Origin of the sequence: Ruegeria arenilitoris (genome assembly GCF_013031355.1) — a bacterium.
Classification (GTDB): domain Bacteria; phylum Pseudomonadota; class Alphaproteobacteria; order Rhodobacterales; family Rhodobacteraceae; genus Ruegeria; species Ruegeria arenilitoris_C.
Window position 1 is genome coordinate 620,112 of record NZ_WPZO01000001.1, and the last position, 453,235, is coordinate 1,073,346.

The 453,235-nt window shown below is 59.3% G+C and carries 445 protein-coding genes, 6 tRNA genes, 3 pseudogenes and 1 riboswitch (2 of these 455 only partly in view); of the genes and pseudogenes, 222 read left to right on the forward strand and 232 right to left on the reverse strand.

The features are described 5' to 3' along the window. On the reverse strand, nt 1-1,268 hold the 5' portion of the coding sequence (gene cysS, locus GOX63_RS03070) for a cysteine--tRNA ligase (protein ID WP_170325031.1). It extends 178 nt beyond the left edge of the window; 1,268 of the gene's 1,446 nt are visible here — the first part of the coding sequence; it begins with the start codon at nt 1,266-1,268; the stop codon falls past the left edge of the window. A 264-nt stretch (nt 1,269-1,532) separates the two neighbouring features. Between cysS and GOX63_RS03075 the strand changes: the two genes are divergently transcribed. After that, the gene (locus GOX63_RS03075) at nt 1,533-2,723 is read left to right on the forward strand and encodes a pyridoxal phosphate-dependent aminotransferase (protein WP_170325032.1); all 1,191 of its coding nucleotides are present in this window, start codon (nt 1,533-1,535) and stop codon (nt 2,721-2,723) included. Between the two features lie 6 nt (nt 2,724-2,729). On the opposite strand, the gene GOX63_RS03080 is transcribed toward GOX63_RS03075, so the two are convergent. After that, nucleotides 2,730-3,248, reverse strand: coding sequence for an outer membrane protein (locus GOX63_RS03080; RefSeq protein ID WP_170325033.1), 519 nt, complete (start codon nt 3,246-3,248; stop codon nt 2,730-2,732). Nucleotides 3,249-3,664: 416 nt separating this feature from the next. Between GOX63_RS03080 and GOX63_RS03085 the strand changes: the two genes are divergently transcribed. Further along, a complete protein-coding gene (locus GOX63_RS03085; RefSeq protein WP_170325034.1) occupies nt 3,665-5,206 on the forward strand; it encodes a trimethylamine methyltransferase family protein in 1,542 nt (513 codons plus the stop codon). 52 nt (nt 5,207-5,258) lie between these two features. Here GOX63_RS03085 and GOX63_RS03090 read toward each other — a convergent pair whose 3' ends face one another. Continuing rightward, nucleotides 5,259-5,504, reverse strand: coding sequence for a hypothetical protein (locus tag GOX63_RS03090; RefSeq protein ID WP_170325035.1), 246 nt, complete (start codon nt 5,502-5,504; stop codon nt 5,259-5,261). 540 nt (nt 5,505-6,044) lie between these two features. Beyond that, entirely contained in the window at nt 6,045-9,665 is a 3,621-nt protein-coding gene (locus GOX63_RS03095; RefSeq protein WP_170325036.1) for a vitamin B12-dependent ribonucleotide reductase, read from the reverse strand. A 534-nt stretch (nt 9,666-10,199) separates the two neighbouring features. Between GOX63_RS03095 and GOX63_RS03100 the strand changes: the two genes are divergently transcribed. Beyond that, nucleotides 10,200-10,634 (forward strand): hypothetical protein, encoded by a 435-nt coding sequence (locus tag GOX63_RS03100; RefSeq protein WP_170325528.1) that lies wholly within the window; start codon nt 10,200-10,202, stop codon nt 10,632-10,634. A 10-nt stretch (nt 10,635-10,644) separates the two neighbouring features. On the opposite strand, the gene GOX63_RS03105 is transcribed toward GOX63_RS03100, so the two are convergent. The 4 genes from GOX63_RS03105 to pdxH all read right to left on the reverse strand — a co-directional run bounded on the left by GOX63_RS03105 (nt 10,645) and on the right by pdxH (nt 12,493). After that, nucleotides 10,645-10,721: transfer RNA gene (locus tag GOX63_RS03105), tRNA-Pro, on the reverse strand. Nucleotides 10,722-10,764: 43 nt separating this feature from the next. Continuing rightward, nucleotides 10,765-11,232 (reverse strand): DUF192 domain-containing protein, encoded by a 468-nt coding sequence (locus GOX63_RS03110; protein WP_170325037.1) that lies wholly within the window; start codon nt 11,230-11,232, stop codon nt 10,765-10,767. A gap of 6 nt (nt 11,233-11,238) precedes the next feature. Next, complete coding sequence (locus GOX63_RS03115; protein WP_174826701.1) at nt 11,239-11,745, reverse strand: cold-shock protein; 507 nt, start codon at nt 11,743-11,745, stop codon at nt 11,239-11,241. 142 nt (nt 11,746-11,887) lie between these two features. After that, the gene (pdxH, locus tag GOX63_RS03120) at nt 11,888-12,493 is read right to left on the reverse strand and encodes a pyridoxamine 5'-phosphate oxidase (protein ID WP_170325039.1); all 606 of its coding nucleotides are present in this window, start codon (nt 12,491-12,493) and stop codon (nt 11,888-11,890) included. 135 nt (nt 12,494-12,628) lie between these two features. Here pdxH and fabI point away from each other — a divergent pair, with 135 nt between their 5' ends. The 5 genes from fabI (at nt 12,629) to trpE (ending at nt 18,599) form a co-directional block, all read left to right on the forward strand. Further along, entirely contained in the window at nt 12,629-13,435 is an 807-nt protein-coding gene (fabI, locus tag GOX63_RS03125) for an enoyl-ACP reductase FabI (RefSeq protein WP_170325040.1), read from the forward strand. A 5-nt stretch (nt 13,436-13,440) separates the two neighbouring features. After that, the gene (gene gpt / locus GOX63_RS03130) at nt 13,441-13,950 is read left to right on the forward strand and encodes a xanthine phosphoribosyltransferase (protein WP_170325041.1); all 510 of its coding nucleotides are present in this window, start codon (nt 13,441-13,443) and stop codon (nt 13,948-13,950) included. A 27-nt stretch (nt 13,951-13,977) separates the two neighbouring features. Continuing rightward, entirely contained in the window at nt 13,978-15,153 is a 1,176-nt protein-coding gene (locus GOX63_RS03135) for an aminotransferase (protein ID WP_170325042.1), read from the forward strand. Between the two features lie 80 nt (nt 15,154-15,233). Next, a complete protein-coding gene (locus tag GOX63_RS03140) occupies nt 15,234-17,075 on the forward strand; it encodes a peptidyl-prolyl cis-trans isomerase (protein WP_170544737.1) in 1,842 nt (613 codons plus the stop codon). Between the two features lie 12 nt (nt 17,076-17,087). Further along, nucleotides 17,088-18,599 (forward strand): anthranilate synthase component I, encoded by a 1,512-nt coding sequence (gene trpE / locus GOX63_RS03145; protein WP_170544740.1) that lies wholly within the window; start codon nt 17,088-17,090, stop codon nt 18,597-18,599. A gap of 45 nt (nt 18,600-18,644) precedes the next feature. Here trpE and GOX63_RS03150 read toward each other — a convergent pair whose 3' ends face one another. The 3 genes from GOX63_RS03150 to GOX63_RS03160 form a co-directional block, all read right to left on the reverse strand. Continuing rightward, on the reverse strand, nt 18,645-19,286 hold the full coding sequence (locus GOX63_RS03150) for a hypothetical protein (RefSeq protein WP_170544744.1): 642 nt from the start codon (nt 19,284-19,286) through the stop codon (nt 18,645-18,647). A 3-nt stretch (nt 19,287-19,289) separates the two neighbouring features. After that, on the reverse strand, nt 19,290-19,805 hold the full coding sequence (locus GOX63_RS03155) for a hypothetical protein (protein WP_170544747.1): 516 nt from the start codon (nt 19,803-19,805) through the stop codon (nt 19,290-19,292). Nucleotides 19,806-20,417: 612 nt separating this feature from the next. Continuing rightward, a complete protein-coding gene (locus tag GOX63_RS03160; protein WP_170325047.1) occupies nt 20,418-21,962 on the reverse strand; it encodes a divergent polysaccharide deacetylase family protein in 1,545 nt (514 codons plus the stop codon). A gap of 195 nt (nt 21,963-22,157) precedes the next feature. Between GOX63_RS03160 and GOX63_RS03165 the strand changes: the two genes are divergently transcribed. The 6 genes from GOX63_RS03165 (at nt 22,158) to lexA (ending at nt 26,983) form a co-directional block, all read left to right on the forward strand. After that, on the forward strand, nt 22,158-22,739 hold the full coding sequence (locus GOX63_RS03165; protein ID WP_170325048.1) for an anthranilate synthase component II: 582 nt from the start codon (nt 22,158-22,160) through the stop codon (nt 22,737-22,739). Beyond that, complete coding sequence (gene trpD, locus GOX63_RS03170; protein WP_170325049.1) at nt 22,736-23,755, forward strand: anthranilate phosphoribosyltransferase; 1,020 nt, start codon at nt 22,736-22,738, stop codon at nt 23,753-23,755. Before GOX63_RS03165 ends, trpD begins: the two co-directional genes overlap by 4 nt. Further along, entirely contained in the window at nt 23,752-24,564 is an 813-nt protein-coding gene (trpC, locus tag GOX63_RS03175) for an indole-3-glycerol phosphate synthase TrpC (protein WP_170325050.1), read from the forward strand. Before trpD ends, trpC begins: the two co-directional genes overlap by 4 nt. After that, on the forward strand, nt 24,564-25,037 hold the full coding sequence (moaC, locus tag GOX63_RS03180; RefSeq protein ID WP_170335736.1) for a cyclic pyranopterin monophosphate synthase MoaC: 474 nt from the start codon (nt 24,564-24,566) through the stop codon (nt 25,035-25,037). Before trpC ends, moaC begins: the two co-directional genes overlap by 1 nt. Further along, nucleotides 25,034-26,206, forward strand: a complete 1,173-nt coding sequence (locus GOX63_RS03185; protein WP_170544750.1) for a molybdopterin molybdotransferase MoeA — start codon at nt 25,034-25,036, stop codon at nt 26,204-26,206. The genes moaC and GOX63_RS03185 overlap by 4 nt, the downstream gene beginning before the upstream one ends. 78 nt (nt 26,207-26,284) lie before the next feature. Beyond that, nucleotides 26,285-26,983 carry a transcriptional repressor LexA gene (gene lexA, locus GOX63_RS03190; protein WP_170325053.1) on the forward strand — a complete coding sequence of 233 codons (699 nt, stop codon included), beginning with the start codon at nt 26,285-26,287 and terminating at the stop codon, nt 26,981-26,983. Here lexA and GOX63_RS03195 read toward each other — a convergent pair. After that, a complete protein-coding gene (locus GOX63_RS03195) occupies nt 26,977-29,028 on the reverse strand; it encodes a ComEC/Rec2 family competence protein (RefSeq protein WP_170325054.1) in 2,052 nt (683 codons plus the stop codon). The two genes, lexA and GOX63_RS03195, sit on opposite strands and share 7 nt — an antisense overlap. 78 nt (nt 29,029-29,106) lie before the next feature. Here GOX63_RS03195 and gltX point away from each other — a divergent pair, with 78 nt between their 5' ends. After that, the gene (gene gltX, locus GOX63_RS03200; RefSeq protein ID WP_170544753.1) at nt 29,107-30,507 is read left to right on the forward strand and encodes a glutamate--tRNA ligase; all 1,401 of its coding nucleotides are present in this window, start codon (nt 29,107-29,109) and stop codon (nt 30,505-30,507) included. Nucleotides 30,508-30,628: 121 nt separating this feature from the next. Then, the gene (gene gltA / locus GOX63_RS03205) at nt 30,629-31,921 is read left to right on the forward strand and encodes a citrate synthase (protein ID WP_170325055.1); all 1,293 of its coding nucleotides are present in this window, start codon (nt 30,629-30,631) and stop codon (nt 31,919-31,921) included. A 48-nt stretch (nt 31,922-31,969) separates the two neighbouring features. Here the strand turns inward: gltA and GOX63_RS03210 are convergent, their stop codons facing one another. Next, nucleotides 31,970-33,034, reverse strand: coding sequence for a PA0069 family radical SAM protein (locus GOX63_RS03210; protein ID WP_170325056.1), 1,065 nt, complete (start codon nt 33,032-33,034; stop codon nt 31,970-31,972). A 301-nt stretch (nt 33,035-33,335) separates the two neighbouring features. Here GOX63_RS03210 and GOX63_RS03215 point away from each other — a divergent pair, with 301 nt between their 5' ends. After that, the gene (locus tag GOX63_RS03215) at nt 33,336-34,034 is read left to right on the forward strand and encodes a corrinoid protein (RefSeq protein WP_170325057.1); all 699 of its coding nucleotides are present in this window, start codon (nt 33,336-33,338) and stop codon (nt 34,032-34,034) included. A 100-nt stretch (nt 34,035-34,134) separates the two neighbouring features. Next, nucleotides 34,135-34,800, forward strand: a complete 666-nt coding sequence (locus tag GOX63_RS03220) for a DUF1638 domain-containing protein (protein WP_170325058.1) — start codon at nt 34,135-34,137, stop codon at nt 34,798-34,800. 6 nt (nt 34,801-34,806) lie between these two features. Here GOX63_RS03220 and GOX63_RS03225 read toward each other — a convergent pair whose 3' ends face one another. Further along, nucleotides 34,807-35,217 carry a SufE family protein gene (locus GOX63_RS03225; RefSeq protein WP_170325059.1) on the reverse strand — a complete coding sequence of 137 codons (411 nt, stop codon included), beginning with the start codon at nt 35,215-35,217 and terminating at the stop codon, nt 34,807-34,809. Nucleotides 35,218-35,356: 139 nt separating this feature from the next. On the opposite strand from GOX63_RS03225, the gene GOX63_RS03230 reads away from it, so the two are divergent. Continuing rightward, nucleotides 35,357-35,884: a hypothetical protein gene (locus GOX63_RS03230; protein WP_170325060.1), complete on the forward strand. Its 528-nt coding sequence runs from the start codon at nt 35,357-35,359 to the stop codon at nt 35,882-35,884. 6 nt (nt 35,885-35,890) lie between these two features. Here GOX63_RS03230 and rnd read toward each other — a convergent pair whose 3' ends face one another. The 3 genes from rnd to purM all read right to left on the reverse strand — a co-directional run bounded on the left by rnd (nt 35,891) and on the right by purM (nt 38,799). Next, nucleotides 35,891-37,048 carry a ribonuclease D gene (gene rnd, locus GOX63_RS03235; protein WP_170325061.1) on the reverse strand — a complete coding sequence of 386 codons (1,158 nt, stop codon included), beginning with the start codon at nt 37,046-37,048 and terminating at the stop codon, nt 35,891-35,893. Nucleotides 37,049-37,159: 111 nt separating this feature from the next. Beyond that, nucleotides 37,160-37,756 (reverse strand): phosphoribosylglycinamide formyltransferase, encoded by a 597-nt coding sequence (gene purN, locus GOX63_RS03240; protein WP_170325062.1) that lies wholly within the window; start codon nt 37,754-37,756, stop codon nt 37,160-37,162. Continuing rightward, nucleotides 37,753-38,799, reverse strand: a complete 1,047-nt coding sequence (purM, locus tag GOX63_RS03245) for a phosphoribosylformylglycinamidine cyclo-ligase (protein ID WP_170325063.1) — start codon at nt 38,797-38,799, stop codon at nt 37,753-37,755. Before purM ends, purN begins: the two co-directional genes overlap by 4 nt. 107 nt (nt 38,800-38,906) lie before the next feature. Between purM and GOX63_RS03250 the strand changes: the two genes are divergently transcribed. After that, nucleotides 38,907-38,983 (forward strand) — tRNA-Ile (locus GOX63_RS03250). Between the two features lie 798 nt (nt 38,984-39,781). Here GOX63_RS03250 and GOX63_RS03255 read toward each other — a convergent pair. Next, complete coding sequence (locus GOX63_RS03255) at nt 39,782-40,732, reverse strand: AEC family transporter (protein WP_170544756.1); 951 nt, start codon at nt 40,730-40,732, stop codon at nt 39,782-39,784. Between the two features lie 536 nt (nt 40,733-41,268). Between GOX63_RS03255 and GOX63_RS03260 the strand changes: the two genes are divergently transcribed. Then, nucleotides 41,269-41,646, forward strand: a complete 378-nt coding sequence (locus tag GOX63_RS03260; protein ID WP_170325065.1) for a DUF6331 family protein — start codon at nt 41,269-41,271, stop codon at nt 41,644-41,646. 331 nt (nt 41,647-41,977) lie between these two features. On the opposite strand, the gene GOX63_RS03265 is transcribed toward GOX63_RS03260, so the two are convergent. Beyond that, nucleotides 41,978-42,874: a LysR family transcriptional regulator gene (locus tag GOX63_RS03265; protein ID WP_174826669.1), complete on the reverse strand. Its 897-nt coding sequence runs from the start codon at nt 42,872-42,874 to the stop codon at nt 41,978-41,980. A gap of 120 nt (nt 42,875-42,994) precedes the next feature. On the opposite strand from GOX63_RS03265, the gene GOX63_RS03270 reads away from it, so the two are divergent. Further along, nucleotides 42,995-43,705, forward strand: coding sequence for an SDR family oxidoreductase (locus tag GOX63_RS03270; RefSeq protein WP_367646690.1), 711 nt, complete (start codon nt 42,995-42,997; stop codon nt 43,703-43,705). 5 nt (nt 43,706-43,710) lie between these two features. Here the strand turns inward: GOX63_RS03270 and GOX63_RS03275 are convergent, their stop codons facing one another. Beyond that, a complete protein-coding gene (locus GOX63_RS03275) occupies nt 43,711-44,625 on the reverse strand; it encodes an AraC family transcriptional regulator (RefSeq protein WP_170325067.1) in 915 nt (304 codons plus the stop codon). A gap of 95 nt (nt 44,626-44,720) precedes the next feature. Here GOX63_RS03275 and GOX63_RS03280 point away from each other — a divergent pair, with 95 nt between their 5' ends. Next, on the forward strand, nt 44,721-45,470 hold the full coding sequence (locus tag GOX63_RS03280; RefSeq protein ID WP_170325068.1) for an SDR family oxidoreductase: 750 nt from the start codon (nt 44,721-44,723) through the stop codon (nt 45,468-45,470). A 72-nt stretch (nt 45,471-45,542) separates the two neighbouring features. Here the strand turns inward: GOX63_RS03280 and GOX63_RS03285 are convergent, their stop codons facing one another. Together GOX63_RS03285 and GOX63_RS03290 are read right to left on the reverse strand one after the other, a co-directional pair. After that, entirely contained in the window at nt 45,543-46,379 is an 837-nt protein-coding gene (locus GOX63_RS03285) for a hypothetical protein (protein WP_170325069.1), read from the reverse strand. A 48-nt stretch (nt 46,380-46,427) separates the two neighbouring features. Then, nucleotides 46,428-46,817, reverse strand: a complete 390-nt coding sequence (locus tag GOX63_RS03290) for a DUF983 domain-containing protein (protein ID WP_170325070.1) — start codon at nt 46,815-46,817, stop codon at nt 46,428-46,430. Nucleotides 46,818-46,976: 159 nt separating this feature from the next. On the opposite strand from GOX63_RS03290, the gene GOX63_RS03295 reads away from it, so the two are divergent. Further along, nucleotides 46,977-48,347, forward strand: coding sequence for a PLP-dependent aminotransferase family protein (locus GOX63_RS03295; protein WP_170325071.1), 1,371 nt, complete (start codon nt 46,977-46,979; stop codon nt 48,345-48,347). A gap of 76 nt (nt 48,348-48,423) precedes the next feature. On the opposite strand, the gene GOX63_RS03300 is transcribed toward GOX63_RS03295, so the two are convergent. Continuing rightward, nucleotides 48,424-49,035, reverse strand: a complete 612-nt coding sequence (locus GOX63_RS03300) for a TetR/AcrR family transcriptional regulator (RefSeq protein WP_170325072.1) — start codon at nt 49,033-49,035, stop codon at nt 48,424-48,426. 106 nt (nt 49,036-49,141) lie between these two features. Here GOX63_RS03300 and GOX63_RS03305 point away from each other — a divergent pair, with 106 nt between their 5' ends. The 3 genes from GOX63_RS03305 (at nt 49,142) to GOX63_RS03315 (ending at nt 50,991) form a co-directional block, all read left to right on the forward strand. Beyond that, nucleotides 49,142-49,603, forward strand: a complete 462-nt coding sequence (locus GOX63_RS03305) for a DMT family transporter (protein ID WP_170325073.1) — start codon at nt 49,142-49,144, stop codon at nt 49,601-49,603. 61 nt (nt 49,604-49,664) lie between these two features. After that, the gene (locus tag GOX63_RS03310; RefSeq protein ID WP_170325074.1) at nt 49,665-50,120 is read left to right on the forward strand and encodes a nuclear transport factor 2 family protein; all 456 of its coding nucleotides are present in this window, start codon (nt 49,665-49,667) and stop codon (nt 50,118-50,120) included. Further along, entirely contained in the window at nt 50,113-50,991 is an 879-nt protein-coding gene (locus GOX63_RS03315) for an ergot alkaloid biosynthesis protein (protein WP_170544759.1), read from the forward strand. Before GOX63_RS03310 ends, GOX63_RS03315 begins: the two co-directional genes overlap by 8 nt. Nucleotides 50,992-51,282: 291 nt before the next feature. Here GOX63_RS03315 and GOX63_RS03320 read toward each other — a convergent pair whose 3' ends face one another. After that, nucleotides 51,283-51,906: a LysE family translocator gene (locus GOX63_RS03320; protein WP_170325076.1), complete on the reverse strand. Its 624-nt coding sequence runs from the start codon at nt 51,904-51,906 to the stop codon at nt 51,283-51,285. A gap of 223 nt (nt 51,907-52,129) precedes the next feature. On the opposite strand from GOX63_RS03320, the gene GOX63_RS03325 reads away from it, so the two are divergent. After that, a complete protein-coding gene (locus tag GOX63_RS03325) occupies nt 52,130-53,365 on the forward strand; it encodes an adenylate/guanylate cyclase domain-containing protein (protein WP_170325077.1) in 1,236 nt (411 codons plus the stop codon). A gap of 89 nt (nt 53,366-53,454) precedes the next feature. On the opposite strand, the gene GOX63_RS03330 is transcribed toward GOX63_RS03325, so the two are convergent. Both GOX63_RS03330 and GOX63_RS03335 read right to left on the reverse strand, forming a co-directional pair. After that, a complete protein-coding gene (locus tag GOX63_RS03330; RefSeq protein WP_170544762.1) occupies nt 53,455-54,294 on the reverse strand; it encodes an SDR family NAD(P)-dependent oxidoreductase in 840 nt (279 codons plus the stop codon). Nucleotides 54,295-54,362: 68 nt separating this feature from the next. Next, nucleotides 54,363-55,247, reverse strand: a complete 885-nt coding sequence (locus GOX63_RS03335; RefSeq protein ID WP_170544765.1) for an SDR family oxidoreductase — start codon at nt 55,245-55,247, stop codon at nt 54,363-54,365. 95 nt (nt 55,248-55,342) lie between these two features. Here GOX63_RS03335 and GOX63_RS03340 point away from each other — a divergent pair, with 95 nt between their 5' ends. Then, nucleotides 55,343-56,263 carry a LysR family transcriptional regulator gene (locus tag GOX63_RS03340; protein ID WP_170325080.1) on the forward strand — a complete coding sequence of 307 codons (921 nt, stop codon included), beginning with the start codon at nt 55,343-55,345 and terminating at the stop codon, nt 56,261-56,263. Between the two features lie 1,169 nt (nt 56,264-57,432). Here the strand turns inward: GOX63_RS03340 and GOX63_RS03345 are convergent. Together GOX63_RS03345 and GOX63_RS03350 are read right to left on the reverse strand one after the other, a co-directional pair. Continuing rightward, a complete protein-coding gene (locus GOX63_RS03345) occupies nt 57,433-57,735 on the reverse strand; it encodes a hypothetical protein (RefSeq protein ID WP_170325081.1) in 303 nt (100 codons plus the stop codon). 86 nt (nt 57,736-57,821) lie between these two features. Further along, complete coding sequence (locus GOX63_RS03350) at nt 57,822-57,995, reverse strand: hypothetical protein (RefSeq protein ID WP_170325082.1); 174 nt, start codon at nt 57,993-57,995, stop codon at nt 57,822-57,824. Between the two features lie 111 nt (nt 57,996-58,106). On the opposite strand from GOX63_RS03350, the gene GOX63_RS03355 reads away from it, so the two are divergent. From GOX63_RS03355 to GOX63_RS03395, 9 genes are all read left to right on the forward strand, one after another. Beyond that, nucleotides 58,107-59,111, forward strand: a complete 1,005-nt coding sequence (locus tag GOX63_RS03355) for a hypothetical protein (RefSeq protein WP_170325083.1) — start codon at nt 58,107-58,109, stop codon at nt 59,109-59,111. 304 nt (nt 59,112-59,415) lie between these two features. After that, entirely contained in the window at nt 59,416-60,006 is a 591-nt protein-coding gene (locus GOX63_RS23735) for an HNH endonuclease (RefSeq protein ID WP_254435845.1), read from the forward strand. Between the two features lie 999 nt (nt 60,007-61,005). Then, nucleotides 61,006-62,022: a GlxA family transcriptional regulator gene (locus GOX63_RS03365; RefSeq protein ID WP_170544768.1), complete on the forward strand. Its 1,017-nt coding sequence runs from the start codon at nt 61,006-61,008 to the stop codon at nt 62,020-62,022. 131 nt (nt 62,023-62,153) lie between these two features. Then, nucleotides 62,154-63,293 (forward strand): aromatic ring-hydroxylating oxygenase subunit alpha, encoded by a 1,140-nt coding sequence (locus GOX63_RS03370; RefSeq protein ID WP_170325085.1) that lies wholly within the window; start codon nt 62,154-62,156, stop codon nt 63,291-63,293. After that, on the forward strand, nt 63,290-64,825 hold the full coding sequence (betC, locus tag GOX63_RS03375) for a choline-sulfatase (protein ID WP_170544773.1): 1,536 nt from the start codon (nt 63,290-63,292) through the stop codon (nt 64,823-64,825). Before GOX63_RS03370 ends, betC begins: the two co-directional genes overlap by 4 nt. Continuing rightward, the gene (locus GOX63_RS03380) at nt 64,822-65,613 is read left to right on the forward strand and encodes an SDR family NAD(P)-dependent oxidoreductase (RefSeq protein WP_170544776.1); all 792 of its coding nucleotides are present in this window, start codon (nt 64,822-64,824) and stop codon (nt 65,611-65,613) included. The genes betC and GOX63_RS03380 overlap by 4 nt, the downstream gene beginning before the upstream one ends. Before the next feature lie 25 nt (nt 65,614-65,638). Further along, nucleotides 65,639-67,057, forward strand: a complete 1,419-nt coding sequence (locus GOX63_RS03385; RefSeq protein ID WP_170325088.1) for an aminobutyraldehyde dehydrogenase — start codon at nt 65,639-65,641, stop codon at nt 67,055-67,057. Next, a complete protein-coding gene (locus GOX63_RS03390) occupies nt 67,057-67,797 on the forward strand; it encodes an SDR family NAD(P)-dependent oxidoreductase (protein ID WP_170325089.1) in 741 nt (246 codons plus the stop codon). Before GOX63_RS03385 ends, GOX63_RS03390 begins: the two co-directional genes overlap by 1 nt. After that, nucleotides 67,797-68,723 carry a 3-hydroxyacyl-CoA dehydrogenase NAD-binding domain-containing protein gene (locus GOX63_RS03395; RefSeq protein ID WP_170325090.1) on the forward strand — a complete coding sequence of 309 codons (927 nt, stop codon included), beginning with the start codon at nt 67,797-67,799 and terminating at the stop codon, nt 68,721-68,723. Before GOX63_RS03390 ends, GOX63_RS03395 begins: the two co-directional genes overlap by 1 nt. An 11-nt stretch (nt 68,724-68,734) precedes the next feature. Here GOX63_RS03395 and GOX63_RS03400 read toward each other — a convergent pair whose 3' ends face one another. Continuing rightward, nucleotides 68,735-70,054: an ATP-binding protein gene (locus tag GOX63_RS03400; RefSeq protein ID WP_170325091.1), complete on the reverse strand. Its 1,320-nt coding sequence runs from the start codon at nt 70,052-70,054 to the stop codon at nt 68,735-68,737. Between the two features lie 44 nt (nt 70,055-70,098). Here GOX63_RS03400 and GOX63_RS03405 point away from each other — a divergent pair, with 44 nt between their 5' ends. Further along, nucleotides 70,099-71,013 carry an MBL fold metallo-hydrolase gene (locus GOX63_RS03405; protein ID WP_170544779.1) on the forward strand — a complete coding sequence of 305 codons (915 nt, stop codon included), beginning with the start codon at nt 70,099-70,101 and terminating at the stop codon, nt 71,011-71,013. A 77-nt stretch (nt 71,014-71,090) separates the two neighbouring features. Then, nucleotides 71,091-71,165 (forward strand) — tRNA-Asn (locus tag GOX63_RS03410). A 215-nt stretch (nt 71,166-71,380) separates the two neighbouring features. On the opposite strand, the gene GOX63_RS03415 is transcribed toward GOX63_RS03410, so the two are convergent. After that, on the reverse strand, nt 71,381-71,980 hold the full coding sequence (locus GOX63_RS03415; RefSeq protein ID WP_254435846.1) for a hypothetical protein: 600 nt from the start codon (nt 71,978-71,980) through the stop codon (nt 71,381-71,383). 349 nt (nt 71,981-72,329) lie between these two features. On the opposite strand from GOX63_RS03415, the gene GOX63_RS03420 reads away from it, so the two are divergent. Further along, nucleotides 72,330-72,404, forward strand: a tRNA-Asn gene (locus GOX63_RS03420). Between the two features lie 19 nt (nt 72,405-72,423). On the opposite strand, the gene GOX63_RS03425 is transcribed toward GOX63_RS03420, so the two are convergent. The 4 genes from GOX63_RS03425 to zwf form a co-directional block, all read right to left on the reverse strand. After that, nucleotides 72,424-74,043: a long-chain-fatty-acid--CoA ligase gene (locus GOX63_RS03425; protein WP_170544782.1), complete on the reverse strand. Its 1,620-nt coding sequence runs from the start codon at nt 74,041-74,043 to the stop codon at nt 72,424-72,426. Nucleotides 74,044-74,224: 181 nt separating this feature from the next. Next, the gene (gene pgi, locus GOX63_RS03430; protein WP_170325094.1) at nt 74,225-75,835 is read right to left on the reverse strand and encodes a glucose-6-phosphate isomerase; all 1,611 of its coding nucleotides are present in this window, start codon (nt 75,833-75,835) and stop codon (nt 74,225-74,227) included. 5 nt (nt 75,836-75,840) lie between these two features. Continuing rightward, nucleotides 75,841-76,512 carry a 6-phosphogluconolactonase gene (pgl, locus tag GOX63_RS03435; protein ID WP_170325095.1) on the reverse strand — a complete coding sequence of 224 codons (672 nt, stop codon included), beginning with the start codon at nt 76,510-76,512 and terminating at the stop codon, nt 75,841-75,843. Further along, nucleotides 76,509-77,957, reverse strand: a complete 1,449-nt coding sequence (gene zwf, locus GOX63_RS03440; RefSeq protein WP_170325096.1) for a glucose-6-phosphate dehydrogenase — start codon at nt 77,955-77,957, stop codon at nt 76,509-76,511. The genes pgl and zwf overlap by 4 nt, the downstream gene beginning before the upstream one ends. A gap of 163 nt (nt 77,958-78,120) precedes the next feature. Between zwf and GOX63_RS03445 the strand changes: the two genes are divergently transcribed. After that, on the forward strand, nt 78,121-79,074 hold the full coding sequence (locus GOX63_RS03445; protein WP_170325097.1) for a radical SAM protein: 954 nt from the start codon (nt 78,121-78,123) through the stop codon (nt 79,072-79,074). Here GOX63_RS03445 and GOX63_RS03450 read toward each other — a convergent pair whose 3' ends face one another. Continuing rightward, nucleotides 79,075-79,770: a hypothetical protein gene (locus GOX63_RS03450; RefSeq protein WP_170325098.1), complete on the reverse strand. Its 696-nt coding sequence runs from the start codon at nt 79,768-79,770 to the stop codon at nt 79,075-79,077. 104 nt (nt 79,771-79,874) lie between these two features. Further along, nucleotides 79,875-80,144: an usg protein gene (locus tag GOX63_RS03455; RefSeq protein ID WP_170325099.1), complete on the reverse strand. Its 270-nt coding sequence runs from the start codon at nt 80,142-80,144 to the stop codon at nt 79,875-79,877. A 194-nt stretch (nt 80,145-80,338) separates the two neighbouring features. Here GOX63_RS03455 and gyrA point away from each other — a divergent pair, with 194 nt between their 5' ends. Together gyrA and GOX63_RS03465 are read left to right on the forward strand one after the other, a co-directional pair. Beyond that, nucleotides 80,339-83,062, forward strand: a complete 2,724-nt coding sequence (gene gyrA / locus GOX63_RS03460; RefSeq protein WP_170325100.1) for a DNA gyrase subunit A — start codon at nt 80,339-80,341, stop codon at nt 83,060-83,062. A 54-nt stretch (nt 83,063-83,116) separates the two neighbouring features. Continuing rightward, nucleotides 83,117-83,473: a hypothetical protein gene (locus GOX63_RS03465; protein WP_170544785.1), complete on the forward strand. Its 357-nt coding sequence runs from the start codon at nt 83,117-83,119 to the stop codon at nt 83,471-83,473. A 67-nt stretch (nt 83,474-83,540) separates the two neighbouring features. On the opposite strand, the gene GOX63_RS03470 is transcribed toward GOX63_RS03465, so the two are convergent. Genes GOX63_RS03470 through GOX63_RS03480 form a run of 3 tightly spaced genes read right to left on the reverse strand, consistent with a single transcriptional unit; the run spans nt 83,541 to nt 86,968 of the window. Continuing rightward, nucleotides 83,541-85,013 (reverse strand): carboxypeptidase M32, encoded by a 1,473-nt coding sequence (locus tag GOX63_RS03470; RefSeq protein WP_170325102.1) that lies wholly within the window; start codon nt 85,011-85,013, stop codon nt 83,541-83,543. 5 nt (nt 85,014-85,018) lie between these two features. Then, the gene (ctaA, locus tag GOX63_RS03475; RefSeq protein ID WP_170325103.1) at nt 85,019-86,164 is read right to left on the reverse strand and encodes a heme A synthase; all 1,146 of its coding nucleotides are present in this window, start codon (nt 86,162-86,164) and stop codon (nt 85,019-85,021) included. 60 nt (nt 86,165-86,224) lie between these two features. Further along, on the reverse strand, nt 86,225-86,968 hold the full coding sequence (locus GOX63_RS03480; RefSeq protein WP_170325104.1) for an RNA methyltransferase: 744 nt from the start codon (nt 86,966-86,968) through the stop codon (nt 86,225-86,227). A 154-nt stretch (nt 86,969-87,122) separates the two neighbouring features. On the opposite strand from GOX63_RS03480, the gene GOX63_RS03485 reads away from it, so the two are divergent. The 4 genes from GOX63_RS03485 to GOX63_RS03500 all read left to right on the forward strand — a co-directional run bounded on the left by GOX63_RS03485 (nt 87,123) and on the right by GOX63_RS03500 (nt 90,332). Next, nucleotides 87,123-87,740 (forward strand): thiamine phosphate synthase, encoded by a 618-nt coding sequence (locus GOX63_RS03485; RefSeq protein WP_170325105.1) that lies wholly within the window; start codon nt 87,123-87,125, stop codon nt 87,738-87,740. 45 nt (nt 87,741-87,785) lie between these two features. Next, nucleotides 87,786-88,679, forward strand: coding sequence for a PfkB family carbohydrate kinase (locus GOX63_RS03490; protein WP_170325106.1), 894 nt, complete (start codon nt 87,786-87,788; stop codon nt 88,677-88,679). After that, nucleotides 88,676-89,578: a pseudouridine-5'-phosphate glycosidase gene (locus GOX63_RS03495; protein WP_170325107.1), complete on the forward strand. Its 903-nt coding sequence runs from the start codon at nt 88,676-88,678 to the stop codon at nt 89,576-89,578. The genes GOX63_RS03490 and GOX63_RS03495 overlap by 4 nt, the downstream gene beginning before the upstream one ends. Nucleotides 89,579-89,654: 76 nt before the next feature. Beyond that, nucleotides 89,655-90,332 (forward strand): DUF502 domain-containing protein, encoded by a 678-nt coding sequence (locus GOX63_RS03500; RefSeq protein ID WP_170325108.1) that lies wholly within the window; start codon nt 89,655-89,657, stop codon nt 90,330-90,332. On the opposite strand, the gene GOX63_RS03505 is transcribed toward GOX63_RS03500, so the two are convergent. Continuing rightward, on the reverse strand, nt 90,333-91,358 hold the full coding sequence (locus GOX63_RS03505; RefSeq protein ID WP_170325109.1) for a patatin-like phospholipase family protein: 1,026 nt from the start codon (nt 91,356-91,358) through the stop codon (nt 90,333-90,335). It lies immediately after the preceding gene. 15 nt (nt 91,359-91,373) lie between these two features. Continuing rightward, entirely contained in the window at nt 91,374-92,147 is a 774-nt protein-coding gene (locus GOX63_RS03510) for a 3-hydroxybutyrate dehydrogenase (protein ID WP_170325110.1), read from the reverse strand. Nucleotides 92,148-92,441: 294 nt separating this feature from the next. On the opposite strand from GOX63_RS03510, the gene GOX63_RS03515 reads away from it, so the two are divergent. Both GOX63_RS03515 and GOX63_RS03520 read left to right on the forward strand, forming a co-directional pair. Continuing rightward, complete coding sequence (locus GOX63_RS03515) at nt 92,442-94,256, forward strand: extracellular solute-binding protein (protein WP_170325111.1); 1,815 nt, start codon at nt 92,442-92,444, stop codon at nt 94,254-94,256. A 542-nt stretch (nt 94,257-94,798) separates the two neighbouring features. Next, nucleotides 94,799-95,035: a hypothetical protein gene (locus tag GOX63_RS03520; RefSeq protein WP_170325112.1), complete on the forward strand. Its 237-nt coding sequence runs from the start codon at nt 94,799-94,801 to the stop codon at nt 95,033-95,035. Here GOX63_RS03520 and GOX63_RS03525 read toward each other — a convergent pair. Continuing rightward, nucleotides 95,024-95,647, reverse strand: a complete 624-nt coding sequence (locus GOX63_RS03525) for a helix-turn-helix domain-containing protein (RefSeq protein WP_170325113.1) — start codon at nt 95,645-95,647, stop codon at nt 95,024-95,026. The two genes, GOX63_RS03520 and GOX63_RS03525, sit on opposite strands and share 12 nt — an antisense overlap. 65 nt (nt 95,648-95,712) lie before the next feature. Between GOX63_RS03525 and GOX63_RS03530 the strand changes: the two genes are divergently transcribed. The 5 genes from GOX63_RS03530 (at nt 95,713) to GOX63_RS03550 (ending at nt 101,563) form a co-directional block, all read left to right on the forward strand. After that, the gene (locus tag GOX63_RS03530; RefSeq protein ID WP_170325114.1) at nt 95,713-97,230 is read left to right on the forward strand and encodes a class I adenylate-forming enzyme family protein; all 1,518 of its coding nucleotides are present in this window, start codon (nt 95,713-95,715) and stop codon (nt 97,228-97,230) included. After that, a complete protein-coding gene (locus tag GOX63_RS03535; RefSeq protein ID WP_170325115.1) occupies nt 97,227-97,886 on the forward strand; it encodes a DsbA family oxidoreductase in 660 nt (219 codons plus the stop codon). Before GOX63_RS03530 ends, GOX63_RS03535 begins: the two co-directional genes overlap by 4 nt. Before the next feature lie 75 nt (nt 97,887-97,961). Further along, the gene (locus tag GOX63_RS03540; protein WP_170325116.1) at nt 97,962-99,170 is read left to right on the forward strand and encodes a multidrug effflux MFS transporter; all 1,209 of its coding nucleotides are present in this window, start codon (nt 97,962-97,964) and stop codon (nt 99,168-99,170) included. Nucleotides 99,171-99,227: 57 nt separating this feature from the next. Then, complete coding sequence (locus tag GOX63_RS03545) at nt 99,228-100,892, forward strand: tetratricopeptide repeat protein (RefSeq protein ID WP_170325117.1); 1,665 nt, start codon at nt 99,228-99,230, stop codon at nt 100,890-100,892. Continuing rightward, nucleotides 100,889-101,563, forward strand: coding sequence for an SH3 domain-containing protein (locus GOX63_RS03550; protein ID WP_170325118.1), 675 nt, complete (start codon nt 100,889-100,891; stop codon nt 101,561-101,563). The genes GOX63_RS03545 and GOX63_RS03550 overlap by 4 nt, the downstream gene beginning before the upstream one ends. Here GOX63_RS03550 and mfd read toward each other — a convergent pair. Beyond that, nucleotides 101,560-105,015, reverse strand: a complete 3,456-nt coding sequence (gene mfd / locus GOX63_RS03555) for a transcription-repair coupling factor (protein ID WP_170544788.1) — start codon at nt 105,013-105,015, stop codon at nt 101,560-101,562. The genes GOX63_RS03550 and mfd overlap by 4 nt on opposite strands. Before the next feature lie 21 nt (nt 105,016-105,036). Beyond that, entirely contained in the window at nt 105,037-105,561 is a 525-nt protein-coding gene (locus GOX63_RS03560; protein WP_170325120.1) for a component of SufBCD complex, read from the reverse strand. 119 nt (nt 105,562-105,680) lie between these two features. Here GOX63_RS03560 and hemB point away from each other — a divergent pair, with 119 nt between their 5' ends. The 4 genes from hemB to GOX63_RS03580 all read left to right on the forward strand — a co-directional run bounded on the left by hemB (nt 105,681) and on the right by GOX63_RS03580 (nt 110,536). Then, nucleotides 105,681-106,679, forward strand: coding sequence for a porphobilinogen synthase (gene hemB, locus GOX63_RS03565; RefSeq protein ID WP_170325121.1), 999 nt, complete (start codon nt 105,681-105,683; stop codon nt 106,677-106,679). 141 nt (nt 106,680-106,820) lie between these two features. Further along, nucleotides 106,821-107,396 (forward strand): YSC84-related protein, encoded by a 576-nt coding sequence (locus GOX63_RS03570; RefSeq protein WP_170325122.1) that lies wholly within the window; start codon nt 106,821-106,823, stop codon nt 107,394-107,396. Between the two features lie 173 nt (nt 107,397-107,569). Continuing rightward, entirely contained in the window at nt 107,570-110,032 is a 2,463-nt protein-coding gene (locus GOX63_RS03575) for a penicillin acylase family protein (RefSeq protein WP_170325123.1), read from the forward strand. Between the two features lie 108 nt (nt 110,033-110,140). Next, complete coding sequence (locus GOX63_RS03580) at nt 110,141-110,536, forward strand: nuclear transport factor 2 family protein (RefSeq protein ID WP_170325124.1); 396 nt, start codon at nt 110,141-110,143, stop codon at nt 110,534-110,536. A gap of 3 nt (nt 110,537-110,539) precedes the next feature. Here GOX63_RS03580 and hflX read toward each other — a convergent pair whose 3' ends face one another. The 4 genes from hflX to trkA all read right to left on the reverse strand — a co-directional run bounded on the left by hflX (nt 110,540) and on the right by trkA (nt 115,089). Continuing rightward, nucleotides 110,540-111,811 carry a GTPase HflX gene (gene hflX, locus GOX63_RS03585; protein ID WP_170325125.1) on the reverse strand — a complete coding sequence of 424 codons (1,272 nt, stop codon included), beginning with the start codon at nt 111,809-111,811 and terminating at the stop codon, nt 110,540-110,542. Next, complete coding sequence (gene hfq / locus GOX63_RS03590) at nt 111,811-112,050, reverse strand: RNA chaperone Hfq (protein ID WP_010440340.1); 240 nt, start codon at nt 112,048-112,050, stop codon at nt 111,811-111,813. Before hfq ends, hflX begins: the two co-directional genes overlap by 1 nt. 124 nt (nt 112,051-112,174) lie before the next feature. After that, nucleotides 112,175-113,713 (reverse strand): TrkH family potassium uptake protein, encoded by a 1,539-nt coding sequence (locus tag GOX63_RS03595; RefSeq protein ID WP_170325126.1) that lies wholly within the window; start codon nt 113,711-113,713, stop codon nt 112,175-112,177. After that, nucleotides 113,713-115,089, reverse strand: a complete 1,377-nt coding sequence (trkA, locus tag GOX63_RS03600; RefSeq protein WP_170325127.1) for a Trk system potassium transporter TrkA — start codon at nt 115,087-115,089, stop codon at nt 113,713-113,715. The genes GOX63_RS03595 and trkA overlap by 1 nt, the downstream gene beginning before the upstream one ends. A gap of 96 nt (nt 115,090-115,185) precedes the next feature. On the opposite strand from trkA, the gene GOX63_RS03605 reads away from it, so the two are divergent. After that, entirely contained in the window at nt 115,186-115,668 is a 483-nt protein-coding gene (locus tag GOX63_RS03605; RefSeq protein ID WP_170325128.1) for a hypothetical protein, read from the forward strand. A 12-nt stretch (nt 115,669-115,680) separates the two neighbouring features. On the opposite strand, the gene ntrX is transcribed toward GOX63_RS03605, so the two are convergent. The 5 genes from ntrX to dusB all read right to left on the reverse strand — a co-directional run bounded on the left by ntrX (nt 115,681) and on the right by dusB (nt 122,927). Continuing rightward, nucleotides 115,681-117,090: a nitrogen assimilation response regulator NtrX gene (ntrX, locus tag GOX63_RS03610; RefSeq protein ID WP_170325129.1), complete on the reverse strand. Its 1,410-nt coding sequence runs from the start codon at nt 117,088-117,090 to the stop codon at nt 115,681-115,683. Beyond that, nucleotides 117,087-119,375: a sensor histidine kinase NtrY-like gene (locus GOX63_RS03615; protein WP_170544791.1), complete on the reverse strand. Its 2,289-nt coding sequence runs from the start codon at nt 119,373-119,375 to the stop codon at nt 117,087-117,089. Before GOX63_RS03615 ends, ntrX begins: the two co-directional genes overlap by 4 nt. A gap of 99 nt (nt 119,376-119,474) precedes the next feature. Further along, on the reverse strand, nt 119,475-120,842 hold the full coding sequence (locus tag GOX63_RS03620) for a response regulator (RefSeq protein WP_170325131.1): 1,368 nt from the start codon (nt 120,840-120,842) through the stop codon (nt 119,475-119,477). A 37-nt stretch (nt 120,843-120,879) separates the two neighbouring features. Continuing rightward, nucleotides 120,880-121,947 (reverse strand): two-component system sensor histidine kinase NtrB, encoded by a 1,068-nt coding sequence (locus GOX63_RS03625; RefSeq protein WP_170325132.1) that lies wholly within the window; start codon nt 121,945-121,947, stop codon nt 120,880-120,882. After that, the gene (dusB, locus tag GOX63_RS03630; RefSeq protein ID WP_302477114.1) at nt 121,944-122,927 is read right to left on the reverse strand and encodes a tRNA dihydrouridine synthase DusB; all 984 of its coding nucleotides are present in this window, start codon (nt 122,925-122,927) and stop codon (nt 121,944-121,946) included. Before dusB ends, GOX63_RS03625 begins: the two co-directional genes overlap by 4 nt. Nucleotides 122,928-123,112: 185 nt before the next feature. Here dusB and GOX63_RS03635 point away from each other — a divergent pair, with 185 nt between their 5' ends. The 6 genes from GOX63_RS03635 (at nt 123,113) to GOX63_RS03660 (ending at nt 129,055) form a co-directional block, all read left to right on the forward strand. Next, nucleotides 123,113-124,243, forward strand: a complete 1,131-nt coding sequence (locus GOX63_RS03635; RefSeq protein WP_170325134.1) for a bifunctional 2-C-methyl-D-erythritol 4-phosphate cytidylyltransferase/2-C-methyl-D-erythritol 2,4-cyclodiphosphate synthase — start codon at nt 123,113-123,115, stop codon at nt 124,241-124,243. Then, nucleotides 124,240-124,737 (forward strand): phosphatidylglycerophosphatase A family protein, encoded by a 498-nt coding sequence (locus tag GOX63_RS03640; protein WP_170325135.1) that lies wholly within the window; start codon nt 124,240-124,242, stop codon nt 124,735-124,737. The genes GOX63_RS03635 and GOX63_RS03640 overlap by 4 nt, the downstream gene beginning before the upstream one ends. Continuing rightward, nucleotides 124,734-125,216 (forward strand): CinA family protein, encoded by a 483-nt coding sequence (locus tag GOX63_RS03645; RefSeq protein ID WP_170544794.1) that lies wholly within the window; start codon nt 124,734-124,736, stop codon nt 125,214-125,216. Before GOX63_RS03640 ends, GOX63_RS03645 begins: the two co-directional genes overlap by 4 nt. Nucleotides 125,217-125,361: 145 nt before the next feature. Further along, on the forward strand, nt 125,362-126,543 hold the full coding sequence (locus GOX63_RS03650) for an ammonium transporter (RefSeq protein ID WP_170544797.1): 1,182 nt from the start codon (nt 125,362-125,364) through the stop codon (nt 126,541-126,543). A 143-nt stretch (nt 126,544-126,686) separates the two neighbouring features. Then, on the forward strand, nt 126,687-127,364 hold the full coding sequence (locus tag GOX63_RS03655; protein ID WP_170325138.1) for an orotate phosphoribosyltransferase: 678 nt from the start codon (nt 126,687-126,689) through the stop codon (nt 127,362-127,364). A gap of 200 nt (nt 127,365-127,564) precedes the next feature. After that, complete coding sequence (locus GOX63_RS03660; protein ID WP_170325139.1) at nt 127,565-129,055, forward strand: replicative DNA helicase; 1,491 nt, start codon at nt 127,565-127,567, stop codon at nt 129,053-129,055. A gap of 1 nt (nt 129,056) precedes the next feature. Here the strand turns inward: GOX63_RS03660 and GOX63_RS03665 are convergent, their stop codons facing one another. Continuing rightward, nucleotides 129,057-129,608, reverse strand: a complete 552-nt coding sequence (locus GOX63_RS03665) for a GNAT family N-acetyltransferase (RefSeq protein ID WP_217356180.1) — start codon at nt 129,606-129,608, stop codon at nt 129,057-129,059. Between the two features lie 208 nt (nt 129,609-129,816). Between GOX63_RS03665 and alr the strand changes: the two genes are divergently transcribed. From alr to GOX63_RS03720, 11 genes are all read left to right on the forward strand, one after another. Further along, nucleotides 129,817-130,851: an alanine racemase gene (gene alr / locus GOX63_RS03670; protein ID WP_170544800.1), complete on the forward strand. Its 1,035-nt coding sequence runs from the start codon at nt 129,817-129,819 to the stop codon at nt 130,849-130,851. Continuing rightward, complete coding sequence (locus GOX63_RS03675; RefSeq protein ID WP_170544802.1) at nt 130,848-131,630, forward strand: MlaE family ABC transporter permease; 783 nt, start codon at nt 130,848-130,850, stop codon at nt 131,628-131,630. The genes alr and GOX63_RS03675 overlap by 4 nt, the downstream gene beginning before the upstream one ends. Next, nucleotides 131,627-132,373, forward strand: coding sequence for an ABC transporter ATP-binding protein (locus GOX63_RS03680; RefSeq protein ID WP_170544805.1), 747 nt, complete (start codon nt 131,627-131,629; stop codon nt 132,371-132,373). The genes GOX63_RS03675 and GOX63_RS03680 overlap by 4 nt, the downstream gene beginning before the upstream one ends. After that, the gene (locus GOX63_RS03685; RefSeq protein ID WP_170544808.1) at nt 132,370-132,822 is read left to right on the forward strand and encodes a hypothetical protein; all 453 of its coding nucleotides are present in this window, start codon (nt 132,370-132,372) and stop codon (nt 132,820-132,822) included. Before GOX63_RS03680 ends, GOX63_RS03685 begins: the two co-directional genes overlap by 4 nt. A gap of 4 nt (nt 132,823-132,826) precedes the next feature. Continuing rightward, nucleotides 132,827-133,279 carry a paraquat-inducible protein A gene (locus tag GOX63_RS03690; protein ID WP_170325143.1) on the forward strand — a complete coding sequence of 151 codons (453 nt, stop codon included), beginning with the start codon at nt 132,827-132,829 and terminating at the stop codon, nt 133,277-133,279. 229 nt (nt 133,280-133,508) lie between these two features. Then, entirely contained in the window at nt 133,509-134,210 is a 702-nt protein-coding gene (locus tag GOX63_RS03695) for a DNA repair protein (protein WP_254435847.1), read from the forward strand. 121 nt (nt 134,211-134,331) lie between these two features. Continuing rightward, the gene (gene radA, locus GOX63_RS03700) at nt 134,332-135,693 is read left to right on the forward strand and encodes a DNA repair protein RadA (RefSeq protein WP_170325145.1); all 1,362 of its coding nucleotides are present in this window, start codon (nt 134,332-134,334) and stop codon (nt 135,691-135,693) included. 41 nt (nt 135,694-135,734) lie between these two features. Continuing rightward, complete coding sequence (locus GOX63_RS03705) at nt 135,735-136,349, forward strand: CvpA family protein (RefSeq protein WP_254435848.1); 615 nt, start codon at nt 135,735-135,737, stop codon at nt 136,347-136,349. Between the two features lie 632 nt (nt 136,350-136,981). Beyond that, nucleotides 136,982-138,505: an amidophosphoribosyltransferase gene (purF, locus tag GOX63_RS03710; protein ID WP_170325146.1), complete on the forward strand. Its 1,524-nt coding sequence runs from the start codon at nt 136,982-136,984 to the stop codon at nt 138,503-138,505. A gap of 267 nt (nt 138,506-138,772) precedes the next feature. Continuing rightward, nucleotides 138,773-139,021 (forward strand): hypothetical protein, encoded by a 249-nt coding sequence (locus tag GOX63_RS03715; protein ID WP_170325147.1) that lies wholly within the window; start codon nt 138,773-138,775, stop codon nt 139,019-139,021. A 41-nt stretch (nt 139,022-139,062) separates the two neighbouring features. Further along, entirely contained in the window at nt 139,063-139,707 is a 645-nt protein-coding gene (locus tag GOX63_RS03720; protein ID WP_170325148.1) for an SDR family NAD(P)-dependent oxidoreductase, read from the forward strand. Nucleotides 139,708-139,768: 61 nt separating this feature from the next. Here GOX63_RS03720 and GOX63_RS03725 read toward each other — a convergent pair whose 3' ends face one another. The 4 genes from GOX63_RS03725 to GOX63_RS03740 all read right to left on the reverse strand — a co-directional run bounded on the left by GOX63_RS03725 (nt 139,769) and on the right by GOX63_RS03740 (nt 142,284). Continuing rightward, nucleotides 139,769-140,611 carry an ATP-binding protein gene (locus GOX63_RS03725; RefSeq protein WP_170325149.1) on the reverse strand — a complete coding sequence of 281 codons (843 nt, stop codon included), beginning with the start codon at nt 140,609-140,611 and terminating at the stop codon, nt 139,769-139,771. 117 nt (nt 140,612-140,728) lie between these two features. Then, complete coding sequence (tatC, locus tag GOX63_RS03730) at nt 140,729-141,607, reverse strand: twin-arginine translocase subunit TatC (RefSeq protein WP_170325150.1); 879 nt, start codon at nt 141,605-141,607, stop codon at nt 140,729-140,731. After that, entirely contained in the window at nt 141,604-142,062 is a 459-nt protein-coding gene (tatB, locus tag GOX63_RS03735; RefSeq protein ID WP_170325151.1) for a Sec-independent protein translocase protein TatB, read from the reverse strand. Before tatB ends, tatC begins: the two co-directional genes overlap by 4 nt. Before the next feature lie 6 nt (nt 142,063-142,068). Next, nucleotides 142,069-142,284: a twin-arginine translocase TatA/TatE family subunit gene (locus GOX63_RS03740; RefSeq protein WP_170325152.1), complete on the reverse strand. Its 216-nt coding sequence runs from the start codon at nt 142,282-142,284 to the stop codon at nt 142,069-142,071. A gap of 219 nt (nt 142,285-142,503) precedes the next feature. Here GOX63_RS03740 and GOX63_RS03745 point away from each other — a divergent pair, with 219 nt between their 5' ends. Together GOX63_RS03745 and GOX63_RS03750 are read left to right on the forward strand one after the other, a co-directional pair. Then, nucleotides 142,504-142,809 (forward strand): hypothetical protein, encoded by a 306-nt coding sequence (locus GOX63_RS03745; RefSeq protein WP_170325153.1) that lies wholly within the window; start codon nt 142,504-142,506, stop codon nt 142,807-142,809. Nucleotides 142,810-142,830: 21 nt separating this feature from the next. Next, nucleotides 142,831-143,502, forward strand: coding sequence for a helix-turn-helix transcriptional regulator (locus GOX63_RS03750; protein WP_170325154.1), 672 nt, complete (start codon nt 142,831-142,833; stop codon nt 143,500-143,502). Between the two features lie 63 nt (nt 143,503-143,565). Here GOX63_RS03750 and GOX63_RS03755 read toward each other — a convergent pair whose 3' ends face one another. The 8 genes from GOX63_RS03755 to GOX63_RS03790 all read right to left on the reverse strand — a co-directional run bounded on the left by GOX63_RS03755 (nt 143,566) and on the right by GOX63_RS03790 (nt 150,994). Beyond that, nucleotides 143,566-144,732 carry a LysM peptidoglycan-binding domain-containing M23 family metallopeptidase gene (locus GOX63_RS03755; RefSeq protein ID WP_170325155.1) on the reverse strand — a complete coding sequence of 389 codons (1,167 nt, stop codon included), beginning with the start codon at nt 144,730-144,732 and terminating at the stop codon, nt 143,566-143,568. Between the two features lie 63 nt (nt 144,733-144,795). Further along, nucleotides 144,796-145,446, reverse strand: a complete 651-nt coding sequence (locus GOX63_RS03760; RefSeq protein ID WP_170325156.1) for a protein-L-isoaspartate(D-aspartate) O-methyltransferase — start codon at nt 145,444-145,446, stop codon at nt 144,796-144,798. After that, entirely contained in the window at nt 145,443-146,225 is a 783-nt protein-coding gene (gene surE, locus GOX63_RS03765) for a 5'/3'-nucleotidase SurE (protein ID WP_170325157.1), read from the reverse strand. The genes GOX63_RS03760 and surE overlap by 4 nt, the downstream gene beginning before the upstream one ends. Before the next feature lie 121 nt (nt 146,226-146,346). Beyond that, on the reverse strand, nt 146,347-147,468 hold the full coding sequence (locus GOX63_RS03770) for an ABC transporter ATP-binding protein (protein ID WP_170325158.1): 1,122 nt from the start codon (nt 147,466-147,468) through the stop codon (nt 146,347-146,349). Nucleotides 147,469-147,514: 46 nt separating this feature from the next. Next, nucleotides 147,515-148,561, reverse strand: a complete 1,047-nt coding sequence (locus GOX63_RS03775; RefSeq protein WP_170325159.1) for a methyltransferase domain-containing protein — start codon at nt 148,559-148,561, stop codon at nt 147,515-147,517. Nucleotides 148,562-148,663: 102 nt separating this feature from the next. Then, nucleotides 148,664-149,776 (reverse strand): hypothetical protein, encoded by a 1,113-nt coding sequence (locus GOX63_RS03780; protein WP_170325160.1) that lies wholly within the window; start codon nt 149,774-149,776, stop codon nt 148,664-148,666. 2 nt (nt 149,777-149,778) lie between these two features. Then, on the reverse strand, nt 149,779-150,558 hold the full coding sequence (locus GOX63_RS03785; RefSeq protein WP_170325161.1) for an SDR family oxidoreductase: 780 nt from the start codon (nt 150,556-150,558) through the stop codon (nt 149,779-149,781). Between the two features lie 73 nt (nt 150,559-150,631). Beyond that, complete coding sequence (locus GOX63_RS03790; RefSeq protein ID WP_170325162.1) at nt 150,632-150,994, reverse strand: nuclear transport factor 2 family protein; 363 nt, start codon at nt 150,992-150,994, stop codon at nt 150,632-150,634. A gap of 111 nt (nt 150,995-151,105) precedes the next feature. Here GOX63_RS03790 and GOX63_RS03795 point away from each other — a divergent pair, with 111 nt between their 5' ends. The 3 genes from GOX63_RS03795 (at nt 151,106) to GOX63_RS03805 (ending at nt 155,212) form a co-directional block, all read left to right on the forward strand. Continuing rightward, nucleotides 151,106-152,710: a peptide chain release factor 3 gene (locus tag GOX63_RS03795; RefSeq protein ID WP_170325163.1), complete on the forward strand. Its 1,605-nt coding sequence runs from the start codon at nt 151,106-151,108 to the stop codon at nt 152,708-152,710. 21 nt (nt 152,711-152,731) lie between these two features. Beyond that, on the forward strand, nt 152,732-153,667 hold the full coding sequence (locus GOX63_RS03800) for a glycosyltransferase family 2 protein (protein ID WP_170325164.1): 936 nt from the start codon (nt 152,732-152,734) through the stop codon (nt 153,665-153,667). A 186-nt stretch (nt 153,668-153,853) separates the two neighbouring features. Beyond that, the gene (locus GOX63_RS03805) at nt 153,854-155,212 is read left to right on the forward strand and encodes a DEAD/DEAH box helicase (protein WP_170325165.1); all 1,359 of its coding nucleotides are present in this window, start codon (nt 153,854-153,856) and stop codon (nt 155,210-155,212) included. A 97-nt stretch (nt 155,213-155,309) separates the two neighbouring features. On the opposite strand, the gene GOX63_RS03810 is transcribed toward GOX63_RS03805, so the two are convergent. From GOX63_RS03810 to GOX63_RS03820, 3 genes are read right to left on the reverse strand one after another with little or no spacing between them, the layout of a single operon-like run. Further along, a complete protein-coding gene (locus tag GOX63_RS03810) occupies nt 155,310-156,212 on the reverse strand; it encodes a DMT family transporter (protein ID WP_170544811.1) in 903 nt (300 codons plus the stop codon). A 21-nt stretch (nt 156,213-156,233) separates the two neighbouring features. After that, on the reverse strand, nt 156,234-157,106 hold the full coding sequence (locus GOX63_RS03815; RefSeq protein ID WP_170544814.1) for a fatty acid desaturase: 873 nt from the start codon (nt 157,104-157,106) through the stop codon (nt 156,234-156,236). Then, nucleotides 157,099-157,302 carry a DUF2061 domain-containing protein gene (locus GOX63_RS03820; RefSeq protein ID WP_170325168.1) on the reverse strand — a complete coding sequence of 68 codons (204 nt, stop codon included), beginning with the start codon at nt 157,300-157,302 and terminating at the stop codon, nt 157,099-157,101. The genes GOX63_RS03815 and GOX63_RS03820 overlap by 8 nt, the downstream gene beginning before the upstream one ends. A gap of 107 nt (nt 157,303-157,409) precedes the next feature. Between GOX63_RS03820 and GOX63_RS03825 the strand changes: the two genes are divergently transcribed. Together GOX63_RS03825 and GOX63_RS03830 are read left to right on the forward strand one after the other, a co-directional pair. Beyond that, nucleotides 157,410-158,276, forward strand: coding sequence for a helix-turn-helix domain-containing protein (locus GOX63_RS03825; RefSeq protein ID WP_170544817.1), 867 nt, complete (start codon nt 157,410-157,412; stop codon nt 158,274-158,276). 83 nt (nt 158,277-158,359) lie between these two features. Next, nucleotides 158,360-158,542 (forward strand): hypothetical protein, encoded by a 183-nt coding sequence (locus GOX63_RS03830; RefSeq protein ID WP_170325170.1) that lies wholly within the window; start codon nt 158,360-158,362, stop codon nt 158,540-158,542. A gap of 6 nt (nt 158,543-158,548) precedes the next feature. Here GOX63_RS03830 and GOX63_RS03835 read toward each other — a convergent pair whose 3' ends face one another. From GOX63_RS03835 to GOX63_RS03845, 3 genes are all read right to left on the reverse strand, one after another. Beyond that, a complete protein-coding gene (locus GOX63_RS03835) occupies nt 158,549-159,310 on the reverse strand; it encodes an SDR family oxidoreductase (RefSeq protein WP_170325171.1) in 762 nt (253 codons plus the stop codon). Continuing rightward, on the reverse strand, nt 159,307-160,773 hold the full coding sequence (locus GOX63_RS03840; RefSeq protein WP_170325172.1) for a carnitine 3-dehydrogenase: 1,467 nt from the start codon (nt 160,771-160,773) through the stop codon (nt 159,307-159,309). Before GOX63_RS03840 ends, GOX63_RS03835 begins: the two co-directional genes overlap by 4 nt. A 112-nt stretch (nt 160,774-160,885) precedes the next feature. Beyond that, nucleotides 160,886-161,803 (reverse strand): 3-keto-5-aminohexanoate cleavage protein, encoded by a 918-nt coding sequence (locus GOX63_RS03845; RefSeq protein WP_170325173.1) that lies wholly within the window; start codon nt 161,801-161,803, stop codon nt 160,886-160,888. Between the two features lie 131 nt (nt 161,804-161,934). Here GOX63_RS03845 and GOX63_RS03850 point away from each other — a divergent pair, with 131 nt between their 5' ends. After that, the gene (locus GOX63_RS03850) at nt 161,935-162,921 is read left to right on the forward strand and encodes a GlxA family transcriptional regulator (RefSeq protein WP_170325174.1); all 987 of its coding nucleotides are present in this window, start codon (nt 161,935-161,937) and stop codon (nt 162,919-162,921) included. Between the two features lie 70 nt (nt 162,922-162,991). On the opposite strand, the gene GOX63_RS03855 is transcribed toward GOX63_RS03850, so the two are convergent. The 3 genes from GOX63_RS03855 to GOX63_RS03865 are packed head-to-tail and all read right to left on the reverse strand — an operon-like array spanning nt 162,992 to nt 166,005. Continuing rightward, nucleotides 162,992-164,038 (reverse strand): aldo/keto reductase, encoded by a 1,047-nt coding sequence (locus GOX63_RS03855; RefSeq protein WP_170325175.1) that lies wholly within the window; start codon nt 164,036-164,038, stop codon nt 162,992-162,994. Between the two features lie 37 nt (nt 164,039-164,075). Beyond that, nucleotides 164,076-164,534, reverse strand: a complete 459-nt coding sequence (locus GOX63_RS03860) for a DNA polymerase III subunit chi (RefSeq protein WP_170325176.1) — start codon at nt 164,532-164,534, stop codon at nt 164,076-164,078. 4 nt (nt 164,535-164,538) lie between these two features. Continuing rightward, nucleotides 164,539-166,005, reverse strand: a complete 1,467-nt coding sequence (locus tag GOX63_RS03865; protein WP_170325177.1) for a leucyl aminopeptidase — start codon at nt 166,003-166,005, stop codon at nt 164,539-164,541. Nucleotides 166,006-166,244: 239 nt separating this feature from the next. Between GOX63_RS03865 and lptG the strand changes: the two genes are divergently transcribed. From lptG to rsmA, 5 genes are all read left to right on the forward strand, one after another. Continuing rightward, on the forward strand, nt 166,245-167,345 hold the full coding sequence (lptG, locus tag GOX63_RS03870) for an LPS export ABC transporter permease LptG (protein WP_170325178.1): 1,101 nt from the start codon (nt 166,245-166,247) through the stop codon (nt 167,343-167,345). Then, the gene (locus GOX63_RS03875; RefSeq protein ID WP_170544820.1) at nt 167,345-169,507 is read left to right on the forward strand and encodes an LPS-assembly protein LptD; all 2,163 of its coding nucleotides are present in this window, start codon (nt 167,345-167,347) and stop codon (nt 169,505-169,507) included. Before lptG ends, GOX63_RS03875 begins: the two co-directional genes overlap by 1 nt. Beyond that, complete coding sequence (locus GOX63_RS03880) at nt 169,498-170,751, forward strand: peptidylprolyl isomerase (RefSeq protein WP_170544822.1); 1,254 nt, start codon at nt 169,498-169,500, stop codon at nt 170,749-170,751. Before GOX63_RS03875 ends, GOX63_RS03880 begins: the two co-directional genes overlap by 10 nt. Beyond that, nucleotides 170,748-171,713, forward strand: a complete 966-nt coding sequence (gene pdxA, locus GOX63_RS03885) for a 4-hydroxythreonine-4-phosphate dehydrogenase PdxA (protein ID WP_170325181.1) — start codon at nt 170,748-170,750, stop codon at nt 171,711-171,713. The genes GOX63_RS03880 and pdxA overlap by 4 nt, the downstream gene beginning before the upstream one ends. An 85-nt stretch (nt 171,714-171,798) precedes the next feature. Continuing rightward, nucleotides 171,799-172,641: a 16S rRNA (adenine(1518)-N(6)/adenine(1519)-N(6))-dimethyltransferase RsmA gene (gene rsmA / locus GOX63_RS03890; protein WP_170325182.1), complete on the forward strand. Its 843-nt coding sequence runs from the start codon at nt 171,799-171,801 to the stop codon at nt 172,639-172,641. Nucleotides 172,642-172,693: 52 nt separating this feature from the next. Here the strand turns inward: rsmA and GOX63_RS03895 are convergent, their stop codons facing one another. From GOX63_RS03895 to prfA, 3 genes are all read right to left on the reverse strand, one after another. Beyond that, nucleotides 172,694-173,278 (reverse strand): DUF4167 domain-containing protein, encoded by a 585-nt coding sequence (locus GOX63_RS03895; RefSeq protein ID WP_170325183.1) that lies wholly within the window; start codon nt 173,276-173,278, stop codon nt 172,694-172,696. A gap of 243 nt (nt 173,279-173,521) precedes the next feature. Next, entirely contained in the window at nt 173,522-174,364 is an 843-nt protein-coding gene (gene prmC, locus GOX63_RS03900) for a peptide chain release factor N(5)-glutamine methyltransferase (protein ID WP_170325184.1), read from the reverse strand. After that, complete coding sequence (gene prfA, locus GOX63_RS03905) at nt 174,361-175,416, reverse strand: peptide chain release factor 1 (protein ID WP_170325534.1); 1,056 nt, start codon at nt 175,414-175,416, stop codon at nt 174,361-174,363. Before prfA ends, prmC begins: the two co-directional genes overlap by 4 nt. A gap of 63 nt (nt 175,417-175,479) precedes the next feature. On the opposite strand from prfA, the gene GOX63_RS03910 reads away from it, so the two are divergent. Then, nucleotides 175,480-175,770, forward strand: a complete 291-nt coding sequence (locus GOX63_RS03910; protein WP_170325185.1) for a hypothetical protein — start codon at nt 175,480-175,482, stop codon at nt 175,768-175,770. Nucleotides 175,771-175,774: 4 nt separating this feature from the next. Here the strand turns inward: GOX63_RS03910 and GOX63_RS03915 are convergent, their stop codons facing one another. From GOX63_RS03915 to GOX63_RS03935, 5 genes are all read right to left on the reverse strand, one after another. Continuing rightward, on the reverse strand, nt 175,775-176,125 hold the full coding sequence (locus GOX63_RS03915; protein ID WP_170325186.1) for a DUF6404 family protein: 351 nt from the start codon (nt 176,123-176,125) through the stop codon (nt 175,775-175,777). A gap of 43 nt (nt 176,126-176,168) precedes the next feature. After that, nucleotides 176,169-176,582 (reverse strand): DUF1499 domain-containing protein, encoded by a 414-nt coding sequence (locus GOX63_RS03920; protein ID WP_170325187.1) that lies wholly within the window; start codon nt 176,580-176,582, stop codon nt 176,169-176,171. 63 nt (nt 176,583-176,645) lie between these two features. After that, nucleotides 176,646-177,593 (reverse strand): agmatinase, encoded by a 948-nt coding sequence (speB, locus tag GOX63_RS03925; protein WP_170325188.1) that lies wholly within the window; start codon nt 177,591-177,593, stop codon nt 176,646-176,648. Between the two features lie 63 nt (nt 177,594-177,656). After that, on the reverse strand, nt 177,657-178,622 hold the full coding sequence (gene speB / locus GOX63_RS03930; protein WP_170325189.1) for an agmatinase: 966 nt from the start codon (nt 178,620-178,622) through the stop codon (nt 177,657-177,659). Nucleotides 178,623-178,635: 13 nt separating this feature from the next. Further along, nucleotides 178,636-179,799, reverse strand: coding sequence for a M20 aminoacylase family protein (locus GOX63_RS03935; RefSeq protein WP_170544825.1), 1,164 nt, complete (start codon nt 179,797-179,799; stop codon nt 178,636-178,638). A gap of 66 nt (nt 179,800-179,865) precedes the next feature. Here GOX63_RS03935 and mazG point away from each other — a divergent pair, with 66 nt between their 5' ends. The 3 genes from mazG (at nt 179,866) to GOX63_RS03950 (ending at nt 182,174) form a co-directional block, all read left to right on the forward strand. Continuing rightward, nucleotides 179,866-180,723: a nucleoside triphosphate pyrophosphohydrolase gene (gene mazG, locus GOX63_RS03940; protein ID WP_170545043.1), complete on the forward strand. Its 858-nt coding sequence runs from the start codon at nt 179,866-179,868 to the stop codon at nt 180,721-180,723. Nucleotides 180,724-180,786: 63 nt separating this feature from the next. Next, the gene (locus GOX63_RS03945; protein WP_170544827.1) at nt 180,787-181,728 is read left to right on the forward strand and encodes a nucleoside hydrolase; all 942 of its coding nucleotides are present in this window, start codon (nt 180,787-180,789) and stop codon (nt 181,726-181,728) included. Then, nucleotides 181,725-182,174 carry a GNAT family N-acetyltransferase gene (locus GOX63_RS03950; protein ID WP_170325192.1) on the forward strand — a complete coding sequence of 150 codons (450 nt, stop codon included), beginning with the start codon at nt 181,725-181,727 and terminating at the stop codon, nt 182,172-182,174. The genes GOX63_RS03945 and GOX63_RS03950 overlap by 4 nt, the downstream gene beginning before the upstream one ends. A 49-nt stretch (nt 182,175-182,223) precedes the next feature. Here GOX63_RS03950 and GOX63_RS03955 read toward each other — a convergent pair whose 3' ends face one another. The 8 genes from GOX63_RS03955 to GOX63_RS03990 all read right to left on the reverse strand — a co-directional run bounded on the left by GOX63_RS03955 (nt 182,224) and on the right by GOX63_RS03990 (nt 188,916). Next, on the reverse strand, nt 182,224-182,391 hold the full coding sequence (locus GOX63_RS03955) for a hypothetical protein (RefSeq protein WP_170325193.1): 168 nt from the start codon (nt 182,389-182,391) through the stop codon (nt 182,224-182,226). Nucleotides 182,392-182,569: 178 nt separating this feature from the next. Beyond that, nucleotides 182,570-183,247, reverse strand: coding sequence for a haloacid dehalogenase type II (locus GOX63_RS03960; protein ID WP_170544830.1), 678 nt, complete (start codon nt 183,245-183,247; stop codon nt 182,570-182,572). A gap of 59 nt (nt 183,248-183,306) precedes the next feature. Next, entirely contained in the window at nt 183,307-184,584 is a 1,278-nt protein-coding gene (eno, locus tag GOX63_RS03965) for a phosphopyruvate hydratase (RefSeq protein WP_170544833.1), read from the reverse strand. Between the two features lie 145 nt (nt 184,585-184,729). Further along, a complete protein-coding gene (locus GOX63_RS03970) occupies nt 184,730-185,611 on the reverse strand; it encodes a DMT family transporter (protein WP_170544836.1) in 882 nt (293 codons plus the stop codon). A gap of 137 nt (nt 185,612-185,748) precedes the next feature. After that, entirely contained in the window at nt 185,749-186,162 is a 414-nt protein-coding gene (locus GOX63_RS03975; RefSeq protein WP_170325197.1) for a Fur family transcriptional regulator, read from the reverse strand. Between the two features lie 55 nt (nt 186,163-186,217). Continuing rightward, entirely contained in the window at nt 186,218-186,940 is a 723-nt protein-coding gene (locus GOX63_RS03980) for an endonuclease/exonuclease/phosphatase family protein (protein ID WP_170325198.1), read from the reverse strand. Nucleotides 186,941-186,988: 48 nt separating this feature from the next. After that, nucleotides 186,989-187,351 carry a cupin domain-containing protein gene (locus tag GOX63_RS03985; protein ID WP_170325199.1) on the reverse strand — a complete coding sequence of 121 codons (363 nt, stop codon included), beginning with the start codon at nt 187,349-187,351 and terminating at the stop codon, nt 186,989-186,991. Nucleotides 187,352-187,497: 146 nt separating this feature from the next. Then, nucleotides 187,498-188,916 carry a protein adenylyltransferase SelO gene (locus GOX63_RS03990; protein ID WP_170325536.1) on the reverse strand — a complete coding sequence of 473 codons (1,419 nt, stop codon included), beginning with the start codon at nt 188,914-188,916 and terminating at the stop codon, nt 187,498-187,500. 87 nt (nt 188,917-189,003) lie between these two features. Between GOX63_RS03990 and GOX63_RS03995 the strand changes: the two genes are divergently transcribed. Together GOX63_RS03995 and GOX63_RS04000 are read left to right on the forward strand one after the other, a co-directional pair. Continuing rightward, nucleotides 189,004-189,423: a cupin domain-containing protein gene (locus GOX63_RS03995; protein WP_170544839.1), complete on the forward strand. Its 420-nt coding sequence runs from the start codon at nt 189,004-189,006 to the stop codon at nt 189,421-189,423. Nucleotides 189,424-189,426: 3 nt separating this feature from the next. Beyond that, nucleotides 189,427-190,317 (forward strand): fatty acid desaturase, encoded by an 891-nt coding sequence (locus GOX63_RS04000; protein WP_170544842.1) that lies wholly within the window; start codon nt 189,427-189,429, stop codon nt 190,315-190,317. Here GOX63_RS04000 and GOX63_RS04005 read toward each other — a convergent pair. Then, entirely contained in the window at nt 190,283-191,407 is a 1,125-nt protein-coding gene (locus GOX63_RS04005; RefSeq protein ID WP_170544844.1) for an anhydro-N-acetylmuramic acid kinase, read from the reverse strand. The two genes, GOX63_RS04000 and GOX63_RS04005, sit on opposite strands and share 35 nt — an antisense overlap. Before the next feature lie 211 nt (nt 191,408-191,618). On the opposite strand from GOX63_RS04005, the gene GOX63_RS04010 reads away from it, so the two are divergent. From GOX63_RS04010 to GOX63_RS04030, 5 genes are all read left to right on the forward strand, one after another. Then, complete coding sequence (locus tag GOX63_RS04010; protein ID WP_170325203.1) at nt 191,619-192,884, forward strand: MFS transporter; 1,266 nt, start codon at nt 191,619-191,621, stop codon at nt 192,882-192,884. A gap of 91 nt (nt 192,885-192,975) precedes the next feature. Next, nucleotides 192,976-194,229, forward strand: coding sequence for a tyrosine--tRNA ligase (tyrS, locus tag GOX63_RS04015; protein WP_170325204.1), 1,254 nt, complete (start codon nt 192,976-192,978; stop codon nt 194,227-194,229). A gap of 46 nt (nt 194,230-194,275) precedes the next feature. Further along, on the forward strand, nt 194,276-195,016 hold the full coding sequence (locus GOX63_RS23655) for a hypothetical protein (protein ID WP_217356181.1): 741 nt from the start codon (nt 194,276-194,278) through the stop codon (nt 195,014-195,016). 541 nt (nt 195,017-195,557) lie between these two features. Next, nucleotides 195,558-196,313, forward strand: a complete 756-nt coding sequence (locus GOX63_RS04025) for an SDR family NAD(P)-dependent oxidoreductase (protein WP_170325205.1) — start codon at nt 195,558-195,560, stop codon at nt 196,311-196,313. A gap of 9 nt (nt 196,314-196,322) precedes the next feature. Next, complete coding sequence (locus GOX63_RS04030) at nt 196,323-196,874, forward strand: sugar O-acetyltransferase (protein WP_170544848.1); 552 nt, start codon at nt 196,323-196,325, stop codon at nt 196,872-196,874. Here the strand turns inward: GOX63_RS04030 and GOX63_RS04035 are convergent. The 3 genes from GOX63_RS04035 to GOX63_RS04045 all read right to left on the reverse strand — a co-directional run bounded on the left by GOX63_RS04035 (nt 196,871) and on the right by GOX63_RS04045 (nt 200,029). Continuing rightward, nucleotides 196,871-198,679 carry an ABC-F family ATP-binding cassette domain-containing protein gene (locus GOX63_RS04035; RefSeq protein WP_254435849.1) on the reverse strand — a complete coding sequence of 603 codons (1,809 nt, stop codon included), beginning with the start codon at nt 198,677-198,679 and terminating at the stop codon, nt 196,871-196,873. The two genes, GOX63_RS04030 and GOX63_RS04035, sit on opposite strands and share 4 nt — an antisense overlap. 41 nt (nt 198,680-198,720) lie before the next feature. Beyond that, complete coding sequence (locus GOX63_RS04040) at nt 198,721-199,455, reverse strand: GNAT family N-acetyltransferase (protein ID WP_170325207.1); 735 nt, start codon at nt 199,453-199,455, stop codon at nt 198,721-198,723. A 94-nt stretch (nt 199,456-199,549) separates the two neighbouring features. Continuing rightward, complete coding sequence (locus GOX63_RS04045; protein ID WP_170325208.1) at nt 199,550-200,029, reverse strand: outer membrane protein assembly factor BamE; 480 nt, start codon at nt 200,027-200,029, stop codon at nt 199,550-199,552. A gap of 85 nt (nt 200,030-200,114) precedes the next feature. Between GOX63_RS04045 and GOX63_RS04050 the strand changes: the two genes are divergently transcribed. The 8 genes from GOX63_RS04050 to GOX63_RS04085 all read left to right on the forward strand — a co-directional run bounded on the left by GOX63_RS04050 (nt 200,115) and on the right by GOX63_RS04085 (nt 205,487). After that, nucleotides 200,115-200,651, forward strand: coding sequence for a YceD family protein (locus tag GOX63_RS04050; protein ID WP_170325209.1), 537 nt, complete (start codon nt 200,115-200,117; stop codon nt 200,649-200,651). A gap of 206 nt (nt 200,652-200,857) precedes the next feature. Further along, nucleotides 200,858-201,064, forward strand: coding sequence for a 50S ribosomal protein L32 (gene rpmF, locus GOX63_RS04055; protein ID WP_008756996.1), 207 nt, complete (start codon nt 200,858-200,860; stop codon nt 201,062-201,064). A gap of 23 nt (nt 201,065-201,087) precedes the next feature. After that, the gene (gene plsX / locus GOX63_RS04060; protein WP_170325210.1) at nt 201,088-202,176 is read left to right on the forward strand and encodes a phosphate acyltransferase PlsX; all 1,089 of its coding nucleotides are present in this window, start codon (nt 201,088-201,090) and stop codon (nt 202,174-202,176) included. A gap of 21 nt (nt 202,177-202,197) precedes the next feature. Next, on the forward strand, nt 202,198-203,169 hold the full coding sequence (locus GOX63_RS04065) for a beta-ketoacyl-ACP synthase III (protein WP_170325211.1): 972 nt from the start codon (nt 202,198-202,200) through the stop codon (nt 203,167-203,169). 96 nt (nt 203,170-203,265) lie between these two features. Next, entirely contained in the window at nt 203,266-203,568 is a 303-nt protein-coding gene (gene ihfA, locus GOX63_RS04070) for an integration host factor subunit alpha (protein WP_008755922.1), read from the forward strand. A gap of 18 nt (nt 203,569-203,586) precedes the next feature. Continuing rightward, a complete protein-coding gene (locus GOX63_RS04075) occupies nt 203,587-204,207 on the forward strand; it encodes a MerR family transcriptional regulator (RefSeq protein ID WP_170325212.1) in 621 nt (206 codons plus the stop codon). 62 nt (nt 204,208-204,269) lie between these two features. Then, a tRNA-Pro gene (locus tag GOX63_RS04080) sits at nt 204,270-204,346 on the forward strand. Nucleotides 204,347-204,407: 61 nt separating this feature from the next. Further along, nucleotides 204,408-205,487 carry a 2'-deoxycytidine 5'-triphosphate deaminase gene (locus tag GOX63_RS04085; protein ID WP_170325213.1) on the forward strand — a complete coding sequence of 360 codons (1,080 nt, stop codon included), beginning with the start codon at nt 204,408-204,410 and terminating at the stop codon, nt 205,485-205,487. Here GOX63_RS04085 and GOX63_RS04090 read toward each other — a convergent pair. The 6 genes from GOX63_RS04090 to argS all read right to left on the reverse strand — a co-directional run bounded on the left by GOX63_RS04090 (nt 205,484) and on the right by argS (nt 211,107). Next, the gene (locus GOX63_RS04090) at nt 205,484-205,708 is read right to left on the reverse strand and encodes a hypothetical protein (protein ID WP_170325214.1); all 225 of its coding nucleotides are present in this window, start codon (nt 205,706-205,708) and stop codon (nt 205,484-205,486) included. The two genes, GOX63_RS04085 and GOX63_RS04090, sit on opposite strands and share 4 nt — an antisense overlap. Before the next feature lie 64 nt (nt 205,709-205,772). Then, nucleotides 205,773-206,429, reverse strand: coding sequence for an SMC-Scp complex subunit ScpB (gene scpB, locus GOX63_RS04095; RefSeq protein WP_170325215.1), 657 nt, complete (start codon nt 206,427-206,429; stop codon nt 205,773-205,775). Beyond that, nucleotides 206,422-207,216, reverse strand: coding sequence for a segregation and condensation protein A (locus tag GOX63_RS04100; protein ID WP_170325216.1), 795 nt, complete (start codon nt 207,214-207,216; stop codon nt 206,422-206,424). Before GOX63_RS04100 ends, scpB begins: the two co-directional genes overlap by 8 nt. Next, entirely contained in the window at nt 207,206-208,213 is a 1,008-nt protein-coding gene (gene nagZ / locus GOX63_RS04105) for a beta-N-acetylhexosaminidase (protein ID WP_170325217.1), read from the reverse strand. The genes GOX63_RS04100 and nagZ overlap by 11 nt, the downstream gene beginning before the upstream one ends. Then, nucleotides 208,210-209,322: an SPOR domain-containing protein gene (locus GOX63_RS04110; protein WP_254435850.1), complete on the reverse strand. Its 1,113-nt coding sequence runs from the start codon at nt 209,320-209,322 to the stop codon at nt 208,210-208,212. The genes nagZ and GOX63_RS04110 overlap by 4 nt, the downstream gene beginning before the upstream one ends. 39 nt (nt 209,323-209,361) lie before the next feature. Further along, nucleotides 209,362-211,107, reverse strand: coding sequence for an arginine--tRNA ligase (argS, locus tag GOX63_RS04115; RefSeq protein WP_170325218.1), 1,746 nt, complete (start codon nt 211,105-211,107; stop codon nt 209,362-209,364). A gap of 133 nt (nt 211,108-211,240) precedes the next feature. Here argS and GOX63_RS04120 point away from each other — a divergent pair, with 133 nt between their 5' ends. Further along, nucleotides 211,241-211,792, forward strand: coding sequence for a hypothetical protein (locus tag GOX63_RS04120; protein WP_170325219.1), 552 nt, complete (start codon nt 211,241-211,243; stop codon nt 211,790-211,792). Here the strand turns inward: GOX63_RS04120 and GOX63_RS04125 are convergent, their stop codons facing one another. Next, complete coding sequence (locus GOX63_RS04125; protein WP_170325220.1) at nt 211,793-212,935, reverse strand: deoxyguanosinetriphosphate triphosphohydrolase; 1,143 nt, start codon at nt 212,933-212,935, stop codon at nt 211,793-211,795. Nucleotides 212,936-213,011: 76 nt separating this feature from the next. On the opposite strand from GOX63_RS04125, the gene GOX63_RS04130 reads away from it, so the two are divergent. Further along, a complete protein-coding gene (locus GOX63_RS04130; RefSeq protein ID WP_170325221.1) occupies nt 213,012-213,335 on the forward strand; it encodes a HesB/IscA family protein in 324 nt (107 codons plus the stop codon). A 60-nt stretch (nt 213,336-213,395) separates the two neighbouring features. After that, the gene (gene xth / locus GOX63_RS04135) at nt 213,396-214,175 is read left to right on the forward strand and encodes an exodeoxyribonuclease III (protein ID WP_170325222.1); all 780 of its coding nucleotides are present in this window, start codon (nt 213,396-213,398) and stop codon (nt 214,173-214,175) included. 4 nt (nt 214,176-214,179) lie between these two features. On the opposite strand, the gene GOX63_RS04140 is transcribed toward xth, so the two are convergent. Then, nucleotides 214,180-215,331: an FAD-dependent monooxygenase gene (locus GOX63_RS04140; RefSeq protein WP_170325223.1), complete on the reverse strand. Its 1,152-nt coding sequence runs from the start codon at nt 215,329-215,331 to the stop codon at nt 214,180-214,182. A gap of 71 nt (nt 215,332-215,402) precedes the next feature. Then, the gene (dksA, locus tag GOX63_RS04145; RefSeq protein ID WP_039531267.1) at nt 215,403-215,825 is read right to left on the reverse strand and encodes an RNA polymerase-binding protein DksA; all 423 of its coding nucleotides are present in this window, start codon (nt 215,823-215,825) and stop codon (nt 215,403-215,405) included. Between the two features lie 370 nt (nt 215,826-216,195). Between dksA and GOX63_RS04150 the strand changes: the two genes are divergently transcribed. The 5 genes from GOX63_RS04150 (at nt 216,196) to GOX63_RS04170 (ending at nt 220,333) form a co-directional block, all read left to right on the forward strand. Then, on the forward strand, nt 216,196-217,041 hold the full coding sequence (locus tag GOX63_RS04150) for an AAA family ATPase (RefSeq protein WP_170325224.1): 846 nt from the start codon (nt 216,196-216,198) through the stop codon (nt 217,039-217,041). 116 nt (nt 217,042-217,157) lie between these two features. Continuing rightward, nucleotides 217,158-217,607 carry a GNAT family N-acetyltransferase gene (locus tag GOX63_RS04155; RefSeq protein ID WP_170325225.1) on the forward strand — a complete coding sequence of 150 codons (450 nt, stop codon included), beginning with the start codon at nt 217,158-217,160 and terminating at the stop codon, nt 217,605-217,607. Then, nucleotides 217,604-218,971, forward strand: coding sequence for a DUF2927 domain-containing protein (locus GOX63_RS04160; protein WP_367646691.1), 1,368 nt, complete (start codon nt 217,604-217,606; stop codon nt 218,969-218,971). The genes GOX63_RS04155 and GOX63_RS04160 overlap by 4 nt, the downstream gene beginning before the upstream one ends. A 3-nt stretch (nt 218,972-218,974) precedes the next feature. Next, the gene (locus GOX63_RS04165; RefSeq protein ID WP_170325226.1) at nt 218,975-219,145 is read left to right on the forward strand and encodes a hypothetical protein; all 171 of its coding nucleotides are present in this window, start codon (nt 218,975-218,977) and stop codon (nt 219,143-219,145) included. 3 nt (nt 219,146-219,148) lie between these two features. Continuing rightward, nucleotides 219,149-220,333, forward strand: a complete 1,185-nt coding sequence (locus tag GOX63_RS04170) for a vWA domain-containing protein (RefSeq protein ID WP_170325227.1) — start codon at nt 219,149-219,151, stop codon at nt 220,331-220,333. A gap of 9 nt (nt 220,334-220,342) precedes the next feature. On the opposite strand, the gene GOX63_RS04175 is transcribed toward GOX63_RS04170, so the two are convergent. Beyond that, nucleotides 220,343-220,864: a hypothetical protein gene (locus GOX63_RS04175; RefSeq protein WP_170325228.1), complete on the reverse strand. Its 522-nt coding sequence runs from the start codon at nt 220,862-220,864 to the stop codon at nt 220,343-220,345. Nucleotides 220,865-221,003: 139 nt separating this feature from the next. Between GOX63_RS04175 and GOX63_RS04180 the strand changes: the two genes are divergently transcribed. After that, nucleotides 221,004-221,693, forward strand: coding sequence for a M48 family metallopeptidase (locus tag GOX63_RS04180; protein ID WP_170325229.1), 690 nt, complete (start codon nt 221,004-221,006; stop codon nt 221,691-221,693). Between the two features lie 102 nt (nt 221,694-221,795). Here GOX63_RS04180 and GOX63_RS04185 read toward each other — a convergent pair whose 3' ends face one another. From GOX63_RS04185 to GOX63_RS04205, 5 genes are read right to left on the reverse strand one after another with little or no spacing between them, the layout of a single operon-like run. Then, nucleotides 221,796-222,338 carry an RSP_2648 family PIN domain-containing protein gene (locus GOX63_RS04185; protein WP_170325230.1) on the reverse strand — a complete coding sequence of 181 codons (543 nt, stop codon included), beginning with the start codon at nt 222,336-222,338 and terminating at the stop codon, nt 221,796-221,798. After that, the gene (locus tag GOX63_RS04190) at nt 222,335-223,537 is read right to left on the reverse strand and encodes an RSP_2647 family RNA methyltransferase (RefSeq protein ID WP_170325231.1); all 1,203 of its coding nucleotides are present in this window, start codon (nt 223,535-223,537) and stop codon (nt 222,335-222,337) included. The genes GOX63_RS04185 and GOX63_RS04190 overlap by 4 nt, the downstream gene beginning before the upstream one ends. Before the next feature lie 38 nt (nt 223,538-223,575). Continuing rightward, nucleotides 223,576-223,848 (reverse strand): hypothetical protein, encoded by a 273-nt coding sequence (locus tag GOX63_RS04195; protein WP_170325232.1) that lies wholly within the window; start codon nt 223,846-223,848, stop codon nt 223,576-223,578. Further along, entirely contained in the window at nt 223,835-226,624 is a 2,790-nt protein-coding gene (locus GOX63_RS04200) for a glutamine-synthetase adenylyltransferase (RefSeq protein ID WP_170325233.1), read from the reverse strand. The genes GOX63_RS04195 and GOX63_RS04200 overlap by 14 nt, the downstream gene beginning before the upstream one ends. Beyond that, nucleotides 226,621-227,010: a nuclear transport factor 2 family protein gene (locus tag GOX63_RS04205; RefSeq protein ID WP_254435851.1), complete on the reverse strand. Its 390-nt coding sequence runs from the start codon at nt 227,008-227,010 to the stop codon at nt 226,621-226,623. The genes GOX63_RS04200 and GOX63_RS04205 overlap by 4 nt, the downstream gene beginning before the upstream one ends. A gap of 154 nt (nt 227,011-227,164) precedes the next feature. On the opposite strand from GOX63_RS04205, the gene GOX63_RS04210 reads away from it, so the two are divergent. The 4 genes from GOX63_RS04210 to GOX63_RS04225 all read left to right on the forward strand — a co-directional run bounded on the left by GOX63_RS04210 (nt 227,165) and on the right by GOX63_RS04225 (nt 229,381). Beyond that, on the forward strand, nt 227,165-227,587 hold the full coding sequence (locus tag GOX63_RS04210; protein ID WP_170325234.1) for a DUF2852 domain-containing protein: 423 nt from the start codon (nt 227,165-227,167) through the stop codon (nt 227,585-227,587). A 66-nt stretch (nt 227,588-227,653) separates the two neighbouring features. Beyond that, nucleotides 227,654-228,085, forward strand: coding sequence for an RDD family protein (locus GOX63_RS04215; protein WP_170325235.1), 432 nt, complete (start codon nt 227,654-227,656; stop codon nt 228,083-228,085). A 75-nt stretch (nt 228,086-228,160) separates the two neighbouring features. After that, entirely contained in the window at nt 228,161-228,985 is an 825-nt protein-coding gene (locus GOX63_RS04220; RefSeq protein WP_170325236.1) for an arginyltransferase, read from the forward strand. Between the two features lie 6 nt (nt 228,986-228,991). Further along, nucleotides 228,992-229,381: a VOC family protein gene (locus tag GOX63_RS04225; RefSeq protein WP_170544850.1), complete on the forward strand. Its 390-nt coding sequence runs from the start codon at nt 228,992-228,994 to the stop codon at nt 229,379-229,381. Between the two features lie 118 nt (nt 229,382-229,499). On the opposite strand, the gene GOX63_RS04230 is transcribed toward GOX63_RS04225, so the two are convergent. The 3 genes from GOX63_RS04230 to GOX63_RS04240 form a co-directional block, all read right to left on the reverse strand. After that, nucleotides 229,500-231,854 (reverse strand): TRAP transporter large permease, encoded by a 2,355-nt coding sequence (locus GOX63_RS04230; RefSeq protein WP_170325239.1) that lies wholly within the window; start codon nt 231,852-231,854, stop codon nt 229,500-229,502. A 17-nt stretch (nt 231,855-231,871) separates the two neighbouring features. Then, complete coding sequence (locus GOX63_RS04235; protein WP_170325240.1) at nt 231,872-232,798, reverse strand: TRAP transporter small permease subunit; 927 nt, start codon at nt 232,796-232,798, stop codon at nt 231,872-231,874. A 121-nt stretch (nt 232,799-232,919) separates the two neighbouring features. Next, complete coding sequence (locus GOX63_RS04240) at nt 232,920-234,002, reverse strand: TRAP transporter substrate-binding protein (protein ID WP_170325241.1); 1,083 nt, start codon at nt 234,000-234,002, stop codon at nt 232,920-232,922. A gap of 248 nt (nt 234,003-234,250) precedes the next feature. Between GOX63_RS04240 and GOX63_RS04245 the strand changes: the two genes are divergently transcribed. Both GOX63_RS04245 and GOX63_RS04250 read left to right on the forward strand, forming a co-directional pair. After that, nucleotides 234,251-235,684 (forward strand): cache domain-containing protein, encoded by a 1,434-nt coding sequence (locus GOX63_RS04245; protein WP_170325242.1) that lies wholly within the window; start codon nt 234,251-234,253, stop codon nt 235,682-235,684. After that, a complete protein-coding gene (locus GOX63_RS04250; protein WP_170325243.1) occupies nt 235,681-236,319 on the forward strand; it encodes a response regulator transcription factor in 639 nt (212 codons plus the stop codon). The genes GOX63_RS04245 and GOX63_RS04250 overlap by 4 nt, the downstream gene beginning before the upstream one ends. An 80-nt stretch (nt 236,320-236,399) precedes the next feature. Here GOX63_RS04250 and GOX63_RS04255 read toward each other — a convergent pair whose 3' ends face one another. Then, complete coding sequence (locus tag GOX63_RS04255; RefSeq protein WP_170325244.1) at nt 236,400-236,783, reverse strand: bleomycin resistance protein; 384 nt, start codon at nt 236,781-236,783, stop codon at nt 236,400-236,402. 45 nt (nt 236,784-236,828) lie between these two features. Then, nucleotides 236,829-237,674 (reverse strand): HalD/BesD family halogenase, encoded by an 846-nt coding sequence (locus GOX63_RS04260; protein WP_170325245.1) that lies wholly within the window; start codon nt 237,672-237,674, stop codon nt 236,829-236,831. Nucleotides 237,675-238,098: 424 nt separating this feature from the next. Here GOX63_RS04260 and GOX63_RS04265 point away from each other — a divergent pair, with 424 nt between their 5' ends. The 3 genes from GOX63_RS04265 (at nt 238,099) to GOX63_RS04275 (ending at nt 241,520) form a co-directional block, all read left to right on the forward strand. Then, nucleotides 238,099-239,850 carry an acetolactate synthase 3 large subunit gene (locus GOX63_RS04265; RefSeq protein ID WP_170325246.1) on the forward strand — a complete coding sequence of 584 codons (1,752 nt, stop codon included), beginning with the start codon at nt 238,099-238,101 and terminating at the stop codon, nt 239,848-239,850. 59 nt (nt 239,851-239,909) lie between these two features. Beyond that, entirely contained in the window at nt 239,910-240,470 is a 561-nt protein-coding gene (gene ilvN, locus GOX63_RS04270) for an acetolactate synthase small subunit (RefSeq protein ID WP_170325247.1), read from the forward strand. A 297-nt stretch (nt 240,471-240,767) separates the two neighbouring features. Next, a complete protein-coding gene (locus GOX63_RS04275) occupies nt 240,768-241,520 on the forward strand; it encodes a helix-turn-helix domain-containing protein (protein ID WP_254435852.1) in 753 nt (250 codons plus the stop codon). A 1-nt stretch (nt 241,521) separates the two neighbouring features. Here GOX63_RS04275 and GOX63_RS04280 read toward each other — a convergent pair whose 3' ends face one another. From GOX63_RS04280 to GOX63_RS04310, 7 genes are all read right to left on the reverse strand, one after another. Beyond that, nucleotides 241,522-242,304 carry a DUF2189 domain-containing protein gene (locus tag GOX63_RS04280; protein WP_170544854.1) on the reverse strand — a complete coding sequence of 261 codons (783 nt, stop codon included), beginning with the start codon at nt 242,302-242,304 and terminating at the stop codon, nt 241,522-241,524. Between the two features lie 30 nt (nt 242,305-242,334). Continuing rightward, nucleotides 242,335-243,729, reverse strand: coding sequence for an amidase (locus tag GOX63_RS04285; RefSeq protein WP_170544857.1), 1,395 nt, complete (start codon nt 243,727-243,729; stop codon nt 242,335-242,337). A gap of 105 nt (nt 243,730-243,834) precedes the next feature. Continuing rightward, entirely contained in the window at nt 243,835-244,509 is a 675-nt protein-coding gene (locus tag GOX63_RS04290) for a M50 family metallopeptidase (protein WP_170325250.1), read from the reverse strand. 24 nt (nt 244,510-244,533) lie between these two features. After that, on the reverse strand, nt 244,534-245,661 hold the full coding sequence (prfB, locus tag GOX63_RS04295) for a peptide chain release factor 2 (RefSeq protein WP_170325251.1): 1,128 nt from the start codon (nt 245,659-245,661) through the stop codon (nt 244,534-244,536). An 89-nt stretch (nt 245,662-245,750) separates the two neighbouring features. Then, the gene (locus GOX63_RS04300; protein ID WP_170325252.1) at nt 245,751-248,237 is read right to left on the reverse strand and encodes a penicillin-binding protein 1A; all 2,487 of its coding nucleotides are present in this window, start codon (nt 248,235-248,237) and stop codon (nt 245,751-245,753) included. Nucleotides 248,238-248,332: 95 nt separating this feature from the next. Next, nucleotides 248,333-249,553, reverse strand: coding sequence for an N-acetylmuramoyl-L-alanine amidase (locus tag GOX63_RS04305; protein ID WP_170325253.1), 1,221 nt, complete (start codon nt 249,551-249,553; stop codon nt 248,333-248,335). A 66-nt stretch (nt 249,554-249,619) separates the two neighbouring features. Next, the gene (locus GOX63_RS04310; protein WP_170544860.1) at nt 249,620-250,783 is read right to left on the reverse strand and encodes a pyridoxal phosphate-dependent aminotransferase; all 1,164 of its coding nucleotides are present in this window, start codon (nt 250,781-250,783) and stop codon (nt 249,620-249,622) included. Between GOX63_RS04310 and GOX63_RS04315 the strand changes: the two genes are divergently transcribed. The 3 genes from GOX63_RS04315 (at nt 250,782) to GOX63_RS04325 (ending at nt 254,108) form a co-directional block, all read left to right on the forward strand. After that, complete coding sequence (locus GOX63_RS04315) at nt 250,782-252,164, forward strand: M48 family metalloprotease (protein ID WP_170544863.1); 1,383 nt, start codon at nt 250,782-250,784, stop codon at nt 252,162-252,164. The two genes, GOX63_RS04310 and GOX63_RS04315, sit on opposite strands and share 2 nt — an antisense overlap. Then, complete coding sequence (locus tag GOX63_RS04320; RefSeq protein WP_170544866.1) at nt 252,161-252,919, forward strand: DsbA family protein; 759 nt, start codon at nt 252,161-252,163, stop codon at nt 252,917-252,919. Before GOX63_RS04315 ends, GOX63_RS04320 begins: the two co-directional genes overlap by 4 nt. A 307-nt stretch (nt 252,920-253,226) precedes the next feature. Beyond that, on the forward strand, nt 253,227-254,108 hold the full coding sequence (locus tag GOX63_RS04325; protein WP_170544868.1) for an FkbM family methyltransferase: 882 nt from the start codon (nt 253,227-253,229) through the stop codon (nt 254,106-254,108). Nucleotides 254,109-254,220: 112 nt separating this feature from the next. On the opposite strand, the gene ispG is transcribed toward GOX63_RS04325, so the two are convergent. From ispG to hemA, 3 genes are all read right to left on the reverse strand, one after another. Then, a complete protein-coding gene (gene ispG / locus GOX63_RS04330) occupies nt 254,221-255,342 on the reverse strand; it encodes a flavodoxin-dependent (E)-4-hydroxy-3-methylbut-2-enyl-diphosphate synthase (protein WP_170325258.1) in 1,122 nt (373 codons plus the stop codon). A gap of 70 nt (nt 255,343-255,412) precedes the next feature. After that, nucleotides 255,413-256,621 carry a helix-turn-helix domain-containing protein gene (locus GOX63_RS04335; protein ID WP_170325259.1) on the reverse strand — a complete coding sequence of 403 codons (1,209 nt, stop codon included), beginning with the start codon at nt 256,619-256,621 and terminating at the stop codon, nt 255,413-255,415. Nucleotides 256,622-256,749: 128 nt separating this feature from the next. Then, nucleotides 256,750-257,973, reverse strand: coding sequence for a 5-aminolevulinate synthase (gene hemA / locus GOX63_RS04340; RefSeq protein ID WP_170325260.1), 1,224 nt, complete (start codon nt 257,971-257,973; stop codon nt 256,750-256,752). Nucleotides 257,974-258,295: 322 nt separating this feature from the next. Here hemA and GOX63_RS04345 point away from each other — a divergent pair, with 322 nt between their 5' ends. After that, nucleotides 258,296-259,684, forward strand: a complete 1,389-nt coding sequence (locus GOX63_RS04345) for a M20/M25/M40 family metallo-hydrolase (protein ID WP_170325261.1) — start codon at nt 258,296-258,298, stop codon at nt 259,682-259,684. A 138-nt stretch (nt 259,685-259,822) separates the two neighbouring features. On the opposite strand, the gene lpdA is transcribed toward GOX63_RS04345, so the two are convergent. Next, complete coding sequence (gene lpdA / locus GOX63_RS04350) at nt 259,823-261,217, reverse strand: dihydrolipoyl dehydrogenase (protein WP_170325262.1); 1,395 nt, start codon at nt 261,215-261,217, stop codon at nt 259,823-259,825. 215 nt (nt 261,218-261,432) lie between these two features. Here lpdA and GOX63_RS04355 point away from each other — a divergent pair, with 215 nt between their 5' ends. After that, on the forward strand, nt 261,433-261,867 hold the full coding sequence (locus GOX63_RS04355) for a hypothetical protein (RefSeq protein WP_170325263.1): 435 nt from the start codon (nt 261,433-261,435) through the stop codon (nt 261,865-261,867). Here the strand turns inward: GOX63_RS04355 and GOX63_RS04360 are convergent. The 4 genes from GOX63_RS04360 to GOX63_RS04375 form a co-directional block, all read right to left on the reverse strand. Next, nucleotides 261,864-262,442: a DUF924 family protein gene (locus GOX63_RS04360; RefSeq protein WP_170325264.1), complete on the reverse strand. Its 579-nt coding sequence runs from the start codon at nt 262,440-262,442 to the stop codon at nt 261,864-261,866. The genes GOX63_RS04355 and GOX63_RS04360 overlap by 4 nt on opposite strands. A gap of 109 nt (nt 262,443-262,551) precedes the next feature. After that, nucleotides 262,552-263,823: an MFS transporter gene (locus GOX63_RS04365; RefSeq protein WP_170325265.1), complete on the reverse strand. Its 1,272-nt coding sequence runs from the start codon at nt 263,821-263,823 to the stop codon at nt 262,552-262,554. A 114-nt stretch (nt 263,824-263,937) separates the two neighbouring features. Further along, a complete protein-coding gene (queA, locus tag GOX63_RS04370; RefSeq protein ID WP_170545052.1) occupies nt 263,938-264,984 on the reverse strand; it encodes a tRNA preQ1(34) S-adenosylmethionine ribosyltransferase-isomerase QueA in 1,047 nt (348 codons plus the stop codon). 31 nt (nt 264,985-265,015) lie between these two features. After that, nucleotides 265,016-268,393: a YhdP family protein gene (locus GOX63_RS04375; protein WP_367646692.1), complete on the reverse strand. Its 3,378-nt coding sequence runs from the start codon at nt 268,391-268,393 to the stop codon at nt 265,016-265,018. A 68-nt stretch (nt 268,394-268,461) separates the two neighbouring features. On the opposite strand from GOX63_RS04375, the gene GOX63_RS04380 reads away from it, so the two are divergent. From GOX63_RS04380 to aqpZ, 6 genes are all read left to right on the forward strand, one after another. Further along, nucleotides 268,462-268,923, forward strand: coding sequence for a peroxiredoxin (locus GOX63_RS04380; RefSeq protein WP_170325267.1), 462 nt, complete (start codon nt 268,462-268,464; stop codon nt 268,921-268,923). Between the two features lie 85 nt (nt 268,924-269,008). After that, on the forward strand, nt 269,009-269,824 hold the full coding sequence (locus GOX63_RS04385) for a ferritin-like domain-containing protein (RefSeq protein WP_170325543.1): 816 nt from the start codon (nt 269,009-269,011) through the stop codon (nt 269,822-269,824). Nucleotides 269,825-270,003: 179 nt separating this feature from the next. Continuing rightward, nucleotides 270,004-271,329 carry a DUF5930 domain-containing protein gene (locus GOX63_RS04390; RefSeq protein ID WP_170325268.1) on the forward strand — a complete coding sequence of 442 codons (1,326 nt, stop codon included), beginning with the start codon at nt 270,004-270,006 and terminating at the stop codon, nt 271,327-271,329. Then, a complete protein-coding gene (locus GOX63_RS04395; protein WP_170325269.1) occupies nt 271,319-271,819 on the forward strand; it encodes a bactofilin family protein in 501 nt (166 codons plus the stop codon). Before GOX63_RS04390 ends, GOX63_RS04395 begins: the two co-directional genes overlap by 11 nt. Nucleotides 271,820-271,916: 97 nt before the next feature. Beyond that, on the forward strand, nt 271,917-272,726 hold the full coding sequence (locus GOX63_RS04400) for a zinc-dependent peptidase (RefSeq protein WP_170325270.1): 810 nt from the start codon (nt 271,917-271,919) through the stop codon (nt 272,724-272,726). A gap of 122 nt (nt 272,727-272,848) precedes the next feature. Next, nucleotides 272,849-273,535 (forward strand): aquaporin Z, encoded by a 687-nt coding sequence (aqpZ, locus tag GOX63_RS04405; RefSeq protein ID WP_170325271.1) that lies wholly within the window; start codon nt 272,849-272,851, stop codon nt 273,533-273,535. A 43-nt stretch (nt 273,536-273,578) separates the two neighbouring features. Here the strand turns inward: aqpZ and GOX63_RS04410 are convergent, their stop codons facing one another. Both GOX63_RS04410 and GOX63_RS04415 read right to left on the reverse strand, forming a co-directional pair. After that, nucleotides 273,579-274,127, reverse strand: a complete 549-nt coding sequence (locus tag GOX63_RS04410; RefSeq protein ID WP_170325272.1) for a peptidylprolyl isomerase — start codon at nt 274,125-274,127, stop codon at nt 273,579-273,581. After that, nucleotides 274,120-274,626: a peptidylprolyl isomerase gene (locus GOX63_RS04415; RefSeq protein ID WP_170325273.1), complete on the reverse strand. Its 507-nt coding sequence runs from the start codon at nt 274,624-274,626 to the stop codon at nt 274,120-274,122. The genes GOX63_RS04410 and GOX63_RS04415 overlap by 8 nt, the downstream gene beginning before the upstream one ends. A gap of 134 nt (nt 274,627-274,760) precedes the next feature. On the opposite strand from GOX63_RS04415, the gene GOX63_RS04420 reads away from it, so the two are divergent. From GOX63_RS04420 to GOX63_RS04450, 7 genes are all read left to right on the forward strand, one after another. Beyond that, the gene (locus GOX63_RS04420; RefSeq protein ID WP_170325544.1) at nt 274,761-275,951 is read left to right on the forward strand and encodes a phosphoglycerate kinase; all 1,191 of its coding nucleotides are present in this window, start codon (nt 274,761-274,763) and stop codon (nt 275,949-275,951) included. 66 nt (nt 275,952-276,017) lie between these two features. Then, a complete protein-coding gene (locus tag GOX63_RS04425) occupies nt 276,018-276,362 on the forward strand; it encodes a lysozyme inhibitor LprI family protein (RefSeq protein ID WP_170544871.1) in 345 nt (114 codons plus the stop codon). A 129-nt stretch (nt 276,363-276,491) separates the two neighbouring features. Then, nucleotides 276,492-276,791, forward strand: a complete 300-nt coding sequence (locus tag GOX63_RS04430) for an FtsB family cell division protein (protein WP_170325275.1) — start codon at nt 276,492-276,494, stop codon at nt 276,789-276,791. A 274-nt stretch (nt 276,792-277,065) separates the two neighbouring features. Beyond that, nucleotides 277,066-277,629, forward strand: a complete 564-nt coding sequence (locus GOX63_RS04435) for a CatB-related O-acetyltransferase (protein WP_170325276.1) — start codon at nt 277,066-277,068, stop codon at nt 277,627-277,629. A 167-nt stretch (nt 277,630-277,796) separates the two neighbouring features. Then, nucleotides 277,797-278,786 (forward strand): pyruvate dehydrogenase (acetyl-transferring) E1 component subunit alpha, encoded by a 990-nt coding sequence (gene pdhA, locus GOX63_RS04440; RefSeq protein WP_170325277.1) that lies wholly within the window; start codon nt 277,797-277,799, stop codon nt 278,784-278,786. A 15-nt stretch (nt 278,787-278,801) separates the two neighbouring features. Then, nucleotides 278,802-280,172 (forward strand): pyruvate dehydrogenase complex E1 component subunit beta, encoded by a 1,371-nt coding sequence (locus GOX63_RS04445; protein WP_170325278.1) that lies wholly within the window; start codon nt 278,802-278,804, stop codon nt 280,170-280,172. Nucleotides 280,173-280,186: 14 nt separating this feature from the next. After that, the gene (locus GOX63_RS04450) at nt 280,187-281,488 is read left to right on the forward strand and encodes a pyruvate dehydrogenase complex dihydrolipoamide acetyltransferase (RefSeq protein WP_170544874.1); all 1,302 of its coding nucleotides are present in this window, start codon (nt 280,187-280,189) and stop codon (nt 281,486-281,488) included. Nucleotides 281,489-281,554: 66 nt separating this feature from the next. Here GOX63_RS04450 and cysE read toward each other — a convergent pair whose 3' ends face one another. Then, nucleotides 281,555-282,364 (reverse strand): serine O-acetyltransferase, encoded by an 810-nt coding sequence (cysE, locus tag GOX63_RS04455; RefSeq protein ID WP_170325280.1) that lies wholly within the window; start codon nt 282,362-282,364, stop codon nt 281,555-281,557. Nucleotides 282,365-282,448: 84 nt separating this feature from the next. Between cysE and GOX63_RS04460 the strand changes: the two genes are divergently transcribed. Beyond that, a complete protein-coding gene (locus tag GOX63_RS04460) occupies nt 282,449-282,787 on the forward strand; it encodes a TraR/DksA family transcriptional regulator (RefSeq protein ID WP_170544877.1) in 339 nt (112 codons plus the stop codon). Here the strand turns inward: GOX63_RS04460 and GOX63_RS04465 are convergent. The 3 genes and pseudogenes from GOX63_RS04465 to GOX63_RS23635 all read right to left on the reverse strand — a co-directional run bounded on the left by GOX63_RS04465 (nt 282,768) and on the right by GOX63_RS23635 (nt 287,433). Continuing rightward, nucleotides 282,768-283,064 carry a DUF7742 family protein gene (locus GOX63_RS04465; protein WP_170544880.1) on the reverse strand — a complete coding sequence of 99 codons (297 nt, stop codon included), beginning with the start codon at nt 283,062-283,064 and terminating at the stop codon, nt 282,768-282,770. The genes GOX63_RS04460 and GOX63_RS04465 overlap by 20 nt on opposite strands. Nucleotides 283,065-283,072: 8 nt before the next feature. Continuing rightward, nucleotides 283,073-287,037: pseudogene (locus GOX63_RS04470) on the reverse strand (baseplate multidomain protein megatron). Beyond that, complete coding sequence (locus GOX63_RS23635) at nt 287,038-287,433, reverse strand: NlpC/P60 family protein (RefSeq protein WP_174826719.1); 396 nt, start codon at nt 287,431-287,433, stop codon at nt 287,038-287,040. It abuts the pseudogene before it with no gap. Between the two features lie 757 nt (nt 287,434-288,190). Here GOX63_RS23635 and GOX63_RS04480 point away from each other — a divergent pair. Beyond that, nucleotides 288,191-289,039, forward strand: coding sequence for a 3-methyl-2-oxobutanoate hydroxymethyltransferase (locus tag GOX63_RS04480; RefSeq protein WP_170325283.1), 849 nt, complete (start codon nt 288,191-288,193; stop codon nt 289,037-289,039). Between the two features lie 269 nt (nt 289,040-289,308). After that, on the forward strand, nt 289,309-290,565 hold the full coding sequence (locus tag GOX63_RS04485; protein WP_170325284.1) for a DEAD/DEAH box helicase: 1,257 nt from the start codon (nt 289,309-289,311) through the stop codon (nt 290,563-290,565). Between the two features lie 37 nt (nt 290,566-290,602). Here GOX63_RS04485 and mltG read toward each other — a convergent pair whose 3' ends face one another. From mltG to fabD, 7 genes are all read right to left on the reverse strand, one after another. Beyond that, nucleotides 290,603-291,763: an endolytic transglycosylase MltG gene (mltG, locus tag GOX63_RS04490; protein ID WP_170325285.1), complete on the reverse strand. Its 1,161-nt coding sequence runs from the start codon at nt 291,761-291,763 to the stop codon at nt 290,603-290,605. Beyond that, on the reverse strand, nt 291,764-293,029 hold the full coding sequence (gene fabF, locus GOX63_RS04495; protein WP_170325286.1) for a beta-ketoacyl-ACP synthase II: 1,266 nt from the start codon (nt 293,027-293,029) through the stop codon (nt 291,764-291,766). 202 nt (nt 293,030-293,231) lie between these two features. Beyond that, complete coding sequence (locus GOX63_RS04500) at nt 293,232-293,975, reverse strand: HisA/HisF-related TIM barrel protein (RefSeq protein ID WP_170325287.1); 744 nt, start codon at nt 293,973-293,975, stop codon at nt 293,232-293,234. Nucleotides 293,976-294,095: 120 nt separating this feature from the next. Further along, on the reverse strand, nt 294,096-294,635 hold the full coding sequence (locus GOX63_RS04505) for a GNAT family N-acetyltransferase (protein WP_170325288.1): 540 nt from the start codon (nt 294,633-294,635) through the stop codon (nt 294,096-294,098). Nucleotides 294,636-294,776: 141 nt separating this feature from the next. Continuing rightward, nucleotides 294,777-295,010, reverse strand: a complete 234-nt coding sequence (locus tag GOX63_RS04510; RefSeq protein ID WP_008756330.1) for an acyl carrier protein — start codon at nt 295,008-295,010, stop codon at nt 294,777-294,779. A gap of 209 nt (nt 295,011-295,219) precedes the next feature. Continuing rightward, nucleotides 295,220-295,957, reverse strand: coding sequence for a 3-oxoacyl-[acyl-carrier-protein] reductase (fabG, locus tag GOX63_RS04515; RefSeq protein WP_170325289.1), 738 nt, complete (start codon nt 295,955-295,957; stop codon nt 295,220-295,222). A gap of 41 nt (nt 295,958-295,998) precedes the next feature. Further along, entirely contained in the window at nt 295,999-296,937 is a 939-nt protein-coding gene (fabD, locus tag GOX63_RS04520; RefSeq protein ID WP_170325290.1) for an ACP S-malonyltransferase, read from the reverse strand. A gap of 170 nt (nt 296,938-297,107) precedes the next feature. Here fabD and GOX63_RS04525 point away from each other — a divergent pair, with 170 nt between their 5' ends. Next, nucleotides 297,108-298,334 carry a cytochrome b/b6 domain-containing protein gene (locus tag GOX63_RS04525; protein ID WP_170544882.1) on the forward strand — a complete coding sequence of 409 codons (1,227 nt, stop codon included), beginning with the start codon at nt 297,108-297,110 and terminating at the stop codon, nt 298,332-298,334. A 54-nt stretch (nt 298,335-298,388) separates the two neighbouring features. Here the strand turns inward: GOX63_RS04525 and GOX63_RS04530 are convergent, their stop codons facing one another. Both GOX63_RS04530 and GOX63_RS04535 read right to left on the reverse strand, forming a co-directional pair. Beyond that, nucleotides 298,389-298,961 carry a YceI family protein gene (locus GOX63_RS04530; RefSeq protein ID WP_170325292.1) on the reverse strand — a complete coding sequence of 191 codons (573 nt, stop codon included), beginning with the start codon at nt 298,959-298,961 and terminating at the stop codon, nt 298,389-298,391. Nucleotides 298,962-299,087: 126 nt separating this feature from the next. After that, entirely contained in the window at nt 299,088-299,606 is a 519-nt protein-coding gene (locus tag GOX63_RS04535; RefSeq protein WP_170325293.1) for a hypothetical protein, read from the reverse strand. Nucleotides 299,607-299,900: 294 nt separating this feature from the next. Between GOX63_RS04535 and rpsF the strand changes: the two genes are divergently transcribed. From rpsF to GOX63_RS04565, 6 genes are all read left to right on the forward strand, one after another. After that, nucleotides 299,901-300,254 (forward strand): 30S ribosomal protein S6, encoded by a 354-nt coding sequence (gene rpsF / locus GOX63_RS04540; protein WP_170325294.1) that lies wholly within the window; start codon nt 299,901-299,903, stop codon nt 300,252-300,254. Between the two features lie 27 nt (nt 300,255-300,281). Continuing rightward, on the forward strand, nt 300,282-300,509 hold the full coding sequence (gene rpsR, locus GOX63_RS04545; protein WP_005608650.1) for a 30S ribosomal protein S18: 228 nt from the start codon (nt 300,282-300,284) through the stop codon (nt 300,507-300,509). A 12-nt stretch (nt 300,510-300,521) separates the two neighbouring features. Next, nucleotides 300,522-301,142 (forward strand): 50S ribosomal protein L9, encoded by a 621-nt coding sequence (rplI, locus tag GOX63_RS04550; protein WP_170325295.1) that lies wholly within the window; start codon nt 300,522-300,524, stop codon nt 301,140-301,142. 189 nt (nt 301,143-301,331) lie between these two features. After that, nucleotides 301,332-301,775 carry a lytic transglycosylase domain-containing protein gene (locus GOX63_RS04555; protein ID WP_170325546.1) on the forward strand — a complete coding sequence of 148 codons (444 nt, stop codon included), beginning with the start codon at nt 301,332-301,334 and terminating at the stop codon, nt 301,773-301,775. Nucleotides 301,776-302,003: 228 nt separating this feature from the next. Then, a complete protein-coding gene (locus tag GOX63_RS04560; protein WP_170544885.1) occupies nt 302,004-302,705 on the forward strand; it encodes an autoinducer binding domain-containing protein in 702 nt (233 codons plus the stop codon). Nucleotides 302,706-302,812: 107 nt separating this feature from the next. Then, a complete protein-coding gene (locus GOX63_RS04565) occupies nt 302,813-303,667 on the forward strand; it encodes an acyl-homoserine-lactone synthase (protein WP_170325297.1) in 855 nt (284 codons plus the stop codon). Between the two features lie 98 nt (nt 303,668-303,765). Here the strand turns inward: GOX63_RS04565 and tig are convergent, their stop codons facing one another. The 3 genes from tig to GOX63_RS04580 form a co-directional block, all read right to left on the reverse strand. Then, nucleotides 303,766-305,097 (reverse strand): trigger factor, encoded by a 1,332-nt coding sequence (gene tig / locus GOX63_RS04570; protein ID WP_170544887.1) that lies wholly within the window; start codon nt 305,095-305,097, stop codon nt 303,766-303,768. Nucleotides 305,098-305,280: 183 nt separating this feature from the next. After that, entirely contained in the window at nt 305,281-306,405 is a 1,125-nt protein-coding gene (locus tag GOX63_RS04575) for a porin (RefSeq protein WP_170544890.1), read from the reverse strand. Nucleotides 306,406-306,709: 304 nt separating this feature from the next. Beyond that, nucleotides 306,710-308,365 (reverse strand): NAD(P)H-hydrate dehydratase, encoded by a 1,656-nt coding sequence (locus tag GOX63_RS04580; protein ID WP_170544893.1) that lies wholly within the window; start codon nt 308,363-308,365, stop codon nt 306,710-306,712. A gap of 169 nt (nt 308,366-308,534) precedes the next feature. Here GOX63_RS04580 and GOX63_RS04585 point away from each other — a divergent pair, with 169 nt between their 5' ends. The 5 genes from GOX63_RS04585 (at nt 308,535) to GOX63_RS04605 (ending at nt 313,026) form a co-directional block, all read left to right on the forward strand. After that, a complete protein-coding gene (locus tag GOX63_RS04585) occupies nt 308,535-308,873 on the forward strand; it encodes a P-II family nitrogen regulator (RefSeq protein ID WP_170325301.1) in 339 nt (112 codons plus the stop codon). Nucleotides 308,874-308,903: 30 nt separating this feature from the next. Further along, entirely contained in the window at nt 308,904-310,310 is a 1,407-nt protein-coding gene (gene glnA, locus GOX63_RS04590) for a type I glutamate--ammonia ligase (RefSeq protein ID WP_170325302.1), read from the forward strand. A 102-nt stretch (nt 310,311-310,412) separates the two neighbouring features. Continuing rightward, on the forward strand, nt 310,413-311,057 hold the full coding sequence (locus GOX63_RS04595) for an MSMEG_1061 family FMN-dependent PPOX-type flavoprotein (protein ID WP_170325303.1): 645 nt from the start codon (nt 310,413-310,415) through the stop codon (nt 311,055-311,057). Nucleotides 311,058-311,123: 66 nt separating this feature from the next. Then, entirely contained in the window at nt 311,124-311,912 is a 789-nt protein-coding gene (locus GOX63_RS04600; RefSeq protein ID WP_170325304.1) for a lytic murein transglycosylase, read from the forward strand. A gap of 199 nt (nt 311,913-312,111) precedes the next feature. After that, nucleotides 312,112-313,026 carry a hypothetical protein gene (locus GOX63_RS04605; RefSeq protein ID WP_367646693.1) on the forward strand — a complete coding sequence of 305 codons (915 nt, stop codon included), beginning with the start codon at nt 312,112-312,114 and terminating at the stop codon, nt 313,024-313,026. Nucleotides 313,027-313,062: 36 nt separating this feature from the next. On the opposite strand, the gene GOX63_RS04610 is transcribed toward GOX63_RS04605, so the two are convergent. Further along, nucleotides 313,063-313,803: a heme-dependent oxidative N-demethylase family protein gene (locus GOX63_RS04610; RefSeq protein WP_170325306.1), complete on the reverse strand. Its 741-nt coding sequence runs from the start codon at nt 313,801-313,803 to the stop codon at nt 313,063-313,065. Nucleotides 313,804-313,925: 122 nt separating this feature from the next. On the opposite strand from GOX63_RS04610, the gene dddP reads away from it, so the two are divergent. Continuing rightward, entirely contained in the window at nt 313,926-315,269 is a 1,344-nt protein-coding gene (gene dddP, locus GOX63_RS04615) for a dimethylsulfonioproprionate lyase DddP (RefSeq protein ID WP_170325307.1), read from the forward strand. Nucleotides 315,270-315,273: 4 nt separating this feature from the next. Here dddP and GOX63_RS04620 read toward each other — a convergent pair whose 3' ends face one another. After that, nucleotides 315,274-315,462 carry a hypothetical protein gene (locus GOX63_RS04620; RefSeq protein ID WP_170325308.1) on the reverse strand — a complete coding sequence of 63 codons (189 nt, stop codon included), beginning with the start codon at nt 315,460-315,462 and terminating at the stop codon, nt 315,274-315,276. Nucleotides 315,463-315,697: 235 nt separating this feature from the next. Between GOX63_RS04620 and GOX63_RS04625 the strand changes: the two genes are divergently transcribed. After that, nucleotides 315,698-316,912, forward strand: coding sequence for a bifunctional alpha/beta hydrolase/OsmC family protein (locus tag GOX63_RS04625; RefSeq protein WP_170325309.1), 1,215 nt, complete (start codon nt 315,698-315,700; stop codon nt 316,910-316,912). Between the two features lie 10 nt (nt 316,913-316,922). Here GOX63_RS04625 and GOX63_RS04630 read toward each other — a convergent pair whose 3' ends face one another. From GOX63_RS04630 to GOX63_RS04650, 5 genes are all read right to left on the reverse strand, one after another. Then, the gene (locus GOX63_RS04630; protein WP_170325310.1) at nt 316,923-317,261 is read right to left on the reverse strand and encodes a hypothetical protein; all 339 of its coding nucleotides are present in this window, start codon (nt 317,259-317,261) and stop codon (nt 316,923-316,925) included. Nucleotides 317,262-317,273: 12 nt separating this feature from the next. Continuing rightward, complete coding sequence (locus tag GOX63_RS04635; protein WP_170544896.1) at nt 317,274-317,834, reverse strand: hypothetical protein; 561 nt, start codon at nt 317,832-317,834, stop codon at nt 317,274-317,276. A gap of 137 nt (nt 317,835-317,971) precedes the next feature. Further along, nucleotides 317,972-318,559: a biotin transporter BioY gene (locus tag GOX63_RS04640; protein WP_170325312.1), complete on the reverse strand. Its 588-nt coding sequence runs from the start codon at nt 318,557-318,559 to the stop codon at nt 317,972-317,974. A 76-nt stretch (nt 318,560-318,635) separates the two neighbouring features. Then, a complete protein-coding gene (locus tag GOX63_RS04645; RefSeq protein WP_170544899.1) occupies nt 318,636-319,058 on the reverse strand; it encodes a DUF6314 family protein in 423 nt (140 codons plus the stop codon). Then, the gene (locus tag GOX63_RS04650) at nt 319,055-319,387 is read right to left on the reverse strand and encodes a hypothetical protein (protein ID WP_170544902.1); all 333 of its coding nucleotides are present in this window, start codon (nt 319,385-319,387) and stop codon (nt 319,055-319,057) included. Before GOX63_RS04650 ends, GOX63_RS04645 begins: the two co-directional genes overlap by 4 nt. A gap of 88 nt (nt 319,388-319,475) precedes the next feature. Between GOX63_RS04650 and purB the strand changes: the two genes are divergently transcribed. From purB to GOX63_RS04670, 4 genes are all read left to right on the forward strand, one after another. Next, the gene (purB, locus tag GOX63_RS04655; protein WP_170544905.1) at nt 319,476-320,780 is read left to right on the forward strand and encodes an adenylosuccinate lyase; all 1,305 of its coding nucleotides are present in this window, start codon (nt 319,476-319,478) and stop codon (nt 320,778-320,780) included. A gap of 380 nt (nt 320,781-321,160) precedes the next feature. Then, on the forward strand, nt 321,161-321,706 hold the full coding sequence (locus GOX63_RS04660) for a tetratricopeptide repeat protein (protein WP_170544908.1): 546 nt from the start codon (nt 321,161-321,163) through the stop codon (nt 321,704-321,706). A gap of 68 nt (nt 321,707-321,774) precedes the next feature. Then, the gene (locus tag GOX63_RS04665) at nt 321,775-322,863 is read left to right on the forward strand and encodes a flagellar motor switch protein FliG (RefSeq protein WP_170544909.1); all 1,089 of its coding nucleotides are present in this window, start codon (nt 321,775-321,777) and stop codon (nt 322,861-322,863) included. A 92-nt stretch (nt 322,864-322,955) separates the two neighbouring features. Further along, nucleotides 322,956-323,879, forward strand: a complete 924-nt coding sequence (locus tag GOX63_RS04670; RefSeq protein ID WP_170325318.1) for a lysophospholipid acyltransferase family protein — start codon at nt 322,956-322,958, stop codon at nt 323,877-323,879. Here GOX63_RS04670 and GOX63_RS04675 read toward each other — a convergent pair whose 3' ends face one another. Continuing rightward, a complete protein-coding gene (locus GOX63_RS04675; RefSeq protein ID WP_170325319.1) occupies nt 323,880-324,575 on the reverse strand; it encodes a DUF1223 domain-containing protein in 696 nt (231 codons plus the stop codon). A gap of 237 nt (nt 324,576-324,812) precedes the next feature. On the opposite strand from GOX63_RS04675, the gene acnA reads away from it, so the two are divergent. After that, nucleotides 324,813-327,503: an aconitate hydratase AcnA gene (gene acnA / locus GOX63_RS04680; protein ID WP_170325320.1), complete on the forward strand. Its 2,691-nt coding sequence runs from the start codon at nt 324,813-324,815 to the stop codon at nt 327,501-327,503. A gap of 73 nt (nt 327,504-327,576) precedes the next feature. On the opposite strand, the gene GOX63_RS04685 is transcribed toward acnA, so the two are convergent. The 11 genes from GOX63_RS04685 to yajC form a co-directional block, all read right to left on the reverse strand. Then, complete coding sequence (locus GOX63_RS04685; protein ID WP_170325321.1) at nt 327,577-327,951, reverse strand: group I truncated hemoglobin; 375 nt, start codon at nt 327,949-327,951, stop codon at nt 327,577-327,579. A gap of 169 nt (nt 327,952-328,120) precedes the next feature. After that, nucleotides 328,121-328,657: a DsbE family thiol:disulfide interchange protein gene (locus tag GOX63_RS04690; RefSeq protein WP_170325322.1), complete on the reverse strand. Its 537-nt coding sequence runs from the start codon at nt 328,655-328,657 to the stop codon at nt 328,121-328,123. Beyond that, a complete protein-coding gene (gene ccmD / locus GOX63_RS04695) occupies nt 328,650-328,808 on the reverse strand; it encodes a heme exporter protein CcmD (RefSeq protein WP_170325323.1) in 159 nt (52 codons plus the stop codon). The genes GOX63_RS04690 and ccmD overlap by 8 nt, the downstream gene beginning before the upstream one ends. Beyond that, complete coding sequence (locus tag GOX63_RS04700) at nt 328,805-329,578, reverse strand: heme ABC transporter permease (protein WP_170325324.1); 774 nt, start codon at nt 329,576-329,578, stop codon at nt 328,805-328,807. The genes ccmD and GOX63_RS04700 overlap by 4 nt, the downstream gene beginning before the upstream one ends. Before the next feature lie 61 nt (nt 329,579-329,639). Then, nucleotides 329,640-330,296: a heme exporter protein CcmB gene (gene ccmB, locus GOX63_RS04705; RefSeq protein ID WP_170325325.1), complete on the reverse strand. Its 657-nt coding sequence runs from the start codon at nt 330,294-330,296 to the stop codon at nt 329,640-329,642. Then, a complete protein-coding gene (ccmA, locus tag GOX63_RS04710; protein WP_170325326.1) occupies nt 330,293-330,907 on the reverse strand; it encodes a heme ABC exporter ATP-binding protein CcmA in 615 nt (204 codons plus the stop codon). Before ccmA ends, ccmB begins: the two co-directional genes overlap by 4 nt. Nucleotides 330,908-330,973: 66 nt before the next feature. Further along, complete coding sequence (locus GOX63_RS04715; RefSeq protein ID WP_170325327.1) at nt 330,974-331,327, reverse strand: Mth938-like domain-containing protein; 354 nt, start codon at nt 331,325-331,327, stop codon at nt 330,974-330,976. Nucleotides 331,328-331,336: 9 nt separating this feature from the next. After that, nucleotides 331,337-332,095, reverse strand: coding sequence for a sulfite exporter TauE/SafE family protein (locus GOX63_RS04720; protein WP_170325328.1), 759 nt, complete (start codon nt 332,093-332,095; stop codon nt 331,337-331,339). Then, nucleotides 332,076-333,044 (reverse strand): protein translocase subunit SecF, encoded by a 969-nt coding sequence (secF, locus tag GOX63_RS04725; RefSeq protein ID WP_170325329.1) that lies wholly within the window; start codon nt 333,042-333,044, stop codon nt 332,076-332,078. Before secF ends, GOX63_RS04720 begins: the two co-directional genes overlap by 20 nt. 1 nt (nt 333,045) lies before the next feature. Further along, nucleotides 333,046-334,707 carry a protein translocase subunit SecD gene (gene secD / locus GOX63_RS04730; protein WP_170325330.1) on the reverse strand — a complete coding sequence of 554 codons (1,662 nt, stop codon included), beginning with the start codon at nt 334,705-334,707 and terminating at the stop codon, nt 333,046-333,048. A gap of 33 nt (nt 334,708-334,740) precedes the next feature. After that, nucleotides 334,741-335,028 (reverse strand): preprotein translocase subunit YajC, encoded by a 288-nt coding sequence (gene yajC / locus GOX63_RS04735; protein ID WP_170325331.1) that lies wholly within the window; start codon nt 335,026-335,028, stop codon nt 334,741-334,743. Nucleotides 335,029-335,229: 201 nt separating this feature from the next. On the opposite strand from yajC, the gene GOX63_RS04740 reads away from it, so the two are divergent. Together GOX63_RS04740 and serS are read left to right on the forward strand one after the other, a co-directional pair. Then, entirely contained in the window at nt 335,230-336,894 is a 1,665-nt protein-coding gene (locus GOX63_RS04740; protein ID WP_170544912.1) for a mechanosensitive ion channel family protein, read from the forward strand. Nucleotides 336,895-336,966: 72 nt separating this feature from the next. Continuing rightward, nucleotides 336,967-338,259 (forward strand): serine--tRNA ligase, encoded by a 1,293-nt coding sequence (gene serS, locus GOX63_RS04745; protein WP_170325333.1) that lies wholly within the window; start codon nt 336,967-336,969, stop codon nt 338,257-338,259. 54 nt (nt 338,260-338,313) lie between these two features. Here the strand turns inward: serS and GOX63_RS04750 are convergent, their stop codons facing one another. The 5 genes from GOX63_RS04750 to GOX63_RS04770 all read right to left on the reverse strand — a co-directional run bounded on the left by GOX63_RS04750 (nt 338,314) and on the right by GOX63_RS04770 (nt 343,723). Continuing rightward, nucleotides 338,314-338,934 carry a helix-hairpin-helix domain-containing protein gene (locus tag GOX63_RS04750; protein WP_170325334.1) on the reverse strand — a complete coding sequence of 207 codons (621 nt, stop codon included), beginning with the start codon at nt 338,932-338,934 and terminating at the stop codon, nt 338,314-338,316. 92 nt (nt 338,935-339,026) lie between these two features. Next, complete coding sequence (locus tag GOX63_RS04755) at nt 339,027-340,013, reverse strand: fatty acid desaturase (protein WP_170325335.1); 987 nt, start codon at nt 340,011-340,013, stop codon at nt 339,027-339,029. 164 nt (nt 340,014-340,177) lie between these two features. After that, nucleotides 340,178-341,641 carry a ribosome biogenesis GTPase Der gene (der, locus tag GOX63_RS04760; RefSeq protein WP_170325336.1) on the reverse strand — a complete coding sequence of 488 codons (1,464 nt, stop codon included), beginning with the start codon at nt 341,639-341,641 and terminating at the stop codon, nt 340,178-340,180. A 48-nt stretch (nt 341,642-341,689) separates the two neighbouring features. Then, complete coding sequence (locus tag GOX63_RS04765) at nt 341,690-343,012, reverse strand: outer membrane protein assembly factor BamB family protein (RefSeq protein ID WP_170544915.1); 1,323 nt, start codon at nt 343,010-343,012, stop codon at nt 341,690-341,692. A 39-nt stretch (nt 343,013-343,051) separates the two neighbouring features. After that, on the reverse strand, nt 343,052-343,723 hold the full coding sequence (locus GOX63_RS04770) for a hypothetical protein (protein ID WP_170325338.1): 672 nt from the start codon (nt 343,721-343,723) through the stop codon (nt 343,052-343,054). 225 nt (nt 343,724-343,948) lie between these two features. On the opposite strand from GOX63_RS04770, the gene GOX63_RS04775 reads away from it, so the two are divergent. Together GOX63_RS04775 and GOX63_RS04780 are read left to right on the forward strand one after the other, a co-directional pair. Beyond that, nucleotides 343,949-345,181, forward strand: coding sequence for an efflux RND transporter periplasmic adaptor subunit (locus GOX63_RS04775; RefSeq protein WP_170325339.1), 1,233 nt, complete (start codon nt 343,949-343,951; stop codon nt 345,179-345,181). After that, nucleotides 345,178-348,951 carry an efflux RND transporter permease subunit gene (locus GOX63_RS04780; RefSeq protein ID WP_170544918.1) on the forward strand — a complete coding sequence of 1,258 codons (3,774 nt, stop codon included), beginning with the start codon at nt 345,178-345,180 and terminating at the stop codon, nt 348,949-348,951. Before GOX63_RS04775 ends, GOX63_RS04780 begins: the two co-directional genes overlap by 4 nt. 44 nt (nt 348,952-348,995) lie before the next feature. Here GOX63_RS04780 and GOX63_RS04785 read toward each other — a convergent pair whose 3' ends face one another. From GOX63_RS04785 to GOX63_RS04800, 4 genes are all read right to left on the reverse strand, one after another. Further along, entirely contained in the window at nt 348,996-349,319 is a 324-nt protein-coding gene (locus GOX63_RS04785) for a hypothetical protein (protein WP_170325341.1), read from the reverse strand. A gap of 144 nt (nt 349,320-349,463) precedes the next feature. Further along, nucleotides 349,464-349,868: a DUF2147 domain-containing protein gene (locus GOX63_RS04790; RefSeq protein ID WP_170325342.1), complete on the reverse strand. Its 405-nt coding sequence runs from the start codon at nt 349,866-349,868 to the stop codon at nt 349,464-349,466. A gap of 57 nt (nt 349,869-349,925) precedes the next feature. After that, nucleotides 349,926-351,731 carry an ABCB family ABC transporter ATP-binding protein/permease gene (locus GOX63_RS04795; RefSeq protein ID WP_437436603.1) on the reverse strand — a complete coding sequence of 602 codons (1,806 nt, stop codon included), beginning with the start codon at nt 351,729-351,731 and terminating at the stop codon, nt 349,926-349,928. A gap of 79 nt (nt 351,732-351,810) precedes the next feature. Continuing rightward, nucleotides 351,811-353,118 carry a LysM peptidoglycan-binding domain-containing protein gene (locus GOX63_RS04800; protein ID WP_170544921.1) on the reverse strand — a complete coding sequence of 436 codons (1,308 nt, stop codon included), beginning with the start codon at nt 353,116-353,118 and terminating at the stop codon, nt 351,811-351,813. 126 nt (nt 353,119-353,244) lie between these two features. Here GOX63_RS04800 and GOX63_RS04805 point away from each other — a divergent pair, with 126 nt between their 5' ends. After that, complete coding sequence (locus GOX63_RS04805; protein WP_170544924.1) at nt 353,245-353,796, forward strand: TIGR00730 family Rossman fold protein; 552 nt, start codon at nt 353,245-353,247, stop codon at nt 353,794-353,796. Between the two features lie 44 nt (nt 353,797-353,840). Here GOX63_RS04805 and GOX63_RS04810 read toward each other — a convergent pair whose 3' ends face one another. Both GOX63_RS04810 and GOX63_RS04815 read right to left on the reverse strand, forming a co-directional pair. After that, nucleotides 353,841-354,290, reverse strand: a complete 450-nt coding sequence (locus tag GOX63_RS04810; protein ID WP_170325346.1) for a host attachment family protein — start codon at nt 354,288-354,290, stop codon at nt 353,841-353,843. A gap of 324 nt (nt 354,291-354,614) precedes the next feature. Continuing rightward, entirely contained in the window at nt 354,615-355,214 is a 600-nt protein-coding gene (locus tag GOX63_RS04815) for a superoxide dismutase (protein WP_170325347.1), read from the reverse strand. 100 nt (nt 355,215-355,314) lie between these two features. Here GOX63_RS04815 and GOX63_RS04820 point away from each other — a divergent pair, with 100 nt between their 5' ends. From GOX63_RS04820 to GOX63_RS04830, 3 genes are all read left to right on the forward strand, one after another. After that, complete coding sequence (locus GOX63_RS04820; protein WP_170325348.1) at nt 355,315-356,076, forward strand: FkbM family methyltransferase; 762 nt, start codon at nt 355,315-355,317, stop codon at nt 356,074-356,076. Nucleotides 356,077-356,177: 101 nt separating this feature from the next. Continuing rightward, nucleotides 356,178-356,591 (forward strand): hypothetical protein, encoded by a 414-nt coding sequence (locus tag GOX63_RS04825; RefSeq protein WP_170325349.1) that lies wholly within the window; start codon nt 356,178-356,180, stop codon nt 356,589-356,591. A gap of 35 nt (nt 356,592-356,626) precedes the next feature. Next, nucleotides 356,627-357,058 carry a hypothetical protein gene (locus GOX63_RS04830; protein ID WP_170325350.1) on the forward strand — a complete coding sequence of 144 codons (432 nt, stop codon included), beginning with the start codon at nt 356,627-356,629 and terminating at the stop codon, nt 357,056-357,058. 68 nt (nt 357,059-357,126) lie between these two features. On the opposite strand, the gene GOX63_RS04835 is transcribed toward GOX63_RS04830, so the two are convergent. The 5 genes from GOX63_RS04835 to GOX63_RS04855 form a co-directional block, all read right to left on the reverse strand. Continuing rightward, nucleotides 357,127-357,543 (reverse strand): hypothetical protein, encoded by a 417-nt coding sequence (locus GOX63_RS04835; protein ID WP_170544927.1) that lies wholly within the window; start codon nt 357,541-357,543, stop codon nt 357,127-357,129. A 214-nt stretch (nt 357,544-357,757) separates the two neighbouring features. Next, entirely contained in the window at nt 357,758-358,324 is a 567-nt protein-coding gene (locus GOX63_RS04840) for a sarcosine oxidase subunit gamma (protein WP_170544929.1), read from the reverse strand. Next, complete coding sequence (locus GOX63_RS04845; protein ID WP_170325353.1) at nt 358,317-361,346, reverse strand: sarcosine oxidase subunit alpha family protein; 3,030 nt, start codon at nt 361,344-361,346, stop codon at nt 358,317-358,319. Before GOX63_RS04845 ends, GOX63_RS04840 begins: the two co-directional genes overlap by 8 nt. A gap of 67 nt (nt 361,347-361,413) precedes the next feature. Further along, the gene (locus GOX63_RS04850; protein ID WP_170544932.1) at nt 361,414-361,743 is read right to left on the reverse strand and encodes a sarcosine oxidase subunit delta; all 330 of its coding nucleotides are present in this window, start codon (nt 361,741-361,743) and stop codon (nt 361,414-361,416) included. A 76-nt stretch (nt 361,744-361,819) separates the two neighbouring features. Then, nucleotides 361,820-363,064 (reverse strand): sarcosine oxidase subunit beta family protein, encoded by a 1,245-nt coding sequence (locus GOX63_RS04855; RefSeq protein WP_170325355.1) that lies wholly within the window; start codon nt 363,062-363,064, stop codon nt 361,820-361,822. Between the two features lie 195 nt (nt 363,065-363,259). Between GOX63_RS04855 and ccmI the strand changes: the two genes are divergently transcribed. The 3 genes from ccmI to GOX63_RS04870 are packed head-to-tail and all read left to right on the forward strand — an operon-like array spanning nt 363,260 to nt 365,197. Beyond that, nucleotides 363,260-364,486: a c-type cytochrome biogenesis protein CcmI gene (ccmI, locus tag GOX63_RS04860; protein ID WP_170544934.1), complete on the forward strand. Its 1,227-nt coding sequence runs from the start codon at nt 363,260-363,262 to the stop codon at nt 364,484-364,486. Then, on the forward strand, nt 364,483-364,947 hold the full coding sequence (gene ruvX / locus GOX63_RS04865; protein ID WP_170325357.1) for a Holliday junction resolvase RuvX: 465 nt from the start codon (nt 364,483-364,485) through the stop codon (nt 364,945-364,947). Before ccmI ends, ruvX begins: the two co-directional genes overlap by 4 nt. Nucleotides 364,948-364,963: 16 nt before the next feature. Next, nucleotides 364,964-365,197, forward strand: a complete 234-nt coding sequence (locus tag GOX63_RS04870) for a DUF1289 domain-containing protein (protein ID WP_170325358.1) — start codon at nt 364,964-364,966, stop codon at nt 365,195-365,197. A 263-nt stretch (nt 365,198-365,460) separates the two neighbouring features. On the opposite strand, the gene GOX63_RS04875 is transcribed toward GOX63_RS04870, so the two are convergent. The 9 genes from GOX63_RS04875 to GOX63_RS04915 all read right to left on the reverse strand — a co-directional run bounded on the left by GOX63_RS04875 (nt 365,461) and on the right by GOX63_RS04915 (nt 371,969). Further along, on the reverse strand, nt 365,461-366,189 hold the full coding sequence (locus tag GOX63_RS04875) for an STAS/SEC14 domain-containing protein (protein ID WP_170325359.1): 729 nt from the start codon (nt 366,187-366,189) through the stop codon (nt 365,461-365,463). 36 nt (nt 366,190-366,225) lie between these two features. Beyond that, nucleotides 366,226-367,008 carry a hypothetical protein gene (locus GOX63_RS04880; RefSeq protein WP_170325360.1) on the reverse strand — a complete coding sequence of 261 codons (783 nt, stop codon included), beginning with the start codon at nt 367,006-367,008 and terminating at the stop codon, nt 366,226-366,228. Continuing rightward, nucleotides 367,005-367,829, reverse strand: a complete 825-nt coding sequence (locus GOX63_RS04885; RefSeq protein WP_170325361.1) for a sulfite exporter TauE/SafE family protein — start codon at nt 367,827-367,829, stop codon at nt 367,005-367,007. The genes GOX63_RS04880 and GOX63_RS04885 overlap by 4 nt, the downstream gene beginning before the upstream one ends. 27 nt (nt 367,830-367,856) lie before the next feature. Beyond that, nucleotides 367,857-368,882: a tRNA dihydrouridine(20/20a) synthase DusA gene (gene dusA / locus GOX63_RS04890; RefSeq protein WP_170544936.1), complete on the reverse strand. Its 1,026-nt coding sequence runs from the start codon at nt 368,880-368,882 to the stop codon at nt 367,857-367,859. Nucleotides 368,883-369,054: 172 nt separating this feature from the next. Further along, the gene (locus GOX63_RS04895; RefSeq protein ID WP_170325363.1) at nt 369,055-369,531 is read right to left on the reverse strand and encodes a DUF411 domain-containing protein; all 477 of its coding nucleotides are present in this window, start codon (nt 369,529-369,531) and stop codon (nt 369,055-369,057) included. A 96-nt stretch (nt 369,532-369,627) separates the two neighbouring features. Then, nucleotides 369,628-370,116, reverse strand: a complete 489-nt coding sequence (locus GOX63_RS04900; RefSeq protein ID WP_170325364.1) for a c-type cytochrome — start codon at nt 370,114-370,116, stop codon at nt 369,628-369,630. A 4-nt stretch (nt 370,117-370,120) separates the two neighbouring features. Next, nucleotides 370,121-371,020, reverse strand: coding sequence for a c-type cytochrome (locus tag GOX63_RS04905; protein ID WP_170544938.1), 900 nt, complete (start codon nt 371,018-371,020; stop codon nt 370,121-370,123). A 9-nt stretch (nt 371,021-371,029) separates the two neighbouring features. Next, on the reverse strand, nt 371,030-371,608 hold the full coding sequence (locus tag GOX63_RS04910; protein WP_170325366.1) for a c-type cytochrome: 579 nt from the start codon (nt 371,606-371,608) through the stop codon (nt 371,030-371,032). Nucleotides 371,609-371,663: 55 nt separating this feature from the next. After that, nucleotides 371,664-371,969 (reverse strand): hypothetical protein, encoded by a 306-nt coding sequence (locus GOX63_RS04915; RefSeq protein WP_170325367.1) that lies wholly within the window; start codon nt 371,967-371,969, stop codon nt 371,664-371,666. A 182-nt stretch (nt 371,970-372,151) separates the two neighbouring features. Here GOX63_RS04915 and GOX63_RS04920 point away from each other — a divergent pair, with 182 nt between their 5' ends. After that, the gene (locus GOX63_RS04920) at nt 372,152-373,882 is read left to right on the forward strand and encodes a tetratricopeptide repeat protein (protein WP_302477116.1); all 1,731 of its coding nucleotides are present in this window, start codon (nt 372,152-372,154) and stop codon (nt 373,880-373,882) included. Between the two features lie 330 nt (nt 373,883-374,212). Here GOX63_RS04920 and GOX63_RS04925 read toward each other — a convergent pair whose 3' ends face one another. From GOX63_RS04925 to GOX63_RS04940, 4 genes and pseudogenes are all read right to left on the reverse strand, one after another. Then, the gene (locus tag GOX63_RS04925) at nt 374,213-374,719 is read right to left on the reverse strand and encodes a nuclear transport factor 2 family protein (protein WP_170325369.1); all 507 of its coding nucleotides are present in this window, start codon (nt 374,717-374,719) and stop codon (nt 374,213-374,215) included. Between the two features lie 75 nt (nt 374,720-374,794). Then, nucleotides 374,795-375,766 (reverse strand): annotated as a pseudogene (locus GOX63_RS04930) (alpha/beta hydrolase); the annotation flags it as partial. A 98-nt stretch (nt 375,767-375,864) separates the two neighbouring features. Next, nucleotides 375,865-376,761, reverse strand: a complete 897-nt coding sequence (locus GOX63_RS04935) for an AraC family transcriptional regulator (RefSeq protein WP_217356183.1) — start codon at nt 376,759-376,761, stop codon at nt 375,865-375,867. A 71-nt stretch (nt 376,762-376,832) separates the two neighbouring features. Then, a complete protein-coding gene (locus tag GOX63_RS04940) occupies nt 376,833-377,447 on the reverse strand; it encodes a TetR/AcrR family transcriptional regulator (RefSeq protein WP_170325371.1) in 615 nt (204 codons plus the stop codon). Between the two features lie 142 nt (nt 377,448-377,589). Between GOX63_RS04940 and GOX63_RS04945 the strand changes: the two genes are divergently transcribed. The 7 genes from GOX63_RS04945 (at nt 377,590) to GOX63_RS04975 (ending at nt 386,440) form a co-directional block, all read left to right on the forward strand. Beyond that, nucleotides 377,590-378,054, forward strand: a complete 465-nt coding sequence (locus GOX63_RS04945) for a (2Fe-2S)-binding protein (protein ID WP_170325372.1) — start codon at nt 377,590-377,592, stop codon at nt 378,052-378,054. Between the two features lie 3 nt (nt 378,055-378,057). Continuing rightward, complete coding sequence (locus GOX63_RS04950; protein WP_170325373.1) at nt 378,058-380,244, forward strand: xanthine dehydrogenase family protein molybdopterin-binding subunit; 2,187 nt, start codon at nt 378,058-378,060, stop codon at nt 380,242-380,244. 137 nt (nt 380,245-380,381) lie between these two features. Then, nucleotides 380,382-381,701 (forward strand): glutamine synthetase family protein, encoded by a 1,320-nt coding sequence (locus GOX63_RS04955; protein WP_170325548.1) that lies wholly within the window; start codon nt 380,382-380,384, stop codon nt 381,699-381,701. Nucleotides 381,702-381,760: 59 nt separating this feature from the next. Next, a complete protein-coding gene (locus tag GOX63_RS04960; RefSeq protein ID WP_170325374.1) occupies nt 381,761-382,441 on the forward strand; it encodes a type 1 glutamine amidotransferase in 681 nt (226 codons plus the stop codon). Next, a complete protein-coding gene (locus tag GOX63_RS04965; protein WP_170325375.1) occupies nt 382,441-383,799 on the forward strand; it encodes a glutamine synthetase family protein in 1,359 nt (452 codons plus the stop codon). The genes GOX63_RS04960 and GOX63_RS04965 overlap by 1 nt, the downstream gene beginning before the upstream one ends. 8 nt (nt 383,800-383,807) lie before the next feature. Continuing rightward, nucleotides 383,808-385,112 carry an NAD(P)/FAD-dependent oxidoreductase gene (locus GOX63_RS04970; protein ID WP_170325376.1) on the forward strand — a complete coding sequence of 435 codons (1,305 nt, stop codon included), beginning with the start codon at nt 383,808-383,810 and terminating at the stop codon, nt 385,110-385,112. A 113-nt stretch (nt 385,113-385,225) separates the two neighbouring features. Further along, nucleotides 385,226-386,440 carry a DegT/DnrJ/EryC1/StrS family aminotransferase gene (locus GOX63_RS04975; RefSeq protein ID WP_170325377.1) on the forward strand — a complete coding sequence of 405 codons (1,215 nt, stop codon included), beginning with the start codon at nt 385,226-385,228 and terminating at the stop codon, nt 386,438-386,440. A gap of 3 nt (nt 386,441-386,443) precedes the next feature. On the opposite strand, the gene GOX63_RS04980 is transcribed toward GOX63_RS04975, so the two are convergent. From GOX63_RS04980 to GOX63_RS04995, 4 genes are all read right to left on the reverse strand, one after another. Then, complete coding sequence (locus GOX63_RS04980) at nt 386,444-387,205, reverse strand: trypsin-like serine peptidase (protein ID WP_170325378.1); 762 nt, start codon at nt 387,203-387,205, stop codon at nt 386,444-386,446. An 11-nt stretch (nt 387,206-387,216) separates the two neighbouring features. Beyond that, on the reverse strand, nt 387,217-387,771 hold the full coding sequence (gene phaR / locus GOX63_RS04985; protein WP_170325379.1) for a polyhydroxyalkanoate synthesis repressor PhaR: 555 nt from the start codon (nt 387,769-387,771) through the stop codon (nt 387,217-387,219). Between the two features lie 134 nt (nt 387,772-387,905). Further along, complete coding sequence (locus GOX63_RS04990) at nt 387,906-388,352, reverse strand: phasin family protein (protein ID WP_170325380.1); 447 nt, start codon at nt 388,350-388,352, stop codon at nt 387,906-387,908. Nucleotides 388,353-388,482: 130 nt separating this feature from the next. Further along, nucleotides 388,483-390,285 (reverse strand): PHA/PHB synthase family protein, encoded by a 1,803-nt coding sequence (locus GOX63_RS04995; RefSeq protein ID WP_170544941.1) that lies wholly within the window; start codon nt 390,283-390,285, stop codon nt 388,483-388,485. A gap of 114 nt (nt 390,286-390,399) precedes the next feature. On the opposite strand from GOX63_RS04995, the gene phaZ reads away from it, so the two are divergent. Continuing rightward, a complete protein-coding gene (gene phaZ / locus GOX63_RS05000; protein WP_170325382.1) occupies nt 390,400-391,671 on the forward strand; it encodes a polyhydroxyalkanoate depolymerase in 1,272 nt (423 codons plus the stop codon). Nucleotides 391,672-391,676: 5 nt separating this feature from the next. Next, nucleotides 391,677-392,261: a DUF6151 family protein gene (locus GOX63_RS05005; RefSeq protein WP_170325383.1), complete on the forward strand. Its 585-nt coding sequence runs from the start codon at nt 391,677-391,679 to the stop codon at nt 392,259-392,261. On the opposite strand, the gene GOX63_RS05010 is transcribed toward GOX63_RS05005, so the two are convergent. From GOX63_RS05010 to GOX63_RS05025, 4 genes are all read right to left on the reverse strand, one after another. Then, nucleotides 392,252-392,968, reverse strand: a complete 717-nt coding sequence (locus GOX63_RS05010) for an alpha/beta fold hydrolase (protein ID WP_170325384.1) — start codon at nt 392,966-392,968, stop codon at nt 392,252-392,254. The genes GOX63_RS05005 and GOX63_RS05010 overlap by 10 nt on opposite strands. An 85-nt stretch (nt 392,969-393,053) precedes the next feature. Further along, nucleotides 393,054-393,668, reverse strand: coding sequence for a hypothetical protein (locus tag GOX63_RS05015; RefSeq protein ID WP_170545059.1), 615 nt, complete (start codon nt 393,666-393,668; stop codon nt 393,054-393,056). A gap of 20 nt (nt 393,669-393,688) precedes the next feature. Further along, complete coding sequence (locus GOX63_RS05020; protein ID WP_170544943.1) at nt 393,689-394,681, reverse strand: alpha/beta hydrolase; 993 nt, start codon at nt 394,679-394,681, stop codon at nt 393,689-393,691. Then, nucleotides 394,681-395,430, reverse strand: coding sequence for an alpha/beta fold hydrolase (locus tag GOX63_RS05025; RefSeq protein ID WP_170544946.1), 750 nt, complete (start codon nt 395,428-395,430; stop codon nt 394,681-394,683). The genes GOX63_RS05020 and GOX63_RS05025 overlap by 1 nt, the downstream gene beginning before the upstream one ends. Nucleotides 395,431-395,624: 194 nt before the next feature. On the opposite strand from GOX63_RS05025, the gene thrS reads away from it, so the two are divergent. The 5 genes from thrS to GOX63_RS05050 all read left to right on the forward strand — a co-directional run bounded on the left by thrS (nt 395,625) and on the right by GOX63_RS05050 (nt 400,304). Beyond that, nucleotides 395,625-397,583, forward strand: a complete 1,959-nt coding sequence (gene thrS, locus GOX63_RS05030) for a threonine--tRNA ligase (protein ID WP_170544949.1) — start codon at nt 395,625-395,627, stop codon at nt 397,581-397,583. Between the two features lie 222 nt (nt 397,584-397,805). Continuing rightward, a complete protein-coding gene (locus GOX63_RS05035; RefSeq protein WP_170325388.1) occupies nt 397,806-398,093 on the forward strand; it encodes a BufA1 family periplasmic bufferin-type metallophore in 288 nt (95 codons plus the stop codon). A gap of 71 nt (nt 398,094-398,164) precedes the next feature. Continuing rightward, nucleotides 398,165-399,022 (forward strand): MNIO family bufferin maturase, encoded by an 858-nt coding sequence (bufB, locus tag GOX63_RS05040; RefSeq protein ID WP_170544951.1) that lies wholly within the window; start codon nt 398,165-398,167, stop codon nt 399,020-399,022. Then, entirely contained in the window at nt 399,019-399,780 is a 762-nt protein-coding gene (locus tag GOX63_RS05045; protein WP_170544954.1) for an HvfC/BufC N-terminal domain-containing protein, read from the forward strand. The genes bufB and GOX63_RS05045 overlap by 4 nt, the downstream gene beginning before the upstream one ends. Further along, nucleotides 399,777-400,304 (forward strand): DoxX family protein, encoded by a 528-nt coding sequence (locus GOX63_RS05050; protein ID WP_170325391.1) that lies wholly within the window; start codon nt 399,777-399,779, stop codon nt 400,302-400,304. Before GOX63_RS05045 ends, GOX63_RS05050 begins: the two co-directional genes overlap by 4 nt. A gap of 1 nt (nt 400,305) precedes the next feature. Here the strand turns inward: GOX63_RS05050 and GOX63_RS05055 are convergent, their stop codons facing one another. Then, nucleotides 400,306-400,674, reverse strand: a complete 369-nt coding sequence (locus GOX63_RS05055) for a hypothetical protein (protein WP_170544956.1) — start codon at nt 400,672-400,674, stop codon at nt 400,306-400,308. 41 nt (nt 400,675-400,715) lie between these two features. Beyond that, entirely contained in the window at nt 400,716-401,033 is a 318-nt protein-coding gene (locus GOX63_RS05060) for an ArsC/Spx/MgsR family protein (RefSeq protein WP_170544958.1), read from the reverse strand. 216 nt (nt 401,034-401,249) lie between these two features. Here GOX63_RS05060 and GOX63_RS05065 point away from each other — a divergent pair, with 216 nt between their 5' ends. Next, complete coding sequence (locus GOX63_RS05065) at nt 401,250-401,456, forward strand: cold-shock protein (protein ID WP_008758035.1); 207 nt, start codon at nt 401,250-401,252, stop codon at nt 401,454-401,456. An 81-nt stretch (nt 401,457-401,537) separates the two neighbouring features. Here the strand turns inward: GOX63_RS05065 and GOX63_RS05070 are convergent, their stop codons facing one another. Both GOX63_RS05070 and thyX read right to left on the reverse strand, forming a co-directional pair. Further along, nucleotides 401,538-401,846 carry a hypothetical protein gene (locus tag GOX63_RS05070; RefSeq protein WP_170325394.1) on the reverse strand — a complete coding sequence of 103 codons (309 nt, stop codon included), beginning with the start codon at nt 401,844-401,846 and terminating at the stop codon, nt 401,538-401,540. Between the two features lie 53 nt (nt 401,847-401,899). After that, nucleotides 401,900-402,811, reverse strand: a complete 912-nt coding sequence (gene thyX / locus GOX63_RS05075) for an FAD-dependent thymidylate synthase (RefSeq protein WP_170325395.1) — start codon at nt 402,809-402,811, stop codon at nt 401,900-401,902. Nucleotides 402,812-402,987: 176 nt separating this feature from the next. Between thyX and GOX63_RS05080 the strand changes: the two genes are divergently transcribed. Together GOX63_RS05080 and GOX63_RS05085 are read left to right on the forward strand one after the other, a co-directional pair. After that, nucleotides 402,988-403,416 (forward strand): VOC family protein, encoded by a 429-nt coding sequence (locus GOX63_RS05080; protein ID WP_170325396.1) that lies wholly within the window; start codon nt 402,988-402,990, stop codon nt 403,414-403,416. Continuing rightward, nucleotides 403,413-404,153 (forward strand): DUF1194 domain-containing protein, encoded by a 741-nt coding sequence (locus GOX63_RS05085; RefSeq protein ID WP_170325550.1) that lies wholly within the window; start codon nt 403,413-403,415, stop codon nt 404,151-404,153. The genes GOX63_RS05080 and GOX63_RS05085 overlap by 4 nt, the downstream gene beginning before the upstream one ends. On the opposite strand, the gene GOX63_RS05090 is transcribed toward GOX63_RS05085, so the two are convergent. The 3 genes from GOX63_RS05090 to GOX63_RS05100 all read right to left on the reverse strand — a co-directional run bounded on the left by GOX63_RS05090 (nt 404,154) and on the right by GOX63_RS05100 (nt 405,375). Beyond that, nucleotides 404,154-404,651: a MarR family winged helix-turn-helix transcriptional regulator gene (locus tag GOX63_RS05090; RefSeq protein WP_437436601.1), complete on the reverse strand. Its 498-nt coding sequence runs from the start codon at nt 404,649-404,651 to the stop codon at nt 404,154-404,156. Nucleotides 404,652-404,728: 77 nt separating this feature from the next. Next, a complete protein-coding gene (locus GOX63_RS05095) occupies nt 404,729-404,986 on the reverse strand; it encodes a succinate dehydrogenase assembly factor 2 (RefSeq protein ID WP_170325397.1) in 258 nt (85 codons plus the stop codon). Further along, on the reverse strand, nt 404,983-405,375 hold the full coding sequence (locus GOX63_RS05100; RefSeq protein WP_170325398.1) for a helix-turn-helix domain-containing protein: 393 nt from the start codon (nt 405,373-405,375) through the stop codon (nt 404,983-404,985). The genes GOX63_RS05095 and GOX63_RS05100 overlap by 4 nt, the downstream gene beginning before the upstream one ends. Before the next feature lie 92 nt (nt 405,376-405,467). Between GOX63_RS05100 and GOX63_RS05105 the strand changes: the two genes are divergently transcribed. After that, nucleotides 405,468-406,670 carry a pyridoxal phosphate-dependent aminotransferase gene (locus tag GOX63_RS05105; RefSeq protein ID WP_170544961.1) on the forward strand — a complete coding sequence of 401 codons (1,203 nt, stop codon included), beginning with the start codon at nt 405,468-405,470 and terminating at the stop codon, nt 406,668-406,670. Between the two features lie 14 nt (nt 406,671-406,684). After that, a complete protein-coding gene (locus GOX63_RS05110) occupies nt 406,685-407,086 on the forward strand; it encodes a hypothetical protein (protein WP_170325400.1) in 402 nt (133 codons plus the stop codon). Between the two features lie 8 nt (nt 407,087-407,094). On the opposite strand, the gene GOX63_RS05115 is transcribed toward GOX63_RS05110, so the two are convergent. Together GOX63_RS05115 and ppk2 are read right to left on the reverse strand one after the other, a co-directional pair. Next, nucleotides 407,095-408,459: an MATE family efflux transporter gene (locus tag GOX63_RS05115; RefSeq protein WP_170325401.1), complete on the reverse strand. Its 1,365-nt coding sequence runs from the start codon at nt 408,457-408,459 to the stop codon at nt 407,095-407,097. 99 nt (nt 408,460-408,558) lie between these two features. Then, a complete protein-coding gene (gene ppk2 / locus GOX63_RS05120; protein WP_170325402.1) occupies nt 408,559-409,479 on the reverse strand; it encodes a polyphosphate kinase 2 in 921 nt (306 codons plus the stop codon). A 123-nt stretch (nt 409,480-409,602) separates the two neighbouring features. Here ppk2 and GOX63_RS05125 point away from each other — a divergent pair, with 123 nt between their 5' ends. Then, nucleotides 409,603-410,478 carry an alpha/beta fold hydrolase gene (locus GOX63_RS05125; RefSeq protein ID WP_170325403.1) on the forward strand — a complete coding sequence of 292 codons (876 nt, stop codon included), beginning with the start codon at nt 409,603-409,605 and terminating at the stop codon, nt 410,476-410,478. Nucleotides 410,479-410,482: 4 nt separating this feature from the next. Here the strand turns inward: GOX63_RS05125 and GOX63_RS05130 are convergent, their stop codons facing one another. Next, nucleotides 410,483-411,091, reverse strand: coding sequence for a carboxymuconolactone decarboxylase family protein (locus GOX63_RS05130; protein ID WP_170325404.1), 609 nt, complete (start codon nt 411,089-411,091; stop codon nt 410,483-410,485). Between the two features lie 121 nt (nt 411,092-411,212). On the opposite strand from GOX63_RS05130, the gene GOX63_RS05135 reads away from it, so the two are divergent. The 5 genes from GOX63_RS05135 to GOX63_RS05155 all read left to right on the forward strand — a co-directional run bounded on the left by GOX63_RS05135 (nt 411,213) and on the right by GOX63_RS05155 (nt 416,436). Next, entirely contained in the window at nt 411,213-412,052 is an 840-nt protein-coding gene (locus GOX63_RS05135; RefSeq protein WP_170544964.1) for a class I SAM-dependent methyltransferase, read from the forward strand. 241 nt (nt 412,053-412,293) lie between these two features. Beyond that, complete coding sequence (locus GOX63_RS05140; RefSeq protein ID WP_170325406.1) at nt 412,294-412,875, forward strand: 2OG-Fe(II) oxygenase; 582 nt, start codon at nt 412,294-412,296, stop codon at nt 412,873-412,875. Between the two features lie 119 nt (nt 412,876-412,994). After that, a complete protein-coding gene (parE, locus tag GOX63_RS05145; protein ID WP_170325407.1) occupies nt 412,995-414,953 on the forward strand; it encodes a DNA topoisomerase IV subunit B in 1,959 nt (652 codons plus the stop codon). A gap of 25 nt (nt 414,954-414,978) precedes the next feature. After that, a complete protein-coding gene (locus tag GOX63_RS05150; protein WP_170544967.1) occupies nt 414,979-415,992 on the forward strand; it encodes an ATP-binding protein in 1,014 nt (337 codons plus the stop codon). A gap of 162 nt (nt 415,993-416,154) precedes the next feature. Then, nucleotides 416,155-416,436: a hypothetical protein gene (locus GOX63_RS05155; RefSeq protein WP_170325409.1), complete on the forward strand. Its 282-nt coding sequence runs from the start codon at nt 416,155-416,157 to the stop codon at nt 416,434-416,436. Between the two features lie 18 nt (nt 416,437-416,454). Here GOX63_RS05155 and GOX63_RS05160 read toward each other — a convergent pair whose 3' ends face one another. The 9 genes from GOX63_RS05160 to GOX63_RS05200 all read right to left on the reverse strand — a co-directional run bounded on the left by GOX63_RS05160 (nt 416,455) and on the right by GOX63_RS05200 (nt 427,016). Continuing rightward, nucleotides 416,455-417,225 (reverse strand): alpha/beta hydrolase, encoded by a 771-nt coding sequence (locus GOX63_RS05160; RefSeq protein ID WP_170325410.1) that lies wholly within the window; start codon nt 417,223-417,225, stop codon nt 416,455-416,457. 58 nt (nt 417,226-417,283) lie between these two features. After that, a complete protein-coding gene (locus tag GOX63_RS05165; RefSeq protein ID WP_170544970.1) occupies nt 417,284-418,429 on the reverse strand; it encodes an iron-containing alcohol dehydrogenase in 1,146 nt (381 codons plus the stop codon). A gap of 67 nt (nt 418,430-418,496) precedes the next feature. After that, nucleotides 418,497-419,879, reverse strand: a complete 1,383-nt coding sequence (locus GOX63_RS05170; RefSeq protein ID WP_170325412.1) for an aldehyde dehydrogenase family protein — start codon at nt 419,877-419,879, stop codon at nt 418,497-418,499. A 90-nt stretch (nt 419,880-419,969) separates the two neighbouring features. Further along, complete coding sequence (locus GOX63_RS05175) at nt 419,970-421,331, reverse strand: glutamine synthetase family protein (RefSeq protein ID WP_170325413.1); 1,362 nt, start codon at nt 421,329-421,331, stop codon at nt 419,970-419,972. A gap of 57 nt (nt 421,332-421,388) precedes the next feature. Next, nucleotides 421,389-423,074 (reverse strand): Na/Pi cotransporter family protein, encoded by a 1,686-nt coding sequence (locus GOX63_RS05180; RefSeq protein ID WP_170325414.1) that lies wholly within the window; start codon nt 423,072-423,074, stop codon nt 421,389-421,391. Nucleotides 423,075-423,220: 146 nt separating this feature from the next. Beyond that, entirely contained in the window at nt 423,221-424,255 is a 1,035-nt protein-coding gene (locus tag GOX63_RS05185) for a TRAP transporter substrate-binding protein (protein WP_170325415.1), read from the reverse strand. Between the two features lie 51 nt (nt 424,256-424,306). Further along, the gene (locus tag GOX63_RS05190; RefSeq protein ID WP_170325416.1) at nt 424,307-425,626 is read right to left on the reverse strand and encodes a TRAP transporter large permease; all 1,320 of its coding nucleotides are present in this window, start codon (nt 425,624-425,626) and stop codon (nt 424,307-424,309) included. Next, the gene (locus GOX63_RS05195) at nt 425,623-426,195 is read right to left on the reverse strand and encodes a TRAP transporter small permease subunit (protein WP_170544973.1); all 573 of its coding nucleotides are present in this window, start codon (nt 426,193-426,195) and stop codon (nt 425,623-425,625) included. The genes GOX63_RS05190 and GOX63_RS05195 overlap by 4 nt, the downstream gene beginning before the upstream one ends. Nucleotides 426,196-426,203: 8 nt before the next feature. Next, nucleotides 426,204-427,016: an N-formylglutamate amidohydrolase gene (locus GOX63_RS05200; RefSeq protein WP_170544976.1), complete on the reverse strand. Its 813-nt coding sequence runs from the start codon at nt 427,014-427,016 to the stop codon at nt 426,204-426,206. Between the two features lie 97 nt (nt 427,017-427,113). Between GOX63_RS05200 and GOX63_RS05205 the strand changes: the two genes are divergently transcribed. Together GOX63_RS05205 and GOX63_RS05210 are read left to right on the forward strand one after the other, a co-directional pair. Continuing rightward, on the forward strand, nt 427,114-427,983 hold the full coding sequence (locus tag GOX63_RS05205; protein WP_170544979.1) for a MurR/RpiR family transcriptional regulator: 870 nt from the start codon (nt 427,114-427,116) through the stop codon (nt 427,981-427,983). Nucleotides 427,984-428,040: 57 nt separating this feature from the next. Next, a pseudogene (locus GOX63_RS05210) lies at nt 428,041-428,787 on the forward strand (hypothetical protein); the annotation flags it as partial. Nucleotides 428,788-428,794: 7 nt separating this feature from the next. On the opposite strand, the gene GOX63_RS05215 reads toward GOX63_RS05210, so the two are convergent. Further along, complete coding sequence (locus tag GOX63_RS05215) at nt 428,795-429,469, reverse strand: TIGR04283 family arsenosugar biosynthesis glycosyltransferase (protein WP_170544982.1); 675 nt, start codon at nt 429,467-429,469, stop codon at nt 428,795-428,797. 73 nt (nt 429,470-429,542) lie between these two features. On the opposite strand from GOX63_RS05215, the gene ygfZ reads away from it, so the two are divergent. Further along, nucleotides 429,543-430,280 carry a CAF17-like 4Fe-4S cluster assembly/insertion protein YgfZ gene (gene ygfZ / locus GOX63_RS05220; protein WP_170325553.1) on the forward strand — a complete coding sequence of 246 codons (738 nt, stop codon included), beginning with the start codon at nt 429,543-429,545 and terminating at the stop codon, nt 430,278-430,280. A 106-nt stretch (nt 430,281-430,386) separates the two neighbouring features. After that, entirely contained in the window at nt 430,387-431,331 is a 945-nt protein-coding gene (locus GOX63_RS05225; RefSeq protein WP_170325420.1) for an ABC transporter transmembrane domain-containing protein, read from the forward strand. Nucleotides 431,332-431,387: 56 nt separating this feature from the next. Here GOX63_RS05225 and efp read toward each other — a convergent pair whose 3' ends face one another. Next, nucleotides 431,388-431,951: an elongation factor P gene (gene efp, locus GOX63_RS05230; protein WP_170325421.1), complete on the reverse strand. Its 564-nt coding sequence runs from the start codon at nt 431,949-431,951 to the stop codon at nt 431,388-431,390. A 218-nt stretch (nt 431,952-432,169) separates the two neighbouring features. On the opposite strand from efp, the gene GOX63_RS05235 reads away from it, so the two are divergent. Next, nucleotides 432,170-432,490, forward strand: a complete 321-nt coding sequence (locus GOX63_RS05235; RefSeq protein WP_037310273.1) for a DUF6280 family protein — start codon at nt 432,170-432,172, stop codon at nt 432,488-432,490. A 64-nt stretch (nt 432,491-432,554) separates the two neighbouring features. Here GOX63_RS05235 and GOX63_RS05240 read toward each other — a convergent pair whose 3' ends face one another. Beyond that, on the reverse strand, nt 432,555-433,124 hold the full coding sequence (locus GOX63_RS05240; protein ID WP_170325422.1) for a cobalamin biosynthesis protein CobQ: 570 nt from the start codon (nt 433,122-433,124) through the stop codon (nt 432,555-432,557). Nucleotides 433,125-433,184: 60 nt separating this feature from the next. Here GOX63_RS05240 and GOX63_RS05245 point away from each other — a divergent pair, with 60 nt between their 5' ends. Continuing rightward, nucleotides 433,185-434,642: a cobyric acid synthase gene (locus tag GOX63_RS05245; protein ID WP_170325423.1), complete on the forward strand. Its 1,458-nt coding sequence runs from the start codon at nt 433,185-433,187 to the stop codon at nt 434,640-434,642. A 3-nt stretch (nt 434,643-434,645) separates the two neighbouring features. Here the strand turns inward: GOX63_RS05245 and GOX63_RS05250 are convergent, their stop codons facing one another. From GOX63_RS05250 to GOX63_RS05260, 3 genes are all read right to left on the reverse strand, one after another. Continuing rightward, nucleotides 434,646-435,404 carry a hypothetical protein gene (locus tag GOX63_RS05250; protein WP_170325424.1) on the reverse strand — a complete coding sequence of 253 codons (759 nt, stop codon included), beginning with the start codon at nt 435,402-435,404 and terminating at the stop codon, nt 434,646-434,648. 74 nt (nt 435,405-435,478) lie between these two features. Continuing rightward, nucleotides 435,479-436,897: a TolC family outer membrane protein gene (locus tag GOX63_RS05255; RefSeq protein WP_170325425.1), complete on the reverse strand. Its 1,419-nt coding sequence runs from the start codon at nt 436,895-436,897 to the stop codon at nt 435,479-435,481. A gap of 96 nt (nt 436,898-436,993) precedes the next feature. Beyond that, on the reverse strand, nt 436,994-437,647 hold the full coding sequence (locus GOX63_RS05260) for a protein-L-isoaspartate O-methyltransferase family protein (protein WP_170325426.1): 654 nt from the start codon (nt 437,645-437,647) through the stop codon (nt 436,994-436,996). A 228-nt stretch (nt 437,648-437,875) separates the two neighbouring features. On the opposite strand from GOX63_RS05260, the gene GOX63_RS05265 reads away from it, so the two are divergent. The 3 genes from GOX63_RS05265 to GOX63_RS05275 all read left to right on the forward strand — a co-directional run bounded on the left by GOX63_RS05265 (nt 437,876) and on the right by GOX63_RS05275 (nt 439,852). Beyond that, nucleotides 437,876-437,949 (forward strand) — tRNA-Cys (locus GOX63_RS05265). A gap of 40 nt (nt 437,950-437,989) precedes the next feature. Continuing rightward, nucleotides 437,990-438,937, forward strand: a complete 948-nt coding sequence (locus tag GOX63_RS05270; RefSeq protein ID WP_367647193.1) for a GIY-YIG nuclease family protein — start codon at nt 437,990-437,992, stop codon at nt 438,935-438,937. A 171-nt stretch (nt 438,938-439,108) separates the two neighbouring features. Next, nucleotides 439,109-439,852, forward strand: coding sequence for a hypothetical protein (locus GOX63_RS05275; RefSeq protein WP_170325427.1), 744 nt, complete (start codon nt 439,109-439,111; stop codon nt 439,850-439,852). 234 nt (nt 439,853-440,086) lie between these two features. Here the strand turns inward: GOX63_RS05275 and GOX63_RS05280 are convergent, their stop codons facing one another. Further along, nucleotides 440,087-441,523 (reverse strand): glycoside hydrolase family 113, encoded by a 1,437-nt coding sequence (locus GOX63_RS05280; RefSeq protein WP_170544984.1) that lies wholly within the window; start codon nt 441,521-441,523, stop codon nt 440,087-440,089. Nucleotides 441,524-441,969: 446 nt separating this feature from the next. On the opposite strand from GOX63_RS05280, the gene GOX63_RS05285 reads away from it, so the two are divergent. Then, nucleotides 441,970-442,533 (forward strand): hypothetical protein, encoded by a 564-nt coding sequence (locus tag GOX63_RS05285; RefSeq protein WP_170325429.1) that lies wholly within the window; start codon nt 441,970-441,972, stop codon nt 442,531-442,533. 193 nt (nt 442,534-442,726) lie between these two features. Here the strand turns inward: GOX63_RS05285 and GOX63_RS05290 are convergent, their stop codons facing one another. Beyond that, complete coding sequence (locus GOX63_RS05290) at nt 442,727-443,683, reverse strand: NAD(P)-dependent oxidoreductase (protein ID WP_170544987.1); 957 nt, start codon at nt 443,681-443,683, stop codon at nt 442,727-442,729. Between the two features lie 103 nt (nt 443,684-443,786). Here GOX63_RS05290 and GOX63_RS05295 point away from each other — a divergent pair, with 103 nt between their 5' ends. The 8 genes from GOX63_RS05295 to cobJ all read left to right on the forward strand — a co-directional run bounded on the left by GOX63_RS05295 (nt 443,787) and on the right by cobJ (nt 452,994). Then, entirely contained in the window at nt 443,787-444,662 is an 876-nt protein-coding gene (locus GOX63_RS05295) for a LysR substrate-binding domain-containing protein (protein WP_170544990.1), read from the forward strand. Nucleotides 444,663-444,734: 72 nt separating this feature from the next. Next, nucleotides 444,735-444,943: riboswitch (cobalamin riboswitch) on the forward strand. Nucleotides 444,944-445,037: 94 nt separating this feature from the next. Further along, nucleotides 445,038-445,418 (forward strand): DUF1636 family protein, encoded by a 381-nt coding sequence (locus GOX63_RS05300; RefSeq protein ID WP_170325555.1) that lies wholly within the window; start codon nt 445,038-445,040, stop codon nt 445,416-445,418. After that, complete coding sequence (gene cobW / locus GOX63_RS05305; RefSeq protein WP_170544992.1) at nt 445,415-446,470, forward strand: cobalamin biosynthesis protein CobW; 1,056 nt, start codon at nt 445,415-445,417, stop codon at nt 446,468-446,470. Before GOX63_RS05300 ends, cobW begins: the two co-directional genes overlap by 4 nt. A 3-nt stretch (nt 446,471-446,473) precedes the next feature. Further along, a complete protein-coding gene (gene cobN / locus GOX63_RS05310) occupies nt 446,474-449,767 on the forward strand; it encodes a cobaltochelatase subunit CobN (protein WP_170544995.1) in 3,294 nt (1,097 codons plus the stop codon). Continuing rightward, nucleotides 449,764-450,891: a cobalamin biosynthesis protein CobG gene (locus tag GOX63_RS05315; protein ID WP_170325434.1), complete on the forward strand. Its 1,128-nt coding sequence runs from the start codon at nt 449,764-449,766 to the stop codon at nt 450,889-450,891. Before cobN ends, GOX63_RS05315 begins: the two co-directional genes overlap by 4 nt. Next, the gene (locus tag GOX63_RS05320) at nt 450,891-451,520 is read left to right on the forward strand and encodes a precorrin-8X methylmutase (RefSeq protein WP_170325435.1); all 630 of its coding nucleotides are present in this window, start codon (nt 450,891-450,893) and stop codon (nt 451,518-451,520) included. The genes GOX63_RS05315 and GOX63_RS05320 overlap by 1 nt, the downstream gene beginning before the upstream one ends. After that, entirely contained in the window at nt 451,517-452,245 is a 729-nt protein-coding gene (locus GOX63_RS05325; protein WP_170325436.1) for a precorrin-2 C(20)-methyltransferase, read from the forward strand. Before GOX63_RS05320 ends, GOX63_RS05325 begins: the two co-directional genes overlap by 4 nt. Continuing rightward, entirely contained in the window at nt 452,242-452,994 is a 753-nt protein-coding gene (gene cobJ / locus GOX63_RS05330) for a precorrin-3B C(17)-methyltransferase (RefSeq protein ID WP_170325437.1), read from the forward strand. Before GOX63_RS05325 ends, cobJ begins: the two co-directional genes overlap by 4 nt. Here cobJ and GOX63_RS05335 read toward each other — a convergent pair. Then, on the reverse strand, nt 452,967-453,235 hold the 3' portion of the coding sequence (locus tag GOX63_RS05335; RefSeq protein ID WP_170325438.1) for a cobalt-precorrin-6A reductase. 481 nt of this gene lie beyond the right edge of the window; only the last 269 of its 750 coding nucleotides appear in the window; the start codon falls outside the window, past its right edge — the gene reads right to left on this strand; its stop codon occupies nt 452,967-452,969. The genes cobJ and GOX63_RS05335 overlap by 28 nt on opposite strands.

Consider the following 453,235-nt stretch of genomic DNA (forward strand, 5'->3'; position numbering starts at 1 on the left):
GCGGACAAGTCTACCGAATCCGTATCCGCCCACGCGCCCATTTCCGGTTCCAACAAACCCAGCAATTGTGCAGACGCCAAAAAGTTTGCCAGCAATCCTTTGTGCAAATCGACCGGATCATTTGATGCGGATTCTTGACGGTTTATTTGCCTCTCCAAGCGGTGCAGTTCCGCCAAAGCGCCCGCCGTGTTCAGGTCGTCACTCAGCGCAGCGGTAACTGCGGGCGCCGCGCTGGCGGCGGGCTCGATGCCCGCAGTCAGCGCCCGCCACTTGCGCAAGGTCGCCTCGGCCTCACGCGCCTTCTTCTCGGTCCAGTCCATCGGCTTGCGATAATGGGTCTGCAAAAAGACAAAGCGGATCACCTCGCCCGGAACACCCTGTTCCAGCAGGTCATGGACGGTGAAGAAATTGCCCAGAGATTTGGACATCTTCTTACCTTCAACCTGCAACATCTCATTGTGCAGCCAGACCTTTGCAAACTCGCCATGCGGATGGGCGCACTTGCTTTGCGCGATCTCATTCTCATGGTGTGGGAACATCAGGTCATTTCCCCCGCCATGGATGTCAAAGCTTTCGCCCAACAGTTCGTAACTCATGGCCGAGCATTCGATGTGCCAGCCCGGACGCCCTCGGCCCCAAGGGGAGTCCCACCCCGGCAACTCATCGGTCGACGGTTTCCACAGCACAAAATCCATCGGATTTTTCTTGTAGGGCGCGACCTCAACCCGTGCCCCTGCAATCATGTCATCGATGGACCGACCTGACAAAGCACCGTATTGCTCTTTCCAGCTGTCCACGGCGAACAGAACATGTCCTTCGGCCGCGTAAGCATGACCCTTAGCAATCAGGTCTTCGATCATCGCGATCATCTGGTCAATGTATTGCGTGGCACGCGGCATCTCGTTGGGTTCCAACGCCCCCAACGCCCCCATGTCATGCAGATACCAGCCGATGGTCTCGTCGGACCGCTCCTGCACCAACTGTTCCAACGTGCCCGCGGCACCGGCCTGCTGCCGCGCTAAGGCGGTTGCGTTGATCTTGTCATCGACGTCGGTGAAGTTTCGCACATAAGTCACGTGATCCGCGCCGTAGGTTTGCCGCAGCAAGCGATAAAGTACATCGAACACCACTACGGGCCGCGCATTGCCCAGATGGGCGCGATCATAGACGGTCGGTCCGCAGACATACATCCGCACATTGTCGGCGCTGATCGGAACGAAATCCTCTTTCGTCCGCGTCCGTGTGTTGTGCAGTTTGATCGTCGTCATCGGTCGGCTCCTAAAGACAGCGTGGCTTCTCGCGTTGGCGCGGGCTTAGCAACTTGTCTCAGGGATGAAAACGAAAGAAACCGGCCCGCTTGATAAATCAGCAGGTAATGCAGCAGATAATGATGCAGGTCATCCGGTTCATACTGTCCCAGTAGCACGCAGACCGCCATGCGCCAAGCCCCGAGTGCCACCCTGTGCGTCGCCGATTGACATTCCCGAACGCCTCTGGCCCTGTCAGCGCAAGACACCAGACGGAGGCGTGCCATGAAATTGTCGCAGCGTATCACTCATCTGACCGAAGGCGGCAGTGACGGCTGGGATGTGTTCTATCGGGCCCGCCGGATGATCAGCGACGGTTACGCGGTGACCGAACTGACGATCGGCGAACATGACATCCGCACCGATGCGTCGATTCTTGAGGCGATGGACCTGTCCGCCCGGCAAGGCCACACCGGCTATGCGATGGTCCCCGGTACCGATCTGCTGCGAGACACCGTGGCCGCCCGGTTGCAGGCACATACCGGAGTGCCCACCACGCGCAACAACGTATTGATTACGCCTGGCGGACAATCGGCCTTGTTTGCGGCCCATGTCGCGGTGTGTGATCCTGGTGATGTGGGACTGTATCTCGACCCGTATTACGCCACCTACCCCGGCACGATCCGCGGCGCCGGAGCCGTGGCGCGTTCGATCCAGACCACCGCCGAAGACGCGTTTCAGCCCCGCGCCGAGCAGATTGAGGCCGCCGCCGACGGCGCGGTATCCTTGCTGGTGAACACGCCGAACAACCCCACCGGTGTTGTGTATTCCCGCCAGACCCTCGAAGCGATCGCCGAGGTGTGCCGCAAGCGTGACCTTTGGCTGATTTCGGACGAGGTTTACGACACGCAGGTGTGGGAGGGAGAACATATCTCGCCGCGCACCCTGCCGGGCATGCCCGAGCGCACGCTTGTTGTCGGCTCGATGTCGAAATCCCACGCGATGACCGGATCGCGCTGCGGTTGGATCGTCGGCCCCGAAGCGGTGATCTCGCATCTGATCAACCTCGCCACACACACCACCTACGGCGTACCCGGATTTATTCAGGACGCCGCCAGTTTCGCTCTGAATGCTGGCAATGATTTGGAAGAGCAGATCGCCGAGCCCTTCCGTCGACGCCGCGCGCTGGCCGTTGGTATTCTCGAGGCGCAGAACACCGTCGGGCTGGTTCCGGCACAGGGGGCGATGTACCTGATGCTGGATATCCGCGCCACCGGCCTCACCGGTGACGGGTTCGCCAATGCACTTCTGGATAAGCACGCAATCGCGGTAATGCCGGGTGAGAGCTTCGGATCTGCAGCCGCAGGCCATATCCGCGTAGCGATGACAATTGACGACGAGAGATTCGCAAGCGCCCTGTCCACGATTTGTGCATTTGCATCTGAATTGGCGGAACGTCACGCCACCGTCGGCTGATAGGCGTCAGAATCGGAAAGACGTACGCAGGTTGAACACGTTCGAATCCAACCCGCCATCCGTTCGGGTGACGTCGTCAAAGTTCTGCCGCAACGCCTCGCCGCTGATCACAAGGCGGTCGTTGATCGGATAAGCCACACCAATTCCGTAAACGGCGGCCGTATCGTTATCGACCGAGGCATCCAACCGGGCCGCACCAACCACCACATAGCCGAGCGCACCGCCAAAATCATAGCCGCCACGCAGCTTCAGGCGGGTCATGCTGTCAAGGCTGCCTTCCCCATCGCTCAGATCCAGCGACAGGCGATTGTATTCCAATTCTCCACCCAGAACGAAATTTCCGAAATCCCGATCATAGCCAATATGAGGGCCAAAGACCGTATCATCGCCGCTCGACCCGTTCGGACCGTCGGCGTCGGCATATCCAAAGCTGAATCCGGCATAAGCCCCGGTCCAATCCTCAGCCATTGCAGGGGCTGCGATGCTCGCCACCATTAGCAGACTGAGGGCCTTAAGGGCTTTCATAAAACTCTCCTAAAGAACCTTTCGCCAGAACTTTGGTCTTTCAGGTCAACGTCACTCAGAAACTTGGCCCGTGATCGTTAATATTCAATTGAGTTCACGAACCACTCTTAAATAAGTGAAGGAACTATAACAGATTTCTGCCATAGCGGAAAAAATTCTTCCGGAACTGAATAATTGCCGTGACACATGTATCACAGCTTCGCTTTTGAACTCTCAGGTCGCAAACAGGACAGAAAGCAGCTGTGCACATCGGAATACTGATCTTCGAAACGCGAGGACAGATGCAAAACGACGTTTGGAAAATTCGGCTGATCAGCCGCACCATCGGTGCGGATCGTGGTCGCGCGGCGCGGGGGCGGCCAACAAACGCGTGAAAACACCCCACTCCTGACGCCTTTTCTATTGGATTCTGACCCATGAACGATCAAACCCGCACCTCTTCCCGCAGCGGCGGTCGCGCCGCGCGTCGCGCTGCCCGTGCCACTGCACTACCCGAACACCTCCGCCCCATCCGCCCCGGTATGGAGGGTGGCGTTCTCAATGTTCTGACCCAGGCTCAGATCGAACGCATTCACGAGGCCGCGCTGACCGCGTTGGAGACCATCGGTCTGGCCGACGCGCCGCAAAGCGGTATCGATTACCTGGTCGGTGCGGGTTGTACCCTGGGCGACGATGGCCGAATCCGCTTCCCCCGTGCCCTGGTTGAAGACACGCTTGCCAAGGCAAACCGCTCGGTCACGTTGTACAGCCGGAATGGCAAAACCGATCTGGACCTGTCCGGCGCCAAGGTTCACTACGGCACCGCAGGCGCGGCCGTCAGCGTGGTTGACGTTCACGGGAATGAATACCGGGATTCAACGGTTCAAGACCTGCATGACGCATCCCGCATCTGCGAACAGCTTGAAAATATTCACTTTGTTCAGCGTCCAATGGTCTGCCGCGACATTCCCGACAACTTGGAGATGGATCTGAACACGATCTACGCCGCGTGTTCGGGCACGTTCAAACATATCGGTACATCCTTCACCGAACCGCATCACGTCGCCCCGGCGATGGAGATGATCTACACGATCGCCGGCGGTGAAGATAAATTCCGTGAGCGTCCGTTCATCTCGAACTCGAACTGTTTTGTCGTGCCGCCGATGAAATTCGCGACCGAAAGCTGCGAAGTTATGGAACTGTGCATCAAGGCCGGGATGCCGGTTCTGTTGCTGTCGGCCGGGATGGCGGGCGCGACCGCGCCTTCGACAATCGCCGGTGCGATCACTCAGGCCACGGCGGAATGTCTGGCCGGATTGGTTTATGTAAATGCCGTAAGTCCCGGTGCTCCGGCGATTTTTGGCACTTGGCCCTTTGGTCTGGACCTACGCACAGGCGCCATGTCGATCGGGTCCGGCGAACAGGCTCTGCTGACCGCAGGCTGCGCTCAGATGCACCGGTTCTACGACCTGCCAGGCGGGGCCGCCGCTGGCGCGTCCGACTCGAAAATGCCCGACATGCAGGCCGGGTGGGAGCAGATGTGCTCGAACGTCATGGCCGGGCTGTCGGGTGTGAACATGGTGTACGAAGCGGCAGGTATGCACGCCTCGTTGCTGGGCTTCTGTCTGGAAAGCCTCATCCTCAGCGACGACCTGATCGGTCAGGCGCAGCGCTGTGTGCGGGGAATCGAAGTGACCGATGAAACGCTGGCACTGGACCAGATCGCCGAGGTCTGCATGGGCGGACCGGGCCACTATCTGGGCACCGACGCAACGCTCAGCCGGATGCAGGCGGACTATGTTTACCCGACCTTCGGTGACCGGACCTCGCCCAAGGAATGGGCAGAACTTGGCAAACCCGATCTGATCGAGAAAGCGACAAAGCGGAAGGAAGAGATTCTGTCGTCCCCGTCACCGGCCCGGTTCGATCCACTGCTGGACGCCGAGATTCGCGGCAAGTTCAACATTCACCTTGCCTGAAACCATTCTGTAAAAGCGGCCAGATTTTATCTGGCCGCTTTCTTATTCGGGGTTAGCCGTCAGTCGCCGGTAGCAACCCGGCTTCCTGCGCCACCGCAATCTCGGCCTCATCCAGCGCGCCGTCACCGTTTGCATCCATTGCCGCGAAACCGTCTGCGTCAACATCGGGCAGAACGGCCTGCACTTCTTCGATCGTCAGCACACCATCGCCGTTGGCGTCAGCTGAAGCTTGTGCGACAGCCAGAGTCGGCAGTCCAAGGGCAAGGACAGAGATAGCGGTCAGAATTTGCGGTTTCATTGTGATGACTCCTGATTGAGTTTTTGTGTCTTTCGTCCGGACAACATCAGAAACACCGCAACGGGATACTGTGTCACCTCCATACAGAATTGTTTCCGATTTCGCGCCAATCTCCGCGTGTTTGGCAGAGTCGCGTCTGCGGTCAACCGCCGGAAAAAACTCAGAAACCTCGATTCGGCGGGTCTTGCCCGACGTGACATGCACAATCCGGCAAAGCTCTGCTCAAATTCCCGGTGAAGCCATTGAAAAAAGAAAGGGGGCCGAAGCCCCCTGTCAGTTTCGCCTTCCAGGCTCATTTCGTTGACCGCCCGGTGTTTTTTTGCCTGCGGCCTGGACTGCGCATGGGACGAGCGCACCCGCCCCGTGAAAGAGTGGGAAAGAGCATATATTCCGCCCCACCCTGTTCCCGGCCAACACGGGCATGTCGGCCGAGTGGAGAATGGTCGTCAGGTAAGTCTCAGACCCTTTCTCCGTATTCGTCGGGGCCGGTCACTGTGGCAGCATCCGACCCCTGCGCCCCGGGTTGCCGGGGCGGTTGTCTTAGCTACACCCGCTGGTTGCGCCGCAGGTGTTGCATTTCATGCAGGTGCCGTTGCGCACCAGCGTGTAGTTTCCGCATTCGCCACAAGGATCGCCCTCATAGCCCTGCATTTTGGCTTTGGTCCGTGCGTCCATGCCGGTCGCGACAGCGGTTTCAGCTGCAGGCGCTTCAAAGGTGGGCGCGGTTTCGGCCATGCCGTTCACCTCGGCCTGACCGCCATTGAAGACCACCAGATCTTGCGGCAGACGTTTACGGAGATACCCGGTCGAGCTGATTTGTTTCAGCACTTCCAAAGACTTGGAGGCCGCGCTGTCACTGATTTCCGAGACATTGGACAAACCGTCCTCTTCGCCACGACCCAGATCATCAAAGGTTGCACCTTCAGGCTTCACGTGGGCCAGATCGGTGCGGTCCAGATAGGACACGGCCAGTTCGCGGAAGATGTAATCCAGGATCGACGTCGCGTTCTTGATCGAGTCGTTGCCCTGCACCATCCCAGCCGGTTCGAACTTGGTGAAGGTGAAGGCATCCACGAACTCTTCCAGCGGCACCCCGTATTGCAGGCCGACCGACACTGCGATGGCAAAGTTGTTCATCATCGCCCGGAAGCCAGCGCCTTCCTTGTGCATGTCGATGAAAATCTCGCCCAACTTGCCGTCTTCGAACTCACCGGTGCGCAGATAGACCTTGTGGCCGCCTACGATCGCTTTCTGGGTGTACCCCTTGCGGCGATGGGGCAGTTTTTCGCGATGGCTGCGGATGATTTCCTTGACCACAACCTTCTCGATCACCTTCTCGGCCAGAACGACGGCTTTTTCCTGCGCCGAACCGCTTTCCAGCACTTCCGCCGCTTCGTCATCATCCTCGACCAGAGCTGCGGCCAGAGGCTGAGACAATTTCGAGCCGTCGCGGTACAGCGCGTTGGCTTTCACACCCAGCGACCAGCTGAGTTCGTAGGCCTTCTGACAGTCTTCGATCGTCGCGTCATTCGGCATGTTGATTGTCTTCGAGATCGCGCCCGAGATGAAGCTCTGCGCCGCCGCCATCATGGTAATATGGCTGTCAACGCCAAGGAAACGCTTGCCTTTCTTGCCGCACGGGTTGGCGCAGTCGAAGATCGAATAATGCTCTTCCTTCAGGTGCGGCGCACCTTCCAGCGTCATGGTTCCGCAGACATGGTCATTCGCTGCGTCGATATCCGCCTTGGTAAAGCCAAGATGGCGCAGCAGATCAAAGGTCGGGTCATTCAACTTGGTAGCCGGGATGCCCAGAACGCCGGTGCAGAAATCCTCACCCAAAGTCCACTGGTTGAAGACGAACCGGATGTCGAAGGCACTTTCCAGCGCGGCATCCACTTTTGCCAGCTCATTCGGGCCAAAGCCGTGACCGGTCAGCGACGTGTGGTTGATCCCCGGCGCGTTGCCGATGGTGCCGTGACCGACCGCGTAACCTACGATCTCTTCGATCTGAGACGAGGAATAACCCAGCTTTTCCAGTGCCGACGGCACTGAGCGGTTGATGATCTTGAAGTAACCGCCGCCGGCCAACTTCTTGAACTTCACCAGAGCAAAGTCCGGCTCGATTCCGGTCGTGTCGCAATCCATCACCAGACCGATGGTGCCGGTGGGCGCAATTACAGTCGCTTGCGCATTTCGGTAACCGTTCTTTTCGCCGAGGCTCAACGCCTCGTCCCAGGCTGACATGGCCAGATCGATCAGACGCTTGTCCGGGCAATTGTCGTGATCCAGAGGAACCGGCTTCACCGCCAGCTTCTCATAGCCCTCGGTCACACCCTGCGACGCACGGCGATGGTTACGGATGACACGCAGCATGTGGTCGGCGTTGCGTTCGTAGCCTTTGAAAGGGCCAAGCTCTCCGGCAATCTCGGCCGAAGTCGCATAGGCTACACCGGTCATGATCGCGGTCAGTGCACCACAGATCGCCCGGCCCTCATCCGAGTCATAGCTGTAGCCCATATTCATCAGCAGGCCGCCGATATTGGCATAACCCAGACCCAGCGTGCGGAAGTCATAAGACAGTTGCGCGATTTCCTTCGACGGGAACTGCGCCATCGTCACCGAGATTTCCAGCGTCAGGGTCCACAGACGCGAGGCGTGCATGTAGTCTGCCGCCTGGAACTCACCATCCTTCAGGAAGGTCAGCAGGTTCATCGACGCCAGGTTACAGGCCGTGTCGTCCAGGAACATGTATTCCGAGCACGGGTTCGAGCCGCGGATCTGACCGTCTTCGGGGCATGTGTGCCACTCGTTCACCGTGTCGTGGAACTGGATGCCCGGATCAGCGCAAGCCCATGCGGCGTGGCCGACCTTTTCCCAAAGATCACGTGCCTTGACGGTCTTGGCGACCTTGCCATCGGTGCGGTTGATCAGCTCCCAATCCGCGTCTTTCTCGACCGCAGTCAGGAACGCGTTGGTCACGCGGATCGAGTTGTTCGAGTTCTGACCCGATACCGAGCTATAGGCTTCCGAATCCCAGTCCGTGTCGTAGGTCGGGAATTCGATGCTGTCGTGGCCCTGCTTGGCGTAATCCAGCACGCGCTTGATGTAAGTCTCGGGGATCGCGACCTTTTTGGCTTCGCGAACCGCTTTCTTCAGGCTTTCATTCTTGTTGGGATCATACGCGTCATCATGCGCGCCGTCCCAGCTGCGGATGGCCTCGAAAATGCCGTTCAGCATCTTCTCGTGCATCTTCGATCCGGCAACGATCGAGGCCACCTTCTGCTCTTCGATCACCTTCCATTCGATGAATTTCTCGATGTCCGGGTGATCTGCATCGACGATCACCATCTTTGCTGCTCGACGGGTTGTCCCGCCTGATTTGATCGCGCCAGCGGCGCGGTCGCCGATCTTGAGAAAGCCCATGAGGCCCGAGGACTTGCCGCCACCCGACAGCGCTTCGCCTTCTGCACGCAGATGGCTGAAGTTGGTCCCGGTACCCGAGCCGTATTTGAACAGGCGCGCCTCGCGCACCCACAGATCCATGATGCCGCCTTCGTTCACCAGATCATCATCGACCGACTGGATGAAGCACGCGTGCGGCTGCGGATGTTCGTAAGCGGATTTCGATTTGGTCAGCTTGCCGGTTTTATAGTCGACATAGTGGTGCCCCTGCGCCGGGCCATCGATGCCGTACGCCCAATGCAGGCCTGTGTTGAACCACTGCGGCGAGTTCGGCGCGGCGCGCTGCGTCGCCAGCATATACCGCATCTCGTCGAAATAGGCGCGCGCGTCTTCCTCGGTCGAGAAATACCCGCCTTTCCAGCCCCAGTACGCCCATGCACCGGCCAGACGGTCGAACACCTGCTTGGAAGAGGTTTCACCACCGAATTCAGCACCTTCGGCAGGAACTGAGCGCCACAGGAATTCGGGAACGTCCTTTTCCTTGACCTTCTTCAGGGCCGAAGGAACACCAGCCTTGCGGAAGTATTTCTGCGCGATGACGTCGCTGGCTACCTGGCTCCACTTTGAAGGAACTTCGATATCGTCGAGGCGGAAAACGATGGTGCCGTCCGGGTTCCGGATTTCCGAAGTCGCAGACACAAAGTCCAGTTCTGCGTATGCGTCCTGCCCCGATTTGGTGAATTTCCTGTCAATCTTCATGTCCGCAGCCCTAGATTCAAACAATTTGTCCGTTGGCGTCAGGGGCGTTTTCAGCTTTCCGTCAGCCGTGCCAGAAATTTTGGACGCAAACGACCCGGCGCTGTTTTTGACAGCGCGAAACCGCTCGTACGGTTGCACGTTTAATAGAAGTGCTTTCCGACCCTCGCCCTATGCCCCGCTCCGGTTATTCTACCAGATTTAGTGGCATCCCTTTCGGCCCATACAACTTGGCGTATTCGGCCATAGATCGTCAATGTCATTTTTCAGTCATTTTTGAAATCTTTTATATTGACCCAAAGGTTTCGGAGGCCCCTCTGCCGCCGGTTTGCGATTCCTCCACAGGTTCATCCACCGGCCACGCCGCGCGGCTTGAAAATCGTCCAGCGGGATTAACTGTGTTTCTCGGCACAGTTACCGGCATTTGGTAATCCGGCGCTAAGGTGGGTAGGCTGAACGAGAATCAAAAAACCGCTCGCCGGTGTGTTGGACAAAATTCATTTCGTGAAAAACGAATTATCGAGGGTGCCAGATCCAATGTTGGTGTTTCGCTTACTTCCCGTAATGGCGTTGATCGTGGCCTGCACACCACAAGATGTGCCCCCGCCAACGCGCAGCGCGCAGTTCGACACATACCCTGAACGGCTTTTTGATACGTTCGAAACCCAATGCGCCGGGCCAGGTGAGCAATTCCAGAAAATCGGGAATCGGATCTATGAATGCACCGAGTTGCTGCCACCGGACACAACCGCTTTTCTGATTCTCAATTACGATGGATACCCCCAAGACCTGCCCAAGAGTGTCATGCGGATGACATCGACCAAAAACACCTTGGGTTACCGCGTGGATGCTGAGCTGTTCTTTAGCGTGCCCCGGAAACAGGGCCCTGCAGTCAACGTCCCAGTAGAAAGCAAGAATCTGGATCAGGCGCTTGGCGCGCTGTTCCAGACGATGGGTGGTTCACCGATATGAAGGAAAGAAGTGGTCGGGGCGGCAGGATTCGAACCTACGACCCCCTGTACCCAAAACAGGTGCGCTACCAGACTGCGCCACGCCCCGGACCGTGCGCCTTCCTAACGATGCCCATCTGATTTGAAAAGCCCTAACAGGGCCAAATTGCAGGGCCTTGCGAAAAAATTTCGTGCTGCATCTGGGTTCCCGGAGTGATCAGGTAGCGGGACGCCAGCCCGGCATTGATTTCCAGAACCGCAAATACCGAATCTCCGCCGTCAATCTGGGTTTCATCGCCGGGGATCGCGTTTTCATGCACACGCGTCACGGTGCCCGTGCGATCCAGAAAAATGATGTCCAGGGGAATCAGTGTGTTCTTCATCCAGAAGGCCACACGTTGCGGCGGATCGAAGACGAACAGCATCCCCGAGCGCTGCGGCAACGATTCGCGGAACATCAGACCGCGCGCCCTGTCCTGCGGGCTTATCGCCAGTTCGATATTGAAGTTAATCTGGGTCTTATCGTTGCGCAGTCCGACACGATCGTCACGACACGCGGCCAGAACCTCTCCGGTCCACAGCATTGATACACTTGCAAGAACCGCGAAAAGTCTGGTCATCAACAATCAGTCGTCCAATGCGGCTTCCCAGGCCAGGACCTGAGCCGCCATCCGCCCACGTTTGCCGTCAATCACGCGCATCGCCAGCGCCTCGCCCGGCTGCAGGTCGGCAAGACCGGACCGGCGCAGAACTTCGATATGCAGGAAGACATCCTCGCCTCGGCCAAAGACATTGGCAAAACCAAAACCCTTGCCTTTATCGAACCATTTCACCCGCGCGGCCTCAAGCGGCGCCTCGGCGATCACCACGGGATCAAGCTCGGCAAAATCCGCCAGCATCATCGAGTCGGTCCGCGCGGGCGGATCGACGCTAACAACCTCGACCGCCTGAACACCGCGGTCGGTGCGGTGCGTCATGATCTCGATCCCGGCACCATCGGCGACAGAACTTTGTCCGAAATTGCGCAACACGTTCACGTGCAACAGGATATCCGGACCGCCTTCGTCAGACACAACAAACCCGTACCCTTTGGCAGGGTCGAACCATTTCACGTGTCCACGGACGCGGTACATGTTGTTCAGATCTTCTGGCACGGTTTTCCCATCGCGAGTTTCAACAGTTCGTTAAGGGTCCGATGTGTATGGGAATGGCGCGCAAATTCAAGCTGAAAAAACCCTTTGTTTCCTGCGCGTTGCATTTCACGATACGCGAACGTCATGGATTCAACCTCTGCACTTCCCATGCCGAGCCCACCTGATCCCGGCGCCACTGGAACCTATCGTGCAAACGGAATGCACCATCGGCCCAAAACTCGATCTCGGTCGGCACCAGCCTGTATCCGCCCCAAAACGGCGGCCGCGGAGGGTTCGGCCCCAGTTTCGCGGTCACCTTTGCAACCTCTGCCATAAGGGCAGACCGGCTGCTGAGGGGCTGAGACTGCTTCGAGGCCCAGGCCCCAAGACGACTCTTCAAAGAGCGGGACGCATAATATTCATCGGCTTGCGGCCCATTTTCCCGGGTGATTGTACCACGAACCCGGATTTGCCGCCGCAAAGATTTCCAGTGCATGACAAATGCCGCCTTGCCCGCCGATTCAAGCTCGGCCGCCTTGGTGCTTTCGTAATTGGTGTAAAACACGAAGGCATCGGATTCGATCTCTTTCAACAGCACCATGCGCACATTGGGCATCCCGTCCGGGTCCACGGTCGCCAACGCTATGGCGTTGGGATCATTCAATTCGCTGTCTTTGGCCTCCCCCAGCCACCGCTCCGAAATTTCAAACGGATCGGTGCCGGCGAAAATGCCACCATGCTCGTTCATTTCCATCCCCCGGAAACTTTTATTAACTACCCTAGGGCGAGAACCCGCTGTGAGCAAGAGCGCGCGGCCTTGAAGCAGCGCATCCAATGGCATAAACCAACTCAACATGACGCGAAGACAGGCGGAGAACCGAACATGTCAAATCAGTTGATGGCCGGAAAACGCGGCCTCATCATGGGACTGGCCAATGATAAATCGATTGCATGGGGAATTGCCCGCGCTTTATCCGAAGCCGGAGCCGAACTTGCCTTTTCCTATCAGGGCGATGCGCTGAAGAAACGGGTAGACCCGCTGGCGGCGCAACTGGGCAGCGAAATTGTCCTGCCCTGCGACGTAAGCGATGAGGCATCAATTGATGCGCTGTTCTCTTCGCTGGAAGAGAAGTGGGGCAAGCTGGACTTTATCGTTCATGCGATCGGCTTCTCGGACAAGAACGAACTGCGCGGTCGTTATGTCGACACCAGCCGTGCGAATTTCAAGCTGACCATGGATGTGTCGGTCTATTCCTTCACCGCCGTGATGCAGCGCGCGGAAAAGATGATGTCCGAAGGCAGCAGCGCCGTTACCCTGACCTATTACGGCGCCGAACAGGTGATGCCGCACTACAACGTGATGGGCGTCGCCAAAGCCGCGCTGGAAGCATCGGTCAAGTATCTGGCCGAGGATCTGGGCAAGGACGGCATCCGCGTCAATTCGATCTCGGCCGGTCCGATCAAAACCCTGGCTGCCAGCGGCATTGGCGACTTCCGCTATATCATGAAGTGGAACGAGTATAACTCGCCCCTGCGCCGCAACGTGACAATCGACGACGTGGGCAAGTCGGCACTGTATCTGTTGTCCGATCTCAGCAGCGGCGTCACCGGTGAGAATCTGCACGTGGATTCGGGTTATCACATCGTCGGCATGAAGGCCGTCGACGCCCCGGACGTTGAAAAAGGTTAAGAACAATGAGCGCCAAAGACCGCCTGCCCCACGAAAAAGGCTTTCACATCAGCTGGGATCAGATTCACCGCGACTCGCGCGCTTTGGCGTGGCGGTTGGACGGTCAGGGCCCCGATGACGGCGCATGGCGCGCCGTTGTCGCCATCACTCGCGGCGGCATGGCCCCCGCGATGATCGTCAGCCGCGAGCTGGACATCCGCACGGTCGACACGATCAGCGTGCGGTCCTACCACCATCAGGCGCAGGGCGAGGCCGAGGTATTGAAAGCCCCCGACGCCGATCTGATGGGCGATGGCGAGGGCGTTCTGATCATCGACGATCTGGTCGACAGCGGCAAAACGCTGGAACTGGTGCGCGCGATGTACCCCAAGGCGCATTTCGCCACCGTTTACGCCAAGCCCAAAGGCCGCCCGATGGTGGACACGTTCATCACCGAGGTCAGCCAGGACACGTGGATCTTTTTCCCGTGGGATATGGCCCTGCAATATGTTGAGCCCTATCGCGGCACCGACTGATCCTCTGCCGAACATTCAGGACCACGCATGACCCGGACACGCACCACCGCCACATATGCCCCTCCGGTGATGGAGGCGCGGCGTTGGCTGGAAGGCGTGGTCTTTCCCGAAGACCGTCCTTTGATCAATGTCAGCCAGGCCGCGCCGGTTGATCCGCCACCCTTGGCGCTGCGTCAGGCCATGGCCGAGTTCGCCGTGACCGAAGACAGCGCGCATCTATACGGCCCGGTTCTGGGCAATCCCGATTTACGCGCGGAATTGGCAACGCAGATCGGCCGGCATTACGCCGCTGAACTCGCGGCGGATCAGGTTGCCATCACTTCAGGTTGCAATCAGGCGTTTGCCGCCGCGATCTCGGCCATCACCGATGAAGGGGACGAGGTTATCCTGCCAACCCCTTGGTATTTCAACCATAAAATGTGGCTGGATATGACGGGCGTTCGCGCCATCGACCTGAAAACCGATGATGAGCTGCTGCCCGATCCCGATGCGGTCCGCGCCTTGATCACGGACAAAACCCGCGCAATCGCTCTGGTCACCCCGAACAATCCGGGCGGCGTGGAATACCCCTCGGAACTGGTGCACGCTTTCTATGATCTGGCGCGCGAGGCGGGCATTCGGCTGCTGGTCGACGAGACCTACCGCGACTTCGACAGCCGCAGCGGTCCGCCACATGATCTGTTCAGCCAACCAGACTGGCAGGATACGCTAGTCCACCTCTATTCCTTTTCCAAAGCCTATCGCCTGACAGGTCACCGCGTCGGTGCGATCGCAACCAGTGCGAACCTGCTGGCCGAGATCGAGAAGTTCCTGGACACGGTGGCAATTTGCCCCGGCCAGATCGGCCAGTTTGCGGCACTGTGGGGGATGCAGAACCTGTCGCAATGGGTAGCCGGAGAGCGCGCTGAAATCCTCGACCGCCGCGCCGCGATTCAGGAAGAACTGCCCCGCTTGGCCGACAAGGGCTGGCGCCTGTTGGGACTGGGGGCGTATTTCGCGTATTTCGAGCATCCGTTCGACATCCCTTCGGATGAACTGGCGCGTCGTCTGGTGCCCGAGGCAGGTATCCTGCTGCTGCCCGGCACGATGTTCATGCCCGAAGACGACCCGGCAGGAAGACGTCAGGTTCGCATCGCGTTTGCCAATCTCGACCGCGCCGGGATCGCGCAATTGTTCGACCGCCTGCAGGCCCTGTCCTTCTGAGCTTGCCCCCCGGCGGCGTGCATCGTATTCAGGGCCGCAACCGACAGGGCAGTAACTTGCCGCATTAATAAGAGGGCACCATGGCCGCAGGCATGAAAAACCTATCGAAGACCTTTGTCTGGATTCTCATGGGCCTATTGATGCTGGGCCTTGCGGGCTTTGGCGCAACCAGCCTGACCGGCACCGTGCGCACCGTTGCGCAGGTGGGCAACGAAGATATTTCGATCAACGAGTATGTCCGCGAGCTGCAGCGTGAAATTCGCGCGGTCGAAAGCCAGACCGGCCAGCCCCTGCAAATGTCGCAGGCGCATGAGTTCGGGCTGGACCAACTGGCTTTGTCCCGCCTAACCGCTCTGGCCGCGCTGGACAACGAAGTTGGTGAGCTGGGCATTTCGATCGGCGACGAGAACCTGCAAAAGGAAATCGTCGCCATTGGGGCGTTTCAGGGCGTTGATGGTTCGTTCGACCGTGACGCATATCAGTTCCAGCTCGATCAGGTCGGGATGACGGATACCGAATTCGAATCGGACCTGCGCAAGGAATCCTCGCGCACCATCGTGCAGAACGCCGTGGTCAGCGGGGTTGAGATGCCTTCGGTCCTGACGCAAGTGCTGACAGACTACGTAGGCGCCCGCCGCAGCTTTACCGTGGCCACGGTCGGGCCGGATGCGCTGACCACTCCTGTTGCAGCCCCCACGAATGAACAGGTTCAGACCTACTACGATGAAAACACGGATCAGTTCACCCTGCCCCGCACCAAGAAACTGACATATGCGATTCTGTCGCCCGAAATGCTGCTGGACAGTGTCGAGATTGATGAGGACTCGGTGCGTCGCCTCTATGATCAGCGCGCGTCTGAGTTTCATCAGCCTGAGCGCCGTCTAGTCGAACGCCTGACCTACCCCAGCGAGGAAGCAGCACAAACAGCGATGGCCCAGCTTGAGGTCGGCGGTACCACGTTTGAACAACTGGTACGGGACCGCCAGCTGGAACTCAGCGACATCGACCTTGGTGACGTAACCCGTGAGGATCTGGGCGACGCGGCCGAGGCCGTCTTTGCCGCTGATCTGGACACCGTGGTCGGCCCGCTTCCGTCGACCTTTGGCCCCGCGCTGTTCCGCATCAACGGCTCGCTGGCTGAAAACACAACCTCATTCGAAGACGCCGCCCCCGCCCTGCGAGAGGAACTGGCCGCCGATCGCGCCCGCCGTCAGATCGAGGCACAGGCCGAAGACATCAATGACCTGCTGGCCGGAGGCGCCACTCTGGAAGAATTGACCTCTGAGACCGAGATGGAATTGGGTCAGATCGACTGGACCCGCCAGAGCGACGATGGTGTCGCCGCCTATGACGGATTCCGCACCGCCGCCGAAGCGGTGAACGAAGGCGATTTTCCCGAGGTTGCGTTCCTTGAGGACGGCTCGATCTTTGCCCTGCGCCTGAACGAAGTTCTGCCCCAACGCCCCGAGCCGCTGGAGACAGCGCGCGAACTCGTGGTGGCAGCATGGACGCAGGCCGAGACGAACAAGGCACTGGAAGAACAAGCCAAAGCGGTTCTGGAGCAGTTGAAAGCGGATGGTGACTTCACCACCACAGGCCTGCCATTCCGCGTAGAAAACGCCCTGACCCGCACCGCGTTCCTGGACGATGTGCCTGCGGATTTCATGGTGCAGGTTTTCGAAATGGAACCCGGCGAGCTGCGCACCGTTCCGGGTGACGGTTCCGCGTTCATCATCCGTCTGGAAGAGTTGCTGGCGCCTGCCGAAACCGACGAGCTGCGTCAGGCCCAGGCCGCGCTTGAGGCTCAGTTGAACCAGGCGTTGGCCCAGAACATCTTCGACGCCTATGTGCGCGATGCGCAGGCCCGCGCCCGACCGGTAATTGACCAGCGCGCGTTGAACGCCGTGCAGTCAAGCTATTAAAAGAGACCGAGTATGGCCCTGACCCCCGAGTTTGACAGCTTCGCCCGCGCCTATGAGGCTGGCGAAAATCAGGTCGTCTATACCCGTCTGGCAGCTGATCTGGATACGCCCGTATCCCTGATGCTCAAACTGACAGGTGCGCAGAAAGACGCGTTCATGCTGGAATCCGTGACCGGTGGAGAGATCCGCGGGCGGTATTCGATCATTGGCATGAAGCCTGACCTGATCTGGCGGTGTCGCGGGGAAACGTCGGAACTGAACCGCTCGGCTCGCTTCGATGCCGAGGCGTTCGACTCGCAGGACGGTAACCCGATGGACAACTTGCGCGCGTTACTGGCCGAAAGCCGCATCGCGCTGCCGGACGACCTGCCACAGGCTGCGGCGGGGCTGTTCGGCTATCTGGGCTATGACATGGTGCGGTTGGTCGAATACCTGCCAGACGTGAACCCCGACCCGTTGGGCCTGCCCGATGCGATCATGCTGCGCCCGTCGGTCATTGCTGTTCTGGATGGTGTTAAAGGCGAAGTCACCGTCGTCTCCCCCGCCTGGGTGGCCGAGGGGCAATCGGCCAAGGCCGCCTACGCGCAGGCTGCTGAACGTGTGATGGACGCGGTTCGCGATCTGGAACGCGCCATGCCCGCCGAAACCCGCGATCTGGGCGATGCCTCCGAAATTGCGCCGCCGGTGTCGAACTTCACCAAGTCCGGCTATATGGAAGCGGTCGAAAAGGCCAAGGAATACATCCGCGCGGGCGACATCTTTCAGGTGGTCCCGGCGCAGCGCTGGACGCAGGATTTCCCGCTGCCGCCGTTTGCGCTCTATCGTTCGCTGCGGCGTACCAACCCGTCACCCTTCATGTTCTATTTTAACTTCGGTGGCTTTCAGGTCGTCGGGGCCAGCCCCGAGATTCTGGTTCGCGTCTTCGGGGATGAGGTCACGATCCGCCCGATCGCTGGCACACGCCCCCGAGGTGCAACGCCCGAAGAAGACAAGGCCAACGAGGCCGATCTGCTGGCCGACAAGAAAGAGCTGGCAGAGCACCTGATGCTGCTGGATCTGGGCCGCAACGACACCGGCCGCGTGTCCAAGATAGGAACCGTACGTCCGACCGAAGAGTTCATCATCGAACGCTACAGCCACGTAATGCACATCGTGTCGAACGTAGTCGGAGAGCTGGCCGAAGACAAAGACGCGCTGGACGCTTTCTTTGCCGGGATGCCAGCCGGCACCGTTTCAGGCGCGCCGAAAGTGCGCGCGATGGAGATCATTGACGAGCTGGAACCGGAAAAGCGCGGTGTCTATGGCGGCGGTGTTGGCTATTTCAGCGCCGGTGGCGATATGGATATGTGTATCGCCCTGCGGACGGCCATCGTGAAGGACCAGAAACTGTATATTCAGGCCGGTGGCGGTGTCGTGTACGACAGCGACCCCGAATACGAATACATGGAGACCGTTCACAAATCGAACGCCATTCGCCGCGCCGCAGCCGATGCCGCCCGGTTCACCGGAAACGGAAACTCATAGCAGTACTCTTTACTGCGTAGAGGCCGCTCCGCCGATCTTGGGCGCCTAAAAGTCTTTGCAGAAATAGATGAACACTGCGCAGGCTCCGGCACAGACAACTGCGAGAATGATCCGCTGAGGCACTGTGCCTCGGCGATTGGGCGGCAAAGAAATCAGCATTCCAATCGACGCACTGATCGGCACGCCCAGTATAACCCATACATCAGCTGACACTACATCGAAGATCGTATGATTGATGTAGTGCTGCACCTCATTGAAAATGTTTGGCCAAGTTTCGAATTTCAGGCGAAGCGCCCACCTGAAGAAATTGAACAGGCTGATAAATGCAACGCAATAGAACCATGTAACAAACAATGACGCGACCCATGTTGCGACACAGTTCTCGCGCCTGACCGGCCTCCAGCCACTCAGTTTTGCCGCCACGACGCCAATGATGGTTCCGACCCAACTGAGACCAAGCAGGGATGCGAACCCAACAAAAATCAAGATTGTCGTATTGTTGGACGCAACGGGCATCATTCCAAGGAAGGCAAAAAAGTGGAAAGGTATTAAAAACCAAACAGCTTCTGTTGCAGTTTCCAGCGTTTTTCTTTTCCCTTTATCCTCGACAAACGGGTTCCCGCTTTCCGAAACAAGGGACAGGAAAGACGGAAACGCCTTCAGGATGTTCTCCATCTCTTTCGACATAGTCTATTGCTGCCAATGCAATATGATAAACGCGCTTTGGCGTTTGTTTTCTATTTGTTGAAAGTGGAACTCCGTTACTGTTGGTTGCCATTCACCCTTTTTTGCAGCATTCATTGCTGCCTTTTTATGCGCCTTTGCACCCCCGAACCAACTCTTTGAATACTCTCCGGTCGGAATGGGTGCTGACAGTTCAAGGCACAAGCCACTGTCTGATGGCACGTCATGCAAACTAATCTCAACCGAACTGACCACCAGATTCGGCGACTTGTCCGGATTGGCTTTGTCAGGGTCTGGCAGGCTGGCAAAGGCTGGATTGGGTAAGAAAATCTGCGCTATGTCATAAGCTGTTTGTTCAATGATGAACTTCCCCTTAGGGCTTACAACAACATTTTCCATCCCAGTGTAGACCGAGCCGGACACCCATTTACCCCGCTCGTTCGTCAGCCGCCCTGTATGGTGGCAGCCGCTGGTTCCCTGAAAAACAAAATGGAACTGTTTGTCCAGGTTCGGAGTACGCAACAGCTCGCGTTCATCCGAGTGCGCCAACACAAACTTGTTGGTTCGTAAAAGTACTTCTCGTCACCGAGTCCGAGTTGACAGTCTTCATTCCTTGCGTCGCAGGTTCCGAAATCCAGATCGGATCTGGTCAAAGAGGCGTAGTTTGCTGCTTTTGCACGTACAGAATGACTTATACTGCGAACAAGAACTGCTTCTCGGTTTTTACTGGGGAGAACGACAATGTAATCCCCCTCGTTTGCTCCTGCGCGCAATAAGAACTTTCCTTTTGACGAGTATTGAAGCCTGTTCCCAGCCTCAAGCGCAGTATAATTTTTGCCCTTATAACCCCTTATTTTAGGAAGCTTTATGCGTCCCCGCTTCAGGGCGTCGCTTGGGTCACCGATAGGTGAGTAATACGGGCCGTTTTCGGAAAATTGAGACGGAGAGCATCCGGCAAATGTGGGTTGAGACAACGCACCCGCCATCAAACAAAAGCAATATAATGATATTTACACCACGAAAGTGGGCAACCACCAAATCCAGGGGATTTGGCGTCACGAAAGAAACGTCACAAGGACGTCCTTTGTTTTCAGCAACCGATTAAAAAACTCCTGGGGGCTACACAACCTGAGTTTATTTTGCGTTATTGATCATCACTGCGGAAATCGGAGCCATTGCGACGCGGTTACCCCGATCTTCAAGTCCCCACAACAACAGGGCCGAGATCGTGTCGGGGCGCAGGCGGCCCAGCATCACGACGGTTCCTTCCTGCCCGGCGCGGAACGCGGCCTGATCCAGGAAACGGCGCATGATCTTGGGATCCTGACGCGCGCCATCAATGTCACGGAAGATCACGCCCGAGGGCACGCCATTACGGGCGGCCAGCTTTTGCACGGTGTTCAATCCGTTATCCTGCGTGATCAGCCCACGCCCGGTCCCCGCGGCAATCGCGGCCACCTGATCGGCCAGTTTTCGATTGCCCTGAATGCCCGAGTCCACGCCTTCGAGGATACCCACCGTTTCCGGCAGTTCTTCGAGCCACACGGCCAAAGATACCTCAGCATCCTGCGCGCTGGCGGCTTCGGGCAGATCGGCCAGGGCAAGAACTTCGAAACCTGCCTCGCGGTGCCTGTTCATCTTTTCGGCGGCATCAGGATCCGAGGGGCTGACCGCGAAGGTCAGCGGGTACGGGAAGTCCTGCAAGGCCTCGGCACCGTAAGCGCCCTCATCGTCGATCAGGATGATGGACATCAGGGGCTTGGCCTCAGGATTTTCAAATTCGGCCGCGTATGCCTCGATCGGCTTGCCCGGAGCCAGCAGATCCGTACCGGTTTCAGCGACCTGAGTGGCATCATCACGTTCGGTCAGGGGCACAACGCGCGTGCCAACGCTTGGACCGGCGGCAGCTTCACCTTCCCCTCCGATCTGGGGAACGGACGCAATTCGCGGCAGATCACGCGGCGCTGCATCTTCGTCGCCTTCGACGGCAATCGGGCTGTTCTCAAACGGGTTTTCTTCTGCCTCAGCCGCCTCAGTGTCGGCTACCTCGGGTTCAGCGTCCGGGGCACCAGCGGATTCGGTTTCAGGCGTATTGCCGGATTCAGGCTGTGGTTCGACCTCAGCGACTGCGGTTTCCGTCTCGGGCTCGACCTCTGCAACTTCGGGTTCTGGCTGTGCCGCAGGTTCGGCGACTTCAGGTTGCGCCTCAACCTCGACGACCGGTTCGGGCTGGGCTTCGGGCGCGTCCAACGACACTTCGGGCAAGGCCTCGGCGCTGGGTGATCCCTGCACCAACGGCGGTGCCTGCGGCGCAACGGGCGCTTCTGTGGAAACGGCAACCGGTGCAGAAGTCGCTTCGACAGGCTCATCGACCTGTGCGGCAGGCGCTGTCATCTCGGGCTGATCCTCAGGCTCGATCTCGACATCCGACAATTCAGCCAGCGTGTCGGTCTGATCAAAGTCGGATTCGGGTTCGGTTGGCGGCAGGTCCAATAGATCGGCATCGCCAACGGTGTCCGTCGCGTCTGCGGTGGATTCGGAAACTTCTACCGCCTCGGGTTGCGGAGCGGACACGGCCACTTCCGGTTTTTTCGTCAGAGGCGTGTTCAGAGACACCACTGCCCCCAACACTAGGACAACGATCGTTCCCACGATCATCCCGCCGACAAATCCGCCCATACTTATTGCCTCTCGTCCTGGTCCTGCTTCGATCGCATATTCGCCGTCTGCTGCGGCATTTACTTGCCTCGGCCTCTGGAACCGGATGTCCCCTTGACGCTGCCGCGCAAGCCTGAGCATGTATGTCCCGACATTATACCGTGGCTCGGGGCTGTATCGCCAGCCCGAAATGCCCAAGCCGAGACAAGTGCCCAAATGCTGCTGCTGATCGACAACTACGACTCGTTTACTTACAACCTCGTACACTATTTAGGCGAACTTGGTGCCGAAATGGTCATTCGGCGGAATGATGCCCTGGATGTTCAGGAAGCCATGGCGATGAACCCGGCAGGCATCTTGCTGAGTCCGGGACCCTGCGATCCCGATCAGGCGGGAATCTGTCTGGCCCTGACCGAGGCCGCTGCCGAGACGAAAACCCCGCTGATGGGCGTATGCCTTGGCCACCAGACCATCGGACAGGCCTTCGGCGGCGACGTCATCCGCTGCCATGAGATCGTGCATGGCAAAATGGGTACCATGCACCACACCGGGAAAGGCCTGTTTGCCGGGCTGCCCACGCCGTTTGAAGCGACCCGGTACCATTCGCTGGTGGTCGATCCCAACACTCTGCCCGACTGCCTTGAGATCACGGCCGAGTTGGAAGACGGTACCATCATGGGCCTGCAACACAAAGAGCTGCCTATCCACGGCGTCCAGTTCCACCCGGAATCCATCGCCTCCGAGCACGGCCACGCCCTGCTCAAGAATTTCCTGTCTGAGATGAAAGTTCCCGCATGAGCGACGCTCTGAAACCGCTGATCGGAGCCGCCGCCGACCGGCCTCTGACCCGCGACGAGGCTGAACAGGCCTTTGGTATCCTGTTTGAAGGCGAAGCCACGCCCAGCCAGATCGGTGGGTTGTTGATGGCGATGCGCACTCGAGGTGAAACGGTCGCGGAATACGCCGCTGCCGCTGCCGTCATGCGCGCGAAGTGTAATGCGGTCAAAGCCCCCGCCGGAGCGATGGACATCGTCGGCACCGGGGGCGACGGCAAGGGCACGCTGAATATCTCAACCGCCACGGCCTTTGTTGTGGCCGGAGCCGGTGTGACCGTGGCCAAGCACGGCAACCGCAACCTCAGCTCGAAATCCGGCGCAGCAGACGCTTTGGGACAGCTGGGCATCAACGTGATGGTCGGCCCGGAAGTGGTTGAAAACGCTTTGGAAGAGGTCGGCATCGGTTTCATGATGGCACCGATGCACCACCCGGCCATCGCCCATGTCATGCCTTCACGGCAAGAGCTTGGGACTCGTACGATTTTCAATATCCTCGGGCCCCTTACCAACCCGGCCGGTGTCAAACGCCAACTGACCGGAGCATTCAGCCGCGACCTGATCCGCCCAATGGCAGAAACACTGGGCCTTCTAGGTTCGGATCGCGCATGGCTGGTGCACGGGTCGGATGGCACTGATGAGCTGACCATCACCGGCATCAGCTGGGTTGCCGCACTGGAAGACGGTATCGTTAAAGAGGTTGAGCTTCACCCCGAAGACGCAGGCCTGCCGGTGCACCCGTTCGAGGATATCCTCGGCGGTACACCCGAACAAAACGCCGTCGCCTTCCGCGCGCTGCTGGATGGGCAGCCCTCGGCCTATCGTGACGCGGTATTGCTGAACTCTGCCGCCGCACTGGTGGTGGCAGACGCCGCCACCGACCTGAAGGACGGGGTTGCCAAAGCCGTCGAAAGCATAGACAGCGGAAAAGCCAAAGAAAAAATCGCCGCACTGGCCCGAAAGACTCAGGAGGCCGCATGACAGAGACGGTACTGGACAAAATCAAAGCCTATAAACTTGAGGAAGTCGCTGCTGACAAGGCAGAGAAACCTCTGGACCTTCTGGAAGGTGAGGCACGATTTGCCCCTGAAGTTCGAGGCTTTGCAGCCGCACTGCAAAAGGCCACGCGTAAGGGCTATGGCCTGATCGCCGAGGTTAAGAAAGCGAGCCCTTCCAAAGGGTTGATCCGCCCCGATTTCGATCCGCCCGCTCTCGCCAAAGCCTACGAAGACGGCGGCGCGGCTTGCTTGTCGGTGCTGACCGACACCCCCAGCTTTCAGGGCGCCAAAGAGTTTCTGACCGAAGCCCGTGCAGCCACATCGCTGCCCGCGCTGCGCAAGGACTTCATGTACGACCCCTATCAGGTGATCGAGGCGCGCGCTTTGGGTGCAGATTGCATTCTGATTATCATGGCATCGGTCGAAGACAGCCAGGCCGCTGAGCTGGAGCAAACCGCGTTCGACTGGGGTATGGATGTTCTGATCGAAGTTCATGACGAAGCCGAGCTTGAACGTGCGACCCAGCTGAAAAGCCCTCTGATCGGGATAAACAACCGAAACCTAAAGACTTTCGAAACCTCGCTTGATACCACGCGCCGGTTGTCGAAACTGGTGCCGGGCGACCGGACTATTGTTTGCGAAAGCGGCCTGAGCACGCCCGCAGATCTGGCCGATATCGCCCGCTATGGCGCGCGCTGTTTCCTGATCGGTGAAAGCCTGATGCGTCAGGACGATGTCACAGCGGCCACACGTCAATTGCTGGCAAACCCGCTAATCCCTGGAGTGATGTGATGCCTCTGACCCATTTTGACGCGCAAGGACAGGCGCATATGGTCGATGTGTCGGACAAGGCCGTCACCGACCGGGTGGCGGTTGCCGCCGCCCATATCAAAATGGCGCAGGAAACTTTTGATCTGATTTCCGAAGGCCGCGCCAAGAAGGGTGACGTTCTAGGCGTCGCGCGTCTGGCTGGGATCATGGGGGCAAAGAAGACGCCTGACCTAATTCCGCTGTGCCACCCTCTGCCGGTGACCAAAGTGGCCGTTGAGTTGACACTGGACCCCGACTTGCCCGGCGTTCAGATCGAGGCGACCGTCAAGACCTCAGGCCAGACCGGGGTTGAGATGGAGGCGCTGACTGCAGCCTCCACTGCCGCGCTGACCGTCTATGACATGACCAAGGCCGTCGATAAGGCGATGGAGATCGGCGGCATCCGCGTTCTGTTGAAAGATGGCGGTAAATCAGGGCGTTACGAGGCGAAATGATTACGGTCGAAGACGCCCGGGCGCTGCTGTTTGATCTTGTTTCCCCGCTGAACGCCGAAACTGTTCCGCTCGTCGAAGCCGCCGGGCGTGTATTGACGCAGGACGTCAGTGCCACCCGCGATCAGCCGCCTTTTGCTGCGTCCTCGATGGATGGCTATGCGCTCAAATCGGCCGAAGTCGAATTGCACGCAATGTTCAAGGTCATTGGTGAATCCGCGGCCGGACGTCGGTTCGAAGGCACCGTTGGGCCGGGTCAAGCCGTGCGTATCTTCACCGGCGCACCGGTGCCAGAAGGCGCGGATTTCGTTGTTATTCAAGAAGATGCCGACCGTCGTGGTGATCTGCTGACGATCACCGAGGAACCCGGGTCCAAATCCAACATCCGCCCTGCCGGTATCGATTTCCAAACCGGCACCCAAATCTCGGCACCGCGCGTACTGCGCCCCGAGGACGTCGCGTTGATGGCGGCTATGAACATTCCGATAGTGCCGGTCACACGCAAACCCGTGGTTGCACTGATTTCGACCGGAGACGAACTGGTCATGCCAGGCGAAACCCCCGGTCCGGATCAGATCATCGCGTCGAACACATTTGGCCTGAAAGCCCTGCTGGATAACGCGGGTGCGCAGGTGCGCGTTCTGCCGATTGCGCGCGACACAGTTGCCTCTCTTGAAACGGCATTTGGGCTGGCAGAGGGCGCCGATCTGGTTGTTACCATCGGCGGTGCCTCGGTAGGCGAATACGATCTGGTTGCCGATGTCTCGCAATCGTTGGGGATGGAGCGATCCTTCTACAAGATCCGGATGCGCCCGGGGAAGCCTCTTATGGCTGGTCGGCTGGGCGACACCGCGATGGTTGGATTGCCGGGAAATCCTGTCAGCGCAATGGTTTGCGGATACCTCTTCCTGATTCCGATGGTGCGGCGGATGCTGGGGATTGAACAAGCCCTGACCCCATTTCAGCGCGCGCGTCTGGCTGAACCTATTGGCGAAAACGGCCCGCGCGAGCACTACATGCGCGCGATACTGGACCACACGGGCATTCGCGCGTGTGCGGATCAGGACAGCTCTCTGCTGAGTGTTCTGGCGCAGGCCAATGCACTTTTGGTGCGCGAACCTCATGATCCGGCACGCCCCGCCGGGGATGAGGTGCTGTACCTGCCGATCTAATCGGCGCTCAAATCCGTTGACACAAAACGTGAACATGCGTAGAACAAAAGAAAACGCATGACCGACGAGGTGTGAGCAATGCTGACCAAGAAACAGTTGGATTTGTTGGAATTCATCCACAAACGCGTTCAGGCGGATGGGGTTCCGCCCAGTTTCGACGAAATGAAGGCCGCGCTGGATCTGAGATCCAAGTCCGGTATCCATCGCCTGATCACCGCACTGGAAGAACGCGGCTTTATCCGCCGCCTTGCCCACCGCGCCCGCGCGATTGAGATCGTCAAGTTGCCCGAAAGCCTGGGCGGTGAGCCGACGGCTGCCTTCAAACCGCGTGTGATCGAGGGTGACAAGCCCGAAGGTCCCCGCCCGGCGAATTTCGAACCGGTCACCGTGGACGCCATGGAACTGCCGGTGATGGGACGCATCGCGGCCGGTGTCCCGATTGAGGCAATCAGCCACGTGTCGCACCGTGTTGCCGTTCCGGGCAGCATGGTCTCGGGCAAAGGTGAGCACTACGCGTTGGAAGTCCGCGGAGATTCGATGATCGATGCGGGAATCAATGACGGCGACGTTGTGGTCATCCGCGAAACCAGAGTGGCGGATAACGGCGACATCGTTGTGGCGCTGGTCGAGGATCAGGAAGCCACGCTGAAGCGGTTCTTCCGCCGCGGCAACGCCATCGCGCTCGAAGCGGCAAACCCCGCTTATGAAACCCGCGTTCTGCCCGAGGACAAGGTCAAGGTTCAGGGGCGGCTGGTTGGACTGATCCGCAGCTACTGAGTTTGTTTTGCACGGTGGTTCCCGGTCATTTCCGGGGACCACAACCGGTGACCGATGGCCTCTTGGCTGGTTGTTATCCCGCCAACCGACAAAGCCAGGCTTCCGGTTTCTTTCAGACGACCCGGGTCGAAAAGACCACATTCTCCGGTCAAATCTAAGGGAACTGCCGAAACAACGATCTGGTTCTTCTGACATTCCTCGAACCCTTGTGCGGCACGTTTTCCAGTAACGTGGACCAGTTCCTTACCCTTCCAGACATACCGCTGAATCCCGCCTGACGTGTCGGGCCAGCGACGGGCGGCATTGATCTGGTCTGCGCCATCCCCGTCATTTTCCAGCCAAACAGTCGCAATAAACCCGCTGCCCTTTTCCTTGCTGAGCGCACGCCCGTTTTCTGTCATAACACCCACCAATCCTCCGGAATCCGCAATCAGAACCTCGGGTCGATGCCCCTGCCCCCAAAGCAAAAAGGCCGCTGCCACTGGTGCGACTCCGATCCATTTCGCCCGCCCGCGCCACAGCGCCAGCCACAAGGCACCAAGGGCGAACATCGGTAAAACATAGTGCGGTGGACTGGCGACGTATCCTTGCGCACCATCCAGACCGGATACCTTGTCCGAGACAATCAGAATCCACTGCAACCCCAATCCCATGACGTGCAGTGCCAGCGCCTCCAACCCGAACGGGGACAACAGTGCTGCAACAAAGGCCGCTGGCACTACAACCGCACCCATCACCGGCACCGACAACAAGTTGGCCAACAGCCCGTAATGCGACATCGTGTTGAAATGCGCCGCCCCGATCGGAGCTGTGGCCAGGCCGGCAATGGCCGAGGATAAAAGCAACCCCACCACAGGTTTCGTCCATTTCGGCCCCGGCATCGGCCCATAGTCCCGCAATTGGCCAAATACGGCGACAAGCGCGGTCGTCGCGGCAAAAGACATCTGGAACCCGGGACTCAGCAGAGATTCGGGACGCAACACCAAGACGATCAAGGCGGCAACGGCAACGACTCGCAGGGAAATTGCACGGCGGTCGATCAGGATAGCCCCCAACATGACGCTGGCCATGACAAAGGCCCGCTCGGTGGCGACGTTGCCACCGGACAGCATCAGATAGATGACCGCCGCAACCAGCGCGCAGAGCGCCGCCAGTTTACGCACAGGCAGACGCAGGGCCACGGCTGGAATCGCAGACAGGGCCAGTCGACAAACCAAGTAGACAAACCCGGTCAGCAGCCCCATATGCAGGCCGGATATCGCCAGCAAATGCGCAAGATTAGATGCGCGAAGCGATTGCAGCGTCTCTTGCCCCATGCCACTGCGGTCGCCGGTTGTGACCGCGGCAGCGAACCCTCCGATCTCACCGGGCAGGATTGATCGCACCCTCTGCGAGATCGCCATTCTTAACGCAGTGATGCGCACCCCTTCGGCCGCCTCTTCCGGTCGCGCAACCGTCATCACCGGGACGCGTGTGTATCCGACCGCCCCAAGACGCTGAAACCAGGCGTGACGGCGAAAATCAAAACCTCCGGGCTCGACCGGGCCTTGCGGCGGTGACAGGTGGCCTGTGGTCATGATCCTTTGACCCGGCGCCAGTGAGGCCGGGTCGCCGTGCAAGGAAAGCCGGACGCGCTGCGGTCTGCGGTCCTTGGGCACATCCCCTATGCGCACCTGGTCCAGCGTCACCCGCAACGCGTCCGAAGCAGAGCGGTCCATGGCTACGACCCGCCCCTCGACCGGGCCGTAATAACGCCAGGACAGAACCGGCTCTGCGACCGAGTGGGCCCGCGCACCGGCCAGCACAAAGCCTGCCGCAATCAACGCGCCCCCCATTGCCAACGCGGCCCAACCGGTTCGCATCCTGCGACCGGTCCAGATAAGCCCCAACACCAGCGCAAGCAGGCACGAATACACCTGCAAGCCCGGTTCAAACCGGAGACTGAAGTAAAGACCAATACCGACAGCCAGACATACCGGAGACCACTGGAACAAATACCCTGTCTGGTTCAGCAATGCGGCCTCGACCCGTGCCAGAACACGCATGGTTGCCCCCGTCCTTCGGGCTCGTTAGACAGATGCAAAACTATGCCAGACACGGTTACCAAAAGGTTAATCCACACAATGTCCGATCAGGTCGTCACCCGTTTCGCCCCTTCGCCCACCGGTTTTCTGCACATCGGCGGCGCCCGCACCGCGCTGTTCAACTGGCTCTATGCCCGTGGGCGCGGCGGTAAGTTTCTGCTGCGGATCGAAGACACCGACCGCGAACGTTCGACCCCCGAGGCGACTGCGGCAATCCTGCAGGGCATGGCATGGCTGGGGCTGGACCATGATGGCGACGTGATCAGCCAGTTCGAAGGGGCCGCGCGCCACGCCGAAGTGGCGCATCAACTGCTGGCCGAGGGCAAAGCGTACAAGTGCTTTTCGACGCAGGACGAAATCGCCGAATTCCGCGAACAAGCCCGGGCCGAGGGCAAATCGACACTGTTCCGCAGCCCCTGGCGCGATGCCGACCCGGCGACCCATCCGGACGCGCCGTTCGCGATCCGCATCAAGGCCCCACAAGACGGCGCTACTGTAATCCGCGATCAGGTGCAGGGCGACGTGACCATCCGTAACGATCAGCTGGACGACATGATCCTGCTGCGCTCGGACGGAACGCCGGTTTATATGCTAGCTGTTGTGGTGGACGATCACGACATGGGCGTGACCCATGTGATCCGTGGCGACGACCACCTGAACAACGCCGCGCGCCAGATGATGATCTATGAAGCCATGGGCTGGGACGTTCCGGTCTGGGCACATATCCCGCTGATTCACGGACCGGACGGCAAGAAACTGTCGAAACGACACGGCGCATTGGGCGCGCAGGAATACCAGGCGATGGGTTACCCGGCGTCAGGCATGCGCAACTATCTGGCGCGTCTCGGATGGAGCCACGGTGACGACGAGTTCTTTACTGACGATCAGGCGAAAGAGTGGTTTGATCTGGACGGTATTGGTAAAAGTCCGGCCCGTTTCGACTTGAAAAAGCTCGAAAATCTCTGTGGGCAACATATTGCGATTTCAGATGACGCTGCACTGCGGCAGGAAATCGAAGCCTATCTGGACGCAGCGGAACTTCCGGCACTGACTGCGACACAATCGAGTGATCTGGAACGTGCGATGTATTGTCTTAAGGACCGTGCGCGCACTTTCCCGGAACTGCTTGAAAAGGCACACTTTGCGCTGATTTCACGCCCCGTTGAGCCGGATGAGAAAGCGGCAAAGGCGCTACAATCTGTATCCGACGGTATACTGAAAGAATTGACGCCGCACGTGCAAAATGTTAGCTGGTCGCGGAACGAACTGGAGGAGGCCCTCAACGCCTTTGCAGAGGCGCAGGGGATCAAGTTCGGCAAGTTGGCTGGCCCGCTCAGGGCGGTACTGGCAGGACGCGCTGTAACGCCTTCGGTGTTTGACATGATGCTTGTGCTGGGGCGCGAAGAAACCCTGGCGCGGCTTTCCGACGCAGCAAACTAATCCTGGGTTCATATTCAGGTAACGCTGCTCCGCTACGACCCGGTCAGCACATATGTGTATGACCGCTGACCGCTCAGCCGATCACTCTTTCGGCACGCGCATGAACGAGGAAGGGACAAAAATGACCGACAACAAAACAGCCACTCTGAAAGTCCATGGGGAAACTTACGAGTTGCCGGTTCATTCGCCGACCGCGGGGCCTGACGTAATCGACATCCGCAAGCTCTATGGTCAGGCTGGTGTGTTTACCTATGACCCCGGTTTCACTTCGACCGCCAGCTGCGACAGCACCATCACCTACATTGATGGTGAAAAAGGCGAACTGCTGCACCGTGGCTATCCGATCGACCAACTGGCCGAAAAATCCCACTTCCTCGAGGTTTGCTACCTGCTGCTGTACGGAGAGCTGCCTGTCGCCAAGGATCTGGAAAAGTTCGAAACCACGATCACCAAGCACACCATGCTGCATGAGCAGATGCAGTATTTCTACCGCGGTTTCCGCCGTGACGCGCACCCGATGGCGATCATGGTGGGTGTTGTCGGCGCGATGTCGGCCTTCTACCACGACTCGACCGATATTTCGGACCCGCGCCAGCGCGAGATCGCCTCGCACCGTCTGATCGCCAAGATGCCGACTATCGCAGCTTGGGCCTATAAATATCACACCGGTCAGCCCTTCGTGTATCCGCGCAACGATCTGGACTATGCGTCGAACTTCCTGCGCATGTGCTTCAGCGTTCCGGCCGAGGAATATGAGGTCAACCCGATCCTCAGCCGTGCGATGGACCGAATTTTTACCCTGCATGCAGATCACGAGCAGAATGCTTCGACCTCGACCGTGCGTCTGGCCTCGTCCTCGGGCGCGAACCCGTTCGCCTGTATTGCGGCTGGCATCGCCTGCCTGTGGGGTCCGGCCCATGGTGGTGCGAACCAGGCCTGCTTGGAAATGCTGGAAGAAATCGGCTCGGTCGATCGCATCCCCGAATACATCGCCCGCGCCAAGGACAAAGACGATCCGTTCCGTCTGATGGGCTTTGGCCACCGCGTCTACAAGAACTTCGACCCGCGCGCGAAGGTGATGAAGCAATCGGCCGACGAGGTTCTGGACCTGCTGGGTATCGAAGACAATCCGAAACTGCAGGTCGCCAAGGAATTGGAACGCGAAGCGCTGGAAGATCCGTATTTCGCCGAAAAGAAACTGTTCCCGAACGTCGACTTCTACTCGGGCATCATCCTCGAGGCGATGGGCTTCCCGACCTCGATGTTCACCCCGATCTTTGCGCTGTCGCGCACCGTTGGCTGGGTCAGCCAGTGGAAAGAAATGATCGCCGATCCTCAGAACAAGATCGGTCGTCCGCGCCAGTTGTATCTGGGCGAGACCATGCGCGACTATGTGGACATCGAAAACCGCTGATCGCCGCGATTGAACACCAAAGCCCCGGACCTGCGTCCGGGGCTTTTTTTATAGCAGGCTCAACTGGTCCCCAACTTGGGCCGGGCGGGCAAACAAGTCGCATCGCAAGGGCGCTGTACGCGTCGCCAACCCAAGGCGCTTCACCGCCAACGCGAACCGCTTGGCAATCAGCCCCGCATATTCCCCTTCCCCACGCATCCGGTGACCCCAGCGCGGGTCATAGTCCCTGCCCCCATGCATCTCGCGTAGCTTGGACATGATCTTTTCGGCGCGTGCCGGTTCGTGATCCTTCAACCAATTCTGCCACAACTCCGACACTTCGCGTGGCAGACGCAACATGATCCAACTGGCGGCATCGGCACCCGCATCCCTGCCCGCTTCCAGCAAGTGTTCCAGCTCATGATCCGTCAGCCCCGGAATCACCGGAGAGGTCATAACCCGCACCGGGACACCGGCCTCGGTCAGGCGGCGGATGACGGCCAGCCGCCGCTGCGGTGACGGCGCGCGCGGCTCCATCCGGCGGGACAGATTCGCATCCAGTGTGGTCAGGGAAATCCCGACCCGAACCAATCTCTTCGCCGCCATAGGCGCCAGAATATCCAGATCCCGTTCGATCAAGGCACCTTTGGTCACAATGCCGACCGGATGGTTAAACTCGTGAAGAACCGACAGGCAATCTCCTGTTATCCTGCGGTTTTTCTCAACTGGCTGATATGGGTCCGTATTTGTCCCCAAAGCGATAGGCGCGACTTTATACCCTTTGGAGGACAGTTCTTTGCGCAAGATATCCGCCGCGTTCGGACGGGCGATCAGGCGAGTTTCAAAGTCCAGCCCCGGCGATAATCCCAGATAGGCGTGAGTCGGGCGGGCAAAGCAATAAACGCAGCCGTGCTCGCACCCACGATACGGGTTGATCGAACGATCAAACGGCAAGTCCGGCGAGCGGTTATACGTGATCAGGCTGCGCGCGATCTCATCCCGGACATCGGTCCGCAAGGGTGGGATATCTTCTTCGATTTCCCAGCCGTCATCGCAGGGTACGGTGTCGAATTGCTCGAACCGGCCTGCTGTGTTTGTGACGGCCCCACGGCCCCGGATATGCGGTTCAGGCATGTTTGTTCCCGCTATGTTCTCATTCGAGATATATATACATTTGCGCGATCCGACAAGCAGGCCTTACGGTTTCGCGTTGATTTCAGCCACTTGATCCCGGGGAGACAGGCGGAAGTGGAAAATGAACGGAATGCAGGATGATCTTGCAGAAAATTCTGTCGAGCCTAGCAAAAATCTGACGTATAGGTCGGTCTCGAAACTACTGAGGTCGCAATCGTCACAGTCAAACTGCGGCGATTTGGCCAAAACGGCAAAAATGCCACCACGGGCCGATGGTCCGCACAGCTCAGGGAAGCGCCCCATGTCCGACGAAGAAGACATCGTCCTGTCCGAACTCAATGACGAAGAGCTTGTCGAACAGATGTTCGACGATCTTTACGACGGTCTGAAAGAAGAGATCGAAGAAGGTGTGAACATCCTGCTGGAACGCGGATGGACCCCCTACGACATCCTGACCAAAGCTCTGGTCGGTGGTATGACCGTTGTCGGCCATGACTTCCGCGACGGCATCCTGTTCGTCCCCGAGGTTCTGCTGGCCGCAAACGCGATGAAAGGCGGCATGTTTATTCTCAAGCCGCTGCTGGCCGAAACCGGCGCTCCGCGCGTTGGCAAGATGGTCATCGGCACCGTGAAAGGTGACATCCACGACATCGGCAAGAACCTGGTTGCCATGATGATGGAAGGCGCCGGTTTCGAAGTTGTCGATATCGGCATCAACAACCCGGTCGAAAACTACCTGGAAGCGCTGGAAACTGAACAGCCTGACATCCTGGGCATGTCGGCCCTGCTGACCACAACCATGCCCTACATGAAGGTCGTGATCGACACGATGGTCGAGCAAGGCCTGCGCGAAGAATACATCGTTCTGGTTGGCGGCGCGCCGCTGAACGAAGAATTCGGCAAGGCGATCGGTGCAGACGGCTACTGCCGTGACGCAGCCGTGGCTGTGGAAATGGCCAAGGACTTCGTCTCGCGCAAGCACAACCAACTGGCCGGCTGATCGGACGCAGTAGATTGTTCAGGGGCCGTCCGGTTTTCGGGCGGCCCTTTTTGTTTCCGCAGGCCACACTATCTGTCGGATAGATTTCAAGGGGTACCCAATGCAGCAGGACCAATTGCCAGACGATGCCAGCCTGACGACCAAGGGCTATGCCGCTGATACGCAGGGGCAAATTCTGCTGTTGGCCTGCGGCGCGCTTGCGCGTGAGATTCTGGACCTTAAGAACCGCAACGGTTGGGATCACATGGCGCTGACCTGCCTGCCGGCGATTTTGCATGTCCATCCGGAAAAGATCACTCAGGCGGTTCAGGAGGCTGTGGCCAAGCATCGCGACAAGTACGATCAGATCTTTGTCGTCTACGCCGATTGCGGCACCGGAGGCTTGCTGGAAAAAGCGTGTGCCGAAATGGGTGTCGAGATGGTCAAGGGGCCCCACTGCTATTCCTTCTTCGAAGGGAATCAGGCGTTTGAAGCCCGAGGTGAGGATGAAACCACCGCCTTTTACCTGACTGACTTTCTGGCGCGGCAGTTCGATGCCTTTGTCTGGAAACCTCTGGGCCTCGACCGGCACCCCGAGCTGCGTGACATGTATTTCGGCAATTACACCAAACTGGTCTATCAGGCGCAGATCGACGATCCGGACCTGACCGCCCGCGCCCGTGAATACGCGGAGCGGATGGGTTTGGAGTTTGAGCGTCGTTTTACCGGTTATGGCGATCTGGAATCCACGCTGACGGATTGGGCAACCCGCAAACCGGCGAAATGATCCGCGTCAGGCGTTTTCCTGCGCGACGTCCCGGATGCGCTCGATCATCGCGCGCAGCCCGTTTGAGCGCTGTGCCGAGAGGTGATCATTCAGGCCCAGACGCGCCAACTCGCCACCCGCGTCCACCGTGGGAACCTCGTTGACCGGCAGACCGTTATACAGAGAGCGCAGAACCGCGATCAGCCCACGCACGATCAGCGCGTCACTGTCTCCGTCAAAACGAAAGACACCGCCTTCGATGATCGGGTGCAGCCAAACCTGACTGGCGCAGCCGTGAACCTTGGTGGCCGGCACCTTGAGCGCGTCGTCCAGCGGCTCCATCGCCTTGCCCTGATCGATGACATGGCGATACCGGTCTTCCCAGTCCTCCAGAAATTCGAAATCCTCGACAATTTCCTCAAAGGCAGGCGTGGCCATTTTGCGGCAGTCCTTTTGTTGCGATCACACCTGTGAACTATGCCGCCGACCTGCGCCTGTCCACCCCCAAGCGTGGCTTTTCAAACAGAGGAATTTGCGATAACCCATTGCTGGAATTACTGCTCTGGACGACTGAACCATGAAAAAATCGTTTACTGTTCTTCTGGTCGCCGCCCTGACCGTCTCTGCCTGCAGCGGCTGGAGAGACTCGGGGGCCAACCCGTCCAACTGGTTCGGATCAAGCACACCGGCTGATCCGGTTGAAACGTCTGCCTACGACGCCAACGCGCTGGTTCCGCAAAAGGGGGATGGCGGCGGGCTGTTTTCACGAGCCGAGCCCGAAGACACCAGCGTACCGATCGCCAGAATTGACGAGTTGCGGGTCGACCCGACCCCGGGCGGCGCGATTGTCTATGTGGCGGGTACCGCAGCGCGGCAAGGGGCTTACAACGCTCGGCTTGTTCGCACGGACAGCGAAGAGAACCAAAAGAACGGCGTGCTGGAATTCACATTCCGTGTGGATTACCCGGACAAGGCGACAAATCAGGGCACAGAGCGGTCGCGTATGGTGTCTGACGCCATCAATATCAGCCAAAAAGACCTGGCGAGCACCCGTTTGGTCCGGGTGGTCGGCCAGCAGAACGCTTTGGAATCCCGTCGCCGGTAACCAGCGTTACAGGGACACGACCTCGACGTTCTGGCCCTTTGCGGCCAGGGCGATCTTGCCTTCGCAGAGCTTCAGGGCATCTTCGCCGAACACCTCGAACCGCCAGCCCGACATGGCGGGCAATTCCCGCTCACCCGCGGCGATCTGGTCCAGTTCGGAACTGGTGGCGATCAACTTGGCTGCCACGCCCGAGCTTTCGGTTTTTGATTTCAGCAGCACCCGCAGCAAATCCGCCAGCGCCGGATTCACCTTCAGTTTATCGCGGCTGTTGTCGACGCGCGGCAGTAGGTCTGAGGGGCAGTTCACGCCCTTCTTCACGGCGGTCAGAATGCCATCGGCAATCGCACCCTTGCGCGCCTCGCGCAGCAGCAGGCGGGACCCGCCCAAATCGGACGGAGACTTGGGCTTGGTCGAGGCCAGTTCGATCAGCGCATCATCTTTGAAAACCCGGCTGCGCGGGACGTTGTTTTCCTGCGCATAGGCCTCGCGGAACTGTGCCAGTTCGCGCACTACGGCCAGGAATTTGGCCGAATTCGTCCGGGTCTTTACGCGCTTCCACGCATCTTCGGGGCGAATGTCATAGGTCGTCGGCTGGGTCAGAATCTGCAATTCTTCAGCGACCCAATGGCTGCGCTGCGACTTTTTCAGCTGGGCCGCTAGATGTTCGTAAATCTGGCGCAGATGGGTCACGTCGGCCAACGCATAGGTCTTTTGCGCCTCGGACAGTGGCCGTCTAGACCAGTCAGTAAAGCGAGAGGTCTTGTCCACCCCCTGCTTGCAGATCTTGCGCACCAGCGTTTCATAGCCCACCTGCTCGCCAAAACCACAGACCATCGCTGCGACCTGCGTGTCGAACAAGGGTTTGGGGAATACGCCTGCCTCAACCCAAAAAATCTCAAGGTCCTGCCGGGCTGCATGGAAGACCTTGACCACCGCCTCATTGCCGAACAGCTCATACAGCGGATCCAGCGACAGGCCATCGGCCAAAGGATCGACCAGAACCGCGCTGTCTTCGCCCTCGGACGGAACTGCCAGTTGCACAAGGCAGAGTTTCGAATAGTAGGTCCGTTCGCGCAGAAACTCGGTATCTACGGTGACATAGTCATATTCCGCCGCGGCCTTGCAGAAATCGGCCAGCTCTTGCGTCGTTGTCAGGGTTTTCATGCGCCGTGCTGTTCTTGCTCTTGTTTTCTTCGGCTGATCATCTTGTCCGTACCCAGCCGTAGTGCAGACCATAGGCCGATTATGACACATGTGTAAATCACCCTGAGACGTTCAGGGCAGCAACACCGGAGTCCGATCCTCACTGGCGTAACGGCGCAACACTGCGGGGTAGAGTCTGTGCTCCCACACCAGCACCCGGGCGGCGAGGTCTTCGGGCGTGTCGCCGGGTTCGATGTTCACCCGCGCCTGCCCCAGGATCGGGCCATCATCCAGCGCAGCCGTGACCTCGTGAACTGAACAACCATGCTCTGCGTCCCCCGCCTCAATCGCGCGGGCGTGGGTGTTTAGGCCCTTGTACTTCGGTAGCAGCGAGGGGTGGATGTTCAGCATCCGCCCCTGAAAGCGTGAAACGAAATCGCCGGTCAGAACTCGCATAAACCCGGCAAGGCAAACGATATCGGGCTGCGCGTGTTCCAGCGGTTTCAGCAATTCGGCCTCAAACGCGGCGCGGTCGCCTTTGAACGGACGGTGATCCACCGATGCAATCGGGATACCACGTTCGGCGGCCTTTTTCAGACCGCCGGCCTCGGCGTCATTCGACAGCACCAGACAGGGGCGCGCCGGGTGGTCTCCGACCATGCTGTCGACCAAAGACACCATGTTGGACCCACCCCCGGAAATCAGGATGGCGACGCGCTTGTGGCTCACAGCAACTGGCCCGAATAGGCCATACCGGGCGTATCGGTGACGGTCCCAAGACGCGAAACCGTCTCACCCGCCTCGGCCAACAGCGCGCTCAGCTCATCGGCCCGGTCCTCGGCGCAGACAACGATCATGCCGATGCCGCAGTTGAAGGTTTTCAGCATCTCGGCCTCAACGATCCCACCGGTTTCCGCCATCCAGCGGAAGACGGGCGGCAGGTCCCAGGCGTTCAGGTCAATCTCGGCGCCCAGTCCTTCGGGCAGCACGCGCGGCAGGTTCTCTGTCAGGCCGCCGCCGGTGATATGGGCCAGCGCATTCACGCCCCCTGCCCGGATCGCCTGCAGCGCAGGTTTGACGTACAGGCGCGTGGGGGTCAGCAGTGCCTCGCCCAGCGAACCTTCACCAAAGGGCGACGCGGCATCCCAGCCAAGACCCGACATTTCAACCAGTTTGCGCACCAACGAATAGCCGTTGGAATGCACCCCGTTCGAGGACAGACCCAGCAGCACATCACCCTTTTGCACATCGGCGGGCAGATGCGCGCCCCGCTCCATTGCGCCGACCGAGAACCCGGCCAGATCGAAATCACCGTCTGGGTACATGCCCGGCATCTCTGCCGTCTCACCGCCGATCAAGGCGCAACCGGACTGTACGCAGCCCTCGGCAATACCTTCGATGATCCGCGCGGCAGTATCGGTGTCCAGCTTGCCGGTGGCGAAATAGTCCAGGAAGAACAGCGGCTCGGCTCCCTGACAGATCAGGTCGTTGACGCACATCGCCACCAGGTCGATGCCAACTCCATCCACCACGCCGGTATCAATCGCAATCCGCAGCTTGGTGCCCACACCATCGGTCGCGCCCACCAAAATCGGATCCTGATACCCGGCATCTTTCAGATCGAACAGAGCGCCAAACCCGCCCAGCCCGCTCATAACGCCCGAGCGGTTGGTCCGCTTGGCCGCAGGCTTGATCCGGTCGACCAGAGCGTTCCCCGCATCAATATCAACGCCCGCATCGGCATAAGTGATTCCGTTCTTGCCCGTCGTCATGGCCAGCCCCTCATGAATGGTTCCCGCGCGGGTTATTCGATTGTGCGTCCTGTTGCAACGGTCAGGCTTGACGCGGGCGTTCACCGTGGTACTCAAAGCGCTCAGGCGGGCCTGTAGCTCAATTGGTTAGAGCAGAGCGCTCATAACGCTTTGGTTGCGGGTTCAAGTCCTGCCGGGCCTACCAAATTCCGCTTTTTTCCTTTAAAATTAATAGCCGGGCGTCCCACGAATTTCAGTAACTTGTTACCGAATCCGGTTCATGCCATTCCGGCAGTTTCTCAGGCGCGGGCACGTCATACTTTTCCAACCACTCCCGGATGACCGTCCAATGACCCTGCGGCGTGGTAGTGAAGCGTATTGAATGCAGATCGGCGATCTTTGTCCCTAGCACCCGCCACCATTGGATTTTGAGCTTGAGCCCGTGGCGCTTTGCGCAAGTACGAAGCGCCGACCGTCAGTTGTCGACCCGGCAGGTCTCAAGTTCCTTATGGAGATCAAACGGGATTCGGTTGGGCCATGTCACAGCCTTGATATGAGGCAGGCAGAGAGACTCAGCGAGCGATCTCTCGCCGTGTCACCCAGCTTTCGCATGAGCTGTTAGTTGGAATTCGTCCGGGTCAAAGACTTCGTATTGCCAATACTGTCTGGACAGTCGCCACCACCTCGCCACTAGCAAACCGTCTACAAAACCCCGAACATGGCATCTCTGGTGGCGCGAGTGGGTTGGGTGCGGAAACGTATCGCCTATCATCAGTTGATGGTCCATCTCGGTCCTCCTTGTTGTTAAGCCACCGGCTTCCCCGTAGAGCCACCAACCCAGTATAACATAGACGCCGTCTAAACCCGGAAGATCCTCTCTATTGTTGAACTTCAATTGCCCGTTTTGAGCCCGATACTGCCATCGGAACTCGAGTAGTTCCCAAAGAGAACGCCATAATTGTGGCAATTCCTACTATTGCCTATTCCGACCTTCTCAAGAGTTTTAACTCAGGGAAAAAGCGCCTGGGAATACCCAAGATAGTATCAACAACCAGACAATCAGTGTCACCACGGCCAAAGCAGTCGTGGCCGATACCGTCTCGGCGGTAATTTCTTCTGCTTGATGGTATTTCTCGGACAAGATGAATTCGTTCTTCGCCGTCGGAACCGCGGCCGATATCACTAGGGCGACCGTCATTAATGGATCGAACCGAAAGATCAGAGCAATCGCAAATACGATCGACGGCAGCGCAATCAGCTTGACGAAGGTTGCGATCGCCACAACTGAACCGGTGCGCCTGATCGCCGACGGATCGATCACCATGCCGACAGCGAAGAGCGCGCAGGGTGCCAGCGCCCCGCCGAGAACATCCACGTATTCCACGACCATTTTTGGCAGACTGATTGGTAATGCTGCCACTATAACACCCAAGATCGCCGCCATAATCATCGGGTTCAGAATGGCATTCCGTAGTGGTCCGAGTAGGGAAACAGATTGCCCCTCGCCCCGCGTGACCGTCTCGAGCACCAGGACCTGGACCACAACAACAATGATGGACACCACAATCGCCAGCGTCGCCAGAACAGCTGCATCTTTACCAAACAACGCATGCAACAATGGCAGCCCGATAATCCCGGTGTTCGAGACCACTGAAACCATGGCGAACATCGTCGCCATCCCCAAGTCCATGCCCCTCCAAAACCGTGCAGCCAGAAACAAAAGTAGCGCCAAAACCGAAGTCACGCCGCCGTAGACCAGTATAAAGGACCAATTCAGTAGAGCACTGATTTCCTGCTCGGCAATCACGCCGAAGACTAATGCCGGGATCGCAACCCAGAAGGCGAACTGCGTCAGGCTCCCGGCGACATTTCCCGGCAGCACATTGAATCGCGCGAAAAGGAAGCCAGTTACAATAATTGCAAACACTGGGAAAATTAGCGCGATGATCTCCATGCGGCATACCCATGGCAAGAAAAAGACCATGATACACAATCGGCGACGTTCGCCAAGCCTTGAGTATGACTAGGTTAAATGGAGGGAGCCACCGATGGCGTTGTCAGAAAAACTGGCTATGAGGTTGCACTCGTCTCAGGTTTTTGATTTCCCACGGCCAAACTTTCACTGAGCCTCCCCAACTGAACTGGTCTACCGTTACGTTCAAGAAGCGGAGGATCAAGAATGGCAAACCGGCGACACTACGACGGGAACATTGCGAACTCTTGGGAGTTGATTTGACCAAGTGGAAGCCTGTCAGAAAGCTGCAACGATCAACTCAGTTATAATATCTGCTTTTTCCGCAGCTCGAACACTCCGCGAGGCTGAACCACCATGTGCTTGATAGAGGTCGTCAAATGTCCGCAAAGAGCCCAAACTTCATGCTCTCTGTATTGCGGAGAATGTCCGCATGCGGTGATCTTGGATTGAAGACAAAGGAGTATTAACCTACTTCGGTTGATATGAGACCAAAACCATTACTGCCGGGTCAACCAATGCAAAATCACCTTGAAAATCTCGCTCAATACTGCGCCAAACTTTGTGTGATTGAATGCTGCGGATTGGACGCTTGTGATTTCTCTCCGATACACATTGCCTCCTATTGTCTAAGCCGCGAGCCACGCTACCCATTACGCGTCGCGAACGAGATTATTGAACAAGCCAAGTCGTTGAAGGCCAATTACGGATCAAAAGGCGCGAGCGCGCACGGCGTTAAAATTAACGAAATCAATGAACGGCTGTCAGATCAACGAGTCGACAAATTGGCAGAAACACTCGAGCAACAGACAACTTTAGCTATCGCTATTCTCGACACTGAGAAGACGGATGACCGCCATCCAGTATTAGTTTGGGATAGGCAGCCGAATTCCTAGTTGTTTCATTGAACCACCGAACAAAGCAGCCACTCACCGTCGGGTAACAAATGGCAACAAAGTCCGCGATATGTGAGTTTGAATAATCCCAAAGATGGCGCTTGCAGCGAATGTCCGCAAAGCGGGCTGCTGGCGCAGCATCGAGAGTGCAGGGCGAAGGTCGGCTATGGGCCGCGCCTGAAGATCTTTATCTCGGCGAACTTGCCAATGCAGCACTGACTCAGAGGTCTGCTGTGAGCCCAAACCCACAGGATGCTGCATGCTGCTCGAATGACAGTGAGGCGCAGTTAGCGGACTTTGCAAAGTCAAGAGGACGGCCCTAAACAGTTGGTCAAAGCGCTGCCTTGTCGAAAATGCGAACGACCCAATCGAGGAAAACCCGGACGCGCGGGGATAGTTGTCGATTTTGTGGGTAAAATGCAGCCAGCGGAGTGGGCGATGGTGGCGCATCTGATAAAACTTCTACAAGGCGTCCCGCTCTCAAGTCTTCCAGAAAACGATATTTCGGAGCTTGTCCAATCCCGAACCCTTCTCGGATCAACTCATGCACTGTGTCGGCGTCATTTGCTGTAACCAGCGCTGGCAACGTAACTTCCTTAAGCTTGTCACCGATCTTGAACTCCAGCGGCAATACGGCGCCAGTGCGTGAAGACAGGAAGCCGACCATCTGATGACCTTTCAAGTCGTCAACCGACTTTGGAATGCCAAATTTGGCTAAGTACTCTGGACTCGCACAGGTGATTTCGGGGAGATCGGTCAGGTGCCGCGTGATCATGCCACTGTCATCAGGAATGCCTGCGCGGATGACGCAGTCAACGCCTTCGCGCACCAGGTCCACCAGGCGCTCTGTCTGGCCGAATTGGAGGGTGATCTTGGGATACGTCGCGAAAAAATCAGCCAGATGCGGCAGCAGGAATACCCGCGTCAGCGTGCCGGGGGCATCAAGGCGCAGCAGACCTGAGGGCTCGTGCCCGCGCAGTGCTCCTTCAGCTTCCTCCAGATCAGCCAAAATGGACGCGCATCGTTGGTAATAGGCTTGCCCATCCGGTGTTGGTGCAACATGGCGTGTCGTTCGATCCAGCAGCCGACTACCAAGGTCACGCTCTAGTCTCTGGACGGCTTCACTTGCGGTAGACCGCGGGATATTCAGATCCGCCGCGGCCTTTGTGAAGCTCTCGCGTTCGAGCACCCGAACAAACAGGCGCATGGTTTCAAGTCTATCGATCATTGTTCGCTTTTATCGAATTGTCATTCCAATTCAAGACAGATTATCTGGCCTTTTTCCTTATCTATCTTCGCAGCAATCAGACAGGAGATTGACATGGTACACGGACAACGAACTGCAATTGTGACCGGCGCCAGCAAGGGGATTGGTGCAGCTATCGCACTCCGCCTGGCTCAGGATGGCCACACAATCATTGCCAATTATGCGGGTAACGAGGCCGAAGCGAACGAGATTGTGGGCGCGATCAAAAAAGCTGGCGGCCAAGCAATCGCAGTTAAGGGTGACATTTCTGATCCATCCTGCATGCCAAGATTGTTCGATGCGGCTGAACAGGAGATCGGCTCGGTCGATGTTCTGGTCAACAACGCGGGTATGATGCGTCTGAGTGCAGTTGCCTCTACATCTGATGCTGACTTCGAGGCTCACTGCGCCATCAATATTGGCGGTGTCTTTCGTGGCATGCGCGAGGCCGCCAACCGTTTGAATAAAGGTGGTGCAATCATCAGCCTTTCATCCAGTGTTGTCGGGCTCTATCAGCAGACTTACGGTGTCTATGCGGCGACAAAAGCTGCGGTAGAAGCGATGACCCATGTGCTGGCCAAAGAATTGGGCCCACGTGGCATCACCGTGAATGCTGTCGCGCCGGGGCCAGTTGGGACCGACCTGTTCATGACTGGAAAGCCCGAGGCGGTGATCGAGAACATCAAAAAGATGAACCCGTTTGGTCGGCTCGGAACCCCCGAAGACATCGCTGCTGTTGTTTCGCTCTTGGCCGGACCTGATGGCCGTTGGATTAGTGGGCAAACTCTTCGCGCCAATGGCGGTGTCATCTGAAAAGCTTAGCCCGAAGCTTCCAGTAGATTTGCCTTTGAGTAGCGCGCGGGCGGGCATCCTACATAGCGGGAGAATGCGGTGCTGAAGGCACTGGATGACCCATATCCGGTCTGAGCAGAGATTTCGGCAATACTGAGATTACCCGCCCGGAGCATGTGTTTTGCCAGCGTCATCCGCCAGTTTTGCAAGTAGCTCATTGGGGGTATTCCCATGACCCCTTCGAACCGTGTGAAGAATGCAGATCGGGATAGCCCTGCTTCGGTTGCAAGAGCTTGAACAGTCCAGCTGTGAGCCGGAGCCGCGTGCATGGCTCGCAAACTGGGGCCAACCCGCACGTCTGCCAATCCACGCAAAAGGCCAGCAGTCGGTGCCGGGTCCGCGCTAGATCGGAAGGCTTCGATCAGTAGGACTTGTAATAGGTTCTCGACGATCACATCTCGCGCCGGCCTGTTTGCGCGAGCTTCATCGCGAACAAGCCCCGTAAGTGCAGCCAACCGACCCTCACCGCGAACAAAGATCAGATCAGGCAGTAGCGAGATCAATAGATCAGCGTCCGGGCTGGCAAAGGTGCAGTGCCCTACGAGCTGTTGAACTTCTGGATCCGCATCAGTCGCCCCAAGCCGGAATACTCCGTCTTCACCCTCCACCGGGTAGTTGACCAAATCAGCGGGTGGTGGCGGGTCCATGCTTGAGAAGGTGAATGACTTGACCGCTGGGATCAGTACAAAATCACCCGCATTCAAGACTAAGGGCTCTTTCCCCTCGACCTCCAGGCACGCACGTCCCGCAAGTAGAGAACAGTAGAACGCCTCGTTTACGTCCTCACGATGCACCCGAAACGGCCCCGATGCATGCACCAGTTTTGAATAGGACGCTTTGGGTTGAAGGAGGGTGATGATTTCAGAGAATGGATCTGCCATTTTGGACTATCGATAACAAATAATGGATGAATGATTATATATAATGCCGCCCACGTTGGTTACTTTCAAGGCATCAAGGAACAGGAGACAATGTCATGAAGACCGTATTGATCACAGGATGCTCTTCGGGATTTGGGCTGGAGACTGCGCGCTTCTTTCTCGAACAGGGATGGTCGGTTATCGCAACAATGCGTAAGCCAGATGAAGCACTATTCCCGGCCTCGGATCGTTTGACGATCCTGCCATTGGATATCTCGGACAGCGAGAGTATTGCAAAGGCTGTGGAAGCTGCGGGCCCCATCGACGCTTTGGTGAACAATGCTGGCGTGGGCTGGCTTTCCCCTTTTGAGGGCACATCAGAGGATAACCTGCGCCGGATTTTTGAGACCAACACGTTTGGAACCATTGAAATGGTCCGTGCGGTGCTGCCACAAATGCGTGCCACGGGATCAGGGGTGATCGTGAATGTCTCTTCCAGCGTCACGCTCAAACCGCTGCCGCTGGCTTCGGTCTACACGGCCAGCAAAGCCGCGGTGAACGCCTTCACCGAATGTCTTGCCCTCGAACTGGCTCCGCTTGGCATTCGCGCCCATATCGTGTTGCCGGGTCAGGCCCCAACGACGAATTTCGGCAAGAACGCAATGGCACTGATGTCAGAAGCCAATGACACGCCTGAAGACTACAAGCCGTTCGTCGAGCAAACCATGGCGGCCTTCATGAACACCGAAGGGAAGGAGTTCACCTTCTCCGAGGATGTCGTTCAGGCAATCTGGAGAGCCGTCACCGACAGCACATGTCCACTTCGGATCCCCGCTGGAGAGGACTCAGTCGCTCTGGCGGCTTGACACCTTCAACAATCAGAAGAAGCCCTCTCGAAAAACCAGCATGGCCGACCTCAATGGTCGGCCTTTTTTACCTCAAGCTAGCATTTTTCTCGAAGTATGCCGCGTCTTAACCGCATTAAGCCACTCAACGGTAACCTTCGCGCCACCAAAAGGATAAAGGTGAACCGCAACATCAGCTAAATTGCGTCGTTGCAGCCCTTGTTCGATCAAGCAGACCAAACGGGAGAAATCAACGATCCCGTCCACGGTGTCACTCACGTTGTTCAACCCGCGAGCCGAAACCCCAAATGAGCGTGCAAACCTGAGCAGGAGATCCCTTTTGGTCGGCCCAGGTATTCCAATTTGGATTGGCTGGCCAACACCCACGTTTCGAAGCTGGCTTATCCAGTTGAGAATTCTGTTGGGATCAAAGGCAAGTTGAGTGGTTATGCTCACGCTGCACCCGCAGGACTCCAGAAGCTTTACCTTTTCTCCCAGTAAGGCCACATCCGAACGATAACCTATGGCTGCGTTTCCCTCTGGAAACCCTGGCAAGGTGACCCTTTTGATCGCGTACTTTTCAATCCACTCGGTTCGAAGGAGATCCATCGTGCTGTTGAATGACCCCGACGCAATTGATGGGTCACCACCAACGACCATGACTTGTCCTTGAGCGCCTGCAAACCGGAGTTTTTCTGTCAAGTCAAACAAGTGTTTTTTTGATTGAAGGCGTCGAGCTGCAAATATCGGCACCGGCAACAGTCCGGCATCGTCGATCTGGCGCACCGTTCGCAGCCTGTCGTAATCATCCTCATCGTTCAGCCAGGCCACATTGACTGGGGTTTTTGCAGGAATAAGGGGTGCGGCTGATGTGAGGTCCGCAATCGTCTTTCCTGTCGCCTCTAGTGAAAAGAAATCCAAATCCATCAAGGAAACCATCCTTTGAAAAGGCTGAGAATTCATTGGGAGGGCGGCTGTCTAGAACCCGTGCATTCGTTTGGCCCATTGGTATCCGACAATCAGGCCCTTCATGACCGGCAGCAGCGCCAAGGCACCTGCAACTGCGATCACAGACATGCTCAAAGCCAAGACCCAGGGTTCTGGTCTCCATGTCACCCAGGCGATGTGCAACGCGAACCCCATAAGGTGGCCAATGATCAGGATCGTAAGATAGGCCGGACCATCATCGGCGCGCTGATGGCTTAAATCCAAACCGCAATTCGCGCACTCATCGTTCACTTTAATGTAGCTATGCAGCAGTTTGCCTTCCCCGCATTTTGGGCACTTGAGGCGCATCCCATTCATGATCGCGGGTTTGATGGGGCGCTCTTCACTGTCGTCGTGGGCGTCAATTGCAAGTTCGGACATCTTTGATCTCCTTCTGTTGTGCCTCAGATAGTTCACCTTCAGACAAAAAGCAATCAATATCCAATCAATGCGATGAAAGTTGCGACAAATTATTGAAATCTACCTTGAAAAAAGTTAAACATAATATAAACAATATCCTGCATTGAATGGATCGAAGCCTTGAAGTCATGGACACCGAATCTGCGCGACGACGGAAAGCCACTCTACGTCCAGATCGCGGAAGCGATCAGACATGATGTGGAAACAGGTGTTCTTGATGCAGGTGACAGGCTTCCGCCTCAACGCAGCGTCGCCAAGCTAGTTGGTTTGGATTTCACAACCGTGTCACGCGGATACTCTGAGGCTGCGAAGCGAGGGTATATCGACACCTTTGTCGGGCGGGGCTCGTTCATCCGGAAACCAGAAGAAACATCTGAAAAAGCAGATCCACGCCGTGCTCTAGAAGAAGATCCGAACATGAACATGCCCCCGGAGCCAGACGATCCGGCTCTTGTGGCCCGCATGGAGCAAGGCCTCACGCATGTTGCCGCAAACCTTGTTCCTCTGCTTCGCTATCAGTCCATAATCGGCAGCCGGCAGGACCGGGAAACCGCGGCGCGCTGGATGAACATCAATGGTATCGACGTTACCGCAGACCATTTGGCAATCACTCCTGGCGCACATGCCAGCCTACTGTCGATCCTGACGCTGCTCTCCAAGCCAGGAGACACCGTGCTCTGCGAGCGTGTGACCTATCCCGGTATTCGCGCCATCGCTGTTCAACTCGGTATTCGGCTTGTCGGCGTGAGATCAGACAGCAGCGGTATTCTCCCTGATGAGTTGAATAAGGCCATTCGAGAATATGCGCCCACTGCTCTGTATCTGAATCCGACGTTGCAAAACCCCCTGACGCTTACAATTCCAATGGAGAGGCGTGAGCAGATCGCATCCGTATTGCGAAAGCATGGCGTGCCTTTAATTGAAGACGACGCTTGTCGCTTTGTGTCTTCGGATGCGCCGCCATCTATCTCACAGCAGATTCCCGAATTGGGGTGGTACATCGCGGGTCTTTCGAAATGCCTTGGCGCTGGTTTGAGGCTGGCACTCACGGTGGTTCCATCAGGTCTGTCGAGAACACACTTCACTCGGGCTTTGCAGGCATCGAATGTCATGGCGTCACCGATCACAACAGCTTTGATGGCGCGATGGATCGAGGATGGTACAGCCGCGGCGGTGCAGAAGTTCGTCCGAAAGGAGGCGAACCGCAGACAGAACCTGGCGGCCAAGATTATGCGGGGCCAAGACTTTGTGGGCAGTCGGGAGGCATTTAATATCTGGCTGACACTGCCCGAAGGATCCAGCCGAGCTGACGTGATGAGTCACACGGCCAATCGCCAAATCGGGATCATGCCGAGCAATGCCTTTACGGTGACAGGAACGCCCGAAGAAGCGGTCAGGGTATGTCTGGGGGGGCCAATTTCATTCAGCCAACTGACTGAAGATCTGGAATCACTAAACTATGCGATCACCCACCAAAATTGGGTTCCCTAGGCTGTTAGGTTGTGCCGGAAAACCGAAACGACCTTGGTCTCAGTTCTTCAGTTTTCTTTGTGGTTACTGTTTATTTCTATACACTTAGCACCAGATTGGTAAATCGTTGAATGTCTGCTGATCTGACAGGTCGATGCTGAACAATGACGTGCCAGTAGAGCGGTGCGATAAACATATCCAGGATCATTTGCCGATCTGTGTCTTTTGGCAGCTCACCACGCGCAATAGCTCTGTCCAGCATGACCATTGCCTGGGCCCGGCGGTCCCGTGTCACACTCTCTAGCAATTCTGCCAATTCATCAGAACGAGCGTGCTCAGCATGTAGGTCCGGTAGAATCCGCCTCACAAGCGGATGACGCAGAGTTGCAGCCATCCTTCTCATAAGCTTGGCAACGTCCTCCTCAAAGGATCCTGTGTCCGGAATTGGAGTGATATTCGTGGCCGCTGATTTTACCGCTTCGGTCACCAGCTCAAACTTGGATTTGCTCCGTCGATAGAGCGCCGCCTTTCCGACACCTGCGCGAGCCGCAATGCGCTCCATTCGTAGAGCCGAGTAACCCGTTTCCGCCCATTCCTCGAACAAGGCGCGTTGGATTGCTTCCGTCACCGTGTCTTGCAAAACGGCGGCCCCGGCCGGCTTCCTGCGCGGTCGATCAGAATTTTTTACGTCGGAACTATTGCGTTCCATCGTGATTCCCCCTTATATAGGACGAAACGGTATCGTTCCGTCGTAGTTTGAGGCAAACTCCTAAATACTGCAACCCAATTTTGGCACTTGTGGGAAGGACGCGAAGATGGACCCGAAAATCGCACTTCTGTGGCTTGCGCCTTTGCTTTGCGGGGCCTTGATACCCATCCATGCCGGAATGAACGCAGAGCTCAGCCGAGCGGCTGGTCACCCACTCTGGGCAACTCTGTTGTCGTTTGGAATTTCATTCGTTTGCCTGGTGGTCGGCATCGCATGGCTTCGACCGACATTGCCAAGCTTATCATCACTATATGCGGCTCCTCCCTGGGCGTGGGTAGGAGGTGTGATCGGTGTCATTTACGTGATGGCGACCATGGTTCTGATCCCACGCTTTGGGGCCGCCGCTTTTATTGCTGCTGTTGTCGCAGGACAAATGACAATGGCACTCATCCTGGACCAAAGCGGGCTTCTTGGGAACGCTCCTCGACCAGCAAATTTCTATCGCATCACTGGTGCTGCGCTGTCGATCTCGGGTGTCCTGATCATGCAGTTCGGAAAAGCGACATAAACCAAGCCACCACTCACAGAACAACCCTCCCGTTGAGGGAACAACAAGAGGTAATGAGATCATGTCTAACACAAATAACATACCCAGTTTTGGTGCGATGCTGCGCGGTGCCCTCGGAGATGCAATCATCGAAGAAGCAGGCGAAAACTTCCTGGACATGTGTGACGAAGGCATCGTGTTCGAGTTCCCGTTTTCTCCAGAAGGCTCAGTGCGAGAACTCCGTGGCCGAGATACTATGGTCGCCTATCTGCCAAAGGCCGGAAGCCTCATTAGCTTTGAATCCATGAGCCCCGCAGTCACCCATGTCGCGAAAGACGGTGAAACCTTTGTGTTGGAATTCTCCTGCAAAGGTGTAGGTGAGGCCGGGCGCTATGATCAAAACTACATATCGGTCATCGAGGTCCAAAACGGACGTATCACGCACTATCGCGACTACTGGAACCCTCTAGTTCTGCTGAATGCTGTCGGCGGCGTCGAAGTTCTTAAGTCCAAGCTGGGAGACTTTATTGATGACTAGTTCCATTCTTGTCACCGGCGGCACCGGAAAGACGGGAAGCCGCGTCGTCAAACAGCTACATGCAAACGGGCTGGCCCCCAGCGTGGGAACACGCAGTCCTCAGAATAAAAACGACGTGCGCTTCGACTGGAGCGATCCGTCTACGTTCACGGATGCTTTCGAAGGCGTCAGGGCTGTTTACCTCGTAGCACCCACAGACACCGTTGATTCACTGGGAGCAATGCAGCCCGGTCTTGAGGCAGCACTTGCCGAGGGCGTCCAACGCTTCGTGCTGCTCAGTGCCTCTTCTTTGGATGAAGGCGGACCCATGATGGGCGCAGTCCACGCCTGGTTTCGCTCCAACGCTCTAGAATGGGCCGTTCTGCGCCCAACCTGGTTCATGCAGAACTTATCCGAGCTTCATCACCGTGATCCCATTCGCGATGAGTCTGCCATCTACACAGCTACAGATGACGGCCGAGTTGGCTTTATCGATGCTGGCGATATAGCAGCCTGTGCAACGACGCTGCTGGTCACTCCCTCGATCAAAAACACTGACTATATACTCACTGGTCCGGAAGCGATTTCTTATGATGTGGTTGCTGAGGCGCTAAGCAGTCAATTGGGGCGGCAGATCATCCACCATCCTCTAACGGTCGAAGAACTAGTGGAGCGTCAACAGAGCCTCGGATTACCGGAAGAGTATGCAAAGACACTGGCTACTATGGACGGCGCAATCGCTGGCGGATCCGAGGATCGTGTCACCAACAATGTGCTCAAATTGACAGGCTCGTTGCCAACTTCCATCGATCAATTCGTTCAGCAAAATCTGGAAGCTTGGAAGCAGAGCAAAGATATCAAGATGCGAGTGGCTGAGTCAGAGAACATGTGAGATGCGTGTGTCCTTATAGAACAGAGCCCAATATGGGCTGAAGAGCTCCAGCGCGTCTAGGCATTTAACCAAGCGGACGTTCTGTGGAGTGATCTGAAATACAGGTCTGTCAGGTGTTGGGAGCTTCAAAAGCGCAATAGCGAATGTCCGCTTAGGGCTGCGAGCAACTGGTTCAGACACCAAAAAATGGCGCATGCCGGTGTTCGACTTCATAGGAAAAATCTTGTTGATCGCACGGCTGCGCCTGTCAGTTTACTAACCACGCCGCTGCCAACTCAAAAGACTTTTGGGCTACTTCGATGCTGATGCGAGCGCTGCTCCGATTCCAACAAATGCGCCGCCGGTGATCCTGTTGAACCATCGTCCGCTTCGGGCAAGCCAGGGTGCAATGCGTTGAGCAAACCCTGCGAGCAAAAGCTCGTAGGCAACCTCAACGAGTACAAACGTTCCGCCAAACACAGCGAGCTGTAGCAGGAAGGGGGATCCAGCAACCATGAACTGTGGAAGGAACGCGGCAAAGAACAAGAGTCCCTTGGGGTTGGAAACAGCCACTAGGAATCCCTGCTGGAACATTTTGTATGATCCAAGCTTATTCGCTGGCGACAAGTTGGCCGCTGCACTGAAATCAGGGGGTGCGGAGCGCCATACCCTAATGCCGAGGTAGACGAGATATGCGGCACCAATCCATTTTGCGACGAGAAAAGCACGCTCCGATGCAGCTAGCAAAGTGCCAAAGCCTGCCAGGGAAATCGCAATTAGAAGGAAGAAGCCAAGCGCGCCACCAAAAACGGTGGAAACTGTTGGGCGGAAACCGTAGCAGGCCCCATGTGTCAGGGATAACAACCCATTCGGACCAGGAGTCAGGGACAATCCGACCGCAGCAGCCAAATAAATCAGCCAGAGTTCGAATGTCATTGCTCTCTCCAAAATCTCATACGAAATTGCCATGCGCTGATACTAGCTAAACAGGTTTTAAGGGAGTGAGACAAGCCGAGCCGGAATGAGGATTCCCCAGTTGTCGGGGCGTTCATGGCGACCACTTGGGGCTGCGAGCGCAGTGGCAGAATTGAATTTGATGTGTGCCTGAAGTGAATTAGACTGAGAAATAACTGTTCAGATAGCTCATTAAGAGGACATCATGGCAGCTCCTTTAGTCCAAAACTGGGAACTGACCGCCGCCATCCAGGACATAGCAGATTGGCTGGTTCAACAGGGCTTAGAGAATGCGCCGGTGGAGATCTGGCTCGAAGCATTCTGCAATCGACTTGTTTCGGCGGGAATTCCACTTCAAAGAGCAAACATCACTGTGCGCGCACATCATCCCGAGATTGGGACGGTCGCTTTCCGATGGCACAGGGACGGAGGAAATGAGCGAGAAGAGTTTATTCGAAGAACGGATGCACCTGAAGAATACGTTCTGAGCCCGATTTACTATCTTTTGGTAAACAACGTTGAAGAGATTAGACAGGACCTGACGGTCCACGACCCGGCGCTTGATTTTCCTTTGTTTGACGAACTTCGCGAGCGCGGTGCCACAGACTACTTCGCTGTCAAACGGTTCTTCCTTCTTCCAGATAATGCTACACCTGTCGATCCAATGCAGGCCGAGGAAGGCGCCATTATTTCATTGGCAACCGACGCGAGGGGGGGCTTCACAAGCCAGCAACTTGACGGTCTGCGTCAACTAATATCTCCACTTTGCCTGACGCTGAAATGTGGGGCAAACAGGCTGATGGCTGAAGACATAACCGCCGCGTACTTGGGAAAAGACGCTAGTAGGCGCGTTCTTTCCGGGGACATCACTCGAGGTTCATCCGAAACGATTTCAGCCGTGATTTGGTACTTTGATCTACAAGGATTTACCAAATTATCAGAGGCGCTTCCGGGACATTCAATAATAGAATTGCTAAACGATTACTTCGCGGAAGCTGTTGACGTAGTTGAACGCCATGGCGGTAATGTTCTGAAGTTCATGGGAGATGGAATGCTCGCCATCTTCGATATCAATCAAGTTCCGGACGCGCGCAGCGTCGCAATTCACGCGGCAGCGGAGTTGCGAGGTACCTTTGACGAACTCAACCAACAACGACAAGCGAGCGGTTTACCAACGACCGGCTTCACTCTTTCGTTGCACGCTGGCGATGTTCTTTATGGCAACATTGGCGGTAGGTCTCGCTTGGATTTCACAGTGGTTGGCCCCGCAGTCAATACGACGTCCCGTATTCTTGGCATGTGCAACGCGCTCGATCAGAACATTGTCGTTTCCGACAAGGTGGCTGGCGACTTAGTGAACTCCATTCCAAGCCTTGTTTCCCTGGGGCAATACAGATTGCGCGGTGTTGCTGAAAGGCAGGAGCTGTTCACGATAGACTAAACGCGAATTGAAAGGCACCGCCTAACCCGCAGGGCCGCCGGACGGTCTTCAATCATTAACTTGTCCTGAGTGGTGGACTGTTACGATGATCAGTCAGCCTTCGCCATAAACGCCTCGAAGGCCTCCTTATAGTCTGGATGCCATCGGCTTAATGGGGGGCGATTTTCGATGACGTCTCCCACGCTCCAGGCAATGCGTTTCTCATCGACATCACGTGAGACATCATTGTCGGGGCAGAGGATGTAAAAGTCCCCGCGGTTCACGCTGTCGACAAAGAAGTCGACCGTCTGCTCTGCGGTCCAAGCGGAGGCAGGTTTTTCAGGCAGGGAGATCATACCAGTATAGACAAATCCAGGCACAAGGAGATGCGCTGTGATCTGATGGCCGGGGCCGTTTCTCAGCTCATGTGATAGCGCCTCGGTGAAAACTTTCAGAGCCGCCTTTGAGACGTTGTAAGCCGGGTTGCCCGGCGGTGTGGTGATACCTTGCTTGGACCCTGTATTGATTATTGCACCTGGTCTGTTTCGCGCGATCATGTTTGGCGCGAATACCTGAGTGCCATGGATCGGACCCCAAAGGTTCACGCCTAGCATCTTATCCCAAGCCGTGGCGTCCCCAATGGTCGATGATTTGCCGCCGACACCAGCGTTGTTCATTAAGATGTCTGCCCCGCCGTAGCGGTCTGCTACCATCCGTTCCAACGCCTCTAACTGCGCGCGATTACTGACATCTGTCTCAGACGTCATCACATCGGCCGCACCGGCGGCGGACACCATGTTTGCCGCGGCAGCCAGTTTCTCGGTGTCTTGATCAACAATAACAATGCGCATGCCCATCTGAGCGAACTTCACTGCGGCGGCGAGGCCAATGCCTGAAGCACCCCCGGTGATCACGGCCACAGAGTCTGAGGTAAATGCGGGGTGTGTCATCGGCTAGGCTCCTCCTATTCCCGTGTTGAATCGACAGGCCCGGAAAACCCCAGACCTGCCGTTGTTTTTTAGGCCGCGTTGGCAACGTTAGTTTTAAGCTTCATCATACCTTCCATACCGTAGGCGGTGAAGAGCACCTCGGTTGCCTTTTCCGCTTGCACGTTCATCGGAATGACAGGGTCTGCCATGCCGCTCTTGTCCACTTCATTGCGAAACTGCCGCTGTCCAGGCGCGGTATGGATCACCTCGAGCACCGCGTCCGACACGATCTGCGGAACCTGTAGCGGGTTGTTGGATAGGGATTCACCCATGCTTTGCAGCATGGCCTCGGGCGCTCCGGCAAATTCGCCATAGCTTGCATCCCGATCGCGCGAGGACGGCTGAATGAGGTTGTTGAAGAAGTTCGTGGGGAAGCCGCCGGGCTCGATGACAGCGACATCGACACCAAACTGGCTCAACTCCCAGCGGTAGTTTTCGCTGAGCGCCTCCACGGCCCATTTCGCCGCGTTGTAAGGGCCAAGGAAGGGCACTGTCACGCGGCCAAGAAGGCTAGTGACGTTCAAGATCAGCCCGGATTGCCGTGCCCGCATTTTGGGTAGGACGGCGCGGATCATCCTCTGCACTCCAAAGACATTGACGTCAAAGACACGCTGAAAATCGTCTCCAGAGAAGTTCTCTTGCAGACCGTGTGCACCCGCACCGGCGTTGTTGACCAACACATCGATCTGCCCGAGCGTGGCTTCTGCCGCGGCCACGCCCGCTTCGACGGAAGCATCGTCTGTCACGTCGATATCGACAACCTCAACGCCGAGATTGCGCAAGATCTGCGCGGCCTCCTTGTTGCGTCCTCTGGGATCGCGCACGGTCCCGGCAACGCGATGCCCGGCCTTGATCAAATCCGCCACCATCAGATTTCCAAATCCGCTGCTGGCACCTGTAACGAGTATGTTCATTTCTTTTCTCCTGAATGTGGCCCTGCATTGGACCTTGTGATGGCTCCAAGTTAGAGATTGCCAATATTAAGCAACAGAGGTATCAAATTGAACTAATGGTTGCAGATATTGGAACGATTGGTGTGCCTGCCTTGATCAGCTTCCACACCGTCGCGCGGCTCGGTGGGATCAGCGTTGCTGCCGATCATCTCAACATGGCGAAATCGGGTGTGTCCCGGCACATATCGCGGCTGGAAAACCATTTTGGCGTGAAGTTGGTCGAACGGAGTGGAAGATCCGTTAAACTCACCCCGACGGGCGTCCGACTTAACCAGCGGGTCCAGTCCATTTTGGCTGACATTGATTTGCTTGGTGACATCGCCCGTGAAGAAAGCGGGGAAGTCTCGGGTCAGGTGAACTTCGCCGCAACAGCGGAATTCGGCTCGGTGATTGCCTCAGTAATCCTTCCGGCCGTCCAAGAGCGCTTTCCGGATCTCACGTTGGTCATGCGCCCGGCTTATGAGTTCGAGGATATGCAGGATCCCAATACGGATCTGGCATTCAGGATCGGAACTTTCGAAGATGATAGACTGGTCGCGAAGCAGCTTGGCAGCTTTCGTTGCTGGCTCGTGGCGTCACCCGAGCTTGCAGCCCAGACAGCGATCAACACACCAGACGACCTGAAGGATCAACCTTGTCTCACCTTCAGAGGTGATGTTGCCAACACTACCTGGACCTTCTTTTCCCCAGACGATGTCTCAACCATCAAGGTAGGCGGACCATTTGCCACACGAAGTTTTTCTGTCTTACTTGATCTTGCAATGGCGGGGCGAGGATATGCTTTTCTGCCGGAATTCATGCTTGATGAGGTCTTGCAACAAGGAAGGCTTGTCCGCTGCTTGCCCAAGCACGTCTCGCGGCCATATTCGGTTTATCTGACGTTCCGTCCAGGCTCGCGGCGCATCGCACGAGTGGGCGCAGTCGCGTCCCTTGCCGAAGAACTTGTCCCGAAACTCCTTTCCGGCAGTTCGATATAGGATCTTTACCACAAACGTGCACAGACGCGGGGCGGTCTTCTTTGCAAGAGCCTCTAACGAAGGTGAACACCGGGCTCCAAGATCAGGCAATATGACTTGCAAGCTGCTACTGGATTGAGCGGATTGAATGGGCGCTTGGTTGCGTTTCTCGGGGCTTGCAAAGTCTAGTTTCGAATGTCCGGTTTGGGCTGCGACCAGTCCTCAACAACCACTGAGCCAACGGCAACTTTGTCCGCAAAGCGGACGTCGCCTCCAATTTGTCGTCTACAATTCTCTCTCTATAGACAGAATCCGAAATACGCCCGCATATCAAGAACAGCGATAAAAGGTTTTCGTGGACCTTCCTCAAACTCCTGAACCTCGACGTACATCCCCTCACCTGACGGCCACCGCGATAGCAATCGAAATCGGGAACTACTGTCACCCGAAGTTAGTATGATGCGCTCCAGAGCATTGGCGTTTCCAAGAACAGGATGGATAACGCGCCCCGTTTTTCTATCAATCGTGAAAGCCTGCTCTTTGGCGGTCTCTCCCACCCATTCTAGATCTTCACCTCCCTTCTGAGGCGGAGCCTGATGTGAGATAACTTCGCAGTAATAACTGTCTGGTGCGCCGTGAGCTATAATTGGCATCAGGTTCATTAATGCCGCCAGAACAACTGAATGGCCCCTCAAGGTCAGACTCTCCTTATTGTGAAGGCCAATAAGGCCATGATAAGTGGGCTTCCAAACAAAATATGGCTGCAAACAGCATGGATACCCACACCGTGTTAGCGCTGGCTTTTGCCCGGAGGTAGCTTAGCCAAGTTCTGGTAACCCCTTAAACGACTACTGCTCCACAGAGCAAAGTTAAGGCTGCACCAACATAGTCTGGCATGCGGCCTGCTCCTTATTGTTAAATGCTACGCCGGTCGCTCCAGCGCATTTCATCTGCCAAGGTTCTATTTCTTTCTAAGTTCTGAAAAAAATCGAACCTACAATAATGTCCGATACTATGGAAAACGGCCAAATGCTTTAGCCACGATCGTCAACTCTAGATTGGTATATAAGTCCGAGTCCGACAGCCAATGCTACAAACTTGAGAAGTAAGAGCTTCGTCACCTGCGCCCGTTCCTATTTGTCATCTTCAGATTCAGTAATTGTCACCACTAAACTTCTTTGACGAGGTAGTCATGATTCCCTCGCACGGTTGAAATCTCCTATCGGATCGTTGGTATCAGGATCAGCACCCAAAGCATCACGGGCTTGTTCGTGACGATGTTCGTTCTGCATATCGATTACTTGAAAGGGATCATAGAACAGCCTAGCGTTCGATCGAAGGCAAGAGTTGATTAAAGCATCATCATCCAGGCCTTGGCAAATAAGCCTCTCCAAGAGCAGACGCAGATTGGCACTTTTGGGAACGCGCAGCTGCTTCAAAATGCTGCCGTCACTCGCGTACCGTGTGATCAGATATTCGGTCGTCTTAGCCATCAAATCTCCTATTCGTCATCCACAACATCGAAGAAAAGCCAAAGCACGACCGTAGAACCGAACGGCGACCAGAAAACAGAAATGATCTACCACGGCCACGGGCTGTGGCCGCGCGCCTTCGCCATATCGCCAACCGTCCAAAACACCAGCCAGATCACCAGAACGGCGACCAACAGCACAAACAATGGCAGACCTACATCCATAACATCATCCATTTTCAGCTTGCGCGCGCCTAATCCGATTGCATCAATGATCGTCACATTGAGTGTGCAGTCAAAGTTTTCCAACCCGAAAAAGAATAGTCACGGCCACTTGGGCCGGGCGGGTATGGGACGATTGCGATTGAACAACCGTTCTGATACGTGGGCGACATGTTTGAAAAGCCTTTTGATCCAAGAGCAAACGAGCGCAAGACCTATTTCTTATTGGGCGCCCTCATCCTGTTGGCGGTTTTTCATTTCACCTATCAGGCAGTGTTTTTTACCTTTGAAAGACGGCCAGATGAGATCAAAGCCATCGCGTATTTCGTCAATCTCCTTTCGCTCCAAGGTGATGCCCGATTGGGTCATGTCTGGGTGGAAGAGACTTGGACGAGGCTGGTTTTATTCTCGCTCAACATAGCGATTACCCTAGGACTGCTTGCGCTCAAACTAATCGACAAAAAGGCCGCCGTCCTTGTCGCCATTTGGCCGTTGTCGGTGCTGCTCTTCTCCAAGGTATATTGGGAATTCTTTTATTTCCCGCTGTGTTTGATCCGTCCGGACCTAACCGTTCGCCGGGAATTTGGTGTCATAGCGCTGCTGGCAACCCTGCTTTATGCAACCGGCGAGGCGAACCTGGGGGTGATCCTGACGTTCCGGGCGGCTCTGCTAATGCAGCATCTGGGATTTAAACGCTCTACGCCAATCGGCATCTTTGGCTTCGGTGTGGTGCTGGATGCCGCGATGAAAACCGGGGTCGCTTTCTCGCTTCCTTGGATCGGGGGATTGTTGCAGCGGTTCGACTGGACAAGGAATACCGTCAATCCGGATTATTCGCCGATTGAAAGTATCGCAGTCTTTGTCGCCAGCTTTCACTTTTTCAGCCTGCACACCGGTGCCTACTGGATTGACGCGCTGTTTTCGTTGGTGGTCGTCGCATACCTTATGAGTTCCGGTGAATTTCGCCTGAATCTACGGAAGCATTTCTGGCTGATCGCGTGCTTCGTGTCAGTGTTCTTTTTCTACACAAACGTAACCTACGCATTCCAAAATGCGCGCTACTACTTTTTCTTTATCCCCGTGCTAGCTATGCTAACCCCGGCCCGTATGTTTCCTGGACTGGCTATCCTAGGGGTTCTTCACGTGATTTTCAGAAGTTTGGAGTTCTTCTCATAATCGATCGCTCGACGATTTCTAGTTGGCTGTTTGCCTGCTTAGTTGCAGCCTCGGTTCTAGTCTTTCTCTTCGTCGCGATTACCGAAGATGACCCAGCGATGCGGAGCGGTTTTATTGAGTATTTGACGCTCAGCGCAGAGCAAGGGAACTAGGCCACACCCCCAGATTTTGCCGCGAGAATGGTCCGGATCGCCGCCAGCCAAAACCTCAATGACATGGGCAAAGAAGAGTTCAAGGCGTCGGAGAACGCGGTTCTCGACTACTACAGGAGAATTGTCGGGGTGGTCAAATGACCGGCCGTTGCATGTCCACATCCCACCGTGCCCGCATTTTCCAAGCGGCAGATGGCATCTGTCACATCTGCGGTGATCCGATCGGTGGGACTCGCGAGAAATGGGAAGTCGAGCATGTGATCGCTTTCGAAATCAGCCGCGACGATTCAGACGACAATCAACATCCGGCGCATGTGCGATACCACAAGGACAAGACCAGGAAAGACCCCGCGGTGATCGCCAAGTGCAAGCGCGTGGAAGCGAAACACAAAGGCACCTTCAGAACCCGCACCCCTATGTGGGTAGCAAGGACAGAAACTGGAAGCAAAAAGTCGGCGGCGGATGAGTTCGTCGTAACGAGGAATTATCAGGAGAGAGGCCCAAGAAAAAACAAACTCGGAGATCTAAACAATCACCTGTTCGCACAGCTTGAGCGCCTCTCCGATGAAGACTTGTCCCCCGAGCGGATTGAGCAAGAGGTGAAGCGGGCCGGCCCAATGGTCGACGTTGCCGACAAAACCACAGGCAACGCAGAACTGAAGTTGAAAGCGGTAAGGCTTTACGCCGAGCACGGCGAGAAAACCGTCGGGCACCTGCCCCAGATCGGAAAGAGCGCAGAATGAAGGGGCGTTGGATCGAATTGCCCAACTGATCCAGCCACGGACTCAGAAAGGCAGCGAGCCACCTTCTCGCGCTCCACGGGGCCGCCCAATACGAGATCATGTCTATCCACGGACACGACCAGGCTAACACATCCGAGGCCTATACCGAGAGTGTCGAGCGTATGAAATTTGCAGAAATGGGCGCATCAAAATTGGCCCCGATGGACTGGCAAGTTTTCCTGATGGATGACAGTACTCACGAAGACTATCCGAAGAATTTTCCCGGATTGCTCACAGGGAAAAGGTCAAACGTCAACACTAAGTATCGCGTCCGGGGTGCAGTTAATCCTAAAAAAGAGAATTGGGCTGACAGTTGGTCCTGAGTACTTCGATATTGTTCGTCAGCAAAGAAACGCACGAGCCGGTGAAACGCCCGCAAGAAATCAAGGGGCGAAAGTTCGCAGCACTGGGCAAGTTTCGGATGAGATTAAGTCAATGCTCACCAAGGCCGCCAAAAGGGCGAAGGACCGAAGCCACGATTTCGATTTAACTGGTGAGTTTCTACTTGGGCTACTAGAGAGACAAGATTTCTGTTGTGCTATTTCTACAATCAGTTTCGACCTGTCAAAAAGGCCTGACTGTAGCCGTCGACCATTTACAATGAGCATCGACCGCATAGATACAAAACGTGAATACACAAAAGCCAACGTCAAGCTGGTTTGTACCATAGTAAGCATTGCTCGATCAGACTGGTCAGATGAAGAGTTTTTGAGGATGTGTCAGGCAGTTTTCGAAGCTCAGGTGTTCCACGCTCAATCCCAAAATACTGAAAACGGGACGCGCACCCTGTAGCATTATAATTTAATTACTAAATTTTAAGCCCCTTTCAACACTCTAAGTCCTGCCGGGCCTACCAAATCCCTGCCTATTCACAAACATCGCGCTGCATCTGATCTTGCTTCACCCGCTCAAATCGCTTTTTTCTTGATCCAATGAAGCAACAAGCGAGGTCATTTGGACATGGTTGAGGCAATTCAGCCCCCGACCCGTCTCGTTGTCATCGTCGCGCCCAGCTTCAACATGTCGGCCACGATGGGGTTCATCGACCCGTTCCGCGCAGCCAACTATCTGGACGGTCGATCCTATTTCAGATGGGAGTTCGTGTCGGAATCCGGTGGGCTGTGCGTGTCCAGCAATGGGGTCGGCATTGAAACGCAAGCCCTGAGTGATTTCAGTCCTGAGCCGCCCGACATCGCCATCGTTTCGACCAGTTGGAACCCCGAGAAACACCTGACAGATCGGCTTGGCAGCGTCCTGCGCCAATGGGCGCGGTCCGGTGCTACTCTGGGCGCGCTGGACACAGGCGCGTTTGTTCTGGCGCAGGCCGGATTGCTGAAAGGTCGCCGCGCCACCGTGCATTATGAACATATCGACGCCTTTCAGGAGCTCTACCCCGATATTGAAGTCGTCGAGAATCTCTATGCGTTGGACGGCAACCGGATCACCTGCTGCGGTGGAGGCGCCTCGGTGGATTTTGCTCTGCAGATCGTGCAGGGCATCCACGGCAGCGCGCTGGCCAACGCAGCCGCGCGGTACATCTTTCACGACCGTCTTCGCGGCCCCGCCGCCATGCAGCAGCCCGAAGGCAGCGAACCGCTAGGCGCGCTTGTCCCCGCAACCCTGAAAGCAGCCATTCAGGTGATGGAGGCGCATTTGGAAGACCCTCTGTCTATCCCCGACATCTGTGAGCAGGCCGGGGTCTCGCATCGCCAGCTCGACCGGCTGTTTGCAACCTACATCAAGAAAACCCCTGCCCTGTATTACCGCGATATCCGGCTAGACCGGGCGCGCGGGCTGGTGACGCAAACCGAACTGCCGATTGCACAGGTCGCAATGGCTTCGGGTTTTGCCAGTCAGGTCCATTTCAGTCGGGCTTACAAGGACCGTTTCGGCCTGCCCCCTAGCCAGGACCGGACAGAGGGGCGCGTGCCGTTCGAATACCGTGCCTGGCCAATGCATCGTAAGCCCAAAGCCTGATCTCGCCGGGCGGCGATAAAAGTTTACTGCGTGGCGTAAAAGGTTAAGCGTCACGCTTCTTTTCCGAGGAACATAGCTTCAGCAAGCCAACCCTCCGGGCCAAACCCGGACGCGTTATGTGGAGCCCCAAAATGAGCGCGCTGCCGTCCAAAGAGCAATTCGACCGGATTTCCGACGGGTTCAGCCCCGACCCGTTCAACACGCAATCCCTGAAGGCCGAGGCCTATGTTGACCCGGCATGGCATCAAGTGGACCTGAACGAAATCCTCGCCAAGACATGGCAATGGGTGTGCCATGTCGAAAAGCTGCGCGCGCCGGGGTCCTATGTGACGGTTGAGATCGCAAACCGACCCGTTGCCGTGGTGCGTGACCGCGAAGGTACGCTGCGCGCCTTTTACAACGTCTGCAAACACCGCGCCCACCACCTGCTGTCCGGCGAGGGCGAAACAACCCGCATCATGTGCCCCTACCATGCGTGGGTCTATAAGCTGGACGGCCAGTTGGTGCGCGCGCCTGAAACCGAGAGCCTGACCGGGTTCAACACCAAGGACATCTGCCTGGATCAGGTGCAGGTCGAGGAGTTCGCGGGCTTCATTTATGTCAATCTCGACCCCGACGCACGGCCTCTGCGCGAGATTTCCGGCAATCTGGAAACCGAAATCCGCCACTGGGCCCCGGATATCGAGAACCTGACCTTTGGCCACCGGCTGACCTATGACATCAAGTCGAATTGGAAGAACGTCGTCGACAACTTCCTCGAATGCTACCACTGCCCGACCGCGCATAAGGATTTCTGCGATCTGGTCGACATGGATACCTACAAGGTGACGACCTACGGCATCTATTCCAGCCACATGGCCGAAGCGGGCAAAGGCGCAAACACCGCCTATGACGTGTCGAACGCGACCGTGCGCACCCATGCGGTTTGGTGGCTGTGGCCCACGACCTGCCTGATGCGCTATCCGGGGCGGTCGTCGATGATCGTGCTGAACATCATTCCGATCGGGCCGGACCGGACATTGGAGACCTATGACTTCTTCCTTGAGACGTCTGAGCCGGATGCGGCTGAACTGGAAGCGATCCGCTACCTGGATGAGGTGCTGCAGCGCGAAGACATCGACATCGTCGAAAGCGTACAGCGCGGCATGAGCACACCTGCATTTACCCAAGGCCGCATCGTGCATGACCCGAACGGTTCGGGCAAATCGGAACATGCGGTGCATCACTTCCACGGGCTGGTGCTGGACGCCTATAAACAGGCCGCACCGTGACACGGCCCAATATCGTTGTGGTCATGGCCGACCAACTGGCGCCGCAATTCTGCGGTGCTTACGGCCATCCGACAGTGAAAACGCCCAACATAGACGCCTTGGCTGCGCGCGGAATGCGGTTCGATGCGGCCTATTGCAACTCACCGCTCTGCGCGCCGTCGCGGTTTGCCTTCATGTCGGGGCAATTGATCAGCCGGATTGCGGCTTATGACAATGCCAGTGAATTCCGTGCCTCGGTCCCCACCTTTGCGCATTACCTGCAGGCTTTGGGCTATCGCACCTGCCTGTCGGGCAAAATGCACTTTGTCGGCCCCGACCAGAAACACGGGTTTCAGGATCGCGTGACCACCGACATCTACCCGTCGGACTTCGCCTGGACCCCGGATTGGGAAGCCCCGGACGAGCGCATCGACAAGTGGTATCACAACATGCAGACGGTCAAGGAAAGTGGTGAGGCCATCGCCACTTTCCAGACCGACTATGATGACGAGGTCGAATTTGCCGCCCGCCGTTGGTTGATCGACCGAGGCCGGGACCGGGCCGCAGGGGATGACGCTCCGTTTTGTCTGGTCGCCAGTTTCATCCACCCGCATGACCCGTATGTCGCCAAGCCGGAGTGGTGGAACCTCTATTCGGATGACGACGTTCCCATGCCAGAATTCACTCTGACGCCTGCGGAACAGGATCCGTTCTCGCGCCGGGTGATGGACGGGATCGAGGCAAGCTATGTCCCTCTGACCGAAGAGGAAGTCCGCCGCGCCCGCCGCGCTTATCTGGCCAATGTCAGTTATTTCGACAGCAAGCTGGGTGCGATGGTCAAAACGCTCGAAGAGATCGGAGAACTGGACAACACCATTGTCATCGTCACCGCCGACCACGGCGACATGCTGGGCGAGCGCGGGCTGTGGTACAAGATGAATTTCTTCGAACACTCTGCCCGCGTGCCGCTTATAATGGCTGGTCCGGGTGTCGCGCAGGGCACCGCATCAAACGCCTGCTCGCTGATCGACCTGCTGCCGACCTTTGTTGAAATCGCCGGAGGCAGCGTTGCTATGCTTGGCGAGCCGGTGGATGGCCGTTCCCTGATGCCGCTGGCGCGCGGAGAAACCGATCCGATTGACGAGGCCATAGGCGAATACTGCGCCGAAATGACCCCCTACCCTGTGTTCATGATCCGGCGCAGGTCGTTGAAATACATCCATTGCGACCCGGACCCGCCACAGCTGTATGACTTGGCTATCGACCCGTTGGAAAAGGTCAATCGAGCGGAAGATCCTGACTACGCGACACAGGTTGCGAACTTTGCCGCCGAAGTCGCGCGTCGATGGAACAGCGAGAATCTACGCGCAGATGTGATTGCCACGCAAAAGTCCCGCCGCGCCCTGCACGCCGCGATGGGGGCCAATCCGGGAGAAAGCTGGGATTACAACCCGCCGCGTGATGCCTCTCAGGAATACGTGCGCAATCACCTGGATTGGACCGTTGCGGCCAAGCGCTATCGCTATCCGCCTTTGAAGGAGACCAACAAATGATGCTGGAAGGCAAAACAGCACTTGTCACCGGTGGGCGCGGCGGAATTGGGCGCGCGATCGTCGCCCGGTTTCTGCGCGAAGGGGCGCGGGTCTATGCCGCCGATCTTACGCCCGAAGGGTCTCTGGCCGCGCATGACGATGACGGCAGCATCTTTGTCAAACTGGATGTGACACAGGAGGCGGATGCTATTGCGGCGATGGAGCAAGTTGGTGCGGATACAGGCCAGCTGGACATTCTCGTCAACGCCGCAGGGATCGAAATCGAAAAGACCATCGAGGAAACAACACTGGAAGAGTGGAGCCTGTCTTTTGCAGTCAACGTTACCGGCACGTTCCTGACCTCGAAACACGCGCTGCCCCTGATGCGAAAGGCGGCCAAGGGCCACACGGCCTCGATCATCAATTTCGGCAGCTATGACGGGTTCATCGCGGACCCCGGGCTTGCCGCCTATTGTGCGACCAAGGGCGCGGTTCACGCGCTGACCAAAGCGATGGCCTGCGATCATGGCCCCGAAGGTATCCGCGTGAACGCGATCTGCCCCGGCTATGTCGACACGCCCATGTTGCAGAGCTTTTTCACCGGCGACGGCTCGGGCGGTGGCGGTAAAACCATCGATCAGTTGCAGCAAGCTGTTCGCGATGTCCATCCGATGCGCACCTATGGAACGCCGGACGACATCGCCAATCTGGTCAACTGGCTGGCCTCTGACGAGGCCCGTTACGCCAGCGGCCAGCTATGGATTCTGGACGGCGGGCTGAGCGCGCAGGTTCAGCAGATGAAGTTATGAGAAATCCGGTCTGATGGGGGAAGACATGCAGACAAAAATGCTGATCAACGGAGAGATGGTCGCCGGCGATGGCGAACCCCTCCCGGTATTGGACCCGGCGACCGGAGAAACCGTCGCGCAGGTGCCCGAGGCCACGCCGGAACAGATAATGGCTGCGACACGTGCGGCGCATGAAGCGTTTGAAACCTATCGACTTACCACGCCCGCTGATCGGGCCGGATTCCTCAACGCAATTGCCGATGTGATCGAAGAAAACATCGTAGAACTGGCCGAGCTTGAAACGCTGGATGTCGGCAAACCCTGGCCGATGGCCCGGGACGAAGAAATGCCGCTGACCATCGACACCTTCCGCTTCATGGCCGGTGCCGCGCGCACCATGACCGGATCGGTGGCCGGAGAATACGCAGCGGACCATACGTCGATGATCAGGAAGGACCCGATTGGCCCTGTCGCCTCAATCGCGCCGTGGAACTATCCGCTGATGATGGCCGCGTGGAAGATTGCTGCCCCGCTGGCTGCAGGCTGTACCATCGTCATGAAACCGTCCGAGATCACCCCTCTGGCTACTCTGCGGCTGGCGGAACTGCTGGCCGATGTGCTGCCCAAAGGTGTGCTGAATGTGGTGCATGGCCGGGGAGTTTCGGTTGGAGACACACTGATCAACGACCCACGGATCGAGGGGATTTCGATCACCGGCTCTCCCGCCACAGGAATGGCGGCGATGCGGGCAGCGTCGAACCAGATCCGCCATGTGCATCTGGAACTTGGGGGCAAAGCTCCGGTCATCGTGTTCGACGACGCCGATATCGACGCAGTGGCGGAAACGATCCGCTACGGATCATTCTTCAATGCGGGTCAGGACTGTGCCCAACCCTGCCGGGTGATGGTGCAGGACGGGGTTTACGACAAGCTTGTTGCTGCCGTCTCGGATCAGGTCGGCCAGATCAGGATCGGTGCCCCAAGGGTCGAGGGCACCGAAATGGGCCCCATCGTATCGGCCACCCAAAGGGACCGAGTTGCCGGGTTCGTCGACCGTGCTCGCAGCAGTTGCGAGATCACTGTGGGTGGGCAGATCAAAGACGGCCCTGGATTTTTCTATCAACCGACCGTCGTGGCCAACGTCGACAACAATGCCGAGATCGCGTGTAGTGAGGTGTTCGGACCCGTCGTCACCCTTTCGCGCTTTTCCGAGGCCGAAGACGCGCTGCGGATCGCCAATGCCGGACGCTATGGTCTGGCCTCGTCTGTCTGGACAAAGGATGTATCAACCGCGATGAAAATGACCGCTCAACTACGCTATGGCATGACGTGGGTGAATACGCACGGGATGCCTGCGGCGGAAATGCCCTGGGCCGCGATGAAGGGCTCGGGCACCGGATGTGACATGTCGGTCTATGCGCTGGACGCATACACATCCGTGCGGCATGTGATGGTGGCGCACTGATGCGGCTGGCTGGGAAACGAGCGCTGGTAACTGGCGGCCGCCAAGGTATCGGGCGCGGTATTGTCGAAGCCTTCCTGCGCGAAGGTGCGGCCGTCACAACCTGCGGACGGGGTCCGCGCCCAGATGATCTGGCGGATAGCGTCATCTGGTATTCGCTGGATGTCACCGACGCCGAAGCCGTTGCAGAACTGGCTTACACGACAGACGGCACGGACATTCTGGTCAACAATGCGGGCGTTCAGGTTGAAAAGACCGTGGCTGAAAGCACAGACGCGGATTGGGACGCGGTGATCGGCACAAACTGCAAAGGCGTCTTCAATATGTGCCGCGCCTACATCCCCCAAATGCCCGACGGTGCGTCGATCATCAATATCGGCTCAATTTCAGGCCAAGTCGCCGACCCGTCGATGGCGCTGTACAACGCGTCCAAAGCCTTTGTGCACGGGTTAACCCGGTCCATAGCCGTCGATCACGGTCCGCGTATACGTTGTAACGCGATCTGCCCGGGCTGGATCGAAACAGGGATGTTGGACGCTGGTTTTGAACTGGCCACTGACCCCAAGTCAGCAAAACAGGACGCCTTGGCCCGCCACGCCATGCGCCGCTTTGGCAGACCTGCGGACATAGCAAGCATGGCCGTCTGGCTGGCCTCGGACGAGGCCGGCTTTGCCACTGGCCAGTTGTTCACAGTGGATGGCGGCATGACTGCGGCCTCTCCTCTAAATCCGGGATTGTTCTGATGGAGTTTCAACATACGGCCTGCATTGGTGGCGGCGTCATCGGCGCCAGTTGGGCGGCATTGTTTCTGGCCTCGGGGCGGTCGGTGGCAATGTACGACCCGGACCCGGGCGTCGAACGCAAGGTCCGCGACTACATCGAGACCGCATGGCCGACGATGACAGAACTTGGGCTGACGCGACACGGGACCCCGGACGCGATCACCTTTCATTCCAACGCCACCCGCACGGTCGAAGGCGCCGCCTTTGTTCAGGAGAACGTCCCCGAGCGCCTGCCGATCAAACACGCCACTTTTGCCGAGATCGAACCCGCTCTGGCCGCTGATGCCATCGTTGCCAGCTCTGCCTCGGGCCTCACGCTCAGCCAGATGCAGCCGGGATGGAATGACCCCGCGCGGTTCGTTCTGGGCCATCCGTTCAACCCGCCGCACCTGATCCCTCTGGTCGAGGTATTGGGCAATGACCGCACCGCGGATGGCGTGGTTGATGCGGCTGAGCGCTTCTATCAGGCCGTCGGCAAGACCACGATCCGCCTGCACAAAGAGGTTCCCGGCCATGTCGCCAACCGCCTTCAAGCCGCGATCTGGCGCGAGGCGATCAGCCTTGTGGTCTCGGGCGTGGCCTCGGTCGAGGATGTGGACAAGGCCGTCTGGGCCGGGCCCGGCCTGCGCTGGGCGGCCATGGGGCCGACGATGTTGTTCAACCTCGGCGCGGGCGACGGCGGGTTGCAGGCCTTCTGCGAGCATTTCACGGACACCTTCAACGGCTGGTGGGACGATCTGGGACAGATACATCTCACCGACGACGTCACCAGCGTACTGACACAAGGAGTTAAGGCCGAAGCCGCAGGAAAGTCCCCGAACGAACTGGCCCGGACGCGGGACGCCCTGATCGTTGCCATGCAAAAATCGACTGCCGGACTTCGGTGACCGCGGCGACGTCAACGCCCGATGATAATATCCGCACAGAGGCCGCCCAGACGCTCGCTCTTGCTCAGACGCAGCACGCCACCATGCGCGCGCGCGATATCCGACACGATCGCAAGGCCCAACCCAACACCGGTGCCCTGATTCTGATTGCGCGCCGGATCGAGGCGCGAAAAGGGTTTCACCGCCTCGGACCGTTGATCGGGCGGAATGCCCGGCCCGTCATCCTCGACCCGAATACGCACGGATTTCGGTGTGATCGACAGGCTGACATCGGCGCGCTGGCCATATCGCACGGCATTTCCGATCAGGTTCTCAACCGCGCGCCGAATGGCGGTGGGACGCAGCATGGCGGTCCCTGCCCCTTCAACCGAGATCAGATCAGCCGCATACCCCGCCCGCCCCGCATCCTTGACGATCTGCTGCAACAAGGCTTCGGGATCGACAGCCTCGGGCGATCCTTCGGCGGCCCCACGGGAAAATTCAAGGAAAGCATCCAGCAGCAGCTGCATCTCATCGACGTCCTGTTGCAGCGGCGCAGCCTCGTCATCGGGCAGCATCGACAGGCCAAGTTTCAGACGTGTGAGAGGGGTTCTGAGGTCGTGACTCACCCCCGAAAGCATCATGGTGCGCTGTTCCATCTGGCGCTCGATACGGGCGCGCATGTCCAGAAAGGCGCTGCCCGCCGCGCGTACTTCGATGGCACCACCGGGGGAATAGGGCACCACCCGGCCCCGGCCAAAGGCCTGCGCAGCCTCGGCCAGTCTGGTGATCGGGCGCAACTGATTGCGCATGTAAAGGAACGAAATCGAGGTCATGATGATCGCAAAAAACAGCATCGTCACGATCAACTGATGCGGGGCCACCGGCGACAGGCGACGTCGATCAAAGGTCAGCTGCAACAGGCCAAGGTCGGTCTGCATGTACACCCGCGCCTCCTGCCCGCTGGGCAAGGCAACCGCTGCAAGATCCGGTAACAAGGCACGCAGGTCCGCCTCGACCTGCGGTGCAATGAAATCATACCAGCGGCGCTGCCCGACCATCGGCTCTTCATTGATGTCCAGAAAGCGCGCCTTCATATCCAGCGCCTGCAAATCGGGCCGGATAGCCGCCAATGCCTGTTGATGCGTTTCGGTCTCATTCACCGAATCTACCACCAACATCACCTCGCGCGAGGCCGCACGAGTCATCTGTGCGGTGACATCCTCAAGGTGCTTTTGCAGGAACGCGACACCCACTACCAATAGCAGGACGACCACTGGCAGAACCAGTATCAGCGCAGCACGGGCATAGAGGCTGCGCGGCATATAGGGTTTGAGCCATTGCGCGGACATGCGCTAAACCTAACGAGCTGTTACGACAAGAGAAAGAGCACAGAATGCAGGCCCCTGACGATTTCAACCCACCCGCCGGTCCAGCCGTTGAACTGCAGCCGGGCTTGCGCCGCATTCTGGCCCCGAATCCGTCCCCCATGACCTATCGCGGAACCAATACCTACCTGCTGGGAACCGGCGATCTAGCTGTGATTGACCCCGGGCCATTGAGCGAAGCGCATCTGGAGGCGATTCTGGACGCCGTACAGCCCGGCCAGCGCATCAGCCATATCATCGTCACCCACAGCCATCTGGACCACTCTCCGCTGGCGCGCCCACTGGCCGAGCGAACCGGCGCGCCTGTTCTGGCCTTTGGCGGCCCCGAGGCCGGGCGCAGCACGGTGATGACCGAACTGGCGCAAGGCGGGTTGGCGGGCGGCGGCGAAGGCATCGACACCGGTTTCCGCCCGGATGTCGAACTGCCCGACGGCGCGCAGATCACCGGTGATGGCTGGCAACTTGAGGTGATTCATACCCCTGGGCATCTGGGAAACCACATCGCTTTGGGCTGGGGCGATGTCTGTTTCACCGGCGATCACGTCATGGGATGGGCCAGTTCACTGGTTTCGCCCCCGGACGGGGACCTGACGGATTTCATGACCGCCTGCCATCGCCTTCGGGCGCGCGACTGGACGGTGTTTCACTCTGGTCACGGCGCCCCGATTCCCGACCCTGCCGCGCGGCTGGACTGGCTGATCAATCACCGCCTGACGCGCGAGGCACAGATTCTGTCGGCCCTCGAATCCCAATCCGGTACGGCCCGGGACCTGGCCGAGCGCATCTATGTGGAAACTCCGACCGCGCTGTTGCCAGCCGCGGAAAAAAACGTTTTCGCGCATCTGATTGATCTGCTTGGAAAATCGATGGTTGCCACCGATGGAACCCTATCCGCCTCCGCCCGTTTTCACAGACAATCCTGAGTGCGCGAAACTTTTTTGGGAAAACGTCACATTCCCCTCTGGACGGCGAAAATCCGGGTTGTTATACGCCCCTCAGTTCCGGCGTAGCTCAGCGGTAGAGCAGTTGACTGTTAATCAATTGGTCGTAGGTTCGATCCCTACCGCCGGAGCCAAAAATCCCCCATTAGATACTCCGTTTCTTTGCGCTGAACACTTTTGCGTTGCGTGGGGATTGTTGAAGAAACAACCACTCAATCGACCTTCAGTGCAACACGCATTTTGGGTATGAGTTCACACTACTTAGCTGGCAGCATTCGTGTATTTTTCACGGTGGACCGTTTACTGAAAAAGTCTACTCGAACTCAGAAACCCACCCGAAGTTCTCACATTACGGCATTGATAACAAACGAATAATACGAATCAACTTCTCAGCTGGGATCTGAAGGGGTTCTACTTTGAATATGGCCATACGACCTACAAGTTCGGGCTTACTCAGGAATTCCTCAGCAACTTGCATTCGCGGGCGATCCCCGTAGTCGTCAAACAAAAGCGTTACTGGGCGTTTAATGTTGAATGCCGTAGCCAAAGCACACCCAACCCGGAAACGACCATCGACCAGAACTACGTCGGGGTGCTTGAACCCTTCGCTTTGCCAAATTGATAAAGGGTACCTTGGATACAGATCCGCCCTGTCACGGTTTACAGGAAAACCCCATTTTTTGGTTTGGCCGATATTTACCCATGAAATATTGACCTCAGTTCCTGTGTTGGGTGGATTTTCTTGGAACCAACGTCGCATTTTGCGCGCCCATCTCCGGTCACTTTCGACACTAAAGACAGTTTTTGCCTCCATCTCTGCGGCCACCACGGTTGAGCCGCCCGACCCGTATTCAAGAATGACAGAAGCCCCCTCGTAATGTTCGCGAAGGGCTTGTTGGGCATCTTCAGGCATCGTCAAAACAGGTTTTTCAAGTTCGGCTGTTTTCAATTCGTTCTCCAGAATTCCTTTGCGGTTTACACCTGACGCCAAAGCGCTAGCCGAATGGCAGGCCTTCGAATTTTTATACTGCAAATCATCCCACCACAATGAACGCAACTGGAGTATTATTCAGGTCTAGGCAGAGTGTTTGGCGCCAAGGCGGATACAGGCCCAACATAAAGCAGCCCAATGTCTTCTAGGGTGTTTAGTTGCTCCAGTACTCTATTCGACGCAGTCTCGAAGGTGATCTCGAACGTGGCTGCAAGGACGCAGATTTCCGACTGGGAAACTTTTCCTAAAAAATTTTGAGACCCACTCTGGACGCCGCAGAAACAGGTTGCTATACGGCGCGAACCGTTCCGGCGTAGCTCAGCGGTAGAGCAGTTGACTGTTAATCAATTGGTCGTAGGTTCGATCCCTACCGCCGGAGCCATATCCCCTTCTTTCAAAGTTCAGCCCGTCAAGGCGTTCTCGAAATCCGCGCGCAAATTTCGCTTCAGAACCTTGCCGGTGGCGTTCAATGGCAAGGCATCGACAAACACCACTTTATCCGGCACCTGCCAATTGGCGATCTTGCCGTCGTAGAACGCTAGAATCTCCTCTACGGTCGGTTCTTCCCCTTCAGCTTTGACCGCGACCAACAGGGGGCGTTCGTCCCATTTCGGATGCGGCACGCCAACCACGGCAGCCGTCGCCAGTTTGGGATGTGCGACGGCGATGTTTTCCAACTCAACCGAACTGATCCACTCACCCCCGGATTTGATGATGTCCTTCGAGCGGTCGCGGATGGTCATGTACCCATCGGGGTCCAGCGTGGCCACATCTCCGGTCGCGAACCAGCCATCCTGCAAAAGTTCTTGATCTTGCATCTGGAAATAGCTGTCCAGCACCCAGAACCCACGCACTAGCAGATCACCCTGCGTTTCGCCGTCATGCGGCAAGTCATTGCCGTCGTCGTCCACGATCTTCAGCTCAACGCCGTAACAGGGCCGCCCCTGGCTTTCCCGTAGCTTATGCTGCTTGTCCACTGGCAGGTTGAGGTGTTTGGCCAAGGGCTGGTTTGCGGTGCCCAGAGGGCTCATCTCGCTCATGCCCCAGGCGTGGACGGTATCTACGCCATAGGTTTCGCGGAAGGTTTCGATCATCGACGGCGGGCACGCGGCCCCACCGATGACCGTGCGTTCAAGGCTGGCCAGCGTGGTGCCGGACTGCGCCGCATAGGCCAACAGCCCCTGCCAGATTGTCGGCACTCCCAAGGCCAGGGTAACGCCATATGTATCGATCAGCTTCACCAAGGCCTCACCATGCAGGTCCGGCCCCGGCAGCACCAAGCGTGAGCCCGACATGGCGCAGGCATAGGGCGACCCCCAAGCATTCACATGGAACATCGGGACCACGGGCATGACCACATCCATTGCCGAGAACCCGATCACATCGCGGGTATTCGACCCAAAACTGTGCAGCACGGTCGAGCGATGCGAATACAGTACCCCCTTGGGGTTCCCGGTCGTGCCGGATGTGTAACACAGGCTGGACGCAGTGTTTTCGTTGAAGCTGGGCCATTCGAACCCCGCATCACCGGTTTCGATCAGCTCGTCATAGAACTGAACGCCGGGGATCTGGGCAACCGCGTCTTCATTCCGGGGCTCCATCAGTACAAAGTATTGAACCTCTGTCAGATGCTCCTGCAACGCGGCCACCAGCGGGATAAAGGTCGCATCAAAGAACAGCACCCGATCCTGCGCGTGATTGATGATATAGGTCAGTTGCTCGGGGAACAGGCGCGGATTGACCGTGTGGCAGACGAACCCTGCGCCAGACGTCGCAAAATAGATTTCAAGGTGCCGCCGGTTATTCCAGGCCATGGTCCCGATCCGGGCCTGCGGCTCCAACCCCAGTTTAGTCAGCGCCGAGGCCAGTCTCCGCGCGTTGACCGCAACTTCTGCCCAATTTGTCTCGGTCACCGAGCCGTCGGTTTCAACCGAATAAATCTCGGTTTGACCATGATATTTGTCGGCGTGATTAATCAGCGACGAGATCAGCAATGGCTGCGTCATCATCTGTCCCAGCATGGGCGTCCTCCCTTTGGTGGCCCCGCTTCCGTGTGGCGGCACCAATTATTGCCTCTCCCTGTTTTTATGACTGTCCGGGTTGTTGAGGCTTTTGCTTGGGGGAAATCCTGCCAATCATTTAATTTTCTGACAATAAAAGAATGCGGCCTGCCATTACGGCAGGCCGTGGGATTACCCGGACCTAATCCCGGTGGCGCATCGCATAGGCGACCAAGGCAGCGGTCGAGCCATCCTTGCCCTCCGCACTTTCCTCACCATCCACAATCGGGCCAAGCGAGGTCGCCAGTTCCTTACCGAGTTCCACACCCCACTGGTCAAAGGAATTGATCCCCAGCAACACTCCTTCGACAAACACGCGGTGTTCATAAAGGGCAATGATCTGGCCCAGCACAAACGGCGTTAGCTTCGGGTAGATCAGGGTCGAAGACGGTCTGTTGCCCGAGAACACGCGGTGGCGGGCCTGACGCTCCAGCTCATCGCCTTGTAAACCCTTTTCGGCCATGCGCTGCCGAGCCTCGTCCAGCGAGCGGCCGCGCATCAGCGCCTCGGACTGGGCAAGACAATTGGCCAGCAGCAGGCGGTGGTGGTGGGCCAGTTCGGGCTCGTGCCCTTCGGCGGCGACCATGAACTCGCAGGGGATCACGTCGGTGCCCTGATGGATCAACTGGTAAAATGCGTGCTGGCCATTGGTGCCGGGCTCGCCCCAGACCACCGGACCAGAGGGCATGGTCAGCGAGCTACCATCCATGGCGACGGATTTGCCGTTCGATTCCATCTCAAGCTGTTGAAAATAGGCCGGCAGGCGCAACAGGCGTTGGTCATAGGGCAGAACCGCGCGGCTGGTATGGCCCAGAATTTGTCGGTGCCAGATGCCAACCAACGCCAGCATCACCGGCATGTTCTCAGCCCAGTGCGCGGCTCGGAAATGTGCGTCCATCGCCTGCCCACCGCGCAGGAAGGCGTCAAAAGCGTTGGAACCCACGGCGATCATAACGGGCAGACCCACGGGCCCCCAAACCGAGTAACGCCCGCCGACCCAATCGGCAAAGCCGAACACATGGTTTTCGGGGATTCCGAAGGCTTCGGTCTTGTCCACGGCGCTGGACACGGCGGCGAATTGTTTGGTCGGATCACCGCCGCCGTCCACCATCCAGGCCCGCGCAGTGCGCGCGTTGGTCATGGTTTCGATGGTGGTGAATGTCTTGGACGCCACGATCACCAGCGTCCGCGTCGGATCAAGCTGGCGCAGCGTATCGGCGATATGGGCGCCGTCCACATTGGACACATAGTGCAGCCGCGGGCCGTCGTGATACGGGGCCAGCGCATGGGTTGCCATCACCGGCCCCAGATCGGAACCGCCAATGCCGATATTTACCACATCGGTAAAGTTGCCCCCTGCCCCGGTAATCGCACCGCCGCGCACCTCTTCGGCAAAGACACGCATCCGCTGCAACGTGTCCAGCACGTCCGGCATCACGTCCAGACCGTCAACCTCGACCGGGCCGCCATCCAGATTGCGCAGCGCCGTGTGCAGCACAGCCCGCCCTTCCGTTTCGTTGATCTTTTCACCCGAGAACATCGCCTCGCGCCGTTCGACCAGTCCGGCCGCATCGCAAAGCTGGATCAGAGCGTCCCGGATATCCGCGTCAATCTGGGTTTTCGAGTAGTCAAACAGCAGATCGCCGGTCGAGGCCGAAAAAGCCCCGGCCCGGTTCGAATCGTTGCCAAACAGACCTAGGATGGTCTGATCTTTATGTTCGTCGGCCAGGGTGGAAAGTTTGTCCAATTGCATCGCGCCTACTCCGCCCAGTGAACCGTCATACCACCGAGCACCGCCGCAATGGGCGCTTCTTCCGGCGGCAGGGACATGGCTTGTTCCAGCGCGTCCCGCTTGGCCGCGCCAAAAATGATAAGATGTTTCGACAAGGCGCCATCCAGCACCGGAGCAGTCAGCGTGATCCGCGGTTCAGGCTGCACGTCAGTCCGCGCCACGGCCAGCGGGCGCGCATGGCTGTCCAACGCGGCCTCAAGCCCATCCATGCCCGGGAACAGAGACGCGGTGTGCATGTCCTCGCCCATCCCCAACACGACAACCGACAAGGGGCGGATCGGCGTTATCAGGCTTTCAAGTTCGGGCAGCACGTCCTCGGGTTCTTCGCCGGGAACATAAAGGGGGATGTACTGCGCCGCCGCGGCGCGGTTGGTCAGCAACCGTTCACGGATCAGACGTTCGTTCGAACGCTCATGGTCGCCCGGCACACAGCGTTCATCCGTGGGCAGAACCCGCACCCGGTCCCATTCCAGATTGGCCGCGCACAAGACGTCGAAAACCGGGCCGGGTGTGGTGCCTCCCGGAACCGCCATCGAGACCACGTCATGATGCAGCAAGGCCGATTCCAGCTCGCCCGCCAACTCATTTGCAACGTCGATGGCCAGCATATCCCTGTCGGCGTATTCTTGTAGTTTCATGGGTTTATCCCTTGCCAGCGGCGACCGTCTCGTTTCATCAGCAGCTCGGCGTCGCCCGGGCCTGTGCTGCCGCTTTCATAAGGTTTGGGGACATCCCCACGCGCCTGCCAGCCCGCGATGATCGGGTCGGTCCAAGCCCATGCGGCCTCGACCTCGTCCCCGCGCATAAACAGGGTCTGGTTGCCGCGGATCACGTCCATCACCAGACGTTCATAAGCGTCCGGCGGGTCTTGATTTTCCGGCCCCAGCGCCTCGGCAAAACTCATGTCCAATGGCACGTCCACCAGGCGCATACCACCCGGACCCGGCTCTTTGATCGTCACCTTCAGCGTGATGCCCTCGTTCGGTTGCAGCCTGATCGACAGCACGTTGGCATGTCGCCCGGCATCCGCGCCAAAGATCGAATGCGGCGCGTCCTTGAACATCACGTTGATCACCGAGGACCGTGCCACCAAACGCTTGCCCGTGCGCAGATAGAACGGCGTACCCGCCCACCGCCAGTTGCTGACATGCGTCTTGAGCGCCACATAGCTTTCAGTCGTCGAGCGCGGATTGCCCACGACCTCGCGATAACTGGGGCCGTCACCTTCAAATTGACCGCGCACGATATGATGCGGCTCAACCGAGTCCAACGCACGGATCACTTTCAGCTTTTCGTCGCGTACCGCGTCCGGGTCGAACTTGGCGGGAGGCTCCATCGCGATCAGACAAAGCAACTGCATCAGGTGGTTCTGCACCATGTCGCGCATGGCACCCGCACGATCATAGTAGTCTTCGCGCCCGTCGATACCAACGGATTCGGCCACCGTAATCTGAATGTGATCGACATACTGGCTGTTCCACAACGGCTCGAACAGCATGTTGCCGAACCGCACGGCCATCAGGTTCTGGACGGTTTCCTTGCCCAGGTAATGATCGATCCGGTAAATCTGCCCTTCGGTAAAATGCCTGGCCAGCGTTGCATTCAATGCCCGGGCGCTTTCCAGATCGTGACCGAATGGTTTTTCCACGACAATTCGTGTCTGCTTGGTCGCCAGTTTGTGCGACTTGATGCTTTCCGCCAAAGGACCAAACAGCCGCGGACCGACCGAGAAATAGAATGCCCGCACCCGATCGACGGTCAGCTTTTCTGCCAGCAGGTCCCATCCCTCGTCCGACAGCGCATCCAACGGTACATAGTCGACCCGCTGAAGGAAGCTGCTCAGCGCATCGGCGTCCTGACACTGCTTGGCCGCGTAGGTGCGCAACGATTCGGCGACAATGTCCCGGAACGCATCCCGGTCGTAAACCGCGCGGGCGGCACCGATGATCTGCACGTCGTCGGGCCATTGGCCCGAACAGAACCTTCGAAACAGCGCCGGAAGGATCTTGCGCTGCGCAAGATCGCCGGTACTGCCGAAAATGACCAGATCGAACGGGTCAACAGGGATGACACGAGAAACCATGTGTTTTCCCTACCTTACCCCTGCGGTCATGTCTAATGTTAGCGCCATCATTTTTTGATTTTTTCCGATCATCAAAACTCTGTCAGGTCCGGCCTGCTGCCCTTAACTAACCTGTGTCGAAGCGCTAAGTCAGCACTGAGACACCAAAGAACCGGATACCGGAATGAAAGACAACGCCTCTCAAAGCGCCAATATCGGCAAGTTTCAGAACAAATTGGTGACAGCAGACGGGCAAACGCGGGCCTCGGTGCCGCTCAGCAACCCCGAGACGCTTTGGTTCAACACCGGAACCTTGTGCAACATCGAGTGCCTCAACTGCTATATCGAAAGCAGCCCGACCAATGACGCGCTCGTCTATATCACCGCTGATGAGGTGCGGGATTATCTGGATCAGATCAAAGACCGTAACTGGCCTGTGCGTGAGATCGGGTTCACTGGCGGTGAGCCCTTTATGAACCCTCAGATGATCGACATGACCCGCGCCTGTCTTGAGCGCGGGTACGAGGTATTGATCCTGACGAATGCGATGCAGCCGATGATGCGCCGCAAGGTGCAAGACGGTCTGGTGGAGCTGCAACGTGACTTTGGAGACAAGCTGACGCTGCGGATTTCCGTCGATCACTACCGACCCGAATTGCATGACGAAGAGCGCGGCAAAGGCAGTTTCGCCAAGACCCTGACTGGGATGGAATGGCTGCGCGACCACGGGTTCAACATGGCGGTTGCCGGACGCACAGTTTGGGGCGACACCGACTCCGAAAGCCGCGCCGGATACGCCGCCTTTTTTGCGAAACATGGTTTCGAGATCGACGCACAAAATCCCGGCCAGACCGTTCTGTTCCCCGAGATGGATAAAACTGTCGAAGTCCCCGAAATCACCACCGCCTGCTGGGGCATCCTGAACAAATCGCCTGACGCCGTGATGTGCGCCAGTGCTCGCATGGTCGTGAAACGCAAGGGCGCGGACCGTCCGGCGGTTCTGGCCTGCACCCTGCTGCCTTATGCGCCTGAATTCGAGATGGGGCACACCCTGGCCGAAGCCGAAGCGGACGTGCACCTGAACCATCCGCATTGCGCGAAATTCTGTGTATTGGGTGGGGCCAGTTGCTCGGGCTGATCAGTTCAGTTCGGGGGATTTCCAGAACTTCGTGCCGGACGCCCCGGCCGAGACCCGCCAGCCCTTCTTGCCCAGCACAAAGAACGACCGGCCATCGGTGAACCGCACGGTTTCTGCGGTGCTGTCTTCCCCATACATCGCCCCGGTTTCTGCGGTCGCGTCATAGCCATGTTCGATGAACTTCTGCAGATCAGCGGCGGTTTCGAACAGGATCACGAATTTGGTTTCGAACCCGCCGATACCCACGGCCGCGCCAACGCCGCCCGTTCCCATGTTCATATAGGTGTGCTGACCGGTATCCTTTGACACCGCCACCCCGCGCCCGTACCCGGCCGAGACCGGAAACACCGTAACCTTGCGCGAGTCGAACACCGCATAGCCTGCACTGATGCCAAAGAGTTCGTCCGCCTCGGGGTTTTCCGCCAGCAGCTGGGTCAGAACCTCGCTGGCCATGAGGTCCAGCTTGGCGCGGGTCTCTTCCGGCGTGGCCTCATTCGTTACCAGATTGGCGGTCGAGTCGACGGTGTCGCCCACGGCTTGTGCGCCTTTTTCCACGGTGTCACCCACGGCTTCGGCTCCGCGCCCGATGGCGTCGGCCGTGTTTTCCGCACCTTTCTTGATTTTATCCAGAACGCCCTCGGCGATGGCAGGTGCGCCGATCAACAAGGCGGCAGCAAGAAACAACACTCGGGACATAAAGCGATTCCGTATGTGACCAATGAACTGGTCGACACCTTAACCCAAGCATTAAAAAAATAATGCGTCTCAATCGTTACCGGCCGAAAAAAGTGGCCTGATACTCAATTTACTCTGAATTCACCCACGACATTGCGCCATTCTCCGGGCGCGATCATCTTGCGGTGCGTGAACCGGACCGAATGCAGCGGACCTTCGATCTCACGCTGCCAGAACTCGACAAATTTAAAGAGCTTCGGATGGTCCGGCGCCAGATCGTAATCCTGCCAGATGAACGTGTTCAGAACGTGAATGTAGTCAGGCATGTGGTAGAAGAATTCCGCCGTTGTCAGCCCGTACCCCTTGAGCATCAATTCGGTTTCGCTTTGCTCCATGCAGACCTCCAGTTTTGTTGCAAGGTCTATTCATGATAGCATGAACCCCCCCTAATCCTTAGTTAACAATATGTTACTCTGGTGTTGCCGGGGTTTTTCGCAGGCAAAAGGGTTGCTTGCTTGCACCTTATGTGCCGGGTCTGATAAGGTACATCCACAAGATATAGACCCAGAACAATACACGGGCAGTTTACGTGAGCGATACGCCAGAAACCCCAGAAAACATGGATGAAACCCCGCCCGAGCGCCCCGTATACGACGGCCCGACGGTGTCCATCGAATCCGAGATGCGCACGTCCTATCTGGACTATGCGATGTCGGTCATCGTCTCGCGCGCGATCCCCGATCTGCGCGATGGCCTGAAACCGGTGCACCGGCGCATCCTGTATGCAATGCACGAAACCGGGAACACGCATGACAAGGCGTACCGCAAGTCGGCCCGTCCGGTCGGTGACGTGATGGGTAAGTACCACCCGCATGGTGATAGTGCGATCTATGACGCGCTGGTGCGGATGGCACAGGATTTTTCGATGTCGCTGCCGCTACTGGATGGTCAGGGCAACTTTGGCTCGATGGACGGCGATAACCCGGCGGCCATGCGTTATACCGAAGTTCGGATGGACAAGCCTGCCGCGTCCCTGCTGGCCGATATTGAAAAAGAGACGGTCGATTTTCAGGACAACTATGACGGCAAGGACCGGGAACCGACCGTCCTGCCAGCCCGTTTCCCGAACATGCTGGTCAATGGTGCCGGTGGTATCGCCGTGGGTATGGCGACGAACATCCCGCCGCATAACCTGGGCGAAGTGGTTGACGCAACGCTGGCGCTGATCGACGACCCGGACCTGACATCCGAGCAATTGATCGAATACGTCCCAGGCCCCGATTTTCCGACCGGCGGCGTGATGCTGGGCCGGTCTGGTGCGCGCAAAGCCTATCTGGAAGGTCGTGGCAGCGTTATCATCCGCGCCAAGACCCGCGTGGAAGAGATCCGCAGGGACCGCTACGCAATCGTTGTGGATGAGATCCCCTATCAGGTGAACAAGGCCGCGATGATCGAAAAGATTGCCGAGGCCGTGCGTGAAAAGCGCATCGAAGGCGTGGCCCACGTTCAGGACGAATCCGACCGCAACGGCGTGCGGGTTGTGGTCGAGCTGAAGCGGGACGCGACGCCCGAGGTGGTGCTGAACCAACTCTATCGTTTCTCCCCGATGCAGACGTCCTTTGGCTGCAACATGCTGGCCCTGAATGGGGGTCGGCCCGAGCAACTGACCCTGCGCCGATTCCTGACCTCGTTCATCGACTTCCGCGAAGATGTTGTCGCGCGTCGCACCGCATATGACCTGCGCAAAGCACGCGAGCGCAGCCACATCCTGTGTGGTCTGGCCGTGGCTGTTTCAAACGTGGATGAAGTGGTTGCGACCATCCGCTCGTCCGCCGACGCCGCCGAAGCGCGTGAGAAGCTGATGACCCGCCGCTGGCCCGCAGCCGAAATCGAAGGCTATCTGCGCCTGATCGACGATCCCCTGTCCAAGATGAACGACGATGGCACCTATAACCTGACCGAGGTTCAGGCCCGCGCCATCCTCGAATTGCGGCTGCAGCGCCTGACCCAACTGGGTGTCAAAGAGGTCACAGACGAGCTGGAAGAATTGGCTGCCAAGATCAAGGAATACCTCGATATTCTGTCCTCGCGCGAGCGCATCATGTCGATCATCGGTGATGAGTTGCGCAGCGTACGTGAGCAGTTCGCCGTTCCGCGCCGCACCGAAATCGTCGACTGGTCCGGTGACATGGAAGACGAGGATCTGATCGAACGCGAGGACATGGTTGTGACGGTCACTTCGGGTGGTTACATCAAGCGGACCCCGCTGGCTGATTTCCGTGCGCAGAAACGCGGTGGTAAGGGCCTGTCGGGGATGCAGACTAAGGAAGAGGACGTTGTCACTAACCTCTTCGTGGCGAACACGCACACCCAGTTGCTGTTCTTTACCACCGAAGGCATGGTCTACAAGCTCAAGACCTGGCGCCTGCCGCAGTCCAGCCGGACCGGCAAGGGCAAGGCAATCGTCAACATCCTGCCGATCCCGACCGGCGTTTCCATCGCGGCGATCATGCCGGTGGATGTCCCGGATGAAGAGTGGGAGAACTTGCAAATCGTCTTCGCCACCAGCGCGGGCGACGTGCGACGCAACCGTCTGTCGGACTTCACCAATGTCCGCCGCAACGGCAAGATCGCGATGAAGCTGCCCGAGGGTGTGGAGCTGGTGAATGCCCGCATTTGCTCGGAAGACGAAGACGTGATGCTGGTCACCAATTCAGGTCGCGCGATCCGTTTCCGGACCACCGATGTGCGTGTGTTCAACTCGCGCGAATCCACCGGTGTACGCGGCATCAAGCTGACCAACGGGGACCGTGTTGTTTCGATGTCGGTGATCCGTCATTTCGAAGCTGAAGCGGATGAGCGGGCAGCCTACCTCAAGATGCGCCGCGCAGTGGCAGGCATCGCGGATGACGGCGAAACGGATGAGGATGAAGTCGCACCCGGAGCAATCTCGCAAGAGCGCTATGCCGAAATGTCGGCCGCCGAAAACCTGATCCTGACGATCACCGCAGGAGGTGCAGGCAAGCTGAGCTCCAGCCACGACTACCCCGTTCGCGGACGTGGTGGCATGGGTGTTGCGGCGATGGACAAGGCAATGCGCGGCGGTGAACTGGTGGCCTCGTTCCCGGTTGAGATCGACGACCAGATCATGCTGGCCACATCCAAAGGCCAGTCGATCAGGGTGCCGGTCGATGGCATTTCCTTCCGATCCCGCAGCGCGGGTGGCGTGAAGGTGTTCAACACCGGCAAGGGCGAAGAGGTCGTCAGCGTCGCCTGGATCGCCGATCAAGGGGACGATGAGGCAGACGCCTAATTTTAATAAAGATGAGCGGCACAAAAGCCGCTCATTTTCTTTTCGGAAAGCAAAATGAAGCACCTCTTTCTTCCCATCACTGCTATTTCTGCCTTGGCCGCGCAACCTGTACACGCAGATGAGTTGCTCGGGTCAGCTTTAATAGAAGAAATCAGTGGTCAGCATTTTGACTGCATGATGGGGGAGACGCCTCTGGAATGGATCGTTTCGGACGTGACGCTGGACGCCACGTCCGTTCCTTATTCCGCTATCGTGCGGGGTAAGACAGTAGAGGCTGAATATAGCATAAGCGTCGAAGGTCGCCTCACCTCGGACGGATATGGCGATGAACGTCGGGTCGAAAAAAATGCCGATGGATCGCTGAGCGTTGCGCGTTCCGACGGACGTGTCATGAAATGCACAGCACGCTAAAGCGCAGCGCGCGTTCAGCCGATACCGACTTTTCGATCACTAAGCGGGGTAGCCGAGGCCACCCAAGTCATTTCAGACCGTACAGCACCCCAAACTTCTCTTCTAAATAGCTGAGCAGAGGCTCCGGCCCCGGCTCCATTCCGCTGGCGCGCTGAATGGTGTCGCGCGGGGCGTACAGGCCTCCGTGACGCTGCAGGTTTTCCCGCAACCAGCCGGTTGCACCGGATGTATCGCCTTTGGCCAGTTGCGTATTCAGATCCGGTACCGCTACCCGCAGCGCCTCATAGAGGCAGCCTGCATAGACATTGCCCAGCGAATAGGTCGGGAAGTACCCAAACAGCCCAACTGACCAATGCACGTCCTGCAAGCACCCGTTCGAGGGCTTGTCGACCGCATAGCCGAAATCGGCCTTGAACCTGTCGTTCCACGCGGCCTCCAGATCGCTGACCTGCAGGTCTCCGGCCATCAGGGCACGCTCCAGATCAAAGCGCAGCATGATGTGCAGGTTGTACTGCACCTCATCGGCCTCGGTACGGATATAGCCGTTATGGACGCCATTGACCGTGGCATAGAAGGCATCGGCATCCGCAATTCCGAAATCGCCGAACGTCTCGACCATCTGGCTGTAGAGCCAGCCGGTGAAAGCGCGCGAGCGGCCCAGCTGGTTTTCGTAAATCCGGCTTTGGCTTTCATGCACACCCATCGACACGCCCTGCCCCAGTGGCGTCAGCAGAAAACCTGGGGCGATGCCCTGTTCATAGGCGGCGTGGCCGACCTCGTGAATGGTCGAATAGAAGCAGTTGAACGGGTCGGTCTCACTGGTGCGGGTGGTGATCCGAACGTCCAACCCGCTGCCCGAACTGAACGGGTGCACCGCCTTGTCGACGCGGCCGGTGTTCAGGTCATAGCCGAAGGTGGTCGCCAGTTTCTGCGACAGGCGCATCTGCGCCAGCTCGTCGAATTTTCCGGTCAGGGCTTGCGGCGCAGGTTTGTCCAGAACAGCAGCACGAAGGGCCACCAGACGTGGGCGCATCTGGTCAAAAATCTCGGCAATCTGTGCGCCTGTCGTATAGGGTTCATAATCCTCGACCATGGCGTCATAGACATTGCCGCCCTGCGCCAGAGCCGCACCCTCTTCGCGTTTCAGCGCGACGACTTCTTGCAGCACAGGCAGGAACGCCGCCACATCTTCGTCAGCGCGAGCCTTCGCCCATGTGCCTTGCGCGGCAGAGGTCACACGCGCGATGGCTTTCGCCAGATCGGCGGGCACTTTGACCGTGCGTTCATAAGATCGGCGAATGTCACGCAGTTGCGCGCGGGCCACGTCGTCCTGCGGATCGGCCTGCTCCAGCCACTCGGCCACGCGCGGGTCCGAGCGGCGGGCGTGCAGCACTGCCTCGATCGCGGCCATCTCTTCGGCGCGCTGCGGGGCGGCGCCGCGCGGCATCACTGTTTCCTGATCCCAGCCCAGCCGCCCGGCAATCTGCCCGAGGGCCGAGGTTTCGCGCTGAAAGGCCATCAGGTCGTCATAGGCGGTCATTTGGGTCAGGCTCCGCGAATTGAAGTGGCGATGGGGTAAGCGGTCAGGAACCGCGCGCGCAGGATCAGGGTCCAGACAACAACGGCCATGAACTGATGGAAGATGGCAAGCTGCCACGGGGCAGCGTAGACCACGGTCAGGATACCGATGACCACCTGCAGCGACAACGCCGCAAAAGCCGCGTTGAAGGCAAAGCGCGTCTGCGGGTGCGCACTGGTGCTGCCGCGTCGCCAGACGATGATGGCGAAGACAAATAGCAGGTACCCCGCACAGCGGTGGATGAACTGCACCAGACCCGGACTTTCAAAGAAGTTGCGCCACATCGGTTCCAGCATCGCCGCGTCAGGCGGCAACAGCTGCCCGCCGATCAACGGCCAGTCGGTGTAAGACCGACCCGCGTCGATCCCGGCGACCAACGCACCGATCAAGATTTGCAGGAACGCAAAGTGCATCAGGCCGGTCGACAGCGAGAACAATTTTACCTCTTTCGCGCGGCGGGCCTGCATCAGGTCACGCTCTTCGCGACCCAGTTCAAAGATATACCAGGCGAGGAAACCAAGGATCACGAAGGCCAGGCCCAGGTGCACCGCGAGGCGATAGCTGGCGACGGCGATCATGCCCTCGCCCTGCGTCACGCCCGAGGCCACCATCCACCAGCCGACAGCACCTTGGATGCCGCCCAAAACCCCAGGGATCAGCAGCTTGCCGGTCCACCCGGTTGGGATTTTACGTGCGACGAGGAAGCCGAAGAACCCAAGCGCCCAGACCAGACCGATCACGCGGCCCAGTTGGCGGTGGCCCCATTCCCACCAGTAGATGAATTGGAAATCACTCAGTTCCATCCACTGGTTCTGGATGCGCCATTGGTCGATCTCTTTGTACTTGTCGAATTCGGCCTGCCAGTCGGCCTCGGTCATAGGCGGGATGGCCCCTGTGATCGGACGCCATTCAGTGATCGACAACCCACTATCCGTCAGGCGTGTGAGGCCTCCAACAGCGATCATAACAACGACCAGCGCAAACAGGATCATCAGCCAGACGCGGATCGCACCGCGTGCGCCGCCGCGGCCCCGGTCGATCATGCCAGGCTGCACCGCCTGTTGTTTCTCGGTGTCCGAGACCTCTTCGAAGATGCTGCGCTTACCGCTCATGCCGTCCTCATGTCCTGATTTTCGTCGCAAGCTAGGGCCTGAGTGGAGATAGGTCCAGCCTCAGCCCTTGTCCTTCCAGCGGACCATCTGCCGCATGATCCCGTGCAGCATCTGCACATCCGCCCGCGTCATCCGCATCCGCGACCACAGATTGCGCAGATTGGTCTTCATGCCTTCGGCCTTTTCAGGAGGATAGAAGAACCCGGCCTCGTCCAGCCGGTCTTCATAATGTTCGACGAGCTTTTCGACCTCGATCCCCGTGGCCCAGTCGCCCTTGCCCAGATCGGTGGCCTCATGCACCACATCCCCGGTCTGGCGCATCCATTCATAGGCGGTCAGCAAAACGCACTGCCCAAGGTTCAGCGAGGCGTATTCCGGGTTCACCGGCACCGAGATGATTGCATTGGCCTTGGCGATATCCTCATTCTCCAACCCTGCGCGTTCGGGTCCGAACAGCACCGAGACCTTCTCACCCGCCGCCACCTTTTCAGCCGCGATCTGCATGGCGCGTTCCGGGCTGTAGACCGGTTTGGTCAACCCGCGTTGCCGCGCCGTGGTGGCAAAAACAAAGGTACTGTCGGACAGTGCCCCGGCCAGATCGTCGAACAGCTGCGCCTCATCCAGCAGCCGCCCCGCGCCGCTGGACATCGCCACGGCCTTGGGGTTCGGCCATCCGTCACGCGGGGCCACGATCCGCATCCGGTCCAGACCGAAATTCCACATCGCCCGCGCGGCGGCACCGATGTTTTCACCCATCTGCGGGCGCACAAGCACAAAGGAGGGCTGAGATTTGTCGCTGGGCATGGCTGTCTCCGGAAAACTTCGGGATGCTGTAATGGTCGTACCCCAACAGGGCAAGGCGCTGAGGCGGCAATTTACCCCCCGAATGCCATAAAAGTTTGCTTCCCCGGCGCAATCCGCTAAACCGCGCCAAAGACTGAAAGCGAAGGACGCGCCAATGGACACCCCCGAGCAGCCGCAGATTTACCTGATCACCCCGCCCACGATTACCCTGAGCACGTTCCCCGACCAGCTTGGCCGGGTGCTGGACAGTGCCGATATCGCATGTATCCGGCTGGCGCTGGCGGGCAGTGACGAGGACACCATCGCGCGCGCAGCCGATGCCTGCCGCGAGGTGGCTCATGCGCGGGACGTGGCCATCGTGATCTCGAACCACGTTCTGTTGGCGCAACGTCTGGGTCTGGACGGGGTGCATCTGGATGACGCAGCCCGTTCGGTTCGGGCAGCACGCAAGGAACTGGGAGCCGACGCCATCGTCGGCAGTTTCTGCGGCGCATCCAGCCATGATGGCATGACCGCTGGTGAATCGGGCGCGGATTACGTCGCCTTCGGCCCGGTCGGTGCGTCGGCCCTGGGCGATGGCACTATCGCGGAAAAAGACCTGTTCCAGTGGTGGTCCGAGATGATCGAGGTTCCGGTCGTTGCCGAAGGTGGTCTGACCCCTGACCTGATCCGCGACCTGGCCCCTCATACCGATTTCTTTGGAATTGGCGATGAAATCTGGTCGCAAGAAGACCCGGTTGCCGCGCTGAAGACCCTCACTGACGCGATGTGAGCGTTAACCCTTGCGCCCACCCCGGGGCTGCGGCATGAGTTCGTCATGACTCAGAACAGCGAAATCCTATGTATCGGCTCGGTCCTTTGGGACGTGATCGGGCGCTCGGCCAGCGCCATGCGGCAAGGTTCCGACGTGCCGGGGCGGATTACCCGCCTGCCCGGCGGTGTCGCCATGAATATCGCCATGACTTTGGTCCGGTTCGGCATGACCCCAACCCTGCTGACCGCCATTGGCCGCGACCCCGAGGGCGACGAGTTGGTGAATGCCTGTGCCCGTTTGGGCATGGTCACGGAGCACATCTACCGCTCTCAGGATTTGCCGACCGACCGCTATATGGCCGTCGAAGGCGCCAACGGTCTGATCGCCGCGATTGCGGATGCCCATTCGCTTGAGGCTGCAGGGGCCAAAATCCTGCGCCCCCTGATGCACGGGCCGTTGGGCTATGAGAATGCGCCGTTTGAGGGGCCCATCGCGCTTGACGGCAACCTGACGCTGACCCTGCTGGAAGAAATCGCACAAAGCCCTGCCTTTGCACGGGCGGATATGCGCGTGGCTCCAGCCTCGCCCGGCAAGGCAGAGCGCCTGCTGCCCTTCCTGAAACACGCCCGCGCAACGCTTTACGTGAACCTCGAAGAGGCTGGCATCCTGTGCCAGCGCGAATTCACCGATTCCGAATCCGCTGCCAAAGGTCTGCTGGACCGTGGCGCGCTGCGGGTGCTGGTCACGGATGGCGGTAACTCGGCCACCGTCGGCAGCGCCGATGAAATTCTGACCCAAACACCCCCGTCCGTTCTGGTCACCCGCGTGACCGGTGCAGGTGACACCTTTATGGCGGCGCACATTGCGTCCGAATCTGGCGGTGCCTCAAGCGACGAGGCCCTGTCCCGCGCTCTGCACGCCGCAGCAACTTACGTTTCCGGAGAAACCCCACTGTGATCGACATCCACTATTCCGCCGAGGTCCGCGCCGCCAAAGACGCAGGCCAACCCATCGTCGCGCTGGAAAGCACCATTATCACCCACGGGATGCCCTACCCTCAGAACATTGAGGTTGCGGCGCAAGTCGAACAGGACATTCGCGATGCGGGCGCAGTTCCGGCCACGATCGCAGTGATCGACGGTAAGCTGCATGTCGGTCTGGAATCCGATCAGTTGCAGGCACTGGGTCAGGCGCAAGGCGTGGCCAAGCTCTCGCGCGCGGACATGGCCGCCTGCATCGCCACCGGCGGCACCGGAGCCACAACAGTCGCCGCCACCATGATCGCCGCGCATTTCGCCGGGATCGAGGTTTTTGCCACCGGCGGTATCGGCGGTGTGCATCAGGGAGCTGAAACCTCATTCGACATCTCAGCTGACCTGCACGAACTGGCACAAACACCGGTGACGGTTGTGGCTGCAGGTGCAAAAGCGATCCTTGATCTGGCCAAAACGCTGGAAGTTTTGGAAACGCTGGGCGTTCCCGTTATCGCGCATGGTCAGGACGAATTTCCCGCCTTCTGGTCGACTAAATCGCCCTACGCCGCACCCCTGCGCATGGACAGCGCCCAGGACATCGCCAAGGCCCACGCCACCCGCCGCGCGCTTGGCCTGCCCGGAGGCCAGCTGATCGCCAACCCGATCCCCGCCGCCGATCAGATCCCGGCCGAAGAGCTAGCCCCCATCATCGCTTCGGCCCAGGCTGACGCTGACACACACCGGATCACCGGCAAAGGCGTCACGCCCTACCTGCTGCAGCGTATTTACGAACAGACCGAGGGGCGCTCGCTGACCGCCAATATCGCGCTGGTGCGTAACAACGCGAAGCTGGCCGCGGGAATAGCGCGCGCGCTTGTTTAAAGGTCAGCGTGACATAAACCTATTGTACCAAGGCCCCGGACTGCTTAACTAATCCGGCGAACCACTCAGGACTGCAATGAACACGCCTTTTGACGAAGAACCACACCGCCGACCGGGCTTGTTTTCCCGGCTGCGTGCGTCTTTTCTGACGGGCATTGTCGTCATTGCTCCTGTATGGCTGACCATCTGGCTGATCTGGTCCGTAGTGGGATGGGTCGACAGCGCGGTCTTGCCGCTGATCCCCCAGCAGTTCCAGCCCGAAGAATACGTGGGCGTCAACCTGCGCGGCGTTGGCGTGGTCATATTCCTGATCTTCACCGTCCTCGTTGGCTGGATCGCCAAGGGTATCCTCGGTCGTTCGCTGATCCATTTCGCGGAAAGCCTTGTTGACCGGATGCCTGTGGTCCGTTCGGTCTATTCCGGGATCAAGCAGATATCGGAAACGGTATTTGCGCAGACCGAACGGTCGTTCGAAAAAGCATGCCTGATCCAGTACCCCCGCCGCGGCATCTGGGCGATTGGCTTCGTCTCGACCACCGCCAAGGGTGAGGTCAGCGATCGCGCGGAAACCGGTGGAGACCTGCTGAGCATTTTCGTCCCGACCACGCCCAACCCAACATCGGGATTTCTGCTGTTCTTTCCCGAAGAGGACGTGATTCTGCTGGATATGTCGATCGAAGAGGCCGCGAAGCTGGTGATTTCCGCCGGGCTTGTCTATCCGAACGAAAAAGACCCGACGCAGCCGCCGGAATAATCAGCCGAACATTTCGGGCAGGTTGACGGTGCTGCGTTCGCCCAGGTCGCCCTTGTGATCATTGATAAACCGATGAGCCGCCGCGCGACCGGCGACTTTCAATTTATGCAGGACTACCGGGTTCGGCACTGTCTTTGTCGCCACCGACAGATCGTTCATCAACTCGTCATCAGCGATCATGTGGACCAGAACGCGGCTCATCTCTCCGGCCTTCAACTTCCCTTCGGTCAGCAGACGTTGAACGAAACTGATCGCGCGCAGCTCGCGGAACAGGGATGAGTTAAAGCTGATCTCGTTGATCCGGTTCTGAATTTGCTGAGGCGTTTTCGGCACCTCGTCGCGTTCCAGCGGGTTGATGTTCACGATCACCACGTCATCGGGCAGATCGTTGTTGAACAGCGGGTAAAGGGCCGGGTTTCCGGTATAGCCGCCATCCCAATAGGCCTCGGTCCGGCCCGATTTGGGATCAAAAATCTCAACCGCCTGAAACAGCGTCGGCAAACAGGCCGATGCCAGAATGGCATCCGTCGAGATCTCATCCCCGGTGAACACCCGGATTTTGCCGCTGCGCACACAAGTGGCACAGACATGCAAACGCGGGCCTTCGTCGGCGCAAATCTCATCGAAGTTGAACCGGTCCACCACCGGCTCAAGCGGGTTGCGGTAAAACGGACCATAAGCATAGGGCGACACCAGCCGCGACCAGGCATCGCCAACCGAGAACGGCAAGGAATACTCCATCGCCTGCGCAATCTGCGCGGGTTCGATGGCCTGCATCCAGTTGGCAAGGCGCATGTCACCGACCGCGCCCATCCGCTCCCACAGCCCATTCAGATTGGCGCGCGCACCGTCGCGCCCATCCCGGACCATACCAGATTTGAAGGCCGCCCCGTTCAGCGCCCCGGCCGAGGTTCCGGTGATCGCCGCAACCTCGATATCTTCCTCATCCAACAGCCGGTCGAGAACACCCCAGGTGAACGCGCCATGCGCGCCACCGCCTTGCAAGGCCAGATTGATCCGTTTCAACTTGGGCCTCCTACATCAAAGGGCCGTCCAGCCACCATCCACCGAAATCGTTGTCCCGGTGATCTGCGCCGCTGCATCCGAGCACAGGAACACCGTGGTGCCGCCCAGCTGTTCAACCGTCGCAAACTCTTTCGAGGGCTGACGCTCCAGCAGGACGTTTTTCACTACGTCCTCGCGGCTCATATTGTATTCCTTCATCGTGTTCGGAATCTGCGCCTCGACCAACGGAGTCAAAACATAGCCCGGGCAGATCGCATTGCAGGTGATCGGCTCTTGCGCGGTTTCCAGTGCCACGGTCTTGGTCATCCCGACGACGCCATGTTTGGCCGCGATATACGCCGCCTTGTAGGGCGACGCCGTCAATCCATGGGCCGAAGCGATATTCACGATCCGCCCCCAACCGGCCGCACGCATCATCGGTAGCGCCGCCGCCATGGTGTGATAGGCCGAGTTCATGTTGATCGCGATGATCGCGTCCCACTTGTCGACCGGGAATTGATCGATCGGTGCGACGTGCTGAATGCCCGCGTTGTTCACCAGGATGTCGCAAGCCCCCGCCTTTTCGATCAGCGCACGGCATTCACCGCCAACGGACATGTCCGCCTTGATGTAGCGCGCCTTGGTGCCGGTCATTTGCGCAATCTCGGCAGCCAGTGCGTGATCTTCATCCCGGTCGGTGAACGAGTTCAGAACCACGTCGGCGCCGGCTTTCGCAAGCTCGCGCGCGACGCCCAAACCGATCCCCGAATTCGACCCCGTGATGATCGCTGTTTTTCCCGAAAGGTTCATGGGTTCTCTCCCTCAAAATCCGCTTTGTGCGCACAGTGCCATGCTGCATCTGCAAAGAAAACGGGGAAACATCCGGGTTCCGAAGTCACCGGGAAAATTGCCCAAAAAAAAACGCCCGCACGAAGCGGGCGTTAAGTTATTGAGGCAGGTTTCATACAGGCAAGAAACCTATCGAGCAGTGCATCCTTTATACGCAATTCTCCGCCTTCGTCCAAGCTAAAAGTTTGAAAATAAGAAAAATCATCGGTACGGTGAATCCCAACAAAATAAGGCCAGAGCAGGATTGTTTCCAAAATGCGCCCCGATTTTCTACGCCCCGTTCGTCCAGTGATTGCGGGAATCGCAACTGTTTTTGCCGCCACAATTGCCCATGCAGAATCGGCTCATGGCATAGCTATGTACGGAGACCCTGCCCTACCACCGGATTTTGTGTCTCTGCCCTACGCCAACCCAGAGGCACCGAAAGGCGGCAAAGTTGTTTTCGGAAATACCGGCGGCTTTAACAGCCTGAACCCCTTCGTGCAGAAAGGCACCGCGCCCTGGCAGCTGCGCTTCTGGACGCACGAAAGCCTGATGGGGCGGTCCTGGGACGAACCTTTCACTCTTTACGGGTTGTTAGCCGAATCAGTTGAGACTGCGCCGGACCGGTCCTGGGTCGAATTCACCCTGCGCGAAAACGCCCGGTTTTCGGATGGCAGCCCGGTCACCGTGGACGACGTCATCTGGTCGTATCAGACGCTGGGCACCGAAGGGCACCTTCGCTATCGCGGGCTGTGGGGCAAGATCGACAGCATAGAACAGACCGGCCCACGCACGGTGCGGATTACCTTCAACGAACCGGACCGGGAGCTAGCGCTGATCGCCGGCCTCCGCCCGATCCTGCAAAAAGCACAGTGGGAAGGGAAAGATTTCGCCGACGCGTCACTGCACGACGTTCCCCTCGGATCGGGGCCTTATGTGGTCGATAATTACGAGGCTGGACGCTATGTGACCCTGCGACGGAACCCCGACTACTGGGGTGCCGATATCCCGTTTCGTCGCGGCACCATGAACCTCGATGAGATGCGGATCGAATTCTACGGCGACGGCACTGTCCTGTTCGAGGCGTTCAAGGCTGGCGAACTGACCGCTGTGCGCGAATTCAACGCCGACAAATGGGATACTCAGTACAGCTTCCCTGCCGTGCAACGCGGCGATGTCGTCAAGACCGAGATCCCGCACGGCAAACCTTCGGGCATGACCGGGTTCGTGATGAACACGCGCAAAGCCCCCTTCGACGACTGGCGCGTGCGTGAGGCGCTGCTGCTGGCGTTCAACTTCGAATACATCAACGACACGATCACCGGCGGTGCACAGCCCAGGATCACCTCTTATTTCTCGGGCTCGGATCTGGGTATGCAGCCCGGGCCCGCCACTGGCCGCGTTGCCGAGTTGCTGCAGCCCTATGCCGCCGACCTGCCACCAGGTGCACTGGAGGGCTACGCGTTGCCCGTCGGCGACGGCTCGGCCCGTAACCGCACCAATATCCGCAAGGCCAATAAACTGCTGTCCGAGGCAGGCTGGACTGTTCAGGACGGTGTCCTTCGCAATCAGAACGGCGAAGACTTCTCGATCACCGTCCTGCTGCAACAGGGGGACACCGAAAGCCAGACGGCGATTGAGATCTATACCCGAGCGCTGGAACGATTGGGCATTCAGGTCACCGTCGAACAAGTAGACAGCGCCCAATTCACTGGTCGCACAGCTGAACAGGATTTCGACATGACCTTCTTCCGCCGTGCTCTGTCCCTGTCGCCGGGCAATGAGCAGCGCCTGTACTGGGGCGGCGAAAATGCCGACACACCGGGCACGCGCAACCTCATGGGGGTTGCCTCACCGGCTGTGGACGGGCTGATCGATTCGATGCTGGCCTCGGAAAGCCACGAAGACTTCGTAGCCGCCACCCGCGCGCTGGACCGGGTTCTGACCGCCGGGCGCTATGTCATTCCGATCTGGAATTTCGACGTCGGGCGCATTGCCCATGCCAAAGAACTGAAGCAGCCCAAAACCGTGCCGATCTACGGTGATGGGCCGGAGTATTTGCCGCAGGTTTGGTGGTACGAAGAGTGACCATTTTGGGCTGATCACCGGCGCAATTCGCCTCAGGACCTTCGACACGAAGCTGTCTTACACCCGCTGGTTAAAAACGCAATGAAATGCCTTGCCAAATGGTCGCACCCTTCGGCGGATTTCGGCACACGCGCATTTCACAACCACATATAGCGCAGACATAAATTGAACTCCGCTACATACAGTGAAAATGCCCATTTCCAGCGAAAGTCGGAAAAATAACCACAAGGGGCTTTACGGATCGCCCCTCGACGATATAGCCTATCTGTATTTAGGCGCACTGTTTGATCAGATTAATACTGATAAATTCGTTAGATAGCTGATCTTTCGACGCGTCATACCTGAGTTTTGCGGACCGGCCTCCACTCACTCACACCTCAGGTCCGTGGGCCCGTCGCGCGATCAGCGTGACGGGCCTCTTTGACGCCACGTAACCCCAAACAAGGTGCGACATTTTGTCATTCGCGCGGACCCCTATGCCGTCCGTACCCTGATTATGGGGGCAGAGCAGCCGTGAAACCCGAATTACGGAAAGCTGACAAATGTTGAACTGGACTGACCTGACGCAAGACTGGGACGCTATGTATTCCCGCGCAAAACGGCGTTTTCCGAACCTGCGCGATCAGGACAAGGTGCGGCTGAGCAAAGACCGCAAAGGGTTCGAAGCGTATCTGGCCGAACGCCACCACCTGACCGTGAATGAAGCACACGAAGAGCTTGAGGATTTTCTGTTCACCGAAGGCCTGAACCGCGAGTTCAGCCGGTCTTTAAGCAAGTGACGTGACCCAGAGGATCATCGCATCCTCGTCACTGACCGAAATCACGTTGTGCCCCATGCTGCCGTCGTAATAAGCGCTGTCCCCCCGACGCATTTCGACGGGTTCGTAGAACTCGGTATAAAGCTGGACGACCCCCGTCAGCACATACAGGAATTCTTCGCCATCGTGGCGCACCCAGCCGTCAAATTCATCCATTGAACGCGCGCGCACACGGGCGCGATAGGGCAGCATCTGCTTTTTCGTGAGGTTTTCAGCCAGCAGCTCATGCTCATACGTCGCGGTGGGATGCGCGGCCCCTTCCCCCATCCGCGTCACGGCCATGCGCCCAATCACCTGATCGCGTTGCGGAGGCGTGAACAGCTGCGGCACTGAAATCTCCAACCCGATCGCCAGCTTTTTCAGCGCGTCATAGGTGGGCGACATCTGCCCGTTCTCAATCTTGCTGAGGGTCGAACGTGCAAGCCCCGCCTGCGTGGCCGCCTGTTCCAGCGTCCAGTTCCGCGCCTTGCGCAATTGGCGTACGCGCGCGCCCAGATCAAGCGGTTCAAGCTCGGTATGGTTGCCCGAGTCCCGCGCGATGCGGATCAGAGAAGGCTGTTCATTGGTGCTCATGAGCAACTCTATAGGCCCAGCCCGTCCCGCTTGCAACGCGCCAAGCACCAAGGTAGCCAGTTGCCATGCTGTCTGTTTTTGATCAGGGGCCACCTCCGGCCTGCCCTGCGCCCTTTAATCTGGCCGCTCATGTGCTGCGCAGAACGGATGATAATCCGGAGAAAACCGCATTGTCGGTTCTGCGGGCCGATGGCGCTGAGGACTGGACCTATCGTGCGCTCAAATCCGCCATCATGGGCACCGCCACAGGTCTGCTGAGCGCAGGGCTGAAACCGGGCGACATTGCGCTGATGCGGTTGGGGAACACAGTTGATTTCCCCATTGCCTATCTTGGAGCGATTGCTGCGGGGATCGTACCTGTCCCGACATCCTCACAACTGACCGAACCGGAAACCGAACGCATGATTGCGGATCTGCAACCGGCCGCCATTCTACGGGATCCGGCCGTCGCCTGCGCACCGCACCCACTGCAGATCACGGTGTCCGAGCTGACCGAAATGCGCACCCTGCCTCCAGCCGAGTTTCAGATGGGCGACCCCGAGCGGCTGGCCTATGTCGTCTATACCTCGGGCACGTCCGGCAAGCCGCGCGCGGTGGCCCATGCGCATCGCGCGATCTGGGCGCGTCAGATGATGGTGGATGGCTGGTACGGGCTGCGGGATACGGATCGCCTGTGTCATGCAGGCGCGTTCAACTGGACCTATACGCTGGGCACCGGGTTGATGGACCCGTGGACAATTGGTGCGACCGCCCTGATCCCTGAACCGGGAACCGATCCGAACGCCCTGCCTGCGTTGCTGCGGCAACACCGCGCGACAATCTTTGCGGCGGCTCCCGGCGTGTTTCGTAAACTGCTGAAAACGTCGGAGGACATGCACCTGCCCACGCTCCGTCATGGCCTCTGCGCGGGCGAAAAACTGTCGCGGCACCTGCATGCGCAATGGGCCGAGGTGACGGAAACCGAACTCTACGAAGCCTACGGCATGTCCGAATGCTCGACCTTCATCTCATCCAGCCCGGCCCATCCGGCGCGGGGCGAGTCGCTGGGACAGCCGCAACCAGGCCGCCGGATCGCGATCCTTGGGCCGGATGGCCCCGTGCCGCAGGGGCAAGAGGGCACCATCGCCATTCACCGCTCGGACCCCGGCCTGATGCTGACCTACCTGAACGCCCCGCACGAGGCCGAGGCGCGGATGCAGGGCGATTGGTTTCTGACCGGCGACCAGGGTGCGATGGCCGTTGACGGGCAGATCACCTATCTGGGTCGCGACGATGACATGATGAATGCGGGCGGCTATCGCGTCTCACCGGTCGAGGTCGAGGCCACCTTGTCCAAATTTCCCGGCATCACGCAGGTCGGCGCGGCGGCGGTTGAGGTCAAACAGGACACATTTGTGATAGCTGCCTTCTACACCGGGCCGGAAAAGCTGGACGACGGCGCCCTCCAAACCTATGTGGAGGCAAATCTGGCGCGGTACAAACAACCGCGCGCGTTCATTCACCTGCCTGAACTGCCGACCGGCGGGAACGGCAAACTCCTGCGCCGGGCGCTGCCGGCCTATTTCAAGGCGACCACACCATGACTCAGACCGTCAAACTCGACATCATGTCCGACCCGATCTGCCCATGGTGCTATATCGGCAAGACCCATCTGGACAAGGCGCTGGCCGCGCTTCCGGATCATCCGATGGTGATCGAATGGCACCCGTTTCAGCTGAACCCCGACATGCCGGACGAAGGTATGGATCGGCGCGAATATCTGGAGCGTAAATTCGGCGGCAAGGACGGTGCCGTACAGGCCTATGCCCCCGTGGTTGAACACGCCGAGAAAGCCGGGTTGAACATCGATTTCGAAGGCATGAAACGCACCCCCAACACGCTGGACGCTCACCGCCTGATCCACTGGGCCGGGATCGAGGGCAAGCAGAACGAGGTCGTGGACGCCCTGTTCGACGCCTATTTCGTGCAGGCCCGCGATATCGGCGACCACGAGGTTCTGGCCGACATCGCCGACGCTGTCGGCATGGACGCGGCCGTTGTGCTGAAACTTCTGAAATCGGACGCGGATCGTGAAGATATTCGCAATCGCGACAGCCATTCGCGTCAGATGGGCGTCAATTCGGTGCCAACCTTCATTGTCGCAAATCAACACGCTGTTCCCGGCGCGCAACCGCCTGAAATGTGGGAGAAAGTGATCGGCGAGATCATGTCTCAACTTGAGGCCTCCCCTGCAAATTAGCACAGGGGTCTGTGCGCATTGATGCCTAGCGCCGCCTGACATGTCGTGATAGCGCGATCAGGTCAGGAGGGCGCAATGACCAATCGCATGTCAAAAGGTGAGTTCATCGCACTTGTCGCAATGATGTTTGCGACGATTGCGTTTTCCATCGACTCGATGCTGCCCGCCCTGCCCGAGATCGGTGAACAGCTCAGCCCCGATGACATCAACCGGGCGCAGCTGATCCTAACCTCTTTCGTACTGGGTATGGGGGTTGGTACGTTCTTCATGGGGCCTCTGTCCGACGCGTTTGGACGCAAGCCAGTGATCTATGTCGGCTCGGCTTTGTACATCGTGTCCGCTGCCATCGCCTGGGCCAGTTCTTCGCTGGAGCTGCTTCTGATTGCGCGGGTCGCGCAGGGCGTCGGCTGTGCCGCGCCACGCGTTGTGGCCATGGCGATCATCCGGGACCTTTACTCGGGCCGCGAAATGGCGCGGATCGTATCCATCGCCATGATGATCTTTACACTGGTGCCTGCGGTGGCCCCCATGCTGGGGGCCGGTATGATCGCCCTGACAGGCTGGCGCGGCATCTTTGTGTCGTTCATGCTGTTCTCATTGATCACCGTGGTCTGGATGGGCCTGCGCCTGCCGGAATCGCTGAAGCCCGAGAACCGCAGGCCGTTGCGCCTACCCCTGATGGCCTCTTCGGCGCGCGAGATGTTTGCGCATCCCACCGTGCGGGTTTCGATTTTTGTGCAGACCCTCTGTCTGGGTATGTTGTTCACCACGCTGACCATGGTGCAGCCGGTTTATGACGTAATTCACGACAGCGCTGACAGCTTTCCATTCTGGTTCGGTTTCGTGGCCCTGATGTCAGGGTCCGCCAGCCTGCTGAACGCGGCGCTGGTGATCCGCGTGGGAATGCGGCGGCTGGTGACCTGGGCATTGGGCGCGCAGATCGTCATCACCATGGGCGTCATCAGCCTGAACGCGATGCCCCTGTCGCCGAACCTGTCCTTTGCGGTGTTCGTGTTCTGGCAAACTTCGATCTTTTTCATGGCTGGCATGACGATGGGCAACCTGAACGCGATCGCGATGGAGCCGATGGGCCATATCGCCGGCATGGCAGCCTCGGTCATCGGTGCGGTTTCGACCGTTCTGGCCGCGGCCATCGCAGCCCCCATCGGGTTGTTGTTCGACGGCTCGCTGACGCCGCTGACCACCGGTATTCTGGTCATGAGCGTGACCGGCTTTGGCCTGATGCTGCATATGGGCCGGATCGAAGACAGACTGCCCGCCTGACCTGTGCAGGCAATGCGAATCCCGCTAACCTTCCCTTGATCCGTGGGGAGGTTTTCAATGCTTTACGATTACGATCTAGGTTCTTATTCCTGTCCGGTCAGCACATCCTCGCCCGAGGCGCAGCTCTGGTTCGATCGGGGCTTGATCTGGACCTACGGCTATAACCACGAAGAAGCCGTTGTCTGTTTTCAACGCGCGGCTGACCACGACCCGGGTTGCGCCATGGCCTTTTGGGGCATCGCCTATGCGGCCGGTCCGAACTACAACCTGCCGTGGGATTTGCGCGATGCCAACGGCCAGCAAAAGGCGCTGGCGCAGGCCTATGATGCCGCGCAACAGGCGTTGGCTTTGCTGGACAGTTGCACTCCGGTCGAACAGGCCCTAATCCGCGCCCTGCCCGCCCGATATCCACAGCGTGACCCGATTGAGGATATGCACAACTGGGATCACGATTTCGCCGATGCCATGCGCGCCGCCTTTGCCGAGCAACCCGATCACCTGGACCTGCGCACCATCTATGTCGAGGCGTTGCTGAACCTGACCCCTTGGCAGATGTGGGACCTGAGCACCGGCCAACCCTCCGAAGGAGCCGCAACGCTTGAGGCGCAGAAGGCGTTGGAAGACGGGATGGCCAACGATCCCGCTGCCATGTCTCATCCGGGTCTGCTGCACCTCTATGTGCATCTGATGGAGATGTCGCCGACCCCCGAAAAGGCGCTCAAGGCCGGCGATGTGTTGCGCACACTGGTGCCTGACGCAGGCCATCTGGTTCATATGCCCACCCATATCGACGTGCTGTGCGGGCACTATCACAACGTCGTTTACTGGAACGAAAAGGCCATCGAGGCCGATGTGAAATATTACGAGCGTGAAGGCGCGTTCAACATCTATACCGGCTATCGCCAGCACGATTATCACTTTGTCATCTATGGCGCGCTGTTTCTGGGCCAGATGGAACCGGCCCTGCGCGCCAATCAGGGGATGTGGGACACCACGCCCGAAGACATGCTGCGCATCGAAAGCCCTCCGATGGCGGATTATTTCGAAAGTTACATGTCGATGGGTCCGCATATCCTGATCCGCTTTGGCCGGTGGGAAGAGGCCAAGGCGTTGGAGCTGCCCTCGGATCCCGACCTCTATCGCACGCTGACCGCGACCACCCATTATGCCCGTGCCATCGCCCATGCCGCCACCGACCAGGTCGCCGAGGCAGAGTCCGAGGAGCAACTCTTCCTCTCCGCTAAGGCCTGCGTCCCCGAGACCCGTCTGCTGCACAACAACCGGGTTGTCGATCTGCTAGAAGTCGCCCGGGAAATGCTGCGTGGTGAAATCGAATACCGCAAAGGCAACTATGAGATCGCCTATGCCCATCTGCGCCGCTCGGTCGAGCTGGATGACACGCTGCCCTATGACGAGCCGTGGGGCTGGATGCAGCCCACTCGCCACGCGCTGGGGGCGTTGCTGTTCGAGCAGGGGCACGCGGAAGAGGCCGAAGCGGTCTATCGCGAGGATCTGGGGCTGGGCGGCACGCTCAGCCGCGCCTCGATCCATCCGGACAATGTCTGGAGCCTCAAGGGTCTGCATGACTGCCTGAAAGCGCGTGGTGAAACCGTTGAGATCGTGCAGATCAAACAACGGCTCGATCTGGCGCTGGCCCGGGCTGATCGCGCCGTCGGGGCCTCGTGCTTCTGCGCACAAGCTGCAATGAGGGCTGCCGAATGAGATACATCCTGTTGTTGGCCGCCCTGCTCTGCGGGCCCGCACTTGCGGATCGGCAGTCCTTTCCTCCGGTCGATCAGGCCGCGCAGGACCCTTCGCTGGTGGCCTTTCGCGATGCACTTTTGGCCAAGGTAGCCGCGCGGGATACCGAGGCAGTGGTCGCCGTGGCCTGCCCGGACATCTACCTGAGCCACGGCGGAAACGGCGGCCCGGAAGAGTTGCACGCCAATCTAATCCTAGACCCGGAAACCCTGTCAGAGGAGTACCGCAAAGACGCGGACACCCTGCGTGAGGCGTATTGGTCCGACCTAGAAAGCACCCTCTCCCAAGCCGGTTATTTCGATGATGAGGGCGAATTCTGGATGCCGCACCAGTGGCAGATCACCCTGCCTGCCACGCTGGACCCGTTCATGGCTTACTATGTCACTGGATCAGACGTGGCACTGCGGCAGTCGGGTGATCGCAACGCGCCGACCCTGGGCCTTATCAGCCACGAGATCGCAATCATCCGCGAATTTCAGGACGGCGCTGCCTATCAAAAGGTGCTGCTGACCGACGGAACGCAAGGTTACATGCACAGCGATTACCTGTGGCCCATGACAGGCCACCGCGCCGCGTTCGTGAAATCGGACGCGGGCGAATGGCAGCTGTGCACCTTTGTCAGCGGAGATTAGGCCTTGGCCTTTTTCTTCTCGGCCACGACCTTTTCCGCCAGATCACGCGCGATGGCAAAGGCCCCTTTGATTTTGTCGCTATCCTTCTTCCAATCGCGGCGCACGACGATCTTGTTGTCCTTGACCTTGGCCAGCCCGCGCTGGTTCTGGATGAATTCGACCAGCCCCTGAGGCGATGCAAACTTGTCATTGTGGAACTGGATAGTGGCCCCCTTCGGCCCGCCGTCCAGTTTTGCAATTCCCGCGCGTTTGCACATGGCCTTGATGCGGACGACCAGCATCAGGGTGTTCACTTCTTTCGGCAACGAACCAAAACGGTCGATCAACTCGGCGGCAAAGCCTTCCAGTTCGACCTTGGTCGAAAGCGAGGACAGGCGGCGATAGAGGCCCAGACGCACATCCAGATCGGGCACGTAATCTTCGGGGATAAGAACTGGGACGCCCAGATTGATCTGCGGCGCCCATTGGTCATCGGCGTCCGACAGCCCCTCCATCTCACCGGCTTTGATCTTGGCAATCGCCTCTTCCAGCATCGACTGGTAAAGCTCATAGCCCACGTCGCGCATCTGGCCCGACTGTTCTTCGCCCAGAAGATTACCGGCACCACGGATGTCCAAATCCTGCGAGGCCAGTGTGAACCCGGCCCCTAGCGTATCCAACGAGCCCAGAACGCGCAGGCGCTTCTCGGCTGTTGCGGTCAGTTTCTGGCGCGGCTTGGTGGTCAGATAGGCATAGGCTCGCGTCTTCGAGCGCCCCACTCGACCACGGATTTGGTAAAGCTGCGAAAGACCGAACATATCCGCCCGGTGCACAACCATTGTGTTCGCTGTAGGAATATCCAGCCCGCTTTCGACAATCGTCGTGGCCAGCAGCACGTCATATTTTCCGTCGTAGAAGGCGTTCATCCGGTCGTCGAGCTCGCCCGCAGCCATCTGCCCGTGCGCCACCACATAGGTCAGTTCCGGCAGTTGCTCTTTCAGAAACTCCTCGATCTCGGGCAGGTCCGAGATGCGCGGGACCACATAGAAACTCTGTCCCCCGCGATAGTGTTCGCGCAGCAGCGCCTCGCGGATCGTGACCGCGTCGAACTCGCTGACATAGGTGCGGATCGCCAGTCGGTCGATGGGCGGCGTGCCAATGATCGACAGGTCGCGTACTCCGGTCAGCGACAGCTGCAGCGTCCGCGGGATCGGGGTGGCAGTCAGGGTCAGGACGTGGATATCCGAACGCAGTTGTTTCAACCGCTCTTTATGACCGACGCCGAAATGCTGCTCCTCGTCGATGATCAGCAGGCCGAGGTTGTTGAACCGTACGCCCTTGGCCAGCAGCGCATGGGTGCCGATGACGATATCCACCGTGCCGCGCGCCAACCCGTCGCGGGTCTGCTGTGCCTCTTTGGTCGAGACAAAGCGCGACAGCTGCCGAACCTCCAGCGGGAAGCCCCGGAAACGGTCCTTGAACGACGCCGCGTGTTGGCGGGCCAACAGCGTGGTTGGTGCGACGACCGCGACCTGCACCCCGGACATAGCGGCGACAAAGGCCGCGCGCATCGCTACTTCGGTTTTGCCAAAGCCCACATCGCCGCAGATCAGACGATCCATCGGCGCGCCGGAGTGCATGTCCTCCATCACCTCGGAAATTGCACGCAACTGGTCGTCGGTTTCCTGATATGGGAAACGGGCGCTGAATTCCTCCCACGCGTGGGGCGGCGGGTCCATGACCGGAGCTTTGCGCAAAGCACGCTCGGCGGCGATGCGGATCAGCTTATCCGCCATCTCGCGGATGCGCTCTTTCAGCTTGGCTTTCTTGGCCTGCCATGCACCACCGCCCAGACGGTCCAGCAATCCTTCGTCATGACCGTATTTCGACAGCAGCTCGATGTTCTCGACCGGCAGGTAGAGCTTGGCCTGTTCGGCATATTCCAACAGCAGGCATTCGTGGGCGGCACCGGCAGCCGTGACGACCTCCATCCCCATATAGCAGCCAATGCCGTGATCCACATGCACCACCAGATCACCGGGAGACAGGGATTGCGTCTCAGTCAGGAAATTCTCGGCCTTGCGGCGTTTCTTGGGTTGGCGGATCAGACGGTCGCCCAGCACGTCCTGTTCGGCAATGACCGTCAGGCCGGGGGTTTCGAAACCATGCTCCAGCGCCCAAACAGCCAGATGCAACCCACGCTTGCCAACGCGTGTACCGTCGGTGACTGGGATGGCCTCGGCCAGACCTTCGTCTTCGATCAACCCGGTCAGGCGTTCCCGCGCACCTTCGGAATAGGAGGCAATCAGCACCGGGCCCTTAGACATCTTGTCGGTGATATGCCCGGCCAGCGCGCCAAACAGACTGATGCTTTCCTGCTGCCGTTCCGGCGCAAAGCTGCGCCCGATCCGACCGCCCGCATCAATCACGCCCGGGCCGCTGGCCTGTGGCAGAGGGCTGAACTGCAGCACCCGCCGATCGCCCACCGCCTGGTCCCAGGCGGCATCGTCCAGATAGAGCAGACCGGGCGGCGTGGGCTTATACACCGTGTCCATGCGCGAGCGGTTCTCCAGCGCCAGCCGCCGGGTTTCATACTGATCGGCAATCGTATCCCAGCGCGCAAGCCGCGCTGGCGTGACCTGATCGTCCACGGTAATGGTCGCATCCGGCAGGTAGTCGAACAGGGTTTCCAGTTTCTCATGAAAGAATGGCAGCCAGTGTTCGATCCCCTGATGTTTCCGGCCTGCACTGACGGCCTCGTACAGCGGATCATCAGTACCCGCCGCGCCGAACTCGATGCGATAGTTCTGGCGGAAACGGGTTATGGCGGCATCGTCCAGAATAACCTCGGAAACCGGGGCGAGTTCCACCACGTCCAACTTCTCGGTCGTGCGTTGCGAGACCGGATCGAACCGGCGCGCGCCGTCCAGAACGTCGCCAAACAGGTCCAGACGCACGGGGCCGGACTCACCGGGCGGAAAAATGTCGATGATCCCGCCCCGGATGGCATAATCGCCGGGTTCCATCACCGTCGGGCTTTGCGTGAACCCCATCCGCACCAGAAAGTTCCGCAGCGCGGTTTCATCAACGCGGTGATCGACGCGCGCGGTGAACGCGGCCTCTCGCAGAACGTCCCGCGCGGGTACCCGCTGAGTCGCGGCGTTCAGAGTGGTCAGCAGCACGAACCGGTCCGGCATCTGATGCACCAGCGCCGCCAGCGTCGCGACGCGGGCCGCTGCAATATCTGCATTGGGCGAGACCCGGTCATAGGGCAGACAATCCCAGCCTGGGAAAACAAAAACCGGCATGTCTGGCGCAAAGAAGGCCAGTGCGGCCCGCATCGCCTCCATCCGCTTGTCGTCGCGGGCAACGTGACAAACCGGCCCGCCGGAACGCGCGATCTCGTTCAGGACAAGCTGCGCGTCAAACCCCTCGGGGGCGCCGCCAACAGTTACGTGGTTCGGAGCCGTCATCGCCTAGCCTTTCCGAATTTTCTACCCCAGAACCCCAATCGAGAAGTTCTGATACATACCCCAAAGCGACGTAATCAAAATCGAAATCATACCAATAATCTGCGTGTAAACTCGGCAGCGTGTCAAAACCTTGCCGACGAACTCCAGCGATCCGTCACCGCGCCGCAGTTTATGCGCGGCCCTGATGTTGATGAGCGTCACCAGACACATCGGAAACAGCAGCAAAAATACGGCCTGAGCAAACTCGACCCCATAGTAAAAGCCAAGCATCGCCAGTCCGGTGAAGAAGAAGCAGCTCAGCCCCAGAATGATCAATCCGGATTTGTCGACGATGAACAGGATGCGGTTACCGTTGATCCGGACGATATCCAGCAGATCCTGCTCGGTCTGCCCTCCGACTCGGCGGGCGCGTACCAGCAGATCGAACGGGACACCCATCGCCCAGTGGCTAACCGTTGACCACAGCACAGCCAGAACGATCCAATACCACAGATTCGAAAAGCTGCGCATGTCGATGATTTCGAAAAGCGAAGAGTATAAGTCCAAGCGTCAGCCCTTTGTTCCCAGTCCTGATGGGCTTTTTCGCATAGGTGCGTTGATCCTAACCCTTGAGACCACGTGGAATTCATGCCACCCAATGCGAAAATATTCAAGGAGAGCGCGACATGAAACCGACCATCGCCCCCTATCCCCTGACCCGGTTCCGCCGGGCGCGCCAATCACAGGCTGTTCGCGGGCTTGTTCGGGAAAACACGCTGACTACAGATGACCTGATCTGGCCGGTCTTCGTGCGCGACGGCGAGGGTGTGGAAGAGCCAGTGCCCTCGATGCCCGGCGTGGTGCGCCGCTCGGTCGATCTGATCGCCAAAGCTGCGGTTGAGGCGCAGGCGATGGGCATTCCGGCCATTTGCATCTTTCCCTACACCGATCCCAGCCTGAAGACCGAGGATTGCGCCGAGGCCTGGAACCCAGACAACCTTTCCAACCGCGCCATCCGCGCGATCAAGGCTGCGGCCCCCGATATCGCGGTGATGACCGATGTGGCGCTGGACCCCTACAACGTCAATGGGCATGACGGTTACGTCGTCGATGGCGAAATTGTGAACGACAAGACGGTCGAGGCGTTGGTCAAGATGACCCTCGCGCAGGCAGAAGCCGGGGCCGATATCATCGGCCCGTCCGACATGATGGACGGCCGCATCGGTGAGATGCGCCGGGCACTGGAATCGGCAGGACATCAGAACGTGATGATCCTCAGCTATGCCGCGAAATACGCCAGCGCCTTTTATGGACCGTTCCGCGATGCGGTGGGGGCCTCGGGCGCGCTGACCGGCGACAAGAAGACCTATCAGATGGACCCGGCCAATTCGAACGAAGCCCTGCGCCTGATCGAACGCGACCTGACCGAGGGCGCCGACATGGTGATGATCAAGCCGGGGATGCCCTATCTGGATATCTGTCGCCGCGTGAAGGACGCCTTTGGCGCACCGACCTATGCCTATCAGGTGTCGGGGGAATACGCGATGATCCAGGCCGCCGCACAGAACGGTTGGATCGATGGTGAGAAGGTGATGCTGGAAAGCCTGCTGGCGTTCAAGCGCGCAGGTTGCGACGGCATCCTGACCTATTTCGCGCCCGAGGTCGCCCGCATCCTGCAGGGCTAAAACCCCAGATTGTCGCAATTTTTCGCCGATTGTGATCTGCGGTCACGCAGCTTTCCCGTGACACGCAGCCGCAATCGGCGTATTCTTGCACATAAGATCGGGAACACCCGACATATCAGGCAGTAGTACAGAGAAAAAAACATGAGCAGTTCCAACGCACCCCGACTGAGCCGTCGTGGCTTTGCCTTTGGCATGGCCGGTTTGACGGTAACCGCAGCCTGCGGCAATGGCGTCGGCAGTTCCAACGCCGCCAAAATCGATGCGCGCGTCGACGCCACGCTTGCCGAGATGTATGCGAAATATCCCAACACGGTTGAGATCGCCAACAAAGCCACCGGCATGTTGGTTATGCCACTGATCACCGACGCCGGATTAATCTTCTTTGGCGGCGCCTACGGCCAGGGCGCGTTGCGCATTCAGGGCGCAACGGTTGATTACTATTCCGCAGTTTCCGGAACCGCGGGCCTGCAAATCGGCGCCCAGCAATATGCACACGTCCTGTTCTTCATGACGCAGGACGCACTGAATGATTTCCGCCGCTCCAGCGGATGGACCGCCGGTGCTGACATTGGCTATGTCGTTGATGCAACAGGAAGTTCCCTGTCCACGGACACAACGACGCTGCGCTCGCCTGTGTTGGCAGTCGTATTCGGGCAAGCCGGTTTGAAATTCGGCGCCACCGTCGAAGGCACCAAATACACACGGATCATTCCGTAACTCCGGGCTACCACGCGCCCCTCGAACGGTCCCCGCCAACAGCCCCACTGTGGCGGGGTTTTTCATTTATAGTTCTGGAAACAGGGATATTCCCGGGCTGTTCCTCTTTCGGTCAGCCCGGCCATCCACTAATCTTGCCGAAATCGAAAATGGATCGGGATTAAAGACCACAAATGGGTTTCGTTTTTCGCTGGCTGTTGCGTCTCACAACAGGTCTGGTCCTGCTGGCTCTTGCCGCTGTGGCACTGGTGTATTTTCTGGCCAGCCAATCGCTGCCGGACTACGATCAGACTGTTGAAGTCAATGGTCTGAGCGCCCCGGTCGAGATCATCCGCGACACGGCAAACGTCCCCCATATTCTGGCCGAGAATGATCCGGACGTATTCTTTGGTCTTGGCTACGCCCACGCGCAGGATCGCCTGTGGCAGATGACCGTGATGCGCCGCACCGCACAGGGCCGCCTGTCCGAAGTTTTCGGTACCCGAACCCTTCATATCGACAAGCTGCTGCGTCGTCTGGACCTGTACGGGCTGGCCCACCGCTCGGTCGACGTTCAGGACGATTACACCAAGGCCGCACTGCGGGCTTATGCCGCCGGGGTGAACGCGCGACTGGATGAGATCAACGAAGCCGCCCTTGGCCGCGGCGCGCCCGAGATGTTCCTGTTCAACGCGCCCGTGTCCCCGTGGCAACCCGGCGACAGCATCGCCGTGATCAAACTGATGAGCCTGCAACTGTCCGGCCATCTTGAGGACGAAGTTCTGCGCGCCCGTACTTCGCTGATGCTGAACGATCCCGCGCGGCTGGCCGATATCCTTCCGGATGTTCCGGGCGCCGGTATCGCAGCCCTGCCCGAATATGCTGCGCTATTTCCTGGCTTGCCCCGCTATGCCCGCGGTACACCGATGCCCGACAGCCCGCTGTCGCCCTTCCCCAAACGCGGGCTGGCCGGGGCGTCAAACGCCTGGACCGCGGCCCCTTCGCGCTCGGCCAGCGGTGGCACGTTGCTGGCCAATGATCCACATCTAGGCCTCACCGCGCCGGGCATCTGGTATCTGGCCCGGCTGGAACTGGCCAAAGGCGGCGTAATCGGCGCGACCGTCCCCGGCATTCCCGCCATTATGGCCGGGCGCAGTGATCGGCTGGGCTGGGGTCTGACATCCTCGTATCTGGACGATCAGGATGTGCATATCGAGCAACTGAACCCGGAAAACCCCGAGGAATACCTGACGCCTGACGGCTACAAGACATTCCGCTCCCGTCCTTCGATCATCGAAATCAAGGACGAGGCCCCGATCACCCTGACTCTGCGCTGGACGGAAAACGGCCCGGTCCTGCCCGGCAGCCACTATAATCTTGAGACGATCACACCACCGGGCCATGTCGCGTCACTGTCGTGGACGGCGCTCAGCCCTCGCGATACGTCGATGACGGCGTCGATGGCGCTGATGAATGCCGACACTGTCCGGCAAGGCATCGACGCGGCCGAGCTGTTCATCGCGCCCTCGCAAAACCTGTCACTGGTGGACAAGGACACGATCGGCCTAAAGCTGATCGGAGCCATGCCGAAACGCGACCTGCGCAACCAAAGCCGGGGCCGCATCCCGACACCCGGCTGGCTGGCCGAAAACCTGTGGCAGGGCCGCCTGCCCTATGCCGACAACCCGGAATTCGTGGCTCCTGTGGGGGGCATTCTGGGCAACACCAACAACAAGATCATCGACCGCCCGTTCCCTGAACATGTGTCCTATGAATGGGGCGACACCCAGCGCGTGCACCGCTGGGAACGCCTGATGCAATCGCGCGAGGTCCACACGCGCGACAGCTTTATCGAGGCGCAGCTGGATACCGTCAGCTTCACCGCGCGCTCACTGCTGCCACTGATCGGGGCCGACCTTTGGTTTACCGGAGCCTCCGCCCCCGAGGGTACGCCCGAACGCCAGCGCCAGATCGCCCTGTCTCTGCTTGCCGAGTGGAACGGCGAGATGAACGAACACCTACCAGAGCCGTTGATCTATGCCGCGTGGCTGCGGGCATTGCAGATCCGGCTGATCTCGGACGATCTCGGGCCGCTGGCTGCCGAATACAAGCATGTCGAGCCGCTGTTTATCGAACGTGTTTACCGCGATATCGATGGCGCATCGGTCTGGTGTGACGTGCGCCAGAGTGCTCCGACTGAAACCTGCACAGACATGGCGCGGTTGGCTCTGGACGACGCACTGATCTGGATTTCCGAGAACTACGGCAGCGCTCTGGAGTCCCTGCGCTGGGGCGACGCGCATCAGGCCACCCATGATCATCCGGTTCTGGGTACCGTCCCGGTGCTGCGCTTCTTTGTGAACATCCGCCAATCCACCAGCGGTGGTGACAACACCCTGCTGCGCGGGCGTACCTCGGGTGAAGGCAAAAACCCGTTCCTAAACGTCCACGGTGCAGGCTACCGCGGGGTCTATGACTTTGCCGATCCGGACAGCTCGGTCTTTATCACTGCCACCGGTCAGTCGGGCCATTTCCTGTCGCGATACTACGACGATCAGGCGCAGTTGTGGCGGCGCGGAGAGTACATCCCCATGTCGCTGGACCTCGATCTGGCGCGCGCCGCTGCTGTTGGTGTGACGAACCTGATCCCGCGCTGATTTCGCCTGTTTCGGCAGGACCTTGCCCCTTTTTTTGGGTGCCGTGGACGCCGACCCGCCTTTTCGCCTACGATCTGGGCACCAAAGGGTTGGGACCAGGGGGCACAAATGGCAAGTATACGGGATAGGCTGAACAATCTCGCACGCGACTACGCTATCGCCTGGAGCTCGGGCGACCCGAATGCCGTAGCCGATTTCTTTGCGCCCGATGGGCAGATGGTTATGAATCGATCCGAGACGTTGCAAGGTCGGGCGGCAATCGCCGAGATGGCGCGCGGGTTTCAATCCGATTTCCCCGATCTTGAACTCCGCTGCGATATGATGCGGTGGGCTGGTCATCACGCGATCTTTGTCTGGACGTTCGAAGGCCATCACGCGAAAACCGGCAACTATGTCCTGACGCGCGGATGGGAAGAATGGGACCTGAGCGAAAACCACAAGGTGTTGTTCTCGAAGGGATGGTTCGATGTCGAGGATATGCAACGCCAGATCGACGGCGCCTGACCTCTAAAGCGCCGCGAACTGTGCCGACTGCTTATCGGTCCAAAGCACAGTGATCTCAAACCCGTCCTCGGTCTGCTTTTCGGACCGCACCACATCCTGCCGGAACAACCATGCGCGCTTATTGCCCTCGGCAAAGCCCAGTGTCAGCGTCTCTTCGTGGCGCGCGCCCTGCAGCTTGGTGGCAATCTCAGCCAGCAGAGGGTCAACTCCCTCTCCGGTCACCGCAGAAATGGCAAAAATCGACGGATCTCGGTCAGCACGTTTAAAGGCGGCCTCACGCTCGTCGTCATTCAGCAGGTCGATCTTGTTCCAGACCTCCAACCGGAGTCGTTCGTCATCGACACCCAACGAGGTCAGGATCGCCTCGACATCCTGTGCCTGCGCGTCGGTCTCTTCGTGGCTGATATCCCGGACATGGACGACGATATCGGCGCCCAGAACTTCTTCCAGCGTTGCCCGGAAGGCCGCGACCAGTTCCGTCGGCAGGTTCGAGATGAACCCCACCGTATCCGACAGGATCACCTCGGGGCCATCGGGCAGTTCGACCCGGCGCATGGTCGGGTCAAGCGTGGCGAAAAGCATGTCCTTGGCCATCACATCAGCCCCGGTCAGGCGGTTGAACAGTGTGGACTTACCGGCGTTGGTATAGCCCACCAACGCAACAATCGGATACGGCACCTTGGCCCGCGCGGCGCGATGCAGCGTGCGAGTTTTGACCACCTTCTGTAACTGGCGACGCAGACGCACCAGTTGCTCGTCGATGGCGCGGCGGTCAGCCTCGATCTGAGTTTCACCGGGACCACCGACAAATCCCAAACCGCCCCGTTGACGTTCCAAGTGGGTCCAGGCCCGCACAAGGCGCGTGCGTTGATAGCTGAGCGCAGCCATCTCGACCTGCAAAACACCCTCTCGGGTGCGGGCGCGGTCGCTGAAAATCTCCAAAATCAACCCGGTCCGGTCGAGGATTTTGACCTTCCACGCCTTTTCAAGATTGCGCTGCTGAACCGGTGAAACCGGGCCATCGATCAGCACCAGTTCAATCTCGTTGTCGTGCAGACGCTCGGCCAGTTCCTCGATCTTGCCACTGCCGAACAACAACCCCGGCTGGGCACGTTGCAGGCGCACGATCTCAGACCCGATCACATCCAGATCGGGCAACGCGGCGGCCAGGGCGACCGCCTCTTCCAGCGCCGGTTCGGGGACGCGGCGCTGTTCATCTGATTTGATTTCCGGATGCAGCACCCAGGCCCGGGTGCGCGTCCTGTCATGTTCCATCAAGAGGCGTCTTCGCCCTCATACAGGCTGATCGGCTGCGATGGCATGATGGTCGAAATCGCGTGCTTATAGACCAGCTGCGACTGTCCGTCGCGGCGCAGCAACACGCAGAAATTATCGAACCAAGTGATCACGCCCTGCAATTTCACACCGTTGATCAGGAAAATTGTGACCGGTACCTTTGCTTTCCGTACATTGTTCAGGAACGCGTCCTGAAGATTCTGTCTGTCCGAAGCCATATTTTATTATCTCGCCGTTGTTCTTGCTACGCGCTGCGGACCAACGCGCTCCCTCTGGCTGAGTATGGAGTGGAGTTAACAGAGTTTCCAGATCAAAAATCAGGCATTGCGCAACTGTTTAATCTTAGTCCCGCCAGAGGCTTGGCGTAATCAATGCAATGATCGCCAGCGTTTCCAGCCGCCCGATCACCATCGCCGCGCACATGGTCAGCTTGGCCCCGGCAGACAGGTCCACGACCCGGATCGGAATATCTGTCGCCAGTTCGATCAACGGACCCGTGGTGCTGAGCGACGCGACGGTCAGCACCATGGCCTGCTCGAACCCTGCCCCCATCAAGCCAAGCAAAAGGTTAAACAGCGCGGCCGTCAGCGCGAACATCATCAGAAATATCCAGGCGATGAACGCACCGTCGCTTTGGATGCGCCGGTTGCCGCCGCCCTCGCCACTGACCGATGAGGGATAGATCAGGCGGTCAATCTCGCGCGCGCCGTTCAGGTACAGCGCGAACACCCGCAGCAATTTGACCCCGCCCGCGGTGGTCGCGACGCCACCGCCGATCAAGGCCAGTCCGATCAGGATCAGACCGGGCGTACCAAGCCCCGATAGCTGCTGTGCGTCATTCCAGTTGGCGCTTTCGAACCCGGCGGTGGTCAGGAAGGACAACGCCGTAAACACCATACCCCAGAACACCTTGACGGCATCGGTCGGGTTCAGCGTACCGCCGATTTCGTTGACCCCGGCCCACACGCGGAAGAACAGCAACGTGGCAACGGCAATCACGATCAAAAGGCCGATCCGAAATTCAGGGTCCTTGTCCAGCCGCGAATACCCCGTTGTGGCCGTATCCGTGGAAAAGGTCAGCCGCGACAACGCGAAGAATAAGAACAGGAACAGGATCGCCTCACCTGTGATGCCGGCCTGCGCCCCCTCGAGCCCGCCTACCGGCGAAATACCGGACGTGGCCATCGTGGACATGGCATGGCAGATGGCGGTCAGCCCCTCCTCGCCCGCGATCACCAGCAGCAGCCAGATCACCGCCGTCAGCCCTGCATAAACCGGAGTCAGTGTCAGCGTCACCCGGATCAGACGCCCGCGCGGATCGACCTTTTCGCTTTGCGCCACGCCCGAGACCGGACGGCCCGGCTGCCCGCGCGCGGTTACCTCGAATCCGCCCAGAGACAGCGGCGCCAGGATCGCTGCCGCCGAAATCCACATCAATAGACCGCCCATCCAGCCCACCAACGCACGCCACAAATGCAGCGGAGCCGTCAGGCGGTCGGGATCAGGGAAAATGTCGGCGCCCGTGGTCGTCAGCGCGCTGACCATATCGAAATAGGCGTTCAGAAACGTCGTGTTCCCCAAGGCATCATGCAGCGGAATGGCAAGGAACAGCGGCAGGACGGTGAAACAGCCCAACAGCACCGCCAGTTGCCCCAGCGTTCCCCGGCGAGGCACCCGGCTGGATGACGCCATCGCAATCGTCGCCACCACGAATAACCCCAGCAGGCCAGAATAGAAAAACGACCGCGAGGCATCGTGGTTATTCAGCGCCAGCGCATAGATCGCGGGAATCCACATCGACAAGGACACGACACCCCAGATCAGCAAAAACAGCGGCAAACGCCGCACCAGCCCGATCCGTTGTGTCCCCGCGCGTATCATCAGAAGAAATCGATCGAAACCTGCATCAGCCGTTCGACCTCGGGGACGTCCTTGGCCATGGCAAAGATCGCCAACACGTCTTTTTCCTCGATCCGCAAGCTACCGGTGGGGCGCAACAAGTCATCGCCCTTGCGCACCGCACCCACCAGAACACCTTCGGGGAAGTCGATATCGCGCAGTTTCTGTCCGGCCATAGGAGAGGTCGACAACACTTCGGCCTCGATCACTTCGGCCTCGGCATCGCCGATGGAATAGACCTGACGCACACGCCCGTGCCGGATGTGCCGCAGGATCGAGCTGACCGTGGTAGCGCGCGGGTTGATATAGGCGTCGATCCCAAGCGGGCCCATCAGCGCCACCATGCTGGGATCATTGATCAGCGCAATCGCCAGCGCGCAGCCTTCAGCCTTGGCGCGGACGGCGGCCAGCATGTTGGCGCGGTCGTCATCGGTGACCGCCAGCATCGCATCCGCGCGCTCAATCCCGGCCTCGCGCAGCAAGGCCGCGTCCAGACCATCACCGTTCAGAACAATTGTGCGTTCCAGCGCCTCGGCAGCCAGTTCGGCGCTTTGACGGTCGCGCTCGATGATCTTGGCACGCACCCGGCTTTCGCGTTCTTCCAGCGTTCGCGCGACCTCAAGCCCGACGTTGCCGCCGCCTACGATCACAACGCGATCCTGTTTCTTTTGCGTCTTGCCAAAGACCTCCATCGTGCGGTCCACGTCTTTGACGTTGGTAAAGACATAACATTCATCGCCGACAAACAGCTGGTCCTCGGATTCCGGGGCAAACAGGCTGCCGTCGCGCCGGACGCCCACGACAATCGAGCTGAGCGTTGAAAAAAGATCCGTCAACTGACGCAAAGGCGTGTTTATGATCGGGCAGTCCTCGTCGATGCGGATGCCCAGCAGCTGCGCCTTGCCGTCCATGAACATTTCGGTGTCGAAGGCCGAAGGCGCAGACAGGCGGCGCATGGCGGCGGCGGCCACCTCGCGTTCGGGGCTAATCACCACGTCGATGGGCAGGTGGTCGCGGCGGTACAGGTCCGAGTGGATCGCCTCGAGGTAGGATTTCGACCGCAAGCGCGCGATCTTGCGCTGGATCGAGAACACCGAGTGCGCCATTTGACAGGTGACCATGTTCACCTCGTCCGAATGGGTTGCGGCGATGATCATGTCGGCATCCCGAGCCCCTGCCCGGTCCAGAACATCCGGATAGCTGGCAAACCCAGCGATCCCCTGCACATCCAGCGTCTCGGTCGCGCGGCGCACAAGGTCGGGGTTGTTGTCCACCACCGTTACGTCGTTGAGTTCGCCCGACAGGTGCCGTGCAATCTGCCAGCCAACCTGACCGGCACCGCAAATTATGACCTTCATGTTTTTGGCCCTTCTGCCTGAAATCTTTGAATGACAGATGCCCCCAAAGCGGTCAATTGAATTGTCATACTCGCAAAGCTAAGGCAAGATAAGCCCATGAAATCAATACTTCGATTGCTTATTCCGATGATCGCGCTGTCTGGATGCAGCGGCCCGCTTCCGCTGTATTACCGCGAGGGCGAAAGCGTATCGCGTATGCAATCCGAGACCACGCAATGCCAGGTTCTGGCACTTGAAGACGTTCCGGTGGCCAATCAGGTGCGGCAAAGCCCACCCACCTACTGGCCTGGCCGCACCTATTGCGATGGCCGAGGGCGTTGTCACCGCACGTCCGGCTGGTGGCAACCGGGGAACGTGTACACCGTCGACGTCAACCAAGGGCTGCGCAATCAGGTCGAAGCACAATGCATGGCCCAAAAGGGATTTCGCCCGGTCAGCCTGCCACCCTGCAGACAGAACGTAAAATCACGGGTACAGGCTGCGCCGACGACGACATTGCCGCCGCTGAGCACCGAGTCCTGCTACGTGAAGTTCGACAACGGGTCGTTCCAGATCATCACACCCGGTCAGGCCGGGTAACGGCCCGGCGGATTACTCCGCCGGTTCCGGTTCGTCCAGTTGCGCTACCCGCGCACCGGATTTGTTCGAGGTCACCACTCCCAGCGACTTGAGCTTGCGGTGAAGCGCGCTGCGCTCCATCCCGACAAAGCTGGCAGTGCGGCTGATATTGCCACCAAAGCGGTTGATCTGGGTCAGCAGGTATTCCCGTTCGAACGCCTCGCGTGCCTCGCGCAGCGGCAGGGTCGCAAGGGCACCCGACAGCACAACGCGGCCCGAATCGTCGGTCTTTTCCTCTTCGGTCGGCAGTTCCTTGGCTTCGATCGGTCCGGCGCCGTCGCCCAGGATCAACACACGCTCGATCAGGTTCTTGAGCTGGCGCACGTTGCCCGGCCAAGTCATGGTCTGCAACAGCGCCACGGCCTCCTCTGAGATTTCGCGCAAGGCCAGACCCTGAGATTCGTTGCACATCTCAATGAAATGCTGCGCCAAAACCGGAATGTCCTCGCGCCGCTCCTCCAGCGACGGCACTGCGATCGGGACCACGTTCAGGCGGTGGTACAGCTCTTCGCGGAAACGGTCGGCGGCAATTTCATGATCCAGATCGCGGTTAGTGGAGGAGATCACCCGTAGATCAACCCGCACCTTGTCCGAACCGCCGACGCGCTGGAATTGCTGATCGACCAGTACGCGCAGGATCTTGGATTGCGTGCCCAAGGGCATATCCGCAACCTCATCGAAATAGACCACGCCGCCATGGGCCTCTTCCAGCAGGCCGGATTCGATACCGCGTTCCGAGGACTCACGTCCGAACAGCACTTCTTCAACGCGCTCAGGCTCAATCCCGGCGCAGTTCACCGTCACGAAGGGCGCGTTGGCGCGGTTGGAATGGGCGTGGATATAGCGCGCGGCGATTTCCTTGCCTGACCCGGCCGGACCGCTCAGCATCACGCGGCCATTGGATTTGGTCACCTTGTCCAGTTGGCTCTGCATCGCGCGGAAGGCGGCAGATTTACCGATCATGTCGGAACTGGTGACTTCCTTGCGCTTGAGCGAGGCATTCTCACGGCGCAGGCGAGAGGTCTCCATCGCGCGGCGGATCACCACCATCAGCTGGTCGATGTTAAAGGGCTTTTCGATAAAGTCGTAAGCGCCCTGTTTGATAGCTGCCACCGCGATTTCGATATTGCCGTGGCCGGAAATGATCACCACCGGCACGTCCGGGTTATCGCGTTTCACTGCCTTGAGGATATCAATCCCGTCCATCCGGCTGTCCTTCAGCCAGATATCCAGAATCAACAGCCCCGGCGGTTCGGAATTGATCTCGGCCATGCACTCGTCCGAGTTGCCGGCCAACCGGGTTGAATAGCCTTCGTCCTCCAGAATGTCGGACACCAGTTCGCGAATATCGCGTTCGTCATCTACGATCAGAATGTCGCTCATCTTTGGCCTGCTTTCAGTTTGTTTGTATGAATTGCCTGCTTATGTGGCGCTGCGGTCGGAGAGAAATTGCCTCCCGGTAAACGGATTACGGCCATCGCACCGAAATGGTCCTGTCCGTCAAAGACGGGCGCGTCTTCAAGTGTGAGCGCTCCGCCATGTTCTTCGATGATCTTCTTGACGATGGGCAGGCCCAGACCTGTGCCCTCGTCCCGTGTGGTGACGTACGGCTCGAACAGGCGTGCCCGGTCTTCGGGCAGGCCGATGCCGTTATCCGCAATGGTAATGACCGTCCCCGCATCGTCGCTGGTCACGTCCACTTTGATCTGTGGCTTCAGATTGTCTGGTGGGCCTTTTTTCTTCAAGGTTTCAATGGCCTCACCTGCGTTCTTGATAAGATTGGTCAGCGCCTGATTCAGCATCGTCGCGTCCAGATCCGCCAGGACCGGATGATCCGGCAGAGAGGCATCGATCTGAACATCCGGCTGTCCGGCCTGCTGCAACAGCACGGCCTCGCGCACCAGTCCGACCACGTCTTCCTCACGCCGATCCGGCTCTGGCATCCGCGCGAATTTCGAAAACTCATCCACGATCCGCCGCAGGTCATTGGTCTGCCGCACGATCACGTCGGTCATGGATTCGAGGCTGTCGCAATCCTCTTCATTCAGCTTGCGTGAGAATTTGCGTTTGATCCGCTCGGCGCTCAATTGGATGGGGGTCAGCGGGTTCTTGATCTCATGCGCAATACGCCGCGCCACGTCGCCCCACGCGGCCATCCGCTGCGCGCTGACCAGATCGGTCACGTCGTCAAAGGCAACCACATACCCTTCCAGCCCGCCATCTTCGCCGCGCCGCGTGGCCATGCGCACCAGCAGGTTTTCCAGCTGCCCCTTGCGGGTGACCTTGATCTCACCCTGCACCGCCTCCTGCCCGCTTTCCTTGAGGCTTTCGAACAGAGGCAGGAACTCGGGCACCGCGATACCGATCGACAACTTCTCGTCCACATGCGCCCAGTCCAGCAGACGCTCGGCCGAGCGGTTCACAAACGTCACACAGCCATCCGGGTCAACACCAACCACGCCCGAGGTCACCGAGCTGAGGACCGAATCGAACAGTCTCCGACGGCGCTCGATCTGGCGGGTGTTTTCCAGCAGAGTATCGCGTTGTCCTTTAAGTTGCCGCGTCATCTGGTTGAAATACCGGCCCAACATGGCAATCTCGTCATCATTGGCCTCTTCGATCACCTGCACGCTCAGGTCGCCTGCACCGACGCGCTGTGCCGCGGTGGTCAGCCGCCCAACAGGGCGCGACAGGCGCTCGGCGAACCACATACCCAACGACACCGCCGCCAGAATGAGGATCACCGCAAAACCCAGATACAATAGACCGAATTCGAAAAGCACCCGACCCCGCTCGCTTTCCAGCTGCTGATAGAATTGCGCCGTTTCCTTGGTGTCATCCAGCAGTGTCAGCAACTGCCCATCCACCTCGCGGCTGACATAGAGATACCGGTCCAGATAGGCCTGCAGCGGGACCAACGCGCGGAACTCGTTGTTTTGCCAGTCAGCTATGATCACAAACCCGTTGTCAGTGGCTTCGACCATCTGCTCAGGTGTGGGCGTTTCGTAATCAAATAGGTAGGACCGATCTCCGCGCGACCGGATTTCTCCGCTGCCATCAATCACATAGGCTTCACGCAGGCCGCGCTGGATTTGCGCTTGTCCCTGCGCCAGAACCTCGCGCAGTTCTGCGTCCGAGATGTAAAAGTCCCGCGCACGGGCAGTATCGAGGAACCGCGCCAACACAACGGCGTCCTGGGTCAGACCCTGACGGTGTTCCAGCTCGTAAGCCTCGGCCGCAGTCAGGGATGAGCCCACAACTTGACGCACACGATCCGAAAACCACCCTTCAAGGCCGATATTCACCGTCAGGCCCGCAAAGATCGCAACGGTCACGGTTGGCACCAGCGCCAACAGCGTAAATGCGCCGATCAGACGAAGGTGCAAACGGGAACCCGCCGATTTCGCCCGGCGGGCGGCGATCAGACTGCCGACCTGCCCCAGAACCAGAGCGGCGACAACCAACACATAAACCAGGTCTGCAAGAAGGATCAGGCGCAGCGTGGGGGCCGTCGCCCCCAGATCAAACGGACCAATGACAAGATAAGTGGAAAGCGCCAAGGCAGGGCCTAGAAGAACCAGCCCCAAAGTGCCGAAATTGCGCAGTTTTCGGGATTTCCGCCACCGATTGATCGCTGGAATCGGCCCGCTCTGTGCCCGGGTTGCCACCGTCTGCCCTCATCCTGATGTGTCGCTTGTGCGACGTACCGCCATATGTCGTGGTCCTTGCCGGATGCGAACCCGGATGCCACAATTTGTGTGGCGATATTACATCAGTTTGCGTCGGCGTGTCACCTGAATATCGAGATCTGTAATTTTTTTCCGCAGCGTATTTCGGTTGATCCCCAGCAGATCCGCACATTTCGCCTGATTTCCGCCGGTTGCGTCCAGCGCCAACTCGATCAAAGGCGCCTCGACCTCGCGCAGAATGCGTTGATACAGGCCCGGAGGCGGCAACAAATTGCCGTGCAGGTCAAAATACCGACGCAGATGGCGCGCCACTGAGGCCGACAATTTCTCGCGCTCACCGTCGCCCAGAACCGGTTCGGCCTCGGGCTGGCTTCCCAGCACCATTTCAACCTCGGCCTTCGAGATTTCATCGGCGCGACTGGTCAGGCTCAGACGGCGGATGGCGTTCTCCAACTGCCGCACGTTGCCCGGCCAGGAATAGCGCCGCACCAGTTCTACCGCATCGGGGCTAAGCCAGCGTTTGGTGCCGTGCTCGCGCTCTTCCCGTGCCAGAAAGTGATCAGCCAGCAGCGTAATATCATCCACCCGTTCCCGCAGGGCCGGCACATGCACCGTTGCGCCACACAGACGATAGTAGAGGTCCTGACGCACCTGCCCGCTCTCCATCGCTTCGGTCAGGTCCGATTGGCTGGTGGCCATGAAACGCGGCACGTGGTCGCCGGGCGTGTCCATCATGCGCACGATGCGGGCCTGCAACTCGTCCTCGATATCTGCGATCTCATCAATCAGCAGCGTGCCACCGCGTACCCGCGCCATCACCCGCGCCGGACCTTCCAGATCCCGCAGGTCAGCTGCAGTCGCCGTCACAAACGGCAAAGTGCGACGGTCCGAGAAGTCGTGAATAGCGCGCGCTATCAAAGACTTACCCGTGCCACTTTCACCGGAAATCATCACCGAAAGATCGGTATTCATCACCCGAGCAACCAGCCGGTAAAGAGCTTGCATCACCGGGGTTCGCCCGACCAGAGGCAGCTCCTCTGGGCGATCGTCGCTGGTTTCGATCACTTCGGCAGGCGCGCGCTGTTTCTGCTCCAGCGCCCGCGCGGTGCGTTTCATCAAATCCGGCAGATCGAAGGGTTTAGGCAGATAATCATAGGCATCCGCCTCAGCCGCCTGAATCGCTGTCATGATCGTGTTCTGGGCCGAGATCACGATGACTGGCAAACCGGGGCGATCCTGCGCAATCTTCGGTAGCATCTCCAACCCGTTGCCATCCGGCATGACCACGTCCGAGATCACCACGTCGCCCTTGCCTTCACCAACCCAGCGCATCAGCGTGGTCAGCGAGGATGTGGCGTGAACCTTGCACCCCGCCCGCGTCAGGGCCTGAGTCAGAACGGTGCGGATCGTGCGGTCGTCATCTGCGACCAGTACTGTGCCATCCATCGGGTGCTCTCCTTGTATCTCTGCTCTTGTCGGCTGTTTATGTTTCGTCTTTCGGCGCCCGCCTCAGCGAGATGCGGAACACCGTGCGGCCCGGCACCGAGTCGGCCGAAATCCAGCCGTCATGGTCCGAGATGATTTTGCTGACCAGCGCCAGCCCAAGGCCGGTGCCGTTTTCCTTACCTGAAACGAACGGGTCGAAAACATCGCTGCGGATTTTCTCGGGCAGTCCCGGACCATCGTCGATGATCTCAATCTGCAGCGGCAGCGAATGGCCGGAACCATCACTGCGGCGCAGGCGGAAGGAATGTTCGAAATAGGTCCGCAGACGAATGGTTCCGCCTTTGGGATCAGCGGCTTCCGAAGCGTTCTTAAGCAGGTTCAGCACCACCTGCAGAAACTGGTCCGGATCACCATAAGCCAGCGGCAGCGAGGGGTCGTAATCCTCGATGATTGTCATATGCGCGCCAAAGCCCAGCATTGCCGAACGGCGCGCACGGTCCAAAACGTCGTGAATGTTGACCGGCTTGAAATCGGGCTGCGATAGGTTGCCGAACTGCTCAACCTGCTCCAACAGCTTCACGATACGGCGGCTTTCAGCAACGATAAGATCTGTCAATTCAAGGTCTTGCTGAGGAATATTCATGCTCAGCAATTGCGCCGCCCCGGTGATCCCGGCTAGAGGGTTCTTGATCTCATGCGCCAGCATCTCGGCCATTCCGATGGCCGATTGCGCGGCGGATTTCACCGTATTGCCCCGCGTCATACGCCCCGCCAGTTCGCGCGGCGAGATGATCATGATCATCGAACCCGGATGCCCAACCAGCGGTGCGATCTGCAGCGCACATTGCAGCGGTGCGCGGTTACCTGACCCGGCGTCCACATCGTTGACGAACAGCGGCGTTCCCTGAGCCCGTGCGCGCAGGAAAGCCTCTTCCAACGGCGCGTCCACGGCGATCTGATCCCAGACCGGATGCCCGATCACCGATTTGCGCGAGGCGTTCAGAAACCCCTCTCCGGCCGAGTTTACATCGGCAATACGATCATCAACGTCTATGATGAAGGCCGGAACCGGCAGTGAGGTCCAGATGCTTTGATCCGAGGTCATGCAGCGGCCTCCGCATCGACGCTTAACGCATCGCCCAACAGGCGCATCACCTCATCCGTATCACGAGAGGTCAGAACGGCGCGGCGCAAGCCAGCAGGCGTTCCGGCCTCATCCATGTACCAGCCCAGATGCTTGCGCGAGACGCGCAGGCCCAGATCGGTGCCGTAGAATTCCAGCATCGCCTGATAATGCGCGCGGACCATCTCGATCAGATCGTCACCCGTTGGAATGTCAGGGGCCTCGGCGCCATAAAGGTCATGGCAAATCTGCGCCAGCAGCCACGGCTTGCCCTGCGCCCCGCGCCCGACCATCACACCATCCGCAGTTGACTGCTCCAGAGCCGTGCGCGCGGTGCCGGTGTCCACAATATCCCCGTTGGCGATGACGGGGATCGAGACCGCCTCTTTCACCGCCCGGATAGCCTGCCAGTCGGCGTGCCCTTTATAGAATTGACAGCGTGTGCGACCATGGATCGTGACCATACGGATGCCAGCATCCTGCGCCCGTCGCGCCACATCGGGTGCGTTCAGCAGGCTGTCGTCCCAGCCCAAACGGGTTTTCAGGGTCACCGGCACATCAACGGCCCCGACCACCGCTTCGATTAGGGTCAACGCGTGATCCGGCGTTTTCAGCAAGGCCGATCCGGAATAGCCATTGGTCACCTTCTTGGCCGGGCAGCCCATGTTGATGTCGATCACCCGCGCCCCGCGATCCGCCACTTGCCGCGCAGCCTCGGCCATCCAGAGTGCCTCGCGCCCGGCCAGTTGCACGGCGGTATTTTCCACATCCGCCGACAGCTCGGCACGCTCGCGGACACCGGGCTTGGCCTGCACCATCTCCTGGCTGGCGACCATCTCGCTGACGACCATGCCCGCGCCAAAGCGCATCACCAGATCACGGAACGGTCGATCAGTGATTCCGGCCATCGGAGCCAGCAGCACCGGCGGGTTCAGGTCTTTGTCGGCGAGTTGAACGGTCAACGTGCTTAATCCTTGGGCAGTTGCGGCTTTGATATCGAATTGAGCGCATATGAACAACAAATCGGCGACCATCAAGCCCGCAAAATCATCACATGCCTAATTTTTAGGCAGGTTAACGCGGGTGATTGCCTCTGCATTCACCGCACCCTAAACATTGCCCTCAAATCACCGGAGAAAATGCCCCCATGACCACCGCTGCCATCATCGTCGCCGCAGGACGCGGGCTGCGCGCCGGAGGGGGGATTCCCAAACAATGGCGCCCACTTGCCGGACGGCGCGTTGCAGACTGGACCATTGATCGGTTTCGCGGCCAAGTGAACCATATCGTACTGGTCCTGTCCGAGGATGACGTCCCGGCGTGGGCGGAATTCGAAAACACCGACCTGATTCTAACCCGTGGCGGCAGCGATCGCGCGGGCTCGGTCCGCAATGGCCTTGCTTCTTTGGCGGATTTTGCGGTTGATCTTGTCCTTATACATGACGTCGCCCGACCCTGTGTTGGGCTGGACACCATTCAAAACGTACTGGACGCGCTGAAAGCGCAACCAGCAGCTGCACCCGGATTGGCGGTGACCGATGCGCTGTGGACCGGGGACGGAGCCATCGTGACTGGAACGCAGGACCGCTCGGGCCTGTTTGCCGCGCAGACGCCGCAGGGTTTTCACTATAACGCTATCGTCGCGGCCCATGCAGCCCATCCCGGAGGGGCTGCCGATGACGTCGAAGTCGCACGCGCAGCGGGGCTGGACGTGGCCATCGTGCCGGGCGATGCAGACAATATCAAAATCACACGACCCGAGGATTTTGCCCGGGCGGAACGCATATTGGGAACGGATATGGATGTAAGGCTGGGCAACGGGTACGACGTGCATCGGTTTGGCGACGGGGATCACGTGATCCTTTGCGGCGTGAAGGTGCCGCATGATCGTGGCCTGCAAGGTCATTCGGATGCCGACGTGGGGATGCACGCGGTGACCGACGCGATCTATGGCGCATTGGCACAGGGCGACATCGGTCAGCACTTCCCGCCTTCGGACCCGCAATGGAAGGGCGCCGCCAGCACGATCTTCCTGCGTCACGCGGTCGAACTGGCCGAGAAGATGGGATACGCCATCTCGAATGTCGACTGCACATTGGTCTGCGAATACCCGAAGATCGGGCCTCACGCGCCTGCCATGCGAGAGGAAATGGCCCGGATCATGGAGCTGCGCGCCGATCAGGTCTCGGTCAAGGCGACCACATCAGAACGGCTGGGGTTTACCGGGCGTAGTGAGGGGATCGCCTCGCTTGCCACTGCCTGTCTGTTGAAATCATGAATGCCGCGCGCCTGATCGGAACCGTGTGTGGCGTCGGTTACCTGCGCCCGGCGCCGGGGACGTGGGGATCGCTGGCCGCGCTGCCCTTGGCATGGGTCTTGCATACTATTGGTGGCTTCCCGCTGCTGGTGATCGCAACACTTGCCGTGTTCTTTGGCGGCCTCTGGGCCACTCGTGTAATGACCGAAGGACAGGACGATCACGACCCGTCCGAGATCGTCATTGACGAGGTCGCCGGACAATTCACCGCCTTGTGGGCGATTTCCTATCCGGCCTGGGCGTATGGGATCGATATCACGGCACTCTGGCCCGGCTGGATCGCCGGGTTCCTGCTTTTCCGCCTGTTCGATATCACCAAACCCGGCCCTGTTGGCTGGGCTGATCGGCGCAATGACGCGATGGGCGTGATGCTGGACGACGTGATCGCGGGCATGTTCGCCGGAACCGGCGTGCTGATCCTTGCCGGCATCTCACACGGAGTTCTGGGGCTATGACCGTTGCCGTGCTTCTCGACCGCGCCAAGGCGCAAGGCGTTATGATTGCCACCGCCGAAAGCTGCACCGGCGGTATGGTCGCTGCGGCGCTGACCGATATCCCCGGCAGTTCCGCCGTGGTCGAGCGCGGCTTTGTCACCTACACCAACACCGCCAAGCAGCAGATGTTGGGTGTGCGGGCCGAGACACTGGCCGCACATGGCGCGGTTTCAGAACAGGTCGCGGGCGAAATGGCTGAAGGGGCGCTGAGGAATTCCGACGCGCAGCTCACCGTTTCGGTCACCGGTATCGCGGGCCCCGGCGGGTCCGAATTCAAGCCCGAGGGCCGGGTCTGTTTTGGGCTGGCCGCAGAAGGCGCACCGACCCGCACCGAAACGGTCGATTTTGGCGCGCTTGGCCGCGACAACGTCCGCCATGCGGCGCGGGATCACGCGCTGGATCTGCTGTCACAGGGACTTTTTACTATCGCCCAAAAATAAGGCTGTCCGCGCCATTCGGCGCACATTTAATCACCAGTTAACAAAAAGCCCCCAAAGTAGGCGCAAAAATTGGCGTCTGCCTCTTTTTTCCCCGCCCCCTCTCCGCTTCAAGGCGCGCCACGCAAGCTGAAGAGGAGACCGGCCGATGAATGGAGCCGATACTGCCTGGATCATAGTGGCAACCGCCCTGGTCCTGTTCATGACATTGCCGGGTCTGGCCCTGTTTTACGGAGGCCTCGTGCGCGCCCGCAACGTGCTGAGTGTCTTCATGCACTGTTTCAGCATCGCCTGTCTGATGAGCATCCTGTGGCTGGTTGCAGGCTATTCTATCGCGTTCGGCGACGGTGGATCGGGTCTATGGGGTGGTCTGGGCAAGGCCTTCCTGAACGGTGTGGATGCCGACAGCCTGTCGGGCACCCTGCCCGAGGTTCTGTTCTTTGCCTTCCAGATGACCTTTGCCATCATCACCCCTGCCCTGATCGTCGGTGCTTATGTGGAACGCGTGGGCTTTGGATTTGTGCTCACCTTCTCGGCCCTGTGGATGCTGCTGTGCTATGCGCCGGTCGTTCACTGGATCTGGGGCGGCGGTATCCTGACCGACGGTGGTATACTGGGTGAGGTCGGCGTCCGTGATTTCGCAGGTGGCATCGTAGTGCACGAAACCGCCGGTCTGGCGGCGCTGATCATTGCCGTGATCCTTGGGCCGCGCCGCAACCGCACCACTCCTCCGCACAACCCCGGCTTTGTCATGATCGGGGCCGCAATGCTGTGGGTTGGCTGGTTCGGATTCAACGGCGGCTCACAACTGGCGGCCGATGGCGGCGCTGCAATGGCGATGACCGTTACACATATTTCGGCCGCGACTGCGTCGCTGACCTGGGCGCTGTGGGAGCGGATCAAGTATGGCAAGGCCTCGATGGTGGGTCTGGTCACCGGTACGATTGCCGGCCTGGCCTCGATCACGCCGGCGTCGGGCTATGTTGACCCGGTTCAGGCGCTTATCATCGGTGCGGTGGCGGGCGTGCTGTGCCAAGAGGCCGTCAACGTCATCCGCAATATGCTGAACATCGACGACACGCTGGACGTATTCGCCGTGCACGGCGTCGGTGGTATCTTCGGCACCATCATGATCGCCGTCTTTGGCCTGGGCGCCTGGACCGCGCAGTTGGGCGGGTTGCTGATCGTGGGTATCTTTACGTCAGTTGTCACATTTGTGTTGATCAAGGTGGTTGCGCTCATCACTCCGCTTCGCGTAGACGCCGAGACCGAAACAAACGGGCTCGATCTGTCGGTACACGGCGAGCGCGCCTATGACATGAGCAGCTAAGCCCACCTTGGCTGCCACGCGCCCGCAAGGGCCAAAGCGGACCTCTTGACGGGGTCCGCTTTTCTTTTAGGCGTTCGCCTCTCGACTCTGGGTCTAGGGTCGGGCTATCAGCCCGCAACGTCATTTTGTCCCGAGGTTGCACCATGATCCCCAGTTCTTTCCCCGATAGCACCGAAATCGCCCGCCTGACTGCGCGGATGCTGCTGGAGATCAAGGCTGTTCACTTCAATTCGCGCGAGCCGTTCACCTTAGCAAGCGGCCTGCCCAGTCCGACCTATATCGACTGCCGCAAGCTGATCTCGTACCCGCGCATCCGCTCGACCCTGATGGATTTCCTGACCGTCACCGTGATGCGCGACGCAGGGTTTGAGGCGTTTGACAATATTGCTGGGGGCGAGACTGCGGGCATTCCATTTGCGGCAATGGTCGCCGAGCGCATGGCGCTGCCGATGACCTATGTGCGCAAGAAACCCAAAGGCTATGGCCGCAACGCCCGCATCGAAGGCGCCATGAGCGAAGGCGAGCGTGTGCTGCTGGTCGAGGACCTGACCACCGATGGCGGCTCGAAACTGTCCTTTGTGGATGCGATCCGCGAAACCGGTGCCACCTGTGGGCACACAGCGGTCATTTTCTACTATGGCATCTTCCCCGAGACCGAAAAAACTTTGGGCGATCACGGCGTTCGGCTGCATCACCTGTGTACCTGGTGGGACGTTCTGGCCGAAGCCAAAGCGCAGAAAGCCTTTGATCAAGAGACACTTGACGGTGTCGAGGCCTTCCTGAACGACCCGCGCGGATGGCAGGAAGCCAACAAAAGCTGACGTCACGGCACCTGTTGAGAGAATTGGAACGTCATCCGACAGGGCGGTGAAAGCCACACAATATGTTGACGAATGACCCTTTCATGCTTCAACATGATGGGGCCCGGAGATATGCACAGTCTATCCCCAGAAACATACAATTTGCCCCGACTCATGGGGCTCGGGTATGGACTGTTTCCCAAGGGACGGTGAGAGCAGCAATGAACGAGATAAGCAGCATCGAGCAGGCAGCGGCGCAGATTCAGAATGCCGAAACCATGCCGCACTCCATTGAGGCCGAGCAGCAGCTTCTGGGTGCGATCCTGACGAATAACGACCTCTATGACCGGGTCGCCTCGATAATCGGGTCTGAACATTTCTATGACCCGGTTCATGCCCGCATCTATGAGGTCGCGGCCAATCGCATCGCCAAGAATGCGCTGGCTTCGCCCGTGACGTTGAAATCCTTCATGGCCGAGGATGAGGGCCTGAAGGAATTGGGCGGCCCCGCCTATCTGGTCAAACTGGCGGGCGCCTCGATCAGCGCCTTCGCGGTTCATGACTACGCCCAGATGATCTATGACCTCGCCATTCGGCGCGAGCTGATCCGTCTGGGCCGGGACATCTCGGACAAGGCGGCGCGGGTCGATGTGTCCAGCGAGCCGAAAGAACAAATCGTCGAAGCCGAGCAACAGCTTTATCAGTTATCCGAGCAGGGCCAGACCGAACAGGGATTTCAATCCTTCCTCAAGGCGGTCACAGAAGCCGTCAACGTCACCAACGAAGCGTACCAACGCGGTGGCGGCATGGCAGGTATTTCCACCGGTCTGGCCGACCTGGACAAACAGCTTGGCGGCCTGCACCCGTCGGACCTGATCATCCTGGCCGGACGTCCGTCGATGGGGAAAACCTCGCTGGCGACCAACGTGGCGTTCAACGTGGCCAAGGCTTACAAGCGTGGCACCAAGCCGGACGGGTCTGAGGGCGCGATTGATGGCGGCGTCGTGGGTTTCTTCTCGCTTGAAATGAGCGCCGAGCAGTTGGCTGGACGTGTTCTGGCCGAAGCCTCTGAAATTTCGTCGCACAAGATCCGTCAGGGTGACATGACCGAGGCCGAGTTTCGCCGGTTCGTGGATGCCGCTAAAGAACTGGAGGCGTGTCCCCTGTTCATCGATGACACGCCTGCCTTGCCGATTTCACAGCTGGCCGCACGTGCACGCCGATTGAAGCGGACACATGGTCTGGACCTGCTGGTCATCGACTATCTTCAGCTGTGTCGCGGGATGGCCGACAACCGGGTCAACGAGATCGCTGAGATCTCGATGGGCATGAAAGCCATCGCCAAGGAGTTGAACATCCCGGTCATCGCGCTATCCCAGCTCAGCCGTCAGGTCGAAAGCCGCGACGATAAACGCCCGCAGCTGTCTGACCTGCGGGAATCGGGCTCGATCGAACAGGACGCGGACGTGGTGATGTTCGTGTTCCGCGAGGAGTACTATAAGGAACGCGAAAAGCCTGGCGATCATGAGCTGGAAAAGATGGAAGAGTGGAAGCAGGCCATGGAGCGCCTGCACGCCAAGGCCGAGGTTATCGTCGGCAAGCAGCGTCACGGTCCCATCGGTACGGTCGAGCTATCGTTTGAGGCGCAGTTCACCCGTTTTGGCAATCTGGTCAAACCGTGGCAGCAGGACGGCCAGATCGAGGGCTACTGATCTACCACAACTCGGGCCTGTTGAACGCGCTGACACAGCGCGACGGGCCTTCAATTGGTGTCTCATCCCCGCTCAAAGATTGCCCCAGCCATCCATGCGGCATACTCAAAGGCATGGGCGGCTTGGCGATCGATTCAGTGATCGGCTGAAACCCGGTTTTGCTGTAATAGGCCGGGTCGCCGTAGGTCGTGACAAAATCCACACCGTGCAGGCGCAATTGCTCCAGCCCGAACCCAATCAGCTTCTGACCGATCCCCGATTTCTGCCGGTCTGTTCGCACCGCCACCGGAGACATCAGGAACACCTGGCGCGGGTCCTGATCGTAGTGAAGGCGAGAAAACAGGATGCACCCGGCCAACGCGTCGCGGTCCATCGCCAAAACACCCAGCAGATCATCCTCAGGGGTCGATTTCAAAAGGTCAGCCGCCAAGGCACTGACCACGCGCCCTTCTTCCTCGCTTTCCGAGGCAGAAAAGACATCCCGGAAAAATCCGGGCAATTCGGCAGCACGTGTTTTATAATCGGCGCTCAGGTTCACCACTTTCGGCTCCATATTTTTTCAGTATCAACGATCCAATCTCAGCAACTTCAGTTGATCACAGGACGAACACAATGGCGAGACGCTGGCACCACCCGACCAAAGCCTATTTCTGCCAAGTCTTTGGCATACAGGCCAGAAGCTGCGCAGTATCGCCACGATAGATACAAGAATTGCCGTATTCCCCCTTGACCTACAGCGCTCCAATGTCATGAACAGCACCATGAGTACCGCACGTTTGACGATCAATCTTCAGGCGCTGGCCAGCAACTGGCGGGCGCTCAACGCAAAAACGGATGTCGAGACCGGCGCCGTGGTCAAGGCCGACGCCTATGGTCTGGGGGCCGGGCCGGTATCCGCAGCCCTGGCCGAGGAAGGCGTTCGCAAGTTTTTTGTCGCCGTTGCCGAAGAAGGCGTCGCCGTGCGCAAGGCCATTGGCCCCGGTCCGTTGATCGGCGTGTTCTCGGGTCATATGGAAGGCGACACCGATCTGCTACGCGATCATGACCTGACGCCGCTGATCAATTCACCCGAACAATTCCTGCGCCACCAGCAGTCTTTGCCGGATCATTCCTTTGGCATTCAGTTGGACAGCGGCATGAACCGTCTTGGCCTGGAACCTGCCGACTGGGCCGCGCTGCGACCCAAAGCCGAGCCGCTGAACCCTGCGGTGGTCATGTCGCACCTCGCCTGCTCGGACGAACCCGATCACCCGATGAACCTTCAGCAACTGAAGACATTCCGCGAGATGACGGATGGCGTCACAGCGCCCCGGTCGTTGGCGGCCACTGGTGGCACGCTGTTGGGCTCCGAATTTCATTTCGACTTCTGCCGCCCCGGTGTTGGCCTTTACGGTGGCATGCCCTTTGCTGACGCCAAACCCGTTGTGACGGCCGATCTGCCCGTCATACAGGTGCGTGCCGTCGAAGTCGGGGAATCCGTTGGCTACGGCAACAGCTGGGTCGCCCGGCGTCCGTCGCGGATCGCGACCGTGGCCGCAGGCTATGCCGACGGTCTGCACCGCGCCATCGGTGGAGGTATCGACACTTTCGCTGGCGGTAAACCCTGCCCCGTGGTCGGCCGTATCTCGATGGACCTGATCACCGTCGACGTCACCGACCTGCCCGAAGACCCGGAACGCCTGCGCATTCTGAATGGCCACCAAACCGTCGATGACCTGGCCGAGGCCGCAGGCACCATTGGGTACGAAATCCTCACCTCGCTTGGCGCGCGCTATTCCCGGGGCTACGTGGAATGAACCCATTGAATCTGCTGGGGGGTCTGGGCCGGGCGGTCCTCGCGCTGTTCGCCACGTTCGGCAAAGTTGCGCTGTTTTCGGTGGATGCGATCTCGCATATCTTCCGCCCGCCCTACTACCCGCGCGAATTCCTGGTTGCACTGATGAATATCGGCTGGCTATCGCTGCCGGTTGTCGGAATGACCGCCATCTTCACCGGCGGCGCGCTGGCCCTGCAGATCTACGCCGGTGGCGCCCGTTTCAATGCCGAGGCCGTGGTGCCGCAGATCGTCGCCATCGGTATGGTGCGCGAACTTGGCCCCGTTCTGGTTGGCCTGATGATTGCGGCCCGCGTAACCTCGTCCATCGCCGCCGAGATCGCCACCATGAAAGTGACCGAGCAGATCGATGCGCTGGTCACCCTGTCGACACATCCGATGAAATACCTGACCGCCCCTCGCGTTCTGGCCGCGCTGATCACCGTTCCGCTGTTGGTGGGTATCGGCGATATCATCGGCATCGCGGGCGGTTATGTGGTGGCGACACAGAACCTGGGCTTCAACCCCGCGACCTACCTGCAGAACACGGTCAACTTCCTTGAAACGCACGACATCCTGTCCTCGCTGGCCAAGGGCGCAACCTTTGGCCTGATCGCGGCCCTGATGGGCTGTTATTACGGCATGAACTCGGGCCGAGGCGCGCAGGGTGTAGGCCGGGCCACCAAATCATCGGTCGAATCCGCCGCCATCATGATTCTGGCCGCCAACTTCATTCTGACAGGGGTGTTCTTCTCGCTATGATCCGGATGGAGAACGTACATAAAACCTTTGGCGACAATCAGGTTTTAAAAGGCATGAGCCTTGAGATTCCCAAGGGCACGTCGATGGTCATCATTGGTGGGTCGGGCACCGGCAAGTCGGTGGCGCTGAAATGCGTTCTGGGCCTGATCAAACACGACAGCGGCATGATTTATGTGGACGGCAAGGATGCCACCAAAGGCGACCGCGATGCCTTTCTGGCCCGGTTCGGGATGCTGTTTCAGGGTGCTGCCTTGTTTGACTCTCTGCCCGTCTGGCAGAACGTTGCTTTTCGCCTGCTGCGCGGTCCACTCAAGCGTCCGCGGGAATACGCCCGCGAAATCGCCATTGAGAAACTGCGCCGTGTGGGTCTGAAATCCGACGTGGCCGACCGGTTCCCGTCCGAACTGTCCGGCGGGATGCAGAAACGTGTCGGCCTCGCCCGCGCCATCGCCGCCGAACCCGAGATCATCTTTTTCGACGAACCCACCACCGGGTTGGACCCGATCATGTCCGGCGTCATCAACGACCTGATCCGCGAGATCGTGACCGAGATGGGCGCCACCGCGATGACCATCACCCACGATATGAGCTCCGTCCGCGCCATTGCCGACAACGTCGCCATGCTGCACGGAGGCGTCATCCAGTGGACCGGCCCGGTCAGCCAGATGGATGCCTCAGGCGATCCCTATGTCGAGCAGTTTATAAGCGGGAGTGCAGAAGGGCCGATTGAGGCAGTGCGGTGAACAGTACCCTGACGGTTTTAGAGTTTTCTAAGCTCGTTATGGCCGCCGGGTCTTTCTATCTGTTCAGCCTCGTCATACTGGTAAATATCCTTTTTCCACTGTTTGGAAGAGTATCAGGCGCCAAAGGTGTTGGATTGGCTGAGACGACTGAAATACCTCAACAGCGTCAACGCAGGGGTGTTTTGTCAGGACTTAAAAGACTGCCTTTTGTGGTAAGGTGGCTGATACTGCTTTCAGCTTTCTTTGCGACTGCAAAATTTTTGCTCTTGTGGTTTGATTACATACGATCTGCTGACATTTCTGCGCTCTACTTTTTGACTGGGTTAATTTATTTCTCAGCAGGGTATTTCGTGCGAATGCACTGGCTTCGTGATCGGTCAAAATCGATCGGAAAACTTGATTTTGCCTGCATTCTCTTTTGCATATGTTTCATGTTCACCCAAATATGAAACCATGACCCTCCGCCTCGCCACTCTCTCACTGCTGATCCTCTACCCTATCGCGTGGTTTGCCCCCCTTATGCGCGCGGGGCTTCTCCCGATCTTCGGTCTCAGCGAAATCAGCGTCATCACAGGCCTCCAGTCCCTCTGGAAATCCGACGTCTTCCTCGCGCTGATCGTCACCATCTTCGCCCTCGTTGCGCCCTTTATCAAAACCATCGGCACCGCCCTGATCCAATGGGACCTGCTGGATGCGCGCGTGCAACCTGCGCTGAACATCCTAGGCAAACTGGCCATGGCCGACATCTTCCTGATCGCGCTTTACATCACTTTGGCCAAGGGAATTTCCTACGCGACCATTGAAACCGCATGGGGTCTTTACCTGTTTACGGCGTGCATTCTGGCCTCGATCGCATTGGGCCAGATTACCGAAATGACACGCAATTCACGAAATTCTCAGAGCTAATTGATTGAAAATGTTCATCTGAGTATCATCATTATATTTCGAGCAGTAAAAATTTGTAGTTTACGGGTCCGCAGCGGATCATTCTGCGTGTTTTAGGTGTCTCCGCTTGGGCTTGGTGTTAACCGGTTCCAGAAGGAGTTCGTCGATCATGACCGCCCTCCATACTATGACATTGCAATTTCAGAATGCCTTTTTAAGACTGACTTTTTTCCTCATATGCGCAACCGCATTGGCATCCGTCTCAGCCACACTTCTGTCCGCCCTGGGTGTTTTGCCCTGGCTCTCGATTCAGGCTGGGTTTGGTGACGGCACGGTCACTGATGCCGGGATGTATGTTCAGATTGGCCTGACCGTACTGATTCTGATGCTGGCGTTCTATCTACCCGCCAATGCGCGAATGATGGCGCTGGAAAACAACCATCGTAAGTTCGCGTTAAACATGCACGATATCTCTGCCGCCTATCAGATGGCCCATGCCGCAGATCGCGAGGGCCTGTTCATGATGTCGTCCGAGTTCGACGCGGTCAAAGAGCGGATGGCCTTTCTGCGCCATCACCCTGACCTGCAATCGCTTGAGCCCGAGATACTGGAGCTTGCGGCTCAGATGAGCCAGATCAGCCACGAACTGGCCGAAACCTATGGCGACGCCCGGGTCAATCGTGCGCGGACGTTCCTGCAACAGCGCCAGGAAGAAATCGAACAGTTCCAGAAACGGATCGAAGAGGCGCAGGTGATCCAGAACGAGCTGCGCCAGTGGACCCACGACGTCGAGATGGAGGAATCCATTGCCAAGTCGCAGTTGGCTCGCCTGCGGGATGAGTTGTTTGAACTGCTGCCGGAATTGTCGGCACAGCTGCAGGCGCCTCCCAAGGACAAGACGTCCAAAGCGTCCAGCGTCATCGCAATGTCGCCCCCTCGCGCCGCAGAATAGGCACGCCAGTACCTGCCTCGGACGATGGCCCCTTGGGGCCTGAGGACGCGGCACCGCACCGGCGGAGATGAAAGCCCTGCAAGGGCTTGAAGAACCGCCCGTCCTCGGGCACCAAGGCGGCATGGCAAAGACGACTTTCTCCTGCTCGGCCTGTGGCGCGTCGCATTCGCGCTGGTCCGGGCGCTGCGACGGATGCGGTGAATGGAACACCATTTCGCAGGACGTCCCCCTATCCGCCGGACCCGCCAAGAAATCCCTTGGTGGAAAACGTGGCCAGTCCATCGCTCTCACGGACTTGTCCACCGAGGAAACGCCCCCGCCCCGGACCCTCTGCGGGGTCGAGGAACTGGACCGCGTGCTGGGTGGCGGCCTTGTTCCCGCCTCAGCCCTTTTGGTGGGCGGAGACCCTGGCATCGGCAAATCTACCCTTCTGCTGCAGGCCGCGGCGCGGTTTTCCCGTGCCGGCGTCAAAACCATCTATGTCTCGGGCGAGGAAGCCAGCGCGCAAGTTCGAATGAGGGCCCGCCGTCTGGGGCTCGAAGACGCGCCGGTGCAGCTGGCGGCTGAGACCAACCTGCGCAACATCCTGACGACGCTCGAGGCAGAAAAGCCGGGCCTCGCCATCATCGACTCGATTCAGACAATGTGGGCCGACAATGTGGACAGCGCCCCCGGCTCAGTGTCACAAGTCCGGGCCGCAGCGCATGAATTGACCACGTTTGCGAAACGACACGGCGTATCAATCATCATGGTTGGCCATGTCACCAAGGAAGGCCAGATCGCAGGCCCCCGCGTGGTTGAACACATGGTCGACACCGTGCTCTATTTCGAAGGCGAGCGCGGCCATCAGTTCCGCATCCTGCGCGCCGTGAAAAACCGCTTTGGCCCCGCTGATGAGATCGGCGTGTTCGAAATGACCGGCAAAGGATTGGCACAGGTCACCAACCCCTCGGCCCTGTTTCTGTCGGAACGCGGCACGCCCAGCCCCGGTTCTGCCGTTTTCGCTGGAATCGAGGGCACCCGCCCAGTTCTGGTGGAACTACAGGCACTTGTGGCCCCGTCCCCCCATTCACAGCCTCGCCGCACGGTGGTCGGATGGGACAGCGGGCGGCTGGCAATGATCCTCGCCGTGCTCGAGGCCCGCTGCGGCATCCCCTTCGCGGGACTCGATGTCTATCTGAACGTGGCCGGAGGGTTGAAAGTCAGTGAACCCGCGGCTGACCTTGCGGTAGCTGCTGCCCTGCTAAGTGCCCGAGAAGACACAGCTCTGCCCGCCGATACTGTTGTTTTCGGAGAAATCTCGTTATCCGGGGCGCTTAGACCCGCGCCGCAGACCGAAAACAGGTTGAAAGAAGCCCAAAAACTTGGTTTCACATCGGCCATCGCTCCGGCGGGCGGCAAAACCGGCACTGTGGCAGGTCTGACACTCACCCGACCCTCTGATTTGGTCGGGTTTGTTGGCGAAACCTTCGGAGCAGGTTAAGGTAACGCCTTGAGGGGCTGAAAAAAATACAGGCGAGGGCCATGGAAGGTTTTACAATAATCGACGGGGTGGTTGCCCTGATCATCGTCGTGTCGGGCCTGCTGGCCTATTCACGCGGATTTTTACGTGAGGTTTTGGCTATCGCGGGCTGGGTCGCAGCCGCAATTCTGGCCTTCATTTTTGCACCCAAGGCCGTACCGCTGGTGAAAGAGATTCCGGTGGTCGGAGATTTCCTGCGCGACAGCTGCGAATTGTCGGTCATCACCGGCTTTGCTGCCGTCTTCGCCATCGCGCTGATCGTCGTCAGCATCTTTACGCCGCTGTTTTCGTCGATCGTTCAGCGTTCGGCCATTGGCGGGCTGGACCAAGCGCTTGGGTTCTTCTTCGGCATCGCCCGTGGCATCCTGCTGGTCGCCATCGCATTCTTTGTCTACGACACCGTAATGACCGGTCAATCTTATACGATCGTCGACGAAAGCCGCTCGGCCAAAGTGTTCGAACAGTTCAGCGACCGGATCGAAGAGCAGAACCCCGAACAGGCTCTGGGCTGGGTTACCCAGCAATATGAAGAGTTGGTGGCAAGCTGCAACGGCAGCCCCGTGACCACCGAAGAACCAGCGGCCCCGGCCACCACTGAACCGGCCACAACCGAATAAGAAAAAACGCCCGGCTTTGTCCGGGCGTTTTTTTTCAGCTTCTGCACGTCAGGCTTTAACTGACAAAGCCCTCGCCCGCACAGACCGTGCATCTGATAGTTTTCAGGCCAAAACACCCTTCGCAGCGACCCATGATAGGTTTGCCATGTATATCGCGGCTTTTGAGGACCTCTCCCGCTCCATTGCAAATCGGACAAGGAGCGCGTCCCATACCGCGGCACCGATGGCACCTGCGTTTTACAGGTTCTTCCTTTTTTGTTCCTTGCTTGTGTTGCCACATGGCGCTGCCCCAATCGAACCTGATTTTACGAAATTACTGATGACTTTCGCCATGACACCACAAGCCTGCACCCATGTCACCTTTTGATGCCGTGTCAGGCAAAATACACCTGTCGGAAACAACAATTGTGATCCTTTGATGACACAGGCCCCGTTAGGCATTATGTGGAGGCCGAACTGACATGGAATCGGAGCCGCCGATCTTGCTGACCCTGTTTTCTTTCGCGCTCGCCCTCGTGACGATGGCGCGTCTGCATCAGCAGCCGGGATGGCGGCAAGGCGTACAGGTACACCCATGCAGATGTTCAGATCATCATCGCTAGTCAAAACGTCGTAGAAGTTGGAGCCCGTAGATGTGTGGGATTTTGGGGATCGCAAGCAGGACGCATGATGTCTTTGCGGAAATCTATGACGGGCTGCTGATGCTGCAGCACCGGGGCCAGGACGCCTCGGGCATCGTCACCTATAACGGCGAATTCTTCCGTGAGAAGAAAGCCAACGGTCTAGTCAAGGACGTGTTCAACGCGCAAGACGCCGAAACCCTGCTGGGCAAGATCGGGATGGGGCATGTGCGCTATCCCACCGCCGGTTCGCTCAGCGCGTCTGAGGCGCAACCGTTCTTCGTGAACGCACCTTATGGCATCTATCTCGTCCACAACGGCAACATCACCAACACCGCCGAACAGCGTGAGAAAGTGACCGCCAAATACAGTCGCCACCTGCGCACCACCTCGGATTCCGAGATTCTGCTGAACGTGCTGGCCGACAAGGTCGCCGACGCGATCAAGGTGAATGGCAACGCCGAGCCCATCCGCAACCTCTTTGCCGGTGTGAAGATGACGATGGAGCGGGTTCAGGGCGCCTACTCGGTGATCTGTCTGGTCGCCGGCGTTGGTATGCTGGCCTTCCGCGACCCCTATGGCATCCGCCCGCTGTCCGTCGCCAAACGCGATGTGGATGGTGAAGGCGATGATTATGCCTTTGCATCGGAAGACGTAGCCTTTGGCATCAACGGCTTTGACAAGCTGCGTGATGTCAAACCCGGTGAGGCGATCCTGATCGATCTGGACGGCAACATGCATACGTTCCAGGCGGTCGAAGGTCAGCTGACTCCGTGTATCTTCGAATATGTTTACCTCGCCCGCCCGGATTCACTGCTGGACGGTGTTTCGGTCTACAAAACCCAGATGCGCATGGGGCAAACTCTGGCCCGCCAGATCGAGGCCGCCGGTCTTGATATCGACCGCATCATCCCAGTCCCGGACAGCGCCCGCCCTGTGGCGCTTGAGGTCGCCAAGGCGACCGGCATCCCCTACCGCGAGGGCCTGGTCAAGAACCGCTATGTCGGCCGAACCTTCATCATGCCCGGTCAGGAAGAGCGCCAGAAATCGGTGCGTCGCAAGCTGAATGCGGTGCCGCTGGAGTTCAAGGATCATAACGTGCTGCTGATCGACGACTCGATCGTGCGCGGCAATACGATCAAGAAGATCGTGCAGATGTGCCGTGAGGCTGGCGCCAAGAAAGTCTTCATCGCCAGCGCCTCACCGCCGGTGAAATTCCCAAATGTCTATGGCATCGACATGCCCACCAAGCATGAACTGATCGCCCATGGCAAAGAGATCGAAGAGATCCGTCAGGAACTGGGCGCCGACGCCCTTTTCTACCAAAACCTCGATGACCTGATCTGGTCCGCCAAGGAAGGCAACCCCGAGATCGAGGCCTTCGACTGTTCCTGCTTTGATGGCAACTACATCACTGGCAGCGTCAGTGACGACTATCTGGACAGCCTGGAGAACAGCAGCCGCGTCAGCAAAAAACGCGAGGATATGCAGGTGCCCGGCGGGTCGTGGAACGCGGCGAAACTGGCTTCGGGATAAGTTCCAAAACCGAATCAATACAGTTATCGGCCCGCTTCGCTGATGCGATGCGGGCCTTTTTCTATCCGGCATACCGGCTCATGAGTGGGTTTTCGCGCACAACCCTTCGATGAAGGAATCGCAATCGCAAGGGCTTCGGCGGGGTTGTGAAACCAGCCGATTTCTCGCCCTTCGACCGGGGTTTTAGTCGCGGTTCCGGTTTGCTAGGCCAGCGGCAACCAACCACTCATAACAAGGGGCTGGGCCATCACGGTCGGGCCGGAATCCATGTCAAACGCAACCGTCAAAAGTGCGGCCACGCAAAAGGGCGCACTGAACAAAAGCTCTGTGTCCGTTCTGGGGGTCTTTGGGCCGAAATCGGATATGCGCGCTCTGGTGCGCATGTCTTCGGGGCGCGTGAAAGAGGTCAAGCCCGGCAGCCGGGTTTCATCGGGCACCGTGGTCGCTATTGATGACGAGGGCGTGATGCTGCGACAAAGCGGCCAGACCAAGCGCATCGCTATTCCCGGCAGCTAAACCGGCTTGACGCCCTGCGCGCAGGGGTTCAAACCGCTGTCATGACCGATCAGAATAAAATTGCCCTCGTCACCGGGGCCTCTCGCGGGCTGGGCGCTGCCCTGGCCGAGGCGCTGGCACCCGAATATCACATCGTCGCCGTTGCCCGCACCACCGGCGGGTTGGAAGAGCTGGATGATCGCATCCGCGCCAAAGGCGGCGCAGCGACGCTTGCCCCCATGGACATCGCAGACCCGAATGCCATGGCGACCCTGTGCCGGGGCATTCATGACCGTTGGGGCAAAGTGGACCTCTGGCTGCATACCGCCGTTCACACATCCGCCCTGACGCCCACGCATTTCATCGACCCGAAGGAATGGACCAAGGCCGTCAACACCAACGCTACGGCCACGTCGGTTCTGATCCCCTACATTTCTCCCCTGTTGGGTGAGGAGGGCCACGCGGTGTTCTTCGACGACCCGAAAGCGGGTGAGAAGTTCTATGGCATCTATGGTGCGACCAAGGCCGCTCAGATGGCGCTGGTGCGCAGCTGGGCTATTGAAACCGAACGCACCGGTCCGCGCGTGACGATCGTCGAGCCCAAGCCGATGCCAACGGCTGTTCGCGCGCGTTTCCACCCCGGTGAGGATCGCGACGCACTGACCAGCACAGCCGATGAGGCCGCGCGCATTCTGGCGAAGCTGTAAGGAATGGCCCTTTGGGCCATGCCTCCGGCGGAGGTATTTTTGGCCAGATGAAGCGGGCGGGTTACGCGATATGCACGCCGTTGCGCCCGGCCAGATCGACGAAGAATTGCCAAGCCACGCGGCCCGAGCGTGCGCCGCGTGTGGCCTGCCATTCGATGGCTTCGGCACGCAGGGTTTCTGCGTCCACTGAAACTCCGTAAGCCGCGCAATACCGGTCGATCATGGCGAGGTACTCGTCTTGATCGCAGGGGTGGAAGCCCAGCCACAGGCCGAACCGATCAGACAGTGAGACCTTCTCCTCGACCGCTTCGGACGGGTTGATGGCGCTGGAACGTTCATTCTCGATCATGTCCCGCGGCATCAGGTGGCGGCGGTTCGAGGTGGCGTAGAAGACGACGTTTTCGGGGCGGCCTTCGATGCCTCCGTCCAGCACCGCCTTGAGCGATTTGTAGTGCTGGTCATCGTGGCTGAAGGACAAGTCATCGCAGAACAGGATAAACCGGTGCGGCGCAGCACGCAGATGGTTCAGCAGACGCGCGACCGAGCCCATGTCCTCGCGCTGCAGTTCGACCAGTTTGAGGTCGGGGAAATCCGCCTGCAACGTGCCATGGACGGCTTTGACGAGGCTGGATTTGCCCATCCCCCGTGCACCCCAGAGCAGTGCGTTGTTGGCCTTGAAACCCGCTGCGAACCGGCGCGTGTTGTCCAGCAACGTATCGCGGGATCGATTGATACCGACCAACAGGTCCAGATCGACACGATTAACCTGCGTGACCGGCTCCAGCCGGTCCGGCTCCACATGCCAGACAAAGGCCGGCGCAGCCCCGAAGTCAGGTGCGGCCAAGGGGGCCGGTGCCATGCGTTCCAGCGCGTCAGCGATGCGGTTCAGAGCTTGGTTGTCCATTGGGGCCTCCGGTCGTGTCTTGCGGGGTTCAAACCATGTTCCGCCCGGCACAACAAGAGCGCGGCACGAAAAAGGCGCGCCCCGAAGGACGCGCCTGATTGTTAGCAACCGACAGGATTACTTGCCGTCTTCTTCCAGCACGATCTCTTCGTCGGCCTCTTCTTCTTCGTCGTCATAGTAGCCATCAGCGCGCAATTGCTCTTCGCGCTTTTTCTCGACCCGGGCGACGAGGAAAATTGACACCTCGTAGAGACCATAGACCACCACAAACAAGATGATCTGCGTGATCACGTCCGGCGGGGTCACCAGCGCGGCCAGTACCAGAATGGCGACCACAGCGTATTTGCGCACCGATCCCAGCCCTTCGGCGGTGACCAGCCCCGCTTTGCCCATCAGGGTCAGCAGAACCGGCAGCTGGAAACACAGGCCAAAAGCCACGATGAACTTGATTGTCAGGTTCAGGTATTCCTGCGCCGAGCCCTGGAACACCACGCTCAGCGGTGCTGCGGTAGCGCCATCGGTCACGGCCTCACCTTCAGCTCCGAATTGCTGGAAGCCTAGGAAGAAGTCATAGGCCAGCGGCGTGACCACGTAGAAGGCGAAGCTTGCGCCCAGCAAGAACATGAAGGGCGAGGCCAGCATGAACGGCAGGAACGCGTTCTTTTCCGACTTATACAAGCCCGGCGCCACAAACCGCCACATCTGCATGCCGATGTAAGGAAAGGCCAGGATGAAGCCGCCCAGCAACGAGACCTTGATGGCGACAAAGAAGCCTTCCTGCGGCGAGATGAAGATCAGCCCGCAATCCTGCCCACGCTCAGCCAGAACATTGCACAGGGGGTTAGTCAGGAAATTGAAGAGCGGCGTGGCCACTGTAAAACAGATGATCATGCCAACCAGAAACGCCACGACGCAGTGAATCAACCGCGTGCGCAACTCCGCCAGATGCTCAATCAATGGGGCCGAGCTGTCCTCGATCTCGTCGGTTTTGGTCATGTCTTGCTTTCGGTTTTCAGCGCGGCTTCGGCCTCTTCAGCCTTGGCCAGCGCGTCAGCAGCTTCCTTGGCCTTGCGTTCAGCAGCGGCACGTGCGGTCGTGGCCTGAATCTTCTTGGCCTGCTCTGACCGTTCAGCAGCCAGTTTGCCGGTTTCGCTGTCGGGGTCGAACTTGGTCGGGTCGATGCTTTTCGCCAGATCCTGCGCGGCCTCTTTCACGCCGTCCATGGCGCTGCCGACAGGGTTAGTTGCCGCGTTGAGACCCTTCTTGATCTCGTTCACGCCCGCCTGATCAGCGGCCTCGTTCATGGCGCTGGAAAACTCGCGCGCCATGCCACGGGCCTTGCCGACAAAGCGGCCGACATTGCGGAACAACACCGGCAGGTCCTTTGGCCCCACAACGATCAGGGCAACAACGCCGATGACCAGAAGCTCGGTCCAGCCCAGATCAAACATCTGGACTTAGGCCTTGTCTTTGTCGGTCTCAGGAGTGACGTCCTTGGCCACTTCGGCTGCGTCCTGCTCCAGCTCGTCCGCGCCTTCCTTAACGCCGCGCTTGAACGAGGTGATGCCCTTGCCCACTTCGCCCATCAACGAGCTGATTTTGCCGCGGCCAAACAGCACCAGCACCACTACGGCGATCAGCAGAAGACCGGGAAGGCCGATATTGTTGAGCATGTCTCTTCTCCTTGTACGTCGGCGCCGCGCGCCGGGAATGTTGTCTGGCCCCGTGTCTACGCCCACAAGCCCGCGCGCAAAAGTGACGCAAATCAATTCCGCGCCGAATTGTGAACGGATCGTACGTTTTTTACGGGCTGGCCTTCCTCAACTGACAGGTTTATGTCAGTTGTATGTGGCTAGGTAGTGGGCATCGAAACCTGGTCAACGGAGATTCACATGACCCATGTTGCAGAAATCGTCACCTTTACCCTCGCCAAAGGCACCTCGGCGGAAGAGTTCGTGAAACTCAGCCAGGCTTCTGAGGCCTTTGTCCGCTCGGCGCCGGGTTTTGCCCACCGACAGCTGAGCCAGGGTGAGGATGGCCGCTGGACTGACTATGTCATCTGGACCGATATGAAAGCCGCCAAGGATGCCGCCGCACAATTCCCGCAACAGGATTTCTGCGCGGGTTTGATGGCTGCCATCAACCCTGAAAGCATCCAGATGCGCCACGAGAACGTGCTATGGAACATGACCGCCTAAACGCGGTTCGGACGGCGTGATATGCGCCGCACGGATCGCCTGTTCGATATCATCCAGATCCTGCGCGACGGCAAACTGCACCGCGCGCAGGACATCGCGGATCGGCTCGAAGTGTCGATCCGCACGATCTATCGCGACATGGATACGCTGGTCGCGTCCGGCGTCCCGGTCGAGGGCGAACGCGGCGTCGGCTATATGGTGCGCGAGCAGATCACCCTGCCCCCGCTGAACCTGACACCCGCGGAACTGGAAGCTCTGAACCTCGGCATGGCCATTGTCGCCGAAGCCGCCGACCCGGACCTGAAATCTGCGGCTGAGTCACTGGCCGACAAGATCGACGCCGTACTGCCCACTCAGGTTGTGGCCGAGGCAGACACGTGGAAGTTCGCTGTCTATCCCTTTGCCGACGCCGCGCGAGGTCTGGCGTATATGGCCCCGATCCGGGCTGCCATCAAATCCCGCCAGAAACTGCACCTGACCTATCGCCGTATCGACGGCGTTCTGACCGAACGGACCATTCGCCCCCTGCACATGGAGTATTGGGGTCGCGTCTGGACCCTGACCGCGTGGTGCGAGCTACGCGAAGGGTTTCGCGTGTTCCGTATCGACCTGATCGAAGCTGTCGCACCCCTGCCCGAGATTTTCGCCGATGAACCCGGCAAACGCCTGAGCGACTTCGACCCACACGCCTGATCCGCTCGTCATCTGGCCCAAAATATCTCCGCAGGAGGCATGGCCCGGAACGGGCCATTTCCGTCACTTCAGGTAAGGCTCAGGATCAACCGACTCAAACCCTTTGCGCACCTCGAAATGGACATAAGAGTTGTCCCCGCCCCGCAAGGACGCAATCTGCTGCCCGCGGCGAACGCGCGAACCCTTTTTAACGGTGACTTTGTCGACATTCGCATAGACGGTCAGAAGGTCGCTGTTGTGCTTGATCACGATGATCGGCACCTGATCGGCATCCGCAGTGATGGCCGCCACGGTTCCAGCCTCAGCCGCTTTTACGGCAGACCCGGATGCACCGGCGATATCGATTCCCTCGTTCTTACCCTTGTTATAGGTCCGGATGATCGTCCCGGTGACCGGCAGTCCAAGAGCCGAGTTGCTTTGGCTGGTCGGCGCCTCCGCGGTCACGTCAGGCGCAGGTACGGAAGCGGCGATTTGCTCGTCCGGCAGAGGTTGCGTCGCGCTTGGTGGCGTAGGTGTGGGCGACCCCTGCCCCGGCTGTGTCACATTTGTGGCCGGCACAGCGGCCTGTTGCGGCGCAGGCTGGTTCTTGATCGGAATCAGCAGGAACTGATCTTCCCGCACCGTAAAGTCCGACCCCAACCCGTTCCATTCCGCCAAGGCATCGACCGGAACATCATAGAGCCGCGCGATGGTATAGGCTGTCTCACCCCGTTTGACCTTGTGGCGCACCGGCTCTGGCCCCGAGGCAACAGGCGGTGTCGGCGCTGGAGCCGCAGCGGGTTGTGCGGGCTCGAGTGTCGATGTCCGGACCGAGCCATCCGCCGGAGCCTCGTCAATCGCTGTTCCGGCGATCGTGGCAATATCCACGGTGCTGGCCGCGCTGACCGTGCGCGGCAGCGCAATCACTTCGCCATCTCGCAGTTGGTCGTCGGGTTGCAGTCCGTTGAACCTGGCCACCTCGCCCGCAGGCAGGCCGATACGGGCGGCCACATCGTTGACCGTGTCCCCACGGCGCGCAACGGCGACCTGATAATTCGGATAGGTTATCACTCCACGCGCGTCCGGGGTCGGACGGTTGGTGGTGGCGGATTGCGCGGCCTCTGCGGTCGAAAAGCCGCCCACATTGCCCCGCAGATCATAGTCGAACGGGCCCTCGCATCCGGCAAGGAACGCCACGGCCGCCACCCCTGTCGCGCAGCGCAACATCGCTGATTTGGAAACTGCTCTCATCTTACTGTCCTCATCGCCTGCCCCTGTTACCCGGGGTTCCGGCGCATATTGCAGAATATCTAGTTACGCCCCGTCCCTGCCAAGCCCCTCTAACAGGGGCACGAAACGAACGGGCAACAATTCGTCATAGTCCAGACCGGTTTCGGTGCGACGGACCCGGATCAGGGTCTGAACCGCATCCGACTGTCCCACCGGCAACACCATGATACCGCCGATTTTCAGCTGCGCCAAGAGCGGCCCGGGCGGGTCTTCCGCCGCAGCTGTCACAATGATTCGATCAAACGGCGCCTGTTCGGACAAACCGAAGGACCCATCCGACAGCATCGCGGTGACATTGGTCAGCCCCAAGTCACGAAACAACTGCCCGGTTTCGCGCACCAGGCGCTTGTGGCGCTCTACCGTATAGACCCGACGTGCCAGCTTGGACAGGATCGCCGCCTGGTAACCCGAACCGGTTCCGACCTCCAGCACCGTATCCCGCGGGCGGACCTCAAGCGCTTGTGTCATCAACCCCACCACCGAGGGCTGGCTGATCGTCTGCCCGCAGGCAATCGGCAGCGGCGTATCCTCGTAGGCGCGCTCGGCAAACAGGCCTTTGACGAACTGACCGCGATCAACCTGCTCCATCGCGGCCAGCACGCGGGCATCCGTCACGCCCCGCGACCGCAGGGCAAACAGAAACTGCATTTTTGTTTCGGGATCTGGTCCGGTCATTCGATTGTCTTCAGTGCCTCAAGCGCGTCATGCGCCGTCAGATCGGCCCGCATCGGCGTGACCGAGATATAGCCCGCCAGATTGACCGCCGCATCCGTCCCCGGCGCGGTCGGATTGTGCTGATAGCCACCCTTGATCCACAGAAACCGCCGCCCCGAGGGCGAGCTGTGCGGCTCGACCGAGAAATGGGTGTCGCGGCGATAACCTTGCGGAGCCACCCGCGTGCCCAGCACCTCATCCGCAGGTACCGGCGGGAAATTCACGTTGTAGAACAAGCGGTAGTCGCCCTGTTCTGACGGCGTCGCATCCAGGATTTTTCGCACCAGATCGGCGCCAAACCGGGTCGCGGCCTCGAACGGATCGTCCAGCCCCAGATTGCGCGGGCCGAAATACTGCGACAATGCAATCGCCGGAATGCCCTGCAATGCGGCCTCCATCGCGCCGCCAACCGTACCGGAATAGAGTGTATTTTCGGCCGAGTTGTTACCCCGGTTCACCCCCGACAACACCAGATCTGGCCTGGCATCCTTCATCACGTCATGCAGCCCGGCCAGCACGCAATCGGCGGGTGAACCCTCGGCGGCAAAGCGACGCTCGCCCAGTTTGGCGACCATCATCGGGTGGGTATAGCTGATGCAATGGCCAACGCCCGATTGCTCGAAGGCCGGGGCGACGACCCACACCTCTCCGTCCGGTCCGGCCAGATCGGCGGCGATCGCTTCCAAAGCGATCAGACCCGGCGCGTTGATGCCGTCGTCATTGGTCAAAAGAATACGCATATGCCCCATCCACCGCAGCGTTTTGACCTTGATAGACCCGCCCCCGCGCGGCGGCAAGCAAAGCGAACCCGCAATCTGCGGCTTTCGCGCACCACTTTAGCCTAAACTGTGATTTCAGACCCTAATCCGGGAAAACAAAGCACCGATCCCGGCGCACGGTCAGCCACATGACCCGCCCCGGATTGGGCACAAAGACATTTGGAACGGTGGCCTTCAGGACCGAACCATCATGGTCCATCCGAAACTCCACTAGGCTTTCATTGCCCAGAAACCGCGCCCGTTCAACCACGCCGCGGGCGGCGACGCCATCAGTCACCGTGGGCAATGGCCCCTTGCCGTTGCGGTCGAAATCCAACCGGACGTGCTGAGGCCGAAAGACAATCTCGACATCCGTGCCATCCGGAACGCCCGGCGCCAGGAACTGGCCAAACGGAGTTTTCGTCAGAGCACCCTCAACTCTGCCGCGCAACACATTGACATCGCTAAAAAACGCCACCGCGGCCTTATCGACCGGGCGAGTATAGACGTTGTATGGCGCACCTTGCTGCACGATCTTGCCGCGCCGCATCAGGGCGATCTCATCGGCCATGCGCATCGCCTCTTCGGGCTCGTGCGTCACCAGCACGACGGCGGCGTCTTCCTCCTTGAGGATCGCCAGGGTTTCATCGCGAATACCGTCACGCAGACGGTTGTCGAGGCCCGAGAATGGCTCATCCATAAGCATGATACGCGGACGTGGCGCCAGTGCGCGCGCCAGAGCTACCCTTTGCTGCTCACCTCCCGACAGGTGGTGCGGGAACTTGTCGATGAAATGGATCAGATCGACCTTGCGCAGCAGTTCTTCAACGCGGGCGCGCTTTTCCTCTTTGTGGCCCTTTAGGCCAAATGCCACGTTGTCGGCAACGTTCAGATGCGGAAACAGAGCGAAGTCCTGAAACATCAGGCCGATCTCACGCCGTTCGGGTGGTACGCGGAATACGGTATCGCAGATCAGCTTGCCGTCGACATAGATCTCGCCCGATTCCTGCATCTCGACCCCGGCGATCATACGCAGAGTGGTCGACTTGCCGCAGCCCGAAGGCCCCAGCAGACAGGTCACTTTCCCCGCCTCAACGGTCAGAGAGACGTCGTCCACAACGACCCGCCCCTCGTACCGGGCGATCAGATTGCGAATTTCCAGACGAGGAGGAGTTGCGTCAACTGTCACCGATGGACCCCATTGCCTTTTCCCGATGAAATTCATCGGGCTTTAGGCGGGGATAACAACCCCGCCCGTCAGGTGCAAGGGATCAGCAGCACCCGCCTTGGGGTGCCTCACCGCTCGCTTCGAACGGGCTTTCACCGCCGCAGCCTTCGAAGATGCCATAGTGGGTCGAGAAATCGCCAATGAAGTCGAAATGCCGGGCAAATCGCGTGTCTTTCAGCATCATCCAGGTGTTACCACAGACCGGAAAGACCTTGCCCGCTTCAATCGCGTGGTGATCGTCCAGTTCGAACAGATGCGGTGCGTTCGGAATGGTGCCTTTGTAGATCACCGCCTGACCGTAATCCTCGCAAGCCGGTTCCAGCTCGGACAGTTTGAACAGCCGATACGTGGCCGAAAGGAATTTCAGCGGCGCGACACGCTCTTCCAGTACCGTGTTTTCGATGGTCAGCGGGCGGTGCGTCACCCGGCGCGGATCGCCAAAGCCCGCCTTGCGCGACAGCGTCAGGAAATCGTTCCAGTAGAGCGCGCCGGACAGGCATTCGCCGTACAGAACCTCATCCTCGGCCATCGCCTGCGGGATACGGCGGTCGGCATAAACGTCCGAAAAATACATCTCGCCGCCCTCTTTCAACAGGCGATACGCACCGCGCAAAACGGCCTCTTTGTCGGTGGCCAGATTGATCACGCAGTTCGAGACGATGATGTCAAAGGACCCAGGCTCCAAGTCCAATTCATCCAGCTTTTCGATATAGCCGTGGTGGAATTCCACGTTGCTGGCCGCATGACCGAACGCTTGCGCGTGATGGTCCTGATGCGCGCGGGCGACGTCCAGCTGCTCGGGCGTCATGTCGACACCAACCACCCGGCCCTTTTCGCCCACCATCGCAGACAGGGCATAGACGTCACGGCCCGCACCGCAGCCCAGATCGAGGATGCTCATCCCCTCCAGATCCAGCGGCGCGATCAGGCCGCAGCCGTAGTAACGAGTCAGCACTTCGTCATGCACTTTGGACAGGATGCGCTTGAGGTGATCCGGCATGTCGTCTGGTGTGCAGCACGCATTGGTCTGCAAGTCCGAACTGCTTTGCAGGACCTCGCCGTAGTAATTCTGCACCGATTCATGCTTCATCGCAGCTATCCCTTTCCTCTCTGGCTGCACCGCAGCTAATGCAGCGCAAGCCCCGGTGCAATCCGGGCCCAGCAAATCTGACGAAAGCGTGAGACGACCGGGCTACTCCAGCAGGTCGAAATCAATACCTGCGCGTACCTGCCCATTCACCTGAATCTCAAGTCGATGCGCACCGGGAACCAGTTTGAATGTGGTCGCGTTGCCCTTCAGCTTGTGCTTCTTGCTCAGCTTCAACGCGCCATCCCGCAGCGCGGCCTGTTTCAATTTATGAACCTTGGCCGAAGTTTTGCCGCCAGGCCTTTGAAAGTGAATGATATAATCCACCAGAACCGGTTGTTCGCCGACCCCATTCAAGGTCACCTCGAAATCCAGCGCCTCACCGATCCGGGCGTCACCGTTCACTTGCACGTCCGCCGTGACCTTGGCATCCGGATCATAGCCCAGCATTTTCATGGCGCCCGGGTGGCCAGATTTCACCAACCCCCGCAGGGTATGAGAGGTCATCCAGCGCAGTTCGTCCTGCTCCTGCTGCTTGGTCGAGGTCCAGACCTGCAGCCGATCCAAAACCAGTTCGGGGTCCTTCTTGGTAATGTCGTTCAGATGGTTCGCCACCGACCGCGTGACATAGCGTGTGGTGTCGCCATGCAAGCGGTCCAGCAATGGCAACGGGTCGGTCATATTGATCCCAACCGCCTGCCCCCATGGCAGTCGTGGCCGTGTGCCTTCGCTAACCAGCCGGCGAACATGATAGCTGCTGTGCCCGCACCAGAGCCCCATCCGCGCAAGCACCTGATCCGGATGTTGGTTGAGGAACGGACGAATGGCCCATTCCATCGAAAACCGCTGTGTCAGTTCTTCCAGAACATCCAGCGCCAGTTCAGGATGATCCAGCCCGACATTGACCACCCAATCCCCCAACGGCGCAAAGATGAAGTCGCCGAAATCATCATCTGTCCTGGTCGGGTCCAGCGGCGGTGGCAAGGCGCGCAGCAGAACGGGAGCGATCTCGGGTAAATCACCGGGCACGGCCTGCTGCAGGCATTCCGCGATCCAGGCCATGCGTTCCTTCAGCTCAAGGTCCAGCAGGCGGGACATGACCTGCTGCTCGAACATCTGCGGATCAAAGGACGGGTCCGCCCCGGCAAAAAGCTCCGCCAGATAGCGGGTCTTTTCGACATTAAACAGTTGGTCTTTTAGGGAAAAATTTTCTGCCATGTTTAAATCGTCAAATTGGTCGCCCCACCGTCCAGCAGGATATTCTGACCCACGATGAACCCGGCATGTTGCGAGCACAGGAAGGCACAGGTTGCGCCAAATTCCTGCCGCGATCCGTACCGCCGCGCCGGGATCGTTGCCGCACGGTTTGCGCGCGCTTCATCAATCGAAATGCCCTGCTGCGCCGCAACACCACCATCCAGCGAGTCCGCGCGGTCGGTGGCGTGAATGCCCGGCAGAAGGTTGTTGATCGTTACGCCATGCGCAGCAACCTGTCGCGATGTCCCGGCCACATAGCCGGTCAACCCGGTGCGTGCCGCGTTCGAAAGGCCCAACACCGCGATCGGCGCGCGTACGGATTGCGAGGTGATGTTCACCACCCGGCCCCAGCCCTTGTCGATCATGCCGGGCAGCAATGCCTTCATCAAAGCGATCGGCGTCAGCATGTTGGCGTCCAGTGCCTTGATGAAATCTTCACGCTCCCAATCGGACCACATTCCCGGAGGCGGTCCACCAGCGTTTGTCACAAGGATATCAACGCCCTGCACTGCCTCGATCACCTGCGCCTGTCCCTCGGCCGAGGTCACATCACAGGCAATCGTCTGCACATCTACACCATGGTCTGCCCGCAAGCGTGCGGCTTCGGCCTCCAATGCCTCAGCCCCGCGCGCATTCATCACCAGATTGACGCCCGCCTGAGCCAAAGCCTCGGCGCAGCCCAGACCCAAGCCTTTGCTGCTGGCGCAGACCAAAGCGCGTTTTCCCTGTATTCCCAGATCCATAAGATCCTCCCCGTCTGTTGTTGCCCGCATGTCTAGCATCGGCCAGACGGGGAAGACCAGATTTCAGGCTGCGTCAGTAAAAGAACTCTTCCCGAACGATCTTGCCGTTCGCCACGTGATAGACGCCGACCTCTTTCATATCGAACGCCTCACCGGTTTCTTTTACCTTGCCCTGCACTTCGAAAATCACGGCAAAGCGGTCATCCCCATGCGGGAACGGGTCACTGACCGAGGCGCCTGAAACTTCATGTGCGCCTTCCCACCATTCATGCTTGCCGCGAATGGCGTCACGTCCGTGGGTTTCACGCCCCATCCCTTCCATGTCCTGCGCTTCGACCGAAACTGCATCTTCCGCATAGAGCTTTTCCAGATTCTCCTTGGCCCGATCCTCACGGCAGCCAGCGACCAGTTCATCGGCGATTTCTTTCAAATTCATCTTAGGTTTCTCCATCATTTGTTCACTATATGTTCCTATTGCCACAGCTATACGATTCGAACCACCCCCTTTGTCTTGCTTCGACAGGATTCCCCGCCTATACGCGCGTTCATGCTTGATACCTCGAACCAACCCACCTTGCCGCCCGAGATCGCCCGGCGCCGGACATTCGCCATCATCTCGCACCCCGATGCGGGCAAGACGACGCTGACTGAAAAGTTCCTGTTGTACGGGGGCGCGATTCAGATGGCCGGTCAGGTGCGCGCCAAGGGTGAGGCGCGGCGCACACGCTCGGACTTCATGCAGATGGAGAAGGATCGCGGCATTTCGGTTTCCGCCTCGGCGATGTCGTTCGACTATGGGAACTTCCGGTTCAATCTGGTGGACACGCCCGGCCACTCGGATTTCTCCGAGGATACCTATCGCACACTGACCGCCGTGGATGCCGCCGTGATGGTGATCGACGGTGCAAAAGGTGTGGAAAGCCAGACGCAGAAACTGTTCGAGGTTTGCCGACTGCGCGATCTGCCGATCCTGACCTTCTGTAACAAGATGGACCGCGAAAGCCGCGATACATTCGAGATCATCGACGAAATTCAGGAAATGCTGGCTATCGACGTCACGCCCGCCGCATGGCCGATTGGCGTGGGTCGCGATTTCATCGGCTGCTATGACATGCTGCGCGACCGGCTTGAACTGATGGACCGCGCCGACCGCAACAAGGTGGCGGAAAGCATCGAAATCAACGGGCTGGACGACCCCAAACTGGCCGAGCACGTGCCCGAGCACCTGCTGGAAAAGCTGCTGGAAGAGGTTGAGATGGCGCGTGAACTGCTGCCCGCACTTGACCCGCAAGCGGTTCTTGAGGGCCACATGACCCCGATCTGGTTCGGCTCGGCCATCAATTCGTTCGGTGTGAAAGAACTGATGGAAGGCATCGGCGATTATGGTCCGCAACCGCAGGTACAGTCTGCCGAACCCCGTCAGATCGCGCCGGATGAAAAGAAGGTCGCAGGGTTTGTCTTCAAGGTGCAGGCCAACATGGATCCCAAGCACCGCGACCGGGTGGCGTTTGTCCGCATGGCCTCGGGCCATTTCAAGCGCGGAATGAAGCTGACCCATGTGCGGTCGAAAAAGCCGATGGCGATCTCGAACCCGGTGCTGTTTCTGGCCTCTGACCGCGAACTTGCCGAAGAGGCCTGGGCCGGTGACATTATCGGCATCCCCAACCACGGCCAGCTGCGCATCGGCGATACGCTGACCGAGGGCGAGGCGCTGCGCGTGACCGGTATCCCCTCCTTCGCACCGGAGCTGCTGCAAACTGTTCGCGCGGCGGATCCGTTGAAAGCTAAGCATCTGGAAAAGGCGCTGATGCAATTCGCCGAAGAAGGCGCAGCCAAGGTGTTCAAACCCTCGATTGGTTCGGGCTTTATCGTCGGTGTTGTCGGTGCACTGCAGTTTGAAGTCCTCGCCAGCCGGATCGAGATGGAATACGGCCTGCCCGTGCGGTTCGAGGCGTCTCAGTTCACATCGGCCCGCTGGGTCAGCGGCGACAAGGCAGAGGTCGACAAGTTCGTCAACGCCAACAAGCAACACATCGCCCATGACCATGACGGCGACATCGTTTATCTGACGCGCCTGCAATGGGACATCGACCGGGTCGTCCGCGACTATCCGGCGCTGAACCTGACGGCGACCAAGGAAATGATGACGTGACCTGCCTGCAGGCCAAAATTAGTGGGTAATCCCACCTGGGGTACTGTTTCAACGGTTCGGGGCCCGGCCCCGGACATCCTGCGCTTCGTGGCCTATCACCTCGATCTTGGGGTCGACCGGATGTATATCTATCTGGACGAACCCAACCCCAAGGCGTTCAACACTCTGAACCGCCATCCGAAGGTCGAAGTCCGCAATTGCGATGACGGGTTCTGGGCAAATCGACAACGCGAACGGCCTGAACGGCACCAAACCCGCCAAACCGCGAACGCATCGTTTAAATATCGCAACACCGATCTGGACTGGCTGGCCCATATCGATGTGGACGAATTTCTGTGGTCCTCAAAACCTGTCCGGGATCACTTGCAATCCGTTCCATCCCGAACCGCAGCGGTCCGCGTTCGTCCGATCGAAGCGTTGGCGGGCGGCGATGATATGTACAAAGCCTATATCCCAAGCGGCCCCGACCGCGAGGCATTGGTACAGTCGATTTACCCGAACTATGGCGGCTTCGTTCTTGGCGGTTTCCTCAGCCACGTGCAGGGCAAGCTCTTTGTCCGCACCGGAATGAAGAACCTGAGCTTTCGCATCCACAATCTGTTTCAAGACAAGGCGCTATTGCCCTGCAAATTCGAACTGCCAGGGTTGGAGCTGTGTCACCGGCACGCCCCTGATTGGGAACACTTTTTGGCGCACTACCATTTCCGAATGGAACGCGGCTCGTACCAGCCCGGTATGTCGCCCAATGTTCCGCGCGAGTATGGCGGTTTGAACATGAACGAATTGCTCAGTTGGATCGAAGTGGAGGAAGGTCCCGACGGCCTGCGCGCGTTCTTCGATGAAATGAGCGGCGCCGACCCGGAGGCACGCACCCGGCTGGAAGATCACAGCATGGTCCTGCACCGGCCGCTGGATTTGGAGGCCAAGCTCAGGAAACACTTTCCCGGAAGTGTCTGAATTGTTGCGCAAAATCCGCACCACTCAAGCGCCAAATACCCTAAAGGGGTCTTCATTTGACCCTGACCAACGATTTTGTTATGTCCCCCCTCAAGCCGAAATTGCGCAATGACGCGTATGGCCATCCGGGCCCGGCAAACCTCTGACGCGCGGGCCAGGTCTAGTGTCCGCATGAACCGGACATACATGACAAAGTTTAACGAACTGAACCTGAACCCGAAGGTCCTCAAAGCCATTGAGGAAGCCGGATACGAAACCCCCACCCCGATCCAGGCTGGTGCGATACCGCCTGCGCTTGAGGGCAAGGATGTTCTGGGCATCGCCCAGACCGGCACTGGCAAGACCGCCAGCTTTACCCTGCCGATGATCACGCTTCTGGCCCGTGGCCGCGCCCGTGCGCGGATGCCGCGCTCGCTGGTATTGTGCCCGACGCGGGAACTGGCCGCGCAGGTGGCCGAAAATTTCGACACATACGCCAAGAATGTGAAACTGACCAAAGCGCTGTTGATCGGCGGCGTCAGCTTCAAGGAACAGGACGCCCTGATCGACCGTGGCGTTGACGTGCTGATCGCCACTCCGGGCCGTCTGCTGGACCATTTCGAACGCGGCAAGCTGTTGCTGACCGGCGTTCAGATCATGGTGGTCGACGAAGCCGACCGGATGCTGGATATGGGCTTCATCCCTGATATTGAACGCATCTTCTCGCTGACGCCCTTCACACGGCAGACACTGTTCTTCTCGGCCACCATGGCCTCCGAGATTGAACGGATCACCGATACCTTCCTGTCCGCCCCGGCGCGGATCGAAGTTGCCCGCCAGGCCACTGCATCCGAGACCATCGAACAGGGCGTGGTCATGTTCAAAGGCGGTCGTCGCGACCGCGAGGCCAGCGCCAAGCGCAAGGTTCTGCGTGCGCTGATCGACGCCGAAGGCGACAAGTGCACCAACGCGATCATCTTCTGCAACCGCAAGACGGATGTGGATATCTGCGCGAAGTCTCTGAAGAAATACGGCTATAACGCCGCCGCGATCCATGGCGATCTGGACCAGTCTCAGCGGATGAAAACGCTGGACGGATTCCGCGATGGTTCACTGCGCCTGCTGGTCGCCTCGGATGTGGCTGCGCGCGGGCTGGACATTCCGTCGGTCAGTCACGTGTTCAACTTCGACGTCCCTGGCCATGCCGAAGACTACGTTCACCGCATCGGCCGCACCGGCCGTGCCGGGCGTGAGGGCAAGGCCATCACGATCTGCTCGGCTCGCGATGAAAAGGCCTTGGATGCGATCGAGAAGCTGATCCAGAAAGACATTCCCCGACTCGACAACCCCGTCAAGGAAGAGCCGAAGGCCGAAAAGCCGAAGCCTGAGAAAAAGTCGAAGCCTGAGGACGGCAAAAAAGCTGAAAGCAAGAAAGGCGACCGCAAGAAGGACAAAGAGTCCAAAGGCCGTGGTCGCCGCGATGACAGCGGCCCCGCCGTTGTGGGCATGGGAGATCACCTGCCCAGCTTCATCGCCCTCAGCTTTGACGAGCGCCGCGCCGGCTAGTTGAGATTGATTGCATTGAACCGGTTTTCGCGGCCTTTCGCCTGACGGCGCGAACGCAGAAAACCGGTGCTTCTGCGATCTTGAACTCAAACACGACCTAAATTGCCAGCACCAGCGCCAAGATCGACACGCCAAGCAACGTCATCCCGGCGATCTCGCGTCGGGTGATGGTTTCCCGAAAAAACAGGATCGAAGCGAACAGACTGAGCAGCAGCTCGACCTGCCCCAAAGCTTTGACATAGGCCGCGTTCTGAAGCGTGAAGGCAAAGAACCAGCAGAACGAGCCGCACAGGCTGGTCAGGCCGACAAACACGCTGGTCCGGCGCGTCCGCCACACGGCAAGCAGTTCGGCCCGGTCGCGCCACAGCAGCCAGATTGCCATGCTGAGGAACTGAAAAGTCACCACAACGGCCAGCGTGACCAGCGCGCGAAACCACGCGTCTATTTCGCCCAGTTCCAACGAAGCCCCGCGATAGCTGACCGAGGAAAACGCAAACAGCACCCCCGACCCCAGCCCCAACCGCGAGGCGCGGTTGGTGAGGTGATTCCACCATGCTCCGTCGCCTCCGGGTGATTTCGACAGCAGCAGCACCGCCATCAGACCCAGAAAAATCGCCACCAGCGCCCCGCTCGAGACCTGATCGCCAAGCACCAGAAAACCGACAATGGCGGTTTGGATCACCTCGGTTTTCTTAAAGGTAATTCCGACGGCAAAGTTGCGTTGTTTGAATAGGGCCACCACGCAAATAGTCGCCAGAATCTGCGCCGTTCCACCGATCACAGCAAACAGCCAGAATTTCGTCGTCAGGGGCGGCAGGCTGAACCCGGTCACCTGCAGCGCCACAAACAGCCCCAGCAGCGCCAGTGGCATGGAATAGGCAAACCGGGGAAAGGTCGCACCAGCCGCAGTCAGCTTCGCAGTGCTGAGCGACTTTTGCAGCATGAACCGCACGGTCTGGAACGAGGCCGCGGCGATGGTGACGGGAATCCATAAACTCATGGATTCCCTTGTGTCGCCAAATCAACCCTTTGGCCAGAGAGGATGCGCCACCGGGTCTTTCGCCCGCAGGAAATACGACCGGAAAATATGCGCATAAGAGCGATAGACATAGGCCTCATTCCGGGCCTGAAACCGGTCTTTTTCCGAACGATACAAGGCGGGCAGCCGATACCAAGGCGCCCCGGGATTCATGTGATGAACGACGTGCAGATTGTTGTTCAAAAACAGAAAAGCCAGCGGGCCGCGATCTTCGATGATCACCGTACGGGCACCAGAGTTTTCATGGGCCCGATGCTCCAAAAAGGTGCGGATTTTGACAAGCCCCAACCCGAAATAGGCTGACAGCACATAGGCCCAGATCGGCATTTGGGACTGCGCGACAACCCACAGGACCGCCACGACTCCGGGCAGATGCAGTGCCCAGGCTCGCGTAACATTACGACCGCCGCGCAACTCATTGCGCATGAATACAATCTGCCCGATGGCTGGCCCCAGAACGATCCGCCCAAGCAGAGTATTGTTCACACGCAGCAACCGGCGTTGCCAATCGGGCAAGGTACACCACACCTGCGGGTCCAGATAGTTGGATTCGGGATCATCATACGGATCGGTCAGCGTCTCATCCCGGTGATGCGCCAGATGCAGGTCGCGGAACCTCTGATACGGGATGAACAGGGTCAACGGCAGCGCCATCAACGCTTCGTTCAACCACTTCGTGCGGAACGGATGACCATGCAGCGCCTCATGCGTGAGCGAAGAATGCAACGCAGCCACGACCGCCATCGCAGGAACTGCCAGCCAAAGCGGCAGCAGGAACACCACAGCCAACCACGCGCCGTAGCACGCCAGGATCAGGGCCAGTGTGCCCCATTCGGGTGCTGCGGGCCTAGACATTGCGACCCCACGTGATACCCGCCCAAATGCGCTCGTAAATCACGTACATGGTCAGACCTATGGCCGTATTTACAATCGCTAGCGTGCCGCCAATCGCAGCCGACCCGGTGGCCACCAGTCCCACCAGCGTCATCACGATCAGACCCATCACATTCCACAGCACAGCCTTCACGACTGATCTTCGTCGTGTCTCCATTCCGTCACCCATATTATTGTTATGTCTTTAAAATTACGGGTCCCGGGCTCCGTTGAAAATTCTGAATATGATTAACAAAACTCATCATCTGTGATATTTACAAACGTATGCAGGAAAAAATCGACAAACGAGACCGAGCAGCACAGTTTCGACTGCGGCTCGCCCGCGCCATGGAGGAGCGCCACGTCAGCCAGAGCGCGTTGGCGCGACATATCGGTGTGGATCGCTCGACCGTATCGCAGCTTTTGACCGATGAGGGCGCGCGGCTGCCCAATGCGCATGTGGTGGGCAGTTGCGCCTCAGCTCTTGGGGTGTCGGCGGACTGGCTTCTGAGCCTGTCAAACCGGCCGGAAAGTGCCGCCGAACTGCTGGCCAGTTCGCTGACCGTGACCGAAGCCCCGCGCGCGCTGGTCGATGAGCGTATCTTCGAATGGCACCAAGAGGCTGCAGGCTATAAAATCCGTTATGTTCCAGCGACTTTGCCCGACATGTTGAAGACACGCACCGTGCTGGAATGGGAATACGCACCTCATCTGGGCCGCACGGCGGATCAGGCGATCGGAGCTTCGGCGGACCGTCTGAAATGGATGCGCAGCGCCCAGTCGGATTATGAAATTGCCATGCCCCTCTATGAGCACGACAGTTTCGCCCATGCCTCGGGCTATTACGAGGGTCTCTGCCCCAAGATCCGGCTGGAACAGATCGACCACCTGTTAGAAATCTGCGAACAGCTCTACCCCCGCCTGCGCATTTATCTATTTGATGCAAAAAGGCTTTATTCAGCCCCGGTAACCATTTTCGGCCCGCTTCTATGCGTGTTCTACGCCGGTAGCCACTATATGGCCTTCCGCGACCGCGACCGGATCGAGACATTCACGCGCCATTTCGACCGTCTGGTGCGCGAGGCGGACCTGACCGCGCGCGACTTCCCCGACCACCTCAGAAAGTTGCGCGCGGCAATCTCCGACCGCTAAGGATGCACAGACCTAATTCTTGTGCTATCGTCATTCGGCGCGAACCTTCGGGTATTCCGATCATAGACGGGAGGACGATAGGAATGGACGCAATTCAAACTGCTCAATACGCACGAGCGCTCTATACCGCCCATGGCGATCAGGCCGAGGCGGAAGCTGCCAAGAAGATGCGCGAATGCGAAGCCGCCGGGAATATGCAGCAGGCGCAGGACTGGCAGGCGGTCCGTCAGACCATCCGCCAGATCCGCGGGCCAAATCAGGGCTAATTCGGCTTAGATTTTCGGGTCAGGATTCACCGTATGGCCGTCCACGGCAATCACCTGACCCGACACCAACCGCGCCGCATCCGAGGCGAGGAACACGGCCATATTGGCAATGTCGTGACTTTCGACGAACCGCCCCATCGATGTGCCTGCCGCGTAGCCGTCATAGACCTGATCGCGGGTCATGCCCTTGGCGGCCGCTTCGCGGGCCAGAACACCCTCCATCCGGGGGCCTTCGACCGCACCGGGGCATATGACGTTGCACCGCACTCCGTGTGATCCAAGCTCCATCGCCAACGTTTTACCCAACCCGATCACACCCCATTTCGCCGCCGCATAAGGCGCGCGGTTGGGATATCCGTACTGCCCGGCTGTGGATGAGGTGATCACCACAGCCCCGCTACGCTGCCGTTTGAGGATCGGTGCCGCGTATTTCACGCAGAGGAATGCCCCCTCCAGATTGACTGAAAGACAGAACCGCCAATCCTCCAGCGCCACGTCCTCGACCAGAGCCGTCGGCCCTGCGACACCCGCATTTGCGCAGAGCGTGTCCAACCCACCCCACGCGGCTTCGATCTCTGCGAACAAGGCAGCCACGGCGGTTTGGTCGGCCACGTTCACTTTTGACCGTTTCCAATGCGCCGGGCATCCATCCAAGGCAGCCGTATCAACATCGGCCACCCACACCTGCGCACCAGCCGCATCGAAGGCCTCGGCCATGGCCCGGCCGACGCCCGAAGCACCGGCCGTAATCAGAACGCGCCCGCTCATGCCGGTTTCCGGATGGCGGCACCGGCCCCTTCCGGATAGGGCAATCCGGCCTGCGCTTCGGCGATCTGGGCCATTGCGGCCTCAATCTCGGCCGATGGCGCGCTGGGGCGACGGGTTTCGAGGCTGACATGCAACAGGAAGCTCTCGCCTGTAGCGATCAGCTTGTCGCCCTCATACATGCTGTGGAAGACATGCAGTTTCTTGCCCTGCCCCAGTAGCATTTGCGTGCGAATCTCGATCTTTGCACCCGCATGAACCTCATCGATATAGCGGATATGGTTTTCGGCGGTGAAATAGCTGCCACCCGAGGCGATATAGTCCGCGTCACAACCGATGATCTCCATGAACCGGTCAGTCGCGTCGGCAAAGGCCTCAAGATAGCGCGCCTCGTTCATGTGGCCGTTATAGTCGGTCCAATCCAGTGGCACCGCGCGTGATACTGTCAGGATCGGTTGGCTCAGATCGGCCTGCTCCATCGTCGGCAGAGCACCGGGTTTCAGCACCGCGTCGTGCTGGTTCAGCACCGCACCCGCGCCCCAGTTCTGCGCCTTCAGGGCCCGCATCATGCCAACAAGGTTGTTGTCGCGAATACGTTCCAACTCGCGGATCGAGTGCATACCCGACTGTGCATCCGACTGATCGGCAATCATATCGACCAACTCATCAGTGAACTCGGGCACATCCATCAGCTTGGTCCAGGGCCATTTCAACGCAGGCCCGAACTGTGCCATGAAATGCCGCATCCCGGCCTCGCCGCCCGCCACTCGATAGGTTTCGAACAGACCCATCTGGGCCCAACGGATACCAAAACCCATGCGGATCGCTTCGTCGATTTCTTCGGTGGTGGCAATGCCGTCCTTGACCAGCCACAGCGCCTCGCGCCAGACGGCCTCAAGGAAGCGATCGGCGATATGCGCGTCGATCTCCTTTTTGACGTGAAGCGGGAAGAAACCGACCGATTTCAACAGCTTCTGTGCACGCTCAATCATCTCGGGCGGGTTCTTGTCTGTCGGCACCAGTTCGATCAGCGGCAACAGATAGACCGGGTTGAACGGATGCGTCACCACGATCTGTTCGGGGCGCAATGCGCCCTCCTGCAATTCGGACGGTTTGAACCCGCTGGTCGAAGACCCGATGATCGCGTCTGGATCACATGCCTCTTGCAGACCCTTGTAGACCTTGAGTTTCAGGTCCAACCGCTCTGGCACGCTTTCTTGAATCCACGCGGCACCCTGCACCGCGTCGGCCATGTCCTCATGGAAAGTCAGCGCGCCTTCGGGCGGCAGGGGCACATTGCTAAGCCCCGGCAGCGATCGCCGCGCATTGTCCAGAACCTCACCAATCTTGCGCTCGGCTTCGGGGTCCGGATCAAACACCCGTACATTCCACCCATTCAGCAGGAAACGAGCGGCCCATCCGCCGCCGATCACGCCACCGCCAATGATAGCTGCTGTTTTCATCAAATTTCCTCCAGCCTGAATGCCTCCCAAAGCTCACCCAGGCACCACGTCTTCATTTCTTTGCAAATAACCCGAGGGGGTGGGGCTGGCCCCCAATCCCCCAACAGAAGGTCCCTTAAGCGGCCACCGGCGCCCGTTTGGTCAGCCCCAGCTTTTCACGCACTTCCTGCGGGCCAATGACCCGCGCGCCCATGTTGGACACTACGGTGCTCGCGCGTTCGACCAGCTGCCAGTTCTCGGCCAGCACGCCCTTGTCCAGCCACAGGTTGTCTTCCAAACCAACGCGCACGTTGCCGCCCGCCAAAACCGCGGCCGCAGCATAGGCCATCTGGTTGCGGCCCAGCGAGAACGCGCTGAACGTCCAGTCGTCCGGCACGTTATTCACCATCGCCATGAAGGTGTTCAGATCGTCCGGCGCGCCCCACGGTACGCCCATGCAAAGCTGGACCAAGGCGTTGGGTTCCAGAATCCCCTCTTTCACCAGCTGCTTGGCAAACCACAGGTGGCCGGTGTCAAAGGCCTCAATCTCGGGCTTCACACCCATGTCGGTCATCATCTGCCCCATCGCGCGCAACGCGCCGGGGGTGTTGGTCATGACGTAATCGGCCTCGGCAAAGTTCATGGTGCCGCAGTCCAGAGTGCAGATCTCGGGCAAGCACTGCGCGATATGGGCCACACGTTCCGAGGCCCCGATCATATCAGTTGCCGCCTCGTTCACCGGAAACGGGCTTTCGACACCACCAAAGACGATGTCCCCGCCCATCCCTGCGGTCAGGTTCAAAACGACGTCCACATCGGCGTCGCGAATGCGGTCGGTCACTTCGCGGTACAGGTCTAGGCGACGGCTGGGCGCGCCGGTCTCGGGGTCGCGCACATGGCAATGCACAACGGCCGCGCCAGCCTTGGCGGCGGCAATCGCACTGCCCGCAATTTGCTGCGGCGAGCGCGGCACATGCGGGCTTCGATCCTGCGTTCCGCCCGAGCCTGTGACAGCACAAGTGATGAAGACTTCGCGGTTCATTTCCAAAGGCATGACGTTCTCCCCAAGTTATACCCCGTTTTGCCCGGGTTTTCCCCAGGCTTCTCCACGGATTCCGATTTGCGTTCAGGTCCGAGTTTGACGCAGCCTTGTGCAAACACTTGCCAGAATGCGAATCGAACTTGATGAAATCCGCAAAAAACATACTGCAACCCGAACATCGCGCCCTGAAAACGGCGGTACTGGTGCTGGACGAATGCAACACGCTCAGCTTCGCATCCGCCGTCGATCCGATGCGGGCTGCGAACCGCCTGGCGGACCGTCCGGCGTTCGACTGGGACTATGTCACCGCCACGGCAGAGCCCGCAATGCTGACCAGTGCACTGAACGTTCCCGGCATCCCTCTGGCACGGCTGCAAAGCTGCGACCTGATGATTGTCATCGCGGGGTTCCAACTGGCACGGCACGCTACGCCCAGCCTGCTGGCCGGCCTGCGCCGCATTGCCGGCACTGGCGCCACCATGGCCGGTATCGACGGCGGTCCCTGGTTGCTGGCCGAAGCCGGTTTGCTGGACGGCTACGCCGCCACGACCCATTGGGAAGATCTCGACAATTTCGCCACCCGCTTTCCCGAAGTGGATGTGCGCCCCGACCGGTTCACCGTGTCCGGAGACCGCCTCACGTCAGGCGGAGCAATTCCGGCGGTCGAAATGATGTTGCACATCATAGCTGCGCGCCACGGCGCTGGCTTTGCCGCGCGCGTTTCGGGCCTCTTCCTCTATGACGGCGCACCTGACCCCGCCAAGCCGCAAAGTCGTACGGGGGCTCCGCATCGCCACACGGCTCTGACCGCCAAAGCCAATACGCTGATGGAATCGTCCCTGGACGACCCTCTGCCGCTGGCGGATATCGCGGATACCCTCGGCACCAGCCCCCGCACGTTGCAGCAGCAATTCCGCCTGCGCTTAAACACCACTCCGCAGGACCACTACTTGCAACTGCGCCTGGCCGAGGCCCGCCGTCTTGTTACCGACACCGACCTGCCGTTGATGGACGTGGCGCTTGCTACAGGGTTCGCCTCGCAATCCAGCTTTGCCCGCGCCTTCCGCACCGCCCACGGCCTGTCGGCCCGCGACCTGAGACAAGAGCGCGCGCACCCTACCCATCACTGACGGGGTCCTCTTCATCTGGCGAAATATACCCCGGGGGGAGGCCCGCGCAGCGCGGTGGGGGCAGAGCCCCCTAATAGGGCATCGGATGCGCGCGGTGCGCCTGACCGATCTCGGCCACGATCTCATCCGACAACCGCAGGTCCTTCCCAGCCAGAATATGCTCTAACTGTGCCACGGTGGTCGCTCCGAAAATGGCGGACATCATGAAGGGCCGCGTCCGACACCACGCCAGCGCCATATGCACCGGATCCAGACCATGACGTTCGGCAATCGCAAGATAGGCCGTCACCGCTTCAAAGACCCGGTCAGATTTTCTGCCACCCATCTCGGCGTTATGCGACATGCGTGACCCTTCAGGCACTGCGCCACCCTGATACTTGCCAGTCAGGAACCCCGCCCCCAGCGGCGAAAAGGCCATCAGCCCCACATCCTCATGCACGCTCAGCTCGGCCATATCCGTATCGAAATGACGGCAGAGTAGCGAGTATTCGTTCTGCACCGAGGCCACCCGCGGTGCGCCCATCTGTTCAGCAATCCGCAACCATTGCGCGGTGCCCCAGGCACTTTCGTTCGAAAGGCCAAAGGCGCGGATGTTGCCCTTGTCTACTTGTGCCTGCAGCGCCGCAAGGCAGTCCTGCATGTTATCCAGAACTTCGTTGGTGTTGTGTCCCGAGGGCGAGTAGTTCCAGTTCTGCCGGAACATGTAACTGCCCCGGTTCGGCCAGTGAAACTGGTAGAGGTCAATGCAATCCGTCTGCAACCGGCGCAGCGAGCCTTCGATCGCTTCGGGAATGGTCTCGCCCGTAATCCACGCACCGTCGCGGGCATGGGCAAACCCCGCGCCCGAATGTTTGGTCGCCAGCACATAGTCGCCCCGCCGCGACGGATTGGCGGCGTTCCAGTTGCCCAATATCTCTTCGGTCCGACCCACGGTTTCTTTCGAGATCGGATTCACCGGGTACATTTCGGCGGTATCGACGAAGTTGATCCCGGCCTCCAGCGCCATGTCGATCTGCGTATGGCCATCCGCCTCGGATGTCTGAGTGCCAAAGGTCATCGTGCCGAGGCACAGGTCGGTCACCATGATGCCGGTGCGGCCCAAAGGCTTCATTTCCATCTGCCATTCTCCCGAGATTTACTTTGAAGCCAACGACTTATGCCTCGGCCTTTTTCTCCCACCGACCCGATTCCTCGGACCAGTATTGCGCTGAACATCCCGCCCCGGTCAGGGCTTTCCACTGCCCCCGCGCGTGCTGAACAGCTTCGCCATCGTTGCCATCGAACAGGATGCAGACCCGTTCCAGCGCCGCCACTTCATCGGGGTTCACCGGTGCCCCGTCCACGGCCATAATGCAGGCCGGGTCGTTGGCGGCCTCGGGCCCGGTGGTCAGCAAAATGGGTTGCGCCGCATCGTGGGGGCCGCCTTCGCGGCCATGTGGCAGGAACCCATCGTCAGGCCCCAGCCACAGTTTCTCATCCAACCAGTCCATCCGCGCGGGATCGGTGCCCCGCACGGCGATCTTCCACCCGGCCTGCCGTGCCTTGTCCAGCAGCACAGGCAAGGTGTACTCCAGCGGCTGACGGGTCAGGTGGTAGAAATAGACGGCGCCCATAGGATTACTCGAAGTTGTCCTGCACAAGGCGGCTGAGCGCGCGGACGCCCCAACCCGTGGCCCCTTTGGGTGCGTAGGATGTTTCCGAAGACACCGAGGCCACACCCGCGATATCGAGGTGAATCCACGGCGTTTCTTCTTTGACGAACCGCTGCAGGAATTGCGCGGCGGTGATCGAGCCCGCCGGACGACCGCCGACATTCTTCATATCCGCGATGCGCGATTTCAACTGCTTGTCATAGGCCTCACCCAAGGGCATCCGCCACGCGCCCTCGTCCTCGGCCTTGGCCGATTTCAGGAAGGCGTCGCAGAACGTGTCATTGTTCGAAAAGACACCCGCATTCTCATGCCCCAGACCGATGATGATCGCACCGGTCAGCGTAGCCAGGTCGATCATGCCGACCGGGCTGAACCGCTCCTGCGCGTACCACATCACGTCACACAGAACCAAACGGCCCTCGGCGTCGGTGTTGATGATCTCGACCGTGTCACCTTTCATCGATTTGACCACGTCACCCGGACGGGTTGCGTTGCCCGAGGGCATGTTCTCAACCAGCCCAACCAGCCCGACCACGTTGGCCTTGGCCTTGCGTTTAGCCAGCGCCCGCATGGTACCCGCGACAACACCCGCGCCGCCCATGTCCATGGTCATGTCTTCCATGCCACCCGCAGGCTTCAGCGAGATACCACCGGTATCGAACACCACGCCCTTACCGACCAATGCCAGCGGCGCGTCGTCCTTGTCGCCGCCATTCCACTGCATCACCACAACCTTCGAGGGGCTAACCGAGCCCTGCCCAACGCTCAGCAGCGTGCGCATGCCCAACTCTTCCAGCTTGTCTTCTTCCAGAACCTCGACCTCAAGTCCCAGCTCCTTCATCTCGACCAGACGGTCGGCGAATTCGGTGGTGGTCAGGACGTTGGCCGGTTCGTTGGTCAAATCGCGGGTCATGCGCACACCATCGGCCACGGCGTATTGCGGGGCAAAGGCAGCCTCGACCTCATCAGCTTTCTGATGGCTGATGGTAACGGTCCCGGCGTCATCCGATTCCTTGGTCTTATGCGCGTCGAAGTCATAGCTGCGCAGGGCGATGCCCATGGCCAGATCTTCGCTGCGCGGCTGATTGCCCGCCATCACCAGCAGGTCTTTGCCGCCCGTCAGTTTGGCCAGTGCGGCACCGGCCTTGCGTGCCTCAGCGGCGTCGGGGCGGCGTGGCAAAACGACAATATCCAACGCCTCGGCCGCCATGCCACCAGGCCATGCCAGCGAGATCACGTCGCCCGATTTCACTTTCTCGAACCGGGCGCTTTCGATCAGCCGAGTAACCGCGCCGCGGGTCAGTCGATTGGCGCGACGCACCGCGGGGCTCATCTTGCCCTCGGGCGGCACGATCACGGCCACACGCCCCTCGGCCTGCGCCATCACATCCACGTCAAAGGGCTGAAACCGGATCGGTACAAGACTGCTCATTGCAAACTCCTCAAAATCTGTTCCCCAAGACCTAGCCCGCGCCGGGCGGCTTGACCAGATAGCAGTTTTCCCCGCGCGCGGATTGCATTACAGTCCCCGAAAAATTCCGGCAGGATCGGGGAGAACGAGTTGGCGAGACAGGGCAGGCATAAGCCGGTGCGCATCCGCGCAGGCGACGGTGATTCTGGCCAGAAGATCGCCCTTTCCCCCAAGGAAGTCATCTGGGTGGAGGCACATTCGTGATCCTCGACCGTTACTTCGCCCGCCGGTTCATTCAAAGTTTTCTGGTCATTGGCGGCATATTCCTGACCCTGCTGATTCTGATCGATCTGGTCGAACAGGCCCGCCGCTTCGACTCGGAAAACCTGTCCTTCGGCACGCTTTTGCACCTGACCCTGCTGAACACACCGGCCGCGATCAGCGAAATGCTTCCGCTGCTGGTGATCCTGTCCACCATCGCGTTGTTTGTCGGAATGGCACGCAGTTCCGAACTGGTGGTGACCCGCGCCATCGGGCGGTCGGGCATCCGGGCACTGCTGGCCCCGGTCACGCTGGCACTGGTGATCGGCACCCTGGCGGTGGCCTTGCTGAACCCGATTACCGCCGCCACGTCCGAGGAGTTTCGGCGCCTGTCAGACACCTATAAGAATAACGGCGATTCTGCCCTGTCGATCACCAGTGAAGGGCTGTGGCTGCGTCAGGGATCTGCGGATGGACAGTCGGTCATTCACGCGCGCGGCACCACAAATGCCGACACGTTGGAGCTGACCTGGGTGACAATCATCTCGTTTTTACCAGATGGCAAACCAACGCAGCAGATCATTGCCGATCAGGCGAAGTTGTCGAACGGGTCGTGGATCTTGTCCAACGCCAAAATCTGGTCCTTGGCCGATGACGTGAACCCTGAGGCCGAGGCCGAGGTGCATCCGCAGATCGAAATCCCGACCACTCTGACACGGCAACGCATTCTGGACACGCTGGGCCAGCAGGATTCAGTTTCGGTCTATGATCTGCCCCAACTGATCCGAGACCTCCGTGAGGCGGGATTTTCCACCAAACAATATGAGGTTTGGCTGCAGGTACAGCTGGCGCGGCCCTTCTTTCTGATGGCAATGGTGATGATCGGCGCGGCCTTTACCATGCGCCATGTGCGTTTTGGCGGTACCGGCATCGCGGTCCTGTCGGCCATCCTGCTGGGATTTGCCATCTATTTCGTTCGCAACTTTGCCCAAATACTCGGGGAAAACGGTCAATTGCCTATCGTTGTCGCGGCCTGGGCTCCGCCCTTTGCTGCCATTCTTCTGTCGCTCGGCCTTCTGCTTCATGCGGAGGACGGCTGATGCGGCTCATATCCCAACTTCTGCTGTCAGGCGCCGTTGCCCTGGCACTGCCAACCGGCGCCCTGGCCCAGAATCAACCTGCCGCCGACCCGGCGCAGGATGCCCAGCAGGAAGATCAGCCCGCCCTGCTGGTAGCAGACGAAATTTTCATCACACCCGAGCGCGTACTGGTGGCCGAAGGCAATGTTGAGGCCTTTCAGGGCGACGTCAAAATCACCGCCGACCGCATCACATATGACCGCGAGAACGGCGCGCTGACGCTCGAAGGTCCGATCCGCATAGACGAGGCCGGGGCGACGACGATTCTGGCGGATTCGGCGGAGCTGGATAGTAGCATTCAGAACGGTCTGCTGATCGGCGCCCGGATGGTGTTCGATCAGCAGGTTCAGGTCGCCTCGGTTCAGGCCACCCGCGCGGCGGGCAGATTCACGCAGTTCAGCAAGGTTTCGGCCACCTCGTGCCATGTCTGCGCCAACGGCAAGCCACCGATCTGGCAGATTCGCGCCCGAAAAGTCACGCATGATCAGCTGGAACGGCAGCTTTACTTTGAGGGGGCGCAACTACGGGTGCTGGACGTGCCGGTCTTCTATTTTCCCTACCTGCGACTGCCGGACCCGACGCTGGACCGAGCCACCGGATTTCTGGTGCCGTCGATCCGGACCACATCGCAGCTGGGAACCGGTGTTCAGGTGCCCTATTTCATCAAGATGGGCGATCACAAAGACCTGACACTGACCCCCTATGTCTCGTCCAAGACTAAGACCCTTGGGCTGCGCTTTCGGCAGGCGTTCAAAAACGGGCGCATTCAGATTGACGGTGCCTATACCCGCGACGACCTGCAACCGGACCAGGACCGGGGATATCTGTTCGCCAACGGCTGGTTCAACCTCAATGACGGATACCGGTTCCTGTTCAACCTCCGAACCACATCCGACGATGCCTATCTGGCGGATTACGGCCTGCCCGATCTTGACCGGCTGCGCAGCGAGGTCGCCCTTGAGCGGATCAAGCGTGACACCGCGTTCCGCACCAGTTTCATCCACTATAAAACGCTGCGCGACAGCGAAAATCAGGATGAAATCCCGTCCCGGATTTTCGACCTGTACTACCAGAAACGCATGTTCCCGACGTCCCTGGGCGGCGAGGTCCGGCTGAGCTTCATAACACACGCCCATGAACGCACCAGCGACGAGGACATCGTTGGCCGAGATATTGCTCGTGCCACCTTTGATGCGGAATGGCTGCGCAACTGGACATTCGCAACGGGCCTGCGGGCCGAGGCACGCGTGGGCACGTCGGTTGATACGTTCAACATCCGCCACGACAGCAATTTCCCCGATCAGGTGACCCGCGCCACCCCCCGCGCAGCGCTGACGCTGCGCTACCCGATGCGCAAGCGGGAAGCCTCCGGCGCGACCCAGATCCTTGAACCGATTGCACAGGTCGGCTGGACACATGTGACCGACGACGATGTCCCCGACGACGAAAGCACCTTTCAGGAATTCGATCAGGGTAACCTGCTGTCGCTGTCGCGGTTTCCGGCCCCGGACCAGCGCGAAGACGGCCTGACCGGTGTTATCGGCGTCAACTGGTCGCGCTATTCCGCTGGCAACTGGCGGGCTTTGGCCACGGTCGGCCAGGTCTTTCGGACCGAAGCGGACCCCAATTTCAACCTGACCTCCGGTTTGCAGGGCACGACCTCGGATCTGCTGCTGGCCGGTCAGATTCAAACCGCAAATGGCTGGTCGCTGGCCGGGCGCGGCCTGCTGAACGGCGACTTCAGCTTTGCCAAAGCCGAGCTTCGCGCCGCATGGCAGCAAGAGACAATGGGCGTCGCCAGCAGCTATGTCTGGCAAGAGCCCGATCCGGCCGAAAACGTAGATGATGAGATTTCCGAGATCTGGTTGACCGGACGTTACCGTGTGGATCAGAACTGGAACACAACCGCCCTGGCGCGCTATGACCTGAGCGAATCCGAGCCGATCCGCTATGAGCTGGGTGTCACGTATCAGAATGAATGTGTGCAGGTTAACATGAACGTCAGCAGGCGCTATACCTCATCATCAACTATTGAGCCTTCGACAGAATTCGGGTTTACCGTAGCCCTAACGGGCTATTCCGTTACCAGTGGCGGCCAACAGTACAAGAGAAGATGCAGTTGATTTCAGGTTTCTCCAGTTTCCTTCGCTCCGGTTGGCTAAAACCGGTCGCCCCTGTGCTGGTCGGGGCAATGCTGGCCATGGCATCGCCTCAGGCCGATGCGCAAAGCCTGTTTTCGCCGGCGATCAAGGTCAATCAGGATGTCATCACCTGGTACGAGCTGGGCCAGCGGCAACAATTCCTGACCGCTCTGGGTGCGCCCGGTGCGTCTGAGGACGAAGTACGCAAGGCCTTGATCGATGACCGGCTGCGGAAGCAGGTCATGCGCGAGGCGGGAATTCAGGCCGCACCCGAAGACGTTCAGGCGGGCATCGACCAATTTGCGGCGCGTGGGCAATTGTCGTCTGATGAGTTCCTGCAATTGCTGGCCGACCAGGGCGTTAGCCGCGAGACCGTTCGCGATTTCGTCGCCGACCAGATTACGTGGCGCGACTACGTCAGCTCGCGCTTCCTGTCGCAGGCACGCCCGACCGCTGACGAGATCAACCGCGCACTGGGACAAACCGACAGCGGCGGCCTTCAGGTGCTGTTGTCCGAAATTATCATACCGGTGAACCAGCAGACCGTGGCACAGGCCGAGCTGCTGGCAGAAGAGATTTCCGCGCTGGAAGGTTTTGACTCGTTTTCAGCGGCGGCTACTCAGTATTCGGCGGCCGCCACGCGCGAAAATGGCGGGCGGCTGGACTGGTTGAACCTCTCGAGCCTGCCACCGGCCCTGCAACCGGTGATCATCGGTCTGAAGAACGGCGACATCACCCAACCGCTGAGCCTGCCCAACGCCATCGCCCTGTTCCAGATGCGCGGCCTGCGCGAGGTTGCAACAGGCGCCACCCGTTATTCCGAGATCGACTACGCGATCTACAACATGCCCGGCGGCCGCAGCGCCGACACCCTGGCCAAAGCCGCCCAGCTGAGGGAAGAGGTCGACACCTGCGATGACCTATATGGCATTGCCAAGGATCAGCCGGCCGAAGTGCTGCAGCGTATTCAGGCCAGCCCCGGAGAGATTCCCCGCGACGTGGCGTTGGAGCTCGCCAAGCTGGACCTGAACGAGGTGTCCACGGCACTGACCCGAAACAACGGCCAGACGCTGATGTTCCTGATGCTGTGCACCCGCACCCGCGATCTGGGAGAAGAAACCTCGCGTACGGACGTGGCCAACGCACTGACCCAGCAACGGCTCGAGGCTTTTTCCGATAGCCTGCTGGCGCAACTGCGCGCCGAAGCAATTATCGTCGAGCAATGACGGCTCCGATCGCGCTCAGCTGCGGAGATCCGGCCGGGATAGGACCGGAAATTGCGGCCAAGGCGTGGTCGGACCTGCGCGACGCCTGCCCGTTTTTCTTTATCGGTGATACCGCCCATCTGCCGACCGGCACACCGGTTGCGCGCATCTCGCACCCGTCCGAGGTTGCTGGTGCCTGCGCCACCGCCTTGCCCGTTCTGCATCTGAAATTCCCGGCCCCCAATGTTCCGGGTCGGCCAGACCCGGCCAATGCGCCCTATGTCATTGACGCGATCGAACAGGGTGTCTCACTGGTCCAATCCGGCGCTGCGTCGGCTTTGTGTACCGCTCCCATACATAAGAAAGCCCTGATCGACGGGGCCGGGTTTGCCTATCCCGGCCATACCGAATTTCTCGCCGCCCTTGCGGATCGCAAACGGGTGGTGATGATGCTGGCCTCCGATCAATTGCGCGTGGTGCCCGCGACCATCCACATCCCCCTTTCGCAGGTGCCCTCAGCCCTGACGCCGGACCTGCTGCGCGAGACGATCTCTATCACCGCAGAAGGCCTGCGCCGCCAGTTCGGCATCGCTCATCCCCGCATCGCCATTGCGGGCCTGAACCCTCATGCGGGCGAAGGCGGCAAGATGGGGCGGGAAGAGCTGGACTGGATCGCCCCGCTGATCGACGATCTGCCCACCGACGGCTATACGGTCACCGGGCCCCATCCCGCGGACACGATGTTCCACGCCGCCGCCCGCGCGCACTATGACGCGGCCATAGCGATGTACCACGATCAGGCGCTGATCCCGATCAAGACGCTGGATTTCGACCGCGGTGTGAACGTGACGCTGGGCCTGCCCTTCATCCGTACCTCGCCTGATCACGGCACCGCGCTGGATATCGCGGGCAAGGGCAACGCAACCCCCACCAGCCTGATCGAAGCCCTGAAACTGGCGCAACGCATGGCACATAGCTCTTGATCCTTCCTCTGGCCCCAAATATCCCCGCCGGAGGCAAAAAAATCTCTGGCGCATGCCCCTCACTCCGCGCCACGGTAACCGGACCATGAACGCAATCGACAATCTTCCCCCTCTGCGAGAGGTCATCGCGACACACCAGCTCTCGGCGCGCAAGTCGCTGGGCCAGAACTTCCTGCTGGACCTGAACCTGACCGCCAAGATCGCGCGCCAGGCCGGAGACCTCACCGACTGCGATGTTCTGGAAATCGGCCCCGGCCCTGGTGGTCTGACCCGCGGGCTGCTGTCCGAAGGCGCGCGCAAGGTTGTGGCCGTCGAAAAAGACACTCGCTGCATCGCCGCCCTGAACGACATCACAGCCGCCTACCCCGGTCGGCTTGAGGTGATCAACGGCGACGCGCTGGAAATCGACCCGCTGGCGCACCTGACCCCGCCGATCCGTATCGCAGCCAACCTGCCCTACAATGTCGGTACTGAGCTTCTGGTCCGCTGGCTGACCCCGCCCGAGTGGCCGCCCTTCTGGCAAAGCCTGACCCTGATGTTCCAGCGCGAAGTGGCCGAGCGTATCGTCGCCCAACCCGGCAGCAAGGCCTATGGCCGCCTCGCCATCCTTGCCCAATGGCGGGCCGAGGCGCGCATTGCCATGTCCCTGCCGCCCGGCGCCTTCACGCCGCCGCCCAAGGTGTCCAGCGCAGTGGTCCATCTGACTGCCCTGCCCGAACCCCGCTATCCCGCAGACGCCGCGACTCTGTCGCGCGTTGTGGCTGCCGCCTTCAACCAGCGCCGCAAAATGTTGCGCGCCTCATTGAAAGGCGTTGCGCCGGATATCGAAGATCGTCTGCTGGCGGCAGGCATCCAGCCCACGGAACGAGCTGAGCAGGTCCCGCTCGAGGCGTTCTGCGCGTTGGCCCGCGAAGTGAAAAAAGGTTGAACGCAAAAAAGCCCCGGAGTTTCCGGGGCTTTTGCAATTTCTGTACAAGCGTTTACTCAGCTGCTTCCGGAGCATCCCCATCCGTCTTGGGTGCATCCTCGGTAGGCGCTGCCTTGGGCTTACGTGCCCGTGGCTTACGCGCTGGTTTTTCCTTTTTCTCGGGCGCCGGGGCCGGAGCCGGCTCGGACCCTTTGCTTTCCGGCGTCTCGACCAAACCGCTTTCGGGTGCGGCCTCGGGCGTGCCGAAATCCATCACGTCGGGCTGCGGCGCATCGGCCGGGTCGGCTTGGCGGGCGGCTTCACGCTCCTGACGCTCGGCGCGTTCACGGTCACGTTCGGCCTGGCGTTCACGATTCTGGCGCTCCTGCTCTTCGCGGCGCGCTTCGATCTCGCGCTGCGCTTCGCTCAGAAGGCGCAGGTAGTGCTCGGCGTGCTGCTGAAAGTTCTCGGCAGCCACGCGGTCGTTCGACAGCTGGGCATCGCGCGCCAACTGGTTGTACTTATCAATGATCTGCTGGGGCGTACCGCGCACCTTGCCTTCGGGACCCGAGCTGTCAAAAACCCGGTTAACAACATTGCCGCCAGAAGGACGATTGCGGTTATTCTTGGCCCGCGAGCGGGATTTGGAAGATCTCATCTTACTTTACGTCAGCCTTGTCATTCGGTGCCGATCAAGTCGCGTCCTGCACTGCTCAATGGCTTTAGCCGTCACGCGATGTCGACTTTTTTGGGCTTGGCGTCAGGGGCCCGCTGAGACAGCGTCAACCTCTCCGACTGACTCTGAGTAAGCATGTCCAGCGCGCGCAGACAAGAGCTTTGTCCAAAAATTCGCAGCTTTTTTACATTAATCGGCGCTTTTTAGCCTCACCCAACGCCGCAATTACGGCATTCTGGCCAGAACGACACGGTCGCGGCTGTCCAGATCGGGAATGATCCGCGTTTCGACCAGGCCTGCGGCTTGGAACAGGGATGCGACGCTTTTGCCCTGCGTCGGACCAATTTCAACCAGGATCCGCCCGCCCGGAATCAGGAAATCCGGCGCCGAGGCCGCGATATGGCGGTACGCGCCAAGCCCGTCGCCCTCGTCCGTCAGCGCCATGCGCGGCTCGTGCTCGCGCACTTCGGGGGACAGCTCTTCCATTTCTGACAGCGAAATATAGGGCGGATTTGAAACGATCAGGTCAAATTCGCCTTCGATGCCTTCGAACCAGTCCGAGCGCAAAATCTCGACCCGCTCCTGCACCTGATGCTGCACCGCGTTGGCGCTGGCTTGCAGGCAGGCGGATTCGCTCAGATCCGCGCCTACGCCCGAAGCACTGGTGCGCTCGGCCAGCAACGTGATCAGGATACAGCCGGACCCCGTGCCCAGGTCCAACACATGGTCAAATGGTTCGCTTAGCGCCGCCTCGATCAGGGTCTCGGTTTCGGGCCGCGGGTCCAGCACGTCGCGGCTGACCCGGAACTGGCGGCCGTAGAATTCGCGCTCACCCAACAGATGAGAAACCGGCACCCGGATAGCTCGCAGCGAGATCAATTGGTCATAGCGTTCGGCGATTTCGGGCGAGAGCTCCTCGGGGGCGATCAATGTGACCCGGCTGGCCTCGATCCGCGCGGCATGGGCCAGCAATATCCGCGCATCCCGTGCCGGATCGGCCACCCCAGCGGCCCGTAGGCGTGCGGTGGCGGCGACCATCGCCTGCGCTGCTGTCAACGCCGCAATCACAGCGCCATCTCCGCCAGCAGGCGCGCCTGGTCATCGGCGGTCAGCGCGTCGATCACTTCGTCCAGATCGCCCTGCATCACCTGATCCAGCTTATACAGCGTCAGGTTGATGCGGTGATCCGTCATGCGACCCTGCGGGAAGTTATAGGTTCTGATCCGCTCGGACCGGTCGCCCGACCCCACCTGACTGGCGCGATCAGCCGAGCGTTCACTATCGATCCGCTGGCGTTCCATATCGTACAGGCGCGTTTTCAGAACCTGCATCGCAATCTCGCGGTTGCGGTGCTGCGATTTCTCAGAGCTGGTCACGACCAAACCCGTCGGAAGGTGCGTGATCCGCACCGCCGAGTCGGTGGTGTTCACGTGCTGCCCGCCCGCGCCGGAACTGCGCATGGTGTCGATGCGGATGTCATTGGCATCGATCTGAATGTCCACATCCTCGGCCTCGGGCAGAACCGCCACGGTCGCTGCCGACGTATGAATGCGCCCGCCGCTTTCGGTTTCGGGCACACGCTGCACGCGATGAACGCCAGATTCGTACTTCATGCGGGCAAAGACATTGTCACCCTTGATATGGGCAACGACTTCCTTGATCCCGCCCAAATCCGAGGCCTGTTCCTCGATGATCTCAAACTGCCAGCCGCGCCCTTCAGCGTAACGTTGGTACATGCGCAGCAAGTCGCCTGCGAACAGGGCCGCCTCATCCCCCCCGGTGCCCGGACGGATTTCCAGCATCGCGGGCCGGGCGTCGGCCTCATCCCGGGGCAGCAGCGCCAGTTGCAGGGCGTGTTCCGCCTGGGGGATACGGGCTTGCAGGTCGGGAATTTCCTCCTCGGCCAGTTCTTTCATGTCAGGGTCGGCCAGCATCACCTCGGCCTCGGCCAGATCGGCGACCAGCTGCCGCCACGCCATGATCTGATCAACCACCGGCTTGAGATCCGAGTATTCCTTGGCCAAAGCCGCAATATCTCCGCCCGAGGCGCCATCGGCCATGGCAGCTTCGAGGTACTGGAATCGCTGGGTTATCTGTTCAAGGCGTTCTTCGGGGATCATCCGCGCGGTGTCTATCAATCCGAAGCTTTGGTCAAGGGCCGTCGCTGTGCTATGCTGACGCGTATGACACGTTTAGCGCTTGTATTTCTGCTGTGCGCGCCCCCTGCCCTGGCCGATGTTGTCGGCCCCAAGGGCAAGGTTCAAGACTGTTATTGCACCGATAAATCAGGATCGCGCATAGAACTGGGCGAGATGATCTGCCTGCAGGTCGATGGACGCATGTTCACCGCCCAATGCCAGATGTCCCTGAATGTGCCCATGTGGCGTGAAGTGCAGGAGGGGTGTTTGTCGTCAAGCCTGCGGAAAATGTCCGAACCGCCCATGCCTATGGCAACCCCTAACGCAGCGCTCTGACAGCTCAAAGATCCTCCCAGTTACTCAACCCCACCTTTTTACCCTGATGGATCACTGCTCCCGTCAAGAAGCTGCCCCAAGTCAAACTTCCTAATGTTGCGATAACGATCAAATTGCCAAAGTTGGCATCAGGGTTAAGCGCTTTCAGGCCCAGAATAAGGAATCCAAAGGCCACAAAAGACAACAAAGCCAGCCGGAGCGTCCCAGCAAGAAAAGTTCCATAGGGCAGCGGCTTGGGTTTGGTGCCCAAAAATTTAAACAAGCGGAGTTCGATGGGCAATCTGTCGGCTTTCCAAAGCCCTGTTCGATGCAATTCAGCGGCAGCCCGGTTTAGTTTGGTTTCATACTCGTCCATTTTGCCCCCCACCCCACGCCATTCGATTGCTATGCACGAAAGCTCAGCCTTGGTCCTGCAACTGTTTCAACCACCCATCGACCCGGGCTTTGTTCACGCCAAAATCTTTCCGCCCGAACCTCAGGCGGGCGTGAATGCGAAGTGTATCTCCGTCCTGCTGAACAGTTGTGTAATCAGGAAAACCGATCACCCTGGTGCGGGTGATATAGGTGACCATCCCCTCATCCACCGATCCGGCCAGCACCGTGGTGCGTGGCGTCCATCTTGCAATGGCGTCCAGCCGGGTCAAACCATCCGGCCCGATTTCAATCACCCGAAGGACTCCGCCCTGCATGTCGAGATCGGCCTCGACAACGGGTGCAACATGCCAAATCCCGGGATCGGCTGGGGCCAAACGAATATAGGCACCCACTAGCACCACCAGACCAACGATCAGCCAAAACACCGTTTTCTTCATCCCGAAACCGTTCTTTTGACAAACATTATTCGCAAAAGCGCATCGGGCAAGATGCCGATCCCCCTACCGTGACGTCACGCCGGGCAGGATGCACAGCATCTCGAACAGCAGGTTCGCCGCCGTCAGCGCCGTGTTGCCCGTTGGGTCATAGGGCGGAGAGACCTCGACCAGATCGCAGCCCACTACATTCGTCCCGGCCAGCGCGTGGATCAGTTGCAGCGCCTGCGGTGTCGTCAGGCCTCCGATCTCGGGCGTTCCTGTGCCGGGCGCGAAAGACGGGTCAAGGCTGTCGATGTCATAGGAAATATAGGTTGGGTGGTCCCCGACCGTTTTGCGGATTTGTGAACCAATTTCGGTCAGGTTCTGCTGCCACAACTCCCACGCAGGGAACTGGCGGAAGCCCCATCCCTTGGCCTCGGTAAAATCGCTGGCAGCATAGCCCGAGCCGCGAATGCCGATCTGGAAGGTCTTGTCGGGGACGATCAACCCTTCCTCGTAGGCTCGACGAAATACTGTGCCGTGGGTTTCCTTTTCGCCGAACATCTCGTCATTCACATCCGCATGGGCGTCCACATGCACCAGAGCCACCGGACCGTGTTTGGCCGCGACCGCTCGCAGGATCGGCAGGGTGATCGAGTGGTCCCCTCCCATCGCAACCGGCGTCACGCCCTGCTCCAGAATGGCATCGTAGCTTTCCTTGATGATCTTGAGGCTATCGGTCAACGAAAACGTATTGATCGCCAGATCGCCGATATCCGCGATTTGCAGGCTGTCGAACGGAGCCGCAGAATTGGCCATGTTATAGGGCCGGATCATCGCACTTTCACTGCGAATTTGCTTTGGCCCGAACCGCGTGCCCGACCGCCACGAGGTACCGATATCCATCGGAATGCCCAGAACGGCCACATCCAGCCCGGCCAACGTATCCGCCTGCGGCAGGCGCATGAACGAATTCGGCCCGGAAAACCGCGCCAGATCATTGCCGCTGATGGGTTGGTTAAACTCTGTCATGCCCATATGTCTCCCGTACGGCCTTTTGGTTAACCTGATAGCGGAAAGATGGCTAACCAATGGTTAAGGCACCAGCTTGTTCCACCCCAAAAGGCAAATGATCTGCGTCGCCACATGGGCCCCGGCAATCGCCGTCGCGCCGGATGTGTCGTAGGGCGGAGAGACCTCGACCACATCGCCACCCTTGATATTAATCCCGGCAATGTCGCGCAGGATGATCTGCGCCTGGATCGAGCTCAGCCCGCCCCAGACCGGTGTGCCGGTGCCGGGGGCAAAGGCAGGGTCCAGACCGTCAATGTCAAAGCTCAGATAGACCGGACTGTCGCCCAGAATGCCCTTGATCTTCTGTGCCACGGCGGCGGGGCCGGATTCGTAGACCTCGCGTGCGTCGATGATGTTGACACCCAGAGTGTCCTCATTTGTGGTGCGGATACCGACCTGAACCGAGCGTTTCGGGTCCACGATCCCCGACTTTACTGCCTTGTAGAACATGGTTCCGTGATCCACGCGGGTCATGTCGTCATCGGCCCAGGTATCCGTATGCGCATCGAACTGCAGCAAGGACATGGGGCCATATTTCTCGGCATAGGCTTTCAGGATCGGGAAGCTGATATAGTGATCCCCACCCAGTGAAACCGAGGCCACATCGGCCGCCAGAATGGTGCGGATATGATCGGTCAATGTGTCGGGAAAGGCCGGAATATTGGCATAATCATAGGCTACGTCGCCATAATCCACGATCGCCATCTCGCTAAGCGCATCAAACGGCCAGCCATAGGGCGCGTCCGGCGATTGCAACGCGCTCGCCTCTCGGATCGCGCGGGGGCCAAGCCGGGTGCCGGGGCGGTTGGTCACGGCCTGATCGAAAGGCACGCCGGTTACGGCAATATCCACGCCCTTCAGGTCCTTGGTATAAAGCCGCCGCAGAAACGAAGTGGCGCCGCCGAAGGTATTCTCGAACGACAGCCCTTTGAGGTCCGGATTGGTGAACGCCTCATCCACCTGGTTTTTTGCGTCTTCCAGTGCCATGTTATTCTCCCCATCAGCCCAGCGGTTGCGCCTTTTCCACGATCCGAGCAAAGAACGAAGCGCCCACCGGCGCAATCTCGTCGTTGAAGTTGTATTTCGGATGGTGCCACCCGGCCCCTTCGCCCTGCCCCAGGAACAGGTAAGCTCCCGGGCGGGCATTCAACATATAGGCAAAGTCCTCAGCCCCCATATTGCGGGGAACGTCATCGACGACCTGATCGGACCCCGAGATTTCCCGCGCCACGTCTGCCGCGAAATTCGTGCTTTCGGGGCTGTTGATCGTGGCGGGATAGTGCACTTCGTAGTCCAACCGCGCCTCAACCCCGTATGAGGCCGCCTGCCCCTGTACGATCTGCTCCATCCGCTCCATCACCATCTTTTGCACGGCTGGATCAAAAGTGCGTACCGTGCCGTTGATATAGGCGGTATCCGGGATCACGTTGTCCACCGTGCCGGTGTGGATTTGCGTAACCGAGACCACCAGATCGTCCAGCGCATGGTGATTGCGGCTGACAATGGTCTGCAGCGCTTGTGCAATCCCGCAGGCCGCCATCACCGGATCGCGGGCTTCATGCGGCATGGCACCATGGCCGCCAACGCCCTGAATATAAACATGGAACGTGTCCACAGCTGCCATGATCGCCCCGGGTGTTGTGTGAAAAGCTCCCATCGGGACGTTTGGCGCGTTGTGCAGCGCATAGACCTGAGAGATGTCGAACCGGTCCATGATACCTTCTTCGACCATCACACCGGCCCCACCACCAGATTCCTCTGCCGGTTGAAAGATCAGCGCCACGCGACCCGCAAAATTCCGCGTTTCCGCCAGATAGCGCGCAGCCCCCAGCAGCATTGAGGTGTGTCCGTCATGGCCGCAGGCGTGCATCTTGCCCGGGTTGGTCGAGGCATACTCAACCCCCGTCTCCTCGGGGATCGGCAGAGCATCCATATCGGCGCGCAGACCAATCGTAGGCCCTTGGCCCCGCCCGTTGATGATCGCAACGACCCCGGTCTTGGCAATACCCTCGTGCACCTCATCCACGCCAAATTCACGCAGGCGATCCGCGACAAAGGCCGCCGTTTCATGACATTCGAACTCCAGTTCGGGGATCGAATGGAGATGTTGGCGCCACGCGGCCATATCGGCGGCGAAGTCAGCAATTCGGTTGACGACGGGCATAGGGGGTGGACTCCTGAACGTGGCTGCGGAATGGATGCATCTGACACCGGAACGAAAGGGTTCGCAATGGCCGAAAATCCTCTGATCCATGACAGCGACGCGGGTATCGAACGTTTGCTGGAAATCATGCGCCGCCTGCGCGACCCGGAAACCGGCTGTCCGTGGGATATCGAACAGGATTTCGCCACCATCGCCCCCTACACCATCGAAGAGGCCTATGAGGTCGCCGACGCCATCGAACGCGAGGCCTATGATGAGTTAAAGGGAGAGTTGGGCGACCTGCTGTTCCAGTCCGTTTTCCATGCACAGATGGCCGAAGAGGCCGGACATTTCAGCTTTCAGGACGTAGTGCGCACCATGTCGGACAAGATGGTCGACCGTCACCCGCATGTATTTGGCGACGAATCCCGCGACAAGTCGGCCGAACAGCAGACAGTGGATTGGGAAACCATCAAGGCCGCCGAACGTGCGGGCAAGAAACAGAAAGGCGCGCTGGACGGGGTCGCAGCGAACCTGCCTGCTCTGCTGCGCGCCCACAAGCTGCAGAAACGCGCCGCCCGTGTGGGTTTCGACTGGCCCGACGCCAGCCATGTGCTTGCCAAGATCACCGAAGAAGCCGCCGAGTTGGAAGAGGCGCGCAACAGCATGGACGCCGACGCGCTGGAGGACGAATTCGGCGATCTGCTGTTCGTGATCGTCAATCTGGGCCGCCATCTGGGGATCGAGCCCGAGGCCGCCCTGCGCCGCACCAATGCCAAATTTACCCGCCGGTTTGAACAGGTTGAAGCACGGCTCGCTGCGCGCGGAAAAACCCCATCGCAGAGCGACTTGGCCGAGATGGACGCGCTTTGGGACGAGGTAAAAACCGAAGAACATCGCGCCAACGGCAAACTCCCGCCTGTGGATGCCGCAACCGGGGCCTGAAACCGCTGGACAAGAACGGTGACACTTGCGAGTGTCCGCGCTTCAAGACCCCGGAGGAAGAGCATGGCACCCCGCAAAATCATCATCGACACCGACCCCGGACAGGACGACGCCGTTGCTATTCTGCTGGCGCTAGCCAGCCCCGAAGAGATCGATGTACTGGGGATCACCGCCGTTGCCGGCAACGTGCCGCTGGAGCTGACCGCCAAGAATGCCCGTATCGTCTGTGAACTGGCCGGGCGCACGGATGTTCCGGTCTATGCCGGTTGTGATCGTCCGCTGAACCGCCCTCTGGTCACGGCGGAACATGTGCACGGCAAGACCGGGCTGGACGGCCCTGTCCTGCCCGACCCGCAGATGCCTTTGGCCGAGGGCCACGCGGTTGATTTCATCATCGACACCCTGCGCGCGCATGAGCCGGGGACGGTGACGCTCTGCCCGCTGGGACCGCTGACCAATATCGCCACCGCCTTTCAAAAAGCGCCCGACATCATCGACCGGGTTCAGGAAATCGTGCTGATGGGTGGGGCGTATTTCGAGGTTGGAAACATCACTCCGGCAGCTGAATTCAACATTTACGTTGACCCCGAAGCCGCTGAAATCGTGTTTAAATCCGGCATTCATATCGTGGTGATGCCGCTGGATGTAACCCATGATGCGCTGGTCACCAAACACCGTAACGAGGCCTTCCGCGCGCTGGATTCCAATGTCGGCCATGCGGTTGCCGAGATGACGGATTTCTTCGAACGGTTCGACATAGAGAAATACGGCTCTGAGGGCGCGCCGCTGCACGATCCTTGCGTCACTGCTTATCTGATCCGGCCCGAGCTGTTCTCGGGCCGTCACATCAACGTCCAGATCGAAACGCAGTCGGAGCTGACCATGGGCATGACCGTCGCCGACTGGTGGCGCGTCACGGATCACGAGCCCAACGCCATGTTCATGGGTGAAGTTGACGCCGATGGATTCTTTGACCTGCTAACAGAAAGGCTGGCCCGCCTATGAGCGCCGCACTAAAACTCGCCCGCCCCGAAGACCTGGACCGTCTGATGGGGCTGGTAACCGCCTTTCACACCGAGGCAGGTATCGAGCAGGATATCGATCAGACCCGCAACGCACTGGCCCCATTGCTTGAAGGCATCCCCCACGGATGCATCTACCTGATCGGACCAGGCCGCGCGCCGTTGGGTTACATCGTTCTAACCTTCGGCTGGTCGGTCGAATTTGGAGGTATGGACGGTTTCGTAGACGAGATTTACATCCGCCCCGCCGTCCGGGGCCGAGGCATCGCGACCGAAGTGCTTTTAGACCTGCCGAAAGCTCTTGCCGGTGCTGGTCTGACCGCTCTGCATCTCGAGGTCGATCGTACCAACGAGGCCACGCAGAAACTGTATCTGCGCACCGGCTTCAGACCGCGTGAGCGTTACATGTTGATGAGCCGAAAGCTCTGATACACGTCCCCATCACAATCGCATTGATCCATGATCGGCTAAATTACTTCTACCGGGATTCACCGCGGAAGACGTACGTGGGCATTCCCATATCGTGAACCGGATCATTCGCAGACACCGGATCGCCGGTGATCGGGTAAGTGCCCGGCCCTGAACAGGCCGCCAAGAAAACAGTGCTGATCACTGAGGCTACGAGAAGGAATTTCGAACCAGTCATGGTGTGCTCCTTTCTGTAATGCAGCCAGAATACGTCAGCTCAATTTGATACAAATAGGAAAAAGTTCACACATAACTTGATTTATGTCGGCCCAAAGCCCCCTTACCGAAAAAGTGACTACCTTTTTAGGACGTTACACAATCAAAATTTTCTATGTTTTTTTCGGTCTCGGCCCGCTTTAGCCAAGCTTGTCGGCCAGATTCGCGAAATCTTTGGCGACAATGTCCCAGTTCCCTTCGGCGCGCAGATCATGGGATTGGAACGGCCCGTGCTCGGTCGGGCGGGCCACAAAAGCGGATTTCAAACCAGCCTGCCGGGCCGCGTACAGGTCATCATTATGCGCGGCGACCATCATGACCTGATCGGGGCTCAGACGCAGCGCGGCACAACTGGCCAGATAGACTTCTGGCTTTGGTTTGTAGTCGCGGGCAATCTCGGCCCCGAGAATGCAGTCCCAAGGAAGGCCGCCATACTTCGCAAGCCGGGTCATCAACGCGATTGAACCGTTGGAGCACGGCGCGATGATCCTATTGTGCTTTAACGCCTGCAATCCCGGGACCACGTCGGGCCACGGGTCCAGCCTTTCCCATGCAGCCGTCAGATCCGCGGGATTTGGAACGGTAACGCCAAACCGGGTGGCGACAACTTCAAGGTTCTCGCGGTGCAGATCGTCCAACGACACATAGCCCCTGCCCCCTTCCCGGATGGCCGCCATCGAGGGTTCGTACTCGGCCCGCCACGCATCGGCGAAGTCAAAGGCGTCCAAATCTGGCAGAACCGCAGCCACTTCGCGCGCGATGGAACTGCGCCAGTCAACGCAGGTACCGAACACGTCAAAGATCAGCGCTTCTACCATGGCTTGGCCCTCATCCTGACATGCCCTGCCCGGTGTCAGGCAGGGCTGTTCTTACCGGATCAGCGCTTCAGGATTGAAGCTCCGGCATATTCCGCAACCTCGCCCAGCGATTCCTCGATGCGGATCAGTTGGTTGTACTTGGCCAACCGGTCCGACCGCGCCAGCGAGCCGGTCTTGATCTGACCACAGTTGGTTGCCACGGCCAGATCGGCAATGGTGGCGTCCTCGGTTTCGCCCGAGCGGTGCGACATGACGTTAGTATAACGTGCACGGTGCGCCATATCGACAGCACGCAGGGTCTCGGTCAGCGAACCGATCTGGTTCACCTTGACCAGCATCGAGTTGGCACAGCCACGCTCGATCCCTTCGGCCAGACGTTCGGGGTTGGTCACGAACAGGTCGTCGCCCACCAGCTGCACCCGGTCACCCAGAGCGTCGGTCAGTGCCTTCCAGCCGTCCCAGTCATCCTCGGACATGCCGTCTTCGATCGAGATGATCGGATAGTCGTTGACCAGCGCCGCCAGATAGGCCGCGTTTTCGTCCGAGGTCAGGGTCTTGCCCTCACCCGACAGAATGTATTTGCCGTCTTTGTAGTATTCGGTCGCAGCGCAATCCAGCGCCAGGTGGATTTCCTCACCCGGCTTGTAGCCTGCCTTTTCAATGGATTTCAGGATGAAATCCAGCGCTTCGCGGGTCGAGGCGATGTTTGGGGCAAAACCGCCCTCGTCGCCAACACCGGTTGCCAGCCCCGCGGCCGACAGCTCTTTTTTCAGCGTGTGGAAGACTTCGGACCCCATGCGGACCGCCTCGCGGATATTCGCGGCCGAGGTCGGCATGATCATGAATTCCTGAATGTCGATCGGGTTGTCGGCATGCTCACCACCGTTGATGATGTTCATCATCGGCACCGGCAGAACGCGGGCCGAGGTGCCGCCGACATAACGGTACAGAGGCTGAGTGGTGAAATCCGCCGCAGCCTTTGCGGTCGCCAGAGAGACACCCAGAATTGCGTTTGCGCCCAGACGACCCTTGTTCTCGGTCCCGTCCAGTTCGATCATCGCCTGGTCGATGGCAACCTGCTCAGTCGCGTCAAAGCCCACCAGTTCTTCGGCGATCTCACCGTTCACGGCAGCTACGGCTTCAAGCACGCCCTTGCCCATGTAGCGGCTTTTGTCGCCATCACGCTTTTCCACTGCTTCATAGGCACCGGTCGAAGCGCCCGAAGGCACAGCGGCGCGGCCCATGGTGCCGTCTTCCAGGATCACGTCCACTTCGACCGTCGGGTTGCCCCGGCTATCCAGAATTTCGCGTGCGTGAATGTCGATGATGGTGCTCATGAGGCCCGTCCCTGTGGCTGAAATCAGTTGCACGCCTCATAGCATCACCGGGTAAAAAGTAAACCGGCCATGTTATCGCTAACAGGTATATAATCGAAGCTTTAGGGCTAACAGGTTCCTGTTTGCGCCAACGTGCGACGATCCGTCAGGCCGCGACAGCCAGTTCACGGGCCAGCTTGCGCTCTCGGATAAAGGTGTACATGCCCGACCCCATGATCAACGTCGCCCCGGCGAAGGTCAGGAAATCAGGACGCTCCCCGAACATCAGCATCCCCGCCATAATCGAAAAGATCAGCCGCGTGTAGCGGAATGGCATCAGCGCCGAAGCCTCGCCGATCCGCATGGCGGTAACGATGCCGTAATAGCCCAGAACACCAAATCCGACGGCGCCCAGGTACGGGCCGATCTGCGCCGATTGCAGCGGGGTAACGGGTTGCGCCGAAAACACCATCAGCGCCAAACCCGACACGGCCACCGCAAAATAAGCCTGCAAAGCCACCACCGAAGACGCGACCCGCGGATCGAGCTTGCGGGTGATCAGGTCCCGCGCGGCGATGGCGATCACGGTTGCCACAACGAACAGAGAGTCGGGCTGGAACCCTTCGAAACCCGGCCGAATGATCATCAAAACACCGATGAAGCCCAGCCCGACGGCGCTCCAACGCCGCCAGCCGACCTTTTCACCCAGAAACAGCGCCGCGCCCATGGTAACGGCCAGCGGCATCGCCTGAAACACGGCAGCCACGGTGGACAGGTCCACCAGCGACAGAGCGGTCACGAAAGTCAGCGCCCCGACCATCTCGGTCGCGGCACGGGCCAGCGGCAAAGGCTGCCACGCCACGGGGTCAAAGATACGTTTACGGGTGGCCACAGCCAAAATCGCAAACAGAAAACCACAGACCACACCCAGAACAACCATGATCTGGCCCGTAGGCACCGTGACCGACAGCAGCTTGATGAACATATCCTCAAGCGCAAAAGCAGCCATCGCGCCGACGACCAGCAAAATGCCGTTTACGTTATTCATGGTCATTTCCGTAAATTCCAGCGGCCCAAATCGCCGCCCCTTACGTCACCCAATACGCAAGACACCCGCTCTGGCAAGTATTATCAGGCCAGAATACATGATTTCCCGTGGGCCTGACGTTCGCGTTTTGTGATGGATCAGTCCTGATCCAGCGGCACGCCGTACAGTTCCAGCCGGTGGCCTTTCAGCTTATAACCCAGCTTGGCCGCGATTTTTTCCTGCAGCGCCTCGATCTCGGGATCGACGAATTCGATCACTTCACCCGATTGCATGTCGATCAGGTGATCGTGGTGGTCACGCTCGGCATCTTCATAGCGTGCGCGACCGTCCCCGAATTCCAGGCGTTCCAGAATCCCGGCCTCTTCGAACAGTTTCACGGTGCGGTAGACGGTGGCGATGGAAATCCCCGAATCTACTTCAGACGCGCGGGAATACAGCTCCTCGACATCCGGATGATCTTCGCTTTGTTGCAAAACCTGCGCGATCGTGCGGCGCTGGCCGGTCATGCGCAGGCCTTTAGCTTCGCAACGGGCGATGATCGTGTCGGACATATGTGATCCCCAGAGTAGTTCGGGTTTCTGTCTTAATACGTCTGGAGGGCTGGCGCTACCGCGGAATTGCGGTTTCCCGCACCACTCGCAGATCGGCCCAGATCGGTAAATGGTCCGAGGCGATATGCGCCGGCCGCGCGTCGTGGACACCATGCACCACAGCCTCAAGCCCCGCGCCCAGCGCGATCCGGTCCAGCGCCCCCAATGGCTGTGCCGCCGGAAAACTGGGAACTGGCGGCAAAAAGCGCATGTCCGGGGCCAGATGATCCAACACCGGCTGGCGCGACCATTCGTTGAAATCTCCGGCCCAGACGGTGGGCATCTGGTCCAGATCATCGTCGAAACGACGGATATGGGTGATCTGCTGGCGCCGGGACACAGGCAACAACCCCAGATGCATTCCCATCACCCGCAATGGCCCGATATGGGTGTCGAACTCCACCCGCACTGCCCCCCGAGGCTCCAGCCCCGGCAGGTCGTGGTGACCGGTCCGCCGTACCCGGATCGCATCCCCGCGCCAGATCACCGCGTTGCCGTGCCAACCCAGACTGCCCGCCCCACCCAGATCGACAATCTGCCACCCGGCCTCATCCAGCATGAAATGCGGCAAGGCGGCGGGCCGCGGCGGCAAGCGTTTGTCGGCCTCTTGCAGCACCACGATATCCGCCTTCATGCTGTCGATAACCTGCATGATGCGTTGCGGTTGCCGCCTGAAATCGAGGCCAACACATTTCTGGATGTTATAGCTGGCGATGCGCAGGGTTGAGGTTTGGGTCATGGATGTCCTGTGATTGGCATGAAGCGGTGCGCGGCTATCCGATTACTCTCAAAACTGCGTAACCATCAAATTGACGGGCTCGCCCCCTTCGGCAGAGGAGGCATGGCCTGTTCCGGTGACATCTTCCGCCCAGAACAGATCACCGGCGGTAAAGTCGCGGACTTCCCCCGACCCTGCCTGAACGCGAAACGTGCCCGACAGAACCGTTGCAAGCTGCCGCTTGGGAGAACGATGCGGCACTCCCTTCCACCCGGCGGGCAACGTTAGGAAGACAAAACGCGAGGCATCATACGCGTCCGACGCATAGAATGGTGCGGCAGGCGGGGCGAAGGTCTTCAGGTCCAGATCAACGTCCCGGTCTTCAAAATACGAAACGCCTTCTGCGTCTTCCAGCAATATGGAGTAGCGCATTCTGTGCTCCCTAATTCAATTCTGATTAGTCCCCTGAACCACCCATTATGCAGCATTCTGTGTGGATGGTAAGCCGTGGGGCTATGTTATCAGCTTCTTTCCCCCTTTAGAGGCTTCGCACGCCCATCTTTTGATTACTGCGGCCTTTAGGTTCCGCAAAACGTCGCGTGGACCACTTCCTTTTCGGTCGGAGGATAGGTCAGATCAACCGCCTCGGGTTGGTCGGTGTAGGGCCGCGCCAGAACTTTGGTCAGACGATGGAACGGGGCATAGTCGCCCTGAACAGCCGCCTGTATCATCTGCTCGACCCGGTGATTGCGCGGGATGAAGGCGGGGTTGGCGGTGATCATCACTGCCTGCGGGTCTTCTTCCCTGGCCAGCCGCGCCTGCCAGCCGACGGCCCATTCGTCAAACGCCTCGGGCGTAAGGAACTGATCGCGTGCGTTGTCATCGCACAGCGCCCGGAAGGTATTGGTGAAATCGGCACTGTTATGCGCCATCCGCGTAAGCAGGTCGGTGATCAGGGCTTCGTCGCCGTCCTCCTCCGAATCCAGGCCAATCTTGGCCCGGAACCGCCCCTGCCATTCCTGATGGATCAGCCCCGGCATGGCGTGCACGATCTCAGTGGCTTCTTCGACGGCGGCCTCGGGGTCATCAACCTGCTGGATCAGCGCCGTTGCTAATTGCGCAAGGTTCCACACCGCTATGTCCGGCTGGTTGGAATAGGCATAGCGCCCCATCCGGTCGATCGAGCTGTAGACCGTATTCGGATGATAGCTGTCCATGAAAGCGCAGGGCCCGTAGTCGATGGTCTCCCCGGCAATCGAGCAATTGTCGGTATTCATCACCCCATGAATGAACCCTACGCTCATCCACTGTGCGATCAACCGCGCCTGCGCATCCCGCACCGCGCGCAGCAGGCCCATTGGCCCCTCGGCTTCCGGATAGTGGCGGGCAATAGCGTAGCCCGTCAGTTTACGCAGGTTTTCGGTCTGCCCGCGCCCGGCGAACACCTGAAATGTCCCCACGCGCAGATGGCTTTGCGCCACGCGGGTCAGCACTGCGCCGGGCATCGGGCCTTCGCGCAAAACGATCTCACCTGTCTCTACCGCTGCCAGTGCGCGGGTGGTCGGGATGCCCAGCGCGTGCATCGCCTCGGACACCACGTATTCGCGCAGCACCGGTCCCAGCCAAGCCCGGCCATCGCCCCTGCGGCTGAACGGAGTCGGGCCGGAACCCTTCAGTTGAATATCCCGCCGGATGCCATCGGTGCCGACTGTTTCCCCCAGCAGAACCGCACGCCCGTCGCCAAGCTGAGGGTTATAACTGCCAAATTGGTGCCCTGAATAAAGCTGTGCAATCGGCTCGGCCCCATCAGGCAGAGTGTTACCCGCAAAAGCTTCGGCCATTTCATGTACGTCACCGGGCGTGATACGCAGGATTTGAGCCAATTCCTCGTTAAACGCCACCAGTCGCGGCGCGCGTACCGGTATCGGTGCCTGCCGCGCATAAAAGCTGTTGGGAAGCCGGGCGTAACTGTTGTCAAACGGGATCGTCAGGGTCATGCCGCAAACATATTGCTGAAACACACGAATACCATAGCGGATCGCGCCCCTGCGTGCATAATCGCGCCAAACAACACCGAGGACCCCATGACCGCGCAAGAGATCATCGACCACCTGAACCTGACCCGCCACCCCGAGGGCGGCTGGTTCCGCGAGACATGGCGTGCGGAAAATGAAGGCCGCGCCACCGGCACCTGCATCTATTTCCTGCTGCAAAAGGGTGAGCGCAGCCACTGGCACCGTGTCGATGCGACCGAGATCTGGCTGTATCACGCCGGCGCGCCACTGACCCTGTCGCTCAGCCCCACGGATGACGGCCCGGCGACCGACCACCTGCTGACCCCGGATCTGACCAAAGGCGCACCGCAGGTCATCGTGCCCGAGAGCCACTGGCAATCGGCGCAAACCTCCGGAGATTACACTCTGGTCAGTTGCACCGTTTCACCGGGGTTCGAGTTCGACGGGTTCGTTCTGGCCGAGCCGGGGTTTGATATTGCACGGGAATGAAGAATGGATCACCGCGAACTCATATCGTCGATCCCGCCTGAGGGAAAAGAAAGCCTGCAACGCCGATCAAACACGGCCGGGCTTCGGCACCTTGCCGTGTATTCCGCTGTGCTGGCCGGAACGTCCATGTGTATCGCACTCAAGGTTCCGTTTTGGCCCGTGTTCGTACTACCCCAAGGGGTGCTGCTGGTTTTCCTCTTCACCCTCAGCCATGAATGCACTCATAAGACGCCTTTTCGCAGCGGATGGCTGAATGATGTTGTCGGGCATTTGGTCGCGATCCCCATTGCCCTGCCCTTCACATGGTTTCGATATTTTCATCTGGCACATCACAAATGGACCAATCATCCAGAGAAAGACCCTGAACTTGCGGGTAAACCGCGGCCAGACAACTGGCCTGCGTTATTGGTCTATCTCAGTGGTTGGCCTTATTGGACCGGAATGGCAAAGAACCTGATTCAAAACGTCTTTGGCCAGATCGACGCGCCCTACCTGCCCGCCTCCCAGCATCATGCCATGCGGACCGAGGCGCGGCTGTTGTTGGCTATCTACACCTTCGCTTGTGTCAGCCTGTTCTACACGCCGCTTTTGTTCTGGGTGTGGTTCTGCCCAGTCCTGATCGGGCAACCTTTTCTGCGTCTATACCTGCTGGCCGAGCACGGGCTATGCCCCTCGGTCGCCAACATGCTGGAAAACTCGCGCACCACCTTCACCAACCGAGTCGTCCGATTTCTGGCTTGGAACATGCCCTACCATGCCGAGCACCATGCCTTTCCCAACGTTCCGTTTCACCAGTTACCTGCCCTGCACGACTGGACGCGGTCGCATTTGAAGTCGACTTCTGATGGTTATTCAGAATTCACCGCAGATTACTTGAACTCCCTACAGCGCTAAGCACCCCGCCTCCGACCAGCGCCTTAACTCCTGTCGTTCCCGGGCATGAGGTCGGCAGACCGCGCGCTACGCGCACGGCCAAATAGGCAAAGGCTTGCGCCTCGAGCATGTCCCCGTCCAGACCCACGGCTTCGACCGGTTCGACCGGGCAATCGAGCGACACGCGCAGCATCTCCATCAGAACCGGGTTGTGGCGCCCACCTCCGGTCACCAGCACGCGCGAGGGCGGTTTCGGGCAGTGCTCCATCCCTTGAACCACACCCGCGGCGCACATGCCTGTCAGGGTAGCGACGGCGTCGGCGTCGGATAGCTCCTGTACCAGCCCGATCATCTCGGCAAAGTCGTTGCGGTCCAGTGATTTCGGCGGCATCCGCGCAAAGAAGGGCTCGGCCAGGAACAGCTCCAACGCGCCGGTTTCAACGGTACCGCCACGTGCAACCGCGCCGTCGCGGTCCATCGGCAGGCCAAGCCGGGCCTGCATTAGATCGTCCACCGGTGCGTTTGCAGGACCAGTGTCAAAGGCGAGCAGCGTGCCGGGGATTTCCGGCCCGTCAAAGCTGGGGTCCACATAAGTCAGGTTACCCACCCCGCCAAGGTTCAGGAAACACAGCGGCTCCGTCGCGCCGATCCATTTGGCGCAGGCAAAGTGGAAGAACGGCGCCAGTGGAGCGCCCTCGCCCCCCATCGCCACATCATCGCTGCGGAAATCCCAGACGACCGGCACGCCCAGCGCCTGCGCCAGCCCCTTGCCGTCGCCCACCTGCAACGTACCCCGTCCGCCTGGTTCATGCGCAAGGGTCTGGCCGTGGAACCCGATCAGGTCGATGTCTTCGAACTCCGACAGTGCCTCGGCATGGGCAAAGGTCACCAGTTCGGCCGCCTTGTCCACCGCAGGTCCGTGCCAGTGGCCAAGGGCAGCGCGCAGATCGGTGCGTTCGGCCTCGGAATAAGCGCGGTAGCCACTGGGCCCGAAACCGATGATCCGGTGCCCGTCCGTTTCGACCACGGCTGTATCCACACCGTCCAGCGACGTGCCAGACATCGCACCCAAGGCCTTGATCGGCCCGCCTTTCCTGATCGCCCGGTTCACGCTCACCTCTTATGTTTCTTGGCATCGACTGCGCGACGCGGCGCGCCAAACCTGCACGTTTCACGCGGCCCAAGGCAAGACGGAACGCACCTTCCGCGTGTATTTTTGACATCATGTGCGCGCCTGCAACCACATCGTCACAGTCGGAACAGTTGCACGAAAGCCCGGGCTGAGTAACCATTGCGGTCATCTGCATGCCAAACGGACAACCATGACGGACACACAGACACCCAAGCAACCCGCCGAAGGGCGCAATTATCAGCTGATCTTCTGGTCCGGGTCGCTGGCGACGATTGGCGGGCAGTTGGTGAACCCCAACCTGGTGCTGCCGTTTCTATACTTGGCCTTGGGGGCACCGACGTTTTTTGCGGGATTGCTGCTGCCGTTTGTGACCGGATCGCGACTGATCGCCGAGATATTTATGTCTCCGTTCATCAATCGGGTGACCCGCGCGAAACTGGCGGTTTACGTGCCCAATATCCTGACCGCCGCGATTTTGGCCATCGTCGCCCTGTTCGCGACCGATCTACCCAATGTGATGATCGTGCTGCTGTTCCTGACGACCGCTTTGATCATGGGGCTGTGTCAGGGCATCACCAGTCTGGGCACCAGTCAGATCTACGGCATCTCTGTCCCCAATGAGAAACGCAACCGGATGGTGTTCGCGCAGGCCACGATCTCGGGCATTCTGGCCATCCTTGTCGTCTGGATAACCCGAGACCTTCTGGCCTCAGACCAGCCGATGCAACGCCACATTGTTGTCCTATGGTGCGGGGTCATTGCGATGTTCGCCGCCGGGATCAGCTTTGCCGGTGTCCGCCTGCTGGAAGAGGAACAGGCCCGTGCGCCTGCGCCAGCGGAAAAACCCAAACCGCTGGCCGAACTGGTGACCGGGTTCAAAACCGGCATGGCCTATGCATGGTACCGCAAGTTCCTGACCGCCCGGCTGATCTTTGTCTCGGTGGAACTGGCGATGCCGTTCTACACCATCCACGCCGCGACTTTCCACGTGGGGACCAAACACGCGCTGAGTTACTTCGTCATGGCGGCCAGTCTGGGGATGGTGCTCGGCTCGATCATCTGGGGTTGGCTCAGCGGGCGAATATCGGTCAAGCCGGTGATGTGGCTGGGCTGTCTGATCTCAGCCGTTTCGGCCCTCATGGCGCTGGCCTTCACCTTCATGGGCTATGCGCAGAACGTCTGGATTTATGCGTTGGTCATTTTGCTGCTGTCGCTGGGCGGGAACGGAGTGATCTATGGGCGCTACCTCTACATCATCGAAATGACCTCGGAAAAGGAACGCCCCTATCTGGTGGCCCTTGGAGATGTCAGTGCCGGTCTGGTCGGCATGGTCTTTGCCGCAATCCTTGGCGCGGTGGCGCATCTGCACGATCCGGTGACACCGATCCTGGCGTTGGCGGCGCTGAACCTGATCGCCATGCTCTATGCCTTCCGCTTGCCGCCTACCAAAAGCTGACACAGGCCCGCGTTATGTTGGAAAAGGTGCCTTTTCCTTACCCACCGCGCCCCCTATACAGTGCCCGCAACTTCAACCCAAAGGGCACGATATGACCTACCATCCCAAATCGGATTTCATCGCCACGATGATCGAGCGCGGCTTTCTCGCCGACTGCACCGATTATCAGGGCCTTGACGAAGCGCTGATGAGTGGATGCAAGCCGGCCTATATCGGCTTTGATGCAACGGCCAAGTCGTTGCATGTGGGCAGCCTGATCCAGATCATGATGCTGCGCTGGTTCCAGAAAACCGGCCACCAGCCGATCACCCTGATGGGCGGCGGCACCACTAAGGTGGGCGACCCGTCGTTCCGCGCGGACGAACGCCCGCTTCTGGGCCCCGAACAGATCGACGAAAACATCGCGGGCATCAAAAAGGTGTTCTCGGCCTATATCGACTATGACAGCGACGCCGAGAACAAGGCGCTGATGCTGAACAATGCCGAGTGGTTGGACGAGTTGAACTACCTCGACTTTCTGCGCGATATCGGACGGCACTTCTCGGTCAACCGGATGCTGTCGTTTGAATCCGTGAAATCGCGGCTGGATCGTGAACAGTCGCTGAGCTTTCTCGAGTTCAACTACATGATCCTGCAAGCCTATGACTTCCTTGAGCTGAACCGCCGTTACGGCTGCGTTCTGCAGATGGGCGGTTCGGACCAGTGGGGCAACATCGTCAACGGTATCGACCTGACCCGCCGCGTGCTGGATCACGAGATTTATGGCCTGACCTCGCCCCTGCTGACCACCAGCGACGGCAAGAAGATGGGCAAGTCTCAGGACGGTGCGGTCTGGCTGAATGCTGACATGCGCTCGCCCTATGAGTTCTGGCAATTCTGGCGCAACACCACCGATGCGGATGTCGGGCGGTTCCTGAAGCTCTACACCGAAATGCCGGTGGATGAGTGCGACCGTTTGGGTGCGCTGCAAGGGTCCGAAATCAACGAGGCCAAGATCCGTCTTGCCAATGAAGTGACTACCCTGGCCCACGGCGCTCAGGCCGCGGCAACCGCCGAAGCCACGGCACGCGAAGTGTTCGAAAAAGGCGGCGTTGGGGGCGATCTTCCGACCCTGACGCTCAGCGTTGATGAGTTGGGCGACGGCATGTCCATCGTTCAGATCATCGTGAAATCGGGTCTGGCGAAGTCGGGGAAAGAGGCCAAGCGCCTGATCGCCGAGAATGGCGCCAAGCTGGATGACGCGCCGCTGACCGATGCCGGGATGATGATCGACGCAGGAGCGTTGTCGTCTCCGATCAAGCTGAGCGCGGGCAAGAAGCGCCACGCGCTGGTACAACTGGGCTGATCTACACTCGATCCGAAAGAATGACGGCCACCCGATTGGGTGGCCGTTGTCGTTTTCCGTATTGCGGTTTCAAACCACCGCGGGTCGAGCGATTGCTACCTATTCAGTTGCCGTTACTGCCGCCGTTTCCGTAACCACCGCCACCGGACCCGTTTCCGTTATTGCTGCCACCGTTACCGGTTCCGGGGCCGGATCCACTGTTATTTCCTCCGCCGTTACCAGGGTTCCCGTTATTTCCGTTCCCGTTGCCGGGGCCGCCATTGTTGCCACCGTTGCCGTTGCCGCTGCCTTGGCCTCCACCATTGCTGCCGCCGTTGCCGGAGCCGCCGCCACCGTTGCCAGAGCCATTACCCTGACCGTTGTTGCCGCCGCCGTTGCCGGTTCCTGGGCCGGATCCACCATTGTTTCCTCCGCCATTGCCGGAGTTCCCGTTATTTCCGTTCCCGTTGCCGGGGCCGCCATTGTTGCCACCGTTGCCGTTGCCGCCGCCGTTGCCACCGCCACCGCCGTTGTCACCGCCACCGCCGTTGTCACCGCCACCGCCGTTGCCACCGCCACCGCCGTTGTCACCGCCACCGCCGTTGTCACCACCGCCGCCGCCGTTGTCACCACCGCCGCCGCCGTTGTTGCCGCCGCCGCCGTTGTTGCCGCCACCGCCGTTGTTGCCGCCGCCGCCGTTGTTGCCGCCACCGCCGTTGTTGCCGCCGCCGCTGTTGTTGCCGCCGCTACCAGGGCTACCACTCCCGGTCCCTACCTGATCTCCGTCTCGATCTTCACCGTCTCGTGAAGCCGTAGTGACGATCGATCCGGTGGCAAAATCTGTCAACAATGTGGCCAATCCCGGGCATTGTTCACCAGTTGCGGCAAGAGTTGATTCGAAGTCCGACCGTCTTTGCAATTGTTTCAGAAAGCTTGGCGTCACGTGCGTGCAATCGCAAAGGGTCTGAAAGTCCCCGTTATTGGCTGCAATTCGCGCTGTTCTTGCGTCACAGACCTCTGGCGCCGCTTGCGCGGAAGTCACCATCAAAGCTCCTATGAACGGAGTGACCACCAATACAGAAACATTGGATTTTCGCTTAATTCGCATCACTAAACTCCTTGCGCCTTAACACCCAGGTGCGTCAGGGTTTTCGGTTACAAAGTGGGAGGCGCAGATGAAGCGCAGGTAAGGACCCGCTAAAGATGCGTTAATGTGGGCTCGCCACCACTCATTACAAACAAACACGGCACTAGTTGTGACGGTGCTTACAGCTGCAATATACAACATCTATCCGCACCGCCATATGAAAAGTGGCAAAACCGTGTCAAAATTATGAGAGGCAGCCTTAATGCAACTATCTACTTCATCCGCAATCATCACTGGTGGCGCGTCGGGTCTAGGTGAAGCCACCGCCCGCTATTTTGCCGAACACGGCGCGCAGGTCACGATACTGGATCGCGACACTGAACGCGGCCCCATAGTTGCGGATGAGATTGGCGGCCACTTCGCCCAAACGGATGTCACAGACGAAGCCTCGGTCGCGGCGGCGATTGCGCATGCGTTGGACAAGATGGGCCGGATCACGGCCGCGGTGAACTGTGCCGGCATTGCCTATGGCATCAAGACGGTCGGCAAAGATGGCCCCCACCCTCTGGACGCGTTTCAGCGCACGATCGATATCAATCTGGTCGGCACCTTCAACGTCTCGCGCCTGGCTGCGGCCGAGATGGCCAAGAACGACCCCGAGCCCGACGGCGCGCGCGGGGTGATCATCAACACCGCCTCGATCGCGGCGTTCGACGGGCAAAAGGGACAAGCGGCCTACGCGGCCTCGAAAGGCGGCGTGGTGGGGATGACGCTGCCGATGGCGCGCGATCTGGCCTCGACCGGCGTCCGGGTGATGACCATCGCGCCGGGCATTTTCATGACACCGATGCTGGCCGGCCTACCCGAAGAGGTGCAGCAGCAACTGGCCGCTGACGTTCCCAACCCTGCCCGCTTGGGCGACCCGAGTGAATACGGACGGCTGGCCGGGTTCATCGTCGAAATGGGATACCTGAACGGAGAGGTCATCCGCATCGACGGCGCTCTCCGGATGCGGTAGATCCGGCACATGACCGAGCGGGAGAAAATGCAGGCCGGGCAGCGGTATTGCTGCCTGGACCCGGAACTGGACGCCCTGCGCGCGCAAGCTCGGCGCGCAGTTCACGCGCATAACACTTGCCCGCCCGATGACCGCGGTGCAATGGCACCGGAATTGCGAGACCTGTTCGCCGATGCGGGAAGTGATTGTTTTCTAGAGGCCCCGTTCCACTGCGCCTATGGCATGAACATCCATCTCGGCGCACGGGTCTATTTCAATGCAGGATGCGTGGTTCTGGACACCGCGCCGGTGCGGATCGGAGACGACACGATGTTCGGCCCGCACGTTCAGATCTATTGCGCTCAGCACGCCAAAGACCCGGCTGAGCGGGCGCAGGGGCTGGAAATCGGTCTGCCTGTGACCATAGGCCGGAACGTCTGGGTTGGCGGAGGAGCCATCCTGATGCCCGGCATCACCATCGGTGACAACGCGACTATCGGCGCGGGCAGTGTCGTGACCAAAGGCGTCGTTGCCGGAGAAACGGTGGTGGGCAACCCTGCCCGACCGATGCCCCGGCCCTAAGCGCCCTCAGCCTTTTCTTCCAACGTCAACCACTCTTCCTCGGCGGCGGTCAGTTTTTCCTGCCGCTCGACCAGAGCTTCGGTCGCCTTCTGGAACTTGACCGGCTCGCGGGTGAAGAGTTCGGGGTCGGACATGAGTTCTTCCAGCTTGCCGATCTCGGCCTCAAGGCGTTCGATCTCGGCGGGCAATTTCTCAAGCCGATGCTTTTCCGAGAAGGACAGGCCGGATTTCGGTTGGCTTTCCTGCTTTACCTTCGGCTTGGAAGTTTTTGCTTTTTCTTCCTTCTTCGGAAGAAGATCGCCCCGCTGCGCGATATAGTCCGACCATCCGCCTGCATAGACAGTGGCGCGGCCATTCCCCTCCATCGCGATGGTCGTGGTGGCGACGCGGTCCAAAAAATCCCGGTCGTGACTGACCAGCAGGACGGTGCCGTCATAATCGTCCAGCAGTTCCTGCAGCAGGTCGAGTGTCTCGACATCCAGATCGTTTGTCGGTTCGTCCAACACCAGAAGGTTCGAGGATTTGGCCATGAGCTTGGCCAACAGCAGACGCGCTTTTTCACCCCCCGACAGGGACTTAACGGCCGCTCTTGCCTGTCGTTCGTCGAACAGAAATTCCTTGAGATAGCCGACCACATGTTTGGGCTGACCCCCGACCATCACCTGATCGGCCTTGCCGGACACGCGCATCTCGGGGTCACCGGTCAGGCTGTCCCAAAGGCTCATCTCGGGGTCGAGCTGCGCGCGGGTCTGGTCGAACACAGCGATCTCAAGATTGGTGCCCAATGACACCGAGCCCTCATCCGGCTGTTCCTGCCCCAGCAGCATCTTCAGCAGCGTCGTCTTGCCCACGCCGTTGGGGCCGACAAAGGCCACGCGGTCGCCGCGTTGTACCAGCAAATCAAAGTTCCGCACGATCTGCTGCGCGTCAAAAGACTTGGCCAAGCCCTTGGCCTCAATCACCTTTCGCCCGGATTTTGGCCCGGCCTCCAGCGCCATTGCGGCTGAACCCTGCCGTTTGATCTGCGCCGCCTTTTCGGCCCGCAGCGCCTGCAGCGCCCGAACCCGGCCCTGATTGCGTTTGCGCCGGGCGCTGATGCCCTCCACGGCCCATTTGGCCTCGGACTTGATCAGGCGGTTCAGCTTGTGACGTTGTTGGTCCTCTTCTTCCCAGACCTTGTCGCGCCAGGATTCGAACGCCTCGAACCCCTGCTCTTGCCGCCGCACAGCGCCCCGGTCGATCCACAGCGTCGCGCGGGTCAGCGCGCGCAAAAACGCGCGGTCGTGTGAGATCAGAACAAAGGCCGCGCGGGTCGATCCCAGCTCGCGTTCAAGCCACGCGATGGCCTCGATATCCAGATGGTTGGTCGGTTCGTCCAGCAACATCAGGTCCGGTGCCTCGGCCATCAGCTTGGCCAGTGCCGCCCGTCGCCGTTCCCCGCCCGAAGCAGTTTCGACCGCACGCGAGGGATCAAATTTCAGCCCTTCACCGGCACGTTCGACCTTGTAAAGCTCACCCGGCTCCAACCCGCTGGAGGCATAGTCGCCCAGCGTGGTGAACCCTTCCATTGTCGGGTCTTGCTCCATGTAGTCGACGGACTTGCCCGGAGGCACCACGATTTCGCCGTGATCGGGTTCAACCAGACTGGCCATCACTTTCATCAGCGTGGATTTACCGGACCCGTTCCGCCCGACCAGCGCCACGCGGTCACCCGGTTGAACCACCAGATCAAGCTCGGAAAACACCGGCTCGCCCCCGAAGGTCAGGGAAATACCAGACATCTGCAACAAAGGAATTCTCGCCATGCCCGCCAGCTAAACCGGCAGGGCCAAGGCGTCAACGGTGATTACCCGGCAACCGCCCGCAGCAGACGTTTGCGCGCCGGGGGAATCGCGCCAATTTCCAAACCGGTAAAGACATGCAACGTATTCATGTGGCGGTCGACCACAGCATGATCGCTGACCCAACCGCCCATCATCAGATAGGTTCGCAGCAACGGCGGCATCCGCAGCATCGCCTTCTTCGCGTCCGGTTTGCGACGCAAACGCGCGGCGAACCGGAACACATTCGGGGCCTTTACCCGTGGCAGCCAGCGCTTCGGGGCCAGATGCCGATGCTTCAGCATGGCAAACGCGTCCAGATAGTCCTCGGTCTCGGTTCCGGCAAAAGACGAACAGCCAAACAGCATTTCGACACCGTTCTGATCAACATAAGCCGTCATCGCGCCCCAAGCGACACGAAGAATGTCCGGATCGGTCCAGTTGGGGTGGATGCAGAATCGCCCCATCTCGACCATGCGACCCTCGAAATTCTGCAGCGCGGAAAGGTCATAGTATTGCGCGGAATAGCTACGGGCAATCTCGGTGCCATTCTCCATGGTCAGCATGCGAAAGCAGCAGACCAGTTGCCCGCCCTCACGCATATCCTCGACCAGAATATGGGCGCAGACCGGATCGAAGGCATCCTGATCGGTGTGATCCGTACCAAAGGCCAGCGTACGCAACTGCTGCGCAGCCGCCACATCCTGTGGCGATTGCGCCAGACGGGCGCGATATCGGCCTTTGCCGAGCAATAGTGCCATGGTTGCATCCTCCGCGGTTGCCAACCCGTTACATCTTGCTGCGTCAGTACCACAGTATGTGTGACTGTCGTGTGACCAGATCAAGATGTGGCTTTTATTGCTGGGATGCTCCCGGGATGTTGGCCGGGTTGAAGTTGCCGATGTTACCCAACAGCTGTCGGATGAACCCCTGCCCCTGAATCGTCGATTCGGTAATGCGGCGGTCCAGCGGAACGACGATGCCATCCTCAAGCCCGAACCGTTCGATGTTCCGAACGACGCCCCGATCATCAAAGCTGATCGCCACCAATTCACGCGAGACGACTTCGGGTTTCTTCGGTCCATAGTGGCGAACGCGCGATCGCACATAATAGAACCCGGAATCGCGGACCACACCGGATGAGCTTGGTGCGCCAACGGCCTCAATCACACTGTCGCGGGTGTCGACCCCCACTTTGATCTCGGCAAGATCTTCGGGGGGTGGGATGTATCCGTGATTCTTGAAGACCGGGGTACATGCACTGGCCGCTGCCAGACAGGCCGCAAAGACAAGCGTTCTGGACGCCGGTTTCAACCTGTTCACAACCTTCAACATTTACACCCTCTTGCCTTGGCCCCGTGCGGGCCCTATCCGCTTACATCAAACCGCAGCCCCGGTTCAACACAGGAAAGGGTCACGAATGAGCAACCAGACATCTCTGCGGGTGGCCGATCTGCCCCAGAACGCAGCCACCCCCTTTGACTTGCGCCCGGACAGCAAGGCCCTAGAGGCGATCCGGGACGATCTGGGCCTGCTTGGCCTGCGCAAGGTCAGCTTTGTGGGTGACGTAAGGGCACAGGGCAAACGCGATTGGGCGTTGAACGGAAAACTGGGCGCCACGGTGATTCAGCCCTGCGTGGTGACACTGGAACCGGTGACCACCCGCATCGACATTCCCGTCACGCGCGTCTTTATTGCCGATTGGGTTGATCCCGAAGAACCCGAGTTCGAAATCCCCGAGGGTGACGAGACCGAACAGCTGGGTGCCGAGATCGACCCGGCGCTTGTCATGGTCGAGGCCCTGTCGCTGGCCCTGCCCCAATACCCGCGCAAAGAAGGCGCCGAAATGGGTCAGGCCGACTTTACTGAACCTGGAAAACAGGCGATGACCGACGAAGACGTCAAGCCGTTTGCCGGGTTGGCAGGTTTGCGCGATGCGATGAAAAAAGACGAGTGACATAGGTCTGTTTTCCTGTCATAGCAGGCGCTCAGAAAAATCGCTTGAACATGTCGAGAATCGCAGTATTTTCGCGCGCTCATCGGAATTTGGGTTGGACAACGTAGGGCTCGTACCCTAAACGCGCGTCAAACCACGAGAAAAACGAAGAATGAAACCCGGTCGGCGGCGAATCTGCTGACCCTCAGTAGACAAAGGTTGAGACCATGGCCGTCCAACAGAACAAAGTTTCCAAGTCGCGTCGCAACAACCGCCGCGCACACGACGCTCTGGTTGCTGCAAACCCGAACGAATGCCCCAACTGCGGTGAACTGAAGCGCCCGCACCACGTGTGCGCGTCCTGCGGTCACTATGATGATCGTGAAGTCGTCGCACAGGCCGACGAAATCGATCTGGACGAAGACGCGGCCTAAGCCTTTAAAAGCGCAGGCAAGGCATGACAGATCAGCCCACGCACGCCGGACGGATTACCATCTCGGTTGACGCTATGGGCGGAGACTCGGGGCCCGCAACCGTGGTTGCGGGCATTGCCAAATCGGCAGACAAGAATCCCGATATCGCATTCGTCCTGCATGGGCCTGAGCAAACGCTGCGCAAACTTGTTGCCAAACGGCGTGTCCTGCAGGGGCGCGTCGTTTTTCGTGATTGCCCGGATGTGGTCACGATGGAGGACAAGCCCAGTCAGGTTGTTCGCAGCGGCAAACAGACCTCGATGTGGTCGACGCTGGATTCGGTGCGTGCAGGCGAAGCGCATGGCGCTGTCTCTTGCGGTAACACCGGTGCGCTGATGGCGCTGTCGATGATGCGGCTGCGTAAATTGCCGGGCGTGAACCGTCCGGCGATTGCGATTCTGTGGCCGTCGCGCAACCCGCAGGGGTTCAACGTGATGCTGGACGTGGGTGCGGATGTACGCGCCGACGCCAAGGATCTGCTACAATATGCGTTGATGGGCGCCTCTTACGCCCGCAATGGCATGGCGCTGGAACGTCCGCGTATCGGTCTGCTGAATGTCGGCACCGAAGAACACAAGGGCCGCGCCGAGCTGAAAGAGGCGCACGCGATGATCTCTGACTTCGCAGAGCAGGCAAATTTCGATTTCGTCGGCTTCGTCGAAGGCAGCGACATTCCCGGTGACAAGGCAGATGTCATTGTAACCGATGGGTTTACCGGCAACGTCGCGATCAAGACCGGCGAAGGCACGGCCAGCCTGATCGGCGATCTTCTGCGCCAGGCGTTCAAGTATTCGCCCCTGTCGCGGCTGGCCTCGGTTCTGGCGATCACCTCGCTGAACCGCCTGAAGAAACGTATCGACCCTCGCCGTGTGAATGGCGGAGTTTTCCTTGGCCTCAACGGAACTGTGGTCAAATCGCACGGTGGCGCAGACGCCACCGGAGTCTCAGCGGCAGTCAAGCTGGCCTTTACTCTGGCCCAGTCTGGTTTCGCCGAAAAATTGGCGGCACGGGTTGCATCAACAGCCGAGCTTGCACAAGATGCCGTCCACACGCCGCCAAAGGCCGGCGAATAACAAAAAAGGCAGTACCCCAACATGGCAGGCCGTTCAGTTGTCGTAGGTGTCGGACATTATTTGCCAGAGCGCGTCGTTCCGAATTCCGAATTTGAAAAGACGCTCGATACATCGGATGAGTGGATTAAGACCCGCTCGGGTATCGAACGCCGCCATTTTGCTGCCGAGGATGAAACCACTTCGGATCTGGCCACCAATGCGGCCGAGGCTGCGCTGGCCGATGCGGGCCTGACGGCGGATGATATCGACGCGATCATCGTGGCGACCTCGACCGCCGATCTGACCTTCCCGTCTGCGGCCACCATGGTTCAGGCGCGGTTGGGCATGACCAAGGGCTTTGCCTTTGACGTTCAGGCCGTCTGCGCCGGGTTCGTCTTTGCGCTCAGCAACGCCAACGCCCTGATCCTGTCCGGTCAGGCCAAACGGGTCCTGGTTATCGGCGCCGAGACCTTCTCGCGAATCATGGACTGGACCGACAGATCGACCTGCGTGTTGTTCGGTGACGGTGCCGGTGCGCTGGTTCTTGAACTGCAAGAGGGTGAAGGCACATCCGATGACCGCGGTATTCTGGCCACCGATCTCAACTCGGACGGTCGGTACAAGGACCTGCTTTATGTGGATGGCGGCGTGTCGACCCAATCGACCGGTCATTTGCGGATGCAGGGCAATCAGGTCTTCCGCCATGCCGTTGAAAAATTGACGAAAACTGCGGAAACCGCCCTAGGGACCGCAGGCCTTGGCAATTCGGATGTCGACTGGATCGTGCCACATCAGGCCAATATCCGCATCATTCAGGGCACAGCCAAGAAAATGGGCCTGCCGATGGAGAACGTGGTTGTCACCGTACAGGACCACGGCAACACGTCTGCCGCGTCGATTCCGCTGGCGCTGTCCGTGGGCAAACAGCGCGGGCAGATCAAGCAAGGCGATCTGATTGTTACCGAAGCCATCGGTGGCGGTCTGGCCTGGGGTGCGGTTGTCCTGCGCTGGTAACCGGCGCAAAACGGCTTACACACAGGCTTGCAATTCATTGATATTGACAGTGAAATTGCCTCCACCATATTCTTTAGTATCAACAGGGGAAATGGTATGGGCGATAAAACACTGACCCGAATGGATCTGAGCGAGGCCGTCTTTCGCGAGGTTGGCCTGTCACGCAACGAAAGTGCGCAGCTGGTCGAAAGCGTTCTGAACCACATGTCCGATGCGCTGGTGCGCGGCGAACAGGTGAAGATCTCGTCTTTCGGAACCTTCAGCGTTCGGGACAAGACCGCTCGGATCGGCCGCAACCCCAAAACCGGTGAAGAGGTCCCGATTCAGCCCCGCCGGGTTCTGACTTTCCGCCCGTCGCACCTGATGAAGGATCGCGTCGCGGCAGGGAACCGCAAGTAAGATCAGGGCGGCAAGGTCATGAGCAAGTCCCCCGACGCGTTTCGCACAATCAGTGAAGTTGCGGATTGGCTGGGCGTTCAGGCTCATGTTCTGCGATTCTGGGAAAGCCGTTTCAATCAGGTTAAACCGGTTAAACGCGCCGGGGGTCGGCGGTATTACCGTCCAAACGATATGCGTCTTCTGGGCGGTATCAAAAAGCTGCTGCACGAGGACGGGATCACCATCAAAGGCGTTCAACGCATCCTGCGCGAACAGGGCGTCGCACATGTCGCGGCGCTGTCGCAGGGGCTGGATGAGGTCGCCGAGCCGGAGACCCCGCAAAACGACAGCGTTGTTGTTCCCTTCACGTCAAAATCAGCCCCGGCCAGCGAACAGATCGATCTGGACTTGGGCGATTCCGCACCTAAATCCAAGCCCCCGCAAGCGGCAGAGGCCCCTCAGGCCAAACCTGCAGTACCGGAACAGGCCGCTCCTCAGCCCGAACCGGAATACCTGGATGAAAACCCCCTGCTGGGTGGAATCGCAACGCAGGCGTGGAATCGCACCGAATTTGACGACCAGTTGCTGAAACAGATCGCACCCGTGGCAAAGGATCTGCGCGCTGTTCTGAACCGCATTGAAAACCGATCGGCGGGATAAGAAAAAAAGGCGATGATTTCCTCTTGCCCCTGCCGGGAAAGTCTTTATGAACACCTCAACGTCGGGCTATGGCGCAGCCTGGTAGCGCGTCCGTCTGGGGGACGGAAGGTCGCAGGTTCGAGTCCTGCTAGCCCGACCAAATCACACCGACGTTTATGGCAGACAGGCCAGATCCCGCTCTGGCATCAGGGGGGATCGGAATGACAGGTGTATGCCCAAACCAGCAGATCGAAGGCATGATTGCGCGCGGTGAGATCACCGCCAGCCCCGAGGTCATACCGGCGCAGGTTCAACCCGCCAGCCTTGATTTGCGTCTGGGAACAGTGGCTTACCGCGTCCGCGCGTCGTTTCTGGCGGGCGAAGGGCGCTCGGTCGCTGATCGTCTGGCCGAGTTTGAGATGCACCGCATCGACATTTCGGATGGTGCGGTTCTGGAAAAGGGCTGTGTCTATCTGGTGCCGCTGATGGAATCACTGGCCCTGCCCGAAACCGTGACCGCTGTAGCCAACGCCAAAAGTTCGACCGGGCGACTGGACCTGTTGACCCGCACCATCACCGATGGGGGCACCGAGTTCGACCGTGTGCCTGCGGGCTATACCGGACCGCTTTACGCCGAGATTTGTCCCCGTTCCTTCTCGGTTCTGGTGCGCCCGGGTATGCGGCTGAACCAGATTCGATTCCGTCAGGGTCAGGCGGTGCTCAGCGACGCGGAACTGACGGCGCTGCACAACGATTCGCCGCTGGTCGATGGCCCGGCAGTGATTCAGGACGGGCTGGGCTTTTCGGTCGATCTGCAACTGCCCGATACCGATCTGGTTGGATACCGCGCCAAGCCGCATACCGGCGTGATCGATCTGGACCGGATTGGCGAATACGATCCGCAGGAATACTGGGAAGAGGTGCGCACCCGCGATGGCCGCATCATCCTGGATCCCGGTGCATTCTATATCCTGGTCAGCCGTGAGGCGGTTCACATCCCCCCGATGTACGCTGCGGAAATGGCCCCCTATCTGGCAATGGTCGGTGAGTTCCGGGTGCATTACGCCGGTTTCTTCGATCCCGGCTTTGGTCATGCCGAAGCCGGTGGTGCGGGATCGCGCGGTGTGCTGGAAGTCCGCTGTCACGAAGCACCCTTTGTGCTGGAGCATGGCCAGGTCGTCGGACGGTTGGTCTATGAGAAGATGGCAGAAATGCCCACGCAACTTTACGGCGCGGGCATTGCGTCAAACTATCAGGGACAGGGTCTGAAACTGTCCAAGCATTTCAAGGCTGTTGGTTAGAATTTCATGAACCGGCGCATTTGGCGGGTCACCCGCTGTGCCTGATTCAGGTGCTGCGGCGGGCGTGGGCCGCTGTTTTGCGGGCGGTTACCCCCGCCGGACGGCTGATCCGACTTGCCACCCATGCGGCTGGCCATGTCAAAGCCCTTGTCCACGCCTTTGCTGACAAGGCGGCGCATGACCTGGCGTACGATCATGTCGATGATCCGATTGGCGTTCATTGCTCAACTCCGTTTCTTGTCGTCCAACATAGGGTTTTGATGTGACAACAAAAGGGCCGTCCGATCACTCTTCCTCGAACAGTTCGGTCTGATCTTCGTCTTCTACATCTTCGCGCCCCTCACCCAGAGGGATCGTGCCCGGTGGCGGCCTGTTCTCAAGCAACCCGGCCGCGCGCAGTTCCTTGAGCCCCGGCAGGTCACGTGCGTTCTCCAGCCCGAAATGGTCGAGGAATTGGGGCGTCACCACAAAGGTCACAGGGCGGCCCGGTGTCATACGGCGGCGGCCCAGACGGATCCACTCCATTTCCAGCAGCTGGTCGATGGTCCCGCGTGAGACCGAGACCCCACGAATTTCCTCGATCTCAGCCCGTGTGCAGGGTTGGTGATAGGCCACGATGGCCAGCGTTTCGATGGCAGCGCGGCTGAGTTTGCGGGTCTCGACCGTTTCTTTCTGCATCAGGAAACCCAGATCGGGGGCGGTACGAATGGCCCATGCCTCGCCCACGCGGACCACGCGAACGCCACGGCCTTCATAGCGTTTCTGAAGCATTTCAACCGCTTGCGCCGCGTCGCTTCCATGAGGCATCCGCGCCTCAAGATCGCCAATCGTCACCGGTTCGGCGCTGGCGAACAACACAGCTTCGACCATACGTTCCTGTTCCGCCAAGGGCGGCGCTTCGAACAGGGTGCCGGTGCCTTCGTCTTGCGGTTCGTCAGTCACGTGTGTCAGTCCTCTTGCGCAGATGGATCGGAGCGAAGGTTTCGCTCTGCTTGATCTCCATGTGTCCTTCTTTCACCAGCTCCAGCGAAGCCGCAAAGGTCGCTGCCGTGGCCGACCTGCGCCGTACCGGGTCGGCATCCCAACCGTCGGGCAGATAGGTCTCCATATCGGTCCAAGTGCCCGCGAAGCCGATCAGCGGCCGCATCCGCTCCAACGCTTGCTCCATCGTGAACACGGCGTCGCGGTCCATCACAAAGGGGCGGAATTCGTCGCGGGTGCGGATACGGGCATAGCCCTGCATCAGGTCCAGCAGCGTGGCCGAATAGGTGACGGTCCGGATGCGGGTGATATCCTCACCCTGCCCCCGTTTGAAGAAATCACGGCCCAGCTGATCCCGTGCCATCAGGCGGGCGGCAGAGTCACGCATGGCCTGCAGACGTTCCAGCTGGAACGCCAGGTGCGCGGCAAGTTCTTCGCCGGATGGTCCTTCGTCATCCGGGTCCGGCGGCAGCAGCAGTCGGGATTTCAGAAAGGCCAGCCAAGCGGCCATAACCAGATAGTCGGCAGCCAGTTCGATCCGTAGCGCCCGGGCCTTTTCAACAAAAGCCAGGTACTGCTGCGCCAGTGCCAAAACCGAGATTTTCCGCAGGTCGACCTTTTGCGTGCGCGACAGGGTCAACAGCACGTCCAGCGGGCCCTCAAACCCGTCGACGTCAACGATCAGGGCTTCTGCGGCCAGCCGATCGGCGACCGAGACCGGGTCTTCGCTGAAAAGATTATCGTTCATATACCTGCCCGCCCATTAGGGCAGATAGTTCCGCCTCGGCGGCCTGGATGTCAAGTTCCACAGGCTTTTGCCGCATCGCCAGCGCCTTTTCTGCGCGCTTCCCGGCTTGTTCGGTCATTTCCCCTGCGGCATCCAGCACCTTGGCGCGGGCGTCGAACGTACCATTGCAGTGCAGAACCGCATCACACCCGGCGTCCAGCGCCTGACGGGCGATATCTTCTGGCGCGCCGCTGAGGGCCTTCATCGAGATGTCGTCCGTCATGATCAGCCCGTCAAATCCGATCTTGTCGCGGATCAGTCCGATCATGGTGGGTGAGATCGTCGCTGGCTGCGGGTCGATCCGGTCATAGACCAGATGCGCGGTCATCCCCATCGGCAAGTCGTTCAGATCGCGAAACGGTGCGAAATCGGCCTGTTCCAGCGCGTCCTGCGTCAGGTCCACATGCGGCAGGTCGTGGTGGCTGTCGAGCGTGGACAAGCCATGACCCGGCATATGTTTAATGACAGGTAGAACACCGCCATCCAGATGGCCCTTGGCAACGGCCTTTCCCAGCCGTGAAACTTGTTTGGGATCAGAGCCATAGCAGCGGTTTTTCAGAAATTTGTGCGTGTCCTCACGCGCCAGATCGACCATCGGCGCGCAATTGCTGTCGATACCCAGTCCGAACAACTCGTCCGCGATCAGACGATAGCGCAGATACATTGCCCGTTCGGCCTGATCCCCAGCCCGTGCGGCGTGATCCAGTGGCGGCAGCCATTCGCGGGCCAGAGGCGCGCGCAGGCGCTGCACCCGGCCGCCCTCTTGATCGATGGTGATGGGGCAATTGCGGCCTACGGCCTCGCGGAAATCATCGCACAGGGCGCGAACCTGATCGGCGGTATCGATGTTGCGGGCAAACAAAATGAACCCAAACGGGTTCATTTCGCGGAACAGTTTCTTTTCCTGAGGCGTCAGGCGCAGGCCTTCGGCGTCGGTGATGGCCGCACCAAAGCTCACCGAGCGGCCACCGGGATACAATCCGCGCCACGTGCCTCGAGCGCGGCACAGAACTGACGCGAGTCGCTCAGGTCATCAAACCCCAGCACGCGCAGGCGGTAGAAGGTCCGGCCTCCGCGTGAGGTTTTCTGGATAACGCGCTGTTTTCCATCCATATAATCGCCAAACCGGCTATTCAGCCGGTCCCATTCCGCGCGCGCCACATCCGAGCTTTCATAAGCCCCAAGCTGCGCCATGCGCGTGCCCTTGGACAGCGTATCAGGGTCAATATCGACCCCAACCGCGGCTTTGACAGCAGCGTTGATTGCGTCTTCAGTGCTACTGTTCTGCGTGATGCGGCTGGGCGTCGCACGGGCTGGGCGGGTCACCGGTCGCAAGGACCTGCGGACCCCTGGCAGTGCCGCCAATTCCGGATCGGGCTGTTGCGCCGCCAGATCGGCGGGATCGATTGCAGGCTCTTCCTCGGGCAAGGACAGCGCGGCCAGTTGCACACCCTCTTCCGTCGGTTCGTCAATCCGGGCCGCATCCCCTGCCAGTTCCGAAACCAGCGCATCTACCGTGCCCTGACGAAGTTCAGCGGCTTCCTGATTGGAAATCTCTTCCTGAACCACGTGCACGGCCGGAGTGGGCTTCAGCGGTTCAACCGGCGTGTCTTCATCGGTCAGCGATACCGGGCGCGGCGCCAGGATCAGACGATCCGCAGGCGGCGCAGCGGTTCCTACCGCAGCCACGGCATTGACGGCCAGACCCTGATGGTCTGCGGGTGTTCCGCCCGGGTTTTCGGGCTGAATGCGCATCGGTCCTTCGATGGCGCGCACGACCGGTACGCCGGACACATCGCGCATCACAAGCTGATAACCCCAGACGCCAATCCCGGCGACCAGAGCCAGAGACGCAACCGCGCCCATTGCATTGACGATGCGGCTCAACCCCGCTGCGCGCGGTGCTTCTTCATAACCGTGCATGTCGTCGGAATACTCGTACCCATCCTGAGGATGCGGTTGATTCGTGTAATGCATCTGCTCGGGGCGCATCTGCCCCGAGTAATCGTAACGTGCCATGTCCGCCTCACCGCCCGATAGCGCCTTAAAACGTGGCGCGCGGGTCATTTCTTGCCTACCTCGTACCGGTGCTTCGGGCGGTGTTTGTTACCGCATCTCCTGCGCCGGAGTGACGCCAAGAATACCCAAGCCCGCTGAAATCACAACAGAAACAGCCCGGGCCAATGCGATTTTTGACTGGCTTGTGGCAACATCGCCATCCTGGATGAATCGCAGTTGCGTTTCATCATTGCCCTTATTCCACAGCGCGTGGAAGTCCCCTGCGAGTTCATACAGGTAGAAGGCAACGCGGTGCGGTTCGTTGGTGCGTGCGGCAATCTCGACCAAACGCGGCCATTCGGCCAGCTTCTTGGCCACAGTCAGTTCCGAGGCGTGGTCGTTCTTGCTCAGGTCCGCTGTGCCAAGGGTCGCGTCGTCAGCGGCAATCCCGGCTTCGGCAGCGCGGCGCAGCACGCTCATGACGCGGGCATGGGCGTATTGCACGTAGAACACGGGGTTCTCGCGGCTCTGCTCCAGCACCTTGTCAAAGTCGAAGTCCAGCGGCGCATCGTTCTTGCGGGTCAGCATCACGAAACGGGTCACATCCGGACCCACCTGATCGACCACATCGCGCAGGGTGACAAAGTTCCCTGCCCGCTTGGACATTTTGAACGGCTCGCCATTCTTCCACAGCTTCACCAATTGGGTAAGCTTGATATCCAGCGGCACCTTGCCATCAGACAGAGCCGACACCGCCGCCTTCATCCGTTTGACATAGCCACCATGGTCCGCGCCGAACACGTCGATCAGCGCGTCAAAGCCACGGGTCACCTTGTCATAGTGATAGGCGATATCCGGGGCGAAATAGGTCCAGCTGCCGTCCGACTTCTTGACCGGACGATCGACGTCATCACCGTGCTCGGTCGACTTGAACAGGGTCTGCTCGCGCGGCTCCCAATCCTCGGGCTTCTTGCCCTTCGGCGGCTCCAGCACACCTTCGTAGATCAGGCCTTTTTCGGTCAGCGACTCCAGCGCGGCCTCGATCCGGCCGGTGCCATAGAGCGACTTCTCCGAGAAGAAGACGTCCATCTCAACGCCCAGCGCCTTCAGGTCAGCGCGGATCAGATCCATCATCGCGTTAGTGGCGAAGTTGCGCAGATCCTCAAGCCATTCGCTTTCCGGCTTGTCGATCAGGCTGTCGCCATATTTCTCTTTCAGCGCCTCGCCAATTGGGATCAGGTAGTCGCCCGGGTACAGCCCTTCGGCAATCTCGGGGCTCAGACCGTTGGCCTCGCGGTAACGTTCGTACGCCGAGCGCGCCAGCACATCCACCTGCGCGCCGCCATCGTTGATGTAGTACTCGCGGGTCACGTCATGGCCGGAATAGGCCAGCAGGCTCGCTAGAGCGTCACCGAACACAGCGCCCCGCGTATGGCCGACATGCAGCGGGCCGGTAGGGTTGGCCGAGACATATTCCACGTTCACCTTCTGGCCATGACCCATGGTCGAGCGGCCATAGTCAGTGCCCTTCTCCAACACCGCCGCCAGCACGCCCTGCCAGACCGACGGCGCAAGACGCAGGTTCAAAAAGCCCGGTCCGGCCACCTCGGCACTGGTGATCCGATCATCGGCGGCCAGTTTTCCGGCCAGTACATCAGCAATGTCGCGCGGCTTCATCTTGGCCGGTTTCGCCAGCACCATCGCCGCGTTGGTCGCCATGTCGCCATGTGCGGGGTCGCGCGGCGGTTCGACCGCCACGTTGTCAAAGCTCAGCCCCTCGGGCAGCGCGCCTTCGGACTGCATCTGTGCCAGCGCGTCCAGTACGAGGCCGCGGATCTCGGAAAACAGGTTCATTTCGGATGTCCTTTTGCTTGCCCGGCGGTTTACCACGCAAAGCGGCAAGGTCAATGCAAGCGATCAGTTTCCGCTTGGATTAACCGTAAACGGAGCTAAGTTCACAGGAAATTCCCAACCCGGAGACCGCTTCATGCGCCTAGCCCTGCCTCTTGTACTCGCCCTGACCACATCGCTGCCGGCCTGGGCCGATATGCCTGCGCCTCAGGGCCACGTTCTCTTGACGCTCGGCGGAGCAGTCACCGAGACCAACCTGCCGCCCCGGGGCGAGAATGACGGCGGCCTTTTGGGTTATCTTGAGGTTCAGCACGACGGGGCTGCCGGGTTTGACGCCGCTCTGTTGGATGGTCTGGAACAGGTCGAGATCACGATCACCTACGGCCCCGAAGACAATCAGAGGGACATCGCATTTTCCGGCCCGCTGCTGGCGGACGTGATGACGATGGCAGGCGCCGCGGGCAAAACCGCAAAGCCCATGGCATTGGACGGCTATCAGTCCGAAATCGCTTGGGAAAGCGTCACCGCGCATCAACCGATCGTTGCTACTCATGCGGATGGTGCTCCGATGGGGATTGGTGGCTATGGCCCAACCATGATCGTCTTCCCTCCAACCGACGATGCTGAACTGGCGCAGAAACAGGCCGGTCAACAGGTTTGGGCGCTGGCCTATATCGGGGTCGAGTAACTACCCGCCCGTCAGTCTTTTGTGGTCCTGCAGGGCAAACCGGTCCGTCATCCCGGCGATATAGTCTGACACAATTCGGGCGAGCGCAGTTTCGTCCTGCGCCGCCTCGATATCCTGATGCCAGCGCGCAGGCATCTGTTTGGGATCGCTGAGGTATATCGGAAACAACTCCTGCACCACCGCGCTGACCTCGGCACGCACCTCCATCACGCTGGGTGCGCGGTACATCCGCGTGAACAAGAATGCGCGAATTTCCTTCAGCTGCACCCAGAGGCCGTCTGAGAACTGAACCACCGGATAGCCCAGGTGCCGGATGTCTTCGACTGTCTGCGCCCCTGACGCGGCGATCAGCCCGCGCGAGGTGTCGATTACATCGGACACCATGACCCCAAACACCCGCCGCAGCGCTTCATGCCGGCGGCGATAGGGGGCTAGACCGGGGTATTTGCGGTCCACCTCTGCATAACAGTCGCCCACAATCGGCAATTGCTGGATTTCGTCATCCGTGAACAGATTGGCCCGTAACCCATCAAGCAGATCGTGATTGTTGTAGGCGATGTCATCTGACAACGCGGCCACCTGCGCCTCGGCGCTGGCATGGGTGTGCAATTCCAGATCGAAGCCTTCGTTGCACTCGGCCAGAGCCCAAGGCAATTCCCCCTCGACCGGCCCGTTATGCTTGGCAATGCCCTCAAGGCATTCCCATGTCAGGTTACACCCGTCAAACTCGGCGTAGTGACGTTCCAGCTTGGTGACGATCCGAATGGCCTGCGCGTTGTGATCGAAACCGCCATAGGGTGCCATCAGCGCGTGCAAGGCATCCTCGCCCGTATGACCAAACGGTGTGTGTCCAAGATCATGGGCCAGCGCCACCGCCTCGGTCAGCTCCGGGTTCAACCCCAAGGCCCCAGAAATCGTGCGCGCCACCTGTGCCACTTCAATGGAATGGGTCAACCGGGTGCGATAGCTGTCACCCTCATGCTCAACAAACACTTGCGTCTTATGTTTGAGGCGCCGAAACGCGCTGGCATGAATGATACGGTCGCGATCACGCTGAAAGCATGACCGGAAACTGCTCTCTTCCTCAGGCACAAGCCGCCCCCTTGCGCGGCCTGGGTCCGAGGCAAAACCCGCTCTGTCCAAAGGTCTTGTCCTTGTCGCCTGTCCTTAGGTTTCATATATTGTACTGCGGTAAGGAAATAAACCTTTGGAGTCCGGCATGAATCTGCCCCCAACAGTGACAGAACGCGCCTTTGATCGCCTGGCCGAGATCGGCGCCGCGGATCAGGGACAAGCCCTGCGCGTCGCGGTGGAAGGCGGCGGATGTTCCGGTTTTCAATACGAAATTGCGCTGGACGAGCCGAAAGAGGACGATCTTGTGCTGGAAGGCAAAGGTCAGAAAGTCATCGTCGACTCGATTTCCTTGCCGTTTCTGGAAAACGCGGTAATCGACTTCACGCAGGAGCTGATCGGCGCGCGCTTTGTGATCGAAAACCCAAACGCCACCTCTTCCTGTGGCTGCGGCACATCTTTTTCGATGTAACCTTGCCCTGCCCGCTTGGTTGAGGGATAGATCAACCGGCAGCCAGCCGGAGGATCGCGCATGAAAATCGCCACGTTCAACATCAACGGCATCAAAGCGCGGGCCGAGGCCCTACCCCGATGGCTTGACGAGGCGCAGCCGGATGTTGTGCTGCTGCAAGAAATCAAGTCGGTCGACGAGAACTTCCCCCGCGAGATGTTTGAAGAGCGGGGCTATAACGTCGAAACCCACGGTCAAAAGAGTTTCAACGGGGTGGCGATATTGTCCAAGCTACCGCTAGAGGACGTATCCCGCGGCTTGCCAGGCGATGACGAGGACGAACAGGCGCGCTGGATCGAGGCCACGGTGATTGGCAAACAGGCGCTGCGCATCTGCGGGCTGTACCTACCGAATGGCAACCCGGTGCCCGGCCCAAAATACGATTACAAACTGGCCTGGATGGAACGCTTGTACCACCGTGCGCGTGAACTGATGGCCAGCGAAGAAGCGGCATTGATGGCCGGTGACTACAATATCATCCCGCAGGCAGAAGATGCAGCCCGCCCGGATGCCTGGCGCGAAGACGCCCTGTTCCGTCCCGAAAGCCGCGCTGCGTTTCGCAAGGTCTTGAACCTCGGGTTCACCGAGGCCTTCCGCGCGCGCACGCAGGGGCCGGGGCATTATTCCTTCTGGGACTATCAGGCCGGTGCATGGAACAAGAATGACGGCATCCGCATCGACCATTTTCTGCTGACACCGCAGGCCGCTGACCTGATGCGTGACTGCCAGATTGATTCAGCGGTGCGCGGGCACGAAAAGCCATCAGATCACGTGCCGGTCTGGGTCGATCTCGACCTGTGACCGTTCACGCGGTCGCATCGTAGCTGTAGATCCACTCGTATTTCTTTGCCAGTTGCGCTCCAACGGCCATCAGCGCCATCTGCGCCGCCAGCCGCATTGGGCCGCGAAGGTGGAAGTTGCGCGCATTGGCTCCGGCAGCGGCAACCACTTGTTTTGCCCTTGAGCGGCGCTGGGTTTCATAGGCAGAAAGAGCCCGCGCCACACCCGATTGCCCTTCGAAAGCGCGGGCCAGAATCCACGCATCCTCAAGCGCCAGACATGCGCCCTGCGCCATGAAGGGCAGCGTCGGATGTGCCGCGTCTCCCAACAGAGCCAGACGCCCATTTTGCCAGCTTTGCGCAACTGGGCGCAGGAACAGGGCCCATAGGTGGGTCTGGGTCACCTCGGCCAGAATATCACGCACCGGGCCGCCGAAATCGGCAAAACGCGCGCGCAGATCGTCCGGGTCGCCTTGCAGACGCCAGCCTTCTTCCTGCCAGTCCGAACGCTCCTCGATCGCAACCACATTCATCAGACGTTGGTCACGCAGCGGATACGTAACCACATGACGGCCCGGCCCCATGGTCAGCGACGCGCGCGGCATCTCTTCGCGCTGCGACCAGGGGATCGTTGCGCGCCAGGCGATCTGATGGGTGAACTGAGGTGCCTCGGTGCCGTTCAGGATCGGTCGAATCTCGCTGCGCCCGCCGTCTGCGGCAATGACGCAATCCGAGCGCAATCGCTCTCCACCGTCCAGCACGACCTCGGCCTCGCTTGGATGTTTGACAACCTTCGTCACGCGCGAACCCAGCCGGATATCGACGCCTGCATCCCGTGCCGCCCGGTGCAACAGGTCCAGAAGATCGGCACGGTGATAGTAATAGGTCGGACCGGCGGCGGGTGCGGGAACCCGGCTGATCACACGACCCTTACGGTAATCGCGAAGTATCGTTCCGTGAGAGAGCTGCCCGTCCTCGGGCACCTTCCCAACCACACCCAGGGCCCGCAGAACCGCTATGCCGTTGGCGCTGATCTGCAACCCAGCGCCAACCTCAGTCAGGGCCGAGGCCTGTTCCAGAACCGTAACTTGCGCCCCGCGCTGCCGCAGCGCCAGAGCGGCCGCCAGGCCGCCGATGCCGCCGCCGATGATACTGAATTTCAGACCGTCGATATTCATGGCACCGCCTTAACGCAAAAACGCCGAAGCCACAGGCCCCGGCGTTCGAGTTTTCCCGAATTTCCCAGCGATCAATCGTCGCGGTGGACCTTCTCGCGGCGCTCGTGACGCTCCTGCGCCTCAAGCGTCATGGTGGCGATCGGACGCGCATCCAGACGCTTCAGCGAAATCGGGTCGCCCGTCATCTCGCAATAGCCGTACTCACCCTCGTCGATGCGGCGCAGGGCCGAGTCGATCTTGGCCACCAGCTTGCGCTGACGGTCGCGGGTGCGCAGCTCGAGCGCGCGGTCGGTTTCCTCGCTCGCGCGGTCAGCAACGTCCGGAATGTTACGGGTGTTGTCCTGCAGCCCTTCGATCGTGTCGCGGCTGCCCGCCAAAAGTTCGTTCTTCCAATCCAGCAGCTTGCGACGGAAATACTCAAGCTGACGGTCATTCATGAAAGGCTCATCTTCGGCCGGGCGATAATCTTCCGGCAGAAAAACTTCCTGCTTCATCTTTGCTCCCTCGGTATGGCCAGAAACGTCGGTTGCTGTTGTTTCACCTGACATTTGGCTCTCCCTTCTGCGGAGCGTGTATCCGACGCGCGTAAGAATGTCACTACACAAACGTCGTCTTGATACGTCACGTTCCGGACTTGTCTAAATATGAGACATGTAACAACAAAACCTTGTTTTTCTGCGGAAAACCTTGGGCATTTTTGCGGCAAACCACAACCAAAGCGTCATTCGCTTTTGGTCGAATCACGCCAAACAGATTGGAGTCGCAGCGAAATTTGCGGTGCCGGACGCCGCGGCCCGCTTGTCAAAATCTCTACCTCTCTGTAACCCGAACACCACAGATTGCGCGAAACCACACGAGGGGCCCATGACCGCACGTTTCCAAGGCACCGCCGAATATGTTGCCACCGATGACCTGACCATTGCGGTAAACGCTGCCGTTACGCTGGAACGTCCGCTGCTGGTCAAGGGTGAACCGGGCACCGGCAAGACCGAACTGGCCAAACAGGTGGCCGGCGCGCTGGGACTGACGATGATCGAGTGGAACGTGAAATCTACCACCCGCGCCCAGCAAGGTCTGTATGAATATGACGCCGTCAGCCGCCTGCGTGACAGCCAGCTGGGTGACGAGCGCGTGCATGACGTGTCGAACTATATCCGCAAGGGCAAGCTGTGGCAGGCGTTCGAGGCCGACGAAAAGGTCGTTTTGCTGATCGATGAGATCGACAAGGCCGATATCGAGTTTCCCAACGACCTGCTGCAGGAACTCGATAAGATGGAGTTCCACGTTTACGAGACCGGTGAGACGATCCGGGCCAGACACCGCCCCATCGTCATCATCACCTCGAACAACGAAAAAGAACTGCCCGACGCCTTCCTGCGCCGCTGTTTCTTCCACTACATCCGCTTCCCGGATGAGGCGACCATGCGCCGGATCGTCGAGGTGCATCATCCCGGCATCAAGGATGCGCTGCTAACCACTGCATTGACGCAATTTTATGAGATCCGCGAGACGCAAGGCCTTAAAAAGAAGCCTTCGACATCCGAGGTTCTGGATTGGCTGAAACTGCTGCTGGCCGAGGACCTGACGTCCGAGGACCTCAAACGCGATGGCGCCAATGCCCTTCCCAAGCTGCACGGTGCTCTGCTGAAGAACGAACAGGACGTTCATCTGTTTGAACGTCTGGCGTTCATGGCGCGGGGAAAACGCTGAACCTATAGACCCGCAGGGGATCGCCGCTTGCCTTGAGCAGAGCAGCCTGTCAGCATTGCAGCTGGCGGCCCGGTGTATCCGGGCTATGTGTGACCGAACAAGACGGGACGTTCTGAATGGCTGACACTCTGACCATCCGCGCATTGCGGCCTGAAGACCGCGATGAATGGTCCGACATGTGGCGGGACTATCTGGCGTTTTATGAAACAACTGTGCCGGATGAGACCTACGAGTCCTCCTTTGCCCGCCTGTTGGGTGACGATCCGAATGATTTCTCGTGCTTTGTCGCGGAGAAAAATGGGCAATTGTTGGGACTGACCCATTACCTGTTTCACCGCAACATCTGGAAGGTGGAAAGTGTCTGCTATCTGCAGGACCTGTTTACCCGCCCCGAAGCGCGCGGCACCGGCGTGGGTCGTGCACTGATCCAGGCGGTGTATGACGAGGCCGACCGGCAAGGTGCCCCTTCCGTCTACTGGCTGACGCAGGAGTTCAACCACACGGCCCGCAAGCTGTACGACCGAATTGGCAAACAGACCCCGTTTATCCGGTATCAGCGCCCATGATGCGAGGGGCCGCGATCCTTGCCGCTTTGGCGCTGGCGGGCTGCGCAGCTGTAGAGCCGGTCGAGGTCCCGACCCGCGTTCAGGCCATCGAAGAAAAACTGCCCCCGGCCAAGGCGTTCATCCGCTCGTCCCCAACGCCGGCAAGCCGGTCGAATGCAAATATCGCGGCGGATTTCGTATCCTTGCACTTCGCGCTGGAAGGCGGCGCCCAACTGCCGGTGTTCACGCGGTTCGAAACCCCGATCACCGTGCGCCTGACCGGTGCGCCCACCCCGTCGATGCAGCGCGACCTGACCCGCCTGCTGAACCGCCTGCGCAACGAGGCCGGGATCAACATCCGCCAAATTTCAGAAGGCACAGCCAACATCACCATCGAGGCCGTCAGTCAGGACGACATCCATGCCATCCTGCCGCAGGCGGCCTGTTTCGTGGTGCCCAATTCCTCGAGCTTCGAGGAATACCGCCGCGACCGGCGCAAGCAGAAAAGCAGCTGGTCTCGCCTGCGCAGCCGTGAGCGTCTGGGCGTGTTCATCCCCTACGACGTCAGCCCGCAGGAAAAACGCGACTGCCTGCATGAAGAAATCGCGCAGGCACTGGGGCCACTGAACGACCTCTATCACCTGCCGGATTCGGTGTTCAACGACGACAACATCCATACCGTTCTGACCGGGTTCGACATGCTGATCCTGCGCGCGACCTATGCGCCCGAACTGCGCAGTGGCATGACCCGCGAACAGGTCGAGGCTGCGTTACCCGGCATTCTCAGCCGCCTGAACCCGCGCGGAGACTCCCTGCCCGCTCAACCGGTTTCCGAGACACCGCGTGAATGGATCAATGCGATCCAGAAATCCCTGCGACCGACACGCGGGGCGCAAAGACGTAAAAGAGACGCCCAACTGGCCGCCCGGATCGGACAGGAGCAAGGCTGGACCGACCACCGTCGCGCCTATCCCTATTACGTGATGGGACGTATGGAGCAGTTCGACAACCCGCAGGCGGCGCTGCGCAACTACCAGACCGCCCTGCAGTTCCTGCGCGCCACGCCCGGCACCGAAGTTCATCAAGCCTATGTCACCACCCAGACCGCCGCCTATGCGCTGGCGCAAGGCAAAGGCCCCGAGGTTTTGCCTGAACTGGACAAGGCCATCGACGTGATGACACGCGCCGAAAATGCCTCGCAACTGGCCACGTTGCTGTTGCTGAAATCCGAAGCGCTCAATCAGGCGGGCCGAACCGCGCAGGCACGTTCCGTCAGGCTGGACAGTCTGGCATGGGCGCGCTACGGCTTCGGCTCGGAAACGGTGGTCCGGTCGCTGATGCAGGACGTTGCGGAAGGACCCCCCAACAAAAACAGGGGCGGATAACGCATGGTCGTGGTTTTGGGAATGGCGATACTGGGGGCAATCCTTGGGGCGCTGACGGCACGCAAACGCAATGGCAACGGTGCCGACGTGGCCCAATACGCTGCCGGGTACGGCATCGCCTTTGCGCTTGCCGGGTTGGTGCTGTCGCTGGTCCTTGTCAGGTTTGTGGGGTAAGCGATGTTTCTGCCCTTTTTCGAAAACCTCCGCAAAGCTGGCATTCCCGTATCCTTGCGCGAATACCTGACGTTTCTGGAGGGCATGAAAAAGGGCCTGGCCACCTATGATGTCGAGGCGTTCTACTACCTCGCCCGCATCTCGATGGTGAAAGACGAACGCAACATCGACAAGTTCGACCGCGCCTTTGCCGCCAGTTTCGAAGGACTGAACGAGATCAGCTTTGATCAGGTGCTTGAGGCCGTCGATATCCCCGCCGATTGGCTGGCAAAGATGGCCGAAAAGCACCTGTCCGAGGAAGAGAAGGCCGAGATCGAGGCCTTGGGCGGCTTTGAAAAGCTGATGGAGACGCTGCGCGAGCGTCTGAATGACCAGCATGGCCGCCATCAGGGCGGCAACAAGTGGATCGGAACTGCCGGAACGTCTCCGTTCGGGGCCTATGGCTATAATCCCGAAGGTGTGCGCATCGGCCAGAAGGAAAGCCGCCATCAGCGTGCGGTAAAAGTCTGGGACAAGCGCGAATTCAAGAACCTGGACGACACCGTTGAACTGGGCACCCGCAACATCAAGGTGGCCCTGAAACGCCTGCGCCGCTGGGCGCGCGAGGGTGCTGCCGAGGAACTGGATCTGGACGGCACAATCCGCGCCACAGCCGAGCACGGCTATCTGGACGTCAAAACCCGTCCCGAGCGTCACAACGCGGTCAAGGTACTGCTGTTTCTGGACGTGGGCGGCTCGATGGACCCGCATATCAAGGTGGTTGAAGAGCTGTTCTCGGCCGCCCGGACCGAATTCAAGCATCTGGAATATTACTACTTCCACAATTGCCTGTATGAAGGCGTCTGGCGCGACAACCGCCGCCGCTGGGACCAACAGACCCCGACACATGAGGTGCTGCGGACCTACGGCTCAGACTACAAGTGCATCTTTGTCGGCGACGCCTCGATGAGCCCGTATGAGATCGCCTATCCCGGCGGCGCCAACGAGCACTGGAACAAGGAAGCCGGCCAAGTCTGGCTGCAACGAGCGCGTGATCAGTGGCCGTCAAACCTGTGGATCAACCCGGTGCCCGAAAAGTACTGGGGCTATACCCACTCGATCGGCATGGTTCAGGAGATTTTCGAAGACCGCATGGTCCCTATGACGCTGGCCGGCCTTGAACAGGGGATGCGGGAGCTGACACGCTGACCCCGAGGATCAACGGGTCATGCGGGAATGTCTAAGGCTGCGCAAGTCGACTTCTTCCTCGGACTTCTCAGGCATCTTCCAACCGGTTTCAATTGTTGGTGGCGGGCTGTTTTTACCTCCCACGATGCCGTAAACGAGCGCAGACCAACCGAAGATATTTGCGAACACCAGGGTCGGTACGCAGGCCAACATGGCAAGCGACCGCGAAAGCGGCTCTTCTATCTGCCACGGTATAACGGCCATCATCCCGACCAGAATGTATAAAATCGTAACCAGTCCAGAGGCAACGAAGACGCCGCCGCCTTTCAACACATTGTTTGGATCTTCCAGCCACGCGGGGGTGAAGCGTCCAATCGCCATGATTGCGCCGACAACCAGCCCAAGAACCGAAAGCACAATCATATGAACCAGACTATGCGCTTCGGGAAAGCGGGCGAGCAAAGCCCAGATCAACATAGCAGACATCAACAGCCCATACCGCCCTTGCGCGCGCAGTCCGAACTTATAAACAGAGTAAATAAATTTCTTCATTTTTAAGTACATACCTTCGCGAATCTTGCCTTTTTTGCTTGATAAAGGAACAAGTTGACAGAACTTGGGCCAAGCGGGCACCTAACATAGCTTTGGGGCGCGGCTTGCCTATCGAACAACGCAAGGCCATATGTGTAATATGCTTCGCCTCACCCCGATCCTGCTGGCCATCGCCTATGCCATTGTCATGTACCGGATATCTGTGTGGCGTACGCACAGGGAACTGGACGCGAAATCGACCGAACTGGCCGATCCGGCGCTGAAACGCATGACCGACCGGCTGGCGGCCGCGCTAGAGATCGACCGGGTGCCCGTCTATATCTACGAGATCGATCCGGTGAATGGGCTGGCAGCCCCCGACGGGCGGATATTCATCACGCGCGGGTTTTATCGCAAGTTTCGGAACGGAGAGGTTTCGGCCGAAGAAATGGCCAGCGTCATCGCGCATGAGCTGGGGCATGTGGCACTGGGGCACGCGCGGCGGCGGATGATCGATTTCTCGGGCCAGAACGCGTTGCGGGCCGCGCTGATGATGCTGTTTGCCCGGTTTATTCCGTTCATCGGGGCGTGGATTGCCAATATGTTGACGCATCTTCTGGCCTCACGCCTGTCGCGCGGCGATGAGTATGAGGCCGATGAGTACGCCGCCGCTTTGCTGACCAAGGCCGGGATTGGCATCGGGCCGCAGAAGTCCCTGTTTCACAAGCTGGAAGGTCTGACCCAGCAACGCGCCGGAGTTGTGCCCGCATGGTTGATGAGCCATCCAAATACCGATGAGCGGATTGCGGCGCTGGAAGCGCTTGAGCAGCGTTGGGGCTCGGGCGGATAGGTTGCGCAGCGAGGGACCAGCCCGCCGCCATTGGCGCTCGAACCAATGGCGCGTCCAAGGGCGGCCCCCCGACGTATTTTTAGCCAGATGAAGAATCCGTGTTTACGTGGTAAGCGCTTTGCCCAGACGTGGCAGGCGGGCTTTTTTCATCAGCGCGCGAAGGGTCCATTGACCTCCGGACACGCGGTTGGCTTCGGCCAGGACCCGGTTGGCTGTTTCAGCCATACCATCGGGGTCATTTTGCCAGAAGCCGTGTAGCAGGCTGTCGGGATCGCGGCGTTCAAGCCCTTCTTCCGACAGGATATTTCTTGGAAAGTCTTTGGCGTTGACAGTGACGATGACGTCCGCCGAGGCCACAACAGCCGTGGCGAGAACGTGAATATCTGCGCTATCGGGCAGCCAGAGACGCTGTTCTACGCCCGGTTGGGCCGCGCGTTCTGCGTCTGGCCAATGTGCTTGCGTCAGGGCGATTTCGGCGCGGGCCTGTGCCTCACCTTCCGGACCAAGTTTCCGGGCGGCGCGGGCCCATTCTTCAAGGATGCGGGCCGACCAGATGGGCTGGAAATGGCCGCGCTTGGCCGCGCCCAGCAGCATCTCTCGCATCACCGTGGGGTAAATGACGCAGGTATCCAGAACCGCTTTCACAGCCGATAGAACACGGCTTTGAGGTAGCCGCTTTCGGCCAGTTGCGGCAGTTGCGGGTGGTCGGGGCCAGCGAACCCGGTGTGGATCAGTTGCGCCTGCCGCCCTGCCCGGCCAATGCCGCGCGAGGATGCATCGCGGAAACGGCCGAGATCAGCCGCGTGGGAACAGGAACACAGACCAAGATAACCGCCGGGTTTTACCAAAGGAGCCGCCAGTCGCGCCACGCGCTCATAAGCGCGAAGCCCCGCGTCCAGCGCCTGTTTCGAGGGCGCAAAAGCGGGTGGATCGCAGATGACCACATCGAATTGCGCGCCCTCGTCTCCCAGTTGGGTCAGCACGTCAAAGGCGTCGCCCTGTCGGGTTTGAAGGCGATCGGCGCAGCCCGAGGCCTGCGCGCCCTGTGCGGCCAGATCAAGTGCTGCGGCAGATCCATCAACGGACAGGGCCTGTGCCGCCCCACCGGCCAGCATTGCCAGACCAAACCCGCCCACATGGCTGAACACGTCCAGCACCTGCACGCCCGGCTCTACCAGCCGCGCGGCGAATGCATGGTTGGGGCGCTGGTCATAGAACAGGCCGGTTTTCTGACCGCCGGTCAGGTCGGCCATATAGGTGGCGCCGTTCATCGGAACTGGCAGCGGTGCATCGGGCGCGGTGCCGCGCAGGGTTTGGTTTTCGTCGTCCAACCCCTCCAACCCCCGTGTGCGGCCCGAGGCGTTTTTCAACACCGTCGTCACGCCGGTCACCCGGACCAGAGCATCGGTCAGCGTGTCCAGATGCGCCTCGGCCCAAGCGGCGTTGGGTTGGATCACGCAGGCATCCCCAAACCGGTCAATGATCACACCGGGAAAGCCGTCCGCTTCGGCGTGGATCAGGCGGTAATATGGCGCGTCGAACAGGCGTTCGCGCATGTCCAGCGCGCGGCGCAGACGGGTTTCGAACCATTCGTCGTTCAGCTCGGCGTCCAGATCGCGATCCAGCACACGGCACATGATCTTGGACTCGGGGTTCACTGCGACCAGAGCGATGGGCGCGCGCTTTTCATCCTCGAGCACCGCCAAGGCACCCGCTGGAATTTTACGGGTCCGGCGGTCGGTGACAATGTCATTGGCATAGACCCACGGGAAGCCATGGCGCAGGCCGCGCGCATTGGCTTTGGGTTTCAGGCGGATACGGGGGCGGTCGGTGGCTTGGGTCATGACGCCCTATTAGAGGCGAACGCGCCGGGGGGAAAGCCCTAGCGGGGTCGGGATCGCCAGCCGCCGCGCCGTTTCGGTGCCTGCGCCGATTGCAACCCTTCGGCCAGAACCTGCGTCATCGGATGATCGGCTTCTTGCGCAGCATAGACGGAGTGCAACTCGGTCAGGGCCTGCTTTTGGTCGCGCTCTACCGGCAGGCTCAGCGCCCAGTCCAGAAAGATGCTGCGGCATTCGGGCAGCGTAATGCCTTCGATGCGATAGGCCTCTCGGATCAGGCCTTTGTGATCATTCGGATCGTCACTGCGCGGCATTTTTCCCCTCCTTGATCACGCTGCCGATGATCCCGGCGGCGGTGGTATAACTCTCCTGCAAGGCGGCCTGAAGCTGTTCGACCTGTTCGAACCCGGTGGCGCGGCATAGGAAGGCCGCACCGGCATCACCGATCTTGTCGGCCTCGATCACCTTGCCCGACAGCAGCCGGGCCGCGCATTGCACCGACCAGCATAGATCGTAGCAGTCCTTGAGCGTCTGTGCCTGAGCGACGCCCAGCAATCCGGCAACGACAGCACCATCCAGCCCGGACTTTACGTCTCGCTGCGCAACGCCCGACAACAGTGCTCCGGTTTCGGCTGCCAGCTCGATATCCATCATCCGGCCCGGGCCGTTCTTGGCATCCCAAATCCCGGCTGGAGCTTTGGCCGCCGCCAGACGGGCGCGCATCTCGGCCACTTCACGCAGGACCTTTTCACGATCATCGGGCTGTTTCAGGAAATCGGCGCGGAAGCTCTCGATATCATGCGCCAACCCTGCGACTCCCGCCACCACGCGGGCGCGGGTCAGGGCCAGATGCTCCCACACCCAGGCTTCGTTCTGCTGATAGTTGGTGAAGCTGGCCCAACTGGTAGCCACCGGCCCCTGATTGCCCGAGGGGCGCAGGCGCATGTCGACCTCATAGAGCCGCCCCTGAGACATTGGCGCCGACAGCGCGGTGATCAGCGCCTGCGTGAACCGGGCGTAATAGGTGCGCGTGGCCAGAGGGCGCGGACCGTCGGACATGTCTTGATCCTGCGGGTCGTAGATCACGATCATGTCGAGATCGGACTGTGAGTTGATCCGCCCTGCCCCGATCGAGCCCATACCCAACACCGCTGCGCCACGTCCTGGCGCGGGGCCGTGTTTCTTGGCGAATTGCTCGACGACACAAGGCAAGATCGCGGCGATCACCGCGGTGGCCAGTTCGGAATATTGCTGCCCGGCCTGCGCCCCGTCGATCAACCCGCGCAGGTGGTGAACCCCGATGCGGAAATGCCATTCCTTGCACCAGCGACGGGCGTAATCCAGCTGCGTTTCATAGTCCGCCTCCTGCTCCAGCGCTTGGGACAGCTCGGCCTGCAGCGCCGCCTGCCCCGGCCAGTCGTCAAAGAAACTGCCACCGATCACCGCATCGAACACGGCTGCATTGCGTGACAGGTGTCCCGCCAGCGCGTGCGATGTGCCCACGATATCCACCAGCAGGTCGATCAGATGCGGGTTGGCCTCGAACAGGGAAAACAGTTGCACCCCGGCAGGCAGGCCGGACAGGAAACCGTCCAGCGCCTGCAGCGCCTCATCCGGTTTTGCGGTTTTCGACAGGCGCGAGAGCAGCTCGGGCTTGAGCCGCTCGAATATCCGCGCGCCCCGTTGCGAGCGCAGAGCCGGATAGGTGGGCCAACGGGCCAGAACGTTTTGGTCGAACTCGGCCTCCTTGACCGGAGCCTGGGTCGAGGAGCCAGGGGCAAAGAACCCTTCGGTCAACTCATGCACCTCGGTCAAGCGGCAGGTCAGGTCGGCGGCCAACTCAGCGCTGTCGATGCCCATCAGACAGGCAACGCGATCGATCCCGTCCTGCGATTGGGGCACCTTGTGGGTCTGCGAGTCGTGGACCATTTGGATACGATGCTCGACCTCGCGGTGAGCGCGGTAATGGTCAGTCAGCTTGTCGGCGACCTCCTGCGGGACCCAGCCTTTTTGGGCCAGCGCGGCCAGACCGGGCACTGTACCCCGCACCCGCAGATCGGGATCGCGGCCCCCGGCGATCAGTTGGCGGGTCTGAGTGAAGAATTCGATCTCACGGATGCCGCCCTGCCCCAGCTTCATGTCATGACCTGGAATGGCCAGCGTACCGCCGGTGCCCTTGTTCTCGCGAATCCGCAGGCGCATGTCGTGAGCGTCCTGAATGGCGGCAAAATCCAGATGCCGACGCCAGACAAAGGGGCGCAGCGTATCCAGAAAGCGTTGCCCCGCGGCCAGATCGCCAGCGCAAGGGCGTGCCTTGATATAGGCGGCGCGTTCCCAGGTGCGACCGAGGCTTTCATAATACCGCTCGGCCGCCTCAGCCGCCATGCAGACCGGAGTCACGGCTGGATCGGGGCGCAGGCGCAGGTCGGTACGGAACACATAGCCATCAGCGGTTTTGTCGCTGAGCGTGGCGCAGAAGTTGCGCGTCGCCCGCACCATGCCGTGCCGTGCGTCGTAGAAATCATCCGGGTCAAAGCGGGTTTCATCGAACAGCACGATCAGGTCGATATCCGAGCTGTAGTTCAGCTCATGCGCGCCCATCTTGCCCATCGCCAGAATGATCATCCCGGCGGCGGTTTCGACGTCATCCGGCCCCATACCCGGCAGTTTGCCGCGCCGGATCAGCGCCGCGATCTCGGCTTTTGCCGCCACATCCGCCGCCAGCGCGCCGAAATCGGTCAGCGCCGCAGTCACCTTCTCCAACGGCCACGCCCCGGCCAGATCGGCCAGTGCAGTCAACAGCGCCATCTGCCGTTTTGCCTGCCGCAGGCCCGGCTTCAACTGATCCGGTGGCAGAGCTTTGGCCGCAGCCATGACATCGGCCAGCGCCTGATCCGGCTGCTGCAAGGCCTGCGGCAACCACTCACGTTCACGCTCGATCAGACCTTTCAGATAGGGGCTGGACCCGGCCGCGCCTGCGATCAACTCGCCCTGTTCGGGCGTGATGTCAGAAACCGCATTCAGCGCCTCCTCGCCCAAAGCGGCATCAAAGGCGCGCGGGACGCGTTGGATCGTCAGCGGACCGGTCATTGCGCCTCCAACGGGGTATCCTGACTGAAACTGTTAACCCAGACGTCCATACGGCGCTCCCAGAGGGACGAGATCAACATCGCCTCCCACGCCTCTAATCCGGGGCGCTGATAATCCGCACGATAGGTCAGCAACACGATGTCCGGGGTCAGCACCCGCAGTTTCGTCTCGCTCAACTCATACCGGGCCATAGTCGGGGCATCGGCAAACTGGCCGACATGATCGTCGCGATTGGCAAATCCGGTGGAGTACACCCCCAGAAAATCCGCGCTTAGCAGCGCCCGATCGGCCGAGGCATTGCCGTCGACCAGCGCAGCCCAGACCTGCTTTTCCAAAGTGAGAATTTCGTCCAGCGCCGGAGGGGTCGTGTAGTCAGTATTTTGCATGTGCGAAACCTGCGCCTGTTCCGGGGTGAGGTCAACCAGAGAACGTGCCAGCACAGGCAATGTAAATCTTTTTCACATCGACCCCTTGCAACAGGCCGCACGCTCCCCATCTTAACAATGTGAAAACGATTTACATCAACCCCGGAGACCACAAATGACTGCACTTTCCAACCACGCCGTCCCTGAAAACCCGGGATGGTTCTACCGTGCCGAAGCCTGGATGGATGACAAGGGCAAAGGGGCCTGGATCGCCGCCATGGTCCTTGGGTTCATCTTTTTCTGGCCCGTCGGCCTCGCCCTTTTGGCCTACATGATCTGGAGCAAACGCATGTTCAGCAAATCCTGCAGCCGCCGCAAATCCTGGCACAGCCACATGAGCGCCATGAAGCCCTCGGGCAACAGCGCGTTTGACGCCTACAAGGCCGACACCCTGGCCCGGCTGGAGCGCGAGCAGCAGGACTTTGAGGCATTCCTGCGCCGTCTGCGCGAAGCCAAGGACAAGGCCGAGTTTGATCAGTTCATGGATGATCGTGCCCGCGAAAACGGCGATGAGGCCGAAAACGGCGAGCGCGCCTGATCCAACCTTGCCCTGTCTCGCCTTTCGGGACAGGGTAACCCCAACCAACGACGCGGATTACACTGAATGACCCACCTGCCCGATCCAGACAGCCAACCCGAATTCTATCAATCGGTGGCAACCAAACGCTTTGTTGCGTGGCTCTTTGATATCGCCTTGATTTCGCTGCTTTGCATCGTGCCGGTTTTCCTGACCTTCGGCGCGGGCCTGTTCTTTTTACCGCTGATCTACGGCGTCATCAGTTTCGTCTACCGCGTCGTCACAATTGCCAACGGATCGGCGACGCTGGGTATGCGCTTCATGGGCATCGAACTGCGCGACGCCTTTGGTGCCCGTATGGACATGGGCAAGGCCGTGGCGCACACCGCCGGATACTTCGTCAGCATGGCGTTTTTCGTGGTCCAGATCGTCTCGGTCATCATGATGCTGACCAGCGCACGCTGTCAGGGCCTGACCGACGCGTTCCTTGGAACGGTGATGATCAACCAGCGGGCATAAGAATCAACCGACTGAATCACTTGGCGGCTCAGGGAACCGTTGTTATCATCCTGTCTCAGGAGACACGGGACCTTCATGCGACACACGCTGCCAATTGCGCCGCAATTCTATGTGACGGCACCCCAGCCCTGCCCTTATCTTGAGGGCAGGATGGAGCGTAAGCTGTTCACTGCCCTGCAGGGCGAAGGCGCTGATCAGCTGAACAATTCACTATCACAACAAGGGTTTCGTCGGTCGCAGAACGTGCTCTACCGCCCCTCCTGCACCGATTGTGCCGCCTGTCTGTCAGCCCGGATCGACGTCTCGGCCTTTCGTCCCAGCAAAAGCCAGAAACGCGCCGCCAAACGTAACTCTCACCTGCGGCGCCGGGCAAATTCGCCCTGGGCAACGGATGAGCAATACGAGTTGTTCCGCCGTTATTTGGATACCCGCCACGCCGATGGCGGCATGGCCGACATGGACGTGTTCGAATTCGCCGCGATGATCGAGGAAACCCCGATCCGCAGCCGCGTTGTGGAATATGCCGACCCCGAGACCGGCGCGCTGATTGCCGTCAGCCTGACCGACGTTCTCGATGACGGGCTGAGCATGGTCTATTCCTTCTATGACCCGGAACAGCCGCAAAGCTCGTTGGGTACCTATATGATCCTCGACCATATTGATATCGCGCGCGAGGCTGGACTGCCCTATGTCTATCTCGGCTACTGGGTGCCCGGCAGCCCCAAGATGGGCTACAAAGCACGGTTCTCGGGGCTCGAAGCCTATATGCAGGGTGATTGGAGGCGCGTCGACAATCCGACCGCTCTGGCACAGGCCAGCCACCACCCGCTGTCCACAGCCCCGATCGCGGAACAGGTCGCGGGCATCCAACTGCCCGACCGCCACCCGACAAAAGGCTGATCCTTCATGCGTCAAAACCTCCACGCCGTCACACTCGTGGTGCCGGACTACGATGCCGCGATCGCGTTTTACACCCGAACACTGAACTTCACCCTGGCCCAAGACATCGATCTGGGCGGCGGCAAGCGCTGGGTGCTAGTAACCCCTCCCGGAGCGACAGGCGGGTCCTTGTTGCTGGCTAAGGCTGACGGCCCGAACCAGATCGCAGCCGTCGGCAACCAGACCGGAGGCCGCGTGGATTTCTTCCTGCAAACGGATGACTTCGCCCGCGACCATGCCGCGATGTGCGCCAACGGCGTCCATTTCGAAGAAGGCCCAAGACGCGAACCCTACGGTACAGTCGCCGTCTGGCGCGATCCCTTCGGCAATCGCTGGGACCTGATCCAGTTCACCTGATCCAGTTCACCTGATCCGCCCTTCATCTGGCCCAAAATGTCTCGGGGGCGAATTGACCTCAGGCCAAAAAGCAAAGGGGGCCATACGGCCCCCTTTTCCATTTGGTCACTGCAACAGATCAGTTCGGGATCAGATCCGGCACGATGGTCACAATCGACGGGAAGAACCACAGGATCGCGATCCCCACCACCTGAATGATCACGAAGGGTACGATGCCACGATAGATATGGCCCGTCGTCACCTCTTTCGGCGCAACGCCCCGCAGGTAGAACAGCGCGAACCCGAACGGTGGCGTCAGGAACGAGGTCTGCAGGTTCACCGCCACCATGATCGTCACCCATTTCGGATCGAACGACCCGCCATAGATCACCGGGCCCACAATGGGGATCACGATGTAGATGATCTCGAGGAAGTCCAGCACGAACCCAAGAATGAACAGCACCAGCATCACGATCAGGAAGACCGTGAACTCGTTGTCAAAGCTCTTGAGGAACTGCTGGATATAGTGCTCACCACCAAACGAGATCACCACGAGGTTCAACAGCTGCGACCCGATCAGGATGGTAAAGACCATCGAGGTCACCTTGGCCGTCTCACGCACCACCGGGGTCAGAACCCCGCTGGAGAACAGGACCCAGCAGCCGTAGATCAGGCCGAACAGCGCATACAGATACGCCGCATATGCCAGAACAAAGGCGATCCAGGTCTCGACCGTCACGTTGCCCTGATTGACGCGCAGGTCGAAGTTCACACCCAGAACCAGGCAGATGATGACCGCAAATGTCGACCAGATGATCACCTTGCCCGAGCGTTCCTGATCTTGCAGCTTGCGATAGGCGGCCAGCATGATCGCTCCGCCCGCGCCCAGAGCAGCCGCCGGTGTCGGGTTGGTAACGCCCCCAAGAATCGAACCAAGCACAGCGATGATCAGAACCAGCGGTGGGAAGACCACCCGGATCAGATCGTTGCTGGAACATCGGATCGCAGCCTCCTTGGCCCCGTAGATGGCTAGCGCAAACGGCAACGCCAGCAACAAGAACGTGGCCCCGGATGAGGTTGTCGGCGCGATCAGCACTAGGTCCACCAGCAGCATCAGCAACAGGCCAATGGTCCCGAGTATCAGCGGCTGCGGTGATTTCGACGGTGCGATACCGCGCCCCATCAACAGCGTCAGACCAAGCAGTACGACGATCACCGCAACACCATTACCGATCGGAGCAGCCGCCGCGATCTTGGCTTCCTGCGCTGCAGCCAGCTCTTCCTCGCTCAGGCGTGTGGAAGCCGCAGTTCCACCAGCGGCGTCAATGGCCTCTTGCTCGGCCACGGCCTGATCCCACGCGGACTGACCGTGCAGCTCGATCATCGACGCTTTGCACTCCGCCGACACGTTGGTCCGCAGCGAGGCTCCGGCGCCGATATCCGAGAAGGCGGATACATTGATGTTCTGGCTGCCAATTACACCCGCGCTGCCCAGCAGAACCGCACCGACGATCAACGCAACCGGTGCGCCGAGCAGCCAGGTCAGACCTTCGGCGCGAGTGATCGGTTCGCCACCGCCGCCAGCCATCTCAACTGCTGGCGCCTTTTCAGGGTTCAGCAGCGCATAGCCAAAGGCGTAAAGCGCATAAAGCAGTGCCAGCATGATCCCCGGCAGCAGCGCCGCCTGGAACAGCGTGCCCACCGAGACCACCGCAGGTTCACCCAGATAGGTCAGCGCGTCGGTACAACCGGCGTCAACCGCGCGGGTTTCCTGCGCAGTGGAATACAGATCACCGGCCAACGTCCCCAGCAGAACGATCACGATTGAGGGCGGAATGATCTGCCCCAACGTGCCCGAGGCCGCAATCACACCGGTCGCAAGCTCCGGCGAATAGTTGTTCCGCAGCATCGTCGGCAGCGCAAGCAAGCCCATGGTCACAACGGTCGCGCCCACAATCCCGGTCGAGGCCGCCAGAAACGCCCCCACAACCACGATCGACACGGCCAGACCACCCGGCAGCGGGCCAAAGACGCGCGCCATCGTGGTCAGCAGATCGTTGGCGATCTTCGAGCGTTCCAGCGTGATCCCCATCAGCACGAACATCAGCACGGCCAACAGAGTCTCGATGGATTGACCGGCAAGAACGCGTTCGTTGATACGGTTCACGATGAACGAGACGTTGCGGTCCAGCGCGGTTTCCCAGCCCTGCACAAAGACCGGCTCGGCGATCCTTGGCAAGTCCGGGTATCGGAACGTGGACACTGTGTCAGGTTTGACCCCTGAATTGACCAGATCCCGATAGGCTTGTGATCCGGTATCAATCGCCTGGTGGATCAGCAGCCCGGCACTGTCCAGCGCCGCGATGATCCCGAACGAGATGATACCCGCCCCGCCGATGGCAAAAGCCACCGGAAAACCCGAGAGGATGCCTCCGAAAAGGCAGAAAAATACGATAATGAGGCCTATCTCGACGCCATCAAGTCCGAATAGCATTGTCTTGGTCTCCGTCCTTAATGTGCGCCTTCGTAGGCTTCTTCGCCCTCGCCAAGGCTGTCCTTGTCGAGGTGTTTTCCAACGCTATCCGGTCCTTCCACGTATTCCAGATACGACCGGTACAGGAAGGCGATCGCGTGCAGGAACACCATGGCCGCAAAGCAGACCAGCAGGATTTTGAACAGGAAGTAGGCGTTGAACCCGTTCGGGCTGAACCCGATGGTTTCCACGTTCCAGCGCAGCGCGCGGGCCTTCATGACCAATCGGTCCAGAGCGTCACTGGCCGAGGGTTTCGGCACGATCAGATGCCGCCACATGAAGTACCAGCCATACATCCATGTCAGCACGGCGATGGGCATCATAAACAGCAATGATCCTAGCATGTCGACCACGCGTTTGGCCCGGTGGCTGATCCCGGCATAGATCAGATCGACCCGCACATGACCGCCCTGCACAAAGGTGTAGGTGCAGCACAGGCATACGACCATCGCGTTATAGAGCTTCAGCTCTTCCGCGTACCAGCTGATGTCCTGGCTGAACGGGATGCCCAGACCAAAGGACATGTCAGGCCGCGCAAACACCCGTTGCATGAAGACAATGACGATTTGCTGGATCACCATCAGCAGGCCCGCCCAGGCAAAGAAGCGCCCGGTCGTGTTGGCGAACCCTTCAAGGACACGCACCATCCCCCACATGAAGTTCCGGTAATACAGCCCGATGGCTGTCAGCACCAAAAACAGGGTGAATACCACAAAGAAGAACTCGACCGATCCGCCATAATAGACAAAGCGCATGATCGCTTCTTTGTCCGACCAGTTCAGCCAGAGTTGCGGATGCGTGATGGCGTATCCGAAATTATAGAAGGCTTCGGCAATGTTCTGAACGAACCACACCAGTCCGTTCCACAGGGCGCCGAAGAACGAGATACCGTTTTCGTCCTGCATGTTGTCCCCAGGTCGTATCGGTTGCACTGCTGTTATGTGCGGCTTTGTCCGAACCGCGCATGTGCAACGGGAAAGGTTTCCCCGCTATTGCGGGGAAACCAGTCTAGCATAGTTTCTACGATTAGCCGCGTACGCGGTTACGCTGCGTGGTGTAGACACCCGACGACAGGTCCAGCCAGCCGGCCGACGAGTTCGAGGACGCCACTGCGCTGTCGTGGATTTTCTTGAACAGCTCGTCGCCCATGTTCTCGTCCAGCACTTCCTGGCTGGCCGCACCGAATGCGTCCCAGACGCTGTCCGGGAATTCCATGACCTTGACGCCACCCGACTGCAGACGCTGCAGGGCTGCACCGTTGTTGGCCAGGAATTGCGCCAGGTTCCACTGGTGCGCCTCGCCTGCAGCGATCTCGATGATCTTCTGCTGAGCGGGCGTCAAGCTGTCGAACACGTCGCGGTTGGTTGCCAGCGACAGACCCGCATTCGGCTCGTGGAAGCCAGCGGTGTAGTAGACCTTGGTGATTTCCTGGAAACCGGCCTTTTCGTCGGCCCACGGACCGATCCACTCGGTGCCGTCGATCGCGCCCGAGGACAGCGCCTGATACACTTCCGAACCCGGAATGTTCTGAACCGATGCACCCAGTTTACCCAGAGCTTTACCGCCCAGACCCGGCATACGGAATTTCAGGCCGTTGAAGTCATCGGGGCTATTGATCTCTTTCGAGTACCAGCCGCCCGCCTGCGCACCGGTGTTACCGGCCAGGAACGACTTGAGGCCGAAGATCTGGCCCAGCTCGTCATGCAGCTCCATGCCGCCATCTTGGTAGTACCAGTTCACCATTTCCTGCGCGGTCATGCCGAAGGGAACGGCGGTGAAGAAGGCATAGCCCGGGTGCTGACCGACAAAGTAGTAGTCAGCCGCGTGATACATGTCAGCCTGACCCGACGAGACGGCGTCAAAAACCTCAAACGCGCCAACCAGTTCGCCGGCGGCCTTGATCTCAACGGTCAGGTTGCCGTCCGACATTGCGGTGATGCTGTCAGCGCAACGCTGCGCGCTGTCGAAAACACCGGCCAGACCACGACCCCACGAGGTCACCATGGTCAGCGTGCGCTTGCCCTGCGCATAAGCCGGAGCCGCCAGCGTGGTGGCAGCGGCTGCCGAGCCGCCCAGAGCAGATGTTTTCAGAAATGAACGACGATCCATATGAGTGTTCCTCCCCTACATATTCAAAACCCGGAAAAATCCGGGCGCGGTCGTTGTCAATGCGCGACAGCTTAAACCGCGGATTTTGAATGTGAATACCAACAACTACGTAGAGGGTTGGGTTTTTAAAAGCGCGACCGGTCATTTCCGTGGAAAATCCCAGCCTCACCTTCGCATCTAAGGCAGCCCTTGCACCCCAATGTCCAAAAATTTTGCATTTTCCCGCACTCTTGCGTATCGATTCGACCATGAGGGGATTTCGCAACCTGATTTCGCTGACCTACGGCCAGAAACTGTCGCTGGTCGCCGCAATTCCGCTGGTCGTTGCGGTGGCGGCGATTGCGGTGCTGGTTGCTCATGAATCCCGCGCCACGGCCGAAAGCGAGATACAGGCGCTGGAACGCCGCCTGATCGAGGCCAAGAAAGAAGAGCTGAAAAACTATGTCACGCAGGCCCGGAACGGGTTTGCCTATATCTATGGCCGTGCGTCTCCGGATGACGCCGTCGCAAAGAACCTCGTGACACAAATCCTTGCGGCCATGATCTACGGAAAAGACGGGTTCTTTTTTGTCTATGACTATGACGGCACAAATCTGGTCAGTCCGCGCCAAACCCAGTTCATCAACCGCAACTGGGAAGGTCTGACGGACAGCGACGGCACACCAGTTGTGGACGAATTCATCAGCCTCGCCCGGCAAGGTGCCGGGTGGCACAGCTTCATGTGGCAAAAACCCTCGAACGGGGAAGAGGCGCAGATGATCGCCTACGTCGTCGGTCTGCAGGATTGGCAATGGGCCGTCGGCACCGGCGTTTTCATTGACGACATTGTGGCAACCGTCGCCAACGCCCGCGCCGAGGTGGAGGCCCGCGTGCAGCGCACCTTCATGTATATCGGAGGGATCGCTCTGGCCGCCGTACTGATTGTCTTTGCCTCGGGCATGTTGCTGAACGTCCGCGAACGACGGTTGGCGGATGCCAAACTCAAGGAACTGACCCAGCGCGTGTTCGACGCGCAAGAGGAAGAGCGCGGCCGCGTGGCGCGCGAATTGCATGACGGGATCAGTCAGATTCTTGTGGGCGTACGATACGCATTGGACAATGCGCGGCGACGGCTTGAACGTGGGGACGACGAAGGCGCCCGCAACCCGCTAGACAAGGGGATTGACCACCTGGGCAGCGCCATCACCGAGGTCCGCCGCATCAGCCGCGACCTGCGCCCCGGTGTATTGGATGATCTGGGTCTCGGCCCTGCGCTGAAAACGCTGACCGACGATTTCCGCGAACGCACTGGCATCGAGACCGAGTTCACAACGGTGGTGTTCCGAAACCGGCTGGATCAGGACAGCAAGATCGCCCTCTATCGGATCGCGCAAGAGGCTCTGACAAATATCGAACGCCACTCTGGCGCCACGCGTGTTACAATTGACCTGCGCGGCCACAAGAAAGGTGCGACAATGCGCATCACCGACAACGGTCGGGGTTTGCCCAGCGGGCAGGATCAGGCCAGCACCGGGATCGGGTTGCGCAATATGGAAGAACGGATCGCACAGCTTGACGGAACCCTGCGCATTCTGTCATCACGCGGACCGCGTGGTGGTACCGTGATCGAGGTCAGCCTGCCGCTCAGCCACCTGCTCCCGCCGCGGGAAGAGTCCTCTCCGAACCGAAAGGCCGGCACATGACAGTCCGAGTTCTCATCGTAGACGATCACCCGATGGTGGCCGAAGGGATTCAGTCGATCCTGGAAAGCTATCCAGAAATCACGGTGGTCGGTACGCTCGGCACCGGTCAGGAGGCGGTCGATCAGGCGACCGAACTGTCCCCCGATGTCATCCTGATGGACCTGAACATGCCCGGACTGGGTGGGCTCAGCGCAACCGAGATGATCCTCGAACGCCTGCCCGACACCCGTGTCCTGATCCTGTCGATGCATGACAGCCCGGAATATATCTCGACCGCGCTCAGCCACGGCGCCAAGGGCTATGTGCTGAAAGACGTCCCAACTGATGAGATCAAGCAGGCCATCGACGCGGTGATGCGCGGCGAGCAATACCTGTGCACTGGTGCAAGCGGATCGCTGGAACCCAAGGGTGACAGCGCACGCGAAGCCCTGACGGGGCGCGAACAGACGATCCTGCTGGAACTGGCACAGGGCAAGTCGAACAAAGAGGTCGCCATCGCACTGGAAATATCAGTGCGCACCGTGGAAACCCATCGCAAAAACATCAAACGCAAGCTGGGGATTTCTTCCACCGCGGGCCTGACCCGCTACGCATTGGAACACGGTGTCTTGCAAGGCACCAGCCCTGGCTTCTAAGCGCACCCGCAGCGCGGAACGGCTGCCCGGCCCAACCGGCGGAGATGCGCCGCAGGCGCATCGACAACGGGCGGGAGGGCCTACCCCCTCGGACGAATGTCCTGACCAAAAAACACTAGCGTGCCATCCTCGTCGATGACGTGAAACTCGCGTTGCAGGTAGGGCTGGTCGAACGGCGGGCGCACACGTCCCGCGGGCAAGTCAGCCAAGCCTGGTCGCAGGCTCTCATACAGGTCGTCGATCCCATCCACATCGATGTAAAACGACTGATCATCTCCCAGCGGCAGACCATCATCGCGGGGCGGGCATTCCAATAACCGGATGGCAACGGAACCCAACGACAGGAACGCATAGTTGTCCTGCCGGAAACCGCAGGAAAACCCCAACCGGTTGCAATAAAAATCAATCTGCTTCTGCAAGGAAGAGCACAAAACAAAAGGCGTAAGCTGCAAAATCTGAGGCACCAGTCCCTCCGGCCGCTGAAAAACATGGTCACAGCCTAGCACATCTCAGTCCAGCAACTGATCCTTTCTCAGCCCTTCCCTTTCGTGATGCCGCGGCAACACCCGCCCATAAAGTTGCTGCGTGCGTTCAACACTGCCGCACATCCCTTCAGCCTCGACAAACGAAAAAATCCCGACATAGCGACTGCGCGCACCCTCTACCGGGGCCACCCTGTGCAGCGCATAGCGCCCCTTGAAAATCTGCAGGTCGCCCGGTTGCAACTCCAGCTCACGCACCCGCGACATGTCCCCGTCCAGAATGGATGCCACTTCCCTGAAGTTTTCGTCCTCGGTGGTTCGCAGGTTCGGGACATATTCAAACGTGCCCCCGGTCTCACCGTTCTGGATAGCCAGAGTGACGGTGTAGTTGTTGGTGTCGAAATGCCAGGGGAACCCCTGCCCCTCTTCCACCACGTTGATGATCACATCTGCCAGCGGGTCGTCATAACGAAAGAACCGGTCTTCACTTTCGTTCAGAGCGTCGCGGATGAACGGCATGAAGCCCTCGAATTCATAGATACGACGCAGCGGGCCGGTTCGCGTAAAGTTATCCGCCGGAACAAAGGCGTTCGAGCGGTCGTAAAACCGGCGTATCGGGTGGCCGATCCCAAAGCTCGGATCATCCTTGGTGAAATAGGCGTTTGTCCTGTTGAAAGACCTATGCGCTTGAGGCGCGACCGCGTCAGCCTCCTTGACCAGCACCTCGAGTCCCGCCTCATGGACAAATCCCGGTAAAACCGCGCATCCGTCTTCATCCAGTTCCCGTCGTAGATCCGAAATCATTTGGTCGTATGCGCGCGAGTCCGGACAATCGATTGGGTACCGACCAAGATCAACCAAATCCGTCAACATGAACCGCCTCCCTAAACACAATCGTTAGGATCAGCGTGCCGCAGCGGCCAGAGGCCCTCATGTCAGTTTAAGACATTGCCTTGACGCAAACTGACCAGTTCAAATTCAGATTCTCCCCCCTTCAGCGGGAGGCAATTGGCGGAAATTCCTCACCTGCGGCAATCTGCGCAATAAAATGTCGCAAAATCCGCTCCTCGGGTTACAAAATTGGTACGATTGCCTGTTGACGCCCCGTCGCACCGCTCATAATGTCCCTCCACGCAAAAAGAGGAGCCTCTGGCGATGAAAACGCTAGTCGTAATCGTAGGAAACACGCGCATGGGCCGGTAACGGTAAACCATAATCGAACCCATGCGCCTCCGAAAATCTCGGGGGCTTTTTTTTGGCAATACGCAAGACACATGTCGCGAACGGAGCAAAGCAGATGACACGTGAGATGACCGGCGCAAAGATGGTGGTTCAGGCCCTCAAGGATCAGGGCGTGGACACGGTATTCGGATACCCCGGTGGCGCCGTGCTACCGATCTATGATGAGATCTTTCTGCAAAATGACATCCGTCACATTCTGGTGCGGCATGAACAGGGCGCGATCCACGCCGCCGAAGGCTATGCCCGCTCGACCGGCAAGCCCGGCGTTGCACTGGTGACGTCTGGCCCTGGTGCCACCAATGCGGTGACCGGCCTGACGGATGCGTTGCTGGATTCGATCCCGATTGTGGTTCTGACCGGTCAGGTTCCGACCTTCATGATCGGCTCAGACGCGTTCCAAGAGGCCGACACCGTTGGCATCACCCGCCCCTGCACCAAGCACAACTGGCTGGTGAAAGACACGGACTCGCTCGCCGAAACGCTGCACGAAGCATTCCACGTTGCCACCTCGGGTCGTCCCGGTCCGGTGCTGATCGACGTCCCGAAGGACGTTCAGTTTGCCTCGGGCGAATACTCGCCGCCCAAACCGTCGACCTCGCATTATCAGCCGGTTCTGAAAGGCGATCTGGAAGAGATCACCGAACTGGTCGCCGCCATTGAGACGGCGAAAAAGCCCGTGTTCTACACCGGCGGCGGCGTCATCAACTCGGGTCCGGCAGCCAGCCAATTGCTGCGCGAACTGGTCGACGCGACCGGCTTCCCGATCACCTCGACCCTGATGGGTCTGGGCGCCTACCCTGCATCGGGTGAAAACTGGCTGGGTATGCTGGGGATGCATGGCCTTTACGAGGCCAACCTCGCGATGCACGACTGCGACCTGATGATCAATATCGGCGCGCGGTTCGACGACCGGATCACCGGGCGGATCGATGCGTTCTCGCCGAACTCGAAAAAGGCGCATATCGACATTGATCCTTCTTCGATCAACAAGGTCATCCGCGTTGACATCCCGATTGTCGGCGACGTGGGTCATGTGCTTGAGGATGTCCTAAAGGTCTGGAAAGCGCGCGGTCGCAAGACCGATGCGGCAGCTGTCAAACTGTGGCAGGCGCAGATCAGCGACTGGCGCAAGGTCAACTGTCTGGCCTACACCAACAGCGAAAAGACCATCAAGCCGCAGTACGCGCTGCAACGTCTTGAAGAGCTGACCAAAAATCACGACCGCTATATCACCACTGAAGTTGGTCAGCATCAGATGTGGGCCGCTCAGTATCTTGGGTTCGAAGACCCCAACCGCTGGATGACCTCGGGTGGTTTGGGCACGATGGGCTATGGCACCCCGGCCTCGATCGGCGTGCAGATGGCGCATCCCGACGCTCTGGTGATCAACGTGGCTGGTGAGGCCTCGTGGCTGATGAACATGCAGGAAATGGGCACCGCGGTTCAGTACCGCCTGCCGGTGAAACAGTTCATCCTGAACAACGAACGTCTGGGCATGGTCCGCCAGTGGCAAGAGCTGCTGCATGGCGAGCGGTACTCGCATTCTTGGTCCGAAGCCCTGCCCGATTTCGTCAAGCTCGCCGAGGCGTTCGGCGCCAAGGGCATCCTGTGTTCCGACCCCGCCGATCTGGATGACGCGATCATGGAAATGATCAACTATGACGGTCCGGTGATTTTTGACTGTCTGGTTGAAAAGCACGAGAATTGCTTCCCCATGATCCCGTCGGGCAAGGCGCATAACGAGATGCTGCTGGGCGAGGCCGAAACGCAGGGCGTGATCGACTCCAAAGGTTCGGTTCTGGTTTGAGGAATGACCGTTGGGCGCCCCGCGCGCCCGACACCACATGGATGATGAAAGGGACGTAAATGTCTGCCCTACATATCAAAAAAGGCTCCACCCGCCATTCGGCCTATAACCTACGGCCCACCTTCTCGGACGTTCAGGAACGTCACACGATCGCGGTTCTGGTCGAGAACGAACCCGGCGTTCTGGCCCGCGTAATTGGCCTGTTCTCGGGCCGTGGCTACAACATCGAAAGCCTGACCGTGGCCGAGGTCGACCATACCGGTCACCTCAGCCGCATCACCATCGTCACCACCGGCACCCCGCAGGTGATCGAGCAGATCAAGGCACAGCTGGGGCGGATCGTTCCGGTGCATGACGTGCATGACCTGACAGTTGAAGGTGACTCGGTGGAACGCGAGCTGGCCATCATCAAGGTTGTCGGCGCTGGCGACAAGCGGGTCGAAGCGTTGCGGCTGGCCGATATTTTCCGCGCCAACGTGGTCGACAGCACGCTGAACTCCTTCATTTTTGAAATCACCGGCGCACCAGACAAGATTGATGCTTTTGCCGACCTGATGCGCCCGCTGGGTCTGGTCGAAGTGGCCCGCACCGGCGTCGCGGCCCTGCTGCGCGGCGAGTAAGTTCTGCCCCCACCCTGTCGGAAGGTCCGATGAGGGTGGGGGATTTCCGGTTTGGCAAGCCCGGTTCTTGGGCAGAATTTGTGCCACCCCTGGCCGCGTCTGACGCAATATTGCCGAAAAAGATCACGCAAAATAAAATAAAGCCTATTGCGTTTATGGCAATCAACGCTAGCCTCGGAAGAGACGCGGCGTTGGGATGCGCCCGTTCGTGTCATCTGTACGATTTCCACGTAATGTCGGCCTGTCGGTCGATCATGTTGTGTATATCGAAACAAGTCGCGAGAACCTGGGACGCCTATGACCAACTCCATCCGTAATCCGGACGAACTGCGCCAGATGTTCGGCGCCAATCTCAGGCGACTTGCGAGGCAATTCAGCTCGGTGTCCGAGCTTTGCCGTCAACTGGGCATCAACCGCACGCAGTTCAACAGATATCTGGCTGGCGAGAGCTTTCCACGCCCCGATGTTCTGGACCGCATCTGCCGGTTCTTCGAGGTCGACGCCCGCATTCTGCTGCGCCCCCTGGATGAGATCGACCACGCGCCGACGCACCCTGCGGCCTCGGCCCTGACCGATTTTCTGGGCTCTGGCCCGTCAACGCTGACCGAGAACCTTTTCCCGGCCGGGTTTTACTATGCCACCGAGACCGAACTGGATGAAACGCAGCCCTCGCGGCACAGGCTGTTTCACGCGCGACGGCTGCCTCAATGTACGCTGGTGCGCGGATACGAGCCACGTCCCGGAATGCCCGGAGCCGCCCCGAACGACCGCGAGGTTCAGGGGATCGCCGCCTGCGCGGGACGGCAAATTTATATCCTGATGTCCAGCCGGGCATCACAAAACAGCCGGATTTACCTTGTGACGCGCGGATCGGACGAAAACGCGGACAGATGGCGCGGTGTTGCGATTTGCCTGTCGAAAACCACGGCCAGCGCCACAACTACGCGGCGGATTTTGCTGCGCCATCTCGGCGAAAATTCCTCGGCAGTACTGGCGGCGGCGCGCACCGCACGCCGCTCGGAAAGCCCTGTTCAGAAAGCTGCGGGCTGAGTTATTCCGTGCCCTGATCAGGCGACTGTGTGATTAGCCGATACAGATGCCAGCTTGCGTGACCCAACAACGGCAGCACAATCAGCAAGCCCAGAAACCACGGGATCATTGCGACAAAGGTCAGGGCCGCGATGAATCCGCCCCAGACCAGCATTATGCCCATATGGTCTCGCACATAGCTAAAGCTGGCTATCATGGCGGTCACGAAATCCAGCTCACGATCCAGCAACATAGGAATGGATAGCACGGTGATCATATACAGGATCGTCGCGAAAACCGCCCCTACGGCGGTTCCCACAGCCAGCATCGTCAACCCATTGGCGGTGAAATACACTTCCAACGACGTCGAGACATTGGTCATCGTCGACAGCCCCATGAACAGCGCAAAGATCATGTGGCCCAGAAAGAACCAGAACAGAAACATCACCACAATGATCGCGCAGATCGAGGGCAACTGACGCCGCCCCTGCTGTATCACAACGCCGAAAATTGCATTGAAATCTAACGGCTCTCCCTGCTCCAGCCGATGCGATACCTCGTACAGTCCGACCGCCGCGAACGGGCCCAGCAGGGGAAATCCGATCGCTGCCAGCACCAGCCAGTACGAGGTTCCGGTTTGCACCGTAACCCAGGCGATCGCCCATCCGGCCAGCACATAGAACGCAGCGAACAGCAAGCCGAAGACCGGCGCGCGCCGGAAATCGCCCCAGGCCCTGCGCAATGCTTCGCGCAGCATCCCCATGTCCACAGGCCCCAAGTCCGGAACACCGAAAGGTTTCTCCATTATGTCTCTCCTCCCTTGCCGGCCCCTCCATCAGGCCGGTCGTTTTTGTGGCCACCGGGTGGCGGCGTGATAGGCCGCACCGATGGACAGAATACGCGCGTCCGATCCCCTCGGGCCGAAGACCTGCATCCCCATCGGCAACCCCTCGACCCCAAAACCGACAGGCACGGACAGGCATGGCAGACCGATCAGGCTGACCGGCACCATGACCTCCATCCAGCGATGGTAGGTATCCATCGCTGTTCCGGCGATCGCTGTTGGGTACGGTGTCTCAATCGCAAACGGCCAAACCTGTGCCGACGGCAGGATCAGTGCGTCATACTCCTGACACAGCGCGGCCGCGCAGCGGAACCATTCTGACCGGGCGACGCTGGCCTCATGGACCTGCATTGCCGTCAGAGCCAGCCCCCGGTCCAATTCCCACTGCGCGGTGTCCTTCAACGCCGCCCGATTTTCCGACAGCTCAGCAAGGCCAGCGGCCACGCTCCACGCGCGCAACGTGACCCAACTGTCCCAAATCCGGTCAGCCGGAAAAGGAGCGGCAACCGGGGCGACCTCGGCCCCAAGTTGCGTAAACACATCCAACGCGTCCCGGCACAATTCGCGAATGCCGTCCTGAAACGGATAGGCGCCGCCCCAATCATCCAGCCAGCCGATCCGCAGGCCGCGCATATCGGCGGCTTGAACCGGCGATACCGCCGAGCTGGCATCCCCATAAGGCTGCCGCGGATCCGGTCCCGAGATCACATCCAGCAACGGGCCCAGATCCTCGGGGCTGCGTGCCATGGGGCCAAGTGTCGAGAGCTGATGCAGGTACCCGTCTCCCGCAGGCTCGGACGGCACCCGTCCCCAGCTGGGCCGAAACCCGTAGACATTGTTCCAGGCGGCAGGGTTGCGCAGACTGCCCATCATGTCGGACCCGTCCGCCAAGGCAACCATCCCGGCTGCCAGCGCCACAGCCGCGCCCCCAGATGACCCGCCGCTGGTCCGCGTCGGGTCATAAGGATTGCGCGTCGCCCCATAGACCGGATTGAAGGTATGAGACCCCAACCCAAATTCCGGCACGTTGGTCTTGCCGATCAGGATCGCCCCCGCCGCCCGCATCCGCGCGGCAATCAGGTCATCCTTCTGCGGCACATGATCCTTGAAAATCGGCGAGCCCTGAGAGGTCACGATCCCGGCAACGTTGACCAGATCCTTGACCGCAATCGGCAACCCATGCAGCGGCCCGCGGTTCGGCCCGGCATCCATCGCCCGTGCCTCGGCCAGTAATTCATCCGGATCACGCAGGGCAACGATGGCATTCGCTGACCCATTGACCGAGGCAATCCGGTCCAAGGTCGTCTGCATCAACTCTTCGGCTGACAACCGCCCTGCGGCGATCGCGTTCAACAAGTCGATAGCAGTCGTCTGGCTCAAATCCATCCCTGGCACGCCCTTCCTCGGGGGTCAGCCTAGCCGGGGCACTTCTCTATTTAAACCCACTGTTTGAATACATCTTTTGGAAAAGGCCGCTGGCGATCAACACGTCTATTGGCCCAAACTTAAGTTGCTGTCGCGCCCAAGGAAGTATTTCAGGCACAGAAGGATCGACAAGACGCTGATGACAAGCCACGCACCGCCCCACAGCATGGTGGTACCGCCAAATTCCTCAGCCAACATATACGCATCCGAACGTATGCCCGCGCGGCGGATCGTATCGTCAAAAATGTCATAGGGAACATAGATCATGCTGGTCAGCCCTATGATCCGCAAAAACAGATCGCATAGCGGTCGACTCAGATACCACGCCATGGCGAGCATCCCGGCACCGACTACACCGCAGAATAGCATCGCAAATGGCTCGCGGACGTAAAGTAGGGTCACCAACAGCATGACCCCGCCGAAGCCACCCAGCAATGCCCGATCCCAATGCGTGCGCAGGGCAATAAACAAGAGCCCCATGCCAAGTGCCAATGATCCGAGGTAGCCCGCGGACAGGATCAGAAAGCGATTGCCCCCTCGGGCAGCTACAAGCCCACCCTGACGCGGAGAGATAGAGAAGCTTTCCACCGATCCGCCGGTTACGACAACCACGATCGCGTGCGAAAGCTCGTGCAGGAAAACGACAAGGATCTTCAGCGGAAGCACGACCGGAGTATGCCAGAGCGCAAAGACCAGCGTGACAATCACGATCAGTTGCCAGTGGCCTTTGATCATGCTCATCACGTGTATCCCGCAGGTCTGCAGTTAGCTGTCGCCCTGCGCCTCGGACCGGCTTTTGCCCGCCACGTTCAACGCCAGCGTCGCTGCCATGAAGCCATCCAGATCACCATCCAGCACCCCTTTGGTGTCCGAGGTCTCGTGGTTGGTGCGCAAATCCTTGACCATCTGATAGGGCTGCAACACGTAAGACCGGATCTGGTTGCCCCAGCCCGCATCGCCCTTGGCCTCATGAGCCGCGTTGATGTCGGCGTTCCGGCGGTCCAGCTCTTGCTGGTAAAGGCGGGACTTCAGGGCTTTCATCGCGATATCGCGGTTCTGGTGCTGCGATTTCTCGGACGAGGTGACAACGATACCAGTCGGAATGTGCGTGATCCGCACCGCCGAGTCCGTAGTGTTCACGTGCTGACCACCCGCGCCCGAAGACCGGTAGGTATCGATACGGATATCGGCCGGGTTCACCTCAATCTCGATATTGTCGTCAACCACCGGATAGACCCAGACCGAGCTGAACGAGGTGTGCCGCTTGGCCGCCGAGTCATAGGGCGAAATCCGTACCAGACGGTGCACTCCGCTTTCGGATTTCAGCCAGCCATAGGCATTGTGACCGGAAATCTTGTAAGCGGCGGATTTGATCCCTGCCTCTTCGCCCGCAGTCTCGGACTGCAGCTCGACCGTATAACCTTTCTTCTCGGCCCAACGGACATACATCCGCGCCAGCATCGAGGCCCAGTCGCAGCTTTCGGTACCACCCGCGCCCGAGTTGATTTCAAGGAAGGTGTCGTTGCCATCGGCCTCGCCATCCAGCAGCGCCTCAAGCTCTTTCTTGGCGGCCTTGGCTTTCAGGCTTTTGATGGCTGCTTCAGCATCGGTGACGACCTCTTCGTCCTCTTCCATCTCGCCCAGTTCGATCAGTTCGATATTGTCGTTCAGATCGGTTTTGATGGATTCATAAGTTTCGATCGCGTCGACCAGCATCTGACGCTCGCGCATCAGTTTCTGCGCGTTTTCGGGGTTGTCCCATAGGTTGGGGTCCTCAACCCGCGCGTTGAATTCCTCAAGGCGATGCGGTGCGGTTTCATAGTCCATACGCTGCGCCAGCAGCTCCAGCGACTTTTCGATTTCCGCCACGGTGTTCTGGGTTTCGGCGCGCATGGTTTGTCCCAACTTTCTCAATCAGGTTTGCGTGATAGCAAGAGGTTCGGGGCACCACAAGACAGCGGAGCCCCGAAACATATCAGTTGTCAGTAAAGGCCGCCGCCCTGCAGATCACCTTGGCTGGCATTGGGGCCAACGGTGATGGTGTTGCCGGTCGAAGTGGTCACCTGACGGCCCGAGCTGGCCTCTTCAAACAGCGGCAAGTCTGACCCCATCGCAAAGCCACCGTCATAGACGCGGTCGATAAAGCCGTCGACGCCATCGCGGAAGTACTCAGCCACGACGTAGTCACCGGTCGCATCCGCTGGCAGACGCGCGCCGCTGAAGCGGTCGATCTTGATGAAATGGCCACCCTCGGGCACTTCAAACGGTCCGCCACCATATTTTGCAACGGCTGTTTCCATAAAGCTCTGGAACACCGGGCCACACATGGTGCCGCCATAGGCGCCCCGGCCCATCGGGCGCGGACGGTCATAACCGATATAACAACCCGCCACGATGTTCGAAGTGAAGCCGATGAACCACGCGTCCTTGGATTCGTTGGTTGTGCCCGTCTTGCCTGCGGTCGGCACCGGCAGGTTTACAACGGACGATGCAGTACCACGGTCCACCACACCCTTCATCATCGAGGTCAGCTGATACGCCGTGATCGCGTCCATGACCTGGCTGCGGTTGGTCTCGATGGTCGGTGATTCATCCGGCTCCAGCCAGGCCGAGTTACAGTCCAGACACTGCCGATCATCATGGCGATAGATCGTCTTGCCGAACCGATCCTGAATACGGTCGACCAGCGTGGGCTCGACCCGCTCACCCCCATTGGCAAACATCGCGTAGGCGGCGACCATCTTGTAGAGCGTCGTTTCCTCGGAGCCCAATGAGTTCGCAAGGAACGCACCCATCCGATCATAGACACCAAAACGTTCGGCATACCCCGCCACAACCGGCATCGTGACCTCTTGCGCCAGACGAATGGTCATCAGGTTCCGCGATTGCTCGATCCCGGTACGCAGCGGCGTCGGGCCGTAAAATTTGTTCGACGAGTTCTTTGGCCGCCACAGACCCTGCGGCGTGTTCACCTCGATCGGGGCGTCCACGACGATGGTGGCAGGGCTATAGCCACTGTCCAGCGCGGCAGCGTAGACGAAGGGCTTGAAGCTCGACCCCGGCTGGCGCTGCGCCTGCGTGGCGCGGTTGAACACCGAATCCTGATACGAGAAGCCGCCCTGCATCGCCAGAACACGGCCTGAGTTCACGTCCATCGCGACAAAGCCGCCCTGCACTTCGGGCACCTGACGGGCGGACCATTGGCCCTCTTCCCCGGCCATCACCAGAATGACGTCACCGCGTTTGAAATTGGCCGCGAAATCACCCTGCATCCATTTGATGTCGGACCGCGGAACGACACCATCCGCCGGTCCATTCTCAATGCCCACGGTCAGCGACTGTTCACCTACGTTCAGAACCACCGCCGGATACCACTGCGTCGGCAGCACCACGTCGCGCGGGATTTCCATGATCGCCAGCGCATCGCGCCATTGGGCTTCGTCGGCCAGTTTTTCCTCGGGGATCACTTCACCCGTGCCGCGCCATTTTCCGCGTGACCGGTCGTATTTCTGCAAGGCCGTGCGCAGCGCCTTGGCGGCTTCGACCTGCATTTCCTCATCGACCGAAGCACGGACGGTGAAGCCGCCGGTAAAGAACTCACCCTCACCGAAATCTTCACTCAGCTGGCGGCGGATTTCGTCAGTAAAATAGTCGCGCGGCGGCAGCGCGGTGCGGAAGCTTTCAAAGTCACCGTTCTGAACCGACCGCAGCGGCATCTCGACCTCGGTGTCATAGGTCGCCTGATCGATATAGCCGTTCTGCCGCATTTCACGCAGCACATAGTTACGGCGGTTCAGCAGGCGTTCCTTTTGCCGCACCGGGTGGTAGTCCGACGGCGCCTTGGGCATCGCGGCCAGTGTCGCGGCCTCATGGGGCTCAAGTTCCTGCAACGTCTTGTTGAAATAGGTCTGCGCGGCGGCGGTCACACCATAAGAGTTCTGGCCCAGAAAGATCTCGTTCATATAGAGTTCGAGGATCTGTTCCTTGTCCAGCGTGTCCTCAAGCCTTGTGGCAAGGATGATCTCTTTGATCTTGCGTTCTGCGCGACGATCACCGGACAGCAGGAAGTTCTTCATCACCTGTTGGGTGATTGTCGAGGCACCGCGGACGTTTTCACCCTTGGATTTCACCGCCTCGACCCCGGCGGCGATGATACCGCGTGGGTCATAGCCCTGATGGGTGTAAAAGTTTTTGTCTTCAGCGGAAATAAACGCCTGTTTCACCAGATCGGGGATTTCCTCGGACGGCGTGAACAGGCGGCGTTCCTGCGCGAATTCGTCGATCAGCTGGCCTTCGCCTGAGTAAATCCGGCTGATCGTTGGCGGTTTGTACTGCGCCAGCGATTCATGGCTGGGCAGGTCGCGCCCATACATCCAGAACACCGCGCCAATCACCAGCGCGGCCATGAAAATACCCAAGGTGACGAGGCTGAAGATCGCCCCGAAAACGGAAAGAATGAAACGGATCACGTTGCTGCCTTTTACTCGCGCTGACGCCTATATAGGGATGACGCGGCGCAGGGTCAAAACACGATGGCCGATAATAGCCGGTTTGTGCCGTAGGGTCACTGGCCAATCAGAGATCGTTTGACCAGATCGTCCTGCCGCCATTGCTCCAACCCGTTTAGGATACCAAGCGCCATGCCCTTGCGCCATTCGGGATTTTTGATGTTTTTCAAATCTCTGGGACTGGACAGAAATCCAAGCTCGACCAGCACCGAGGGGATATCCGCGGCCTTGAGAACCGAAAACGACGCCGTGCGGATCGGTCGGCTGTTCATTGGCCCGCCCTGCTGGGTCATTCCGTCGGCCAGAGCGCGCGCCAACGCATCGGTGCGAGGCCGGGTTTCCTGCCGGGCAATGTCCAGCAGCACGTCCGCCACCTGATCGTCCGCGCCGCTGAGGTCCACGCCCGAGATCAGGTCGCCCCGGTCGTGCCGCTCGGCCAGTTTATGGCTGGCCACGTCCGAGGCATCGTCGGACAGCGTATACACCGCAGCCCCATGCGCCCGGCCTTCCGACAGGATATCCGCGTGCAGCGAGATGAACACATCCGCCCCAGCCCGATGCGCCAGAGCGATGCGGCGTTCCAGACTGACGAAATGATCATCCACACGGGTCAACACCACCTGATAACCCCCTGCCCGTAATAGCATTTCGCGCAACTCGCGCGCGAAGGTCAGCATCAGGGTTTTCTCATCCGTGCCCCCGGCCTCGGCCCCCGGATCGATCCCGCCATGACCGGGGTCCAGCATCACCAGCAAGGGGCGCGTGCCATCACGACCGGGTTTGGCCGGTGTCACCGCGGGCTCCGGCAGGTCCCAACCCGGTTGGCGCGGAGCTCCGGCAGAGGCGGTGAAACTGTCGAAATCGGTGCCGCTCAGGTGCAGCGACAATCGCGCGGCCCCGGTGACCTGATCCACCCGTAAATCCGCGGTCTCAACAGCCAGCGGCGCGCCAAGCTCCAACACCATGCGCGACCAGCCCGGAACATAGGCCCCGAACTGAACATCGCTGATGCGGTCGGTTTGCAGGAAAGTGTCTGCGTCCAGACCGATCCAGTCGACCTCCTGAAAATCCAGCACCATGCGGTAGGGATCGCGAAGGGTGAAGACCCGATACGGCACCCCCTGACTGAGGCCAAGGTCGATGCGAACACCAGCGCGGCCGTCATCGGTAATGCGGCTTTGATCCGGCAACACGCGTGCAAGCGCACTGAAGTCGTGCGCAAGCGCAGCACCGGTCAGCGCCCAGATCAGCGCGATGGCGTAGAAAATCCTGCTCATGGCCTCAAGTTTTCCCGAGATCGTTTGACCGCCAGCCTACCCGACCAGCGCAATTTTGTGAACGCCCTAGGCCTGCTCGGTGATCGCACCGCGCTCGGCCATGAAACGACGCAGCCGCAACAGGCCTTCCTCAATATCCTCCGATGACCGAGCGTAAGAGAACCGCAGGGTGTGGTGCCCGCGCGCCGGGTCGAAATCCAGCCCTGGCGTGACAGCGACCCCGGCCTTGTCCAGAATCTCGGCCGCAAAAGCACGGCTGTCATCGGTCAGGTCGGACACGTCCGCATAGACGTAAAAGGCCCCATCCGGCGGCGCGATATTGGTGAACCCGGCCTTGGGCAGCCCATCCAGCATCAGCGCACGGTTACGGCGGTAGACGGCCAGATTGGCCTGCAACTCCTCTTCGCAGTCCATTGCCGCCAGTGCGGCCACCTGACTGGCGTGAGGCGCGCAGATAAACATGTTCTGGGCGATACGCTCGACCACGCGCACCTGATCCTCGGGCACGACCATCCACCCCACGCGCCATCCGGTCATCGAGAAATACTTGGAGAATGAGTTGATCACATAGCACTCATCCGTCAGCTCCAGCGCGGTGACGGCTTTGGCCTCGTATTCCAGACCGTGGTAAATCTCGTCGCTGATGAAGGATGCCCCCTGCCCGTGCGCGGCCTCAATCAGCGATCCCATCGCTGCGTGATCCAGCATCGTTCCGGTGGGGTTGGCGGGCGAGGCAACCATCAGCCCCTGCAGGTCCAGCCCTGCGAAATCTGCAGGCACGGGCTGCAGACGATTTTCCGGTGCGGTGGGCAGATCGACCGGCACCAGACCCAGCGCCTTGAGGATCTGCCGGTACGACGGGTAGCCCGGCGCGCCGATGCCAACACGATCACCGCTGTCGAAAAGCGCCGTAAAGGTCAGCAGAAACCCGCCAGACGAGCCCGGCGTAATCACCACGCGTTCGGGGTTTAGATCGACATTGTACCACTCGCCATACAGCCGTGCGATCCGTTGCCGCAGCGCCGGCAATCCCAGAGCGACCGTGTAGCCCAGCGGGGCTTGCTCCATCGCCCTGGCCAGCGCATCGGTTGCCCCTTTGGGCGCACCGGTTCCGGGCTGTCCGACCTCCATATGGATGATGTGGCGCCCGGCCTCTTCAGCCTTGCGCGCGGCCTCCATCACGTCCATCACGATGAAGGGATCGACCCCGGATCGGGTTGAGTTTCTCATGCCCATCTCCCATGTTGCAGCCATGGCTTTTGAACGCTTATCCAGGGTGGCGTCAATCCCGACCCTGTTGCTGGTTGCAGCGACATGGATGGCAAGTGCTGTGCCAACGACCGCGCAAAGCCTGATCCGGGACCCCGATATCGAACATGGGCTGCGTGAACTGGCCTTTCCCGTCCTGCGCGCGGCCGGGCTGAACACCAACCGGGTCCGGATATTGGTGGTCAACGACAGTACGTTCAACGCCTTCGTGATCGACTACGGCGCGATCTACGTGAATTACGGGCTGATTCTGACCGTTGAAAGCCCCGAGATGCTGCAGGCCGTCATTGCGCACGAGGCCGCCCATATCGCCAATGGTCATCTGGCCCGAAGGGTAGAGAACCTGCGCGCAGCACAGCGAAACGCGGGCTTGGGCACCGCACTTGCCCTGATCGCAGCAGCCGCTGGCGGCGGTGAGGCTGCTGTGGGCATTGCTGCGGGAACTCAAAGCGCCGCATTGCGCAGCTTTCTGGGCCATACCCGGGCCGAGGAATCCTCGGCCGATCGAAGCGCGGCCAGCTATCTCAGGTGGGCCGGTATCTCGCCCAGCGGCATGGTGGCCCTGCACCGTAAATTCGCGGGTCAGGAATTGCTGAGCACAATCAATCAAGACCCCTATATGCGGTCTCATCCCACCAGCCGCGAACGCCTGCGCGCGGCCGAGGCGTTCATGGATCAATTCGGGGACAAGGCGCAGCCCAACCCGAACGCCGATTACTGGTTTGCACGCGTCAAAGGCAAATTGTCAGCCTTCCTGCGGTCGCCCAGCTGGACCCTGCGCCGAGCCAAGGAAGAAAGCGCAGAGGATGTCCGCCTGATGCGCGAGGCTGCAGCCCATCATCAAAACCGCGATCTGGCCAAGGCGCGCGCGGCAATCGACGCTGCGCTGGCCTTACGTCCGGATGACCCGTTCTATTACGAACTCAAAGGCCAGATTCTGCTGGAAAACCGACAGGTGCAGGAGGCGGTTGCGGCCTATGGCGAAGCGGTTGAAATGGCCCCGAACGATGCCTTGATCCTTGCTGGCTATGGACGGGCCATGCTGGCGCAGGGGCAGACGAAAGACGCCCTGCAAGTACTTGAAAAAGCAAGAAACAGAGATTACCGAAACGCCCGCCTGATGCAAGACCTCGGGGTCGCCTATGCGAAGGTCGGGAACAATGGCATGGCCTCGGCCGTGACCGCAGAACGATATGCCTTGCAGGGCCGGATGGCCGATGCGGGTATCCACGCAAAACGCGCAATCCGGCAATTGCCCGAAGGGTCACCGGGTTGGCAAAGGGCACAGGATGTGTTGATTGCATCAGAGCGCGCTACGAAAGCAAAAAGGAAACGGAAATGATCCTCAGACATGCAGCACCCGCCCTTCTGGGGCTTTCCCTGATCACCGGCCCGGCACAGGCGCTGGACCTGAACGCGCTCAGCGAGGCCGAAAAAGCCGAGTTCGGCAAACAGGTGCGCGAATACCTGCTGGAAAACCCCGAGGTGATCATTGAGGCGATCGACATCCTGGAACAGCGCAATGCTGCAGCCGAGGCCGCAGCAGACAAAGAGCTGGTTCAGGCCAACGCCGATGAGTTGTTCAATGACGGGTACAGCTGGGTTGGTGGCAATCCGGACGGCGACATCACCCTGGTCGAATTCATGGACTATCGCTGCGGCTACTGCCGCCGGGCCGTACCCGAAGTGGCCAGCCTGTTGGCTGCAGACGGCAACATTCGTCTTGTAATCAAAGAGCTGCCGATCCTGGGCGAAGCCTCGGTCATGTCGTCGCGCTTTGCCGTTGCCACGAAACAGGTCGCCGGTAACGATGCCTATAAGCAGGTCCATGACGCGCTGCTGGAATTCAGCGGCGAACCGACCGAGGTTACCCTGCGCCGCATCTCAGACGGCCTTGGACTGGACAGCGACGCGATCATCGCAGTGATGAACAGCGACGAGGTCACCGAGGAAATCGCGCAGACCCGTGCCTTGGCGCAACGGATGAAAATCTCCGGCACGCCGTCCTTTGTGTTGGGCACCGAAATGCTGCGGGGCTTCCTGCCTGCCGCCCAGATGCAGCAGATTGCCAACGGTGTGCGCGCAGATCAGAGCTGATTGCGACGGGGCGGCCTAGCCGCCCCTTTGCCGCCTGCAGCGCGGCAACGCTTAAGAATGCTCACAATAGCCCCAATCCAACTTTAACGTGTTGTGCGGAGTGAATTGCACGACAAGTCTAGAAACACGTTGCCAGCCTGGTTCGAATTGCAGACATCCACTGTAGGCACCGCCCTCAGCAATAATCAGCGCGTTTCCTTATCGCCTCATCCCGCCAAGCTTTCAGTTCACAATTTTTGTGTTGATCGCCTTTCTGGTCTCGGGCATTGAACGCATCAAAGTATTTGATCCCAAGCCAGAGGCACCAATGAGCAATAACAGAAAATCAGGTTTGTCCCGTGCAGCCGCCAAGGTGCGCGAGGCCGGTCGTGCTCTTCGTGGGAAAAACGCGCCTCTGAGCAACCTAACCGGGGTCGAAACAGCCGCTGAAGCGCCGCTTCCTGCCGCGGATCAGGGCATCATCGTCGATATCGGCATGAACGACGGTACGGACTCGTACTACTATCGCAAAAGGGGATTCCAGGTCATTGCTGTTGAGGCCATTCCCGACCTTTGTAAAGCAGTGTCCCAGAAGTTCGACGAGTTGGGCCTCGACGGCATCGACATCAAGAATTTCGCGATTACCGACTCGGATGTGGACGAAGTCACATTCTATGTGAACAAGTTTGATACCGAGTGGAGTTCGGTCGACGAAGAGATCGGAAGCCGCGCAGAAGGTGCCGAAAAGATCGTCGTACCGGCAGTTGATGTCTCAAAGCTGCTCAAGGATGTTTCGAAGCAAATCCGCTATGCCAAGATCGACATCGAAGGGCTGGACAACGTGGCTCTGGCGCAAATCATGTCCTTGCCGGATCGTCCACCGTATATTTCGGTCGAGAATGGCAGCTCGGACATGCTGCAGACTCTGTATGAAAACGGATACGACCGGTTCAAGTTCTCGAACCAGAAGTACACGCATTATCAAACAATTCCGCCCTACTCGCCGCATGGCAAGGTCTTTGACCATCAGTTCCCCGACGGGGCATCCGGCCTGTTCGGAGAGGACCTTGAAGGTGAATGGCTGTCCTATGAGGACGCAATGAAGGTTCAGAAAGGCCTGAACCTGGCTGCGCAGCATGCGCCGAACAACCTGTTTGCGGTTGTCATCGGCTGGTTTGACCTGCACGCCAAGCATTCTTCCGCCAAGTAAACACCAGCCCTGCCCATTGGGCAGTCGCTAAAACCCTTGAGATTTCGCGAGGTTGGCCTTTGCGAAATCTCCACCGTCCAGCGTCTAAACCTGAGTTGCGGCAGTCAGCTTTCTATTCGGCAGCTTCCTGAGCCGCGTCCAGCTCGGCCGCCTTTTTCTCGACCTCTTCGACGATGTGATCGATCATCTGGTCGTTGGACATCTTGTGACTGGCCTTGCCCGCCAAGTAGACCATGCCAGACCCAGCCCCACCGCCGGTAAAGCCCACATCGGTCATCAGCGCCTCACCCGGGCCGTTCACCACGCAGCCGATGATGGAAAGGCTCATCGGGGTCTTGATGTGTTCCAGCCGTTGTTCCAGTGCCTCGACCGTCTTGATCACGTCGAACCCCTGCCGCGCGCAAGACGGGCACGAGATGATGTTGACGCCGCGATGGCGCAGGCCCAGGGATTTCAGGATTTCATAGCCAACCTTGACCTCTTCGACCGGGTCGGCGGACAGGCTGACGCGGATCGTGTCGCCGATCCCCATCCACAGCAGGTTGCCCAGACCGATGGCCGATTTGATGGTGCCGGATACCAGCCCGCCAGCCTCGGTAATGCCCAAATGGATGGGCGCGTCGGTCGCCTCGGCAATGCCCTGATAGGCCGCAGCCGATAGGAACACGTCGCTGGCTTTTACGCTGATCTTGAAGTCGTGAAAGTCGTTGTCTTCCAGAATGCGGATATGTTCCAGCCCGCTTTCGACCATCGCTTCGGGGCACGGCTCGCCATATTTCTCAAGCAGGTGCTTTTCCAGAGAGCCCGCATTCACACCAATCCGGATCGAGCAATTATGGTCGCGCGCGGCATTGATCACTTCTTTGACGCGCTTTTCATCACCGATATTGCCTGGGTTGATCCGCAAACATGCGGCACCGGCCTCGGCTGCTTCGATCCCGCGTTTGTAGTGGAAATGGATGTCGGCAACGATCGGCACCGGGCTTTCACGGACGATCTCTTTCAACGCTTTCGACGATGCCTCATCCGGGACCGAGACCCGCACGATATCCGCGCCCGCCTCTGCGGCCGCCTGCACCTGCGCCACGGTCGCCGCCACGTCGGTTGTAAGCGTGTTGGTCATCGTCTGGACTGCAATAGGCGCATCACCCCCGACAGCAACGTCACCAACCATGACCTGACGGGATTTGCGGCGGTAAATATTGCGCCACGGACGAACGTGATTGAGCGACATGGGGACGGGTCCAAGACAGCCTGAGTTGCGCTTTAAATAGTCCGCCTAAAGAGGCATCGCAATGGCTAGATCACTCGGCAGGAGTTTCGTCTGCCTGCGCCTGAAGTTCGGCCACCAACTGTTTGAGCGCGCTGTTCTGGTCTGCTTCCAGATCGGCAACTGCATAGGTCTCGGCAACCGCATCCTTGGACAGGACCACACCTTTGGCGACGGTTCCCGGTGCGCCAGCGGGTCCGTAGTGCTCACCATTCATCGAGAAGAACACAGACCCCGAAGCCCCCGCACGCAACAGCGGCGGCTCTTCGGTCAGAGGCACTTCGAAGACATTGCCTTGTTCAACCGTACCCAGAGTACCTTCGAAAATCACGCTGCCATCAGCGGCGGTGACGCGCATCCAAGCCGGGTTGACCGCCACGATCTTAAGCGTTGTGTCTATCTTTTCAACCACTTGCGGCAAGGCCGGGCGTTCGACGGTGTGAACTTCGGCCACTTCAACCTTGGGCAGTTCCTGCGGTTGGAAGGCTCCAATTGTGCGCGGATCAAGCGTTGAAATCGGTGCGTCGCGGGCGACAAGAACCGGAACATCCAGGGCTTGCGGACGATACAGACGGTCCAACGCCTCGGCGCTGGGGGTATCGGCGACGGCAACCTCGGTCGGGACGGAACCCGCTGCATCCAGCGGATCGAGATCAGACAGAACCACCGGGGCTTGCTCAACCGGGCTGACCTGCACTTGCTGAATCTTGTTCAAGACCGACCAGCCACCATAACCAATGCCGCAGATCACGGCGATCAGAACCAGAGACGAGCCAATCGCCCGCGGCTCAATCTGACTTACCAGAGATTCCTTGCCCGGAACAAAGGGAGTGTTGGGTGAGGTGAAGGGATCGCGCCCCATAGGCCCCCGCGCGGCTACGCCGCCCGAAGGTTTGCGGACAACCGACGCCTCGGCCGACATGCCATGCGCAACCTCAAACCCGCTTTCCTTGCAAAACGCGGCAAAGGTATCATCCGGGTTCATCCCCAGATAACGGGCATAAGAACGCACATACCCGGCAATAAAGCCGGGTGTGTCAAACGCATCTGGATCAGCGTCTTCTATGGCAGCAATGTAGTTGGCCTTGATCCGCAATTCCCGCTGCACATCCAGAAGTGACTTGCCCATGGTTGCGCGTTCGCCGCGCATCCTGTCGCCAAGCCGTACCTCATAGTCGTCATAGCCCTTCGGCCTGACGTCGGTATCACCTTCGGAATCGCGCTGAAATCTGCGCCCAATCATCCCTGCTGCCCCATTCTGCCTGCGCGTGTTTCGCGCCAACGGCGAATCGCCCCATTAGCGATTCGTCCGCTTATTTTGTTAGCCTAAGCTTAACACGCGGCAAACAAGTTGCACACTTTGGTGTGAGGTTATCCGGCAAGTTCGGCGCGATTTAGCGCACAATGTGACCAAAGTTCGTCCATCGCTTGCACCAGACGGTTCATTTCGTCCGGTCCATGCACAGGCGAAGGGGTAAAGCGCAGGCGCTCGGTCCCGCGGGGCACAGTCGGGAAATTGATAGGCTGTACGTAGATGCCGAAATCATCCAGCAGCCGGTCGCTGAGGATTTTGGTGTGCACCGGGTTGCCCACGATCACCGGAACAATGTGGCTGCCGTGGTCGATCAGAGGCAGACCCAGACCCTTGAGCCGCAGCTTGAGAATCTTCGCCTGTGTCTGGTGCTGTTCGCGCAGTTCAGGCGCAGTCTTGAGATGCGCAACAGACGCCGCTGCCCCCGCCGCAACTGCAGGCGGCAGCGAAGTGGTAAAGATGAAGCCCGGCGCATAAGAGCGCACGGCGTCGCACATTTTCGCGCTGGCCGCGATATAGCCGCCCATCACGCCATAAGCCTTGGCCAGCGTGCCGTTGATGATGTCGATGCGATGCGCCAGATTATCACGCTCGGTTACGCCGCCACCGCGCGGGCCATACATGCCAACCGCGTGAACCTCGTCGATATAGGTCAGGGCGCCGAATTCGTCTGCCAGATCGCAAATCGCCTCGATCGGGCCAAAGTCGCCATCCATCGAGTAAACAGATTCAAACGCGATCAGCTTGGGTGCTTTGGGGTCGTCCGCCTCCAGCAGCTCGCGCAGATGTTCAACGTCATTGTGACGGAAGATGCGCTTGGCGCCACCGTTGCGGCGCACGCCTTCGATCATCGAGGCATGATTCAGCGCGTCGGAATAAATGATCAGACCGGGGAACAGTTTCGGCAGTGTGCTCAGCGTCGCGTCATTGGCAATATACGCGCTGGTGAACAGCAGCGCCGCCTCTTTGCCGTGCAGATCCGCCAGTTCGGCCTCAAGCTGCTTGTGATACACCGTGGTGCCCGAGATATTGCGTGTACCGCCCGACCCCGCACCGGCTGCGTCAACCGCATCGTGCATCGCGTTCAGAACAACCGGGTTTTGCCCCATGCCCAGATAGTCGTTGCCACACCACACGGTGATGTTTTGCTGCGACCCGTCCGGGCGCGTCCGCACCGCATGTGGGAAATGGCCATTCCGGCGTTCGATATCGATAAAGGTCCGGTAACGTCCTTCATCATGCAGCTTGGCAATCGCTGAATCGAGCTGAGCAGTATAGTCCACCGGTATCTCCTTACCTGCCCAACCAATGCCGCCATCGACCGGACATCCTGTTCTGACGCCTGCATCGGACGAATCCGAGTGAGCGCCGATGCGTTCCCTTGTGCCCATCACGTATAAACAACATTGGGATCACATATTTGATTTGCATCAAATATCCCGTCGCACTGGTTCCGACAAGTAAAGTTACGGCTATCGGACGCGAGGAAACGACGCAGGCCTGTGCCAGCGTTTCCGATATTATACCACATTCCCTTCAAAGCGCACTGGACGGCGCCGGTGGCGCTGATAGGGTTCCGGCAAATCTCAAAAGCAGGAGACCCCCATGTCGCTGGACGCTGTTCTGAACCGCATTGACGACGATCTGCAAACCTCGATCGACCGCCTGATGGAACTGCTGCGCATTCCGTCGATTTCCACTGACCCGGCCTATAACGCACAGGTGGATCAGGCCGCCGACTGGCTGGTGGCCGATCTACAAGGCATTGGCATCGCGGCCGAAAAACGAAAAACAACCGGCCACCCGATGGTTGTCGGCCATGTCGGAGAAGACAGCGACGCGCCGCATGTCCTGTTCTACGGGCATTATGACGTGCAACCAGTCGACCCGCTGGAGCTTTGGAACCGTGACCCCTTCGACCCGGCTATCGAAGACACCGACAACGGCCCGGTCATTCGCGGCCGCGGGTCTTCGGATGACAAAGGGCAGCTGATGACCTTTGTCGAAGCCTGCCGGGCGTGGAAAGCGGTAAACGGCACCCTGCCCTGCCGCATCACCTTTTTCTTCGAAGGCGAAGAGGAATCGGGCTCTCCGTCCCTCGTGCCGTTCCTGCGCGAAAACGCAGCCGAATTGAAAGCTGACCTGGCGTTGGTCTGCGACACCTCGATGGTGTCGCGCGGTGTACCGTCGATTGCCTCGCAACTGCGCGGGATGCTCAAGGACGAATTTACCGTCATCGGTCCGCGCATCGACCTGCACTCGGGTCATTATGGCGGCCCGGGCCTGAACCCTCTGCGCGAATTGTCCAAGATCGTCGCCTCGTTCTATGACGACGAAACCGGGCGCGTCGCGGTGGAAGGCTTCTATGAAGGTGTCCACGAAGTGCCCGCCGACCAGCTGCGCCAATGGGAAAACTGCGGGTTCGACGAGGCTGAGTACCTGAACTCGGTCGGCTATTCCCAGCCGCACGGCGAAAAGGGTTACTCGACACTGGAACAGCAATGGGCCCGCCCAACGCTCGAGGTCAACGGCCTGTGGGGCGGTTATAACGGCGCTGGCTCGAAAACGGTGATCCCGTCGCAGGCGCATTGCAAGATCACCTGCCGCCTGGTCGGCGACATGGACCCGGACGCGCTGCGCGACAAAATCCGCAAACATGTGGAAGAGCGCTTGTCGCCCGACGCCAAAGTCGAGTGGGACAATGACCTGGAGGGGTCCCCTGCCTCGGTCATGAACCTCGACCGCCCCGAGTTCGAAGCCGCCCGTGGCGCGCTGTCGGACGAATGGGGGCGTGAGGCCGTGTTCACTGGTATGGGCGGATCAATCCCGGTTGTGGGCTACTTCAACACCGAACTCGGACTGGATTCGATGCTGGTCGGCTTTGCCAATGACGACGACGCCATCCACTCACCGAACGAAAAATACGACGTGAAGAGCTTTCACAAGGGCATCCGGTCCTGGGCCCGCATCCTGGATGCGCTGACGAAGAAGTAGGCGGTTTGCGAGGCTCTGCCTCGCGCTCCGAGGTATTTTCGGCCAGATGAAGCGCGGATCACCTGCTTCATCTGGCTAATAGTATCTTGGGGCAGTCGCCCAAAGAACGGCGGGGGCAGAGCCCCCCAACCGCGCTCATCACATGTGAATGACCTTGCCGTAAGCGTCCAGAACGCTTTCGTGCATCATTTCCGACAGAGTCGGGTGCGGGAAGACCGTGTTCATCAGGTCTTCTTCGGTGGTCTCCAGCTGACGCCCAACCACATAGCCCTGAATCAATTCAGTCACTTCGGCGCCAATCATGTGGGCACCCAACAGTTCGCCCGTCTTGGCGTCAAACACTGTCTTGATCAGACCTTCGGGCTCACCCAGAGCAATAGCTTTACCGTTACCGATGAAGGGGAAGCGGCCCACTTTGATGTCATAACCCAGCTCTTTGGCTTTCGCTTCTGAGTATCCGACCGAGGCCACCTGCGGCTGGCAATAGGTGCAGCCTGCGATACTTTCGGGTTTCACCGGATGCGCGTGCTTGCCTGCAATCAGTTCGGCGACCATGACGCCTTCATGGCTCGCTTTGTGGGCCAGCCACGGCGCACCGGCGATGTCGCCAATCGCATAAAGACCTTCAACTCCGGTCCGGCAGAACTCATCGGTGACCACATGGGTGCGGTCGATCTTTACGCCCAGAGCTTCAAGCCCCAGGTTCTCGACATTACCCACAATGCCAACGGCCGAGATGACGGTGTCAAAGTCGTGTTTCTCGACCTTGCCTTTGACCTCAATATGCGCAGTGACTTTGCCCTTGGCACGGTCCAGTTGCTTGACCATCGCCTTTTCCATGATGGTCATGCCCTGTTTGGTGAACGCCTTCTTGGCCAAACCGCTGATTTCGGCGTCTTCGACCGGCAGAACGCGGTCCATGACCTCGACCACGGTCGTATCGGCGCCCAGCGTGTTGTAGAAGCTGGCGAATTCGATGCCGATCGCGCCCGAGCCGATGACCAGCAGCTTCTTGGGCATCCGCGGCGGTTGCAGCGCGTGCTTGTAGGTCCAAACCAGATCACCATCGGCCTCGAGACCCGGCAGTTCGCGCGCCCGCGCGCCGGTGGCCAGAACGATGTTCTTGGCCGTTAGTTCCTCGGTGCCCTTGTCGGTTTTGACCGAGACCTTGCCCTTGGCAGGGATCGTGGCCTCGCCCATCACCACGGTCACTTTGTTTTTCTTCAGCAGATGGCCGATACCACCCGACAGCTGCGCCGCCACACCACGCGAGCGCTTGACCACAGCATCCAGATCATAGCCGATCTTGTCCGCTTTCAGACCGAAATCCTTGGCGCGCTCCATCAGGTGGAAAACTTCGGAGGACCGCAGCAATGCCTTGGTCGGGATACAGCCCCAGTTCAGGCAGATACCGCCCAGATGCTCCCGCTCAACCACGGCTGTTTTCAGGCCCAGCTGCGCTGCGCGGATAGCCGCCACATAGCCGCCCGGACCGGCGCCGATTACGATCAGATCAAAAGATTGTGCAGCCATGTTTTCCTCTCGGCACAGGTCGAATGAAAATTAGTTTACCATTAAACTAAATCCAGCAACGCATCAACACACCTCTCCCGCGACAAAAGCGACGCAGGGTCAACGGCACCAGTTTCTACGGAATTCAGCCTATACCGGGCACGTCTCAATGGCTAGAACATAGGGGTCGGGCCCGCCCGCTCACTCCTTAACCCAAGTCATTAGAAAGGGTTACCATGGCCAAAACACTTAAGGATCTACTGCTTGCTATGCTTAACGCCACTCTTATTCTGGTGGCACTCTGTTTGTTTCTGGGGTGGAAGCTGGCATCGACAGTCGAAGGCGTCACCACGGTTTTTGAGGAAAAACTTCAGATCGTCGCGCCTCTCAAGGACGAAATTCGCGGTGTTCGGGGCGAGCTTGCCGCCCTGCGTAGCGACCTGACCAACCTGCAAACAGATGGCTCCGTGACAGATATCGCCGAGAAAGTTCGGATTTCCACGGCGTTGGTCACCTTGGATAATCTGGAAGCGCGGATGCAGGACTCGCAGGCCCGCATCGCGGAAATCACCGAGTCACCGGAAACTCTGGTCAACACCGCAATAGAAAAATCGGCCGACGTGATTGCCGACCGAATTATTGCTGTTCGGGGATGTGTGCCGTCGTCCTAGCCGGCGGCTTGCAGTTCCCGCACCGTCGCACCGTACCCGCCCATGTCGACATAGGCCGCTTCGTGCGCGGTCATCGGGCGCTCAAGCGCCTCGTTGCGATAAGGGAACCGTCCGAATTTGCGGATAACTTCGCGATGGGCCCTTGCGTGCAACAGGTTGCTTGGATCGCTGTGCGCCATGTTCTGACACATCAGACGGACACAGCGCTCCTGATCGCAAAGGTTTTCCGAGTGCATCATTGGCAGGTAAAAGAACTGCCGCGCCGGTTCGTCGATCTTGAGGTCCCACCCCTTGTCCACCGCGCATTTGGCGGCTGACAGGGCCGCGCGGTCCGACGAGAACGCCTTGGCGCTGCCGCGGAACATGTTTCGCGGAAACTGATCCATCAGAATGATGTAAGCCAGTGCCCCGCTGGGATAGGTCAGCCAAAGAGAAAACCTGCCTTCATTCGCGGCTTCCCAGGTGGTCAAAAACCGTTCGCGAATTTTAGCATCCAAGGCGTCGTCTTGCAGATACCACCCCTCGGGGCCGACCTCATCCAACCAAAAACTCAATACGTCTTCAGGCCCTACCATTGCCCTTACTCCGTCGTGTTGCCCTCCCCAGGGACGTAAGGTCATTTAAGGACGTTTTACAGATTTGTTACAGTAAAAAATTGCAACACTTGCGTCATAATCTTGTGTCTTAGGCAACATCTTGCGTTTCCTGCTCGGCTTCGGCGGCTTCGATGGCCACTTCTTGGGCTACCTCAAGCGCGACCGGAGAGGCCGTCGGATAGAACGGCGACATCGTTCCGGTCTCATCAACCGGGATCGCGGCACGCTGTGTCGTACGGTACAGCGCATAGGCCGCCATGATGACCAGCAAGCTGGCGATAAACAGGAAGAACCCCGAAGGACCAAAGACGGCATCCCCCATCAGCCAACCGGTGATCAGCGGGCCCGCAATGGCGCCAAGTCCGTTGATGAACAACAAACCACCCGAGGCGGCGGCCATGTCTTCGTGGTTGAGAAAGTCGTTTGCGTGGGCGATCAGCAGCGAATAGAGCGGGTTCGACATGCCGCCGATTACAAAGGCCGCACCCAGCAGGATCGGGAACGTGACCCCAAATACCATACCCGCAAACGCCGCGCAGGCCCCCACACCCGCAACCAGCATGATCAGAAAACGGCGATCCATGCGATCCGACATCCAACCCAACGGATACTGTAGCACCAACGCGCCGATATAGAAGGAAGCAATAAAGGTCGAAATCTCGACCAGGGTCAGCCCCGATCGGGCACCGTAAACAGATGCCATGCCGAACTGGGCCGAAAACACTCCACCCAGAAGGAACATACCGACACAGCCCAGCGGAGAGCTGTTGAACAACTCTCGCAGCGTCATCGGCTTGGTCGTGTCGAACGCCGGGGTTGGTGAAATCGACAGAAGGATTGGGGCAAAAGAGACCGAAACCAAAATGGACGCGATGACAAAAGTGTCAAACCCGGCCGGGTCACTCAATACCACCAACCCCTGCGCACTGATGATGCCCGTCATCTGAAAAATCATATAAAGCGACAGCGCCTGACCGCGGTTTTCGTTGCTGGCAGCATTGTTCAGCCAGCTTTCGGCGGTGACATACACGCCGGAAAAGCAGAACCCGATGACGAAACGGCCCAGCACCCAGACAATCGGGTTTGTCATCAGCGGGTAAAGGATCATGACCGCCGAGATGAACGAGGCCAGCGCCGCGAACACCCGCACATGCCCGACCCGCCGGATCATCTCGGGCGCAAGGCGTGACCCGCCCAGAAAGCCCATGAAGTAGGCCGACATCACAAAGGACATCTCAAGCGTCGAAAAGCCCTCGATCTCGCCCCGGACACCCAGGATCGTGCCCTGCAGGCCATTGCCGACCATCAGAAGCCCCATACCAAGAAGAAGCGCCCACGCGCTGGAAAGGACCTGAAGCATTGGGGTCTCCGTACTATTTGCCGACCGGACTTAAGGATTCGTTTTGATATGAAAAACGGCTCAGAACCCGCTTGTCTACGACATTGCGGGAGCGCGATCCCGACATCGCGCCGTTTACGGGATCAAAAGCGACGCGTCCCCGTATGAGAAGAACCGATATTTCCGTTCAATCGCATGAGCATAGACATCCCGCATACGGTCCTGCCCCATCAACGCAGAAACCAGCATCAACAATGTCGATTTTGGCAGGTGGAAATTGGTCATCAGCGCGTCGGTGACGTGGAACTGGAAGCCGGGATAGATGAAAATGTCGGTATCACCCTCCCACGGCTCGATCTGACCCGAGCGCGCCGCGCTTTCGATCAGCCGCAACGCGGTGGTGCCAACCGGAATGACCCGACCGCCAGCCGCTTTGGTAGCGCGGATTTTCTCGACCGCAGTCGCGCTGACCTTACCCCATTCGGCATGCATCTTGTGCGTGGTCACGTCCTCGACCTTGACCGGCAGGAAGGTGCCCGCGCCCACATGCAGGGTCACATGGCTAAACGTGACACCACGGGCCTTAAGGGCCTGCATCAGCGCCTGATCGAAATGCAACGAGGCCGTGGGGGCCGCGACCGCGCCCGAATTGCGCGCCCAGATCGTCTGGTAATCGGTCTTGTCCTGCTCATCCGCCGGTCGTTTGGCGGCGATATAGGGCGGCAGCGGCATCGCGCCGGCCTGCTCCAGCGCGGCATCGAAATCCTCGCCCGTCCGGTTGAAGCGTAGATAGGCCTGTCCGTCCTCGACCCGGTCCAGCGTGGCGCTGAGGTCGTCGGAGAACTGGATCTCTTCACCCAGCTTAACCTTCTTCAGCGGTTTGATCAGCGCCGCCCATGTGGCATCGGCCTGCGGGTCCAACAAGGTGGCCTCGATCGCCGCGGATACCGGCCCCTGCGCGCTGTCGCGGTGGCGGCGGCCATTCAGGCGTGCGGGGATCACGCGGGTATCGTTCAACACCAGCCGGTCGCCGGGTCGCAGCCAATCGGGCAGGTCGAACACATGCGCATCCGTCACCGCATCGCCACTGGCCACCAGCAAACGCGCCGAGGACCGCGGGTTGGCGGGCCGCGTGGCAATCAGGTCTTCGGGCAGATGGAAATCAAAATCGCTGAGTTTCATGGCCGCGCCATACAGCGCTCGACTTGCCAGTTCAACGGTCTGATGCGGGTGCTCCGAAAGTTCGCTTCGGTTCATCTGGTTTGACCGGCAGCGCATTGGGCCCGTCAGTGACTTTGGGTGCCGGCGGCCTCAGCAGGTTGCGCAGGAACAGCGGTGCCAATCCGGATAGAGGGTTGACCGACACTTTCGGTTGTCGCAGCGGCCCGGTCAGAGTATAGTTGAATCCAATGATGCCCTCGCCCTTCTTGGTAAAGACACTTCCAATCGCATTGACCAGATAGATCGGAGAGATTGCGCCGCGCAGGTTCAGCAATCCGTTAACCGTGTCGATGGTGCCGTCAAAAGACAGGCCCATCGAAGGCCCGACCGCACTACCGCTGAGAACTTTGACCTGCGTTGGCGTGATACGCATCCGGCTATCGATGGTTCCGAAAAAGATGCCCTGCCCGGCCATTTCATCCAGCAGACCCACAAGGCTGATGGCATTCAGCAGCGCGGCCATCGCCGGTGCGTCCTTGATGCGCGTGTCCGTGATTTTCAGGTTTACATCGTAGTTACCGGGGCCCGCGACCGGTTCCAGTTGCAGGTTCATCGATCCGCCGCGCGCCTGCGTGATCATTCCGGCAGATCGCAGAACCGCACCCGCATCACCCGAGGTCAGCGTTACCGCACTGCGGCCTGCGCGCGGCGAGACCTGCCCGCGCACCGCGGCACCGCCGTTCACCTTGGCGGTGAAGGCACCGTTAACGCCTCTGGTGGTCTGAAACGCGCCTTTGAACCCGGTCAGGGCAATGGTCTCGGTGACTTGCAGGCGATCCAGCGTCACATCCAGACGCGGACCGGGCCCGGACGCTCCGCCACCGCTACTACCGAAATTCGCGCGCCCAAGGTTCATTACGCCGCCCAACACACGGATATCCGGCACAGAACCGCCGCTATTGACCAGTTCGGCTGGCACCGCCAACCAATTGCCCAGATCGAACGAGCTGAACCGAACCCGGTCAAAATCCCCGTTGCGGAACGAGATCGAGGCAGTGGTACGCAACCCGGCAGCGTCCAGCTTAAGCTCATCCACACGCAGGTTGCTGCCCAGCGTCGCCGCGACGGTCATCGAGCCGGTCGAGCCCGCCCCCTTGCGCCAGCCCAGTTCGGGAATGGACAGAGCGACACCCGCCAGGTTGGATGACGCCGTCAGTTTCGGCGGTGTACCGGCACCGATGCCCAACGTGATATCGGCTGTGCCCTGTCCGGTCAGCATCCCCTGCGGCAGACCGGCCTTCAACTCGGTCATCAGGCGGGGGGACAGTTCGATCTGCCCAGTCAGTTCGCTGCGCTGTGGTTCGGTGCCTCCGATGGGCTGACGCCAGGTGGCCCGTAACGGAACATCGCCAAACAGCCCGTTGCCCGAAACCTCAACCCCGGTCTGGTCACCCTGAAGGTCAAGCCGGGCGGCGCTGACCGAAAATCCAGGCACCAACCTGTCGCTTTTCACGTCGTCAATCTCGCCCAGAAAGTGGAACTCGGTCTCTTCGAACTTCAGGCCTTTCTTCATCGGCAAAGACAGAGTGCCGGCCAGGCTCACCTCACCCGCCGCCAGATCGACAGGCAGGTTCGCCTTGGTCAGCAGCTCAAGCGGTGGCCGATCCAGCAGCGACATTGCCGCCGTAACACTGCCTTTGGCGGTGATCCGGGTGATCGACGGAGACACTCCTTTGATACTCGTGTCAGGGATAATGAACGAGGTGCCGGTGGCATCAATGGAACCACCCTGATCCGCAATAACGACCCCGGATTCTGCCGTAGCCGTGAACCGGTTGTTGATCAGACTGGCCTGCCCCTGCGCATTAACAAGCGGCGGCAAGGTCTTGGCAAATCGTATCTTTGCCTTATCGAACCCGAAATCCAGATAGATATCCGGCTTGTTTCCGGGCAGCAGCCGCAAGGCAAAATCAACGTCCGAGAACTGCCCCTCATAGAGGTTGTCCGCCACCCATATCCGCGGCTTCGGCGCCAGACGGTCTGGCCAGTAGTCCAGCAACTGATCCGCATTCATGTGGTCCAGATGCGCATCCACCTGCACCGCCCAGCCTTCCGGTTCGCCGGTCAACTTGCCCGAGCCCAGCAGTTGATAATTGGCGTCCTGGACCATGATCTGTCCCAGTCGCAACTCGAACGGGGCCAATTTCATCTGCATGTCCAGCTCGGCCCGCGCTAATTTCAACGATTCAGGGAACAGGTTGGCCGGGTTGATGTTGATGCTGCTGAAGCTCAGCTGCGAGGTCAGGCTTTCCAGCGCACCGTTTTCGATTCCGTTCAAAAAGGCCTTACCCTCACCCTGAAACGCTCCCCAGGCCGAGACCACCGACACTTCGTTGAAATCCAATTCCTGACGGCTGGGGGTGTAGGTGAAATAGGTGCTGGCGGATTCAAACGGGATCGGGCGCGTTTCCTGTGTCGGCTGCACCGCACCCGCCCCGAGGTTCAATGTTGCAAATACTGGCCCCAGCGCCGAGTTGCTGTCGACACTACCGCGTAAAGCACCCGAGATTGGCGCCTTTAGTACTTGCAGCCAGGACAGTGCAAGGGTCTGCCCGGCAAGGTCCTCGGCGGGCAGATCCGTGATCGCGACGCCGAACCGTGCCTCAGGCGTGCCCAGAACGCTGGTATAGTTCGCCTCAATCGAGCTGGCATAGTCGCGCCCGGTCAGAACCGAGAATCCGGTGGCCAGATGCATTTCGTCCCCGCTGCGGGTGGCCGTGATGTGGCCGCCGTCAAATACCCAGGCGCGGCCCAATCGCAGATCCTTGTAATCAAGCGTCAGGGAGTCCAATTCGACCGAACGCAGCCCCGACAGGATCGGTGAAAGGAACACATCATCCGATTGCTCGATCAGTTGCGCCAGATCCGGTGCCTCCTGCACCGGGGCACTTCCCGACCCGACGGTCAGCGATAAGGCACCGTCCAGCCCCCGGGTCAAATCGAATTGCGCCCCCCGTACGCTGATACGGCGCGGGCGAATCTGCCCACGCAGCAAACCGCGCATGGACAGGCGGGTGCGCAAATCCGAAACCCGCGCAATCTGCTGCCCGGCGGCATCGCTGATGGTAACATCCGTCAATTTCAGACGAGGCCGCCAGTCTTCGTTGACGATGAAGCTGGCATCACCAAAGCTGAATTTCAGCCCGCCCAGGCTTTGCTCCAGCCTTTGTTCGACCTTGTGGCGCACCCATTCTGGCGCGTGCAGGTTCTGACCGAATAGAAAAAACCAGCCCGCAAACACCAGCAAGCCAATCGACAGGCACGTCCAGATGGAAAAATGCGCGGCAATACGACGCTTCGAGCGGCGCCGCCGGGGTTTCCCGGGCTGCGTCGCACTTTTGTCTTCGTGCTGCACCAATTTTTTATCCACGCCTTCCAACCCGCTTGCGCCGCCCTATGATCTCGGGCAGCCCTTAAAAAACTTTAGCGGAGTTTCCAATGCCCGACGTTTCAGACATCGCCCCTGATTTCACTTTGCCCCGCGACGGAGGCGGCGAGGTCACCTTGTCGGCCCTACGCGGTGGCACAGTGGTTCTGTTCTTCTATCCTCGTGATGATACGCCGGGCTGCACCAAGGAATCCATCGGTTTCTCGGAACAACTTCAAGCCTTTGCCGATGCCGGTGCTCAAGTTTTCGGCATCTCGCGCGATAGCGTCGCCAAGCACGACAAGTTTGTTGCCAAGCACAGCCTGACCACGCCGCTTTTGTCGGATGAAGGCTCCTCGGTCTGCGAGGATTACGGCGTGTGGGTTGAAAAGAACATGTACGGGCGCAAGTCGATGGGGATCGAACGTTCGACCTTTATCATCGACGCCGAGGGCAAGATCGCCCGCGTCTGGCGCAAGGTCAAAGTGCCCGGTCACGTGGACGAGGTGCTGGAGGCCGTGCGCGCCCTGTGACCCCTCTCGACCACGGTCGCCATCCGGTCTAAGACCCGCGCACCTGACCAAGCGGAGATACCCGGTGTCGAAAACACTGACCCAGATGGCGACCGAAGTTCTGACCACGGCGGACGGGCGGGAAAAGACCGCCCTGTCCAAACGCCATGCGTCGGCGTGGTTCGCATCCCGCAAAGGGGAAGCGCCCGCGATGGAGATCGGCACCGCGTCGCCCCCGTTGCAACCGGCGCGACCGGATCGGCCCGAATTGCTGTCTCCACGCGAGGTTCCGAAACGCAAACCTGGAACCGAGGCGGGGCGCATCGCCCTGCTGCATGCGGTCGCGCATATCGAGTTGAACGCGGTTGACCTGCATTGGGACATCATCGCTCGCTTTGGTCACATACCGATGCCCATCGGCTTTTACGATGACTGGGTCAAATGCGCCGAGGAGGAGTCGCGCCATTTCGAGATGGTCTGTGATTGTCTGGAAAGCATGGGCAGCCACTACGGCGCCCTGCCCGCCCATGCTGGCATGTGGCGCGCCGCCGAAGATACGGCCGAGGATCTGATGGGGCGCCTGGCCGTGGTTCCCATGGTGCTCGAGGCACGCGGTCTGGACGTCACCCCCGGCATGATCGACATCTTCCGCAAGGCCAAGGACGAAAAGGCAATCGCGGCGCTCGAGGTCATCTATGCCGAAGAGGTCGGCCATGTGGCCTATGGCTCGAAATGGTTCCATTTCCTGTGTGGGCGCGAAAATGCCGACCCCAAGGATGTGTTTCACCAACTGGTGCGGCGCTACTTCCACGGGGTGTTGAAGCCTCCGTTCAACGAGGAAAAACGCGCCGAGGCCGGGCTGCCGCCCGACTTCTACTGGCCGCTGACGGAAGACCTGCCGCCGCCCGGATCCGCGCATTAAACGCGCTCAACTTGACGTTATCGGCAATTTCCCGCCGAGAATTGGCGGGAATATGGGGCATTCTTGTGTGAACTGGTTAACAAACTTGCCCAAAGCACGCGCCCGCTCTATGCAATGCGCCCAAGGGACGGACATCACTCACAACCGGTCCCGATCTTGGGGATGAGAGGTGAAGACGCGTGCGAACACGTCTGGCAATCAAACTACACTCACTGCTCGAGCGGCATTTCCCGGAACGCCGGGTTTTCCTGAAATCTGACAACGACACGCGGTTCATCCGGCTCAGTTCGGAAACGCAGGTCGCGGCTGTCGCCGGTGTTGCGGTGATCGTCGGCTGGACGGCCGTTGCCACGGCGATTCTGCTGATGGACAGCATCGGGTCGGGCAACTTCCGCGAACAGGCCAAACGGGATCAGGCAACCTATCAGGAACGTCTGAACATCCTGTCCACCGAACGCGACGCCCGCGCTCAAGAGGCTCTGGCCGCACAGGACCGGTTCAACGCGGCGCTGAAACAGATTTCCGCGATGCAGTCGGAACTGCTGGCCTCGGAAAACCGCCGTCGCGAGCTTGAGACCGGGATCGAGGTGATCCAGACCACCCTGCGCGCCACTATGAAACAGCGCGAAGAGGCCCGTACCGAACTGGCCGACGTACAGGTCGAGGCCGGTGACGGCGACATGTACGTGACCGCTCTGGCCTCGCCAGAACAGATGAACTTTATGACCGAGGCGCTGGCCCGCACCGCGCAGGAGCGCGACCAGATTGCGGCAGATGCCAAGGACGCACTGGACCAGCGCGACGAGCTTGAGCTGGAAATCCAGCTGATGCAGGAACGCAGCGACGAGATCTTCCGCCAGTTGGAAGAGGCGATGGTGATCTCAGTCGAGCCACTGGACAAGATGTTCCGCCAGGCCGGTATGCCCACCGACCGTATTATTGAAGAGGTCCGCCGCGGTTACAGCGGTATGGGCGGACCCCTGACCCCCATCTCATTCAGCACGCGCGGCGAGGACCTGACCCCCGACGAGATCCGCGCAAATGTTTTGCTGCAGCAGATGGATCAGCTGAACCTGTACCGCCTTGCCGCCGAAAAAGCGCCGTTCGCCAATCCGGTGAATTCCGTGGTGCGGTTTACCAGTGGTTTCGGCACGCGCCGGGACCCGAAAACCGGCGGGCGGCGCATGCATAACGGCGTCGATTTTGCTGGTGCTCAGGGCACGGATATCTTCGCCACCGCAGATGGCGTAGTCACCCATGCAGGCTGGCAATCCGGTTTCGGGCGGCTGGTTAAGATCCGCCACGCCTTTGGAATTGAGACACTTTACGCCCATAACACCAAGATCCGCGTCAAGGTTGGTCAAAGGGTCTCGCGCGGGGATCATATTGCTGATATGGGTAGCACCGGACGGTCTACCGGCACGCATTTACACTATGAAGTCCGCGTAAACGGAAAACCTGTAAACCCAATGACTTACATCAAGGCTGCGAGAAATGTTTTCTAAGAGCAAAATCAACGAACCCGCATCCAACGCTCCTGAGACGGCAAAGCCTGCCGCTCCGGCGACCCCTGCGGCCCCTGCACCGGCAGAAAACAAGGCCAGCACTGCGCCCAAGCCCAAGCCTCCGGCATCGGTTCTGTCCTCGGATCTGCACATCACGGGTAACCTGAAGACCACCGGCGACATTCAGGTCGAAGGTACGGTCGAAGGCGACATCCGCGCGCATCTGCTGACCATTGGCGAAACCGCCACCATCAAAGGCGAAGTCACCGCCGATGACGTCGTAATCAACGGCCGCATCGTGGGCCGCGTGCGCGGTCTGAAAGTGCGCCTGACCTCGACCGCGCGTGTCGAAGGCGACATCATCCACAAGACCATCGCCATCGAAAGCGGCGCGCATTTCGAAGGTTCGGTGCAGCGTCAGGACGATCCGCTGAACCCGGGCCGCAGCGCCAAGGCCGGCGCCAACCCGGCGGCAGAGGTCAAGCAGTAACGCTGACCTGGTATCCGAATACATAAACGCCGCGGGTCACCCTGCGGCGTTTTTCTTTTGCTCTTGCCGATGAGGCCGGTCGGTATAGGGTTCTGACATGCTGGTCTTTTTCTCAATCCTCCTGCTGATCGCGGGCTTTTTTCTGTACCGCCACTGGTCCAAGTCGCAGGCGCGGCAAGAGTTGCTGGCCACCCCTCTGACCGACCACCAACGCAATGTCATCGAACAGCAGGTGCCACTGACCCGCCGCCTGCCCCCTGATCTGCGGGCCAAACTGGACGGCAAGGTGAACCTGTTTCTGAACCAGGTACAATTCTACGGCTGCGACGGGCTGGAGGTCACCGAAGAAATGGAGCTTGCCATCGCCGCGCAGGCCAGTCTGCTGCTGGTGAATAGTGACCTCTGGTATGATCACCTGACAACGATCCTGATCTATCCCAATGCCTTCAAGTCGCGCCAACGCAGGCAGGAGGGCTATGTCTTCAGCGAGAAGGAAATCGTGCGTACCGGGGAAAGCTGGGATCGTGGGCCGGTGATCCTGTCGTGGCGACACAGCAAGGCAGGGGCGATGAATGACCGGGACGGTCAGAACGTCGTGCTGCACGAGTTTGCGCATCAGGTCGACGACCTGTCAGGCGGTACCAACGGCGTTCCGATCCTCAGCGACGGGCAGAGCTTTGCCGAATGGGAACGCGTCTTTCTGACCGCCTATGACGCCCATGTGCGCGCTGTGGAACACGGTCAGCACACAGTCATTGACCCCTATGGAGCGACCGGCCACGAAGAGTTCTTTGCCGTCTCAGTCGAGGTTTTCTTTGAACAGCCACGGCAACTGAAAGCCGCCGTTCCCGACGTGTACGAACAGTTGTCGAAACTGTTTCGGCTGGACCCGGCCAGTTGGGGGTAACCCCCAGTCAAAACCGACGATTCATTTCTGAACAGGGCTTTTGAAATTTCCCCGTTTCCCACCGTTTCACAAAACGTGATTTTTGAATTAACCTTAAATCAGTGTTTTCAGGAGGGATTTTCATGTCATCAAAACTCATGGCCGAGTTTTTCGGCACGTTCTGGCTGGTGTTGGGTGGCTGCGGCAGCGCTGTATTGGCGGCAGGCGTTGCAGATGTTGGCATCGGCTGGCTGGGTGTTTCCTTTGCCTTCGGCCTGACGGTTCTGACCATGGCTTATGCGGTCGGCCATATTTCGGGCGGTCATTTCAACCCGGCGGTCAGCCTTGGCCTGATGATGGGCGGCAGGTTCCCGGCAAAGGAGCTGATCCCCTATTGGATCGCGCAGGTGATCGGCGCAATTGCCGCCGCAGCCGTCCTGTATCTGATCGTCAGCGGCGCGCCGGGGTTCGAAGGTGTCGGCGGGTTTGCCTCGAACGGGTACGGCGAAGCGTCACCCGAGGGCTATTCGATGATGTCCGCATTGGTGATCGAGATCGTGATGACCGCCTTTTTCATCATCGTCATCCTTGGTGCAACGTCCAACTTTGCGCCCGACGGGTTCGCCCCGATCGCCATTGGCCTGTGCCTGACGCTAATCCACCTAATCTCGATTCCGGTGACTAACACGTCGGTCAACCCGGCGCGGTCGACTGGCGTAGCGCTGTTTGCTGATGCGCCGGCCCTGTCGCAGCTTTGGCTGTTCTGGGTCGCCCCGCTGATCGGTGCCGCTATCGGAGCTCTGATCTGGCAGGCGATGGGCGACGACTGAGCGTGAAAAAGCCCCGAAGCGGAATGCGTCGGGGCTTTTTGTATTATTCGGTGACGGTGACTTTTTTCATCACGTCCGGTTGACCGATAACGGCGCCGTTCGGGCCGTCACCGCGCTTGATCGCATCAACCACATCCATGCCGTCGGTCACCTGACCAACAACCGTGTACTGGCCGTTCAGGAACGGGCCCGGTTCAAACATGATGAAGAACTGCGAGTTCGCGCTGTCCGGGTCCTGCGCCCGCGCCATACCGACAACGCCACGGTCATAATTGTAATCCGAGAACTCGGCAGGCAGGTTAGGACGATCAGACCCACCGGTACCAGCGCGGCGCATGTCACCACCGATCCGGCCATATTCAACGTCGCCGGTCTGTGCCATGAACCCGTCGATCACGCGGTGGAACACCACGCCGTCATACTTACCCTCAGCGGCCAGAGCGCTGATCTGCTCGACATGCTTGGGGGCGAGGTCCTCGAACAGGTCGACGGTGACGGTGCCATTGGCGCCCTCGCCTTCGATCTCGATCTGAAGCCCGGTGGCCAGCGCAGGGCTGGCCAGCAAGGCAAAGGCTGCGGCCAGCTTATACATCTGCCGCCACCTTGACACTGATCATGCGATCCGGGTTCGCAGGCGGCTCGCCACGAACGATGGTGTCCACATGCTCCATGCCGTCGATGACGCGGCCATAAACGGTGTATTGGCCGTTCAGGAAGTGGTTGTCCTTGAAGTTGATGAAGAATTGCGAGTTGGCCGAGTTCGGGTTCTGCGAACGTGCCGCACCCAGGGTGCCCCGGTCATGCGGCAGCTTGGAAAACTCAGCTGGAACGTTCGGCAGCGACGAGCCACCGGTGCCCGCCATACGCAGGTTGAACCCGTCTTCCATGTCGCCATGCTGTACGTCGCCGGTCTGCGCCATGAACCCGTCGATCACACGGTGGAAGGCCACGTTGTCATACTCACCACCACGCGCCAGTTCTTTCATCCGGGCGCTGTGCTGAGGCGCTACGTCTGGCAGCAGTTCGATAACGACATTGCCGTCTTTCAGCTCGATGATGATGGTGTTTTCGGGATCCTTGATCTCGGCCATGAGGCCCTCCTGTCGTTTAACTTGCGCAAATACCTATGATGCGAGCGCGCGAATGCCAAGTGACGCATTGACCTGAGGGCAAAATGCAGGAAAAGAACCGCCTAAATCTGTTTCACATTTCCGAGGATTGCACGATGGGCTGGAAAACTCTCGACGACATGGACCTGAACGGCAAACGCGTGCTGGTGCGCGTCGATATCAACGTTCCGGTGGTGGATGGGGTCGTGACTGACGCAACCCGCATTCAGCGCATCGTGCCGACGGTCCGTGATATTCTGGCCGCGGGTGGCAAGCCCATCCTGCTGGCGCATTTCGGACGTCCGGGTGGTGAACGTCGCGAAAACCTGTCGCTCAAGCAACTTGCCCCCACGCTGGAAGACGCCTTTGGCTCCACGGTCCTGTTCGCCGCCGATTGCGTCGGCACAGAGGCTGAGCTGGCCGCCGAGGCCCTTCAACCCGGTCAGGTTCTGCTGCTTGAAAACACCCGTTTCCACGCGGCCGAAACCAAGAACGACGCTGATCTGGCCGCAGGCATGGCCAAACTGGGCGAGGTTTATTGCAACGACGCGTTCTCGGCCGCTCACCGTGCCCACAGCTCGACCGAGGCCATCGCCCGCCTGCTTCCCTCATGCGCCGGTCGCCTTATGCAGGCCGAGCTTGAGGCGCTGGAGGGTGCCTTGGGCGCGCCCAAGCGCCCTGTGACTGCGGTGGTTGGTGGCGCGAAGGTATCGACCAAGCTGGAACTGCTGGGTAACCTGATCGCCAAGGTGGACTATCTGGTGATTGGCGGCGGCATGGCGAACACTTTCCTTGTCGCTCAGGGCCTGAACGTGGGCAAATCGCTGGCAGAAACCGCAATGAAAGACACTGCAGCTGAAATTCTGGCAAAAGCCGAAAGCACGGGCTGCACCATCGTTCTACCCACCGACATCGTTGTTTCGGACAAGTTCGAAGCCAACGCCCCGCATCAGGTCCTGCCCGCCGACCAATGCACCGAGGGCGGCATGATCCTGGACGCCGGTCCCGAATGCGTTGCGGCCATCACCGAGATCTTCGCCAAAAGCCAGACCCTGATCTGGAACGGCCCGCTGGGCGCGTTCGAGATCGAACCCTTTGACGCCGCCACCAATGCCGCCGCGCTGAAGGCCGCCGCGCTGACCCGCTCGGGTCAGTTGGTATCGGTCGCGGGTGGTGGCGACACGGTTGCTGCACTGAACGCTTCAGGAGCGGCCAAGGACTTTTCGTACATCTCCACCGCCGGTGGCGCGTTCCTGGAATGGATGGAAGGTAAGACCCTGCCCGGCGTTGCTGCGCTGGAAGGCTAGACCGCGCAATTTGGTCGCGTGTCGGAACTCGTGGTAAACTCTCCTCTTTAAGGTGGAGATTTTGCCATGAGAGTTTTTGCCTGCCTGATCATTGCCCTGTTTCCCCTGCCCGCCATTGCCCAATCCAGTTGCAGCGGGCAGACCCAGTTAGATGCGAATTTCTGCGCCAAGGAGAAATGGGAAATCGCCGACCGTGAGCTCAACCGGCTTTGGAAAGAGATCAAACCGGTAGCGGACGCACGGGGAGACGGGCAAACCCTGCTGAACGAACAGCGCGCGTGGCTGAAAAGCCGCGATGCCACTTGTGAACCCGAGTTGAAAAGCGATGGTAGCGCAGCGCCGATGTTCTACTGGGCCTGCATGGAAGAGCAGACCCTGACCCGCAATCGAGCGCTGGACGCATGGCGCTGAGAACGCGCGTCCAACAATTTTAGAAAATTGCGAATCAGGGGATTCACAACCCGAATCGCCTGTGACATAGTGCGATCAGATGCTCGCAAAGGGCACGTTATTGAGGCAGTTCATACGGCGGTAAACAGAGTGTCCCGTTCCCATCGGCCCGGTTTGGGCGCAGTCGTTTTCTTCATGGTGGCATTTATGCTGGGTGTCTATTTCACCTTTGCCGCCGTGCAAGGCGACTACGGCCTGTTCAGACGGGTCGAGATTGCGGCGGAACGGGACGCCCTGTCGCGCGATTTGGCCAAGCTCGAGGCTGAGATCGCCGAGATGGAAAACCTGACCCGTCGCTTGTCGGACACCTATCTGGATCTCGACCTGCTGGATCAACAGACGCGTTCGGTTCTGGGCATGATCCGTTCGGACGAGATTGTAATTCGATAGAATAATCGGTTTTGACGCCAGGCGGATTCGGCCGCCTTAATGCGCTCTTTCGTGTTGATGTCGGCAATCCCGTCTCTTTAAGGTACGGTGAACCACACCGACACGCACCACCGCCATTGAGAACAATCAGCAAATGATACTCGACCAAAACACTGCCGACTTTCTATGGCGCACCCACAAAATCCGTTTTTTCCCAAAGCTTCGAACCCCTCTTCGAATTCGTGGAGGAGACGCCCGGTTCGAACCTTTCAGCCAACACCCGCTTGCAAAGTTCATGCCCCTTGGCGCGTACAGCTACAGCCTGAGTTACCTGGACCATATAGAGTCCACAGGGCGGTATTGCTCGATCGGTAAGAATGTTCAGATCATGGGGGATGCTCACCCGACGGATTGGATTTCTTCCAGCCCGGCGTTCTATCGCGCGCGCCGGGCAAGGCAGTATGAAAGCAATCGCACAATCTACCCTGATTTTTCGTCCATTGGCGAAAAGATTGTCATCGACCATGATGTGTGGATCGGGGACGGCGCGCTGTTGGCGCATGGCGTCAGGCTGGGAACCGGGTGCATCGTCGGCGCCCGCGCCATCGTAACCCGCGATGTCCCGCCCTACGCAATCGTCGCAGGCACCCCAGCATCCATCATCCGATACAGGTTCCCTGCACAAACAATCGAAAGGCTGTTGGCTTCGGAATGGTGGGAATGGCCATTTTCAACCTGGAACGACGTCGACCCCCGCTCGGTTGACGCGTTTATGGATCACCATCAGAAAGTCCAAGAGTCCACCGAACGACTGAAGCTTGAGCGAGTTTCAGCCAACGAGGCTCTCGCGCTGGTTTAACGATCTTCCTCTTGGGCCGCGTGGAAAACCGCTGTTTCAGGACCTGATTTCCCTTCTGCCCCACCGTCAATAACGCTGCGTCACATTTCCCCTCGCCAGAAAGGTGAAAATGCTTTATGAGATAGTTTAACGCTAAACTATCTGTCCGGAAGGGGGAGATCGCCACGATGGCTGCGCGAAAAACCACAAAGAAACCAAATGTTTCTGCGGAAGAGCTTAAAACCTACTACCGCGAAATGCTTCTGATCCGCCGATTCGAGGAAAAGGCGGGCCAGCTGTACGGCATGGGTCTGATCGGTGGTTTCTGCCACCTTTACATCGGGCAGGAAGCCGTTGTTGTGGGCCTCGAGGCCGCAGCCAAAGAAGGCGACAAACGCATCACCTCATACCGCGACCACGGCCACATGCTGGCCTGCGGGATGGAGCCAGGTGGCGTGATGGCCGAACTGACCGGACGCATCGGCGGTCTGTCCAAAGGTAAGGGCGGCTCGATGCACATGTTCTCGAAAGAGAAACATTTCTACGGCGGCCACGGCATCGTCGGCGCACAGGTCCCGCTAGGCGCCGGTCTGGCCTTTGCAGACAAGTACAAGGAAAACGGCGGCGTGACTTTCACCTATTTCGGTGACGGCGCGGCGAACCAGGGTCAGGTCTACGAAACCTTCAACATGGCCGCCCTTTGGGATCTGCCGGTGGTTTTCGTGATCGAGAACAACCAATACGCCATGGGCACCGCTCAGGCGCGCTCGACCTCGACCAAGGACATCTACCACCGCGGTGAAGCCTTCGGCATCCCCGGCGAGATCGTCAACGGCATGGACGTGCTGGCAGTCAAGGAAGCTGGCGAGAAAGCCGTCGCCCACTGCCGCGCGGGCAAAGGCCCCTACATTCTGGAAATCAAGACCTACCGCTATCGCGGCCACTCGATGTCCGACCCGGCCAAGTACCGCACCCGCGAAGAGGTTCAGAAGGTCCGCGAACAAAGCGACCCGATCGAACATGTGCGCGAGCTGCTGCTGGCTGGCAAACACGCCACCGAGGATGACCTGAAGGCGATCGACAAAGAGATCAAGGAGATCGTCAACCAGGCCGCCGAATTCTCGAAAGAAAGCCCCGAGCCTTCAGTCGAAGAGCTCTGGACCGACATTTACGCCTGAGAGGACGATTAAGACATGGCAACCGAAATTCTCATGCCCGCCCTTTCGCCCACGATGGAAGAGGGCACGCTGGCCAAATGGCTGGTCAAGGAAGGCGACACCGTATCGTCGGGCGACATTCTGGCCGAGATTGAAACCGACAAGGCGACGATGGAGTTCGAAGCCGTCGATGAAGGCATCGTCGGCAAGATCCTGATCGCCGAGGGCACCGAAGGGGTCAAGGTCAACACCCCCATCGCCGTTCTGGTCGAAGAAGGCGAAGACGCCTCCGCCCTGCCCGCGGCTGCCCCCGCAGTCGCAGCGGTGACCGAAGCCGCCCCTGCGGCGGTTGAGGCCGCCGCTCCTGCCACAGCCCCGGCTGCCCCGGTCGTTGATCACTCACCCGATTGGCCCGCAGACGCGCCAATGGCGCAACAGACTGTCCGCGAAGCCTTGCGCGATGCAATGGCCGAGGAAATGCGCGGTGACGAAGACGTCTTCCTGATGGGTGAAGAAGTCGCCGAATATCAGGGCGCCTACAAGGTTTCCCAAGGCCTGCTGGATGAATTCGGCGGCAAGCGCGTGATCGATACCCCGATCACCGAGCACGGCTTTGCTGGCATCGCGGTTGGCTCGGCCTTTGGTGGACTGAAACCGATCGTCGAGTTCATGACCTTCAACTTCGCCATGCAGGCGATTGATCAGATCATCAACTCTGCCGCAAAAACGCTCTATATGTCCGGCGGTCAGATGGGCTGTCCGATCGTGTTCCGTGGTCCCAACGGTGCAGCGGCCCGCGTGGCCGCGCAGCACTCGCAGGACTACGCCGCATGGTACATGCAGGTGCCCGGCCTGAAAGTGGTGATGCCCTATTCGGCGGCCGACGCCAAAGGCCTGTTGAAGTCGGCCATCCGCGACCCCAACCCGGTGGTATTCCTGGAAAACGAAATCCTCTACGGCCGCTCCTTCGACGTACCGCAAGTGGATGACCTGACCATTCCACTGGGCAAGGCCCGCATCTGGCGCGAAGGCACGGACGTGACCATCGTTAGCTTCGGCATTGGCATGCAGTTCGCGCTGGAAGCCGCCGACAAGCTGGCCGAGGAAGGCATCAGCGCCGAGGTGATCGACCTGCGCACCATCCGCCCGATGGACACCGGCGCAATCATCAACTCGGTGATGAAAACCAACCGTCTGGTCACCGTCGAAGAAGGCTGGCCGCAAGGCTCGGTCGGCAGCTACATCTCGTCCGTGGTGATGCAGGAGGCGTTCGACTACCTCGACGCGCCGGTCATCAACTGCACCGGCAAGGATGTTCCGATGCCCTACGCCGCGAACCTCGAAAAGCTGGCGCTGATCACCACCGATGAGGTGATCGCCGCCGTGAAACAAGTGACCTACCGGTAAGGAGCGACAGACAGATGCCCACCGAAATTCTGATGCCCGCCCTTTCGCCGACAATGGAGGAAGGCACGCTCGCCAAATGGCTGGTCAAGGAAGGCGACACCGTCTCCTCCGGTGACCTGCTGGCCGAGATCGAAACCGACAAGGCCACGATGGAATTCGAAGCCGTTGACGAAGGCACCATCGGCAAAATCCTGATCCCCGAAGGCACCGAAGGGGTCAAGGTCAACACCGCCATCGCGGTTCTGCTGGAAGATGGCGAAAGCGCCGATGATATATCGGCGGCACCTGCTGCAGCTCCTGCGGCTGCCCCCGCAGCCGCCGCGGGCAACGAGGTCGCCGCGCCAGCGGCGTCCGAGGCGCCCGCCCCTGCCCCGGCTGCTCCGGTCAAGGCGGATGGCGGTCGTATCTTTGCCTCGCCTCTAGCTCGCAGGATTGCCGCGCAAAAAGGTCTCGATCTGGCGCAGATCACCGGCACCGGGCCCCATGGTCGTATCGTCAAAGCGGATGTCGAAAGCGCCTCGGCAGCTCCAGCAGCGGCCGCTCCGACCCCCGCAGCGGCAGCAGCCCCAGCCGCAGCACCGGCTGGTCCGTCGGCAGACGCAGTGGCCCGCATGTACGAGGGTCGCGAGTACGAGGAAATCAAGCTCGACGGAATGCGCAAAACAATTGCCGCACGCCTCAGCGAAGCCAAGCAGACCATCCCGCATTTCTACCTTCGCCGCGACATCAAGCTGGACGCACTGCTGAAATTCCGTGGCCAGCTGAACAAGCAGCTGGAAGGTCGCGGCGTAAAGCTCAGCGTCAACGATTTCATCATCAAGGCCGTCGCCAACGCTCTGCAACAGGTTCCAGCCTGTAACGCCGTTTGGGCCGGTGATCGCGTTCTGCAACTGAAACCGTCAGACGTGGCGGTCGCGGTAGCGATTGAAGGCGGCCTGTTCACGCCGGTTCTGCAGGATGCTGACATGAAGTCTCTGTCCGCACTGTCGACCGAGATGAAAGATCTGGCCTCCCGCGCCCGCGAGCGCAAGCTGGCGCCGCATGAATATCAGGGCGGCACGTTTGCGATCTCGAACCTCGGCATGTTCGGCATCGACAATTTCGACGCCATCGTGAACCCGCCTCACGCCGGTATTCTGGCCGTGGGCTCCGGCGTCAAAAAGCCGGTTGTCGGCGAGGACGGAGAACTGACCGTGGCTACCGTGATGTCGGTCACCATGTCGGTCGATCACCGGGTAATCGACGGTGCACTGGGAGCCGAGCTGCTGCAGGCCATTGTCGACAATCTGGAAAACCCGATGGTCATGCTGGCCTGATCCACCCCAAAAACAAATAAAGCCGCCTCAGACCCGAGGCGGCTTTTTTCGTTCATTAGTACCGGTTTATTTGTCTTTGCCCAGCATGTGATCCATCGAGATCGACGGCTGATCACACCCGGCCTCGCCCACGATCTTGGCGGGAATGCCGGCAACGGTCGTGCAGGCCGGAACCTCTTGCAGCACCACCGAACCTGCGGCGATGCGGCTGCAATGGCCCACCTCGATATTGCCCAGAACCTTGGCCCCGGCCCCGATCAGGACGCCGTCACCAATCGTGGGATGACGCTGTTCTTCTTCTTTACCGGTTCCGCCAAGGGTCACCGAATGCAGCATCGAGACATTATCGCCCACCACAGCCGTTTCACCGATTACGATGGAATGAGCGTGGTCGATCATGATGCCCTTGCCGATACGGGCAGCGGGGTGAATATCAATCCCGAAAATCTCGGACGAGCGCATCTGGAAGAAATACGCCAGATCATGGCGACCTTTATTCCACAGCCAATGCGCCACACGATAGGCCTGCATCGCCTGATACCCTTTGAAGTACAGGATCGGCTGCAACAGACGGTGGCACGCCGGGTCGCGTTCATAGACGGCCATCAGGTCCGCACGCGCGGCTTCGATCAGCGACGGGTCATCCGCATAGGCCTCATCCACGATTTCGCGCAGAACCATCATCGACATTTCGTTTGAACACAGCTTGGCCGAGATCCGATACGACAAGGCCCGTTCAAGGCTGCGGTGGTGCAGGACACAAGCATGCACCAGACCACCCATCAGTGGTTCGCTCTCGACCGCTGCCTGAGCTTCGGTGGTGATACGGGTCCAGACCGGGTCAACCGGCCTCACGTGACTGCGCTTTTCCAACATGGTTTTTGATCCTTTGCTGCGCCTAGAATGCCATTTAGTTGTAAAATCACCAAACGCAAACCCGTGATCTGCAGGGTAACGAAAATGAATGACACCGAACTGGCAGGCTTTACCGCAAGGATTCAGGCACGATTGGCCGAGATTGCAGATCATTCGGCCTCGGAAAAAGATGCGCAGGCCATAGTCGAGTTGGATCAGCAGGCCGTTGGGCGCCTCAGCAGGATGGATGCTTTGCAGAATCAGGCCATGGCCAAGGCGCAGCAAGCCAATCGAGATATCGAGACGCGGCGCTTGCAGGCCGCGCTGATCCGCATTGAGGAAGGACAGTTTGGGTATTGCGAGGATTGTGGCGACGAGATCCCCAAAAACCGGCTGAGCCTCGACCTCGCCGCCACCAAATGCGTCAGCTGTGCGTCCGGGTGATCTGAAACCGGATCAGATGGCGCAGAACCATCTCAAAACACTGGCAATATTGCGGGTCGTCAAAATCCGGTTCATCCGCCAGCCGCCTGTTGCGTACCGCTGCCATCAATGATCCATTGCCGAACAAGGGATGAAGCCGCCCGGTCTGGCCGACATGTCTGTCGGCCAGATCCGCTTCGTGGATCATACGGGTGCAGAGGCGGTTGCGGTCCACCGGCGACGCGGCCAGCAAGGCCCGCGCCGCAGCGCTGACATCTCCGTGCAAAACAGGGCGCATGTCGCGGCCTACCCGACTGTCAGGCTGGTATGCAGGCCTGGCCCGTAGCTGGCTGAAACCTGGGCCACCCGAACCTCATAGGCCCCGCTGACCCCATCCTCCGCTTGTGCCGCGACCGAGTAGAACCAGTTGGGTTCGCTCGCAATCTGTTCCCGCACCAGCGTGCCATTGACGCGAATTTGAACAAGGTAGGATTCACTTTCCTCCGCCAGCGGCACGTCCAACCCGGCCCAGTCGTCCCCGTCCAGCCGGGTGCGGCGTATCCATGACATCTGGTCGCCTGCAGCTGAGGTAACCGCCCGGAGATGCACCGGCGCATAAGGGCGCAAACCGTTACCATCGAAGGCTTCGACAAATTGGGTAAAGGACGGGTCGTCGTACCCTCGCGTTGCTGGCCCGATGCGATAGTGTTTTGACACCCGCCGTTCGGAACGCAACAGGCTGGTCTGATAGACCCGCTGATCCAGCAACACGAACATCGGTCCTTCGGGCCACACATCAGGCATTGCCGCGTCTGTTCCCAACTGGCCGCGCAACCGCCCGGACAAAGTATAGATGCCAGTCTCCCGCAAGGTGGCGTCTGCGAACTGAAAAACCTCCCAGTTGCCCGGCGTCCCGTCGCCGATTGCCGCCAGATTGGCGCTATTCAGCAAGGCGCCACGTGGGCGCGATTCCAGCAATCCGTCGATCAAGTTGACCCGCAGCGGCGCGCCCTCATCCCACACACCCGCACTGGCCCGCCTAAGCGGCATTTCAGTGAAGCCAATGATAGCCTGCCCAGAAAGAACCTCTTGCAATGCGTAATCCTGGTCGCTGGCAGCCGAATAGACGGCAACGCTACCGGGCCAAGGGTTTGCCGAAGCGGCAAGATACGGGGCGTGTGGTGCTTCTGAACCGGTGATCAGCGGCAAATCCATAAATACCGGCAAGACGGGAACTGGCGCGACAAAGGGCTTTGCGGTCACTTCATCATCGGGCAGATCGGACGGCGCATAGACGCCGGGTTCGATCCGCACCGCCTCGGCCAATTGCAGATCGGCTTGTTCCAAACGGTCGATCCGGTATCGCGCACCCTGTCCATCTTTGGTCAGAGTGACGACGTCGCCCGCTCCCAAATGCAGCATCGACGGCGGCAACGCAAACCGGGCTGTCTCGCGCGAAACCCGCGCTTCGCTCAGCCAGCGCTCGGCGGTCTGGCGACCTTCGGCGCGCGTCATCGACAGGGGCACCTCGTTCACCGACACCGAATGTGTACGTGTATCCGGCAGGATGGCCTCTTCCGAGACCACGTCATGATCGGCGTCCGATTGCACAAACCGCAACCGAACGCGACCCGTCATTTCGGTCTCAGCCTCCCGGCGATACTCGACGCGGCCTTGGATATCAGCGCTGTCGGCGAGCAGATCGGTGTCCAGTTCAATCGGCCTGCGGCCATCGCGCATCTGGAACAGCAGAACTCCATCCCGTTCGATCGCATCAAAGCCGTAACGCAGCATCAGAGGCTGCAGCGCCGCACGCGCGCTGGTTACGTCCTCAATCGCGTATCCCCGCACCACGCCATACAGGCGCGATACATCGATATGCGTTACCCCGGCCCCGTGGCAGATTTCCGTGACAACTGATGCCAGCGTGCGCGTTCCTGACCGCCCGTTTAGCCAGTGACCACGCGGATAGTTCACACCATCGCTCCACTGGCTACGGAGGTTAGGAAAGGTGGGAAAGGGGCGCGCGTCCCAGGCCCAGACATACGCGTTCGCCATATCTACCATCGGGCCGCCATATTCGTCCGAAACCGGGTTGATCGCAGGATCGGACCAATAACCCAGCATCGCCTTCAGGTACTGAACCTGCATGAAATCGTCGCGCAAGCCGTTGGAATATTTAGGCAGGCTGGATTCCGAGGATTTGGGATCAAGAAACTTGTTCGGCTGGTTGGTTCCTTTGTCGATCGCCGCGCAGCCAAGTTCAGTGAACCAGATCGGCTTTGACGCGGGCACCCAATCCGTCGGGTTCGTTTCCCGAACGCCTCCGATGCGCTCGTGGTGCCGGTTTGACCACCAGTTGCGCAGGTCCTTGTAGCGCCAGATCCACGGCTCACCGTGATCCTCATCCGTGATTGGCGCCCGGATCTGGGCTTCGGCCTCCTCCGGTGAGGCATAGTACCAGTCATAGCCCTCGCCGCCTTCGATATTGCCGCGAAGGTAGTCGAGGTCGTAGATCGCATCCGCCCCGTCTTGGACGTCCAGATGGTCCACCCCATCGCGCCAGTCGGACAGCGGCATGTAGTTGTCGACACCAACAAAATCGATGTTGTCATCGGCCCACAGCGAATCGAGATGGAAATACCGGTCCCCTGATCCATCATTGGGTTGATAGCCGAAATACTCGCTCCAATCCGCGGCATAGCCGATCTTAGTTTCTGGCCCTAAAATCTCGCGCGCTTCAGCGGCCAACGCCCGCAATTGTGCCACGGCCGGGAAACCGGACGCGCCACGAATTTGCGTCAAGCCACGCATCTCGGATGAGATACAGAAAGAGTCCACCCCTCCGGCAGCTTTGCACAGGGCCGCGTAGTGCAGAATGAAACGCCGCAAGCCCCATTCCTGCGGTCCGGTATAAGACACCACACCGTCACCGACGACAAAATCGCTGGCCTGCGCGTAACCAAAGAATGCGGCTACCTGCGCATCTGCGGCGGCAGTTTGATCCGGAGACCCGGCGCGTCCCGGAGCCTTGCTCAGCGTGATCCGACCACGCCACGGCAGATGCGGCTGATTGCCGGCGTCTGACCATGGGTCAGGCAGGCCGTTGCCTTCAAGCTGATCCATCAGAATAAACGGATAGAACATGACACGATTGCCCGAGCCCTTGAGGTGACGGATCGCCTGCACCACAGAATCATCAGCGGGTGTCGCGCCATAGACCGGCAAACCATCCTTGTGTCGAACCTGCTGGGCCGTATTGCGATACACACCGGCCACATGCCACGGCATATTCTCGCCCTCGATGTCCTTGTGCAGAACCTTCGGCTGCAGTTGGCAGGTTCCACATCGCAGATCATCGCCAAACCAAGACACGATCAACGAGGCCGCATCGCAGGACCTCAGCTCTGCTTGCAGAGATCGGGTCGCGGTTACCAAATCCGGCACCCCCGAGGGAGAATTGACATTTGCGGCCCAGCTTTGCCCCACCCCTTTGGTGTAATTGATCTGTTCGCTCGCCAAAGCGTATTCGCCAGTGCCCGGCATGAGTGCAACACCGCGGATCGTTCTGGACAAGGCTTCCGGCTTATCCGGTAAACCCGGCTGTTCCTGACGCACAACTTCAAAGGAAAATTGCGGTACGCGGTTTCCGAATTGCGCCAGTTGCAGGTTCTCGATCACCACATAGGCCGTGCCGCGATAAGCCGGAACATTGCCCGCGCCCTCAATGGCCTCGATCAAGGGATCGGGCAATTGGAATTGATCACCGGGATACGCCCGCATGTGCAGGCTTGTGCGCTCAAGCTCTTCTCCGTCGGCCCAAATACGCGGCACATCCGAAATCTGACCGGAGCCCACTGCGATGGCCAGAGAAATCGAGTAACTATAGCTGTGCGTAGTCGTTGTGGCCTCGGGCGCTTTGGGAGAGCCCTTGCCTCCACCGCCACCGGATTGCGTAGTTGTGCTGGTGCTTTTGGTTTCCAGAAAGTTCGACGCCCAGATAACCTGACCGCCCACGCGTATACGTCCGAAAACCGTGGCGACGGGAACACCTTCTCCGGTCTGTGTCAGACGAAACAGTCCAGACGTCCGGCTTCGACAACTTCGCTGCCGCCCCCCAAGACCGATTGGCTCATCAACCTCTGATCGATGACGCGGCCCAGCGTTGCCCCCACGGCGCGGCCGATCACAGCCGTTGAAAGCCCTGCAACGGTGCCACCAATCGCGCCGCCAATCGCGGCCCCTGCTGCGGACAAAACTATTGTAGCCATTCACTTATCCTCCAGCGGGAATTCAAAACAGGCGACCACCCGGCGGCGCCAGGGGTCGCTCAGCGTGTTTTCGACTACGCCGTATCCGGAGTAGGCGTGAATGAACCGCGGCACGGCCCCCGTGGCGCTGACGATGCCGACATGCTTGGCCACGCGCCCATCACGCATCCGGAACAACAGAACATCACCCGCTGCCGGTTCGTCGGGGCTCTTTTCGGTCAGATGGCGGCGGGCAGCGGCCCACATGCGTTCCTCTCCCTGAGGTTCGGACCAATCCATGCTGTAGGTGGGTACGGCCTCGGGCTCACGTCCAAGCCGCGCGCGCCACACACCCCGCAGCAAGCCCAGACAATCGGTGCCTACACCCTTATCCAATGGCTTGAACCCTTCGACCATCGACCGCACCCATTCCGACCCCGCGCGCGTCTTACCGGCACCGCGCCCGCCCATGATCACCCAGGACCGCCAATCGCCCTCGGGCGGCAGCTGGTGCGGCAGCGCCCAGAACTCGAACAGGAAAGGGAGGGCGCACAGCCCTCCCTCCCCGATCTCACTCAGAAATCTGTCCCGAACCGCAGCATCGGCGGAGGCGAGCCAACCTGCACCCGATTTCAAATCGAGCGCGCTCAAGGTCGAGCGCATACCCACCTTGGGCAATTCCGGCTTGTCTGTGATGTTGTTCGACAAAGCTTGTCTCCACTTTCTGACAACCTCGGATCAGCCCCTCTAACTGCCCAAGTTGTTTGGCCGTACCAGCCAGGTCTGCATCCTCCCCGGTTCCGATTTGCCTGCGCAGTTCTTCCGCTGCTTGGCGCAAACCGCAAATGGATGTCTCAAGCGACTGCAATAGTTCCGCCGTCTGGGACATCCGCTCTTCCGGGGTAATCAAAGTCATGTTTGCCTGTGACCTCATGCGTGAGTTTTTCCGCACGAGAGAAACGAAAAACGGCCACCGGGTTTCCCCGGGGCCGTTGCCCTCTTCTTCTAGCATGACACAACTTATACGAGAATAAGCCCGCAAAGTCAATGATTTGCGCAACAGGGGCGCAACACCCAGAGTACGCACCGAGTTAAAAAAACCTGAACGACTACGCGATTGCCAGCCCACCAGACCGCTGTTTAAGGTGCGGGAAACCATCAGGAGCGCGACCAAATGAAACGCATCTATGACTTCAGCCGCAACCCGGCCAAACGCAATTATACCGTTGCGGATTTGAAGGCGCTCAAGGGCTCGGGCCGTACCCTGTCCATGGCAAACCCCGCCAATAACGACGAGCTTCGGGCCTGTGTTGATGCCGGTATCGACCTTCTTGTTGTGGGGGCCGATCAGATGGAGGATGTCCGCCGCATTGCACCCACCCATTTTACCGGAGCAGGTTCGACCTGGGCGCAATTCGGGTCCGATGACGAAATCGTGGCGCATGCATATGAGACAATGCGGAATGGGGCAGACATGTACTACACGCTGCGTTCCTTGGATGTGATGGAGCGGATGGCAAAGGACGGCATTCCGGTTCAAAGCCATATCGGCCTAATCCCCACCTTCAGCCACCATTGCGGCGGGCTTCGCGCATGGGGACGGACCGCCGATGAGGCGATGAAAGTTTATGAAACCCTCAAGCGGATGGAGGACGTCGGTGTCTTCGCGGTCGAGGTCGAATGCCTTGCGGAAGAAGTGCTTGCGGCGGTGAATACTAAGACCACGGTGGTCACGTTCTCACTGGGCTCCGGCAAAGCCGGGGACGCGATCTTCTCCTTCGTTGCAGACATTTGCGGCGAGGCCAGCGAAGAAGATAAACCACCGAAACACGCCTATGCCTTTGGTAATGTCGGCAGGCTGCATAAGCAGATTCACGACGAACGGGTCGACGCGCTGTCGCAGTTCCATACTGAGGTCACCGCGCGAAACTTTCCTTATTCCGAAACCAATATTGGGATGCGCGAGGGCGAACATAACAAGTTCCTCGAAGCGCTCGACAAGTGGACCCCGACTCATCAGTGACCAACATCAAAGCTTGACAAACCCGCGCGCAGACCGCATGTGCCGCAGATCAAGCGCTGACGCGTGAGCATCTGGCCGTAACGGCCCCCACAGCGCAATACACATCTCCTAGTTCCCCTTCACGCAGGGTTCTTGATGCGACGGCCGGATGTACAGGACTCGCCTGTATGCCCCGAGGCTTCGCAGAAACCCTGCCGGTCGCGCTGTTGGCGTGACCTTATGCTCTTGTCCGGTGCGGAAAGCCGTCCCGGATCAAAAAGGAATGATACTTGTTCGACTTCGACATGCTGGGCCTTGCCCCGGCCCTGAATGACGCGTTGCAACGCGCAAACTTTACCCAACCCACGCCGATCCAGAACCAGGCGATCCCGCTGGCCCTGCAGGGGCACGACATCCTTGGGCTGGCCCAGACCGGCACCGGCAAAACGCTGGCCTTTGGCCTGCCCCTGATCGATCACCTGCTGGCGCAACCCGGTAAACCGGCCCCCAAAACGGTCAAGGCCCTGATCCTTGCGCCGACCCGCGAATTGGTGAACCAGATCGCTGAGAGCCTGCGCAACCTGACCCAAAAAACGAAACTGCGTGTTGCCACCGTGGTCGGCGGGCAATCCATTGGCAAGCAAATCTCGTTCCTGTCGCGCGGTACCGACATTCTGGTCGCCACGCCGGGCCGCCTGATCGACCTGATGGAGCGTGGCGCTGTTGACCTCAGCACAGTCCGCCATCTGGTGCTAGATGAGGCCGACCAGATGCTGGACATGGGCTTTATCCACGCCTTGCGCAAAATCGAACCCGCTTTGGGCACGCCGCGCCAGACCATGCTGTTTTCGGCGACGATGCCGAAACTGATGGAGGAACTCAGCCAGTCCTATCTGACCAACCCCCAGCGGGTGCAGGTCTCGCCCCCGGGCAAGGCTGCAGACAAGATCACACAGTCGGTTCATTTCCTCGACAGGGCTGAAAAACCGCGGAAGCTACGCGAGGTTCTTTCAGCGGATATGGACGCCCTGACGCTGGTCTTTGCCCGCACCAAGCACGGGGCAGAGAAACTGATGAAAGGTCTGGTGGCGGACGGATTCAACGCCGCCTCAATCCACGGGAACAAAAGCCAAGGGCAGCGCGACCGCGCGATCAAAGCGTTCCGCGCCGGAGAGGTCAACGTCCTGGTCGCTACCGATGTCGCCGCGCGGGGGATTGATATTCCCGGCGTTGCTTACGTGATCAACTATGACCTGCCCGAGGTGCCCGACAACTATGTTCACCGCATCGGCCGCACCGCCCGTGCCGGGCGCGAGGGCGAAGGTATCGCTTTCTGCGCACCGGATGAACTGGATCAGCTGCGCCAGATTCAAAAGCTGATGAAGATCGAAATCCCGGTCGCCAGCGGCACCATGCCCGAATTCGCCGAGCCCAAGAAACCGCGCAAACGTGGTGGGTTCCGGGGTCGCAGACCACACGGGGCAAATGAAGCGTCGAAACCCGCGCCGTCCAAACGTCGCCGTCCGCGCCGACGCCCCGCCGCATAAAAGAGAAAGGGCCGCGTTTCACGACGCGGCCCTTTTCTTAGTTGCTCGAGCTGTTTCTCTCAGCTTCGATCTCTCGCCATTTGGCAACGTTGCGGTTGTGCTCGTCCAGAGTTTCCGCAAAGGCGTGACCGCCTGTTCCATCCGCTACAAAGAAGACATAATCGGTGTCTTCCGGTGCCACAGCGGCCTCAAGGCTTGCAAGCCCCGGATTGGCAATCGGTGTCGGCGGCAGGCCGTCGATTACGTAAGTGTTCCATGGCGTTGCCCGGCGAAGCTCACTTCGGCGCAGACCACGACCCAACACGCCTTGGCCCTTGGTGACGCCGTAAATGACGGTCGGGTCCGTCTGCAGCTTCATGCCCTTTTCAAGCCGGTTTACGAATACGCTGGCGACTTGCCCGCGCTCGTGCGGAACACCGGTTTCTTTCTCGATGATCGAGGCCAGGATCAGCATCTCTTCGGGGCTGCTGATCGGCAAGTCATCCTGCCGGTTTTCCCAGACCGCGTTGATCCGCAACTGTTGCTTTTCCTGCATGTCTTGCAGCACGGCGGCCCGATCATCGCCCGGGGCCAGCTCATAGCTGTCGGGGGCCAGCATACCCTCGGCCGGAACCTCGGACACCTCACCGGTCAGCGCGTCAATGCCCTTCAGCGCCTCAACCACCTGCCACGAGGTCACGCCCTCGGCAACCGAGACGCGATAGCGCGTGTCGGAGTCCTGACGCTTTTCAGCGTATTCAGCCGGGGCTTCTTCTTCGCCGGCCACGAAACTTGCGATCTCGACAAAGTCCAGCGTGGCCGGGTCCAGTTCGCGTACGCGGGTCTGAACGCGTGTCACGCCGATGCGATACTCAATCTCGGACCCACAAGTGCTGGCGCCGCTGCTGGTGATCTCGTCGATGATCTGCTCCATCGACGCGCCTTCACGGACCAGAAAGCTGCCCGCTTTCAGTTGCTGGGCCTTGTCGGTGTAATCCGCCCCCATCCGGAAGATCATGGCGCTGCTGATGGCGCCCTCATCTTCAAGCTGCTGGCTGACGCGGGTCATGTTCGATCCGCTTTTGACCTGCAGACACATGGCAGTTTGCAGCGGGCCCTCGGCCTTGTATTGCGACTGTCCCCAAAGGATCAGACCGCCGATCAGGAACAGGCTGACCACTAGGATGGTCAGCGCATTCGATGCCAAAGCCCGCCACATTTAGCTGACCTTTCCGAAGATCACGCTCGCGTTGGTGCCGCCGAACCCGAATGAGTTCGAAAGGGCCACATTGATCTCACGCTCGCGTTTGGCGTTGGGTGCCAGATCAATCGGGGTTTCAACCGCCGGGTTGTCCAGATTGATCGTCGGCGGTGCAACCTGATCGCGGATCGCAAGGATCGAGAAGATCGCCTCGATCGCGCCAGCAGCGCCCAGAAGGTGTCCTGTGGCTGATTTGGTCGAGGTCATGGTCGCGTTTGCTGCGTGGTCGCCCAGCAGGCGTTCCACCGCGCCCAGCTCAATCGTATCCGCCATGGTCGAAGTGCCGTGCGCGTTGATATAGTCCAGATCCTTCGGTTCCAGCCCGGCGCTGCGCAGCGCGGCTTTCATCGAACGTTCGGCGCCATCACCATCCTCAGACGGCGCGGTGATATGATACGCGTCGCCGGACATGCCATAGCCCAGAACTTCGGCGTAAATCTTCGCGCCACGCGCCTTGGCGTGTTCGTATTCTTCCAGAACAACAATGCCCGCGCCTTCGCCCATGACAAAGCCGTCACGGTCGACGTCATAGGGGCGGCTCGCCTTCTTAGGGTCATCGGCATATTTGGTCGAAAGCGCCTTACAGGCGTTAAAGCCCGCGATGCCAATCTCGCAGATGCAGCCTTCACCGCCACCTGCAACCATGACGTCCGCATCGCCCGCGCGGATAATACGGCTGGCGTCACCAATTGCGTGCGCGCCGGTCGAACAGGCCGTTACAACCGAGTGGTTTGGACCTTTGAAACCGTGACGGATCGAGACCTGCCCAGAGGCCAGGTTGATCAGCGCACCGGGGATAAAGAAGGGCGACACGCGACGCGGCCCCTTGTCACGGATCAGGTTAGCCGTATCCGCGATGGACCCAAGGCCACCGATGCCAGAACCGATCAGAACGCCGGTGCGCAGGCGCGCGTCTTCGTCCTCGGGCGTCCAGCCCGCATCCGCACAAGCCATGTCGGCCGCCGCAATGGAATACAGGATAAAGTCTTCGATCTTGCGCTGCTCTTTCGGCGGCATCCAATCGTCGGGGTTGAACGTCCCGTTCGTGCCGTCTCCGCGCGGCACTTCGCAGGCATAGGTCGTGGTGACCCCGCTTGCCTCAGCGTCGAACTGAGTGATCGGGCCCGCACCGGATTCTCCGTCCAGCAGCCGCGACCAGGTTTCCTCGACCCCGCTGGCCAACGGAGTGACCAATCCCAGACCGGTTACAACGACTCTGCGCATGAAATGCCTCTTGCCTGCTTCCTGTTTGAGAACCGCTCATACCCCGGCCCGGGGGCCGGGGGCAAGAGCAACGGCATATTCCCTTCCGGCAGCATCCTGCCAAAACCGAAAGAAATTCAGCTCATCACCTCGCGAACGGTTCAGAATTAAAAAAACCGCCCGCTGCCCGAAGGGCAACAGGCGGTTTCGAATTGTCCGTCAGTTATTGGAACTGTGCGATCGGTTCATGCGCCGTTTTGGCCACTTCCAGCGCATCGGCCAGATCAAGAGACTTGCGGAACAGCGCCCGTCCGACAATCGCGCCCGAAATATTCGAGATATAAGCCAAGCGCGAGATATCGTCCGCCGTGCGCACAACTCCGCTGGCGATGATCGGCGTGCGGGACTTTTCAGCAAGGCCGGAAATCAGACCCAGCTGCGCCTCGACGTCCTCCATATCGCTGTCGATATCCGTCACCAGAATGGCCGCAAACGGGGTGTCGGCAAAAGCTTCGATAAAGGCTTCGGGCGTGAAGGCACTTTGGCTGCGCCAGCCTTCCGTCATGACCAGCCCCTGCCAAACATCCACAGCCAGAACGATCTGGTCCGGATAAAGCTTGGCAAGTTCCTTAACCAAGATCGGGTCACGTGCAGCAAGCGTGCCAACGACGACCCGGCCTGCCCCCTTGTCGATCCAGTGCTCGATCTGCTCACGGCTGCGCATACCGCCAGCCAGCTGCACCGGCATCTCGGCCGAGCGGATGATCTCTTCAACCAGTTCGGCGTTGGTGTCCCGCCCTTCGATCGCGTCGAAGTCCGTCAGCTGCATCCATTCCGCGCCTGCGGCCGACCAGCTACGCGCCGTTTCGACAGGGTCCACGTGCCAGATCATGGCTTCGTCCAGACGGCCCTTTTCCAGTGTCACACACCGGCCGTTCTGCAGTTCCATCGTGGGGTAAATCCTCATGAGCCAGCTCCTCCGCTCAATCGCATTGAAATTCACCGTACCATACGCGCACTGACAATCTCGAATTTCACCAGTTTCGGCAAACTGAGGTCATTTTGCGGCATCACAGCCAATTTGAGACTACATGCGAGCAGGCGGTCCGTTCCGGCGCAGCAACACGACGGGAGTACCATTGTAATCGCATTCCCGCATTTCGGTATAGCCCAGCTTTTGAGCCAACTTCTGCGAGGCAGAATTCGCCGAATTTACCATTGCCACCAACGGCCCAGGCATGATGCGATCGAACCAATCATGGGCGGCCTGAGCGGCCTCGAAACCCAACCCCTGGCCCTGCGCCTCGGGCACCAGAATCCATCCGGCTTCGGGGAAACTGTCGAAATCCTCGCCAAGCGCACGGTTACCATAGAAAAATCCGGCCTGACCGATCATCAGCCGATTCGATTGCTGCAACACAGCCCATTGTCCGAACCCCGCCATCTGCCAATGTCCCGCGTTGCGCAGAAACGAATCCCACGCCTCACCGCGCGAGCGGGGCTTGCCGCCAATATGGCGCACAATGCAGGGGTTACGCCAAATCTCGGCGAACCGGTTGAAATCTTCGGGCCGCATGCCGCAAAGCATCAGGCGCGATGTGTTTATCGTCGGGGTGGATCGTATCATGCCCTGCCCGCTCAGAATTGTTATGCCTCTGGGGAATGGTTGCGAACGAAACCTTCACCTGACAAGCCTGAATTCCAAACAGACAAAAAAAACGGCGCCTCCGTTGCCCGGAAGCGCCGTTTTTAAGCGGTTTCGAAGCGATTAGGACGCTTCAGAGATGAATTTGACGGCGTCGCCAAAGGTCTGGATGGTTTCGGCTGCGTCATCCGGGATTTCGATGCCGAACTCTTCTTCGAAGGCCATGACCAGCTCAACGGTGTCCAGGCTGTCTGCGCCCAGATCGTCGATGAACGAAGCATTTTCAGCCACTTTGTCTTCTTCAACACCCAGGTGCTCAACAACGATCTTTTTAACGCGATCTGCGACGTCGCTCATGTCTATTCCTCATTCCATTTCAGGGCGTAATGCCCGGTTCAGCCCTTGCCCGCTCAGGCTGGCTTTGATTTGCCCGGTCCGGGCGGTTGGGTCCCCGAATTACCGGGAAAGTAGAAGGCCGACCGTTTGGCCGACCCCTGCATACATGTGCCGCCTATAGCACAGACAACGCCCGAGGCAAACGCTTTCGCGCCCGCCTCAGCGTGCGATCACAACATGGCCATGCCGCCATTCACATGCAAGGTCGCTCCTGTAACATAACCTGCTTCAGGGCTGGCAAGGTACAGAACTGCCGCAGCAATTTCCGATGGCTCACCCATCCGACCGGCCGGAACCTGAGTCAGCAGACCGGATTTCTGATCGTCGGTCAGCTTGTCGGTCATCGCCGTCGTGATGAAGCCAGGAGCCACCGCGTTGGCCGTGATTCCGCGGCTTGCGACCTCACAGGCCAGCGACTTGGTCATGCCGACCATGCCCGCCTTGGACGCGGAATAGTTGACCTGACCCGGGTTCCCGGTTGCACCTACAATGGACGAGATATTGATGATCCGACCCCAGCGCGCCTTCATCATGCCGCGCAACACGCCTTTGCACAGCTTGGCGGTGGCGGTCAGGTTGACGTCAATCACACTCTGCCATTCTTCGTCCGACATGCGCATGAACAGGTTGTCCCGCGTGATGCCCGCATTGTTGACCAGAATATCGACCGACCCCATCGCATCCGCCGCCTGCTTCGGCAGCGAGGCAACGGCTTCCGGATCGCTCAGGTTGCAGGGCAGGACATGGGCACGTTCACCCAGCTCATCCGCCAATGCCTGCAGAGGCTCGACCCGTGTACCAGACAGCCCGACAGTGGCCCCCGCGCCATGCAGAGCACGTGCGATATCGCCCCCGATACCGCCCGAAGCGCCTGTGATCAGCGCGTTCTTACCTGTCAAATCAAACATTCGGTTTCCCTTTTGGTGCGTCCCGGCGGGACGTTTTCAACTTACGATTCGGCCTCAGTGACCTTGTGCACATCTTCCGGTGTGCCAACGGCTTTGCCCGCGATGTCGCGATTGATCTTGCGGATCATGCCCGACAGAGCCTTGCCTGCGCCGATCTCCCATGTCTCGGTCACACCCTGCGCGGCCATGTACTGCACGCTTTCGCGCCAACGGACCGAACCGGTGACCTGTTCGACCAGCAACTGACGGATCAGGTCTGGGTCGGTGACCGCTTCAGCGCGTACATTCGCAACCAACGGCACAGCAGGAGCCTTGATTTCTACGGCAGCCAGAGCCTCTGCCATTACATCTGCAGCAGGTTGCATCAACGCACAGTGAAATGGAGCACTTACAGGCAGCATAACCGCCCGTTTAGCGCCTTTTTCCTTGGCGATCTCTGCCGCGCGTTCCACGGCAGCCTTCGCACCCGACACCACAACCTGCGTCGGGTCGTTGTCGTTCGCGGCCTGACAAACCTCACCCTGTGCGGCCTCTTCGGCAACGGCGCGGACTGCGTCCAGGTCCAGCCCAAGAATGGCGGCCATCGCGCCCTCGCCGACCGGCACGGCGCTTTGCATTGCCTGACCGCGGGTGCGCAGCAGACGGGCGGTGTCGGCAACCGACAACGCACCGGCAGCGGCCAAAGCCGAGTATTCGCCCAGCGAGTGACCGGCGACAAAGGCCGCATCGGTGACCGAAACGCCCTCGGCCTCCAGCGCGCGCATCGCGGCGATCGAGGTGGCCATCAAGGCGGGCTGTGCGTTCTGCGTCAACGTCAGGTCTGCGATGTCACCTTCCCAGATCAGGCTGCTCAGCTTTTCACCCAGCGCCTCGTCGACCTCGTCGAACACAGCCTGAGCAGCCGGATAAGCCTCGGCCAGAGCCTTGCCCATCCCGATGGTTTGGGCGCCCTGCCCCGGAAAAACGAATGCGCGTGTCATTGCGACCTCTTGGATGACGTTAGGTTGCCGGGGGGTGTAAACCGAGTGCGGACGCGGCACAAGCATTGCCTGACGTCTGCACTGTGGCACCGTTGATGTGCACTGTACGCTATTGAGTCCTGATCCCATGTCCTTAGTTTGAGCGCAGTCACCTCACCTCGGAGCAACAGATGCCCTCGACCAATACCTTTTCCAGCTATGGCAGCGTGACCAAGACGTTTCACTGGCTGACCGCCTTGCTGATCTTGACGGCGCTGCCGCTGGGATGGATCGCCAATGATCTGGCCCACGCGATCTATGACACCTCGATCCCCACCACCGAAGACGATATCGCCCGGGCGACCCGCCTGTTCTCGGTACACAAGACCGTGGGTGTCACTGTTTTCTTTGTCGCCCTTGCCCGCATCCTTTGGGCTTTGACGCAAACCAAACCGGGGCTACTGAACGCCGAGAACAAGCCCGAAGCGTTCGCCGCCGAAACCGTTCACTGGATGCTTTATGCCTCGCTGGTGCTGGTGCCGCTGACCGGCTGGCTGCACCATGCCGCATCCGAAGGGTTCGCACCGATCCTGTGGCCCTTTGGGCAAAACCTGCCCTTCGTGCCCAAGTCGACCTTTGTTTCCGAGGTGACATCCGGCCTGCACTGGCTTTTCATCTGGGTTCTGGCCGGGTCTCTGGTCCTGCACATTGTCGGGGCCCTCAAACACCACGTGGTCGACAGAGACAGCACCTTGCGCCGCATGTTGCCCGGCCAATCGGATGCGCCCCAGCCACCTGCGCAGCATCATTCGATGATCCCGGCTGCCGCGGCGCTGGCTGTCTGGGTGGCGGTTTTGATCGGTGGCTGGTCCATCGGTATCTTCTCTGACCACTCTGCTGCGACGACCGACACCGCCGAACTGACCGAGGTGCAATCGGACTGGCAGGTACAGGACGGTGACCTGTCCATCACCATCACCCAATTGGGTAGCCCGGTGACCGGCCGTTTCGCCGAGTGGACAGCCGCAATCGCCTTTGAAGATCCGGCAGAACCGGGCCTGGCTGGATCAGTAGACGTGACGATTGCAATCACATCGCTAAGTCTTGGCACAGTTACGGATCAGGCCATGGCCGCCGATTTCTTTGACAGCGCCAAGTTTCCGAAAGCCCAATTCAAAGCCGACATCTACAAGACGGACACCGGGTACGAGGCGCGCGGTCCCGTGACCATCCGCGACAAATCGGTAGACGTCGTGCTGCCGTTCACCCTCGATCTGCAGGAAAACACCGCAACGATGGCCGGAGAACTTCAGCTGAACCGTCTGGACTTCGACGTTGGCACCTCACAACCGACCGAAGAGTCACTGGGCTTTGGAGTCGTGGTCTCGGTCAACCTGACCGCTGAACGAGAAACTTGAAAAAAACCGCCGGGGCAACACCCCGGCGGTTTCGTTTCAGAGGAAGAAACTGCCTTATTCGGCCTTCTGTGCCTCGATCGAAATCCGAACTTCGACTTCGTCGCTTACAAACGGTGCAAACTGGCCCAGTTCAAAGTCGCTGCGAACCAAAGTGGTGGTCGCATCAAAACCTGCCCAGGGCTTGTTCGCCATCGGGTGATCAGCAACCTGATTAAGCTTGGCGTCCAGAACAACCGACTTGGTCACGCCGTTCATGGTCAGATCGCCAGTGATGTTGGCAGTACCCTCGCCGGTGACCTCGATACCAGTCGAGGTAAAGGTGATCATGTCACCTTCGGCCACACCGAAGAAATCCTCGGTCATGAAGTGATCTTCGCGCGGCTTCCAGCCGGTGAACATCTCGACCACAGGCATCGAAACGGAAACGCTGGATGCTGCCGGATCTTCCTGATCGAACATGATCTCGCCCTCAAAGCCCGAGAACATGCCGGTAGTGGTCGAAAAGCCCAGGTGGTTGTAGGTGAAGACAACCTGGCTGTGGCTAGGGTCCAGAGTGTATTTCTCGGCGCTTGCGAACGCCGAGGTCGCCGAAACGGCCAGTGCAGCAGCAAGAAGGGTGGATTTCATGACAATCTCCGCAATTTTGTGGATGCAATCCTGTTGGGTTGCTCGATAACGAAAATGTGCTGCCCTTGGGCAGCACACAAGTATCATTATCTCACATTTTCTGTTCTTTGATGAACAGAATAAATCTTAGGCGAAGATTGTTACACTTCCACTCAGTTGTCCCTTAAGCGCCCGGCTGACATCCGCCGACTGCAACGGCAGCTTCATCAGCAGGCTGCCATCGACGTCGAACAGCTCAACCTGTTCGTCGGCAAAGCGCGCACCACCCAGCGTGTCATAGCTGCGGCGCAGAACGGTTTGCGGCCGGCCGTTTTCGTTCTTTTGCAGAACCCGAACCTCGCGGCGGATCGGGTCGAAATAGGCGTCGGGGCGGGCATCGAGTATCTGGATCGTCAGCAGGCTGACTCCGACCAGCAGGAACATCAGCGATGCAGCCAGTTTGATCGGCCAAACCTCGGTCGCCATGACCGATCCGTCCATAAGCCACATGGAAAACGCCATAACGATCAGAAGCGCACCAACAACTCGCGCCAAAACCATGCGCACCTTCCAGTTCGGCGCGAAAGCGATCAGCACAGGTACAGATTTTTCGTAGTTCGCTGAATTTGCGGACTCATCGAATGTGTTGGTATTCATCGCACTCATATCTCTCACCCTGTTTTCAGGTTGCCGTCCTGGGTCCGGTTTCCCCGGATGTTTCCCGGTATGAAAAACAACTTTGAGCCGAAAAACGTCAGGAATTGGGCGGCCCAATGTTAATTGAATGTTAATAGCGCGACTTCACCGAGGCATCGCACCGGGTCTTGCCCCTCACGCTGGAACGTGTATATGGGGCCATCCTTCGCAAATCACATGAATCGCGCAGCCTCTCGTGGCAGGGTCGCGAAGGACGAAATGGCCCCGCCTATGAAATGCGCCTTGATAGAAACAGGAGTGCACATGCCACTGTATGAGCATGTAATGATCGCGCGTCAGGACCTGTCCAACGCGCAGGCAGAAAGCCTCGTCGAACATTTCGGCACCGTACTGGCTGACAACGGCGGCAACGTCGTCGAAAGCGAGTACTGGGGCGTCAAGACGATGGCCTACAAGATCAACAAAAACCGCAAAGGCCACTATGCCTTCCTGAAGACCGACGCCCCCGCCGGCGCCGTTCAGGAAATGGAGCGCCTGATGCGCCTGCACGAAGACGTCATGCGCGTTCTGACCATCAAGGTCGACGAGCATGCCGAGGGCCCCTCGGTCCAGATGCAGAAGCGCGATGAGCGCGAAGGCCGCCGCGAGCGCCGCTGATCTAAGCCTGACGAAAGGACATAAACCATGGCCGCAAAACCATTTTTCCGCCGCCGCAAGGTCTGCCCGTTCTCGGGTGAGAACGCGCCGAAAATCGACTATAAAGACACCCGTCTGCTGCAGCGCTACATCTCTGAGCGCGGCAAGATCGTACCTTCGCGCATCACCGCCGTTTCGGCGAAAAAGCAGCGTGAACTGGCCCGTGCTATCAAGCGCGCCCGCTTCCTCGCACTGCTGCCCTACGCTGTGAAGTAAGGAGAGACTGACATGCAAGTTATCCTGCTGGAACGCGTTGCGAAACTGGGTCAGATGGGCGACGTCGTTGACGTCAAGCCCGGCTACGCCCGTAACTTCCTGCTGCCCCAAGGCAAAGCCCTGAGCGCATCGGACGCCAACATCGCGTCGTTCGAAGCCCAGAAAGCGCAGCTTGAAGCCCGCAACCTGGAAACCAAGAAAGAAGCTGAAGCGCTGGCTGAAAAGCTGGACGGTCAGCAGTTCATCGTGATTCGCTCGGCATCGGATGCTGGCGCTCTGTACGGTTCGGTCACCCCGCGTGACGCCGCAGACGCTGCGACCGAAGCAGGTTTCACTGTCGACAAGAAACAGATCGCCCTGATCGCTCCGATCAAGGAACTGGGTCTGCACTCGCTGGCAGTCAAGCTGCACCCCGAGGTCGAAGTCGAGATCAAGATGAACGTCGCCCGTTCGCAAGAAGAAGCCGAACTGCAGGCGTCTGGCAAATCGATCCAGGAACTGGCCGCAGAAGAAGAAGCAGCTGCTGAATTCGAAATCGCCGAACTGTTCGACGATATCGGTTCCGCTGCTTCCGACGACGACGATCTGGTTGCCGAAGAAGCTCCGGCTGAAGAAGACGAAGCCAAAGCCTGATCCGGTCGAACCGAATTTTGAAAAGGCCGCACAATTTGTGCGGCCTTTTTTCTTGCACACGCCAAACGGGCAAAATTCAGCCAGAATTCAGGCCTACGCTTGCGCGCGGCTTCGCGTTTCCTATCATCGCGGCCTGAAATTCGGAGTACACAGATGACAACTTTCTTGCGCCGTAGCGTCCTTGCCATAATGCTGACGGCCCCTTTCGCTGCTTGCGGTGGGCCGGACACGCCGACACAGGATGCATTCGATCCCCCGCTCTACCCCAACGAGACGCCCGAACTGCGCGCATCAATCAACCATTGGGCGGACCACTACGACGTTCCGCGCGAGTTGGTGCACAAGCTGGCGATCCGCGAAAGCACTCATCGCCCTTGGGCCGTCAACCGCCCTTATTACGGACTACTGCAGATTCTGCCCGCAACGGCGCGCTCGATGGGCTATTCCGGAAATGCACAGGGGCTGCTGGATGCGGATACCAACCTCGAATTTGCGGGCAAATACCTGCGCGGTGCGTGGTTGCTTTCGGACGGTGACCAGAAACGGGCGATTTTTCTGTATGCCAAGGGATATTATCCGGAAGCCAAGGCGCGCGGTATGCTGGTTGAGACAGGATTACAGCCATCACCATAGGTTATTAAGCATAGTGCAATTCGAGCGTAAGTGATGAAATAGTGACACAATTGCTCTTTTGCGTTTAACACGAGCGTAAAATGCGCATTCAGTTTTTCCATCGTCTTGTCATGTTCTGGAAAGTATGTTGTCCTAATTATCGCACGGTAACCTTGTTCCACTCTTGTTACTTTACTGGCCCGAATACACCGTCGGGCTTAAAGACAAGTCGTAGTTTGTAGGCGCAATATGGAGATAATAGATCTGAGCACCCTGCCAGGATCAGAAACTCGATACACCGAGTTTTTGAAGCAGGTGTGTGAAAAGTTCAATATGGACCATGCAGCCTATGCCGGGATGAATCCATCCGAGGGGAAAGTTGCGGGGCACGTTACCTACAATGACGACTGGAAAGAGCATTACCAGAAACATGATCTGGTGATGATCGACCCAACGCTGCATATAGCCAAACGCAGCATCGCTCCGGTTGATTGGAGCCGCTTGGAGCGCAGCCCAAACTTCCAGCGCGTTTTTCGCGACGCTCATGATTTTGGACTACCCAGTCAAGGGGTTACCATCCCCGTTCGCGGACCTTACGGCGATATCGGCTTTCTCAGCGTGACGCGTGACTGTTCGAAGGAAGAATGGCGCAAGCTATACGCCCACGTTATCAGCGATCTCCAGGGTATGGCCGTACACATGCATGACAACGTCATCACCTCAGACGATTTCACTGGTGCATTGTATCACCCCAACCTTTCGACCCGTGAAGCAGAGATTCTTCAATGGGTTGCGGCCGGGAAATCGCAGCAGGACATAGGCGACATCCTTTCAATCTCGCACCGCACGGTCGAGGTTCACCTGCGATCAAGCCGGGAAAAGCTGTGCGCGCTGACCACGCCCCAGGCCGTGGGTCGCGCCATCGCAGTCGGGCTTATTGGTACGGGTTAAGCCTAGAACCCCCGATTTTCGAACAAAATACGGGAAACCCCCAATAGAAATTCTTCCCCAAAACGGTAACGTCTAGTTTACCAAACAACCACTCGAAGGGGGAAGAAATGATCATCGTAGTAGATGGGCTGAACAGACATATGTTCAGCGACGTTCTCGACGAGATGTTCGAGTTGAGAGCACGTGTGTTCGGTGAACGTCTCGGATGGGACGTCAAAATCGAAGACGGTAAAGAGATCGACGAATTCGACGGTCTAGATCCGACATACGTAATCGGTTTTGACGACGCGGGGAATGTCGTTGCAGCCGTGCGCGCCCTTCAGACCACCGGACCCCATATGCTGGCCGATGTTTTCTCGGCCATTCTGGACGGAGAACCACCTATTCGAAGTGCGACACTGTGGGAATCCACCCGCTTCTGCGTCGATACCCAACGGTTGACCCGCGGCAAAGGTCAAAACTCGCTGTCCTATGCCACCTGCGAACTGATGATCGGTTCGTTGGAATACGCCAAAGCTGCGGGTGTCCAGGACATTGTCACCGTCATTGATCCGGTGATGGATCGGGTACTCAAACGCTCGGCCTGTGCGCCTTACGACTATGTCGGGAAAACCGTGCCGATGGGCAAGGTTTCAGCCCTCGCGGCACTGGTGGACTGCACCGATGAGCGCATCGCCAGCCTACGAGAGTTTGCCGACATCCAAGAGAACGTGTTCCTTGAAGAGGAAGAGGCGCTGGCGCTGTTCAACAGCAAGAAAAAAGCCGGGTCAAACATCGCCAACCGTGATCACCAGCCGCTGACCGAGCTTGAGAAGTACTTTGTCGAACAGATGCATTCGGCAAGAACGAAAGAAGAAGTCAACGATGTGCTGAAACTGATCGAGGCCCTTTCGGACCGTTTCACGCCAGAGCAGAAAACCGCTCTGCTAAGTACCCCCCGTGCTTTTGCTCATGAGGCCTGACCCCCTCACCTCATAGTACAAAAGCCACCCACCGGAGCCGTCTGATAACAGACGGCTCCGCTTTTTTTATTGCCCATATGGGGATGGGCGGAAGAGGATTACTCCTCTTCCAGTGCCTCAACGGCTTTCTGCAGGTCGTCTTTGCTGACTTCTTTGTCAGCGACCTGAGCCAGTTCGACGATGTAGTCGATGACCTTGTCTTCGAAGATCGGTGCGCGCAGTTGCTGCTGCATCTGAGCGTTCTGCTGCACGAACTCAAAGAACTGACGTTCCTGACCCGGGTACTGACGCGCCTGGTTCATGATCGCCTGGGTCATCTCGGCATCGGTAACCTCAACTTCGGCCTTCTGACCCAGCTCGGCCAGCAGCAGGCCCAGACGCACGCGGCGCTCGGCCAGCTTGTTGTGCTCGTCGGTGGGCTCGATCTCGCCGTGATCGTGACCTTCCACTTCCGGGTTTTCTTCGTGCCACAGCTGGTGTGCGATCTGCTTGGCTTCGGCTTCAACCAGCGACGGCGGCAGGTCGAAGGAAACTTTCTCGTCCAGAATATCCAGCAGAGCACGCTTCATGACAGCGCGCGATGCGCCGTTGTACTCGGCTTCCAGACGCTCGGCGATCTGACCTTTCAGCGCTTCCAGATCCTCGGCGCCGAACTTGGTGGCCAGCTCGTCGTTGATCTCGGCCGCGACGGGCTCTTTCACCTCTTTCACGGTGCAGGTGAAGACGGCGTCTTTACCGGCCAGATGCTCGGCACCGTATTCCTCGGGGAACTTGACGTTGACGTCTTTTTCTTCCTCGGCCTTCACGCCAACCAGCTGCTCTTCGAAGCCGGGGATGAAGCTGTTGGAACCCAGAACCAGCGGATAGTCTTCGGCGGAACCGCCTTCGAACTCTTCACCGTCTACTTTACCTACGAAGTCGATCACAACCTGATCGCCGTCCTTGGCTTTGGACCCTTTGCGGCGCGCTTTGAAATCCTGAGCGGTTTCGGCCAGGTTGTTCAGCGCTTCTTCGACAGCCGCGTCGTCAGCTTTGACTACTAGCTTTTCCAGCTCGACCGATTTCAGGTCAACTTCCGGAATCTCGGGCAGTGCCTCATAGGACATCTCGACGTGAACGTCGTCGCCTTCTTTCCAGTCTTCGTTGGTCATCTTGACCTGCGGCTGCAGCGCAGGACGGTCACCGCTGTCTTCGAAGTGCTTGTTCATGGCGCCGTCGATGCTTTCCTGCATCGCTTCACCCAGCAGGCGTTGGCCAAACTGCTTTTTCAGCAGCGCCATCGGCACCTTGCCTTTACGGAAGCCCTTCATCTCGACCTCAGGCTGCGCTTCGACCAGCTTTTCGTTCACTTTGTCGTCCAGCTCAGCCGCGGATACGACGATGTTGTAGCCGCGTTTCAGACCTTCGTTCAGCGTCTCGGTAACCTGCATTATGGTAGTCCCCATAGGATTCGGGGCGCGCAAAACGGCGCGCCGGGCAAATTTGACGCCTTCTATTTGCCCAGCCGCCCACGTGCAAGGGGCAAAGCCCGGATCGGTCTTGTTTTGCCGCCGATTTGAACAAAAAAAACGCCCCGGACAGAGCCGGGGCGCATGATTGTCAGATAACCTGGATCAGAACTTCCAGAGTGCGCCCAGAACCCACGCTTCGTTTTTGTCGAAATCGGTAGTGTCGTCGAAATCGTGGTTGCGGTATTTCAGGTAGGCATCGGTGTTGATGCTGTCGATCCGCTGAACGACGGCGATACCCCAGGACTTGGTGCTGGACCCTTCGTTTTCGAAATCCGAACCGTCAAAGTAGTCGATACCGACACCGGTTTTACCCCAGGATACCCAGTCGCCTTCATAGGCCAACTTGGTGTACCAATAGTCCGGATCGCTGGCCCCGGTCGCCGTATCGTCACGCGAACCCAAAGCTGCCGTAAAGCTGAACCCGCTGGGCAGCAGAACCGAAGCGGACCCGATCGTGTCTTTCCGCTCGCCCGAACCATCGTCGAAATCACGCACCGCATAAGCTACGGTGGCAGCGAACTCGACGCCGTTGGCGAAAGTGTTGCCGTAATTGATTGCGATGTCGTAGTAATCGTCGTCATCGCTGCTGGACAGGATGTTCTGACCATAGGCAATTGCGCCCGAGAACCCGTTGAAATCCGGGGTGTCATAGCGGATACGCCCGCGACGGCCGCCGTCAAAGTTACTGGACGAGTCGCCCACGGTGATGTCGCTCAGGACACCGTCCGCTCCGCGATAGAAGAAGGCGCCGTTTTCATCGTTGGTGAACGAATACAAAGCTGTTCCGACATAGGACAAGTCAGTCTCGGCAGCCCCGTCCGAGGCCATGCTGCCCTGACCGGCCGAGAATTTACCGTAGCCACCTTTCAGCGAGAAATCGACGTGGCGGATATCTTCACGGGTCCAACCGTTGGTATTGGTGCCATCCTGGTTGGCCGTTCCCGTGCTTGGCAGACCCAGCCCGGTTTCAAAGCGGAACATGAACTCGTTGCTGCCATAGGGCTGCATCAGCCGCAGGCCAACGCGGCTGTTGGACAGGTCGTTGTCCAGCAAGCGGGTCTCTGTTTCCGCGCCGTCATCGACGGACACGATGGCCGGATCGAGCTGACCGTACAACAGCACATAGCCGCCGCTGTTGTTTTCGTACTTCATCTCAGCCGCGGCAGGAATTGCCGTCGTCGCGGCCAGCACAGCTGCTATTGAGGACAGTTTCAGTTTTTGCGTCATTTCATTCACCTTGAAAATTCCGGCTTCCTTTGCCTTTCAATCGCGCAGTTACCGCTGACATTCCAGCCACCACCGGCGATACTTTCGGGGTATTGCAAACTTGCCACTCAGATCGCGGAAGTCGGACTTAATTCCCATTACAATCAACACATTAACTGCGGTCCTTCCGCAGCCAGAGCTCCACTCCTAGGGAATTCTGACGCCCGGCTATGCGACTGGCAAACACTCGCTTTGACACTACTGCAAATCTGTCGGCCAATTGCCGCCGAAAGCAGGGCAGATCGGCCAATTCCCGCTCAAGAAATCAGATATTCAGTTCTTTAAAAACTTTAGGCAACTGCTCGGGTAAATCTTCGGCAATCAAACCCGGCCCGAATGCGCGCGCGCATTCCACATGCAGCCAGGCCGCCGTTTCCGCCGCCTGCATCGGGCCGCCCCCCCGGGCCAGCAATCCGGTGATAAATCCGGCCAGAACATCACCCGATCCTGCGGTCGCCAACCACGGGGCCGCGCGTTCGTAAAAAGCCGCATTAACCGAGCATTGCCCATTCGGCGCAGCAATCACCGTGTCCGGCCCTTTGAACAACACCACGCACCCTGCCCGTTTTGCGGCCTCACGTGTGGCGTCCACCTTGGAATAGGCCGGGCCTTTGTTTGGTATTGCCGCCAGCTTCTCGGCAATATCCGGGAACAGCCGTGAAAACTCTCCTCCATGTGGCGTCAGAACACAGTTTTCGTGGAGTCGAGAGAACAGATCTGCCGGATCATCCGCAAACGCCGTCAGCGCATCGGCGTCCAGAACCGTTGCACGTTTGGCACTTAGGGCAGCCGGCACCAACTCCTGCGCGCGTCCTATACCTAGGCCCGGGCCGAGGCAGAGGGCGTTCAACCGCTCATCCTTCACAATGTCGGCCAAGCCATCCGCACCTTCAACCCGCTGCAACATGATGGCCGTCACCTGTGCCGCAACTTCCATCTGAGCGGCCGGAGGCACCGCCAGGGTCACCAACCCTGCTCCAATGCGCAAAGCCCCCCGTGCTGCCAGCCGCGCGGCCCCGGTTTTGGCTGAGCCGCCTGAGAGGATGAGCGCGTGACCGTGGGTGTACTTGTGTTCGAATGGCTCCTTGGGGAGATATGGCGACAAACGGCTTTCATCCACTAGAACACTGAGAACCCTGCCCAGCATTCTTTCGCCATGATGTTCTATCAAAGCCCTTCGCGAAATCGAACCAGTCTTCCCGGGAGAAGATAGTCCAATGTCCGATATTACTGTTTTTCTACAGTATTCGGGTCCTTCGCTAATATTGTGGCCAAGTTTCTTGCCATGAAAAGTAACTGTGAGGTTCGCGCCTACCAAAACACCTTCATCCCCCAACACCTTGCCGCTATCGGCGCAGAGTCCAGACGGAACGTCGATTGAAACGACCCTCGGCCACCAAGGATCGACGTTAACCTCTGAACAAATCTGGATGGCCTCGAGAGCATTTTTTAAACCGCCAATCGAGCGCGTAAGCCCGGTGCCGAACAACGCGTCTATAATCAACTCAGGACCTGCTGCGCTGAACGTGCGGGCAGCGCGCTTCTCCAGTAGGTCAAGTTCACTTTTATTTGGTGAAGGCATGGACAACTTCGAGACCACTCCCTGCTCCATCCAGCGCTCATAGTTCGTACGCGCATCAGGTGGCAGCTTTTCGGGATCGCCATATAGAAAAACTTCCACCTCCCAGCCCAACTCACGCAACATCCGCGCAACAACAAAGCCGTCGCCGCCATTGTTCCCCGGCCCGCACAGAACCACAGCCCGGCCAGGCGATTTTGCCAGTTCCGGCCACTCTTCAAAAATCGCCTCGACAACGCCCCGCCCGGCCCGCTCCATGAGCTCCAGCCCGGTTACCTCACCAGACTCAATCGCGGCCAATTCGATGGCCCGCATTTGCGCAGCTGTCAGCAATTCCGTCATCTCAAATCCCTCAGCGATTCAATTCTGATTACTTTTTGTGCAAGTCGATCAAAATTTCACCTGCCGCCTATTTTCTCGGCACGCGCGCGCCGCCATTTTAGCAATCAGATTGCCGACCGATCTTAGACGTGATCAGTGCCATCCTGACAAGTGTTATAGGGAGCCCGGGATGAAGAAGATCGAAGCGATCATCAAGCCGTTCAAACTGGACGAAGTGAAAGAGGCGCTGCAGGACGTTGGTGTCCAGGGTCTCAGCGTGATCGAGGTCAAGGGTTTTGGCCGTCAGAAAGGCCACACCGAACTCTATCGCGGCGCGGAATACGTCGTCGACTTTCTGCCCAAGGTGAAGGTCGAGGTCGTACTGGACGACGATCAGGTCGATGCCGCCATCGAGGCCATCGTTTCGGCCGCGAAAACCGACAAGATCGGCGACGGCAAGATCTTTGTCTCGCCCGTTGAACAAGCCATTCGCATCCGGACCGGTGAGACCGGCTCGGAAGCGCTGTAATCGAACACTCCAAGTAGAGGAATAGAGAGTATGAGCAAGGACGCAGTTCTTCAGCTGATCAAGGACGAAGGCGCCGAATACGTCGATGTTCGTTTCACCGACCCCCGCGGCAAGCTGCAGCACGTCACCCTGATGGCTGATCAGGTTGACGAGGACTTTCTGGAAGAAGGCTTCATGTTCGACGGTTCGTCCATCGCGGGCTGGAAGTCGATCGAAGCCTCGGACATGAAGCTGATGGTTGACACCGACAGCGCCTATGTCGATCCGTTCTACGCGGAAAAGACCATCTGCGTGCACTGCTCGGTTGTCGAGCCCGACACTGGCGAAGCGTATGAGCGCGACCCGCGCGGCACCGCCCAGAAAGCAGAAGCCTACCTGAAAGCATCGGGTATCGGCGACGTTGCATACATGGGCCCCGAAGCTGAATTCTTCCTGTTCGACGACGTTCGTTTCTCGAACAGCATCAACAAGGTATCCTACGAAGTTGATGCAACCGACGCATCGTGGAACACCGACACCGAGTACGAGATGGGCAACATGGGCCATCGTCCGGGCGTCAAAGGTGGCTACTTCCCGGTCAACCCGATCGACGAAGCACAGGACCTGCGTTCGGAAATGCTGTCGACCATGAAACGTCTCGGCATGAAGGTCGACAAGCACCACCACGAGGTTGCTTCGTGTCAGCACGAGCTGGGCCTTATCTTCGACAGCCTGACCAAACAGGCTGATGAGCTGCAGAAGTACAAATACGTCATCCACAACGTCGCGCACGCCTATGGCAAATCGGCTACCTTCATGCCGAAGCCCATCGCGGGTGACAACGGCACCGGCATGCACGTGAACATGTCGATCTGGAAAGACGGCAAGCCGCTGTTCGCTGGCGACAAATATGCTGACCTGTCGGACGAAGCGCTGTACTTCATCGGCGGCATCCTGAAGCACGCCAAAACGCTGAACGCCTTCACCAACCCTGCGACCAACAGCTATAAGCGTCTGATCCCCGGCTTCGAAGCCCCCGTTCTGCGCGCCTACTCGGCCCGTAACCGCTCGGGTTGTGTCCGTATTCCGTGGACCGAAAGCCCGAAAGCCAAGCGCGTCGAGGCCCGCTTCCCCGATCCGGCCGCAAACCCCTATCTGGCGTTTGCCGCCCTGCTGATGGCTGGTCTGGACGGCATCAAGAACAAGATCGATCCGGGCGAAGCCATGGACAAGAACCTGTACGATCTGCCTGCCGAAGAACTGGCCGACATCCCGACCGTTTGCGGCTCGCTGCGCGAAGCGCTGGAAGCTTTGGCATCCGATCACGACTTCCTGCTGCAGGGCGACGTGTTCACCAAAGACCAGATCGACGGCTACATCGCCCTGAAGATGGAAGAGGTCGAAACCTACGAGCACACCCCGCACCCGGTTGAATACGGCATGTACTACAGCTGCTGATCCGGTTCTGGGTTTACATCTGCAAGGGCGTCCAATCGGGCGCCCTTGTTTCGTTTGGCGTGATCTTTCACACTCGGGACTATCCCGGTCAGGAGAGATCCAATGCCAACTGATGATCCCTTCTCGCAATACTCGGAGTTCGTAACGACGGCAGAGGAGCTGGAGCGCATAACCGGCGCGCCCCTGCCCCAGATCATCGCCAAAGAATTGCCCGCACTGGACCAGATGTGCCGCGACTTTATCGCGGCTTCACCCTTTTGCTTGATCGCCTCGGCCAACCCCGGCGGGCATCTGGATATTTCACCGCGCGGGGACCCGGCCGGTTTTGTTCAGGTGATTTCGGACACATTGATGGCAATTCCGGACCGGCCCGGCAACAAACGCGTGGACACGTTCCACAACGTGTTGCTGGATCCGCGCGTCAGCCTGATCTTCTTTGTCCCCGGCAAAATGGAAACCCTGCGTATCCGCGGCACCGCCCGGATCTGCGCCGATCCTGAGCTTCTGAACGGGATGGCTGTGGACAACCACGCGCCCAAGCTGGCCCTGCTGATCCATGTTGAAACCGTGTTTGCACATTGCCCCAAATGCGTCATCCGTTCGAACCTGTGGCAGCCTGAAAAGTGGCCGGACTCGTCGAACCTGCCAAATATGAACGCGATGATGGTGAAACACGCCAAAATCGACAAAACGCCTGATGAGTGGTTCGAAACCCTAAAAGAAACCGGAGAGCTTGACCTGTATTAACTGCTTTGCGGATCGCAAGATGCAGCTTACGCTTACTCTCAGCCTTTTATTAACCGGATTTCGCTGATGTTACGATTTGCTTTGATTTTAGCCCTGTCCCTGCCAACGCTTGCAGCTGCTGCCCCTTGCGGCAACACCAGCAGCGGTTTCGAGGCCTGGAAACAGGATTTTGCAAAGCAGGCCAAGCGCTCGGGTGTCAAAAAGAAAGGTCTGCAAGCGCTGGCGCAAACCCAGTACGCCACGCGCACCATTGCTGCTGATCGCAATCAGAAGAGCTTCAAATATTCGCTGGACAAGTTCATGCGCGTGCGCGGAGCCGATACGATCGTGGCACAGGGGCGCAAGCGCAAGGCGCGCAACCCGCAATTCTACGCCGCGCTGGAACGGCAATACGGCGTCCCCAGCGGCGTACTGATCGCGATCCACGGAATGGAAACAGGGTTCGGGAATTTCATGGGCGACAGTCAGGTTGTTTCCGCAATCACCACACTGGCTTATGATTGTCGCCGATCCGAGTTCTTTATCCCCCATGCCATCGGGGCGCTGAAACTAGTCGATCAAGGCAGCATTACGACGGCGACCAAAGGGGCGAAGCACGGCGAATTGGGGCACACTCAGTTCCTGCCGGGCAATGCGCTGGTCTACGGCGTAGATGCCACCGGCGACGGCCGCGTGGATTTCTACAACATGACCGACGCGCTGGCCTCGACCGCGAATTTTCTACGGCAGAAAGGGTGGAAACCGGGGCGCGGCTATCAACCGGGGCAACCCAATTTCAGGGTGATTCAGGAATGGAACGCGGCCTCGGTCTATCAGCAATCCATCGCCATCATGGCCGCCCGAATCGACGGCTGATACGCGCCATGTTTCAGCGCCAATACACCGCAATCCGGACACAATATTGCCACAGACCTTAAGCGGCCCCTAAAATGCCTAGGTTTCCAATGAGTAATCAATCCCGCTGATTTTTCATTTTTTTCCATTTTCGCCAAATTCTGCCCCATATCGGTTGTTAACCTGTTTCTCAGGACAGGATACGACAAAGGAATGCGTGGTGACTTCGAAGCACAGCTATCATGGCGGTCTTCAGTTCAACGGAGAAACCGAGGGTGCGATTGAACGTTTTGGCGCCATCGTTGCGACGACGTTGGAAGACTACGGCCACCTGGTCGAACGCAAAAACATGCTGAGCGAGACCGAGGCCAGCATCGTATCCAGCCAATATCTGGTTCGCCTGACATTGGACACTCAAGTCGTCGGCGCAGAAGATCGGTTCGGACGTCTGGACCGCGCTGCGGGGCTGAAAACCGCAAGCAGACCGGTTGTTACCCTACCGAAGAACCGTCTGACGATCACGCTTTCGCCGGTATCTCCGTTGTTGGATGACAGCGAAATCTCCGAGCTGATGCTGGTGGTCATCCTGTATCGGATGGTCGATATCTGCGCGACGCAGCGGGTCGAGTGGCTGTCGTCCAACACCATTCTGACCGTTGAACAATTCATGAGTGCGTTCGACACTTTAACGCCTCCCAAAACACGAAACAGAAAACAGATTTTCGAGGCAGTGACAGGCCCGTTCGCCGGGCTGAACATACCTGACGAACAGGATCTGGATGAGCCGAAAAAAAGGACGCTGGCACCAGCAGTCCGGCCGATCCAGTTGTCCGATGAGCAGTTGCTCAGCATCGCTTTTCGGACAGAAACCAACGAGCAGCCAACTGATGGGGAAAAGGACACGCGCCCCCTCGACCACGACAAGCCCAGTGACATCCTGCGACTATCCAGTTGGGGATTGACCGGGGCCGTGGCTAGCGTGTCCGTACCCATCGCGGTCTCTGTGGCCGCAGTGAACCTGATCAGAGGTGAAGATTTTCGCCTGAACACTCAGGTTCTTGCCTACACCGTCGCAATCTCCGCTCTCAGCACAAGCGGGGCATTCGCCGGTGTCGCCAATGCGTTGGGCATGTAGAACTAAACTTCAATACCCTCCGTGGAGGCCCCGCCATCAGGCGGGGTTTTCCATTTTGCGCAAGTGCTGCGCCTCCAGCACGTAGGTATGGATCGAAAAGACCACCGCCCGCGTTTCCGGCAGGCGCAACAAGGTCTGGCGTTCGCTGCGCAGGAACCGAGCGGCCCCCGGATTGCTGACATCGCGCCGGTCGTTGGCACTACGGGGTTGATGCAGTTCGGCGTCCTCGTACCAAAGCGCATTAAACCGCCACAGCGGACGCCCCGGCTGTATCCCGTCAAACAGGCGCTGCACCCGTCGCGCGATGTCGTCGTCATAGCCTGATACCGGGATGTGAATGTCGATCAGAGGGCGCATGAACTTTTCCGTCAGGCGCCAACTGGCGGGAAAACACAGAATGGCTCCGGTCAGGACATGCTCGTCCCCGTGCTTTTGCAGGATACAGAAGTCCTCCTGCACCAAACGGCACAGCGTATCCAGCGGGTGTGTGCGGTCGATTTCAACAACCTGACCATCCGGGCGGGCGACATGATCGCTGAACCCCGGATAGACCTGATGCAGGACCATATCCAAAAGCTCTTGCGCCGCAGGTTCGGCACCCGGGTTCAGTGCCAGAACATCCGGACGCCTTTCCCGCAATAGCGCCTCGCGCCGCTGCATCTGCCCGGCAAACGCATCATCACAATGCAGCCAGTCATCCATGCTCGCCGGTTGGATTCCGGGCAAAGGGCGTGGCGTCAGCGGGTCATAGGGGATCGAGGTCTGTAGGATCGTCATAATGACGGACTATCACCAGTTGAACGGGTTGTCGGCCCAAAAGCGACCGGTGCGCCGTCGCAAACTTTCAAGACGCTTGGGAAATGATTCTTCACGTTGAATTTCAGGCAGGGAGGCCCATCATGAACCAGCATTACCGCGACAGCCGCAAGATCGATCCGACCAAAGGCACAACACTGGGCGATGGCACCCCAAACGACAATGACCGGATCGAGATTGGGCCGACGCAACTGGCCTTTGCGGAATGGGAGGCAGCCGGACTGGCCCTGCCCGATCTGGCCCGGATGCGGGAATTCCGGTGGAAACGCCTGACCAAGGCCATCGTGGATCGCGGTTATGGCGGGCTGCTGATGTTTGACCCACTCAACATCCGTTACGCCACCGACAGCACCAACATGCAGTTGTGGAACACCCATAACCCGTTCCGCGCTGTGCTGCTGTGTGCCGATGGCTACATGGTGATCTGGGACTATAAGAACTCGCCCTTCCTGTCGAAATTCAACCCGCTGGTGCGCGAGCAACGCTCGGGCGCGGATCTGTTCTATTTCGACCGTGGCGACAAGGTGGATGTGGCGGCCGATGTATTCTCGAACGAGGTGCGGCTGCTGATCGACGAACATGGCGGCGGCAACAAACGTCTGGCTGTCGACAAGATCATGCTGCACGGCCTGCGTGCACTAGAGGCGCAGGGGTTTGAGATTATGGAGGGCGAAGAGGTCACCGAAAAGACCCGCGCCATCAAGGGCCCGGATGAGATTCTGGCCATGCGCTGCGCGCACCATTCCTGCGAAACCGCCGTGGCCGAGATGGAAAAATTCGCCCGCGCCAATGTGGGCGACGGCAAGACGTCCGAGGATGATATATGGGCCGTTCTGCACGCCGAGAACATCCGTCGCGGCGGTGAGTGGATCGAAACCCGCCTGCTGGCCTCGGGCCAGCGCACCAACCCGTGGTTTCAGGAATGCGGGCCTCGGATCACTCAACAGAACGAAATCATCGCCTTTGATACCGACCTGATCGGATCTTACGGCATCTGCATCGACATCTCGCGCACGTGGTGGATCGGGGATGAAAAACCCCGCCCCGACATGGTCTATGCCATGCAGCACGCGCATGAACACATCATGACCAACATGGAGATGCTGAAACCCGGCGTGATGATCCCCGAGTTGACCGCCAATGCACATAAGCTGGATGACAAGTTTCAGGCGCAGAAATACGGCTGCCTGATGCACGGCGTCGGCCTGTGTGATGAATGGCCTCTGGTCGCCTATCCGGATAAGGCGGTGGCGGGCTCTTACGACTACCCGCTCGAACCCGGTATGGTTCTATGTGTCGAAGCCGCCGTCGGTGAAGTTGGCGGCGACTTCTCGATCAAGCTCGAGGATCAGGTCCTGATCACCGAGGACGGGTATGAGAACCTGACCACCTACCCGTTCGACCCCCAGTTGATGGGACAGGCGTAACGCCTCAATCCGGCCAGGTTGAACGCCGAACGTTGCCGTGCCAGTCCTCGGACGGGATGGTGACTTCGGCTGTGGTCGAAGCCGCTGGCCAGGTTTGACCCAGCGTGAATCCCAACACTCCGGTCAGGGCGATGACGATCAGAATGTCGGGGCGGAAAACAACGCCACGCGGGGCGGATGCGGTATGGGACATGTAAGCCTCCTTGGCTTGCTATCAGTGATAGCTGCAAGATGGGGGTATTCCTAAGATTAATAAAACGAATATTTATCATCTATTGCATCACAATTTTTGAACACAGGAGAAACCCTCTTTCCTGACCCGAAAGCGCTCACTTTTCTCACCTTCCCGTGACGCGTCTTACATTGGGGTTGAGGCACCAGTCGGAAGCACACAGTATTGGGTCCATCCCGACACGTAAGGAATTGCCATGCCCACCGAACGCATTACCTTTGCCGGTCACGACGGCAACCAGTTGGCTGCACGCCTTGATCTGCCGGACGGACCGGTGCTGGCGACCGCGTTGTTTGCGCATTGTTTTACCTGCTCCAAGGACATTCCCGCCGCTCGCCGCATCGCCGCCCGTCTGGCTGCGATGGGCATCGCGGTTTTGCGCTTTGATTTCACCGGGCTTGGCCATTCGGGTGGGGAGTTCGCCAACACCACCTTCACCTCGAATGTCGAGGACTTGATTTCCGCTGCGCATTATCTGGCGGGCCGCAACATGGCCCCGGCCCTGTTGATCGGCCATTCTCTTGGCGGGGCAGCCGTCCTGCGGGCCCGGGCCGGTATTCCCAGCGCCAAGGCTGTGGTCACGCTGGGCGCGCCCGCCGATCCCGGTCATGTCGCACACCATTTCGAAGGCGCCCTGCCCCAGATCGAACAGGACGGATCGGCCAAGGTCATGCTGGGGGGCCGCCCTTTCCGCATCGGCAAGGCCTTTGTCGATGACATTTCGGAATCCGCGCTGACCCCGGCGATTGCCGACCTGAAAGCGGCGCTGCTGATCCTGCACGCACCGCGCGATGAAACCGTCAGCATCGACAATGCCAGCACCATCTTTCTGGCCGCCAAACACCCCAAGAGCTTTGTTACACTCGACGACGCTGATCATCTGATCACCCGCGCCTCGGACGCTGAATACGCAGCCGACGTGATTGCGGCATGGGTGACGCGATACATTCCGCTCAGCCCGCCCGCACCGCCCCCCGGCGCACCTGAGGGCGTTGTGCGCGTGACCGAGGTCGATCCCTCGGGATTCCTACAGGACATCCAGTCCGGCCCCCGGCATCACGCCGTGGCGGATGAGCCTGCCTCGTATGGCGGTACCGACAGGGGCATGTCGCCCTACGGCTTCGTTTCCTCGGGTCTGGGGGCCTGTACGTCGATGACGATCCGCATGTATGCGCGACGCAAGCGGTGGCCTCTGACGGGCATCACTGTCGATGTCTGCCATAACAAGGTACACGGGCAGGATGCCGGACTGGCCGGAGACGGCAAGATCGACCAGTTCCGCCGCAAGATCCGTCTGGAAGGCCCGCTGGATCAGGAACAGCGCGCGCGGCTGCTGGAAATCGCAGACAAATGCCCTGTTCACCGCACGCTGGAAGGGTCAGCCCAGATCACAACAGAACTGCTGAGCTGACCACGTCAGATTATCGGCGCGGCGACGGACGATGGATGGGCGGCCGGGCCACGGGCGGACGCGCAACCGGCGGGCGCGCCACAGGCGGTGTCGGGCGGGCTGGTGGCTTGGCGATCGGCGGTGTCGGCCGAACTGGTGGCCTGCCCGCGGGCGGGTTGGGCCGCACCGGTCGGTCGATATCAACATCCACGTTTACGTCGTGGTAATAGTCGTTCCACAGCATCGAGTCATAGAACGGGTCATACCCATATCCGACCCCGACCGTCACACCATCGCAGGCGGATAAAGAGAAACTCGCAGCTCCAAGGCCCAGCGCCAGAAACAGACGTTTGATCGATTTGATGGTCATCAGCGCCTCTCCTTACTGTACGGCCCGGAACGACGCGAAAACATCATTCAGAAGGTCGACATAGGCCGGATCGGCCCCGTCACGCAGGATCGCCACAACAACGGCCACGCGGTCCTTTGGCAGGTCGATAATGGTGGCAGTAAAGTTGATGCCGCGCCCGTCTCGTGTGCCGGTGCCGCGGATTACACGTGCCGGCAAACCCCCGATCCGGCTGTCGGATGTACTGGTAACCGTCGGGTCCTTGACCAGAAACTTGTCGATATCCTCAAGATACCGCAAACCACCCTCGATCGAGGCGACCCCCGTCGGAGAGACAAATCCCATCCAGACATTGTCATCGGTCACGGGCCGCACGCCCATGACACGCGCAACCGCGCGCGGGTCACCCAGTTCGGTGTCCTCAATCTCGCGCGGGCCGCCGGTACGCACGATCCAGAAATCGGGCGCAGCAAAGCTGAACAACGCGCGCCCTGCATCGGTATACGTGATCGGAGTATCCGCCGAGGCGGGTGCCACAGCCCCCAGCCAAAACGCGGCACAAACGGCCAAAGCCGTGCTAGAAAAAATACGCATATCTCAATAACCTGATGATTTCCTTGCCATCAGATTGAACGAGACCCAGCTGTTTTGTCCAGCGTCTGTTTGTAACGCCCTCAAAAAACCCGCGCCCAGATTACTCAGGACGCGGGTGTGTTTTCGTGTAGCTGAGATCAGGTACGGGCGTCGCCGACCAGTTTCCAAAGGCCCGGGATCAGCAGAGCGGCGAGCGCCAGTTTGATCGCATCGCCCATCAGGAACGGTGTCAGGCCCCATTCCAGGATCGGCTTGTCCCAGCCGTAAAGCTGACCCAGCCACAGCAGGCCGGGCACATAGATCAGGACGTTCGCCAGAACCAACGCCAGCGCCAGTTTACCAACCGAGCGATCCCATCCGCGCGCAGCGAGTGCGCCCAGCAACACAGTGGCCAGCAGGTAGCCGACCAGATAACCGCCGGTGCCGCCCATCATATAGGTCAGCCCGAATTTATCGGCCGAGGACCCCGCAAACACGTCAAAGCCCAGCGCACCGACCAGCAGATAGCCCAGCATGGTGATCAGTCCCAGGCGCGCGCCGTATGCAGTGCCGATGGTCAGCACGGCAAAGGTGCCCATGGTGATCGGAACCGGCCACATCGGCACCTTGACCTTCGCGGCAATCGCCAGCGCCAATATACCCAGAGCCACCAGTACAACCTGTTTCACGCGCAGCGCTGTGCCCTCGCGCGGGCCGATTGCTTCGGCCAGAACACTTGTATTCATTTTCGTTTCTCCACATCCGGATGGAAATTCGGGCCCATCAAAGCCTATTTCACATCGATACTTCAAGATGATTGCGCTATCGAGGGCGGTACTCGGTCTTCATCTCATAAGATTTTCGCGGCCCCGAGACGGTCCAGCTTACGGACCAAACGGGCCAACCCGAGAAATCATAGACCGCATCATAGCTGTCTGGCGGACAATCATGATGATCCCTAGACTGCGCTTGCCCAAGCTTCAATACGTGAAAATACCGCTCGTCATCGAAAAGGATCGCAACTCGGTCGCCGGACTCCTGCCATAGATACCGCCGCGTGCCTTTCATCGCGGCCTGCCCCGGTATCTGCAAGGTCACGTCCTCATCATAGATCAGGCCCTGTTTGTCCGGGCGCAGTACCGCCTGCCCCTCGGCCTGCACGACCTGCCCTGCCCGCGTGTCGTGAATGGTGCGGGTCAGGCTCCACTTGCCCTCGAAATCGGACAGGCTGAGCGGCAAAGTCATTCCGCGAAGGTTCCGTCAGTGGTTCCGCCCGCGTCATCCACGAACCGGATCACTTCACCGCTTTGTTGCACGTCGTAACAGGCCCACAGATCCGAAGGGGGCCAGAGCGAGCAATACCGGTCTTCACGCACGGCCCAGCGCCCCGCACTGGGTCTTCCCGAAAAATACTGGGTCAGCATCGTTTCATCGAAGGTCTGCCAGACACCCTCTCCGTAATCGAGCTTTTGGCCAGCCAGAGCCTCCAAAATCTCGTCTCCGGTCAGCGTCCGGAACTCTTCTGCGGCCAAAAAGCCGGGCCAAAGGGCCAAAATCAGGGCAAACCGTCTCATACCTGCACTCGTGCCTTGTTCCCTCGGGGCTGCGGGTTTAAACCGCGCGCGAACGCCTTATCCCAACCACAAAAAGGTCTCGCCGCCAATGATTCCACGTTATTCCCGCCCCGATATGGTCGCCATCTGGTCGCCCGAGACCAAGTTTCGCATCTGGTATGAGATTGAAGCCCATGCCTGTGACGCCATGGCCGACTTGGGCGTGATCCCGCGTGAGAACGCCGAGGCCGTGTGGAAAGCCAAGGACGTGGAATTCGACGTCGCCCGCATTGACGAGATCGAGGCCGTCACCAAGCACGACGTCATCGCTTTCCTGACCCACCTGGCCGAACATGTCGGCAGCGAAGAGGCGCGTTTCGTCCATCAGGGCATGACCTCTTCGGACGTGCTGGACACATGTTTGAACGTGCAATTGACCCGCGCCGCCGACCTGCTGATCGCCGACCTCGAAGGTCTGCTGGCCGCCCTCAAGCGCCGCGCGATTGAACACAAGAACACAATCCGCATCGGTCGCAGCCACGGCATCCACGCCGAGCCGACCACCATGGGCCTGACCTTTGCCCGTTTCTACGCCGAGATGGATCGCAACCTGTCCCGTATGCGCGACGCCCGTGCAGAAATCGCCACCGGCGCGATCAGCGGCGCAGTTGGCACCTTCGCCAATATCGACCCGCGCGTCGAGGAACATGTCTGCGATCAGCTGGGTCTGGTGCCCGAGCCGATCAGCACGCAGGTGATCCCACGCGACCGCCACGCGGCGTTCTTTGCAACACTGGGCGTCATCGCCAGCAGCATCGAGAACATCGCGATCGAAATCCGCCACATGCAGCGGACCGAGGTGCTGGAAGGGGCCGAATTCTTCTCGATGGGTCAAAAAGGCTCGTCGGCTATGCCGCACAAGAAAAACCCGGTCCTGACCGAGAACCTGACCGGTCTGGCGCGGATGGTGCGCGCGGCCGTGATCCCAGCGATGGAGAACGTGGCGTTGTGGCACGAGCGTGATATTTCGCACTCCTCGGTCGAACGCATGATCGGCCCGGACGCCACGATCACCTTGGATTTCGCACTGGCCCGTCTGACCGGCGTGATCGACAAGATGCTGATCTTCCCCGAGAATATGCTCGAGAACATGAACAAGTTCCCCGGCCTTGTAATGAGCCAGCGTGTTCTGCTGGCGCTGACCCAAGCCGGAGTCAGCCGCGAAGATGCCTATGCAATGGTTCAGCGCAACGCGTTGAAGGTCTGGGAACACCGCACCGATTTCAAAGAGGAACTGCTGGCGGACGCCGACGTCACCGCCGCGCTGAGCCCCGAAGAGATCGAAGAGAAATTCGACCTCGGCTATCACACCAAGCACGTCGACACGATCTTCGCCCGCGTCTTCGGCGAATAAATCCAGGCCGATCAAACGGTTCAAGAGGGCCCGGGTCGCACAACGCGATCCGGGTCCTGTTCTTTTGCCAAAATGGGCAAAATCGGCTATTGTGCGCCTGTATTTCCGAACGGGAGAAACAGCATGATCCGCACTCTTATCTGCGCATTGGCCCTTGCGTGTTCCGCATCCGTCGCTCTGGCCTGCAGTGGTCATTCCAAGCAAACCCAGTCTTGCGCACCGGGTACATATTGGGATGCTGAAAGCCAAACTTGCGCGAAAAACGCCAGTAGCTGAAAAAGTTCTTTCCTACCTGTGAATAAAAGCGAGCAGCCGATTGTTAGCTTTTTATCAGATCGCGCTATGCTTGATCAGAGCAGCCCAAAGAACGGAGTAGGAAAATGCGCCTCGTATTAGTTTCAGCTATTGCCCTTCAGGCCTTTGCCTTCGCTCCGGCCCTATATGCGGCCGGCGGTGGCGGTGCCACCACCCCACCGAAACCCACCAACACGACTAAAAAATGCCTGTTCGGCCGAGTCTATGACAAGGACGCCGGGCGTTGCGTCAAGCCGAACAAGACCAACTTTACCCAGGATGAACTCTACGACGCCGTGCGCGAGCTGGCCTATGACGGCCAATTCGAGAATGCGCAGAACATCCTGAGCATTATGGATCAGGACGATGATCGTGTGCTGACCTATTGGGGCTTTACCTACCGCAAAATGGGCGAGCTTGAGCTAGCGAATGTCTTCTACACCAACGCTATCGAGGCCAACCCGGACAACATCCTTGCCCGCAGCTATATGGGTCAGGGATTTGTGACCGAAGGTAAAACCGATCTGGCCATCGAACAATGGCGCGAGATCAAGGCGCGTGGCGGCGAAGGCACCTGGGCCGAAGCGTCCCTGCGCGAAGCGATCCGCACCGGGCTGACTTATAACTATTAAGCTTCAGTCTTTCTTTACCCGACTCTCCGTAATCTGCCTGTGGAACAGAACTTTGGCACCGCAGGCAGATGCAGGACACGAACACTTTGGTACAGGTGGCACCGGGGGCGGCTCCGGTGGCCGATCAGAAGGACGACGCTCCCCGCGTCGTTCCCCGCACCCTCAGCAACCGGCAGAAGGCCGCCATTGTCGTCCGGCTTTTGCTGAACGAAGGCGCCGATATCCCGCTGGAAGAACTTCCCGATGATCTGCAGGAAAAACTGACCCATCAACTGGGTCAGATGGGTCTTGTCGATCGCATCACGCTGGATGCCGTGGCGCAGGAATTTGCCGAGGCGCTGGACAGTGTTGGCCTGTCCTTCCCGCATGGTCTGGCGGGGGCTTTGGACGCAGTGGATGGCAAGATCGGTTCGGCCACGGCGGCGCGGCTCCGCAAGGTGGCCGGAGTGCGCCAGATCGGTGATCCCTGGCAGCGCCTGCGTGAAATCCCGACCGAGGATCTTGCCGCGATGGCGCAGGCCGAAAGCACTGAAATTGCCGCCGTGATGCTGTCAAAGCTGGAGACTGCAAAAGCAGCGCAGTTGCTGGGCCACCTGCCCGGCCCTGTTGCACGGCGGATCACCTATGCGATCTCGAAAACCGCCAATGTCACGCCCGAAGCAGTCGAGCGGATCGGCTGGTCGCTGGCGGCGCAATTGGATCAGCGCCCGTCTCAGGCCTTTGCCGATGGCCCCGGCGCGCGGGTTGGTGCGATCCTGAACCAGTCAGCGGCATCCACACGCGACGGGTTGCTGACCGCGCTGGACGAAGAGGATTCGGATTTCGCCAGCGTTGTGCGCCGCTCGATCTTTACCTTTGCCCATATACCGGCACGGGTTTTGCCCCGCGACGTTCCCGCAATTCTGCGTGGCGTGGAACAGGCCGATCTGGTCACAGCGCTGGCGGGTGCGGCAGCGGAGGACGACAAAACTGCGGCGGAATTCATGCTATCCAACATGTCCACGCGTATGGCAGACAACCTGCGCGAAGAGATGTCGGAACGCGGCAAGGTCAAGCAATCCGAGGCCGAAGTGGCGATGACGCAGATCATCGGCGCCATCCGTGCCTTGGTGGACGAAGGGACGATCACACTCATCGAGGAGGCAAGTGAGGACTAGGCGAACGGTCCAAGCCATCGGAACGCTTGTGGTCAGAGATCACGCCTTGTATGTCTGGCGCGGCAATTCGCAACAGCCGGTGAGACCAGATTATGCCAGCCGAAAAGTCGGAACTAAGCCGCGGGGCGCTACGGAAATACTATATCACCGGCCTGCTTCTAAAAGGTGTCATCGGCGCGATGCGCTTACTACCTTATGAGCGTCGTATCGCTACAATGGGGGCCATCCTACGCAGCCTCGCCCCCGTTATTGGCATTACCAAGCGCGTGCGCCGAAATTTGGAACTGACTTGCCCGGAGTTATCTGAAGCTGAGATGCAGCGCATCTGCCGTGCCGTCCCTGACAATGCAGGCCGCGCAATCATGGAACATTTCTCGCCCGAAGGGTTCACCGAACGCCAAAGAACCGCCAAGATTTCCGGCCCCGGCATCGCGGCCTTTGACGCAGCCGTGGCCGAAGGTCGCCCGGTGATGATGATCACGGCGCATTTCGGCCACTACCTTGCTGCCCGGATTGCCCTTCAGGCCCGCAGCGGTCAGCCCATCGGGTGCCTGTACCGTCGCATGGCAAACCCGTATTTCAACGACGCTTACGTGGAAGCGTTCTACAAAACCGGTGCGCCCATGTTTGAACAGGGTCGTCGCGGCATGGTCGAGATGGTGCGCTCACTCAAAAAGGGCGGCATCATCGCCATCGTCTCGGACCTTCACGCTCATGGCGGGGAAGAGCTGACGTTCTTCGGCAAACCGGCGGTCACGTCGATTCTGAACGCTGAGCTGGCGATGAAATACAAGGCCGAGCTGATCCCCTGCTACGCCATTCGACAGCCCAACGGCATCGATTTTGAGATCGTACTGCACGATCCGGTTCCGCATACCGACCCCAAGACCATGACCCAGTTCACCAATGACGATCTTGAGGCCGTGGTCAGGCAGCATATGGGGCAGTGGTTCTGGATTCACCGGCGCTGGAAGGCCTGGAACGGGCTTGGCGTGCAGCCCGAGGACATGCCCTGATCACTTGACCCGGGCAGCGGCAACGATCGGGCCGTGCCCGGCCCTCTGCACCAGAACAACGGCTGGCAAGTCCGACGTCAATTCAGCCGAAAACTGTTGCGGCGCGACCCCGTCCCACTGCCCGGCCACCTGCCAGGAGTCCACAACGTTGGCGTAATCCAACTCGTGCCCCGCCAGCTCACCCCGACGGATCGAGGCATGGCGCATCGGTGAATACTGTACCACCCTGACGTCATAGGCCTCGCCTTCGGGCAACTCGACAGGGGCGACATCAACCGTCACCTCATTGCCCGACCGCTTGGCCACGACTTCGGCCTCGGGCGTGGCTGTCAGATGCGCGTTGATCAGGCGCTCCAATTCGCGCGATTGCGCACCGACCACATCATGCTGACCGTTTATCACCATCTGTGGCGTGTAGATCATCGTCCGCCCGCCCTGACGCGCGTACGCACGCTGGCGCAAGGTGTGATCGGGATCGGCATATTCGTCCTCCCACCCGATGTAGTCCCAATAATCCACGTGCAGGGCCAGACCGATCACATCATCGCGTTTGGCCAGATCATGCATCAGACGGTCGGCCGGTGGGCAGGAGGAACAGCCCTGCGACGTAAACAGCTCGACCACCACAGGATCGTTTTCAGCCGCTGCGGGCACGGCAAGACCAAGCACAGTGGCAATGATGGCGGATCTGAGCATGTTTGACCTCGGGGTGATAACTTTTCTGTTTGCGACCGATAAGATACCTGAATGGTTTAAACCCTTTGGACCTCACCCTCCAATCAAGGTTTCTTGAAACCACCCTGCCCCAACGATGCGTGACTCGGCAGAACCGGACCAACTTTGCACGTCTTGGTCCTTGAACCCCGGCGAAACGTGATAAAGATTGCTATCAGCGAACCCCGTTACCCAAGTCATTTGAGAGGGAGCCAACTCATGCCCATTAAAGTCGGACAGGATACCGCCAAGACGCGCCGCAGCCTGAACGTAAACGGCAAATCCATTTCCTATTATTCGATCCCCGCCGCGCAAGAGGCCGGTCTAGGCGATTTTTCGAAACTCCCTGCCGCGTTGAAAGTCGTGCTGGAAAACATGCTGCGATTTGAGGATGACGGCTTTTCCGTCTCGGTCGATGATATCAAGGCGTTTGGCGAATGGGGTGCCAATGGCGGCAAAAACCCACGTGAGATCGCCTATCGCCCTGCCCGCGTACTGATGCAGGACTTTACCGGCGTTCCCGCTGTGGTCGATCTTGCCGCGATGCGGGACGGGATCAAGGGGCTGGGTGGTGACGCGCAAAAGATCAACCCGCTGAACCCGGTGGATCTGGTCATCGACCACTCGGTCATGATTGACGAATTCGGCAACCCGCGCGCCTTCCAGATGAACGTGGATCGCGAATATGAACGCAACATGGAGCGCTACCAGTTCCTGAAATGGGGTCAGAGCGCGTTCAACAATTTCCGCGTTGTGCCCCCCGGCACCGGTATCTGTCACCAGGTGAACCTGGAATACCTGGCCCAGACCGTCTGGACCGACACCGATCAGAACGGCGAAGAAGTCGCCTATCCTGACACGCTGGTTGGCACCGACAGCCACACCACAATGGTCAACGGTATGGCCGTTCTGGGTTGGGGCGTCGGCGGGATCGAGGCCGAGGCCGCGATGCTGGGTCAGCCGATCTCTATGCTGATCCCCGAGGTTGTCGGCTTTGAACTGACCGGCGCGATGGTCGAAGGCACCACCGGAACCGACCTCGTACTGAAGGTGGTCGAGATGCTGCGCGAAAAGGGCGTGGTTGGGAAATTTGTTGAATTCTACGGCGAAGGTCTGGACCGCCTTCCGCTGGCCGACCGCGCGACCATCGCCAATATGGCCCCGGAATACGGCGCGACCTGTGGTTTCTTCCCAATCGACGGCGAAACCCTGCGCTACATGCGCAACACCGGGCGTGACGAGGACCGTCTGGCGCTGGTCGAAGCCTATGCTAAGGAAAACGGATTCTGGCGGGATGAGAATTATGCGCCCATTTACACCGACACCCTGTCGCTGGACATGGGCACCATCGTCCCCGCCATCTCGGGCCCGAAACGCCCGCAGGACTATGTGGCACTGACCGATGCCAAGGCGGCTTTCCTGAACGAGATGGAGAAGACCTTCAAGCGCCCGATGGGCAAAGAAGTCTTGGTCAAAGGTGAAAACTACGCAATGGAGTCGGGCAAGGTCGTGATCGCTTCGATCACTTCCTGCACCAACACCTCGAACCCATATGTGATGATCGGCGCTGGTCTGGTGGCGAAAAAGGCCCATGAGCTGGGCCTGAACCGCCAGCCCTGGGTCAAGACCTCGCTGGCGCCCGGATCGCAGGTTGTGTCGGAATACCTTGAGGCTGCCGGTCTGCAACAGCATCTGGATGCCATCGGCTTCAACCTTGTGGGCTATGGCTGCACCACCTGCATCGGTAACTCGGGCCCGCTTCAGAAGGAGATCAGCGAAGCCATTGCAGAAGGCGATCTTGTCGCTACCTCGGTCCTGTCCGGCAACCGCAACTTCGAAGGCCGCATTTCCCCGGACGTGCGCGCCAACTATCTGGCCTCACCGCCGCTGGTGGTCGTCTACGCGCTGGCGGGCACCATGGACATCGACCTGACCTCGGAACCGATCGGGCAGGACAAGGATGGCAACGACGTCTTCATGAAGGACATCTGGCCAACCCAAAGCGAAATTGCGGAACTGGTCGAGCAGACGGTGACCCGCGATGCGTTCCAGTCGAAATATGCCGATGTCTTCAAAGGCGACGAGAAATGGCGCGATGTCGAGGTTCCGCAACAGGAAACCTATGACTGGCCGCCCACATCGACCTATATTCAGAACCCACCCTATTTCCAGGGCATGGGGCCTGAGCCAGGCACGATCTCGAACATCGAGGGGGCCAAGGTTCTGGCCATTCTGGGCGATATGGTCACTACCGACCACATCTCGCCCGCCGGGTCCTTCGCGACCACCACGCCTGCGGGCAAGTACCTGATGGACCGACAAGTTCAGCCGCGTGAGTTCAACTCGTACGGCTCGCGCCGGGGCAACCATGAGGTCATGATGCGCGGCACATTCGCCAATATCCGTATCAAGAACGAGATGCTGGATGGTGTCGAAGGTGGCTATACCAAGGGGCCGGATGGCGAGCAGACTTCGATCTACGACGCGTCGATGGCCTATCAGGCGCAGGGCACTCCGTTGGTGGTCTTTGGCGGCGAGCAATACGGCGCGGGCTCGTCCCGCGACTGGGCGGCCAAAGGCACCGCACTGTTGGGCATCAAGGCCGTGATCGCCGAGAGCTTTGAACGTATCCACCGATCGAACCTCGTTGGTATGGGTGTCATTCCGTTCGAATTCACCGGCGGCGACAACCGCAAGACGCTGGGGCTGACGGGCGACGAGACCGTCTCGATCCACGGGCTGGACTCGGTTGAGCCGCTGCAAGAGGTGCCATGCACCATCACCTATGCCGACGGTGCCGAGAGAACCATTCTCCTCAAGTGCCGCATCGATACAGCGCCCGAGATCGAATACATCGAGAACGGCGGCGTGCTGCAATACGTGCTGAGAAACCTTACGAAAGCGGGCTAATTGCCTGATTCAATACAAAATAAAGGCCACCAGCTATGCTGGTGGCCTTTTTTGATCGGGTTGAAGCAACCGTTCAAACTTCGACGATATCGTCTTTCAGGCTGGCGACAAATTCCGCGATCTCTCCTTGCATGTCGGTCGGGATCGACAAGGCGTTCATGCTATCCACCGCGTGCCCCAAAAAGCGGTTCCAATCATCCTCGCTGATTTTCATTCCCACATGCGTGATTTTCATGTCGCGCCCGGTATAGTGCAGCGCACCGCCGGTTTTGGCGACAAGATAGTCGACCAGCAACTGATGCTCCCGGGCGATCCCGTCTGCACCGCGATTGGCCCAGAAGCGCCCCAAAACTTCATCCGCCATCATTTTGGGCATCAGAGTGTCGGCAAATGTCGCGATGGCGTCATAGCCACCCAGCCGGCTATAAAGGCTTGCTTGTTCAGTCATGTCGTTTCCGTTTGTCAGATGATGATCTGGAATGTCTATCAGACCGCGCCAGGCGTTAGTTGACATTGGTCAAAACGGCTGTTCATCGGTCGGCAAGCGGAATTGATCACACTCGGGACAAGCCCTAAACGACAGATTTTTTGGCAGTGACCGGAAAGTGGCGAAAACCCTAGCGGCCTGCTTTCTCAAGCGCTGGTCGGATGGTGCTTTCGATCACGCGTTGGGTAATTGGCCCGGCAAACCGCAGGATGATCGTGCCTTCGCCATCGATCACATAGGTTTCAGGCACACCATATAGGCCCCAGTCCAGCGCCATACGTCCCTGCTCATCCCGTCCCATAGCCTTGTACGGGTCACCCAGATCGGTCAGGAACGCTTCGGCGTTGTCCAACTTGTCTTTATAGTTGATGCCATAGACCGGGATGCCTTCTTCGGACAGCGCCTCAAGGTTCGGATGTTCGGCCCGGCAGGGGGCGCACCAACTGGCCCAGTAGTTGACCAGCTTAACCTCGCCGTCGCGCAGGGTCGCATCGTCGAACATCGTCTTGCCCGGAAACTCGGTCAGAACGACCGGCGGCGCGGCCTGGCCCTGACGGGCCGACGGCAGCGTGTCGTCCGAGCCATCTTGCAATTGCACCAAGGCGGCGACCGCAAAAAGGCCGAAAATCACCGGAGGCGCAATCATCAGGGGCGAAATCTTAGCCATTGCGCGTCATCCTTTGTTCGACTTTTTCCATCTCGGCCCGAACCTTGCGCCCGCGCGCGATGCTGAACACGATCAGCAGTACCAGCAGCCCGATCGAGGCCGCATAGGACCACAGGACCGTATCGGCATATTTTCCAAGATCAGGGATCATCCGTTTACCCTTTCCCGCGCCAGCAGCGCCTTGATCCGCCGCGCCCGGATTTCAGTGCCGGTGCGATACAGAACCAGTGCGATGAACAACAGCACGAACCCGATGATGCACAGCAGCAGCGGATAGAAATAAATGTTGCTGACCTTTTCTTCCGTATCCGCTCCGGTCACGGCCGCTGCGCGCATCACCGATGCGCCCTGATGCAAGCCTTGGTTCCAGAAATTCACCGCATAGCGGCTGAGGAGCGCAAAGACCGACCCCACAAGACACAGGACCGAGGTCAGATCGGCCGCTGTATCGGGGTCTTCGATCGCTTCCCACAGGGCAACATAGCCCAGATAGAACAGGAACAGGATCAGGAACGAGGTCAGGCGCGGGTCCCAGGCCCACCATGTGCCCCACATCGGTTGGCCCCAGATCGCGCCGGTCGCCAATGCGATTAGCGTCATAACGATGCCAATGGGGGCCGCTGCACGGGCAGCCAGTGCACTGACATGGTGCCGCCGCACCAGCCAGACCAACGAGGTTGCTAGCATCATCAGCCAGCAATTGATCGCCATCAGCGCCGCCGGCACATGCAGGTATATGATCTTGACGGTCGAACCCTGCTTGTAATCGTCCGGCGTGAAGAAGAACCCCCAGACCAATCCGACCACGATAAATGCAAGCGAGGTCAGCCAGAAAAACGGCATCACCCGTTCGCTGGTGGCAAGGAACTTGCGCGGGTTGGCGTATTCCCAGAGGGCGTTGGCTTTGGCTGCGATAGACATGGGCCTTATCTAGTCCGAGTCGGGTGCGTTCTCAATTGACATTGGTCAAAGTTTGAACGCGTCACCGAAGGTTGATGCGCAGAACGGCTGCGCTGGCAAAGGGCAGCAGTGCGATGGTGGCTGCCGTAATCCCCGCCAGCATCAGCAGAGGTGTTTGTGTTTCCATCCCTGTGGCGCCGCGACGCGCAACTTCGGCGCCAAAGATCAGGGTCGGCACGTAAAGCGGCAGGACCAGCAGCGACAGCAGCAAGCCGCCGCGCTTCAAGCCCACCGTCAGGGCCGCGCCGAAGGTGCCGATGACACTCATGGCCGGGGTGCCGATCAGCAGCGAAACCACCAGCCAGAAGAACCCCGGCACCGGCAGGTTCAACAACACGCCCAGAAACGGCGCGGCCAGAACAAGCGGCAGACCGGTGGTCAGCCAATGTGCCAACGCCTTGATCGAGACCACCGATTCCAGCGGCAACGGCGCGGTGGCCAGCAGGTCGAGCGAGCCGTCCTCCCAATCCAGCGCCAACAGGCGGTCCAGCGACAGCAGACAGGCCAACAGAGCGCCCAGCCACAGGATGCCGGGCGCAATGGTCGACAACAGCGACGATTGCGGCCCCACCGAAAACGGCACCAAGACGGTTACGATCAGAAAGAACGCTAGTCCGAGGCCAAAGCCCCCACCCGCGCGGAAGGCCAATTTCAGGTCACGCAGCAAAAGGGCGATCACAGGAAGCCTCCGTCGAAATCGTCGATGGGTTTGGGTTTCGCCTTGTTGGGGCCGACGTCCAGAACCTCTCCATCCAAGCCAAGGTCGATATGGGTTGCGATCAGGGCCGAACCGCCCTGCCCCAGATGCGCCCGCACAGCATCGGCGAACATCTGCACGGCGTTTTTGTCCAAAGACACGGTAGGTTCGTCCAACATCCAGATCGGCCGTCCGGTCACCAGCATCCGTGCTAGACCCAAGCGCCGTTTCTGCCCCGCCGACAGATTGCCCGCGTGGCGATCCGATAGCTCATTCAGCGCAAAGGCGTCCAGTGCGGACTGAATGCCATTCGTGCCGAAAACCGAGGCCCAGAAGGTCAGATTTTCCACGACTGACAAAGTCGGCTTCAACCCATCGGAATGCGAGGCATAAGCGATCTGATCCTCGGCCCCGTCAATCTGTCCGGTCAAGGGCGGCTGCAATCCTGCCAGAGTACGCAACAGCGTCGTCTTGCCGATGCCATTCGGCCCGCGCAGGATCAGCGCCTTGCCCGGGTGCAGCGCAAAGCTCAGCCCCTCAAGGACGGGAACGCCACCACGGGCGATGGCCAGATCGGTCACAGTCAATGTCATGAGTTCCGCTTATCTGATTGCTGACAGAGGCAAAAGGCGAGATTTGCCGCAGGCCCTGCGAGCGGGTCAGACCGGCAATAACGCCAGCGCAACACGGCGGCCTTCGGACAACAGCACATTGTAAGTGCGGCACGCCGCAGGGGAGTTCATGATCTCCACCCCTAACCCCGCATCCTCAAGCGCCGTACGCAAGTCGGATGGGATATGCGTCAGTGCCTCTCCGGTGCCGATGAACAGAACGTCCACCGCCTCGGACAACGCCAGCAGCGGCGCATCGTCGGTGTATCCGCCCCAGTCCGAGGTTCCAGTAGGTCCCGTTAGAACGGCCCCATTGTAAACCTGCCCGCCGATGCGGAAAAAGCCGGGGCCGTAGCCGTCAACCGGAACTGCGTTGTTATAGGTGATCTCATTCAGGCGCATGGACACCTTCTAGCCCCAAAGCGGCAGCCCCGACAAGGCCGCAACCGCGATCGCCAGATAGGCAGCGGCGCGGTAAAGCCGTTCGTATTCGGGCCGGAACAGCCAGCCCCCCAGCCAGTTGCCCAGCAAGTTCGGCACGGACAACACCAACCCCAAAGCCACAGCGGGCCAGGTGACCCGCCCCATGCCGGTCAGAAAACCGAGGATGAGGAAATCAAAGACAAACAGGAACAGCAGGATTGTGGCCCGGATCACCTCGACCGGTAAGGGGCGAGACATGTAGAACAGGATAACCGCAGGACCGGGCAACCCAGCCACGCCGCCCAGAAAACCAGCCGCACCGCCGATACCGGCGACCATCGCGCGACCGACGCGACCATGATACCGCAACCCGAGAATCAGCACGGCCAGCATGAAGAGCGCCAAAAAGCTGACCGCGTAACGGAACACTTCGGGCTCAACCCGCGTCAGTACCCATAGTCCCACCGGCAGCAGCAACGCGCATCCGGCTGCAAGTCGGACCAGATCACCACGATCCACCGCACGCCAGGCCCTGCGCAGGTTCGGCAGCGGTCCGAAGATGTCCATGATAGTCAGACCGATCAGGGCTCCGAACGGGCCAAGGAAGGGGGTGGAGATCGGCAGAAAGATCAGCGCGGTGCCAAAGCCGGAAAACCCACGCACAATGCCGCCAAGAAAGGCCGCAAAAACGATAACGGCCAGCCCCGTTGGGGACTGGCCGAAAATCTCAGGCGTCGATGTTGGCAAACTGATTGCCCGCCGTATTGGACGGCTTGGACCAGTCGCGCTTGACCCCCAGCCACAGCAGGATGGTCGAGGCCACGAAGACCGACGAATAGGTCCCCACGATCACACCCCAGATCATCGCGAAGACAAAGCCGCGGATCACGTCGCCGCCCAGCACATAAAGCGAGATCAGCGCCAGCAGCGTTGTCACCGAGGTCATCACCGTCCGGCTGAGCGTTTCGTTGATCGAGATGTTCAGAACTTCTTTGAGGTCCTTCTTCTTGTACTTCCGCAGGTTCTCACGCACCCGGTCGAACACGACCACGGTGTCGTTTAGCGAGTAACCCACAATGGTCAGAAGCGCCGCAATGATGGCGAGATCGAACCGGATTTGTAGCTCCGAGAAGATACCGATGGTCAGGATCACGTCATGCACCAACGCGGCGACAGCCCCCAGCGCGAACTGCCATTCGAAGCGCAGCCAGATGTAGACCAACACCGCCCCGATAGCGAGCATCACCGCGATCACGGCGGTCTGGATCAACTCGCCCGACACTTTGGGACCAACGGATTCGACCGAGACGAATTCGATATCCGGCACGGAAACCTTCAACGCCTCTTCCACCGCGGTGACCGTGGCGGCCGAGACCGCCTCGGCATCGGCCTGCGCCTGAATGCGGATCATGGCGACATTTTCGTCCGCCCCGAAGGTGGGATCGAAAATCTCGGTGATCGTCACATCGCCCAACTCCAGCGGCGCGATGGCGTCACGATAGGCACCGATGTCGATCTCTTGCGTGGATTGGGTCCGGATCGTGGTCCCGCCGCGGAAGTCGATACCAAAGTTCAGCCCCTGCAGCATGAACGAGGTGAAGGCCACAACCATCATCAGGGCCGAGATGCCCAGCCAAACTTTCCAGCGGCTGAAGAAATCGAACGAGGTGTTCTGGGGTACGAGTTTCAGTCTCATGTCAAACCTCGATCGTTTTCGGACGGCGGCGTTCGAACCACATCACGACAAACAGGCGCGTGACGAAGATCGCGGTGAAGGCCGAGGTCAGGATACCAAGTCCCAGCGTAATTGCGAAACCGCGCACCGGGCCGCTGCCCATGGCAAACAGGATCACAGCAGTGATGAACGTCGTCACGTTAGCGTCGACAATGGCCGACAGCGCCTTTTCATAACCCAATTCGATGGCACGCGCCGGGCCTCTGGCGGATTTTAGTTCCTCGCGGATACGTTCAAAGATCAGCACGTTGGCGTCCACCGCCATACCCACCGTCAGGACGATGCCGGCAATACCCGGAAGGGTCAGCGTGGCGCCGATCAGCGACAGCAGGCCAAAGATCAGACCCACGTTGATGATCAGCGCGATATTGGCGAACACGCCGAACAGGCCATAGCTGAGCGCCATGAAGCTGAGCACAGCGACAAAAGCCACGATGGTCGCGGTTTTACCCGCGTCAATGCTGTCCTGACCCAACTCTGGGCCGATCGTGCGTTCTTCGAGGAACTCCAACCCGGCGGGCAGCGCGCCAGCACGCAGCAGAACGGCCAGATTGGTGCTTTCCTCGACAGTGAAGTTACCAGTGATGATCCCCGATCCGCCGGCAATATGTGCCTGAATCACAGGGGCCGAGATCACCTCGTCATCCAGTACGATGGCGAAAGGAGCGCCGATGTTGTCGCGGGTATAGTCGCCGAACTTGCGCGCGCCGGATGTATTGAACCGGAAGCTGACCGCCGGGCGACCATTCTGGTCGAACGAGGGCTGAGCATCCACCAGTTCCTCGCCTGTCACGACGGGAGCGGATTCGATGATGTAGTACACGCCACTTTCATCAATCGACGGAACCACTTCTTGCCCGATTCCCGCAACAGCATCCGGGTCGGTGCCGCGACCAACAACCGGGTTGAAGGTCAGCTGCGCCGTGGTGCCGATGATCTCTTTCAATTCACCCGCGCTGCCGATGCCCGGCACCTGGATCAGGATACGGTCGGCGCCCTGGCGCTGAATGGTGGGCTCACGTGTGCCGACCTCGTCGATCCGGCGGCGGATGATTTCCAGCGCCTGACGAACGGTGCGGTCGTCCGAGGCCAGCTTCTCGGCCTCTGACAATTGCACGACAAGGGTATTGCCCTCGGCGCGCACCTCGATATCGGTGGCACCAACGCCGGTCAGCGTCTGGACCTGACGGGCCAGACCGCGCACAACCTCCAGCGCTCGGGACATCCCTTCGGGCTGGCTGATGAGCACGCGAATCTCATCGGGGGCCGATTCCTGTTTGCGGATCGTGCCGACGGTTGCGCGCTCGTCCCGCAGGGCGTCGCGGACCTCGGGCCACATCGCCTCCATCCGGGATTCGTAGACATCTTCGACCTTCACTTCGGCCAAGAGATGCGCCCCGCCGCGCAGGTCGAGGCCAAGATTGACCAGCGACGACGGCAGCCAGTTCGGCCATTGCGCCGCCTGCGCCTGCATTTCGGGGGTGTCGATGCCAAGCTCGATCGCGGCCTTGGCATCGTTGGATTGCTCGACGCGCGTGTAGAACGCATTCGGCAGGGCCATCAGCAAGCCGGTCACGCAGACCAACCAGATCAGAACCCGCTTCCAGGTATCAATTTGCAGCATTACCCTGCCTTTTCAAGGGATTATCGCGCGAAATTACTTCGCCGGTTCGGTCTTGTTCAGAACCTGAGCGATGGTCGACTTGACCACACGGACCTTGACGTTCTCGGCCAGTTCGACCTCGATCTCGTTCTCGCCTTCCTTGACCTTCGACACCTTGCCGATCAGACCACCCTGAGTGACCACCTGATCGCCCCGGCGCACGGCTTCGACCATGGCCTGGTGTTCCTTCATCTTCTTCTGCTGCGGACGGATCAGCAGGAAATACATGATCGCGAAGATCAGGATCAGCGGGAGAAACTGGGCGATTGCGCCACCTTCCATGGGATATTCCTTTTGTTTTGATGATGCGGAGGGCTCCGCAAATTTGGCGAGAACCTATGCTTTGAGTTGCACCTTTGCAAGCAAAGGCGGCGCTGTGACCCATCTGAACCCGACCCGACCCTACCAAGAACACACAAAGCGTTGCAGATATGCCCTATGAACATTGCCGAAACCGGGTATAGTTCGGGGCAAGGGGGACACATGGTACGGTATTTCAAGCCCTTCCTTTTATTGCCTTATTTCTTGATCCCACTGGTGTTGAGCCTGTGGTTTTCGGGTCCTGTTTGGGCACAGGAAACGCCCGTCGAAAATGTCACGTCCGAGGTCGACGAGTCGGATGCTTTCATGGCCCCTGTCATCGTGGATGGGGACGTTTTGTTTCAGGTCCGGGGGTCCAGCGCCCTGCCCGCGCCAGAGCGCGCGGAAGGCGTGCAGAACAAGATCATAGAAATTGCCGAGGCCTCGGACGCGCCTTCGGTCGAGATCACCTATGAAGAGACCGAACTTGGTACATGGATTATGGCTGATGGCGAGAGAATCTCGATCGTCACCACTGCCGATTCCGAGCTGGACCAGATGGAGTTGGACGTCCTCAGCGTGCTGCACGGCACTGCGATCAAACAAGCCATCGAGGCTTATCGCGCCAATCGCACCGAACAGGCGCGTGTATCCGGTGCTATCGAAGCCGCCGCCTGGACGTTCGGTTTTGTTGCCTTTGTCGTGGCCATCGTATGGTTGCACCGAAGAATTCGGCGGCGCACGCTGAAATTCGTCGCGCACCACCTGAAGGATGTGGAAACCGCCACTGCCAAAAGCGTCCAGGCCGAAGCAATTGCCGCATTAGTCCGGTACGGGCTGAACTTCGTTCTTTTGGTGATCTTTTTTCTGGGCTTCTACTACTATCTGTCCTTCGTCTTGCTGGCCTTTGCCGAAACCCGGTACTTTGCGCAGCTGCTGCTCACCTATCTGACCGAGCCGGTTCTGCTGATCTTCAGAGGTATCCTTAGCTACATCCCAAATATGATCATGCTGGGTCTGATCGCCTGGGTGACGATTTACATCATCAAAGGGTTGCGTGTGTTTTTTGATGCGGTCGAGGCCGGCTCATTCGACATGGGCGATTTCGAGAAACATTGGGTCAGCCCTACATTCAACATCGCCCGCGTCGTTGTCATCCTGATCGCGCTGGTTTTTGCGGTGCCCTACATACCAGGCTCGGATTCGGCTGCGTTTCAGGGCCTGACTATTCTGGTAGGCGCGATGCTGTCGCTGGGGGCGAACTCGGTCGTATCGAACATGTTGGCCGGACTGTTCGTGATCTATCGCCGTTCAACCTCGATCGGGGACCGCATTCAGATTGGGGATCATATTGGCGACGTGGTTCAGATCAAGCTGATGGAGACGCATCTGAAATCGATCAAAAACGAACTGATCTCGATCCCCAATGCGCAATTGATGAATTCGGACGTGGTAAATTTCTCAAAGAAAACCGATGGCAGTGGGCTGCTGCTGCACACCACAGTCGGCATCGGCTATGAAGAACCGCCCGAGAAAGTCGAAGCGATGCTGATCGAGGCCGCCCATCGGACCAAGGGGATCAAGGCCAAGCCGGAACCCTTTGTTTTGTGGACCGCTCTGGCGGATTACGCGATCAACTATCAGATCAACGGCTATACCACGCGCGGTAGCATCATTCCGAAAATCCGATCGGACCTGCATCGCAACATCGTGGCCGTGTTCAACGAGAATGGTGTGCAGATCATGACGCCCTCTTACATGGCTGATCCGCCCGAGCCAAAAATCCCGGCAGAGGAATGGGATGGCCATCTGGCACATGAATCGCACGAGGGCACGGATATGTCGTAACCGGTGCTACACCCTGCCTTTCAGATGGTGCATAAGCGGTTTCAGTGATTCACGCATTTAAGGATCTGAACCATGCACGACATCCGCGCCATTCGCGAAAACCCAGCCGCCTTCGACGCCGCTCTTGCGCGCCGTGGGGACGCGCCGGTGTCGTCAGATTTGCTGAGGCTGGACGAAAGCCGCCGCGCCAAGATTCTGGCCGCTGAAACTGCACAGGCCGAACAAAACAAGGCCAGCAAAGAGGTCGGCGCTGCCAAAGGGCGTGGCGATGAGGCCGAGTTCGAACGTCTGCGCGCACTGGTCGCCGAGAAAAAGGCCGAGGTCGCCCGGATGCAGACCGAAGCTAAGGATCTGGACGCCCTATTGGCCGACCAGCTGATCCGCATTGCCAACCTGCCCGCCGAGGATGTCCCCGCAGGCGCAGATGAGAACGACAATGTCGAGATCAACCGCTGGGGCACGCCGCGCGAACTGGACTTTGCGCCCAAAGAGCATTTCGAGATCGAAGCCGTTCAGAACGGTATGGACTTTGAGACCGCCGCCAAACTTTCCGGCTCGCGTTTTGTGCTGCTGTCCGGCGGTGTCGCACGCATCCACCGCGCGCTGGCGCAATTCATGTTGGACACGCATATCAACGAAAACGAACTGACCGAGGTGAACGGCCCGGTTCTGGTTCTGTCCGAGATGATGCAGGGCACCGGCCAGTTGCCGAAATTCGGTGAAGACAGCTATCAAACCCGCGAGGGCTGGTGGCTGATCCCGACCTCCGAGGTCTCGCTGACCAATATCGTCAACGACACGATGATCGAGGAAAGTTACCTGCCCCGCCGCTATACCGCGCATTCGCTGTGCTTCCGGTCCGAAGCCGGCAGCGCCGGTAAAGACACCCGTGGCATGCTGCGCCAGCACCAGTTTGAAAAGGTCGAGATGGTCTCGGTCACCCATCCGGACAAATCGGACGACGAGCAGAAACGCATGCTGCGCTGCGCCGAGGGGATTCTGGAAAAGCTGGGCATCCCCTATCGCACCGTGATCCTGTGCACCGGAGACATGGGCTTTGGCGCGCGCCGTACCTACGACATAGAGGCATGGCTGCCCGGTCAGGACACCTATCGCGAGATCAGCTCTGTCTCGACTTGCGGTGACTTTCAGGCCCGCCGCATGAACGCGCGCTTCCGTCCCGAAGGCGGCGGCAAGCCGGAGTATGTTCACACGCTGAACGGCTCGGGCCTAGCCGTTGGTCGCTGCCTGATCGCCGTTCTGGAAAACGGCCAGAACGCCGATGGCACAGTCACCCTGCCCGAGGTTCTGGCCCCCTATCTGGGCGGCAAGCTGACCCTGCAGCTGGACGGCACGCTGGCATAAAAAAACCGGCGCCACACACGGCACCGGTTCGACAATCCAAAAGGCGGAGAAGGCTTACTTCTTCGCCTTTTTCTTATCCTTCTTCTTGTCTTTGCTTTTTTCTTTCTTCTTGTCGTCTTTTTTCTTTTGATCTTTTTTCTTGTCGTCCTTCTTGGACTTTTTGTCTTTTTTGGCCTTGGCCTTCACCTTGTCCTTGGCCTTCGAGAATACGGCTTCCATCTCTTGCAGCTTTTTGGCGGCCTTTTCAGCCTTGGCTTTGGCTTTGGCCTTCTTGCGGGCTTTTGCTTCGGCTGCCTCGGCAGCGGCCTTTTCCTCGGCTGCCTTGCGTGCAGCGTCTTCGGCGCGTTTTTCGGCAGCTGCGGCGGCTACGGTTTTCCGGGCCGCGGGTCTGCGCGTCGCAGGTTTACGGGCCGGGGTGCGGCGCGTAGCGGGCTTGGCGGCAGCCGGTTTTCTGGCCGCAGGTTTCGCTGCCGGTTTGGCGGCAGCAGGTTTGGCCGCAATCGCCTCTTTCGCTGCAGCGATCAACAACGGCGCACGGGCAGCACCAATACCGGAAACTTTGACCAGGTCGGCGGGGCTGGCTTTGGCGATGGCTTCGGCGGTCTTGAAACCATTTGCGGTCAGCGCTTGCCCTAGCGCCTCACCTACACCCTTAACGTTGGTCAGTGCGGTCATTGCGAGTCCTTTCTTTTTTCCTGCGCCCTATCGTATATACACTGGATATACACAGCAACAAGCTAAGGCACGGTCAAAGCCGCCCCAAAGTGTCAACTGCTGTGCGCCAGCGTACCGGTTGAGTCCTTTTTCGGAAATGGCACGAGGCGTTTGGCATCCTCGTCCCAGAGTTTCAGGTTCAGCGCCGCCACGGCCTCGGGGAATTTGATCCGACGGGGCGTGTATTCGGGCGGCAGGTTATAGTGGCACGCCCGCAACCGGTAAGACGGAATGCGCGCGTTGAAATGGTGAATGTCATGCAAGGTAATGCACGCAACCGCGTTGTCGAACCACCAGCCGAAATCCAACGCCGACGAGCCCTGCAGCGCGGCCAGTTGCGGATCAAGGTCCGGGCGGCGGTCCCAATAGGTGTCCTCGAAATTGTGCTGCAGATAGACAAGGAACACACCCAGCATCCCTCCCAGCAGAGAGAATACCAGCCAGACCAGAATGCCTGTCAAACCGGCGATCAGATAGAGCAGGCCTAGAAACACCACGATGGACAGGTTGTGCAGCACCACGCCTTTGACCCCGAAGCGCACCGTGTTTTTCGGCCAGCGGTAGCGGATGAAATAAGTGAACAGCGCGCCGACCGGAACCAGGATGAACGGGTTGCGGTAAAGACGATAGAACAAACGGGTTTTCCAATCCGCTTCATTCCACTCGCGCAGGGTCATGGTGTGGATTTCACCGGTTTCACGGTGTTCAAGATTGCCGATGCCTGCATGGTGCAGATTGTGGTTCTGCTTCATCACCTCGAACGGGGCGAAGGTGAACGGCGACAACCCGTGCCCGGCCCATTCATTCTGTTCACGCGTTTCAAACAGGGAATGGTGGCCGCAATCATGCTGCAGCACATACAGGCGCACGGCGGAAAAGGCGAAGACGATCCCGGCGGGGATCATGATGTACCAGCGGTCGACATACACGATGGCCAGCGCCAGCGATGTGAAATAAACCGCAAACGTTCCAAAATAGCTCAAGGCGGCCAGCCGATTATCCTGCACCGCATATTGTCGTGTGTATTCCCGCAAATTCATTCAGCCTGTCCCCACGCTTGGCCAATTTAATATCATAACGAAACTATTTGCGTCTTCCTCGTAATCAAGCCACGCGCACAAAAACACATGCGCGCAGGCGAATGCTAGCCTGCGGCGGCCGGGCTGTCACGCCCTTCAACTAAAAATGCTGACAATTGGCGCAGTTACGCGCGACCTTTGAGATGTTTGGCCAGCGCGCCCGCGTTTTTCTTGCGCCGCCCCTTATAGGGGTTCTTGTCGCCCTGCCCGCGCAACGTCAGGCGGATCGGCGTTCCCGGCATGTCGAAATCTTCGCGCAGACCGTTGACCAAATAGCGCGTGTAGCTTTCCGGCATCTTGTCGGGGTGCGAGCACATCACCACGAACCCGGGGGGACGGGTCTTGGCCTGTGTCATATAGCGCAGTTTGATCCGGCGGCCCTGCGGGGCTGGCGGCGGGTGCTGTTCCAGCATCGCGGTCAGCCAGCGGTTCAGCGCCGCGGTGGGGACGCGACGGTTCCAGACATCATGGGCACGCAGAATGGCGGCGCGCAGACGCTCCAGCCCGCGGCCGGTCTTGGCGGACACGGTAACCAGCGGTGCGCCGCGCAGCTGCGGCAGCAGACGCTCGAACGACTCTTTCAGATCGCGCAGCTTTTCCTGCTTGTCTTCTTCGATGTCCCATTTGTTGACGGCGACAACCACGGCGCGGCCCTCGCGTTCTGCCAAGTCAGCAATACGCAGGTCCTGCTGTTCAAACGGAATCGCGGCGTCCAGCAGAACCACCACAACCTCGGCGAATTTCACTGCGCGCAGACCGTCAGAGACCGAGAGCTTTTCCAGCTTCTCCTGCACCTTGGCTTTCTTGCGCATCCCCGCCGTGTCGAAAATACGCATCGGAGTGCTGCCGCCATCCGGGTCGGCCCAGTCGATCCGCAGGCTGATCGCGTCGCGGGTGATCCCGGCCTCGGGGCCGGTTAGCAGGCGATCTTCACCGATGATCTTGTTGATCAGAGTGGACTTACCCGCGTTCGGACGCCCAACGACGGCCACCTGCAAAGGCTTGGCTGCGCTGATCAGAGGGGTTTCACCCTCGCCATCCTCATCCAGTTCGACATCGATTTCAGGCGCGTTATCCTCGGCCTTCTCAGCCGCTGCATCGGCCAGAGGCATCAACTGCGCATAAAGGTCGGTCATCCCCTCGCCATGCTCGCCCGACAAGCGAACCGGTTCACCAAGACCCAGGTTATACGCCTCAAGCACACCCGCATCCGCCGCGTTACCCTCGGCTTTGTTCGCCGCAAGGATCACGTGTTTCGAGCGTTTCCGCAGAATCTCGGCGAACATCTCATCCGTCGGGGTCAGACCCACACGGGCGTCGATCATGAACAGGCAGACATCGGCCATGTCCACCGCGCGTTCGGTCAGGCGACGCATACGGCCCTGCAGGCTGTCATCGGTCGCGTCCTCAAGACCCGCCGTATCGATCACCGTAAAACGCAGATCGCCCAGACGCCCTTCGCCTTCGCGCAGGTCACGCGTCACGCCGGGCTGATCGTCGACCAAAGCCAGACGTTTGCCCACAAGGCGGTTGAACAGAGTGGATTTGCCCACATTCGGGCGCCCCACGATGGCGAGGGTCAGCGACATGATACTCAACTTTCAAGACTCAGACGCGCCCTTTAACGCATCTTGTCGTCAACGGAAAGCGTGCAGTTCACCTTTGGTCGATACGACGTACAACGTCTGCCCCGCCACAACGGGCGCCGTGGTGGCGCCACCGGGCACCTCGACTCTGTTCACCAGCGTCCCGTCCACAGGGTTGAAGAACCGCAGGTAACCGTCATTCGAGGCGACCACAATGCGGCCACCCGCCAAAATCGGACCATAATGGGCAACGATCGGACCGCGACGTTTCGGCTTGTCCTTGACGAAGCCCGGCAGGTCCTGCGCCCAAACGATCGAGCCGTCCGCGATGTTCAGCCGGACCAGCTGGCTGCGGTCGCTGATTAGGAACAGGCTGTTGCCTGCAGGCCAGACCGTATCAACCGCACCTTCACCCGCAGTCCAGATCCGCTCGCCCGAGCCCGCGTCGAATGCCACGGTCCGGCCCGAGTGGTTACCGATATAAATTTTGTCACCAACGACCATCGGGCCGCCGGTTACGTCCACGATCTGCGCCGCAGCACGCCCACGGCGCCCGCCTGCAACTGACGCATTCCAACGCCGGATGCCGCCCTTGCGGAAGGTCGCAGCCACGTCACCCGAGCCGAAAGCAAACACCGCAAACTCGGACGCAATGACCGGAGCCGGGGCACCAAGCACATTGCCGACGCTCGGCGTACCCTGAATCTGCCAGGCGATGCGGCCATCCTTGGTATTCACGGCCCAGCCGGTTTCGTCACCCGCAACCAGATACAACAGACCGTCATTGACCAGCGGTGCGCCGCTGCCAGTCGCGTTCAGGCGTTTCTGCCACTTGATTGCGCCGGACTTCGCATCCAGCGCCGTGAGCCGCCCAAAGCCGGACGACACGTAGAGAACACCATTGGCATAGGCCAGTCCGCCACCCGTCGCATCCGAATCCCCGTCGTTCACGGGGATAAGGTTCGTGTTCCACGCCACCTGCCCCTGCGGGGTAACCGCCGAGACGGTCGCGCCGGAATCCAGCGTATAGATCAGGCCACCTGCAACGACAGGCTCGGCGGTGATGCGCCGCTTGCGCGAATCTCCGTCGCCAATCGAGGTGGACCAGATGCGCTGGGGTGTTGCACGCAGGGCCGCATTGGTGGTGCGGTAAGCCGGCGTTCCGGCGCTTTGCGACCAGTTGGCATTCGCCTTTTGCGCCGGCAGGCTGATCGGTTTCGAACCTCGGGTTTCAGTGGTCTCAGTATCCGATGCTGGACGGATATCCTCGCGCTCGCCAGGCAGAATGACCTCAGGCTCTTCACAGGCAGCTAGCGCCGTCAGAGATAGTGCCGCAACCGACAATCCAATGCGGGAGAAAAGACTTGTCACCATGATGCTCCGAACTCGCCTGTCATTCTTTTTGCCGCCGTATCAGCCCTGCTGGGCCACCAACGGTTCCGGTTCGCCGCCAAGCGCGACAATCAATTGTGCGGCACGTTGCTGAAGGTCTACGCCGATCTCTGCGTCCTGACGCATCGCCTGCAGCCGCTCGATCGCCGCATCGGTGTTGCCCTCGGAAATGTCGATCAGAGCCAGCTGCTCCTCGGCCAGCAACCGCAGGGGTGCGCCCGGTGCGGCCAGAGCTTCGAACTGCTGGCGGCGGTCGGCGACCGGCAGGGTGTCGCTTTGCAACAGCAGCGCCTTGAAGGCGGCAATGGCGCGGTAGATCTCGGGAAGGTCGCCCTGAACGGCGACGGCATTCAGACTGTTCACAGCGTCTTCGCGTGATCCAGCCTCGATCTGCGACGAGGACAGCAGCAGGTTCAGAACAGCATCGCCGCCGGGCGTGGCCGCATCGATGCTGGCCAAGCTGGCCGCACGTTCCGCCGAGTCATTCTGCGTCAGCGCGCTCAGAATCTCGTCCCCCAGCTTTTCCGCCGCGCTGGTGGTCCGGGCTTTGCGAATCTCGTTGAAGGCGGCACCGCCTACGATCAGGACCACGGCCAGAACACCGACCCAACCCCAGCGGCGCAGTAGCAGGAACAGACGGTCGCGGCGGACCTCTTCGGTCACCTCATCAATAAAACTGTCGGTGTCGCTCATCCCTGCTCCCCGGGCTGTAACCTGTTCATATGGCGCCATGTCATACCCCGCCGCCTTTGCCAAGCCAAGGGCCGGAATTCGGACATTTTCACCGCGATGCACTGCCCTTGCAGAAAAAAGTGAACCGAACTATCCAGTTTAGTGTAGAAATGGTGCATGTCTGACCCCATTTTCAGGCATACACGCCGAAGGACAATCGGCGACGAATTCTGGGAGAATCTTTGTATGCGTTTGATTTCATTCGTGAATGCGCTTTTGGTGATTGCCGCACTGTTCTTTTTGGTCTTCGAAAGGGACGCGTTGTTTGCTTTCGCCGGTCGTGGCGACTCTGAGACTGACGCTTCGTCAAACGCGGAATCCGCAGCCAACGCGACGTCAGACCAGAACGCCATTGGCGTTGTTGTCTTGCGGTCCGCAGCACGAGAAATTGACAGCGCCGTGTTGTTGCGCGGGCAAACCAAGGCCAACCGTCAGGTTGAAGTTCTGGCCGAAACCACCTCGACCGTGATTTCGGAACCCAAGCGCAGAGGCACCTTTGTTGAGGCCGGTGATCTGCTGTGTGAACTGGACCCCGGCACCCGCCCTGCCAGCCTAGCCGAGGCCGAAGCCGCCCGGCTTGAAGCCGAAAGCCGTATTCCTGAGGCCGAGGCGCGCCTGGAAGAAGCGCACGCTCTGGTTGCCGAAGCGCAGATCAATCTGACAGCAGCTCAGAAACTGTCGGAAACCGGGTTCGGCTCGGAAACCCGCCGGATTTCAAGCGAGGCCGCGATGCGTTCGGCCGAAGCCGGCGTAAAGACCGCCGAGGCCGGTCTGGAAGCCACCCGCGCCGGGATCGAAGCCGCCATCGCCGAGGTCAAGGCCGCCCAGCGCGAGATCGACCGCCAGACCATCGAAGCCCCCTTCAAAGGGCTGCTGGAAAGCGACACCGCCGAATTGGGCAGCCTGATGCAGCCCGGCTCGCTCTGTGCCACTGTCATTCAGCTGGACCCGATCAAGCTGGTCGGGTTCGTGCCCGAGGTCGATGTAAACAAGATCCTTGTCGGCTCAGAAGCCTCGGCGCAGCTTGTTACCGGTCTTCAGGTCGCTGGTCGTGTCACATTCCTGAGCCGGTCGGCGGATGAAACCACCCGCACATTCGAGGTTGAGATCACTGTACCCAATCCAGAGCTCAACATTCGCGACGGTCAAACTGCCGATATCCGCATTTCGGCCGAAGGGGCAAAAGCGCATCTTCTGCCGCAATCCGCCCTGACACTGAACAACGAAGGTCAGGTTGGCGTCCGCACCGTAGGCGCCGAAAACATTGTCGGCTTTATGCCGATCCGCCTGCTGCGTGACACGGCCGAGGGCGTCTGGGTCGACGGGCTGCCGGAAACTGCGGATGTCATCGTTGTCGGGCAGGAGTTCGTGACACAGGGCGTCATCGTTAAGCCCACCTATCGGGAAGCTGCACAATGACAGGTTTGGTAGGATGGGCCGCCGACAGGGCCCGCATGGTTTTGGCCTTCATCGCGATCTCGCTGGTTGTCGGCGGGTTCGCCTATGTCAGCCTGCCCAAGGAAGGCGAGCCGGACATCGAAATCCCGGCTCTGTTCGTCTCGGTCCAGTTTCCCGGCATTTCCGCCGAGGATTCGGAAAACCTGCTGATCAAGCCAATGGAAACCGAGCTGGCGGATCTGGACGGTCTGAAAGAGATGACCGCCACTGCCGCCGAAGGCTATGCCGGTATCGCGCTCGAGTTTGACTTTGGCTGGGACAAGACCGCTATCATGGCGGATGTGCGTGATGCAATGAACAGCGCACAGGCCGATTTCCCGGAAGGGGCCGAGCAATATTCGCTGTTCGAAATCAACTTTTCCGAATTCCCCATCGTCATCGTCAACCTGACTGGCGCCGTGCCCGAACGCACGATGGCCCGCATTGCCAAAGACTTGCAGGACGATCTGGAAGCACTGGATTCGGTGCTTGAGGCCGGGATCGCGGGCAATCGCGATGAACTGCTAGAGGTCATCATCGACCCGCTGCGGCTTGAGGCCTACGACGTATCGGCGGATGAGTTGATCAGCGTCGTGCAGAACAACAACCAACTGATCGCCGCAGGCGAGGTGGACACCGCGCAGGGCACCTTCTCGGTCAAGATTCCGTCCTCGTTTAAAACCGCCGAGGATGTTTACAGCCTGCCCGTCAAGGTCAATGGCGACCGTGTCGTGACGATGGGTGAGCTGGCGCAGATCAACTACACCTTCGAAGACCGCGAAGGCACCGCCCGGTTCGACGGCGAATCCACCGTGGCGTTGCAGGTGGTCAAACGCAAAGGTTTCAACCTGATCGACACCGTGGCGCAGGTGAAACAGGCACTGGCCGCCGCACAGGAGAAATGGCCATCCGAGCTGCGTGCCGCCGTTGATGTCGGCACCTCGAACGACCAGAGCCGTATCGTCGACTCGATGGTGCGTCAGCTTGAGGGCTCGGTCCTGACCGCGATCGCGCTGGTGATGATCGTGGTTCTGGCCTCGCTGGGCACCCGCGCGGCGCTGCTGGTGGGCTTTGCGATCCCGACCTCGTTCCTGCTGAGCTTTGCGTTTCTTGCCATCATGGGTGTCAGCATCTCGAACATGGTGATGTTCGGGCTGATCCTTGCCGTGGGGATGCTGGTCGACGGAGCCATCGTGGTGGTGGAATACGCCGACAAACGTATCAAGGAAGGCATCGGCCCGATGCACGCCTATGTCGAGGCGGCGCAGCGGATGTTCTGGCCCATCGTGTCGTCCACCGCGACGACGCTGTGCGCCTTCCTGCCGATGCTGTTCTGGCCGGGTGTGCCCGGTGAGTTCATGAAGATGTTGCCGATCACGCTGATCTTCGTACTGTCCTCGTCGCTGATCGTCGCGCTGATCTACCTGCCCGTCGTGGGCGGTGTCTCGGGTCGCCTCAGCCGGACCTTCGACCGCACCTCGAACTGGCTGCGGAGTGTTGCCCCATGGTGGGTGCGCGCGATCTTGGTTCCCCCGTCGCTCTACATGATCTTCCTTGGTGCCATGCAGATGCTGAACCCGGACTACCTTCTGCCCGGGGGCGTGGTTGCGGGTGCGCTTCTGTTCATCGCAGGCGGCTTTGCCGGATCGGTGACCCTGAGCGCCTCCAAGATCGAGCGCCACCACGAAGAGCGCGTCCATACCGCGCGCGAACACAGCTGGTTCGGTTACGTGGTCAAATTCCTGGTCGGTAACCCGATCATGCCCGTGGTTTCGATTGCTGTCGTGGCGCTCAGCGTCATGGGGGTGATGACCTATTTCATAAACAACAACCGTGGCGTCGAGTTCTTCGTCGAAACCGAACCGGAACAGGCCACCGCCTATGTCCGCGCGCGGGGCAACCTGTCGCTGCAGGAAAAAGACACGATGGTTCTGGCCGCCGAAGAGGTGATCAGCGCGCACCCGGCCGTGACCAACGTGTTCTCCTTTGCCGGCGAAGGGGGCCTGAACCAGAACAACGGTGGCGCACAGGCGCCTGCCGATACCGTGGGCCGTGTGCAGTTCGAAATCACTCCGTGGGAAGACCGGCCCAAGCAGACCGAACCCGCGCTGTTCGGGCTGTTCGATCGCGAAATCATCGCACCGGAATATGACGGTGATTTCGTTCTGGACGAGTTGAACGTGGAGCTCGCCAAACTGCCCGGTTTCATCGTCGAAATCCTTCCTCTGGAACAAGGCCCCGCGGCAGCCAAGCCGGTGCATCTGCGCATCAAGGGTGACGGCTGGGAGGAACTGACCGCAGCCGCCCAATCTGCGCGTGCTGTGTTCGATGAGACGCCGGGCCTGATCAAGGTCGAAGACACCATGCCCCTGCCCGGCATTGACTGGCAGATCGACGTGGACGTTGCCAAAGCCGGTCGGTTCGGTGCCGACGTCGCCACCGTCGGCGCGATGGTGCAACTTGTCACGCGCGGCATTCTACTGGGCGAAATGCGCCCCGACAGCACCGATGAAGAAGTCGAAATCCGCGTCCGCCTGCCCGAGGAAGACCGGGTACTGTCCACGCTCGACACGCTCAAGGTGCGCACGCCCGACGGGCTGGTGCCGCTGTCGAACTTCGTGACCCGCCAGCCGGTGGCCAAACTGGCCGAGATCAACCGGATCGATCAGCAGCGGTATTACGACGTGAAGGCGGATGTCGAGCCGGGCCTGTCCAAAGTGGTTGTCGATGGTCCGGACGGATCCGAGCAACGTCTGGCCGTTGTGCGAGCCGTCGAAGAAGGCGTCGATCCCAGCGGGGCAACCGTCACCAAACCGGACGGCACAGTATACGAGCTGTTCCAGTTGACCGGAGCCAACAGCATCGACGACCTGCACGCAGCAATCGAAGACGGCGAGGCCAGATTTGCTCTGGTCAATCCGAACGAGCGGATTGCAGTGCTGACCGAATGGCTGAACACCGAGCCGTTCTCGACCGCGATCAGCTGGGAATGGACTGGCGATCAGGAGGATCAGGAGGAATCCGGAGCTTTCCTGCAAAGCGCATTCCTGGGCGCGCTGGGGCTGATGTTCGTGATCCTGCTGGCGCAGTTCAACTCGCTCTATAACTCGGTGCTGGTGCTGCTGGCGGTCGTGCTGTCGACCACCGGGGTGCTGATCGGGATGATTATCATGCAGCAGCCCTTCTCGATCATCATGACCGGTACGGGCATCGTGGCGCTGGCAGGGATCGTGGTGAACAACAACATCGTTCTGATCGACACCTATCAGGAATATAGCCGCTACATGCCCCGGATCGAGGCGATCGTCCGCACCGCCGAGGCGCGTATTCGTCCGGTTCTGCTGACCACCCTGACCACGATGGCCGGTCTGACGCCAATGATGTTCGGCCTGTCGCTGGACTTCATCAATGGCGGCTATTCGATCAACAGCCCGACGGCTCTGTGGTGGAAACAGCTGGCCACCGCCGTTGTGTTCGGACTGGGTATCGCAACCGTTCTGACACTGATCGTGACGCCCTCGTTCCTGGCGCTGCGGGTGTGGGTCGCAACCTACCTGGTGTGGCTGGGCAAGCTTCTGGCGCGCGTCACGTCCGGACGCTCCAGCCAGGTGGCGCAGGACATGGCCATCGGCAAGGCTGCGCGACAAGCACAGGCGACCGAAGTTGTCTGGAGCGATGAAACGGAACCGGCGCCCACGGACGTCAAAAAGCCGGAACGTCCGCCGGGGACGCCACTAAAAGCCGCTGAATAAAAAATGGCGAGCCTAAAGGCTCGCCATTTTCACGTTAAACCGTCTTAATCGGTAAAGACGTATTCGCCCAGCTCGCAAAGATCCAAGCCAAAATCTTCGGCAGAGGATCCATCAGAAAACCCGCCACGAATGTCGTAGACGCAGGTTTGCAGTCCGTCAGCAATCAGAACGTCCGCCTCGTACCCCGGTGCAATGTAATCACCGCCGAGCAAGTTCGATTCCCAATTGTCCGACGAGCTTGGAGAGACGTTGAATTCAACAAGATCGACGCTGCTTTCATTGGCCAGCAGAAATACAAGATCCTCGGCAGATGCGGTCGAGGCAAAAAGCGACGCCAGAACAAACGGCGCAGCAAACAACTTCTTCATTTGGTGTTTCCCTGATTTGTTTTCCAACACGAAACGATTGGTGCTACCGGTCATAACCGGAAGACGCCATTGGGCAAACGACAATCGTCTGCGATCAAGCCGGTCACTGAAAGAATTCACATTCCAGCAACCGAGTCCTTACTTTTACTTGGACAAACGGGTCCACGTCTGGTGCCCGCATATGGCGTGGTCGCAGCCGCGTACGCGCAGGGTATCCCCATTCAGCGTCATTTGCGGCACGACATCCACATTGACCATCGGAATCCAGAAATCCCCGCCGCCATATTTGCCGCCCCCTTCACTGCCCACATCCCAAAACAGCTTCTTGCCGATATTCGGGGTCTGCACCTCTTTACCGGATTTGTCATAAGCTGACTGGATCTGACCGCAGAATTTGTCTCCGCAGGCCGATATCTTGATATGAGAGATCAGGTTCTTCCGGTCCGGCTCGGTTTTCCAGACACCCACGATGGGATCAGCCGCCGCAAGGGCTGGCGTCAACAGGGCGAGCGCGGCTGCGATTAATGCAGGTTGAACGAGTTTTCGCATCACACCTCCTCCTATATCCGGCCATCATAGCACATCCGTGGACGCGCGCAGTGCAGGTCAGGCAGCCTGTGCGTCCGATTGCTGACGGCTCCACAACTGCGCATAGCGGCCTTCGCGTTGCAGCAATTCGTCATGGGTGCCCTGTTCAAGGATTTCGCCCTGTTCCAGCACGACGATGCGGTCAGCCTCGGCGATGGTGCTGAGACGGTGCGCAATGGTCAGCACGGTGCGCCCTTCCCCGGCCCGCGCCAGCGCGTCCTTGATGTCCTGCTCGGTATCGGTATCCAGCGCCGAGGTCGCCTCGTCCAGCAACAGGATCGGTGGGTTCTTGAGCAAGGTTCGGGCAATGCCGACCCGTTGCTTTTCGCCACCAGACAGCTTAAGCCCACGTTCGCCGACCTTGGTGTCATACCCCTCGGGCAGCGTGACGATGAAGTCGTGAATCTGGGCGGCTTTCGCGGCGGCCTCGACCTCTTCCTGCGAGGCGCCATCTCGGCCATAGGCGATGTTATAGCGGATGGTGTCGTTGAATAGCACCGTGTCCTGTGGCACCACGCCAATCGCGGAATGCAGGCTGTTCTGCGTCACGTCGCGTACGTCCTGCCCGTCGATCTTCAGCGCCCCGCCGGTCACATCGTAGAACCGGAACAACAGCCGCCCGATGGTGGACTTGCCCGAGCCCGTCGCCCCGACGATAGCCACCGTCTGGCCCGCTGGCACGGTCAGCGACACGCCTTTCAGGATTTCCCGATCCGCGTCATAGCCGAAATGGACATTCTCCAGCGTGACCTCTCCGCCATTGACTGCAAGATCCGGCGCGTCAGGTTTGTCTGTGACTTCGGCAGGTTGCTCCAACAGGTCGAACATTTGCCCCATATCCACCAAAGACTGGCGGATTTCCCGGTAGACCGTCCCCAAAAAGTTCAACGGCACGGTGATCTGGATCATGTAGGCGTTGACCATGACGAAATCGCCCACGGTCAGCGAGCCATTCTGAACCCCGATGGCAGCCAGAACCATCACCCCGATCAGCCCGCAGGTGATCAGAAAAGACTGGCCAAAGTTCAGGAAGGCCAACGAATAGGCCGTTTTCAAAGCCGCCCCTGCATAGGCCTTCATCGACACGTCATAGCGCGCAGCTTCGCGTTGTTCGGCGTTGAAATACTTAACGGTTTCAAAGTTCAGCAGGCTGTCGATGGCACGTTGGTTGGCCTCGGTGTCCTGATCGTTCATCTCGCGCCGCAGCTTCACGCGCCATTCGGTGACGGCGAAGGTGAACCAGATATAAAACCCGATGGTCACCGCCACTACGACCAGATACCAGACATCGAACAGCCACATCAGGATGATTGCCACAAGCAGCAGTTCCAGGATCAGCGGCCCGATCGAGAACAGCAGGAAGCGCAGCAGGAATTCCACGCCTTTCACGCCGCGTTCGATGATCCGGCTGAGGCCCCCGGTGCGGCGCGTCACGTGGTAGCGCATGGAGAGTTGGTGGATGTGCTGAAACGTCTCCAAGGCCAGCGCCCGCAAGGCGCGTTGGCCCACCGGCGCAAAGGCCGCATCGCGCAACTGCTGAAAGCCCACGGTCATCATCCGCGCCACGCCATAGGCAACGGTCAGGCCAACAGCGCCCAATGCCAGCGGCGGCACGCCCTCACCAGCCAGAGCGTCAACCGCGCCTTTGTACAGGATCGGAGTGTAGACAGCGATCAGCTTGGCCAGCACCAGCATACCAAGCGCCAGAACCACGCGGCGTTTGACCCAGGGCTCATCCTCGGGCCAGAGATATGGCGCAACCTTGCGGATCGTGCGCCAGCCGGAGCGGCGCTCGTCTGTTTTGGGCATGTCGTCGGAATGCATCGGGGCTGTTCGTCTCATCACGTACCTGATCTGCGGTCAGAGATAGCCCCTAGCCCGGAAAGGGCCAGAGGCAAAAGGTTTATTCAGGGATCGTGAAGATCTGACCGGGATAAATCAGGTCAGGATCGCGGATCGAATCCCGGTTGGCTTCGAACAGCCTCACATACAAAACACCGTCGCCGAACCGTTCGCGGGAAATGGCCCAGAGCGTGTCACCCTCCTGCACGGTCACCGAGCGGATCGGAGGCGTATCGGGATCCAGTTCCGGCTCGTCGGTTGCCTCAGCCGCGCGCAGGACCTCTTGCGGCTCGCGTTTGAACGGGGTTTCAAGGCGGCTCATCACTGTTCCATCGGCGCCGACCTCATCCACGCGCAGGGTATAGACGCCGGGCTCGATACCATCCAGCTCACTTCGCCATTTTCCGTCATCGGCGGGGGTCAGGTCGTCCACCAGCCGGTTGTCCAGATACAGCCGTACAACCGATCCATCCGGCACCCGGCCCGTCAGCTCGACATCGCCGGCATCGGAATAGCCGATCGTGTCCAGAGCAACCTGATCCGGTTCTTTCGGTTGTGCAGTTGGTGCCTGTACCAGTTCGACGCCGTCCTCACCCGACCGCAGGATAGCGACACCTTGGGCCTGAGCGTCTTCACCCGCCGCTTGCGCCGATTGTTCAGCCTCAGCCTCGGATTCGGAGACGTCGGCTGTTTCACCAGGTTCAGGCGCATCGGTTGTTTCAATCGGCTCAGCCACGTCAGCTGTTTCGGCTGCTGCCACGTTTTCCGTTTCCGCGTTCTCCGGCTGGGTAGTTTCATTTTCCGCTGTTTCGGCGGGGGCTGTGGGCTCTGCCACCGGTTCCGGCTCTGGCAGAGCCGCGATGACATAGTCGTCCGAGCGCACCGGCTCATCGCCCTGCGTTTGCAGCGTCAGGCCGCGTGCGGTGTCAGCAAACGGGATCGACAGGAATTCGGCGAACTGGCCGCTGGGGTCGACCGTGAAACTGTGGACCGGCTCACCATCCAACAGCACGTTCACCTCGGCACCGGGTTCTGCTGAGCCGGACAGAACTGCATTGCCGTCCGGTTCGACAAATATTTGATCCAGAGAAGGGGTGACAGGCGGTGCGGCCTCGGCCGTGTCCTCCTGTTCAGCAGTAGACGCTTCGGCTGCGGGCGCTTCAGCCTCGGGCTCTTGTGCGACAGGCTCATCCGGAGTGTCGTCTTCGGTGCTCTGAACTGCAACCTCGACCTGCGGCGCTGGCTCTTCGGGCGCGTCTGCACCCATACGGGACAAGAACAACCCGCCCGCTCCAACTACTACTACGATACCGGCGATCACCCCCCAGACGACGCTACCAGAGCTTCCGTTTCCCGACTCGGCGTTCATTCTTTTCCCTTCACTCCGCAGTGCAAGTGCTTTGACTATAACACATTCTGCCTGACGGTTGAGCCAATCTATCAATCCCGCTATCAGGGGTCAAAACCCTCGACACAACCCCGGAGAGCGTTCACGATGACTCAGAAATCTGTTTGTGTGTATTGCGGGTCACGCAATGGCGCCAATTCCGCTTATTCCGAGGCCGCCAATACCTTCGGGACCCTGCTGGCGCAAGAAGGCTGGCGTCTGGTCTATGGCGCCGGGGATGTGGGCCTGATGGGCGAAGTCGCGCGCGCTGCCCAATCCGCGGGGGGTGACACGTTCGGCGTGATCCCTGTTCACCTGCTGCGGCGCGAGGTCGGCAAAACCGATCTGACTCGTTTCGTTGTCACCGAAACGATGCACGAGCGCAAAAAGGTCATGATCATGAATGCGGACGCGGTGGTGGTCCTGCCCGGCGGCCCGGGATCGCTGGACGAACTGTTCGAGGCCCTGACATGGCGTCAGCTGGGCCTGCACGAAAAGCCCATTCTGGTGATGAATGTGGATGGCTATTGGAATGCGCTGCACGATCTGTTGCAGCAGGTCATCGGCCAGGGATTTGCCGACGGATCGCTGGCGGAGTTCATCACCTGGGTCGATGACCCGTCGGACGCAATGTCCACCTTGCGCGAATTCCTAACCTGACGGGGGAACGGGCGGCGTTGGACCGCCCGTTATGTTGATATCACCTAAGTGGCCGGGGTCAGGCGGCTGGTCAGCAGCTTTTCAACCTTGTGAATAGGGTGATTGGTCAGGGTCTTGTCGACCTCGGCCACAACCTTGGCCAGCACCTCGCTGTGTAGACGGCGCCGCAGAAGGCCCAGAACATGCGGGCTGGCAACCAGCACCAGACGGTTGAACGCGCCCTTCAGCCCCTTGCGGTTCAGCAGATTGGCGACATCCTGAACAAACAGGGATTTCGCATGGGTTTTCCAATTTGGCTCTTCAACCGCCGATTTCTGGTTCGGCCCACCATCGAAACGCCGTCCTGCTCGGTCGGTCGGGCGTGCGGACCCATCCTGTTCTTCGACCGAGACAACAACCAGATTGGGGTCTTCGGCATCGGTGATGTTCTCGACAAACAACGCCTTTTCCCCATCTGCAATGACAACCCAAGTTCCCTGTTCAAGTGCGACCATCGTGCTCTCCTATGATGGCTGAAACGGCCATCTCATTTTCTTCAGGCAAAGGTTCCCCCTGACGCGACCAGAGCAATCCGGCGCGTTGCCTGAACTTGTTTCAATTGATTGGCGGTCTCTCCCTCCGCCTCACCTAAGGTAAGCACTACCGGGCGGCACGCAATCCCGTCTCAGTATGAAACTTTCTTCATCGGCGGTTTTCGTCCTGTCAGGTCGGCACACATTTCGGGTCTCGCCCTGCGATCAAAACCTGTGTTCTGCAGCAAAAAGGCCTGCCAGCGTCACCGCCAGCAGGCCCTAGATGACCCCTCATCGGGTCATTGATTACATCCGCGATGCAACGTTTTCCCAGTTCACCAGGTTGTCGAGGAAGTTCGACAGGTAAGCCGGACGCTTGTTGCGGAAATCGATGTAGTACGAGTGCTCCCATACATCACAGCCCAGCAGAGCGGTCTGGTTGAAGCACAGCGGGTTCACGCCATTTTCGGTCTTGGTCACGGCCAGTGAGCCGTCCGCGTTCTTGACCAGCCACGCCCAGCCCGAGCCGAACTGTCCGGCACCCGCAGCGCTGAACTGCGATTTGAATTCGTCAACCGAACCAAAGCTCTCGGTCAGAGCCTTTTCCAGTTCACCGGGCATGGCGTTGCCACCGGGGCCCATCATCTCCCAGAACTGGTTGTGGTTCCACAGCTGGCTGATGTTGTTGAAGATGCCATTCTGCGCGACGGCATTTGCGTCGTAGGTGCCAACGATGATCTCTTCCAGCGACTTGCCGTCCCACTCGGTGCCGGCGATCAGCTTGTTGCCGTTGTCGACATAGGCCTTGTGGTGCAGGTCGTGGTGATATTCCAGCGTTTCCGCGGACATACCCTTGGCTGCCAGCGCGTCATGTGCATAAGGAAGATCAGGAAGTTCAAAAGCCATCTCGGCCCCCTGTAAAATAAAAGTTGCGGTTCCCAAGGGTTAAATGCTTTGGCAAGCGCCGCAGGTCAAGGGCAGAGATCATAAAACCCGGAGGCAGGCGATGCTGACACAGGCGCGCAAAATGTTCTATCGCGCCCGCGGATACTATGCGGGCAATCTGAACAATGAGCCCTTTCGTCTGGACCCCTATCACTCGAAATTCTGGCGCAAGGCCTCTGCCGGCGCATGGGAGCCGGAAACCTTCGCCGTGCTGGACAAATACCTGTCACCGGACAGCGATTACCTGGATATCGGCGCCTGGATCGGCCCTACTGTCCTGTACGGTGCCCGCAAGGCCCGGCATGTCTGGTGTTTCGAGCCCGACCCTACCGCGTTCCGGCATCTGGCGTGGAATCTGGAACTGAACGACATCCACAATGTCTCGGCCTTTGGGGTGGCGCTGTCGGATCAGTTCGGTGTGGCCCGCATGGCCTCTGTGCGCGGCGAGCCGGGCGATTCCACCAGTTCCCTGCTGCATGACGGCGCGCATGGTTCCGATGCGTTGACCATCGCGTGGGATCAGTTCGAGGCCGCAAACGATCTGTCGGGCGTATCACTGGTCAAGATGGATATCGAAGGGGCTGAGTTTTTCGTTCTGCCCACCTTGACCAAATGGCTGGAAAAGCAGCGCCCCACTCTGTTCCTGTCACTACATTCGCCGATGTTGCCGGAACTAGACCGGCTGAAGCACACATCCGAACTGCTACAAAGCCTTTCCTTTTATAAAGGCATCTTTGACGAGGCCGGGCAGCCGCTGAGTATTGAGGACATGCTGGAACCTCAGCAATTGCTGCGGTATCGCGCAATTGTGCTGCATGGGTAGACCGCGACATTTCGCCTTCGCGTCAAACGTGTGAGGCCACTTGTTTTCCGAACCTTTTTGTACAATCCAGTTAAGCAACCAATTCAAAAAAAAGAGAAAAAATGAAACGTTTCCTAGTGTTTCTCGTTGCGGCCTTCGCCGCCCAATCCGCCGCGGCGGAAGAGCTTACCTATCACTGCAAAGTCAAAGGCCGTGACGGCTGGATTGCACCGGAATATTACTTCCGTCTGGACCCCGAAACCGGCAAGGCGCAGGTCATCAACGGGTATCACGACTGGACAGATGCCGACCTTATAACCCGCAAAAACAGCACATACCAAATGACTTGGCGGGTCACGCTCCAAAGTTCGCAAGGTCAGGCCATTCGGATGCGGTATCAGGCCAACCTCAATCAGGACAATAACAAGGTCAAGGTGCGGGGCACCTTCGGTAACGTCAGCGCGTCAAACAAACCGTACGGAACAGGCAACTGCGCAATCGTTGAGCATGATCCAGTCTGGAGGGAACAGGGCTGATCGCCTTCTGTTACCAAATTCTGAGGGTAACCTGTATGGCTCGAAAAAAACTGCAACATTCTGCATTGCTGAAACGGTTGCTGCCATTGGTTTGCGGTGCAACGATGACAGCGCAAATGGCAATTGGCGAACCGCTGATCTATGAATGCGCTATACAGAACCAAGAAAGCCGTGGCTGGATTGAACCGCAATACGTATTCAGAATTGACACCGACCCACTAAGAGCTGATCACGCAACGGAAAATTACGGGTTCAAACCCACACGGATCAGAACCGATCGGAAGGGTCATTACCGCTTTTACTGGCAGAACAAGCCCAAGGCCAAGAACGGTCAGGAGTTTTGGGTGGACTATTTTGCCCGAATTGATCCGAAGACCAAGGCCATCAGACTGCGTGGTGTGTTCGTTCTACGTTGGATCGCCAATCCACCTGAGGCTTTCGGGGAATGTACACTGATCGCTAAATAAGCGAAAAAGCCCCGTGTGACACGGGGCTTATCAGTTCTGATCGGGCTGATATCCGAGGCAGATAAAGGTTATGAATCGTAAAGCGACTCGTCAGACTGTACGGTGCATCCACCGTAGCCCGAGGGTCGGTTGAGCGCATTCGACTGCGGGAACCTTGCAGTCAGGTCCAGACGCTTTTTTTCCGGATTCAGTTTAGCCGTGTAGTTCACTGACAAAAGTCCACCGTTGCTCGCGGGAATTTTCATGTTCCACATCAACCGGTATTCGCCTTTGCGCGTCGTCTTGAACCGCACGTCCTTGGGCTGCTGACCACCATAGTGATGAATGTATGCATCATAAGCGCGTGCCCGTTTGTTTTCCGCATCAACGCTCAGGATCACACGCTCGGAAATCCATCCCTGCTCCATCCGATGTAAGGTGCAGTCATAGGTGAGAACTTCAGCTTTTGCTGTGGTTGCGGCCAAGGTCAAAGCCAGGGCAGCCATCGCTTTTTTCATCTTCTTACGCTTTCAAGTCATACAAATAACACTAACGTTTGCAGCCTTATGCCCCTTAAAACTCGACACAATTTTAAGACGAGGCCACATCTGTGACTTTCACTAAAAGTATGTCGGACGGGTGTGCAACTCGAAAACAAGTAACGGCCGCCTTTTCGGGAAAGACGGCCGTTACTTGTGACTTTTCTGTTTTAGGAAAGGCTTAGTAAACCCCAACCTCACTGCCTGGCTGCGCCGCAACCTTAAACAGTTTGAACGCGTAATCCGCAGCCGAGCGGAAGCAGACGACGCGGAAGGTTTCGGCATCGTCCATCCAGAACGCGCCCGCCACCTGGGCCAGACGCGAGCGGCGGATCTGGCCGGGCTGGAACGCCTCGGCCGACAGCTCAACCGGCGCGACCTTGCCCATCACCTCGCGCGCGCTTGCGCCCGAGATACGGAACACGGCGCGCGCGTCCGAGACGTTGACGGCCAGCGCATGTGTACCACTGAGCGCGTTGTTCATCGCAGCCAGCTTGGCCTCGACCTCGGCATAAGGCACCAGTACCAGCAACTCGTCGGTGGACATCCAGCAGACGCCGGTATCGCCATTGACCAGAGCTTCGCGCTGACCGGGCACATTCTGCCCGGTTGCATCCTTGACCGCCTTGGCCAGCACCTTGTCCGACAGGTCGCCGCGCAGGGTGATCATCCCCTGCAGGCCGCATTCCTCGACCTTGACGATGCCATCATAGCTGGCGTGGTTCAGTGCGCTGATGGGTTCAGACATTCTGCTTCTCCCCGTCTTTGTCGAAGAAGATCGGGTCAACGATCTTGGCTTTGTAGGTTTTACCGTCGGTGCCCGGGAACTCGACGATCTCGCCCATGCGGTCGGGACCGTGCTTGATCAGGCCCATGGCGATGCCTTTGTCCAGGTTGGCCGAATAGTAGGTCGAGGTCACCCGCCCGATCATGTTGCGCTGACCGTTGGCGTTGACGCCGTCGCTCACTGCGTAAGCGCCGTCCGGCAGGACAGAACCATCCACAGTCTCGAGGCCCACCAGTTTCCAGCGTTCAGGATCGGCCATATGGGTGCGCGAATGGGCGCGTTTACCGAGGTAGTCCTCTTTCTTTTTCGAGAGCGCCCAGTGCAGCCCCAGATCCTGCGGGATCACGGTGCCGTCGGTCTCGTCCCCGATCATGATAAAGCCCTTCTCGGCCCGCAGGATGTGCAGACATTCGGTGCCGTAAGGCATGACACCGAACTCCTGCCCTGCCGCGATCAGCGCATCCCAGAACGCCTGACCCTGAGACGCGGGAACCGCGATTTCATAGGACAACTCGCCCGAGAACGAGATGCGATAGGCCCGTGCGTCGAACTCACCGATCTTGCCGTCACGCCATTCCATGAAGGGCAGCGCCTCTTTCGACAGATCCATGCCACCGCCCGCTTGCGCGTTCAGCTTCTCCAGCACCTTGCGGGCGTTGGGGCCGACCACGGCGACCTGAGCGTATTGCTCGGTCACGTTGGCGACATAGACTTTCCAGTCCCACCACTCGGTCTGCAGCCATTCTTCCATGTGACCATGGATACGCTCGGCTCCGCCGGTGGTTGTGTGGCACAGCCAGGTGTCCTCATCGATGCGGGCAACAACACCGTCGTCGATCAAGAAGCCGTTTTCCGAGCACATCAGGCCATAGCGGCATTTGCCGACCTTCAGCGTGGACATCATGTTGGTGTACAGCATGTCCAGGAACTTGCCGGCGTCCGGGCCTTTGACGATCAGCTTACCCAGCGTCGAGGCGTCCAGCAGACCGAGGTTTTCGCGGGTGTTCTTCACTTCGCGGTTCACGGCGTCATGCACGGATTCACCGGGACGGACATAGGCATAGGTCCGGCGCCAGTGGCCGACCGGCTCCCAATCGGCGCCGTTCTTGTCGTGCCAGTTGTGCATCGGTGTCTGACGGATCGGCTGGAACACCTCACCGCGCGCTTCGCCACCGATCGACGCCAGCGAGATGGGCGTATAGGGCGGACGGAACGTGGTGGTGCCCACCTTGGGAATTTCCGCATCCAACGCATCAGCAAGGATCGCCAGGCCGTTGATGTTGCTCAACTTACCCTGATCGGTTGCCATACCCAGCGTGGTGTAACGCTTGGTGTGTTCGACGCTTTCATAGCCTTCACGCGCAGCCAGTTGGACGTCGGACACTTTGACGTCGTTCTGGAAGTCCAGCCAGGACTTCATGCGCAGGCTGATCTCGGCATTGGACGGCATCAGCCAGACCGGCTCCATCGGGGCCTCAGCCGTGGTTTCGCCTTTCGGAGCGTCAGCCGTCTTGGGGGTGAAACCTGCGCCGTTGGCGGCAGCTTCACCTGCGGTCTGCGCATCGGCCAACACATCACTTAGCGCCAGCGGACCGTTGGCGGAACCAGCGGCGACCACAAAGCCTTCGCCATTCGCGCCCAGCGGCGGACGCTCGGGATCGGGGCGGAAATGGGCGTTCGCCTCATCCCAGATCAGCTTGCCGCCGCAATGCGACCACATGTGCACGACCGGAGACCAGCCACCCGACATGGCAACTGCATCGCATTCAACTTCTTCGCGAGCGCCACCGATGCCTTCCTGATTGCACAGCGCGACCTTCTTGACGCGCTTGCCGCCCTTGACCTTGGCGATCGCTTTGCCCGGGTCGACCTGAATGCCAAGCTGTCGCGCCTCTTCGGCCAGAGGACCAGCTGCAGTCCGTGCATCAACGATGCGCAGAACATCTACGCCGGCCTGTTTCAGAGTGATCGCGGTGCGATAGGCGTCGTCGTTATTGGTGGCAACGATCACGCGTTCACCCGGGGTCACACCCCAGTTCACCACGTAATCGCGCATGGCTGCGGCCAGCATCACGCCGGGCACATCGTTGCCAGCGAAGGACAGCGGACGTTCGATCGCACCAGTGGCGGTCACAACCTGCTTGGCGCGGATGCGCCACAGGCGGTGACGCGGGCCCTGAACGCCCGGCGTGTGGTCGGTCAGGCGCTCATACCCCAGCACATAGCCGTGGTCATAGACCCCTGCCCCCATACAGCGGATGCGCATGGTGACGTTGTCCATGGCTTCGAGTTCGGAAACCAATTGCTCCACGAACTTATCCACAGGCTCGCCATCAACGGTTCCGCCATCAACCGGAGCACGGCCACCCCAATGGGCGGTCTGCTCAATCAGCATGACCTTGGCACCGGATTGCGCGGCAACTTTCGCGGCCTGCAGGCCAGCGACACCGCCGCCGATCACCAGAACATCGGTGAAATGGTAGAAGTGCTCATAGGTGTCCGCATCGCGGCTGTCCTTGTCGGGCGCTTTGCCCAGACCGGCGGACTGACGGATGAACGGCTCGTAGACGTGTTTCCAGAACGGTTTCGGATGGATGAACGTCTTGTAGTAGAAACCAGCGGGCAAGAAGCGCGCGAATGCAGTGTTCACCGCGCCGATGTCAAACTCGAGGTTCGGCCAGTGGTTCTGCGAGATCGCGGTCAGGCCGTTGAACAGCTCGGTCGTGGTGGTGCGCTGGTTCGGCTCGAACCGGTTGCCCTGCCCCAGACCAACCAGCGCGTTCGGCTCTTCGGCACCGCTGGCGACAACGCCGCGCGGACGGTGGTATTTGAACGACCGGCCCACCATCATCTGATCGTTGGCCAACAGGGCCGAGGCGAGCGTGTCGCCCTCGTACCCCTGCATCGAGGTGCCGTTGAAGGTAAAGGTGACCTGTTTCGACCGGTTAATCAGCCGGCCCTGTTTTGCGAGACGGGTGCTCATGTTGCGGACCTTTCGCAGGTGGAAGCATCAAAGCCTCCGGCGGGAGTAGTTTTGAAAAGACGAAGCATCAGGAGAACTCTCTCCATGTCCATCCCGGACGTTTGGCGGTGATGGCGTCCTTGATCTCTTGGGGCGGCTCGGTGGTTTGGGCCGAGTACGTGCCGAACACTTCCAGCGTGTTCGTGCAACGGGCGGCGTGAAACCACTTGCCGCAGCCATTCGCATGGCGCCAGCGTTCAAAGTGAACATCTTTGGGGTTTTCACGCATGAACAGGTAGTCGTGGAATTCGTCATCCGACGAGCCCGGCCCGAAACGCTTCAGATGCGCCTCGCCACCAGCGGCCAGTTCGGTTTCTTCGGCGTCAACGCCGCAATACGGGCAATTCAGGATCAGCATATGGTCATCCTTTTTGGCGGTCGGCCGGCACTTGGGCCGACCTGAATTCTGTTAGTGGCAACCTCGGGCAGCGCCCTTAGTGTGCCACCCCGGCAGCGACGCTTTCGTCGATGAAGCGGCCCTCTTTGAAGCGGTCCAGCGAGAAGGCTTCGGTCAGCGGTGAATGGCCTGTGGCCATCAGCTGTGCCATGCCCCAGCCGGACCCCGGGATAGCCTTAAAGCCGCCTGTGCCCCAGCCGCCGTTGATAAAGCAGCCCTGCAGCGGTGTTTTCGACAGGATGGGTGAGCGGTCGCCGGTCATGTCCACGATACCGCCCCACTGCCGCAGCATCTTCAGGCGCGAGATCATCGGGAAGGTCTCGACCAGTGCGCGGACGGTTTCCTCGATGTGGTGGAAGCTGCCGCGCTGGGTGAAGTTGTTGTAGGCGTCGGTACCGCCGCCAATCACCATCTCACCCTTGTCGGACTGAGACATGTAGCCGTGCACGGTGTTGGCCATCACGACCACGTCCATGCAGGGTTTGATCGGCTCGGACACCAGCGCCTGCAGCGCGATCGCCTCCAGAGGCAGACGGAAGCCTGCCATCTCGGCCAGCTGACCGGAATGGCCCGCGACCACGATGCCCAGCTTGTCACAGTCGATGGCACCTTTGGTGGTGTCCACTCCGACAACCCGACCGTTATCCGAACGGATGCCTTTGACTTCGCATTGCTGGATGATGTCCATGCCCATAGCCGAACACGCGCGTGCATAGCCCCAGGCCACGGCGTCGTGACGAGCGGTGCCACCGCGTTCCTGCCACAGCGCACCCAGAACCGGATAGCGCGGGCCGTCGAGGTTGATGATCGGCACCAGCTGTTTCACACGCTCGGGCGTGATCCATTCGGTCTTCACACCCTGCAGAGCGTTTGCGTGCGCCGTGCGCTGATAGCCGCGGATTTCGTGCTGGGTCTGGGCCAGCATCATGACGCCGCGCGGGCTGAACATGACGTTATAGTTCAGGTCCTGGCTCAGATCTTCATAAAGGCTGCGGGCCTTTTCATAGATTGCCGCCGACGGGTCCTGCAGATAGTTCGACCGGATGATGGTCGTGTTCCGGCCGGTGTTACCGCCGCCCAGCCAGCCCTTTTCGATGACGGCGACGTTCTGGATGCCGTAATTCTTGCCAAGGTAATAGGCGGTGGCAAGACCATGTCCGCCAGCGCCAACGATGATGACGTCATAGCGTTTCTTGGGTTCGGGCGAGCGCCACGCGCGCTCCCACCCGGTGTGATAGCGCAGGGCCTCCCGCGCCACAGCAAAGGCTGAGTAGTGTTTCATGAGCGAATCCATCCGGTTCGGTGATTGGCGCAGATATGCCGTGTGCCGACAGTTTAGCCCTGCCACGCAACGCCACAATATCGAACTATTGCGACATCCGGCCTATTATTGCGACATGAAGTCCTCGCGCGGCCATTTGCCCCTTTTGTCGCCCCGCCGAGAGGTCTAAGTCAGGGCAGCCAAATCGGAGAAACCATGTCGTTCCTGGTCGTGACAATTCTAACCGCGCTGCTGACGGCGCTGATCCTGGGCCTATCGTTGCTGCGCGGTCGCAAAACGCGCGAACCAGCCGCAGCCTATGACCTGCGTGTTTACCGCGAGCAATTGGCCAGCGTAGATCGGGATCTGGCCCGGGGCGTGATCGGCAAGGCCGACGCCGAGCGGGTGCGCACGGAAATCTCACGTCGCATTCTGGCCGCCGACGTACAGATGCAGGCCGGGACCAAACAGGCCGGGGCGCCGCTGTGGGCCACCATTGCAGCCTTTGTCGTCATTGCTGCGGTCGTGATTGGCGGTGGTATTGAAATGTACCGCCAGATGGGGGCCGCCGGGCTGCCGGATCAGCCTTTATCCCTGCGTAAGGAGCAGGCCGAAGCTTTGCGCGCCGACCGCCCCAGTCAGGCCGAGGCCGAAGCTGCTGCGCAACCTGCCGAGTTGCCGCAACTGGATGAAAGTTATGCCAATCTTTTGGGGCAGTTGCGCGACACTGTTGCAGAACGCCCGGATGATCTGCAGGGCCATATCCTGCTGGCGCAGCACGAGGCGAATGCAGGCAATTTTCCGGCCGCGTACAAGGCCCAGAAACGAGTGATCGAGCTCTCTGGCGACGCGGCCACGGCCGATGCCTATTCGCATCTGGCCGAAATGCTGATCCTGTCTGCGGGTGGTTATGTCTCTCCCGAGGCGGAAGAGGCTTTGAAACAAGCCCTGCAGCGCGACCCGCGCCATGGTCCTGCGCAGTATTATCTGGGGCAGATGATGGTTCAGGTCGGACGCCCCGACGTCGGATACCGCATCTGGGTGGATGCCCTTCGCGATGCCCCTGCAGGCGCCCCGTGGGCGGATGCCATCCGCGTGCAACTGGACGAGCTGGCCTTCCGCGCGGGTGTGTTCAACGCACCTGACATCCCCGCCCCTGCCACTTCCGGCCCAAGTCAGGAAGAAATGGACGCCGCCGCCGCGCTAACGCCGGAAGAGCGGCAAGAGATGATTAAGGGCATGGTCAACCAACTGTCTGAACGCCTTGCCAGCGAAGGTGGCTCGCCCGAAGAATGGGCCCGCCTGATCGCAGCCCTTGGTGTTTTGGGCGAGGGACAACGCGCCATCGATATCAAAAATGAGGCGAAGGAAGTCTTTGCAGGGAATGCCGAGGCGATTGAACTGATCGATGCCGCCGCATTGCAGGCCGGGATCGCGCAATGATCCACGACGCGTTCGAGGACTTCGCTGCTTCTCTGCCACCGATGACCGCATTGATGGGGCTGGATTTGGGTGAAAAAACCATCGGCGTGGCGGTCTCGGACCGGATGCGCGGCGTGGCCAGCCCTCTGGAAACCGTGCGGCGCAAAAAATTCTCGCTGGATTCCGCCCGTCTGATTGAGATTATCGCAGACCGCGAGATCGGCGGCATCATCCTTGGCCTGCCGAAAAACATGGACGGAACCGAAGGCCCCCGCTGTCAGTCGACCCGCGCCTTTGCCCGCAACCTATCCCGCCTGACCGAGGTTTCGATCGGCTTCTGGGACGAGCGACTCAGCACGGTTGCCGCCGAAAAGGCACTTTTAGAGGCGGATACGACACGAAAACGTCGCGGACAGGTTATCGATCACGTTGCTGCAGGCTATATCCTGCAAGGAGCGCTGGACAGGCTGCGCTTTCTGTAGCGGACGGAGTACGCCGATGACAAACATGGTTTGGAAAAGAAACGAGGTCGAAAGCCCTTGCGTCCAGATCTGTGTCGTACACCCGACGGAACGCATCTGCACCGGCTGCTACCGTACGATCGATGAGATTTCGCGCTGGTCCAAAATGGACGCCACCGAACGTGCGGGGATCATGGACGAGCTACCCTCGCGCAAACCCCGTCTGGCCAAGCGCCGTGGCGGCCGTTCTGCGCGTGTGAGTAACGCGTAACCCGTTCTACGAAAATCCGCTTGGACTGAACCTGCGCCGCTGCAGGCTGGTGTGAACTTCGAGGGGGTCAAGTTCTGACACTTGTGGTGAGTGAGTGGTAACCCACAGCGGCGCACTTCAGAATTTGTGTTCCTCCGAAGTGGTACAGCGAAAGAACACGCCCTGTGTAACCGTTTCTTGACCAATCAATCAAGAATAACGAAACTTACCCTTACGTCAACTTACATAAACTTCAAGCACCCCCTCAAGCACCCCCTACTGCCTCACCCTGCAGCAAGCCAGGATTTGGCGTTTTCGATCTCTTCCGATGGAAAGAACTGGGTGCGCGTGCCCAGAATATGACTGGCCGCTTTTTGCGCGATATGCTGCCAGGTCTTGTCCCCAACAATGGCCGCGCGATTCAGCAACCCTGCGTGTTTGCGCACCAGTTGGAAATGCGACGCCAGCGCCGTAAGCCCCTGCCAGCCATCAAACTCGCGCAGATCAACCAGCAACCGGAAACCGTTTTTGCCCACCAACAGGCTATCCAGATCCACTTCGGCCCGCGCGTATTCCTCGGGATCCAGCTTTCCCAGCAGACTTACCTGAACACAAGGGCTACCCAGATCGATCACATGGATGGCCCCCAAGGATTCCCGTATCCAACGCCGGGCGGCCTCCAGTTCGGACAATTCGAATACCTGAACGGGGCATGGCAGGATCGGCGAGGCCAGCCGGATACCAGTCTGCACCCAGCCCTGATCCGCCGCCACGGCAATGCGGTCGAACCCCCGCCAATGACTGAGGCCCAACTTGGTGTCGGCCCACGCCGCGCCCAGATCGTAACCCTTGAACTCGGGCTGCACCACGGCCAGCAGGCGCACCGTGTCATTGTCGGCCAGCGCGGCCTCAATCGCGGGGACTAGAACCTCACTATAGTCTTTGCTGGTCACCTCGCCGGACAGCTCAACTTCGAGCAGCGCTCCGTCGGAATTCGTGTGGACCGTAATCATCTGACAAAACCTCCAAACCTTAATAATGGCAGGACGTTAGGCGGATTCGATCCATTCGGCTACTCCCCCGGCGCATTCGGGGCGGAAATAGGCGATCATCCGTCCATCCGGCCCGGCCGAGGCCTCCTCTCCCCACCGCGCGACGCCGTGCAGGCAGTGGCGGTGCAGCAGATAGGCCTCGCCCGGTTTGGCGGGCAGTTCAATGCGCGGGCAGGTTTCGAACACTTCGCGACGGGCGGCCTGATAGATATCGGTGATATCGACCAGATACAGAGCATCGCGGGGATGACCGTCCAACGCGCGTTCGAATGCGGCACGCAGGATCTTGTGGCTACCTTCCCACAACACCATCGGGGCAGCATCCGCGCTGGCGTCTGTCAGGGGGATGCCCAGTATCCAGGCATGAGGCTCGTCCACCCGCCGCCTCCGGTCCGGCCCCATAGGTCGCAACCCATCCACATGCGCCGCGTCCCGTTTCAACCGATAACGACCCGCGGTTTCGCTTTCGCCGTGTCGCGGACGCGGATAGCCGGGATAGATCACCGAGACCTGCCCCTTGTGCAACGGAAGCTCTCCATACTGCTGGATGACAAAATCCATCGCCAGACCAGACAGGACACCTGACTGCCCGACCCGGCCTTGCGGGTCATTGTTCAGGGCGTCCACGCCGATGAACCACGTCCCTTCGCAATCCATCCATTCGGCGTGGGCCGGGTCGGTGACCGACGCCCGAGCGGCAGGCAAGGCATGCCCGACCCAGTCCGCCAGCACTGGATCGAAGGGAAACTTGACCCAACCCTTTTCGTGAAAATCATTCATAGTCCAAGCGCCTTACGCAGCATGTTCAGGGCGACCAGTGTCAGGAAGACCGCAAAGACGCGTTTGAGCGGCTTCGGGTCCATCGCATGGGCCAGCTTCACGCCCCAGGGCGCGGTGATCATGGTCATGGCGACGACGATGGCAAAGGCGACCAGATTGACCGCGCCGATGGTCAGCGGCGGGCGGTGTTCCGGAGCAATATCCAGAAACAGAAAGCCCAGAACGGAAGGAACCGCAATGATCACACCGAACCCCGCCGCCGTGGCGACGGCGCGGTGGATGGGCGTGTTGAACAGGCTCATCAGCGGTACCCCAAAGCTGCCCCCTCCGATCCCCATCAGCACCGACAGAAACCCCACGGATGGGGACAGCACCGCGCGGCGCATTCCCTTGGGCATAGCATCCCCCAGCCGCCATTCGGACTTGCCCAGCCCAAGATAAGCCCCGATGACCATTCCTAGCAGGCCAAACAGCGCCTGCAGCGCCTCGGTCCGCAATGCCGAAGCGACCAGTACGCCGATGATCGCGCCTACGGCGATCCCCGGTCCCCAACTGCGCAGGATATCCCAATCCACCGCGCCCTTCTTGTTATGCGCCATCACAGAACGCAACGAGGTCACGATTATCGTCGCCAGTGAGGTTGCCAGACACAGCTGCATCAGCTGAGGGCCGCCATAGCCAAGGGTCTGGAACGCATAGAAAAACGCAGGCACCAGCACGATGCCTCCCCCAACGCCCAGCAGGCCGGCCAGCACTCCGGCCAGCGCCCCGATCACAAGCAAAAGGCCCAGCATCTGGGCCAGCAACAACGTCTCGGGCATCATCCCCCCTTACCGATCTTCGTTCGTTCAGACCTCGGCCAGAGGCGCCACGCGCTCCAGCGCTTGCCGCATTACCTCGGGGCCTGCACCCTCATGTACCGCACCTTCGGACAAGGCCCGCCGCCACGCCCGCGCGCCGGGACGCCCGGCGAACAGGCCCAGCATATGACGGGTGATCTGGTGCAAGCGTCCCCCTTCGGCAAGGTGACGTTCGACATAGGGCACCATTTTTTGAACAACTTCAATCGGGTCGGTCGCCTGCCCCGTTCCAAAAATCACCGGGTCAGCCGCAGCCAGAATATCGGTCGGCTGGTGATAGGCCGCGCGCCCGATCATGACGCCGTCCAGCCCGGCCTCAAGATGCGTGCGTGCCTCATCCAGCGAGGCAATGCCGCCGTTGATCGAGACATGCAGATCGGGAAACGCCGCCTTCATCCGGTGCACCAGGTCATAATCCAGCGGCGGAATATCCCGGTTCTCTTTCGGGCTGAGCCCTTGCAGCCAAGCCTTGCGCGCGTGGATCGTCACCCGTTGGCATCCCGCGGCACCAATCTGTTCCAGAAAAGCGGGCAGCACCTCTTCGGGGACCTGTTCATCCACGCCGATGCGGCATTTCACGGTCACCTCAACGTCCACCGCTTCGCGCATTGCGGCAACACATTCGGCGACCCGGCCCGGGTCCTTCATCAACACCGCCCCGAATGTGCCGGATTGTACCCGATCCGAGGGGCAGCCGCAGTTCAGGTTGATCTCGTCGTACCCCGCATCCGCCCCAAACCGCGCCGCCTGCGCCAGCTCTTCCGGATCAGAGCCACCCAGCTGCAGCGCAACCGGATGCTCTTGCGGGTTGTAATCCAACAGGTGCATCGCGCCGCCCCGCACCAAAGCGGGAGCCGTCACCATTTCGGTATAGAGCAAGGATTGCCCGCTCAACAGCCTGTGCACATAGCGGCAGTGGCGATCGGTCCAATCCATCATGGGGGCAACGGAAAGCCGCGCAGAGCGCCGCAAGTCGGAAAACCCTGGTTTTTTGTGGTTTTTCGAATCCACCATTTTCACCGTTTTCCTCATTTCGGCCTGTTTTTGGTTGCGGTGCTTCACGATGTGGTACCGCAACCGCCGTGTAGCACTTATCCCCTCCCAAATTCCAGCGCCCCCGACCAGGCATTGCAAAAAGGGCGGAGCAAACGCCCCGCCCGACAGACCTATAGATTAGGGCCTTGAATCAAGCTGCCTCGTAGTGGTTGAACACTTCTGTGGTGCCGTCCTTGCGGATCAGGAAGACCGAATAGGCCTCCCGCTCGCTCTCCGGTCCCATTCCGGGTGATCCGAAGGGCATACCAGGCACGGTCAAACCGACCGCATCGGGGCGTTCGGACAGAAGTCGCCGGATATCGTTTGGCGGCACATGGCCTTCGATGACGTACCCCTCGACCAGACCAGTATGGCAGGACGTCATCTCATCCGGGACGCCCTTTGTGGCTTTGAATTGCGACAAAGTCTCCCACGAGGCATTCTGCACCACCATCTTGAAGTCTTCGCGTTGCATGATGTCGATCCATGCGCCGCAGCACCCGCAGTTCGGGTCCTTGAGGACCTCTACCAGAGGTTTGGTGGAAGCAAAGGCCGGTGTAGTCAAGGCAACGCCGGAGGCGCCAAGGCCAGCCAGAAAGAGGCGGCGGTCGAGTGTCGGGTTGGTCATGTCATTTCCTTTCCGTTTTCGCGCCTACGGTACGACGACGAGTTTTGTAATCGAGCCCGCAGGCAAGTGTCATGATTTGTGTCAAGCGGGCGGTCCTTAGCCGCCCTGCATCTGTTCGCTTTTGGTGCGCTCTGCCTGCATGCTGCGGATGCGATCAGGCCAGGTGGATTTAATATAGGCGAGAATGTCCCAGATCTGCTGGTCGCTCAGGCTGTCGCCAAATCCCGGCATACCACTGGCAAAGTCGGTCACGCCGCGCGCCTCGAGCGCCGCCGCGCCACCTTGTTTGGTATAGTCAAACAGCAGCGCATCGCCATGGTGCCATGTATGGCCGGTCTCATCATGAGGCGGGGCTGGCAGCGTTCCGTCGTCATTCGGGGCGCGCCAGTTGGGCTGCCCCTCAAGATTGGTGCCGTGGCAGGACGCGCAGAACTCGGCGTAAAGCACCGCCCCCTCTGAGGCATCGGACTCTGACGGTTGCAGCGGTGGTCCTGCCTGTGTGCTCGACGACGCACGCCAGGCGACCGCGGCGCCGATTACGACAATCCCGGCCAAGGCAAATGCAAAGAGTTTTCCGGTTCTCATTGCCTCATCCCCCTTCATGTTCGTCCATCAGGTATGTCGTAATGGCCGTCCGGTCGGCCTCGGTCAGGAAGCTTGTGCCATAAAGCACGACCTCGCCCATGGACCCGCCAAAGGCATCCCCCTCAGGGGTGATGCCGGTGCGCAGAGCATAGGCCAGGCTGGCCACATCCCATCCCTTGCCCGCCAAAGTCAGGTGATCGATAGCTGGCGCTTTCTCTCCGCCTGGCAGCGCGTCGCTCCCCTGCAGATGCTGCGTGTCCGATTTGCGCGCGCCAGCAAGGTTTCGCGGCGTATGGCAAGCTGCGCAATGGCCGGCCCCTTCGACCAATTCCCGGCCTCGGTTCCACACCTCGCCCTTCCCCGCAACCGGCTCTGTTCCGGGAGGTTCCAGAAAGGCCGCGCGCCAGAGTTTCAGCCCCCAGCGCTGATTGAACGGAAAGTCCATTTGAGGCGGACGCGAGGGTTCGGCGACCGGTGGCACGGTCTGGAAAGCGGCCCAAAGATCGGCAACCTCCTGATCCGAGAAGTTGGCATAGAAGGGATAGGGAAACGCCGGGTAATAGGCGTGCCCTTTGGGCGAGACCCCTTCGCGGATGGCGCGGGCGAATTGCGCCTGCGTCCAGCCTCCGATCCCGTGATCCGGGTCAGTGGTCAGGTTCGGCGAATACAACGTGCCAAACGGGGTTTCCAAAACCACTCCACCCGCCAAGGGTGCTCCGCGTTTCGCGAAATTGGTGTGGCATGAAATGCAGCCGGACGCGCGGGCCATATAAGCGCCGCGATTGACATCCCCCTTCAGCGGAATGTGTGCGAGAGGCTGGCCAATTGGCCAGGCAATCAGGCCGGCAAGGCTGACCGAGGCGACAACCGCGCCTGCCAGCCCAATACGATAGAGCTTGCGCATTGTCCCGGCCTATTTCTCGATCCGAAAGCGTGTATGGCAGGCCGAACAGACCTGTCCCATCATGGTGAAAACGCCATCGGCCGGCATCTGAGAAAGATCCATCATGCCACTTCCGGCCCCGGCGCCCATCATGTCGCCGCCCATCATCGAGCCGCCCTGACCGCCCATCATGCCGCCGACAGCATTCGTTTCACCCGCCATCATCAACCCGTTTTCGGAAGCTTCCGCCAATCCGTCCGCCGTCACACGCAACTGATCGGCCATGGCCGAAAACGCGGCCCAGTCCTGCCAGATCTCTGGCTTCGCCTCGCTTGGCGCATCAAGGCTGCCTTCGGGGAACAGTCTGGTCAGGGCTTCACCAGCGTGGTGACTGATATCCTCCGCGCGTTCGTGCACAACGGCGGCGTCATACTCGACCTGCCCCCGCATCATCGGCGTCAGCACTTTCATCGCCTCTTTCATCACGCCCATGCCGTCCATGCGTTCTTTGACAACGCCGGTAGCTCCGCCATGCGCAAACACCGATTGGCTTGCCACGGCCAGACCGGACGCAACAACCGCGCCCAACAACAGATTTTCAGTTTTCATTAGATTTCCCTGCCTGAGTTATCTTTTCACACCAAACGGTGTGTGCGGATACAGATCAGATCAGGTTTTTTGGGGGCGGAGGATCGAAATTCGAGACCACCGGGATGCCCAATGTCGCGCCCGGCAGGCCATACCGTTCACTGCAATCCAACAGGTCCGCCGTCAGTGTCGATTGCTGGATAATCGCGGGGCCACTGCAAAATGCACCGCCGAAACAATGACCCTGATGGTCCGTTGCGGCATATTCACCGTGCGTTTGAACCTCGGCAGAAACTACGACAGGCTCATGTTTTCCATGCGCCTGAGCCGCACCGCCGGACAAAAGCAGAGCGGCGGTGAACATACCGACCGTGACAAGCATCAGCCTGATCCATCTGCGACCGTCCAAAGACACCGTTCAGTTAATCCCGTTTTCTCATTGCAACTCTCTTGCCTCGCAGATGATGTTCTCAACGTGCACGAGCGTCAAGCCTTCATCAGGCGGCATCTCGCCGCGCGGACACCGAAGTTTCTTATCCACCAGCTGTCGGCTATGCTTCGTCCATGTCAAACGTCTCGGAACGAAGGCTGGCCGCTATTCTGGCTGCGGATGTGGCGAACTATTCCAAACTCATGGGAGAGGATGAAGCCGCCACATTGACCGCGCTGCGCCGTTTTCGCGACGACAGTCTTGTTCCGACCGTTGGTAAGTATGACGGCAGGGTAATAAAAAGCATGGGAGACGGCTGGCTGGTTGAATTTCCCAGCGTTGTCAGCGGCATAGAGTGCGCAATGGATCTCCAACACGCACTGATCGACACCCCTAGGATCGCGTTGAGGATGGGATTGCACAGCGGCGATGTCACCTTTGCCGATGAAGACGTTTTTGGCGACGGGGTCAACGTGTCCGCACGTCTTCAGAATCTGGCCGAACCCGGATCGCTCCTGATTTCCGAAACGGCGCGGCGCAGCCTTGATGCCAAGCATTCGGATCACTTCACCTGTCTAGGCTCCCAGAACCTCAAGAACATCGCTGAACCTTTGGTCGTTTATGGTTGGGGATTGTCAGCGTCTGCCGTCCAGAGGCACCTTTTCGAGTTGCCGGAGCGACCGTCGATCGCGGTTTTGGCCTTCGACAATTTGTCAGAAGATGCAGATCAGGCATTTTTTGCCGAAGGTATGGCCGAAGATGTCATTTCTGCGCTGTCCAAGTTTCACTGGTTCTTCGTGATCTCTCGAGACTCGAGCTTTTCCTACCAAGGTCGCGACATCGGTGCAGAGCAAATCGCCCGGGATTTAGGCGTGCAATACGTTCTGGAGGGCAGCGTTCGAAGGGTCGGCAATAGGGTTCGCGTCTCGGCAAAACTGATCGACGCCGTTGCAAACCACTATGTTTGGACCGAGCGATTTGATGGTGTGATTGAAGACATCTTCGATCTGCAGGACGAGATCACGGGAAAAATTGTGGGCGCAGTCGCGCCTGAGTACCTGTCTGCAGAAATGCAGCGCGCACGGCGCAAGGTGGTACCGCGGATGGATGCCTGGGAACTGACCGCGCGCGCCCATTGGCATATCTCGCAATTCACACAAGCCGACATCGCCGAAGCCCAGAATCTATTGCTGAAAGCTGTCGACCTGAACCCACAAAGCTCATTCGGAATGGCAGACTTGTCATTCACGCATCTGATGCAGTGCGTGAACGGCTGGAGCGGCGATCCGGACGCGTCGAAGGCCGAAGCGGTGCGCCAGGCGCAACGGGCAGTTTCGATGAACGACCGCGACGCGTATGCAATGGCCCTGCTTGGTGCGGCGGATCTGTTTTCAGGTCATCATAAAGACGCAGTGCGGAAGTTGCAGGATGCCATTACCCTCAACCCCAATGACCCCCACGCCTATGCTTTGCTGGCCAGATCTCTGGTCTATTTGGGCGACAGCAACGAAGCCCTTACCAACATCAAGGTCGCGATCCGCCTAAGCCCGCGCGATCCTTTGATCGCTTTGTGGTACTCTATTCGCTCACTGTGTGGCTTCGTGGCAGGCCGACACGAAGAAGCTATTGAGTGGGCCGAAGCGTCAATCCGCATCCAGCCAAACCGCAGCAGCTCTTATCTGGATATCGCTGTAAACAAAGCCATTTGCGGTAAATTGGATGAGGCGCGGCAAGCGGTTTTAAACCTAAAGCGTCTGGACCCCGACGCCTCGCTACAGCTGGCAGAGCGCACGCATCCCTTCGCGCGATCAGAAGATCAAAAGCGCTATCAACAGGGCTTGCGCGCGGCGGGATTAGACAGGTGAAGCGGCCCAAAGAAATCCGTCAGTGTGTTTGAACCTTGATGCCCCTAACCCGTCTAATCGGTCATTTGCCACGCTTGAAGACCCTAGGCGCCGTGTCAGTAGCAACCATCGCCCGTCATTGGAAAACGGCAGCTTCGGTGCCCCTGAACACGCGCGATCGGTCTGTGCACCCGGCATAGAGCGACATCACAACAAGCTTGGACTACATCAAACCTTTCCCAAGCGCGGGTTCCAATTTGTGGCCCGGGTTGCATCAGATGACGCACCTCTTGAGCGCATTGCAAAGACGCCGAAACGCGGCGCCTTGCTTGTCGGCTGCGTTGCCTTTGGTCAGTTCCCGCCGCTTGCCCGCTGAGCCGCCAGAGTGACCAGATCGCGAGAGCCGGTTTCCCACAAAGCAGTCATGGTCAGCCCCGAAACCTTCCAGCCCACAGTGTCGCGGATCAATGTATAGTCGTACTGCCCGCCGAGGACCCAAAAGTCCTGGCCGATCCTGTGCGTCGCGGTGAAGTCCGCCTGTGCAGTGGCCATATCGCCCTCAATCGAAACAATGGTTTCGTTGGTGACCATATGGTGCGTGACCTCGAACCCCGGCAGGAATCCGGACCATTGCGCAATGACATCATCCGCGGCCAACGTCGCAGGCTCACCACCCCACAGGCTGGAATAATCCAGAGTGACCTCATCAGCGAAAGCGCCCCGCACACGGTCCCAGTCATGCCGGTCCGCACCGGCTGCGATGCTGGTGATTGCAGTATTGATCTGGGCTGTATCGTCCGCAAAGGACGGTGAAGCTATAGCAGTGGTGGCGGCTGCCAAAATCGGCAAGAGTTTCATTGCTCATCTCCTACAAGTCTTGGGGGGGTAAGATCGCCGCGTCGTAGAAAGGCGACGCGACGGCCAGTATCCGGGTTAGCCGTCCTGTGCGGAACCGGCTGCGAAATGCGCGGCAACCGTATCGGCGGCGCGGGTCACGTCCTCGGGGTTGTCATAGAAATCAAACTGGGTGACGTCCTCGAGCATCTGCAGCGTAGCGTCGCCTGCGAACCCCTCAAGGAAGATCCGTACACCCTGCGGGATGGCAGCCGATTCCGAATGCACGACGGCCAGAGGTTGCGTCAGACGACCGGGATTGTCCGCCGGGTAATAGGTCAGCCAGCCTTCCCAGCCCGCGTTGTTCCACTGGTTGTCGTATTCCGGAATCGCGCCGCGTTCGGGTTCATAATAGTATCCACCGATTGGCATCAGCACGCCCTCGGCCCCTTCGGGACCAGCAGCCGGAATGATCTGACCACCGGCGGCCTCGGCGGTGCGGCTGACCTCGATCAGGCCGGAAACACCTTCGGATCCACCATAAACTGCCTCAACAATTTCAGCGTTCTGCAGCCAGGGGGCGACCAGACCGATCCGCTGCACCAGTTCGTTACCGGCCACAGCGTCCACCATGTAACCGGCCGAGGCGCATATCCCCAGACCATTGATCTGTGCCGCATCGACCTCGGGCAGCGTGGCGATGAATTCAAACGCGGCGCGGATGTCCGAGGTTTTCGCCTCGGGGCTTTCGACGAAACGCACATGCTGCGGCAGATCGCCGGACTTGCCCCAGCCGCGGAAATCGAAGGTGAACGCTGCGAAACCTCGCCCGACCATCTCTTCGGCATAGACGCGCGGCATCTGTTCCTGCACCGAAGTCCAGGCGCCGGTGACCACCACGGCGGGCAGTTTCTGGCCATCATATCCTTCGGGCAAGTAAAGCGTGCCCGACAGCGTCGTACCTTCGTTTTCAAACGTCACGGTGCGGGTTTCGACCTGCGCCATTGCGGCGGTAGAGGCCATAAGCAGTGCGGCGGTTCCAAGGGCAGTTTTGTTCATTGCCGTATCTCCTGATCTCGTGTGGTGAGAACCTCACCTGATGACCAGAAAACTACGCCCTGCATCCGCAGTTTGATTGAACCAAGCAGCCCGAGTTTTGAAGGATCGCGCTATTTCTTGTCTGGAACGCGCCCGGCGCGAAACTCTTTGGGGGTCTGCCCCGTGATCTTCTTAAAACTACGCGAGAAATGCGCCTGATCGGCGAACCCGCAGGCGGCAGAAATCTCGGCAAAGCTCTGGTCTGCCTCGGACAGCATCCGGGTCGCCTGTTCGATGCGATAGGCCATGACGTATTGCATCGGGGTCGAACCCAGCGTCTCTTTGAACACTCGGTTAAAGTGGGATTTGCTCATCGCCGCTTCGGCCGCCAGATCATCAACCGTGATCGTCTGATCCAGATGCGCGCGGATATGGGCCAGAACCCTGTTGTAATGGGCCGAGGTGAACCGCGCGCTCAGCGCCACGTCCTCGGGCCGACGACGACCGTATTTTTGCAGCAGCTTGACAAGAAAGACACGGCTCATCGCTTCGAACATCACGGCCGAGGACATGTCATCATTCTCAAGCGCGTCGCGCAGGATCACCCCAGCGGCGCAAAGATCAGGGTCCGAGAATTGCGGCAGGTCCTCGAACTGCCTCGGCTCCAACAACATCCCAAGCTCGGATTGCGCGAATTTCTCGACCTTTTGCGGGTCGAGCGTGATGACAATGACATTCGATTTCGCAAACCAGCGCCAGCCCGACCGCGTGCCCGCCGGGGTGACGATGATGTCATGCAGGTTGAACGTGAAATCCCGCAACTCTCCGTTGCGCACGTTCTGCACCCGATGCGGCACCGGCTGCAGGTTCAGCAGGATGTGATGCTCGTCAAACACATCCTCGGGCATACTGCTGGGTTCGGCCTGAAAATAGCGGACCGACATCAACGCAGCCGCCGACATATGCGCGGCGTCTTCGCTGTTCAGCAGCGGGGCTGACGGGTAGATCTCGTCATACAACCGCGGCAAGGCTAGGCGTCCCCTGGTTTAGAAACGGATCGATAGCGCAACATGGAAGGCCCGGACCGACGATCTGGCACCTAATCCGACGCCCGTGTGCCATAGCGGCTGAGGATCAGGTCGACGCTGCTGTCGATTGTAGCGGTCATGTCCTGTTCACTCAGCACACCGCCAGTGAACATCATCGGCCAGAACGCCTTGGCCTTGATCAGACCGATGAACTCCTGCCCAGCCCGCTCGGGGTCTTCGATCTGCAATTGCCCGTCATCTGCGGCATCTTTCAGCATGGTGACAAAGATCGACGTCTTGTCCAGCTTTCCCTGCGCCGCCGCTGCCATCTCGGGGTTGCGCAAAGTTTCGCTGATCACCATCCGTGCCATGGCAATGACCTCGGGCATCATCAGAATCCGCCCTTCGGCCCAGGCAAGCTCGGTCAGTTGCTCGCGGATATCGCGGCCCGGCTTGTACCTGATATCCCGCACAGCGGCGAATCGATTGGACAGTTCGATCACAATCGAACGAAACAGGTTTTCCTTGCTTTCGAAATACTTGTACAGCGTTCGCTTGGACACTTCGGCGCGGGTGGAAATGCGGTCCATGCTGGCGGCGGCGAATCCCTTTTCCTGGAATTCGGCTACGGCAGCTTCGATGATCTGGGCCTGTTTGGACGCATTCGGTGCGCAGCAATCGCTCATGTTTCAAAGCTATAGACCCATTGACAGAGCAAGGTCAAACACTAGGTAAACCCACGGGTTTACAAGGGCGAAAACGCCGCCTATGGTAAACCCGCCAGTTTACCGATTCAGGTAACCAGCCCAACATGGAGAGTTCCCCCTCATGGCCTTGACCTTGAAACTGAACGGCGAGACCCACACGGTCGACGCCGAACCCGGCACCCCCCTGCTGTGGGTAATCCGGGATGAGCTTAAGCTGACCGGAACCAAATTCGGCTGCGGTGTCGCATCCTGCGGCGCCTGCACGGTACACCTTAACGGTGAGCCCGTACGCTCGTGCCAGACTTTTATCGAAGACGTCGAAGATGCCGAGATCACCACGATCGAAGCAGTGGGTGACGACAAGATCGGCGCGGCCGTCCAGCAGGCCTGGGTCGAGCTGGACGTGGTCCAGTGCGGCTACTGCCAGTCCGGTCAGGTGATGTCGGCGGTTGGCCTGTTGTCCGAAAACCCGAAACCCAGCGTCGAGGAGATCGACAGCTACATGTCCGGCAACGCCTGTCGCTGCGCCACCTATCAACGCATCCGCGCCGGTATCCAGCGCGCTTCTGAGATTCTGGAGGCCTGATCCATGACCATCAACACCTCCCGCCGTGGATTTCTGAAAGGTGCCGCTGCTGCCGGTGCCATCCTGTTGGTCGGCGCGCGCCCCGATGGCGTGTTGGCTGCCGGATCGACCGAGACCGCTCAGTTCAACCCATTCGTAAAGATCGATGCTGATGGCACCGTGACCGCCATCGTCAAGCATTTCGAAAAGGGTCAGGGGCCAGCGACCGGCCTGCCCACGCTGATCGCCGAGGAAATCGGCCTGACCATGGATCAGATCGAATACGAATTCGCACCCTCTGATCCGAACGTCTACAACAACCTGCTGTTTGGCCCCTTCCAGGGCACGGGCGGGTCGACCGCGATGGCGAACTCGTGGCTGCAATACCGCCAGGCCGGTGCTGCTGCGCGTGAGATGCTGATCAACGCTGCCGCCCAAAGCTGGGGCCTGGATGCGTCCGGCATCACCATCGAGGAAGGCATCATCAAGGCAGGTGACAAGTCCGCCCCGATCGCCGAATTCGTGGCCGCTGCGTCTCAGTTGGAAGCCCCGGCCGAACCGCGCTTGAAGGACCCGTCCGAATTCCGCCTGATCGGCAACGAAGCCGTGCGCCGCAAAGACTCGGCAATCAAAGGCAACGGTCAGGCAATGTACGCCATGGACGTTCACCTACCGAACCAGATGGTTGCCATGATCAAGCGTCCGGAATCGAAGGGTGGCGTCGCGCTCGGCTTCGACGACAGCGCGTCGAAAGAGGTCAAAGGCTATATCAACTCCGCCGTTCTGCCCAATCAGGCGGGTGTCGCGGTCTATGCCGAGAACACCTGGGCCGCGATCCAGGCGCGCGACGCGCTTGAGGTCGAATGGGACATGTCCGCTGCGGAAACCCGCGACTCGGATCAGATCAAGGCCGAGATCATGGCCGCGCTGGATGCCGAGCCAGCGTATAATGTGAACAAGGCAGATGTCGCAGCGGTGTCGGCGGCCATCGACGGGGCGGACAAGGTTGTCGAAAAGACCTTCTACTTCCCGCTTCTGGCCCATGCACCGATGGAGCCGCTGAACTGCACCATCGAGCAAACCGACGAAGGCGACATCGTGCTGCATGACGGCGCGCAGATGCCGACTGGCCCGCATATGGCCTATCAGCAGATCTTCCAGCTGCCGCCCGAGAAAATTCACATCAAGACCATGCTGGCCGGTGGCTCGTTCGGTCGTCGAGCGACCCCCGACGCGGATTATCAGGTCGAAGCCGCGCTGGCTTTTGTGGTCACCGACCGGTCCCGCCCGGTCAAGCTGGTCTGGACGCGCGAGGATGACATCCGCAGCGGCTACTACCGCCCGGCGTTCGGCCACAAGGTCCGCGTTGGCCTGGATGCCGACGGCAACATCGTCGGATGGCAGCATCGGGTCGCCGGGCAGTCAGTCATCAAAGGCACTCCGTTCGAAGCAGTTCTGGTGCATGACGGGATCGACCACAGCTCGATCGAAGGGATTGCCGACAGCCCTTACAAAATCCCGGGAATGGCCGTTGGCCTGACCGACACACCCAAGGCCACGACGGTTCTGTGGTGGCGCTCGGTGGGCCATACCCATACCGGCTATACGATGGAAACGATGATGGATCTGGTTGCCGAGGCCGCAGGCCGCGACCCGGTCGAGTTCCGTCTGGCGCATCTGGCCGACACCAGCGACGCGGATCAGCAACGCAAAGCGGGCGTGCTGAAACTGGTTGCTGAAAAGGCGGGATGGGGCAACGCACCGGCAGGTCGGGCTCAGGGCATTGCCGTGCACAAGTCCTTTGGGTCTTATGCCGCGCAGGTTGTCGAGGTTTCGGGTGATCCGGAAAACGGCATCAAGATCGAAAAGGTCACCTGCGCCGTGGACTGCGGTATTGCCGTGAACCCCGATGTGGTTCGCGCGCAGATGGAGGGCGGCATCGGTTACGGTATCGGCCATGTCATGCGCGATCAGATCACCCTGACCGGAGGGGCCGTGGACCAGTTCAACTTCCCGGACTACGAGCCTCTGCGCATTGGCGATATCGCGGCGATTGACGTTCATATCGTGCCGTCCGCCGAAGCGCCAACCGGAGTTGGTGAGCCCGGCACGCCCCCGTCTGCCCCAGCCCTTGCCAACGCGATCCGGTCACTTTCGGGCGTCAAGGTGACCGCGCTGCCGATGGCGGAAAACGGCGTCAACTTCGTCTGACGTCTCCTCGCTCCGCGCCATCCCCTCTGGCGCGGAGCACCCCGTCTGCACCTCGCAGGCAAATAATTTGATCAAATTTAGTGACAAGACGCTCAGTCTCGATTACATCTCGGACATCCCGAGTGATGGAGACCCAAATGGACCTGAGCGCCCTGCACAGTTTTCGCGTCGCCGCCTGTGACCTGAATGGTCAGATGCGCGGCAAGCGTGTGCCGCCCTCTTACGCCGACAAACTGGACAAAGGCACGGTGCGGATGCCGTTCTCTGCGCTGAACGTGGACCTGTGGGGCTCGGATATCGACGGCAGTCCTCTGGTCTTCGAATCCGGCGACGCGGATGGGATGCTTTTGCCGACGGATCGCGGCCCGGTGCCGATGCCGTGGCTGGCCGCAGACACGGCACTGGTTCCGATGTGCCTGTACGACGATGCCGGCGCACCCTTCGCCGGAGACCCCCGGCATGCTCTGGCCGCGGTGTTGCAGCGCTACGCCCAGCGCGGCTGGTCCGTCATTGCTGCGACCGAGCTGGAATTCACTCTGTTGGATGCGTCGGGCGCGCAACCGCAGCCTCCGATCAACCCGGTGACCGGGCGGAGGCTGGCGGATGAATCCGTCCTGTCCATGGCGGAAATGGACGCATTCGATGCCTTCTTCACCGAGCTTTATGACGGGTGCGCCGCGATGGGCATCCCTGCGCAAACTGCGATCTCAGAAAGCGGCATTGGCCAGTTCGAGATCAACCTGAACCATCAGGATGCAATGCGCTGCGCTGATGATACGTGGCTTTTCAAGACCTTGACGCGCGGCCTTGCCCGCAAGCACGGGTTCACCGCCACCTTCATGTCCAAGCCTTACGCAGACGATGCGGGCAACGGGATGCACGTGCATTTCTCGGTCGTGGATGACCAGGGGCGAAACGTGTTTGACGACGGCGGGCCTGAGGGCACCGATCTGCTGCGTTGGGCGGTTGCCGGATGTCTGGCTGCGATGCCCGGATGCACGCTGATCTTCGCTCCGCACGGAAATTCATACACCCGCCTCGTCCCCGGCGCACACGCCCCGACCGGCGCAAGCTGGGCCTATGAAAACCGCACCGCCGCAATCCGCATCCCCGGGGGTGCTCCGGCCGCACGGCGGATCGAGCATCGCGTGGCGGGCGGCGATATCAACCCCTACCTGATGCTGGCCGCCGTGCTGGGCGCCGCAATGAACGGGATTGAGGACGAGACCGAACCGCCCGCCCCGATCGCGGGCAATGCTTACGAGATCGACGGCTTGCCGCAACTGGCCGGTGACTGGGCCTCGGCAATTGCCGCCTTTGAGACCGACCCGCTGGTCGCACGCATCTTTCCCGCCGACCTGATCCGCTTTTTCGCCATGACCAAGCGGCAGGAAATCCGACGCTTTGGTGAACGCCCGCCGGACGAGCACTGGCTCAGCTACCTCGAAGCGGTTTGACCCCCCTTGCCCGACCGGATTCGGTGGGCTAGAATAAATTTGATCAAATTTGGTGACCCATGAAAATTGGCATCCTAGTAACCGGCCACCCGCCTGACGAATTGCGCGACCAATTCGGTGCCTATGACGCGATGTTTCGCACTCTGCTGGATGGCAACGGCTTTGAATTCGAGAGCTTTGCAGTTGTAGACAATCAGTTCCCCGACAGCGCCGATCAGGCCGACGGTTGGATCATCACCGGCTCGCGCCACGGGGCGTATGAGGACCACGCGTGGATTCCCCCCTTGGAGGACTTAATTCGCGACGTTTGGACAAACGGCCAGCCCCTGATCGGTGTGTGTTTCGGCCACCAGATCATTGCGCAGGCACTTGGCGGCAAAGTCGAAAAGTTCTCGGGCGGCTGGGCCGTAGGGCGGACGGACTATGACTATGACGGGCAGACAGTGACCCTGAACGCCTGGCATCAGGACCAAGTTGTCGAATTGCCCGAAGGGGCGAAGGTGACCGGTTCGAACGCGTTCTGCCGCAACGCCATGGTCGCCTATGGCGACACGATCTGGACTGTTCAGGCGCACCCGGAATACGGCGACGGCTTCATCAATGGCCTGATGGAAACCCGCGGCAAGGGCGTGGTGCCCGATGACCTGATGAAGGCAGCATCCAACCGCCTGCCCACCAAAGATGACAATCCGAAGATCGCGCAGCACATGGCCGATTTTCTGAAGAAAGAGAGGGCCTGATGGCCGACTGGAAAGATCAGCTGCCACAGGCAGCCCGGACCTATATCGAAGGCCAACGACTGGATGAGGTCGAGTGCATCATCTCGGACCTGCCCGGCATCGCCCGGGGCAAGGCTGTGCCAGCGTCGAAATTTGCCAAGCAGTCCTATTTTCACCTGCCCGACAGCATCTTTTACCAGACCATCACCGGTGATTGGGGCGAGGCCGCGGGCGAGGACGGGTTCATCGAACGCGACATGATCCTGAAGCCTGACTTCACCACCGCGTCAGCCGCGCCATGGACTGGCGACTGGACGCTGCAGGTGATCCATGACGCCTATGATCGGGACGACAACCCGATCCCCTTCAGCCCGCGCAACGTGCTGAAACGCGTCGTGAAGCTGTATCACGACAAAGGCTGGAAGCCGGTTGTCGCGCCTGAGATGGAGTTCTTTCTGGTCGCGCCCAATGTCGACCCGGCGCAAGGCATCAAGCCGATGATGGGCCGCTCGGGCCGTCCGGCGGCGGCACGTCAGGCCTATTCGATGACCGCAGTGGACGAATTTGGCCCCGTGATCGACGACATTTATGACTTCGCCGAACATCAGGGTTTCGAAATCGACGGCATCACTCAGGAAGGCGGTGCGGGCCAGTTGGAGATCAACCTGCGCCACGGCAATCCGGTCAAGCTGGCCGATGAGGTGTTCTATTTCAAACGCTTGATCCGTGAGGCCGCCCTGCGTCACAACTGCTTTGCCACCTTCATGGCAAAGCCGATCGAGGATGAGCCGGGCTCGGCCATGCACATCCACCACTCGATCATCGATATCGAGACGGGGCAGAACATCTTCTCGGGCCCGCAAGGCGGTGAGACGGACGCGTTCTACCACTTCATCGCCGGGCTGCAGAACCACCTGCCCGCAGGTCTTGCGGTGATGGCGCCCTATGTGAACTCGTACCGCCGTTATGTGAAAGATCACGCCGCACCGATCAATCTGGAATGGGCACGTGACAACCGCACGACGGGCATCCGCGTCCCCCTGTCCGGCCCCGAGGCGCGCAGGGTGGAAAACCGCATCGCAGGAATGGACTGCAATCCTTACCTGGGCATCGCGCTGTCACTGGCCTGCGGGTATCTGGGCCTGACCCAGCAGGAACGCCCCCGCCGTCAGTTCTATGGCGACGCCTACGAGGGCGACGGCGATATCCCGCAGGTCATGGGCAACGCGCTGGACCTGTTCGACGAGGCCACCGCCCTGCACGAAGTCCTCGGCCCCGAGTTTGCCCGCGTCTATGGCATCGTCAAACGCGCCGAGTATGAAGAATTCCTGCAGGTCATCTCTCCGTGGGAGCGTGAGCACTTGCTGATGAACGTCTGAGGCACGCGATGAACCTGCTTTATTCCAATGACCGCAAGGCCGAGTATCCGGCCAGCTGGTACGCTGCGACGGCCAATCCGGTCGACCGGTATCCCGCGCTGACGGGGGATGTAAAAGCAGATGTTTGCGTGGTGGGCGGAGGCTATACCGGCCTCTCCGCCGCGCTACATCTGGCCGAAGCCGGGTTCGACGTGGTGCTTCTTGAGGCGCACCGGGTAGGGTTCGGCGCGTCGGGCCGCAATGGCGGTCAGCTAGGCAGCGCGCAACGGATGGATCAGGAAGACCTTGAGCGACTGGTCGGGAATGACGACGCAGCAAAGCTCTGGGATTTGGCCGAGGATGCCAAGGATCTGGTCAAGTCTTTGATCGCCAAGCACCAGATTGATTGCGACCTGAAACCCGGCGTGGCGGTTCTGGGCCTCAGCAGTGGTGAGCAACAGGAACTACATGACCATGCGGCGCATCTGTCTGACCGGTACGGCTATGACCAAATGGAGTTGCTGGACGAGGGCGCAGGCCACGCACTGTGCCCGTCGCCCGCCTATCGCGGCGGCTATCTGGATATGGGCGCCGCGCATCTGCACCCGCTGAATTTCGCACTAGGGCTGGCTCAAGCCGCGGTGAAGGCTGGCGTGCGCATCCACGAGTGCACCGAGGTTACAGGAATTGAGGAAGGCACTCCGGCCATCGTGCATACCGCGCAGGGCAAGGTGACGGCCGATCACGTCATTCTGGCCTGTAACGGCTATCTTGGCGATCTGAATGGCAAGGTGGCGTCCCGTGTCATGCCGATCAACAACTTCATCGCCGCGACCGAGCCGCTGGGCGCAGACGCCGCCCGCGTCCTGACCCGCGACGTGGCCGTCGCCGACACAAAATTCGTGGTGAACTACTTCCGCCTCAGCGCCGACAACCGGCTGCTGTTCGGCGGCGGCGAGAGCTATGGCTACCGCTTCCCCGCTGACATCGCCGCCAAGGTCCGCAAACCGATGACCGAGATTTTCCCGCATCTGCACGACGCCAAAATCGACTATGCTTGGGGCGGCACCCTAGCGATCACTATGCGGCGGATGCCCTATTTGGCGCGGGTGGCGCCCAATATCCTGTCCGCTTCGGGTTATTCCGGCCACGGGGTTGGCACGGCGACCCATGCCGGGCAACTGATGGCGCTGGCCATTCAGGGGCAGGCCGAAGGGTTCGACACCATGGCCCGAGTGCCCGCCCTGCCCTTCCCCGGAGGCCCCGCCCTGCGCAGCCCCCTGCTTGTGCTGGCAATGACGTGGTTCGCCCTGCGGGATCGCCTCGGGGTCTGACCTTAAGAAATTGCAACAGATTGGTGAATTTTCGCCCATGAGGCGATTGAGGGGTTTTATTGCCCCATGTTTAGCTTTATCTTTCCCAAAGATAGAATTTGGGAAAATCAAATATGACGCTTCCTCCAAATGTCCATGACGCCGAACCCATCCCCGCAGCCGCAAAAGAAGCCATCGACGCCCTGATGCAGTCGGGCGACCTGTTCCGCTATACCGCGCCGCAGGATGCGCCGGTTGCTTTGCTCGAGGCTGAATTCGCCGCACTGCTGGGAACGAAATACGCGCTTGCAGTTTCTTCCTGCTCGGCCGCTCTTTTCCTGTCGCTGAAGGCGTTGGGCTTGCCGCGAGACGCACGGGTTCTGATCCCCGGCTTCACCTTTGCTGCCGTGCCGTCGTCGATTGTACACGCGGATTGCATTCCAGTGCTGTGCGAAGTGGGTGAGAACTATCGCATCGACATGGAGGATTTCGCCGCCAAGCTGGACAGCGTTCAGGCGGTGATCATCAGCCATATGCGCGGCCATACCTCCGACATGGACGCAATCATGGCCCTGTGCAACGAGCGTGACATCCCTGTGATCGAGGACGCAGCTCACTCGCTGGGCACCACCTGGCACGGCCAGAACATTGGCACCATCGGCAAGGTCGGCTGCTTCTCGTTCCAGTCCTACAAGATGATCAACGCGGGCGAAGGTGGCATCCTGATCACTGACGATGCCGATCTGGTGGCCCGCGCCGTGATCATGTCCGGCGCCTATGAGCATAACTGGAAAAAGCACAAAGGCCCGCATGGCGACAACTCGCCCGAGCTGGAACAGGCCTTTGCTCGCTGGCAGAACCAGTTGCCGCTTTATAACCTGCGGATGAGCAACCTAAGCGCCGCTGTGATCCGTCCGCAGATCCCAGAACTGGCACGCCGCGTGCGCGACGGTTTGGCGAACCACGATTATGTGGCCGAGCGCCTGAACACGTCGGATTACATCGACGTCCCTGCCCCGCTGGCGCCGGAGCGCCGCGCGCCGGACTCGATCCAGTTCAACCTGGTTGACATGGACGAGGCCGAAATCCGCGCCTTCGCAGCCGCCTCTGAAACGCGCGGCGTCAAGGTTCAGGTCTTCGGGCTGAGCGACGACAACGCACGCGCCTTCTGGAACTGGCAATTCCTTCCCGAGAAGTTCGAGCTGCCGCAGACGCGCAATATGCTGATGAAAGCCTGTGACGTCCGCCTGCCAGTTCGTCTGACGCGCGAAGAGCTGGATGTCATCGCCGATATCCTGCTGGCCTCGGTCGGCGAAGTGACCGGCCCGGTTCCGGTTTACGGCACCTGAAGTCTATTGCGGGCCGAGGTCGAACAACTCGGTCGATAGAAACAGCGCCGTGACCCCTTCGGGGGTTGCGGCTACGCCGGACAGGATTGCAGCCACCTGCAGTCCGGCGGGCGTTTCCACCAACAGTGGCGCACCGGAATCCCCCATCATCACAGGGCAAGTCGCCAACAGAATACCGCCTTGATATAGACGCGGAGGACAGGTTTCGGTTCGGCTTAGTATATGTGGCCGCACCCCGGGATACCCTGCTACAAAAGCCGACGCATCCTCGGCATTTGCAAGCGGCAGATACCCGACCTGCTGACCAATCGGCTCACTGAGTTCCAGAACCGCCCAATCCAGATCAGAACGATCGTCAAACGCACCGTCTTTGCCTTGGTCGGGATGTAACCGATACCCAACCACATCCGACACTGCGGCGGCTGATCCACGCTGATACCCGGCAGCAAACCGAATGCTTGAGGGCGGAATCCACCGTTGCCGTGGTGTGTTGTAGAGGCAATGCGCAGCGGTCAGGACCAGCCGATCGGACACCAGAACACCGGTGCAATGGGATCTCTGATCCCGGCTGGCAAAGTTGATCCGACCAATGGCATGCCACGGAGGCTGGCCCGCATCCAAAATCTCGCGGTTGCGAACAGCGTCACACCCGGCCCCGGACTGGGTCCCCAGCCTGCAGACCGGAGACCAGTTTTCCGAATAAACACCCTGCGACAGCGCGGGCTGTATCCAAAGCAGTGCGATACTCAGGACCAGCCAGCGCATCCTTGGCGCGGTCAGTTCAGCTTGGAGAGTTTCTGCTGCAGCTCCGCAAGCTGCTTCTTGATATCGTCCAGGTCTTCTTTGGATTCCGGTTTTTCTTCGTCATCCTTGCCCGGCCCGGACCAGTTACCCGACAGGCCACCGGTCATCGCCTTCAGAAACGCCTGTTGCTGCGCCTGCATCGCCTCGAACCCCGGCATCTGCGACATCGGGTTCATGGCGTTCATGTTTTCCATCATCTTGCTTTGGCTTTCGCGCAGCATCTCGAACGAGCTTTGCAGGAATTGCGGCATCATTCCCCCACCCGGGATCATGTAGCTGCGGACCAGATCATTCAGCACATTCACTGGCAGCACGTTTTCGCCGCGGCTTTCGTGCTCGGCAATGATCTGCAACAGGTATTGCCGGGTCAGATCGTCCCCGGTTTTCAGATCGATGATCTGCACCTCACGGCCGTCGCGAATGAAGGTCGCGATATCCTCCAGCGTGACATAGTCGCTGGTCTCGGTGTTATACAGCCGACGGCTTGCATAGCGTTTGATCAACAGCGGTTTTTCTTGTTCTGACACCGTTTGCCCTCCCCAAGGATGATGCGTTGCAGCAGAGATTATGCGAGCGCAGAACAAAAAGAAAGGGCAGGCCAAAAGACCTGCCCAACGCGATTGCACCAGATGGGAGGAACGGGTGCGCCTCGCGGCCTTATTTATTTTGCAGTTGCAGCTTTCTTGGCAGCAGCTGTCACGTCGTTGGTGGCTTTCTTGACGGCAGCAGTTGCGTCTTCAGCAGCTTCTTTGCCTGCAGCCATCAGCAGTTCGACGGTTTCGGTCTGCAGTTTTTTCGCGATTTCAGCGAAAGCAGCCATGTTTTCAGCAGCAACTTCGGCCGAAGCGCTTGCGAAATCGGTTGCGGCTTTTGCGTAGTCAGCCGGCTCGGCCTTTGCTTTCGACATCTCGGTCAGCTTGGACAGGGTGTCCTTGGTCCATTTGTTCGAGATTTCAGCCGATTTTTCTGCGGCTTCCAGAGCAACGCCCGACAGTTTTTCGTTCAGCGAAGCGGTCGATTTGAAAGCACCTTCCAGAGCGGTGGTGTCAACAGGGAACGCACCCATCATTTCTTTCAGGGTCGCGGTAAAGTCTTGAGTCTTTGCCATTGTCCTAATCCTTTTTGCCGAACCGGGCCCACCCCGGCTTTCATCAGCTTGAGGACAATATGAATGCTGCGCCGCAGCATTTCAAGTTTTTTCTTGCTGCGGCGCAGAATAATTTAGTTTCAAAATGAAATCAGCCGTTTGGATGGGCCACGACATAGGTGCCAGGTGCCGGGGCCAGCCGCGGGTGATCCGAATCACCGGTGTCGCGGGCGGGAACCTGCTTGCCTGAACGCTTCTTCAGCCACGCCTCCCACAGGGGCCACCACGAGCCTTCGTGGAAATCAGCCTCTTTCATCCAGGTGTCGGCATCCGCCTTCAGGTCAGGGTTGGTATAATGTCCGTATTTCTTCTTGCTAGGCGGATTGATGATGCCCGCGATATGACCGGACTCGGACACCACGAAAGTCTTGTTTCGCGAACCCATCTTCTGAACACCGCGATAACAGTCTTTCCACGCCGCAATATGATCCGTCTCGCAGGTGATCGCCATCAACGGCACATCGACGTCGCTGAGTTTCAGTTTGTGGCCGAACAGTTCAAACCCGTCGGTGGCAAATTCATTGCGCTGGCACAGGCCCCGCAGATACTCGACCGTCATCTTGGCCGGAAGGTTGGCCCCGTCGCCATTCCAGAACAGCAGATCGAAAGCCGGAGGCACCTCGCCCAGCATATAGCTGCGGATGGCCGGACCATAAACCAGATCGCGTGAACGCAGGAAGGACATGGTACGCGCCATGATCCACGAGCGCAGCACGCCCTCTTTGTTCACTTCTTCCTCGATCCCATCGATGAAGTCGTTCTGCAGGAAAGGCGTAAACTCACCCTGTTCGGAAAAATCCGTCAGCGCCGTGAACAGAGTGGCCGACTTGACGGATTTATCGCCGCGCTGCTTCAGAAGCGCCAGCGTCAGGCTCAGCGTCGTGCCTGCGATGCAATAGCCGATCGCGTTCACTTGCTTGACCTTGCAGATCTTCTTGACCTCTTCGATCGCGGTCAGGAAGCCGTCCTGAATATAGTCCTCCATCCCAGTTTCGGCATAGCTTTCATCCGGGTTGACCCAGCTAACGACAAACAGGGTATAGCCTTGCTCGGTTACCCATTTGATCAAGCTGTTCTGCGCCTTGAGGTCGAGAATGTAGAATTTGTTGATCCAGGGCGGGAACAGGACGATCGGCGTTTCGTGGACCGTCTCGGTCGCGGGCTTGTACTGGATCAGCTCCATCATGCGGTTGCGATACACAACGTCACCGGGCGTCGTTGCCAGGTTGCCGCCAACCTCAAAGGCACTTTCGTCGGCCAGTTTCACAACCAGTTCGCCATCGTTGGCCTCAAGGTCCGAGACGAGGTTCTCAAGCCCCTTGATCAGTGACTGTCCCTCGGTTTCAACAGCTTTTTCCAACGCGTCCGGGTTTGTCGCCAAGAAATTCGTAGGCGCCATCATGTCAACGATCTGCTGCGAGAAATACCGCAGGCGCCGTTTGTCCTTTGCATCCAGATCCTCGACCGAGGCGACGGCCTGGGCGATGGCTTCGGAATTGGTCTGATATTGCTGGCGGATCAGGCGAAAGTAAGGGTTGGTTTCCCAAAGGGGGTTGGAAAACCGTTTATCGCTGGGCTTGGAGTCTGCGTCATCAACGTCTCCCGAGGTCAGCGCCTGTTGCGCTTCGGCAAAGTTCAGAACTGATTTGCCCCAGTATTCAATCTGTTGCTCCAACAACTTGGCGGGATTCTGCCAAGCTTCGGCCCAATAAGCGGTTGCTGCTCGTGCAAAAAGCTCCTGATTCGGGGCGTCCAAAGCAGGGGTATGCGACTTTTTCGAAGACATGACTTCGATCAGACGTTTGGAGAGCTCCTCGACCTTCTCCATATTTTCCTTAAGGCGTTCAATGTTTTCTTCTGTAACTTCTGGCATCTGGTCTTCACTTGTTGTCATTTTAACAATTCCCCCCTAACCTCGCTGCTATGCAGAATAACGTCGTGGGTCTCGGGGGGCAAAGCGGCGAATGGTCCGAACTAAACAGGCTGACACGCAGGAGGCCCCTTTTTCATGCGCTACATGATGACTTACGACCTGATGGAAACGATGCGCAACACCAACCAATGGATGGGCGCAACTGCCAGCGCCATTGCATCTTATCCCATGTTCTCGATGGTTCCCAACCCCGCCTTCAGCATGATGGCCGCCTGGGGTGAGGTGACCGAGCGGACATTCCAACGCATGATCGTCAAACCAGATTGGGGCATTCGCACTTTCACCTGCGAGGACGGCAAGGACCATCTGGTCGATGTCACCACCGTCGTTGAACGCCCCTTTGGTGATCTGGTCCATTTCCGGGTGAACGGTCGCGAGGAACAGCCTCGCAAGGTTCTGCTGGTTGCGCCGATGTCGGGGCACTACGCTACGCTGCTGCGGTCGACCGTGAAAAGTCTGCTGGTCAACTGCGAAGTTTACATTACCGATTGGCATAATGCGCGCGACATCCCCGTGTCCGAAGGCAAGTTCGATGTTGAGGACTATACCCTCTATCTTGTCGATTTTATGAAAGAGCTTGGCCCGGACACTCATGTTGTGGCCGTTTGCCAACCCGTACCGCTGACTCTGGCTGCGACCGCCTACCTGGCCGAGGTCGAGCCCAAGGCGCAGCCCAGCACCCTGACCCTGATCGGTGGCCCGGTCGATCCCGACGCCACCCCGACCGACGTGACCGACTTTGGCCGCCGTGTCACCATGGGCCAGCTGGAAGAAACCATGATCCAGCGCGTCGGCTTCAAGTACAAAGGCGTTGGCCGCATGGTCTATCCCGGCCTGCTGCAGTTGGCGTCGTTCATGTCGATGAACGCAGACCGCCACTCCAAGGCATTCTCGGATCAGATCCAGCGTGTGATGCGCGATGAAGCGTCAGATCACGATGCCCATAACAGGTTCTACGACGAATACCTGGCCGTCATGGACATGACAGCCGAGTTCTACCTGTCCACGGTCGAGCGTATCTTCAAGAACCGTGAAATCGCGAAGAATGAATTCGTGGTCGCCGGCCACAAGGTCGATATCGGCAAGATCACCGATGTTGCGGTCAAGACGGTCGAAGGTGCCAATGATGACATCTCGGCCCCCGGCCAATGCATCGCAGCGCTGGACCTGTGCACCGGTTTGCCGGATTCGAAAAAAGCCAGCCATGTTGAACCCGGTGCCGGTCACTATGGCATCTTTGCCGGGCGCAGCTGGCGCGACAATATCCGGCCGCTGGTGATCGATTTCATGAACACCAATTCGCGCAAATCGCCCCGCCGCGCTGCCAACAGCAACAAGGTGGCCTGACTTTCATGCGCAGGAGAGTGGCCGAGGAACTGCCTTTCTCCTGCGATTGCGGCACCCTGAGTGGGCATATCACGGCTGCCGGTGTGCGAACCGGTACCCATGTTTCCTGCTATTGCCATGATTGCCGCGCGGCTCAGCTGTATTTCGGACAACCAGACCCGGCCCCCGGCCCTGTCGACGTGTTGCAAATGAGCCCGGAAGATATCCGCATTGACAGTGGCACGGAACACCTTGCGCTGATGCAGCTCAGCCCCAAGGGGATGCTGCGCTGGTACGCGGACTGCTGCAATGCACCGATTGCGACGACGTCGCGAACTGCCAAGTTCCCTTTCGCGGGCTTCCTCGTCAAACGTATCGCCGATCCCGGTGCGCTTGGCCCTGTCACCACTCGTGGCTTTGTACCGCAGCCAGACGGCACGCAGTCGCACGAAAAAATACGCTATGCGGCGATCGGATTGCTGACGCGCCTGGCGAAATCCTGGGCTTCGGGCAGTTGGAGGAACACGCCGTTCTTCAACACAGGCAACGGTGATCCTGTGGCAGCGCCAAAAATCCTGAGCAAGGCTGAGCGCGCGAAGTACTACACATAGGCCGCCCGGGTAGGCACACCAAGCCAATCCTTCAGTGCATCATTTACAATTCGGGGTGCTTCAAGCGTCGGCAGGTGGCCCGCATCCGCGACGACCATCAGTTCGGCGCCGGGGATCAGGTCCGCCATAAAAGCCTGCTTTCGCTGCGGTGTCAGCGTGTCATGTGCACCGCACAGCACCAGTGTCGGCACCTTTATGCGCCGCAGTTCGCCTTGCTGGTCCGGGCGCCGCTGCAGGGCGCGGATTTGACGTTCGAACACGGCAGGCCCCAGATCCAGCGCCATTTCAATCAGAGCGTTCAGAATGGGAATGCGTTTAGGCCCGGGGGCCAACGTGTCAGACCCGATGATCCGCCGCATCACGTCCTCCAGCCGTCCTGCTTTCGCGCCTACCAAATGTTCCTCACGCGCGGCCGCCAGCAGCGGCGTATCGGCCTGCGCATCCGTTGCCATCAGGCACAGGCGCGACACCCGGTCAGGCGCGCGGCGAATAAGCTCAAGCGCGACCACACCGCCCAGACCAAGCCCACCCAGCGCAAAACGATGCGGCAACTGGTCCAACAGGTCCGAAGCGATCTCTTCAATCCGCTCCCCCAGTGAAACCGGCGCAACCATCACAGCACGCTGACGCGAAAGACAGTTCATCTGGGGTTCAAAAATCCGTGCGTCGCACATCATTTCGGGCAATAAAACCAGCGGCTCAATCACGCGGGGCCTCGTAACATTCGACCTTGTCGGTCTGTACTCTTTGAGAACAGGATGAGGCGTTTTGCGGCTTCGGGCAAGTTAAACTTCAGGGATAGTTGATGCCCCGGAAGGCCGGGAAATCCGCGTATCTCCGGCGTCGCGCCGGCAGGTCTTCGTTCGGTTCGTCCCCCGGTCGCTGCAGACAGCCGCGCGGCGCGATATAGCTGTCGATGCGGCGGAGCGGTATGGGTCTCCAGACAAGGTTGAAGGCGCAGAGCTTGGGAAAGAACCAGATCTCGGAATAGTCCAGATGGTCATGCATCCACCACGCCAGATCGCGCCAGTCCCGCCCGGAATCGTACTGATCAGCGAACCACGGAATGACGATCGAAGCACCCGCAATCCGCGCATCGCCCTCGCCCCGATCCCAAATGTGGCATTCCAGAGGGTGGTCATTTCGGGCGCAGTTCAGCCGGTTTTCATTCCCGAACTGGTTCAGCGAGGGCGAGCGATATCCGGACCGGACCGCGATGCGCCCAAAGGTCTCCTCAAGCGGGTCCATCAGGGTCTTGCAAAATGCGCGGCCGGTTTCGATGGCCAGATCGGGATTGTCGGGAAGATTTTGTTTTTCATGGAAATTCCCGATTTCGGAATACAGGAAATCCCGCATGAAGAAATGCCGGGATAGGCGCACGCGGCCAAGCGTTTCAAGGCTCCACATGCTGCCAGGCTTGCGCATCGCTACTCGACTCCTATCCCTTTTAGCCAGTGCAGAATGCCAGTCACCGTTGCATCCGTTTGCCCCGGCGACATCAGCCGCCCCGCAATAACATGCGATGCGGGATCGTCCCCCGGCCCCATCGTCACTAGATTGACCGCCGAAGGACCGCCCCAACTTGCGGCTACCTTATGAGTCCGGTCCGGCCGCACCACCTGATCGTCATCCGAGAACCAGAACAGCGCAGGCACCTGTGCGTCTGAGAAATCCAGCGCATAGACAGTTTCAACCAGCACGGTCATCGGCACGACGGCCTCCCACGGGTAGACCGATGTCCAATAGGTGTTCAGCTCGGGGTCCGGGCCCGAAACGTCCCGCTCTTCTCCCATAACCAAGGGCAGCCAATGTCGTGCCCAAGGCAGACCGGGCAGCCCCGCGCCGGGCGTGTTCACTCCGAAATTGGGCGAGACAAAAATCATCGCCGCTACATCCCGGCTGAGCTCTGGATCCAATGCGGCCGCCGCAGCCAGCGTTCCGCCGGTTGAAGTGGACATGACCACAACCTTGTCGCCCACAGCCCGGGCCGCTGCCAACCCCTCGGCCATATCCTGCATCCAGCCTGTCGCGGTCGCCTCGCCCATCGCGCTGCCGCCCCGTCCGTGACCTTGCAACCGGGTGTAAACCAGATTGGCCCCAAGGGCGTCGGCCACCCGATCCGGTACCGGGCGAATTTCCTCGGACGAGGCCGAAAAGCCGTGCACATAAAGGACCGAGATCGGCGTGCGTTGTTCCTTGAAACCATCCTGCCAGATGACCCGTTTCTCGACACCCGGAACGATGTCGTCAAAGGCGGCTTCCGTGCTTTCGAAATAGACCTGAACCCCCTCGCCGAATTTGCGCGGATCAAAGCGCGGGTGTAGGTCAACCTCCTCTCGCGGCCCGAACCAGTAGATCATCCCGCCAAGGACAATCAGCACCAGCAGCAGACGGCCAAGTACCCATCCAAAACGCCGCATCAGGTAGTCCCCATCACCTCAAGCACCGCGTTTTCGATCAACCCCAAACAGGGACCGTCCGAGAAGCGATGATCGGCATCCTTGACCAGCAACAAGCGCATATCATTCCCGCTTGCATGATCCAGCAATCGCACAGCCGTTTCGGTGGTCACCGCTGTATCTGCTGTCCCCTGCAGGAATCGCGCGGCAAATGGCAGGTCCAGCGCGTCGCGCAACACCAACTGCTGCCGGCCGTCTTCGATCATCCGCTTGGTGATAACGTAAGGCTCCATGTAATCCGAAGGCAGTTCGACATGGCCGACGGTATCCAAAGCCGTTTTTTGTTCATCGCTGAACGACGCCCAATAGCCGTCTTCGGTAAAGTCCGGCGCGGCCGCGATGGTGACCATCCCCGCAATCCGCTCGGGCATCGCCTTGGCCAGCAACAGCGCCTGCCACCCGCCCATCGAGGAACCGACAACAATCAGCGGCCCTTTGGTCAGTTCGGATACGGCAGCCACCGTGTCCTGATGCCAGTCGCCGATACACCCTTCTTCGAATGTCCCCGAGCTTTCGCCATGACCGGAGTAATCGAACCGCAGAAAAGCCTGCCCCCGCGCCTGCGCCCAGGCCTCAAGATGCACCGCTTTTGTGCCCTCCATATCCGACTTGAGACCGCCCAGGAAAACTATGGTCGGGCCAGTGCCTTCGCTTTTGTGATAGGCCAACCGCCGTCCCTGCGGTGTTTCCAGAAATTCCGTCGCTGCCATGAAACCCTCTTTCTGTTTGAGGGATATCATGCACGCCAGCCCGTTGGTCGCAATTGCCGAATTCAACCGTCCCGCAGCGTAAGCGCCATGACCTTCCGCTCTTGACAGGCAAAGTTGCACCTGCCAGATGAGCCGAACACACATAACCCGCAACCGGGCGTTCAGTGGGCGCCAAACCGACGAGGAGAGCCGATATGGCCCTGGATTCAAAATCCGTCTCTCTCACCTTTCCCGATGGCAATGCACGATCTTATGACGCAGGCGTTACGCCCGCGCAGGTGGCTGCCGATATCTCAACTTCGCTGGCGAAAAAGGCCATCTCGGCCACGGTAAACGGCCAGCACTGGGACCTTCAGTGGCCCATCGACGCCGATGCCGACATCGCCATCCACACCATGAAGGACGAAGTTCAGGCCAACGAACTGATCCGCCATGATCTGGCGCATATCATGGCGCGCGCCGTGCAGGAAATCTGGCCCGCCACCAAGGTCACCATCGGCCCCGTCATCGAAAACGGCTGGTATTACGACTTTGACCGCGAGGAACCGTTCACGCCCGAAGATCTCGGCCTCATCGAGAAAAAGATGAAAGAGATCATCAACAAGCGCGACCCCGTCACCACCGAGGTTTGGGACCGTCAGCGCGCGATCGAGTTCTATACAGCGAATAACGAGCCCTACAAGGTCGAGCTGATCGAAGCCATTCCGGGTGACGAGTCGCTGCGCATGTACTGGCACGGCCACTGGCAGGACCTGTGCCGTGGCCCGCACCTGCAGCACACTGGTCAGGTTCCGGGCGATGCGTTCAAGCTGATGTCCATTGCGGGCGCCTATTGGCGCGGCGACAGCGACCGCGCGATGCTGCAGCGTATCTACGGCGTGGCCTTTACCGGCAAGGAAAAGCTGAAAGCCTATCTGCATATGCTGGAAGAGGCCGCCAAACGCGACCACCGCAAGCTGGGCCGCGAGATGGACCTGTTCCACATGCAGGAAGAAGCGCCCGGTCAGATCTTCTGGCATCCCAACGGCTGGACCATCTACACCCTGCTGCAGGACTACATGCGCCGACAGCAGCGCAAGGGCGGGTACGTCGAGGTGAACACGCCGCAGGTCGTTGACCGCAAGCTGTGGGAACGGTCCGGCCACTGGGACAAGTATCAGGAAAACATGTTCATCGTCGAAGTGGACGAGGAGCATGCCCGCGAAAAGGCCGTCAACGCGCTCAAGCCGATGAACTGCCCCTGCCATGTTGAAATCTTCAAACAGGGCCTGAAATCCTATCGTGATCTGCCGCTGCGTATGGCCGAGTTCGGCTCGTGCAACCGGTACGAACCCTCGGGCGCATTGCACGGCATCATGCGTGTGCGCGGCTTTACGCAGGATGACGCCCACATCTTTTCGACCGAGGAACAGATCGAGGCCGAAACCGCCGAATTCATCCGTTTCCTCAGCGTGATCTACAAGGATCTGGGATTCGAAAAGTTTGCGGTGAAATTCTCGGACCGTCCTGAAACGCGGGCTGGTTCGGATGAGGTCTGGGACAAGGCCGAATCCGCCCTGCTCTCTGCAACCCGAGCGGCTGGGATCGAACCCGAACTGAACCCGGGCGAAGGCGCCTTCTACGGTCCAAAGCTGGAATTCGTCCTGACAGACGCCATTGGTCGCGACTGGCAGTGCGGCACCTTCCAGGTGGACTTCGTTCTGCCTGAACGCCTGGACGCCACCTATATCGGCGCCGACGGCGGCAAACACCGCCCCGTCATGCTGCACCGTGCGACGCTGGGATCGTTCGAACGGTTCATCGGCATCTTGATCGAAGAACACGCGGGCAAACTGCCGTTCTGGCTGGCCCCGCGTCAGGTCGTCGTGGCCTCGATCACGTCCGAGGCGGATGACTATGTCATGGAAGTGGTAGACACGCTCAAGGCTGCTGGTGTCCGCGCCGAGGCGGATATCCGCAACGAGAAGATCAACTACAAGGTTCGCGAACATTCGGTCGGCAAGGTGCCGGTCATCCTCGCCGTCGGCCACCGCGAAGTCGAAGAGCGCACCGTCAGCGTCCGACGTCTGGGTGAAAAACAGACGCAGGTTCAACCGCTTGACGTTGTAACAAAAGAGCTGTCGCAGGCCGCAACGCCGCCCGACCTGCTGTAACATTCGGCACCATATTGCCGGAAATCCGGCCCCGATTTTGGGGCCGGATTGAAACAATTACCATTTTTCATTTCAAAAACAGTTTGTTAACCTTCAAGGGGGCATGTCATGTCCTGACGGGGTTGTGAGACACGGGCTCGTGAATTCAACTGCAGCCCGGCAAGCACTACCTTTGTCATTGTCACAAGCAGACATACGCAGTCATCAAAAGGGATTACCGAGATGTCGAACACCGCAAAAACCCTGGTTATCGCAAGCGCAGTCGCAGCCGCCGTTTCGGGCGCCGCAACCACTGCCACCGCACAAGCCAAAGAGAAATGCTATGGCGTATCGCTGGCCGGTCAGAATGACTGTGCCGCCGGCCCCGGCACCACCTGCGCGGGCACCTCGACCGTGGACTATCAGGGCAACGCATGGACCCTGGTCGACGCGGGCACCTGCGCCGATATCGAACTGCCGGACAACCGCAAGGGTTCGCTGGAACCGCTGGACCGCGACCTGCCGGCATAAGCCCAAGCTTTCAAAACTCGAAGGGGCGGGCCATATCGCCCGCCTCTTTTTCGTGATCGGAGAGCCTGCCCATGTTGGACCATACGACCAGACCGAACAATCTGCCTGCCGCGCCGGGCGTCGGCTACAAGCCCCAGCACTTTGCGCAGATTATGGAATACGCAAATCCGGTCGCGTGGCTTGAGATTCACGCCGAAAACTACATGGGTGACGGTGGCCGTCCTATTGCACAGCTGCGCCACCTGTCCGAACAATTCCCGATTTCCGTCCACGGTGTCGGCCTGTCGATCGGCGGCGAGGGCCCGCTGGATGCAGATCATCTGGCCCGTCTGAAACATCTGGTCGGCTGGCTCAACCCCGCCAGCTTTTCCGAACATCTGGCCTGGTCCACCCATGACAGCCATTTCCTGAACGACCTGCTGCCCCTGCCCTACACTGATACAACGCTGGATCGCGTCTGTGAGCATATCGATCAGGTTCAGGAAACCGTTGGACGGCAGATGCTGCTGGAAAACCCCTCCAGCTATCTGGCTTTCGAGGAAAGCACATGGTCCGAACCGGACTTTCTGCGCGAGATTGCGGGTCGCACGGGCTGCGGCCTACTGCTGGACGTGAACAACGTCTTTGTCTCGGCCACCAATCTGGATTTCTCACCGCAGGGCTATATCGACACGTACCCGCTGGACAAGGTGGGCGAGATTCACCTCGGCGGACATGACGAAGACCAAGACGACAACGGCCACCCGCTGCTGATCGACAGCCACGGCCGCGAAGTGGTCGATCCGGTCTGGGCCTTACTGGATTACGTCCTGGAACGTTCGGGTCCGAAACCAGTGCTGATTGAGTGGGACACGGACGTCCCCGACTGGCCCGTTCTACGGGCCGAAGCAGACCGCGCACAGGCGGCCCTGGACCGCATTCCGGCATGAGCGTTACGCAAACAACCTTCCACGCTGCGCTGCTGGACCCGTCGGCAACCATACCCGAAGGGTTGCTGGACGCCGCCGCACAACCCGCCGGGCGCCGGTTCAGCGTGTACCGCAACAACGTGGCGGTATCCCTGACTGAGGCGATGCATCAGGCCTTTCCGGTGATCACCAAGCTTTTGGGGTCACAGAACATGGATGGTTTGGCAGGTATATTCCTGCGCAAACACCCGCCCTCTTCCCCGCTGATGATGTTCTATGGCGAGGCGTTCCCGGATTTCCTGACCGGAATGGAGCAACTTGCCCATCTGGGCTACCTGCCCGACGTCGCGCGACTGGAACTGGCCTTGCGCCGATCTTACCATTCTGCCGACAGCAGCCCCGCCCCGGCGGACGCGCTGGCCGTGCCTCCGGAAGATATCATGCGGGCCCGGCTGGGCTTTGCACCGTCGATGCAGGTTCTGGCCTCGGACTGGCCGATATTTTCGATCTGGCGCTTCAACACCGAAGAAGACGCGCCCAAACCCGCGCCCGGCCCCGAGGTCGTTCTGATCACCCGGCCCGACTATGACCCGATCCCGCATCTGCTGCCCACAGGCGGCGCGCATTGGATCGCGGGCCTTCAGGCCGGACAAACCATTGGTGACGCGTTTGAAGAAACCGCGACCAATTTCCCCGATTTTGACCTTGGGGCCACTCTGGCGCTGCTTTTACAGGGCGGCGCAATAACCTCTGTGACTATCGAAAGGCTGGCGACATGACTGCCCTGATCTCATTGCACAACAACACCCTGGGACGGTTGGAATTGACCGCCGGCTGGTTGACACCAACGCTGGCCCGGGTGGTCTTTGCGGCGACATTGCTGGTGTACTACTGGAACTCAGCAAAAACCAAACTGGGCAGCGGCTTCTTTGGCTTTCTGTCCCCGTCTGACGGTGCCTACGTCCAGATCTTCCCCAAAGCGATGGAAGCGGTCAGCTATGACAGCTCGCAACTGGGCATCGGTCACTGGGCCATTGCGGTCGCAGGGACATGGGCGGAATTCTTGCTGCCCGCGCTGATCGTGATCGGCCTGCTGTCGCGGTTTGCCGCTTTGGGCATGGTCGCCTTTGTCTGGGTCCAGACCATCGTGGACGTCAACGGGCACGGTACCGAGTTGGGTAGTTACTTTACCAACGCCGTGAGCTTGCTGGACGACCGGACGCTGTGGAGCTTCCTGCTGCTGGTGATCGTGATCAACGGCGCAGGCCCCCTGTCGCTGGACCGTATCCTGCGCATCAAGTGATTTAAAAATGTGTCTTGGGCTCGTCCGGTTTTCCCGCGGCCAGCCCAAGCAGGCCCGCCACGGCCGCAAACGCTACCGGGAACATGGTAAACACGTTGAAACCAAAGGCGTAATACATCCCGGCCGCTGAAATCAGCAACAACACACCCCCCACCAAGGCCCGAGCATGGGCCATCGCGCCACCGGCAATGGCCAGCAGCGGCGCGATGATCGAGACCATCTGTATGACCTGCGCATTGTCCACCTGTTCAGCCAAACCTTCGATCTCCCCATAGGTATCGATCAGTTCGACATAGCCATAGCCGACAAAACCTACGATCATCCCGATCAGGCCGGCAATGACGCCCAGAATCATAGCTGCGTTGCGCATTCAAAACCCTCTAACTTGCGTCAATTCACATAGTTACCCGGTTAAGCAACGCCAAGCCCCTGTTTCGTTTCTGCACTCCAGCCCAGATACAGCGTGCCGTTTTGCTCGATCAGGGGTCTTTTCATCAGAGTCGGATTGTCCGCAAGCAACTCCAGCGGTGGCCGCGCGCGTTCTGCATCATCCAATCCACGCCAGGTTGTCGAGCGGGTGTTGAGCAAAGCCTCGCCGAAGGTGTCAAAAGCCCGCGCAAGCACCGAATCCGGCACACCGTCGGCCCGAACGTCGATAAATTCGGCATTAGGAAGTGATTTCAAAGCCTTGCGGCACGTATCACAGGTTTTCAGGCCATAAAGGTGCATCTGCAGGGGTCTCCTGTATTTGGTTCATATTTCAGCAATTTTGCCTGATTGTTTCGGTAATTCTTGATTTTTTACTTCACCATGCAATGTTGAAAAAGACGAAACACGCAATCCGGGCTGTATCGTGTGGGCGATGCAGTGACGTGTTGCGGCGGCGTCAACCACTGCCCCCACCAATTTTGTGGGACAACGTGAAAGTAGAAGGAGACACGGGAAATGCCAACTGGCACCGTGAAATGGTTTAATACCACGAAAGGCTACGGGTTTATTGCCCCCGATGAAGGCGGCAAGGACGTATTTGTTCATATCTCGGCCGTTGAACGGTCCGGTCTGACCGGGCTCGCTGACAATCAGAAAGTCTCGTACGAGCTGCAAGACGGACGCGACGGCCGCCAAATGGCAGCTGATTTGAAGCCACTGTAAAACAACCGCGTTCAGCGGGTTATCAAAACAGGCCAACGGCCAATTACCGGCCGTTGACCATTTTTCAAAGGTTAGAGAACCTTACCCTCGCGCCGGGTCGACCTTGGCATGAGTGTACCAGTTTTCGCCCATCGCCACGATGCAGGATGTCCCGGTCGCATAGGTGACCACCATCGTCCAGTCACCGGATTTGCTGGTCCAGACCTCCATCAGTTGCTCCGGCCCGCGAATACCGGTCGCCGCACGTTCCGCGCCGAACTGACGTTCAAGCTTTTCGTGCATCCGGTCTGTCGGCTCGCAAATCACCTCGGCAATCGGAGATTTGGCCTGCGCGGCCGGTGCCAGCACAAGGCACAGGCAAGTGGTTTGGATTAAGGCAGAAAGCGTCATGAGTTGAATGTAACAACTTCATGACGCGCTGTATAGACAAACGCTATGCGCGATCAACCTTCGCGGATGACGGCCTCGAACTCGCGCCATTCCCGCGCGGTCATGCCCGAGTTCTCTTGCGTGACCGTCTCACCCGACAGCATCCGACGCAGGCTGTCGACCATCTGCGCCGACAGATTCACAGCACCCAGGCGGTAATCCTCAAACGCTTTGTAGGCGAAGGGCACCCAATCGGCGACGATCTTGCACATGGTGTCGGCATAGACCCGGATTTCGTATTGAGCATGCGGATCGGCGCGCAGGCGCAAGAAATGGAACAGGTTGTGCAGATCAACCTTCCAGTACCACTGCGTATAGATGTTTGCGGGCAGGTTCATCCGCGCCAGTTCGCGGGCCAGCCCCTGCTGACCATCCTGACTGATCATCGCCTCGTAATTGTCATAGCACCGCGCGCTGTCGGCCTTGAGCATTTCAAGAACACGCGCGGCCTCTTCGCCTTGCAGGGCATCGCCCCGGCCTTGATTGTTCACCTCGGACTGCGCAGCGACGTGGTCGGGCGCGGGGATATAGAATTCACGGTCCAGGATCGAATAGCGGGCCGAGTATTCGTTCACATTTGCCGTGCGGTGGCGGATCCATTGCCGCGCCACGAACACAGGCAGTTTGACGTGCAGCTTGATTTCGCACATTTCGAACGGGGTCGAGTGCCAGTGGCGCATCAGATAGCGGATCAGGCCTTCATCGTTCTGCACAGATTTGGTGCCTTTGCCGTAGGACACCCGCGCTGCCTGGCAGATCGCCGCGTCATCGCCCATATAGTCGATCACACGGACAAAGCCGTGGTCCAGCACCTGATGCGCGGTATACAGATGCTCTTCCATACCCGCAGCCACAACGCGGCGAGTTTGATGCGATTGCGCCCTTTGCGCTTCGATCTCGGCCAGTTGGTCAGAGGACAGCGGCATGAAAGTTCCTTTCCAGCAATGAGTCGCCCACTACTATATCTCGGCAACTCTCCGACCGGAACCGCGATATATGCGCCCATTTCCGCAATTTCCAAATTGTGTCCCTGCTGCCCCTCGACTTGCGTAAACCGCGCGCTAAGCTGCTGCGCATCATCTGAACAGAAAGGAAGCCACACATGGGGCTGACATATCTTCACACCATGGTCCGCGTGAAGGATCTGGAGAAGTCGATGGCGTTTTATGAGCTGCTGGGCCTGAAGGAAACCCGCCGCTACGACAGCGAAGATGGGCGCTTTTCGCTGATCTTCATGGCGCCTCCCGGGCAAGAGGATCGGCCCATCGAACTGACTCACAACTGGGACGGAGACGACACGCTGCCCAGCGACAGCCGCCATTTCGGGCACTTGGCCTACGGTGTCGATAACATCTACGAAACCTGCCAACACCTGCAAGACAATGGCATCGTGATCAACCGCCCGCCGCGTGATGGCCGCATGGCGTTTGTGCGGTCTCCCGACAATATCTCGGTCGAGTTGCTGCAAAACGGCGACGCGCTGGAACCGGCTGAGCCTTGGGCCAGCATGGAAAGCACCGGCCACTGGTGATCCGCTGGCTGACAGCACTGGGGCTGGCCGAATTGGCCAGCCCGCTTCGGGCCGAAACCTGCCGTCTGGCCCTGGCTTTGGCCATGGATATCTCAAGCTCGGTGGACGCAACCGAGGATGCCCTGCAGAGACAGGGGCTGGCCGCCGCGCTGGTCGCGCCCGAGGTGGCCGAGGCGTTCTTTTCCTCGCCCATGCCGGTGGCGCTGGCCGTATACGAATGGAGCGGTCGATCCACGCAGCGCGTCATTCTGAACTGGACGATGATCAACACGCAGGCCGACCTGCTGGCGGCGGCAGCGACCGTACAGCAATCGATCCGGTCGGACAGTGGCTCGGCGACGGCGATGGGGTATGCGTTGGCCTTCGGTGCAACTCTGATGCAGCAGGCCCCGCCTTGTTTGTTTCAGACCATTGACCTGTCCGGGGACGGCACAAACAACGACGGTTACCAACCTGCTTCGGCCTATCGACACTTTCCTTTTCAGAATACGGTGGTCAACGGGCTGGTCATCAATGCCGCCGATTTCGAGGGCGAACTGTACCTGATCCCCTTTTTCCTGAACAACGTCCTGCACGGGCCCGGTGCCTTTCTCGAAATCGCGCAGGGGTTCGAAGATTTCGAGCGTGCAATGCGGCGCAAACTGGAACGGGAATTGACGGGGTTGCAAATCGGCGCGTTGCAGGATGCCGCCACAAGCGTGCCGATCGTAGCCGTGCCCAACTCTCCGCGCCCCTGATCAGTAGATATACCGGATCTGGTCGGTCCAATACCGCTCGACCCGGCGCAGTGAGGTGGTGATGTCGTCAATCCCCTCCAACCCCAGCACACCACGGGTCTGTAACCCTTCGGCATGGCGCAGGAAAAGCGTGGACACGATATCGCGGATTTCCCGCCCTCGCGGCGTCAATCGCACCCGGACTGAGCGTCTGTCGATCTCACATCGCTGGTGGTGCATATAGCCCATTTCGACAAGCTTCTTGAGGTTGTAGCTGACATTGCTGCCCTGATAGTAGCCGCGGCTTTTAAGTTCACCCGCCGTCACCTCATGGTCGCCGATATTGAACAGCAGTAGGGCCTGAACAGCGTTGATCTCCAACACCCCGACACGCTCGAACTCATCCTTGATGACGTCCAGCAGCAGACGGTGCAGCCGCTCGACCAAAGCGAGCGCCTCGAGATAGCTGGTCATAAACCCCTTGGTTTCCGGCGCGGAGACCTGCATTTCCATACTCATCCGATCCTCCGATTCAGTCGCGCTGTTTCAGGCAGCATGAATCGAAATCCCGAAAAATCGGTTAAGCCGGATTTTCTTTATTTTTGAAAAGTCTGCGCGATATCCGCGATGAGGTCGGCAAAAACACCGGGCGGTTGAACCTGACCAGTGACCCACTGATAGAGGTCCTGATCGTTTTCCCGCAGCATGGCGTCGTACAGATCCAGACCGGCCGTATCCATCTGTTCAAGGTTGCGCGCGGCATAGGCAGACAGGATCAAGTCCATCTCTTTGATCCCGCGCCGCATTGACCGCATCTGCATACGCTTGATGCGAACCTCTCTTGTTTCCGTCACTGGGCCTGCTCCAACATCAACCGCAATCGCTTTTCAAGACGTGCAGCCCGTTCGGCGCTTGCGCGCATCTCACCCCGGATGGCGCGCAGCTCGGCCACTGCGTCAGCCAGTTCCAGGTCGCCCTTGCCTTCTTCGGCAGGGGCTTCCATACCTTCGCCTTCGCCCGTCAGCAGCCACATGATCGAGACGTTGATCATACCCGCCATCATCGACAACCGGTTGGCGCGCGGCTCAGACAGATCATTTTCCCAAGCCGCAATTGTTGCCTTTTTGACCCCCAGACGCCGGGCCAGCTGGGACTGTGTCATCCCTGCAGCCTCACGCGCGCCTGCCAGCCTGTCCCCGAATGTTGCTGCGTCTGCTCCATACCAGTCAGTTTCGTCGCTCATCGGGGTCTCCTAATTCAAATTTTCATACGGCTTGATCGTCATTCGGGCGCACCCTATGACAGTCAGGTTGAACATACAAACCGAGGTCGACCATGAGTTTCCTGTCTGCGACACTGTCACGCGTAAAACCCTCTCCGACCATTGCGATGACAGCAAAAGCGGCTGAGCTGAAAGCCGCCGGTCGCGACGTGATTGGTCTGAGCGCGGGTGAGCCCGATTTCGACACACCGCAAAACATCAAGGATGCCGCCGTTGCGGCCATCGCGGCGGGCAAGACAAAATACACCGCGTCTGACGGCATCCCCGAGCTGAAACAGGCCGCTTGCGCCAAGATGAAACGCGACCACGGGCTGGACTACACGCCCGCGCAGATCTCGGTAGGGACCGGTGGCAAGCAGACGCTCTACAACGCACTGATGGCGACGATGAACGACGGTGATGAGGTCATCATCCCCGCGCCCTACTGGGTCAGCTACCCGGACATGGTGCTGCTGGCAGGCGGCACGCCAGTTGTTGTCGAGACAACGCTGGAGAACAATTTCAAGCTGACCGCAGAGCAGCTTGAGGCCGCGATCACGCCGAAGACCAAATGGTTCATCTTCAACTCTCCGTCCAACCCGACCGGCGCGGGCTATAGTCGCGACGAGTTGAAGGCGCTGACGGATGTGCTGATGCGTCACCCGCATGTCTGGATCATGTCCGACGACATGTATGAGCACCTGGCCTATGACGGGTTCGAGTTCTGTACCCCCGCCGAAGTCGAACCTGGCCTCTATGACCGCACGCTGACCTGCAATGGCGTCTCTAAAGCTTATGCCATGACCGGCTGGCGGATTGGATATGCCGCGGGCCCAGTCGAGATCATCTCCGCGATGCGCAAGGTCCAATCGCAGTCGACCTCGAACCCCTGCTCGGTCAGCCAATGGGCCGCGGTTGAGGCGCTGAACGGCACTCAGGCGTTTCTGGCCCCGAACAACGAGACCTTCAAACGTCGCCGCGATCTGGTAGTGAACATGCTGAACGAGATCGACGACATCACCTGCCCCACGCCCGAAGGCGCGTTCTATGTCTACCCCTCGATTGCAGGGCTGATCGGCAAGACCACCCCGGCGGGCACAGTGATCGACTCGGATGAGGCATTTGCCACCGCCCTGCTTGAAGAGGCCGACGTGGCCGTCGTCTTCGGCGCAGCCTTTGGCCTGTCGCCGAACTTCCGGGTCAGCTACGCGACCTCGGACGAGGCTCTGTCCGAGGCCTGCACCCGCATCCAGCGCTTCTGCGCGTCCCTGACCTGAGCCGGAGACCTCTGATGACCGCAGAACTTCCCGAGTATTATTTCCGTATCCGCGAGAACGGCGCGGCGGTTTTCAGGATCGACACCGAAAACCGCCAGCAGCGGATCGAGATGGATCAGATCGCCGTCATCAACATCCGTAACGGCGAAGTGAAACCGCAAGGCCAGCGCATTCTGACCGAGGCCGATCAGACCGAAATCGCGCGTTGGATGGAAGACCGCAAAGCCCTGCTGGCACAGCGCGATATCGACGACATTCACCGCGCGGTCGACTACATGAACCTGACAACGCAATGGGCGCAGTCCAAGGCGACGGAAGAACAGCTCGAGGATGTCACCGACCGTTTGCTGCTGGCGATGCACGATCTGCGCACCGTTTTGGTGCGCAAAAAGGCGGATCGGCTGAACAGGGGTTGATCAGACAGTTATTCCGCCGGAACGCCAACCGCGCGAACCGACCGCATCCAGAACCGTGCCATCAGCAAAACGGCGGCGCAGGCAAGGCCCAGCACGAGGCCCAGCCAGATGCCGATCCCGTCCATGCCCTGCACGAAGCCGAAGTAATACGAGGCCGGTATCCCCACGACCCAATAGCTGAGCCCGGCCATCACCATCGGTATCTTTGCGTCCTGCAACCCGCGCAGCAGGCCCAGCGCAATCACCTGCGCCCCGTCCACCAACTGGAACAGCGCGGCCATGGCCAGAAGCCCGGTGCCTATGGCCAGGATCTGCGGGCGCTGCGGATCATCGGATTCCATGAACAGTGAAATCAGCGGCTCGGCGCAGGTCAGGAACAGGATGACCGTCAGCACCGACATGACCAAAGACATGCCTGTCACCGCGATGGCACCCTTTTCAAGATGCGCGCGGTCTTTGCGCCCCAGGGCATTCCCCGCCCGGATCGTCGCCGCATTAGACAGACCCAGATGCACCATGAACGTGGCCGAGGCCAGGTTCAGCGCGATCCCATGCGCCGCCAGTGGGACCTGCCCCAACCATCCCATCATGATGGCCGACATGGCAAACAGACTGACCTCGGCCAGCGTGGTCAGACCGATGGGCACACCAAGGCGCAGGACGCTGAAAAAGAACTCCCAATCCGGGCGCCAGAAGCGTTGGAACAGGCTGTGTTCTGGCAGCACCCGCACCGCGTAGATCACCACAAAGACCAGCGACACGATCTGCGTCACCACCGAGGCGATGGCCGCCCCCATCACGCCCAGCTCAGGCGCGCCCCAATTGCCGAAGATCAGCGCATAGTTCGTCAGCGCATTCACCACCGCAGCAACGACGGTGATCCACAGTACAATCTGGGTCCGCTCAAGCGCGGCCAGATAGGATTTCAACACCATCACGATCAGCGCCGGGAACAGCCCCCAGCCCGCAACGCGCAAGTATTCCGAAGCAGTTTCAGCAACTTGCGGGTCTTGCTTCAAGGCGATCAGGATGGGCTGAGACCACCACAACAGCGGCATCACCAGTGTCGCATAAATCAACGACAGCCACAGCCCCATCCGGGTCGAGCGGCGAATGCTGGTCTCATCTTCTTCGGCGGCGGCTGTGGCCACCATGGGCATCACCGCCCAGCCAAACCCGGCCCCGAACAGGAACAGCACAAAATAATAGCTGCTGGCCAGCGTCACAGCAGCCAGCGCCTCGACCCCGTACCAGCCCAGCATGATCGTGTCGGTAAGGCCGATCGCGAACTGCGCCAGGTGCCCACCGATCAGCGGAAAGCCCAGCACAGCAATCGCCCGGAAGTGGCCGCGATATGTCATCACCTTATTCATCCCATCAGCCTTATGCCCGGCCAAAGGCCGGGACAAGAGGGGATGAGTGAAATTTCAGGTTGAGACTATCTGTGCGCGGCCAGTTGGCTTAGCCGCCCATTACGTTTCCGGGTGCAAGGTATTGCCCAGAATATGCTCGGACCTATGGATCACGTGATGGGCCTGCCCCACGATCAGAGGATCAGGTTGCCCCACGATATCATGATCCTTGTCGGGATAGTCCAGCGTCGACAGGAAATGGCGCATACAGTTCAGGCGAGCGCGTTTCTTGTCGTTCGACTTGACGATGGTCCAGGGCGCATCGGCGGTGTCGGTGTAGAAGAACATCGCCTCTTTCGCCTCGGTGTAGTCGTCCCATTTGTCGAGGCTGGCCTTGTCGATCGGCGACAGCTTCCACTGTTTCAGCGGGTCGGTCTCGCGACTTTTGAACCGGCGCTGCTGTTCGGTCTGCGTCACCGAGAACCAGTATTTGTAAAGCTGAATGCCCGAACGGACCAGCATCCGTTCCAGTTCGGGCGTCTGGCGCATGAACTCAAGGTATTCGTTGGGCGAACAAAAACCCATGACCCGTTCAACGCCTGCGCGGTTGTACCACGACCGGTCGTAGAACACCATTTCGCCAACCGTCGGAAGCTCTTGAATATAGCGTTGGTAGTACCACTGGCCCTTCTCTTCCCAGGTCGGTTTGTTCAACGCCACGACGCGCGCCTGACGGGGGTTCAGGTGTTCCATGAACCGTTTGATCGTACCACCCTTGCCTGCGGCATCACGGCCTTCGAACAACAGAACGAACCGCTGACCGGTCTCTTGCGCCCACAGCTGAACCTTCAGCAATTCCGCCTGCAACTGGGCCTTTTGCGCCTCATATGCGCTGCGCGCCATCTTGCGGCCATAGGGGTATTTTCCGCTCTCGAACGCCTGCCGAATTCTTTCGGGACTGGGCTGAGAAGGCTCGGGTTTTGGGGTCGGAACAATTTTGACGGGGGATTGTTTTTCTTCTATTTTTACCGCAGCTTCCATTCAGTTTTTCCTTTTCTCACTATCCGTGGACACGGCTAGCAGAAGACGCAGTTTTTCGCTTTGATTGGTGTCAATTTGATGCCTGAAAAACCCATCTATTTGAGGGTAAGAAGGAAGGTCAAAATGCACACAGAGATCATCGACCTGAACGGCCAGTCCTTCTTTTTGCGGCGCTGGGGCAAGCCCGACCTGCAACCCCTGCTGATGTTGCACGGCTTCCCTGAATATGGCGGCGCCTGGAGCGATCTGGCCCCGCATCTGGCCAACCATTTTCATTGCATCGCGCCGGACCAGCGCGGCTATGGGCAAAGCTGGTGCCCGAAGGGCGTAGGGAATTACACAGTCTCTCAACTGGTCTCGGACATGGCGGCACTGATCGAACAGGTTGGAACCCCGATCTACGTTCTGGGTCACGACTGGGGCGCGTCGGTGGCCTATGGGCTGGCCATGTTCCGCCCTGACCTGGTCAGCAGCCTGATCATCGCAAACGGTGTCCACCCGGTGCCGTTTCAACGCGCTATGGCCATCGGAGGGGCGCAATCCGAGGCGTCACAGTACATCAACGCCCTGCGTGCGCCGGATGCTGCAGCGCGTTTCTCGGCTGACAATTTCGCAAGGCTCGAACAGTTCTTTCGCTTCGGCATGGGAGTCGATTGGCTGTCCGACGACCGTATGCAGGACTATCGCACCGAATGGGCGCGCCCCGGTCGGCTTGAGGCGATGTTGAACTGGTACCGCGCCTCCCCTCTGGTCGTCGCCAAGCCTGGGGAGCCGCGCACTGATCTGCCCGAGTTGCCGCTGGAGCGCCTGATGGTCCGCTGTCCGCACCTGTTGCTGTGGGGACCGGATGACAAAGCCCTGCTGCCCGAGGCCACCGCGGGGTTGGAAGAATTCGCGCCCAACCTGACCCGCATCGAAGTCCCAGACACCGACCACTGGCTGCATCACCAAAAAACCAAGGCCGTTGCACAGGCCATTCTGGAATGGGTCAGGGACTGACTGCTTAGGTATGCCCCCAATCCTCGGGGTCGTCCGAGTTGTTCGGTGACAAGCCCAGAATGTCGCCCTCGGTCGAGCATCCCAACCCAAGAACCGTCCGGTTCGCATAAGCGAAATAGGCGCAAACCTGATTGATCTCGAGGATTTCACCGTCATCCCAGCCAGCATCCCGCAGGGCCTGGACATCTGCCTTGACCATTTCCGCCGGAGACTCGGTCAGCTTGCGCGCATAGGTCATCGCAGCAATCTGAGCCTCGTCCAACGGAGCGGTGCTCAGCGTTTCCGCCTCAATCGCGGCGCGGATGGCGTGTCCCCGATCCGGGTCCTTCAGCAAGCGTTGCAGCCCGTTGAAATGATGTTCAACACAATAGCTGCACTGGTTCAGCGAACTGACCCAGACGCCCAGCACTTCAAGAAACCACTTTGGCACCTTGTTGGCCGAGTGGTGCAGGACGTTCTTGTACAGCGCCATGTGGCCTTCCATCGAATGCGGTCGCAGCGAATGCGCCATCATGATGTTGTCGACGTTGTTGTTCGGCCCCGTGACCCGCTCATAGAGCTTTCGCAGCTTGCCGCTGGCCTGGTCGAATGGAACAGTCTTGATCCAGCTCATGCGGTTTCCCCTCTTTTTGTCGCGTCGCCCTCACACCGGTTACGCCCGCATCACGGCAAGACGAAACTGGATTGGCCAACCATGTCAGGCTAAGCTCACATAAGGCAAGGGGGAGTATCTAATGGAATTGGCGGAAAAAACTGTCGCGGACTGGTACGCAAGTCACCCGATTTCTGCACCGCATATTCTGACCAAGTTGAAGAACCTCCGTGGGTCGCTCGAGGGTTTGACCCCGCAGGACCTCTACCCCTATGACCAGGATCACTATGACGGGCTCGAGGCGAACGCCCGGCTTGCCGACAAGGCCCATATGAACGCCGGAGACAGCGTTCTGGATGTCTGCGCCGGGCTGTGCGGCCCTGCGCGCTGGTACGTATCCGAGCGCGGCGTTCAGGTGACTGGTGTCGACATCAGCCCCAACCGTGTCGACGGCGCGCAAGAGTTGAATACGTTGGTCGGACTTCAGGACCAAATTCACCCTGTTCTGGCCAGCGCGATGGACCTGCCCTTCGACGATGAACAGTTCGACGCCGCCGTCAGTCAGGAATCCTTCCTGCACGTCCCCGACAAACCGAAAGCGCTGCACGAGGTGTTTCGCGTTCTGCGCCCCGGCGGCCGTTTTGCCTTTACCGACTGGGTGATGCATACACCTTTGCCCAACGATGAGATGGAGCAATACCGTCAACGTTTTGCCTGCCACTCTTTGCTGAGCATTCCCGAATACGAATCCAAGCTGCAACAAGCCGGATTCGAAATTATCTCGTCCGACGACATAACCGGACCCTGGGGTGATATTCTGGCGCGGCGGCTCAGTATGTATCAGACTCTGGACGCCGAGGCGGAACGCGCGGGCAACCCTTCCAAGGGGGATGAATTCCTGAAGATGTATGCGAAATTTGTCGGCGACGTGCAGCAACACCGCATTGGCGGCGTGCGTCTGACCGCTGAAAAACCGCAATAAATCTTTGACAATTCAGGTGACCGTCACCTACTAAGTCAGTCTGTCACAAATCTAAAACGCAATAAGGAGGTTCGATCGATGATGGATTTGTATCTGACGACGCCGTCCTTTTGTGACGCACACGCGGTCTTTGCCTGACTGTTCAGACTGACCGCGCCGCCTATTTTTCCGGCGACATCTCATCCCCGATTTTGTCCAATACCCCTGCCTTGAAGGCGGGGTAAAGCACTAGGTGACTACCATGCAGATTAACGAACTGCTCAATGACTATGTCTATGAAATAGAAAATTTTCTATCCGCCGAGATCTGTGATCGCTGGATCGCGGATATCGAAACTGCAGGATTTGAGCCCGCACTGATCAATGGCGTGAACGGTGCCACCCGCTGTCCGGACATTCGAAACAACGATCGCCTGATCCGCGATGACGCAGAAACAGCACAAGCCTTGTGGCAAAGCGTACAAACATTCGCGCCGCTTAGCTTTCGAAAGCGGGCAGCCGTGGGGCTGAACGAACGCCTTCGGTTCTACCGCTATGACGTCGGGCAAATGTTTGACTGGCATCAGGACGGGTACTTCGAGCGACCCAATGGTGAGCGCAGCTTGTTCACCTTCATGGTCTATCTGAACGATGGATTCGAAGGTGGCGGCACCTCGTTTTGCGACATCTATGCTGGTCGCTCTTTCCCCGACTTCTGTGTAACGCCAAAAAAAGGGGCAGCCCTGTTGTTTTATCACCCGATCATGCATCGGGGCGATCCGGTCCTGTCGGGCCAAAAATATGTAATGCGCACCGACATTATGTATTCGCCCGAGAAGCAATAATATCCGGGCGCGTGGTGCCCTGTGTGGATCGCAGTTGTCCACAACACCTCGCGCCCCTCTTCCCCCGGACCACATCACCTGCCATAATGGACCCCAACCTAAAAACAAGAGCAGCACCGATGCCCGACGATCTGTTGACGCCCAGCGCGACCGCCACCTACGACGCCTCCTCGATTGAGGTGCTTGAAGGGCTGGAACCGGTCCGAAAACGCCCCGGTATGTATATCGGCGGCACCGATGAGCGCGCGCTGCACCATATGGTGGCTGAAATCCTCGACAACTCGATGGACGAAGCGGTCGCGGGTCACGCCAACCGGATCGAGGTCGAGCTGCACGCAGATTACGCCCTGACTGTGCGTGACAACGGGCGCGGCATTCCGATTGATCCCCACCCAAAGTTCCCGGACAAATCGGCGCTGGAAGTGATCCTGTGCACCCTGCACGCGGGCGGTAAATTCTCGGGCAAGGCTTACCAGACTTCGGGCGGTCTGCACGGCGTCGGCGCTTCGGTGGTGAACGCGCTGTCGGATTCGATGGTCGTGCAGGTGGCGCGCGACAAGACGCTGTTCGAACAGCGCTTCTCGCGCGGTGTTCCCTTGGGCCCGGTCGAGAAAATCGGCGCGGCCCCCAACCGGCGCGGCACCACGGTCACCTTCCACGCGGACGAGGAAATATTCGGCCACCACCGGTTCAAACCGGCGCGGCTGTTCAAGTCGATCCGCTCCAAGGCTTACCTGTTCTCGGGCGTTGAAATCCGCTGGAAATCCCATATCGACGACGGCGAAACCCCGACCGAGGCCAGCTTTCACTTCCCCGGCGGCCTGTCGGACTACCTGAAAGAGACGATGAACGGCTCGTCCACCTATGCCGAGCAGCCCTTTGCTGGCACCGTGGATTTCAACGAGAAATTCGGAACGCCCGGCAAGGTCGAATGGGCGATCAACTGGACGCCTTCGCGCGATGGGTTCATCCAGTCCTACTGTAACACCGTCCCCACCCCCGAAGGCGGCACCCATGTCGCGGGGTTCTGGTCCGCGGTCCTGAAGGGGATCAAAGCCTACGGGGAATTGATCAACAACAGAAAAGCCGGTCAAATCACCCGTGACGACCTGATCACCGGCGGCTGCGCGCTTGTGTCGTGTTTCATCAGCGAACCGGAATTCGTCGGCCAGACCAAAGACCGCCTAGCCACGGTCGAAGCGCAGCGGCTGGTCGAAAATTCGGTCCGCGACCATTTCGACAACTGGCTGGCCGCGGACACGAAATCCGCCGGCGCGATCCTCGACTTCCTCATCCTGCGGGCCGAGGAACGCCTGCGCCGTAGGGCCGAGAAGGAAACACAACGCAAGTCCGCCACTAAGAAACTTCGTCTTCCCGGCAAGCTGGTGGACTGTAGTAGTTCAACACGCGACGGCACCGAATTATTCATCGTCGAGGGCGACTCGGCGGGTGGGTCCGCCAAGATGGGCCGCGACCGCAAAACACAGGCGCTGCTGCCCCTGCGCGGCAAGATCCTGAACGTGCTGGGCGCGGCCAGCTCAAAACTGGGCACCAATGCCGAGATCAACGACCTGACCCAGGCGCTGGGTGTCGGCCTTGGCACCAAGTTCAACGTGGACGACCTGCGCTATGACAAGGTCATCATCATGACCGACGCGGATGTGGACGGGGCGCATATCGCCTCGCTGCTGATGACGTTCTTCTTCACCCAGATGCGCCCGATGATCGACGCGGGGCACCTCTACCTCGCCTGCCCGCCCCTCTACCGCCTGACCCAAGGCGCCAAGCGCGTCTATTGCCTTGACGAGGCCGAGCGTGACGAGTGGTTGGAAAAAGGTCTGGGCGGCAAGGGCAAGATTGACGTGTCCCGCTTCAAGGGTCTGGGCGAAATGGACGCCAAGGACCTGAAAGAGACCACGATGGACCCCGCGTCCCGGAAATTGATCCGGGTCACCATCGACGAGGACGAACCCGGCGAGACCGGCGACCTGGTCGAGCGACTGATGGGCAAAAAACCCGAACTGCGGTTCCAATACATTCAGGAGAACGCGCGGTTTGTTGAGGAGTTGGATGTTTGACTATTAGAATTTGAAGGAAAGATATTTGATTGACGAAGAACTTCTTGAACTACTCCGAATAAAAAACGGAAAGCTTTTTCACCGAGAAGGACGCAGCCTAGAGTTCAAAGAGCAATTTAATCTTGCTGGGCTAGCGGACTATTTCCGTGACTTCGCCGCTTTTGCGAACAATCGAGGCGGATTTTTGGTCTTCGGCGTCAAAGACGCACCCCGTGAGCTTTCCGGCCTTTCTGAAAAGTCTGCCGCAGCATTCGACAGTGTTGATCCTGAAAAAATCACGGGGTTTCTTGGAAAATTATTTTCGTCGGAAATTCGGTGGGACGCTGTAAGTATAAAAATTGACGGTAAAAAATTCGGCGCATTTAAGATCTATGAAGCCAAAACCAAACCAGTCATATCGCTTGCAGATGAGGGAAAAAACCAAACACTAAAAAATGGCGATATTTACTATCGTTATGGCGGTCGCACGCAAAGAATTCTTTCTGCTGAACTACAAGCAATTATTGGCGACCGCATCAACGCAAACAATAAAGCTTGGATTGAGCGCGTTGAGCAAATTGGAACAACTGGCCCCCAAAATGCACTTGTAGTGAATACAACTGATGTAATGTCGAAAAATATGGGGAAACCACTCGTTATCGATACTGATTTGGCGAAAAAACTTCAGTTCATTAGAGAAGGCGACTTTGATGAAAAAGAAGGCGCTGCAACACTCAAACTTATTGGTGATGTGGTCCCGGTAAATGCCATTGAGATCGAAAAAGAAGTCGAGCGGGACATATTTGAGAAATACCCATATAGCGCGCTGGATGTTTGGAAGAGGATTCAGAAACTGATACCGGGCGTAAAGCAAACTAACGTTTGGAAAGCTATCAACGAAAACGGCCTAAAAGGTGACGAACGCTATTCGAAGTATAATTTTAGAAACCGTCAACAAGAAGAAAAGTACAATGCGACCGGCTTGGTTTCGAATGCGACTCCTGTGATCTACAACGAAAACGCTATAGTTTTTTTGGAGAACATCCTCAAAGCCCTGTAGACGTTTCACGGTCGAGCACAAGTTCTCACACACAATACCCCCCTTGCCTAACCCGTTGATCTCGTTCACACTTACTCTCAAACCGTCATTCAAGAACGACATTTGAGGTTCCGAGCGTCCAAGACCGAATAAGACCAACAGATATTCGAACGGGAGGACAACATGAAAACATTAACCCTCGGGCTGGCCTTTGCCCTGCTGGCCACACAAGCCCCTGCGCAGCAAACGCTCAGCTTTGCATCGCCCATTCCGGATGGGGCCGAGACCAAGTTCTGCTATTACAAGGGCATGGCCTATTCCGAGGACGCCTTTGTTTTGCTGGTGGGCGACAACACCGTCACCACTACGGTCAGCACCATTCAGGAACGTCTGCTGCGCTGTCATCGCGAAAGCGACGGCACCCTGAAATGGAAACCGCAAAGCACGTTTTCGACCAACAACTGACCGCTTAGGGTGGGCGCTTTAGCCCACCTTACCCTCCAGCCAGTCCGCGATCTGTGCGGCGGGCTTTTCCCAACCGGGCTCCATGAACAGAAAATGCGCGTGGTCTTTAACGGGCATGAAGGTCGCGCGGTCTGCGTACAGATCTGCCAATGCACGGCAGGTGTTGGGGTTCACGGCCCGGTCCTCAGTGCCTGAGACGACAAGAACCGGGCAGTCGACCTTGTCGATGTCGACCTTCATCGCGTGGTGGTCGTCGAACATCCAGAAGAACATCTCGAACATCACCCGCCCGCTTTCGGCACCCAGCCGGTCGAACACCGCGTGCTGCTGCGCCTCGGGCATCTTGTTGAGCGCAAAGGGGGCCATCAGGTCGAACTCGACCCGCATGGGCTGTTTCCAGAACGCCCCGCCCTCCATCAGCGCGCGGGGAATGGCGCGTTCGTCATCGGTTTCCGGTAACGTCCCCCAGGCGGCGTTCGGGTTGATCAGAACGATGGCGCTGGCCAACCCGCGCGAGGCCACCTGCTGCGCCACCACTCCTGCAATGGCGTGGCCGAGCAGAACCGGTTTGCTGTCCAGCCCCTGCACGAATTCGGCGATGTCATTGGCGTAGTCCATGACGCTGGTATCGGTCAGGCCGGGATCGGGTTCGGCCTTGGGATCGCCGCCGTGATAACGCAGCGCCGGGGTGTGCACCGTCCAGCCGCGGTCGCGGAAGAAGCCTGCGTAATCTTCCATACACCACGGTCCGGCAAAGGCCCCGTGGATCAGTACAATCTCTTTGGTCATAAAAATCTCCCTCACCTCTGATCAGTATGAGAGGTGAGGGATACGTTCGGCAAGCCCGTTACAGCGCGGCTTTGAACAGCGTGGTCAGGTTGTCTTCGGTCAGTTCGATCGGGTTGCCGCCGCAGGACGGGTCGATGATCGCGCCTTTGACCAGTTCGGGGATCGACGCCTCGGTCACGCCCAGATCGGACAGTTTGCGCGGGATGCCCAAGGAGTCATTGAGCTCCTGCACAAAGGCGCGGAAGCCGTCGAAGCCGCCGTTAATGTTCAGATAAGCGGCTGCGGATTGAAACCGGTCCGCGATGGCGGGCGCGTTGAAATCCAGCACCGAGGGCATACAGACCGCGTTTGTGGTGCCGTGATGGGTGTTGAAATGCGCACCGACGGGGTGGCTCATGGCGTGGATCGCGCCGAGGCCTTTCTGGAAGGCGGTCGCGCCCATTGCCGCCGCGCTCATCATCTGGGCGCGCGCTTCGATGTCGGTTCCGTCTGCATAGGCACGCGGCAGGTACTCCATGACCAAACGCATCCCCTCCAGCGCGATGCCCTGGCTCATTGGGTGGTAATGCGGGCTGGAGAACGCCTCGACGCAATGCGCGAAGGCATCCAGACCGGTGCCTGCGGTGATGAATTTGGGCATCCCCACGGTCAGTTCCGGATCGCAGATCACCACGGTCGGCAGAACCTTGGGGTGGAAGATGATCTTTTTGGCGTGCGTCTCGGAATTGGTGATGACGCTGGCGCGGCCCACCTCGGACCCGGTGCCGGCGGTGGTCGGCACCGCGATAATCGGGGCAATGGCATCGGCGTCCGCTCGGGTCCACCAATCGCCAATATCCTCGAAATCCCAAACAGGGCGCGTCTGACCGGCCATGAAAGCGACCATCTTGCCCAAATCCAGCCCTGAGCCACCGCCGAACGCGATAACACCGTCATGGCCACCCGCCTTATAGGCCGCGACACCCGCATCGAGGTTCTTTTCATTCGGGTTCGGGTCCACATCGCTGAACAATCCTCGACCCAGGCCGGCGGCCTCCATGATGTCCAGTGTAGCCGTAGTGATCGGCAGATCGGCCAGACCCTTGTCCGTGACCAGCAGCGGACGCTTCATCCCGGCGGCCACGCAGGCCTCGGGCAGTTCCTTGATACGCCCTGCCCCGAATTTAATCGCGGTCGGATAGGACCAGTTTCCAACAAGTGTCATTTCAGGTTTCCTTTGTAATTTCAGGCCTGCTCTGGCGAGGGGGTCAGTCCAGAGCAGGCCGCTGCCCTTAGCCCGTGACCTTTTTCAGGTGGTAGGATTTGGGACGTGTCAGGTTGTGATAGCCGATGACCGAAAGGCCCCCGCCGCGACCGGTATTCTTACAACCGGTCCAGCACAGGCCAGGATCGAGATAATCGGCCCGGTTCATGAACACGGTGCCGGTCTCGATCTGGTCCCCGACCCGCGCCGCGCGGTCCACATCGCGCGTCCACAGGCTGGCGGTCAGGCCGAACTCGCTGTCATTCATCAGTGCGATGGCTTCTTCGTCCGAGGACACTTTCATGATGCCGACCACCGGACCAAAGCTCTCATCCCGCATTACCCGCATATCGTGAGTGACATTGGTCAGAATCTGCGGCGTCAGGTAAGCACCGCCATCATCCTCGGCGAAGGTATCTATATGGGCTACGGCTCCGGCGGCGACAGCCTCGGAAACCTGAGCCCGCACCTCATCGGCAAATCGCACATTGGCCATAGGTCCGATCGTCGTCTCAGCGTCCAGCGGGTTGCCCAGCTTGTATCCTTTCACGATTTTAACCGCTTTGGCGACGAAATCGTCATAGAGGCTTTCATGCACGTAAATCCGCTCGATCCCACAGCAGCACTGGCCCGAGTTGAACATGGCGCCATCGATCAGCGTATCTACCGCCGCGTCCAGATCGGCGTCTTCCATGACATAGCCGGGGTCCTTGCCGCCCAACTCGGTCCCAACACCGGTAAAGGTGCCTGCCGCAGCGCGCTCCATCGCCTGACCGCCGCCGACCGAACCGGTGAAGTTCACGAAGTCAAACGCATTGCCTGCGATCAGGTCATTTGTCACATCGTGGCTCAGGAACACGTTCTGGAACACGTCTTCTGGCACACCCGCCGAATGGAAGGCCTGCGCCATGCGCTCACCCACCAACAGGGTCTGTGTGGCATGTTTCAGGATCACTGTATTCCCTGCAATCAGCGCCGGGGCCACCGTATTGATTGCGGTCATGTAGGGGTAATTCCAAGGCGCCACGACAAACACGACCCCATGCGGGATGCGCTTGATATAGCGTTTGAAGGTCTCATCCTCACCCACCGCGATATCGGCCAGCGAAGCCTCGGCAATCTCGGCCATATGGCTGGCGCGCTCGTTGAAGCCGCCAAACTCACCGCCATAGCGCACCGGCCGCCCCATCATCTGCGCCAGCTCGGGCACGATCTCATCATTCATGGCCCCAACAGCAGCCACGCCCGCCATCACAAGATCAATCCGCTCATACAACGGGCGCGCCGCCCATTCGGCTTGTGCCACCCGTGCGCGGCCTGCGGCTTCAAACGCAGCCTCACGCGACAGAACTTCACGTTCCGCATAAACCGACCCATCGATCGGCGAGATGCATTTCAGTGTCTGGCTCATGCCATCAACTCCACATAGAGGGCGTCTGCGCCCTGCTTCTTCTTTCAGTAGCTCTGATAAGCATGTGAGTTTGTCCTCACATGCCGTCTGTTACGCCCGCTCGAACCCGCGAGCGATTTCCCAATCCGTTACCACGCGTTCGAACTCCTCGATCTCGACCTCTGCCGCTCGCGCGTAGTGATCGACCACCTCATCCCCCATCGCCGCGCGCAGCATCTCTGATCCGTGCATTGCGTTGCGTGCATCCTTCAGCGTACCCGGGATCATGCCGGTCTCGCCCTGATAAACGTCTCCCGTGGCCGCTGGCTGCAACTCCAGCCCCTCTTCAATCCCGGCAATCCCGGCGGCCAGCATTCCGGCCATCGCCAGATACGGGTTCATGTCCGACCCCGGAATCCGGCATTCTACCCGCACGGCCTTTGTCCCGTCGCCGCACAGACGGAAGCCCGCCGTACGGTTATCCACAGACCAGATGATCCGCGTCGGCGCAAAGGTGCCCTTCATGAAACGCTTATAGCTGTTGATATAGGGCGCCATGAAATAGGTGTAGTCGGGGGCGTATTTCAGCAGCCCGGCCATATAGCTTTTCATCAGTGTCGACATGCCCAGCTCATCCGACTTGTCGTAAAACGCCGGTTGCCCGTCCTTCCACAGCGACTGATGCACGTGCGAGGAACTGCCCACCTTGTCATGGTGCCATTTCGGCAGGAAGGTCGCGGCGTGACCATGCTGCCAGGCGATCTCTTTCACCGCGTTTTTGGCGATCGAGTGATACTCGGCCGTCTCCATCGCGGGCGCGTATTTGATGTTCAGTTCTTCCTGCCCGGTTTCGGCTTCGCCCTTTGAATTCTCGACCGGAATACCCGCATTCCACAGATGATTGCGGATCGGGCGCATCACGTGCTCTTCCTTGGTGGTCTGCAGGATGTGATAGTCTTCGTTGTAGCCCGAGATCGGCTCGAGATCGCGGAAGCCTTCCTTGCGGATCTGGTCAAAGCTCTTTTCGAACAGAAAGAACTCCAGCTCGGTGGCGCACATGGCGTCATAGCCCAGGGCCTTCAGGCGGTTGACTTGTTTCTTCAGGATCGAGCGCGGCGCATGGGGCACCTCTTCATGCGTGTGATGATCCAGCACGTCACACATCACCATCTCTGTGCCTTCCAGCCACGGCACCGGACGCAGCGTGCTGAGGTCAGGCTTCATGACATAGTCGCCATAGCCCCGCTCCCAACTGGTGGCCGCATAGCCATCGGGGGTGGCCATCTCAAGATCGGTGGCCAGCAGGTAGTTGCAGCAATGGGTCTCTTGCCACGCGCCCGCCACGAAATGCCCGGCATGAAACCGCTTGCCCATCAAACGCCCCTGCATGTCGACCATGCAGACCAGCACGGTATCCACCTCGCCTGCGTCCACCTTAGCCCTCAGGTCGTCCAAACGCGCCTCGTTGCCCATCCCGTTCATCCTCTGTTGCCCTCCGAGACCCCGGTCTCGTGCTCCCTTTCACGGCCGTTAGTCGTCGGCCGCGTCCTTTTCCATTTCCATCACCAGACGCGTCTCAAGAACCTGTCCGCTCTTGTAGAGGATCGGATAGGCGATGGCCGCGATGTGGCCGTGCAGGTCGCGCATTGCACGCAACGTCTCAAGATGCAGATCACTGGACCGGAAGCTTTCGGTCTGCCCCCGTTCCAACCGTTTCAGATGCGCCTTGCGGCTTTGACGCGACATCCGTTTGACCTCGGCCTTGTCCAGCACCAGCCGCCGGGCGCAGTCCATGTCATCGACCAGCAGAACATGGCGGGCCAGAGAAAAGCTCTCCAGAATAGCCGCATGCAGATCGGTCAGCTCTTTCCACCCCTGCGCGGAAAACTCGGTGCGTTCGGTGTGTTTGATCTGGGCAGTGCGGGTCATGCGGTTGGAAACCACGTCGCCCGCCGCTTCAAGCCGGATGGCGTATTCCACAAGCCCGCGCGCCGCTTTGATCTGCCCCTTGCTCATGTTCTGGCGCGGCATCCGCGCGACAAAGCGGCGGATTTCTGTAAGCTGCGCGTTCACCCTTTCATCCTGTTGCCACAGGGCCGAGATGGCGTCGCTGTCGTCCTGCTCATAGATATCCAGCACCGGGCGGAACATGCGTTCGACCTGCGTAACCATCTGCAACAGTTCATGCCGGACCGAGGACATCGCCACGCTCGCCCCGGATGCGTTGGGATCGCCCAACGGGCTGAGCGCATCCGTGAACTGATCCATCACGTTTGCCTCGACCTTCGGCTCGGGCAGCAGCAGGGCCATCGGGCGCTCCATCCAGTTTACGAAACCGGTGGCCAGCACAAAGACGGTCAGATTGAACCCGATATGGGCCAGGATCAGAGACTGGCCTGCTCCGGCCACCATCAGCGCCTCATGCGCACCGCTGGCGTTGACCACGATCAACATCACCAACGCCGCACTGCCACGCAGCAGCAGGTTGGCCCAGGGAATGCGCCGGGCCGCGATGGTCAGGTCACGCGTAAGCCAGATCGGAATAAAGGCCGAGCCGAGATTGGCCCCCAGCACCAGCGACAGCCCCGCGGCAAAAGGGATCGCCCCGATCTGCACCAGCGTCACGCACATCAGGATCGTCGCCACCGAGCTGTGCATAACAAAGGCCAGCACCGCCCCCACGATGAAGGCGCTAAAGTAGTCGTTTTCCAAATAGCCCGCGATAGCCGGCAAAAAGGCGCTTTCCCTGATTGGCTCAACCGCATCGCGCAGGAGTTGAAGCGACAGCAGAATAAAGGCGATGCCCAGAACAATCCGCCCGATCAGCCGCACGTTGGCCCGGTCGGACTTGAGATACAACCACCCGCCCAGCGCCAGCAGCACCGGTTGCAGCCATCCCAGATCATAGGACAACACTTGGATAATCAGGGCTGACCCCAGATCGGCGCCCAGCACCCCGGCCAGTGCAAGGCCGAAACTGACCATCCCCGCCGCGGCAAAGCCGGTCAGCAGAACCGCCACCGCGGCCGAGCTTTGCAGGATCGTGGCCAGGACCATACCGGCCCCACCCGCCACAAATGTGTTCGAGTGGCGTGTCAGTATCGATTGAAACAGCGCACCAAAGCGCCGTTCGATCCCCGTGCGCACCAGCCGCACGGCAAACAGCAGCAACATGGTTGCTGCGAAAATCTCGATCAAAAAACCTGCGATAGCCATCCGTTCACACCCCGTCGGTCCGGGTCGCGCAACCGCGCGCCCGGAGTTTTGTTTTCTGTGTCTGAACGGATGCTAGCATTCGCAAAGTCGTTTCCCGTAGTTCGATTCCGGCGCGTGGTATCGCTAACGCGCCGGAATCGGGTCATTTAGCTATAGCGATACGGCCGTCCGGCCTTGAGCATTTCAGCGTTGTAGCGCTTGAAGATATCGACAACCTTGGCCTTGGTCTCAGACTCGGCGGCAATTTCATCCCAGAACTTGACCGCAGCTTCCTCGACCGTTGCCCATTCTTCGTCCGGGATGGTGGTCAGCTGCATCTTGGTGCCGTTCACGCGCAGATTGGCTTCTCCACCCCAATACCACCACTGGCGGTAATAGTGCGATTGATCACAGCAGACCTTGAACAGGGTCTGCAGATCTTCGGGCAGTTCGTTCCAGCGGTCCATATTGGCAAAGAAGTGACCAGCCCAGGCACCCGAGATGTTGTTGGTCAGGAAATAATTGGTCACATCGGCCCAGCCAACGGTGTAGTCCTCGGTGATGCCCGACCATGCGATGCCGTCCAGCTCACCGGTCTGCACCGCGACCTCAATGTCTTCCCACGGCAGAGTGACAGGAACCACACCGAACTGGGACAGGAACCGGCCCGCTGTCGGGAAGGTGAAGACGCGTTTACCTTGTAGGTCCGCAAGGCTGTTGATCGGGTCCTTGGTGGCGAAATGGCACGGATCCCATGCACCCGCGCTGATGTGTTTCACGCCGACCTTCGAGTATTCCTCGTCCCAAATCTCGTTCAGGCCCCACTGGTTGAACAGCACTGGCACGTCCAACGAATAGCGCGAGGCAAACGGGAAATAGCCGCCGAACACGGTGACTTCGGTGGGCGACGCCATCGAGTCATCGTCCGATTGCACCGCGTCGATGGTGCCTTTTTGCATGGCGCGGAACAGCTCTCCTGTCGGAACCAGTTGGTCCGCATAGAACAGCTCGATTTGCATCCGGTCGCCAGCGATCTGGTTGAACATCTTGATGGCCGGGTCGATCACGTGCTCGGCCAGAGCCGGGCCCGCATAGGTCTGCATCCGCCATGTAATCGTGCCCTGCGCCAGCGCGGGCGTGGCCAACGGTGCGGCGGCAACGCCCACCCCGGCGGTCTTCAGAAACTTACGTCTTGTCGTCATGTCAATTTCCTCTCCGTTGAAGTTTGCGCGCCCGTTCACCGGGCATTCTTGTTAATTTCCATAGACATAACCGGGCAGCCAAAGGGCAATTTCCGGGAATACCATTATAATAATCAGGGCCAGCACCATCACGCCGACAAAGGGAATGATCGAGCGGTAGATGTCCTTCAACCCGATCTCGGGCGGCGCCATCGCGCGCATCAGGAACAGGTTATAGCCGAAGGGCGGCGTCATATAGGCGATCTGCGTGGTGATCGTGTACAGGACCCCGTACCAAATCAGGTCGAACCCAAGTGCGCCGACCAGCGGCACATAGAGCGGGGCCACGATGACCAACATCGCGGTGTCGTCCAGAAACGTGCCCATCACGATAAAGCTGAGCTGCATCAGGATCAGGATCATCCAGGGCGACAGGCCGAGTTGTTCGGTGAACAGGTTCTCGATCGCTTTCACTGCGCCCAAACCGTCGAACACGGCACCAAAGCCCAGCGCGGCCAGGATGATCCACATGAACATGCAGGAAATCGCCAGCGTCTGCTTGGTGCAGTCTTCAAAAATCTTCCATGTCATCCGACGCTTGAGAACCGACACGACCAGCGCGGTCAGCGCTCCGATGGCGGAGCTTTCCACCAGCGAAGTCCAGCCGTTCACAAACGGCACCATCATCGCGGCAAAGATGATCAGCGGCAGAGCCCCCGCCCCCAGCAGCCGAATTTTTTCGGACCACGGCACCTCATGCGCGTCTTCCATTGCAGGGCCGAGTTCAGGCTGAATGCGGCAGCGGATCCAGATGTAGAGGATGAAGAGACCCGCCATCAGCAGACCCGGCAGGATACCCGCCAACCACAACTGTCCGACCGGCTGCCGCGCGATCATGGCATAAAGCACCAGCACCACAGACGGTGGCACGAGAATGCCCAGACTGGACCCGGCCTGAATGACCCCGGTCACCATCGTCTTGTCATAACCCCGCCGCAGCAGTTCCGGCAGCGCGATGGTAGCACCAATAGCCATCCCCGCCACGCTGAGGCCGTTCATGGCCGAGACCAGTACCATCAAACCGATGGTGCCGATCGCAAGCCCGCCATTCACCGGCCCCATCCACACATGGAACATGCGATAGAGATCATCGGCCAAACGGCTTTCGCTCAGCACATAACCCATGAAGATGAACATCGGCAGCGTCAGCAGCGGATACCATTTCATCAGCTTCATCGCGGCCGAGAATGTGATGTCCTGCCCGCCCGTTCCCCACAGCGCCAAAGCGGCGATGGTGGCAACCGCGCCGATCGCACCAAAGACACGCTGGCCGGTAAACAGCATCAGCATCATCAACGCGAACATGAAGATGGCGATAAATTCCTGGCTCATGCCCGGCTCACCCCGATTTCCTGCCCGTTGATCCGGGCTATGTCTTTGAAGAATTCCGATATTGCCTGCAGCAGCATCAGGAAAAAGCCGAACACCATGATGGCCTTGACCGGCCAAATATAGGGCCGCCACGCAGTCGAGGATCGCTCCAGCCGTCCGATCTCTTCACTGCCGGTCACAAGGCCGACGAAGTACGAGACCGGCTCATCGCCCCAATAGCCAAGGCTATAGGCCGTCGACCCCAGCCCGCCATAGAACAGCACGCCCAAATACAGGATCAGCAGCAGAACCGTGAACGCATCGAACCACGCTTTCTTTTTGTGGCTCCAGTTGTGGTAGAACAGGTCCATCCGTACATTCGAACCCAGTTGGATCGAATACGGCCCGCCGACGATGTAATAGGTCACCATCGCAAACTGCGCCATTTCCAACGTCCAGAGCGACGGCAGGAAAAACGTTTTCGAGATCGAGGACCACAGAAGGATCCCCATCATCACGAACAGGCCCCACATCATCACCCGACCAATCCGATAGTTGATCGCATCAACGACCCGTACATATGTCGCCATCACCTTGATCACACGGCACCCCCTTCCCCGAACCCGGAAAGCGTGCGGTCGATCCACGGCACCAGGTGCTCGGCCATGGACCGCTGTTCTTCAGGTGTACGGATCAGATCGTTGCGGATCTCGATCATGACGTTCAGCAATCCGTTCGGATAAGCCTGCACATCCAACGTATGCGCCACCCCGTCGGCGGCGGAATACGGCTCGTTCAGACGGGTCTCAAAGGATGGCTGCGCGGGCACTGCCGCCACCATCGCCACAGCAAAGCGGTCGTCACGGCCATGCAGGATGCCCAACTCAACCGCCCGCTGATGGCCATTAAAAACCGGTGTGAAACTGTGCACGGTGACCATCAGCTGCAACGACGGGCGGTGCTGCGCGATCTGACCTGAGACCGCCTGGGTAAAGGGAACATAGATGTTCTCAACCCGCGCCTGACGTTCATCAGGCGTCATCCGGGCATTGGCTGGAATATCGTACTGTTCGCTTTTGATCGGCATGGCACCCGCAGCCTCGGGTGGGCGGTTGCAGTCATAGACCAGTCGGGAGACCCCTCCGTGGACCAGCGGCGCAGACATCAATCCGGCTATCTGCTGCGCAACGCCCAGCGCACCCGGGTCCCAGGCGATGTGGCTTTCCCGCGCCTCGGCCGTCAGACCCATGTCGCCCAGAAATGCCGGAATGCGGCTCGACGCATGTTCGCACACCAGCAACACCTTTGGTGCGCCGTCCGCGCTTTCCGTGTGAGCAACCGTTCCGAAGTCCAATGTACCGCCCTGCGATTCCGTGAGTGTGGTTTGTGAAAAAATTTCCACACGAAGCATTCACCTGTCAATATTTTTCCTGTAAAGAATTCATCAGAGCAAGTTGTGGTGAAAAATTTTGCACAATCTGCCATTGCTGATGCAGGAGGACCCATAGGTGCGGGTAACGGACAGGCTGCTGGCCCATCGGGACAAGATGACCCCGTCTGAACGGCAACTGATCAGCGTCCTGCTGGACGACTACCCTATGGCCGGCCTTGGCAGCATTACCGAATTGGCCAGCGCAGCCTCGGTTTCGACCACTACGGTCGCGCGGATGCTGCAAAAGACCGGGTTTGATGGCTACCCGCAGTTTCAGGCGGCCTTGCGGGGTGAGGTCAAAGAAATGATCTCGGGGCCTGCTGCCAAACGCGACGTGTGGCAGAACGACCTGCCCGAAGAGCATATCCTGAACCGCTACTCCCAACAGGCACTGGCCAATCAAAAACGCACGATTGATGAGGTTGATCCGGCGGAGTTCGACAGTTTCTGCAGCCTACTCTGCGATCCCGACCGGCGCATTTTCATCACCGGAGGGCGTATCACCGGCGCGCTGGCGCAGTATCTCTATCTGCACCTACAGATGATCCGCCCAGATGTGCGGATGCTGCCCTTTGCGGCCTCATGGACCCATGATCTGCTGGATGTGCGCAAGGATGACGTGCTGATCGCGCTGGATGTGCGGCGCTATGAGAACTCGACCATGCTGATCGGGCAGCTCTGTCAGGAACGCGAGGCAGAGATCGTGTTGTTCACCGATCAGTGGCGCTCGCCCATTCACAGGGTAGCCAAACACACATTCGCTGCTCGGATTGCGGTGCCGTCAGCATGGGACTCGATGGCGTCGATCCTGGTGCTGATGGAATGCGTCATCGCCGAGGTGCAGGAACGGCTGTGGGATTCGGTCAAGGAGCGCACCGCTGAACTGGAACAGGCCTTTGATCGCACCAAGCTGTTCCGGAAATTCGGCCAAAGCTCTGGCTCTTAACTACAACTGCCCGTGAGGAGTGTTGCCAGCACGCTGGCAGGTGGTCACTTTGGTGTCATGACATTCGTGACCGAAAACCAGTTGCCGCTGCTGATCCTGTTCTTTCTGGCCGGATCAATTGGCACCGCCTTTCTGTTTCGCAAACCTGCGGGGCACAGGGCGTGGAAACTGGCCGACCTCGTCTGGGTTGTTCTGGGTGGAATTGGCGCATTGGTGGCGGTTCTGGCGGGGCTTTATACGTCGGACAGTTCACGACTGGATCGGCAGATCGACGTGGCCTATGCGGCCACGCTCGCCTTTGACCGTGATGCCGCGCGGTTCCGGTTACGGTTCTGCGATCCGGCCTACGACCCGGACACCGCCGTATTGTGCGACAGGGTCGAGTTCCTGTCGGCCTCGACCGCCAGCAACGCCGACTTGCCCCTTTTCATCGCCGTGACCAATGAGGTCGCCCCGCTGCAAGGGCTGCACTTCCTATTCGGACGGCAGGAAAAGGACGAGATGGACCAGATGGCCGCCAAGGCCGACGCGTTCGATATCGACCAGTTTCTGGTTTTCACCACGTTGGACGACAAAACTCAGGCCGCCATCGACAACATGCGTCGCAAAGTGCCTGCGATTGCCGGAGATTATCTGATCCTTGCGCAAAGCTATGATGATCTGGTCGATCAGGTCGGCAAGCTGAAGGACGAGTGGGAATACCTGCAGGCCAACGCGCATATTCTGGTGCTGCAGATCATCGCCCTGTGTCTGGTCAGCTTTGCCGCGCCGTTCCGTCTGGGTAAATCCGTGGTCGAGCTGCGAACTACACTTACCGCCGATAGGCCTGCGCCAGTTGTTCCGGATCAGCCCCAAGAAAATACCGCATCAGAGTCCACAGATTCCGAGCCCCCCGACGCAACCACCCCACCCGCGCATAACGCTCCGCACTCGTAACCGCGCGCGAATTCAGCAAGGTGACGTGGGGCAAGGCACGTACCAGCGCCACGTCTTCCATCAGCGGCTGATCGGGGAAACCTCCAGCCTTCTCATACAGAGAACGCGGCACCAACAAGCCCTGATCCCCGTAAGGCAGACCAAACACCCGGCTGCGCAGATTGGCCCATCCCGCGACCCATCCGGGACCAAATCCTTTTGCCGCAAAGGCCAACCGAAAGGCAGCGGGTTTGCCAGAGGCAAGGTGTTCGCCCACCTCTTTGCTCCAACCGTCCTGCAAAACGGTATCGGCGTGCAGGACCAACAACCATTCACCTTTGGCCTCGGCACAGCCCCGCCGCAACTGTCCCCCGCGTGAGGGCGCGCCGATGACGATCTCAGCCCCCGCCTCATCCGCGAATTCAAGCGTCGGATCGGTCGATCCGCCATCGGTGACGATTAACTCGCGGATCAGCCCCGTGTGCAGGCCCTCCATCAGCGCCGGCAAGGTTTCCGACAGGGCCTCGCCCGCGTTCAGGGTCGGGATGACGATGCTGATCGGTGCTGGCAAGGCGGATACCCTCTGGTCATGGCGGCGGGAACTCCTATATCACGGGGCCGAGGGAAATGACGAGGACCACCCGATGCCCAATCGACGTATTCTGCGCCTTAGCGGGTCGGACACTGACAGCTTTCTTCAGGGGCTGGTGACCAATGATATTGCCGGGCTGGACAACGGGCTGGTCTATGCAGCCTTGCTGACCCCTCAAGGCAAGTATCTGGCGGATTTTTTTCTAAAACGCGATGGTGATACGGTGCTGCTGGACGTCTCTGAGGATATCGCTGACGGTTTCGTCAAACGGCTGAGCATGTACAAACTGCGCGCCGATGTTGCGATCGAAGACAGCGGCCTGCACCTGCAACGCGGCACGGGTCCGGCACCAGAAGGCGCCCTGCCTGATCCACGCCACGCGGATATGGGCTGGCGCGCCTATACGACCGAGGCCGAAGCTGATGACGGCACCGATTGGGATGCCATCCGTGTGCAGCACTGCATCCCGGAAACCGGCATCGAGCTGACGCCCGACAGCTATATCCTCGAATCCGGGTTCGAAGCGCTGAACGGCGTCGATTTCAAAAAGGGCTGCTATGTCGGGCAGGAAGTCACCGCACGGATGAAGCACAAGACCGAATTGCGCAAAGGGCTGCGCAGTGTCAGCGTTGATGGCTCTGCCCCCGTCGGAACCGAGATCCTTTCCGGCGGCAAAGCGGCGGGCACATTGTTCACCCAGTCGAATGGCCAAGGCATCGCCTATCTGCGCCTTGACCGCGCGACTGGCGACATGCAGGCCGATGGGGCAACGGTCACTCTGACGACGTAACATGTTGCCATTCCGGCACGGCTTAGGTGACAAGCAGCGCCGCACCGTTTGAACAAGACCCATGGCGCTGCCACACTGGCGCCAGTTCAAAGACCCGGGTGCGTCTATGTTTAAGCTGTACAGAGCGATCTGGCGCGCCAGCGCCGGTCGGCAGATTATCCTTATTATACTGTCCATCGCTATCGCGGCTCTGGCCGCGGTTCCGCTGGAGTTTCAGCGCGATATCATCAACCACCTCACCTCGGATGATATCAGCACGGAACGGTTGATCTATCTGGGCACAGGCATGATGTCGGTCGTCCTGTTGAGCCTCGCCCTGAAATGGTTGCTGGGCTATCGCGCGGGCACGCTGGGCGAGGATATCATCCGCATGATCCGCCAGCGGCTACTGGTCCGTGCATCGGACTTACATGCAACTGGGGAATCCGTCCGCAAGGGCACAATGACCACCGCCATCTCGGCCGAGGCCGAAGAACTGGGCAAGTTCGCCGGGGGCGCGTTCTCGGACCCTGTGGTACAGATCGGCACGCTGATCAGCGTGATCGGCTATATCTCGTCGACCCAGCCCGGGTTGGGCATGATCGCCCTTTCTATGATCGTGCCGCAGATCGTCATCGTGCTGATCTCACAGCGCAAGGTGAACATCTTCGTGGCCGAGCGTGTTCGCATTCTGCGCAACTCCACCGACAAGCTGGCGATCGAAGATATCAACGATGTGGCACGCGATGTTGATGCCCTGTTCGACGATATTTTTGAAACCCGGCGCCGCATGTTCCTGTGGAAATTGTCAGCCAAATTCCTGCTGAGCGTCATCAACGGCGCGGGTACGGTCGGCGTTCTGATGCTGGGTGGCTATCTGGTTCTGAACGGAAAAACAGATGTCGGTACCGTGGTTGCGGCCACCAGCGGCCTTAGTCGCATTCAGGGCCCGACCGCCTTTCTGATCGCCTTTTACCGGCAAGTCAGCGCCAACCGCATCAAGTACGAGTTGATGATGGAACTCTTCGGCCCCCACCCGGAGCGCTATCGGTATCTGAAGAACCGGAATTAAAAAAGACCGCGTGGCGGGTGCCTGCGCGGTCTTTTCTGTTTCGAACAAACGCAGAGTTACGCGCGCTCGGAATATTCCATGGTCTCGGTGTTCACCACGATCATCTCATCCTGTCCTATGAACGGCGGCACCATGACCTTGACGCCGTTGTCCAGAATGGCCGGTTTGAACGAATTGGCCGCGGTCTGGCCTTTGACGACCGGCTCTGTCTCGACGATCTTGCAGGTCACTTTTTGCGGCAGCGTGGCGTTCAGCGCTTCGGATTCATAAAATTCGACGACGATGGTCATGCCGTCCTGCAGAAACGGGCGGCGTTCGCCCAGCAGTTCGGCGGGCAGTTCGATCTGCTCGTAGGTCTCGGAATCCATGAACACCAGCATGCCGTCGGATTCGTACAGGAACTGCTGATCCTTCTGCTCAAGACGTACACGTTCTACCTTGTCCGCCGAGCGGAAGCGCTCGTTCAGCTTCGAGCCATTGCGCAGGTTGCGCAGTTCGACCTGCGCGAAAGCGCCGCCTTTACCGGGCTTTACATGGTCAACTTTAACTGCGGCCCACAGCCCGTCGTTATGCTCAAGCACATTGCCGGGGCGAATTTCGTTCCCATTTATCTTGGGCATTACATAATTCCTTCACAAACGGTTGATGCGTCAGTTCCCGTCCCTATATCTGGCAGGACAACACCTGACAAGACAACGAGACCTTGTGCTGCACTTGCAGCAAGCCATGCACATGACGCAACGCAACTATGCATTTTAGCTGTATCCGAATCACGTTGAATAGGTCATAAGGACCGTCACGCCGAAAATGCAAGAGCAAGAACAACAAGGAAGACGAGATGAGAGATTTCGTTGACGGCACTGCCTTTAACAATGAACAAGGCAATCGTGCACGCAAACTTTTCGCGGCCGTTGTGTTGGCTGCACTTGATGACGCTATCGCCGATGACAAGAAATACGGCAATGGTCCCGAACAGATCGCCCGCTGGGCACGCTCGCGCGATGGTCGCGAAGTGCTGTCTTGCGCGGGTATTGACCCGAATGAACGGGTTGTCAGCGGACTGATGGAGTTCGTTGGTCGTGGCGTGCGGACTTCGGTCGCGCTGTCGCGTGAAGAAAGCGAGCGCCGCAATGCCGCTCAGCAGGCAGAAGCCGCGTAAATCAAGCGACTTCTGAACGAAAAAGCGCGCCTCCGTACTCCGGGGCGCGTTTTTCTTTTGCCTGTCAAAAAAACAGCAGCCACTGGCGGGCCACCCAGATTTCGACCCCCAACAGGACGGCAAAGAACAGTTTTGCGGATACGGACAGACCCCTGTTCCACAGTAAGACATAGGCCCCCGCGCAAACCGCAATTGAAACCGGCGCGACCCAAAGAGCATGATGCGTGCTGTCCCAATAGCTGACCGGGCTGTGAAAGACCCAATCGCTCAGCGGCCAGAATTGCGGCCGCCCGTCCCCTGCGTGCAGCAGGAAATCCATCGCCAGATGCAAAAGGCCCGCGGACGCAGCCACCATCAGAACCCGCCACCTGCACCAAAGACCGACCCACAGTGCCAGCCCCCACAGGATGAATGAGTTGTCGATGGCAAAAACCGTCTGCCAGGCAGACGAAAAGTAAAGCTTATCGAACACCACCTGCTCGGGGATGCCCAAAACGAACAGCGATACGCTCGCCATCACGTACAGCGAAAGGTCTGGCAGCAACGACCCAAGCACAGCCGCCGCCAGAATTCGCCCTCGTGCAGGCCGCGCAAAAGCGGCGGCACCGATCAAAAGATGCGCGGGCGTGTTCATCCGCTCTTTCCCTTTGGGTTCAAATCAGGTCATTTGCGCGTCAACGTATAGGAGACGGCTATGGTTCGCGCCATCATGATTCAGGGCACCGGCAGCAATGTCGGAAAATCGGTTTTGGTCGCCGGGCTGGCGCGCGCCTATACGCGGCGGGGGCTGCGGGTCGCCCCGTTCAAGCCACAGAACATGTCCAACAATGCCGCCGTGACCGAAAACGGGGGCGAGATTGGCCGCGCGCAAGCCCTGCAGGCTCGCGCAGCCATGCGCCCCACCCATACCGACATGAACCCGATCCTGTTGAAGCCGGAAACTGACACCGGTGCGCAAATCATCGTTCAAGGCCAGCGCGCCGGCACGATGAAGGCGGGCGATTATCGCAAGGACAAGTCCAAACTGCTGGGTGCCGCGTTGGAGAGCTTTGACCGACTGTGCAGCGACGCCGATCTTGTGCTGATCGAAGGGGCCGGCAGTCCGGCCGAAACCAACCTGCGCAAGGGCGACATCGCCAATATGGGCTTTGCCTGCGCCGCTGATGTGCCGGTCGTTCTGGTCGGAGATATCCACCGCGGCGGCGTGATCGCTCAGATCGTGGGCACGCAGGCGGTGCTGGAGGCCGGTGATCTTAAGATGATCCGTGGCTTTGCGGTCAACCGGTTCAAGGGCGATGTCTCGCTGTTCGACGAGGGGCGCGATGACATTGCCGCGCGCACCGGCTGGCCTTGCCTGGGCGTTGTGCCCTGGTTCCACGACGCCTGGAAACTGCCGGCCGAAGACATGATGGACATCCGGTCCCACAGTGGTGGCTCCTGCAAGGTCGTGGTGCCGCAACTGGAGCGGATGGCCAATTTCGACGATCTCGATCCGCTGTCTGCCGAACCCGGTGTCACGGTCGAGATCATCCCCGCCGGACGCCCCCTGCCCGGCGATGCCGATCTTGTCCTGCTGCCCGGCAGCAAATCCACCATCGGCGATCTGACCTATTTCCGAGCACAGGGCTGGGATATCGACCTATACGCCCATGTCCGCCGGGGTGGACATGTGCTGGGTCTGTGCGGTGGCTATCAGATGCTGGGCAAAACCATCGCCGATCCCGATGGCGTGGATGGCCGCCCGGGCACGGTTGAGGGGTTGGGGCTGTTGGATGTGACCACCACCATGGCAGGTGAAAAACAGGTCACCCTGCGCACGGCGCGCACCGTTCCCGAAAACGAACCGGTCACCGGCTATGAGATTCACATGGGTCGGACCGAAGGCCCGGATTGCGATCGCGCCTGGCTTGAGATTGAAAACCGCCCCGAAGGTGCCGCCAACCAAACCGGTCGCATACGGGGCAGCTATCTGCACGGTATTTTCTCGTCCGATACGTTCCGCGCCCGCTATCTGGAGCAGCTGGGCGCGACTTCGGACCTGGCATATGAAGATGGGGTTGAGGAAACGTTGGACGCGCTGGCGGACCACCTGGAACGGCACATGGATCTGGACCGCCTGCTGGATCTGGCCCAGCCGCCGAAACGGCACTGAGGCCTAGTCCAGTTCACGCTCAGCCAGAGCCCGGTAAATCTCGCGCCGCACCATCTTGCGAACATTGCGGGTGATGCGCTGACCCAGAACGCCCTGCAGTTCTTCGCGAACCACCTGAGCGATCAGGTCACGCAGCGCATCCTCGCTCATTGCCAAAGTAGCGTTCTCAACGTCCGGTTTAGTAGGCTGAGTCGGCGCGGCAGAGGACGATCCGGGATCTCGAATGAAAGTCGCTTTGACCTCAGGCTCAGGCTGTTCTGGCGCAATTTCCGTTACGCTGGAACTTTGCGAGACAATAAACTCGTCTTCAGCATGCCACTCCAAAATCTTGTTCGGCGTGCCGGAATAGGCGTCATCGCTGTCTCCGTCCGGCTCCCACTGGTCCTCGGTGTGGGCAATCGCCGCCTCCAGTGCTTCGATCTTGGCGCTCAGGCTGTCCGCAAGGCCGTCCTCGTCCCCGGTCTCTGCCTTTGCTTGCTGTTCGACTGCAGGTTCCGCGTGATTGACAATATCGCAAGCCCGCAGAAGCATCGGCTTGACGGAATCCTCGGCCTTATAGGCCGTTTCCTTCTTTTCAGGCTGAGACTGCTTTGGCACCGCCGGTTCGTTGACCCGCAACGCGTCGGTCAGAACCAGCCTGCTGGGCTTCCGTGCGATGGTCGGAGTTATCACTCCCGATGCTTTTCGGTCATCTTCGCTGACCAGACGTTTAATCGAGGACAGGACGTCCTCGATTCCCGGTTTTGCGACTCTATCCGTCATTGTTCTCTACCGCTCTATCCTCAGGATCGAGTGTAGCTAAACAAACCGGACCTCACAACAGGCAGTATTGGCCCTTAGTCGCGACGCAATGCTTTGAGGACGCGATCCAGATCCTTGCTTTGCCTGCTGATCTGTGCCGGAGCCTTCTTCACCAGGTTGTAGTAAAGGGTCGGATCATAGATCTGAACGGCCAAACCCAGACGCTCTGCTGTCAGCAGACCTTGCGCCTGCAGCAACTGATACGCCGCACGGGACCGTTCGGTGCGCGATGCAACCTCGGCCAATTGCGCGTCCAGTAGGTCCTGCTGGGCGTTCAACACGTCCAGAGTTGTCCGTGCGCCCAGCGTCGCCTCTTCCCGGATACCGTCAAACGCAACCTGCGAGGCGCGGACCCGTTCGGTCGATGCCCTCAGGCTGGCCGTCGCGGCCTGGAATGCAGCATAGGCGTCGGCAACACCTTGAGTGATGTCCTTCTGCACATTCAGCAGGTTAGCACGCGACGCGTCCCGCGTTGCCATTGCCCGGCGTACAGTGGCCGCCAAACGACCACCCGCATAAATCGGCTGTTCGAAGCGCAGTGCGATGGTTGCATCTTCGAGGCTGTCATCGTTGTCATAGCTCTCGCGAATACCTGCATCAGCGTTCAACCTGACATTCGGACCCAAATTGGCACGCTGCTGCTGCACGAACAGATCAAGCGCACGCACCTGATGCTGCGCTGCCTGAATCGCCGGGTGGTTGCGCTGCGCGAGGCTGACGGCCTCGGCTTCGGACCGCGGCAGATTCGGCAGGCTTGGCTGCCCGGCTGTGCGCCCGGGATCTTTGCCGACGGCGTTGACATATTCAGCCTGCGCAATGCTCAGGTTACCACGCGCAACCGCGAGGTCCGCTTGCGAGCTTGCCAGCTGCGCCTCGGACAATGCGACGTCCGTCCGGGTCACCTCACCCACATCGAAACGGTCCTGCGAGGCCCGCAGTTCCTCGGCCGACACATCGACGTTGTTCAGGCGAATCTGCACGGTCTCTTCCTGCAGAAGCACACCCAGATAGGCGTTCAGGCCGCGGAATAGGACCTGCTGTTCGACATCCAGCAGGGTCTGCCGTGTCGCCAGAACCGTTTCCTGCGCCGATTGCTTGCCCAAGACCGAGAAGCCACCGTCATAAATCAGCTGGCTCAGCGTGAGCCCGGTAAAAAAGTTGGATGGTTCATTCCTGACTACGCCAACATCCGTTGAGGACCGCGTGTAGTCCTGGCTGACTTCGACCGCCCAGTTAATGATTGGGCGAAGCGCCGAAAGCGCGATTGCGACATCTTCATCAGCCGCACGCAGCAACGCGCGGTTCTGTTCCAGCAAGCCGCTGGTGTTATAAGCCCCGATAAACGCGTCGGTCAGGTTGTCCGCCCAAACCGCACGTCCCGGCAAGGCACTCAGCGCGATTCCCGCGGAAAGTGCCAATGCCTTTACAAAATTCCGCCCCGACCGTGAACGCATAACGAAATCCTTCTCAAATCAAAATTACGCTGCCCTGAGCGCAGTTTGCGCGTTTGTTTTCAACTAATCAAGGCAACAGAATAATATGAGAAGGAATTATAGCGAAAATGCACACTCCGCGCAAAAAGCCTGTAAAACCGGTGCGTTGGCGTTGAAAGCATGACGCCAGGTCACCCGCCCACTGGATTTGTGCCCAATCCGGACGGTGCCAAGCTCTCCTTCCACAAACAGGCAGGCAATGCGGCCGTGGTCCTTGAGCTGTGCGATCAGCGCCTCGGGTACCTGCTCGACCCCGCCCTGAACCATGATGACGTCATAGGGTCCATGCTCGGTCGCGCCCTGCTCCAGCGGACCGATATGCACGATCGCGTTGTCGGCCTCTGCCTCCATCAGGATCGTCTGCGCTTCGGCGGCGAGGGCTTCGTCCTCTTCCACGGCCACCACCAGCTGCGCCATACGTGCTGCGACAGCAGTGGAATACCCCATCGCGGGGGCGATATCCAAAACAACTTCGTCATTCGAGATGTTCAACACGTCCAGCATCTTGGCCAGGGTCCGGGGCTCCAACAGACAGCGCCCGTTACCCAGATCGATCACGCCCTCGGCATAGGCTGCCTCGCGCTGGGAATCCGGCACAAAGTTCTCTCTCTGGACGGTCAACATGGCATCAATGATAGGGAATTTCGTGACATCCGAGGGTCGGACCTGCGTATCAACCATCGTGCGGCGCCGGGTTGCGAAATCTGTCATTGGATCGCTCATGTTAGTCCCAAGTATGTCCGGCTTGTGCCATATCCTGACGAAACCAGCAACGGCTGTCGCATTGAAAGTTTAGCTGAATCGCAGGAACTTGGTGTCGCACCGCGCCAAGTCCCAGCCCACGGGAACGGATTTTTCCAATCAACCCACTGGACGCCCCTGACGAAAGGTGTTAAAACGCCGCCCACACCACAGCAAGTATTTGATTTTGCTTGAAAAGGCGAGTTGGCGGAGTGGTGACGCAGCGGATTGCAAATCCGTGTACACCGGTTCGATTCCGGTACTCGCCTCCATCTACTTTCAACAACTTAAATCACTTTGGCGCCACCCGGGGTGTTCTGGTTTACAGTTCAGTTTACACAAACTCCCTCAAATGCCAGCTTGATCGAAGAACCTGAACTGGTTTCAGGCAATCAATTGGTGTTCATTTTTTTGGTTCAATACTGGGGGAGCGTGGTGCCGGATTATTCTTCTGAAGACTTGCTTGGAATTGGCTTTGTTGAAGACGGAGAATGGACCACCGTAGAGGATGAGCTTTCCTACCAACTTTTCCCCGATGACGAACGTGTCGCGCGAGCATTGATGAGAGAACCAAATGCTCTGTATGCATTCCTGCAGGGCGAAAACATTCTCTATATTGGCAAGATAACCCGAAGCCTTCACAAACGATTTCAAGGCTATAATCGTCCTGGAAAGAGCCAACTCACCAATATCAGGTGTAACCAAAAAATAAGAGAGCTTCTTGCCAGGGGGCTTTCAGTTCGAATTCTTGGGTTTGTCTCTGTCACCCATTTTCGCTACGGCGATTTTGAAATCAATCTTGCGGCAGGACTGGAAGATTTTCTCATCAGGGCAATCAATCCACCGTGGAATGGTGGCGACCGGGGCGGCGCAATTTCCGAGACTGAGGAACGCGAAGCCGCGGAAGAGCATCCTCCTGCGGCAGCACAAACTCACACGAGAAACACAAAAGGCCGCGGCCGGTTTCCCTTCACGTTGGCAAAAACCTATTTCACGAAGGGAATTGTCAATGTCGGCATTGAGGCGAGCGAACACCTCGGTGATGACGGTGAACCCATCTTGGTGAAATTCAGCGACGCCTGGAGGGACGTGGGATCACGCATCAATCGGACCGCCAACAAGTCTGGTGGCGTCCGAATTGTTGGAAACAACCGGGCAATTGCGCAATGGTTTCAACGCCATTTCAATGAAGGGGACACGATTTCATTCGATGTAATTGATGCCAACACCCTTCTTTTTCACGAGAGATCAGACATTTAGCCTACAGGAAAACGTGATCAGCCGACAAAGAAGGTGACATGTGTGTGTCAGCATTCAGGCCTTGAGTAAACAAATGGGCAAAAACACAGCGATTCTGGAAAAGCCCAGGGAAAGCACCGGCGGCAAAAAACGACGACTTAATCAACGAAGACACACTAATGCGGAAACTCAATGAATAACCCACCAAACCAACTAGTAGACAACCTTTTGGGGTATTTTCGGGGGCAAGGCCACTTTGAAGGGCTCGGGATTGACAAGCTTTCAGATAACTATGTTTGGCCAAAAAGGGGAAGTTTCCCATCGTACTCACATCTAGCTGATGTGACTGAGGGAGACGGCGACAACTACGCAAAAAATATCACGCTCAAAGAACAATCCCCCCGTATTTGGATTGAAGGCAGCAAGCTTGAAATCTCTAAATGGGTCGTTTCTGATTGGGGTGGGATAAAAGGCAACAAGCCCGCGACCATTGCCAACTACGTTGAGGCGATATGTGAGGGGCGTTACCCGAGCGAGATAAAAGGCGTTGCCAGTTACTCCAAGATTTTGAGTTTTATGGACCCTAGTGAATTTGCGATTTACGATGCTAGAGTTGCTATAAGCCTAAACGCTATTCAGCTTTTACAACGTGAGAAACACGGCACTGCGTTCACTTACCTGCCAGGGCGAAACACAAAGCTGCAAATATTCAGGAAGTTGCCGCCTACCCAGCGTAGCGCATTGTTGCAAACTGGTTGGTCACCCCTTGCGTCGAACGATTGCTACGCTTTCTACCTTAGTACCCTAAAGCGAGTGAGATCTGAACTAGGATCCGCGCAGTTGTACAAACTAGAAATGTCGCTTTTTGCAGACGCCGAGGAGCTTGCAGGGCGATACATTGAAGCGTCCCAATCTGAACGCGCTTCGCTGTCGTGAGCCAGTTCGAATGCTTCAAGCGACTACACCAACGTTTGCCTTTCGCAGTGATTGAGAACAAGAAGGGCAGCGCACAGCGCCGCCCTACAGTAGCATTGAGATGCTAGCCTGGCTCCTGCGGCTCAAGCACGACCAATTGATCGCTTGCCCACCAAAATGCGCCAAAGGCACCCAGCGTTGAAGAAGAAACCTTTTTTCTTAAACACGGGATTTTAGTTGTAAGCGATACCATGTTTATTCGTCGTGAAACTTCTTGATCAGCCCTTTAATTCCGGTGTTGTCGTCCCATAACCAACTGGAACAAGGACCATATTGCTGCGTGTCTGTGCGTGCGTCATAGGCGTGTGCTACCGCCCAGTACAAATAATCCGCACCGTGCACCCAATCTTCATCCTCAAACGCGTACATGAACCCCTGCGCTAAAGTCTGTCCATGTTCATCGGACGGTGTTTTTGCCTGCAGCGGACCCTTTGTGTAAGCCCAGCCACTGCGCCCTTTGTTTTCGTAATCGCACGTGCCCCGGAAAATCCAGTTTGCCGATCCGCGCCAAGTTGGAAAAATCGTCTCAGACAAGATGATTGGCACGTTCAATTGCTCTTGCAGCCTGCGGCCTTCGCCAATCATGTTCCGTCCATTTTTGGACTTAGCTTTGTGAAACGCAATCGCGACCTCTTCAGCTGTGTAGTCTTCCCTGCCCCCCATCATCCTGGACGGGAAAAAGTTGAGACCGACTATGTCCACGTTCCGCATGACGTTGCTCTTGGACATGCCCCTCAAGTTGCTATCGTTATTGTAGTTGGTGGCGTAGATAATCTGCCCATCGAAGACTTCTCGGACGCTGGCTATAATTTCAGGCCACCGGCGGTCCTCCTCAATTTTTGAGTTCAGGTTGTTTAACTCGGTGCCGATTGTCAGGTATGCGACACCGTTTTCTTGCGCGTAGCGAGCAACCGCTAGGATCGTTGGAACGTAGCCCGACCATGTCTTCCCGTCTCCGTCAAAAAATATGTCCAACGGAACCGTGCCGTAACCGGACGCATCGGCATTGCCAAAGCGCCTTCCCAATTCATGAAACATCGGCTTTAGGTTAACTGCCAGTCCGGCGGCAATTGCTTCGTCAATAGCAAGGCTCGTTGCATCGCGCCTGGTCGAAACAAAGCCTTCCTCCTTCAGAATTTGCTTGTTCGCAATTGAGCATCCAATGCGACGCCCCAATGGATAGCTTTCAGGCGCGGAAAGGTCAGCCTTGCCGACACAACGAAAGTCCAGGGTAACTACGTTGAATCCATAAGCCGGAATCTCGCGAATGGTTTTTATGGCTTCGTAAACAGGTTGATCTGCAAACTCATAGCCGCCAAAGGCAATGCTTGTTGCACGATATTCCCAATCGACTGTCGGTCCGACGCTTAATCCACGTGACGTGAGTTCCTGCTCCAATAGTCTAAGCTCATCGCCGTCTAATTCGCCGTCATAGGTGTTTCCCGTTTCAGCTAGAAATGCCTCAAGCGCGCGTTTGGTTGCATCACCCCAAAGTCCATCAACGATACCAGCGTCAAATCCTAGTTTGTTCAAATGCCGTTGCGCTTGGGCGATGTCCTGTTGCGTGGCGCTTTGCGCGGCTGCCGAAATACCAATACAAATCGCTGCGCCTAGTACAGTTCTTCTAATCACTACCCGCCTCCAATTTCCAGTCTAGCACGCATATGTTTGGCTTTTGCCCGCTGCACTTAAATCCCAAACTGGGACTTGTTGAGTGTGTTAGTCAAGCCTAGTGTTTGTAAATCCAGACACAGCGGGGGCGCCCTAAGAAATGACAGGTATTGAGAGAATTGCGCGCCTCAAGCATCTGCTTTTGGGCATGGAGCGTGACCTTGGCATCGACAGTTTAAGTACCGTGGAGAGAAATATCGTTTACGCCGCCACATTGCTTTCCGAGACCTCACGCACAGTTGCGACTGAGGATATCAGACAACACGAATTGCTAAACGGGGTCTCGCGCAGCGCCTTCTTTCGAGCACTAAAGGACGTTGTTGACACAGGGTACTTACAACACACGGACGGACGAAAACGATCAGCGTACATCGTGTCAGACAAGTTGACCCAATAAGGCAGCATACGTGTTTAACGACGAAAAGCTTGCTGTGCAGTTTTTTGCGATATCAATCGCAAATCTGCTGGCTTTCGGCATTTCAATATACTTGCTGCTGCCACTTCAGGCTCAATACACACCCGAGTTGGCACCATATGCCAGCTTGCTTTTTCTACCTCACGGCGTACGCATTCTGTCAGCTTGGCTCATGGGCTGGAAAGCAATTCCACTTATCGCACCAACAGCATTGCTCACGCATTGGATGAACTTTGGGACCGAGGGCTTTACACTCACGGGGCTGGCTGGTGCATTCTCTGGTGTTGTTTGTGCCGCCGTTACATTCTGGGCGTTGGCTAAGATTGGAATGGATTTTCGTATAACTGCAAATCGCACCGCAAACTGGCGAGATGTGATGATAGCCGGAGGGGTGGCGTCAATAATCAACACCTTTGGGATGGGCTTTGCATTCAGCCACAACACAGACACGCTAGTAGGCTATTTTATTGGCGACGCAACCGGTTTGTTTGCGTGTATGTTTGTCCTCATGCTGGTTTTCAAAGTCGCGCGCGAAATCAACGAGAAAACCAATTAAGCCAGTTATATGCGGAAAAGATTTTCCGTGCACGAAACGGCACACAGAGAAACCTACCCCCGCACATAACGGTGAATTTCAGCGCTTATTTTTTGATGCCTATCTCTTGCAGGTCCGTGTACCTCGGCCTGATTCCGGTATTCGCCTCCACTCCTCTATGCCGACAACTGGCTGCAATGCGCCACTAGGCGTGTCATTCTGCTCGTCGGCCTTGCGGGATGACTTCGTAGCCCGGCTCTTCCGGTTCGTCGTCCAGCATCTCGGGCGGGAAGCCGGGGGCGGTGATGTCCAGGCCAGTGGCCTCTTCCAACCGCTTGATAATGTTCGGGGACAGCTCACGCTCGCCGAAACGAGCGATGCCGTCATTAAATATCTTGATCATCACCGGGTTGATTTCCAGCGGCACTCCGACACGGTCGGCGACGTCCTGAAACAGTCCGATGTCCTTTTTAACAAGGTCCATCGTGAATGAGATATCGCGCGAGCCGTTCAGGATGACCTGGCTTTCGGTTTCATGCACGAAGGACGTGCCGGATGAAATCTTGATCGCCTCATAGGTGGTATTGAGGTCCATGCCGGCGGCTTTGGCGGTCACCAACGCCTCGGCGCAGGTGATCAGGTTGGCGGTGGCCAGATAGTTCGTCAGCACCTTCAGGACCGAGGCCGTGCCCAGTTCTCCGGTATGCAGCACACGGCGGCCCATCGTGGTCAGAAATGGCAAAATCTGCTCGAAGGTTGCACGGTCGCAGCCGGCAAAGATCGAAATATTGCCTGTCGCCGCCCGGTGGCACCCGCCGGATACGGGGCAATCGACGGCAGCGCCGCCCCGTTCCATCACCATCGCACCCAGACGTTTGACCTCGGCCTCGTCGGTGGTCGACATCTCCATCCAGATTTTGCCCGGACCGACCTCGGGCAGCATCTGCTGCATCACGGCATCCGAGGCGGCGGGGGACGGCAGACAAGTGATGACCGCATCGCAATCCCGCATCATCTGCGCCGGGTTTTCGGCTGCTTTGGCGCCTTGGGCTACGAATTCGGCCACCAGATCGGGGTTGAGGTCATGAACGGTCAGGTTAATTCCGTTGCGCAGCAGCGAGCCGGACAGCTTGCCACCGACATTTCCCAATCCGATAAATCCGACTTTCATTTTACCCTCCCGAAGGTCGCTGTTTGCGCCGAGTAAACCTGTTGCCTGCCGGAAACAAAAATGAATAATAAAGCTAGTTATGGGCAAAATTTTTTGGTGATAGATGGATCGCCTTCCAAACCCTGCATGGCTACGCAGCTTTGAATCCGCCGCGCGCCATCTGAATTTCACCACAACCGCGCAAGAGCTTGGCCTGACGCAGACAGCGGTTTCGCTGCATATTCGGTCCCTCGAGGCCGAATTGGGGCAAAAGCTGTTCACTCGAAATGCACGGCGACTGGAGTTGACTGAGCTGGGGCAGTCCTATTCGCTGACGGTGCGGCGAGCGTTGTCAGATATCGCGCTGTCGACCAACAGCCTGTTTGGCCCGGCGTCACGTCAGACCCTGACGATCCGGGCTGCGATTTCGACGGCGACCTACTGGGTGGCCGCTGAACTGCCAGACTTCTCTGCCCGGCATCCGGATATCCCTGTTCGTCTGGTCTCGCACATCTGGAACGACAGCGGGACGCCTGGAGATGTGGATGTGGAACTCCGGTTGGGTTATGGCGACTGGCCGGGGGTGCGGTCCGAAAAACTCACCGATGAAAGGTTGGTTCCGGTCTGCCGGGCCGGGGACGGCTCGCCAATACTGAACAACGGGCCGCTGATTCACATCCTCGGGTACGAGGACAACTGGGCGCGGTACTTTCAGGCCAACGGTACTGCGCCCCCCGACCAGCCACCCCGATTTTCGGTGGATACGACAGTGGCGGCGCTGCAACTCGTGATGGCCGGTGCGGGATATGCAACGATCCTGGAGCGGTTCGCAAAAAACGCAATTCGGCAGGGCGCTCCGATTGCGATTGCAGGTCCGGCGATTCCCTTTGCCCAATCCCATTACCTGGTCAGCGCCCAAAGGGCTGCGCAGCCAACGGCGGCAGCGGGATTGTTTTGCGCCTGGTTGCGGGATCGGCTGGCAACCGATGCCGCTGATTGACATAGGCTGGTCGCTTTTCCGTCCTTGGGGGTTTCCATCCATGTCTCACGCTTGACAACCCCCCTGCCCGTGCCGCATGTCGCTTGCGTTGGTGTCCATCCCCGGATGGATGAAAAGGGAATGCGTCAGCGGTTATCCGTCAAACGCAGCCGCCCCCGCGACCGTGACCGGAGAGGGTGCCCAAAGCCACTGGCCCAAAAGGCCGGGAAGGCGGGACATCCGACAGAGGCCCGCCTCTGACATCCGCAAGCCGGGAGACCTGCCAGCACCCGAAGATGAAACCGGGCGGGGTGTTCCGGTGTCGGGTCCATGTCGCAACACGTGGCCCGCATGAAACCCCGTCCCCCGCAATGAGGATTTGGGGGGATGAGAGACATGACCGTGACCGCACCAGTCGAGCTGCTGGTCTGTACCACGTGCCGCCGCGGCCTGCCCGTCGAGGACGACGCGCAACGGCCCGGCACCTTGCTTCACAAAGCATTGGAACAGGCGGATCTGCCCGAGGGCATCACATTGAAAGCCGTGGAATGCCTGTCGAACTGTGACGAAGGCTGTTCCATCGTGCTGCGCGGTGGGCCGGGTCGTTGGACCTTTGTCTACGAACACCTCAACGAAAACGACCATGTCGAAACCATTGTCGAAGGTGCCACCAAGTACCTCGCGACTGAGGACGGCTTGGTCAAATGGCGCGAGCGCCCCGAACATTTCCGCAAAAACTGTGCGGCCCGTATTCCCCCGATTGGAGCCCTGAAATGAGCAACCTCGAGAAACTCCCCGTCACTGTGATCACCGGCTTTCTGGGTTCGGGCAAGACCACTCTGGTCAAGCACCTGATGCAGAACCCGCAGGGCAAGCGTCTGGCCGTGGTAGTCAACGAGTTTGGCGATGTGGGCGTCGATGGCGGCATCCTGAAATCCTGCGCCATACCGGATTGCCCGGCCGAGAACATCATGGAGCTGGCGAACGGCTGCATCTGCTGCACCGTGGCCGATGATTTCATTCCGACCATCGAGGCACTGATGGCGCTGGAACCGCGCCCGGATCACATCCTGATCGAAACATCCGGCCTCGCCCTGCCCAAGCCGCTGCTGAAAGCATTCGACTGGCCGGATATCCGGTCGAAGATCACCGTGGATGGCGTGATCGCTCTGGCCGATGCCGAGGCCGTCGCCGCAGGTCGCTTCGCCCCGAATGTCGAGGCCGTGGACGCCCAGCGCCTGGCCGATGACTCGATCGACCACGAAACACCCCTGTCCGAGGTGTTCGAAGACCAGATCTCCTGCGCCGACATCATCCTGCTGACCAAGCCCGATCTGGCTGGTCCCGAAGGTGTGGCCAAAGCCAAGGAAATCATCGCCGCCGAGGCCCCGCGCCCCCTGCCCGTGGTCGAGGTTGCTGAAGGCGCCGTGGACGTGCGGGTCGTTCTGGGTCTGGAAGCCGCAGCCGAGGATGACATGGACGCTCGTCCCTCGCATCACGACGGCCACCACGATCACGAGCATGACGATTTCGAAAGCATCATCGTCGAGCTGCCGGAACAGACCGATCCCGCCGATCTGGTCGCCAAGATCGAACGTCTGGCCAATGAGCTGAACATCCTGCGCGTCAAAGGCTATGCCGCAGTTCAGGGAAAACCGATGCGTTTGTTGGTGCAAGCTGTTGGCGCCCGTGTCCGTCACCAATACGACCGTCCGTGGGAACCGGGTGAAGAACGCCGCTCGCGTTTGGTGGTCATCGCCGAGCATGACGACATCAAAGAAGCCGCGATCCACGACATCCTCGTGGGTGTGACCGAGGCCGCCGAGTAAGCCATGCACGTCGTCTTCCGCGAAAGCCACGGGTTAGAAGAAACCGAAACCCCGACCGATCTGGGCCAGAGCCCGGCGGATCTCGTGGTGCTGTCGTTCTCCGACAGCGACCTTGGCGCTTTCGCGGCGGGCTGGCATCGCGGTGGCGGCCCCGAAGGGCGGATGCCGACGATGCGGCTGGCCAATCTGACAGCGCTGAAACATCCTCTGTCCGTCGACACCTATGTCGAGCAGACGCTGGAGGGCGCCAAAGGCATCCTGATCCGCCTGATCGGTGGCGTGCCTTACTGGTCCTATGGGTTGCAGCAAGTTCTGTCGCTGGCGCAGGCTAAGGGCATTGCGCTGGCCGTTCTGCCCGCGGATGGGCGCGAGGACACGCGGCTGGATGACTATTCCACCCTGCCCGTCTCGACCCTGCGGCGACTGGCGCATCTGTGCGACACCGGCGGAGAGGTTGCCGCACAAGCCGCGCTGGCGCAAATGGCGCTGGCAGCGGGTCTTTATGCTGGCCCGGTGATGGGCGCCAAGACCCTGCCTGACTGCGGTGCATGGTGCCCAGACCGCGGCGTGATCCCGGTGGACACGGCATTCTCGGGCGACGCGAAGCGCATCCTCGTGACCTTCTATCGCGCCTATCTGACCTCGGCAGATACCGCTCCGGTCGCCGCCCTGATCCGCAGCTTGCGGAATCGTGGGATTGAGGCTGTCGGCATGTTCGCTCCCTCTCTCAAAGCGCCCGCATCCGCCGAATGGCTGCGCGAACAAGTCGTGGCGCTTGCTCCATCGGCGATTATCAACGCCACCTCATTCTCGGGCAAAGGCGCGTCAGGCACCTCGCCGCTGGACGCGGCGGATGTGCCGGTGTTTCAGGTCGCCCTCGCCACATCCCGCCGCAAAGCATGGGTCGAAGCGGAACGTGGTCTTTCACCCGCCGACCTCGCCATGCATGTGGTGCTGCCCGAGGTGGACGGGCGCATTTCGGCAGGCATCGCATCCTTCAAAGAACCCGGCAAGCGCGACCCGCATCTGGAATATTCCCGCTTTGCCCATCGAGCCGAACCCGAACGGATCGAAGCCATCATCGACCGCGTCACCGGCTGGCTGAGCCTGAACGACAAACCCAAGCCGGATCAGGTTCCCGCACTGGTTCTGTCCACCTACCCCGGCAAGGACTGGCAGATGGCCCATGCGGTGGGCCTCGACGCTTTGGCCTCGGCCGAGGCGATGCTGTCGGACCTGCAAGGCGAAGGCTATGACACTACGCCGGCAGAACCGATTGCTGAATCCCTGCTGAACGCGCGCCTTTCGTGGTCGCTGCAGGATTATCAGACCGCGTTGGCGGATTTGCCGGAGCAACTGCGCGCGGACCTGCACACGGTCTGGGGCAACCCCGAGGACGACTCAACCTTTTCGGATGGTGCATTCCACTTCACCGCGCTGCGCCGTGGCAAGACCCTGATCGCCCTGCAGCCCGAGCGCGGAACGCCCGAGCTGCGTGATGACGACTATCACGACCTGTCGCGCACCCCACGTCATAGCTATGTCGCCTTCTATCTGTGGCTCCGCAAAGGCTTGGGCGCGGATGCCCTGATCCATATCGGTGCACATGGCACGCTGGAATGGCTGCCCGGCAAGTCCGTCGCCCTGTCTGCCGATTGCTGGCCCGAGGCGTTGATCCGCGATCTGCCGGTGATCTACCCCTTCATCGTCAACGACCCCGGCGAGGCCGCGCAGGCAAAGCGCCGGATCGGAGCCGTCACGCTGGGCCATATCCCGCCCGCGCTGAAGGAAAGCGGCACGCCGGATCGGATGGTGCGGTTGGAATCGCTGCTGGATGAGTTCTCGAACGCCGATGGGCTGGACCCCAAACGCCGCGACCGGCTGCAGGAAGACATCCGCGACGAGGCGCAAGCTATCGGGCTGGAAAGCGACCTTGGCCTCGATCAGGCCACCTGCACCGCCGAGGCGATCACCCGCATCGACCGTTTTGTCTGTGACATCAAGGAAAGCCAGTTTGGCGACGGATTGCATGTCTATGGTCGCGTACCCGAGGTAACGGGCAATTTTTACCTCGCGCCCTCGGCCCATGCCGAACGCAACGCCCTGATCGACGCGCTGGCCGGTAAACGGATCGAGGCCGGGCCGTCCGGCTCGCCCTATCGTGGGCGCTCGGATGTGCTGCCGACCGGGCGAAATCTCTACACCACCGACCCGCGTTCCGTGCCAACGCGTGCGGCCTATACCCAAGGCGTCAAGCTGGCCGAGGAACTGGTGCGCCGCCACCTGCAGGAAGAAGGCGATTACCCCAAAGGCCTGATCGTCGATCTGTGGGGCTCGGCCACCATGCGGACCGCTGGCGAGGAATTCGCCATGGCGCTGCACCTGCTGGGCGTGAAACCTGTTTGGGACAAAGGGTCCGAGCGGGTCTCGGGCATCGAGGTGCTGCCCATTACCGACCTCAGCCGCCCACGCCTGGATGTGACACTGCGCGTCTCGGGCCTGTTCCGCGACGTATTCCCGACGCTTTCAGCGCTGTTCGGTCAGGCGGTCCGGGCGCTGGCCGACCGCGATGAGGCCCCCGACTGGAACCCCTATGCCGGTCAGGCCCCCGCAGCCCGCGTCTATGGCCCCGCCCCCGGCAGTTATGGCCTGAACATGACCCACTTGTCCGAGACCTACACGGACGAGGCTCGCACCCAAGCCGGTGAGGCGTGGCTTGAGGCCAGTTCTTTTGCGTTGGAAGGCGAGCACATCGCGCAAGACAAGGACGGCATCACCCAGCGTGTCGCAAGTGCCGACAGTTTCGTGCACTTGCAGGACCTGACCGAGACCGACCTGCTGTTGGCCAATGACTATGCCACGCATGAGGCCGGATTTGCCGCCGCCAAGAAGATCACCGGTGGCAACGCGCAGCTGTATCATCTGGACAATACCAACCCGGAGAACCCGCGCGCCCGCACTCTGCCCGAAGAGATCAGCCGCGTCGTTCACGCCCGTGCGGCCAATCCCGGCTGGATCGCGGGTATGCAACGTCACGGATTCCGTGGCGCGGCCGAGATCGCGGCCACGCTGGATCACATGGCCTCATTCGCGCATCTGTCCGGCACCGTCGCACCACATCTGTTCGACCTCTACCACGATGCCACGCTGGGCAATGAGGAGGTCGATGCCTTCCTGCAAGAGGCCAACCCGCAGGCGCATCAGGCCATGCAGGACCGGTTCCGCGCGCTGTTGGAAGCCGGGCTTTGGAATACGCGCCGCAACTCGATCCGCGCCGATCTGGAGGGTCTGAGATGAGCGCCCCCGTTGTCCAGGGATGGTGCCCCGGCGCACATCGCCCGATGATGTCGGGAGACGGATTGGTTGTACGGGTACGGCCACGGTTGGCCCGGCTGAGCGCGGAGCAAGCGCTCGGTCTTTGTGAGCTAGCTGAACGGTTCGGCAACGGTACAATCGACCTGACCAACCGCGCCAACCTGCAATTGCGGGGGGTGAAAGAGGCCGACCATCAACCCCTGCTGGCGGAACTCGCGGCACTGGACCTGTTGGATGCCGAACCCGGCATCGAAGTGCGGCGCAATGTCCTTGTTTCGCCCCTGTACGAAACAGGCGATCTGACCGCGCGATTGGCACAAGAGCTTATCAATCGGCTGGGTGACCTGCCCGCCCTGCCAGCCAAATTCGGCTTTGCCATAGATACTGGTCCCGAACGTTTGCTGGCTGGTGACTCGGCAGATATCCGGCTTGAGACCGATGCCGCGGGTCTGATCCTGCGCGCCGACGGATGTGAAACAGGATGCCGCGTGTCGGAAGAGGACGCCATCGACCGGGTGATCGCTCTGGCCGAGTGGTTCGCTGAACACTTCACACCCGAAACACGCCGCATGGCGCGGGTGGTTGCGGCGCAGGGCTTGCCGCAGAACTGGCTGGGCAGCGCCCCGGGTCCCATCGGCACGCCATTGCAACCCGGCGCCTGTGATCTGGGAACATTGTACGGCGCGGCCTTCGGCCAACTGCCTGCGCAGCGTCTGCACGCCCTGATCAAGGACTCGGGTGCCGCCGCCCTGCGCGTGACCCCGTGGCGGCTGATCCTGTTGGAAGGCGGGACAGCGATTCCCGCTTCGGCCTTTGTCACAGATGGCACCGACCCGCTGATGACCACCGACGCCTGCCCCGGCGCGCCGTTCTGCCCTCAGGCGCAAGCGGAAACCCGTAACATTGCCCGCGCATTGGCGCCGCGTGTCGCTGGCAGCCTGCACGTTTCCGGCTGCGCCAAGGGCTGCGCCCGGATGGGCTTGGCGGATGTCACTTTAGTCGGCCGTAACGGACGATTTGATCTTGTCAAACAAGGCCGCGCGGGGGATGAGCCCTGCCAGCACGGCCTGACCGAAGAAACACTCATGACCATGGACTTCACCTGATGCCCTATGAATACGAAACCGACGGCGCGGCGATCTATAAGGAGAGCTTTGCCACCATCCGGTCCGAGGCCGATCTGGCCCGGTTCGACGCCGACGAAGAGCAGGTCGCCGTCCGCATGATCCACGCCGCCGGGATGGTCGGGCTGGAAGAGTTCGTGCATTTCTCGCCGGGTTTCGTGGCAACCGCCCGCACTGCGCTGGAAAACGGCGCGCCGATCCTGTGCGACGCGCGCATGGTCAGCGAAGGCGTGACCCGCTTTCGCCTGCCTTCCGACAACGAGGTGATCTGCACCCTGCATGACGAACGCGTGCGCCCTCTGGCAGCCGAGATGAGCAACACCCGTTCCGCCGCCGCGCTGGAACTGTGGCGCCCGCATCTGGAAGGCGCGCTGGTCGCCATCGGCAACGCACCCACTGCCCTGTTCCACCTGTTGAACATGCTGGAAGATCCTGATTGCCCGCGCCCCGCCGCCATCATCGGCTGCCCGGTGGGCTTTGTCGGTGCGGTCGAATCCAAAGACGCCCTGTGGGAGGCGCAACCGGTGCCGTCCTGCATCGTCAAAGGCCGTCTGGGTGGCAGCGCCATCACCGTGGCCGCCGTCAACGCCATCGCGAGCCGCGCCGAATGAGCGCGGGCAAGATATACGGCGTGGGCCTCGGCCCCGGTGACCCGGACCTGATGAGCGTCCGCGCCGACCGCCTGTTGCGCAATGCGCGTCATGTGGCGTTCTTTCGCAAGCCCGGTCGCAGTGGTCAGGCGCGCAAAATCGTCAACGGCATGATCCCCGGTGACGCGGTTGAGTTCCCGATGGAATACCCCGTCACCACAGAAATCCCGGTGACCGATCCGCGCTATAATGAGCTACTGTCGGCATTTTACAAGGACTGCGCCGCGCATCTGAAAACCTTGTCTGATCAGGGTGAAGACGTTGTGGTTCTGTGTGAAGGCGACCCGTTCTTCTACGGCTCTTTCATGCATCTTTACAGCCGTTTGCGCGACGAAACTGATGTTGAGGTTGTACCCGCCATCACCGGCATGTCCGGCGCTTGGACAGCAACCGGTGACCCGATCACATGGGGCGACGATGTGCTGACCGTGTTGGTCGGCACTCTGCCCGAGGAAACGTTGGCCGAGCGCATGGCGCAGACCGACGCTCTGGTCGTGATGAAGATCGGACGCAATATCGACAAGGTCAAACGGGCGCTGAAAACGGCCGGTCTGTATGATCGCGCGTGGATCGTGGAATTCGCGCAAATGCCGAACCAGACCGTGACGAAACTGTCCGAGGCCTGTGAGAAGGTTACCCCCTACTTCTCGATCATCATCGTGCATGGTCAAGGTCGGCGGCCATGAGCGGCTGGGTCAAGATCGCGGGCCTCGGGCCCGGCAACGAGGATTTGGTGACGCCCGAGGTATCCGCTGCGCTGGCTGAGGCCACGGATATCGTTGGCTATATCCCCTATGTCGCACGCGTGGCAGAACGCCCTGGCCTGACGCTGCACGCCAGTGACAATCGGGTCGAGATCGACCGCTCGCAACACGCGTTGCAGATGGCAGCCGAAGGTAAGCGCGTGGTCGTAGTGTCCTCGGGTGATCCCGGCGTATTTGCGATGGCCGCTGCGGTGTTCGAAGCGTTGGAAAAAGGTCCTGCCGAGTGGCGTGACATTCCCATCGACGTCCTGCCCGGCATCACTGCGATGCTGGCCGCATCCGCCCGTGCGGGTGCGCCACTGGGGCATGACTTCTGCGCCATCAACCTCAGCGATAACCTGAAGCCCTGGTCGTTGATCGAGAAACGCCTGCGCCTTGCCGCACAGGGGGATTTCGCGATGGCGTTCTACAACCCGCGCTCGAAATCCCGCCCGGAAGGCTTTGTGAAAACGCTGGAAATTCTGCGTGAGGAATGCGAGCCCGAGCGCCTGATCCTGTTCGCCCGCGCCGTATCCCGCGCCGATGAAGCGATCCGGATTTCAACGCTGGCCGAAGCCACGCCGGACATGGCCGACATGCAGACCGTGGTCATTGTGGGTTCATCCCTGACCCGCGTGATTGAAAGGGACAGCACCCCGATCGTCTACACCCCGAGGTTCACGCCCGAATGAGCCAGCCAGTCCAGAACCTGTGCGACACTCGACAACTCGGTCCGCTGCGGCAGATCCGGACGGTCGATCATCAGCACCGGCACGCCAAGCGCCCGTGCGGCGTCCAGCTTGGCGCGCGCGCCGGTGCCGCCCGCGTTCTTGGACACCACCAGCTCAATGCCGTGCTGCCGCATCAGCGCCTGGTCATCCGCAAAGGTGAACGGCCCGCGCGAGACAACGACATCGCAGTTCGGCAAAGGCA

What these genes read in the sequence shown, in the direction of transcription:
- GOX63_RS03075 (WP_170325032.1), top strand. Translation starts at nt 1,533, where the DNA reads ATGAAATTGTCGCAGCGTATCACTCATCTGACCGAAGGCGGCAGTGAC.
- GOX63_RS03080 (WP_170325033.1), bottom strand. Translation starts at nt 3,248, where the DNA reads ATGAAAGCCCTTAAGGCCCTCAGTCTGCTAATGGTGGCGAGCATCGCA.
- GOX63_RS03085 (WP_170325034.1), top strand. Translation starts at nt 3,665, where the DNA reads ATGAACGATCAAACCCGCACCTCTTCCCGCAGCGGCGGTCGCGCCGCG.
- GOX63_RS03090 (WP_170325035.1), bottom strand. Translation starts at nt 5,504, where the DNA reads ATGAAACCGCAAATTCTGACCGCTATCTCTGTCCTTGCCCTTGGACTG.
- GOX63_RS03095 (WP_170325036.1), bottom strand. Translation starts at nt 9,665, where the DNA reads ATGAAGATTGACAGGAAATTCACCAAATCGGGGCAGGACGCATACGCA.
- GOX63_RS03100 (WP_170325528.1), top strand. Translation starts at nt 10,200, where the DNA reads ATGTTGGTGTTTCGCTTACTTCCCGTAATGGCGTTGATCGTGGCCTGC.
- GOX63_RS03110 (WP_170325037.1), bottom strand. Translation starts at nt 11,232, where the DNA reads ATGACCAGACTTTTCGCGGTTCTTGCAAGTGTATCAATGCTGTGGACC.
- GOX63_RS03115 (WP_174826701.1), bottom strand. Translation starts at nt 11,745, where the DNA reads ATGTACCGCGTCCGTGGACACGTGAAATGGTTCGACCCTGCCAAAGGG.
- pdxH (WP_170325039.1), bottom strand. Translation starts at nt 12,493, where the DNA reads ATGAACGAGCATGGTGGCATTTTCGCCGGCACCGATCCGTTTGAAATT.
- fabI (WP_170325040.1), top strand. Translation starts at nt 12,629, where the DNA reads ATGTCAAATCAGTTGATGGCCGGAAAACGCGGCCTCATCATGGGACTG.
- gpt (WP_170325041.1), top strand. Translation starts at nt 13,441, where the DNA reads ATGAGCGCCAAAGACCGCCTGCCCCACGAAAAAGGCTTTCACATCAGC.
- GOX63_RS03135 (WP_170325042.1), top strand. Translation starts at nt 13,978, where the DNA reads ATGACCCGGACACGCACCACCGCCACATATGCCCCTCCGGTGATGGAG.
- GOX63_RS03140 (WP_170544737.1), top strand. Translation starts at nt 15,234, where the DNA reads ATGGCCGCAGGCATGAAAAACCTATCGAAGACCTTTGTCTGGATTCTC.
- trpE (WP_170544740.1), top strand. Translation starts at nt 17,088, where the DNA reads ATGGCCCTGACCCCCGAGTTTGACAGCTTCGCCCGCGCCTATGAGGCT.
- GOX63_RS03150 (WP_170544744.1), bottom strand. Translation starts at nt 19,286, where the DNA reads ATGTCGAAAGAGATGGAGAACATCCTGAAGGCGTTTCCGTCTTTCCTG.
- GOX63_RS03160 (WP_170325047.1), bottom strand. Translation starts at nt 21,962, where the DNA reads ATGGGCGGATTTGTCGGCGGGATGATCGTGGGAACGATCGTTGTCCTA.
- GOX63_RS03165 (WP_170325048.1), top strand. Translation starts at nt 22,158, where the DNA reads ATGCTGCTGCTGATCGACAACTACGACTCGTTTACTTACAACCTCGTA.
- trpD (WP_170325049.1), top strand. Translation starts at nt 22,736, where the DNA reads ATGAGCGACGCTCTGAAACCGCTGATCGGAGCCGCCGCCGACCGGCCT.
- trpC (WP_170325050.1), top strand. Translation starts at nt 23,752, where the DNA reads ATGACAGAGACGGTACTGGACAAAATCAAAGCCTATAAACTTGAGGAA.
- moaC (WP_170335736.1), top strand. Translation starts at nt 24,564, where the DNA reads ATGCCTCTGACCCATTTTGACGCGCAAGGACAGGCGCATATGGTCGAT.
- GOX63_RS03185 (WP_170544750.1), top strand. Translation starts at nt 25,034, where the DNA reads ATGATTACGGTCGAAGACGCCCGGGCGCTGCTGTTTGATCTTGTTTCC.
- lexA (WP_170325053.1), top strand. Translation starts at nt 26,285, where the DNA reads ATGCTGACCAAGAAACAGTTGGATTTGTTGGAATTCATCCACAAACGC.
- GOX63_RS03195 (WP_170325054.1), bottom strand. Translation starts at nt 29,028, where the DNA reads ATGCGTGTTCTGGCACGGGTCGAGGCCGCATTGCTGAACCAGACAGGG.
- gltX (WP_170544753.1), top strand. Translation starts at nt 29,107, where the DNA reads ATGTCCGATCAGGTCGTCACCCGTTTCGCCCCTTCGCCCACCGGTTTT.
- gltA (WP_170325055.1), top strand. Translation starts at nt 30,629, where the DNA reads ATGACCGACAACAAAACAGCCACTCTGAAAGTCCATGGGGAAACTTAC.
- GOX63_RS03210 (WP_170325056.1), bottom strand. Translation starts at nt 33,034, where the DNA reads ATGCCTGAACCGCATATCCGGGGCCGTGGGGCCGTCACAAACACAGCA.
- GOX63_RS03215 (WP_170325057.1), top strand. Translation starts at nt 33,336, where the DNA reads ATGTCCGACGAAGAAGACATCGTCCTGTCCGAACTCAATGACGAAGAG.
- GOX63_RS03220 (WP_170325058.1), top strand. Translation starts at nt 34,135, where the DNA reads ATGCAGCAGGACCAATTGCCAGACGATGCCAGCCTGACGACCAAGGGC.
- GOX63_RS03225 (WP_170325059.1), bottom strand. Translation starts at nt 35,217, where the DNA reads ATGGCCACGCCTGCCTTTGAGGAAATTGTCGAGGATTTCGAATTTCTG.
- GOX63_RS03230 (WP_170325060.1), top strand. Translation starts at nt 35,357, where the DNA reads ATGAAAAAATCGTTTACTGTTCTTCTGGTCGCCGCCCTGACCGTCTCT.
- rnd (WP_170325061.1), bottom strand. Translation starts at nt 37,048, where the DNA reads ATGAAAACCCTGACAACGACGCAAGAGCTGGCCGATTTCTGCAAGGCC.
- purM (WP_170325063.1), bottom strand. Translation starts at nt 38,799, where the DNA reads ATGACGACGGGCAAGAACGGAATCACTTATGCCGATGCGGGCGTTGAT.
- GOX63_RS03255 (WP_170544756.1), bottom strand. Translation starts at nt 40,732, where the DNA reads ATGGAGATCATCGCGCTAATTTTCCCAGTGTTTGCAATTATTGTAACT.
- GOX63_RS03260 (WP_170325065.1), top strand. Translation starts at nt 41,269, where the DNA reads ATGCAAAATCACCTTGAAAATCTCGCTCAATACTGCGCCAAACTTTGT.
- GOX63_RS03265 (WP_174826669.1), bottom strand. Translation starts at nt 42,874, where the DNA reads ATGATCGATAGACTTGAAACCATGCGCCTGTTTGTTCGGGTGCTCGAA.
- GOX63_RS03275 (WP_170325067.1), bottom strand. Translation starts at nt 44,625, where the DNA reads ATGGCAGATCCATTCTCTGAAATCATCACCCTCCTTCAACCCAAAGCG.
- GOX63_RS03280 (WP_170325068.1), top strand. Translation starts at nt 44,721, where the DNA reads ATGAAGACCGTATTGATCACAGGATGCTCTTCGGGATTTGGGCTGGAG.
- GOX63_RS03290 (WP_170325070.1), bottom strand. Translation starts at nt 46,817, where the DNA reads ATGTCCGAACTTGCAATTGACGCCCACGACGACAGTGAAGAGCGCCCC.
- GOX63_RS03300 (WP_170325072.1), bottom strand. Translation starts at nt 49,035, where the DNA reads ATGGAACGCAATAGTTCCGACGTAAAAAATTCTGATCGACCGCGCAGG.
- GOX63_RS03305 (WP_170325073.1), top strand. Translation starts at nt 49,142, where the DNA reads ATGGACCCGAAAATCGCACTTCTGTGGCTTGCGCCTTTGCTTTGCGGG.
- GOX63_RS03310 (WP_170325074.1), top strand. Translation starts at nt 49,665, where the DNA reads ATGTCTAACACAAATAACATACCCAGTTTTGGTGCGATGCTGCGCGGT.
- GOX63_RS03315 (WP_170544759.1), top strand. Translation starts at nt 50,113, where the DNA reads ATGACTAGTTCCATTCTTGTCACCGGCGGCACCGGAAAGACGGGAAGC.
- GOX63_RS03320 (WP_170325076.1), bottom strand. Translation starts at nt 51,906, where the DNA reads ATGACATTCGAACTCTGGCTGATTTATTTGGCTGCTGCGGTCGGATTG.
- GOX63_RS03325 (WP_170325077.1), top strand. Translation starts at nt 52,130, where the DNA reads ATGGCAGCTCCTTTAGTCCAAAACTGGGAACTGACCGCCGCCATCCAG.
- GOX63_RS03330 (WP_170544762.1), bottom strand. Translation starts at nt 54,294, where the DNA reads ATGACACACCCCGCATTTACCTCAGACTCTGTGGCCGTGATCACCGGG.
- GOX63_RS03335 (WP_170544765.1), bottom strand. Translation starts at nt 55,247, where the DNA reads ATGAACATACTCGTTACAGGTGCCAGCAGCGGATTTGGAAATCTGATG.
- GOX63_RS03340 (WP_170325080.1), top strand. Translation starts at nt 55,343, where the DNA reads ATGGTTGCAGATATTGGAACGATTGGTGTGCCTGCCTTGATCAGCTTC.
- GOX63_RS03345 (WP_170325081.1), bottom strand. Translation starts at nt 57,735, where the DNA reads ATGGCTAAGACGACCGAATATCTGATCACACGGTACGCGAGTGACGGC.
- GOX63_RS03355 (WP_170325083.1), top strand. Translation starts at nt 58,107, where the DNA reads ATGTTTGAAAAGCCTTTTGATCCAAGAGCAAACGAGCGCAAGACCTAT.
- GOX63_RS23735 (WP_254435845.1), top strand. Translation starts at nt 59,416, where the DNA reads ATGTCCACATCCCACCGTGCCCGCATTTTCCAAGCGGCAGATGGCATC.
- GOX63_RS03365 (WP_170544768.1), top strand. Translation starts at nt 61,006, where the DNA reads ATGGTTGAGGCAATTCAGCCCCCGACCCGTCTCGTTGTCATCGTCGCG.
- GOX63_RS03370 (WP_170325085.1), top strand. Translation starts at nt 62,154, where the DNA reads ATGAGCGCGCTGCCGTCCAAAGAGCAATTCGACCGGATTTCCGACGGG.
- GOX63_RS03380 (WP_170544776.1), top strand. Translation starts at nt 64,822, where the DNA reads ATGATGCTGGAAGGCAAAACAGCACTTGTCACCGGTGGGCGCGGCGGA.
- GOX63_RS03385 (WP_170325088.1), top strand. Translation starts at nt 65,639, where the DNA reads ATGCAGACAAAAATGCTGATCAACGGAGAGATGGTCGCCGGCGATGGC.
- GOX63_RS03390 (WP_170325089.1), top strand. Translation starts at nt 67,057, where the DNA reads ATGCGGCTGGCTGGGAAACGAGCGCTGGTAACTGGCGGCCGCCAAGGT.
- GOX63_RS03395 (WP_170325090.1), top strand. Translation starts at nt 67,797, where the DNA reads ATGGAGTTTCAACATACGGCCTGCATTGGTGGCGGCGTCATCGGCGCC.
- GOX63_RS03400 (WP_170325091.1), bottom strand. Translation starts at nt 70,054, where the DNA reads ATGTCCGCGCAATGGCTCAAACCCTATATGCCGCGCAGCCTCTATGCC.
- GOX63_RS03405 (WP_170544779.1), top strand. Translation starts at nt 70,099, where the DNA reads ATGCAGGCCCCTGACGATTTCAACCCACCCGCCGGTCCAGCCGTTGAA.
- GOX63_RS03425 (WP_170544782.1), bottom strand. Translation starts at nt 74,043, where the DNA reads ATGCTGGGACAGATGATGACGCAGCCATTGCTGATCTCGTCGCTGATT.
- pgi (WP_170325094.1), bottom strand. Translation starts at nt 75,835, where the DNA reads ATGCAATTGGACAAACTTTCCACCCTGGCCGACGAACATAAAGATCAG.
- pgl (WP_170325095.1), bottom strand. Translation starts at nt 76,512, where the DNA reads ATGAAACTACAAGAATACGCCGACAGGGATATGCTGGCCATCGACGTT.
- zwf (WP_170325096.1), bottom strand. Translation starts at nt 77,957, where the DNA reads ATGGTTTCTCGTGTCATCCCTGTTGACCCGTTCGATCTGGTCATTTTC.
- GOX63_RS03445 (WP_170325097.1), top strand. Translation starts at nt 78,121, where the DNA reads ATGAAAGACAACGCCTCTCAAAGCGCCAATATCGGCAAGTTTCAGAAC.
- GOX63_RS03450 (WP_170325098.1), bottom strand. Translation starts at nt 79,770, where the DNA reads ATGTCCCGAGTGTTGTTTCTTGCTGCCGCCTTGTTGATCGGCGCACCT.
- GOX63_RS03455 (WP_170325099.1), bottom strand. Translation starts at nt 80,144, where the DNA reads ATGGAGCAAAGCGAAACCGAATTGATGCTCAAGGGGTACGGGCTGACA.
- GOX63_RS03465 (WP_170544785.1), top strand. Translation starts at nt 83,117, where the DNA reads ATGAAGCACCTCTTTCTTCCCATCACTGCTATTTCTGCCTTGGCCGCG.
- GOX63_RS03470 (WP_170325102.1), bottom strand. Translation starts at nt 85,013, where the DNA reads ATGACCGCCTATGACGACCTGATGGCCTTTCAGCGCGAAACCTCGGCC.
- ctaA (WP_170325103.1), bottom strand. Translation starts at nt 86,164, where the DNA reads ATGAGCGGTAAGCGCAGCATCTTCGAAGAGGTCTCGGACACCGAGAAA.
- GOX63_RS03480 (WP_170325104.1), bottom strand. Translation starts at nt 86,968, where the DNA reads ATGCCCAGCGACAAATCTCAGCCCTCCTTTGTGCTTGTGCGCCCGCAG.
- GOX63_RS03485 (WP_170325105.1), top strand. Translation starts at nt 87,123, where the DNA reads ATGGACACCCCCGAGCAGCCGCAGATTTACCTGATCACCCCGCCCACG.
- GOX63_RS03490 (WP_170325106.1), top strand. Translation starts at nt 87,786, where the DNA reads ATGACTCAGAACAGCGAAATCCTATGTATCGGCTCGGTCCTTTGGGAC.
- GOX63_RS03500 (WP_170325108.1), top strand. Translation starts at nt 89,655, where the DNA reads ATGAACACGCCTTTTGACGAAGAACCACACCGCCGACCGGGCTTGTTT.
- GOX63_RS03510 (WP_170325110.1), bottom strand. Translation starts at nt 92,147, where the DNA reads ATGAACCTTTCGGGAAAAACAGCGATCATCACGGGGTCGAATTCGGGG.
- GOX63_RS03515 (WP_170325111.1), top strand. Translation starts at nt 92,442, where the DNA reads ATGCGCCCCGATTTTCTACGCCCCGTTCGTCCAGTGATTGCGGGAATC.
- GOX63_RS03520 (WP_170325112.1), top strand. Translation starts at nt 94,799, where the DNA reads ATGTTGAACTGGACTGACCTGACGCAAGACTGGGACGCTATGTATTCC.
- GOX63_RS03525 (WP_170325113.1), bottom strand. Translation starts at nt 95,647, where the DNA reads ATGAGCACCAATGAACAGCCTTCTCTGATCCGCATCGCGCGGGACTCG.
- GOX63_RS03530 (WP_170325114.1), top strand. Translation starts at nt 95,713, where the DNA reads ATGCTGTCTGTTTTTGATCAGGGGCCACCTCCGGCCTGCCCTGCGCCC.
- GOX63_RS03535 (WP_170325115.1), top strand. Translation starts at nt 97,227, where the DNA reads ATGACTCAGACCGTCAAACTCGACATCATGTCCGACCCGATCTGCCCA.
- GOX63_RS03540 (WP_170325116.1), top strand. Translation starts at nt 97,962, where the DNA reads ATGACCAATCGCATGTCAAAAGGTGAGTTCATCGCACTTGTCGCAATG.
- GOX63_RS03545 (WP_170325117.1), top strand. Translation starts at nt 99,228, where the DNA reads ATGCTTTACGATTACGATCTAGGTTCTTATTCCTGTCCGGTCAGCACA.
- GOX63_RS03550 (WP_170325118.1), top strand. Translation starts at nt 100,889, where the DNA reads ATGAGATACATCCTGTTGTTGGCCGCCCTGCTCTGCGGGCCCGCACTT.
- mfd (WP_170544788.1), bottom strand. Translation starts at nt 105,015, where the DNA reads ATGACGGCTCCGAACCACGTAACTGTTGGCGGCGCCCCCGAGGGGTTT.
- hemB (WP_170325121.1), top strand. Translation starts at nt 105,681, where the DNA reads ATGAAACCGACCATCGCCCCCTATCCCCTGACCCGGTTCCGCCGGGCG.
- GOX63_RS03570 (WP_170325122.1), top strand. Translation starts at nt 106,821, where the DNA reads ATGAGCAGTTCCAACGCACCCCGACTGAGCCGTCGTGGCTTTGCCTTT.
- GOX63_RS03575 (WP_170325123.1), top strand. Translation starts at nt 107,570, where the DNA reads ATGGGTTTCGTTTTTCGCTGGCTGTTGCGTCTCACAACAGGTCTGGTC.
- GOX63_RS03580 (WP_170325124.1), top strand. Translation starts at nt 110,141, where the DNA reads ATGGCAAGTATACGGGATAGGCTGAACAATCTCGCACGCGACTACGCT.
- hflX (WP_170325125.1), bottom strand. Translation starts at nt 111,811, where the DNA reads ATGGAACATGACAGGACGCGCACCCGGGCCTGGGTGCTGCATCCGGAA.
- hfq (WP_010440340.1), bottom strand. Translation starts at nt 112,050, where the DNA reads ATGGCTTCGGACAGACAGAATCTTCAGGACGCGTTCCTGAACAATGTA.
- GOX63_RS03595 (WP_170325126.1), bottom strand. Translation starts at nt 113,713, where the DNA reads ATGATACGCGCGGGGACACAACGGATCGGGCTGGTGCGGCGTTTGCCG.
- trkA (WP_170325127.1), bottom strand. Translation starts at nt 115,089, where the DNA reads ATGAAGGTCATAATTTGCGGTGCCGGTCAGGTTGGCTGGCAGATTGCA.
- GOX63_RS03605 (WP_170325128.1), top strand. Translation starts at nt 115,186, where the DNA reads ATGAAATCAATACTTCGATTGCTTATTCCGATGATCGCGCTGTCTGGA.
- ntrX (WP_170325129.1), bottom strand. Translation starts at nt 117,090, where the DNA reads ATGAGCGACATTCTGATCGTAGATGACGAACGCGATATTCGCGAACTG.
- GOX63_RS03620 (WP_170325131.1), bottom strand. Translation starts at nt 120,842, where the DNA reads ATGGATGGCACAGTACTGGTCGCAGATGACGACCGCACGATCCGCACC.
- GOX63_RS03625 (WP_170325132.1), bottom strand. Translation starts at nt 121,947, where the DNA reads ATGACCTCGGATCAAAGCATCTGGACCTCACTGCCGGTTCCGGCCTTC.
- GOX63_RS03635 (WP_170325134.1), top strand. Translation starts at nt 123,113, where the DNA reads ATGACCACCGCTGCCATCATCGTCGCCGCAGGACGCGGGCTGCGCGCC.
- GOX63_RS03640 (WP_170325135.1), top strand. Translation starts at nt 124,240, where the DNA reads ATGAATGCCGCGCGCCTGATCGGAACCGTGTGTGGCGTCGGTTACCTG.
- GOX63_RS03645 (WP_170544794.1), top strand. Translation starts at nt 124,734, where the DNA reads ATGACCGTTGCCGTGCTTCTCGACCGCGCCAAGGCGCAAGGCGTTATG.
- GOX63_RS03650 (WP_170544797.1), top strand. Translation starts at nt 125,362, where the DNA reads ATGAATGGAGCCGATACTGCCTGGATCATAGTGGCAACCGCCCTGGTC.
- GOX63_RS03655 (WP_170325138.1), top strand. Translation starts at nt 126,687, where the DNA reads ATGATCCCCAGTTCTTTCCCCGATAGCACCGAAATCGCCCGCCTGACT.
- GOX63_RS03660 (WP_170325139.1), top strand. Translation starts at nt 127,565, where the DNA reads ATGAACGAGATAAGCAGCATCGAGCAGGCAGCGGCGCAGATTCAGAAT.
- GOX63_RS03665 (WP_217356180.1), bottom strand. Translation starts at nt 129,608, where the DNA reads ATGGAGCCGAAAGTGGTGAACCTGAGCGCCGATTATAAAACACGTGCT.
- alr (WP_170544800.1), top strand. Translation starts at nt 129,817, where the DNA reads ATGAGTACCGCACGTTTGACGATCAATCTTCAGGCGCTGGCCAGCAAC.
- GOX63_RS03675 (WP_170544802.1), top strand. Translation starts at nt 130,848, where the DNA reads ATGAACCCATTGAATCTGCTGGGGGGTCTGGGCCGGGCGGTCCTCGCG.
- GOX63_RS03680 (WP_170544805.1), top strand. Translation starts at nt 131,627, where the DNA reads ATGATCCGGATGGAGAACGTACATAAAACCTTTGGCGACAATCAGGTT.
- GOX63_RS03690 (WP_170325143.1), top strand. Translation starts at nt 132,827, where the DNA reads ATGACCCTCCGCCTCGCCACTCTCTCACTGCTGATCCTCTACCCTATC.
- radA (WP_170325145.1), top strand. Translation starts at nt 134,332, where the DNA reads ATGGCAAAGACGACTTTCTCCTGCTCGGCCTGTGGCGCGTCGCATTCG.
- GOX63_RS03705 (WP_254435848.1), top strand. Translation starts at nt 135,735, where the DNA reads ATGGAAGGTTTTACAATAATCGACGGGGTGGTTGCCCTGATCATCGTC.
- purF (WP_170325146.1), top strand. Translation starts at nt 136,982, where the DNA reads ATGTGTGGGATTTTGGGGATCGCAAGCAGGACGCATGATGTCTTTGCG.
- GOX63_RS03715 (WP_170325147.1), top strand. Translation starts at nt 138,773, where the DNA reads ATGTCAAACGCAACCGTCAAAAGTGCGGCCACGCAAAAGGGCGCACTG.
- GOX63_RS03720 (WP_170325148.1), top strand. Translation starts at nt 139,063, where the DNA reads ATGACCGATCAGAATAAAATTGCCCTCGTCACCGGGGCCTCTCGCGGG.
- GOX63_RS03725 (WP_170325149.1), bottom strand. Translation starts at nt 140,611, where the DNA reads ATGGACAACCAAGCTCTGAACCGCATCGCTGACGCGCTGGAACGCATG.
- tatC (WP_170325150.1), bottom strand. Translation starts at nt 141,607, where the DNA reads ATGACCAAAACCGACGAGATCGAGGACAGCTCGGCCCCATTGATTGAG.
- tatB (WP_170325151.1), bottom strand. Translation starts at nt 142,062, where the DNA reads ATGTTTGATCTGGGCTGGACCGAGCTTCTGGTCATCGGCGTTGTTGCC.
- GOX63_RS03740 (WP_170325152.1), bottom strand. Translation starts at nt 142,284, where the DNA reads ATGCTCAACAATATCGGCCTTCCCGGTCTTCTGCTGATCGCCGTAGTG.
- GOX63_RS03745 (WP_170325153.1), top strand. Translation starts at nt 142,504, where the DNA reads ATGACCCATGTTGCAGAAATCGTCACCTTTACCCTCGCCAAAGGCACC.
- GOX63_RS03750 (WP_170325154.1), top strand. Translation starts at nt 142,831, where the DNA reads ATGCGCCGCACGGATCGCCTGTTCGATATCATCCAGATCCTGCGCGAC.
- GOX63_RS03755 (WP_170325155.1), bottom strand. Translation starts at nt 144,732, where the DNA reads ATGAGAGCAGTTTCCAAATCAGCGATGTTGCGCTGCGCGACAGGGGTG.
- GOX63_RS03760 (WP_170325156.1), bottom strand. Translation starts at nt 145,446, where the DNA reads ATGACCGGACCAGATCCCGAAACAAAAATGCAGTTTCTGTTTGCCCTG.
- surE (WP_170325157.1), bottom strand. Translation starts at nt 146,225, where the DNA reads ATGCGTATTCTTTTGACCAATGACGACGGCATCAACGCGCCGGGTCTG.
- GOX63_RS03770 (WP_170325158.1), bottom strand. Translation starts at nt 147,468, where the DNA reads ATGAATTTCATCGGGAAAAGGCAATGGGGTCCATCGGTGACAGTTGAC.
- GOX63_RS03775 (WP_170325159.1), bottom strand. Translation starts at nt 148,561, where the DNA reads ATGAAGCATGAATCGGTGCAGAATTACTACGGCGAGGTCCTGCAAAGC.
- GOX63_RS03780 (WP_170325160.1), bottom strand. Translation starts at nt 149,776, where the DNA reads ATGGCAGAAAATTTTTCCCTAAAAGACCAACTGTTTAATGTCGAAAAG.
- GOX63_RS03785 (WP_170325161.1), bottom strand. Translation starts at nt 150,558, where the DNA reads ATGGATCTGGGAATACAGGGAAAACGCGCTTTGGTCTGCGCCAGCAGC.
- GOX63_RS03790 (WP_170325162.1), bottom strand. Translation starts at nt 150,994, where the DNA reads ATGAATTTGAAAGAAATCGCCGATGAACTGGTCGCTGGCTGCCGTGAG.
- GOX63_RS03795 (WP_170325163.1), top strand. Translation starts at nt 151,106, where the DNA reads ATGCTTGATACCTCGAACCAACCCACCTTGCCGCCCGAGATCGCCCGG.
- GOX63_RS03805 (WP_170325165.1), top strand. Translation starts at nt 153,854, where the DNA reads ATGACAAAGTTTAACGAACTGAACCTGAACCCGAAGGTCCTCAAAGCC.
- GOX63_RS03810 (WP_170544811.1), bottom strand. Translation starts at nt 156,212, where the DNA reads ATGAGTTTATGGATTCCCGTCACCATCGCCGCGGCCTCGTTCCAGACC.
- GOX63_RS03815 (WP_170544814.1), bottom strand. Translation starts at nt 157,106, where the DNA reads ATGTCTAGGCCCGCAGCACCCGAATGGGGCACACTGGCCCTGATCCTG.
- GOX63_RS03820 (WP_170325168.1), bottom strand. Translation starts at nt 157,302, where the DNA reads ATGGAGACACGACGAAGATCAGTCGTGAAGGCTGTGCTGTGGAATGTG.
- GOX63_RS03825 (WP_170544817.1), top strand. Translation starts at nt 157,410, where the DNA reads ATGCAGGAAAAAATCGACAAACGAGACCGAGCAGCACAGTTTCGACTG.
- GOX63_RS03830 (WP_170325170.1), top strand. Translation starts at nt 158,360, where the DNA reads ATGGACGCAATTCAAACTGCTCAATACGCACGAGCGCTCTATACCGCC.
- GOX63_RS03835 (WP_170325171.1), bottom strand. Translation starts at nt 159,310, where the DNA reads ATGAGCGGGCGCGTTCTGATTACGGCCGGTGCTTCGGGCGTCGGCCGG.
- GOX63_RS03845 (WP_170325173.1), bottom strand. Translation starts at nt 161,803, where the DNA reads ATGCCTTTGGAAATGAACCGCGAAGTCTTCATCACTTGTGCTGTCACA.
- GOX63_RS03850 (WP_170325174.1), top strand. Translation starts at nt 161,935, where the DNA reads ATGAAATCCGCAAAAAACATACTGCAACCCGAACATCGCGCCCTGAAA.
- GOX63_RS03855 (WP_170325175.1), bottom strand. Translation starts at nt 164,038, where the DNA reads ATGGAAATGAAGCCTTTGGGCCGCACCGGCATCATGGTGACCGACCTG.
- GOX63_RS03860 (WP_170325176.1), bottom strand. Translation starts at nt 164,534, where the DNA reads ATGGGCGCCGTCTATTTCTACCACCTGACCCGTCAGCCGCTGGAGTAC.
- GOX63_RS03865 (WP_170325177.1), bottom strand. Translation starts at nt 166,005, where the DNA reads ATGAGCAGTCTTGTACCGATCCGGTTTCAGCCCTTTGACGTGGATGTG.
- GOX63_RS03875 (WP_170544820.1), top strand. Translation starts at nt 167,345, where the DNA reads ATGCGGCTCATATCCCAACTTCTGCTGTCAGGCGCCGTTGCCCTGGCA.
- GOX63_RS03880 (WP_170544822.1), top strand. Translation starts at nt 169,498, where the DNA reads ATGCAGTTGATTTCAGGTTTCTCCAGTTTCCTTCGCTCCGGTTGGCTA.
- pdxA (WP_170325181.1), top strand. Translation starts at nt 170,748, where the DNA reads ATGACGGCTCCGATCGCGCTCAGCTGCGGAGATCCGGCCGGGATAGGA.
- rsmA (WP_170325182.1), top strand. Translation starts at nt 171,799, where the DNA reads ATGAACGCAATCGACAATCTTCCCCCTCTGCGAGAGGTCATCGCGACA.
- GOX63_RS03895 (WP_170325183.1), bottom strand. Translation starts at nt 173,278, where the DNA reads ATGAGATCTTCCAAATCCCGCTCGCGGGCCAAGAATAACCGCAATCGT.
- prfA (WP_170325534.1), bottom strand. Translation starts at nt 175,416, where the DNA reads ATGATCCCCGAAGAACGCCTTGAACAGATAACCCAGCGATTCCAGTAC.
- GOX63_RS03910 (WP_170325185.1), top strand. Translation starts at nt 175,480, where the DNA reads ATGACACGTTTAGCGCTTGTATTTCTGCTGTGCGCGCCCCCTGCCCTG.
- GOX63_RS03915 (WP_170325186.1), bottom strand. Translation starts at nt 176,125, where the DNA reads ATGGACGAGTATGAAACCAAACTAAACCGGGCTGCCGCTGAATTGCAT.
- GOX63_RS03920 (WP_170325187.1), bottom strand. Translation starts at nt 176,582, where the DNA reads ATGAAGAAAACGGTGTTTTGGCTGATCGTTGGTCTGGTGGTGCTAGTG.
- speB (WP_170325188.1), bottom strand. Translation starts at nt 177,593, where the DNA reads ATGACAGAGTTTAACCAACCCATCAGCGGCAATGATCTGGCGCGGTTT.
- speB (WP_170325189.1), bottom strand. Translation starts at nt 178,622, where the DNA reads ATGGCACTGGAAGACGCAAAAAACCAGGTGGATGAGGCGTTCACCAAT.
- GOX63_RS03935 (WP_170544825.1), bottom strand. Translation starts at nt 179,799, where the DNA reads ATGCCCGTCGTCAACCGAATTGCTGACTTCGCCGCCGATATGGCCGCG.
- mazG (WP_170545043.1), top strand. Translation starts at nt 179,866, where the DNA reads ATGGCCGAAAATCCTCTGATCCATGACAGCGACGCGGGTATCGAACGT.
- GOX63_RS03945 (WP_170544827.1), top strand. Translation starts at nt 180,787, where the DNA reads ATGGCACCCCGCAAAATCATCATCGACACCGACCCCGGACAGGACGAC.
- GOX63_RS03950 (WP_170325192.1), top strand. Translation starts at nt 181,725, where the DNA reads ATGAGCGCCGCACTAAAACTCGCCCGCCCCGAAGACCTGGACCGTCTG.
- GOX63_RS03955 (WP_170325193.1), bottom strand. Translation starts at nt 182,391, where the DNA reads ATGACTGGTTCGAAATTCCTTCTCGTAGCCTCAGTGATCAGCACTGTT.
- GOX63_RS03960 (WP_170544830.1), bottom strand. Translation starts at nt 183,247, where the DNA reads ATGGTAGAAGCGCTGATCTTTGACGTGTTCGGTACCTGCGTTGACTGG.
- eno (WP_170544833.1), bottom strand. Translation starts at nt 184,584, where the DNA reads ATGAGCACCATCATCGACATTCACGCACGCGAAATTCTGGATAGCCGG.
- GOX63_RS03970 (WP_170544836.1), bottom strand. Translation starts at nt 185,611, where the DNA reads ATGAATAACGTAAACGGCATTTTGCTGGTCGTCGGCGCGATGGCTGCT.
- GOX63_RS03975 (WP_170325197.1), bottom strand. Translation starts at nt 186,162, where the DNA reads ATGTCCGACACGATCATCGCCCGTTGCGAAGCTAAAGGCCTGCGCATG.
- GOX63_RS03980 (WP_170325198.1), bottom strand. Translation starts at nt 186,940, where the DNA reads ATGACCCAAACCTCAACCCTGCGCATCGCCAGCTATAACATCCAGAAA.
- GOX63_RS03985 (WP_170325199.1), bottom strand. Translation starts at nt 187,351, where the DNA reads ATGCGCTACTCCATATTGCTGGAAGACGCAGAAGGCGTTTCGTATTTT.
- GOX63_RS03990 (WP_170325536.1), bottom strand. Translation starts at nt 188,916, where the DNA reads ATGACCCTGACGATCCCGTTTGACAACAGTTACGCCCGGCTTCCCAAC.
- GOX63_RS03995 (WP_170544839.1), top strand. Translation starts at nt 189,004, where the DNA reads ATGACCGCGCAAGAGATCATCGACCACCTGAACCTGACCCGCCACCCC.
- GOX63_RS04000 (WP_170544842.1), top strand. Translation starts at nt 189,427, where the DNA reads ATGGATCACCGCGAACTCATATCGTCGATCCCGCCTGAGGGAAAAGAA.
- GOX63_RS04010 (WP_170325203.1), top strand. Translation starts at nt 191,619, where the DNA reads ATGACGGACACACAGACACCCAAGCAACCCGCCGAAGGGCGCAATTAT.
- tyrS (WP_170325204.1), top strand. Translation starts at nt 192,976, where the DNA reads ATGACCTACCATCCCAAATCGGATTTCATCGCCACGATGATCGAGCGC.
- GOX63_RS04025 (WP_170325205.1), top strand. Translation starts at nt 195,558, where the DNA reads ATGCAACTATCTACTTCATCCGCAATCATCACTGGTGGCGCGTCGGGT.
- GOX63_RS04030 (WP_170544848.1), top strand. Translation starts at nt 196,323, where the DNA reads ATGACCGAGCGGGAGAAAATGCAGGCCGGGCAGCGGTATTGCTGCCTG.
- GOX63_RS04035 (WP_254435849.1), bottom strand. Translation starts at nt 198,679, where the DNA reads ATGGCGAGAATTCCTTTGTTGCAGATGTCTGGTATTTCCCTGACCTTC.
- GOX63_RS04040 (WP_170325207.1), bottom strand. Translation starts at nt 199,455, where the DNA reads ATGGCACTATTGCTCGGCAAAGGCCGATATCGCGCCCGTCTGGCGCAA.
- GOX63_RS04045 (WP_170325208.1), bottom strand. Translation starts at nt 200,029, where the DNA reads ATGTTGAAGGTTGTGAACAGGTTGAAACCGGCGTCCAGAACGCTTGTC.
- GOX63_RS04050 (WP_170325209.1), top strand. Translation starts at nt 200,115, where the DNA reads ATGAGCAACCAGACATCTCTGCGGGTGGCCGATCTGCCCCAGAACGCA.
- rpmF (WP_008756996.1), top strand. Translation starts at nt 200,858, where the DNA reads ATGGCCGTCCAACAGAACAAAGTTTCCAAGTCGCGTCGCAACAACCGC.
- plsX (WP_170325210.1), top strand. Translation starts at nt 201,088, where the DNA reads ATGACAGATCAGCCCACGCACGCCGGACGGATTACCATCTCGGTTGAC.
- GOX63_RS04065 (WP_170325211.1), top strand. Translation starts at nt 202,198, where the DNA reads ATGGCAGGCCGTTCAGTTGTCGTAGGTGTCGGACATTATTTGCCAGAG.
- ihfA (WP_008755922.1), top strand. Translation starts at nt 203,266, where the DNA reads ATGGGCGATAAAACACTGACCCGAATGGATCTGAGCGAGGCCGTCTTT.
- GOX63_RS04075 (WP_170325212.1), top strand. Translation starts at nt 203,587, where the DNA reads ATGAGCAAGTCCCCCGACGCGTTTCGCACAATCAGTGAAGTTGCGGAT.
- GOX63_RS04085 (WP_170325213.1), top strand. Translation starts at nt 204,408, where the DNA reads ATGACAGGTGTATGCCCAAACCAGCAGATCGAAGGCATGATTGCGCGC.
- GOX63_RS04090 (WP_170325214.1), bottom strand. Translation starts at nt 205,708, where the DNA reads ATGAACGCCAATCGGATCATCGACATGATCGTACGCCAGGTCATGCGC.
- GOX63_RS04100 (WP_170325216.1), bottom strand. Translation starts at nt 207,216, where the DNA reads ATGAACGATAATCTTTTCAGCGAAGACCCGGTCTCGGTCGCCGATCGG.
- GOX63_RS04110 (WP_254435850.1), bottom strand. Translation starts at nt 209,322, where the DNA reads ATGACCCGCGCGCCACGTTTTAAGGCGCTATCGGGCGGTGAGGCGGAC.
- argS (WP_170325218.1), bottom strand. Translation starts at nt 211,107, where the DNA reads ATGAACCTGTTTTCCGAGATCCGCGGCCTCGTACTGGACGCGCTGGCA.
- GOX63_RS04120 (WP_170325219.1), top strand. Translation starts at nt 211,241, where the DNA reads ATGCGCCTAGCCCTGCCTCTTGTACTCGCCCTGACCACATCGCTGCCG.
- GOX63_RS04130 (WP_170325221.1), top strand. Translation starts at nt 213,012, where the DNA reads ATGAATCTGCCCCCAACAGTGACAGAACGCGCCTTTGATCGCCTGGCC.
- xth (WP_170325222.1), top strand. Translation starts at nt 213,396, where the DNA reads ATGAAAATCGCCACGTTCAACATCAACGGCATCAAAGCGCGGGCCGAG.
- GOX63_RS04140 (WP_170325223.1), bottom strand. Translation starts at nt 215,331, where the DNA reads ATGAATATCGACGGTCTGAAATTCAGTATCATCGGCGGCGGCATCGGC.
- dksA (WP_039531267.1), bottom strand. Translation starts at nt 215,825, where the DNA reads ATGAAGCAGGAAGTTTTTCTGCCGGAAGATTATCGCCCGGCCGAAGAT.
- GOX63_RS04150 (WP_170325224.1), top strand. Translation starts at nt 216,196, where the DNA reads ATGACCGCACGTTTCCAAGGCACCGCCGAATATGTTGCCACCGATGAC.
- GOX63_RS04155 (WP_170325225.1), top strand. Translation starts at nt 217,158, where the DNA reads ATGGCTGACACTCTGACCATCCGCGCATTGCGGCCTGAAGACCGCGAT.
- GOX63_RS04160 (WP_367646691.1), top strand. Translation starts at nt 217,604, where the DNA reads ATGATGCGAGGGGCCGCGATCCTTGCCGCTTTGGCGCTGGCGGGCTGC.
- GOX63_RS04165 (WP_170325226.1), top strand. Translation starts at nt 218,975, where the DNA reads ATGGTCGTGGTTTTGGGAATGGCGATACTGGGGGCAATCCTTGGGGCG.
- GOX63_RS04170 (WP_170325227.1), top strand. Translation starts at nt 219,149, where the DNA reads ATGTTTCTGCCCTTTTTCGAAAACCTCCGCAAAGCTGGCATTCCCGTA.
- GOX63_RS04175 (WP_170325228.1), bottom strand. Translation starts at nt 220,864, where the DNA reads ATGAAGAAATTTATTTACTCTGTTTATAAGTTCGGACTGCGCGCGCAA.
- GOX63_RS04180 (WP_170325229.1), top strand. Translation starts at nt 221,004, where the DNA reads ATGCTTCGCCTCACCCCGATCCTGCTGGCCATCGCCTATGCCATTGTC.
- GOX63_RS04190 (WP_170325231.1), bottom strand. Translation starts at nt 223,537, where the DNA reads ATGACCCAAGCCACCGACCGCCCCCGTATCCGCCTGAAACCCAAAGCC.
- GOX63_RS04195 (WP_170325232.1), bottom strand. Translation starts at nt 223,848, where the DNA reads ATGCCGCGCAGTGACGATCCGAATGATCACAAAGGCCTGATCCGAGAG.
- GOX63_RS04200 (WP_170325233.1), bottom strand. Translation starts at nt 226,624, where the DNA reads ATGACCGGTCCGCTGACGATCCAACGCGTCCCGCGCGCCTTTGATGCC.
- GOX63_RS04205 (WP_254435851.1), bottom strand. Translation starts at nt 227,010, where the DNA reads ATGCAAAATACTGACTACACGACCCCTCCGGCGCTGGACGAAATTCTC.
- GOX63_RS04210 (WP_170325234.1), top strand. Translation starts at nt 227,165, where the DNA reads ATGACTGCACTTTCCAACCACGCCGTCCCTGAAAACCCGGGATGGTTC.
- GOX63_RS04215 (WP_170325235.1), top strand. Translation starts at nt 227,654, where the DNA reads ATGACCCACCTGCCCGATCCAGACAGCCAACCCGAATTCTATCAATCG.
- GOX63_RS04220 (WP_170325236.1), top strand. Translation starts at nt 228,161, where the DNA reads ATGCGACACACGCTGCCAATTGCGCCGCAATTCTATGTGACGGCACCC.
- GOX63_RS04225 (WP_170544850.1), top strand. Translation starts at nt 228,992, where the DNA reads ATGCGTCAAAACCTCCACGCCGTCACACTCGTGGTGCCGGACTACGAT.
- GOX63_RS04230 (WP_170325239.1), bottom strand. Translation starts at nt 231,854, where the DNA reads ATGCTATTCGGACTTGATGGCGTCGAGATAGGCCTCATTATCGTATTT.
- GOX63_RS04235 (WP_170325240.1), bottom strand. Translation starts at nt 232,798, where the DNA reads ATGCAGGACGAAAACGGTATCTCGTTCTTCGGCGCCCTGTGGAACGGA.
- GOX63_RS04240 (WP_170325241.1), bottom strand. Translation starts at nt 234,002, where the DNA reads ATGGATCGTCGTTCATTTCTGAAAACATCTGCTCTGGGCGGCTCGGCA.
- GOX63_RS04245 (WP_170325242.1), top strand. Translation starts at nt 234,251, where the DNA reads ATGAGGGGATTTCGCAACCTGATTTCGCTGACCTACGGCCAGAAACTG.
- GOX63_RS04250 (WP_170325243.1), top strand. Translation starts at nt 235,681, where the DNA reads ATGACAGTCCGAGTTCTCATCGTAGACGATCACCCGATGGTGGCCGAA.
- GOX63_RS04260 (WP_170325245.1), bottom strand. Translation starts at nt 237,674, where the DNA reads ATGTTGACGGATTTGGTTGATCTTGGTCGGTACCCAATCGATTGTCCG.
- GOX63_RS04265 (WP_170325246.1), top strand. Translation starts at nt 238,099, where the DNA reads ATGACACGTGAGATGACCGGCGCAAAGATGGTGGTTCAGGCCCTCAAG.
- ilvN (WP_170325247.1), top strand. Translation starts at nt 239,910, where the DNA reads ATGTCTGCCCTACATATCAAAAAAGGCTCCACCCGCCATTCGGCCTAT.
- GOX63_RS04275 (WP_254435852.1), top strand. Translation starts at nt 240,768, where the DNA reads ATGACCAACTCCATCCGTAATCCGGACGAACTGCGCCAGATGTTCGGC.
- GOX63_RS04280 (WP_170544854.1), bottom strand. Translation starts at nt 242,304, where the DNA reads ATGGAGAAACCTTTCGGTGTTCCGGACTTGGGGCCTGTGGACATGGGG.
- GOX63_RS04285 (WP_170544857.1), bottom strand. Translation starts at nt 243,729, where the DNA reads ATGGATTTGAGCCAGACGACTGCTATCGACTTGTTGAACGCGATCGCC.
- GOX63_RS04290 (WP_170325250.1), bottom strand. Translation starts at nt 244,509, where the DNA reads ATGAGCATGATCAAAGGCCACTGGCAACTGATCGTGATTGTCACGCTG.
- prfB (WP_170325251.1), bottom strand. Translation starts at nt 245,661, where the DNA reads ATGCGCGCCGAAACCCAGAACACCGTGGCGGAAATCGAAAAGTCGCTG.
- GOX63_RS04305 (WP_170325253.1), bottom strand. Translation starts at nt 249,553, where the DNA reads ATGAGCAGGATTTTCTACGCCATCGCGCTGATCTGGGCGCTGACCGGT.
- GOX63_RS04315 (WP_170544863.1), top strand. Translation starts at nt 250,782, where the DNA reads ATGCCCATCTCCCATGTTGCAGCCATGGCTTTTGAACGCTTATCCAGG.
- GOX63_RS04310 (WP_170544860.1), bottom strand. Translation starts at nt 250,783, where the DNA reads ATGAGAAACTCAACCCGATCCGGGGTCGATCCCTTCATCGTGATGGAC.
- GOX63_RS04320 (WP_170544866.1), top strand. Translation starts at nt 252,161, where the DNA reads ATGATCCTCAGACATGCAGCACCCGCCCTTCTGGGGCTTTCCCTGATC.
- GOX63_RS04325 (WP_170544868.1), top strand. Translation starts at nt 253,227, where the DNA reads ATGAGCAATAACAGAAAATCAGGTTTGTCCCGTGCAGCCGCCAAGGTG.
- ispG (WP_170325258.1), bottom strand. Translation starts at nt 255,342, where the DNA reads ATGTCGCTCAATCACGTTCGTCCGTGGCGCAATATTTACCGCCGCAAA.
- GOX63_RS04335 (WP_170325259.1), bottom strand. Translation starts at nt 256,621, where the DNA reads ATGATTGGGCGCAGATTTCAGCGCGATTCCGAAGGTGATACCGACGTC.
- GOX63_RS04345 (WP_170325261.1), top strand. Translation starts at nt 258,296, where the DNA reads ATGTCGCTGGACGCTGTTCTGAACCGCATTGACGACGATCTGCAAACC.
- lpdA (WP_170325262.1), bottom strand. Translation starts at nt 261,217, where the DNA reads ATGGCTGCACAATCTTTTGATCTGATCGTAATCGGCGCCGGTCCGGGC.
- GOX63_RS04355 (WP_170325263.1), top strand. Translation starts at nt 261,433, where the DNA reads ATGGCCAAAACACTTAAGGATCTACTGCTTGCTATGCTTAACGCCACT.
- GOX63_RS04360 (WP_170325264.1), bottom strand. Translation starts at nt 262,442, where the DNA reads ATGGTAGGGCCTGAAGACGTATTGAGTTTTTGGTTGGATGAGGTCGGC.
- GOX63_RS04365 (WP_170325265.1), bottom strand. Translation starts at nt 263,823, where the DNA reads ATGCTTCAGGTCCTTTCCAGCGCGTGGGCGCTTCTTCTTGGTATGGGG.
- queA (WP_170545052.1), bottom strand. Translation starts at nt 264,984, where the DNA reads ATGAAACTCAGCGATTTTGATTTCCATCTGCCCGAAGACCTGATTGCC.
- GOX63_RS04380 (WP_170325267.1), top strand. Translation starts at nt 268,462, where the DNA reads ATGCCCGACGTTTCAGACATCGCCCCTGATTTCACTTTGCCCCGCGAC.
- GOX63_RS04385 (WP_170325543.1), top strand. Translation starts at nt 269,009, where the DNA reads ATGGCGACCGAAGTTCTGACCACGGCGGACGGGCGGGAAAAGACCGCC.
- GOX63_RS04395 (WP_170325269.1), top strand. Translation starts at nt 271,319, where the DNA reads ATGTTTTCTAAGAGCAAAATCAACGAACCCGCATCCAACGCTCCTGAG.
- GOX63_RS04400 (WP_170325270.1), top strand. Translation starts at nt 271,917, where the DNA reads ATGCTGGTCTTTTTCTCAATCCTCCTGCTGATCGCGGGCTTTTTTCTG.
- aqpZ (WP_170325271.1), top strand. Translation starts at nt 272,849, where the DNA reads ATGTCATCAAAACTCATGGCCGAGTTTTTCGGCACGTTCTGGCTGGTG.
- GOX63_RS04410 (WP_170325272.1), bottom strand. Translation starts at nt 274,127, where the DNA reads ATGTATAAGCTGGCCGCAGCCTTTGCCTTGCTGGCCAGCCCTGCGCTG.
- GOX63_RS04415 (WP_170325273.1), bottom strand. Translation starts at nt 274,626, where the DNA reads ATGGCCGAGATCAAGGATCCCGAAAACACCATCATCATCGAGCTGAAA.
- GOX63_RS04420 (WP_170325544.1), top strand. Translation starts at nt 274,761, where the DNA reads ATGGGCTGGAAAACTCTCGACGACATGGACCTGAACGGCAAACGCGTG.
- GOX63_RS04425 (WP_170544871.1), top strand. Translation starts at nt 276,018, where the DNA reads ATGAGAGTTTTTGCCTGCCTGATCATTGCCCTGTTTCCCCTGCCCGCC.
- GOX63_RS04435 (WP_170325276.1), top strand. Translation starts at nt 277,066, where the DNA reads ATGCCCCTTGGCGCGTACAGCTACAGCCTGAGTTACCTGGACCATATA.
- pdhA (WP_170325277.1), top strand. Translation starts at nt 277,797, where the DNA reads ATGGCTGCGCGAAAAACCACAAAGAAACCAAATGTTTCTGCGGAAGAG.
- GOX63_RS04445 (WP_170325278.1), top strand. Translation starts at nt 278,802, where the DNA reads ATGGCAACCGAAATTCTCATGCCCGCCCTTTCGCCCACGATGGAAGAG.
- GOX63_RS04450 (WP_170544874.1), top strand. Translation starts at nt 280,187, where the DNA reads ATGCCCACCGAAATTCTGATGCCCGCCCTTTCGCCGACAATGGAGGAA.
- cysE (WP_170325280.1), bottom strand. Translation starts at nt 282,364, where the DNA reads ATGTTGGAAAAGCGCAGTCACGTGAGGCCGGTTGACCCGGTCTGGACC.
- GOX63_RS04460 (WP_170544877.1), top strand. Translation starts at nt 282,449, where the DNA reads ATGAATGACACCGAACTGGCAGGCTTTACCGCAAGGATTCAGGCACGA.
- GOX63_RS04465 (WP_170544880.1), bottom strand. Translation starts at nt 283,064, where the DNA reads ATGCGCCCTGTTTTGCACGGAGATGTCAGCGCTGCGGCGCGGGCCTTG.
- GOX63_RS23635 (WP_174826719.1), bottom strand. Translation starts at nt 287,433, where the DNA reads ATGGTCGAAGGGTTCAAGCCATTGGATAAGGGTGTAGGCACCGATTGT.
- GOX63_RS04480 (WP_170325283.1), top strand. Translation starts at nt 288,191, where the DNA reads ATGAAACGCATCTATGACTTCAGCCGCAACCCGGCCAAACGCAATTAT.
- mltG (WP_170325285.1), bottom strand. Translation starts at nt 291,763, where the DNA reads ATGTGGCGGGCTTTGGCATCGAATGCGCTGACCATCCTAGTGGTCAGC.
- fabF (WP_170325286.1), bottom strand. Translation starts at nt 293,029, where the DNA reads ATGCGCAGAGTCGTTGTAACCGGTCTGGGATTGGTCACTCCGTTGGCC.
- GOX63_RS04500 (WP_170325287.1), bottom strand. Translation starts at nt 293,975, where the DNA reads ATGAGGATTTACCCCACGATGGAACTGCAGAACGGCCGGTGTGTGACA.
- GOX63_RS04505 (WP_170325288.1), bottom strand. Translation starts at nt 294,635, where the DNA reads ATGATACGATCCACCCCGACGATAAACACATCGCGCCTGATGCTTTGC.
- GOX63_RS04510 (WP_008756330.1), bottom strand. Translation starts at nt 295,010, where the DNA reads ATGAGCGACGTCGCAGATCGCGTTAAAAAGATCGTTGTTGAGCACCTG.
- fabG (WP_170325289.1), bottom strand. Translation starts at nt 295,957, where the DNA reads ATGTTTGATTTGACAGGTAAGAACGCGCTGATCACAGGCGCTTCGGGC.
- fabD (WP_170325290.1), bottom strand. Translation starts at nt 296,937, where the DNA reads ATGACACGCGCATTCGTTTTTCCGGGGCAGGGCGCCCAAACCATCGGG.
- GOX63_RS04525 (WP_170544882.1), top strand. Translation starts at nt 297,108, where the DNA reads ATGCCCTCGACCAATACCTTTTCCAGCTATGGCAGCGTGACCAAGACG.
- GOX63_RS04530 (WP_170325292.1), bottom strand. Translation starts at nt 298,961, where the DNA reads ATGAAATCCACCCTTCTTGCTGCTGCACTGGCCGTTTCGGCGACCTCG.
- GOX63_RS04535 (WP_170325293.1), bottom strand. Translation starts at nt 299,606, where the DNA reads ATGAGTGCGATGAATACCAACACATTCGATGAGTCCGCAAATTCAGCG.
- rpsF (WP_170325294.1), top strand. Translation starts at nt 299,901, where the DNA reads ATGCCACTGTATGAGCATGTAATGATCGCGCGTCAGGACCTGTCCAAC.
- rpsR (WP_005608650.1), top strand. Translation starts at nt 300,282, where the DNA reads ATGGCCGCAAAACCATTTTTCCGCCGCCGCAAGGTCTGCCCGTTCTCG.
- rplI (WP_170325295.1), top strand. Translation starts at nt 300,522, where the DNA reads ATGCAAGTTATCCTGCTGGAACGCGTTGCGAAACTGGGTCAGATGGGC.
- GOX63_RS04555 (WP_170325546.1), top strand. Translation starts at nt 301,332, where the DNA reads ATGCTGACGGCCCCTTTCGCTGCTTGCGGTGGGCCGGACACGCCGACA.
- GOX63_RS04560 (WP_170544885.1), top strand. Translation starts at nt 302,004, where the DNA reads ATGGAGATAATAGATCTGAGCACCCTGCCAGGATCAGAAACTCGATAC.
- GOX63_RS04565 (WP_170325297.1), top strand. Translation starts at nt 302,813, where the DNA reads ATGATCATCGTAGTAGATGGGCTGAACAGACATATGTTCAGCGACGTT.
- tig (WP_170544887.1), bottom strand. Translation starts at nt 305,097, where the DNA reads ATGCAGGTTACCGAGACGCTGAACGAAGGTCTGAAACGCGGCTACAAC.
- GOX63_RS04575 (WP_170544890.1), bottom strand. Translation starts at nt 306,405, where the DNA reads ATGACGCAAAAACTGAAACTGTCCTCAATAGCAGCTGTGCTGGCCGCG.
- GOX63_RS04580 (WP_170544893.1), bottom strand. Translation starts at nt 308,365, where the DNA reads ATGACGGAATTGCTGACAGCTGCGCAAATGCGGGCCATCGAATTGGCC.
- GOX63_RS04585 (WP_170325301.1), top strand. Translation starts at nt 308,535, where the DNA reads ATGAAGAAGATCGAAGCGATCATCAAGCCGTTCAAACTGGACGAAGTG.
- glnA (WP_170325302.1), top strand. Translation starts at nt 308,904, where the DNA reads ATGAGCAAGGACGCAGTTCTTCAGCTGATCAAGGACGAAGGCGCCGAA.
- GOX63_RS04595 (WP_170325303.1), top strand. Translation starts at nt 310,413, where the DNA reads ATGCCAACTGATGATCCCTTCTCGCAATACTCGGAGTTCGTAACGACG.
- GOX63_RS04600 (WP_170325304.1), top strand. Translation starts at nt 311,124, where the DNA reads ATGTTACGATTTGCTTTGATTTTAGCCCTGTCCCTGCCAACGCTTGCA.
- GOX63_RS04610 (WP_170325306.1), bottom strand. Translation starts at nt 313,803, where the DNA reads ATGACGATCCTACAGACCTCGATCCCCTATGACCCGCTGACGCCACGC.
- dddP (WP_170325307.1), top strand. Translation starts at nt 313,926, where the DNA reads ATGAACCAGCATTACCGCGACAGCCGCAAGATCGATCCGACCAAAGGC.
- GOX63_RS04620 (WP_170325308.1), bottom strand. Translation starts at nt 315,462, where the DNA reads ATGTCCCATACCGCATCCGCCCCGCGTGGCGTTGTTTTCCGCCCCGAC.
- GOX63_RS04625 (WP_170325309.1), top strand. Translation starts at nt 315,698, where the DNA reads ATGCCCACCGAACGCATTACCTTTGCCGGTCACGACGGCAACCAGTTG.
- GOX63_RS04630 (WP_170325310.1), bottom strand. Translation starts at nt 317,261, where the DNA reads ATGACCATCAAATCGATCAAACGTCTGTTTCTGGCGCTGGGCCTTGGA.
- GOX63_RS04635 (WP_170544896.1), bottom strand. Translation starts at nt 317,834, where the DNA reads ATGCGTATTTTTTCTAGCACGGCTTTGGCCGTTTGTGCCGCGTTTTGG.
- GOX63_RS04640 (WP_170325312.1), bottom strand. Translation starts at nt 318,559, where the DNA reads ATGAATACAAGTGTTCTGGCCGAAGCAATCGGCCCGCGCGAGGGCACA.
- GOX63_RS04645 (WP_170544899.1), bottom strand. Translation starts at nt 319,058, where the DNA reads ATGACTTTGCCGCTCAGCCTGTCCGATTTCGAGGGCAAGTGGAGCCTG.
- GOX63_RS04650 (WP_170544902.1), bottom strand. Translation starts at nt 319,387, where the DNA reads ATGAGACGGTTTGCCCTGATTTTGGCCCTTTGGCCCGGCTTTTTGGCC.
- purB (WP_170544905.1), top strand. Translation starts at nt 319,476, where the DNA reads ATGATTCCACGTTATTCCCGCCCCGATATGGTCGCCATCTGGTCGCCC.
- GOX63_RS04660 (WP_170544908.1), top strand. Translation starts at nt 321,161, where the DNA reads ATGCGCCTCGTATTAGTTTCAGCTATTGCCCTTCAGGCCTTTGCCTTC.
- GOX63_RS04665 (WP_170544909.1), top strand. Translation starts at nt 321,775, where the DNA reads ATGCAGGACACGAACACTTTGGTACAGGTGGCACCGGGGGCGGCTCCG.
- GOX63_RS04670 (WP_170325318.1), top strand. Translation starts at nt 322,956, where the DNA reads ATGCCAGCCGAAAAGTCGGAACTAAGCCGCGGGGCGCTACGGAAATAC.
- GOX63_RS04675 (WP_170325319.1), bottom strand. Translation starts at nt 324,575, where the DNA reads ATGCTCAGATCCGCCATCATTGCCACTGTGCTTGGTCTTGCCGTGCCC.
- acnA (WP_170325320.1), top strand. Translation starts at nt 324,813, where the DNA reads ATGCCCATTAAAGTCGGACAGGATACCGCCAAGACGCGCCGCAGCCTG.
- GOX63_RS04685 (WP_170325321.1), bottom strand. Translation starts at nt 327,951, where the DNA reads ATGACTGAACAAGCAAGCCTTTATAGCCGGCTGGGTGGCTATGACGCC.
- GOX63_RS04690 (WP_170325322.1), bottom strand. Translation starts at nt 328,657, where the DNA reads ATGGCTAAGATTTCGCCCCTGATGATTGCGCCTCCGGTGATTTTCGGC.
- ccmD (WP_170325323.1), bottom strand. Translation starts at nt 328,808, where the DNA reads ATGATCCCTGATCTTGGAAAATATGCCGATACGGTCCTGTGGTCCTAT.
- GOX63_RS04700 (WP_170325324.1), bottom strand. Translation starts at nt 329,578, where the DNA reads ATGTCTATCGCAGCCAAAGCCAACGCCCTCTGGGAATACGCCAACCCG.
- ccmA (WP_170325326.1), bottom strand. Translation starts at nt 330,907, where the DNA reads ATGACATTGACTGTGACCGATCTGGCCATCGCCCGTGGTGGCGTTCCC.
- GOX63_RS04715 (WP_170325327.1), bottom strand. Translation starts at nt 331,327, where the DNA reads ATGCGCCTGAATGAGATCACCTATAACAACGCAGTTCCGGTTGACGGC.
- secF (WP_170325329.1), bottom strand. Translation starts at nt 333,044, where the DNA reads ATGAGACTGAAACTCGTACCCCAGAACACCTCGTTCGATTTCTTCAGC.
- secD (WP_170325330.1), bottom strand. Translation starts at nt 334,707, where the DNA reads ATGCTGCAAATTGATACCTGGAAGCGGGTTCTGATCTGGTTGGTCTGC.
- yajC (WP_170325331.1), bottom strand. Translation starts at nt 335,028, where the DNA reads ATGGAAGGTGGCGCAATCGCCCAGTTTCTCCCGCTGATCCTGATCTTC.
- GOX63_RS04740 (WP_170544912.1), top strand. Translation starts at nt 335,230, where the DNA reads ATGGTACGGTATTTCAAGCCCTTCCTTTTATTGCCTTATTTCTTGATC.
- serS (WP_170325333.1), top strand. Translation starts at nt 336,967, where the DNA reads ATGCACGACATCCGCGCCATTCGCGAAAACCCAGCCGCCTTCGACGCC.
- GOX63_RS04750 (WP_170325334.1), bottom strand. Translation starts at nt 338,934, where the DNA reads ATGACCGCACTGACCAACGTTAAGGGTGTAGGTGAGGCGCTAGGGCAA.
- GOX63_RS04755 (WP_170325335.1), bottom strand. Translation starts at nt 340,013, where the DNA reads ATGAATTTGCGGGAATACACACGACAATATGCGGTGCAGGATAATCGG.
- der (WP_170325336.1), bottom strand. Translation starts at nt 341,641, where the DNA reads ATGTCGCTGACCCTCGCCATCGTGGGGCGCCCGAATGTGGGCAAATCC.
- GOX63_RS04765 (WP_170544915.1), bottom strand. Translation starts at nt 343,012, where the DNA reads ATGGTGACAAGTCTTTTCTCCCGCATTGGATTGTCGGTTGCGGCACTA.
- GOX63_RS04770 (WP_170325338.1), bottom strand. Translation starts at nt 343,723, where the DNA reads ATGAGCGACACCGACAGTTTTATTGATGAGGTGACCGAAGAGGTCCGC.
- GOX63_RS04775 (WP_170325339.1), top strand. Translation starts at nt 343,949, where the DNA reads ATGCGTTTGATTTCATTCGTGAATGCGCTTTTGGTGATTGCCGCACTG.
- GOX63_RS04780 (WP_170544918.1), top strand. Translation starts at nt 345,178, where the DNA reads ATGACAGGTTTGGTAGGATGGGCCGCCGACAGGGCCCGCATGGTTTTG.
- GOX63_RS04785 (WP_170325341.1), bottom strand. Translation starts at nt 349,319, where the DNA reads ATGAAGAAGTTGTTTGCTGCGCCGTTTGTTCTGGCGTCGCTTTTTGCC.
- GOX63_RS04790 (WP_170325342.1), bottom strand. Translation starts at nt 349,868, where the DNA reads ATGCGAAAACTCGTTCAACCTGCATTAATCGCAGCCGCGCTCGCCCTG.
- GOX63_RS04795 (WP_437436603.1), bottom strand. Translation starts at nt 351,731, where the DNA reads ATGCATTCCGACGACATGCCCAAAACAGACGAGCGCCGCTCCGGCTGG.
- GOX63_RS04800 (WP_170544921.1), bottom strand. Translation starts at nt 353,118, where the DNA reads ATGAACGCCGAGTCGGGAAACGGAAGCTCTGGTAGCGTCGTCTGGGGG.
- GOX63_RS04805 (WP_170544924.1), top strand. Translation starts at nt 353,245, where the DNA reads ATGACTCAGAAATCTGTTTGTGTGTATTGCGGGTCACGCAATGGCGCC.
- GOX63_RS04810 (WP_170325346.1), bottom strand. Translation starts at nt 354,290, where the DNA reads ATGGTCGCACTTGAACAGGGAACTTGGGTTGTCATTGCAGATGGGGAA.
- GOX63_RS04815 (WP_170325347.1), bottom strand. Translation starts at nt 355,214, where the DNA reads ATGGCTTTTGAACTTCCTGATCTTCCTTATGCACATGACGCGCTGGCA.
- GOX63_RS04820 (WP_170325348.1), top strand. Translation starts at nt 355,315, where the DNA reads ATGCTGACACAGGCGCGCAAAATGTTCTATCGCGCCCGCGGATACTAT.
- GOX63_RS04825 (WP_170325349.1), top strand. Translation starts at nt 356,178, where the DNA reads ATGAAACGTTTCCTAGTGTTTCTCGTTGCGGCCTTCGCCGCCCAATCC.
- GOX63_RS04830 (WP_170325350.1), top strand. Translation starts at nt 356,627, where the DNA reads ATGGCTCGAAAAAAACTGCAACATTCTGCATTGCTGAAACGGTTGCTG.
- GOX63_RS04835 (WP_170544927.1), bottom strand. Translation starts at nt 357,543, where the DNA reads ATGGCTGCCCTGGCTTTGACCTTGGCCGCAACCACAGCAAAAGCTGAA.
- GOX63_RS04840 (WP_170544929.1), bottom strand. Translation starts at nt 358,324, where the DNA reads ATGTCTGAACCCATCAGCGCACTGAACCACGCCAGCTATGATGGCATC.
- GOX63_RS04845 (WP_170325353.1), bottom strand. Translation starts at nt 361,346, where the DNA reads ATGAGCACCCGTCTCGCAAAACAGGGCCGGCTGATTAACCGGTCGAAA.
- GOX63_RS04850 (WP_170544932.1), bottom strand. Translation starts at nt 361,743, where the DNA reads ATGCTGATCCTGAATTGCCCGTATTGCGGCGTTGACGCCGAAGAAACC.
- GOX63_RS04855 (WP_170325355.1), bottom strand. Translation starts at nt 363,064, where the DNA reads ATGAAACACTACTCAGCCTTTGCTGTGGCGCGGGAGGCCCTGCGCTAT.
- ccmI (WP_170544934.1), top strand. Translation starts at nt 363,260, where the DNA reads ATGTCGTTCCTGGTCGTGACAATTCTAACCGCGCTGCTGACGGCGCTG.
- ruvX (WP_170325357.1), top strand. Translation starts at nt 364,483, where the DNA reads ATGATCCACGACGCGTTCGAGGACTTCGCTGCTTCTCTGCCACCGATG.
- GOX63_RS04870 (WP_170325358.1), top strand. Translation starts at nt 364,964, where the DNA reads ATGACAAACATGGTTTGGAAAAGAAACGAGGTCGAAAGCCCTTGCGTC.
- GOX63_RS04875 (WP_170325359.1), bottom strand. Translation starts at nt 366,189, where the DNA reads ATGATTACGGTCCACACGAATTCCGACGGAGCGCTGCTCGAAGTTGAG.
- GOX63_RS04880 (WP_170325360.1), bottom strand. Translation starts at nt 367,008, where the DNA reads ATGAATGATTTTCACGAAAAGGGTTGGGTCAAGTTTCCCTTCGATCCA.
- GOX63_RS04885 (WP_170325361.1), bottom strand. Translation starts at nt 367,829, where the DNA reads ATGCCCGAGACGTTGTTGCTGGCCCAGATGCTGGGCCTTTTGCTTGTG.
- dusA (WP_170544936.1), bottom strand. Translation starts at nt 368,882, where the DNA reads ATGGTGGATTCGAAAAACCACAAAAAACCAGGGTTTTCCGACTTGCGG.
- GOX63_RS04895 (WP_170325363.1), bottom strand. Translation starts at nt 369,531, where the DNA reads ATGACCAACCCGACACTCGACCGCCGCCTCTTTCTGGCTGGCCTTGGC.
- GOX63_RS04900 (WP_170325364.1), bottom strand. Translation starts at nt 370,116, where the DNA reads ATGAGAACCGGAAAACTCTTTGCATTTGCCTTGGCCGGGATTGTCGTA.
- GOX63_RS04905 (WP_170544938.1), bottom strand. Translation starts at nt 371,020, where the DNA reads ATGCGCAAGCTCTATCGTATTGGGCTGGCAGGCGCGGTTGTCGCCTCG.
- GOX63_RS04910 (WP_170325366.1), bottom strand. Translation starts at nt 371,608, where the DNA reads ATGAAAACTGAAAATCTGTTGTTGGGCGCGGTTGTTGCGTCCGGTCTG.
- GOX63_RS04915 (WP_170325367.1), bottom strand. Translation starts at nt 371,969, where the DNA reads ATGCTTGTCACGGTCGGTATGTTCACCGCCGCTCTGCTTTTGTCCGGC.
- GOX63_RS04920 (WP_302477116.1), top strand. Translation starts at nt 372,152, where the DNA reads ATGTCAAACGTCTCGGAACGAAGGCTGGCCGCTATTCTGGCTGCGGAT.
- GOX63_RS04925 (WP_170325369.1), bottom strand. Translation starts at nt 374,719, where the DNA reads ATGAAACTCTTGCCGATTTTGGCAGCCGCCACCACTGCTATAGCTTCA.
- GOX63_RS04940 (WP_170325371.1), bottom strand. Translation starts at nt 377,447, where the DNA reads ATGAGCGATTGCTGCGCACCGAATGCGTCCAAACAGGCCCAGATCATC.
- GOX63_RS04945 (WP_170325372.1), top strand. Translation starts at nt 377,590, where the DNA reads ATGGCCTTGACCTTGAAACTGAACGGCGAGACCCACACGGTCGACGCC.
- GOX63_RS04950 (WP_170325373.1), top strand. Translation starts at nt 378,058, where the DNA reads ATGACCATCAACACCTCCCGCCGTGGATTTCTGAAAGGTGCCGCTGCT.
- GOX63_RS04955 (WP_170325548.1), top strand. Translation starts at nt 380,382, where the DNA reads ATGGACCTGAGCGCCCTGCACAGTTTTCGCGTCGCCGCCTGTGACCTG.
- GOX63_RS04960 (WP_170325374.1), top strand. Translation starts at nt 381,761, where the DNA reads ATGAAAATTGGCATCCTAGTAACCGGCCACCCGCCTGACGAATTGCGC.
- GOX63_RS04965 (WP_170325375.1), top strand. Translation starts at nt 382,441, where the DNA reads ATGGCCGACTGGAAAGATCAGCTGCCACAGGCAGCCCGGACCTATATC.
- GOX63_RS04970 (WP_170325376.1), top strand. Translation starts at nt 383,808, where the DNA reads ATGAACCTGCTTTATTCCAATGACCGCAAGGCCGAGTATCCGGCCAGC.
- GOX63_RS04975 (WP_170325377.1), top strand. Translation starts at nt 385,226, where the DNA reads ATGACGCTTCCTCCAAATGTCCATGACGCCGAACCCATCCCCGCAGCC.
- GOX63_RS04980 (WP_170325378.1), bottom strand. Translation starts at nt 387,205, where the DNA reads ATGCGCTGGCTGGTCCTGAGTATCGCACTGCTTTGGATACAGCCCGCG.
- GOX63_RS04990 (WP_170325380.1), bottom strand. Translation starts at nt 388,352, where the DNA reads ATGGCAAAGACTCAAGACTTTACCGCGACCCTGAAAGAAATGATGGGT.
- GOX63_RS04995 (WP_170544941.1), bottom strand. Translation starts at nt 390,285, where the DNA reads ATGACAACAAGTGAAGACCAGATGCCAGAAGTTACAGAAGAAAACATT.
- phaZ (WP_170325382.1), top strand. Translation starts at nt 390,400, where the DNA reads ATGCGCTACATGATGACTTACGACCTGATGGAAACGATGCGCAACACC.
- GOX63_RS05005 (WP_170325383.1), top strand. Translation starts at nt 391,677, where the DNA reads ATGCGCAGGAGAGTGGCCGAGGAACTGCCTTTCTCCTGCGATTGCGGC.
- GOX63_RS05015 (WP_170545059.1), bottom strand. Translation starts at nt 393,668, where the DNA reads ATGTGGAGCCTTGAAACGCTTGGCCGCGTGCGCCTATCCCGGCATTTC.
- GOX63_RS05020 (WP_170544943.1), bottom strand. Translation starts at nt 394,681, where the DNA reads ATGCGGCGTTTTGGATGGGTACTTGGCCGTCTGCTGCTGGTGCTGATT.
- GOX63_RS05025 (WP_170544946.1), bottom strand. Translation starts at nt 395,430, where the DNA reads ATGGCAGCGACGGAATTTCTGGAAACACCGCAGGGACGGCGGTTGGCC.
- thrS (WP_170544949.1), top strand. Translation starts at nt 395,625, where the DNA reads ATGGCCCTGGATTCAAAATCCGTCTCTCTCACCTTTCCCGATGGCAAT.
- GOX63_RS05035 (WP_170325388.1), top strand. Translation starts at nt 397,806, where the DNA reads ATGTCGAACACCGCAAAAACCCTGGTTATCGCAAGCGCAGTCGCAGCC.
- bufB (WP_170544951.1), top strand. Translation starts at nt 398,165, where the DNA reads ATGTTGGACCATACGACCAGACCGAACAATCTGCCTGCCGCGCCGGGC.
- GOX63_RS05045 (WP_170544954.1), top strand. Translation starts at nt 399,019, where the DNA reads ATGAGCGTTACGCAAACAACCTTCCACGCTGCGCTGCTGGACCCGTCG.
- GOX63_RS05050 (WP_170325391.1), top strand. Translation starts at nt 399,777, where the DNA reads ATGACTGCCCTGATCTCATTGCACAACAACACCCTGGGACGGTTGGAA.
- GOX63_RS05055 (WP_170544956.1), bottom strand. Translation starts at nt 400,674, where the DNA reads ATGCGCAACGCAGCTATGATTCTGGGCGTCATTGCCGGCCTGATCGGG.
- GOX63_RS05060 (WP_170544958.1), bottom strand. Translation starts at nt 401,033, where the DNA reads ATGCACCTTTATGGCCTGAAAACCTGTGATACGTGCCGCAAGGCTTTG.
- GOX63_RS05065 (WP_008758035.1), top strand. Translation starts at nt 401,250, where the DNA reads ATGCCAACTGGCACCGTGAAATGGTTTAATACCACGAAAGGCTACGGG.
- GOX63_RS05070 (WP_170325394.1), bottom strand. Translation starts at nt 401,846, where the DNA reads ATGACGCTTTCTGCCTTAATCCAAACCACTTGCCTGTGCCTTGTGCTG.
- thyX (WP_170325395.1), bottom strand. Translation starts at nt 402,811, where the DNA reads ATGCCGCTGTCCTCTGACCAACTGGCCGAGATCGAAGCGCAAAGGGCG.
- GOX63_RS05080 (WP_170325396.1), top strand. Translation starts at nt 402,988, where the DNA reads ATGGGGCTGACATATCTTCACACCATGGTCCGCGTGAAGGATCTGGAG.
- GOX63_RS05090 (WP_437436601.1), bottom strand. Translation starts at nt 404,651, where the DNA reads ATGAGTATGGAAATGCAGGTCTCCGCGCCGGAAACCAAGGGGTTTATG.
- GOX63_RS05100 (WP_170325398.1), bottom strand. Translation starts at nt 405,375, where the DNA reads ATGAGCGACGAAACTGACTGGTATGGAGCAGACGCAGCAACATTCGGG.
- GOX63_RS05105 (WP_170544961.1), top strand. Translation starts at nt 405,468, where the DNA reads ATGAGTTTCCTGTCTGCGACACTGTCACGCGTAAAACCCTCTCCGACC.
- GOX63_RS05110 (WP_170325400.1), top strand. Translation starts at nt 406,685, where the DNA reads ATGACCGCAGAACTTCCCGAGTATTATTTCCGTATCCGCGAGAACGGC.
- GOX63_RS05115 (WP_170325401.1), bottom strand. Translation starts at nt 408,459, where the DNA reads ATGAATAAGGTGATGACATATCGCGGCCACTTCCGGGCGATTGCTGTG.
- ppk2 (WP_170325402.1), bottom strand. Translation starts at nt 409,479, where the DNA reads ATGGAAGCTGCGGTAAAAATAGAAGAAAAACAATCCCCCGTCAAAATT.
- GOX63_RS05125 (WP_170325403.1), top strand. Translation starts at nt 409,603, where the DNA reads ATGCACACAGAGATCATCGACCTGAACGGCCAGTCCTTCTTTTTGCGG.
- GOX63_RS05130 (WP_170325404.1), bottom strand. Translation starts at nt 411,091, where the DNA reads ATGAGCTGGATCAAGACTGTTCCATTCGACCAGGCCAGCGGCAAGCTG.
- GOX63_RS05135 (WP_170544964.1), top strand. Translation starts at nt 411,213, where the DNA reads ATGGAATTGGCGGAAAAAACTGTCGCGGACTGGTACGCAAGTCACCCG.
- GOX63_RS05140 (WP_170325406.1), top strand. Translation starts at nt 412,294, where the DNA reads ATGCAGATTAACGAACTGCTCAATGACTATGTCTATGAAATAGAAAAT.
- parE (WP_170325407.1), top strand. Translation starts at nt 412,995, where the DNA reads ATGCCCGACGATCTGTTGACGCCCAGCGCGACCGCCACCTACGACGCC.
- GOX63_RS05155 (WP_170325409.1), top strand. Translation starts at nt 416,155, where the DNA reads ATGAAAACATTAACCCTCGGGCTGGCCTTTGCCCTGCTGGCCACACAA.
- GOX63_RS05160 (WP_170325410.1), bottom strand. Translation starts at nt 417,225, where the DNA reads ATGACCAAAGAGATTGTACTGATCCACGGGGCCTTTGCCGGACCGTGG.
- GOX63_RS05165 (WP_170544970.1), bottom strand. Translation starts at nt 418,429, where the DNA reads ATGACACTTGTTGGAAACTGGTCCTATCCGACCGCGATTAAATTCGGG.
- GOX63_RS05170 (WP_170325412.1), bottom strand. Translation starts at nt 419,879, where the DNA reads ATGAGCCAGACACTGAAATGCATCTCGCCGATCGATGGGTCGGTTTAT.
- GOX63_RS05175 (WP_170325413.1), bottom strand. Translation starts at nt 421,331, where the DNA reads ATGGGCAACGAGGCGCGTTTGGACGACCTGAGGGCTAAGGTGGACGCA.
- GOX63_RS05180 (WP_170325414.1), bottom strand. Translation starts at nt 423,074, where the DNA reads ATGGCTATCGCAGGTTTTTTGATCGAGATTTTCGCAGCAACCATGTTG.
- GOX63_RS05185 (WP_170325415.1), bottom strand. Translation starts at nt 424,255, where the DNA reads ATGACGACAAGACGTAAGTTTCTGAAGACCGCCGGGGTGGGCGTTGCC.
- GOX63_RS05190 (WP_170325416.1), bottom strand. Translation starts at nt 425,626, where the DNA reads ATGAGCCAGGAATTTATCGCCATCTTCATGTTCGCGTTGATGATGCTG.
- GOX63_RS05195 (WP_170544973.1), bottom strand. Translation starts at nt 426,195, where the DNA reads ATGGCGACATATGTACGGGTCGTTGATGCGATCAACTATCGGATTGGT.
- GOX63_RS05200 (WP_170544976.1), bottom strand. Translation starts at nt 427,016, where the DNA reads ATGCTTCGTGTGGAAATTTTTTCACAAACCACACTCACGGAATCGCAG.
- ygfZ (WP_170325553.1), top strand. Translation starts at nt 429,543, where the DNA reads ATGCCCAATCGACGTATTCTGCGCCTTAGCGGGTCGGACACTGACAGC.
- GOX63_RS05225 (WP_170325420.1), top strand. Translation starts at nt 430,387, where the DNA reads ATGTTTAAGCTGTACAGAGCGATCTGGCGCGCCAGCGCCGGTCGGCAG.
- efp (WP_170325421.1), bottom strand. Translation starts at nt 431,951, where the DNA reads ATGCCCAAGATAAATGGGAACGAAATTCGCCCCGGCAATGTGCTTGAG.
- GOX63_RS05235 (WP_037310273.1), top strand. Translation starts at nt 432,170, where the DNA reads ATGAGAGATTTCGTTGACGGCACTGCCTTTAACAATGAACAAGGCAAT.
- GOX63_RS05240 (WP_170325422.1), bottom strand. Translation starts at nt 433,124, where the DNA reads ATGAACACGCCCGCGCATCTTTTGATCGGTGCCGCCGCTTTTGCGCGG.
- GOX63_RS05245 (WP_170325423.1), top strand. Translation starts at nt 433,185, where the DNA reads ATGGTTCGCGCCATCATGATTCAGGGCACCGGCAGCAATGTCGGAAAA.
- GOX63_RS05250 (WP_170325424.1), bottom strand. Translation starts at nt 435,404, where the DNA reads ATGACGGATAGAGTCGCAAAACCGGGAATCGAGGACGTCCTGTCCTCG.
- GOX63_RS05255 (WP_170325425.1), bottom strand. Translation starts at nt 436,897, where the DNA reads ATGCGTTCACGGTCGGGGCGGAATTTTGTAAAGGCATTGGCACTTTCC.
- GOX63_RS05260 (WP_170325426.1), bottom strand. Translation starts at nt 437,647, where the DNA reads ATGACAGATTTCGCAACCCGGCGCCGCACGATGGTTGATACGCAGGTC.
- GOX63_RS05275 (WP_170325427.1), top strand. Translation starts at nt 439,109, where the DNA reads ATGAATAACCCACCAAACCAACTAGTAGACAACCTTTTGGGGTATTTT.
- GOX63_RS05290 (WP_170544987.1), bottom strand. Translation starts at nt 443,683, where the DNA reads ATGAAAGTCGGATTTATCGGATTGGGAAATGTCGGTGGCAAGCTGTCC.
- GOX63_RS05295 (WP_170544990.1), top strand. Translation starts at nt 443,787, where the DNA reads ATGGATCGCCTTCCAAACCCTGCATGGCTACGCAGCTTTGAATCCGCC.
- GOX63_RS05300 (WP_170325555.1), top strand. Translation starts at nt 445,038, where the DNA reads ATGACCGTGACCGCACCAGTCGAGCTGCTGGTCTGTACCACGTGCCGC.
- cobW (WP_170544992.1), top strand. Translation starts at nt 445,415, where the DNA reads ATGAGCAACCTCGAGAAACTCCCCGTCACTGTGATCACCGGCTTTCTG.
- cobN (WP_170544995.1), top strand. Translation starts at nt 446,474, where the DNA reads ATGCACGTCGTCTTCCGCGAAAGCCACGGGTTAGAAGAAACCGAAACC.
- GOX63_RS05315 (WP_170325434.1), top strand. Translation starts at nt 449,764, where the DNA reads ATGAGCGCCCCCGTTGTCCAGGGATGGTGCCCCGGCGCACATCGCCCG.
- GOX63_RS05320 (WP_170325435.1), top strand. Translation starts at nt 450,891, where the DNA reads ATGCCCTATGAATACGAAACCGACGGCGCGGCGATCTATAAGGAGAGC.
- GOX63_RS05325 (WP_170325436.1), top strand. Translation starts at nt 451,517, where the DNA reads ATGAGCGCGGGCAAGATATACGGCGTGGGCCTCGGCCCCGGTGACCCG.
- cobJ (WP_170325437.1), top strand. Translation starts at nt 452,242, where the DNA reads ATGAGCGGCTGGGTCAAGATCGCGGGCCTCGGGCCCGGCAACGAGGAT.